This window comes from Enterococcus sp. AMC1157, assembly GCF_058216555.1.
The window spans coordinates 346,029-807,401 of record NZ_CM177099.1; the positions used below are offsets into that span (position 1 = coordinate 346,029).

The 461,373-nt window shown below is 34.8% G+C and carries 426 protein-coding genes, 11 pseudogenes, 3 riboswitches and 4 other annotated features (2 of these 444 running past the window's edge); of the genes and pseudogenes, 98 read left to right on the top strand and 339 right to left on the bottom strand.

Features of this window, described 5'->3' with window-relative positions:
• The 7 genes from carB to AC4BBX_RS01730 all read left to right on the top strand — a co-directional run.
• A protein-coding gene (gene carB, locus AC4BBX_RS01700) for a carbamoyl-phosphate synthase large subunit (protein ID WP_490454750.1) crosses the window boundary here: on the top strand, nucleotides 1-800 show its 3' portion. Its footprint begins 2,383 nt before the window's first position; the window shows 800 of its 3,183 coding nt (coding positions 2,384-3,183); its start codon lies beyond the left edge, outside the window; it ends in the stop codon at nucleotides 798-800.
• A gap of 16 nt (nucleotides 801-816) precedes the next feature.
• Nucleotides 817-1,596 carry a dihydroorotate dehydrogenase electron transfer subunit gene (locus AC4BBX_RS01705; RefSeq protein WP_490454751.1) on the top strand — a complete coding sequence of 260 codons (780 nt, stop codon included), beginning with the start codon at nucleotides 817-819 and terminating at the stop codon, nucleotides 1,594-1,596.
• Nucleotides 1,596-2,528 (top strand): dihydroorotate dehydrogenase, encoded by a 933-nt coding sequence (locus AC4BBX_RS01710; protein WP_490454752.1) that lies wholly within the window; start codon nucleotides 1,596-1,598, stop codon nucleotides 2,526-2,528. The genes AC4BBX_RS01705 and AC4BBX_RS01710 overlap by 1 nt, the downstream gene beginning before the upstream one ends.
• Nucleotides 2,525-3,241, top strand: a complete 717-nt coding sequence (pyrF, locus tag AC4BBX_RS01715) for an orotidine-5'-phosphate decarboxylase (RefSeq protein WP_490454753.1) — start codon at nucleotides 2,525-2,527, stop codon at nucleotides 3,239-3,241. Before AC4BBX_RS01710 ends, pyrF begins: the two co-directional genes overlap by 4 nt.
• Nucleotides 3,241-3,873 carry an orotate phosphoribosyltransferase gene (gene pyrE, locus AC4BBX_RS01720; protein ID WP_490454754.1) on the top strand — a complete coding sequence of 211 codons (633 nt, stop codon included), beginning with the start codon at nucleotides 3,241-3,243 and terminating at the stop codon, nucleotides 3,871-3,873. The genes pyrF and pyrE overlap by 1 nt, the downstream gene beginning before the upstream one ends.
• Nucleotides 3,874-4,245: 372 nt before the next feature.
• Nucleotides 4,246-4,830: a GGDEF domain-containing protein gene (locus AC4BBX_RS01725; protein ID WP_490454755.1), complete on the top strand. Its 585-nt coding sequence runs from the start codon at nucleotides 4,246-4,248 to the stop codon at nucleotides 4,828-4,830.
• Nucleotides 4,831-4,995: 165 nt separating this feature from the next.
• Nucleotides 4,996-5,676, top strand: coding sequence for a carbonic anhydrase family protein (locus tag AC4BBX_RS01730; protein WP_490455741.1), 681 nt, complete (start codon nucleotides 4,996-4,998; stop codon nucleotides 5,674-5,676).
• A 73-nt stretch (nucleotides 5,677-5,749) separates the two neighbouring features.
• Here the strand turns inward: AC4BBX_RS01730 and efbA are convergent, their stop codons facing one another.
• The gene (efbA, locus tag AC4BBX_RS01735; protein WP_490454756.1) at nucleotides 5,750-7,444 is read right to left on the bottom strand and encodes a fibronectin-binding protein EfbA; all 1,695 of its coding nucleotides are present in this window, start codon (nucleotides 7,442-7,444) and stop codon (nucleotides 5,750-5,752) included.
• A gap of 121 nt (nucleotides 7,445-7,565) precedes the next feature.
• On the opposite strand from efbA, the gene AC4BBX_RS01740 reads away from it, so the two are divergent.
• The 16 genes from AC4BBX_RS01740 to AC4BBX_RS01815 all read left to right on the top strand — a co-directional run bounded on the left by AC4BBX_RS01740 (nucleotide 7,566) and on the right by AC4BBX_RS01815 (nucleotide 22,767).
• A complete protein-coding gene (locus AC4BBX_RS01740) occupies nucleotides 7,566-8,204 on the top strand; it encodes a hypothetical protein (protein ID WP_490454757.1) in 639 nt (212 codons plus the stop codon).
• A gap of 352 nt (nucleotides 8,205-8,556) precedes the next feature.
• Nucleotides 8,557-9,576 carry a tryptophan ABC transporter substrate-binding protein gene (gene trpX, locus AC4BBX_RS01745; RefSeq protein ID WP_490454758.1) on the top strand — a complete coding sequence of 340 codons (1,020 nt, stop codon included), beginning with the start codon at nucleotides 8,557-8,559 and terminating at the stop codon, nucleotides 9,574-9,576.
• Entirely contained in the window at nucleotides 9,573-10,457 is an 885-nt protein-coding gene (locus tag AC4BBX_RS01750; RefSeq protein WP_490454759.1) for an ABC transporter permease, read from the top strand. The genes trpX and AC4BBX_RS01750 overlap by 4 nt, the downstream gene beginning before the upstream one ends.
• The gene (locus AC4BBX_RS01755) at nucleotides 10,454-11,221 is read left to right on the top strand and encodes an ABC transporter ATP-binding protein (protein ID WP_490455742.1); all 768 of its coding nucleotides are present in this window, start codon (nucleotides 10,454-10,456) and stop codon (nucleotides 11,219-11,221) included. Before AC4BBX_RS01750 ends, AC4BBX_RS01755 begins: the two co-directional genes overlap by 4 nt.
• Before the next feature lie 585 nt (nucleotides 11,222-11,806).
• Complete coding sequence (gene aroE / locus AC4BBX_RS01760) at nucleotides 11,807-12,673, top strand: shikimate dehydrogenase (RefSeq protein WP_490454760.1); 867 nt, start codon at nucleotides 11,807-11,809, stop codon at nucleotides 12,671-12,673.
• A 19-nt stretch (nucleotides 12,674-12,692) separates the two neighbouring features.
• Nucleotides 12,693-13,715, top strand: coding sequence for a 3-deoxy-7-phosphoheptulonate synthase (gene aroF, locus AC4BBX_RS01765; protein ID WP_490454761.1), 1,023 nt, complete (start codon nucleotides 12,693-12,695; stop codon nucleotides 13,713-13,715).
• Nucleotides 13,716-13,754: 39 nt separating this feature from the next.
• The gene (gene aroB, locus AC4BBX_RS01770; RefSeq protein ID WP_490454762.1) at nucleotides 13,755-14,813 is read left to right on the top strand and encodes a 3-dehydroquinate synthase; all 1,059 of its coding nucleotides are present in this window, start codon (nucleotides 13,755-13,757) and stop codon (nucleotides 14,811-14,813) included.
• An 11-nt stretch (nucleotides 14,814-14,824) separates the two neighbouring features.
• Entirely contained in the window at nucleotides 14,825-15,991 is a 1,167-nt protein-coding gene (aroC, locus tag AC4BBX_RS01775) for a chorismate synthase (protein WP_490454763.1), read from the top strand.
• A 22-nt stretch (nucleotides 15,992-16,013) separates the two neighbouring features.
• Nucleotides 16,014-17,111, top strand: a complete 1,098-nt coding sequence (locus AC4BBX_RS01780) for a prephenate dehydrogenase (RefSeq protein WP_490454764.1) — start codon at nucleotides 16,014-16,016, stop codon at nucleotides 17,109-17,111.
• Nucleotides 17,112-17,138: 27 nt separating this feature from the next.
• Nucleotides 17,139-18,422, top strand: a complete 1,284-nt coding sequence (aroA, locus tag AC4BBX_RS01785; protein WP_490454765.1) for a 3-phosphoshikimate 1-carboxyvinyltransferase — start codon at nucleotides 17,139-17,141, stop codon at nucleotides 18,420-18,422.
• A complete protein-coding gene (locus AC4BBX_RS01790) occupies nucleotides 18,423-18,929 on the top strand; it encodes a shikimate kinase (RefSeq protein WP_490454766.1) in 507 nt (168 codons plus the stop codon).
• Entirely contained in the window at nucleotides 18,930-19,763 is an 834-nt protein-coding gene (gene pheA / locus AC4BBX_RS01795) for a prephenate dehydratase (protein WP_490454767.1), read from the top strand.
• Between the two features lie 131 nt (nucleotides 19,764-19,894).
• The gene (locus AC4BBX_RS01800) at nucleotides 19,895-21,040 is read left to right on the top strand and encodes an LCP family protein (RefSeq protein WP_490454768.1); all 1,146 of its coding nucleotides are present in this window, start codon (nucleotides 19,895-19,897) and stop codon (nucleotides 21,038-21,040) included.
• Between the two features lie 80 nt (nucleotides 21,041-21,120).
• The gene (locus AC4BBX_RS01805) at nucleotides 21,121-21,969 is read left to right on the top strand and encodes a DegV family protein (protein ID WP_490454769.1); all 849 of its coding nucleotides are present in this window, start codon (nucleotides 21,121-21,123) and stop codon (nucleotides 21,967-21,969) included.
• Nucleotides 21,970-22,079: 110 nt separating this feature from the next.
• Nucleotides 22,080-22,466, top strand: a complete 387-nt coding sequence (locus tag AC4BBX_RS01810; protein ID WP_490454770.1) for an HIT family protein — start codon at nucleotides 22,080-22,082, stop codon at nucleotides 22,464-22,466.
• Between the two features lie 16 nt (nucleotides 22,467-22,482).
• On the top strand, nucleotides 22,483-22,767 hold the full coding sequence (locus AC4BBX_RS01815; protein WP_490454771.1) for a hypothetical protein: 285 nt from the start codon (nucleotides 22,483-22,485) through the stop codon (nucleotides 22,765-22,767).
• Between the two features lie 152 nt (nucleotides 22,768-22,919).
• Here AC4BBX_RS01815 and istB (AC4BBX_RS01820) read toward each other — a convergent pair whose 3' ends face one another.
• A complete protein-coding gene (gene istB / locus AC4BBX_RS01820) occupies nucleotides 22,920-23,675 on the bottom strand; it encodes an IS21-like element helper ATPase IstB (RefSeq protein WP_490454772.1) in 756 nt (251 codons plus the stop codon).
• On the bottom strand, nucleotides 23,665-25,221 hold the full coding sequence (gene istA, locus AC4BBX_RS01825) for an IS21 family transposase (protein WP_490454773.1): 1,557 nt from the start codon (nucleotides 25,219-25,221) through the stop codon (nucleotides 23,665-23,667). Before istA (AC4BBX_RS01825) ends, istB (AC4BBX_RS01820) begins: the two co-directional genes overlap by 11 nt.
• A gap of 82 nt (nucleotides 25,222-25,303) precedes the next feature.
• Between istA (AC4BBX_RS01825) and AC4BBX_RS01830 the strand changes: the two genes are divergently transcribed.
• The gene (locus AC4BBX_RS01830) at nucleotides 25,304-25,978 is read left to right on the top strand and encodes a glycosyltransferase family 8 protein (RefSeq protein ID WP_490454774.1); all 675 of its coding nucleotides are present in this window, start codon (nucleotides 25,304-25,306) and stop codon (nucleotides 25,976-25,978) included.
• 502 nt (nucleotides 25,979-26,480) lie between these two features.
• Here the strand turns inward: AC4BBX_RS01830 and AC4BBX_RS01835 are convergent.
• The 8 genes and pseudogenes from AC4BBX_RS01835 to AC4BBX_RS01870 form a co-directional block, all read right to left on the bottom strand.
• Nucleotides 26,481-27,161: a PhzF family phenazine biosynthesis protein gene (locus AC4BBX_RS01835; protein ID WP_490454775.1), complete on the bottom strand. Its 681-nt coding sequence runs from the start codon at nucleotides 27,159-27,161 to the stop codon at nucleotides 26,481-26,483.
• Nucleotides 27,162-27,333: 172 nt separating this feature from the next.
• Complete coding sequence (locus tag AC4BBX_RS01840) at nucleotides 27,334-27,465, bottom strand: hypothetical protein (RefSeq protein ID WP_490454776.1); 132 nt, start codon at nucleotides 27,463-27,465, stop codon at nucleotides 27,334-27,336.
• Nucleotides 27,466-27,647: 182 nt separating this feature from the next.
• Nucleotides 27,648-28,001 (bottom strand): type II toxin-antitoxin system PemK/MazF family toxin, encoded by a 354-nt coding sequence (locus AC4BBX_RS01845; protein ID WP_490454777.1) that lies wholly within the window; start codon nucleotides 27,999-28,001, stop codon nucleotides 27,648-27,650.
• Nucleotides 28,001-28,282 carry a type II toxin-antitoxin system RelB/DinJ family antitoxin gene (locus AC4BBX_RS01850; RefSeq protein WP_490454778.1) on the bottom strand — a complete coding sequence of 94 codons (282 nt, stop codon included), beginning with the start codon at nucleotides 28,280-28,282 and terminating at the stop codon, nucleotides 28,001-28,003. Before AC4BBX_RS01850 ends, AC4BBX_RS01845 begins: the two co-directional genes overlap by 1 nt.
• A 168-nt stretch (nucleotides 28,283-28,450) precedes the next feature.
• Entirely contained in the window at nucleotides 28,451-29,131 is a 681-nt protein-coding gene (locus AC4BBX_RS01855) for a type 1 glutamine amidotransferase (RefSeq protein ID WP_490454779.1), read from the bottom strand.
• Nucleotides 29,132-29,146: 15 nt separating this feature from the next.
• A complete protein-coding gene (locus AC4BBX_RS01860) occupies nucleotides 29,147-29,644 on the bottom strand; it encodes a GNAT family N-acetyltransferase (RefSeq protein ID WP_490454780.1) in 498 nt (165 codons plus the stop codon).
• Nucleotides 29,645-29,770: 126 nt separating this feature from the next.
• Nucleotides 29,771-30,347 (bottom strand): annotated as a pseudogene (locus AC4BBX_RS01865) (histidine phosphatase family protein).
• Nucleotides 30,344-30,757, bottom strand: a complete 414-nt coding sequence (locus AC4BBX_RS01870; RefSeq protein ID WP_490454781.1) for a MerR family transcriptional regulator — start codon at nucleotides 30,755-30,757, stop codon at nucleotides 30,344-30,346. Before AC4BBX_RS01870 ends, AC4BBX_RS01865 begins: the two are co-directional and overlap by 4 nt.
• Nucleotides 30,758-30,895: 138 nt before the next feature.
• On the opposite strand from AC4BBX_RS01870, the gene AC4BBX_RS01875 reads away from it, so the two are divergent.
• Entirely contained in the window at nucleotides 30,896-31,090 is a 195-nt protein-coding gene (locus tag AC4BBX_RS01875) for an aldo/keto reductase (RefSeq protein WP_490454782.1), read from the top strand.
• Nucleotides 31,084-31,860: an aldo/keto reductase gene (locus tag AC4BBX_RS01880; RefSeq protein ID WP_490454783.1), complete on the top strand. Its 777-nt coding sequence runs from the start codon at nucleotides 31,084-31,086 to the stop codon at nucleotides 31,858-31,860. The genes AC4BBX_RS01875 and AC4BBX_RS01880 overlap by 7 nt, the downstream gene beginning before the upstream one ends.
• Nucleotides 31,861-32,154: 294 nt before the next feature.
• Here AC4BBX_RS01880 and AC4BBX_RS01885 read toward each other — a convergent pair whose 3' ends face one another.
• The 3 genes from AC4BBX_RS01885 to nfsA are packed head-to-tail and all read right to left on the bottom strand — an operon-like array spanning nucleotide 32,155 to nucleotide 33,624.
• Complete coding sequence (locus AC4BBX_RS01885; protein WP_490454784.1) at nucleotides 32,155-32,676, bottom strand: histidine phosphatase family protein; 522 nt, start codon at nucleotides 32,674-32,676, stop codon at nucleotides 32,155-32,157.
• 11 nt (nucleotides 32,677-32,687) lie between these two features.
• On the bottom strand, nucleotides 32,688-32,879 hold the full coding sequence (locus tag AC4BBX_RS01890; protein ID WP_490454785.1) for a hypothetical protein: 192 nt from the start codon (nucleotides 32,877-32,879) through the stop codon (nucleotides 32,688-32,690).
• On the bottom strand, nucleotides 32,872-33,624 hold the full coding sequence (gene nfsA, locus AC4BBX_RS01895; protein WP_490454786.1) for an oxygen-insensitive NADPH nitroreductase: 753 nt from the start codon (nucleotides 33,622-33,624) through the stop codon (nucleotides 32,872-32,874). The genes AC4BBX_RS01890 and nfsA overlap by 8 nt, the downstream gene beginning before the upstream one ends.
• A 312-nt stretch (nucleotides 33,625-33,936) precedes the next feature.
• On the opposite strand from nfsA, the gene AC4BBX_RS01900 reads away from it, so the two are divergent.
• A complete protein-coding gene (locus tag AC4BBX_RS01900; RefSeq protein ID WP_490454787.1) occupies nucleotides 33,937-35,613 on the top strand; it encodes a Na/Pi cotransporter family protein in 1,677 nt (558 codons plus the stop codon).
• A 328-nt stretch (nucleotides 35,614-35,941) separates the two neighbouring features.
• Here AC4BBX_RS01900 and AC4BBX_RS01905 read toward each other — a convergent pair whose 3' ends face one another.
• The 27 genes from AC4BBX_RS01905 to rsgA form a co-directional block, all read right to left on the bottom strand.
• Nucleotides 35,942-36,211 carry a hypothetical protein gene (locus AC4BBX_RS01905; RefSeq protein ID WP_490454788.1) on the bottom strand — a complete coding sequence of 90 codons (270 nt, stop codon included), beginning with the start codon at nucleotides 36,209-36,211 and terminating at the stop codon, nucleotides 35,942-35,944.
• Nucleotides 36,212-36,552: 341 nt separating this feature from the next.
• A complete protein-coding gene (locus tag AC4BBX_RS01910) occupies nucleotides 36,553-36,801 on the bottom strand; it encodes a hypothetical protein (protein ID WP_490454789.1) in 249 nt (82 codons plus the stop codon).
• Nucleotides 36,802-37,200 carry an iron chaperone gene (locus tag AC4BBX_RS01915; protein ID WP_490454790.1) on the bottom strand — a complete coding sequence of 133 codons (399 nt, stop codon included), beginning with the start codon at nucleotides 37,198-37,200 and terminating at the stop codon, nucleotides 36,802-36,804. It lies immediately after the preceding gene.
• Between the two features lie 17 nt (nucleotides 37,201-37,217).
• A complete protein-coding gene (locus tag AC4BBX_RS01920) occupies nucleotides 37,218-38,093 on the bottom strand; it encodes a sce7725 family protein (protein ID WP_490454791.1) in 876 nt (291 codons plus the stop codon).
• Nucleotides 38,093-38,761 carry a hypothetical protein gene (locus AC4BBX_RS01925; protein ID WP_490454792.1) on the bottom strand — a complete coding sequence of 223 codons (669 nt, stop codon included), beginning with the start codon at nucleotides 38,759-38,761 and terminating at the stop codon, nucleotides 38,093-38,095. The genes AC4BBX_RS01920 and AC4BBX_RS01925 overlap by 1 nt, the downstream gene beginning before the upstream one ends.
• Before the next feature lie 70 nt (nucleotides 38,762-38,831).
• Nucleotides 38,832-40,289 carry a ribosomal protection-like ABC-F family protein gene (gene abc-f / locus AC4BBX_RS01930; RefSeq protein WP_490454793.1) on the bottom strand — a complete coding sequence of 486 codons (1,458 nt, stop codon included), beginning with the start codon at nucleotides 40,287-40,289 and terminating at the stop codon, nucleotides 38,832-38,834.
• A gap of 256 nt (nucleotides 40,290-40,545) precedes the next feature.
• Nucleotides 40,546-42,435 (bottom strand): endonuclease MutS2, encoded by a 1,890-nt coding sequence (locus AC4BBX_RS01935; protein WP_490454794.1) that lies wholly within the window; start codon nucleotides 42,433-42,435, stop codon nucleotides 40,546-40,548.
• Between the two features lie 715 nt (nucleotides 42,436-43,150).
• Nucleotides 43,151-43,384: a GNAT family N-acetyltransferase gene (locus AC4BBX_RS01940; RefSeq protein ID WP_490454795.1), complete on the bottom strand. Its 234-nt coding sequence runs from the start codon at nucleotides 43,382-43,384 to the stop codon at nucleotides 43,151-43,153.
• A 288-nt stretch (nucleotides 43,385-43,672) separates the two neighbouring features.
• A complete protein-coding gene (locus AC4BBX_RS01945; RefSeq protein ID WP_490454796.1) occupies nucleotides 43,673-44,305 on the bottom strand; it encodes a V-type ATP synthase subunit D in 633 nt (210 codons plus the stop codon).
• 6 nt (nucleotides 44,306-44,311) lie between these two features.
• Nucleotides 44,312-45,688 carry a V-type ATP synthase subunit B gene (locus tag AC4BBX_RS01950; RefSeq protein WP_490454797.1) on the bottom strand — a complete coding sequence of 459 codons (1,377 nt, stop codon included), beginning with the start codon at nucleotides 45,686-45,688 and terminating at the stop codon, nucleotides 44,312-44,314.
• 1 nt (nucleotide 45,689) lies between these two features.
• Complete coding sequence (locus tag AC4BBX_RS01955; RefSeq protein WP_490454798.1) at nucleotides 45,690-47,462, bottom strand: V-type ATP synthase subunit A; 1,773 nt, start codon at nucleotides 47,460-47,462, stop codon at nucleotides 45,690-45,692.
• A gap of 15 nt (nucleotides 47,463-47,477) precedes the next feature.
• On the bottom strand, nucleotides 47,478-47,789 hold the full coding sequence (locus AC4BBX_RS01960; RefSeq protein ID WP_490454799.1) for a V-type ATP synthase subunit F: 312 nt from the start codon (nucleotides 47,787-47,789) through the stop codon (nucleotides 47,478-47,480).
• Nucleotides 47,779-48,771, bottom strand: coding sequence for a V-type ATPase subunit (locus AC4BBX_RS01965; RefSeq protein WP_490454800.1), 993 nt, complete (start codon nucleotides 48,769-48,771; stop codon nucleotides 47,779-47,781). Before AC4BBX_RS01965 ends, AC4BBX_RS01960 begins: the two co-directional genes overlap by 11 nt.
• A gap of 36 nt (nucleotides 48,772-48,807) precedes the next feature.
• Nucleotides 48,808-49,410, bottom strand: a complete 603-nt coding sequence (locus tag AC4BBX_RS01970) for a V-type ATP synthase subunit E family protein (protein ID WP_490454801.1) — start codon at nucleotides 49,408-49,410, stop codon at nucleotides 48,808-48,810.
• 18 nt (nucleotides 49,411-49,428) lie between these two features.
• A complete protein-coding gene (locus tag AC4BBX_RS01975) occupies nucleotides 49,429-49,899 on the bottom strand; it encodes a V-type ATP synthase subunit K (protein ID WP_490454802.1) in 471 nt (156 codons plus the stop codon).
• Nucleotides 49,900-51,864: a V-type ATP synthase subunit I gene (locus AC4BBX_RS01980; protein WP_490454803.1), complete on the bottom strand. Its 1,965-nt coding sequence runs from the start codon at nucleotides 51,862-51,864 to the stop codon at nucleotides 49,900-49,902.
• Entirely contained in the window at nucleotides 51,854-52,174 is a 321-nt protein-coding gene (locus tag AC4BBX_RS01985; RefSeq protein ID WP_490454804.1) for a hypothetical protein, read from the bottom strand. The genes AC4BBX_RS01980 and AC4BBX_RS01985 overlap by 11 nt, the downstream gene beginning before the upstream one ends.
• 141 nt (nucleotides 52,175-52,315) lie before the next feature.
• Nucleotides 52,316-52,366: a sequence feature (sodium ion sensor (DUF1646 type); this cis-regulatory element may regulate processes involved in with the transportation of sodium ions), on the bottom strand.
• 149 nt (nucleotides 52,367-52,515) lie between these two features.
• Nucleotides 52,516-53,283 (bottom strand): YibE/F family protein, encoded by a 768-nt coding sequence (locus tag AC4BBX_RS01990; RefSeq protein WP_490454805.1) that lies wholly within the window; start codon nucleotides 53,281-53,283, stop codon nucleotides 52,516-52,518.
• Nucleotides 53,280-54,302, bottom strand: coding sequence for a YibE/F family protein (locus tag AC4BBX_RS01995; RefSeq protein WP_490454806.1), 1,023 nt, complete (start codon nucleotides 54,300-54,302; stop codon nucleotides 53,280-53,282). The genes AC4BBX_RS01990 and AC4BBX_RS01995 overlap by 4 nt, the downstream gene beginning before the upstream one ends.
• Nucleotides 54,303-54,461: 159 nt before the next feature.
• Nucleotides 54,462-55,994: an alkyl hydroperoxide reductase subunit F gene (gene ahpF, locus AC4BBX_RS02000; RefSeq protein WP_490454807.1), complete on the bottom strand. Its 1,533-nt coding sequence runs from the start codon at nucleotides 55,992-55,994 to the stop codon at nucleotides 54,462-54,464.
• Nucleotides 55,995-56,004: 10 nt separating this feature from the next.
• A complete protein-coding gene (gene ahpC / locus AC4BBX_RS02005) occupies nucleotides 56,005-56,565 on the bottom strand; it encodes an alkyl hydroperoxide reductase subunit C (protein ID WP_490454808.1) in 561 nt (186 codons plus the stop codon).
• 321 nt (nucleotides 56,566-56,886) lie between these two features.
• Nucleotides 56,887-57,861, bottom strand: a complete 975-nt coding sequence (locus AC4BBX_RS02010) for a permease prefix domain 1-containing protein (RefSeq protein WP_490454809.1) — start codon at nucleotides 57,859-57,861, stop codon at nucleotides 56,887-56,889.
• Entirely contained in the window at nucleotides 57,848-58,192 is a 345-nt protein-coding gene (locus tag AC4BBX_RS02015) for a PadR family transcriptional regulator (protein ID WP_490454810.1), read from the bottom strand. The genes AC4BBX_RS02010 and AC4BBX_RS02015 overlap by 14 nt, the downstream gene beginning before the upstream one ends.
• A 166-nt stretch (nucleotides 58,193-58,358) precedes the next feature.
• Nucleotides 58,359-58,559: a cold-shock protein gene (locus AC4BBX_RS02020; protein ID WP_490454811.1), complete on the bottom strand. Its 201-nt coding sequence runs from the start codon at nucleotides 58,557-58,559 to the stop codon at nucleotides 58,359-58,361.
• 172 nt (nucleotides 58,560-58,731) lie between these two features.
• Nucleotides 58,732-59,385, bottom strand: a complete 654-nt coding sequence (locus tag AC4BBX_RS02025) for a DNA alkylation repair protein (protein WP_490454812.1) — start codon at nucleotides 59,383-59,385, stop codon at nucleotides 58,732-58,734.
• A gap of 4 nt (nucleotides 59,386-59,389) precedes the next feature.
• The gene (locus AC4BBX_RS02030; protein WP_490454813.1) at nucleotides 59,390-60,223 is read right to left on the bottom strand and encodes a hypothetical protein; all 834 of its coding nucleotides are present in this window, start codon (nucleotides 60,221-60,223) and stop codon (nucleotides 59,390-59,392) included.
• 1 nt (nucleotide 60,224) lies between these two features.
• The gene (rsgA, locus tag AC4BBX_RS02035) at nucleotides 60,225-61,193 is read right to left on the bottom strand and encodes a ribosome small subunit-dependent GTPase A (protein ID WP_490454814.1); all 969 of its coding nucleotides are present in this window, start codon (nucleotides 61,191-61,193) and stop codon (nucleotides 60,225-60,227) included.
• Nucleotides 61,194-61,546: 353 nt separating this feature from the next.
• Here rsgA and AC4BBX_RS02040 point away from each other — a divergent pair, with 353 nt between their 5' ends.
• Nucleotides 61,547-62,035 carry an RNA polymerase sigma factor gene (locus AC4BBX_RS02040; protein ID WP_490454815.1) on the top strand — a complete coding sequence of 163 codons (489 nt, stop codon included), beginning with the start codon at nucleotides 61,547-61,549 and terminating at the stop codon, nucleotides 62,033-62,035.
• Complete coding sequence (locus tag AC4BBX_RS02045; protein ID WP_490454816.1) at nucleotides 62,019-63,212, top strand: anti sigma factor C-terminal domain-containing protein; 1,194 nt, start codon at nucleotides 62,019-62,021, stop codon at nucleotides 63,210-63,212. Before AC4BBX_RS02040 ends, AC4BBX_RS02045 begins: the two co-directional genes overlap by 17 nt.
• Before the next feature lie 35 nt (nucleotides 63,213-63,247).
• On the opposite strand, the gene AC4BBX_RS02050 is transcribed toward AC4BBX_RS02045, so the two are convergent.
• The 30 genes and pseudogenes from AC4BBX_RS02050 to AC4BBX_RS02195 form a co-directional block, all read right to left on the bottom strand.
• The gene (locus AC4BBX_RS02050; protein WP_490454817.1) at nucleotides 63,248-64,000 is read right to left on the bottom strand and encodes an iron ABC transporter ATP-binding protein; all 753 of its coding nucleotides are present in this window, start codon (nucleotides 63,998-64,000) and stop codon (nucleotides 63,248-63,250) included.
• Nucleotides 63,997-65,022, bottom strand: a complete 1,026-nt coding sequence (locus AC4BBX_RS02055) for an iron chelate uptake ABC transporter family permease subunit (protein WP_490454818.1) — start codon at nucleotides 65,020-65,022, stop codon at nucleotides 63,997-63,999. Before AC4BBX_RS02055 ends, AC4BBX_RS02050 begins: the two co-directional genes overlap by 4 nt.
• Nucleotides 65,022-66,035, bottom strand: coding sequence for an ABC transporter permease (locus AC4BBX_RS02060; protein ID WP_490454819.1), 1,014 nt, complete (start codon nucleotides 66,033-66,035; stop codon nucleotides 65,022-65,024). The genes AC4BBX_RS02055 and AC4BBX_RS02060 overlap by 1 nt, the downstream gene beginning before the upstream one ends.
• 48 nt (nucleotides 66,036-66,083) lie before the next feature.
• The gene (locus AC4BBX_RS02065) at nucleotides 66,084-67,109 is read right to left on the bottom strand and encodes a siderophore ABC transporter substrate-binding protein (protein ID WP_490454820.1); all 1,026 of its coding nucleotides are present in this window, start codon (nucleotides 67,107-67,109) and stop codon (nucleotides 66,084-66,086) included.
• A gap of 349 nt (nucleotides 67,110-67,458) precedes the next feature.
• Nucleotides 67,459-68,208: a class I SAM-dependent methyltransferase gene (locus AC4BBX_RS02070; RefSeq protein ID WP_490454821.1), complete on the bottom strand. Its 750-nt coding sequence runs from the start codon at nucleotides 68,206-68,208 to the stop codon at nucleotides 67,459-67,461.
• Nucleotides 68,209-68,212: 4 nt separating this feature from the next.
• A complete protein-coding gene (locus AC4BBX_RS02075; protein WP_490454822.1) occupies nucleotides 68,213-69,565 on the bottom strand; it encodes an FAD-dependent oxidoreductase in 1,353 nt (450 codons plus the stop codon).
• A gap of 5 nt (nucleotides 69,566-69,570) precedes the next feature.
• Nucleotides 69,571-70,986: an AcpB/EbpR/MafR family transcriptional regulator gene (locus tag AC4BBX_RS02080; RefSeq protein ID WP_490454823.1), complete on the bottom strand. Its 1,416-nt coding sequence runs from the start codon at nucleotides 70,984-70,986 to the stop codon at nucleotides 69,571-69,573.
• A 16-nt stretch (nucleotides 70,987-71,002) separates the two neighbouring features.
• Nucleotides 71,003-71,620 carry a thermonuclease family protein gene (locus tag AC4BBX_RS02085; RefSeq protein WP_490454824.1) on the bottom strand — a complete coding sequence of 206 codons (618 nt, stop codon included), beginning with the start codon at nucleotides 71,618-71,620 and terminating at the stop codon, nucleotides 71,003-71,005.
• Nucleotides 71,617-72,342 carry a methyltransferase domain-containing protein gene (locus AC4BBX_RS02090; protein ID WP_490454825.1) on the bottom strand — a complete coding sequence of 242 codons (726 nt, stop codon included), beginning with the start codon at nucleotides 72,340-72,342 and terminating at the stop codon, nucleotides 71,617-71,619. Before AC4BBX_RS02090 ends, AC4BBX_RS02085 begins: the two co-directional genes overlap by 4 nt.
• A 71-nt stretch (nucleotides 72,343-72,413) precedes the next feature.
• Nucleotides 72,414-73,316 (bottom strand): hypothetical protein, encoded by a 903-nt coding sequence (locus AC4BBX_RS02095; RefSeq protein ID WP_490454826.1) that lies wholly within the window; start codon nucleotides 73,314-73,316, stop codon nucleotides 72,414-72,416.
• Complete coding sequence (locus AC4BBX_RS02100; protein WP_490454827.1) at nucleotides 73,309-74,184, bottom strand: viral A-type inclusion protein; 876 nt, start codon at nucleotides 74,182-74,184, stop codon at nucleotides 73,309-73,311. The genes AC4BBX_RS02095 and AC4BBX_RS02100 overlap by 8 nt, the downstream gene beginning before the upstream one ends.
• A 175-nt stretch (nucleotides 74,185-74,359) precedes the next feature.
• Nucleotides 74,360-74,488, bottom strand: coding sequence for a hypothetical protein (locus AC4BBX_RS02105; RefSeq protein WP_490454828.1), 129 nt, complete (start codon nucleotides 74,486-74,488; stop codon nucleotides 74,360-74,362).
• 78 nt (nucleotides 74,489-74,566) lie between these two features.
• Nucleotides 74,567-74,863, bottom strand: a complete 297-nt coding sequence (locus tag AC4BBX_RS02110) for an SDR family NAD(P)-dependent oxidoreductase (protein ID WP_490455743.1) — start codon at nucleotides 74,861-74,863, stop codon at nucleotides 74,567-74,569.
• A gap of 108 nt (nucleotides 74,864-74,971) precedes the next feature.
• Nucleotides 74,972-75,667 (bottom strand): 5'-methylthioadenosine/adenosylhomocysteine nucleosidase, encoded by a 696-nt coding sequence (locus AC4BBX_RS02115; protein ID WP_490454829.1) that lies wholly within the window; start codon nucleotides 75,665-75,667, stop codon nucleotides 74,972-74,974.
• Between the two features lies 1 nt (nucleotide 75,668).
• Entirely contained in the window at nucleotides 75,669-76,526 is an 858-nt protein-coding gene (locus tag AC4BBX_RS02120) for a MetQ/NlpA family ABC transporter substrate-binding protein (protein WP_490454830.1), read from the bottom strand.
• A 19-nt stretch (nucleotides 76,527-76,545) separates the two neighbouring features.
• The gene (locus AC4BBX_RS02125; RefSeq protein WP_490454831.1) at nucleotides 76,546-77,319 is read right to left on the bottom strand and encodes an SDR family oxidoreductase; all 774 of its coding nucleotides are present in this window, start codon (nucleotides 77,317-77,319) and stop codon (nucleotides 76,546-76,548) included.
• Nucleotides 77,320-77,796 carry an S-ribosylhomocysteine lyase gene (locus AC4BBX_RS02130; protein ID WP_490454832.1) on the bottom strand — a complete coding sequence of 159 codons (477 nt, stop codon included), beginning with the start codon at nucleotides 77,794-77,796 and terminating at the stop codon, nucleotides 77,320-77,322.
• Between the two features lie 545 nt (nucleotides 77,797-78,341).
• A pseudogene (locus tag AC4BBX_RS02135) lies at nucleotides 78,342-79,555 on the bottom strand (NAD(P)/FAD-dependent oxidoreductase).
• Nucleotides 79,556-79,808: 253 nt separating this feature from the next.
• Nucleotides 79,809-80,936, bottom strand: a complete 1,128-nt coding sequence (locus AC4BBX_RS02140; RefSeq protein ID WP_490454833.1) for a M20/M25/M40 family metallo-hydrolase — start codon at nucleotides 80,934-80,936, stop codon at nucleotides 79,809-79,811.
• 48 nt (nucleotides 80,937-80,984) lie between these two features.
• Entirely contained in the window at nucleotides 80,985-81,815 is an 831-nt protein-coding gene (locus tag AC4BBX_RS02145) for an exodeoxyribonuclease III (protein ID WP_490454834.1), read from the bottom strand.
• Nucleotides 81,816-81,916: 101 nt separating this feature from the next.
• Nucleotides 81,917-82,435 carry a cyclase family protein gene (locus tag AC4BBX_RS02150; RefSeq protein WP_490454835.1) on the bottom strand — a complete coding sequence of 173 codons (519 nt, stop codon included), beginning with the start codon at nucleotides 82,433-82,435 and terminating at the stop codon, nucleotides 81,917-81,919.
• A 200-nt stretch (nucleotides 82,436-82,635) separates the two neighbouring features.
• Nucleotides 82,636-82,758, bottom strand: a complete 123-nt coding sequence (locus tag AC4BBX_RS02155) for a hypothetical protein (RefSeq protein WP_490454836.1) — start codon at nucleotides 82,756-82,758, stop codon at nucleotides 82,636-82,638.
• Nucleotides 82,759-82,912: 154 nt separating this feature from the next.
• The gene (locus AC4BBX_RS02160; RefSeq protein WP_490455744.1) at nucleotides 82,913-83,305 is read right to left on the bottom strand and encodes an alpha/beta hydrolase-fold protein; all 393 of its coding nucleotides are present in this window, start codon (nucleotides 83,303-83,305) and stop codon (nucleotides 82,913-82,915) included.
• Between the two features lie 184 nt (nucleotides 83,306-83,489).
• Nucleotides 83,490-83,723: a heavy-metal-associated domain-containing protein gene (locus tag AC4BBX_RS02165; RefSeq protein WP_490454837.1), complete on the bottom strand. Its 234-nt coding sequence runs from the start codon at nucleotides 83,721-83,723 to the stop codon at nucleotides 83,490-83,492.
• Nucleotides 83,724-83,785: 62 nt separating this feature from the next.
• Nucleotides 83,786-85,633: a heavy metal translocating P-type ATPase gene (locus AC4BBX_RS02170; RefSeq protein WP_490455745.1), complete on the bottom strand. Its 1,848-nt coding sequence runs from the start codon at nucleotides 85,631-85,633 to the stop codon at nucleotides 83,786-83,788.
• Between the two features lie 50 nt (nucleotides 85,634-85,683).
• Nucleotides 85,684-85,986, bottom strand: a complete 303-nt coding sequence (locus AC4BBX_RS02175) for an iron-sulfur cluster repair di-iron protein, ric (protein ID WP_490454838.1) — start codon at nucleotides 85,984-85,986, stop codon at nucleotides 85,684-85,686.
• Between the two features lie 186 nt (nucleotides 85,987-86,172).
• Nucleotides 86,173-86,922 carry a Crp/Fnr family transcriptional regulator gene (locus AC4BBX_RS02180; RefSeq protein ID WP_490454839.1) on the bottom strand — a complete coding sequence of 250 codons (750 nt, stop codon included), beginning with the start codon at nucleotides 86,920-86,922 and terminating at the stop codon, nucleotides 86,173-86,175.
• Between the two features lie 255 nt (nucleotides 86,923-87,177).
• Nucleotides 87,178-87,402 (bottom strand): helix-turn-helix domain-containing protein, encoded by a 225-nt coding sequence (locus AC4BBX_RS02185; protein WP_490454840.1) that lies wholly within the window; start codon nucleotides 87,400-87,402, stop codon nucleotides 87,178-87,180.
• A gap of 231 nt (nucleotides 87,403-87,633) precedes the next feature.
• Nucleotides 87,634-87,726: pseudogene (locus AC4BBX_RS02190) on the bottom strand (site-specific recombinase); the annotation flags it as partial.
• 36 nt (nucleotides 87,727-87,762) lie between these two features.
• Entirely contained in the window at nucleotides 87,763-87,939 is a 177-nt protein-coding gene (locus tag AC4BBX_RS02195) for a hypothetical protein (RefSeq protein WP_490454841.1), read from the bottom strand.
• Between the two features lie 252 nt (nucleotides 87,940-88,191).
• On the opposite strand from AC4BBX_RS02195, the pseudogene AC4BBX_RS02200 reads away from it, so the two are divergent.
• Nucleotides 88,192-88,584: pseudogene (locus tag AC4BBX_RS02200) on the top strand (ATP-binding protein); the annotation flags it as partial.
• 939 nt (nucleotides 88,585-89,523) lie between these two features.
• Here AC4BBX_RS02200 and AC4BBX_RS02205 read toward each other — a convergent pair.
• From AC4BBX_RS02205 to AC4BBX_RS02215, 3 genes are all read right to left on the bottom strand, one after another.
• On the bottom strand, nucleotides 89,524-90,000 hold the full coding sequence (locus tag AC4BBX_RS02205) for a pyridoxamine 5'-phosphate oxidase family protein (RefSeq protein ID WP_490454842.1): 477 nt from the start codon (nucleotides 89,998-90,000) through the stop codon (nucleotides 89,524-89,526).
• 25 nt (nucleotides 90,001-90,025) lie between these two features.
• Nucleotides 90,026-90,526: a GNAT family N-acetyltransferase gene (locus tag AC4BBX_RS02210; protein ID WP_490454843.1), complete on the bottom strand. Its 501-nt coding sequence runs from the start codon at nucleotides 90,524-90,526 to the stop codon at nucleotides 90,026-90,028.
• Nucleotides 90,527-90,631: 105 nt separating this feature from the next.
• Complete coding sequence (locus AC4BBX_RS02215; RefSeq protein ID WP_490454844.1) at nucleotides 90,632-91,051, bottom strand: hypothetical protein; 420 nt, start codon at nucleotides 91,049-91,051, stop codon at nucleotides 90,632-90,634.
• Between the two features lie 51 nt (nucleotides 91,052-91,102).
• Between AC4BBX_RS02215 and AC4BBX_RS02220 the strand changes: the two genes are divergently transcribed.
• Both AC4BBX_RS02220 and AC4BBX_RS02225 read left to right on the top strand, forming a co-directional pair.
• Entirely contained in the window at nucleotides 91,103-92,287 is a 1,185-nt protein-coding gene (locus AC4BBX_RS02220) for an IS110 family RNA-guided transposase (RefSeq protein ID WP_490454845.1), read from the top strand.
• A gap of 306 nt (nucleotides 92,288-92,593) precedes the next feature.
• Nucleotides 92,594-92,776, top strand: coding sequence for a hypothetical protein (locus AC4BBX_RS02225; RefSeq protein WP_490454846.1), 183 nt, complete (start codon nucleotides 92,594-92,596; stop codon nucleotides 92,774-92,776).
• Nucleotides 92,777-92,898: 122 nt separating this feature from the next.
• On the opposite strand, the gene AC4BBX_RS02230 is transcribed toward AC4BBX_RS02225, so the two are convergent.
• From AC4BBX_RS02230 to AC4BBX_RS02245, 4 genes are all read right to left on the bottom strand, one after another.
• A complete protein-coding gene (locus AC4BBX_RS02230; RefSeq protein ID WP_490454847.1) occupies nucleotides 92,899-93,921 on the bottom strand; it encodes a tyrosine-type recombinase/integrase in 1,023 nt (340 codons plus the stop codon).
• On the bottom strand, nucleotides 93,914-94,699 hold the full coding sequence (locus tag AC4BBX_RS02235) for a tyrosine-type recombinase/integrase (protein WP_490454848.1): 786 nt from the start codon (nucleotides 94,697-94,699) through the stop codon (nucleotides 93,914-93,916). Before AC4BBX_RS02235 ends, AC4BBX_RS02230 begins: the two co-directional genes overlap by 8 nt.
• Nucleotides 94,700-94,769: 70 nt before the next feature.
• A protein-coding gene (locus tag AC4BBX_RS02240; RefSeq protein ID WP_490454306.1) for an IS3 family transposase occupies nucleotides 94,770-95,932 on the bottom strand; the annotation gives its coding sequence in 2 pieces (ribosomal slippage) (nucleotides 94,770-95,656 and nucleotides 95,656-95,932; 1,164 coding nt in all).
• 327 nt (nucleotides 95,933-96,259) lie between these two features.
• Nucleotides 96,260-98,161, bottom strand: coding sequence for a tyrosine-type recombinase/integrase (locus AC4BBX_RS02245; protein WP_490454849.1), 1,902 nt, complete (start codon nucleotides 98,159-98,161; stop codon nucleotides 96,260-96,262).
• 169 nt (nucleotides 98,162-98,330) lie between these two features.
• On the opposite strand from AC4BBX_RS02245, the pseudogene tnpB reads away from it, so the two are divergent.
• Both tnpB and tnpC read left to right on the top strand, forming a co-directional pair.
• Nucleotides 98,331-98,630: pseudogene (gene tnpB, locus AC4BBX_RS02250) on the top strand (IS66 family insertion sequence element accessory protein TnpB); the annotation flags it as partial.
• A gap of 120 nt (nucleotides 98,631-98,750) precedes the next feature.
• Nucleotides 98,751-100,211: an IS66 family transposase gene (gene tnpC / locus AC4BBX_RS02255; RefSeq protein ID WP_490454850.1), complete on the top strand. Its 1,461-nt coding sequence runs from the start codon at nucleotides 98,751-98,753 to the stop codon at nucleotides 100,209-100,211.
• 367 nt (nucleotides 100,212-100,578) lie between these two features.
• Here tnpC and istB (AC4BBX_RS02260) read toward each other — a convergent pair whose 3' ends face one another.
• From istB (AC4BBX_RS02260) to nifJ, 9 genes are all read right to left on the bottom strand, one after another.
• A complete protein-coding gene (gene istB / locus AC4BBX_RS02260; protein WP_490454772.1) occupies nucleotides 100,579-101,334 on the bottom strand; it encodes an IS21-like element helper ATPase IstB in 756 nt (251 codons plus the stop codon).
• Nucleotides 101,324-102,748: an IS21 family transposase gene (gene istA, locus AC4BBX_RS02265; protein ID WP_490454851.1), complete on the bottom strand. Its 1,425-nt coding sequence runs from the start codon at nucleotides 102,746-102,748 to the stop codon at nucleotides 101,324-101,326. The genes istB (AC4BBX_RS02260) and istA (AC4BBX_RS02265) overlap by 11 nt, the downstream gene beginning before the upstream one ends.
• Before the next feature lie 465 nt (nucleotides 102,749-103,213).
• Nucleotides 103,214-104,386 carry a methionine adenosyltransferase gene (gene metK, locus AC4BBX_RS02270; protein WP_490454852.1) on the bottom strand — a complete coding sequence of 391 codons (1,173 nt, stop codon included), beginning with the start codon at nucleotides 104,384-104,386 and terminating at the stop codon, nucleotides 103,214-103,216.
• Between the two features lie 58 nt (nucleotides 104,387-104,444).
• Entirely contained in the window at nucleotides 104,445-105,029 is a 585-nt protein-coding gene (locus AC4BBX_RS02275) for an accessory gene regulator B family protein (protein ID WP_490454853.1), read from the bottom strand.
• Between the two features lie 3 nt (nucleotides 105,030-105,032).
• Nucleotides 105,033-105,170 (bottom strand): AgrD family cyclic lactone autoinducer peptide, encoded by a 138-nt coding sequence (locus AC4BBX_RS02280; RefSeq protein WP_490454854.1) that lies wholly within the window; start codon nucleotides 105,168-105,170, stop codon nucleotides 105,033-105,035.
• Nucleotides 105,163-106,452 (bottom strand): sensor histidine kinase, encoded by a 1,290-nt coding sequence (locus tag AC4BBX_RS02285; RefSeq protein ID WP_490454855.1) that lies wholly within the window; start codon nucleotides 106,450-106,452, stop codon nucleotides 105,163-105,165. Before AC4BBX_RS02285 ends, AC4BBX_RS02280 begins: the two co-directional genes overlap by 8 nt.
• Nucleotides 106,449-107,180, bottom strand: coding sequence for a LytR/AlgR family response regulator transcription factor (locus tag AC4BBX_RS02290; protein WP_490454856.1), 732 nt, complete (start codon nucleotides 107,178-107,180; stop codon nucleotides 106,449-106,451). Before AC4BBX_RS02290 ends, AC4BBX_RS02285 begins: the two co-directional genes overlap by 4 nt.
• Before the next feature lie 205 nt (nucleotides 107,181-107,385).
• A complete protein-coding gene (locus AC4BBX_RS02295) occupies nucleotides 107,386-107,823 on the bottom strand; it encodes a flavodoxin (RefSeq protein WP_490454857.1) in 438 nt (145 codons plus the stop codon).
• Between the two features lie 79 nt (nucleotides 107,824-107,902).
• A complete protein-coding gene (gene nifJ, locus AC4BBX_RS02300) occupies nucleotides 107,903-111,463 on the bottom strand; it encodes a pyruvate:ferredoxin (flavodoxin) oxidoreductase (RefSeq protein WP_490454858.1) in 3,561 nt (1,186 codons plus the stop codon).
• Nucleotides 111,464-111,886: 423 nt separating this feature from the next.
• Between nifJ and AC4BBX_RS02305 the strand changes: the two are divergent.
• Nucleotides 111,887-113,205: pseudogene (locus AC4BBX_RS02305) on the top strand (IS1380 family transposase).
• 301 nt (nucleotides 113,206-113,506) lie between these two features.
• Here the strand turns inward: AC4BBX_RS02305 and AC4BBX_RS02310 are convergent.
• The 3 genes from AC4BBX_RS02310 to AC4BBX_RS02320 all read right to left on the bottom strand — a co-directional run bounded on the left by AC4BBX_RS02310 (nucleotide 113,507) and on the right by AC4BBX_RS02320 (nucleotide 116,551).
• Nucleotides 113,507-114,778 carry a radical SAM protein gene (locus AC4BBX_RS02310; protein WP_490454859.1) on the bottom strand — a complete coding sequence of 424 codons (1,272 nt, stop codon included), beginning with the start codon at nucleotides 114,776-114,778 and terminating at the stop codon, nucleotides 113,507-113,509.
• Nucleotides 114,779-115,183: 405 nt separating this feature from the next.
• Entirely contained in the window at nucleotides 115,184-115,870 is a 687-nt protein-coding gene (locus AC4BBX_RS02315) for an ABC transporter permease subunit (protein ID WP_490454860.1), read from the bottom strand.
• On the bottom strand, nucleotides 115,871-116,551 hold the full coding sequence (locus AC4BBX_RS02320) for an ABC transporter ATP-binding protein (protein WP_490454861.1): 681 nt from the start codon (nucleotides 116,549-116,551) through the stop codon (nucleotides 115,871-115,873).
• 153 nt (nucleotides 116,552-116,704) lie between these two features.
• Here AC4BBX_RS02320 and AC4BBX_RS02325 point away from each other — a divergent pair, with 153 nt between their 5' ends.
• A complete protein-coding gene (locus AC4BBX_RS02325; RefSeq protein WP_490454862.1) occupies nucleotides 116,705-117,664 on the top strand; it encodes an IS30 family transposase in 960 nt (319 codons plus the stop codon).
• On the opposite strand, the gene AC4BBX_RS02330 is transcribed toward AC4BBX_RS02325, so the two are convergent.
• The 18 genes from AC4BBX_RS02330 to AC4BBX_RS02415 all read right to left on the bottom strand — a co-directional run bounded on the left by AC4BBX_RS02330 (nucleotide 117,601) and on the right by AC4BBX_RS02415 (nucleotide 141,907).
• Complete coding sequence (locus AC4BBX_RS02330; RefSeq protein WP_490454863.1) at nucleotides 117,601-118,875, bottom strand: metallopeptidase TldD-related protein; 1,275 nt, start codon at nucleotides 118,873-118,875, stop codon at nucleotides 117,601-117,603. The two genes, AC4BBX_RS02325 and AC4BBX_RS02330, sit on opposite strands and share 64 nt — an antisense overlap.
• Nucleotides 118,876-118,900: 25 nt before the next feature.
• A complete protein-coding gene (locus AC4BBX_RS02335; RefSeq protein WP_490454864.1) occupies nucleotides 118,901-120,088 on the bottom strand; it encodes a metallopeptidase TldD-related protein in 1,188 nt (395 codons plus the stop codon).
• 187 nt (nucleotides 120,089-120,275) lie between these two features.
• Nucleotides 120,276-121,436 (bottom strand): hypothetical protein, encoded by a 1,161-nt coding sequence (locus AC4BBX_RS02340; protein WP_490454865.1) that lies wholly within the window; start codon nucleotides 121,434-121,436, stop codon nucleotides 120,276-120,278.
• Entirely contained in the window at nucleotides 121,420-122,118 is a 699-nt protein-coding gene (locus AC4BBX_RS02345; RefSeq protein WP_490454866.1) for an ATP-binding cassette domain-containing protein, read from the bottom strand. The genes AC4BBX_RS02340 and AC4BBX_RS02345 overlap by 17 nt, the downstream gene beginning before the upstream one ends.
• A complete protein-coding gene (locus AC4BBX_RS02350) occupies nucleotides 122,105-122,935 on the bottom strand; it encodes a hypothetical protein (RefSeq protein ID WP_490454867.1) in 831 nt (276 codons plus the stop codon). The genes AC4BBX_RS02345 and AC4BBX_RS02350 overlap by 14 nt, the downstream gene beginning before the upstream one ends.
• 1 nt (nucleotide 122,936) lies before the next feature.
• Complete coding sequence (locus AC4BBX_RS02355) at nucleotides 122,937-124,124, bottom strand: metallopeptidase TldD-related protein (protein WP_490454868.1); 1,188 nt, start codon at nucleotides 124,122-124,124, stop codon at nucleotides 122,937-122,939.
• Complete coding sequence (locus AC4BBX_RS02360; RefSeq protein WP_490454869.1) at nucleotides 124,078-125,391, bottom strand: PqqD family peptide modification chaperone; 1,314 nt, start codon at nucleotides 125,389-125,391, stop codon at nucleotides 124,078-124,080. Before AC4BBX_RS02360 ends, AC4BBX_RS02355 begins: the two co-directional genes overlap by 47 nt.
• A 581-nt stretch (nucleotides 125,392-125,972) precedes the next feature.
• Nucleotides 125,973-127,135 (bottom strand): IS3 family transposase gene (locus tag AC4BBX_RS02365; RefSeq protein ID WP_490454870.1). Its coding sequence is split into 2 segments (ribosomal slippage): nucleotides 125,973-126,859 and nucleotides 126,859-127,135, totalling 1,164 coding nucleotides; the frame shifts between segments, so codons are not numbered across the junction.
• Between the two features lie 611 nt (nucleotides 127,136-127,746).
• On the bottom strand, nucleotides 127,747-128,592 hold the full coding sequence (locus AC4BBX_RS02370; protein ID WP_490454871.1) for an SDR family oxidoreductase: 846 nt from the start codon (nucleotides 128,590-128,592) through the stop codon (nucleotides 127,747-127,749).
• 67 nt (nucleotides 128,593-128,659) lie between these two features.
• The gene (locus AC4BBX_RS02375; protein ID WP_490454872.1) at nucleotides 128,660-129,097 is read right to left on the bottom strand and encodes a MarR family winged helix-turn-helix transcriptional regulator; all 438 of its coding nucleotides are present in this window, start codon (nucleotides 129,095-129,097) and stop codon (nucleotides 128,660-128,662) included.
• Between the two features lie 502 nt (nucleotides 129,098-129,599).
• Entirely contained in the window at nucleotides 129,600-130,967 is a 1,368-nt protein-coding gene (rlmD, locus tag AC4BBX_RS02380; RefSeq protein ID WP_490454873.1) for a 23S rRNA (uracil(1939)-C(5))-methyltransferase RlmD, read from the bottom strand.
• A gap of 101 nt (nucleotides 130,968-131,068) precedes the next feature.
• The gene (locus AC4BBX_RS02385; protein WP_490454874.1) at nucleotides 131,069-132,097 is read right to left on the bottom strand and encodes a diacylglycerol kinase; all 1,029 of its coding nucleotides are present in this window, start codon (nucleotides 132,095-132,097) and stop codon (nucleotides 131,069-131,071) included.
• Between the two features lie 10 nt (nucleotides 132,098-132,107).
• Nucleotides 132,108-133,538 (bottom strand): Asp-tRNA(Asn)/Glu-tRNA(Gln) amidotransferase subunit GatB, encoded by a 1,431-nt coding sequence (gatB, locus tag AC4BBX_RS02390; protein ID WP_490454875.1) that lies wholly within the window; start codon nucleotides 133,536-133,538, stop codon nucleotides 132,108-132,110.
• Complete coding sequence (gatA, locus tag AC4BBX_RS02395; RefSeq protein ID WP_490454876.1) at nucleotides 133,538-135,007, bottom strand: Asp-tRNA(Asn)/Glu-tRNA(Gln) amidotransferase subunit GatA; 1,470 nt, start codon at nucleotides 135,005-135,007, stop codon at nucleotides 133,538-133,540. Before gatA ends, gatB begins: the two co-directional genes overlap by 1 nt.
• Nucleotides 135,007-135,312: an Asp-tRNA(Asn)/Glu-tRNA(Gln) amidotransferase subunit GatC gene (gatC, locus tag AC4BBX_RS02400; protein ID WP_490454877.1), complete on the bottom strand. Its 306-nt coding sequence runs from the start codon at nucleotides 135,310-135,312 to the stop codon at nucleotides 135,007-135,009. Before gatC ends, gatA begins: the two co-directional genes overlap by 1 nt.
• 672 nt (nucleotides 135,313-135,984) lie before the next feature.
• Nucleotides 135,985-137,988: an NAD-dependent DNA ligase LigA gene (gene ligA, locus AC4BBX_RS02405; RefSeq protein ID WP_490454878.1), complete on the bottom strand. Its 2,004-nt coding sequence runs from the start codon at nucleotides 137,986-137,988 to the stop codon at nucleotides 135,985-135,987.
• A gap of 29 nt (nucleotides 137,989-138,017) precedes the next feature.
• Entirely contained in the window at nucleotides 138,018-140,261 is a 2,244-nt protein-coding gene (pcrA, locus tag AC4BBX_RS02410) for a DNA helicase PcrA (RefSeq protein ID WP_490454879.1), read from the bottom strand.
• Nucleotides 140,262-140,443: 182 nt separating this feature from the next.
• Entirely contained in the window at nucleotides 140,444-141,907 is a 1,464-nt protein-coding gene (locus AC4BBX_RS02415; RefSeq protein WP_490454880.1) for an alpha-amylase, read from the bottom strand.
• A 501-nt stretch (nucleotides 141,908-142,408) separates the two neighbouring features.
• Between AC4BBX_RS02415 and AC4BBX_RS02420 the strand changes: the two genes are divergently transcribed.
• From AC4BBX_RS02420 to AC4BBX_RS02430, 3 genes are read left to right on the top strand one after another with little or no spacing between them, the layout of a single operon-like run.
• Nucleotides 142,409-143,158, top strand: coding sequence for a DeoR/GlpR family DNA-binding transcription regulator (locus tag AC4BBX_RS02420; RefSeq protein WP_490454881.1), 750 nt, complete (start codon nucleotides 142,409-142,411; stop codon nucleotides 143,156-143,158).
• Nucleotides 143,159-143,160: 2 nt separating this feature from the next.
• Nucleotides 143,161-144,072, top strand: a complete 912-nt coding sequence (gene pfkB, locus AC4BBX_RS02425; RefSeq protein ID WP_490454882.1) for a 1-phosphofructokinase — start codon at nucleotides 143,161-143,163, stop codon at nucleotides 144,070-144,072.
• Between the two features lie 12 nt (nucleotides 144,073-144,084).
• Nucleotides 144,085-145,980: a PTS fructose transporter subunit IIABC gene (locus tag AC4BBX_RS02430; RefSeq protein WP_490454883.1), complete on the top strand. Its 1,896-nt coding sequence runs from the start codon at nucleotides 144,085-144,087 to the stop codon at nucleotides 145,978-145,980.
• Nucleotides 145,981-145,998: 18 nt separating this feature from the next.
• Here the strand turns inward: AC4BBX_RS02430 and AC4BBX_RS02435 are convergent, their stop codons facing one another.
• Nucleotides 145,999-147,318 (bottom strand): hypothetical protein, encoded by a 1,320-nt coding sequence (locus AC4BBX_RS02435; RefSeq protein ID WP_490454884.1) that lies wholly within the window; start codon nucleotides 147,316-147,318, stop codon nucleotides 145,999-146,001.
• A 147-nt stretch (nucleotides 147,319-147,465) separates the two neighbouring features.
• Here AC4BBX_RS02435 and AC4BBX_RS02440 point away from each other — a divergent pair, with 147 nt between their 5' ends.
• Nucleotides 147,466-147,630 carry an SPJ_0845 family protein gene (locus AC4BBX_RS02440; RefSeq protein ID WP_490454885.1) on the top strand — a complete coding sequence of 55 codons (165 nt, stop codon included), beginning with the start codon at nucleotides 147,466-147,468 and terminating at the stop codon, nucleotides 147,628-147,630.
• Nucleotides 147,608-148,051 (top strand): VOC family protein, encoded by a 444-nt coding sequence (locus AC4BBX_RS02445; RefSeq protein ID WP_490454886.1) that lies wholly within the window; start codon nucleotides 147,608-147,610, stop codon nucleotides 148,049-148,051. Before AC4BBX_RS02440 ends, AC4BBX_RS02445 begins: the two co-directional genes overlap by 23 nt.
• A 60-nt stretch (nucleotides 148,052-148,111) precedes the next feature.
• Here the strand turns inward: AC4BBX_RS02445 and yihA are convergent, their stop codons facing one another.
• Complete coding sequence (gene yihA / locus AC4BBX_RS02450) at nucleotides 148,112-148,696, bottom strand: ribosome biogenesis GTP-binding protein YihA/YsxC (protein ID WP_490454887.1); 585 nt, start codon at nucleotides 148,694-148,696, stop codon at nucleotides 148,112-148,114.
• 315 nt (nucleotides 148,697-149,011) lie between these two features.
• Here yihA and AC4BBX_RS02455 point away from each other — a divergent pair, with 315 nt between their 5' ends.
• Nucleotides 149,012-150,196: an IS110 family RNA-guided transposase gene (locus AC4BBX_RS02455; RefSeq protein WP_490453526.1), complete on the top strand. Its 1,185-nt coding sequence runs from the start codon at nucleotides 149,012-149,014 to the stop codon at nucleotides 150,194-150,196.
• A 202-nt stretch (nucleotides 150,197-150,398) separates the two neighbouring features.
• Here the strand turns inward: AC4BBX_RS02455 and clpX are convergent, their stop codons facing one another.
• A complete protein-coding gene (gene clpX, locus AC4BBX_RS02460; RefSeq protein WP_490454888.1) occupies nucleotides 150,399-151,640 on the bottom strand; it encodes an ATP-dependent Clp protease ATP-binding subunit ClpX in 1,242 nt (413 codons plus the stop codon).
• A gap of 205 nt (nucleotides 151,641-151,845) precedes the next feature.
• Entirely contained in the window at nucleotides 151,846-152,277 is a 432-nt protein-coding gene (locus AC4BBX_RS02465; protein ID WP_490454889.1) for a hypothetical protein, read from the bottom strand.
• Nucleotides 152,278-152,445: 168 nt separating this feature from the next.
• Between AC4BBX_RS02465 and AC4BBX_RS02470 the strand changes: the two genes are divergently transcribed.
• Entirely contained in the window at nucleotides 152,446-152,934 is a 489-nt protein-coding gene (locus AC4BBX_RS02470) for an NUDIX hydrolase (RefSeq protein ID WP_490454890.1), read from the top strand.
• Between the two features lie 38 nt (nucleotides 152,935-152,972).
• Here the strand turns inward: AC4BBX_RS02470 and AC4BBX_RS02475 are convergent, their stop codons facing one another.
• The 7 genes from AC4BBX_RS02475 to AC4BBX_RS02505 form a co-directional block, all read right to left on the bottom strand.
• Entirely contained in the window at nucleotides 152,973-153,383 is a 411-nt protein-coding gene (locus AC4BBX_RS02475) for a hypothetical protein (RefSeq protein WP_490454891.1), read from the bottom strand.
• Nucleotides 153,384-153,407: 24 nt separating this feature from the next.
• On the bottom strand, nucleotides 153,408-154,364 hold the full coding sequence (locus tag AC4BBX_RS02480) for a hypothetical protein (RefSeq protein WP_490454892.1): 957 nt from the start codon (nucleotides 154,362-154,364) through the stop codon (nucleotides 153,408-153,410).
• Nucleotides 154,365-154,611: 247 nt separating this feature from the next.
• Nucleotides 154,612-155,892 (bottom strand): trigger factor, encoded by a 1,281-nt coding sequence (tig, locus tag AC4BBX_RS02485; protein WP_490454893.1) that lies wholly within the window; start codon nucleotides 155,890-155,892, stop codon nucleotides 154,612-154,614.
• Nucleotides 155,893-156,017: 125 nt separating this feature from the next.
• Nucleotides 156,018-156,935, bottom strand: coding sequence for a hypothetical protein (locus tag AC4BBX_RS02490; protein WP_490454894.1), 918 nt, complete (start codon nucleotides 156,933-156,935; stop codon nucleotides 156,018-156,020).
• A gap of 13 nt (nucleotides 156,936-156,948) precedes the next feature.
• Nucleotides 156,949-157,575, bottom strand: coding sequence for an RDD family protein (locus tag AC4BBX_RS02495; RefSeq protein ID WP_490454895.1), 627 nt, complete (start codon nucleotides 157,573-157,575; stop codon nucleotides 156,949-156,951).
• A 2-nt stretch (nucleotides 157,576-157,577) separates the two neighbouring features.
• The gene (sppA, locus tag AC4BBX_RS02500; RefSeq protein ID WP_490454896.1) at nucleotides 157,578-158,603 is read right to left on the bottom strand and encodes a signal peptide peptidase SppA; all 1,026 of its coding nucleotides are present in this window, start codon (nucleotides 158,601-158,603) and stop codon (nucleotides 157,578-157,580) included.
• A gap of 38 nt (nucleotides 158,604-158,641) precedes the next feature.
• Complete coding sequence (locus AC4BBX_RS02505; protein WP_490454897.1) at nucleotides 158,642-158,929, bottom strand: hypothetical protein; 288 nt, start codon at nucleotides 158,927-158,929, stop codon at nucleotides 158,642-158,644.
• 399 nt (nucleotides 158,930-159,328) lie between these two features.
• Here AC4BBX_RS02505 and glmS point away from each other — a divergent pair, with 399 nt between their 5' ends.
• Complete coding sequence (glmS, locus tag AC4BBX_RS02510) at nucleotides 159,329-161,140, top strand: glutamine--fructose-6-phosphate transaminase (isomerizing) (RefSeq protein ID WP_490454898.1); 1,812 nt, start codon at nucleotides 159,329-159,331, stop codon at nucleotides 161,138-161,140.
• A 95-nt stretch (nucleotides 161,141-161,235) separates the two neighbouring features.
• Here glmS and AC4BBX_RS02515 read toward each other — a convergent pair whose 3' ends face one another.
• From AC4BBX_RS02515 to AC4BBX_RS02530, 4 genes are all read right to left on the bottom strand, one after another.
• On the bottom strand, nucleotides 161,236-161,736 hold the full coding sequence (locus AC4BBX_RS02515; protein WP_490454899.1) for a hypothetical protein: 501 nt from the start codon (nucleotides 161,734-161,736) through the stop codon (nucleotides 161,236-161,238).
• Nucleotides 161,737-161,772: 36 nt separating this feature from the next.
• Nucleotides 161,773-162,792, bottom strand: a complete 1,020-nt coding sequence (gene namA, locus AC4BBX_RS02520) for an NADPH dehydrogenase NamA (protein WP_490454900.1) — start codon at nucleotides 162,790-162,792, stop codon at nucleotides 161,773-161,775.
• 55 nt (nucleotides 162,793-162,847) lie between these two features.
• Complete coding sequence (locus AC4BBX_RS02525; protein ID WP_490454901.1) at nucleotides 162,848-163,441, bottom strand: DJ-1/PfpI family protein; 594 nt, start codon at nucleotides 163,439-163,441, stop codon at nucleotides 162,848-162,850.
• A 66-nt stretch (nucleotides 163,442-163,507) separates the two neighbouring features.
• A complete protein-coding gene (locus AC4BBX_RS02530; protein ID WP_490454902.1) occupies nucleotides 163,508-164,938 on the bottom strand; it encodes a glycoside hydrolase family 1 protein in 1,431 nt (476 codons plus the stop codon).
• A 306-nt stretch (nucleotides 164,939-165,244) separates the two neighbouring features.
• Between AC4BBX_RS02530 and AC4BBX_RS02535 the strand changes: the two genes are divergently transcribed.
• The 3 genes from AC4BBX_RS02535 (at nucleotide 165,245) to AC4BBX_RS02545 (ending at nucleotide 168,546) form a co-directional block, all read left to right on the top strand.
• Nucleotides 165,245-165,850 carry a tyrosine-protein phosphatase gene (locus AC4BBX_RS02535; protein ID WP_490455746.1) on the top strand — a complete coding sequence of 202 codons (606 nt, stop codon included), beginning with the start codon at nucleotides 165,245-165,247 and terminating at the stop codon, nucleotides 165,848-165,850.
• A 183-nt stretch (nucleotides 165,851-166,033) separates the two neighbouring features.
• Nucleotides 166,034-166,274 (top strand) — a binding site (T-box leader).
• A gap of 288 nt (nucleotides 166,275-166,562) precedes the next feature.
• A complete protein-coding gene (locus AC4BBX_RS02540) occupies nucleotides 166,563-167,378 on the top strand; it encodes a MetQ/NlpA family ABC transporter substrate-binding protein (RefSeq protein WP_490454903.1) in 816 nt (271 codons plus the stop codon).
• Nucleotides 167,379-167,400: 22 nt separating this feature from the next.
• On the top strand, nucleotides 167,401-168,546 hold the full coding sequence (locus AC4BBX_RS02545; protein ID WP_490454904.1) for an amidohydrolase: 1,146 nt from the start codon (nucleotides 167,401-167,403) through the stop codon (nucleotides 168,544-168,546).
• A 148-nt stretch (nucleotides 168,547-168,694) separates the two neighbouring features.
• On the opposite strand, the gene thrC is transcribed toward AC4BBX_RS02545, so the two are convergent.
• Nucleotides 168,695-170,173, bottom strand: a complete 1,479-nt coding sequence (gene thrC, locus AC4BBX_RS02550) for a threonine synthase (protein ID WP_490454905.1) — start codon at nucleotides 170,171-170,173, stop codon at nucleotides 168,695-168,697.
• A 307-nt stretch (nucleotides 170,174-170,480) separates the two neighbouring features.
• Here thrC and queG point away from each other — a divergent pair, with 307 nt between their 5' ends.
• Nucleotides 170,481-171,641 (top strand): tRNA epoxyqueuosine(34) reductase QueG, encoded by a 1,161-nt coding sequence (gene queG / locus AC4BBX_RS02555; RefSeq protein WP_490454906.1) that lies wholly within the window; start codon nucleotides 170,481-170,483, stop codon nucleotides 171,639-171,641.
• A gap of 4 nt (nucleotides 171,642-171,645) precedes the next feature.
• On the opposite strand, the gene AC4BBX_RS02560 is transcribed toward queG, so the two are convergent.
• Both AC4BBX_RS02560 and AC4BBX_RS02565 read right to left on the bottom strand, forming a co-directional pair.
• Entirely contained in the window at nucleotides 171,646-172,182 is a 537-nt protein-coding gene (locus AC4BBX_RS02560) for an ECF transporter S component (protein WP_490454907.1), read from the bottom strand.
• Nucleotides 172,183-172,269: 87 nt separating this feature from the next.
• Nucleotides 172,270-173,163 (bottom strand): SDR family oxidoreductase, encoded by an 894-nt coding sequence (locus tag AC4BBX_RS02565; protein WP_490454908.1) that lies wholly within the window; start codon nucleotides 173,161-173,163, stop codon nucleotides 172,270-172,272.
• 148 nt (nucleotides 173,164-173,311) lie between these two features.
• Here AC4BBX_RS02565 and AC4BBX_RS02570 point away from each other — a divergent pair, with 148 nt between their 5' ends.
• The gene (locus AC4BBX_RS02570; protein ID WP_490454909.1) at nucleotides 173,312-174,250 is read left to right on the top strand and encodes a magnesium transporter CorA family protein; all 939 of its coding nucleotides are present in this window, start codon (nucleotides 173,312-173,314) and stop codon (nucleotides 174,248-174,250) included.
• A gap of 81 nt (nucleotides 174,251-174,331) precedes the next feature.
• A complete protein-coding gene (locus tag AC4BBX_RS02575; protein WP_490454910.1) occupies nucleotides 174,332-174,568 on the top strand; it encodes a hypothetical protein in 237 nt (78 codons plus the stop codon).
• A 62-nt stretch (nucleotides 174,569-174,630) separates the two neighbouring features.
• Here the strand turns inward: AC4BBX_RS02575 and AC4BBX_RS02580 are convergent, their stop codons facing one another.
• Nucleotides 174,631-175,119 (bottom strand): nucleoside 2-deoxyribosyltransferase, encoded by a 489-nt coding sequence (locus AC4BBX_RS02580; protein ID WP_490454911.1) that lies wholly within the window; start codon nucleotides 175,117-175,119, stop codon nucleotides 174,631-174,633.
• 27 nt (nucleotides 175,120-175,146) lie between these two features.
• Nucleotides 175,147-176,361, bottom strand: a complete 1,215-nt coding sequence (locus AC4BBX_RS02585) for a GNAT family N-acetyltransferase (RefSeq protein ID WP_490454912.1) — start codon at nucleotides 176,359-176,361, stop codon at nucleotides 175,147-175,149.
• Between the two features lie 206 nt (nucleotides 176,362-176,567).
• On the opposite strand from AC4BBX_RS02585, the gene lepA reads away from it, so the two are divergent.
• From lepA to AC4BBX_RS02605, 4 genes are all read left to right on the top strand, one after another.
• Nucleotides 176,568-178,397, top strand: coding sequence for a translation elongation factor 4 (gene lepA / locus AC4BBX_RS02590; protein ID WP_490454913.1), 1,830 nt, complete (start codon nucleotides 176,568-176,570; stop codon nucleotides 178,395-178,397).
• A 192-nt stretch (nucleotides 178,398-178,589) separates the two neighbouring features.
• The gene (locus AC4BBX_RS02595; protein ID WP_490454914.1) at nucleotides 178,590-178,808 is read left to right on the top strand and encodes a hypothetical protein; all 219 of its coding nucleotides are present in this window, start codon (nucleotides 178,590-178,592) and stop codon (nucleotides 178,806-178,808) included.
• A gap of 84 nt (nucleotides 178,809-178,892) precedes the next feature.
• Nucleotides 178,893-179,207 carry a hypothetical protein gene (locus tag AC4BBX_RS02600; protein WP_490454915.1) on the top strand — a complete coding sequence of 105 codons (315 nt, stop codon included), beginning with the start codon at nucleotides 178,893-178,895 and terminating at the stop codon, nucleotides 179,205-179,207.
• Between the two features lie 239 nt (nucleotides 179,208-179,446).
• Entirely contained in the window at nucleotides 179,447-180,580 is a 1,134-nt protein-coding gene (locus AC4BBX_RS02605) for an AI-2E family transporter (RefSeq protein ID WP_490454916.1), read from the top strand.
• Nucleotides 180,581-180,683: 103 nt separating this feature from the next.
• Here AC4BBX_RS02605 and AC4BBX_RS02610 read toward each other — a convergent pair whose 3' ends face one another.
• Nucleotides 180,684-180,965: an amidohydrolase family protein gene (locus AC4BBX_RS02610; protein ID WP_490454917.1), complete on the bottom strand. Its 282-nt coding sequence runs from the start codon at nucleotides 180,963-180,965 to the stop codon at nucleotides 180,684-180,686.
• A 646-nt stretch (nucleotides 180,966-181,611) separates the two neighbouring features.
• Nucleotides 181,612-184,218 (bottom strand): ATP-dependent chaperone ClpB, encoded by a 2,607-nt coding sequence (gene clpB, locus AC4BBX_RS02615; protein ID WP_490454918.1) that lies wholly within the window; start codon nucleotides 184,216-184,218, stop codon nucleotides 181,612-181,614.
• 158 nt (nucleotides 184,219-184,376) lie between these two features.
• On the opposite strand from clpB, the gene AC4BBX_RS02620 reads away from it, so the two are divergent.
• The gene (locus tag AC4BBX_RS02620; RefSeq protein WP_490454919.1) at nucleotides 184,377-184,979 is read left to right on the top strand and encodes a LysE family translocator; all 603 of its coding nucleotides are present in this window, start codon (nucleotides 184,377-184,379) and stop codon (nucleotides 184,977-184,979) included.
• A gap of 13 nt (nucleotides 184,980-184,992) precedes the next feature.
• Here AC4BBX_RS02620 and AC4BBX_RS02625 read toward each other — a convergent pair whose 3' ends face one another.
• Complete coding sequence (locus AC4BBX_RS02625) at nucleotides 184,993-185,862, bottom strand: zf-HC2 domain-containing protein (RefSeq protein WP_490454920.1); 870 nt, start codon at nucleotides 185,860-185,862, stop codon at nucleotides 184,993-184,995.
• Complete coding sequence (locus tag AC4BBX_RS02630) at nucleotides 185,859-186,344, bottom strand: RNA polymerase sigma factor (protein WP_490454921.1); 486 nt, start codon at nucleotides 186,342-186,344, stop codon at nucleotides 185,859-185,861. Before AC4BBX_RS02630 ends, AC4BBX_RS02625 begins: the two co-directional genes overlap by 4 nt.
• A 230-nt stretch (nucleotides 186,345-186,574) precedes the next feature.
• Here AC4BBX_RS02630 and AC4BBX_RS02635 point away from each other — a divergent pair, with 230 nt between their 5' ends.
• Nucleotides 186,575-186,760, top strand: coding sequence for a hypothetical protein (locus AC4BBX_RS02635; RefSeq protein WP_490454922.1), 186 nt, complete (start codon nucleotides 186,575-186,577; stop codon nucleotides 186,758-186,760).
• A 100-nt stretch (nucleotides 186,761-186,860) separates the two neighbouring features.
• Here AC4BBX_RS02635 and AC4BBX_RS02640 read toward each other — a convergent pair whose 3' ends face one another.
• A complete protein-coding gene (locus AC4BBX_RS02640) occupies nucleotides 186,861-187,802 on the bottom strand; it encodes a hypothetical protein (RefSeq protein ID WP_490454923.1) in 942 nt (313 codons plus the stop codon).
• A gap of 183 nt (nucleotides 187,803-187,985) precedes the next feature.
• Between AC4BBX_RS02640 and AC4BBX_RS02645 the strand changes: the two genes are divergently transcribed.
• Nucleotides 187,986-188,519, top strand: coding sequence for a glutathione peroxidase (locus tag AC4BBX_RS02645; protein ID WP_490454924.1), 534 nt, complete (start codon nucleotides 187,986-187,988; stop codon nucleotides 188,517-188,519).
• A gap of 52 nt (nucleotides 188,520-188,571) precedes the next feature.
• On the opposite strand, the gene AC4BBX_RS02650 is transcribed toward AC4BBX_RS02645, so the two are convergent.
• The 4 genes from AC4BBX_RS02650 to AC4BBX_RS02665 all read right to left on the bottom strand — a co-directional run bounded on the left by AC4BBX_RS02650 (nucleotide 188,572) and on the right by AC4BBX_RS02665 (nucleotide 190,663).
• Entirely contained in the window at nucleotides 188,572-189,066 is a 495-nt protein-coding gene (locus AC4BBX_RS02650) for a GNAT family N-acetyltransferase (RefSeq protein WP_490454925.1), read from the bottom strand.
• Nucleotides 189,053-189,379: a MazG-like family protein gene (locus AC4BBX_RS02655; RefSeq protein WP_490454926.1), complete on the bottom strand. Its 327-nt coding sequence runs from the start codon at nucleotides 189,377-189,379 to the stop codon at nucleotides 189,053-189,055. The genes AC4BBX_RS02650 and AC4BBX_RS02655 overlap by 14 nt, the downstream gene beginning before the upstream one ends.
• A 16-nt stretch (nucleotides 189,380-189,395) precedes the next feature.
• A complete protein-coding gene (locus AC4BBX_RS02660; RefSeq protein WP_490454927.1) occupies nucleotides 189,396-189,884 on the bottom strand; it encodes a GNAT family N-acetyltransferase in 489 nt (162 codons plus the stop codon).
• An 83-nt stretch (nucleotides 189,885-189,967) separates the two neighbouring features.
• Nucleotides 189,968-190,663, bottom strand: coding sequence for a helix-turn-helix domain-containing protein (locus AC4BBX_RS02665; protein WP_490454928.1), 696 nt, complete (start codon nucleotides 190,661-190,663; stop codon nucleotides 189,968-189,970).
• Nucleotides 190,664-190,720: 57 nt separating this feature from the next.
• Between AC4BBX_RS02665 and AC4BBX_RS02670 the strand changes: the two genes are divergently transcribed.
• Complete coding sequence (locus AC4BBX_RS02670; protein WP_490454929.1) at nucleotides 190,721-191,005, top strand: LysR family transcriptional regulator substrate-binding protein; 285 nt, start codon at nucleotides 190,721-190,723, stop codon at nucleotides 191,003-191,005.
• 69 nt (nucleotides 191,006-191,074) lie between these two features.
• Here AC4BBX_RS02670 and AC4BBX_RS02675 read toward each other — a convergent pair whose 3' ends face one another.
• From AC4BBX_RS02675 to purC, 55 genes and pseudogenes are all read right to left on the bottom strand, one after another.
• Entirely contained in the window at nucleotides 191,075-191,599 is a 525-nt protein-coding gene (locus tag AC4BBX_RS02675; RefSeq protein WP_490454930.1) for an NUDIX hydrolase, read from the bottom strand.
• A gap of 12 nt (nucleotides 191,600-191,611) precedes the next feature.
• Nucleotides 191,612-192,418 (bottom strand): CPBP family intramembrane glutamic endopeptidase, encoded by an 807-nt coding sequence (locus AC4BBX_RS02680; RefSeq protein WP_490454931.1) that lies wholly within the window; start codon nucleotides 192,416-192,418, stop codon nucleotides 191,612-191,614.
• An 89-nt stretch (nucleotides 192,419-192,507) separates the two neighbouring features.
• On the bottom strand, nucleotides 192,508-193,548 hold the full coding sequence (locus AC4BBX_RS02685) for a lysylphosphatidylglycerol synthase transmembrane domain-containing protein (protein ID WP_490454932.1): 1,041 nt from the start codon (nucleotides 193,546-193,548) through the stop codon (nucleotides 192,508-192,510).
• Nucleotides 193,545-193,826, bottom strand: coding sequence for a DUF1294 domain-containing protein (locus AC4BBX_RS02690; protein ID WP_490454933.1), 282 nt, complete (start codon nucleotides 193,824-193,826; stop codon nucleotides 193,545-193,547). The genes AC4BBX_RS02685 and AC4BBX_RS02690 overlap by 4 nt, the downstream gene beginning before the upstream one ends.
• Before the next feature lie 31 nt (nucleotides 193,827-193,857).
• Entirely contained in the window at nucleotides 193,858-194,748 is an 891-nt protein-coding gene (locus AC4BBX_RS02695; protein ID WP_490454934.1) for a diacylglycerol/lipid kinase family protein, read from the bottom strand.
• A 57-nt stretch (nucleotides 194,749-194,805) separates the two neighbouring features.
• Nucleotides 194,806-196,035 (bottom strand): peptidase T, encoded by a 1,230-nt coding sequence (pepT, locus tag AC4BBX_RS02700; protein WP_490454935.1) that lies wholly within the window; start codon nucleotides 196,033-196,035, stop codon nucleotides 194,806-194,808.
• Nucleotides 196,036-196,073: 38 nt separating this feature from the next.
• A complete protein-coding gene (locus AC4BBX_RS02705) occupies nucleotides 196,074-197,195 on the bottom strand; it encodes a Nif3-like dinuclear metal center hexameric protein (RefSeq protein ID WP_490454936.1) in 1,122 nt (373 codons plus the stop codon).
• Nucleotides 197,192-197,890, bottom strand: coding sequence for a tRNA (adenine(22)-N(1))-methyltransferase (locus AC4BBX_RS02710; protein WP_490454937.1), 699 nt, complete (start codon nucleotides 197,888-197,890; stop codon nucleotides 197,192-197,194). Before AC4BBX_RS02710 ends, AC4BBX_RS02705 begins: the two co-directional genes overlap by 4 nt.
• A gap of 114 nt (nucleotides 197,891-198,004) precedes the next feature.
• Nucleotides 198,005-198,235, bottom strand: coding sequence for a hypothetical protein (locus AC4BBX_RS02715; protein WP_490454938.1), 231 nt, complete (start codon nucleotides 198,233-198,235; stop codon nucleotides 198,005-198,007).
• A 185-nt stretch (nucleotides 198,236-198,420) separates the two neighbouring features.
• On the bottom strand, nucleotides 198,421-199,347 hold the full coding sequence (dnaI, locus tag AC4BBX_RS02720; RefSeq protein WP_490454939.1) for a primosomal protein DnaI: 927 nt from the start codon (nucleotides 199,345-199,347) through the stop codon (nucleotides 198,421-198,423).
• The gene (locus AC4BBX_RS02725; protein WP_490454940.1) at nucleotides 199,347-200,729 is read right to left on the bottom strand and encodes a replication initiation and membrane attachment family protein; all 1,383 of its coding nucleotides are present in this window, start codon (nucleotides 200,727-200,729) and stop codon (nucleotides 199,347-199,349) included. The genes dnaI and AC4BBX_RS02725 overlap by 1 nt, the downstream gene beginning before the upstream one ends.
• 34 nt (nucleotides 200,730-200,763) lie before the next feature.
• Complete coding sequence (gene nrdR, locus AC4BBX_RS02730) at nucleotides 200,764-201,228, bottom strand: transcriptional regulator NrdR (RefSeq protein WP_490454941.1); 465 nt, start codon at nucleotides 201,226-201,228, stop codon at nucleotides 200,764-200,766.
• Between the two features lie 175 nt (nucleotides 201,229-201,403).
• Nucleotides 201,404-202,009, bottom strand: coding sequence for a dephospho-CoA kinase (gene coaE / locus AC4BBX_RS02735; protein ID WP_490454942.1), 606 nt, complete (start codon nucleotides 202,007-202,009; stop codon nucleotides 201,404-201,406).
• A gap of 3 nt (nucleotides 202,010-202,012) precedes the next feature.
• Nucleotides 202,013-202,852 (bottom strand): DNA-formamidopyrimidine glycosylase, encoded by an 840-nt coding sequence (gene mutM / locus AC4BBX_RS02740; RefSeq protein WP_490454943.1) that lies wholly within the window; start codon nucleotides 202,850-202,852, stop codon nucleotides 202,013-202,015.
• Between the two features lie 14 nt (nucleotides 202,853-202,866).
• Nucleotides 202,867-205,512 (bottom strand): DNA polymerase I, encoded by a 2,646-nt coding sequence (gene polA, locus AC4BBX_RS02745; RefSeq protein WP_490454944.1) that lies wholly within the window; start codon nucleotides 205,510-205,512, stop codon nucleotides 202,867-202,869.
• 633 nt (nucleotides 205,513-206,145) lie between these two features.
• Nucleotides 206,146-206,613, bottom strand: coding sequence for a MaoC family dehydratase (locus AC4BBX_RS02750; RefSeq protein ID WP_490455747.1), 468 nt, complete (start codon nucleotides 206,611-206,613; stop codon nucleotides 206,146-206,148).
• A 119-nt stretch (nucleotides 206,614-206,732) separates the two neighbouring features.
• A complete protein-coding gene (gene murC / locus AC4BBX_RS02755; RefSeq protein WP_490455748.1) occupies nucleotides 206,733-208,070 on the bottom strand; it encodes a UDP-N-acetylmuramate--L-alanine ligase in 1,338 nt (445 codons plus the stop codon).
• Between the two features lie 881 nt (nucleotides 208,071-208,951).
• Nucleotides 208,952-209,413 (bottom strand): SprT family protein, encoded by a 462-nt coding sequence (locus AC4BBX_RS02760; RefSeq protein WP_490454945.1) that lies wholly within the window; start codon nucleotides 209,411-209,413, stop codon nucleotides 208,952-208,954.
• Nucleotides 209,410-211,578 (bottom strand): Tex family protein, encoded by a 2,169-nt coding sequence (locus tag AC4BBX_RS02765; RefSeq protein ID WP_490454946.1) that lies wholly within the window; start codon nucleotides 211,576-211,578, stop codon nucleotides 209,410-209,412. The genes AC4BBX_RS02760 and AC4BBX_RS02765 overlap by 4 nt, the downstream gene beginning before the upstream one ends.
• Nucleotides 211,579-211,710: 132 nt before the next feature.
• Entirely contained in the window at nucleotides 211,711-212,445 is a 735-nt protein-coding gene (locus tag AC4BBX_RS02770; protein ID WP_490454947.1) for a metallophosphoesterase, read from the bottom strand.
• Nucleotides 212,446-212,570: 125 nt separating this feature from the next.
• Nucleotides 212,571-212,942, bottom strand: a complete 372-nt coding sequence (locus AC4BBX_RS02775) for a VOC family protein (protein WP_490454948.1) — start codon at nucleotides 212,940-212,942, stop codon at nucleotides 212,571-212,573.
• A gap of 4 nt (nucleotides 212,943-212,946) precedes the next feature.
• Nucleotides 212,947-213,333 carry a DUF1149 family protein gene (locus AC4BBX_RS02780; protein WP_490454949.1) on the bottom strand — a complete coding sequence of 129 codons (387 nt, stop codon included), beginning with the start codon at nucleotides 213,331-213,333 and terminating at the stop codon, nucleotides 212,947-212,949.
• Between the two features lie 732 nt (nucleotides 213,334-214,065).
• Nucleotides 214,066-215,106 (bottom strand): SepM family pheromone-processing serine protease, encoded by a 1,041-nt coding sequence (locus AC4BBX_RS02785; protein ID WP_490454950.1) that lies wholly within the window; start codon nucleotides 215,104-215,106, stop codon nucleotides 214,066-214,068.
• Nucleotides 215,099-215,587 carry a pantetheine-phosphate adenylyltransferase gene (gene coaD / locus AC4BBX_RS02790; protein WP_490454951.1) on the bottom strand — a complete coding sequence of 163 codons (489 nt, stop codon included), beginning with the start codon at nucleotides 215,585-215,587 and terminating at the stop codon, nucleotides 215,099-215,101. Before coaD ends, AC4BBX_RS02785 begins: the two co-directional genes overlap by 8 nt.
• 31 nt (nucleotides 215,588-215,618) lie before the next feature.
• On the bottom strand, nucleotides 215,619-216,179 hold the full coding sequence (gene rsmD / locus AC4BBX_RS02795; RefSeq protein WP_490454952.1) for a 16S rRNA (guanine(966)-N(2))-methyltransferase RsmD: 561 nt from the start codon (nucleotides 216,177-216,179) through the stop codon (nucleotides 215,619-215,621).
• Between the two features lie 76 nt (nucleotides 216,180-216,255).
• Entirely contained in the window at nucleotides 216,256-216,597 is a 342-nt protein-coding gene (locus tag AC4BBX_RS02800; RefSeq protein WP_490454953.1) for a YlbG family protein, read from the bottom strand.
• Nucleotides 216,587-217,012, bottom strand: a complete 426-nt coding sequence (locus tag AC4BBX_RS02805) for a YlbF/YmcA family competence regulator (RefSeq protein WP_490454954.1) — start codon at nucleotides 217,010-217,012, stop codon at nucleotides 216,587-216,589. The genes AC4BBX_RS02800 and AC4BBX_RS02805 overlap by 11 nt, the downstream gene beginning before the upstream one ends.
• Nucleotides 217,009-218,139, bottom strand: a complete 1,131-nt coding sequence (locus tag AC4BBX_RS02810) for a CAP-associated domain-containing protein (RefSeq protein ID WP_490454955.1) — start codon at nucleotides 218,137-218,139, stop codon at nucleotides 217,009-217,011. Before AC4BBX_RS02810 ends, AC4BBX_RS02805 begins: the two co-directional genes overlap by 4 nt.
• A 21-nt stretch (nucleotides 218,140-218,160) precedes the next feature.
• Nucleotides 218,161-221,589 (bottom strand): pyruvate carboxylase, encoded by a 3,429-nt coding sequence (locus AC4BBX_RS02815; protein ID WP_490454956.1) that lies wholly within the window; start codon nucleotides 221,587-221,589, stop codon nucleotides 218,161-218,163.
• 251 nt (nucleotides 221,590-221,840) lie between these two features.
• A complete protein-coding gene (locus AC4BBX_RS02820; protein ID WP_490454957.1) occupies nucleotides 221,841-222,998 on the bottom strand; it encodes an FtsW/RodA/SpoVE family cell cycle protein in 1,158 nt (385 codons plus the stop codon).
• A 3-nt stretch (nucleotides 222,999-223,001) separates the two neighbouring features.
• Complete coding sequence (locus tag AC4BBX_RS02825; RefSeq protein WP_490454958.1) at nucleotides 223,002-223,301, bottom strand: Fpa/YlaN family protein; 300 nt, start codon at nucleotides 223,299-223,301, stop codon at nucleotides 223,002-223,004.
• A gap of 326 nt (nucleotides 223,302-223,627) precedes the next feature.
• Entirely contained in the window at nucleotides 223,628-225,463 is a 1,836-nt protein-coding gene (gene typA, locus AC4BBX_RS02830) for a translational GTPase TypA (RefSeq protein WP_490454959.1), read from the bottom strand.
• A gap of 148 nt (nucleotides 225,464-225,611) precedes the next feature.
• Entirely contained in the window at nucleotides 225,612-226,388 is a 777-nt protein-coding gene (locus AC4BBX_RS02835; protein ID WP_490454960.1) for an inositol monophosphatase family protein, read from the bottom strand.
• Between the two features lie 3 nt (nucleotides 226,389-226,391).
• On the bottom strand, nucleotides 226,392-226,673 hold the full coding sequence (locus tag AC4BBX_RS02840; protein WP_490454961.1) for a UPF0223 family protein: 282 nt from the start codon (nucleotides 226,671-226,673) through the stop codon (nucleotides 226,392-226,394).
• A gap of 78 nt (nucleotides 226,674-226,751) precedes the next feature.
• Nucleotides 226,752-227,966 carry a tyrosine--tRNA ligase gene (gene tyrS / locus AC4BBX_RS02845; protein WP_490454962.1) on the bottom strand — a complete coding sequence of 405 codons (1,215 nt, stop codon included), beginning with the start codon at nucleotides 227,964-227,966 and terminating at the stop codon, nucleotides 226,752-226,754.
• 53 nt (nucleotides 227,967-228,019) lie between these two features.
• Nucleotides 228,020-228,255, bottom strand: a binding site (T-box leader).
• 46 nt (nucleotides 228,256-228,301) lie between these two features.
• Nucleotides 228,302-228,607: pseudogene (locus AC4BBX_RS02850) on the bottom strand (family 1 glycosylhydrolase); the annotation flags it as partial.
• A 16-nt stretch (nucleotides 228,608-228,623) separates the two neighbouring features.
• Entirely contained in the window at nucleotides 228,624-228,995 is a 372-nt protein-coding gene (locus tag AC4BBX_RS02855; protein WP_490454963.1) for a YxeA family protein, read from the bottom strand.
• A 125-nt stretch (nucleotides 228,996-229,120) separates the two neighbouring features.
• Nucleotides 229,121-229,714 carry a DUF5052 family protein gene (locus tag AC4BBX_RS02860; RefSeq protein WP_490454964.1) on the bottom strand — a complete coding sequence of 198 codons (594 nt, stop codon included), beginning with the start codon at nucleotides 229,712-229,714 and terminating at the stop codon, nucleotides 229,121-229,123.
• A 309-nt stretch (nucleotides 229,715-230,023) separates the two neighbouring features.
• Entirely contained in the window at nucleotides 230,024-231,430 is a 1,407-nt protein-coding gene (gene lpdA, locus AC4BBX_RS02865; RefSeq protein ID WP_490454965.1) for a dihydrolipoyl dehydrogenase, read from the bottom strand.
• Between the two features lie 7 nt (nucleotides 231,431-231,437).
• Complete coding sequence (locus AC4BBX_RS02870) at nucleotides 231,438-233,066, bottom strand: dihydrolipoyllysine-residue acetyltransferase (protein ID WP_490454966.1); 1,629 nt, start codon at nucleotides 233,064-233,066, stop codon at nucleotides 231,438-231,440.
• A gap of 25 nt (nucleotides 233,067-233,091) precedes the next feature.
• A complete protein-coding gene (locus AC4BBX_RS02875; RefSeq protein WP_490454967.1) occupies nucleotides 233,092-234,069 on the bottom strand; it encodes an alpha-ketoacid dehydrogenase subunit beta in 978 nt (325 codons plus the stop codon).
• Between the two features lie 2 nt (nucleotides 234,070-234,071).
• Nucleotides 234,072-235,178, bottom strand: coding sequence for a pyruvate dehydrogenase (acetyl-transferring) E1 component subunit alpha (gene pdhA / locus AC4BBX_RS02880; RefSeq protein WP_490454968.1), 1,107 nt, complete (start codon nucleotides 235,176-235,178; stop codon nucleotides 234,072-234,074).
• A gap of 438 nt (nucleotides 235,179-235,616) precedes the next feature.
• On the bottom strand, nucleotides 235,617-238,208 hold the full coding sequence (gene mgtA / locus AC4BBX_RS02885; RefSeq protein WP_490454969.1) for a magnesium-translocating P-type ATPase: 2,592 nt from the start codon (nucleotides 238,206-238,208) through the stop codon (nucleotides 235,617-235,619).
• Nucleotides 238,209-238,373: 165 nt separating this feature from the next.
• Nucleotides 238,374-238,547, bottom strand: a riboswitch (M-box (ykoK) riboswitch).
• 94 nt (nucleotides 238,548-238,641) lie between these two features.
• Nucleotides 238,642-239,748 (bottom strand): non-hydrolyzing UDP-N-acetylglucosamine 2-epimerase, encoded by a 1,107-nt coding sequence (wecB, locus tag AC4BBX_RS02890; protein WP_490454970.1) that lies wholly within the window; start codon nucleotides 239,746-239,748, stop codon nucleotides 238,642-238,644.
• A 273-nt stretch (nucleotides 239,749-240,021) separates the two neighbouring features.
• Nucleotides 240,022-240,999, bottom strand: a complete 978-nt coding sequence (gene guaC, locus AC4BBX_RS02895) for a GMP reductase (RefSeq protein WP_490455749.1) — start codon at nucleotides 240,997-240,999, stop codon at nucleotides 240,022-240,024.
• 187 nt (nucleotides 241,000-241,186) lie between these two features.
• On the bottom strand, nucleotides 241,187-242,101 hold the full coding sequence (locus AC4BBX_RS02900; protein WP_490454971.1) for an aldo/keto reductase: 915 nt from the start codon (nucleotides 242,099-242,101) through the stop codon (nucleotides 241,187-241,189).
• A gap of 113 nt (nucleotides 242,102-242,214) precedes the next feature.
• On the bottom strand, nucleotides 242,215-243,480 hold the full coding sequence (purD, locus tag AC4BBX_RS02905) for a phosphoribosylamine--glycine ligase (protein WP_490454972.1): 1,266 nt from the start codon (nucleotides 243,478-243,480) through the stop codon (nucleotides 242,215-242,217).
• 18 nt (nucleotides 243,481-243,498) lie between these two features.
• On the bottom strand, nucleotides 243,499-245,037 hold the full coding sequence (gene purH, locus AC4BBX_RS02910; RefSeq protein WP_490454973.1) for a bifunctional phosphoribosylaminoimidazolecarboxamide formyltransferase/IMP cyclohydrolase: 1,539 nt from the start codon (nucleotides 245,035-245,037) through the stop codon (nucleotides 243,499-243,501).
• 4 nt (nucleotides 245,038-245,041) lie between these two features.
• Nucleotides 245,042-245,623, bottom strand: a complete 582-nt coding sequence (gene purN, locus AC4BBX_RS02915) for a phosphoribosylglycinamide formyltransferase (RefSeq protein WP_490454974.1) — start codon at nucleotides 245,621-245,623, stop codon at nucleotides 245,042-245,044.
• Complete coding sequence (gene purM, locus AC4BBX_RS02920; protein ID WP_490454975.1) at nucleotides 245,620-246,663, bottom strand: phosphoribosylformylglycinamidine cyclo-ligase; 1,044 nt, start codon at nucleotides 246,661-246,663, stop codon at nucleotides 245,620-245,622. Before purM ends, purN begins: the two co-directional genes overlap by 4 nt.
• A gap of 18 nt (nucleotides 246,664-246,681) precedes the next feature.
• Complete coding sequence (gene purF / locus AC4BBX_RS02925; RefSeq protein ID WP_490454976.1) at nucleotides 246,682-248,112, bottom strand: amidophosphoribosyltransferase; 1,431 nt, start codon at nucleotides 248,110-248,112, stop codon at nucleotides 246,682-246,684.
• Nucleotides 248,097-250,316 (bottom strand): phosphoribosylformylglycinamidine synthase subunit PurL, encoded by a 2,220-nt coding sequence (purL, locus tag AC4BBX_RS02930; RefSeq protein ID WP_490454977.1) that lies wholly within the window; start codon nucleotides 250,314-250,316, stop codon nucleotides 248,097-248,099. Before purL ends, purF begins: the two co-directional genes overlap by 16 nt.
• The gene (purQ, locus tag AC4BBX_RS02935) at nucleotides 250,317-250,991 is read right to left on the bottom strand and encodes a phosphoribosylformylglycinamidine synthase subunit PurQ (protein ID WP_490454978.1); all 675 of its coding nucleotides are present in this window, start codon (nucleotides 250,989-250,991) and stop codon (nucleotides 250,317-250,319) included.
• Nucleotides 250,992-250,993: 2 nt separating this feature from the next.
• On the bottom strand, nucleotides 250,994-251,248 hold the full coding sequence (gene purS / locus AC4BBX_RS02940) for a phosphoribosylformylglycinamidine synthase subunit PurS (protein ID WP_490454979.1): 255 nt from the start codon (nucleotides 251,246-251,248) through the stop codon (nucleotides 250,994-250,996).
• 37 nt (nucleotides 251,249-251,285) lie between these two features.
• Nucleotides 251,286-252,014: a phosphoribosylaminoimidazolesuccinocarboxamide synthase gene (gene purC, locus AC4BBX_RS02945; protein ID WP_490454980.1), complete on the bottom strand. Its 729-nt coding sequence runs from the start codon at nucleotides 252,012-252,014 to the stop codon at nucleotides 251,286-251,288.
• A gap of 215 nt (nucleotides 252,015-252,229) precedes the next feature.
• Here purC and AC4BBX_RS02950 point away from each other — a divergent pair, with 215 nt between their 5' ends.
• Nucleotides 252,230-252,604 (top strand): hypothetical protein, encoded by a 375-nt coding sequence (locus AC4BBX_RS02950; protein WP_490454981.1) that lies wholly within the window; start codon nucleotides 252,230-252,232, stop codon nucleotides 252,602-252,604.
• 48 nt (nucleotides 252,605-252,652) lie between these two features.
• On the opposite strand, the gene purB is transcribed toward AC4BBX_RS02950, so the two are convergent.
• The 7 genes from purB to AC4BBX_RS02985 all read right to left on the bottom strand — a co-directional run bounded on the left by purB (nucleotide 252,653) and on the right by AC4BBX_RS02985 (nucleotide 258,628).
• Nucleotides 252,653-253,951, bottom strand: coding sequence for an adenylosuccinate lyase (gene purB, locus AC4BBX_RS02955; RefSeq protein WP_490454982.1), 1,299 nt, complete (start codon nucleotides 253,949-253,951; stop codon nucleotides 252,653-252,655).
• 61 nt (nucleotides 253,952-254,012) lie between these two features.
• Nucleotides 254,013-255,140, bottom strand: a complete 1,128-nt coding sequence (gene purK / locus AC4BBX_RS02960; RefSeq protein ID WP_490454983.1) for a 5-(carboxyamino)imidazole ribonucleotide synthase — start codon at nucleotides 255,138-255,140, stop codon at nucleotides 254,013-254,015.
• Nucleotides 255,124-255,612 carry a 5-(carboxyamino)imidazole ribonucleotide mutase gene (gene purE, locus AC4BBX_RS02965; RefSeq protein ID WP_490454984.1) on the bottom strand — a complete coding sequence of 163 codons (489 nt, stop codon included), beginning with the start codon at nucleotides 255,610-255,612 and terminating at the stop codon, nucleotides 255,124-255,126. The genes purK and purE overlap by 17 nt, the downstream gene beginning before the upstream one ends.
• Before the next feature lie 263 nt (nucleotides 255,613-255,875).
• Nucleotides 255,876-256,457 (bottom strand): xanthine phosphoribosyltransferase, encoded by a 582-nt coding sequence (locus AC4BBX_RS02970; protein WP_490454985.1) that lies wholly within the window; start codon nucleotides 256,455-256,457, stop codon nucleotides 255,876-255,878.
• Between the two features lie 69 nt (nucleotides 256,458-256,526).
• Nucleotides 256,527-256,622: riboswitch (purine riboswitch) on the bottom strand.
• 114 nt (nucleotides 256,623-256,736) lie between these two features.
• Nucleotides 256,737-257,429, bottom strand: coding sequence for a beta/alpha barrel domain-containing protein (locus AC4BBX_RS02975; RefSeq protein ID WP_490454986.1), 693 nt, complete (start codon nucleotides 257,427-257,429; stop codon nucleotides 256,737-256,739).
• Nucleotides 257,430-257,443: 14 nt separating this feature from the next.
• On the bottom strand, nucleotides 257,444-258,055 hold the full coding sequence (locus AC4BBX_RS02980) for a glycoside hydrolase family 73 protein (protein WP_490454987.1): 612 nt from the start codon (nucleotides 258,053-258,055) through the stop codon (nucleotides 257,444-257,446).
• Nucleotides 258,056-258,115: 60 nt separating this feature from the next.
• Nucleotides 258,116-258,628: a hypothetical protein gene (locus AC4BBX_RS02985; RefSeq protein ID WP_490454988.1), complete on the bottom strand. Its 513-nt coding sequence runs from the start codon at nucleotides 258,626-258,628 to the stop codon at nucleotides 258,116-258,118.
• A gap of 128 nt (nucleotides 258,629-258,756) precedes the next feature.
• Between AC4BBX_RS02985 and AC4BBX_RS02990 the strand changes: the two genes are divergently transcribed.
• Nucleotides 258,757-259,701: a Gfo/Idh/MocA family protein gene (locus AC4BBX_RS02990; RefSeq protein ID WP_490454989.1), complete on the top strand. Its 945-nt coding sequence runs from the start codon at nucleotides 258,757-258,759 to the stop codon at nucleotides 259,699-259,701.
• 132 nt (nucleotides 259,702-259,833) lie between these two features.
• Here AC4BBX_RS02990 and AC4BBX_RS02995 read toward each other — a convergent pair whose 3' ends face one another.
• A complete protein-coding gene (locus tag AC4BBX_RS02995; RefSeq protein ID WP_490454990.1) occupies nucleotides 259,834-260,793 on the bottom strand; it encodes an aromatic acid exporter family protein in 960 nt (319 codons plus the stop codon).
• A gap of 91 nt (nucleotides 260,794-260,884) precedes the next feature.
• Between AC4BBX_RS02995 and AC4BBX_RS03000 the strand changes: the two genes are divergently transcribed.
• Entirely contained in the window at nucleotides 260,885-261,526 is a 642-nt protein-coding gene (locus AC4BBX_RS03000) for an FUSC family protein (protein WP_490454991.1), read from the top strand.
• A gap of 108 nt (nucleotides 261,527-261,634) precedes the next feature.
• On the opposite strand, the gene AC4BBX_RS03005 is transcribed toward AC4BBX_RS03000, so the two are convergent.
• The 5 genes from AC4BBX_RS03005 to AC4BBX_RS03025 form a co-directional block, all read right to left on the bottom strand.
• Nucleotides 261,635-262,009, bottom strand: a complete 375-nt coding sequence (locus AC4BBX_RS03005) for a LapA family protein (protein WP_490454992.1) — start codon at nucleotides 262,007-262,009, stop codon at nucleotides 261,635-261,637.
• 30 nt (nucleotides 262,010-262,039) lie between these two features.
• Nucleotides 262,040-262,828 (bottom strand): SDR family NAD(P)-dependent oxidoreductase, encoded by a 789-nt coding sequence (locus tag AC4BBX_RS03010; protein ID WP_490454993.1) that lies wholly within the window; start codon nucleotides 262,826-262,828, stop codon nucleotides 262,040-262,042.
• Nucleotides 262,825-263,775: a ribonuclease Z gene (gene rnz / locus AC4BBX_RS03015; RefSeq protein ID WP_490454994.1), complete on the bottom strand. Its 951-nt coding sequence runs from the start codon at nucleotides 263,773-263,775 to the stop codon at nucleotides 262,825-262,827. Before rnz ends, AC4BBX_RS03010 begins: the two co-directional genes overlap by 4 nt.
• Nucleotides 263,776-264,297: 522 nt before the next feature.
• Nucleotides 264,298-265,611 (bottom strand): GTPase ObgE, encoded by a 1,314-nt coding sequence (gene obgE / locus AC4BBX_RS03020; protein WP_490454995.1) that lies wholly within the window; start codon nucleotides 265,609-265,611, stop codon nucleotides 264,298-264,300.
• Between the two features lie 574 nt (nucleotides 265,612-266,185).
• Nucleotides 266,186-267,277 carry a DUF871 domain-containing protein gene (locus tag AC4BBX_RS03025; protein ID WP_490454996.1) on the bottom strand — a complete coding sequence of 364 codons (1,092 nt, stop codon included), beginning with the start codon at nucleotides 267,275-267,277 and terminating at the stop codon, nucleotides 266,186-266,188.
• 180 nt (nucleotides 267,278-267,457) lie between these two features.
• Between AC4BBX_RS03025 and AC4BBX_RS03030 the strand changes: the two genes are divergently transcribed.
• The gene (locus AC4BBX_RS03030) at nucleotides 267,458-268,177 is read left to right on the top strand and encodes a peptidylprolyl isomerase (protein ID WP_490454997.1); all 720 of its coding nucleotides are present in this window, start codon (nucleotides 267,458-267,460) and stop codon (nucleotides 268,175-268,177) included.
• Between the two features lie 103 nt (nucleotides 268,178-268,280).
• On the opposite strand, the gene AC4BBX_RS03035 is transcribed toward AC4BBX_RS03030, so the two are convergent.
• Both AC4BBX_RS03035 and fabI read right to left on the bottom strand, forming a co-directional pair.
• Complete coding sequence (locus AC4BBX_RS03035; RefSeq protein ID WP_490454998.1) at nucleotides 268,281-269,195, bottom strand: mechanosensitive ion channel family protein; 915 nt, start codon at nucleotides 269,193-269,195, stop codon at nucleotides 268,281-268,283.
• 82 nt (nucleotides 269,196-269,277) lie between these two features.
• A complete protein-coding gene (fabI, locus tag AC4BBX_RS03040; protein WP_490454999.1) occupies nucleotides 269,278-270,033 on the bottom strand; it encodes an enoyl-ACP reductase FabI in 756 nt (251 codons plus the stop codon).
• A gap of 209 nt (nucleotides 270,034-270,242) precedes the next feature.
• Here fabI and fabZ (AC4BBX_RS03045) point away from each other — a divergent pair, with 209 nt between their 5' ends.
• Nucleotides 270,243-270,686: a 3-hydroxyacyl-ACP dehydratase FabZ gene (gene fabZ, locus AC4BBX_RS03045; RefSeq protein ID WP_490455000.1), complete on the top strand. Its 444-nt coding sequence runs from the start codon at nucleotides 270,243-270,245 to the stop codon at nucleotides 270,684-270,686.
• 524 nt (nucleotides 270,687-271,210) lie between these two features.
• On the opposite strand, the gene cbpB is transcribed toward fabZ (AC4BBX_RS03045), so the two are convergent.
• From cbpB to AC4BBX_RS03085, 8 genes are all read right to left on the bottom strand, one after another.
• Nucleotides 271,211-271,705 (bottom strand): cyclic-di-AMP-binding protein CbpB, encoded by a 495-nt coding sequence (gene cbpB / locus AC4BBX_RS03050; RefSeq protein WP_490455001.1) that lies wholly within the window; start codon nucleotides 271,703-271,705, stop codon nucleotides 271,211-271,213.
• Between the two features lie 97 nt (nucleotides 271,706-271,802).
• Nucleotides 271,803-272,315: a metallophosphoesterase gene (locus AC4BBX_RS03055; protein ID WP_490455002.1), complete on the bottom strand. Its 513-nt coding sequence runs from the start codon at nucleotides 272,313-272,315 to the stop codon at nucleotides 271,803-271,805.
• A 1-nt stretch (nucleotide 272,316) separates the two neighbouring features.
• A complete protein-coding gene (gene rph, locus AC4BBX_RS03060; RefSeq protein WP_490455003.1) occupies nucleotides 272,317-273,666 on the bottom strand; it encodes a ribonuclease PH in 1,350 nt (449 codons plus the stop codon).
• A 25-nt stretch (nucleotides 273,667-273,691) separates the two neighbouring features.
• Nucleotides 273,692-274,498, bottom strand: coding sequence for a glutamate racemase (gene racE / locus AC4BBX_RS03065; protein WP_490455004.1), 807 nt, complete (start codon nucleotides 274,496-274,498; stop codon nucleotides 273,692-273,694).
• A gap of 184 nt (nucleotides 274,499-274,682) precedes the next feature.
• Entirely contained in the window at nucleotides 274,683-275,339 is a 657-nt protein-coding gene (locus AC4BBX_RS03070; RefSeq protein WP_490455005.1) for an amino acid ABC transporter permease, read from the bottom strand.
• A gap of 13 nt (nucleotides 275,340-275,352) precedes the next feature.
• Nucleotides 275,353-276,000, bottom strand: coding sequence for an amino acid ABC transporter permease (locus AC4BBX_RS03075; protein WP_490455006.1), 648 nt, complete (start codon nucleotides 275,998-276,000; stop codon nucleotides 275,353-275,355).
• A 391-nt stretch (nucleotides 276,001-276,391) separates the two neighbouring features.
• Nucleotides 276,392-277,204, bottom strand: coding sequence for a transporter substrate-binding domain-containing protein (locus AC4BBX_RS03080; RefSeq protein WP_490455007.1), 813 nt, complete (start codon nucleotides 277,202-277,204; stop codon nucleotides 276,392-276,394).
• Nucleotides 277,205-277,215: 11 nt separating this feature from the next.
• Nucleotides 277,216-277,953, bottom strand: coding sequence for an amino acid ABC transporter ATP-binding protein (locus tag AC4BBX_RS03085; RefSeq protein WP_490455008.1), 738 nt, complete (start codon nucleotides 277,951-277,953; stop codon nucleotides 277,216-277,218).
• A gap of 356 nt (nucleotides 277,954-278,309) precedes the next feature.
• On the opposite strand from AC4BBX_RS03085, the gene trpS reads away from it, so the two are divergent.
• A complete protein-coding gene (trpS, locus tag AC4BBX_RS03090) occupies nucleotides 278,310-279,317 on the top strand; it encodes a tryptophan--tRNA ligase (protein WP_490455009.1) in 1,008 nt (335 codons plus the stop codon).
• 73 nt (nucleotides 279,318-279,390) lie between these two features.
• Here the strand turns inward: trpS and AC4BBX_RS03095 are convergent, their stop codons facing one another.
• The 7 genes from AC4BBX_RS03095 to lepB form a co-directional block, all read right to left on the bottom strand.
• Nucleotides 279,391-280,359 (bottom strand): NERD domain-containing protein, encoded by a 969-nt coding sequence (locus tag AC4BBX_RS03095; protein WP_490455010.1) that lies wholly within the window; start codon nucleotides 280,357-280,359, stop codon nucleotides 279,391-279,393.
• An 80-nt stretch (nucleotides 280,360-280,439) separates the two neighbouring features.
• Entirely contained in the window at nucleotides 280,440-282,860 is a 2,421-nt protein-coding gene (gene pheT / locus AC4BBX_RS03100; RefSeq protein ID WP_490455011.1) for a phenylalanine--tRNA ligase subunit beta, read from the bottom strand.
• A 5-nt stretch (nucleotides 282,861-282,865) separates the two neighbouring features.
• Complete coding sequence (gene pheS, locus AC4BBX_RS03105) at nucleotides 282,866-283,909, bottom strand: phenylalanine--tRNA ligase subunit alpha (protein WP_490455012.1); 1,044 nt, start codon at nucleotides 283,907-283,909, stop codon at nucleotides 282,866-282,868.
• Between the two features lie 59 nt (nucleotides 283,910-283,968).
• Nucleotides 283,969-284,197 (bottom strand) — a binding site (T-box leader).
• Between the two features lie 43 nt (nucleotides 284,198-284,240).
• Nucleotides 284,241-284,564, bottom strand: coding sequence for a winged helix-turn-helix transcriptional regulator (locus AC4BBX_RS03110; RefSeq protein WP_490455013.1), 324 nt, complete (start codon nucleotides 284,562-284,564; stop codon nucleotides 284,241-284,243).
• A gap of 53 nt (nucleotides 284,565-284,617) precedes the next feature.
• Nucleotides 284,618-288,286: a helicase-exonuclease AddAB subunit AddA gene (gene addA / locus AC4BBX_RS03115; RefSeq protein WP_490455014.1), complete on the bottom strand. Its 3,669-nt coding sequence runs from the start codon at nucleotides 288,284-288,286 to the stop codon at nucleotides 284,618-284,620.
• On the bottom strand, nucleotides 288,279-291,824 hold the full coding sequence (locus tag AC4BBX_RS03120) for a PD-(D/E)XK nuclease family protein (protein WP_490455015.1): 3,546 nt from the start codon (nucleotides 291,822-291,824) through the stop codon (nucleotides 288,279-288,281). Before AC4BBX_RS03120 ends, addA begins: the two co-directional genes overlap by 8 nt.
• Nucleotides 291,825-291,854: 30 nt before the next feature.
• Nucleotides 291,855-292,379, bottom strand: coding sequence for a signal peptidase I (gene lepB / locus AC4BBX_RS03125; RefSeq protein WP_490455016.1), 525 nt, complete (start codon nucleotides 292,377-292,379; stop codon nucleotides 291,855-291,857).
• Between the two features lie 187 nt (nucleotides 292,380-292,566).
• On the opposite strand from lepB, the gene AC4BBX_RS03130 reads away from it, so the two are divergent.
• The gene (locus tag AC4BBX_RS03130) at nucleotides 292,567-293,163 is read left to right on the top strand and encodes a nitroreductase family protein (RefSeq protein ID WP_490455017.1); all 597 of its coding nucleotides are present in this window, start codon (nucleotides 292,567-292,569) and stop codon (nucleotides 293,161-293,163) included.
• A gap of 441 nt (nucleotides 293,164-293,604) precedes the next feature.
• Here AC4BBX_RS03130 and AC4BBX_RS03135 read toward each other — a convergent pair whose 3' ends face one another.
• The 4 genes from AC4BBX_RS03135 to AC4BBX_RS03150 all read right to left on the bottom strand — a co-directional run bounded on the left by AC4BBX_RS03135 (nucleotide 293,605) and on the right by AC4BBX_RS03150 (nucleotide 296,539).
• Nucleotides 293,605-294,333: a phosphotransferase gene (locus tag AC4BBX_RS03135; protein WP_490455018.1), complete on the bottom strand. Its 729-nt coding sequence runs from the start codon at nucleotides 294,331-294,333 to the stop codon at nucleotides 293,605-293,607.
• Nucleotides 294,330-294,785: a GyrI-like domain-containing protein gene (locus AC4BBX_RS03140; protein WP_490455019.1), complete on the bottom strand. Its 456-nt coding sequence runs from the start codon at nucleotides 294,783-294,785 to the stop codon at nucleotides 294,330-294,332. The genes AC4BBX_RS03135 and AC4BBX_RS03140 overlap by 4 nt, the downstream gene beginning before the upstream one ends.
• A gap of 36 nt (nucleotides 294,786-294,821) precedes the next feature.
• A complete protein-coding gene (locus AC4BBX_RS03145; protein ID WP_490455020.1) occupies nucleotides 294,822-295,253 on the bottom strand; it encodes a helix-turn-helix domain-containing protein in 432 nt (143 codons plus the stop codon).
• Between the two features lie 776 nt (nucleotides 295,254-296,029).
• The gene (locus AC4BBX_RS03150; protein WP_490455021.1) at nucleotides 296,030-296,539 is read right to left on the bottom strand and encodes a hypothetical protein; all 510 of its coding nucleotides are present in this window, start codon (nucleotides 296,537-296,539) and stop codon (nucleotides 296,030-296,032) included.
• A gap of 136 nt (nucleotides 296,540-296,675) precedes the next feature.
• Between AC4BBX_RS03150 and AC4BBX_RS03155 the strand changes: the two genes are divergently transcribed.
• The 5 genes from AC4BBX_RS03155 (at nucleotide 296,676) to AC4BBX_RS03175 (ending at nucleotide 301,237) form a co-directional block, all read left to right on the top strand.
• Nucleotides 296,676-297,206: an HdeD family acid-resistance protein gene (locus AC4BBX_RS03155; protein WP_490455022.1), complete on the top strand. Its 531-nt coding sequence runs from the start codon at nucleotides 296,676-296,678 to the stop codon at nucleotides 297,204-297,206.
• Between the two features lie 190 nt (nucleotides 297,207-297,396).
• Entirely contained in the window at nucleotides 297,397-297,840 is a 444-nt protein-coding gene (locus AC4BBX_RS03160) for a hypothetical protein (RefSeq protein ID WP_490455023.1), read from the top strand.
• 369 nt (nucleotides 297,841-298,209) lie between these two features.
• Nucleotides 298,210-299,550 (top strand): electron transport complex subunit RsxC, encoded by a 1,341-nt coding sequence (gene rsxC, locus AC4BBX_RS03165; RefSeq protein WP_490455024.1) that lies wholly within the window; start codon nucleotides 298,210-298,212, stop codon nucleotides 299,548-299,550.
• The gene (locus tag AC4BBX_RS03170) at nucleotides 299,543-300,616 is read left to right on the top strand and encodes an RnfABCDGE type electron transport complex subunit D (RefSeq protein ID WP_490455025.1); all 1,074 of its coding nucleotides are present in this window, start codon (nucleotides 299,543-299,545) and stop codon (nucleotides 300,614-300,616) included. Before rsxC ends, AC4BBX_RS03170 begins: the two co-directional genes overlap by 8 nt.
• A gap of 51 nt (nucleotides 300,617-300,667) precedes the next feature.
• Entirely contained in the window at nucleotides 300,668-301,237 is a 570-nt protein-coding gene (locus AC4BBX_RS03175) for a hypothetical protein (RefSeq protein ID WP_490455026.1), read from the top strand.
• 145 nt (nucleotides 301,238-301,382) lie between these two features.
• On the opposite strand, the gene AC4BBX_RS03180 is transcribed toward AC4BBX_RS03175, so the two are convergent.
• The 8 genes from AC4BBX_RS03180 to cdaA all read right to left on the bottom strand — a co-directional run bounded on the left by AC4BBX_RS03180 (nucleotide 301,383) and on the right by cdaA (nucleotide 310,098).
• Nucleotides 301,383-302,012 (bottom strand): hypothetical protein, encoded by a 630-nt coding sequence (locus tag AC4BBX_RS03180; protein ID WP_490455027.1) that lies wholly within the window; start codon nucleotides 302,010-302,012, stop codon nucleotides 301,383-301,385.
• 126 nt (nucleotides 302,013-302,138) lie between these two features.
• Nucleotides 302,139-304,253, bottom strand: coding sequence for a DUF4129 domain-containing transglutaminase family protein (locus AC4BBX_RS03185; RefSeq protein WP_490455028.1), 2,115 nt, complete (start codon nucleotides 304,251-304,253; stop codon nucleotides 302,139-302,141).
• On the bottom strand, nucleotides 304,253-305,260 hold the full coding sequence (locus AC4BBX_RS03190) for a DUF58 domain-containing protein (RefSeq protein ID WP_490455029.1): 1,008 nt from the start codon (nucleotides 305,258-305,260) through the stop codon (nucleotides 304,253-304,255). Before AC4BBX_RS03190 ends, AC4BBX_RS03185 begins: the two co-directional genes overlap by 1 nt.
• A 5-nt stretch (nucleotides 305,261-305,265) precedes the next feature.
• Entirely contained in the window at nucleotides 305,266-306,189 is a 924-nt protein-coding gene (locus AC4BBX_RS03195) for an AAA family ATPase (RefSeq protein ID WP_490455030.1), read from the bottom strand.
• Nucleotides 306,190-306,214: 25 nt separating this feature from the next.
• The gene (locus tag AC4BBX_RS03200) at nucleotides 306,215-306,598 is read right to left on the bottom strand and encodes a VOC family protein (RefSeq protein WP_490455031.1); all 384 of its coding nucleotides are present in this window, start codon (nucleotides 306,596-306,598) and stop codon (nucleotides 306,215-306,217) included.
• A 131-nt stretch (nucleotides 306,599-306,729) separates the two neighbouring features.
• Entirely contained in the window at nucleotides 306,730-308,082 is a 1,353-nt protein-coding gene (gene glmM, locus AC4BBX_RS03205) for a phosphoglucosamine mutase (RefSeq protein WP_490455032.1), read from the bottom strand.
• 16 nt (nucleotides 308,083-308,098) lie between these two features.
• Nucleotides 308,099-309,208, bottom strand: coding sequence for a CdaR family protein (locus AC4BBX_RS03210; RefSeq protein WP_490455033.1), 1,110 nt, complete (start codon nucleotides 309,206-309,208; stop codon nucleotides 308,099-308,101).
• Complete coding sequence (gene cdaA, locus AC4BBX_RS03215; RefSeq protein WP_490455034.1) at nucleotides 309,208-310,098, bottom strand: diadenylate cyclase CdaA; 891 nt, start codon at nucleotides 310,096-310,098, stop codon at nucleotides 309,208-309,210. The genes AC4BBX_RS03210 and cdaA overlap by 1 nt, the downstream gene beginning before the upstream one ends.
• 401 nt (nucleotides 310,099-310,499) lie before the next feature.
• Between cdaA and AC4BBX_RS03220 the strand changes: the two genes are divergently transcribed.
• Nucleotides 310,500-311,012, top strand: a complete 513-nt coding sequence (locus tag AC4BBX_RS03220; protein WP_490455035.1) for a thioredoxin domain-containing protein — start codon at nucleotides 310,500-310,502, stop codon at nucleotides 311,010-311,012.
• A 120-nt stretch (nucleotides 311,013-311,132) separates the two neighbouring features.
• Here the strand turns inward: AC4BBX_RS03220 and whiA are convergent, their stop codons facing one another.
• The 5 genes from whiA to uvrB all read right to left on the bottom strand — a co-directional run bounded on the left by whiA (nucleotide 311,133) and on the right by uvrB (nucleotide 319,064).
• The gene (whiA, locus tag AC4BBX_RS03225) at nucleotides 311,133-312,086 is read right to left on the bottom strand and encodes a DNA-binding protein WhiA (protein ID WP_490455036.1); all 954 of its coding nucleotides are present in this window, start codon (nucleotides 312,084-312,086) and stop codon (nucleotides 311,133-311,135) included.
• 22 nt (nucleotides 312,087-312,108) lie between these two features.
• Nucleotides 312,109-313,110 (bottom strand): gluconeogenesis factor YvcK family protein, encoded by a 1,002-nt coding sequence (locus tag AC4BBX_RS03230; RefSeq protein ID WP_490455037.1) that lies wholly within the window; start codon nucleotides 313,108-313,110, stop codon nucleotides 312,109-312,111.
• A complete protein-coding gene (rapZ, locus tag AC4BBX_RS03235; protein WP_490455038.1) occupies nucleotides 313,107-313,991 on the bottom strand; it encodes an RNase adapter RapZ in 885 nt (294 codons plus the stop codon). Before rapZ ends, AC4BBX_RS03230 begins: the two co-directional genes overlap by 4 nt.
• A gap of 248 nt (nucleotides 313,992-314,239) precedes the next feature.
• Nucleotides 314,240-317,059: an excinuclease ABC subunit UvrA gene (gene uvrA / locus AC4BBX_RS03240; protein WP_490455039.1), complete on the bottom strand. Its 2,820-nt coding sequence runs from the start codon at nucleotides 317,057-317,059 to the stop codon at nucleotides 314,240-314,242.
• Between the two features lie 19 nt (nucleotides 317,060-317,078).
• Nucleotides 317,079-319,064 carry an excinuclease ABC subunit UvrB gene (uvrB, locus tag AC4BBX_RS03245; RefSeq protein ID WP_490455040.1) on the bottom strand — a complete coding sequence of 662 codons (1,986 nt, stop codon included), beginning with the start codon at nucleotides 319,062-319,064 and terminating at the stop codon, nucleotides 317,079-317,081.
• Nucleotides 319,065-319,323: 259 nt separating this feature from the next.
• On the opposite strand from uvrB, the gene AC4BBX_RS03250 reads away from it, so the two are divergent.
• Both AC4BBX_RS03250 and AC4BBX_RS03255 read left to right on the top strand, forming a co-directional pair.
• Nucleotides 319,324-321,474, top strand: coding sequence for an amino acid ABC transporter substrate-binding protein/permease (locus AC4BBX_RS03250; protein WP_490455041.1), 2,151 nt, complete (start codon nucleotides 319,324-319,326; stop codon nucleotides 321,472-321,474).
• A gap of 1 nt (nucleotide 321,475) precedes the next feature.
• Nucleotides 321,476-322,213, top strand: a complete 738-nt coding sequence (locus AC4BBX_RS03255) for an amino acid ABC transporter ATP-binding protein (protein ID WP_490455042.1) — start codon at nucleotides 321,476-321,478, stop codon at nucleotides 322,211-322,213.
• A gap of 77 nt (nucleotides 322,214-322,290) precedes the next feature.
• Here the strand turns inward: AC4BBX_RS03255 and AC4BBX_RS03260 are convergent, their stop codons facing one another.
• From AC4BBX_RS03260 to AC4BBX_RS03285, 6 genes are all read right to left on the bottom strand, one after another.
• Nucleotides 322,291-322,851 carry a hypothetical protein gene (locus AC4BBX_RS03260; RefSeq protein WP_490455043.1) on the bottom strand — a complete coding sequence of 187 codons (561 nt, stop codon included), beginning with the start codon at nucleotides 322,849-322,851 and terminating at the stop codon, nucleotides 322,291-322,293.
• Between the two features lie 225 nt (nucleotides 322,852-323,076).
• Nucleotides 323,077-324,243 (bottom strand): molecular chaperone DnaJ, encoded by a 1,167-nt coding sequence (gene dnaJ / locus AC4BBX_RS03265; RefSeq protein WP_490455044.1) that lies wholly within the window; start codon nucleotides 324,241-324,243, stop codon nucleotides 323,077-323,079.
• 179 nt (nucleotides 324,244-324,422) lie between these two features.
• Nucleotides 324,423-326,246, bottom strand: coding sequence for a molecular chaperone DnaK (gene dnaK / locus AC4BBX_RS03270; RefSeq protein ID WP_490455045.1), 1,824 nt, complete (start codon nucleotides 326,244-326,246; stop codon nucleotides 324,423-324,425).
• A gap of 55 nt (nucleotides 326,247-326,301) precedes the next feature.
• Entirely contained in the window at nucleotides 326,302-326,829 is a 528-nt protein-coding gene (gene grpE, locus AC4BBX_RS03275) for a nucleotide exchange factor GrpE (RefSeq protein WP_490455046.1), read from the bottom strand.
• 53 nt (nucleotides 326,830-326,882) lie between these two features.
• The gene (gene hrcA / locus AC4BBX_RS03280) at nucleotides 326,883-327,917 is read right to left on the bottom strand and encodes a heat-inducible transcriptional repressor HrcA (protein WP_490455047.1); all 1,035 of its coding nucleotides are present in this window, start codon (nucleotides 327,915-327,917) and stop codon (nucleotides 326,883-326,885) included.
• 154 nt (nucleotides 327,918-328,071) lie between these two features.
• Nucleotides 328,072-329,250: a cation:proton antiporter gene (locus tag AC4BBX_RS03285; protein ID WP_490455048.1), complete on the bottom strand. Its 1,179-nt coding sequence runs from the start codon at nucleotides 329,248-329,250 to the stop codon at nucleotides 328,072-328,074.
• Between the two features lie 97 nt (nucleotides 329,251-329,347).
• A riboswitch (Fluoride riboswitch) is annotated at nucleotides 329,348-329,410 on the bottom strand.
• A 250-nt stretch (nucleotides 329,411-329,660) separates the two neighbouring features.
• Between AC4BBX_RS03285 and hemW the strand changes: the two genes are divergently transcribed.
• The 3 genes from hemW to AC4BBX_RS03300 are packed head-to-tail and all read left to right on the top strand — an operon-like array spanning nucleotide 329,661 to nucleotide 332,774.
• Nucleotides 329,661-330,818: a radical SAM family heme chaperone HemW gene (gene hemW / locus AC4BBX_RS03290; protein WP_490455049.1), complete on the top strand. Its 1,158-nt coding sequence runs from the start codon at nucleotides 329,661-329,663 to the stop codon at nucleotides 330,816-330,818.
• Nucleotides 330,819-330,875: 57 nt separating this feature from the next.
• Nucleotides 330,876-331,652 (top strand): HAD family hydrolase, encoded by a 777-nt coding sequence (locus tag AC4BBX_RS03295; protein ID WP_490455050.1) that lies wholly within the window; start codon nucleotides 330,876-330,878, stop codon nucleotides 331,650-331,652.
• A 60-nt stretch (nucleotides 331,653-331,712) separates the two neighbouring features.
• A complete protein-coding gene (locus tag AC4BBX_RS03300) occupies nucleotides 331,713-332,774 on the top strand; it encodes a CAP domain-containing protein (RefSeq protein ID WP_490455051.1) in 1,062 nt (353 codons plus the stop codon).
• Between the two features lie 25 nt (nucleotides 332,775-332,799).
• Here the strand turns inward: AC4BBX_RS03300 and AC4BBX_RS03305 are convergent, their stop codons facing one another.
• The 4 genes and pseudogenes from AC4BBX_RS03305 to AC4BBX_RS03320 form a co-directional block, all read right to left on the bottom strand.
• Nucleotides 332,800-333,882: a GntR family transcriptional regulator gene (locus AC4BBX_RS03305; RefSeq protein WP_490455052.1), complete on the bottom strand. Its 1,083-nt coding sequence runs from the start codon at nucleotides 333,880-333,882 to the stop codon at nucleotides 332,800-332,802.
• A 488-nt stretch (nucleotides 333,883-334,370) separates the two neighbouring features.
• Nucleotides 334,371-335,639 (bottom strand): glycoside hydrolase family 27 protein, encoded by a 1,269-nt coding sequence (locus AC4BBX_RS03310; RefSeq protein ID WP_490455053.1) that lies wholly within the window; start codon nucleotides 335,637-335,639, stop codon nucleotides 334,371-334,373.
• A 16-nt stretch (nucleotides 335,640-335,655) separates the two neighbouring features.
• Nucleotides 335,656-336,600 (bottom strand): family 4 glycosyl hydrolase, encoded by a 945-nt coding sequence (locus AC4BBX_RS03315; protein WP_490455750.1) that lies wholly within the window; start codon nucleotides 336,598-336,600, stop codon nucleotides 335,656-335,658.
• Nucleotides 336,577-337,119 (bottom strand): annotated as a pseudogene (locus AC4BBX_RS03320) (family 4 glycosyl hydrolase); the annotation flags it as partial. The gene AC4BBX_RS03315 and the pseudogene AC4BBX_RS03320, both read right to left, overlap by 24 nt.
• A 125-nt stretch (nucleotides 337,120-337,244) precedes the next feature.
• Between AC4BBX_RS03320 and AC4BBX_RS03325 the strand changes: the two are divergent.
• Nucleotides 337,245-338,180, top strand: a complete 936-nt coding sequence (locus AC4BBX_RS03325; RefSeq protein WP_490455054.1) for a helix-turn-helix domain-containing protein — start codon at nucleotides 337,245-337,247, stop codon at nucleotides 338,178-338,180.
• A 29-nt stretch (nucleotides 338,181-338,209) separates the two neighbouring features.
• On the opposite strand, the gene AC4BBX_RS03330 is transcribed toward AC4BBX_RS03325, so the two are convergent.
• The 3 genes and pseudogenes from AC4BBX_RS03330 to AC4BBX_RS03340 all read right to left on the bottom strand — a co-directional run bounded on the left by AC4BBX_RS03330 (nucleotide 338,210) and on the right by AC4BBX_RS03340 (nucleotide 342,685).
• Entirely contained in the window at nucleotides 338,210-339,397 is a 1,188-nt protein-coding gene (locus AC4BBX_RS03330) for an arabinan endo-1,5-alpha-L-arabinosidase (RefSeq protein ID WP_490455055.1), read from the bottom strand.
• A gap of 46 nt (nucleotides 339,398-339,443) precedes the next feature.
• Nucleotides 339,444-340,432: pseudogene (locus tag AC4BBX_RS03335) on the bottom strand (aldo/keto reductase).
• A 252-nt stretch (nucleotides 340,433-340,684) separates the two neighbouring features.
• Nucleotides 340,685-342,685 (bottom strand): beta-galactosidase, encoded by a 2,001-nt coding sequence (locus AC4BBX_RS03340; RefSeq protein ID WP_490455751.1) that lies wholly within the window; start codon nucleotides 342,683-342,685, stop codon nucleotides 340,685-340,687.
• Between the two features lie 229 nt (nucleotides 342,686-342,914).
• On the opposite strand from AC4BBX_RS03340, the gene AC4BBX_RS03345 reads away from it, so the two are divergent.
• From AC4BBX_RS03345 to AC4BBX_RS03355, 3 genes and pseudogenes are all read left to right on the top strand, one after another.
• Nucleotides 342,915-343,742 (top strand): AraC family transcriptional regulator, encoded by an 828-nt coding sequence (locus AC4BBX_RS03345; protein ID WP_490455056.1) that lies wholly within the window; start codon nucleotides 342,915-342,917, stop codon nucleotides 343,740-343,742.
• 65 nt (nucleotides 343,743-343,807) lie between these two features.
• Nucleotides 343,808-344,767 (top strand): IS30 family transposase, encoded by a 960-nt coding sequence (locus tag AC4BBX_RS03350; RefSeq protein WP_490455057.1) that lies wholly within the window; start codon nucleotides 343,808-343,810, stop codon nucleotides 344,765-344,767.
• Between the two features lie 637 nt (nucleotides 344,768-345,404).
• Nucleotides 345,405-345,707: pseudogene (locus AC4BBX_RS03355) on the top strand (hypothetical protein); the annotation flags it as partial.
• Nucleotides 345,708-345,769: 62 nt separating this feature from the next.
• Here the strand turns inward: AC4BBX_RS03355 and AC4BBX_RS03360 are convergent.
• Complete coding sequence (locus tag AC4BBX_RS03360) at nucleotides 345,770-348,139, bottom strand: glycoside hydrolase family 127 protein (protein WP_490455058.1); 2,370 nt, start codon at nucleotides 348,137-348,139, stop codon at nucleotides 345,770-345,772.
• A 366-nt stretch (nucleotides 348,140-348,505) separates the two neighbouring features.
• Here AC4BBX_RS03360 and AC4BBX_RS03365 point away from each other — a divergent pair, with 366 nt between their 5' ends.
• Nucleotides 348,506-349,030, top strand: coding sequence for a hypothetical protein (locus AC4BBX_RS03365; RefSeq protein WP_490455059.1), 525 nt, complete (start codon nucleotides 348,506-348,508; stop codon nucleotides 349,028-349,030).
• Nucleotides 349,031-349,067: 37 nt separating this feature from the next.
• On the opposite strand, the gene AC4BBX_RS03370 is transcribed toward AC4BBX_RS03365, so the two are convergent.
• The 15 genes from AC4BBX_RS03370 to AC4BBX_RS03440 form a co-directional block, all read right to left on the bottom strand.
• Nucleotides 349,068-349,304 (bottom strand): DUF6171 family protein, encoded by a 237-nt coding sequence (locus AC4BBX_RS03370; protein ID WP_490455060.1) that lies wholly within the window; start codon nucleotides 349,302-349,304, stop codon nucleotides 349,068-349,070.
• Between the two features lies 1 nt (nucleotide 349,305).
• Entirely contained in the window at nucleotides 349,306-350,745 is a 1,440-nt protein-coding gene (locus AC4BBX_RS03375) for an alpha-N-arabinofuranosidase (RefSeq protein WP_490455061.1), read from the bottom strand.
• Between the two features lie 14 nt (nucleotides 350,746-350,759).
• The gene (arfA, locus tag AC4BBX_RS03380) at nucleotides 350,760-352,253 is read right to left on the bottom strand and encodes an arabinosylfuranosidase ArfA (protein ID WP_490455062.1); all 1,494 of its coding nucleotides are present in this window, start codon (nucleotides 352,251-352,253) and stop codon (nucleotides 350,760-350,762) included.
• Between the two features lie 291 nt (nucleotides 352,254-352,544).
• Nucleotides 352,545-355,001 carry a family 43 glycosylhydrolase gene (locus AC4BBX_RS03385; protein ID WP_490455063.1) on the bottom strand — a complete coding sequence of 819 codons (2,457 nt, stop codon included), beginning with the start codon at nucleotides 354,999-355,001 and terminating at the stop codon, nucleotides 352,545-352,547.
• 89 nt (nucleotides 355,002-355,090) lie between these two features.
• Nucleotides 355,091-356,542, bottom strand: a complete 1,452-nt coding sequence (locus tag AC4BBX_RS03390; protein WP_490455064.1) for an ABC transporter substrate-binding protein — start codon at nucleotides 356,540-356,542, stop codon at nucleotides 355,091-355,093.
• 110 nt (nucleotides 356,543-356,652) lie between these two features.
• Nucleotides 356,653-357,630: a carbohydrate ABC transporter permease gene (locus AC4BBX_RS03395; protein WP_490455065.1), complete on the bottom strand. Its 978-nt coding sequence runs from the start codon at nucleotides 357,628-357,630 to the stop codon at nucleotides 356,653-356,655.
• Nucleotides 357,620-358,588, bottom strand: a complete 969-nt coding sequence (locus tag AC4BBX_RS03400) for a carbohydrate ABC transporter permease (protein ID WP_490455066.1) — start codon at nucleotides 358,586-358,588, stop codon at nucleotides 357,620-357,622. Before AC4BBX_RS03400 ends, AC4BBX_RS03395 begins: the two co-directional genes overlap by 11 nt.
• The gene (locus AC4BBX_RS03405; protein ID WP_490455067.1) at nucleotides 358,585-360,960 is read right to left on the bottom strand and encodes a DUF5696 domain-containing protein; all 2,376 of its coding nucleotides are present in this window, start codon (nucleotides 360,958-360,960) and stop codon (nucleotides 358,585-358,587) included. Before AC4BBX_RS03405 ends, AC4BBX_RS03400 begins: the two co-directional genes overlap by 4 nt.
• Nucleotides 360,950-362,998 (bottom strand): 6-bladed beta-propeller, encoded by a 2,049-nt coding sequence (locus tag AC4BBX_RS03410; protein WP_490455068.1) that lies wholly within the window; start codon nucleotides 362,996-362,998, stop codon nucleotides 360,950-360,952. Before AC4BBX_RS03410 ends, AC4BBX_RS03405 begins: the two co-directional genes overlap by 11 nt.
• Nucleotides 362,999-363,010: 12 nt before the next feature.
• On the bottom strand, nucleotides 363,011-363,880 hold the full coding sequence (locus tag AC4BBX_RS03415) for a carbohydrate ABC transporter permease (protein ID WP_490455069.1): 870 nt from the start codon (nucleotides 363,878-363,880) through the stop codon (nucleotides 363,011-363,013).
• Nucleotides 363,881-363,895: 15 nt separating this feature from the next.
• A complete protein-coding gene (locus AC4BBX_RS03420) occupies nucleotides 363,896-364,774 on the bottom strand; it encodes a carbohydrate ABC transporter permease (RefSeq protein ID WP_490455070.1) in 879 nt (292 codons plus the stop codon).
• Between the two features lie 4 nt (nucleotides 364,775-364,778).
• The gene (locus AC4BBX_RS03425; RefSeq protein ID WP_490455071.1) at nucleotides 364,779-367,619 is read right to left on the bottom strand and encodes an extracellular solute-binding protein; all 2,841 of its coding nucleotides are present in this window, start codon (nucleotides 367,617-367,619) and stop codon (nucleotides 364,779-364,781) included.
• Nucleotides 367,620-367,680: 61 nt separating this feature from the next.
• The gene (locus tag AC4BBX_RS03430) at nucleotides 367,681-369,447 is read right to left on the bottom strand and encodes a glycoside hydrolase family 2 protein (protein WP_490455072.1); all 1,767 of its coding nucleotides are present in this window, start codon (nucleotides 369,445-369,447) and stop codon (nucleotides 367,681-367,683) included.
• Nucleotides 369,448-370,006: 559 nt separating this feature from the next.
• Nucleotides 370,007-370,972, bottom strand: coding sequence for a glycoside hydrolase family 43 protein (locus tag AC4BBX_RS03435; protein WP_490455073.1), 966 nt, complete (start codon nucleotides 370,970-370,972; stop codon nucleotides 370,007-370,009).
• A 2-nt stretch (nucleotides 370,973-370,974) separates the two neighbouring features.
• On the bottom strand, nucleotides 370,975-372,348 hold the full coding sequence (locus tag AC4BBX_RS03440) for a glycoside hydrolase family 43 protein (RefSeq protein WP_490455074.1): 1,374 nt from the start codon (nucleotides 372,346-372,348) through the stop codon (nucleotides 370,975-370,977).
• Nucleotides 372,349-372,795: 447 nt separating this feature from the next.
• Here AC4BBX_RS03440 and AC4BBX_RS03445 point away from each other — a divergent pair, with 447 nt between their 5' ends.
• The 4 genes from AC4BBX_RS03445 (at nucleotide 372,796) to AC4BBX_RS03460 (ending at nucleotide 376,870) form a co-directional block, all read left to right on the top strand.
• Nucleotides 372,796-373,689, top strand: coding sequence for an ArsR/SmtB family transcription factor (locus tag AC4BBX_RS03445; protein ID WP_490455075.1), 894 nt, complete (start codon nucleotides 372,796-372,798; stop codon nucleotides 373,687-373,689).
• A gap of 475 nt (nucleotides 373,690-374,164) precedes the next feature.
• On the top strand, nucleotides 374,165-374,350 hold the full coding sequence (locus AC4BBX_RS03450) for an ArsR/SmtB family transcription factor (protein WP_490455076.1): 186 nt from the start codon (nucleotides 374,165-374,167) through the stop codon (nucleotides 374,348-374,350).
• A gap of 39 nt (nucleotides 374,351-374,389) precedes the next feature.
• Nucleotides 374,390-374,935: a hypothetical protein gene (locus AC4BBX_RS03455; RefSeq protein WP_490455077.1), complete on the top strand. Its 546-nt coding sequence runs from the start codon at nucleotides 374,390-374,392 to the stop codon at nucleotides 374,933-374,935.
• 174 nt (nucleotides 374,936-375,109) lie between these two features.
• Nucleotides 375,110-376,870, top strand: a complete 1,761-nt coding sequence (locus AC4BBX_RS03460) for a family 43 glycosylhydrolase (RefSeq protein ID WP_490455078.1) — start codon at nucleotides 375,110-375,112, stop codon at nucleotides 376,868-376,870.
• Between the two features lie 169 nt (nucleotides 376,871-377,039).
• On the opposite strand, the gene AC4BBX_RS03465 is transcribed toward AC4BBX_RS03460, so the two are convergent.
• From AC4BBX_RS03465 to AC4BBX_RS03480, 4 genes are all read right to left on the bottom strand, one after another.
• Nucleotides 377,040-378,083 (bottom strand): aldose epimerase family protein, encoded by a 1,044-nt coding sequence (locus AC4BBX_RS03465; protein WP_490455079.1) that lies wholly within the window; start codon nucleotides 378,081-378,083, stop codon nucleotides 377,040-377,042.
• A 153-nt stretch (nucleotides 378,084-378,236) separates the two neighbouring features.
• On the bottom strand, nucleotides 378,237-379,661 hold the full coding sequence (gene araA / locus AC4BBX_RS03470) for an L-arabinose isomerase (protein ID WP_490455080.1): 1,425 nt from the start codon (nucleotides 379,659-379,661) through the stop codon (nucleotides 378,237-378,239).
• An 86-nt stretch (nucleotides 379,662-379,747) separates the two neighbouring features.
• Nucleotides 379,748-380,446: an L-ribulose-5-phosphate 4-epimerase gene (locus AC4BBX_RS03475; RefSeq protein ID WP_490455081.1), complete on the bottom strand. Its 699-nt coding sequence runs from the start codon at nucleotides 380,444-380,446 to the stop codon at nucleotides 379,748-379,750.
• 12 nt (nucleotides 380,447-380,458) lie between these two features.
• Nucleotides 380,459-382,060: a xylulokinase gene (locus AC4BBX_RS03480; protein ID WP_490455082.1), complete on the bottom strand. Its 1,602-nt coding sequence runs from the start codon at nucleotides 382,058-382,060 to the stop codon at nucleotides 380,459-380,461.
• 709 nt (nucleotides 382,061-382,769) lie between these two features.
• On the opposite strand from AC4BBX_RS03480, the gene AC4BBX_RS03485 reads away from it, so the two are divergent.
• The 3 genes and pseudogenes from AC4BBX_RS03485 to AC4BBX_RS03495 form a co-directional block, all read left to right on the top strand.
• Nucleotides 382,770-383,132 carry a hypothetical protein gene (locus AC4BBX_RS03485; protein ID WP_490455083.1) on the top strand — a complete coding sequence of 121 codons (363 nt, stop codon included), beginning with the start codon at nucleotides 382,770-382,772 and terminating at the stop codon, nucleotides 383,130-383,132.
• 181 nt (nucleotides 383,133-383,313) lie between these two features.
• Nucleotides 383,314-383,487, top strand: a complete 174-nt coding sequence (locus tag AC4BBX_RS03490; protein WP_490455752.1) for a transposase — start codon at nucleotides 383,314-383,316, stop codon at nucleotides 383,485-383,487.
• Nucleotides 383,459-383,626: pseudogene (locus tag AC4BBX_RS03495) on the top strand (transposase); the annotation flags it as partial. The gene AC4BBX_RS03490 and the pseudogene AC4BBX_RS03495, both read left to right, overlap by 29 nt.
• Nucleotides 383,627-383,789: 163 nt before the next feature.
• On the opposite strand, the gene ribF reads toward AC4BBX_RS03495, so the two are convergent.
• From ribF to AC4BBX_RS03550, 11 genes are all read right to left on the bottom strand, one after another.
• Nucleotides 383,790-384,731, bottom strand: a complete 942-nt coding sequence (gene ribF / locus AC4BBX_RS03500) for a riboflavin biosynthesis protein RibF (protein ID WP_490455084.1) — start codon at nucleotides 384,729-384,731, stop codon at nucleotides 383,790-383,792.
• A gap of 4 nt (nucleotides 384,732-384,735) precedes the next feature.
• Nucleotides 384,736-385,668, bottom strand: coding sequence for a tRNA pseudouridine(55) synthase TruB (gene truB / locus AC4BBX_RS03505; protein ID WP_490455085.1), 933 nt, complete (start codon nucleotides 385,666-385,668; stop codon nucleotides 384,736-384,738).
• A 121-nt stretch (nucleotides 385,669-385,789) separates the two neighbouring features.
• A complete protein-coding gene (rbfA, locus tag AC4BBX_RS03510; protein ID WP_490455086.1) occupies nucleotides 385,790-386,137 on the bottom strand; it encodes a 30S ribosome-binding factor RbfA in 348 nt (115 codons plus the stop codon).
• Nucleotides 386,138-386,155: 18 nt separating this feature from the next.
• The gene (gene infB / locus AC4BBX_RS03515) at nucleotides 386,156-388,741 is read right to left on the bottom strand and encodes a translation initiation factor IF-2 (protein WP_490455087.1); all 2,586 of its coding nucleotides are present in this window, start codon (nucleotides 388,739-388,741) and stop codon (nucleotides 386,156-386,158) included.
• Between the two features lie 12 nt (nucleotides 388,742-388,753).
• Entirely contained in the window at nucleotides 388,754-389,056 is a 303-nt protein-coding gene (locus AC4BBX_RS03520) for a YlxQ-related RNA-binding protein (RefSeq protein ID WP_490455088.1), read from the bottom strand.
• The gene (gene rnpM / locus AC4BBX_RS03525) at nucleotides 389,049-389,345 is read right to left on the bottom strand and encodes an RNase P modulator RnpM (RefSeq protein ID WP_490455089.1); all 297 of its coding nucleotides are present in this window, start codon (nucleotides 389,343-389,345) and stop codon (nucleotides 389,049-389,051) included. Before rnpM ends, AC4BBX_RS03520 begins: the two co-directional genes overlap by 8 nt.
• 17 nt (nucleotides 389,346-389,362) lie before the next feature.
• On the bottom strand, nucleotides 389,363-390,481 hold the full coding sequence (nusA, locus tag AC4BBX_RS03530; RefSeq protein WP_490455090.1) for a transcription termination factor NusA: 1,119 nt from the start codon (nucleotides 390,479-390,481) through the stop codon (nucleotides 389,363-389,365).
• 20 nt (nucleotides 390,482-390,501) lie between these two features.
• Entirely contained in the window at nucleotides 390,502-390,975 is a 474-nt protein-coding gene (gene rimP, locus AC4BBX_RS03535; RefSeq protein ID WP_490455091.1) for a ribosome maturation factor RimP, read from the bottom strand.
• 564 nt (nucleotides 390,976-391,539) lie between these two features.
• Nucleotides 391,540-391,869, bottom strand: a complete 330-nt coding sequence (locus AC4BBX_RS03540; RefSeq protein ID WP_490455092.1) for a DUF2752 domain-containing protein — start codon at nucleotides 391,867-391,869, stop codon at nucleotides 391,540-391,542.
• Nucleotides 391,869-392,321 (bottom strand): DUF4234 domain-containing protein, encoded by a 453-nt coding sequence (locus tag AC4BBX_RS03545; protein WP_490455093.1) that lies wholly within the window; start codon nucleotides 392,319-392,321, stop codon nucleotides 391,869-391,871. The genes AC4BBX_RS03540 and AC4BBX_RS03545 overlap by 1 nt, the downstream gene beginning before the upstream one ends.
• A 106-nt stretch (nucleotides 392,322-392,427) precedes the next feature.
• Nucleotides 392,428-393,456 carry a linear amide C-N hydrolase gene (locus AC4BBX_RS03550; RefSeq protein WP_490455094.1) on the bottom strand — a complete coding sequence of 343 codons (1,029 nt, stop codon included), beginning with the start codon at nucleotides 393,454-393,456 and terminating at the stop codon, nucleotides 392,428-392,430.
• Nucleotides 393,457-393,610: 154 nt separating this feature from the next.
• On the opposite strand from AC4BBX_RS03550, the gene AC4BBX_RS03555 reads away from it, so the two are divergent.
• A complete protein-coding gene (locus tag AC4BBX_RS03555) occupies nucleotides 393,611-394,165 on the top strand; it encodes a TetR/AcrR family transcriptional regulator (protein WP_490455095.1) in 555 nt (184 codons plus the stop codon).
• Nucleotides 394,166-394,321: 156 nt separating this feature from the next.
• Here AC4BBX_RS03555 and AC4BBX_RS03560 read toward each other — a convergent pair whose 3' ends face one another.
• The 11 genes from AC4BBX_RS03560 to AC4BBX_RS03610 all read right to left on the bottom strand — a co-directional run bounded on the left by AC4BBX_RS03560 (nucleotide 394,322) and on the right by AC4BBX_RS03610 (nucleotide 404,611).
• Complete coding sequence (locus AC4BBX_RS03560; protein ID WP_490455096.1) at nucleotides 394,322-394,744, bottom strand: hypothetical protein; 423 nt, start codon at nucleotides 394,742-394,744, stop codon at nucleotides 394,322-394,324.
• The gene (locus tag AC4BBX_RS03565; RefSeq protein WP_490455097.1) at nucleotides 394,745-394,942 is read right to left on the bottom strand and encodes a helix-turn-helix transcriptional regulator; all 198 of its coding nucleotides are present in this window, start codon (nucleotides 394,940-394,942) and stop codon (nucleotides 394,745-394,747) included. It lies immediately after the preceding gene.
• Nucleotides 394,943-395,079: 137 nt separating this feature from the next.
• Nucleotides 395,080-395,772 carry a TIGR00266 family protein gene (locus AC4BBX_RS03570; protein ID WP_490455098.1) on the bottom strand — a complete coding sequence of 231 codons (693 nt, stop codon included), beginning with the start codon at nucleotides 395,770-395,772 and terminating at the stop codon, nucleotides 395,080-395,082.
• Between the two features lie 195 nt (nucleotides 395,773-395,967).
• Nucleotides 395,968-397,902, bottom strand: coding sequence for a threonine--tRNA ligase (thrS, locus tag AC4BBX_RS03575; protein WP_490455099.1), 1,935 nt, complete (start codon nucleotides 397,900-397,902; stop codon nucleotides 395,968-395,970).
• Between the two features lie 367 nt (nucleotides 397,903-398,269).
• On the bottom strand, nucleotides 398,270-398,446 hold the full coding sequence (gene thmT, locus AC4BBX_RS03580; RefSeq protein ID WP_490455100.1) for a 2-hydroxymuconate tautomerase: 177 nt from the start codon (nucleotides 398,444-398,446) through the stop codon (nucleotides 398,270-398,272).
• A gap of 69 nt (nucleotides 398,447-398,515) precedes the next feature.
• Nucleotides 398,516-398,926, bottom strand: a complete 411-nt coding sequence (locus AC4BBX_RS03585) for a GNAT family N-acetyltransferase (protein ID WP_490455101.1) — start codon at nucleotides 398,924-398,926, stop codon at nucleotides 398,516-398,518.
• Nucleotides 398,923-399,303, bottom strand: coding sequence for a DUF488 domain-containing protein (locus AC4BBX_RS03590; protein ID WP_490455102.1), 381 nt, complete (start codon nucleotides 399,301-399,303; stop codon nucleotides 398,923-398,925). The genes AC4BBX_RS03585 and AC4BBX_RS03590 overlap by 4 nt, the downstream gene beginning before the upstream one ends.
• A gap of 187 nt (nucleotides 399,304-399,490) precedes the next feature.
• A complete protein-coding gene (locus AC4BBX_RS03595) occupies nucleotides 399,491-400,213 on the bottom strand; it encodes an aspartate/glutamate racemase family protein (protein WP_490455103.1) in 723 nt (240 codons plus the stop codon).
• A gap of 6 nt (nucleotides 400,214-400,219) precedes the next feature.
• Nucleotides 400,220-401,389 (bottom strand): carboxylate--amine ligase, encoded by a 1,170-nt coding sequence (locus AC4BBX_RS03600; RefSeq protein WP_490455753.1) that lies wholly within the window; start codon nucleotides 401,387-401,389, stop codon nucleotides 400,220-400,222.
• 148 nt (nucleotides 401,390-401,537) lie between these two features.
• Complete coding sequence (gene asnB, locus AC4BBX_RS03605) at nucleotides 401,538-403,400, bottom strand: asparagine synthase (glutamine-hydrolyzing) (RefSeq protein ID WP_490455104.1); 1,863 nt, start codon at nucleotides 403,398-403,400, stop codon at nucleotides 401,538-401,540.
• 365 nt (nucleotides 403,401-403,765) lie between these two features.
• A complete protein-coding gene (locus AC4BBX_RS03610; RefSeq protein ID WP_490455105.1) occupies nucleotides 403,766-404,611 on the bottom strand; it encodes an aminoglycoside 6-adenylyltransferase in 846 nt (281 codons plus the stop codon).
• A 667-nt stretch (nucleotides 404,612-405,278) separates the two neighbouring features.
• Between AC4BBX_RS03610 and helD the strand changes: the two genes are divergently transcribed.
• Complete coding sequence (gene helD, locus AC4BBX_RS03615; protein ID WP_490455106.1) at nucleotides 405,279-407,546, top strand: RNA polymerase recycling motor HelD; 2,268 nt, start codon at nucleotides 405,279-405,281, stop codon at nucleotides 407,544-407,546.
• A gap of 58 nt (nucleotides 407,547-407,604) precedes the next feature.
• Here helD and cls read toward each other — a convergent pair whose 3' ends face one another.
• The gene (gene cls, locus AC4BBX_RS03620) at nucleotides 407,605-409,143 is read right to left on the bottom strand and encodes a cardiolipin synthase (RefSeq protein WP_490455754.1); all 1,539 of its coding nucleotides are present in this window, start codon (nucleotides 409,141-409,143) and stop codon (nucleotides 407,605-407,607) included.
• A gap of 89 nt (nucleotides 409,144-409,232) precedes the next feature.
• Nucleotides 409,233-409,868: a hypothetical protein gene (locus AC4BBX_RS03625; RefSeq protein ID WP_490455107.1), complete on the bottom strand. Its 636-nt coding sequence runs from the start codon at nucleotides 409,866-409,868 to the stop codon at nucleotides 409,233-409,235.
• Between the two features lie 208 nt (nucleotides 409,869-410,076).
• Between AC4BBX_RS03625 and AC4BBX_RS03630 the strand changes: the two genes are divergently transcribed.
• Nucleotides 410,077-410,397, top strand: coding sequence for a hypothetical protein (locus tag AC4BBX_RS03630; protein WP_490455108.1), 321 nt, complete (start codon nucleotides 410,077-410,079; stop codon nucleotides 410,395-410,397).
• 69 nt (nucleotides 410,398-410,466) lie between these two features.
• Here AC4BBX_RS03630 and AC4BBX_RS03635 read toward each other — a convergent pair whose 3' ends face one another.
• The 13 genes from AC4BBX_RS03635 to AC4BBX_RS03695 all read right to left on the bottom strand — a co-directional run bounded on the left by AC4BBX_RS03635 (nucleotide 410,467) and on the right by AC4BBX_RS03695 (nucleotide 423,388).
• The gene (locus tag AC4BBX_RS03635; protein ID WP_490455109.1) at nucleotides 410,467-413,208 is read right to left on the bottom strand and encodes an HD domain-containing phosphohydrolase; all 2,742 of its coding nucleotides are present in this window, start codon (nucleotides 413,206-413,208) and stop codon (nucleotides 410,467-410,469) included.
• A gap of 255 nt (nucleotides 413,209-413,463) precedes the next feature.
• Complete coding sequence (locus AC4BBX_RS03640; RefSeq protein ID WP_490455110.1) at nucleotides 413,464-414,180, bottom strand: YebC/PmpR family DNA-binding transcriptional regulator; 717 nt, start codon at nucleotides 414,178-414,180, stop codon at nucleotides 413,464-413,466.
• Between the two features lie 97 nt (nucleotides 414,181-414,277).
• Nucleotides 414,278-415,444 carry a nucleotidyltransferase gene (locus tag AC4BBX_RS03645; protein WP_490455111.1) on the bottom strand — a complete coding sequence of 389 codons (1,167 nt, stop codon included), beginning with the start codon at nucleotides 415,442-415,444 and terminating at the stop codon, nucleotides 414,278-414,280.
• Between the two features lie 2 nt (nucleotides 415,445-415,446).
• On the bottom strand, nucleotides 415,447-416,502 hold the full coding sequence (locus AC4BBX_RS03650; protein ID WP_490455112.1) for a hypothetical protein: 1,056 nt from the start codon (nucleotides 416,500-416,502) through the stop codon (nucleotides 415,447-415,449).
• Nucleotides 416,499-416,840 carry an iron chaperone gene (locus AC4BBX_RS03655; RefSeq protein ID WP_490455113.1) on the bottom strand — a complete coding sequence of 114 codons (342 nt, stop codon included), beginning with the start codon at nucleotides 416,838-416,840 and terminating at the stop codon, nucleotides 416,499-416,501. The genes AC4BBX_RS03650 and AC4BBX_RS03655 overlap by 4 nt, the downstream gene beginning before the upstream one ends.
• A gap of 108 nt (nucleotides 416,841-416,948) precedes the next feature.
• A complete protein-coding gene (locus AC4BBX_RS03660) occupies nucleotides 416,949-417,677 on the bottom strand; it encodes a class I SAM-dependent DNA methyltransferase (protein ID WP_490455114.1) in 729 nt (242 codons plus the stop codon).
• A gap of 2 nt (nucleotides 417,678-417,679) precedes the next feature.
• Complete coding sequence (gene rsfS / locus AC4BBX_RS03665; RefSeq protein ID WP_490455755.1) at nucleotides 417,680-418,021, bottom strand: ribosome silencing factor; 342 nt, start codon at nucleotides 418,019-418,021, stop codon at nucleotides 417,680-417,682.
• A gap of 32 nt (nucleotides 418,022-418,053) precedes the next feature.
• On the bottom strand, nucleotides 418,054-418,641 hold the full coding sequence (gene yqeK, locus AC4BBX_RS03670) for a bis(5'-nucleosyl)-tetraphosphatase (symmetrical) YqeK (protein WP_490455115.1): 588 nt from the start codon (nucleotides 418,639-418,641) through the stop codon (nucleotides 418,054-418,056).
• Complete coding sequence (locus AC4BBX_RS03675; RefSeq protein ID WP_490455756.1) at nucleotides 418,631-419,239, bottom strand: nicotinate-nucleotide adenylyltransferase; 609 nt, start codon at nucleotides 419,237-419,239, stop codon at nucleotides 418,631-418,633. The genes yqeK and AC4BBX_RS03675 overlap by 11 nt, the downstream gene beginning before the upstream one ends.
• Nucleotides 419,240-419,307: 68 nt before the next feature.
• Nucleotides 419,308-419,619, bottom strand: coding sequence for a ribosome assembly RNA-binding protein YhbY (gene yhbY / locus AC4BBX_RS03680; protein WP_490455116.1), 312 nt, complete (start codon nucleotides 419,617-419,619; stop codon nucleotides 419,308-419,310).
• 27 nt (nucleotides 419,620-419,646) lie between these two features.
• The gene (gene yqeH / locus AC4BBX_RS03685; RefSeq protein ID WP_490455117.1) at nucleotides 419,647-420,753 is read right to left on the bottom strand and encodes a ribosome biogenesis GTPase YqeH; all 1,107 of its coding nucleotides are present in this window, start codon (nucleotides 420,751-420,753) and stop codon (nucleotides 419,647-419,649) included.
• Nucleotides 420,753-421,277, bottom strand: a complete 525-nt coding sequence (locus tag AC4BBX_RS03690) for a YqeG family HAD IIIA-type phosphatase (protein WP_490455118.1) — start codon at nucleotides 421,275-421,277, stop codon at nucleotides 420,753-420,755. The genes yqeH and AC4BBX_RS03690 overlap by 1 nt, the downstream gene beginning before the upstream one ends.
• Nucleotides 421,278-421,933: 656 nt before the next feature.
• Entirely contained in the window at nucleotides 421,934-423,388 is a 1,455-nt protein-coding gene (locus AC4BBX_RS03695) for an amidase (RefSeq protein WP_490455119.1), read from the bottom strand.
• Between the two features lie 226 nt (nucleotides 423,389-423,614).
• Here AC4BBX_RS03695 and AC4BBX_RS03700 point away from each other — a divergent pair, with 226 nt between their 5' ends.
• Together AC4BBX_RS03700 and argH are read left to right on the top strand one after the other, a co-directional pair.
• Complete coding sequence (locus tag AC4BBX_RS03700; RefSeq protein WP_490455120.1) at nucleotides 423,615-424,811, top strand: argininosuccinate synthase; 1,197 nt, start codon at nucleotides 423,615-423,617, stop codon at nucleotides 424,809-424,811.
• Nucleotides 424,812-424,824: 13 nt separating this feature from the next.
• Nucleotides 424,825-426,198 carry an argininosuccinate lyase gene (gene argH, locus AC4BBX_RS03705; RefSeq protein WP_490455121.1) on the top strand — a complete coding sequence of 458 codons (1,374 nt, stop codon included), beginning with the start codon at nucleotides 424,825-424,827 and terminating at the stop codon, nucleotides 426,196-426,198.
• A 560-nt stretch (nucleotides 426,199-426,758) separates the two neighbouring features.
• Here the strand turns inward: argH and AC4BBX_RS03710 are convergent.
• The 16 genes from AC4BBX_RS03710 to fabT all read right to left on the bottom strand — a co-directional run bounded on the left by AC4BBX_RS03710 (nucleotide 426,759) and on the right by fabT (nucleotide 439,294).
• Nucleotides 426,759-427,280, bottom strand: a complete 522-nt coding sequence (locus AC4BBX_RS03710) for an acyl-CoA thioesterase (protein ID WP_490455122.1) — start codon at nucleotides 427,278-427,280, stop codon at nucleotides 426,759-426,761.
• 133 nt (nucleotides 427,281-427,413) lie between these two features.
• Nucleotides 427,414-428,103: an amino acid ABC transporter permease gene (locus tag AC4BBX_RS03715; protein ID WP_490455123.1), complete on the bottom strand. Its 690-nt coding sequence runs from the start codon at nucleotides 428,101-428,103 to the stop codon at nucleotides 427,414-427,416.
• Nucleotides 428,104-428,117: 14 nt separating this feature from the next.
• Nucleotides 428,118-428,975, bottom strand: coding sequence for a transporter substrate-binding domain-containing protein (locus AC4BBX_RS03720; protein ID WP_490455124.1), 858 nt, complete (start codon nucleotides 428,973-428,975; stop codon nucleotides 428,118-428,120).
• Nucleotides 428,976-429,268: 293 nt separating this feature from the next.
• Nucleotides 429,269-429,907 carry a methyl-accepting chemotaxis protein gene (locus AC4BBX_RS03725; protein WP_490455125.1) on the bottom strand — a complete coding sequence of 213 codons (639 nt, stop codon included), beginning with the start codon at nucleotides 429,905-429,907 and terminating at the stop codon, nucleotides 429,269-429,271.
• Between the two features lie 24 nt (nucleotides 429,908-429,931).
• Nucleotides 429,932-430,216, bottom strand: coding sequence for a hypothetical protein (locus AC4BBX_RS03730; protein WP_490455126.1), 285 nt, complete (start codon nucleotides 430,214-430,216; stop codon nucleotides 429,932-429,934).
• 319 nt (nucleotides 430,217-430,535) lie between these two features.
• The gene (locus tag AC4BBX_RS03735) at nucleotides 430,536-431,321 is read right to left on the bottom strand and encodes an acetyl-CoA carboxylase carboxyl transferase subunit alpha (protein WP_490455127.1); all 786 of its coding nucleotides are present in this window, start codon (nucleotides 431,319-431,321) and stop codon (nucleotides 430,536-430,538) included.
• On the bottom strand, nucleotides 431,318-432,187 hold the full coding sequence (gene accD, locus AC4BBX_RS03740) for an acetyl-CoA carboxylase, carboxyltransferase subunit beta (RefSeq protein ID WP_490455128.1): 870 nt from the start codon (nucleotides 432,185-432,187) through the stop codon (nucleotides 431,318-431,320). Before accD ends, AC4BBX_RS03735 begins: the two co-directional genes overlap by 4 nt.
• Nucleotides 432,188-432,198: 11 nt before the next feature.
• On the bottom strand, nucleotides 432,199-433,563 hold the full coding sequence (locus tag AC4BBX_RS03745) for an acetyl-CoA carboxylase biotin carboxylase subunit (protein WP_490455129.1): 1,365 nt from the start codon (nucleotides 433,561-433,563) through the stop codon (nucleotides 432,199-432,201).
• A 7-nt stretch (nucleotides 433,564-433,570) separates the two neighbouring features.
• On the bottom strand, nucleotides 433,571-433,990 hold the full coding sequence (gene fabZ / locus AC4BBX_RS03750; RefSeq protein ID WP_490455757.1) for a 3-hydroxyacyl-ACP dehydratase FabZ: 420 nt from the start codon (nucleotides 433,988-433,990) through the stop codon (nucleotides 433,571-433,573).
• An 11-nt stretch (nucleotides 433,991-434,001) separates the two neighbouring features.
• Complete coding sequence (accB, locus tag AC4BBX_RS03755) at nucleotides 434,002-434,475, bottom strand: acetyl-CoA carboxylase biotin carboxyl carrier protein (protein WP_490455130.1); 474 nt, start codon at nucleotides 434,473-434,475, stop codon at nucleotides 434,002-434,004.
• A gap of 2 nt (nucleotides 434,476-434,477) precedes the next feature.
• Nucleotides 434,478-435,713, bottom strand: a complete 1,236-nt coding sequence (gene fabF, locus AC4BBX_RS03760; RefSeq protein WP_490455131.1) for a beta-ketoacyl-ACP synthase II — start codon at nucleotides 435,711-435,713, stop codon at nucleotides 434,478-434,480.
• Nucleotides 435,714-435,728: 15 nt separating this feature from the next.
• Nucleotides 435,729-436,466, bottom strand: a complete 738-nt coding sequence (gene fabG, locus AC4BBX_RS03765) for a 3-oxoacyl-[acyl-carrier-protein] reductase (RefSeq protein ID WP_490455132.1) — start codon at nucleotides 436,464-436,466, stop codon at nucleotides 435,729-435,731.
• A 51-nt stretch (nucleotides 436,467-436,517) separates the two neighbouring features.
• Nucleotides 436,518-437,444: an ACP S-malonyltransferase gene (gene fabD / locus AC4BBX_RS03770; protein WP_490455133.1), complete on the bottom strand. Its 927-nt coding sequence runs from the start codon at nucleotides 437,442-437,444 to the stop codon at nucleotides 436,518-436,520.
• 157 nt (nucleotides 437,445-437,601) lie between these two features.
• Nucleotides 437,602-437,826 carry an acyl carrier protein gene (locus tag AC4BBX_RS03775; protein WP_490455134.1) on the bottom strand — a complete coding sequence of 75 codons (225 nt, stop codon included), beginning with the start codon at nucleotides 437,824-437,826 and terminating at the stop codon, nucleotides 437,602-437,604.
• Between the two features lie 48 nt (nucleotides 437,827-437,874).
• Nucleotides 437,875-438,843: a beta-ketoacyl-ACP synthase III gene (locus AC4BBX_RS03780; RefSeq protein WP_490455135.1), complete on the bottom strand. Its 969-nt coding sequence runs from the start codon at nucleotides 438,841-438,843 to the stop codon at nucleotides 437,875-437,877.
• A 10-nt stretch (nucleotides 438,844-438,853) separates the two neighbouring features.
• Nucleotides 438,854-439,294 carry a fatty acid biosynthesis transcriptional regulator FabT gene (fabT, locus tag AC4BBX_RS03785; RefSeq protein ID WP_490455136.1) on the bottom strand — a complete coding sequence of 147 codons (441 nt, stop codon included), beginning with the start codon at nucleotides 439,292-439,294 and terminating at the stop codon, nucleotides 438,854-438,856.
• Between the two features lie 279 nt (nucleotides 439,295-439,573).
• Here fabT and AC4BBX_RS03790 point away from each other — a divergent pair, with 279 nt between their 5' ends.
• The gene (locus AC4BBX_RS03790; RefSeq protein WP_490455137.1) at nucleotides 439,574-440,482 is read left to right on the top strand and encodes a GIY-YIG nuclease family protein; all 909 of its coding nucleotides are present in this window, start codon (nucleotides 439,574-439,576) and stop codon (nucleotides 440,480-440,482) included.
• A gap of 33 nt (nucleotides 440,483-440,515) precedes the next feature.
• On the opposite strand, the gene AC4BBX_RS03795 is transcribed toward AC4BBX_RS03790, so the two are convergent.
• From AC4BBX_RS03795 to ykzS, 6 genes are all read right to left on the bottom strand, one after another.
• On the bottom strand, nucleotides 440,516-440,746 hold the full coding sequence (locus AC4BBX_RS03795) for a YkuJ family protein (protein ID WP_490455138.1): 231 nt from the start codon (nucleotides 440,744-440,746) through the stop codon (nucleotides 440,516-440,518).
• An 86-nt stretch (nucleotides 440,747-440,832) separates the two neighbouring features.
• Entirely contained in the window at nucleotides 440,833-441,711 is an 879-nt protein-coding gene (locus tag AC4BBX_RS03800) for an NAD(P)-dependent oxidoreductase (protein WP_490455139.1), read from the bottom strand.
• Nucleotides 441,712-441,855: 144 nt separating this feature from the next.
• Entirely contained in the window at nucleotides 441,856-443,064 is a 1,209-nt protein-coding gene (locus AC4BBX_RS03805; protein ID WP_490455140.1) for a glycosyltransferase family 4 protein, read from the bottom strand.
• Between the two features lie 396 nt (nucleotides 443,065-443,460).
• Nucleotides 443,461-445,188: a phosphoenolpyruvate--protein phosphotransferase gene (gene ptsP / locus AC4BBX_RS03810; protein WP_490455141.1), complete on the bottom strand. Its 1,728-nt coding sequence runs from the start codon at nucleotides 445,186-445,188 to the stop codon at nucleotides 443,461-443,463.
• The gene (locus AC4BBX_RS03815; protein ID WP_490455142.1) at nucleotides 445,188-445,454 is read right to left on the bottom strand and encodes a phosphocarrier protein HPr; all 267 of its coding nucleotides are present in this window, start codon (nucleotides 445,452-445,454) and stop codon (nucleotides 445,188-445,190) included. The genes ptsP and AC4BBX_RS03815 overlap by 1 nt, the downstream gene beginning before the upstream one ends.
• A 173-nt stretch (nucleotides 445,455-445,627) precedes the next feature.
• Entirely contained in the window at nucleotides 445,628-445,819 is a 192-nt protein-coding gene (ykzS, locus tag AC4BBX_RS03820; RefSeq protein WP_490455143.1) for a protein YkzS, read from the bottom strand.
• A gap of 237 nt (nucleotides 445,820-446,056) precedes the next feature.
• Between ykzS and AC4BBX_RS03825 the strand changes: the two genes are divergently transcribed.
• Nucleotides 446,057-448,282: an ATP-dependent Clp protease ATP-binding subunit gene (locus AC4BBX_RS03825; RefSeq protein ID WP_490455144.1), complete on the top strand. Its 2,226-nt coding sequence runs from the start codon at nucleotides 446,057-446,059 to the stop codon at nucleotides 448,280-448,282.
• A 127-nt stretch (nucleotides 448,283-448,409) separates the two neighbouring features.
• Complete coding sequence (locus AC4BBX_RS03830; protein WP_490455145.1) at nucleotides 448,410-448,715, top strand: DUF1827 family protein; 306 nt, start codon at nucleotides 448,410-448,412, stop codon at nucleotides 448,713-448,715.
• A 46-nt stretch (nucleotides 448,716-448,761) separates the two neighbouring features.
• Here the strand turns inward: AC4BBX_RS03830 and AC4BBX_RS03835 are convergent, their stop codons facing one another.
• The 3 genes from AC4BBX_RS03835 to AC4BBX_RS03845 form a co-directional block, all read right to left on the bottom strand.
• Nucleotides 448,762-449,358, bottom strand: coding sequence for a DUF3885 domain-containing protein (locus AC4BBX_RS03835; protein WP_490455146.1), 597 nt, complete (start codon nucleotides 449,356-449,358; stop codon nucleotides 448,762-448,764).
• A 71-nt stretch (nucleotides 449,359-449,429) separates the two neighbouring features.
• Nucleotides 449,430-451,010: a peptide chain release factor 3 gene (locus tag AC4BBX_RS03840; protein WP_490455147.1), complete on the bottom strand. Its 1,581-nt coding sequence runs from the start codon at nucleotides 451,008-451,010 to the stop codon at nucleotides 449,430-449,432.
• A gap of 245 nt (nucleotides 451,011-451,255) precedes the next feature.
• Entirely contained in the window at nucleotides 451,256-452,629 is a 1,374-nt protein-coding gene (locus tag AC4BBX_RS03845) for a hemolysin family protein (protein ID WP_490455148.1), read from the bottom strand.
• Between the two features lie 296 nt (nucleotides 452,630-452,925).
• Between AC4BBX_RS03845 and AC4BBX_RS03850 the strand changes: the two genes are divergently transcribed.
• The gene (locus AC4BBX_RS03850; protein WP_490455758.1) at nucleotides 452,926-453,342 is read left to right on the top strand and encodes a GNAT family N-acetyltransferase; all 417 of its coding nucleotides are present in this window, start codon (nucleotides 452,926-452,928) and stop codon (nucleotides 453,340-453,342) included.
• A 347-nt stretch (nucleotides 453,343-453,689) separates the two neighbouring features.
• Here AC4BBX_RS03850 and AC4BBX_RS03855 read toward each other — a convergent pair whose 3' ends face one another.
• The 4 genes from AC4BBX_RS03855 to recX form a co-directional block, all read right to left on the bottom strand.
• On the bottom strand, nucleotides 453,690-455,885 hold the full coding sequence (locus AC4BBX_RS03855; protein WP_490455149.1) for an ATP-dependent helicase: 2,196 nt from the start codon (nucleotides 455,883-455,885) through the stop codon (nucleotides 453,690-453,692).
• An 85-nt stretch (nucleotides 455,886-455,970) separates the two neighbouring features.
• Nucleotides 455,971-456,504 (bottom strand): nucleoside tri-diphosphate phosphatase, encoded by a 534-nt coding sequence (ntdP, locus tag AC4BBX_RS03860; RefSeq protein ID WP_207940133.1) that lies wholly within the window; start codon nucleotides 456,502-456,504, stop codon nucleotides 455,971-455,973.
• Between the two features lie 91 nt (nucleotides 456,505-456,595).
• Nucleotides 456,596-457,759 carry an A/G-specific adenine glycosylase gene (gene mutY, locus AC4BBX_RS03865; protein WP_490455150.1) on the bottom strand — a complete coding sequence of 388 codons (1,164 nt, stop codon included), beginning with the start codon at nucleotides 457,757-457,759 and terminating at the stop codon, nucleotides 456,596-456,598.
• Nucleotides 457,749-458,528, bottom strand: coding sequence for a recombination regulator RecX (gene recX / locus AC4BBX_RS03870; RefSeq protein ID WP_490455151.1), 780 nt, complete (start codon nucleotides 458,526-458,528; stop codon nucleotides 457,749-457,751). Before recX ends, mutY begins: the two co-directional genes overlap by 11 nt.
• Before the next feature lie 158 nt (nucleotides 458,529-458,686).
• On the opposite strand from recX, the gene rlmD (AC4BBX_RS03875) reads away from it, so the two are divergent.
• Nucleotides 458,687-460,060: a 23S rRNA (uracil(1939)-C(5))-methyltransferase RlmD gene (rlmD, locus tag AC4BBX_RS03875; RefSeq protein WP_490455152.1), complete on the top strand. Its 1,374-nt coding sequence runs from the start codon at nucleotides 458,687-458,689 to the stop codon at nucleotides 460,058-460,060.
• 525 nt (nucleotides 460,061-460,585) lie between these two features.
• On the opposite strand, the gene AC4BBX_RS03880 is transcribed toward rlmD (AC4BBX_RS03875), so the two are convergent.
• Nucleotides 460,586-461,373: the 3' portion of a PolC-type DNA polymerase III gene (locus AC4BBX_RS03880; RefSeq protein WP_490455153.1), read on the bottom strand. 3,547 nt of this gene lie beyond the right edge of the window; only the last 788 of its 4,335 coding nucleotides appear in the window; its start codon lies beyond the right edge, outside the window; the stop codon is at nucleotides 460,586-460,588.

Here is a 461,373-nt window from a genome sequence, read left to right on the forward strand (position 1 = left end):
AAATTATCGTAACTATTGAAGAGTATACGAAACGTCTGGCAATAGGTTTAAATTGTGTGGGAATGATGAATATTCAGTTTGTTATTCATGAAAACACTGTTTATGTCATTGAGGTAAATCCTCGGGCTAGTCGTACGGTACCATTTTTAAGTAAAGTGACAGGAATTCCAATGGCACAAGTTGCTACAAAAGCAATTTTAGGAGATAGTCTAAAAAGCTTGGATTATCAAGATGGTTTGTATCCGATTAGCAAAGAAGTGCATGTGAAAGCACCGGTCTTCTCATTTACTAAATTACTAAAAGTTGATACTTACTTAGGGCCTGAAATGAAATCAACAGGTGAAGTAATGGGATCAGATGTGAATTTAGAAAAGGCTCTTTATAAAGCTTTTGAAGCATCAGGTTTGCACATTCCTGAATTTGGTTCAGTTATCTTCACAGTTGCAGATGAAAATAAAGAGGAAGCCTTTGAATTAGCTAAACGTTTTTCTGATATCGGCTTTAGTTTGCTAGCAACAAATGGTACAGCAAGTTATTTCACAGAAAAAGGTTTAAATATCAAAGAAATTGCCAAACTTTCTGACAAAGAATGCGAGACGGTAGTTGATATTATTCGCTCTGGAAACACGCAAGCTGTAATTAATACGATGGATAAAAATCGCCAAAATGTATCAGAAGATGGTTTCACTATCAGACGTGAAGCTGTAGAACATGGAGTTCCCTTATTCACTTCTTTAGATACAGCAGATGCTATTTTAAAAGTAATGGAATCTCGTGCCTTTTCAACAAAAGCAATTTAAGAAAGGAATTGACAGCATGAAACAAGAGATGATGGTCATCACTTCTCAACGCTTATTAGCACCAAGTATTTATGAACTGACTCTTAAAGGTCATTTAGTGGAGCAGATGAAGATTCCGGGACAGTTTTTGCACATTCGTGTTCCTAGAAATGATTTGCTTTTAAGAAGACCTATCAGTATTAATGATATTGATTCTGAAGCAGGAACTTGTCGAATTATTTATCGAGTTGAAGGTGATGGCACTCGAGCATTTTCTGAAATGGAAGAAGGAGATTTGCTTGATGTGATGGGGCCGTTAGGAAATGGTTTTCAAATATCTACTATTCATGCTGGAGATACCGTCTATATCGTTGGTGGAGGCATTGGCATTCCTCCGCTATACGAGCTTTCAAAACAGCTTGTTGATTTAGGAGCAAAACCGGTTCATTTTTTAGGCTATGCTTCCAAAGATGTGTTGTATTACGAAGAAGAATTTAAGTCCTTGGGTGAAACGTTTATCTCAACAGATGATGGTTCTTATGGAACACATGGACACGTCGGCGTGATACTTAATCAAAAGATAGAACAACCAGATGCTGTTTTTGCTTGTGGAGCAACAGGGATGTTACGAGCAGTAGAGGCTAAGTATATAGATATCGTTGCCAACGTTCAACTTTCAATGGAACAACGAATGGCTTGTGGGATGGGAGCTTGTTATGCTTGTGTCTGCAAAGTCAAAGATGATCCAACAGGAACAAAAAGTCTCAAAGTTTGTGATGAGGGTCCGATTTTTCCAGCTGGAAAGGTGGTATTATAATGGTTAATCCTTTAGAGGTTCATTTGCCTGGATTAGACTTAAAAAATCCTATCATTCCAGCCAGTGGTTGTTTTGGTTTTGGTAAAGAGTATGATACTTACTATAATATTGACCAATTAGGGTCGGTTATGATTAAAGCGACAACCCCTGAACCACGTTTTGGTAATCCTACGCCAAGAATTGCTGAAACACCAAGTGGTATGTTAAATGCGATTGGCTTACAAAATCCCGGTTTAGAAGTTGTCGTAACAGAAATTTTGCCTGATTTAGCAAAAAAACACCCAGACTTACCGATTATTGCTAATGTCGCAGGTTCTACAGAACAAGATTACGTCGAAGTTTGTCGCGAAATCTCTAAAGCTCCTAATGTAAAAGCGATTGAATTAAATGTCTCTTGTCCTAATGTGAAACATGGAGGAATTACCTTTGGAACAGATCCAAAAGTAGCCAATCAATTAACAATTGCCGTAAAGAAAGTTTCTTCTGTACCTATCTATGTGAAATTATCTCCGAATGTAACCGACATAGTTCCGATAGCTCAAGCGATTGAAGCTGGAGGAGCAGATGGATTTACAATGATTAATACCCTTTTAGGAATGCGTATTGATTTGAAAACAAGGAAACCGATTATTGCGAATCAAACAGGTGGTTTATCTGGACCGGCAATCAAACCTGTAGCGATTCGTCTAATTAATCAAGTGGCAAATGTATCTCATTTACCCATCATTGGTATGGGAGGAATCATGACAGTGGATGATGTGATAGAAATGTTCTTAGCAGGTGCAAGTGCAGTGGGTGTTGGAACGGCAAATTTCACTGATCCATTTATATGTCCTAAATTAATTGATGCATTACCACCTCGTTTGGAGGAATTAGGAATTTCATCGCTAGAAACACTGATTAAAGAAGTAAGGGAAGGAAGAAATCAATGATAACACGACCGATAATTGCTTTGGATTTTCCATCTAAAGAGGAAATTGAATTATTTTTAGCGAAATTTCCAGAAGATGAAAAACTTTTTGTTAAAGTTGGCATGGAAATTTTTTATCAGGAAGGTCCTGAAATTGTTCGTTGGTTAAAAAGTCTAGGACATGATATTTTCTTAGATTTAAAGTTGCATGATATACCAAACACTGTCGAAAGAGCAATGACTGGTATAGCAAAATTAGGTGTAGCTATTACGAATGTTCATGCTGCTGGTGGAGTAGAAATGATGGCGGCAGCCAAAAGAGGGCTAACAGCAGGAACTAAAACAGGAGCAATCGTTCCTCAATTAATTGCTGTCACTCAACTGACTTCTACTTCAGAACAACAAATGCAAAAAGATCAGCAGATTTTAACTACATTAGAAGAAAGTGTTTTGAACTATGCTATGCGTAGTCAAGAAGCTGGATTAGATGGAGTTGTATGTTCAGCTTTAGAAGCAGCGAAGATTCATGAGGTGACTTCTGATAACTTTATGTGTCTGACGCCAGGTATTCGTCCGGAGGGTGCGGCTGTAGGAGATCAAAAACGCGTCGTAACTCCTGCATTAGCAAAAGAAATAGGTTCGAATGCAATTGTTGTGGGGCGCCCTGTGACACAAGCTGCAGATCCAGTATCAAGTTACCTAGAAATTAAAAAACAATGGAATGGGGAAAAGTAATGACTACTATTGAAACAAAGATTGCCCAAAATTTATTGGATATCGAAGCTGTATTTTTAAGTCCCAACGATCCTTTTACTTGGGCAAGTGGCATTAAAAGTCCAATTTATTGTGATAATCGTATGACAATGAGTTATCCTGAAGTACGTAAAGCAATTGCTAAAGGTTTGGCGGATAAAATCAAAGCAGACTATCCGGATGTTGAAGTGATTGCGGGAACTGCCACTGCAGGAATCCCACATGCTGCTTGGGTTGCTGAAATTCTTGACTTACCAATGGTTTATATCCGTAGTAAGGCCAAAGATCATGGTAAAGGAAATCAAATCGAAGGCCGCATTCAAGAAGGTCAAAAAATGGTCGTCATTGAAGATTTAATTTCTACTGGAGGTAGTGTTTTAGAGGCTTGTGAAGCTGCTAAACGTGAAGGAGCAGATGTTTTAGGCGTTTCAGCTATCTTCACTTATGAGTTGCCAAAAGGAGTAACCAACTTTGAAAATGCGGGCGTTTCTCTAACAACTTTGACAAATTACTCAACATTGTTAGAAGCTGCCTTAACCTCAAATTATATTGAAGAAGCTGATTTAGAATTATTGAAATCTTGGAAACAAGATCCAGAAAACTGGAATAAATAATCAAGTAGAGATCATTTCATTCAATGGACTGATCTTTTTACTTTTATACATAAGGCATTTAGAGAGCATAATATGATGATTTTTAAGAGACCTCTAATAATTAATTACAAAGAACAGTAAAAAAGGCTCACTGGAAGTTTCCTAATAACTTGTTACTATTCACAGTTATCTTTCTAATCTCTTCGCTACACTACACAACGAAGACTGCTGTTGTCGACCGTAGGACCAACTGGAGCCGGTCATCGATAGGCTTGAGGTGTTTTGTTCTAAAAGTTTAAAAAATTAAATAAATATTAAGGAGCCAAGCAAGTTACTATCACAGTAAATGGAGAAGAGCGTGTCTACGAAGTTGCTCTTCAGACCATAAAGCATGTGGTTATTCGCTCCAAATATGCGTTACTACATGATATCACTGAAAAAGAACGGTTGCTAAATGAGCTGCATAACAAGGCTAAATACGATTATTTAACTAACATTTTTAATCGTCAGACGTTTACTGAAGTAGGAAATCAATTAATCAATGATGCTCGTTTAGATACCATGCTGATTGGTGGAATTTTAGATATTGATAATTTTAAACTGATTAACGATCGTTTTGGACATCCTTGTGGTGACTATGTGTTGAAACGATTTGCTCAGGAAATTCGATCGCTTATGGTATATTATCCGAATAGTATTTTTTGTCGTTATGGCGGGGAAGAATTTGGTTTTCTTTTTCAAGAATTGAATGTGGAAGAAGTTGTGGAATTCTCAGAAGCTTTTCGTAAAAAAATAGCTGATTTACAAATCGAATGGAATGAAGAAACCATTAATTTGACGATTAGCATGGGGCTAAGTAACACTGCAAAAAGGGATACAACTAATTTGAATGAAATATTTCTTGAAGCAGATGTGGCATTGTACCAAGCAAAAAATGCAGGGAAAAATCAACTCGTATTGTATAAAAATGCACAATGAATTTTTGTAAAAAAAAGTGCAAAACAATGTTCATTTTGAATAAATTCTGATAGCATATTGAAAGAGCCTTGACGTAGACTTGTCAGGGCTGTTTATAACTGCAAAAATAGTATGTTGAGTTCGTACTATTTAGGGGAGGAAATTTTTTTGACGATAAAAAGAAATATGGATGTTGAATGGAGTTATTCAGGCTCTAATGGTCCAGAATATTGGCATACATTATGCGATTGGTATGCAGATGGAGCTAAATTTCCTTATCAATCACCCATTCATTTACTGCATAACCATACAAAAGAAATTGGAGACGAACGTTTAGATTTTCATTACAAAAAAGAACAATTTACTGAAAAGGAATTTAAGAATACCATTCATTTTGTTCCATATAACACAGAAAGTTACGTTGTTTTCAAAGGAATAAAGTACGTATTAACAGATATCCATTTTCATATGCCTAGTGAACATATCATTGATGATAATCAAACAGAATTAGAATTCCATTTAGTGCATACAAATAAAGATCAAGAAAACTTAGTAGTGGGAGTTCTATTTAACTTAACAGAAAAACTACATTGGATCTGTAATGCTCAAGATGATAGTATTTGGGATTTTGAAAGTCATAATCAATGGTTTAACCCTGAGATTTTTTTACCTGTACAAAAGAGTCATTTTCATTATGTAGGTTCACTAACGACTCCACCTACAATGGGACCAGTCAACTGGTTTGTTTTTGATGAGGTAGGAGAAATGAGTCGTTTATTCATCGAAGAATTTCGAGAAGAAGTATTAAAAAACAATAATCGTCCGATTCAAGATACAAAAGATCGAACTGTTTTTTATTGTGAATAGAAAATTATCAAATAAATCATAACAAAAATGCATGAAATCAATGTTTCTAAAACAGATTTCATGCATTTTTGTTTTAAACTTTTAGTTTTAATATATTCTTCTCTTCAGGAGTGACGAAATAAGTCGTTTGATTTTCATAAATAACATAACCAGGTTTAGCTCCATTAGGTTTTCGAATATGTCTTACTTGGACCAAATCAACCGGTACTTGGGCTGAATGACGGTATTTAGAAAAGTAGGCAGCTAATTCTGCTGCTTCTAAAATCGTTTCTTCTGTAGGTTGATCGCTACGAATAATTACATGGGAGCCAGGAATATCCTTGGCATGTAGCCAATAGTCAGATTTTCTCGCGGTCCGCATGGTCAACTGGTCATTTTGCAGATTGTTTTTACCCACGAAAATTTCGGTACCATCGCTAGCAATAAACTGTTCGGGCTGAGATTTTTTTGTTTGTTTTTTTCTTTGTTGTTGTCGATTTTTAATATAACCTTGTTCAATTAATTCTTCTCGGATAACGTGTAAATCCATTGGTCCAGCAAGCTCTAATTGATCAATCACAGACTGCAGGTAGTTTAATTCATCCGTTGTTTCTTGAATTTGTTTGTGAACGACTTTTACTGCATTACGAAGCTTTTGGTAACGTTGAAAATAGCGTTGAGCATTTTGATTCGGCGTTAATGCTGGATTTAAAGAAATCTCCAGAGGGCGATTTTCATCATAATAGTTTTCTAAAACAACTTTGTCTGCACCTCGAGGAACTTGTACCATATAAGTCGTTAAAAGTTCTCCTTTTTGGCGAAATTCTTCTGCATTTTCTGAATCAGTCAATGTTTGCTGTCTTTTTAAAAGTTTTGATTGATTTCGTTTAAATTCATTTTCGACTTTCTTTAATAGCTCGCTACCTTGTTGTTTTACACGATCACGCTCTGCTTTTTCATGATAAAAAGCATCTAGAAGCTGACTCAAATTATCAAAGAAAAATTTTTCTCCCTGTAAAGAAGAAAAAGGAAGGGGCGTAAAAAACTCTCTTTTTTCATTTCTTGTTAATGTTGGTTGGAGTTTTGTTGAAAGTTCTTCAAAAAATTCTCTCCAAACTTTTATTTTTTCATTTGAGCGTTGAGTTAATCGATAGGCTAATTCATCTGCCGTATCTCTGCCTAGTCCTTGAAATTGTGACTGCAGAGCTTTCCCTGAAAATTCATCTAAGTGAGAAAGTTTTTCAAAAACAGCTGTCTCTTGAGCAGTAAATGGATTTAGTGTATCTTGTTTCGGCGGAGTGATATAGTCAGCTCCTGGAAGCAAAGAACGATAGGTATTCTGTGAAGTACCAATATGTTTGATTGCATCCAAAATTTTCCCGGTCTCTTTATTTAATAAAAGGACTGTACTATGTCTGCCCATCAATTCAACAACTAGAACAACTTGTTGTAGATCTCCTAATTCATCCCTTTTTCTAAATGTGAAATGAATGACACGATCATTTTCGACTTGCTCAATTGTTTCTAAAATCGCACCATCTAGATACTTTCTTAACATCATTACAAAATTAGGGGGTGTTTCTGGGTTCAAGTAAGTCATCGAAGTTAATTGAACTCTGGAATAACTTGGATGAGCGGAAAGAAGTAATTTCTGATTTTTTCCATTGGCACGGATAATTAAGACAACTTCATTGTCGTAAGGCTGTTGAATTTTATTGATTCTTCCGTGTAAAAGCTCTTTAGATAATTCTTGAATCATTAAATGGGTAAACACACCATCAAAAGACATCGTTTATCCCTCGTTTCTTTTTTAGTCTGTTCTTATTATATCAAAGATAGTCAAAAAAATGCCAATCAATCATAAGTTTTCTTGACGACAACCGCTATTACTTGCTAGTATGTGGGTATAAATGAAAAGAGAATCTAAAAAAGTAGGTGTGTTCCCTTTGGAATTTTTAAAAACTATCAGACGTACGTTTCAAAATCTTTGGTATGATTTTGAGGACGTCATCTATGAGGATCAGAAAAAAACAATCATTTATTCCGTGGTAGGAGTCATTCTTGTTAGTTTGTTTACATTCTCAATGATTGCATTTAATCATCGAGTACGTAGAGAGCAACTCTCTTATCTAGTAACGGAAAGCATTCCAATTGAATCGATTGTACCACTAGATTACAATAAAGAAGATAAAATGATTAAAGAGACTCAAGCCATTTCAGTGATGTTTGTCAAGCCTGAGAGTAGTCAGTACAATCAAATCCTTCAATTATTGCAGGAAAGAGAAGAAGAATTAAATCGTACCTTTTACTACTATCCGATTGTCTATGGTACGGAAGCAATAGAGAAGAAGTATCAAATTAATTCGAATGAAGCAACCTTTGTTTTCTTTGAAGAAGGAGAAGAAAAGAATCGCTTTACTTTTGAGCATCAAGCAGCGGATTTAGTTATTCCTGAGCTAAATCGCTTGCCGATGTGGACGATTAATAATCAACGAGAAGATGTCACATCTAATTCCGATCAAGAAACAACAGAAACTACCTCGGAGTAATCAATTATCTGAAAATTCAATTTTAGACTTGACTACTCAAAGAGAGTGGGGTATTCTTATTTCAACTTTAATGAAGGAGGAGTAAATCATGAAACTATTTAACGCATACACATTTGTACTATTATGGCAAAATTGGCGTAGGTAGTTGTATTGATGGACTTCATTCCATAGATACAACTTTTTAGAGAACATTCTAAAGCTTGTATCTATGTCGGAAATATTTCGTATATACGACCGCATAGATTCTTTCATCTATGCGGTTTTTGTTTAGCAATTGCCGCAAGCAGTTGCTTTTTTGTTTGAATGATTTAGGGTGTTTGAGTATAAAAACTATAATAAAGGGGAAATCAACATGAAAAACAAAGGATTAATGGCAAGTCTAGCACTAATTATTATTGTACTAATTGGCGTTTTTGCTTATCAAGCAGGAAAATCAAGTGGTCAAGAGGCAACTCCAGTAGAAAACGGAGAAGTAAAAACAGTAGGGATTTTACAGTTTGTCAGTCATCCAGCTTTAGATGCGATTCGAGAAGGAATTGAAGATGCTTTAGCGGAGGCGGGATTTGTTGATGGAGAAAACTTAAAAATTGAGTTTCAAAATGGTCAAGCTGATCAGAGTAAACTAGCTACAATGAGTGAACAATTAATTGATAAACAATCCGATGTCTTGGTTGGGATTGCAACGCCAGCAGCCCAAGCTTTAGCAAATAAAACAACTGAAATTCCAATTGTTTTAGGCGCAGTTACTGATCCAGTTGGAGCAAACTTAGTGGCTGATACAGAAAATCCAGGTGGAAATATTACGGGAGTTTCTGATAAAGCACCAGCAGATGAACAAATTCGTCTAGGAAAAGAATTAGTTCCAGATGCTAAAGTTGTTGGGATGTTGTATTCATCCACTGAAGATAATTCAAAATACCAAGTGGCAGAGGCAACGAAAGCTGCAGAAGAACTTGGATTAGAAGTAAAAACTTATCCAATTCCTTCGACAAACGAAATTACTCAAACTGTTCAGGTAATGAGCGAGTTAGTCGATTTTATCTACATTCCGTTAGATAATACGATTGCCAATGCGATGCCAACGGTGGTTGGTGAAGCTAACAAATCCAAAACACCGATTATCACCTCTGTTGATACGATGGTTGAACAAGGTGGATTAGCAACAATTGGTATTGATCAGTATACTATTGGAAAAGAAACTGGGAAAATGGTTGTCGATATTTTAAATGGTTCGGATCCTGCAACCACACCAATTTATACTTTTGAAACAGGCGAAATTATTTTAAATGAAGAACAAGCAAACTTTTTAGGAATTGATATTCCACAAGAATTATACGAAACTGCAAAAATTGTTGGAGGAGATTCAGAATGATTATTTCATCTATCGGTCAAGGGTTTTTATGGGCGGTACTGGGCTTAGGTATTTTTATGACTTATCGTATACTGAATTTTCCTGATATGACAACAGAAGGAACTTTTCCATTAGGTGGAGCAGTCTGTGTCGCAGCTATCGTGAGAGGTTTTTCTCCTTTGACAGCTACTCTTTTAGGTGTACTTGCAGGGATGTGCGCTGGTTTAGTTACAGGACTGCTTTACACTAAAGGGAAAATACCAGTAATTTTATCAGGAATTTTGGTTATGTCAGCTTTAAATTCAGTGATGTTGTTTGTTATGCAAACACCAAATTTATCTTTACTAAATCAACGTCGAATTTTAGATATATTCACTAAAATGAATCTACCCAATTATTTTGACACGGTTCTTTTAGGGCTGATTGTTTTAATTCTATTAATTGGTTTATTGTTATTTTTCTTTAATACAGATTTTGGTCAAGCTTATATTGCTACGGGAGATAACGAACAAATGTCTCGAGCTATGGGGATTAAAACCGATCGAATGAAAATTATGGGACTAGTTTTATCAAATGGCGTTATCGCATTAGCAGGTGCTTTGATTTCTCAAAATGACGGCTATGCGGATGTAAGCAAAGGAACAGGAGTCATTGTTATTGGGTTAGCTTCGATTATTATTGGAGAGGTATTATTTGGAGAACTGACCTTTTTCGAACGTTTATTAGCGATTGTCGTTGGAAGTATTATCTATCAGTTATTAATTTTACTGATTATTCGTTTAGGATTTGATACAACTTATTTGAAGATTTTCTCAGCTATTGTCTTAACTATTTGCCTATTAATTCCTCAATTAAAACAAGCACTTAATTTAAAAACTGGTTTGGAAGAGGAGGAGGCATAATGATTATTTTAGAGATGAAAAAAGCGACAAAAATCATTAACAATGGTTCGTCAGAACAAAAAGTGTTGTTAAATAATGTCAATCTTTCTATCAATGAAGGGGATTTTATTACGGTTTTAGGTGGAAATGGAGCCGGTAAAAGCACCTTGTTTAATACAATTTCAGGGACCTTACCACTAACAAGTGGCAAAGTGTTTATTCATGATTTAGACGTTAGCCAACATACTGAAGAAAGAAGAGCCCAATTTATTTCCCGTGTTTTCCAAGATCCAAAAATGGGAACGGCTCCTCGAATGACCGTTGCGGAAAATTTATTATTAGCCAAAGGTCGTGGACAAAAAAGAGTTTTCCGCTTGCGTCAGTTGCAACAAAATCGGGAGTTTTTTTATCAATTATGTCAAGAAATCGGGAATGGACTAGAACAGCACTTAGATACTCCAGCTGGACACTTATCAGGTGGTCAGAGACAAGCATTAAGCTTATTAATGGCAACAATTCAAACACCAGAATTACTGTTATTGGACGAACATACCGCTGCTTTAGATCCTAAAACATCTAAACAATTGATGGAAATTACTGCCAATCGTGTAGCAGAAAAGCAACTGACTTGTTTAATGATTACTCATCGAATGGAAGATGCTTTAAATTTTGGTAATCGACTAATCGTTTTGAAAAAAGGCGAAATTGTCCAAGATTTATCGGCTGAAGAGAAAGAAAAGTTAACCATGCAAGATTTACTAGCTTTTTTTGAAGAAGTTATTTAAGCAGTACTTTTTTACTTATGAGTAATAAATACTAAGCTATTATGATGTACAATCAAATAAGACAAGACTAACTTTCAGCCTATCTTTTCATAAAATTCTACAATGATCGTGTGAGATTGCTCTTAAACACTTGGAGATCTCACACGACCAATGTACTTACCCAGTTTTTTTGCAAATTTCTAGTTCACTTTGATTATGAATAATCAGCACAAAATAACAGAAAATAAAGAAAATAAAGAAAATTTAATATTATTATTGACAACTTCTCATGAAAAACATATACTAAGTTCAATCTTACATCAGTTTGGAGCGATTTTTATGAAAATTACAACACGTAAACCACAACTGAATAATTACTACTTTAGCTATTTTAGATAGGTTTGTGTTCATGACAACCATGGATGCAAACACTCAGTTTGTATCTATGATGGCTAAGGGAATTTGTAACGATTTGAGAAGCCACATAGATCAATAATAATCTATGGTGGCGAATATATATTTTATACTTTTTTTGAGTATCAAGATGTTCACTGTAGATTTATTTATCAGTGGGCATTTTTTTTTATTAGACAAAGGAGGAAAATAGTGGAAAAAAATGAAATTAGTGGTTATACACGTTTGGTTGGTTTCTTCGCTAGTCCAGCTAAGCATAGCATTTCACCAAAAATGCATAATCTAGCTTTTAAAGAAACCAATATTGATGCAATTTACCTCGCTTTTGATGTCTCAAATGAAACATTAGCAGACAGTATCCAAACGATTCGTACCTTTGACATGTTAGGAGCGAATTTATCGATGCCAAACAAAATAGCGGCTATCCCTTACATGGATGAACTTTCTGGATCAGCAAAATTAATTGGAGCAATTAATACTATTGTGAATCAAGAAGGAAAATTAATTGGACACAACACCGATGGAATTGGATTTTGCGAAAGTCTTCGAGAAGCAAAGGTAAGTATTAAAGGAACAACCATGACATTGCTTGGAGCTGGGGGAGCGGCCATTGCAATGGTGACTCAAGCGGCTTTAGATGGGATGAAAGAAATTTATATTTTTAGTCGTAAAAGTCGAAATTATGACCAAATGGAAGAAAAAATAAAAAAAATTATGGAAGAAACTGATTGTTCCATTATCATAACTGAATGGAATGAAGAACAAAAACTAGCAGAAGCTTTAGCAAAATCAAACTTGCTAGTGAATGCAACAAGTGTAGGGATGAAAGAGAAGCAATCGCCGATTAAAAATTCTCAGTTATTGAGAGTAGATTTAACCATTTATGATGCCATTTATGACCCTAGAGAAACATTGCTATTAAAACAAGCCAAAGAAAAAGGCGCAAAAACCATTAATGGTTTAGGGATGCTTATTTATCAAGGAGCAGCTTCTTTTGAACTTTGGACAGGGACTAAAATGCCTATTGAAAAAATTAAACCAATCATAGAAAATAGTTAATAGAAAGTAGGAAATGACAATGATCGTAATTATGAAACCAAGTGCCACACAAGAACAAGTAGATGTAGTAATTAAGCGAATTAAAGATAGTGGGTTAGATGTACAAATCAACCAAGGAAGTGAACAAGTTGTTTTAGGTCTAATCGGAGATACACGTAACATACAAGATGTTGCTTTTCGTAGTTATGAAGGAGTAGACAAAACTGTTCGAATTAGTAACACTTACAAATTAACTTCAAGAGAATTCCATCCTCAAGACACTGTCGTAGATGTTGATGGCGTCAAAATTGGTGATGGTAGTTTTGTAACGATGGCTGGTCCATGTTCTATCGAAGGCCTAGATCAAATTCGTGAAACGGCGCGTATGGCTAAAGCAGGGGGAGCGAAAATTTTACGCGGAGGAGCTTACAAACCACGGACTTCTCCTTACGCTTTCCAAGGCTTAGAAGAAGAAGGCTTAAAATACATTCGTCAAGCAGCTGATGAATATGACTTAAAAGTGATCACTGAAGTTATGGATGAGGCACATATTGATGTAGTTGCAAAATATAGTGATATCATCCAAATTGGTGCAAGAAATATGCAGAACTTTAAATTACTAGCTGCTGTAGGACAAACCGGAAAACCAATCGGCTTAAAACGAGGAATTTCTGGAACAATCGATGAGTGGTTAAATGCAGCAGAATACATTGCCATTTCTGAAAAAAGCCCAGTAATTTTTATCGAACGTGGAATTCGTACGTACGAAACGGCAACAAGAAATACCTTTGATTTAAGTGCTGTACCGATTATTAAAAAATTAAGTCATTTCCCAATTATTGTGGATCCAAGTCACGGTACAGGAGTTTGGGATTTAGTTCCTCCAATGGCACGTGCTGGAGTAGCAGCTGGTGCAGATGGTATGATTGTTGAAATTCATCCAGATCCAGCTAAAGCTTGGTCAGATGGCCCACAATCACTAAATGAAAAGAACTACCTAAAAATGATGAATGAAGTAGAAGTCATTTTTGAGGCAATGAAATCTTTGCGTGACGTAAAATAAAGAATTCGATTTTCAAGAAAAGACAAGGATGTGTATGAAATGTTGACGGTAACCCTAACGAATCATCAATATGAGATAGAAATCCAACGCAACCTATTGAAAAAATGTGGCGAATGGGTTAGCAATATTTGGCAGCCACAACGTGTAGCGATTATTACTGATTCTAATGTTGCACCATTATACGGAGATTTAGTGGCTCAATCATTAACCGAACAAGACTTTCAAGTTAGTACGTTTATTGTTCCTGCGGGTGAAGGGAGTAAATCCTTAGAGCAATCCGCAAAACTATATGATTTATTAGCAGAGAACGGTTTTACCAGAAGTGATGGAATCATTGCATTAGGTGGGGGAGTGATTGGAGATTTAGCTGGTTTTGTCGCCTCTACTTACATGAGAGGCATTCATTTCTTACAAATTCCTACAACTTTACTAGCACAAGTCGATTCAAGTATTGGCGGGAAAACAGCTGTTAATACAAAAAATGCAAAAAATTTAGTGGGAACTTTTTCTCAGCCAGAAGGAGTTTTAATCGATCCAGAGGTGTTAAATACTCTGGATGATCGGCGCTTACGTGAAGGCATTGCTGAAATTATCAAATCCGCTGCAATTGCTGATGAGCATCTTTGGCAATTACTAGATTCATTAGAAGATGAATTTGAATTATTAACAAGAGCCGAAGAAGTTATCTTGCCCTCACTAGAAGTGAAAAGAAAAGTAGTAGAAGAAGATGAGTTTGACAATGGTAGTCGCTTAACTTTAAATTTTGGGCATACAATTGGTCATGGAATTGAAAATACAGCTGGATATGGTGTGGTGAGTCATGGTGAGGGCGTTGCAGTAGGAATGCTGATGATTAACCAACAGGCTGAAAATATAGGACAAACACCCAAAGGTACCACAAGTCAATTAAAAAAAATGATCGAGAAATTTCATTTACCAACCAAATTAGAGAATTTGGATTCAGAGTCGATTTATCAAGCCATTACTCATGATAAAAAAGCAAGAGGGTCACAATTGAATATTATTCTTTTGGAAAAAATCGGAAAAGCCAAAATTGTTTCTATTCCAATTGAATCTATCAAAGAATATATTAACTAGGAGGAAACAAGATGCGTTATTTTACAGCAGGAGAATCACATGGACCAGAATTAACTGCAATTATTGAAGGGTTGCCGGCAGGTATGCCTTTATCCGCAGAAGATATTAATCAAGAACTTATTCGTCGCCAAACCGGGTACGGTCGTGGTGGGAGAATGTTAATTGAAACAGATAGAGTGCGAATTACATCCGGTGTACGTCATGGCAAAACTTTAGGTTCACCTGTTACTCTAGTTGTGGAAAATAAAGACTGGAAAAACTGGACGAAAGTCATGAGTATTGAAGAAGTAGAGGAAAAGCAAAAACGTTTAAGACGAGTTGCTAGACCTCGACCAGGACATGCCGATTTAGTGGGTGGGATGAAATACCATCATGATGATTTACGCAACGTTTTAGAACGCTCATCTGCCAGAGAAACTACGATGCGTGTGGCGATTGGTGCAATTGCTAAGAAGATTTTATCTGAACTAAATATTGAAGTGGCTGGACACGTTACGATGTTAGGTGGCATTAAAGCAACCATTCCTGAAGGGATTACTGTTAGTGAAGTCAAAGAAATTTCGAATGCTTCAGATGTTCGGGTAGTTGATCCAAAAGTAGAAACTGAGATTCGTCAATTAATTGATCAAACAAAACGTAACGGTGATACAATTGGTGGTGTAGTTGAAGTACTAGTTGGTGGTGTTCCTGCGGGTTTAGGCAGTTACGTGCAATGGGATAAAAAGTTAGATGCTAAAATTGCTCAAGCCGTTGTCAGCATTAATGCTTTCAAAGGAGCCGAATTTGGGGTTGGTTTCGAAGCCGGCGTTTTACCAGGTTCTAAAGTGATGGATGAAATTTTATGGAATGAAGAAGAAGGTTACACTCGTCGTAGTAATAACTTAGGTGGCTTCGAAGGTGGAATGACCAATGGGGAACCAATTGTTGTTCGTGGTGTGATGAAACCTATCCCAACTCTATATAAACCTTTACAAAGTGTGGATATAGATACCAAAGAACCTTATAAAGCAAGTGTTGAACGTTCAGATAGTACGGCAGTTCCTGCGGCTAGTGTTGTAGCAGAAAGTGTTGTAGCTACAGTTGTTGCGAATGAAATTTTGGAAAAATTTTCAAGTGACTCTTTTGAGGAATTAGTTGATGCTGTTAACAATTACCGTGAGTACTTGAAGAATTATTAAAAGAATTTAGATGGAGGTTGGCATGAAAAAAAAGGTATTTATTGTTGGTTTAGGACTGATTGGAGCGTCCTTGGCTATAGCGATTAAAAATGAACATCTGGCTGTCCATCTAATCGGCTGGGATTCTTTTGAAAAAACTCGCGAAATTGCTTTAAATAAGCAGATTGTCGATGAAATTCCAGAATCGTTTGAATTAGGAGCCTTAGAAGCAGATATAATTTTATTAGCAGTTCCAATAAAAACTTCTTTGGATTATCTCAAGCAGTTGACAGAATTACCTTTAAAAAATGATGTTCTGGTAACCGATGTTGGGAGCACTAAGCAAGAAGTAATGAATCTAGGTGAAGTATTATCATTTGATTTTATTGGTGGACATCCAATGGCTGGTTCACATAAATCTGGTGTTACTGCAGCAAATGGTGATTTATTTGAAAATGCCTATTTCATTTTTACTTTACCAACAGAAGAAAAAACTGCCGACAGAGTTTCTGAATTACAAGAACTATTTAAGGGCACACGAGCGAAATATGTGATTTTATCTGCAGAAGAACACGATCAGATAACTGGTATGCTAAGTCATTTACCACATATTATTGCTTCCGGATTGGTCAATCAAGCGGATGTCTTTAATCAGAGCCACCCTAGAGCTAAACAACTGGCTGCTGGTGGCTTTCGAGACATTACACGAATTGCTTCTTCTGATCCACAAATGTGGACGGATATCCTTTTAAGCAATCGTCATTCGTTGATTGAATTGATTCAAGTTTGGCAAAATAAAATGTCTGAAGTGACTCAGTGGTTAGAAAATGAAGAAAAATCAGCAATATACAAATTCTTTGAAAACGCCAAAGATACCCGTGATAAATTACCGATTCATAGTAACGGAGCGATTCCAGCTTTCTACGATTTATTTGTCGATGTACCTGACCGACCAGGAGCAATTGCCGAAATCTTGGGATTGCTTGCAAAAGAAGGAATTTCGGTTATTAACGTCAAAATTTTGGAAACTAGAGAAGATATCATTGGAGTTTTACAAATCACCTTTAAATCTGAAAATGATTTACTTGTCGGAAAGGAACATATTGAAAATAAAACGGAGTATCTTTGTCGGTTGAAATAACAGTCAAAGGAAAATCAGGAGGTTTTTATGAAATTAGTACAAGCAGAAGCATTAAAAGGGTTCATTCGTGTACCTGCAGATAAATCTATCTCTCATCGTAGTATTATGTTTGGAGCTTTGGCTGAAGGACAAACGACAGTAAAAAACTTCTTAAGAGCAGAAGATTGTTTAAGCACTTTAAATGCTTTTAAAGCCTTGGGAGTTCCAATTGAAGATGATGGAAAAACCATTACTATTAAAGGAAGAGGCTTTAAAGGTTTGAAAGCAGTCGATTCACCTATTGATATCGGAAATTCAGGAACAACAATTCGTTTAATGATGGGGATTTTATCAGGAACTGATTTTGAAACAACTTTATTTGGTGATGATTCTCTAAGCAAACGACCGATGAATCGAGTGATGCTTCCTTTACGAGAAATGAACGCTCAAATGCATGGTAAAGATAATAGTGAGTTTCCTCCAATTACGATTCAAGGAACTACCAATTTAGTACCTATTGAGTATCAAATGCCTGTTGCTAGTGCACAAGTTAAATCAGCGATTATTTTTGCTGCGATGCAAGCGCAGGGAACTTCAACAATTATTGAAAAAGAAGTTTCTAGAAATCATACAGAAGAGATGATTCGGCAATTTGGTGGTGAAATCACTGTATCAGATAAAGAAATCAAGATTACTGGTCCGCAAAAATTAATTGGACAAGATGTAACGGTTCCTGGAGATATATCTTCTGCTGCCTTTTTCCTTGTTGCTGGAGCAATTACTCCAAATAGTGAACTCACTTTGACAAATGTTGGAATCAATCCGACAAGAACTGGAATTGTGGAAGTGTTGGAAGAGATGGGTGCGGATTTAGAAATTATCAATGAAGATACTCAGAATCAATCAGCAGACATGATTATTCGTACTTCTAAACTGAAGGCAACAGAAATTGGGGGCGATGTAATTCCTCGTTTAATCGACGAATTGCCAGTAATTGCGTTATTAGCGACTCAAGCAGAAGGACAAACAATTATTCGAGATGCAGAAGAATTAAAAGTCAAAGAAACAAATCGAATTGATGCAACTGCCGATCAATTAAGAAAAATGGGTGCAGATATTACAGCTACAGAAGATGGATTGATTATCAATGGACCAACACCTCTTCATGGCGCGACTGTTTCTAGTTTAGGTGATCATCGAATTGGGATGATGTTGCAAGTTGCGGCATTGATAAGTGAAGATGAAGTTGAACTAGAGCGTCCAGAAGCGGTCGCAATTTCTTATCCAGCATTTTTTGATGATGTCCAATCACTTGTTCAAGGAGGCAATTAAATGTCTGGAATTGTTCTAATTGGCTTTATGGGTGCTGGAAAAACGACTATTGGACAACTTCTAGCAAAAAAAACCAACAGAAATTTTTATGATATTGATCAATTGATTGTAGATAAAATTGGTATGAGTATTGATGAATATTTTGAAAAATTCGGTGTAGAGTCTTTTAGAAAACTCGAATCAGAAGTCCTTCAAGAGATTATTGCTGAAGAACATGTGATTTCTACTGGCGGAGGAATTGTTTTAAGTGAAGAAAATCGAAAGTCTTTAAAAAAACTTCCGCATGTCATCTATTTGAAAACAGAATTAACGGAATTGATTCATCGAATTCAATCCGATGATGAAAATATACGTCCCTTGGCTGAAGAAAAATCGAAAGATGAAATAGCTGAGATTTATCTACCAAGAGTCCCTCTTTATGAAGAAAGTGGAACAATCATTGTTGAAACAACTAATAAACTACCTGAAGAAATCTTAGAAGAAATTTTAAAACAAGTAGGTGAGTAAATGAAAATTGGTTATTTAGGACCTAAAAATTCTTTCACTTTCCAAGCAGCAAATGAAATTGGTGAAGAAGAAGAGTTGATGGCATATCCATCAATCCCGTTATGTATTCAAGCATTAGAACAAAAAGATATTTCATTTGCAGTTGTGCCAATCGAAAACTCTTTAGAAGGTTCGGTCCATGCTAGTGTCGATCGATTATTTCAACAAAAAGATATTTTTGTAGTAGGTGAAATTGTCTTGCCAATTCGGCAACAATTGTTAGGAATTCCCGGAAAAAAAATCCGAAAGATTCTTTCTCATCCTCAGGCGCTAGCGCAATCTCAAAAATTTTTGGAATCTACCTATCCGAATATACCTTTGGAAGCTGTTGCTTCAACAACTTTTGCTGCAGAATTTGTTCGGAATCATCCAGAGCAAGAATGTGCAGCTATTGCCTCTGAAAAAGCAGCCAGTCAATACAATTTGGATATTTTAGCAGCTGATATTCAAGACAATGCCTTTAATCAGACTCGCTTCTGGGTTTTAACGACTACGAAGCAAGAAATTAGTTTTCCGAGTTTAGGAAAACCAGCTAGGAATACATTATTTATCACCTTACCTGCCAATACACCTGGAGCTTTACATAAAGTTTTATCGTGTTTTGCTTGGCGAGGAATTGATTTAAGCAAAATTGAATCTAGACCTTTAAAAACGAATTTAGGAGAATATTTCTTTATCGTTGATTTGAATTTAGATGATAACCAACAATTAATATGTAATGCCATTGAAGAGGTTCGGTTATTAAATGGTGAAGTTCGCGAAATTGGTAGCTATCCTGTAAAAATTTTTCAATAAACTATGCTTTTGTGGTATAGTTTTTTTTATGGAAAAAATACTAGAAAAATCTTAAATTTTATCTTTTTGATTGATTTCTAAATCTAGTCATGTATTCTATAATGAGAAACAACTATGGAGGTACAATTGATATGAGTCGTATGGACCGATATAAAAAGGTGCACGAAGAATCAAAACAAGCAAGTAAACATCCAATTCGTACCCATAGAGAATTGGCTAGAGAAAAAAGAGAACAAGAAAACTCTGAAGAATTTTTAGCTGAATCCCTCTATGAGGATGATTATCTAAATGACGTTCATGAAATTCCTAAAACTAAAAAAATAAGAAAAGATAAGAAACAATCGAATCAATATTACGATAACTATGAAAGAAAACCAAAAAAACGTAAAAAGCATCGGATTTTTCGTTTTTTAATTAAGTTACTTCTATTAGTGTTGATTTATTCTGGAGGAGCTTTTTTTGCAGGCCAGTTTGTTGCGAACATGGACGACTCTTATAAAATGGAAGTTGAGACATTTAATGGGTTTTCTGGCTCTGAAGGGGCAAACAATATCTTATTGATCGGTAATGACAGTCGAGAAGGAGAAACCTCTCGAGCAGATACTATTATGGTATTACAATTAGATGGCCCAGCTAAAAAACCTAAATTAATTTCTTTCATGCGAGATACTTATGTGAATATCCCTGATATAGGAGAGGACAAATTAAATTCTGCCTACGCTTATGGAGGGGCAGAATTAGTCAGAAAAACTCTCTCTTTAAACTTTGGTATTGAAACAAAATATTATACAAGTGTAAACTTCCAAACTTTTGAAAAGGTCATTGATACACTTTTCCCAAGTGGGGTAGATATTGAAGCTGAAAAAGACATGAGTACTTATTTGGAAGTTCCGATCCAACAAGGTCAACAGAAAATGGATGGTTTAACGTTACTACAGTATGCTCGTTTTCGAATGGATGAAGAAGGAGATTTTGGTCGCGTTAGACGTCAGCAGCAAGTGATGAATGCGGTATTTAGTCAAATGAAAAACCCATTGTCTATTATTAAATTACCTTATGCAGCTGGAAAAGTGATGGGTTATGCTTCTACTGATTTACCGATCAGTTTTTTATTGAAAAACACCTTTTCAATTGCAAAAGGAGCAAGTGGTGTTGATCGCTTAAGCATACCTGTCGAAGGTTCGTGGTATTATGGAGAAACTTATCATGCTGGAAGTGTCTTAGTCATTGATTCTGAAATGAATCAATCAGCAATTCGAGAATTTTTACAAAAATAGCCATCCGGTCGTTTATAACCACCTGAATTTGTGCTATATTTATAATAATGTTTGAAATTTGTTTGAAACGAGGATAGAAAATGAAATTAGCAGTAGTTACAGATAGTACCGCTTTTTTGCCAGAACGAATTAGTAAGCATCCGGATTTGTCGGTCATTCCTATTCCTGTGATATTGGATGGACAGATTTATAATGAAGGAATTGATATTGAGGCAGACGAATATTACGACTTGCTAAAAAACAGCAAGGAGTTTCCTACAACTTCTCAACCAGCTTTGGGAGAAGCCTTGGAACTTTATCAGTCGTTAGCTTCTAAAGGATATGATACTATTATTAGTATTCATTTATCGGAAGGTATTTCTGGATTTGTTAGGAATCTGAATACTATCACAGATGCTGTAGAAGGGGTTAAGATTGTCCCTTATGATTCGAAAATAACAAGTATGCCTATGGGCCATATGGTTGAAACAGCCTTAGATTTAGCAGATAAAAATGTATCATTAGAAGAAATTATTACTCATTTAGATTTTATTAGAGAACATACTAATGCTTATATGATTGTGGATGACTTAAACAATTTGGTTAGAGGTGGGCGTTTAACCAATGGTGCAGCATTAGTTGCTGGAATGTTAAAAATTAAACCTGTTCTAACATTTGAAGAGGGAAAAATTGTTCTTTTTGAGCGAATTCGTTCAAGTAAGAAAGCTTTTAGTCGAGCAGAAGAAGTGTTAGGTCAACGCAAAACAGAATTTGACTGTCCAGTTAAAATGTATGTTATTCATGCGAATAATTTAGAAGTTGCATTAGAAGAGAAGCAGAAGTTAGAAGAACGACATCCTGGTGTTGAAGTAGAAATTGGTCATTTTGGTCCAGTTATTGGTACTCACTTAGGAGAAAAAGCAATTGGATTTGCTATATCAGCAGTGTAATAAAAAACTCGCGAAAATTATAATCGCGAGTTTTTTGATATAAGAGTTTTCAATAAATTTATTATGTAAACTAATGTTTTGTAAAACTAAATATAAAGGAGGAAGTAGTAATGGATTGTATTTTTTGTGATCAAATTAGTTCAAGAGAAATTTTAAAAAGGACAAGTAACTTTAAACTTGTCTATGATATCGATCCAATTCAAGAAGGACATCTGTTAATTATTTCAAAGGAACATTACATGAATATTTTAGAGATTCCTAATACAGTTTTACATGAACTTATTGAACTTCAAAAAGAAATTGTGTTTTTATTAGAAAGTAACTTTTCAGTTGAAGGTGTTACAATTATGCAAAATAACGGTAGAATCATGGATGAAGGTACACATTTCCATGTCCATGTAATTCCAAGATACTTAGAAGATTCCTTTTGGGACAATCAACAAGTTTTTAGACATAAATTAGATTTAAAAAAAGTGAAAAGACTTTTAGAAGGTTAGTATTGGAGTGATAAAGTTGAAAGAGAAAATTAATATTTTAGTAACCTTAGATGAAAATTATTTAGCACCCTTAGAAGTCATGTTGATCTCTTTACATGTCAATAATCCTGGAGTTTGTTTCGATATCTGGTTGTTACATGAAAGAATTTCTGATGAAAAAATTATCGAATTAGAAAACTTTATAGAATTTTTTGACTCAAAATTATTTGTACAAAAAGTAGATGGTAGCTTATTAAAAGACTCACCATCAATTCACAAATATCCAAAAGAAATGACTACTGCCGCCCATTTGTACCACTGATGCCAACTTTTTTACCACTGTTTGCCAAAGAATGTACCACCAATTGCCAGTTTAATGTACCACTAAAGGAATATCCCATAACCACTGTGATTTAAGTTGGTCATGGGATATATTTACATAATCCATAGGATTATATTTTTGAGAGTAATGTCCTAGAAGTTATTGGATAAACCCAATCGTTCACGCATAGATGTTTCACCATCGATAGTGATGGTGTATGAGTTATGGACGATTCGGTCAATAACTGCTTCGCCTGTTGGCCCACCTCCGAGTTTAGAATGCCATCCCGCAGTATTGAACTGGGTACAGAAGATCGTAGACGTCGTCTTTTCTCGTTTTTCTATGATTTCCATGGTCAAGTATAGTTCTTCTTCTGTTAGATCGTGAAGAAGCCACTCGTCAATAATGAGTAGTTCTTTCTTCGTATACTTACGCATTAATTTCTTATAGCTATCATCTGGTTGATTTTTTGCTATTTTAAATTCATCTAGAAGTTCAGGTAGGCGCACATACTGAACTTTATAGAATTGACGACATGCAGCTATACCAAAGGCACAGGCTAAGTAGGTTTTCCCGGCTCCAGTCGCTCCCATGAGAATGATATTATTCTTGTTTTCTAAATACAACCCAGAAGCTAAGCGTAAAATCTCATCTTTTGGTAGTCGTCGGTCTTCGAAGTATTCAATCTCCTCAATTGCTGCTGAAGGAACGTCAAATGCGGCTTGTCTTATTAAACGTTGGAGCTTATTGCTTTTGCGACGAGAATGTTCACTGTCAACTAATAACTTAAAGCGTTCTTCAAAGTCTAGGTCTCTATATTGCTTGGTTTGTGCTTGCTGCTTATAAGCGTCTGCCATGCCACTCATTTTCATTTCTATCAATTTAGTTATTGTGTCCTCATTCATCATTCAATCGTCCTCCATAGTAGTCAGCTCCACGGGTAAATCCATGATTCTGCGTTAATTTATCTACTGCTTTCTTCATTTGTTCTTCTTTTACCTGTTTATGATTATTCTTAAGCGCTGTTTTAATAAGAGAGACCGTCGGTCTTTCAGTGACGTCCAGTACCGTCTGACAGGCTTTTTCCAACTCATACTTTGTGTGTTTGCGTAACACATTCTTAAGAGTGAAAACAGACTGAACACCTTGCCGTTCAACGGCAGCGTTTTTTAGAATTAATTCGACGACTTGTAAGGTAGACCGTCCAATGTCTTTGCCCCATGCAATGGCATTTTGTGGGGTTTGATCCGTGTATAATTTATGGTCATCGGGCATATGATCTCGGTTAGTGGACTGACTGCCATATTTCCCATATAATCGTGAATGAGAAGCGATTCTCATATGATTGTAGAATACTTCAATAAGATGATCTGTCACTTTCACATCCACCTGTTGACTGATATATTCATAGGGAACAGAATAAAACTGACTTTTAACAGAGACATGATAGTCTGGTTGAACTTTGGCGGTTAACCATTCAGACATCTGATAAGGTGTTGGCGGGAGAGGAGAAAGGTACGCTTTCTCTTCTTCTAAAAATGCTGACCACCTAGAACCTTCACGTTTAGTAAAATCACGATGATTGAATTCCTCTAATTTCTCCTTGGCAACGTCATTCCATTCCTTTAGAGTGAAGCATTGAGTATGCCTCATGGCAGCGATAATCCAAGTCGAGATTGTGCGAACAGAGCCTTCTACTGACGCTTTATCCTTTGGATATTTTACTCGAGCGGGCATAACGACTGTGCTGTAATGATTCGCCATATCTTTGTACGTAGGGTTTAGTACTAACTGCTTTCGCGTATTTTCCTGAACACCTGTTTTTAAGTTGTCAGGGACTAGAACGTCACTCACACCCCCAAAATAGTCATAAGCATGTCTATGGGCAGTGATCCACGATGTTAAGTTCATTGATAAAAATCCTTCAACGTAGGACAACTGACTACTAGGAAGTGTCGCGACAAATACATATACTTTCACCTTCTCACCGGTATCTCGGTCAATTAAAGTACCGGTCGATCCAGCCCAGTCGACTTCCAGTATTTCTCCTGGCTTTCGTTTAATTCGCATAGTTGCCTTATGTTTTTCTGCATATCTTCTATAGTGACGAACAAAGCTACGATAGGCATAGGGAATAGTGTTTTCTGCTCGACATTGTGCTTCATATTCATGATGAAGCAGTGTTAAATTGACATTCTTCTTTGCCAACTCTTTGTGAATGTATTCAAAATCAATCGGTCTGTAACCTGAACCTTCCATTGTTTTTTCAGGATATAAAAGCTCTTCTAGCCATTTATCTGTCATCTCATCTGTTAATGGCAAAGCCACCTCCTTTTTTTCCGCAAGTCGAATGACTTCCGTTATTTTTTGTCTTGAATGCCCGGTGGCTGCACGAATACTTCTAAGCGAAAAGCCATCAGAGCTCATCTCCAATACTTTCCTATATTGGAACATAAAAAAAACCTCCATATAATCAATGTCATGCTTTAGGCTTAAATGCCGTAGGCATGCACATTAATTATACAGAAGTTACTAAATGGTAAACAGGTTGGCAGTAACTGGTACATTTTATGGCAAAGGGTGGTACAAAACTTGGCAACGCTGGTACATTCAACTGGCAGTAGTCAAAGAAATGTATTTTCGATTGATGTGTGGTCAATTATTACCGGATTCTGTGGAACGAGTTATTTATTTAGATCCAGACACGCTAATTATCAATCCAATCCAAGAACTTTGGAACTTGGATATAACTGATTATATGATGGCTGCAGCAACACATGCGGGTTTAACCAATATTTCCAACGTGGTGAATAACATTCGTCTAAATACAGATCATGTTTATTTTAATTCTGGTGTCATGTTGATTGATACTCATGCAGCAAGAGAAAATATTCATTTAACTGATATTTACGAAGTTGTTGAGAAGTACAAAGAACAGTTAATTTTACCCGATCAAGATGTATTAAATCATTTGTATGGTAATTATATCAAGGAAATACCTGAAGAAATTTGGAATTATGATACTAGGCAAATGCTGGTGTACTATACAAGGAGTAAAGGAATTTATGATACAAAATGGTTACTTGAAAATACAGCAATTTTACATTTTTGTGGTAAACCAAAACCTTGGAAACAGAAAAACCTGGATAAGTTAGCAACTTTATATATGCATTATCAGCAATTAACCAAACGAGTTAAAAATAATCTATAATATTTTACAAAAACGTTCAAGTTAGATATAAGCATGAATATATTTAACTTAAACGTTTTTCTATGGAGGGAGGTTAAAATCGTACAAAAAAGAAACTTATAGTACTAATATTTTTTGCATGTAACTTTGTATAATATATATTATGTAAACTAAAATTTATGAATTTAATTAGTTTGAAAAAATGCCTCTATCTCCTACTTTTTTGTACAGAATTGTACGTGTATTTATTATTAAAAGCTTTAAAACTAATATTCTACTTAACTTCAATAATTTCAATAGACTCTGCAGTAATACTTATCACCATTTTTGGAGCTAGGATAATTTCATGGTGTAAAAAATTATTACTAGTCAAGGTTATTTCGTTTTCTGCAATTGAACCATATTCATCGTCATTAATAATTTCTTTGGTACTTACGTATTGGTAATTAGTTGCATCGTAGTTAATTGAGATGCCTGTTACTTTTTTCCACTACACACTACAGAGACACCAGAGATATCCAACTTAAATATAAAGTTCAGCAATCGAAAATAAACTTGCGTATCCAGATAAGGTTGTACGTTCACCTTTATATTCATCATATAAAATTCCAGCACGTTTTGAAGCTTGATAAACAACTAATCCATTTTTGTTTAAACGCTTGGCCCAAAATGGAATAATATGACAATGACCACTGCCACACACTGGATCTTCAGGCAAGTTACATTTTGGTGCAAAGGTCCTAGATACACAATCTAATGTATCATCAGTACTTTCAGCAGTAATATGAAGCTGTAAACCATCTAATTGTTGAATCTTTTCTTGTTTGGGTATTACATTTTTAACAGCCTCTTCGGAATCTAGGATACATAGTAAATCTCGTTCTTTATATACCTCAACAGGTCGGCATCCGATTGCTGCCACTATTTCTTCTGTTACTTCAACTTTTTCTAATTTGAAAGAAGGAAAATTCATTTTGAAACGATTGTTTTCATTTTTTACTGTTAATCCACCTCTCAATGTTTGAAAAGTAATCATTTTAGCATTCTTTTCGTAATAGTTAGCAATAACAAATGCCATAGCCAACGTTGCATGACCACACAAATCAATTTCTCCGTCTAAAGTAAACCATCGTAAATGGTAGCCATTTTCTGTCTTCACGGCAAATGCTCTCTCTGATAGATTATTTTCCAGGATAATATTCATATTAAATCCTCATTTATTGCATTTATCGTTTCTTCGTTAGGAATTTTAACAAAAGGTAATTCTTTGTTTAAAATTATTTGTTGATAAAATAGTGTCATTGTAGTGGTTCCATCCAAACCCATTCAAAATTTTTAGGTAGTCTTAGTCTGATACTTTCTATAGTTATCTTGATTCACATGCTACCAGCGATTATTTTTAGTTCAGGCGCTAATCCGAATGAGTTTCCAACTGAGATGATACCCATTTTGCTAACTATCTTCCTATTATTTGTTGGTGGAATATTTTTACTTAAAAAATCAGCCATCAAAAATTGCTCCTACTATTTTGATATGTGCTAGTGCTACAGTGATTTGGCATCATTTGACCCAAAGTTTAGTTATCCTTTATGTCATTCTTAGTATTATTATATCTGTTTATTCGTTAATAGCAGTTGTTATTGACAGGTAAATGAAAATAGACCCCTGATGAAATTTCTTATCAGGGGTTTTAGTCTCTGCTAATTCGATTAAACGCACGAATAAACTTTCGCATTGCTTTGATATCAGAAAGCGATAACGAACCAATTTTATGAAGAGACATATTTTTCTTAGTCAGTTCTACTTTATTACCAATATCAATCCATGATGGTTTGGTTAAGCCAGCAGCTTTCCAATCAACAATTTGAAAATATTGCCGCTTTATTTTGGGAGACTTATTAGCGTATTTTGAAGTGATTGGAAAGACAATTAATTTTTCCTCAGTGTCTAAAATCACAGCAGTTGGACGAATTTTTTCACCATTACTTGTTGAAAAACCAATGTAAGTCACGACAATATCATCTGAAAAAAACTTCTCTACCATTAATAATCTCCATATTCATCGTCATACCATTTAGCAAAATCACTTTCATTTTCAAAAGTTTGTGTGATGCCTTGTTCGGATATTGTTTCACGGAGACCTTCTATTTCTTTTTGCTTTTCACTTAGCGAAAAATCAAAGGGAACTTTGTCTTGGGCATCAATTTGGATAAATAAAGCTTGAACTACTGTGCTGGTATTTAAGCCCATCATAGCAAGTTTACGTGAGACACGCTCTTTTAACTCTTTATCCATACTCACTTGCAATCTATCTTTCGTTGCCATCTTACTCTCCCCTTATAATCATATTTGATTATATTATACTCATTTTTACTCATTTTAACAATAAGAGTAGACTTTTTTGAGTAGATTTAAGTCTTATTTTAGTAAGATTTTAATTTATCACCATTGGACTCAATGAATACTCAAAAAAGAACGATAACCTTTAAATAGTCATCGCTCTTTTCGAGTAATATAATCTAACAAATGAAACATGATTTGTTTGTTTTCTTCAGGTACATCCATCGCTAATATTTCTTTTGGACTTTGTTTTAAAGCATTTCTTTCTTCAGCGTACTTTCCGTCATTAATGACAATCTCTCTAACATCATCTGCTTCTGGTTCGAAATGAAATTGCAAGCCAATAATCGTATCATCTAAAAGAAACCCTTGATTTTTAACCAAATCACTACTAAATAGTAACTCTGCTTGATCTGGAATCTCAAACATTTCTTCATGCCAATGCAAAGCAACTAACTTCTCAGGAACATCTTTAATTTTATTTGATTGTAGATAAACAGGAGCCCAACCAACTTCTTTATAAGGAGCTTTTGAAATTTGATATCCTAGTGCTTTGGCAATTTGTTGCCCACCAAAACAAGCGCCAAATATAGGTTTCTTTTTATCCATTAGTTGAAGGATTAATTGTTGTTCATCCTTAATCCAGTCGATTTCATCATTAGGGCTCATCGGTCCACCCAAAATGACTAACATATCCGTTTCTTCTTCAGTGGGAAGAATACCATTAAATTGATAAGGATGATACACGTAAAGTTGATGCCCATTTTCTTGTGTCCAAGCTTTAATAGCACCTGGACCTTCGTTGGGTGTATGTTGCAAAACATTCACTCTCATATAATATCTTCCTCCTTAAGAATATCTTTTACCTAAAATATCTAAGTCCCTTTTTATACCATCCATCTCAGCAACATCAGCTAAATGTCCCCATGTTTCATAGCCGAATTTTTTAAATAAAGCCAAACTTGAAGTATTATGGCCAAAAATAAACGCCAAAATAGTTTCTATCCCTAGTTGAGGAACTTGACTCTCTACAAAGGTCACCGCTTCAAATCCCAAGTGATTTCCTCTAAAGGTTTCATCAATATAAATGCTGACTTCAGCCGTTTTGTTATAAGCAATTCGACCATAAAAATCCGACAAACTAATCCAGCCGACAATGTGGTCATTTAGTTGTATTAACCATAACGGCCGACGATTTGCTGAATGAGCTTCAAACCAAGCCTTGCGATCTTCAACGGTGACTGGTTCTAAATCAGCTGTGGATTGACGTGTACGAATCGTTTGGTTATAAATACGGACAATTTCAGGTAAGTCTTGTTCAGTAGCTATTGTATAAGTTGGTTTCATAAGCGAACTCCTTATTTAAGTATTCAGAATTGTTTGAATTTTTAATACTGATTATATCATACTTATTCCCTAGGAAACGCTTATTTTAGTCTTTATTTTGTTAGGACTTTACTTCATTTATTTGCATTACATCATTGAACTAAAATCATGATTGATAATTTCGACTAGTTTAAATTGATTATTTTCAAATTCAAATTTCAAAATACAGCAATTCCCCAATGCTCCAACTTGGTCTAATTTGCTCGTATGAGACCAATAACGCATAAATTGGCGACAAGAAGCACCATGGGAAACCGAAAAATGGTCTTACTTTCTTCTATTGAGACAAAATCCATGATTGAATCAGCGACACGTTGCTGAAAATCTTTTTCCCCTTCCCCACCAAATGGAACGAAAAAATCACCATAAGGTAAAGTAGGATTTAAAAATTCAGGTTCGCCTTCAAAGCACCCAAAATTCCATTCTTTTAATCCTTTCAAGCATGTATATGCAAGGTCCGTTACTTGTTCCAAAGTATCGGAAGCTCTTTCTGAAGTGGAGCAAAAAGCACTTTCTATTTTGATTTGGTTTTCTTCAAAGTATTTTTTAGCAATTTGGCTTGCTTAATACCCAATTCTGTTAATGGTGCATCACACCATTCTTAGATTTTGTGTAACTGATTAAATAATTTTTGTCCGTGTCTTATTAGGTATACTGTTTTCATAGGTTAGTCTCCTTTTCATTCAATTGTTTTTTTTCATATTTCACAACTCGTTGCTCATAACCATCAATTTTACGGTCAAGTCTATCGAGTACTTGTTGCATACTTTCAATCCGACTAGCAAGTTCAGTTCTTTGTTCAAGTAAAAATTCTTTTCTGCTAGGAATAGTGCCAATTCCTTCTTGAAACAGAGTTACATATCTTGTTGAAGTTTCGATGGAGATACCTGCATCGCGCATTGATTTAATATAAAACACCCAGTTTTCATCGTATTCTGAGTAGATTCGATAACCACTATCATTTCGTGGTACTTTAGGTAATAAACCAATTCTTTCATAGTATCGGAGTGTGTCGATAGAAATGTCATATTTTTCAATTACTTCTTTCGTAGTTAATGCAATTTTTTTACTCATCACTCTTCCCTCCTATGTTGCTATAATTTAATTATAAACCCTAGAGTGGACTCCTAAGCAAGAAAAAAATTAAAAACTTGCATTGAAGTGAACTCCATAGTTTATGCTATACATAAATAAAAGAGATTGGAGAAAAAGATGAAGACAAGAATTTTAGGTCACACAAATATTGAAATATCTGCAATTGGTTTAGGTACCATGGGTATGGATCACGCTTATGGACCACAAAAAGATCGCAAAGAAATGCTTACTCTTTTACGAAAGGCTGTAGAATTGGGTTGTAATTTCTTTGATACGGCGGTTATTTATGGTGAGGAAAATGAAAATTGTTAGGTGAAGCGTTTGAACCTATTCGTGAACAAATCGTTTTAGCAACGAAATTTGGGATTGTTGGACAAGAAATCATCGATGGAAAACCACAAAATATTTTGAACAGTCAACCCGATTCAATTCGTGAACAATTAGCAGGCTCTTTAAAACGATTGCGTACAGATACCGTTGACTTATACTATCAACATCGTATTGATCCAAATGTTGAGCCAGAAACAGTAGCTACAACGATGAAAGAATTAATTAGCGAGGGAAAAATTAAAGCTTTGGGTTTGTCCAATGCTCCGATTGAATACATTCGTCGAGCCCATACGATTTGTCCGGTATCGGCAATTGAAAATCAGTATTCTATGGTATGGCGTGAACCAGAGAAAGAATTATTTGCTTTATGTGAAGAACTAGGAATGTCCTTTGTTGCCTACAGTCCTCTTGGGAATGGTTTTCTAACAGGAAAATATAGCAAAGAAACAAAATTTGCTGAAGGAGATTTTAGAAACTTTATGGGGCGTTTCAAACCAGAAGTATTAGGCCATAATCAAGTTTTATTAGATATCATTGCAGATGTAGCTAAACGTAAAGATGCCACATCTGCTCAGATTGTGTTTGCTTGGGAGCTGGCTCAAAAACCTTTTATTATTCCAATCCCTGGTACAACAAAATTGCATCGCTTAAAAGAAAATTTGGCTGGTGCAGCAATCGAACTTAGCAATGAAGAACTAAAAGAAATCAATAATGCTTTAGAGAAAATCGATATTGATGAAACTCATTTTTGAAATAGTTAGAAACTGTAAGACTTTTTAAATAATTTAGTAAGTATTAGATATTTACAAGAGAATATGAATATGAAATAGATAAATTAAAGCAGCAAATTAAATTTGCTGCTTTAATTTATACCTCTTCGAAATATACTTCTTCAATTCTCTATTATATTGAAATTATTTTTCTTTCGATAATTAAATAAAATTTTTTATTTCTTTGATAAATCATTTGCGGTTGTGTTTGTATTAAAACCAAAAGCAAAAGAACACTCAGATATAAAAAGACATTCTAGTTGATGAATGTCTTTTTTAATACTCTAATTCATAAATGCCACAATACGCTACCCTCTCTACGCCAGTAAACAATTTAATTACTTCAGCATGTGTAATGCAAACAATGCTATTATACTCCTGCTTATATTTATCAAATACTTGTTCAACCCGTCTCTTTACTTCCTCTTGTGTTTCGCATTCTAATTTTGAAAAATTGGTTTGATTTAAATAGTCTTGATACGCAGGTTCTACTTGATCGCCAGATTCTAATTTGGTTCCAGTTTTGTCTGGCAGCCATTCGTGTAATAGCAATTCTACATTAATGGTTAAAGGTTGTTTTCGTTCTTTTACGATTTCTAACGCTGTTTGCATGGTTCTGGTATATGGAGAGACGAGTAACAACTCCACCTCATCAAAAAGAGGTTGTTCTGCTAGTTTTTTTGCTTGATGTATCCCTTTTTCAGTAATCCTTGATAAATCTCTACCAAAACCTTTATAGTTTGCTTCCGTTACTTGCTGATAATCCGGTTCTGTATGACGAATCAAGTAAATTTTCATGTTATTCTTCTCTAAATAAGTTTGTATTCTTGTTCAACAAAAAATACGGGAACACCATGGATATCACACATAAAACTTTTGCTTGGTTCATAAAACATTTTTCCATCCCGTTCAATAAGGTAATTAAAAATCTCTTGTTCAAAAATATCTGTAAAATCTAACCCTGCTTTCAAATAATTTTCCACATTCGTAAATTCAATCATTGCGATTCTCCTTATTTTTAAACTCGAATCCTTGTTGCATTAAAAAATCTAGAACCTCTGGCCGATGAGTTATTTGAAAATGATCTTGAATTTTTTGAGTCCATGTTGCTTGCTGTTGATTACTAGTTCTATTGGAATAATAGTCATCCATAGTTACGTCATACGTTTTAATCGATCCCGTGTTCATTTGGTAAGTGTCTACTTTGACTATTTCATCTTGCGGTAGTCGTGGTTTCGCTTCATTTTTTTGCTTTGGGATACCAACTGATAAGCCAAATACAGGAAGCGTAAATTTAGGTAAATCCAGAATTTCAGCGACTTTAAATAAATTATTTCGAATGCCTCCGATATAACAAATACCTAAGTCTTGCGATTCTGCATACACAGACATATTTTGCGCTGCAATCGTAGTATCAATAACTGAAACCAATAATGCTTCAATCGATCCAAATGCTTCAACATTTTCATTTTTTGGCTTAGAAATTTGGAAATTACGATAAAGATCAGCAACAAAAACATAAAAAACACCGTTGTTTACTACATACTCTTCACAGTTAGCAATTTTTCCTAATTCTCTTCGTTTCTTGATATCTTGAATTTCAATAATCGAATATGCTTGGACAAAATTTGAGGATGAACCACTCTGAGCAGCTGCAACCAAGTGTTTTTTTACTTCTTTATCTAAAGGCTGATTTTCGAAAGAACGTACTGACGTGTGATTCAAAAATGTATCTAAAATTTCCATATACTTCTCCTCATTTCTTTGTAATTGATTTCAAAAGTTATCTATATTCTATCATGATAAATATCAAAGAAATACTAATAACAAGTAGTTTTTTACTTTAAAAAAATAATGCTGAGAATTTAATGAATCGATCGTTCCTTTTTTTGTAAAACATCTGACTTTTTGACAAATTAATTCTTTGAACGATACTCACTCAACTTTCTTTGATCTTAATTGGTGTTATCTAATCTTTGATAAAGAAAATAAGGGTACACAAGGAGAAATAATTCCGCTATAATAAGTTTCATACGTATGTATAGGGGGAAATGAATAATGTCAACTCAGTTATCTGATATCCATTTTAATGTGATTTTGGGTGGTTTTGGTTTATTTTTACTAGGCATTAAATTCTTAGGTGATGGACTGAAAGACGCTGCTGGAACAAAAGTGAGAGATTATATTGAAAAGTACACAGGAAGTCTAATGTCTTCGATTGTTGTGGGAACAGTGATTACCGCTTTGATGCAGTCAAGTACTGCCGCAACAGTTATTTCTATTAGTTTAGTTCGTGCGGGTCTAATGTCTCTTCGACAAGCTATTGGTATTTCTATTGGTGCGAATTTGGGGACTACTGTAACCGCTCTCATTATCGGATTAAATGTGGAAGAACTCGGTTTTTATTTTGTCTTTGCTGGTGCACTAATACTGCTTTTTGTCTCACGAAAATTTTATCAAAGTATTGGTACGATTATTTTTGGTTTTGGTATTACATTTGTTGGATTAAAAATAATGGGTGACCAACTCTCATTACTTCAACAATTACCACAATTTGAAAATTTTATTCGTGTGACTTCTGAAAACAATTGGTTAGCTTTATTAGCAGGAACCCTAGCTACTGCTGTGATTAATTCTTCTACTGCAGTCGTTGCGATTGTGCAACAGTTGTATGGAAATAGTGAAATGACGATGGCAGCTGCTTCTGCTTTTGTTTTTGGTTCAAATATTGGAACAACATTAACCGCCGTACTAGCCTCTTTTGGTGGATCGGTATCTACTCGTCGTGCGGGTTGGTTCCATGCTATTTATAATATTTTAGGTGCTTTAATTATGATGTTACTTATCGTTCCTTACTCTAGCTTTGTGGTATGGTTAAATGGTTTGCTTGGAGGTTCTCCGGCAATGGCGGTGGCATTAAACCATTTCTCTTTTAACCTAATTTCAACTATCGCGATTATTCCATTTGTTCCAATGTTTATTCGGTTGTTAGAATGGATAATTCCTGGTACAGACAAGATTAAAAGTAGAGAAAAAATTGCTCCATTGGACTATGACTTGATTAGTCGTTATCCTGAAGGTGCGATGCAATTGGCACAAAAAACAACTACTCAAATGGCCGATTTAACTTTAGAGGCATTGGAAACGACTCAGGATTATTTGAAGTCTAAAGATAATGAAGATTTTGATGTCATTAATCAAATTGAAGAAATGGTCGATGACTTAGATCATAATTTAACACGTTACCTACTTGAAATCGTCAAACATGGGGATGCCAATTTGATGGCGCAAGACTACACACGCAACTTAGAAATTGTAAAAAGTTTGGAACGCATCAGTGATTTAAGTGTTGATTTAGCTGATTTTTATCAACTAGTCTTTGAACATAAAGAAAAATTCTCTGAATATGCTATGACGGATTTAAATGAATTGTATCAAAATGTGATTGAAATTTTAAAAGAATCCTTCCGAATGTTAAACAATTACGATGCTTCTAATTATGAAGAACTCCGAGAAAATGAACTAGCTATTGCCGTAAAAGTAGAAGCTTATAGAGAAAAACACTTCAAACGTATGGCCGATGAAATTTGCGATACTCGTGTAGCAAGTAGTGTTTTTGTTGATGTGCTTGTTAAGTTAGAACGTATTGTGGATCATAGCATTCGTGTCGCTAAGAACGTGAATGCTTCAAGTAAAGAAGTTACTTTGAAAGCAGAATTGGGTTTAGCTGAATAAACAAAAAAATAATCCTTCCGTTAGAGAAAAACAAGAATTCAAACGAATTTTGTCCGTCTATCGATAGGATTGTTTTTATTTTTACAAATCTAAAATAGACTATTTAAGCACTATTTTTAAATTTATTTACTTGTTTTCCTAAAAATTACTGCCTGTAAATAAGGCAACTACAAGCATATAAGTAAGTGTTAAACCAGCTATTATAAAAAATACGATAAACAATCGTTTAGTAATTTTGGTAGCATAAGGATTATTCCATACTTTCATTCCTAACGTGACCAAAGAACTTAAAGCAAACAGTAAAATAATTAATCTGATAAAAAACATATTAGCTCTCCTTAAAAAGTGATAGTTTAGCCAAGGAATTTCTTAAACGAAAGGCATCCCAAGGCAGATGCTCGGCAATCGTTAAACCCACAATTTCCGCTTTTTTAGAAACCTCTAGCAATAAATTAGTTATCTCTTCCAATGTCATTTCTCCCACTGCAGCATCAAAACTTTTTAAATAAGGTTCTGCAGGATAAATAGAGCGAAAGTCTTCTGGCGACAACACATCTAAATCAAAATGAACTACTAAATAATCGTTTTTTTTGCTCATCAAACCAAGCATTTATTGTATCGAAGTTCTTTTTTAATTCTTTTGGTGTGGCAAATTGCAAATCAAGTTGATTAACTGCTTGATCTTTTGGACTTAAGTCTTTTTCAATTAATCCAGCTAAAAATACTTTTTCTTTAGCAAATGGATAGCGACTTTATCCGCTAATTGAGGGGCACCATAACCGATCAAGTTACCTAAAACCATTTCGTGGCTATTCACTGCACCTTCTAAAGTTGCTAAATCTGGATGGGCATCTAAACAAAGAATCCCAACATTTTGGTATTTGCCATTTAAAAAATCAAAAGGCGTTTAGGAAACAGCACAATCTCCTCCAAGTACAATTACTTTGTCAGGAGTTTCCTCTGAAAGAATCTTTTGGCAGAGGTTAGCTGTTTTAGAATGGTTGCTTCGGCTTTGATCCCCTTCTGAATACTTAATTTTTCTGTGATATTTTGATCCACAGGTACACGAATTTTTTTGATAGCGGGATTTTGTGGCACGATGAGACTAAGTAACTCGGCACCAAATAAATAATCGGGATTATCTCCCCCTTGCCCTTGAGGAAATAATAGTTGAATAGTATTGGACATTTACTCACTCCCATTCTTTTTGTTTGGTGACTTTCTCCAAAAACCGTCAAAGTCACTTTTGTCTTGAATGTTAAAATCAATTATCGCTTTTAGTAAGTCATAATCAGTTGTTTCCTTCCACTTAATTTGAAAGGTATTATCTGTGTGTTGATAACCTGCAGCGTCAATTTCTTCTTTAAATTTCTTCATGCCAGCCACTTCGGGAGAAACAGTAATATAATTCTTTGTTTTTTTAAAGCCAATAATGAATGTCCCATGATCGGTGAACATAGGTTGGCTCCAACCAAATTTAAGCTGTAATTTCGGATAGTTTTCATTCATCCACTCACCGATTTCTGCAAACTTTTTTCGATAAACTTCATTTTCAATGCTTGCTACATAATCAGAAAATGTTTCCATAAACTCCCTCCTTTTCTTTAATTATAACAGAAATGGTGGTCTAAATAACGACTCATTAATTCCATATGATGCATCACTGCTGCTTTTCTCATGACACCCATACCAGGAAACTTATCTTGAGCTTGGTTCTCTAAAAGAAGTTGGAGTCCTAGAGTTGGTTGTTCTCCGCATAATTTATCTATCCCGAATGAAGTGATTTTGTTCATCAAATCCATAAATTTTTGTTTTTGAGAAGGTAATTCTTCCTCTGAAAGAAAATGATGAATTCGAAGGTTCTCTCCCTCAAAATAAACTAAATGCAAACTTAAAATCGGACTTGGATAACTTTGATCGTAATAAATCCGACTATCAATCGAAAAATCACTAAAGCCAATAAAGCCTTTTTTATGAAAAGTTAGATGTGTATTTGAGAATAGTTCATCTTCTTTTTCTAAATAAAAACTTGTTCGAGGCAAACGAGTAAAGGGATCTTCGGATAAAATTAATTCTCCTTGAATTTTTTGAAGTAAGCGGAACTCCTCATGAACCAAAACTTTGCTAGTACTAACTTGCCAGTCACTCATCAGCACGGGGCTAGATTCAAAGACAACTAACAATTCAGGTACAAGGGCCATCGTCTCCAAAGATTGATCAATAATAGCAGCTTTTGGCATGTCTAATTCTTGTAGCTCAGTGTACCCCTCTTCTTTCAAAAAGTCTCCCGCTTGCGGGTTTTCAATAATAAAAATGAAGTGATTTTTAGTCTGAGTTAATGCAAGAAATTTTTTCAAAGTAGGAGAATTTTTGACAGGTTCAATGATTGGAATGATTTTTTTAGATAAGCGTTCCTCTTCTATTAATGTTTTTAAGGCAAGCAAATCAAATTGTTTCCCTCTAAAATAAGGATAATACATTACTTCTCCTCCAACAATTGTTGCTGTAAGTTAAAATAAGCCAAGCGAGTTGCTTCTAACTCTTCTTTTAAGGTCTCAATCGCTTGGTTTTGTGTATCTTCAATAAAACGATCGTAGTAGTTACTTCGACCATTGAATAAATCGTACTCTAGTTCGCGTTTTTTTAGTTCTTTATACAACTGTTCGATCCCGAAAACACGTAGACCACGAGCAGTTTTTTTGGCTTTTCCAACCTCTCTTGCTTGTGAAGCAATTAGACGATATAAAAGCTCGTGTTCATTGACTAATAATTCTTGTCTGTGGGGTTTTTTCACTACAGTAAAATAACCTGGTAAACCAAGCTCATCTGAAACATACGAATGATAAACTAAGACTCCAATATGGGAGGGAATCTCGCTTTCAACGCTTAGATATAATTTTTCTGGTAAGACAAAGTAATTATAATGACCGATAAAAGATAGTTTAGCAGTAGAACGAAAATCAGCTTTACTGACTTTTAACTCGTAACATCGCCACTCGAATTGTTGGTTCTGATCCAAACGGCAACTTAAAGTATCCACAATCCCTTGACTATCTGGCATGGTCACTTCTTCTACAACGATGTCTCCTTTTTCTCGGCAATAATAATAGAGAGTCTCTTCCATTTGAATAGTCAAACTTGTTTTCATAATTCTGCTCCTCCGAATCGTTTAACTCAAGAATAGAACATACATTCCCTTTTTGCAAGCAAGAATTTTATCAGACTAAAGAGAGTTTTCCATTTTCTAAGAGCCAAACTTCATCAGCAACTTTTTCAACAAAGGTTTGATCATGTGAAGTAAACAAGACTGTTCCTTGATAGGCTAATAAAAATTTTTCTAAAGCTTCAATAGTTGTTAAATCAATAAAATTGGTAGGTTCATCTAAGATCAACACGTTAGACGGTTTGGTAAATAGTCGAGCTATCGCAATTCGAGTTGCTTCTCCACCACTTAAAACATTTAATGGCTTCCTGATAGCTGATTGAGAGAATCCTAAGTTATTCAATAAGGCACGAACCGTTGCCTCCGACCAATCTGTTTCATCCATTAGTTCTGTTAATAGCGAATGGACGGCTGTAAATTGATAATCCATTTGACGATAGGTTTCGATTTTAGCTTTTGGTGAAAGAATTACTCCTTCAAATTGCTTCAAAATAGCGTTCAATAAGGTTGATTTCCCCGCACCATTTTCTCCAACTAGAGCGATTTTTTTGCCTAAAGTAATTTGTAAATTGATTTTATCTAAAATCATTCGTTGTTCATTGTTTACAGTTAAATTTTCAATTCTGATTGGATAAGGATTATGAATTTCTGCACTACTATGTTTAGGAAATTGAATAGAAATATCTTTCTCTACTATTTGTATATCTGCTAATTGTTCGAGTCGAGAACTCATAGCTTTGGCTTGTTTGTACAAATTCTTTTGCACAGTATCTTTTTGTTTGGATGAAGACAAACGGCTAGGGCGAACATTTTTTTGTTTATTTTTCTCTGAAACTTTGCCAGCTTTTTCTGCTTTTTGTCTTTTCTCTTCGATACCTTTCGTTAATCGAGTTACTTCTTTTTGATAATTTTGCACTTCTCGTTCTTGACTGACATGTTCAATCTTCTTTTGTTCAAGATAATCATTGTAATTTCCTTTATACTCCACAACTTTGCCATCTTTGACTTCCCAAATCTTTTCTGCTAAGGCATTTAAAAAAGTTCGGTCATGACTAACAAATAATAATGTTCCATAATAATATTGTAGTTCATCGATTAATTGTTGTTTTCCTTTTTGATCTAAATGTGTTGTGGGTTCATCTAAAAGCATCCCTGGTTGATAGACAGATAATAATTGAGTTAGACGATACTTAGTCGTTTCTCCTCCACTCAGTGTTTCAGCAGAATTATTGGGCACTTTAAAACGACTGAGTAACTCTCCATCTAGTTCACTAACCGTCTCCTCTACTCCAGAAATCTGATGATAGAGAGGAAAATTGCAAAAAGTATCAACGGTTCCTTTACTTGCTTGCAATTCTCCAGCTATCAAACGTAATAAAGTTGATTTACCGCTACCATTAGCACCAATAATCCCAATTTTTTCATTTTCGTACACACTTAATTCTGGTATTTTTAACACTTGTTCCTCAAAATTCATCTCAACATCTTTTATTTTTATTGTAATAGTTTCCATTTCGTTTCCTCTCCGTTGTAACGAAATGGATTTAGCGTACACAAAAAGGGATAGTCTTATACTATCCCTCCATTCATTTATCATTAATCAGGTATAAAAAAGTATACACTTCACCCATGAATTTCGTTACAAGACTTTTGAATTTGTATTAAATTAACGATTCAAAAGTAATAAACGCAATCTCATAGCTGCTGTCACCTTTCATCCCCCTTTTCCTTGGTTAATATCAAAATCTTACCATGTTTTAACTAATGCTTCAATGCTTTTGTCTTTCCTCAGCCAATTTTCGTAATTTTTTCTGAGCTTTTTTTGATCCTCGATCAATATCACGAATAAACTTTCTTTCATGATAGTCTGTAAATAACTGTTCAAAATCATAATCAGCAGGATAAAGTTTTGTAGCTGATATTTCTAGTGATAATCGTTTTAAGGGGACTTGTACCATTTCTTTTTCAACGAGCACCTCAGCATAAAAATCATCCTGATATTGATAAAAAATCCCATTAACTTTTTGTTCATTTAACCAAACGCGATCACCTTGTTGAAAATTCTTTTGAGGTGCTTGTTCTTGTTTGATAACAGCTTCTTTTTTACGAATAATTTTTTCAGTCACATATTTTTTATCTTTTAGATACTTCTTGGCTTGTTTTAAAATGTTTGCATCAATTTTCATCTTCTCGGCAATCCAAAAAGCATTACTTTCTCCTACTTGATTTAATAAAAGTTGATACTTAGGCGTAAGAGTTACTGAATCAAATGCCATAGCAGCAGTTTGGAAATCTTCATGGGCTAATGCAAAGTCCTTGATTTCTCCATAGTGAGTAGTGGCAATAATTGTTCCACCTTTTTGATACATGCTTTCCATTGCAGCAATTCCAAGGGCAGCTCCTTCATTGGGTTCTGTTCCACTACCGATTTCATCTAACAGAATTAAAGTTTTCGGTCCTGTTTCTCTTAAAATGTCACTAATATTTTTCATATGACCCGAAAAAGTACTTAGTGAATTTTCAATACTTTGTTGATCACCAATATCAATAAAAATCTTTTTAAAAACTGCGATGGAAGAATTTCCACCATGATTGACACACAAACCAAAACTAGTCATTAAGGAAATTAAAGCAATTGTTTTTAAGACAATTGTTTTTCCACCAGCATTAGGTCCAGTAATGATCAAACCATGACTATCTGTTCCCAATTGTAAGGTTAAAGGAACTGGATTATCTAAAAGTGGATGTCTAACTTGATCAAAAATAAGTTCACCTTGATTGTTTACTGCAATTTTCTTTCCACCAATACTTTGGCTGTATTTTGCTTTAGCGAAGATACTATCTAATTCGACGATAATTTCCATACAATAACCAATAGTGGTTTCTTCTTCAGCAATCATACCCGTTAAAGAAGCTAAGATTTGGTAAACAATCCCAATCTCTTCACTTTGCGCTAAAATTAATTGATCATTTAGTTTATGAATGCTATCCGGCTCAATGAAAACTGTTGTCCCACGATTGGAACGTTCAATGATTTCACCTTTAATTTTTGATTGGAAATTAGTTCTAATTGGTAGCGTGTAACGACCATCTTTTTTGACAATCATGCGGTCTTGCAGCCACCCACTGGAAGCAGCTTTTTTCAAATGTTTATTACAACTGGTTTCAATATCGACTTCAAGTTTAGCTATTTTTCCTCGAATTTTCTTTAATTCTCTTGAAGCATCAGCTTTTACTTGATTACCCGCAACGGCTTGTTGAATTTCATCGATAATTGCTTGAAAATCAGCTAAGTCCTTAGCATAGTTATATAAAGTAGGGGTTTGATATTGATTTTTTTCGAAAAATTTTGCAATTAAACGAAACGAACGTAGAAAGTCGCCATATTCAGTAAGTTCACTAGCTTCTAATACGCCACCTTTTGCAATTTTGTTAGTTAAATGTTTAATTTGAGAGAGTCCCATAAAAGGAACATGTTGTCCAGATGCCAAGATCAACATGCCTTCTTCTGTTTCAGTCAATCGTTTTTTTACGGTTGCTAAATCTGTTGCCGGTTGTTTTTTAGTTAGTAATTCCTTGGCGTAATCACTGATACAACGTTGGATAACTGTTTCTTTAATGTAATTAAATTCTGTTGCTTGAAGTAAATTTTTGTTCATGTATTTTTCCTTTCTTGCCGAAAGTTACTTGAAAAACGAATTCATGCTCGTTTTCAGTTATTTTTAAGGTTCAAAAAAAGGCTATAGGAGTCCTATAACCTTTCAACGAATTGATTTAACAGGTATCTATAGGCATAACAAATAAACCTAGCAAAATTTGGGCTTATTTGTATTCAATTGCTTAATTAGATACCTTCCACACTCACAAAACTACCTCTTTCTTGAAAACGAGATTTTTCTTCCTCTTGATTATATGATACTTTATGGGACAAAATCAAGAAAAAGCGAAAATCTTTAAATAAAATATACTACCAAACGTTACTATTCACTGCAAATTTGACGCTTCACTACGCGAGAGTCTTGCTTAGGTCAGCCCGAAACAGCTCCAAGCCAAATTAGAATTAGAGCTCAAGCTTCACACGCCCAGTAATCAATTGATTGGCAACTCGGCGTTGTTCGCATTGAATTCTTGACGTGGCGACAAGCAAGTCTCTCTGTGTTAAGCTGGAGACTGATTATCTTAGCTAATCTATTACTTTCTCAAAAAGTAAATTATCTATCCATTTGTTATCTTGTAAAAGATATTGATTGTACTTTCCAACAAATTGAAAGCCATTTTTTATTAGTACAACCTGAGATCCAATATTTGTTGATGCCGTTCCAGCCTAAATTCTGTGAAACTGATATCTTTGACTAGCCTGTTCTAAAATAAGTTTTACAGCGGAGGTAGGTATCCCTTACCCTGATGTCTTTCTCCTATCCTATATCCCAACTCAGCCTTATTCAACGGTTCTTGGACAATGTCCGTAAGATTCATTCTGCCCACGATAGTCCCGTCTTGGTCAATCACTGAGTACATATAGAGTAAGCCTTTATCTTGTTCAAAAACTAATTTCTTTACAATTTGTGAAAAAGAATCGTATCTATAGTATGTATCAGCTCTTCCCAATCCAATACTTTAAAAATATTCTCGGTTTTCTTTTTCAAACATAAACAACTCGTTTGTATCACTTAGAGTTAAAAGTTTTAATTGAATGAGTGCCATAGTTCCACTTCACTCTACACATATTCTTGTTTTTACCAAACATAAATAATGCGACTATAATTCAAATTCAAAGAAATCAATTCAAAAAAACAACAAATAAAAAATTTGAAAAAACTCTGAATAGTTTTTTCAAATTTTTATTATGTTCTTGCACTCTGAAGTTTATTTTAGACAGAAATACAAGATTTCATATTAATTTTTACGCATATTTTTTACTTTAATCATTCGGGTAACGCCAGCACGTTCATTTTCCTCTAGCTTCATGCGTATAAAATAGATGGTTTCCTCTAATTGAGGAATCGTCATATATTCTAAAGCATTCACTCGACGACGAGTTTTTTCAATTTCGTCTGCCATTAATTGACAGGTCTTTTCCACTTCTGTTAGTTCAAGCAATAAGGGCAGCACATCTGTAAAACCATCAATTGATTTATCTAAAGGTGCATTGGAGTTCAGAAATCCATACTCTAATGGAGTATTAAGATACTCTTCATCGTATTGAAAATTCATCACCGGTACTGGTACACTCATGATATTTTTGGTTGAGATATCCAAATTTACGTTTGTGGAAGGTAAAATGAACAGTTCTTCAATAAAATTTTCATTTAAGGTTGCATTAGCTAAACGAAAAGCTTTCATTGCTAATGTCATCTTTTCTTCCATTTCTTTGCGTAATTGGTTATTCTTTCGGATTAACAAGATAAATTGACGCATCAATTCATCCTGCTTATCTTTTAATAGTTTATGACCACGCTTTGCTGTTGCCAATTGTTTAGCTAAGCGAGTCATCTCCATTCGAGTAGATTGTACATCTAGTTTTGCCATAGTTATCTACTCCTTTTCTGGAAGAAATTGCTCAATCATCTCATCTTTGATTCGTTTTAATTCAGTTCTAGGAAGCATATCTAATAATTCCCAGCCTAAATCTAGTGTTTCTTCAATGGAACGATTAGTTGTGTACCCTTGACTTACATACTCTTCTTCAAAACGATCTGCAAATCGGGCATAAATTTTATCTACATCAGAAAGTGCTGCTTCACCTAAAACAACCGCTAATTCTTTTGCTTGTTTCCCTTGAGCATAGGCAGAAAACAATTGGTTCATTGTAGCTGCATGATCGTAACGTGTTTTCCCTTCACCTGTTCCTTTGTCTTTCAAACGAGATAAAGATGGCAATACATCAATCGGAGGTTCTACTCCGTTTTTATACAAGTCACGAGAAAGAATAATCTGTCCTTCCGTAATATAACCCGTCAAGTCAGGGATTGGATGGGTTTTATCTTCTTCAGGCATTGTCAAAATTGGAATTTGTGTTACCGAACCATTTGTACCTTTGATTCGACCAGCACGTTCATATAAAGTAGCCAAGTTTGTATATAAATAACCAGGATAACCTCGTCGTCCAGGAACTTCACGACGGGCTGCTGAAATTTCTCGTAAGGCTTCACAATAGTTCGTCATGTCCGTCATAATAACTAAAACATGCATCCCTTTTTCGTAAGCCAGATACTCGGCAGCAGTTAATGCCATTCGAGGTGTTGCAATACGTTCGATTGCTGGATCGTTAGCTAAATTCATAAAGATAACTGAACGGTCAATCGCACCCGTTTGACGGAAATCTTCCATAAAGTATTCAGCTTCTTCAAAAGTAATTCCGATACCTGCAAAAACAACAGCAAAATTATCATTTGAGTTTAACACAGTTGCTTGTCTAGCGATTTGCGCAGCCAACTCCTTATGTGGTAAACCTGATGCTGAAAATACCGGTAGTTTTTGTCCACGAACTAAAGTATTTAAATGGTCAATCGAAGAAATACCTGTTTGAATAAATTCATCCGGATAATCTCGAGATACTGGATTAATTACTTCCCCATTAATATCCATAGTTTTCTCAGGAAAGATTTCTGCTCCACCATCTTTAGGACGACCTAATCCATCAAATACCCGACCAATCATATCTTCTGAGACACCTAATTCTAAGGGATGACCAAGGAAACGAACGGAAGAATCACGCATGTTAATGCCTGCAGTACCTTCAAAAATTTGGACCAAGGCTTTGTCTTCTTGAATTTCCAAAACTTGTCCTTGTCTGGTTTCACCGTTTTGTAAGCGGACATCGATTAATTCTTCGTATTTAACTCCTTCGACATTATCAACTGCCATCAAAGGACCTACGATTTCACCAATTGTTTTGTACTCTTTAATCATGCTACATCCCTCCTTTTTGCAGAATGCTACGGATGGTATCTTTTATTTCTTGTTGCAATTGAATAATTGCATCAATATTTTCCTCTGAAACATACTTCATACGGGCAATTCGGTCTCTTAATTTAACCGTCCCCTTCATCAATTCGGTCAGATAAGCACCTAATTCTAGCCCTTGAAGACCTTCACGATAGAACGAAAGAATATTATTCATCATATGGTATTGTTTTTCACGAGAAGTAAAGGTATCTACATCATCAAAAGCATTTTGCTGTAGGTAATCTTCACGAATCTCTTTAGCAATTTCTAATGTAAATTGATCCTTTTCTGATAAGGAATCAATCCCTACCAAACGAACGATTTCATTTAATTCAGATTCTTTTTGTAAAATACGCATGCCTTCTCTTACTAAATTAGACCATTCTACTTGTAAGGCTTGATCTAAATAATTACCAACTTCACTAGAGTACAAGGAATAACTTTTCAACCAATCAATTGAAGGGAAATGACGTTGTTGAGCAAGAGTAGAATCCAATCCCCAAAATACTTTCACTACTCGCAAAGTGTTTTGAGTAACTGGTTCAGAAATATCTCCTCCAGAAGGCGATACTGCACTAATTGCGGTAATACTTCCTTCACGATTATCTGAACCCAGAACAGTTACACGACCAGCACGTTCATAATATTCAGCCAAGCGACTACCTAAATAAGCTGGATAGCCCTCATCACCCGGCATTTCTTCTAAACGCCCGGACATTTCACGTAAAGCTTCCGCCCAGCGTGAAGTAGAATCCGCCATAATAGCTACAGAATAACCCATATCTCTGAAATATTCAGCAATTGTAATTCCTGTATAAATAGATGCTTCCCGTGCAGCAACCGGCATATTAGAAGTATTTGCAATTAATATAGTTCTTTCCATTAATGATTCACCCGTTAGTGGGTCAATTAATTCAGGGAATTCATTCATTACGTCAGTCATTTCATTTCCACGTTCGCCACAACCCACATAAACAACTAAATCAACATCTGCCCACTTAGCAATTTGGTGTTGAACAACTGTTTTACCAGCGCCAAACGGTCCAGGTACAGCAGCAGCTCCACCCTTTGTTACTGGGAAGAAAGTATCGATAACTCGTTGACCAGTAATCATCGGAATATCTGGATTATGTTTCTCTTTGACCGGACGTAAACGACGAACTGGCCACTTTTGTAACATAGTTAGTTCAGTCTCTGAGTTGTCTGATTCAAGAACACAGACAACTTCATCAATGTTAAACTCACCAGTATGAATTTCTTTTACTTGTCCACTAACACCAAATGGAACCATAATTTTATGACTAATAATTTTTGTTTCTTGAACAGTACCAACAACATCTCCAGCAACTACTTGATCACCAACAGAGATACTTGGTTGGAAGGTCCATTTTTTCTGATGATCCAACGCATCAATCTTAACTCCTCTAGTCAAAAAATTACTTTGAGTTTGATTCGCAAAAACATCAAGAGGTCTTTGTATTCCATCAAACATTTGAGAGACAATTCCTGGTGCCAATTCAACAGATAAAGCTTCTCCTGTTGAATGTACAGGTTCGCCTGGTCCAATCCCAGATGTTTCTTCATATACTTGAATGGAGGCAACATCTCCTCGCATTTCAATGATTTCTCCGATAACACCAATGTCTCCTACGTAACAAATATCTTGAATACTTGCATGAGCCATATTTTTAGCCATAACTAGTGGCCCTGAAACTTTTATAATTTTGCCAACTTCCACAATGTTAGCTCCTTCCTAGAGAATATTCTGTCCAACGGCTTTTTCCATATTTTTTTGAATGGCTTTAAGACCAACTTCTTTCGAACCATCATGAGTAGGAATCAATACAATAGCTGGGGTTAAGCAATCATCAAATTTTTCAATTTTATTAGCAATTTTTTGTGCACAGTCTTCTGTGATATAGATTACGCCATATTCATCATCGATCATTTCATCAAAAGCTGTATGAATTGCATCCAAATCAATCCCGTAACGAACAGTGAATCCGAACAGTTTAAATGGTAAGACAGACTCTTTGTCACCAATTACGCCAATCTTATAACTCATAAACGTCTCGCATCCTCTCTCTAATTTGTTCATTTGTAAAACCACTTCGTTTACCTACAATAATTAAACGAAGGTTGGTAATTTCGATATCTTTTGCATTCATGAAACTGAGTAAAGGTAACGGTCCAAAAGCAGTTGTTTGAGCTTTTTCGTATAAGGACTGAATAAAATTATCCTTTAACAAGTCTAATTTTAGAAAATCAATTTCATCTGCAGTAAAAGCAGATGATAATAAGTCACTATATTCTGTTGAAGCAATGAATGCAGTAAATTCATGAAGTGGGCGATTTGCATACTCTAAAAAAGATTCTCTAGAGATTGATCCAGAGCTAGAGAGTACTGCCGACATAAATCCATAACTTCTTTGCTGTAATATACAGCGAGCTGCAGTTACAATATTGGTTAGATTAATGAAGTGAATGATAATCTCGAAAATCTCAGGATCACCAAGTTCTTCAACTAGCCGACGTTGTTCTTTTAAGAATCGGCGATCATAAATTACATCAATTGCTTGTAGAATGTTTGATTCTTTAAAATATTCTTCTACGTCATGGATGCTTTTTAAGACTTTTTCAGGTAATTTGGACGATGATCCAGTTTGAATTGCACGTTTCATTTCTTCCATTGAAAAGAAACCATCCGGTAGAAATAAATAATCATAATTTTCTTGAATTCGTTCTGCCTTTGTTAAGACTTTTAAATTATGAAAAGTATAGCGCATGGTATATAACCAAACAATTTCTGAGTTTGGTGTAAGTTCAATCATATCCTGATAGGTAGACAATAATTCTTCATTTAAAATTTTTTCAAATTCAAATTCAAATTGAGGAGTCAAATGTTTTCCATATACTGTAGGACGTAAAATATCTGCAATTCGCTGAAAAGAATCTGCATCTATTAACTGACGGAAAGTCTCTGGTGAGAGTAACTCATTTTCTTTTATTCGAATAATGGGATTGACTGTATGATATAAATCTTTCACTTTATCCCTCCTCGTTCATACTTAGTTTGAATGATATTAATCGGAAGCTTCTTCCTCCAAAAAAAGTTCATTCATAATTTCGCTACCTTGCTTCTTCTTTAATTCTAAAAGTAATTCTCGATAGAAAAAGTTATAACGTAATCCTTTGTTTTCGACTAAAAAGCCATATTCTTTCTCTGGACTCATCTCACCCAAAGTGAACTGACTGTTTAATTTTTGATTTAAGTCTTTTAACCATTCATCAGTTAAGCTATCTGGTTCCATCAAACCACCTAGAACAATTGTGCCTGTTGTTAGTTTTGCACTTTCAAGTGAGTGGAAGATAAAACTTTGAACTTCTGTAAGAGTCCATTTTGCCATTTCTTGATAAGCTTCTTCAAAAATACGTTCTAAATAAGACTGTTTTTGTTTTAAAGTTGCTTGTCTTGCTTTGATAACTAATCGATTCATTTCTTGCTGAAAATCACGATTTAATTGTTTATTCTGACGTTCAAGAAGCTGTTGGTGTTCCTCTTCTTTCGCTCTTTTACTTACCAAAAAATGCGTGTCAATTTCTTCAGTTCGGATTTTCTTCAACAAATCTCGTTCTTCTTGTGCTTGCTTATTAATCTCTAGGATGATGTTTTCAATTGCATCCATTGAAACGCCTCCCGTTCTTTAAATGCTTCCTAATAGTAAGAATGAAATAACAAAACCTAAGATAGCATACATTTCCACCATAACTGCATACATAACACCGTAGAAGAAATGCTCAGGCTTTTTAGCTAAAATTTGGATACCAGCTGCTGCAACTTTACCTTGAGGAATCGCTGAAGTCAGACCTGTGAAAGCAATCGGTAATGAAGCTCCTAGGTAAGAAAGACCTGTAACAATCGACATATCTGTAGATAAATTTGTAAAAATCATCGCTGCAATTGCAAAACCGTATAATCCTTGTGTTGCAGGTAATAATTGTAGAATTAATGATTGTCCAAATTTTTCTGGTTGGCTAGTCATTAGGGCAGCAGAAGCTTCCCCAGTTTTACCTACACCAATTGCTGAACCAATCCCTGGGAAAATTGTCGCAAATCCCATCGCTAAAATTGCAAAAATCATACCTGAGTTATTTTCAATTAAAAAGTTAATCATTTATTTTTCCTCCATATTCTTTTGAACATTTAAATATTTTTCATTTGGTTTAAAGGGTTTAAAAGGACGTCCCCCACCTTCATAGAATTTTCCGAAAAATTCTACATACTGCAAACGTGCAGCATGGACATAAGCACCTAAAAGTGATAGGAAGATATTCAACCCGTGTAAGATTACAATTAATACGATTCCTAAAGTGAAGCGTGCAACAGGCGGCATGGTTCCAACCAACATATTAAAAGCCATTGCAATACTACCACCAGATATTCCTAAAGCCATCAGACGACTATAACTAACGAAATCACCAATATAGCCTGTAATACCGTATAGTGCATAAACACCACTGAAGAATCCCCCAATTTTCGATTTAGATAAAATAACTGGGACTAAAACAATCAAAATTGCGCTGATTATAGCAATCACTATTCCGGTATTTTTTAATGGAACAGAGTCAAACATCATGGTACCCGCTACAGCAATAAAAATCCCACTTAGTAAGCCTTGCCAAGCGAATCCATCACCGATAGAGGCTAAATACTCACGCTTTTTAATTCTTTCTTTACCAGCTAAAAATAATCCCGTAAATATTTGAATACCTCCAAAAATAAGTGAGATCATGAAAATTGTCATAAAATCATCAGTCGGTGAAAGCAATTGGAATGGCAAGGTTGCTCCAAATCCACTTCCATAAATAATTCCCCAAAAAATGACTGACAATGATAGAATCTGGAACAGTTGAATGAATTTTTTCGTTCCTCTTGGCAGAGCCATCAACTTCACAGCAAGTGTTGTGGCGATTAGCATCAGTGCGCCATACCCTAAATCGGCGACCATCATGCCAAAAAAGACAAAGTAAAAAGGCGCCATCCAAGGTGTGGGATCAATTTCATCGTACTTAGGCATAGAATACATACCAGTCAAACTTTCAAAAGGTTGAATAAATTTCTTGTTTCTTAGTTTAGTAGGAACTTGATTCGTTCTAATTTGTGTTTTACTTGGAGCTTCAACAGAAAAATATAGTTCATCTTTAGTAAATATTTTTAATAATCCTTGTTGAATAGCTGCTAATTCATCGTTTGCGACCCAACCTCTAATGATTACCAAATAATCGGAAGTTGGAAGAGTTTCTTTAATATCTTCTCGGCTAAGTTTAGTTAGTAAAATTTCTTCATTTAACTGTAGAAAAGAAACTTGCTTCTTATAGTATCCAATTTCGATTGTATCAATTTTTTGACTTTCAATAATTTTTTTCAATTCTTGTTTGGCTTTTCGCAACATCTCTTTAGGAGAGTCTTCATAAGGATTTTCTTCAAACTCTACTCCTAAACGTGCTAATTCATTTAGAATATCGGACTGTTGTTTCAAATAGATTCCACTAAAGGCCACATCAGTTTTAGTCGCTTCATGGACTTCAAAATGAATGTTATTTTGAACCAAAAATGTTCGAATATCTTCCCAATTACTTTCTGCAATATTTGCCATGAAGTAATCAACATACTCTAGTGTTTCTTTGGGATTAAAATCAATCGTTTGCCATTTTGTTCCCCAAGACTCTACCTCATTCCAGTATTCTCTTGCTTTTTGATTTTCTTCCCAACTATCTTGAAGTTGGTTGATTTTTTCAAGCATTTCACGTAAGGCCGATTCATTAAATTCTTCTTCTAATGCCAGAATGTCCATTTCATGGCGTTTTAAAGTCTCAACACGTGTTTTTGAAGATCCGTAATTGCGGATAAATAAAATTGCTTCACGTATTTGAGTCAAAAGATAAGAATACGAAGAGTGGTTGGTTGCATCGAATTCTTCCATTTCTGGGAAATAAACATCCAACCATTCCTGATTGGCCTCATTATTTAAAATATCTTCAACTTCGATATTTTGCATTCCTTGAAGCAAAGTTAAAACAGTGTCTTGATGTTTTTTTTCAGCAAGAATCGACATTTTACTTAATTGACTAACTGCCATTGGCTTGCTTCACCCCTTCGATAATCTCATTCAGAACAATGGTACGATTTTTTTCGTAAGTTCTTTGATAAGTCTGATTTTCTATAGCTGCTGCTTCAGCTAAATCAGTTGTTTTTTTACTTAATAGCTGATTGTGTTCAGCTTGAAGCGTATCTAAAGCTTTTTTTCGTTCTTGCTTTTGCTGTTTTTGAATTGTTTCTAGTTCTAAATCTTTTTCTTCGTCATACGTTGTTAATTCATTAAGTAAAGCCTGTTTTTTTTCATTATTTTCTTGTTCTGTCTGACGCACACGCTCTAAAGCTTCTTTCAATATTTTCACCCCTTGCAATAATGTAATAATTTGTCACATTCCACTAGTTTAATTCTTTGGTGAGTGGAACTGACCGACTTTTACAAAAAAAGACCTACTTCGAAAAGTAGGCCAGGAAAGTTGGCAACTACCCAAAGAATATTCTTCTCACCCCTTGAAGAACCTGATCCTTGAAGCAAAAATTGCTCAACCATTGTTTAATATTTATCTGAATTTAGTTTTATTATAGCAAAACTTTCAAGAAAAATCCAATGTTAATTACAGAAAACAAATCAAGAAACTTCGGTGAAAAATATTCTATTTGCATTACTCCTTCTCTAATCGGCTGTTTTTAACCTTGTTTAAAGAAAACTTTTCTTAGATTTTAATAAATAAAAACAAGTTATCAAACTAGTAAAAGGCAAAATAAAAGCCACACCAATCCCAGACAATAAAATAATGACTAGTTCTGCTACGAACGCTTTAGAATTAACAATCATACTCCAAGAAATTGCTAAATCTTGATACCAAAAAATAAGTGTCAAACTTCCACTAATAAATGCAAAGAGTAAAGTATTAATGGTCGAATTTAAGATATTTTTCACCACAGTCATACTTGATTCAAACAGTTGACTAAAAGTTAATAGCTTCTTTTTGCGAGCGTAAATTTCCGTCGTCGCACTGGCAATCGACATACTGCCATCCACTAATGCTCCTGAAACACCAATAAATAAAACAGAAACACTTAACTCTGAAAAATGGATGGGTAAATTCAAATCCATTACAGAAAGTTCTTCAAGTTCATGGGAAGAGAAACCATAAAGTGCTATCTCTTGTATCAGTGGGATGAAAAAAACACCTAAAATAAACAAAAAAAGCAACATGCTATAAAAAGCTAATTTTGTTTTTAAGTTCCAGCCATTCACATAAGCCAATGTTACTAAACTATTCGCTAAGATATACAATAATGTCATTAAATAAACAGAAAACCCGAGATTCAAAAGATAAATTAACAGTAAAAACAACACAAAATTAATAAATAGTCCACTCAGTACATAGAAGGAATTTTTTCCGATAATCAAAATCATCGTTAAAATAAAAATCAGTAAAAGTATTGAGAGCACATTCATTGTTTTCTCCTCCTCAAATAAAAGAAGCCTAATGATACGGGAACCGAAAACAAAATACCAAATCCTCCACAGAGAATCCGTACCAATTCTAAAGATAATAACATATTGGCTGAGTGAAAAAACGACCAACCATTAAATAAATAAAGCAAAAACAACGGAATACTGCTACTAAGATAAGAACAGACCAAGACATTAATCATTGTGCCACTAATATCTTCTCCTACCCTTCTTCCCGATTCCAATAGTTGATTGAGTGTGATTTGTTTATTTTGTAACTCAATTTCTTCTAAAGTAGAAATAACTGTCACAACGGTATCTAACGTTGCTCCAATTGCTCCAATCAATAAACTGGATAAGAAAATAGAACGATAGGGTCGAGTTAATATCCCCATATCTTCAAAACGTAAACCACGATCATTTCCAATCAACATCACTATAAAACAAATAAAATACGCAAGAAGAATCGTAACAATTGTTGCTAAAAATTTTTGAAGACTGTTTTTTTGAATACCATCAATTAAAAATAGAGTAATACCAGTTGCGAAGATCATATAGATCATCGTGATTGGCACTAACTGAAATTGTGGGTTTTGACGATAGATCCATACCATGCCGTATAATCCTATACTATTGAGAATTACACTGATAAAAGTTGTAAAACCAATTTTTCCACCAATCAACAGTAAAGAAGACAAAAGCAACGCAAGTAAGAAAACAACAAAACCATCTCTTTTTTTCTCAACCACCTGACCATTAGCAATAAACACTTGATTTCCCTTTTTAAACCGTGGTTGTACGGCTTCATTGTTTTGGAAATCCACATTTAAAGCGATTTTTTGCCCTTTCTCTTCACCATTTAGATAGGTCCCATTAAGAATTTGTTGGTTTTCTTGAAACTCTATGGTATCAACTTTGACAAGAGTTTCATTGTATAAGCTGCCACTAAAATTTTGAATGAGGATACCTACAAAAGCAGAAAGTAAAATTGCGAGGATTCCCCAAAAAATTCTTTTTTTCATAGACACTCCTTGTTCTTTTTCTGTCCAGTATAACACAAAAAATAAAGCAACTTTTGCAAGTCGATTATGATTAACTAAAGGTTTGGTTATGTCTGTTTGATTCCATCTCTTGATAAGAAAAAAGGAACTACAACTATTGAGTTGTAATTCCTTTATTAATTATTGACGAATCAAGTGATCGAATGCGCCTAAAGCAGCTGTTGCTCCAGCACCCATTGAGATAATGATTTGTTTGTAAGCACTGTCTGTACAGTCACCTGCAGCAAACACGCCTTCTAAACTAGTCATTCCGTGATTATCAATGATAATTTCACCACGTTCATTTAATGCCACGTCTGAATCACGCAACCAAGCAGTATTTGGTACTAAACCGATTTGTACGAAAACACCTTCTAAAGCAATATGATGCTCTTCATTTGTTTCACGATCAGTATAAGAAATACCATTAACTTGATCAGTACCAGTGATTTCTTTTGTTGCTACATTTTTAAGAACTGTCACGTTTGGTAATGATGCCACACGGTCTTGTAGTACTTGGTCGGCTTTTAATTCTGGTAAGAACTCAAGAACATAAACATGTTTTGCTAAACCAGCTAAATCAATCGCTGCTTCAATACCAGAGTTACCGCCACCAATAACTGCTACATCTTTACCTGTAAACAATGGACCATCACAGTGAGGACAATTAGTTACGCCTTTTGTACGGAATTCTTCTTCACCCGGTACGTTAACGTTTCTCCAAGCAGCACCTACTGAAAGAATAGCGGATTTTGTTTTAAGAACTGCACCATTTTCAAGTTCTACTTCGATCAAATCATTTTTACGAATTGATTTTGCACGTTGGTTTTTCATAATATCGACTTCATATTGATTCACATGTTCTTCTACTTGAGCCATCAAACGAGGACCTTCTGTATAAGTTGTACCAATCATATTTTCGATACCTACAGTATCCATTACTTGTCCACCGTAAGTTTCAACAACCATACCAGTGTTGATTCCTTTACGTGCTGCATAAATTGCCGCACTGTTACCAGCAGGACCACCACCGACAACCAATACATCAAAAACATCTTTATCAGCGAATTCATCTGCACTTGTTGGACCAGCAGCTAATTCTACTAATTGTTCAATTGTCATACGACCACTAGCAAATTCTTCTTCTCCTAAAAGCACAGTTGGAACGGCCATAATTTTCTTGGTTTCAACTTCTTCTTGGAACATACCACCTTCAACCATTGTGTGAGAGATATTTGAATTTAATACAGACATAATATTTAATGCTTGAACTACATCAGGGCAGTTATGACACGTTAAACTTACATATGTTTCGAAATGTAGTGGTTTATCAATCGCTTTAATTCGTTTTGCTACTGCTTCGTCTACTTTTGGTGCGCGACCAGCTACTTGTAACAAAGCTAAAATAAATGATGTGAATTCATGTCCTAAAGGTAGACCAGCAAACTCTACACGTGGTTCTTGACCAGGTTGAGCTAAAGCAAAGGCAGGTGTACGTGAAAGACTTGTTTCATTAATTGATAATTTTGCAGACATTTCAGTGATTTCTTCTAAAAACTCACGAATCTTCGTTGAATTATCATCAGAACCTAAACTAGCATGAAAAACGATGTCAGACTCTAGTAATTCAAGGTATTGAGCCAATTGGCCTTTGATTTCATTATCTAATGCCATGATAGCCTCCTTAAATTTTACCTACTAAGTCTAAGCTAGGTTTTAATGTTTCTGCTCCTTCTTTCCATTTAGCAGGACATACTTCACCTGGATGTGTGCGTACATATTGAGCTGCACGGATTTTATCTACCAAAGTACTAGCGTCACGGCCAATACCGTCAGCGTTAATTTCTACTGTTTGAACAATACCATCAGGATCAATGATGAAAGTTCCGCGTTGTGCTAAACCTTCAGCATCTAGAACTTCAAAACCTTCAGAGATAACATGAGATGGATCGCCAATCATGATATATTCGATTTTACCAATTGCATCTGAATGATCATGCCAAGCTTTATGAGTGAAGTGAGTATCTGTAGAAACAGAATAAACTTCAACACCTAAACCTTGTAATGTTGCATATTGTTCTTGTAAATCTTCTAGCTCTGTTGGACAAACAAAAGTGAAATCTGCTGGATAGAAGCAGACAATGCTCCATTTTCCTTTAAAATCTTCTGATGAAACCTCGATAAATTCACCTTTGTGATAAGCATTTGCTTTAAATTCAACAATTTCTTTTCCGATTAATGACATATTACGTCCTCCAATTAGAATAATTATTTGAGAATAATCTCTATCAATAACTATATAGAAAGTCAGAAACAAGGTCAATGGTTTTGCCTAAATTAATAAAATAAATTTCGTTTGTGAAATAAAATACTGATATATATGATTTTTTTGTTGATATATCAATGATTTGTTTAATAAACAAAAGTAAAGTTGTGAGAGGGATTTCAATTGTTATAAATTGAATTTTATCCCATTGATACTAACTTCATTCTCAATTACTTCCTTCGATTCTCAATTGAATGTATATAAAATAAAAAGTTGTGGTTGATTGACCACAACTTTTTACTATTTTTTTTGTTTGAGCATTTCAATAAGTAGTGTATAAATAGATCCGGCTACAACAAAAATTATCCAACTAAAGTGCCACGAATGAGTAATATTAGACCAAAGAAGATAGATAACCACTACCGCTGGCCAGTAAACATTCCTCAATAAAATAATAAATGGAGCAACCTGTCCGTATTCAGAGCGAGTAGCTCGTGGACCAGGATTGTCAGAGTCTGAAACAAAATACTGCCCAGCGGCAAATTTTAAAAAGCCGTTACGAATGATACTTGAATAGACAATCAAGAATGCACCTACACCTGCAGTTCCGAAAAAGACACTTACGCCAAATAAATCAGCATTAAAATATGTGGCAAAGAAAATTAATAAAGGAATAGCTAATACAGCCAAACCAATTCCACTAATTAATCCAACACGAAAACTCTTTTCATAATTTAAAGCTTGTTCTTTCGCTTCTTCAGTCACTTCAGTGCTAAGAGGTCGATCTTCTAATAATTTTTTGGCAGCAACGTATTTCATAGAACCTGAGATAATAAATCCGGTACCAGATGCAGCAATTACAAAAAAGAAAAAGATAGCCAATGGAAAAAATGGACCTCCATACACCCCATTATCTGCAAACATAATAGCAGCAAATGCTAAACTAATCAGAAAAATTCCTAAAGAAAGTTCAAAAGCAAATCTTCTTGTTGTTCCCCAAAAATCAAAAGCCTCTTCTAAATCAATTCCATCATAATCCTCCTCTTCATATTGAGGTTTCTCTGCCTCAACTTCCAATTCAGCTAGAATTTCATCAATTGAACCGAATTCGCTGATTACGGCACCAATTGCTTCATGTTCACTTTTTCCTTCTGCAATTAATTCATGATAATGGTCTTCCATAATTGCTAGTAAGTCTTCTTTGGCTTTGCTAGTTTCTGGTGTAATTGGCACGGTTAAAAATAAACTGTCCAAATAATCTTTAATGGTTTTCATTTTTAGTTCCCCCTTTTAAAAATTCATCTACTACAAACTTAGTCTGTTCCCACTCTTTCTTTTTCATTTCAAGAAATTCTCTTCCTTTTACGGTAATACGATAATAGGTTCTTTTTTTACCATGAGTAAGTTCTCCTGGATAAGCTTCTATCAATTCTTGTTTCCCTAATCGAGTAAAGGCTGAGTATAAGGTTGTTTCTTTGATAACATATAGCTCGTCTGTTTTTAATCGAATCTGTTTAGAAATTTCGTAACCGTAAGAATCTCGCTCTTTTAAAATGGATAAAATGATTACATCATTATATCCGCGAATACCATCACTTGTAATCATTAGCTCCCTCCTAAAATTACTCCATCTGTCGTAATAATTATAGGTCAATTACTACGACAGGTAAAGTAAAAATTAAAAAGAAAAAAAAATACATCTTAAGTCGTAGATGAAAAATATAAAAAAAGCAACCATCCAAATTGGATAGTTGCTTAGAGTTTACTAGTTATTAACCTTTAACGATGTTAGTCGCTTGTAAACCACGTTGGCCTTCTTCGATATCAAAAGTCACTGCTTGACCTTCTTCTAATGTTTTGAAACCATCAGTTTGGATAGCTGAAAAGTGTGCAAACACATCAGTTCCATCTTCTGCTGTGATAAAGCCAAATCCTTTATCAGCGTTAAACCATTTTACTGTACCGTTATTCATAACGTACCTCCAAATTACACATTCAATGTGTTTATTTGTAATAAAAAGTGAAGTGTAAAAAGAAGTGCGTATCAATTTCTTTAAAGATAAACATATTTTAATCACATATCAAAAAGTATTACTTTACTAAGGTAACACTTATACAAACTAAATGCAACTATAAACTCTATATTTATAGATATTTACTTGCTTCTCGAATACTTAAGGCCGAAAGTCCGGCTTTATTCTCTTCAATAAATATTCTCACCCATTCAGGATTCGTTTTGGAAAAATCCCTTAAGCTCCAACCAATTGCTTTATTAATAAAAAACTCTTTTTGATTTAAATTATTTTGTAAAATTCGTTCTAATAAATCAATATCCGTCGTTTCTTTACGTAACAATTGGTGATCAATCGCAATTCTTCTTAACCAAAAATCTTCATCTACACTCCAAGATACGAGAATTTCTTTCACTTCAGGAAAATTAAAGGCGATTTCTCCCATTAGCTTATCTATTCCATCAATAGTATCCCACCAAGGTTTTGTCTGAGCTAATTTTTTTAACTTATTGATATCGTTAGGAGTCAACTGTTTACGCAAAGTAGCTAAATAATCAATCGCTACATATTGAAATTCTCGATAGGGATTGTCCCAACAAGACTGAATAAAATCCCAATCGATTTCGTTAGCCGATGTCAAACTTTTTAAAAATGCTTTGGTTAGAACTCTTCGTTTAGGTGTTGGAATACCTAAAAACTCAAACTGATTGCGCATATAATGACCCATTTTTTTGGCTTTTAAAGAATCTGATGCGAACAAAAATCGTTGATATAGTTTTTCAAACATCTCTCTACTCTCCAATATCAGACTTTAATGTTTCGTAAACAAATGTAGGTTCAAAAGGTAAGCTATGGTAAAAAGATATTGCACATGAATCGGTTGTATCAAATTCGCCAGTCAATCGTTCAAAACGTTGTGGGAGAACTGAACATATTTTTGAAAACAAATCCATTAAATAATTTTCTTCCCCCCACATCCATGCTAAAGATAAGGTACTGGCATCTTCTTCAAAGGCAAAACAATAACTAACAATTTCATCATTTTTAAGACTTAAAATAGGTAAATCATCGATTGCAAAATCTTGAATAAGCATTTTCCAGTCATCAAATACATTTTTACCAACAGGATTTATTTGATGGGATTTTTCATAATAGTCAAAACTATTTTTAGCAAGTTTATTTAGTAGTTGACTATCATTTTTTACTTCATTAAAAGTTTTATAGTCAACTTTTAATGAGCTAGGTTCTAGATGAATATCTTCCAAGCGTAATTCTGGTTCGACTGTTTGTCGGACACACTGAAAGCCTTGTGATAGTAACCATTGATTGAAATTATGATGAGGGCTATACTCTCTAGTTATTAAGCAGGAAAAATTTTGATCAACAGCTACTTGCTTGATATCATTCAGAGCCTCCATATAAATTTGATGATTTGACATTTTTGGTAAAAAGTAGCTAGCAAAATTTAAACTGTAAGGATGCCAATCATTTACCCAGTAGACAGTAACACCAACCAATTCTTCTTTTTCTCGATGTTTTAAGATAAATGTCGAGTCTTTAAAAATGCGTCTTTTTAGCTCTGAATTTGTAGGTAGATAGGCTAATAATTTTTCTAATTCGTTCATTTTATCTCCTCTTTCTTTTATTGCCAATTCGTTCTTTTTGTTGGACTCTTCTTTCTTGATAGGCAATTTCACGTTGGATTTTTAAATAATTATGATAGCGTTCTTTAGAAAGTTTTCCTGTTTCTAGTGCTTCTTGAACAGCGCATCCAATTTCTGGGCCATGGGAACAATCTCTGAAACGACACTCTTTTGCTAATTCAGCAATTTCTTTAAAGACGGTGTCTAATTCATCGGTTTCCTGGAAGACTTGAAACTCTCTCATGCCTGGAGTATCAATTACATAACCACCAGAAGGCAAAGCAATCAATTCACGATGGGTTGTCGTGTGTCTACCTTTACTATCATCTTCTCGTATATCAGAGACATCCAAGTGCTTCTTTCCTAAAAGGCGATTAATTAAAGTTGATTTCCCTACACCTGAAGAACCCACAAAAGCACCCGTCTCCCCTTTCATCAATTTCTGAAAAATCTTGTTTAAACCCTCATCTTCTCCAAATCCAATCACAATAATCTCAGTCGTCAGTTCGTACAAGGGCACTAAAAACAAATCAGGATTCTCGCATTGATCAGACTTTGTTAAGACAACTACAGGAACTACGCCACTTTCCTCAGCAGCAACAAAATATCGCTCTATCCTTCTTAGGTTAAAATCATGGTTCATGCTACTAACAATAAATAGCCAATCAATATTAGTAGCGATGATTTGTTCATCCGAGCGGTTTCCGGCAATTTTTCTCGAAAATTTAGCTGTTCGTTCTTCAATTTTATGGATAATGCCATGCTGAGTATCACTTCTTTGAAACCAAACCCAATCTCCAACGGCGGGTAGATCGCCAGTCTCTTGATTTTCATAACGAAAGTTTCCGCTAAGCTCCGCAATGATTTCCTCTTGTTCCACTAGTAGTCGGTAATACTTGCCATAGGCTACAATGACCCGACCTTTTTCATTTGTTATCTCGTGTGTATTCATTTATTTTCCTCCAAAATGTTTGTTAAATACAAAAAAACTATCTGACCCGCTATTCACAGACCAGATAGTTTCATAATTTACCCAAGCATTTTAAAGAAAACAACTTTAATAAGTGTCTAAAAGTGAGTATGAGAAACGGCTGTTGAATAACTTCGGTTGGTTATTTAATTTCATCATAGGACTCACCTTCTCTCTCTTTTTTTTAGAGCATAACATAGTTTATCAGGAACAACAAGATACTTTACAAATGTATCTATGAAAAAAGCAATAAAGAAATCAATGATATAATTAATTTAATTTTATTGTGACATATATCAACTTGCATCGTTTATTAAGTGAAAGGAGGAGAAAATGTGAAGGATGAATTAGACGAACTTTATCGGCTCTATGCCAAAGAACTCTATTTCTACGCTTTTTCTTTAACTAAAAACAAAAGCGATGCAGAAAGTTTGGTTAGTGATGCTTTTTTCCAGTTAGCATTGCAAGACCCACTACCCTCTCAAATTAAATATTGGCTTTTTCGAGTCATTAAAAATCGGTTTATTGACCAAACTCGTTTTTGCAAGCGTTGGTTTTGGCAACCGATTGAAAAAACTAAAACTAAAGATATTGAAACTCCAGAATCAATTTACTTAAAAAATGAGAAATATCAGTTTTTATACCTAGCAATTGAACAATTAGATTTTCCATATAAAGAAGTTATTCTCTTCTTTTACTTTTTAAATTGGTCAACTAAGGAAATTGCTGATTGCTTACAATTTACTACAGGACAAGTCCGAACGATGTTATACCGCGGGAGAAAACAATTAAAGGAGGTTATTCCCCATGACAGAATCATTTAAAAAACTATTAGAAAAATATCAAGCAGGATTAACGACTGACGAAGAAAACAAGCAAGTAGAAGAAAAATTAGCAGAATTTTCACTACTGCAAGACATGTATTTTGAAAAAGAAGATGTAAGGGATTTTCCTACCGATGAAATAGATTCAAAAAAATTAAAGAAAAACTACAACCGCAAATTTTTCAATTTGGGATTAAAAGTTTTTCTGAGTATTTTATTGGTGGTAGGATTAGGTTTTTTCATTGGTCGCCCTATTTTGGAGAAGTTTTATTATGATCCGACAATTACATCGGAAGAGAGTGTTTTATCAGAACATCAAATTATGCGTGATATTCAAGTGCAATTAACAAATCCAATTCGCTCAATTGCAAGTACATCCATTGAAAAGGTAGGCTTTGCCTCTTATCAAGTCAAGAATAGATTCGGGTTGACCTTCTCAAAACGTGATTCTTGGAAGGATCCAGAACTTGAAACCTATCAATTTAAACGAGGGCATGTAATTGCTTATGAAAATGACCACTACTATAGTATAATTCCTGCGCTACGTTATATGGAACATGAAGATTTGGATACTCAAAGAATGCAAGAACGCTCCGAAATAGCAATGAAAGAAAAAGTATTGACTGCTGCAAAAGAGATGCCACAACAAAGCACTAATCTCTTCTCCGTTGCTTCTTTTAAAAAAAGTATGACGATGGAAGAAATTAACCAGCTATTTGATTCGATTGAAGATCAGCAAATTCAAAAAAAATATTTTGCCGTAGAAGTTGATCAACCAATTGCTGAAAATAGCCGAATGCCACAATTTGGTTTTTATTCATTATTTAATAGTTCTATGGGAATAGAAAATCGAGACTACAATATGGAACTTAACGAAACATATCCTGAACTATTTCCTAGCGCTTTCCTTTATACTCGTGGTGAAGTTGATTACGAACAACATTTCCAATCAATGTTGCAATATAGTATTGACCACTTTGAAGATCAAGTGGAACATCAGCCATCACGATACGGAAAAAGTATTTTTGAAGAGGCAAAAAATTATGTAGAAAACAATGGATTGAAAATTCATGCGGTGTATTTTATCTCTACACCAAAAGACTTAATCGAACTTACTGAAAAACCAGAAGTTTATAACATGGAAATCTTAGACATGGAACTATATGTTTCACGATAAAAAAACTCGGTGAGTATTCTCACCGAGTCTTTTTATCAATAGATAGCAATTGGTCCATAAGGGCCTTTGATAACTTCAATATTTGTATTAAATATTGAAGTTAATAATTCGGAATCCATCACTTCTTCGACTGTTCCAAAGGCTTGAATGTTCCCATCCTTCATCGCACAAATCCGATCAGAATATTTCGCAGCAAAATTGATATCATGCATGACCATTAAAATAGTTCGGCCAAATTCATCGGCAGCTTTTCTTAAATGTTTCATCATTTGAACGGAACGAGCCACATCCAAATTATTTAGCGGTTCATCTAATAAGACGTATTCGGTTTCTTGACATAAAACCATAGCTACATAAGCCATTTGCCGTTGACCACCTGATAATTCATCCAGATAGCGATTTTCTAAATTAGTCAGACCTAAAAAATCAATGTATTTTGAAATGATTTCTTCGTCTTGTTTATTCAGTCTGCCCTTGCTGTAAGGAAAACGTCCAAAACCAACGAGCTGTCTAACAGTCAGACGAGTCACAAAATGATTTTCTTGTCTTAAAATCGTCAATACCTTTGCTAGATCCTTAGAGTTTGATTTTGAAACATCCATATTTGCTACTTCAATTTGTCCCTGATCCATGTTCAACAAGCGACCAATCATTAGCAGTGTGGTAGACTTCCCTGCTCCATTTGGTCCGATTAAAGAAGTGACTCCAGCATTAGGAATATCAATATTTAAAGGTCCAACATTGACATCTTCTGTATATGATTTTTTTACATTACTAATTTTTATCATAAAATCCTCTTCCTTAATATCACTGTTAGAAAAATTAAACCACCAAACAACTCAATAATCACTGATACGACACCTTGTGCGTTGAAGACATGATACATAAAGAAATAGGCACTGGTCATGATTATGAATCCAATAGCCAAAGCCATCGGAAATACATAACGATGGTCGTAAGTAGGTGCTGCTTGATACGCTAAAGTGGCTACTAAAAAGCCAAAAAATGTCATTGGTCCTACTAAAGCTGTAGAAATTGACATTAAAATAGAAACTAAAATTAATACATAAATCATATTCCTTCGATAATTCAATCCAAATGTCATCGCAACGTCTTTCCCTAAAGAAAGAACATTTAGCTTCTTAGCTGAAAAAATTAATAATAAAGCGATAATGATCACTAATGGAATCACGATTGGAAAATAGTCTGCATCGGCATTGTTCACGGAACCAAATAATCGAGCTTGTAGAACGTCAAATTCTGAAGGACTTAACATCCTCCTCATAAAACTAGATAAGGAACCTAAGCCAGTTCCAATTACAATTCCAATCAATAGCATAAATTGAATACTGGAATATTTTCCAGATAGTAACCAGCCGTACAATAATAAGCTTAATAAGACCATCGCAATCACTTGAATAAAAAAAGCAGCTGTTCCTTTAAAACTAATTAACGTATTAACCCCAAAGAAATAAATCATACTTGTTTGAATGGTTGAATAGAGTGATTCAAATCCTAAAATTGAAGGCGTAATAATGCGATTATTTGTAATTGATTGGAAAGCAATCGTACTCAAACTTTGGCAAATTGCAGCAATAATCATCGCAATAATCGCTATTAATCGTCTTCTGACAACAGGTAAAAAAGATGGAGAATCCACAGGTATCGGGTTATTGTAGACCAGTAATCCATAGGTAGATAGCGCTCCTAATACAAATAAAAAAATTAATAATGTCCAGTAACGTCGGGCTTCTTTAGGTGATCGAAAGGGTTTTGAAAGTCTAGTTGAGTGTTTATCTTTTTTAATCATCACAGTCTCCTCGATTTCCGTTGGCTCAATAAGATGATAATAAACACCAAAGCTCCTACTGTACCTAGTATTAGAGAAACTGGCACTTCAAAAGGCATGATTAATGTTCGAGAAAGGATATCGCAAGCCATAACCACTCCCATACCCACTAGACAAATCCATGGCAAGTTACTTCTTAAATCATCTCCCCTAAAAATTGAAACAATATTGGGAACAATTAATCCTAAGAACGGTAAGTTACCGATGACTGCCGCAACAATTCCAACTGCCAGTGAAATCAACAAAGTTCCGATTAAAACAATCAGATTATAGTTTTCTCCTAGATTAGTGACAAAGTCCTCCCCTAACCCAGCTAAAGTTAAACGATCTGCGTATAAAAAAATCAGTACAGTAATACCTATAATTAACCATAAATACTCGTAACGTCCAATTTGAACAGGCGCAAATGATCCCACATACCAATTCTGAATATTTTGAGTCATTTGGAATAATAACCCTATAAAAGTAGACACAGATGAGATTACGGCACGAAGCATCATACCAATAATTGGAACGATTAAAGATGAACGGAGCTCAACTCTTCTCAAAAACAAGAAGAAAATCATGGTTCCCACAAAAGAAAAGACAATCGCACCAGTCATTCTTAACACTAAACTAGGTGAAGGAAACAACAAATAAACCGTAAGTAAACCCAAACCAGACCATTCAATGGTACCGGTAGTTGTGGGTTCTACAAAACGATTTTGCGTAATCAATTGCATGACCAATCCAGCCATTGACATTGCTGCTCCAGTTAACATCAAAGCTGCCGTTCTTGGCACACGAGTGATAAAGAACATATTGATGCCATTTTCTTGTCCTTTTAAGTCATACACCCCTGTAAAAAGCGAAGTAACAGCTAAGGCTATTACAATGATTAGAGCAATGACAAAAGCTCTTGTACATATTTTTTTTCTTGTATAAAGCTGGGGTTGAGAAGTACTCTCAACCCTTGTTTGCTTGTATTTTGACAATGGTTTTAACCCCTAGTTCAATTGAATTTATTTAAAACAGTTAGTAGCTTATTCTGTAAAAGCTGTAGCAATAATATCAAACAATTCAATAAAAGTTTCGATTGATTCATTTGTATAAGTATCTGCTGGAGCATAGACTACTTGATTAGAAGTAATTGCTGTTGTCTCTTGTAATGCTGGTGATCCTTCAATTACATCTTTCGCAGGAACAGATTCATCCCCACTACCAATTGCAGCATCTCTATCTAAAACCATAATCCAATCAGGATTACTTTGAGCAATTGCTTCAACTGAAATTTCGTCTCCTTCATGGTCAGAAGATGTTTTCTCTACTTCTAAAGCAGGTGTCCAATCAAGAACTTCATATAATGGACCCCAAACACGTCCATAGTGTGGTGCTGCAAAGCCAATATTCCCAGCTGAGACATTGACACTCATTACAGTATCAGTTCCATTATAAGCTGCTTTAGCATCAGCTACTTTTTGATCTAATTCAGCAGTTAAAGCTTCTGCTTCGGCATTTTTATCGAAAATTTTACCTAAACTAATTGTAGAATTTTTTAAGCCATTAATCAAGTTTTCGCCAGGAGTTGCTGCTTCTTCAGAAACATCAAAGTTCAAGTCAATCACTACTGCATTTGGTACAAGTGCTTTGATTTCTTCATAGTAATCACCAAAACGTTGTCCGACGATAACCACTTCTGGATCAGCTGCAGCTAAAAGTTCTAAATTAGGCTCACGATGATTTCCAATATCTTGAACAGCATCATCATTGACATAATCTGAATCTGCAGGCATTACTCCTTTAGGAACAGCGGCTAATTCAATACCCCAATCTTCTAATGTTTCAAAAGTTCGACTATCTAAAGCAACTACATTTTTAGGATTCACAGGTACATTAATTGTGCCATTAGCATCCGTAATTGCAACTGTTTCAGTAGAAGCACCGTCTGAAGTCTGTTCTGTTTGTTGTGTTTTCCCAGTTGATTCCTGACTAGCAATATCATTTGAACAAGCTGCTAAAGTTAAAAGAGTCATAAGACTAAATAATTTAATAAAAAGATTTTTCTTCATAATTTATACATCCTTTCCATAATAAAAACACCTTGAAAGATGAAGTTTTATAACGAAAATGTAAAATTTTACTTATGCCTATTTTACTTTTGTGAGAATAATCAATCGAAGTGAAAACAAGAGTTGTTTTTGCGCGCTACTAAGATTTTCAACTAAACTCTGTAAAATATATGATAAAGTAAAAATAATTTCCTTTTCTTCTAAATACTTCACTACACAATCCATGTAGTTGAGAACGATTCTCATTCTCGTATATTAGTTTATTAGAAAATAAAGAAAATTACAATCTTTTTTTAACAAAAAATGAAAAGAATTGCTGAAATCAGCATTTCTTTTCACTCATTTATGTTCATTTTATTGTATAAGTCGCCCAGAAACTCGGGATGTTCATCTCATGTAGAAAACCACTTCCGTTCGTATCTTCGTATAAATCAACTAATTGAAAGCCTGCTTGCAGTTGTCCCCTAATTTGTTCTTCTAAGGTATGAGAAAATTGGACACCTGATTCTGAAATATCTTGATTAAGAAGTAAAGACGGATTTTTAATCGGATTGTAAGGAAGAGCTTGGACAATTTTTTGTTGAGTCTCATCTACAACATAATTAAACCCATTATCCAATCCTGATAACAAACGTCCATTTTTCTTTAAGACACGATAACATTCTTGCCAGATTGGTTGAACTTCCTCCACGTAACAATTAGAAACTGGATGAATAATTAAGTCAAAGCTTTCATCATCAAAAGGAAGCTTTTTCGTCATATCACCTTTAATGATTTCAATCTGATACCCTTCCCTTTCAGCTACCATTTTTTCTTGTTCTAATTGTTTGCTTGAGTAATCAAGTACAGTGCAATTAGCCCCTAAGGCACAAAGAATTGGCATCTGTTGTCCACCACCAGCAGCCAGTCCCAAAACTTTCAATTCTTTTAAATTTTCGGGATACCAGTGAGACGGAATCGGTTTTGTCGGAGTTAGAACTAGTTGAAAGTCCCCTTGTTTAGCTTGAATGTATTCTTTCTGAGAAATCGGTTGACCCCATTGCCAGCCCGCGGCTACCCAGCCGTCAACTACTTCTGAATTTATTTTAGTGTAATCCATCTTTTCACTCCTCTTGTAAAATGACAGCTTCCATAGCAAGATCATTTAAAAAATGTAAAGGCATTGACAATTTTGGATTAAAATAAAAATCCATTGTTACTAGCTGATGTAATGTTGTTTCTGTAGTAATCAAAACTGAAAGGGTATTAATAATTTCCAATGCTCTCTCGTTATTAGTCATCAATTGAGCGCCCATCAGTTGCTTAGTTTCTTTATCAAATACCAATTTTAATAACAAATCAAACTGCTCTTTATTAAACATTGCTTGTTGTTGATAACGTTTAGTGACCGAAGCGACTTCAAAGCCATAATAAGGAGCCTCTTCTTCATTAATTCCACAACTAGCCAAATAGCTATCAAATAACTCACTAACAATTGTACGTTGGACTTTGGGGAAAGGAATTTTTTCCCTTCGTAAAATATTTGATGCAGCAATCATCCCCGTACGATAAGCGTTGGTTACTAAGGGGATGTAGATAGATTCTTCTGCATGATTAAAATGAACAGAAGTTAAATCACCCACTGCATAAATGAATGGATTGGAAGTTTCTAAAAATTCATCTGTTTTAACTGTACCATCCATATTAATTTCTAATAAATCTGCAACAAGCTTGACATTTGGACGAGGATTAATGGCATAAACTGCTTCATCAACAGTTAAAGAATGTCCATTCGTTAATAAAAGGGCTTTTTTGCCATTTTCTGCTAAATTTAATTCCCTTACATTACTATTTAAAATTAAATGCACGTTATTTGGTAATTTTTTTACCAATTCCGAAGATATTTCTTCATCAAAATAACGAAATAAAACATTACTCATTCGATCAATTAGATAAACTTCTTTGTCTAATTGACTAAGAGTTTCTGCTAATTCAAAACCAATTAAACCCGCACCAATAATTGCGACCTTCTTGGCATTTGTCAATGTAGTTAAGGCATTTTTTGACTGAGAAAAAGTTTTAAAATTAACAACTGAATCTTTTTCATTCATTTCAACTTCAGATAAATATTGACTAGAACCCATTGCCAGTATTAGATAATCGTAATAAATAAAATCTTGTGGTTGCTCTTCATTAGAAGTAACAAATTCAATATTTTTTTTCTTTTCATCAATATGGATGACTTCGCTATTCATTAAAACATTGATTTGTTCTGAAACTAACTCACTAGGAGTAACCGAACGAGCATCTTCCAGACTGTCAATTACGCCCTCTAAGTAGAGATTTAAACTACTGCCGATATATCCTAGACTCATTGATTTCTCAATAATAATTACCTCAGTAGCTGGATTAATTCTTTTAAGGTGTCTCGAAGCAGCAATCCCTGCGTGAGATCCACCAATAATTACAACTCTCAAATAAGTCACCCTTTCTCTAGAAGTTCTTGAATGGTTCTTTTTAATCGATTGATTTCAAAAGTCGATCGTGTACCATTGTATAGAAATAATTCTTGATAGTTAAATTTCTGAAGATCTGCAAACTCATTAGTAATTAATAAGTCATAAACTCTCTCTTTGGCCTTTTTAACTACAATATGAGATAAGCCAATCAAATGACTTTGAATAAAATAAAAATTTTCTTCAGATTCTAAAGAGTCTTCAAATGCGATTCCTATAATTAATTCTTTTTGTTGACGTCTTTTAAAAATCTCAAACATAAATCCATATGCCTGATCCAACATTTGCCACTGAGAATGCGTAATCTCTTTTGATAACTCTTTTTCTACTACACTCATACATTGTGACATTTTATCTGCATCAAGATCAGAAAGAAACGGTCCTTTTATTTCATTAATCGTAATCCAACCTTGATAAAAGACTATCTTAATATGTAGCGGCAACAAGAATGTATCAAACTCATTTCCCTCTGCTTTTTGATCGGTAATTAGCTGATGAATTTTTTGATTGATTGCTAAAAAGTTTGTTACAAAATGACTATTCCTATTTTTTTTTAAGTCTAGTAGACCTTCAGACATGAAAAATAGATAAAGAAAAATAGCTTCTTCTTCGGACCATTGAATGGCAAAACGACTTAAATATCTAGCTAAAATGTTTTTTAGAATTTGATATAAGTCATCTTGCTCAATTAAATTTAACATGTCTGGATTACAAATAGAGGATTCTCTAGCTTGATAGTCCAAACGACTTTGCATAATCCCAAACCATAAAGCTAATTGCCAATATTTTTTATTGGAAAATTGCTGATCAAATTGTTTCTCAATGACCAAAATCAAATTTCTAAAAGTTGGGTTTTTGAACGTGAGTTTCATTTTTTCTAGTGGTAGACTGTGTTCGAAAAAATGATAGAAAAAAATGCGAATCTGCATTTCTGGACCCACTAATTGTTTATTTTTAAATTGAATATTGTACTCTGATAATAAGTGATTAATGGTTTTTAATCGGCGAAAAATAGAAGCTTCACTCATTTGAAGTTCGATGGTCATTTTAGTAATAGATACTTTTTTATGCTTAAAAATAAAATATAAAATTTGATAATCTTGCGCTTGAACCAAATAGGAATAAATAAACTCTTTTATGCGAAAAGTATTTGAAAGTTTCAAAGTCAAAGAATCATTAGCCGTCTTTACCAAAGAAGAGTTCTGGTCAAAATTGTTTAATTCAAATGATAAAGAACGAATTTCTTTTTGAAGTGTTGGCAAAGAAACTTTTGTCCGTTTTTCTAATATTTTCATAGAAACGGCTTGTTCACTTTCAATTATGGTTTGAAAAATAGCTAATTGAACCTGCTGATGCTTATCCATTAATTCTGTCAACTTCATTTTCACACCCCCAATTCTACTCTATTTCATTAAAACGAAAATACCCATTATTCATTTCTGTCACATAACCAGCTTGACTCCAAACACCTAAGTTTTGATCCTGAGCGATTTTTTGTGCTGCTAAAAAATCTTCAACAAAAGAATTACCACCTGTATTTACATAACGAACAACACCTAAACCTTTTTCAAGTAATTGTTCTTGTAAAGAATTCTCACCTACATATACATAAGCAAGAAAGCGACCATAGTTATCGATAGGTTCCCCTTCATCAAAAACTAAATAGACGTCATTATTTACTAGTTGTTCTTTAGTGAACTCACTGGCTTCTTTTCCATAAGGTTGAACCGACAGCCCTTGTTTGACACTTTCGGGTGTATCAACCATTAACAAGCGTAATCGATATTCTTGATCACCTTTATAAAAAGCAAATGTATCTCCGTCTACACTTCGAATATGTGAAACATGAATTCTTTCAAATCTTGGCAAATCATCAAGATCCACTTCATCTATACCTAGCGTACTTTCACTGCTAATAATAGCTGAATCATTATTTGGCATAGTTTCTATAAATTGCCAAATCCCGATAGTTAACACAAATAGTACACTTAAAAAACTCGTTACTTTTTTCTTCATTTTTCCTCGTTTCTTTCTTTAGGGATTAGTAATAATTCAAAGGTTATTTTCATCTGATTTATTTTTTCATTATAACTTCCAAAAGTGTTATTTAACATATCATTAAGCTTTTCCTCAGAATAATCATCACTGAAGTAATCTTTAAAAAAACTCCGAGAGACACTTTCTTCTTTTTTATAACTAAATAAGATACTTTCATATGGGGTTTCTAACCAAGATTTGTACATATCCATTAGATGATCTTTTTCCGTTTTTTCAAAAGGAGAAAAGACATCATCTTGCTCTTCAATCATCCTTAATATACAAAAATAATTAGCCGCCCTATCTAAAAGTTTATTAAACGTTTTTTTGTCAGTCAAACTTGGATTCATCGCTGTAAACACTATATCATAGGATTGTGGCAGGGTTTGAAGAATAAAGTCTTCTTGGCTAAGTGTCAACGTATCAAAATTTTTAAAAAGATTTGTTGCTTTTGCTAAGCGAATCATTTCTTTTGAAAAATCGACTAATACATAATCTTGTACGAAATGAATAATAGCAGATACATATCTTCCATGCCCACCAGCTATATCTACAAAAGTATTTGTTGGGAGAATTTGTCTTTCTACCATGAATTGAGCGACATCCTCTGCAATAGTTATTTGAGACTCTGATTGAATTTCTGCATATTCTTCAGCAAATTCATCCCAAAATTGAATGGTTTCTTGTAAATCATCCGTCACTTTTGTCACTCCTAAAAAAATTGTGACAAGCATTCCTTAATCCTTAGTGGAAGTTTGTCACAATTTTATACTTATTTTCGAACGATTAATGGAACTAAGAATGGATAATGGGTAAAAAAGTCTAAGATAGATCGACGACGATTATTCGAATCAATAAACAAATGAGTAATTCCATTTTCAGAACGAATAAATACATTCTGTTCCTGATTTAGTCGCACTTGATAACGATCTTCATGAGTCTCAAAATCAAAATCCTCTGATTCCATCGTAGTGACAAAAATATTGTCCAATACATTCGTTTCTAAAGGCAATTCACTGGTTAAATCCACTGACAAAGCATGACTATTGTCTAACAGACTAGGTGCTACCTCAAAACCTAATTCTTTAAAACCTGCTAACAATTGATTCAAATCAATATTAATCATACTCAATTGTGTTCTTGAGAATACTTTTTCCATATGCCATAAGTGGATTAATTCTAATACCTCTTTTTCATCCACCTCTACTGTCATGTTTTCTGGTTTCACTAGGATTAAAGGCATAAACTCTGTTTGGAAACGACTATCTACAACATCCATTTTGAAACTTAGTTGTAGATTTTTGTCTTCATCTAACCGATAGGTAATTAAAAAATGACGACTTTCCCAAGTATTATAAGAATCGGCCTGTTTTAAGCCAACTGCTTTTAATGGATGTAATAGTTCATAAGAAAAATATTCCAACAAGTTCGTTTTGGCAATCGTAGAAATCGGGACATTCGGTAAAATTAGTTTTCGGTATTGATCTAATAATACATAAAAGTCCGCTTCTATTAAAGATTTTCTCAAACGCAAGTCTGCTAATTCTTCCTCAACTGAAGCAATCCATTGTACGATTTCTTCATGATCTTGATTTTTCATATCATAATAAAAATCTTTTTCTGTTTGAAGAATTTCCTTTTCTCCTGCGGTCACGACATTCTTTTCTTCACTCATCTGAATGGCCTCCTTCAACTGGAGATAAATAGTCATCTAAAAATGCTTGAATTTGTGTTCCCATTTCCTCGATAGTCCCAAAATATTTAGTAATTAAACGATATTCCTTTGTCACAATCGCTCTTTTTAAGCGTGTTTCTTGATAATTTTGCATTAGTTGCTCTTTTTGGCGATTTGTTTGTCCACGATTTTCGATGTAAGGTAACCATTTCGCTTTTTCTTGTTCAATTTCTTTTGCTTTTTTATCGAAATCTTCTATTTCTTCCTCGATTTTCCCTCGATTGAAAAAACTTTTATTATTATGAATAGCTGCTTTACGATTTTCAATGGCTTTCAGTTGTTGATTCAATTTAGAAACTTCTGTTTCAGCAACGATAACGTTTGCTTCCAAACTGTCAATTTCTTTTTCAATGGATGCTAGTAAATCTCTATTTTCTGGTTTATATCGTTGCCATTCCTCATCAATTTTAGGTAAAACAAAGATTTCAGGAATACTTGCATCAAAGCCAATTGTTGGACGTTCTCGATAATAACTACTAATTGTATAGTAGTGCATTGTTGGGGATACACGCTCAACATGTCTCATAAAAGGAAAGCGTTCAACAAAGCTGTCATGCAATTTTTTTGCTAATAACCCATCTATTTCATGATTTTGATTAGATGTTTCCTTTAGTTCTTTATGCAATCTCCCTTTGTAAATACGATAAATTTCAGGAATATTTTCTGAATCAATCGCCTCTTCAAAAGCCTGTAAATCTTTAAGCATTGTGCTGATATTCCTTGAAGCTACTTCTTTTACCTCTTCAAAGTTAGTGCTTAAATTTGAAGTTGCTTCTGGCTTGTTTTCAAAATACTCTTCTTCTGACATAACACGGCCTCCTCCATCTTTACTCCCTATTAGTTTATCATTTTTAGACATAAAAAGGGTAAGTAAAACTCTAAAAACAAATAAACTCTCCTATGATTTTTAGTATTTTTTTAAGTTTTCCAAAGAAAAAGACAAACACTTATGATACCGTGTTTGTCTTTAGTCATTCAATTGCTTATTTATTGTAGATTTTAGGTCCTTTACGCATATTTCTAAGGTCGTTTTTTGGAGTATCCACTTGCGCAGACTTTCCGCCACCTTGTTTCTTTTTAATTAGTTCTAACATTTTTTCTTTTGAATTCACTTTCAACACCGCCTCCGCCCAATGATTATACTATAAGAGCTATCTATGAGCAAATCTCAGTAATTATAATAAGAATTTCTACCAACTAATTTCTCTACCGTTTGTAAAAAATTTTCCATTCGGACCATTTTCATCAATCAACGCCAACCAGATAATTCTTTTAGCAGCTTCATGAGGGGTTATCGAAGCTGATTCACCTCCCATATCCGTACTTACCCAACCACGACAGGCAGCTTTGATTTTGATATTACCTTCTAATTCACCAGAAATGAGTTGAGTTAAACCATTTAAAGCAAACTTGGATAAACGATAGGCACTGCTTGAAGTACTTTTCATCACGTTTAATTGCCCAATCGTGGAAGAAACTTCAATAATTCAGCCATAATTATTTTTTTTATAGTATAGTCTTTACGTTTTTTCGTAACAATAAAAAAGTCCGTGACAGAAGTTTTGTTTAACCTCTGTCAGAGACTTATTTATAAATTATTCAGCAGCATTCTGCCAAGTGTGAATTAATGACTTTACTGCCTTAAAAGCATTGTTAGAAGCCAAATCAATTGTCTCATCAAAGGTTTCTGGTGCTGATACACCAACATGATCCGAAATACCACGAATATTAATGATTGGGATATCGTAAAAGTTAGCAACTTGTGCAATAGAGCAACTTTCCATGTCAGAAGCAACAATACTAGGTAAGGCTAAACGAATGGCATTGATTGAATCTGTATCACTCATGAAGGAATCGGCAGTGGCGATTGTTCCAGAATGAAAATTAATTCCAGCATTAGTTAAGATTTCAGATACCTCTTTTATTAGTGACGTTGCTACAGGGTAGTCTTTAGGCATTTGCGGAACTTGTCCAAAACTATAATCAAAGCCTGTCGCATCAACATCGCTGTAAATAAAACGGTCAGTAAAAACGACGTCCCCCAAATCAAAATCTGAACGAAATGAGCCAATTGATCCCGTATTTATAATTACATCCGGAGCGACTTTTTCACATAACCACGCCGCAGTAGCTGCAGCATTGGTTTTACCAATTCCTGATTCAATGATATAAAGATTTTCATGAACTTTTTCGATAACTGTCTTTCCTTTTCCCCAGAAAATCTCAGTTGAAAAATATTCTCTAAAAGGTGCTAATTCTTCTTTCATCGCGGCAATAATTGCGATTTTCAAACTACTCCCCCCAAACTTCTGTGATTGGTACTGTGACCTCTACTTTGGTACCATCAAATTTCTCTTCAATATATTTCTGGACCTCTTCATCATGATAAAGTTCTCCCAACTTAATAAACGCTTCCTCATCTTTACGATCCTCTCTAACAGCTAAAACATTAACTGTTGCACGTAAAGCTGTATCAGCTTCTTCATGGAAAAGTGAATCTTGTAAAACATTTAAGCCACCTTCTAAGGCAACCGTATTACTAATCAATACTACATCTACATCAGGCAGTATTCTTGGCCCGGTTAAATCATCAATTAAAGTAAATTGTAAATTTTTAGGATTATCAGTGACGTCTCCTGATGTACCAACTCCGTCATCAAAATCATCTTTTAGAGTAATTAATCCTGCTGTTTCTAACAATCTTAAACCTCTTGTAGTATTTGATGGATTATCCGCTAAAGCAACGGTCGCCCCTTCTGGAATTTCTTCAAGAGTTTCATATTTGTCAGAGTAGATTCCCATAGGTTCAACATAGGTCGCCGCTATGGGCGCTAATTTCTCTGGGCTTTCTGAATTAAAACTCTCTAAATAGCCAATGGACTGAAAAGCATTGGCATCCACGTCACCATCAACAGTTGCTTGGTTCGTAATCGGTCCACCAGTAATTTCTCTAACTTCGATAGTGAGCCCTGCGTTTTTTGCTGCATCCGATTGTGCGATAAATTCCCAAATTTCTGCGTCTGAACCTGTCGATCCTACAATTAATTGAGTGTCTTCTTTATTTGCAGACACCTCATTACCTTGACTATTTCCACAAGCACTTAAAATAACTAAACTTGATAAAACCAATAAACCGATTAATTTTTTCATCTATTCAACACTCCTTTTTTTAATGCATCGTCATTCCACCAGTCACATTAATGGCTTGACCTGTCATATACGATGCTAATGGACTAGCTAAAAACAAAATAACATTCGCTACATCTTGAGGGGCTCCTGTTCTCCCGAGAGGTACTTGACTTTGATCTTCTGCTAACACTTCTTCAGCAGTCATTCCTCTTAATAGTCCTCCTTCAATACGTTCACGATGCTTCATTGGTGTTTCGATGATACCTGGACACACTGCATTAACGAGAATTTCTTTTGAAGCTACCTCGATAGCTAATGTTTTGGTTAACCCTAAAACAGCATGTTTAGAAGCTACATAGGCTGACATACCGCGATAGCCATTTTTTCCCGCTTGAGAAGCAAGTAAAATAATTCTGCCTTTTTTATTGTGGGCAATCATTAATTGAGTAATATATTTACAGCTTAAGTACACGCCTTTGGTATTAACTTGATAAACTTTATCAAAATCGGTTGTTTGGCTCTCAATTAGAAAATCCATTGTTGAAATTCCAGCAACTGCTACAAAAACATCAGGAATAAGTTGCTGTTGTTCTAATTCCTGTACTAAATATACTAACTGTTCTTCTTCAGATACATCTACTTTGACACGATACAAATCTTCAGTAACTTTAGTCAATTGTTCGTTTTCATAGCCAATATCTGCTGCAATGACAGTTGCTCCTTCATTCAAAAATGTATTAACTGTTGTTTCACCAATTCCTTGTTTTGACCCAATAATTAAAATAATCTGTTTTTTTAATGTTGGAAAATGCACTCAGTTTACCACATTTCTTACGAAAGCATCATCACTAATCCCTTGTTCGAGCACTAATTTCGCGTATTCTTTTGCTCCGTATAAAGAGTGATCTCGATAATTTCCACATTCTTTTTCCGACACTCCCTGTATATCATCAAATGTTGTTTCATTGACAATAATTTCTAAAACTTCTGTTAATGCTTTAGCTACCTCAGACGGACTAGGTTGATTCCAAGTGATTAAATGAAAACCTGTACGACAGCCAAAAGGAGAAATATCGATGATACCATCGATTCTATCTCGCAATAAATCCGCTAATAAATGTTCTAGTGTGTGGATTGCCCCAGTAGGCATCTCTTTTTCGTTCGGTTGTAAAAATCTCAAATCATAGTTTGCAATTAAATCTCCTTTAATTCCTTTTTCTTGTGCGATTAAACGGACATAGGGTGCTTTTACCTTTGTATGATCCAATGTAAAACTTTCTACTTCTGCCATGTTTATGTTCCTCCTCTAAATCATTTGCTTTTTTAGATAAAAAAAATCCTCAGAAGAATAGTATCTTCCAAGGATGTTTGCAACATGTTACCACCTATTTTTATGTTGATTTCACAATCAACACCTCATCAAGTACAAATTTATACTTGTGCCTGAATAACGAAGGCAACCGTTTTTAGCTCATCTTTTAGACTCACCAAAACCACTCAAAAAGCCATCTTCATTTCTCTTCTTTAAACGTCTTTTTTCAGCTGCCAAGACTCTCTGTTTGTTTAAGATAAAGAAACTACTCTCTTAATCAACGTGTTTAAAATTTTATCTAGATTTTGTTGAATCATAGCAAAATAAAGAATCACGGTCAATCATGCTTCTAACTATCTTTGAGAAACTCACTCAGTGATAGATAAAAACTATCTGATTATAAGTCGTAAAATTAATGATTTTAAGATAATTTTCAGAATTTCTCGATTTATATATAAAAATCAAATCACTAATTTTTAAAAATTATTTTTTATTTTACTATTAATGAAACTATCTAAAAGTGATTATTCTTCGCTTTCTTCAATAAGTCCAACAAGACTTTCTTTATCTGAAGGTGAATCAGCTAAAACTGCACGGATGTCATCTAAGTCAACTTCGACATTCCAAGTTAGAACACCAACCACTTTATCTTCTTCTAAATAAAAAACAATTTTTCCATTTTTACGCTCATCAAAAATAGTTTCTAATTCAGGATCTAACTTGCCGATAGCTTTCCAAGCAATTGAAAAAACATTAGAGTAGAAATAAGGTGTATGTGAATAGGCTTCTTTTCCACCAGCCATATTTTTACCTACTAATTCACCTGATATTCTTGCGTGATCGACATGCTCAATTCGTTGTCTTCCAACAATTTTATCTGGATATGAAGCCATATCACCCGACGACCATATAGAATTATCGCTTGTTTGTAACTGTTCATTGACTTCAACACCTTGATTTTCATCGTCAATTGTCAAACCAGCTTCTTCCGCTAGAGAGATTCTTGGTTCAATCCCCAAACCAATGACTAAGGTGTCGCCGGTTAATTCAGTGCCATCATCTAAAGTGACTAACAATTGATCCTCAGATTTTTTATAGGATTTTGCCCGTGTGACATTTAACATTTTGACACCAGCATCTTTAAAGGTAGTTTCGTATTCCTTAGCTATACTTTCAGGGAATTGTTTTTCTCCCAAAATATCATCTGGATAAACAAAAGTATCTTTTGTCTCATTTTTAATCAGTGCGGCAGCTACTTCACTACCAATATAGCCTCCACCAACAACGATTACATGTTTATCTTTCCCACTAAATTGACGTAATTTCGATAATCCGACCAGTCTCTAAAAACAATAACATGAGACGCCTCTTCATCCTCATCAATTGTTTTAGGTTCTCCACCTGTTGCCAGTAACAATTGTTGGTAACTAACGATTGATTTATCCTCTAATTCGATAGTTTTGTCTTTTGGTGTAACTTTGGTTACTTCTGTAGCCAACTTAAAGCTGACATTTGGATAACTTTCTGCACCAATTTTGATTTCTTCTTCAGTAAATTCATCATCGATCCATAATTTTTTAGTTAAAGCAGGACGTTCATAAGGCACATCTGTTTCTTTCGATACAATTAAAATTGATCCATCTTTGTCTTTTTCTCGTATTCCTTTAACGGCATAACCAGAGACCATACCTCCACCGACCAACACATATTTGTACGCAGTTTCTTTTTGATTGCTCATTTGATTTCCTCCAATTTTATCATATTTACAGAAAAAAATTCTGCTTCTAATTAAAGGATTGCAAACTATTTTTGAATAAACAAAGATTTCCTATGTCTTAATTTAGTTCGTTTTGGGCATACATAGAATTTTTCTACAAATAAAAAATATCCGAATGGAATAAAATTACTAATTTTTAAGTAAGTTCATACAAAAAATTACTTATGATTAGAGTTTCCATTTGGATATTTTATTATCATAATTTATATACGCTTTATTCCGTAACCAACCATAAAACTTGTTGTGTATTTGCTAGAAATTCATCAATTACTAAACGCTCTTGCAATTCATGACCATTTTCTCCACCGGCAGCTAAGACAATTGCATCAATTCCATTAAATGTTAGGCCACTGACATCAGTCCCACCACGCATGACTAAACCTTTGTATTCAAGATCATGACGTTCACACATTCCTTTGAATTTCTTGATGACCGTATTGTCGTCATCATGATGATAAGCATAAAGGCTTTGACTTACGTCATATTCTAGTGTTGCATCAAATTTAGCCACGGCATTTTTCAGTTCTTCAACCACGTGTTCAACTTGTTTTTTACCACTTTCAACATCTAAACTACGTACTTCCAAAGCAAAAGTCGTCACTTCAGGAACCACATTCGTTGGATAATCACAAATCACTTTCCCGATATTCGTAGTTGTATTTTCATCGACTTTTAAAAGTTTCATGTTTGAGATTGCTTCTGATATGACTTGAATAGAAGAAATACCCTTATCTGGTGAAACTCCCGCATGAGCTGCTTTACCAATAATTTTTCCTGAAATATCATAGTAATCCGGACCACCAATAATAGCCGTACCTGGTCCACCACCGCCATCTAAAACAAAGGCAATTTTTCCAGCAAGTAATTCAGTATCTACTGCAAATGCCCCTAAAATTCCAACTTCTTCACAAATAGTAAATAAAAGTTCTAACGGTGGATGTGCTAATTCATTCTCACGAAGTACAGCTTCCACTTCAATTATTTGGGCGATTCCTGCTTTGTCATCGGCACCAAGAATAGTCGTTCCATCAGAAACAACATATTTACCATCTTCTGAGATTGATGGTTTTACACCATTACCAGGTTCTACTGTATCCATATGTGCTTCTAAAATTAACGTTTCGTTATTTGCTAAGTCACCTTTTCCAGGAACTCTGACAATTACGTTACCGGCATTTGATTTTGGTACTTTTTCATTGGAATGTTTATCTTCTACAACTTCATAACCTAAGTCGCTAAAATAATTAATTAAATAATCTGCAACGCCACGTTCATTGTAACTAACACTATCTATTTGAACCAATTCCATAAACTTATTAATTGCACGTTCTTTATTAATCATATAATCACTCCTGAGATTTTTTTATTAACCAACAATTTTTAAAATAAATTAACCTAAATTAATATCAAGTAAGATTGGAGTATGGTCTTGTCTTACACCAGAATCAACCATTTCTGAAGTAGTGACTTTGTCTGCACCACGATTACTTACCAACCAATAATCAATTCTCCAACCAGAATTATTGACTTTACTTGTTTTCACTCGTTGATTCCACCAGCTGTATTCTCCTTCCACATCTCCATGAAGATGACGGAAAGTATCTGTAAATCCTTGTGCTAAAAGACTGGTAAAACCTGCACGTTCTTCATCGGTAAAACCTGCCGATAAATGATTTCTACTGGGGTGAGCCAAATCAATTTCTTTATGAGCGACATTAAAATCACCTGTAGCCAAAACAATTTTTTCTGAATCTAAAGAAGCTAAATATTCAGCATATTTTTGATCCCAAATTTGACGGTCACTTAGACGAACCAAATTGTTTCCTGAATTAGGTGTATAAACTTGAGTAACATAAAATTCATCAAACTCAAGCGTAATCATACGACCTTCTGCATCCATTGTACTTGGTGCGCCAATCTCAGGGAAAGTCACATTCGGTGTTAAGTAATTTTTGTATAAAAACATAGTTCCAGCATAACTTTTTCTAGCTGGTTCCTTTGAGCTGTTCCAAGCAACTTCATACTCAGGAAATTTTTCTTTTAAAATTTCTAAATGTTTTTTTGTTGGACCTGTTGCAGATAATTTTGTTTCCTGAATGGCAATCACTGCTGGATCAAGTTCAATAATTGTATCCATCACTCCTCGTGATAATACCGCTCTTGCAGAATCACTTGTTAGTGCGGCATTTAATGAATCGATATTCCATGAAATAAGTTTCACTGTCATTCTCCTTGCTGTATAAGTATTCATTTCTTATTAAATACAATACGTTAATAATCGGTTTTCTACAAGTTTTCTCTATTGAAATATTCTAATAATTATCATTCAAGAATCGCAACAGCCCGAACTGGCGATCCATCTCCTGATTGTATCTTTAGCGGGAATCCGTAAAACATAAAATTCTCGGACTTGGGTAATAACCCCAAATTAACCAGACCTGTATAAGTCACAATTTTATTACCCAATAATGCTCGCTCAAGTTCTTCTGTAAGGTTTCCACCAACAAATTTAGGATTTGCAACTAAAAATTTGTTCAAATAGGTTAAATCAACTTCTTCAATAAAAAATAGTCCTGTTTCTTGTGGCCATTGCTGTTGTAAATTTACTATTTGAGCTTGACCAAAAAAATTATCTAGAGAGAGATCATCCAAATTTTCAGCACCATCATGCATATGAGAAAAAGCATCCACATGAGTGCCTGTATGTGAACCCATACTTAAATGTCTTAATTCCCAAGAGTCTTTTTCATAGGTGTGAATCACATCTATTTTTACTTCCGGATCATTTGGATAAACCTTCATTCCAGTGTGTAAAGGCATGGATAAGTCAATGATTTTCATGGTAACCTCCTATTTTTATGTGTCATCTTTATAGCATTTAAATAAACTAAATAGCGTTCAAATTATCAAACTCAAAGTGGTCTTTATCCGTTAATTCATGACCTAAATGAAATAGCATTTCTTCAGTAATGTTTTCTATTTTATTTTTCAAAATCAAATTCTCCTAGTTATTTACTAATTGATAAACGATAGTCACTAGTTTATAGATTCAAATATTCTCTAGCAGTCTCTAAGTCAACGAGTTCACTTTCTTCTGCTTGTTTTAACTGTTCCAGAATCTCTAAACCAGTCTTTAATTTTTCTTGCTCTTCCGTATCACTCACTATATATACCTACTTTCATTTTTAGAGTTTAATCTCTTTTGAATATCATACTATAATTTGTAAATAGTTTGCGTAAAAATCAAAAAAGAAATAACCGACTCTTTGAGATGAGACGGTTATTTAATGCAAACATAATTGAAAAAAAGGAACGTTTCTATTTCCAAAGTGTATCTAAATACAACTTATTTTGCTGTTTCCAACACGCTTCATTATGTTTTCCATTTTTCTGGATATGAATATAACTTTTCCCATCTCGATTGATTAACTGATCGTTAAAGTAGTCCAATTGTTGTAAGGGAATATTGTGATCTTTAATCTCACGTTCTCCAAAGCTAAAAAAGACATTCGTATCATTGTCAATTTGAGCATTATCCCATTCTACTTGTAGCTGATTCATACAAAAGACAAAGGACGGTGATAAGCAAGCTGCTTTAAAGAAATATTGATTAAATGCCATCACTCCATAGAATGACATTAACCCACCCATCGAACTACCACCAATTCCAGTCGCCTCTCTCCAAGGATAAGTCGCATATTTTGAGTCAATCGTTGGTTTTAATCATGAACCAGCCATTCCATTAACTCTTTGCCATAACCTTCGACATTCCCAAAGTAACTTGAGTTGAAATTATAAGGAGAATATTCAGATAAACGTTCATTACCATATCAACAAAATTATAAAGATGACCATTCAACGACTTCTACTATACAGACTTAACTGATTCACCACTTTAAATTTTTTTTACTTGGGATTTTAGTACTTCATATCCTAATTTATCAATAGCATTTTCAATATCCTCTATAGTTACTTTTTCATCGTCAAATTCTACTCTTACCTTGCTTGAATTAAATAGTACCTTTAAACTCTCTTTATTTACCCCTTCCAAGGATTTCACACCGTTTTCTATTTTTTGCATACAAGACGGACAAGTTAATGTTTCTAATTGAATCGTTGCTTTTTGCATATTTCATTTCTCCTTTGATATATTTATCTATTTTAAATTGTTTTAGATTAAGAATTTTATTTTCATAATTTATAGCGAAGTAGTCTCATAGCATTTAGAATGACTACTAATATACTCGCTTCATGTACTAACATACCGATTGACATGTTCATCCACTCACTAAAGAATACGCTGGCAAGCAGGACTAGTACAACTCCTACTGCAATAATTATATTTTGAAGCATGTTATTAGCTGTTGCTTTTGTTAAACCTAGTGCATGTGGCAAGCGGCTGAAATCCGAGTTCATTAAGACAACATCTGAAGTTTCAATGGCTACATCTGTTCCACTTCCCATAGCAATTCCTATTTGTGCTAGAGCTAGTGAAGGACTATCATTTACGCCGTCCCCGACAAATGCAACAATTTGACCTTTTTCTTGCCGTGTTTTAATATATGCTGATTTATCTTCCGGCAACATATGCCCGTGGGCCTCTGTAAGTCCTAGTTCATGTGCCACTAAATCAACTGTTCCTTGGTTATCACCTGAAAGAACAACTAGATTATTAACACCAAGTTTTTTTAGCTTTTGAAGATCTTCTTTTACACCTGAACGGATTTGGTCACGAATACCCATCAATGCTTTTAATTCACCATCAACGGATGTTAAAACAAGTGAATTTCCATTCTTCTCAAATCTAGTAATATCTCCACGAGCTTTTTCACTTAAAGTAACATTTTCTTGCTCCATCAAGGCTACATTCCCGACGGCAACTCTATGACCTTCTATATGAGCTACAATTCCTCCGCCTTTTACAACCTCCGTTTTTTCAACTGTATATGCTTTTATATCTCCAATATATTCCACAACTGCTTTTGCTAATGGATGATCGGATTCCTTTTCAACACTTGACAGATAAGCTAACACTTCCTCTACATTATCTGCATAAATTTCTTTATCAGCTACTTTAGGATTTCCTATTGTTAATGTTCCAGTTTTGTCAAATACCATGGTATCTAGTCTGCTAAAGTCACTAATTACCTCGCTACCTTTTAGAAGAACACCATGACGTGCTCCATTACCAATACCTGCAACATTTGAAACGGGGACACCGATTACCAATGCTCCTGGGCATCCTAAAACTAATATCGTAATTGCCAATTGAATATCCCTTGAAACGAGCCATACAATAAAAGAGAGAACTAAAACAGCCGGTGTATAATATTTAGAGAATCTATCAATAAAGCGTTCTGCCTCTGATTTTGAATCCTGTGCTTCTTCCACTAACTCAATAATTTTACCAAAAGTAGTGTCTTCACCTACACGGTCAGCAGTGATTTGCAGTGTTCCATTTTCTAAAATTGTTCCCGCATATACTCCTGAATCTTTCTTTTTGCTTACTGAAACGGCCTCACCTGTAATACTTGCTTCATTAATGTGCCCTTCTCCTGTTAAAACTGTCCCGTCAACAGGAATTTTTGCACCCGTTTTAACAAGTAAAATATCACCTACATCAACCTCTTCTATTGCGACTTCTTCAAATTCACCATTTTTCAGTTGCTTTAGAGCAACATCTGGCGCCATTTCAGTTAATTCTTTTATTGCAGAACGTGTTTTATTAAGTGTCCTTTGTTCTAAATAAGCTCCAAACAGAAATAAGAACGTAACAATTGCCGATTCCTCAAAGTTTTTAATTATAAAAGCTCCGATAACTGCAATAGTAACTAAAACATCGATACTGACAACTTTGACCTTCAATGCTTGATACGCTTGGATAGCAATCGGTATAACGCCTAAAACGGAGGCAATGATTAGTGACCATATAGCTATAGGTTCGTTTTGAAATCCTAATTTACTAACATATGCAATGATTATTAAAATTGCACTTACTATTGTAATATGATTCTTTTTTCCTAAAATGAATTTTTGCATATTCATGCTCCTTCCTCTTATAATTTTTAGTAATCTAGTATTGATTTATTTTATGATTCATAGGCTCTATCTAATTCTGCCAACATGTTATAGACTGCTTCATAGCTTTCACAAACATCACCTGGAACTGTATAATTATCTGTAATTTCACGCAACTTTACAAATTCATCTACTAAGTCAGGTTTTTCCGCTCCTGCATCTTTTACTTTTTTTACAAGCCTATCAAATACTTTACGCACTTGGTAAAATTCCGGATGATTACCGCCATGAACTCGTGCTACAACTGGTACATATTGTGCCAATAGTTTTAAATGAGTTTCCTTTTCTTGATTAAAACTTACTTGTTTTGACATGTTTTTTCCTTCTTTCATTTATCTTTGACTTGATTACATCATACAAGCGATTAAAAGAAATTAAATTGATCTAAATCAAGTTTATGTATTTTTGCGTAAATATTTGCGTTTTTTGCCTAAAAATATAAAACAGTTGAAGTTTTGAAGTGACTCCAACTGTTTTATATTTCATTTTATGACTATCATTTATACTAACAACAAACCATCTAAATCCAAAATCTCAATCTCTCTACTTGCTTTTTGTTTTATATAACCTTCATTCTCAAAATCAGCCAACTTTCTACTTACCGTTTCAGGTGTAGTTCCTAAGTAAGAAGCTAAATCCTTTCTATTCATTGGCAATTCAATTTCCATTGAACCCTCATCATCATCCATACATTCTGCAAGAAACAGCGCTAATCTAGCATCCACCTTTTCTGTAGTGAATCTGGTTGTTTGTTTTTCTGATGTTTCCAATCGGTTAGAAAATTCTGATAAGAACTTCAAAGATATCGTAGGGTACTTTAATAAAAATTCTTGTAAATCATTTTTACTAATCATACACACATCGGTATTGCTCATTGCTTCTGCATACGCTTCATGGATTGATTCACGAAACAAAGCTAGTTCTCCAGTAAAATCTCCAGGATTTAAAATTCTCAATAATTGTTCTTTTCCAGACTCAGATAAACGGTAGATTCTAATTTTACCCTTACTTACAACATATAAGGCATTGGATGTATCTCCCTCCCGATAAACCACTTCACCCTTTTTATATGAAATTGACTTCATCACTTTCATAATTTCATCCATCTGCTCTTCTTCTAAATGATTAAAGATTGGAACGACACTGATACATGAAGCTTGTGAATCTGATTTATCTCTGTGATGATGAGTGTGAGAGGAAGTATTACACCCATTTTTTCTTATATCTTGTTTGGAATCCTTTTTCGACATTTATATACTCCTTTCATAACTTCTTGTGGACTTGTTTATCTTTTCAAAATATTCATGAATCCAGTAAATGCAAAATAGATTAATTCGGAATTATAATTGGGTTATTGCCATAGCCTAGACTTTCCATTGAAATTTTGAGATGACCTATTTCTTGCCTAATCCCTCGTATTGCGGTCATTATTTCTTCTTTTGTTTTTCTTTGAGATACTCTTCATAGTACCCTTCCGAACCAAACATAGTAGTAGGCTGCCTTCTTTACTCATTTCCTGTCTTTATTTGATTGCCATTGAGTAAAGTAAAAGTCTGCTCAAACTTGACACCAAGCACATCCGCGGTCGCTTTCAATTCATCCAAGGACACCGTTTCACGTTTTAATTTCTTACTAAAATTCTGCGGAGTCTGTCCAATACGTCTGGCAAGCTCTGAAATACTTATATTCATTTGTTCACATAGTTCTTTAATCATTTCTGCCGTAGTCATACAGCACCTCCAGTTTACGCTAAGAATATTATAAACCATTTGGTTGATAAGCACAATAGTTATTAAAACATTATTATATTTGAACAAACACAAGTAAAGGGGCTGGGAAATATGTCCAAAAAAGATAAATAACCGCATGAATCAGCTATATAAATGCTGATATAATACGGTTACCAATTTATGATTATAACTATATTTAGTTTTTCCCCAACCTCCTATCTCGTTCTGTTTTCATATTTCCATTTCAATACCGGATTTAAAGGATATAACGAAATGGTCTTCATAGACTGTGACATTTTGGATTAACTTCCTAACTAGCTTCCTAGTATAGTTCGAAAAAAAAAAAAAGAAAGCTGAAGATTAGCCTTCAGTTTTTTCTTTGTATAATTTCAGAACTTCTTCTAGGAAATCTTTATAATTCTCAATTGGTACATTACTTAGTCTACTACCACCGTGTCTTTCTATCAGTTCTTTGACTTCAATGACATATCCCATTTGGCTTAATTTAGACAAATAAGAATAGGCATATCCCACCACTTCAAACGGTCCTTTGCCATCTACATATATGACATGTAAATGGCGGTAGTAAAATGTAGGAAAAAGGCGATTAAGAATTGTCGGTTTTCCTACATTTTTATTTTATACTTTTCTTATCATGATTAAGGAGGTTCGCATGGTAAGAAAAGACATTTACGAAGGAGTTCATCTATTGTATTTTGCAAGAGAGTCGTACATAGAATTGCAAAAGAAAAATACACAACATTGCACCCTGAAATCGTTCTTCTTAGATTACAAACAGCTTATGAGAATGGCACTATCGAGCGTGTGATGAAGCGATATGGGAACTATGAGCTTCTTATTATTGATGAAATTGGTTATTTACCTATCCAAAGGCAAGAAGCCGATCTGTTATTTCAGTTGATTAATTTACGTTATGAACGTCATTCAACCATTTTCACTACCAACTCTAATCTTTCGGGTTGGAGTGAAATCTTTAGAAATCCTACGGCAACCGCAGCAATCTTAGATCGTTTAGTTCATCATTCTCAAATTTTTAAAATTACAGGAAAATCATATCGCTTGAGAGATTATCAGGGAAAACCAGCAAAAGTTAGAGGTCAAAACCGCCTTTTTCCTACAATTTCTAACCGCCTTAAACCTACAAAATTAACCCGCCCTTGACATGACATGCTCATTTACAATTTTTTCTTTGATTTCTATTACTCTAGCCATCATCCATACCTCCATTTCTTGGTATGTACATATAGCCATACTAATCACTATATATCAAATAATTGACTACTCAATATCCAAAAATAAGCATGGTAAATTCGTAGTCTATTTTTCATTTTAACCTGCCATCTTTTCTGTAGCGACAACCCCAAAAACACAATCTTGTAGTGACACCCTACCCCAAAAATAATCTTGTAGTGTCAACCCTACCAATTTCAAGTGAGTTGATATGTTTCCGAAAAGAAAAAATCGAGATTTCAGACCGATATGACTACCAATCTAAAAATCTTGATTATCCTCAAAACCTTATCTATCAAGCTTTTTGTAGTTTATCCTTACTTTTTACGTGACAGCAGTGCTACTGTCTCAACATGTTTTGATATGAGGGGATAGCTGTCAAAATATAGAAACCTGAATAATTTTAACAGAAATTCATTTTGTGGAAACATATCCAAGATAGACTTCCGTTGGTGGAAACAAATCAATAATTCAAGAAATTATAGGTTATAATTTCTTGAATTATTTTCTAAACACCTTTGAAAATCCATTCCTTAAGCATTTATAATTCATTATTTTTTCAAGTTCGATAAAAAAATTTAATCCTACTGTAATTAGAGTTGCTTTATCATAAAAGCAAAGAATGAAGTGAGGTAGTGTGGCACAATGAAACATCTTTTTTAAATCTTAACCTATCGATATACGTAATCCTGCACTGAAAATCAAAAAAACGTCTCAAATATTGAACAAAATACTGTTATTAAAATTATACTTTAAAATAATATCTACTTATTTGAGGCATTATATATTGATGAATGTATGCAATCAATGTGATGCCTATCAAACACATATTGTTTTGCTGACAACTATTCTTGCCCTTTATAATAGTATTTATTTTTTATGTGCTTTTTTGTACTTACATGTTCTAAATTTCCCACCAATCCAGAATGTTGCTTCAAGTGTTGTAAATTTCAATAGTCTGAATTTTGTGTCTGCAATCCCTTTACTAAAAAATTGCCTATCAGATTCATTCCACATTTTTTCTAGCAGTGCTCTATCCTCCACAAAATCAATTTCACCAATCAAAGTTACACTATCACCATCTCTAAAATAACAGACCGAAGCCTTAGGGTTACTTTCAAAATGCGTTGCTTTCCCATTCAAATGCGAGCGCTTTGAAGTAACAAAATAAATCTCACGAAAACCATTATCACCTGCTTTAGACAGACAACAGGTGCGAGGATATCCCTTTTCATTAATTGATGACAGTGTCATAACATGTGTTTCTTTCAACAATAAATTCGCATTTTTCTCGATTTCTGCTATTCTTTCTTTTTGAATGTCTGATGCCTTCTTTTCTTGTGACATAAAATCTCCTTTATATAGTTATCAGTTATTTTATTGTTTGCAGGCTTTCTTCAGTAGTTTTATTATTAATTTCCCACTGTTCTCGAATCATAAAATCATCTGCTTTCCATTGCATCACAAGTTCGATATGATTGGCGGCGTTGTCCACCTCCTCCAAGATAGGAGTCAATCCTTCTCGCTCATAGAAGTTCACTGCACCTTTGTTTTCTTTGTATACCCTTAGAGTAAATTCCTGACGAATACCTTTTATATACTCTAGTAATTGCTTTCCAATTCCGTTAGAACGAACATCCTTATCCACAAAAATACCTGCAAGGTAATTGTCTTGCATCCCAACAAAGCCAACAATCTTACTTTCTTGTTCATACACATAAATCTCAGCATGCAAAAGTTGTTTTTTAACGTCTGGTGCATTAGAGGTCCAATATTCTCGCTTTATAAAACTGTGTGCATCAATATTGCTATCAAGCCATATTTTCATGACCTGGTTAATATCTTCCATTTGAAGATTTCTTATCATATCCATTTCCTACTCCTAATTTCGTATTATTCGCTACCATTTATTTCATTTTATCTACTACTTATAAAGAATCTGCACCCATATATATAACTTTCACGTCCAGAAAATGATTCAGGTAATAGGTAGTTCAATCCTCATACATCGAAAAGATTTATTTCTGATTTCATAAAATTCTATCTTAATTGGAATTAAGTAATTTTTTATGGAACTATTATAGTATTCATTAAACTTGAACTCCCTTTGCATCAAATCAGAATAAACGTCGTAAGCATCTTCAAAATCCGTTATAACAAGATAATTACTCTGTGGAATTAACTCATTGCCATTATCATTGAAAACACCTATAAAATAGTTAAATCCATCGATTCTGTGATGTGATGAAATTCCAACAAAAATTTCACCTTCCGATAGGGATTCAATATATTCATTCATTATTTTAGTAACCGCTCCATTCATTGCATGTTCAAAAGTGAACTCAGTCCAAAATCCGGTTAATCTACGATCGCTAATTAATAGTGTCTCTTGTTTCATCTTATTCAGTTGAGTGGCCATCAATCCAAATTTTGTAAAGAAGGTGTGCTTATGTTTTATCTAGGTATTGATATTGGCAAACGAACACACGTCGCTTCCGTCATGAACGACGAAGGAAAAATTCTACTTAAAGGTTTTTCTTTTGCGAATTCTTTGGACGGCGCTCACGCTCTTTTAGAACGCCTGACTTCTTTCTCTGATTCCACAGAGGACTTCCTTGTTGGTATGGAAGCTACCGGTCACTATTGGTTGGCGCTCTTCTCATTTCTTGATGAACAACAGTTTCTTGTCCACCTTATTAACCCCATTCAAATAGATGGTTGGAGGAAAGGGACCGAAATTCGTAAACGAAAAAACGATAGTATTGATTCGGTATTAATTGCCGACTTCATTCGTTATGGCTCCTTCAACGAAACTGCTTTAGCGGATGAAACCATGTTTTCTTTACGCCAATTGACCCGTTATCGTTCGTATTTGGTTGGCACAGTGGGCGACTTTAAACGAAAAATCATTGCCATCTTAGACCAAGTTTTTCCTGAATACGAAAAGGTGTTTTCAAAAGTTGGCATTTTTGGCAAAGCCTCAAAAGCCGTCCTATCTGAGTTTTCGTCTCCGGATGAATTCAATCAAGTTTCTGCCGAAACATTAGCTGAAACGCTCCGTGTAGCGAGTCGAAGTCGTGTTGGACAAAGCAAGGCAGAGGCACTGAAAACAGCCGCCGCTCATTCTTTTGGTGTTCGTTTTGCTCAAGATGCCTTTGTTTTTCAATTACGTTCTATGATTGATCAACTCAGCTTTTTAGAAGAACAAATTAAACGAACAGAAGAAGAAATTGCACAATTAATGGCTTCTCTTCATTCGGTCATAGAAACCGTTCCTGGTATTGGAGCTGTCCTTGGTGCGACGATTTTAGGTGAAATTGGCGATATTCAGAAATTTTCTACGCCTAAAAAACTAGTAGCTTACGCAGGAATCGATGCGTCTGTCTCAAAATCTGGTGAATATGAAGCCACTCACAACGTGATGAGTAAACGTGGCTCTCCCTACTTAAGAAAAGCACTGTTTCAAGCGGCACTCATTGCGTCCAGATGTGATCCAGTTTTCAAAGCCTTTTATGATAAGAAACGAGCAGAAGGGAAACACCATCTTACAGCGATTGGCGCTGTTTCAAGAAAGCTATGCTCTATTATTCATGCGATTCTAACAAAAAATGAACCGTACGAAATTCGTCAGTAGTGAAAAAAATAATCTTTTCTGAGGTTTATTTGTCATGCACTGATTCGTTATTTTTCATTCAGAAAGTTTTGTTTGTTTTCACTTGACTTTATATAGTTAGTCTTTCTTCTTCAATAATTAGACGCATTTGCTCATAAAGAAATTGCTTTTCATCAAACATTCATCTATTTTCCGCCCTTCATTTTAATAACAATTTCGAAGGGAGTTTTCTGTTCAAAAGTAAGCGCCGCATACCAGAGTACCTAAAAACAACGACCATCTTCGATTATACTTTGAGTACAAAGAAAAATTGGAGGTGGTTTCTTTATGAAGGAAAATCGAGAAGTGGTTCAAATCGCTTTAGAAAAACAAACGTCCAACAAACGAACGACACCTGCAAAAGTTGCGGTGAGAATTAAGACTGACTCAGAAGATATTTTTGTGTACAATGGTGCGAGTCAATACCTTGTACAAACTGTCTTGAAAGAATTGATGCCTCATGTTTCTTGATTACAAACAAGTTAACCATCTATTCATCGTTTGTGGATTATCCTCACAATATTTTTATCCTCATCTTTCTGTTAGATGCCGTTATTCCAGGCTTCAATTTCAAAAAGATGTGGATAATACTTTTATCTCAATCCACAGAGCTTTGCCATTTCTTCTTCGTCATCAGACCATAACTGAGTTTCATCAGTTAACAAATTTCCAGATTCCATTGCATTACGCAGCATTTTTATTGAAGGAACTGCATAAATGCGAGTTGTTTCTGTAGAAGAGTGTCCAAGTATCCTCGAGATAAGTTCTAGTTCAATCCCATCCTGATACAAATTTGTTGCACGAGTTCGGCGGACCATGTGTGGGTAGCAATGAGTTGGAAGATTTGGATGAGTAGGTCTTATCTGAGCTGCATATTTTTTTATTATACGTTCCACATTTCCGACTGACATTCGGTTTCTTCGGCCATTAATGACAGTGTATATTAAGGGGGAATTAGCAACTAACTCTGGATGATAAATTTTCAGATAGTTTCTTATGTGGCTTACCGTTGTATCTGAAATGGCAACAATTCTTTCCTTATTGCCTTTCCCATATATTCTAAGATATGGTATTTCAGCATCCAGTCTTACTGCACCAAGATCAAGCGATAATAATTCGGAAACTCGAATGGCAGAATCATAAAGTAAAATAAGAATCATCTGATCTCTCTGACCAATTTTTGTATTTGGTGGAGCAGAAAGTAATGCTTTAAGATCCTCCTCTTGGATTACTTCTCTTGTCAATTTCGCTACTTTAAGAAAAGGAACCTGTGAAGCAATTAATGCCACTGATTGTAACGAAATATCTACATCTGCAGCATACCATAGGTATGCCCTAATTGCCGCCAACCTGTTATTACAGGTCGTGTTGGCATTCCCACTTTTATGCAAAAACTCTAAATAGGACAATAAAAAATCATGTGTACAGTCACCAAATTCAAAAGAACGTATTGACAGATGCATAATATCAGTTACATATCGTCTAAAAACTGTTAGTGCATCTCGATAAGTCTCAACTGTGTTCCTACTTTTTAAAGCTTGATTGGGTAAATAATGTTCAAGAAATTCGAAAGTTTTTGAAAAAAATAGTTTTTTCAGAGCTTTTTCTTTATTCATAATCATTAACCTCCGGAATCACAAGTCTTCCAATTTTATCTTTATTTCTGAGTATACGGAAAGCTTCGGCAACCTGATGATAATAATAAAAGGTTCCCGATGGACTTTGATGTCCTAAATACTTACTAAGGAAAGGGAGCATCTCCTTTAATGAAACCTCTTCTTCCATCCAAAGATTCATTCTTTTTACTACAAAAGTATGTCTGAGACAATGAGGTGTCGGATTTTTATCACAACATTCGGCATAAGATGTTAAATTCCAGAAGTCTCGAAATTTTTTATCAATCGTAACATTACTTAGACACTTATCTATTTCTCGTGCAGGGAAAACCCATTCTGATAGGCAATTAAATTCAGCAAGTAGAATTTTTGCGTATGTTTGTAAAAGGATTGTCAGATCTTTAGCTAAATATATACGACGATCTTTAGGCCCTTTGGACTGTAAGATACGAATCGTTCCTTCTTCAAGATCTACATCTTCCCATTTTAGTTTTCTAGCTTCTGAAATGCGAAGACCACAACAATAAATAAGTCGAAACATTACTTTATATTCGATAGCTAATCTATTAAAAGCTAACATATTTTTTTTGGGAACGTATCCGTCAACTTCCTCGAAGAATGCCTGTATTTCCTTATCAGATAAGATGTGTACCACCTTTTTTTCTACCTTATAAAACTTAGAAGGGACATAGGCTTCTATTCCCATCGAAATTAAGAATAGTGAAATGGCAACACTTATTTTGACAAATTTTATAAGGTGTATATAGAATTCTTGCACTTTGTTCCGTTTGCCCTTGACAACGAGCCTCCATGGTCATGAATTTCAACGGCAGAAGCTCAATTGGGAATTACGCTGCCTCGCTTTCGCTATCATGACCATGCTCATTGTCAAGGGTTTGCTGCGCCAATCTCTGATAACGGATATGAATGGGTGTCTCGTAGCCAAGTGTACCGTGCAAACGAAGATGATTCCACCAATGTACGTAATCAAATAATTCTAGTTCTAATTCTTTCAAAGTCTCAAATTTTTTTGAATAAACAAATTCGATTTTGACGGATTTATACGTAGATTCTGCTACGGCATTATCATAAGGACAGCCTTTTTTACTAAGTGAACGTGTGATACCAAATGCTTGTAAAATCATTTCAATTGTTTGATTATCAAATTCTTTCCCACGATCCGTATGAAAAAGTTCTACTTCTGTTAATGGATAAGATATACGGCTGAAAGCTTTTTTTACTAGAGCCGCAGATTTATGCTCGCCACAAGAATAACCAATGATTTCACGATTGAACAAGTCTAATATCAAACAAATATAGTGCCATTTCTTTCCAACTCGTACATAGGTTAAATCCGTTACGATTGCTTCTAATGGATTTTTATGTGAAAACTCACGATTCAATAGATTTTTAACTGGCGCTTCATTACAAGAAGTCCCATGATGCTTATAGTAGGCCATCGTATAAGTAGACTTCAACCCACGATTCTTCATGATTCTGCCGATTTTACGCCGACTAACACGAATCCCTTGATTTTCTAGGCTCTTTTTTATTTTACGCGTACCATAGACTTTGCGGTTTTGATAAAAGGTTTCGGTTACCGCCTCTTCAATTTCAGCTTCACTTTGTTTTTTCTTTGGTTGATAGTAATATGTTTGGCGAGAAATCCCTAGACATTGACACATCGCTGATATAGAGTATTTGTGCTTGTTGGCATCAATTACTTGTCGTTTCGTCCGAATATCAGCGCCGCTTGCTTTAAAATATCATTCTCCATTTCTAACTGTTGATTTCTTTTTCGTAAAGCAGCTAATTCTTTTTGTTCAGGGGTTAGGTTGTCTTTTTCTTTGAATGATCCTGTTGTATTGGCTTGTTTGACCCATTTATCAAAAGCTGAGGGGGTTAATTCATATTCCCGAACGATTTCTGCTCGCGGTTTCCCAGCATTGTACAAGTCTACCATTTGTTGTTTAAATTCTTTTGAATAGGTTCTTCTTTGACGTTTTGACATAATTTTTCCTCCAGGTGTTTTCTCTTATTGTACACACCTTATTTTTTCTGTCTAGTCCAGTGTAACCTATCCATAGTGCAAACTGACGTATTACTGATATTCTAGATGAACAAGTAGCAAGAGATTCACAATCGCGTAAAGTTCCCCATTTTTTAACTATTTCTCTAGTTAAACACAGATTTGTAATTGCTTCCCTTATGCAAAAAGCGTCGAAGTGTTTCAATTTCCATTCTTCTGTTTCATATAGATAACCCGCAGCTCGTTTTTCCTGTATAAATATTTTAATGTAGGGTGCAAAACAACTTTGAAATTGATAGCTAGTGATTTTCATTTTAGTGCTCCCTTCATAATGATTCCAGCAGAGTCAAGAGAGAGTCCGCATTTTTTACTTCGATCATCATCTAAAAGAAGATACTTCATAACACTTGTAGGATCACGATGACCTAAGGCATCCATGACATCATCAACTCCCGCATGATTTTGTAAGAGTTTTGTGGCGAAAGTTCTACGTGTTACATGAAAACCACCACCTTTTACTTCTTTTCGTTCCGGTAGAATACGGTAAAGGGCATTTATACATACTTTACTTGTAAGTTTTCCAAATGGAGCCTTTGACTTGATGAATATATAATCAATATTATTTGTTGGTCTACCTGATATTAGGTATGAATATATCGCATTTCCTACTTCAACAGGCATTGGAAGGGTAAGTTGTGTTTTTGTTTTCTGCATAATTATTGAAATCTGACGATGTTTCCAATTGATGTCTTGAAATTTGAGCTCTAGAATATCAGAGGCTCTTAATCCTGTCTTAAGTCCAAGTAAAACTATTGCAATATCACGAAGCTCTATAGCTCCATTGTGTTCCATACGAAATATTTCAATCCTTCGTATTTGTTCATCAGACAAAACATCAACAATCTTTTCCTGCGGAAAAGTACTAGTCATCAAACAATCAGCTAGGTTACGATTTGTATAACCTTTTTCAAAAAGAAAACTCAAGAACGCTCGCACACAGACAAAACAGCTAGCTCGTCCTTTAATAGTAGTGTGTTCATCTTTAATCGAGAACTCCTTTATGATAGCCGGAGACAGTCGATTAAAGTTATCGTAGTCATGATCAACCAAAAATCTACAGAAACGTGTACAAGCATAACGGTAACTTTGTATTGTTCCGATTTCTCGAAATTCATGTTTTTTTCGATCAAGAAGCCCTGAGATACTTTCTTTACACCATTCTGGTAACTTATCAAAACATGTCTCCTCAGTTTTGTACTTACTATTCGGATGTATATCACCTGAAAGTGTGTAGTCTTCATAAAAATTCAAGATTCGTCTCCAATGAAGCCATGAACTTCCTAATTTTTTTCTAATTTCAAAAAACCATACCCACATGATATCTGAGTGGAATCCAAATGAATGTATATCAAGGAATAAATAAAGCGCTGTCAAAACGTGTTTGGCAAGTGCTAAAGTTGACCCCACATATCCATAACCTTTTAAAAGATCAATAAAGCATGGAATTGACTCATATAATTCATCTGAAGAGATAGTTGAGTTTATTAATTTTTTCAGTTTGACTTGATTCTCATCTGAAAAATCGGTGATTGACCCGATATGAGGATATATTTGCATATTGAAAACAAGATTATATTTCTGGGGACAAAATCCCTTGTCATGATAGAATTTAAGCATTCGTGCAACATTATTCAATGTCATAGATTTTACATCATCAGAATAGAATATTTTTGTTTCTATCATTTTTATAACCGCATCATAGGTAATGTCAGGGATGTCATGAATTCCTAAATTATAAAAAAAAAGCAAGGCTTCAGAACAAAGAATACGAGTTATTTCTAGTGTTCGAGTAGTACAGTGACGTCTACAATAATCAAGATAGATATCCAGAGTATTCTTCCAAAGTACTGGTAACTTATCATAATTTGATTGATTAAGATAAAAACTACTGTCAGAAATGGTTCCTGTTATTTCCATTTCCTCCAATTGATAAACATATCGAAGCCATACAAAACATCTTTGCCAAGGTAAACTATTTTTGATATCGGAAAACCAACTTTCGCGAACAGCATCTGAATAAACTTCATTCCTCTGACTCATAAAAGCTCCCAGAGAATCATAACAATCTTTATGCGATTTTTGACTACTGTGACACATTTTCTTTTTTTTGAGAAAATCCATTACCCTGTCTACCGTTTCATTGTAATTCATGAGATCACTCCTTTAAATTTTATTGTGATTTCATTATTACATAGATATTTTTATTCTGATCTTTTTACCAAAAATGTTAGAAAAATAAATACTTTCTATAAAAGATGAGGATAAAAATATTGTGAGGATAATCCACATTATCCTAATATTCGGATAATGTGGAAAGACAGACTTACGTAAAGGAATTGATGGACTTGCGTCCATTGTTCAACACGAATATCAATTAGATGTGTATGACAATGCCCTCTTTCTTTTTTGTGGTGGCCGACAAGATCGTTTCAAAATGTTGTATTACGACAAAGATGGTTTTCTTCTTTTATACAAACGATTAGATCAAGGAAAATTACAATGGCCAAGAACAAAAAAAGAAGTTCGCTGTCTCACTCACCAACAAATCCGTTGGTTGTTAGAGGGATTGAGTATTGATCAGCCACAAGCGATTCGTGCAGGAAAACAAGGTGTTTTCTAGTTGAAAGAAAGAAGATGGAAAGTGCAAGAAACGTTGATTTCATGCGATTTACATCTTCTTTTTTTATCTATTTATGGTATAATAATAACATCAAAAACAAATGTAAAGTGGTGTGTATCGTTGTCAAATCAATCAAATGGAACTGATAAAAATAACGAAACAACCACACAATTAGTCGCGATGCTTCAAGAACAAATGAGTATCAATCAAGCACAAATTTTAGCCAATCAAAAGCAACTTCAAGTAAACGAAGCGCTCACACAAGAAGTGAAATTACTTCGAGAACAAATTGCTTATTTAACCAATAAACTGTATGGAAAATCCAAAGAATCGTTGCCGGAATCATTATCTGGGCAATTAAGTTTGAATTTATTTGGTGAGTCTGTAGTTCCACCTGCCATTCAAGAAGAGGAAATTTCTGTTCAACCACATAAACGGAAAAAAGGAACAAAGGCAAAAAAGTTGAATGACTTCCCAACAAGAGAAGTCCATTGCGAACTAACTGAAGAAGAACGACACTGTCAACAGTGCGGAACAACCATGAGCGACATGGGTATAAAAAAAGCCCGCGAAGAAATTGCTTTTCATCAAGCCCGCATTGAGACGCTACAATATGTGCAACATAGTTATTGTTGTAAAGCATGTGAGCGTGTCGGAGACACTTCCTTAAAAAAAGCACCTGTTCCTAAACCGCTTCTTTCCAATAGTCTAGCCTCTCCGAGTCTTGTCGCAGAAACCATGTTTTTGAAATTTATCCAAAAAGTGCCGGCTTATCGTCAAGAAAAGTATTGGCAACAATTACGTCTAGATATTTCTCGAGACAATATCACTAACTGGCATATACGCGTAGGACAAGATTTTCTTTCGATACTAGTGGAACGTTTGCATCAAGAACTGGTGAAGCGAACCATTGCTTATGCCGATGAAACGACCTACCGAGTGCTAGAAAGTCAAAAACAGAACAATTATTACTGGGTATTCAGTACTTCTAAACAAGAGGAAGATCCAATCGTTCTGTATCATCATAGTGAATCACGAGGAAATGATGTTCCAAAAAAATTTTTGAAGAACTTTCAGGGGTATCTCCACTGTGATGGCTATTCTGTTTACGATGGTTTAGCAAACTTCCTCCCTGTTCGCAGCTTGGCGCATGTCCGTAGGAAATTCCACGAAGCATTACCAAAAGAACTTGGAGAAACCATCCATCCAGCTGCCTATGTTTTAGATGCATTTAAAGAATGCTTTAAAAAAGAGAAAGCTTGGAAAGATCTTTTACCAGCGGAGCGATTGGAAAAACGCCAGAAAGAATTACGGCCGTTACTCGATCAACTCTATTCTTATGTGGAGACAATTCCTGCCGTTCCTAAATCAAAGTTGGAAAAAGCAATTGAATACATGTGCAAACATCGAGAATCGGTGGAACACGTCTTTGAGGATGGGCGCTTAGAATTAACGAACAACCAAAGTGAACGTTTCGTCAAAGAACTGGTTATCGGTCGAAAAAATTACCTCTTTTCGTCGAGTTTAGCGGGTGCTCAAACTTCAGGTTATATTCTAAGTGTGATGAAAACAGCTGAATGAAATAAGTTAAATCCAACCCGATACCTTCAATACTTATTTGAAGAATTGCCCAATCTACCGGTGTTAACAGCAGATCACTTAGACGACTATCTCCCTTGGTCGAAAACGGTCCAAGAAAAATGTAAATAATAAAAAAGACGACTTCGCCTGATTGTATAATAACAATCGGGCTAAAAGTCGTCTAGGTGACTACTGCCGCCCATTTGTACCACTGATGCCAACTTTTTTACCACTGTTTGCCAAAGAATGTACCACCAATTGCCAGTTTAATGTACCACTAAAGGAATATCCCATAACCACTGTGATTTAAGTTGGTCATGGGATATATTTACATAATCCATAGGATTATATTTTTGAGAGTAATGTCCTAGAAGTTATTGGATAAACCCAATCGTTCACGCATAGATGTTTCACCATCGATAGTGATGGTGTATGAGTTATGGACGATTCGGTCAATAACTGCTTCGCCTGTTGGCCCACCTCCGAGTTTAGAATGCCATCCCGCAGTATTGAACTGGGTACAGAAGATCGTAGACGTCGTCTTTTCTCGTTTTTCTATGATTTCCATGGTCAAGTATAGTTCTTCTTCTGTTAGATCGTGAAGAAGCCACTCGTCAATAATGAGTAGTTCTTTCTTCGTATACTTACGCATTAATTTCTTATAGCTATCATCTGGTTGATTTTTTGCTATTTTAAATTCATCTAGAAGTTCAGGTAGGCGCACATACTGAACTTTATAGAATTGACGACATGCAGCTATACCAAAGGCACAGGCTAAGTAGGTTTTCCCGGCTCCAGTCGCTCCCATGAGAATGATATTATTCTTGTTTTCTAAATACAACCCAGAAGCTAAGCGTAAAATCTCATCTTTTGGTAGTCGTCGGTCTTCGAAGTATTCAATCTCCTCAATTGCTGCTGAAGGAACGTCAAATGCGGCTTGTCTTATTAAACGTTGGAGCTTATTGCTTTTGCGACGAGAATGTTCACTGTCAACTAATAACTTAAAGCGTTCTTCAAAGTCTAGGTCTCTATATTGCTTGGTTTGTGCTTGCTGCTTATAAGCGTCTGCCATGCCACTCATTTTCATTTCTATCAATTTAGTTATTGTGTCCTCATTCATCATTCAATCGTCCTCCATAGTAGTCAGCTCCACGGGTAAATCCATGATTCTGCGTTAATTTATCTACTGCTTTCTTCATTTGTTCTTCTTTTACCTGTTTATGATTATTCTTAAGCGCTGTTTTAATAAGAGAGACCGTCGGTCTTTCAGTGACGTCCAGTACCGTCTGACAGGCTTTTTCCAACTCATACTTTGTGTGTTTGCGTAACACATTCTTAAGAGTGAAAACAGACTGAACACCTTGCCGTTCAACGGCAGCGTTTTTTAGAATTAATTCGACGACTTGTAAGGTAGACCGTCCAATGTCTTTGCCCCATGCAATGGCATTTTGTGGGGTTTGATCCGTGTATAATTTATGGTCATCGGGCATATGATCTCGGTTAGTGGACTGACTGCCATATTTCCCATATAATCGTGAATGAGAAGCGATTCTCATATGATTGTAGAATACTTCAATAAGATGATCTGTCACTTTCACATCCACCTGTTGACTGATATATTCATAGGGAACAGAATAAAACTGACTTTTAACAGAGACATGATAGTCTGGTTGAACTTTGGCGGTTAACCATTCAGACATCTGATAAGGTGTTGGCGGGAGAGGAGAAAGGTACGCTTTCTCTTCTTCTAAAAATGCTGACCACCTAGAACCTTCACGTTTAGTAAAATCACGATGATTGAATTCCTCTAATTTCTCCTTGGCAACGTCATTCCATTCCTTTAGAGTGAAGCATTGAGTATGCCTCATGGCAGCGATAATCCAAGTCGAGATTGTGCGAACAGAGCCTTCTACTGACGCTTTATCCTTTGGATATTTTACTCGAGCGGGCATAACGACTGTGCTGTAATGATTCGCCATATCTTTGTACGTAGGGTTTAGTACTAACTGCTTTCGCGTATTTTCCTGAACACCTGTTTTTAAGTTGTCAGGGACTAGAACGTCACTCACACCCCCAAAATAGTCATAAGCATGTCTATGGGCAGTGATCCACGATGTTAAGTTCATTGATAAAAATCCTTCAACGTAGGACAACTGACTACTAGGAAGTGTCGCGACAAATACATATACTTTCACCTTCTCACCGGTATCTCGGTCAATTAAAGTACCGGTCGATCCAGCCCAGTCGACTTCCAGTATTTCTCCTGGCTTTCGTTTAATTCGCATAGTTGCCTTATGTTTTTCTGCATATCTTCTATAGTGACGAACAAAGCTACGATAGGCATAGGGAATAGTGTTTTCTGCTCGACATTGTGCTTCATATTCATGATGAAGCAGTGTTAAATTGACATTCTTCTTTGCCAACTCTTTGTGAATGTATTCAAAATCAATCGGTCTGTAACCTGAACCTTCCATTGTTTTTTCAGGATATAAAAGCTCTTCTAGCCATTTATCTGTCATCTCATCTGTTAATGGCAAAGCCACCTCCTTTTTTTCCGCAAGTCGAATGACTTCCGTTATTTTTTATCTTGAATGCCCGGTGGCTGCACGAATACTTCTAAGCGAAAAGCCATCAGAGCTCATCTCCAATACTTTCCTATATTGGAACATAAAAAAAACCTCCATATAATCAATGTCATGCTTTAGGCTTAAATGCCGTAGGCATGCACATTAATTATACAGAAGTTACTAAATGGTAAACAGGTTGGCAGTAACTGGTACATTTTATGGCAAAGGGTGGTACAAAACTTGGCAACGCTGGTACATTCAACTGGCAGTAGTCATCTAGGTACTCCGCTATTCGGCGCTTACGTTCAAAATCATAAAAAACCTCTTCTCATTTATAACTAATTTAAGCTAATATTATCCTGAATTTTAATAAAAAAAGACAAGCAGCTGCAAAAAGCAGTTTACTTGTCTGATAATACAATTTATGTTATTTCACTAACGAAAATAAGAACGTAATAAGTCAACTTTATCAAGCTTTTCCCATGGAAACTGAGTATCACTCCTACCAAAATGTCCATAACTCGCAGTTTTTTTGTAAATAGGTCTCCGCAAATCCAACATTTTAATAATTCCTGAAGGTGTTAATTCAAAAATTTGACGAATAATTTGAATTAATTTACTCTCTGAAATGGTAGAAGTTCCAAATGTATTCAAACTTATTGATATAGGCTCTGACATTCCAATAGCATATGATAATTGAATTTCTAGCTTTTCTGCGATACCAGCTGCAACTATATTCTTTGCAACGTATCTTGCTGCATAGCTGGCTGATCGATCTACTTTAGAAGGATCTTTACCAGAAAATGCGCCGCCTCCATGTCGGGCATAACCACCATATGTATCTACGATAATTTTTCTTCCAGTTAATCCTGCATCGGCTTGTGGTCCTCCAATAACAAATTTGCCTGTAGGATTAATAAAATATTTTGTTTTTTCGTCTAATAAATTAGCGGGGAGTACTGGTTTTATGACTAAATTAATAATATCTCTTTTCAATAAATCATGAGTAACTTCAATACCATGTTGTGTACTAATGACAACTGTATCAATTCTTTTAGCCCTGCCATTACTACCATATTCAACAGTTACTTGGCTCTTTCCATCTGGCCCTAAATAGTCTAGTTCATTTGATTTTCTTACTTCCGATAGTCGTAAAGATAACTGATGACTCAATGCAATAGGTAAAGGCATGTATTCTTGTGTTTCATTTGTGGCAAAACCAAATACTAGCCCTTGGTCTCCTGCGCCCAATTCATTCTCTTCTTCATTTGTGCGACTTATCTTTCCTACTCCTTGAGCAATATCTGGAGATTGTTCATCAAGAGCGACCAAAACAGAAACAGTATCGGCAGTAAATCCATATTTCATCTTGCAGTAGCCCACGTCACGGATAGTTTGTCGGACAACTTTTTGTATATCTACATAAGCATTGGTTGTAATTTCACCAAAGACAAGAACAAGTCCAGTTGTTACTGCTACTTCGCAAGCTACTCTTGCTAAAGTGTCTTGTTCTAGAATGGCATCTAAAATAGAATCGCTGATTTGATCTGCTAACTTATCTGGATGGCCTTCTGTTACAGATTCTGATGTAAATAAATAGCTATTCACTCAATTCACTTTCTTTCTTAAACGATTAAAATGTCCTCTTTGTTGTAGTGCGTTCTTCTTATAAGAAAAACGCACTTTCTCTGTTTCTAAAAAATATTCCTAATAGCATGGAAAATAAGTTTATACAAAAACTTAAAGTAATTAATGTAACGAGTTCTTTTTGATTCAATAAAACCATCATAAAGAAAAGAAGTAGTTGAACGAATAAAACTTTTTGCAATCTATTTTGAAATATCTTTTTTTCAATACTGTCTAAAGGTTTATTTTTATTATCAACAGGACCAATTAAATTAATCAATAGACAAGATATTAAAGATAGACAGGTACTGACAACTAAATTAAAAGGATCAAGTTTATTCATTAATACTACCAGTTGAACAATAGCTACTGAGCATATTAAGCAAAAACTATCTTTTTTTAGATGTATACCTCCTGCATAACTTCTCAATGGGAGCAGTAATAAGATAGTAACTAAAACTTCTTTTAAAGAGTGATTCATTACACCTAATAAAATAGTAAATACTATACACACAAGATATTTAAAAAAGAGATTGAATCCAAATAGGTAGATACTTTTTTCCGTTTCATCAATGATTTTTTCTTGAATCAAATAATTCGTAATGCTACTTACTACTTGTTTCATTACTTAAAATCGTCTCAATTTTTTTACTTCATTCGGTAATTTTTCTTGGCCAACAAGAAAGATGCAAGAAAAATTTACAGCTGATGAAGCAGCAATCAATCCTAAAACTTTAACAACATTCAACAAACTTTTTTTATTCATTTTCATTTTCTCCTTTATAATCCCATAATATTATTTGTACACAGTACTTATCCTCTTCGAGAATTTGTCTGTAAATACCACTATTTTTCTCAACACTTTGTTTAATATTTTTAATTCCGATTCCTTCTTTTACGTTAGCTAAATTGAAATTTTTCTGGACAGAGTTTTTGATGTCAATAAATAAACTTTCATCATAATATTTTAACTTTAAAATGATTTGTGGAAACTTTTCTTTGCCAAGTAACATACAAGCATGAATTGCATTGTCAAGTAAATTACCAATGATAGCTATAAGTATTTCGTTATCTATAACTAAATATTCAGGTACTAAACATTCTATATGAGTAGAAATTCCTTGAGACTTTGCATAACCAATTTTATGCAAAAGAAAATAATTTAATTCTTTGTTAGGAGTGTAACTTTCCAGCATTTTTCTTTCTACTATAGAAACTTCTTCTTGAAGAGTTGCAATGAAATCTAATACTTTAGAGTATTCTTTCTCTTCAATATAACTAGAGAGTACTAAAACACTATTTTTTAAGTCATGTCGCATTGATTGAAGCTGATTTTGAGATACGATAGCATTATTTAATTGTTCCTTTTGTTTTTCTAGATTTTGTTGTATTTTTTGGTACTCTAATTCTTTTTCTTTTTCCATTGTCATCTTGTTGTATAAAACGAACATGGAAAAATTTAAAAATAAAATTTGGAAAATAAATATCATAGAAAAAATGAGCGAACTATTTTGATAATCAATAACGTAGGTAAACAGCATATAACAAATCAGTAAAAAAAAGGACAAAAACGGAGCAAGAATGATGATACTTTTAGATAATTGGATTTTTTGAAAAATTTGTCTTTTAAAAAATATATTTATCGTCAAAACAAGAGCTAGTTTTATTAGTAAAGTGAAAAAAGTACCATATTCTAGAAATAGTTTATCTGAGATATTTAATACAGAGATGAAAATAAAAGCAAAGATACTTTCGCTTAAGAGAGCAATTAGAGCATACATTCCTATAGAAGAAATACGATAAACGAAATTCATATGAAAGTTGTAACTAATAAGTAATAAAAAAAGAACATATGAACTTAGATTTAATAATACAGTGGACAAATCTGAAAAGTTAAATAGATAAGTTAAATAGATTCCAAGATTAGGAAAGATAATGCCTAAATATGGTAAATACTTCTTTTCTTTTTCTTCGGCCATCATTGAAAAAAAAGTGGTTATTATCCAGACATCTAGAATTGAGGTAATAAGCAGTATAAAAATGGTCATACGCCTAATTTCCCTCCCATAAAGTGCACAATTTCTTCTCGAACTTGCGTTCTGAATTTTCTGCTAATTTGAAGAGTAACAGTCTCATTTTTATCCTTATGTGAGATAGATAAAATAGCTTTGTCACTTGAAATTCGTTTCAAATAATTCAAGTTAATGATAAACGAAGTATGAATTTGAATAAAATTTTTATTCAATTTTTCTAATAATTTATTTGTCGACATGATAAACCTATCAGTATTTTCTTTTGTTCGAATCATGACATATCGGCCTTGTTTTTCGAAATAAATAATATTTTTTAAAGAAACAATAATTTGACTATTTCTTTTGACATAGCAGAATTTATCAATTCTGTTCACAATAAAATTAAGAATTCGATCCATTACTTGATATAGACCCTCACGATTTATTGGTTTTAACAAGTAATCAAAGGTATTGACTTGAAAGACTTCTTTCATATAGTTCACATGAGAAGTAATAAAAATAATGTAAGAATCGAAGTCTCTTTTTCTAATTTCATGAGCAACTTCTAAACCATCGTTTTCGGGCATTTCAACATCTAATAAATAGATATCGTATTTTGTTGTTTTAACCGCTTCAATTAATTTATTACTTTTGTTAAAACAATCACATTCGAAACTACAATTTGGATAGTCTCTCAAGTAGTTTTCAAGTGTGCTAGTCACCATAGGTATATCATCGCAGATGGCAATTTTCAATTTCTCCATAGAATCTCCTACTTTCACAATTAGAATATTTTTATAAAGAAATCATTGCTAATACATTCTTAGTATAGTATAAGTTGACTCAGTAGGTTTCATTATGTAACGTTTTACCAACTAACTGTCATAATCAACAATATTTATTCTTTATAATACTATTTTATCATGTGGAGAGTTAATAATACATATGTGGAAGAAGTACATGTATTATTTAAGTAATTAATTGATTGACAAATTGTTTTAAAGCTTCTTCATCCTCTTCTTCCATATCTAAATCTATTTTGACACTTTCAGCAACTTTTGTTGCTCCAGATTGTTCGAATACTTTTTCAAAATCATCAATGGATTGACAGTAAAACTCTTCATAAAGAGTGTCTCCTGAACCACATACACCAAAAATTTTTCCAGTAAGATCTAATTCTGGTATTGATTCATAAACAGGAATGATTTCTTCTGGTAGCTCACCTTCGCCATAAGTATATGTTCCAACTATACAAATGTCTGCATGAATAAATTCAATACCTTCATAATCTTCACAATCAACTAGAGTCACGACCACTTCTCGCTCTTCTAGCAAGTCAGTGACATACTCTACAATTTCTTCTGTATTTCCTGTTAGACTTGCATAGACAATAGTTGCCTGTAGCATATTAGTTTTCTCTCCTTATTTAATTAATGTTATAAAATCAACAACCAAGACAGTTTTTATACTCTCTTGATTGTCAGATTCATTTTTTTTTAGTAAGCTTTTCTCGTAAATTTTCTTCGATACCAGCTAGATTAGCATAAGTAAAGAATCGCTTCTGCGCATCAGTGATAGTTTTTTGGAAAAGCAGATTCGCTTTTTTTTCATCTACTTTAAGAAGTGCCAAGAACCGATCTTGTTTTTTCATAAAGTGAATCATACGATGAAAATCTGGTTTTTTATAATCTAGAATCATTGGTAATTTCTCTTGGTTCATTAACGTTGGATTATAACGGTACAGTGACCAATACCCTGTTTCAACAGCTTCTTTTGCTGAATTTAAAGAATGAGACATTCCCCCGTGAATTCCTTGTATGATACAAGGTGTATACGCAATAATAAGGGAAGGCCCTTTAAATTTTTCCGCTTCCTCAAAAGCTTTTAATGTTTGCATCATATTAGCACCAGCTGAAATCTGAGCAACATAAACATCGCCATAACTCATTGCCATCAAGCCTAGGTCCTTTTTTCCAATTGATTTCCCACTAGAAGAAAATTTGGCTATTGCAGCAGTTGGGGTTGCTTTTGATGTTTGCCCACCTGTATTCGCGTAAACTTCATTATCCATTACCAGTATGTTTACATCTTCTCCACTAGCAATCACATGATCGATTCCCCCATATCCGATATCATATGCCCAACCATCCCCGCCAATAATCCAATGACTTGGTTTAACAAATAAATCTTTTTTGTTTAATAATACTTCGATATAAGGGTTGTTGTTCTTTTCCAACTCAAGTATTTTGCTTAATTTGTATGCCCGTTGTTGTGTGCCTTCACTCTCAGCCATTTGTGTAATCCAATCTTCTATGACGATTCTTGAAGATTCTGCAATTGAATTTTTTGTAATAAGTTCATTAAGCTCATCAGCTAAATCGTTTCTCCTTTTTTTCATAGCTAAGTGCATCCCATAGCCGAATTCCGCATTATCTTCGAATAATGAATTGGACCAAGCAGGACCAGTACCATCCGAATTGGTGGTATAAGGACTTATGGGCGATGCTGCTCCCCAAATAGAAGAGCATCCTGTCGCATTCGCAATCATCATCCGACTACCAAATAATTGAGTCAGTAATTTTACGTAAGGCGTTTCTCCACAGCCAGCACATGCGCCAGAGAATTCTAGTAATGGCTTTTTAAACTGTGTACTTTTTATACTTGTTCGCTTGGAACTAATTTCTTTTTCTTTAAGTGTCATAGAAAAAGCCCAATTCATTGCTTCTTCCTTCATTTCCTCATAAGGTTTCATTACTAAAGCTTTTTTCCTAGCAGGACAAGCCTCTACACATAAACCGCACCCTGTACAATCTTCTACTGACACTTGAATTCGATAATTTAGACCGTCTTCGCCTTTCATTTTGCGCATAATGAATCCTTCCGGTGCTCCATCAGCTTCTTCATCATCAGCAAGAAATGGACGAATGGCTGCATGTGGGCAGACAAAGGCGCATTCATTACACATCGTGCAATGTTCAGCTATCCATTCTGGTACTTCTAATCCTATGCCTCTTTTTTCATACGCTGCTGTACCTAGAGGAATGTTTCCTTCTGTCATATTGTTCTCTATTAAATCTTTTACAGTTAACGAATCTCCTTGTTGTTTCGCTACTGGTTGTGCAATTTTATAAATAAATTTAGGTAAATGTTTATCTTCTACGTTCTGCTCTTCTTTTTGTTCTTTTTCTGTCCAATAGTTAGAAAGAGTAATTTTATTAACATTAGCGATTGTTTGATCCACAGTGGCTATATTTCTTTCAAGAATTTCCTGGGTGGATTTTTGATAATTCATCTCAATCGATTGTTTTATATAGTTGCTCGCCTTTTCAAAGGGTATAATTTTTGACAAATAAAAAAAGGCTGTTTGCATGATAATATTAATCTTATTCCCAAGTCCTAATCGATTGGCTAATCCTGTCGCATCAATGGTGTAAAATTCTGCTTCTTTTTGAATAAGCTCTGTTTTTAGTTTCTGAGGTAACTTTCTTTGTAACTCTTCGGTACTCCATCTTGTATTTAAAAGAAAAATTCCTTTTGGGTTTAACTCTTTTAATAACTCGTATTTATTTACATAAGCTGTCGTATTGCATGAAATGAAATCTGCATGTTCAATTAAGTAGCTTGATCGTATAGGCTCATCGCCAAACCTTAGATGACTTGTCGTTAGCCCACCAGATTTTTTTGAGTCATAAACAAAATAGCCTTGTACATACTTGTCTGTATGATTTCCAATAATTTTAACCGTAGACTTACTCGCACTCACTGTACCATCTGATCCAAATCCCCAAAATTTTGCTTGATAGGTATTGGTAGGCGTAAGATCAACTACTTCCTCAGCAGGGAGTGAAAGATAAGTCACATCATCGGTAATACCTATGGTAAAGCTATCTTTTAACTGTTCTTTGGGCAAGCGCAATTGGTTGTACACTGCTACTATTTGACTCGGAGTAACATTTTTTGATCCCAAGCCATATCGACCACCAATAATAACAGGTCTTTGTTCACTATCATAAAAGGTACTTTTAATATCCAACAATAAAGATTCTCCACCCGATCCAGGTTCTTTGCTTCGATCCAAGACAGCAATTTTCTTTATAGTTTTTGGTAATACTTCTTTTATTTTTTGTATTGGAAACGGACGATAGAGATGAATATTCAAGTGTCCGACTTTTCTACCTGAGTGATTTAGCTCTTCGACTACTTGTTGAATAGTGTTTGAAACAGAACCCATAGAAATAATAATTTCTTCTGCATCATTTGCTCCATAATAATCCACAAGATTATATTGTGTTCCGCGAATGGAATTAATTTGTTGCATATAGTATTCGACAATCTCAGGAATTTCCATATATTTTTTATTAATCGTCTCTCTTTGTTGGAAATGAATATCTGGATTTTGATTGGTTCCACTAACTGTTGGATGACTAGGATTCATGCTTTTTTTTCGGAACTGCTCCAATTCGTGTTCAGGCAAAAGAGCAGTTAATGATTCATAAGAAATCGGCTCAATTTTTTGTAATTCGTGACTTGTCCGAAAACCATCAAAGAAATTTAATACAGGCATACTTAGTTTAATTGCTACTAAGTGTGCCACTGCTGAGAGATCCATAACTTCTTGCACACTACTCTCAGCCAAAAGAATAAAACCCGTTTGTCTGACAGCCATAATATCACTATGATCTCCAAAAATACTGAGGGCATTAGTGGTTAGTGCTCGACTAGATACATGAAACACAGCTGGCAAAAATTCTCCTGCTAATTTGTACATTACAGGAATCATAAGCAATAATCCCTGTGATGCAGTATAAGTCGTTGCTAAAGCACCTGTTTTTAGTGCACCATGCAGAGTACCTGCTGCTCCAGCTTCTGATTGCATTTCAGTCACCTGAACAATATTGCCAAAAATATTTTTTCTACCTTCTGTAGACCATTTATCAATTAGTTCTGCCATTGTAGAACTCGGAGTTATAGGATAAATTGATGCTATTTCAGTAAAGGCATAAGAAATATATGCAGCAGCTTCATTGCCATCTATTATTTTTTTCAAGAAAATCTCACCCTCCAATATTTTTATTACTTTATCATTCCATTAATTATATATTTTTTAGTTTATTACATCTTCATATGTAATAAAAAACCATTTTCATGTAAAGAATTGCATTCTGATATATAGTTAAAGGCTTAGAAAAATAAAAATATCCCTAAAATCAATGACGATTTTGAGGATATTCTTACTTTAGAGAGAAAAAAACATAATGAACCTCTGTCACGCTCCTTCTTAGTTACATAAGAAAAAATTAATAATAGAATTAAATCCTGAATAATTCATACTTTCCTTATAATTGTTTAGAAACTGCCTAACGGCAGGAAAAATTAACTTTTCGATTCTCACCCGTTAAGTGATGAAAAAAGAACCCCATTCTGTTATGGTAAAGGTGACTAAACCAACCATAGGAAAGGAGTTCTTCTCATGACTAGCTTACACAAAAATCAAATTAAATTCAATTCAAACATCACTATTTCACATACAGGTGGTCGGCTATCAAGTGATTCGGGGTTAGTCCTGGTTAAAGAATTGATGCATACCTTCGGCTTTTCACATTTAGCTAAACAATGGCTCCATATCACAGATCATCGGGCTTATTTTACCCATGATAACTTAGCGATATTGGAACAGCTTATTATGCAATTAATTGCTGGTTACTCGGCAGACTCATCAGCTAATCTATTAAGACAGGATCCAGTCTTTCAAGCTGTACTCGGTAAAAAGCAATTAGCCTCACAATCGTCAATCTCACGCTTTCTGGATCGTTTCACCGTGGAGAACAGGATCAACTCCAAGCATTAAATCAGTCGCTGATTGATAAAGCGCGTTTGATTCGCAATGACACCGAGTTAATCATTGATGTCGATTCCACACATTCAGATACCTTTGGACGCCAAGAACAAACAGATTATAATGCCCATTATCAAACCTACGGCTATCACCCATTAGTTGCCTTTGATGGACTGACCGGAGATTTCTTAAAAGCTGAACTACGTTCAGGCAATCAGTACACATCTAAAGGGGTAAAAGCCTTTATCGACCCGCTGTTACACCACTACAAAAGCACGTTACCTCATACCGAGATATTGGTTCGGGGTGACAGCGGCTTAGCCACACCAGAGATGTATGAGTCTTGTGAAGCAACTGAAAGCCAGTACGTTATCCGATTAAAGAGCAATCGGAGGTTAAGTCAATTAGCTGAACACTCTGTTCTTTACGGGGACAATCTAGAATGGGAAGAGCGAGAAGTGCAGTATTTTTCACTCCCATACCAAGCGCAATCCTGGTCGAAACCCCGTCGTGTCTGTATACGTTCCGTCCGTGAAGGAGGAGAATTGCTTTTTCATCATTCGTTTATTGTGACTAATCTATCCGACAATGTCTCGCCTGAAGTCATATTTTCTCTTTACGGCAAGCGTGGAACAATGGAAAATTTCATCAAAGAAGCGAAAGGTGGCTTTTACTTCGATAAAACAGATAGCCCGCGTTTCTTAGAAAATCATGTCAGAATGATGATCAGTGTCCTTGCATACAACCTCGTCAATTTTTTAAAGACCATTGCATTTGAGAAATTGAACCAAGGGATGACGATTCATTCCATTCGACTGACATTGCTTAAAGTTGCCGGTAAACTGGTTGAAACAGGCAGACAAGTCTATCTCAAACTGTCGAGTTATCATGTGTATCAAACTGAATTCTATGAAGTTTTCGAGCTCCTAAGGCGATCCAGAAAATGGATTTAAACTAATTATCGAGTAAATTTTTACCCAATTCTGTTTCAAGGGAGCAGTCTGCCCTTAAATAGGTAAAAGTTTTTTAAAAAGCTTTATCCAAGAGTATACAGTCTGAAAACAGATTATTTTTAGAGAAAATACCTGACCTTATTTCAAAATAGGTTATTCGTTCGATAAAATAGATTAAATATTGAGCTATGAATTATTCAGGTTAAATGGAAAATTCATATAATTTTTTCTCTTTTTTAGACTATAAGTAATAGTTTACTGGTTGATAAAGTACTCCTAAAATTTTATTTATAGTTTTGCGTTAGAGTTTTGTTAATGACAAGTCTTCAATAGTTTCTTTTTCCATGGAGTACCAAAAACATGATTGTACATTCTCTTTCTCAATCATTGCTTGTGCTGGGCATTGACTACAAATCTCTAATAAACTACAAGTGCCGCATGTTTTTTTATTAGGAACTGCCATCTTGTAAAATTTCATAGTTTTAGTTTTAATGAAATCAATTAAAGAACCTTTACCATAATTATATATTGGTAAATCAAAAATCGGACAAGGATATATAATTAAGCTAGGAGAAATTCGAATTAATTGATACCCAGCTCCACAACGTTTTTTTCCATTAGGCAATTCACTAAATTCTTCTTCTTCAACTATTTGAAAATTATCAGTACCTAATAAGTCATTGAATTCTTGAGTCCATCTAGCAATTTCTGGCGGTTTTGTCAGTTCAAGTTCATTTGTATTTGAGCGTCCCGTATTCATTACAATTCCTAAGCGATGTCTGTTTACATCTAATGACTTTAAAATTTTAGATAATTCATAAATTTCGTCTTTATTTTGATCAATTATAGAAGTACCAACATCTACAGGCAATTTATTTTCGACTAATTTCTTTATAAATTTCATGGCTTTAGAATAGCTATCTCTTTTTTGTCTAATTAGGTTATGTGTTTGTTCTAAACCATCAATACTGACTTGTATTGTAGCTATAGAATTTCTATATTTCTTTAACTTAAAGAATATACTATTTTTTAAAATGTAACCGCTAGTAACTATAGAAATCATTATTTCTTTTTTTGCAAATATCTCAATTATATCTTCAATGTTTGGATGAATAAATGGTTCTCCTCCTGTTAATTGAATATACATTATACCTAATTTTTTCATCTCATTTGCTATTCGCTCAACATCATCAAGTGCAATAAAATTATAATACTCCATACTAGCTTCTCGATAGCAATGCTTGCATAAAAGTGGACATTTATAAGTCAGTTCTAAAGAGATTACAGATGGAACCCAGTATGAGTAATCACCATATACAGTGATAGTTTTCGGATTTATTCGATCACTCATTGTAATAGTTTTTATTCCTAATGAGTAATCAAGGAATTCATTTACTAATATACTTACTGTAGAATAATTATCTGAGTATTTTTTTGCTAGGATATTTATAATATCATCAACTGTATTTTGTCCATTACATTGTTCTAGTATTGATGCAGCAGTATGATTTATGGTAGTAACTAATCTTTTATTCTGTATTGTTACAACTAACCCAGCATTTTCAGGATTCAATATTATTTCTCTAGGCTGGTTAAGAATTGGATACACTTTTTACTCACCCCTTAAAAAAGAAAGATGGACTAGTCCATCTTTCAATTTATACTTATGCTTACTTTAAATAGCAAACATAGTTGCGCCACAAGTAGGTAACAATGGAACCCATGCACCAAAGTTAATGTGTGCCAAACAAGTTGCTACCTGTTGTTCACCATATTTTGGTTTTTCCATGATAAGCCCTCCTTTCTTTAAAAAACAAGAATAGTTATTGATAAATATTTGATTTTATTTTTAATAATTTCAATCAAGAAACCTTCTCGGTACATCTAGGCTAAATAACCAAGTTGTAAGTTTTATTATCAAATAACTTCTCGCTTTTTTATTTTTTTATAATAAAAGCCAAAGACTTTTATAAACTATTTAAATTTTTATATATAAGAATGATTTTTTTAATATACTCTCGCATATAAATGTTGCAAAAATAGCTACAATTATTAAGCCAATGATAGTGATAAGAAAAGAAATAATATTATTCAAAGCTGAGATTTGGAACGTTATCAATAATAATAAAACTCCAGTAGCAAAAGCTCCACCAACAGCTCCAATGTCACTTGCTTTATCATCATTTATAATAATAGATAATAAAAGACAAACGGCACACATAATATAATTAATCACTAACATGAGAATAATTATATTAAATGAAATTGAAAAATTCATATTAATCTGCATAACACTAATCATTATTATAGTCATAATGCTTTGAAATATTTGAGCAGCTGTACCAATCAACAATATAGGAAGAATTTTTCCAATAATTATTTCTATTCGAGAAACATCTGATGTTAGTAATACTTCTAAAGTTTTTTGATTTTTTTCTCTTGTAATAGAATCCTTTAATAAAATTAAACTGAAGAGTCCTCCAAAAGATTGAGTGAGCAAAATATTGAATTCAGGTGACAAAACTCCTGTTGTTCCCTGATTAATTACTACAAAATATATTGTGACCAAAGGAAACAACATAACAATAAGTAATTTTAGAATACTACGTTTAATTTCCAAAAGTTCTTTCCAGCTAACTATTAGTATTTTGTTAAAAAAATCCATTTAAATTTCCTCCTCTTCTAAAATTTTAAAGTATAAATCTTTCAAAGAGTTATCTGTAACAGGACCTCTAAAAGCAATTTTTCCTTGATGAAGGATACAAACATGTGTACATATATCCTGAATAGAAGTTAAATCATGAGAATTTATAAGCACTATTTTATTTTTGAATTTTAGATTAGATATAATTTTTAATATAACTTGCAGACTTACAGGATCTAAACCATTGGTAGGTTCATCTAATAGAATTGTTTGTGGATCACCCATTAAAGAGCATCCTAGAGCAATTCTTTTTCGCATACCCGAAGATAAATAGGCTACCTTTTCATTTTTTTTCTCCAATAAACCTACATTGTTTAACATCTCTTCACAATTTTGCTTAGCTTTCTTTTTTGATAAATTAATATGACCTATTTGATCTCGGAATATTAGATTTTCATTTGCAGTTAATTTTTCATATAATCCATTGGTTTCAGGTAGATAGCCGAAAAATGTATTATCTCTTATTATTTTTCCAGAATTTGTTTCTAATAAATTTAGTATTAATCTAAACAAGGTAGTTTTTCCTGCGCCATTATGTCCAAGAATTCCCCAAATTTCTCCTTCTGAGAACGTTAATGAAATATCATGTAACACTAAATTTGGTTGTTTATAACTAAAGCTCACATTTTTTAGTTCGATCATAAATTATTCTCCTTTATAAAAATTCAATGATTATTTCGGGTGTTAACATATTTTTGTATCGTCGATTGTAAAATTAAGCTAGACAACTAAAAAGATCATTTGTGCTACACTCAAAATAGTTCCGACCAAAGAATTATTAAGGAGTGAGTACAAATGACCTACACCCATCTTACAACAGACGAACTGGTAATCATAGAGTCTTATTTCAAAAATAATCAATCCGTTGCCAAAACTGCGCAATGCTTAGGACGTGCGCGACAAACGATTCATAACGTGTATCAATTTTTGAAAACTGGTGCTACGATACTGAACTACTATAAACAATACAAAGAAAACAAAAAACGCTGCGGTAGACGCTCGATTGCTTTACCAGAGGAACAAAAAGAATATGTTCAAAAGAGGGTTGTTCAAGGGTGGACACCGGATGTGATTGTCGGCCGCTCGGAAATGAAACTTGATTGTTCAGTCCGTACACTGTATCGAATGTTTCAAACTGGCGCATTTAATGTGCGTGATTTGCCTATGAAAGGCAAACGAAAACCAAATGGACACCAAGAAAAACGTGGGAAACAAGCTTTTCGGCGCAGTATACATGAGCGCATCAAGGAGCATCCAGAATTTGAAAACGAGTTTGGCCATCTTGAAGGAGACACTATTGTCGGTCGAAAACACAAAAGTGCTGTTATTACATTGGTGGAACGTTTGTCAAAAGTGATTATTACATTGAAGCCAGCCGGTAGACAGGCAATGGACATTGAAAATCGAATTAATCATTGGTTTCAAACGGTTCCTAAACATCTGTTTAAATCAATTACGTTTGACTGTGGGAAAGAATTTTCAAATTGGAAAGCTATGGGAAATCAAAATGATATTGATATTTATTTTGCGGATCCAGGCACCCCGTCACAACGCGCTCTAAATGAACATTCAAATGGATTATTACGTCGTGATGGATTAGTTAAAGCCATGGACTTCAATGAAGTATCAGAATCATTTATTCAAGCTGTTGCTTCCAAACGAAATCACATCCCAAGAAAATCTCTAAAGTATCAAACACCGATGGAAATATTTTTGAGAAATATAAAACCAGATGATTTGTCTAACTTAATTTGACAAATGAAATATCTAAAAGAATCAGTTATGCAGATAATTTTTTCAAATAATTTTGAAAAATTTGTGTGAATTGGGATGATATAATATGTATCTGTAATATTATCATAAGTTAAGGTCTGTCCAGATATATAGCCATTTTCTGGATTAATATTTGTTCCATAGAGAAATTCAATGATTTTTTGACTATAGTTTTCATTATTATTCTTTTTTGTATCAGTTATAATTACTTCTAAATTTGAAACATCTATTTTATAAATCATTGGGTCTTCTATATCTGATAGAAAATAAGTATTTCCTGAGTAGTTTTTACTTGTGCTATCTAAATCATTTAGAGTATTACAAATGATTCCATTTTTTATTAGAGCTTGTTCTTGGTTAGAAATACCTTCAGCATCAAAAAGTATTGAAGAATAATTTTCTAACGTTTTTCTTTCAAATAATGAGAAATTTTCATTAAATATGCACTCTTTGTTATAATACATATTATTGAAATAAGTACTAGAGCCAATTTTTTCTATATTTAAAAAAGGTAATATCATTGTATATAATTGATATATTACTTTGGATGACAATTTAATTGTATCTTTAAAATGATAAAATTCAGTCGCTTGTGAATATTGATTAATCTTATTTTGGATTTGATTGGTGTAATATTGCGAAATATTATCTACAAAGTTTAAATTAATGTTATCAAAGAATAAATCAAAAATTTTATTGTTAGTTGGAAGAATGGCAACACCTTTTAAGTAATTATATTGATTTGAAAAGCTTTTTTTATTTAAATTAGAATCTTGAAAGTAATAATATTCTTTCTTGGTTATATACTCTAAATTCTCTAGTATAATTTTATTTTCATGTAAACTATCCAATAGACTTAAAAAATTCTCTTCAAAATCAATTGTTGAGTCAGTTGAATGAGTACTGATTTCATTAAAATCCTTTTTTTGCCATAACTTTGTAGAAGGAACACACACACTTTTCTCTTCAAATAATTTACAAATCAATTCAATAGACATATCATTATCGTAAGTAAAAAATAATTTCCTTATCGTTTTATTTTTTATAGTAGTAATAAATAAATGCTCAAGCTCAAACGTATTTTTTTCCATTAAATGGTTCATAGTTTTTATCGCAACTTTGTGATGAACAACATAAGAATATGAATTAAAATTATCTGCTATTTTTTCTACTATTTTTGATATATTCGTCATAAGATACCTCTTCATTAAAATTCTTTTATAGTTGTTGCAATGACTGACTATTTAGAGATATAGTAGGAGAGCCAACCAAAACATCAATAAATTGGCCTTTCTTACCGCAATGAGCATGAGCAGATTCAATATCATTTCCGATACACTCTATTTGTTTCAAACTTTCAGAAACTTTCCCATACATCATAAGAGAAGGAAGTTGGTACTTAGCTGTTCCTTTTTTAAAGAAAATACCAGAAACAATTAATTGAAAATCCCCAGATAAAGGGTTCACACCTCCACCTAGTATTGAATCAATTACAATAGATTCCTTGTATTGAGATACAATTTCGATAAAACTTTGCTTTGAACCTGATGCAATTTTTGTTCCTCTCATGCGAGGCAAAGCCTTGAATCTATAATTTTGTTTTCTTAGACAACTAGAAAATTGTTTTTTTTCCAAATTATTGTTACCAAGCATTCCTACAATCTTGCCATTGTTCATTAATTCAATTTTTTTTAAAACATTTCCTACATCATCAATTTTATTTAATCCAAATAGCTTTTTATTTTCATAAGGATCATCATAAACAGAGAGAGTTTTAGGACCAATCATGGCACCTAAAGAATATTCATTTGAATCGCCTAATAATTTATTTCTTAAATCAAGATTGTCAAATTCTAATAAGTGACCTAAAACTTCATGTATAAAATATCCACCCAGCATAGGTCGAAAAACCACGGGTATATTATTTTTAGAAATAGTTGTTTTTTTTAGATTTATTTTAAACTTTCTGAACTCAATTAAGTTATTTAATATACATTCAATTTTTCGATTATCTATAATATCAAGTGGATAGTCACGATAAAAAGATCCTTCATGATCTAACAAAATAATTCGAATATAGCTGGTTTCTCTAAAATCAGTTTTTACTTTATTACTATTGTTTTCGATGGTAACATATTCAATTTTTGAATAAATAAAAAATTGAATATTATAATTGTAACTTGATAGTAGTTGTGTTAAATAGTTTTTTATAAAAATTTTATAAGTATTTTTATTTGAAAACTTGTCTACTGCGATTAAACTTTCTAAATTGGTTTTATCGAACGTTGTAGAAATTTCCCCTTTATTTTCAGAAAAAATAGCTTGTCCTCCGTCAATATTGTAGTAAAATCGACTTCTATTACTACTTAAATATAAATAGTTTTCAATAAAAAGCTGTTTAAACAATACAATTTCCTCAATTCTGTTTAATAATATTTATTTTAAGCTAAACTAATAATAATTAATAATGTTTCCATTTTTATCATATCAGAAACTTTTTAATATTGTGTAAAATGTAACAAAAGACTGTACCGATGTAACATTCTACGAATATTCATATGGCACAAGTACTCGTGGGAAAATTTTATGGAGCTTATAAATTAAAACCAATGATAAGAATTAAAAAAACTTGTAATAGACCAATGATTGTACGTAAATATTTGTTTACAAAAGTATAGTAAGAAATATTTAGAAATACTAATATTGGTATAATGAATAAGTAAACAAGGTTGTAATTTCCTAGTAATAAATATGAGGGTACGACATAAAGAAAATAAAGAACCGATTGAGCTGAAAATTTCCGTTTGAAATTATATTTAAATTTGCCTAAATTGAATGGTAATAAGTTTTGTCTGGAAAATTCTGCATTATTTAATTTGGATACTAGAAAAAGTCCACATAAGAAAGGTAAAACTATAATGAAATTTTTAATTGAAAATTCTATTAAATTTGGAACTATGATAAGTAAAAAATTCAGTAATATTAATCTAAGAAAAATTTTCTTATAATAAAAAATTTTTCTTAGTTCCAACAAAGTATAAAACAAAAAATTATTGTTGTAATAACTTAGTAATAGATTAGCTTTTAGACCTTTGGAGATATTATTATCAATTTTATCTTGTGCTTGCATCAGCGTCTCTGTATTTTTATTTTCAATGGCATCTCTTATTTGGTATGTGCTATCTGATAAAACAAAAATATTGACCAAGTAAATATCACTTCTGAGATACATTATTATTGTTAGTATTATGAATGAAATTATCAAAGCTATGCTAGAGAAATAATATCCAAAAACTATTAAAAACGCGGTAAAATAAGAAAGGGATTCTCTTTTCTTTGTTTGACTCTTAAAAAAGTCTACAAAATTAACAAATATATTGGCTAATAAAATATAAATTATAGAAGTATTAAAGCCATAATTTATAAAAAAAATAAAAAGTATTAATGAAAGTAGACAGTTTTTAATAGCTATAATTAATTTTAATTCATTTAAACTAAAAAATTTCAGTCTAATCAATTCAGGATAAAAATTTGTATAAAATAATGGTTGAATAATTTTAGCAACTACATAAATAAAAAAAATTACTGGGAAAAATTTTAAAATATATACTTTTTGCTCTAAAATAAAACCTATTAATAATGGTATATTAATTAAGCTAGCTAATAATCCATAAAAGAAAAATATTTTATTAATATTCTGAATTTTTCTTTTTAAAATTAGCAAGATGTAGGAATATTTATTTGCTGTTATCATTTTTTAACATCCTCTTCAATGTTTCTAAATTTGTTTCTTCTTTAGTGATTTGATAGATACTAGTATCATTAAGTAATAAAATATTATGAGAAATATTCTTTAGAGATTCTAAATCATGGCTAGATACAATAATTATTTTCTGAATATCTATCATATCGGTTAATGCTGATTGAAGGCTTTCAACTTGAAATGGATCCAAAGTTATAAATGGTTCATCCATCAATATCAGAGAAGCTTCCTGCAATAGTCCAATAATTAAACTTACCTTTTGTTTGGTACCTCTTGATAAAGAAGAACCAAACGAATCCCTGTACTCATTTAATTTAAATAAATTAATAAGCTTGTCAATTTTATTTATGGCCTCATCCTTTTCATATTTGTTAATTTTACAAATAAGAAGAAAATGCTCCATAACTGTTAAATCATTCAGCAATATAGGCGAATCACTAACAAAACTTATTCTTTTATCAAAAAAATTTGACTTTAAATTTTTTTCCCCATTGAAATAGATTTCACCTTCCTTAAGTGGCAATATTCCTGAGAGAATTTTCATAAATGTTGTTTTACCAACGCCATTTTCACCAATCAATCCGTATATTTTCCCTGTCTCTAAATTTTGATTTATATTGTTAAGTACTTTTTTTGAACCATATGAAAATGACAAATTATTAATTGTTAACACTATTTTCTCCTTTCAGACTATTTAAATTCAATAGTAAACCTGTAGTATCTATACCTTCATTATAGTCTAAGCTACTAAGAAATTTTTCAAGATCAACTGAAAATCGTAGAGTTGAGTAGTTACTTTGATTTCTTATTATTAAAGAAAAAAATATTTTTCTTGTCTCAAAATTTAGAAGGGTTGAATAATTAAGGATTTCATCTATATAAGCTATCATCACACTTTTCTTTAAAGTTTGTGTAGGTTTTTGAATAACAAAACCTTTATAATTTTGATACATTTGGTTGTTAGATAAGTATATTTCTTCAGTTAAAATATCAACATTTTCTGATAGCTTATTTTTGATAATGTTACTTGGTGTAAATTCCAAATATTGATGAATAATATTAAATATGACATCTAAATTTTTTTTATTAAATACTAAATATTCTAGTTCAAAAATAGATATCTTTTTTTTGAAATTAATAATTCGATTATCTTTTTTATATAAAAACTTCTCAAGCTTTTTTAATATAGATTCGTCAATTTTTTTAGTAGTTTCTGAAAATATAACTGAATTCATATTTATATTTTTTGAAACACATACAAGCATTAATACATATAAATTATCATGTTCATTAATTGTTGTTTTAGATAAGTTTATTTCTGAATTTGGAATATCGATATTCTCAAGCTTGATTTTATTTTCAAGTAAATAAGTTATGACTTTGTCTAAATTTTTTTTGAGATCTTTTTTATAATCTACAGAAACATTATCAAAAAAATAGATTCTTTTATCCTCTTCTAAACAAATGGGAGAAATTACAGAACAATTCATGCTAGTCAGTCCTTTCATTTTTTGTATAGTTTGCCGTTCTAATTAATATTTCAGGAGAAATCATATCAACTTTTACTAAACCATTAGTCTTACTACATAAATTTGATACTTTTTTTGAATTAGATAAAGGTATCAATTCTAAAAACAGAAAATCTCTAATATTAAAATTCAATACAAAGGGTTTTACATAAGTTCCACTATTCTTTAAAAAGGCTTGAGTGACTTCTACAGAAAATTCACCAGAATAAATATCTACTTCCCCTAAATATGTATCTTCAATATATAAAGGGTTTCTAAGTTCGACAATATCATTTGTATTACTACTATTAACTTTTAATGAAATCATTCTTGGCAGGAGACCATTAGAATTATCCTCGAAAAATGTATTGCCAGTATTGGGAATTCTATACATTTTTTTTGTAGTATTATTTCCTAATAAATTAGTAATTTGGCCACAATCTATCAATTTTATATTTTTTTTTATTTTAAAAAAAGAATCATCAAGTGTTCTATTAGTATAATTTTCAATAACATCTAATTTTTTACCAAAGTTTATGTTTAATAGTCTGAGTGGGGATTTAATGAAATGGTCGGCTTCTAGGAAATGTCCTATACATTCATGAATAAAAAAAGCCGCTGCTTTAGGAGATAGGACGATATCTTCATAATCAATGTTTTCTAGTAAATCATCTTGTTCTTTATTTCGTATCATAAAATGAATTTTATTAAGTAATATGTTAGTTATTTCCTTCAATGAAAAATCATTTATAATTAAATTGTCAGCTTCTGAATTAGAGAAGTTATCAATAGTGATTTTATAAGACAAAATATAGTAACTATCTACATCTTTTTCTTTAGAAGCTGTAAAAATTTTATAGATACTTTTTTTATTTAGTTCATAGTCAATTTTTACATTAAACTTTATAGTTAAGTTATCAAATTCTTTTTGTAATAAAGAAACATTTGTATTGAATTCATCTAATTTCTTTAGTTTAGAATATTCTATCCCCAGACAATCCAAAGCTGCTTTGAATTCCTTATTAGAAATATTCTTTTGAATGTATTCATTATCATATATATTTGTTTTTTTATAGAAATTTTGCTTACTAATTTTATTGTTTAAAGAATTATATTTTTCATATTCAACCTGCAATAATATATCTTGAAGCTTCTTTTCTAATTTCGTCATATCTAGCACACTCCTCTTTATTTTTATTATATGCAGATGCAATACAGTTTCCACAACTTGCTAATAAAGGACATTCTTGACATACTTCTTTTATTGGGGATTTTAAGTTTAAAATATCCTCTAAATTTTCTATAGAAAGAATTTTGCTTAAGGATTGTTCCCGAATATCGCCAAGTACTAGTTCAGGAAGAGCGGGACAAGGAGTAATCTGGCCAGTAGAAGTTACGTGAATGTTTTGATAACCAGCACCACACTTGTTAGCATACTGTATTTCATTTAGTAACTTATCAACTTGTTCCTCACAAATATCTAAACCCACAAAGAATGTATTCGTAGTATACATTCTATCAAATTTGTTCACTGTAGAAATAAAATTATTATAGTGGTTTACCGGAATATTATTTTCTTTGGCTCTACCTTCATTAGAAGTTATACCTATACTTATTTGGGAGCAACCTAGATTTTTTACTAGACAAATAACATCTTCGAGGTCATGAAAGTTATAATCATTTATTGTAAATGCAACAGAAACACTTTTTCCATCTTGAATCATTTTGGTAATATTAGATACTGTTTGCTGGAAAGATCCCTTTCGTCCTCTAATCATATCGTGAGTCTTTTCTAGTCCATCAATACTTACTTGAATACCGATTTGATCGTATTTTTTTAATAAGTTAGCATATTTTTTAGGATAATAGATTCCATTAGTCGCAAAAATTGACATTGTTGACTTTTCTCCTAGTAACTCTATTAATTTATCTATCCCCGGTTTTAAAAATGGCTCTCCTCCTGTAACAAAAAAACTTTGAACTCCAATGTCAATCAATTCTTCAGCTAAAAGTATAAATTTATTTATATTGACTTCATTAGGTTTAGCTTTAAACGAATCATTAAAGCAATGTATACACCTTAGCTGACAAGCATTTGTTAATTCAAAAGATACCCCTACTGGAGAAATCAACTTTGAATGTCCATAAATATTTTTGTTTAAAGAATTACTATCTCCATTTTCAATAATCCCTTTGTTAATATATTCTTCTATAAAATCATGTATCGATTGTATAATTTCAAAATCAGTTAAATTATATTTATTTCTCAGCTGTTGTATAATAGCTTCCCTACTAATGCCGTTCAAACATAATTTCAATATTTCTAAACCAGATTCATTTATCTCGTGTCGTGCAAATTGGTTCTTTTTTTTATCTGCCTTTATTATCGTAGCACCTTCATATGTTTGAATGATACGTACTTTCTCATTTATTTGCATTATTATCTCTCCTCGTAAAAAAATAAATAAATAATAAATGTAAAAAAAGAAGTCTTGATTTATAAAAACAGAAATAATACTGATTTATAAATTAAGACTCCCCATTCTACATGCAATAACCACCAATACAATTTTTAAAGTGCCAAGAAATATCCCACATAACAGACTGTCAATACACGTGATTTAAATGGTGTAACTAAACATGCTCCAATTTTGGAGTTTTTTGATTCAGGCTTTTTGAAATCCATCACTATTCTCCTTTCTATTTTTGTTGAATTTAAAATATCATACTTTTAATTTTCATTGTGTATAATGTAACAAAAGGATAGTTAGATGTAACAATTAACGGATATAATTTTAGTTTATTGTAAATAACTAAAAAATTTATGTATTGTACCTTGCTAATATTTTAGTAATAGAAATATTAAATTCTTTACAATATCTTTCTTTACCATGAAATGGCAACACTTATTTTGACAAATTTTATAAGGTGTATATAGAATTCTTGCACTTTGTTTCGATTGCCCTTGACAACGAGCCTCCATGGTCATGAATTTCAACGGCAGAAGCTCAATTGGGAATTACGCTGCCTCGCTTTCGCTATCATGACCATGCTCATTGTCAAGGGTTTGCTGCGCCAATCTCTGATAACGGATATGAATGGGTGTCTCGTAGCCAAGTGTACCGTGCAAACGAAGATGATTCCACCAATGTAAGTAATCAAATAATTCTAGTTCTAATTCTTTCAAAGTCTCAAATTTTTTTGAATAAACAAATTCGATTTTGACGGATTTATACGTAGATTCTGCTACGGCATTATCATAAGGACAGCCTTTTTTACTAAGTGAACGTGTGATACCAAATGCTTGTAAAATCATTTCAATTGTTTGATTATCAAATTCTTTCCCACGATCCGTATGAAAAAGTTCTACTTCTGTTAATGGATAAGATATACGGCTGAAAGCTTTTTTTACTAGAGCCGCAGATTTATGCTCGCCACAAGAATAACCAATGATTTCACGATTGAACAAGTCTAATATCAAACAAATATAGTGCCATTTCTTTCCAACTCGTACATAGGTTAAATCCGTTACGATTGCTTCTAATGGATTTTTATGTGAAAACTCACGATTCAATAGATTTTTAACTGGCGCTTCATTACAAGAAGTCCCATGATGCTTATAGTAGGCCATCGTATAAGTAGACTTCAACCCACGATTCTTCATGATTCTGCCGATTTTACGCCGACTAACACGAATCCCTTGATTTTCTAGGCTCTTTTTTATTTTACGCGTACCATAGACTTTGCGGTTTTGATAAAAGGTTTCGGTTATCGCCTCTTCAATTTCAGCTTCACTTTGTTTTTTCTTTGGTTGATAGTAATATGTTTGGCGAGAAATCCCTAGACATTGACACATCGCTGATATAGAGTATTTGTGCTTGTTGGCATCAATTACTTGTCGTTTCGTCCGAATATCAGCGCCGCTTGCTTTAAAATATCATTCTCCATTTCTAACTGTTGATTTCTTTTTCGTAAAGCAGCTAATTCTTTTTGTTCAGGGGTTAGGTTGTCTTTTTCTTTGAATGATCCTGTTGTATTGGCTTGTTTGACCCATTTATCAAAAGCTGAGGGGGTTAATTCATATTCCCGAACGATTTCTGCTCGCGGTTTCCCAGCATTGTACAAGTCTACCATTTGTTGTTTAAATTCTTTTGAATAGGTTCTTCTTTGACGTTTTGACATAATTTTCCTCCAGGTGTTCTCTCTTATTGTAAACACCTTATTTTTTCTGTCTAGTCTAGTGTAACCTATCCACACATAATAAAAAACCGTGATTATCCTCCTGGCATAAAACCAGATTTCAAATCACGGAAAGTCCCTATTTACTTTTGTTTCTACACTCTTACTTCTCAACCCTTGATAGCGATACTACTGTCTCAACATGGCTTTAGAGGACAGAATGAATGTCTTTCGAACAGTAGGTTGTCGGAAACATATCCACTGTGTTTTTGGCACTATCGGTAGACGGAAACATATCAACTGGATTCTAATTATTCCATTAAATTTTTCACATAACAAAACGGGACTACACTAATTTCACGGATAGTATGTGGCATTCTTTTGTTTCCTAATTACACTAGGTTATGGAAGATTGTTATTCAAATAAAGTAAAGATTTATTTAAAGTTTATTTCTTCAAAAACATTATAAAATACTCACTCCTTAGATATACTTCGAACAAAAGATCCCCTTTCCAGCCTATTTTCCATTTTACAAAAGGTATTACCAAGAGCAATTCCATTAAGTAGGGCTGCTTATTGATAAAACCTTATTAAAAATTAATACTATGAAAAATTACAGCACTTTAATTACTTCATCAAATGACGTAGGTTTACGGCCTAATGCTTTTTCTAAATCGGAACTTTCAACATCTAAAGCACCTTCACGAATATCACGTTGAACGATAGTGAAGAATCCGGCAACTTCAGCAGGTAGACCTACTTGTGTTAGTTGTTCAGTAAATTGTTCATCTGTTGATGCAATTGCTTCTACTTCCTTGCCTATTGCTGCGCTTACTATTTCGGCAAGTTCTTTATATGTGATTGGTTTGCCACCTAATTCATAAATTTCTTGTTTTGGTGCTAATCCTACTAAAATTCGCACTGCAGCTTCTGCATAATCATCTTTAATTGCCCATCCAGTTTTCCCTTCTTGGGCAGAATATATCATTGACCCACTATTTTTTGCCGCTTGAATCACGAATGCTTCATTTTCTAAGTACCAGTTGTTACGTGCAAACGTATAATCTATGCCTGCATCTTTAATTAAATTTTCTGTTAATTTGTGATCTGGAGCTACTACTGCTGTTGATTCTTGAGCGTTCGGTGCACTTGTGTAAACCACAAATTTTACCCCAGCTTCTTTTAATGCTTCAATAACATTTGCTTGTTGTTCACTGCGTGTAGAGAGGTCACCTGAAGAAATGAATAATACACGATCAATATCTGTAAATGCTTTTACTAAGTCCTCTTTATTTAAAAAATCTGCCACACGTACATCAATTCCTGCATCAACTAAGTGTTGAGCTTTCTCGATTGAACGTACAGTTACCGCAATCTCTTCAATAGCTACCAATTTTTTTAAGTGTTCTACTGCTTTTCCTGCTAAATCACCTGTTGCACTAGTTACTAAATATTTCATTATTTCATTCCTTCTTTCATTTGTATATGCAATTGATAGAGCAAAAAAAGAATTATAGCGGTTAAAACTACAGATTCTCTTTTTTTAGTATTTCGCTTGCTTCATATAAATCTTTTGCAAGTTGTAAACTCTTTTCTTCCCCTAATATAGATGAATATAAATAGTATAACTCTTTAAATTGATCATCCATTTGTTGCATTAACTCTTCGCCATATTTTGTAAGATAAATATGTGTTTCTTTCCACTCCGTTTGGCGAATAACAATATCCTTTTTTACAAGCTTATCAATAAAGCGAGTGCTTGTAGAAGGCGCAATCCCTAATTTATTGCATAATTCTTTTTGAGTTGTTCCAGGGTATTCATTCACCAAAATAAGTAAGTATAAATAAGATGGTGCGATTTCTTTATCTTTAAATACATGTTCAGCGAGTTTTTCCATTCGTCTTGCAAAAAGATTAGATGTATGAAACAAGCAAGATGAAAGTATTGAACTATCAAGTTCCATTATTTTGCCACTCCTCATTTGCATACGCAAATTATCTTATACTTTTTTTATTATGTCAATAGTTTATAACCTCATTTAAAATTCTCTACTTTACTTTTTGGTTTGGTCCATCATTCCTACGGTTTTCGTTTTCTTCATGGGGCAGCATCAGTTTTTTTAAAGTTTACAATGTTAAGAGTATCGTCCAGTTATAGTTTCCCCATTTGTGGTAGGAACAGTACATTCAGAACCCTTTTCCCCCAAACGGCTGATGCATCTCCAAACAATAGATTTGGAACTATAGTTATTCCAATGTATCCGTCAGTAAATATCTCCGAATTACATCTATCCTATCTCCACAAACCCACAATTTTATCTAATCTATCTCCTCAACTACAACTAGTGTTTTACCCTAAAAATAAGCCCCCGATATGTTCCCACAGACACATATCGAGGGCTTAGGAGAGTGAATAGCTATTCTTCCATTTTATAAAACTCAGTATTTTAAAGGCGTTTCCAGACTTTACTTTCTCGTTATCAAGGCAACCGCCTCGCAGTGTGCAGTCTGCGGAAATAAATCGACAGGTTGGATTGTATCTGTTGTATAACCTAACTCTGCAAAGTGGATCAAATCTCTTGCCATTGTTGCTGGATTACATGAAATGTAGACAATTTTTTCAGGATTCATTTCGCATGCAGCATCGATAAATGATTGTTCCAGACCTTTACGTGGTGGATCAACAAAAATAACATTTGGTGCAATCTCTTCTCTTGCCCATTGCGTCATAATTTTTTCTGCTTTACCGACTAAATAAGTAGCATTTTCAATATCATTTAATTTCGCATTTTCTCTGGCATCATCGACTGCCTCTTTGATAGTTTCCATACCATATACATGATCTACTTTATCAGCAACAGATAAACCGATTGTACCGATTCCAGCATAAGCATCGATTACCACATCAGTTGCTTTCAAATCAGCTAATTCAAAGGCTGTTTGATATAAAACTTCTGCTTGTTGGGTATTTACTTGATAGAATGATTTAGATGAAATTCGGTATGTTTTTCCTAATAACTGATCTTCAATACTGTCTTTTCCAAATAATACTTTTTCAGCTGAACCTAAAATGACATTGGTTTTCTCTTCGTTGACATTTTGTACAACAGAAACCACTTCTGGTAATTCTTCATGAATAATATTTGCAATTTCGACACCTTTAAAGAATTTTGGTTTACGAGTAACTAACACAACCATCATTTCATGAGAATAATGCCCACGTCTAATAATGATGTGACGCAAGAATCCTTCGTTGGCTTCTTCATTGTAGGCTTTAATGTTAAAACGTTCTAAAATATTGCGAATAGTTAGGATTGCTTGGTCGATAACTGGATCTTGAATATAAAAGTCTTCAATAGCAACTAATTGGTGGCTGTTTTTACGATAAAATCCAGTGGTTAATTTCCCTTCAATTTTACGAATAGGAATTTGCGCCTTGTTACGATAGCCAAAAGGTTGTTCCATCCCTAATGTTGGTAGTACATTAATTTCTGGCATTTTAGCAACTCTAGTTAAAACATTTTCCACTTGTTTTTGTTTGAACGCTAATTGTTTTTCGTAACTTAAATGACTTAAAGGAGCGATTCCTGTACGTAATAAGTTTTCATTTTCAACAGTTTGACGATCTGGACTCTCTTTGATAAATTTCATAACTTTACCAAAACCGAATTTATTTCCTACTTTTAACACTTTTAGTTCCACGACTTCATCTGTTAAAGCATTTTCGACAAAAAGTGGGTAACCATCTACTTTAGCGATTCCCATTCCTTCATGCGATAGATCGATAATTGTTGCTTCTAATACTTGATTTTTTTCTACTGGGTATTGTTTCATTTTATTTTCCTCATTTCAATTTAAGCTTTTCTACACTTACTGTTAAAAAAACTAGAACATTCTCAAAACGTTCTAGTTTCAAAATGGTATTCATTCCTTTTTTATTCACCAATTGTTCCGTCTCCATCAATGTCTTCATCCTGAAGTTTTTCTACTTCACGAATAAATTCTTCACTGACTTTGTTTAAGCGATCTAAATCACCCATTACTGCATTGTTAGGAATTTTATCTAAATTGGCCAAAAATTCAATATGTTGATGCAGATTTTCAAAACGCATTGGTGCATCTCCACCGTATTCACCGTCGAGATTAATCATTAATGGTTGACTATTATTTTCCGTCCACACATTCAGATGTGATGTTTTAGTATAAATCAAACGATCATCATGAATATGCTTTCCTTTATTAAGCATCAATGCTACTAAATGAGCAATTTCCAAAATATTCGCTGTTTTTACAATAATTAATGAAAATTTGCCATCATCTAATTTGGCATCCGGAGCAATCTGTTCAAATCCACCCACTGAATTGGTTAGACCTAAAAAGAACATGGAAGCATTACCATGGTATTCACCTTCATCAAATTCAAAGTGCATATCAATAGGTTTAATTCGAGGTAATAGCTCAGCCCCTTTAGCTAAGTAAGCTAAATAACCAAAAACACTTTTTAATTCTGATGGAACCTCGTAAGTTAATTCTGTCAGGTGACCTCCAGCAGCAATATTGATAAAGTAGTTCTCAGAGGCTTTACCAATGTCCATTCTTACTGTCTGATTCTTTAAAATAACTTCAGCTGCAGCCTTAATGTTTCCTCTAGGGATTTTTAAGGCTCTAGCATAATCGTTTGTGGTACCTCCAGGAATAATCGCCATCATTGGACGCTTTTCAAGAGGTGCGATACCATTTACTACTTCGTTAATGGTACCGTCTCCTCCTGCAGCGACAATCAAATCAAAACCGGATTCCCCTACACGTCGAGCTTCCTCTCTGGCAGAAAAAGGTGTTGGTGTAGTTGCAAAAGCACTCGCTTCATATCCTGCTGTTTCTAAAATATCCAAAATGTCCGCTAAATTACTTTTTAAGGCTTCTTTTCCAGATGTAGGGTTGTAAATAACCCGAGCTTTTTTCATGAAATCCCTCTTATCGTTTGCTTAATTCTTCTTGTAGAAGTTTATTCACAACTCCAGGATTTGCTTTTCCACGAGTTGTTTTCATAATTTGACCAACTAAGAACCCAACCGCACGATCTTTTCCATTTTTAAAATCTTCAACAGATTTTTCATTGTTATCCAACACTTCATTGATAATCGGTAATAATTGAGCAGGATCAGATAATTGCACTAAACCTTGCTCCTCTACTACTTTTTTCGCTTCTCCACCATTTGTGATCAATTCACGAAAGACTTTTTTGGCAATTTTAGAACTAATTGTTCCATCTTCTACCAAAGTAATCATTCCTGCTAAATTGCTAGGTGTTAATTTTGTTTCAGCTAGTTCTAATTTTTCACTATTTAGGTAAGCTGAAACTTCCCCCATTAACCAGTTGGATGCTTGTTTCGCATCTGCCCCTTCAGCGATCGTTTCTTCAAAGAAATCAGACATTTCTTTAGTTAATGTTAATACCATCGCATCATACTCTGGTAAACCTAATTCATTGATATAACGTGCACGACGAGATTGTGGCATTTCAGGTAAACTTGCACTCACTTTCTCAATCCAAGCATCATCAATTTCAAATCGAGGAACATCAGGTTCTGGGAAATAACGGTAATCCGAAGAACCTTCCTTCACACGCATCAAAGTTGTTTTATTCGTTGTTTCATCAAAACGACGTGTTTCTTGTTGGATTTCTCCACCAGAAAGCAAAACTTTCGCTTGTCGCTTTTCTTCAAAAGCTAGACCTTTTTTTACAAAGTTCATTGAGTTTAAGTTTTTCAATTCTGTTTTTGTTCCAAATTCTTCTTGTCCATAAGGTCTTAAAGAGATATTGGCATCACAACGCATTGAACCTTCTTCCATTTTTACATCAGAAACATCTGTAAATTGGATAATAGAACGTAATGTTTCTAAATAAGCATAAGCTTCTTCAGGAGAACGCATATCTGCTTCAGAAACAATTTCAATTAAAGGAGTGCCTTGACGGTTTAAATCAACATGAGAATAACCCCCGATTCCATGCATGTTTTTACCGGCATCTTCTTCTAAATGAACACGCTCAATACGGATTTTTTTCTTTTTACCTTCAACTTCAATTTCAATCCATCCATCATGTCCAATTGGTTGATCAAATTGAGAAATTTGATATGCTTTTGGATTATCTGGGTAGAAATAATTTTTACGGTCAAAGTGAGTATCTTTAGAAATTTCACAGTTTAGAGCTAAAGCAGCCTTCATACCAAATTCCATCGCTGTTTTATTCATTACAGGTAAAACTCCAGGATAGCCCCAGTCAACAATATTGGTGTTGCTATTTGGCTCAGCTCCAAAATGAGCAGGTGCTGGAGAAAAGATTTTTGAATTAGTTTTTAATTCTACGTGGACTTCAAGCCCAATGACTGTTTCGAAGTTCATTAGCTATTTCCTCCTAAAATCACTGGTTTTTTTGTATGAAAGTCAGTTGCTTGTTCAAAAGCATAGGCTGCTTTATACATCGTATTTTCATCAAAATGTTTTCCAATTAATTGTAAACCAATTGGTAATCCTTCAGAAAATCCTGCAGGTAGAGACATTCCTGGTAACCCTGCTAAGTTTACTGGAATGGTTAAAATATCACTCATATACATTTTAATCGGATCATTAATATTTTCACCAATTCCGTAAGCAACGTTTGGTGATGATGGACCCATGATTAAATCATAATCCGCAAAGACATTGTCGAAGTCTTGTTTAATCAAGGTACGAACTTGTCCAGCTTTTTTAAAGTAGGCATCATAATAACCCGCACTTAATGAGAAGGTTCCTAACATGATACGGCGTTTTACTTCTGTACCGAAACCTTCACTACGAGAATTTACATAAACATCATCTAGATTATTCACGTTTTCTGAACGGTAACCATAACGAATACCATCAAAACGTTGTAAGTTTGAACTAGCTTCAGATGAGGCGATGATATAATAAACAGCTACTCCATATTTAGAATGTGGTAAGCTGACTTCTTCGACCGTTGCTCCTAAAGAACGGAAAGTATCTGCTGCTTTAAGTATCGCTTCTTTAACACCAGCATCAACGCCTTCACCCAAGTATTCTTTTGGTAAAGCGATTTTCATGCCTTTAATATCTCCTGTTAAACCAGCTGTAAAATCTGGAACAGCTAAATTGGCAGAAGTACCATCTTTTGGATCATAACCACTGATTGCATTTAATGCCAAGGCATTATCTTTTACACTACGAGTCAATGGACCGATTTGATCCAATGAAGAAGCAAAAGCAATTAAACCAAAACGAGAAACTCGTCCATAAGTTGGTTTCATACCGACAATTCCATTAAAAGCAGCCGGCTGTCTGATTGAACCACCAGTGTCACTTCCTAAAGACACAGCGACTTGACCTGCAGCAACTGCAGCTGCGGAACCACCTGAAGAACCACCAGGAACTTTTGTTTGATCCCAAGCATTTTTAGTCTTTTTAAAGTAAGAAGTTTCTGAACTTCCTCCCATCGCAAATTCGTCCATGTTTAATTTACCAACTGGAATTAATCCTGCTTGATAAACTTTTTCCATAACAGTTGCGTCATAAATTGGATCAAAATTATACAAAATTTTTGATGCCGCAGTTGTTAACACATCACGAGTCACAATATTGTCTTTGATCCCAATTGGAATACCAGCTAAGATATTTTCAGAAGAAATACCTTTTTCATCAATATCTTTTGCCATTTCTAAAGCTTTTTCATCATTAATTGTAATGAAAGAGTCTACTTGTGGTTCAGTTTCTTCAATTCGAGACAACGTCGCTTCTGTTAATTCAGTTGCTGTGATTTCTTTGGATGCTAATAATGTGTGTAGCTCTTCTAGGCTTTTATCATATAATTTTGTCATTATGCACTGGCCTCCCCGTTATCAATAATCGCAGGGACTTTAATAAATCCATCTTCAGATTCTGGAACGTTACGCAATAATTCTTCACGATTCCAACCTTCAACCGCTACATCTTCTCTTAATACATTGATTGTATTGACGACATTTGAAGTAAATGGTACCCCTTCTGTATCAACTTCTTCTAATGTTTCGACCATATCAATAATCTTTCCTAATTGCACGGTGAAATCTTGCAATTCATCTTCAGAGAAAGATAATTTTGCTAATTTGGCAACATGTTTCACTTGTTCTTCACTAATCGCCATAATGTCCTCCTTTTAAAATCAATGCTTTTAGGCATTTGTTTTCACTGTATTGTATCATTTAATTGAAAATCAGTGAATAAATATCATAAATGTTTTCGATAAAACCTTGATATTTATCCATCACTATAAAAACTTCCAGCTCATCCGTCCAAAAACGTCCACATCACTGGAGACCGCTTTGAGCCTCTAGTGAGTCTCAAAGCTTTCGGCGTTCAAACGGATTGTAAGGAGTAGGCTACTCCCAACAATCCGATAATTCATCCTCATCTTATGCCTATGATGTGGACGTTTTCTCCCAGATGATCTTCCAGTTTTAAGATAATACTCTGCTTAGATAACACAAAAAAGATATTTATTAAAGAAAGAACTCTCCTAAGAAACCGAAATAACAAACGAAGAAAGAGCACTTGTCGTGTTTTAAAGAGCTGAATGAATTACTCTGAATTAGTGCGCTAGCACTTAGTCAGAGTTTGAACATCAGCAGCCGAAGAGACTCCTAAGAGGCTCGCGGCGTTCTTATACAATAAGTGAACTTTCGAAGATTTGTTGTGTAGGTTTCATTTCTCTAATCTTACCTTAAAAAAAGCTGATTTTCTGTCATCTATCATAGAGTTATTGTTACTTTTTTGTCAATGTTTGGGAAAGAAAAGTTTAGAAAATAAAGTATTTGTACTAATTATGTTCAATTGCTTCAATCATTTGTGCTTCATCCCAAATAGTTATTTCTAAACTTTGGGCTTTTGTCAGCTTACTTCCTGCATCTTCTCCGGCAACGACGATATCAGTTTTCTTTGATACACTACCAGTTACTTTACCACCTAAAGCTTCGATTCTCTCTTTGGCTTCTTGTCGATTGTATTTGGTTAATTTTCCAGTCAAAACAATTGTTTTATCTTTAAAAGGAGATTCGACAGCGGCTAACTGACTAGTCGTGATTCCTAAATAATTGAAATTCACACCTGCAGACTCTAATTCATCTAACAACTCATGAACTTCTTGATTTTCAAAATAGGTCACTACACTGCTTGCAATGGTGCCTCCCATCGTATGCAAGGACAAGATTTCTTCTTCGGATGCCTGACTTAATCCGCGAACATTTTCGAAATGTTCCATTAAAATTTTGGCAGCTTTTGAACCAACATGACGAATTCCCAAACCAAACACTAAACGTTCGGCAGAATTTTCTTTGCTGGCTTCAATAGCTGATAAAATATTATTGGCTGATTTTTCTTTGATTTTGTCTAAAGTAAGTAACTCTTCTTCTTTCAAGAAATATAAATCAGCTACGTCTTTCACCAAACCTTTATCGTACATCTGTTCCAAAACTCTAGGTCCTAATCCATCAATGTTCATGGCGTTTCTTGAAACAAAATGACTTAACCCTTCTTTCATTTGAGCTGGACATTTAGGATTGATACAACGCAAAGCAACTTCTTCATCTAGATGAACTAACTCACTAGCACAAATTGGACAATGAGTAGGAATATCATAGGGCTGACTATCTTCTGCTCTTTGTTCCAAAAGCACTTGAGCAACTTCTGGGATAATATCTCCTGCTTTATAAATAATGACTGTATCATTTAGGCGAATATCTTTCATTTTAATGAAGTCACTATTATGCAGGCTTGCTCGACTAACAGTTGTTCCAGCAACTCTAACAGGTTGCATAACAGCAGTTGGTGTGACAACTCCGGTACGACCAATCGTCCATTCAATATCTTCAATCGTCGTTTGAGCTTCCTCTGGTGGAAATTTGTAAGCAGCAGCCCACCGTGGTGCTTTGACTGTAAAACCTAATTCTTCTTGTAAATGAAAATCGTTGACCTTAATTACCACACCATCTATTTCATAAGGTAGGTCCATTCGTTTTTCATGAACTTCTTCTATATAGTTCCAAACCTCTTCAACTGTCTCACACAAACGCCCTTCTGGATTGATTCTAAATCCTAATTGGTCTAATTCGTTTAGCATATCGAATTGTGTTTCTGCCTCTAAAGGAGTAACATCTGCCACTGCATAGAGAAAGGTACTTAGATTACGTTTGGCAACCAATTTTGTATCTAGTTGGCGTAAACTTCCAGCCGCTGCATTACGAGGATTGGCAAAAACTTCTAAACCAGCTTCTTCTCTTTCTTGATTTAAACGGACAAAAGAAGCTTTTGGCATATAACATTCACCGCGAACTTCAATTGAAAGTGGACTTTTCAAATTCATTGGAATGGATTTGACTGTTTTCAGATTTTCTGTAATATTTTCTCCAACGCTACCGTCTCCACGAGTGGCTCCTCGAACAAATTTTCCTTCTTCGTAACGCAAAGAAATGGATAAACCATCAATTTTTAATTCAACTGTATAAGCAACGGGATGACCAACAGCCTTTTGGACTCGTTGATCAAAAGCAAAAATTTCTTCTTGGTTAAAAACATCATTCAAACTGTATAAAGGAATATTATGAATGGCTTTTTCAAAACCTTCTAAAATAATTCCACCTACTCTTTGGGTGGGTGAAAATTCAGAGACTAACTCTGGATTGGCTGTTTCTAGATCGACCAATTCACGATATAAACGGTCGTAGACATGATCTTCCACAGTTGGCTGATCTTTAACATAATATTCATATGCGTATTGATTTAATTCGGTGACCAACTCTTCTATTCTCTTAGCTGCTTCGGTCATTTTTATCACTTCTCCTAAAAACAAATACTTTAATTTATTTTTTCAATCGGTGCAAAGGCCGCCAATAAACGTTTTACTCCTTGTTGAGTAAAAGCTACGTCTAATTCAACATCTTTTGCCGAACCACTTACTCGGACCACCATTCCAGTCCCCCATTTTTTATGGCTAACTTTGTCGCCAGCTTTCCAATCACTAGCTTCCCCACCAGTTTCAACTTTACTTGATACAGCTTTTTGAGCTGGTTGTTGATAACTTGGTTTAAAGGCAGTCGGATTAAAGGTGCCTCGACTTGGGTTTTGAGTAGCAATTGTTGGTCTAGAACTAGTTGTTTCTAATAAATCTTCCTCGATTTCTTCCATGAATCGTGAAGGACGATTATAGTTAGTACGACCATAAAGTGTCCGGGAAAAAGCATTAGTCAAATATAATTTTTCCTCCGCACGAGTAATTCCAACATAAGCCAAGCGGCGTTCTTCTTCTAATTCACTTTCTTCCATCAAAGCTCTTGATAAAGGGAAAACATTTTCTTCCATACCAATTAAAAAGACAACTGGAAATTCCAATCCCTTTGCAGCATGTAAGGTCATCAAGGTCACTTGTGTGGTTTCTTCTTCATAATTATCAATGTCAGATAGTAAGGCTAAATCATTTAGAAATAGGGTTAATTTATCTTCAGCGTCGGTATCTTCTTCTTGGCTTTCAAAACGTTTGTCAAATTCTTGAGTAACTGTCAAGAATTCTTCTAAGTTTTCAAGGCGAGCCTGTGACTCAATGGTATTTTGTAGGCGTAAATCAGCTTGATAACCACTTTTATCTAAAACTTCTTTGGTTAAATCTGTTACAGATAAAAAAGGAATCATTTGGTGGAAATCATTCATCATTTGACCAAAGTTTCCTAGCTCTTTGCCTGCTTTTCCAGAGATATTGGTTAACTCCACATTATGAGCAGCTTCTAGTAACGGCCAACCATGTAACGTAGCAAATTGACGTAGTTTCTCAACAGAACTTGCCCCAATTCCTCGTTTTGGTACATTAATAATTCGTTCTAAACTAATGGAATCGTCTAAATTAGCAATCGCACTTAAGTAAGCTAAAATATCTTTGATTTCTTTACGGTCATAGAACTTATGACCTCCTACCATTGTATAGGGAACATTGGCTTTTACTAAAGTATCCTCCACCGCACGAGATTGCGCATTGGTACGATATAATACAGCAAAATCACCGTATTTTTTCTTTTCATCGGAGATTAAACGTTGAATTTCTCTAACAATAAATTGTGCTTCATCTCTTTCAGACTCCCCACGATAATAAGTAATTAACTGACCATCTTGATTTTCTGTCCACAGTTTTTTCTTTCGACGATTATGGTTATTTTGAATAACTTGATTGGCAGCATTCAAAATGGTTTGTGTCGAACGATAGTTTTGTTCTAATAAAATCACTTCTGCATCGGGATAATCTTTCTCAAAATCCAAAATATTTTGCATATCGGCACCACGCCAACCATAGATACTTTGATCCGCATCCCCCACGACACACAAATTTCTAAAGCGTTCGGCCAAAAGATTGACTAACGTATACTGTGCATGGTTGGTATCTTGATATTCATCCACATGAATGTATTGAAATTTTCTTTGATAGTAGGCTAAGATGTCTTCATTTTCATTAAATAAACGAATGGTATTCATGATTAAATCATCGAAATCCATACATTGATTTTGACGCAATTCTTTTTGGTAATTTTCGTAACAACGACCCACAATTTGCTGGAAAAAATCTCCTTGTAAACTTTGATAGTCTTCAGGAGTCAATAAACCATTTTTAGCATTAGAGATAGCCGCTAAAATAGAACGAGGATCATATTTCTTAGGATCAATATTTTGTTCCTTTAAAATTCGTTTCATCAGTGATTGTTGTTCAGAAGAATCAATAATAGTAAAACTACGAGAATAGCCGATACAATCGACATCTCTTCTTAAGATTCGCACACACATCGAGTGAAAAGTCGAAACCCAGACATCTTCTCCGACAGGTCCTAATAAACTTTTGACACGTTCTTTCATTTCTTTAGCTGCTTTGTTAGTGAAAGTAATCGCCAAGATATTCCAAGGATTAACTTCTTTTTCTTCAATTAAATAAGCAATTCGATGTGTTAAGACACGAGTTTTCCCACTTCCCGCTCCTGCCATTAATAATAATGGTCCTTGTGTACACACCACTGCTTCTTTTTGTTTGGGATTCATTCCATTTAGTAACTTATTGGATGACATTCGACAAACATCCTTTCTTTCTCAATCCTCTTAATTATAGCATTTTCCTATCTTTCAGAAAACCGAACACAATCATTTACATGAAATTTTTATAAAAGTGTTTGTCTAGGCTAATTAAAATCAACTACCTAAATTTAAACAGTAAAAAAACTGACTATCGTGCATGATAGTCAGTTTGAACATTATTTCCATTGCTTGACAACTTCTTCTTGAACATAGATAGAGACTTGTCCATCATTAACTGGGAAAATACCTTGCCCTTTTTTGTCTAGTACAACTTTTGCGTCATTATTTCCTAAGATATCAACAAATGTTTTTCCGCGATGAATGGCACTTACGGTCATAGCTTTTTCACCACCGTTTTTATTAGTCATAACTACAGCAATTCCTGAAGTGGGTTCTTCGAAGTCTCCAGTTAAAACCCAACCAATACAATCCGGATCATCAAAATAATCAATTTGATTGCCAAAAGCCATTTGAGCTCTTAGATATAGCAAAGCATGAAGATTTTCACCAATCGCTGCAATATCCTGTGATGGAATTCCATATAAATCTCCCCAGAAGACACAAGGGACTCCTTGTTTTCTAAGCAAAGTCAGCGCATAAGCATGGACTTTGAACCAACCATCAACCCAAGATTCTAAACTTTGTCCTTTTTGCGTATCATGATTGTCAACAAATGTAACAGCATAATCCTGTCTAGTTTCAATTAAAGTACCACCGAAGATGCCTTGCATATCAAACTCACCATTGGAATTGGCTGCTTCAAAGAATCTGAAATGTAACGGTACATCAAATAAATAAATTAAGTTACCTGACGAATCAAGATAATTCTTTAATTTACCTAAGTCATTTGACCAGTACTCGCCAACAACAAAAATCCCTTTACCTTTTTCTTCTCTTCTATTGATTAACCAATCGACATAATAATCAAATTGAATATGTTTCACTGCATCCAAACGGTAACCATCTACATTGGTTAACTCTTGATGCCATTTTCCCCATTGATCCAATTGTTCTATGGTTTCAGGATTTTCCATGTCTAAATCACAACCCATCAGATAGTCAAAATTACCATCTTCTGGATCAACATCTGAATCCCAGCCCTTATTTGCAAAGTTATAGATGGCATGGTCTTTTGAGCGGGTATCAAAATCAACACCGGAAAAATTCTCCCAAGTCCAGACATAATCATTATATTTTCCATCTCTCCCAGGAAAAGTAAATTTAGTCCAGGCTTCGATCTCTTCTTCCTCGCTGACTGCTTCTGTTCGATCGTCCCAACTATATTTAACTGCTGGAACAACTTCCGTTTCATCTGCACCCATTAAATGGTTAAAAACAATATCTGCATACACTTCTAGATTATTCTCTTGTAAAGCCTTGATTGCTTCTAAATAATCATCTTTTGTTCCATATTTTGTCGCAACAGTTCCTTTTTGATCAAATTCTCCTAAATCATAATGATCATACACGCCGTATCCAACATCATCAGCTCCTGCCGAACCTTTATATGCTGGCGGTAGCCAAACAGCAGATAATCCTAAATCATGTAATTCTTTTGCTTTTTCAGCTAATAACTTCCAATGCTGACCATCAGCAGGTAAATCCCATTCAAATCCCTGTAAAATAGTTCTATGTTTCATTGAAAATCCACCTCTATCTTTTTGAATTTTATTCGTGTATTTATTAACCAGTACCCGTCTATTGTAGCCCCATTTTTCTAAGCTTGCAATTTTTATGATATCAATAAAAACTTCCATTTTTTTGAGTTTGTGGTTTTTTACACCTATAAAAGATTATAGATTAATCAAAAGTAACCTTTTTTCTTTGTTTTATAAGTTTCAAATTTCAGCTTTACTTTAACTAGATATAGTACTACCTTTTTAATCCATTCGCTACACTGCACAACGAAGTCTGCTTTTATCGACCGTGGGATCAACTGAATCCTGTATCTCCAGTCTGTCAAACTTCAAGAATACAGGCTTAGAGCCATTCCAGGCTGACCTAAGCAATCCTCTCTCGTAGTGAAGCGTCATGTTTGCTGTGAATAGTAATATAGGGATTTTCTTTTGTAGAATTTGACCGATTTTGATTGATTTTGAAAAAACACCATGTTAAAATACTTTTTGAAGAGGTGATTGGAAATGCTTACAGAAGAGAGATATCAACATATTCTTAATCGAGTGGAAGAAAATGACATTGTTACAATAAATGAACTTCTTGTTCCATTAAAAGCATCAGAATCAACTATTCGAAGAGATTTACAAAGTCTTGAGTCGAAAGGTTTGTTGACTCGTATTCACGGTGGCGCAAAAAAAAGACAAGCACTTAATTTTGAAGCCACTATGGATGAGAAGCAACAAAAGTTTCAAAAAGAAAAAATTGCGATTGCTAAAAAAGCTGCCGATCAAATTAAACATTCTGATGTCATTTATCTTGATGCAGGTACTACAACTATTGAAATAATTCCATTTATTCCAATTCATTCATCAATTAAAGTAGTCACTAATTCTGTTAAACATGCAGCCCTTTTAATTGATCGTGGTATTGATACAATTATTTTGGGTGGTTTTATCAAACTTGCTACAAATGCCGTTTTAGGAAATTTTTCCTTACAACAGTTGCAACAATATCGCTTTGACAAAGCTTTTGTAGGAATGAACGGTGCTCACCTTGAAGCTGGCTTTACGACTCCAGATCCAGAAGAAGCTGCTGCTAAGAAACTTGCTATGTCTCAAAGCCAAACTGCCTTTGTTTTGTTGGACTCATCAAAAGTTCAGCAAACAACTTTTACACAAGTCGCACCACTCGATGCAGCGACAATTATTACTAACCAACTACCTAAAGAGTTAGCTAAAAAAATTCGACTGCATACTACTATTTTGGAGGTGTAAGTATGATTTACACAATGACTTTAAATCCTTCTATTGACTACATTGTTCATGTGAATGATTTAAAAATGGGCGATGTAAATCGCATGTCACAAGATTTTAAGTTACCCGGCGGAAAAGGAATTAACGTTTCTCGTATTTTACAACGTATTGACTCTACTTCTACTGCACTTGGTTTTTTAGGTGGCTTTACTGGAGAATTCATTGAAAAATGGATGAAAGAAGAAGGTATTGATTGCCGCTTTACTCCTGTTAAAGATGATACTCGAATCAATGTGAAATTAAAATCTGTGGAAGAAACTGAAATAAACGGACAAGGTCCTACTCTTTCAGAAGAAGAAGTTCAGGGATTAAAAGACTCCTTGGCAAATCTTTCCAAAGGTGACATCGTTGTGCTTTCCGGAAGTACACCAGGAGGTCTACGAAAAGGTTTCTACCAAGAGTTAATTCAATTAATTGAAGCACAAGGCGCCGAATTTGTTATTGATACAACAGGTGATGATTTAATGCAGGCTTTAAGCCATCATCCACTGTTAGTAAAACCAAATAATCATGAATTGGCTGAACTGTATCACACAACTTTCCATTCTTTAGAAGACATTATTACTCATGGCCAAAAACTTTTGGCTGAAGGTGCAAAAAATGTCTTAATTTCCATGGCTGGGGATGGTGCTTTATTGATTACAGAAGCTGCAATTTATCAATCCAATGTTCTAAAACGTGAGTTGAAAAACTCTGTTGGTGCTGGAGATTCAATGATTGCTGGTTTTATTGGACAATATGCAAAATCTCAAGATTCAGTAGAAGCATTCAAATGGGGCGTTGCTTGTGGAAGTGCCACTGCTTTTTCTGATGACTTAGCTGAAGCAGATTTTATCAAAGAACTACTACCCGAAGTAGAAATTACTAAATTATAGGAGGATTTACGAATGAAAATCAATGATTTATTGATTAAAGATGCAATGATTATGGATTTAAAAGCAACTACGAAAGCAGCTGCTATCGATGAAATGGTACAAAAAATGTTCGAAGCTGGACGTATTTCAGACATCGAAACTTACAAAGCAGGAATTTTAGCCCGTGAAGCACAAACTTCAACTGGTTTGGGTGATGGAATTGCCATGCCTCATGCTAAAAATGCAGCGGTTAAAGAAGCGACTGTTTTATTTGCAAAAAGCGAAGCTGGTGTAGATTATGAAGCATTAGATGGTCAACCTACTTTCTTATTCTTTATGATCGCTGCTCCAGAAGGTGCAAATGATACTCATTTACAAGCATTAGCTGCCCTATCTCGCCAATTAATTGACCCAGACTTTGTAGCTAAATTAAAAACTGCAAATACACCAGAACAAGTGCAAGCAATTTTTGCTGCAGCTGAAGAAGAAACAGCTACTGAGGAAGAAACAGTTGTCACACCGTCAGCGGATCGTCCATTTATCGTAGCTGTAACTGCTTGTCCTACAGGAATTGCCCATACTTATATGGCCGAAGATTCTCTAAAGAAAAAAGCTAAAGAATTAGGCGTTGATATTAAAGTTGAAACAAATGGTTCAGAAGGCGTTAAGAATCGTTTGACTGCCGATGATATTTCTAAAGCAGTAGGAGTTATTGTTGCTGCTGATAAAAAAGTTGAAATGAATCGTTTTGACGGCAAACCATTAGTTAACCGTCCAGTTGGTGATGGTATTCGTAAAACGGAAGAACTAATCAACCTTGCTTTAAGTGGAAGTGCACCAGTTTTCCATGGCGATGGTAGTTCTTCGGAAGAAGCAACTACTTCTGGTTCTGTTGGTCAAGAAATTTACAAAAACTTGATGAATGGCGTTTCACATATGTTACCATTTGTTATTGCAGGTGGAATTTTAATCGCTATTTCATTCATGGTTGACCAATTCATTGGTGTTCCAACAGAGTCTTTAGGAGATTTAGGTGGCTACAATACTGCTGCTGCTTGGTTTAATGAAATTGGTGGAGCTGCATTTGGCTTCATGTTACCTGTCTTAGCTGGTTTTATTGCTATGAGTATTGGTGATCGTCCTGGTTTAGTTGCTGGTTTTGCAGCTGGTGCATTAGCTAATGCTGGTGGTTCTGGTTTCTTAGGAGCTTTATTAGGTGGTTTCATTGCTGGTTACGTGATTGTTTTCTTACGTAAAATTCTTAAAGGTTTGCCAAAATCTTTAGATGGAATTAAAACCATTCTATTTTACCCATTCTTTGGTTTGTTAATCACTGGTTCAATTATGTTATTAATCAATGGCCCAATGTCAGCAATTAATAATGGTTTAAATAACTTCTTACAAGGATTAGATGGAACAAATGCTGCCTTGTTAGGCGCTTTACTTGCTGGAATGATGGCTACTGACTTAGGTGGTCCAATTAACAAAGCTGCTTATGTATTTGGTACTGGTACTATTGCTGCAACTGTCGCTGAAGGCGGAAGTGTTGTAATGGCTGCTGTAATGGCCGGTGGTATGGTTCCTCCATTAGCAATCTTTGTAGCTACTCGCCTATTTAAAAACAAATTTACAAAACAAGAAAATGAAGCTGGTCTAACAAACATCGTTATGGGGTTATCATTTGTAACTGAAGGTGCTATTCCTTTTGCAGCTGCTGATCCATTACGTGCAATTCCTAGTTTCGTGGTAGGTTCTGCTGTTGCTGGTGGTTTAGTTGGTTCATTCGGTATCCGTTTAATGGCTCCACACGGTGGTATCTTCGTAGTTCCACTACTTTCCCAACCAATTCTTTATTTAGTATTCGTAGCTGTTGGTGCTGCACTCTCAGGAATTATGTTAGGTGCTTTAAGAAAACCTATTGAAAAATAATTAGTAAAAACGAGAAGGTCAAACCTTCTCGTTTTTTTGTGTATTTATTAATTGTAATGGTAAAAATTCAACTCTCAAACGTTGTTCACCTTTGACTAAGCGTAGTTCTTTTTTTCTTTTTACGTTTGTGTTTTCAGTGATATAAAAATCGTTTAAGCGTTGTTTTAACTGCTGGAATGGTATTTTAGATAAATATTTTTCTGGTAATAAGAAAGTTAGCACCGGTTGATAGGCACTATATTGCTTCTCTTGTATCTTAACCTCCATGTATTGACGAATATAATACTCGTAAGCCGCAAGTCCATCGTCTACCGTTTGTTCTAATAATAAGGGAATTGTATTTTTTAGTTGTCGTTGTCGATTATCAATGTCAGGAAAAAAAGCTTGTGCATTTAATGTCCCTTTCACACGATGAACTTCTTCTTTTTTCGTTTCTAAATCATATGTTCTGGTAACAAAATGAGTTGCTTGGATCTTTGGAACTGGTTGAAAATAGTCGTTTTGATATTGGATAATTTGGTAATTTTTGGGAGAAAGTTGAAACTCTACATAGGAATCTCGTAGCAGTCCAATGCCATTTAAGCGGGTCAATTGATCAAATCCCAACTGATCTCTAAATTTGCGCTGAAATTGAAGATTCTGAGGATGATCCCACGCAAATGGGTCTGAATAGAGTTCAACCATCAGTGTATTAGGATGAATTTCTTGAACTTGGTCAATTTGTTGTACTTCCTTAATTAAATTCAAAGGAAGAATTCCACTGTATTCTTCACCAAAATACATTCGCCAACAAGAAGTAAAACAGAAACCCGTATGAAAAAGATCATATCCAGAAAAATAATGGCCATCTACAATAATTTCTCCTGCTTCTGTTTTTTTCTTGGGGTGTTCGTTGGTCTCTTTTACTGTTTCAACCAATTCTCGGTGGTCTACTTTTTCAATATTATGATATAAGAATTCATCATAAGAACGTACGTAAGCGAATCTAGCTATTTTCATGCGTATACTTAAATAGTCTAAAATCAATTCTTTATGATGAATAAATTGTTCTTTCGACAAATAGACTCTCTCAATAATCATCTGATGAAACTTTTGGACAACTACCTCACTCCAACCATCATGAATTCGTAGGCTGAAATCAGCTTTTGAAGGGATATTTTGAATACAATCTGTCAAGTTATCTATCGTAAAAACATCTTGTGCTGCATTCGTTTCTATATATTGAGGATCAAACACTAAACGACCTAATATAAAGCTATCTTGCAGAAAATCATGAATATTCGAAATTTTATTTGCTACAGTTTGAATATAGATATACATTTTTTCCGTTTTTTGCATTTGATCACCCCTCTTCATCTTTATTGTAACACATTCACAATAGCTGATTCTCTATAAGAACTCTCCTCAATCATTAGAATTTAAATTTTTTTCACGTGATTATTTTTTTTATTCATGCTACACTCTTCTGTAAATGGAGGTGTTAAAATGAGCTTAAAATTCGAAAGAGATGATTCTTTAGACAAAAAACTTGAAGAATTTGCCATTTTACCAGAACTAGAAAAGAAAAAAGAACAACCTGATATTGAACGCTTCTTAAATCCTAAAAAGAAGAAAAAGGATGGCACTAATGAAAAATCAACTGACCTTTAATTTAGTCGTTCCCAATGCTATAAAAGCTTGTCAATTTTATCAAAAAGTTTTTGATGGTGTTCCTGGAGAAATTTACGAATTTCCAGAAAAACAAGGATTAAATGAAGCAAATATTATTGTAGGCGGAGTCCGCTTAAGGCTAATGGACGAAAATGTTACCTTTGATTGCTACTCTCCCAAAAAAGATCAAATTGGTTCTATCTGGTTGCAAATTGTTGTTGAAGATGTTGAACATACTTTGAATCTGTGTAAAGAATTTGGAGCAACTATTACCCAAGAAATAAACGAATTTATGGGCACAAAACATGCTGAAATCCAAGATCCCTTTGGCTATACTTGGACCATCAATCAAGTCATTAAAGAAGTATCTTTTGAAGAGAGATACCAGTTTTATCACGAATTCCATGAGAATTTGAACTAAAAAAATCCGAACAACATAAAATACTCCCAATATAGGAGTAATCTATGTTATTCGGATTTTTTATTTAATTGCTTCTTCAATTGCTTCCCAAGCTTCTTCTTTTCCCATTTTGGTTACTGAAGAAAAAAGAATAAATTGATCATCTGGATCAAACTCTAAAGCTTTTTTGATGACACTTTCATGTTTGTTCCATTTTCCCCGAGGGATTTTATCTGCCTTTGTTGCCACGACAATAACTGGCAAATCATAGTATTTTAAAAATTGGTACATTTGAATATCTTCTTGAGTTGGTGGATGACGCAGATCAACTAAAGAGACCACGGCTCTTAATTGTTCTCTTTGAGTCAAATAAGTTTCAATCATCTTTCCCCATTTCGCACGTTCTGTTTTGGATACTTTTGCATAACCATAACCAGGTACATCAACAAAATGAAGCGCATCTTCAATAAGATAGAAATTTAAAGTTTGAGTTTTTCCCGGTTTTGAAGACGTTCGAGCTAAATTCTTTCGATTAATCAAGGTATTAATAAAAGAAGATTTCCCTACGTTTGAACGACCAGCTAAAGCAATTTCAGGCAACTGGGTCTCTGGATACTGCGCAGGAGCAACAGCACTAATGATAATTTCCGCTGAATGAACTTTCATATTTTTCTTCCTTGTATATTATATTTAAGGCTTTAATCTTCCGATTTTTAGAGGAGAACCTTAGGAACCTTTTGTTATTTTTTATTTGGTATTTACTCAATTATTTGAGAAAATATACTTAATGGATTGAGAGGTAGATTGTTTCTTCCTTGAGTTTTCAAACTCGTAATCGAAAGACTAATCCCTCTCTCTGTTAAGCTGTTTACGAATGAGTTAGATGTTGAAGGCAAATGCCTTACTCCGTATCTAGAACAAGGTAGTGACGCTTTTCAGTTGAGTGGCAATCAATCCAAATTTTGTAAAGAAGGTGTGCTTATGTTTTATCTAGGTATTGATATTGGCAAACGAACACACGTCGCTTCCGTCATGAATGACGATGGAAAAGTCCTACTTAAAGGTTTTTCTTTTGCGAATTCTTTGGACGGTACTCACGCTCTTTTAGAACGACTTACTTCTTTCTCTGATTCCACAGAGGACTTTCTTGTTGGTATGGAAGCCACCGGTCACTATTGGTTAGCCCTTTTCTCATTTCTTGATGAACAACAGTTTCTTGTTCACGTCATCAATCCCATTCAAACAGATGGCTGGAGAAAAGGAACTGAAATTCGTAAACGAAAAAATGATAGTATCGACTCAGTATTAATTGCTGACTTAATTCGCTACGGTTCATTCAACGAAACAGCTTTAGCGGACGAAACCATGTTCTCCTTACGTCAATTGACTCGTTATCGTTCATATCTTGTTGGCACAGCTGGCGACTTTAAACGAAAAGTCATTGCCATACTAGACCAAATCTTTCCTGAGTACGAAAAGGTGTTTTCAAAAGTTGGCATTTTTGGCAAGGCCTCCAAAGCCGTCCTATCTGAGTTTTCGTCTCCTGATGAATTCAATCAAGTTTCTGCCGAAACATTAGCTGAAACACTCCGTGTAGCGAGTCGAAGTCGTGTTGGACAAAGCAAGGCAGAGGCACTGAAAACAGCCGCCGCTCATTCTTTTGGTGTTCGTTTTGCTCAAGATGCCTTTGTTTTTCAATTACGTTCTATGATTGATCAACTCAGCTTTTTAGAAGAACAAATTAAACGAACAGAAGAAGAAATTGCACAATTAATGGCTTCTCTTCATTCGGTCATAGAAACCGTTCCTGGTATTGGAGCTGTCCTTGGTGCGACGATTTTAGGTGAAATTGGCGATATTCAGAAATTTTCTACGCCTAAAAAACTAGTAGCTTACGCAGGAATCGATGCGTCTGTCTCAAAATCTGGTGAATATGAAGCCACTCACAACGTGATGAGTAAACGTGGCTCTCCCTACTTAAGAAAAGCACTGTTTCAAGCGGCACTCATTGCGTCCAGATGTGATCCAGTTTTCAAAGCCTTTTATGATAAGAAACGAGCAGAAGGAAAACACCATCTTACAGCGATTGGCGCTGTTTCAAGAAAGCTATGCTATATTATTCATGCCATTCTAACAAAGAATGAACCATATGAAATTCGTCAGTAGTGAAAAAATAATCTTTCTGAGGTTTATTTGTGATGCACTTATTCGTTATTTTTCAATCAGAAGATTTTATTTATTTTCACTTGACTTTATATAGTTAGTCTTTCTTAAAAAACAGGAAGACTGTGACAAAGTTTTATCAAGAATAACTTTGCGAATACACGCTCATCATTGCTAGCAAAACTCATGTCACAGTCTCTACTACCTACCCTGCTTTTTTCTCTTTGTGATAAGTAACTTCTGGTTCAGCTAAATCTTTTGCCGCATCTTCAGTAATTGTTACTTTTTCAATACTTTCTTGAGATGGAATCTCAAACATGACATCCATCATAATATCTTCAATAATTGAACGTAAGCCACGAGCACCAGTATTTCTTTCAATTGCTTTATTAGCAATAGCTTTTAATGCTCCTTCTTCAAATTCCAGTTCTGTATCATCTAAAGATAATAGTTTTTTATACTGCTTGACTAAAGCATTCTTTGGCTCTGTTAAGATATGAACCAAATCATCTTCTGTCAACTTATCTAAAGCTGCCATTACTGGTAAGCGTCCGATAAATTCAGGAATCAAACCGAATTTCAACAGATCTTCAGGAATGATATATTTCATGACACTCTCATCATCTGAAATTTTTTGGTTGTTTGAACCAAATCCAATTGTTTTTTCTCCTAAACGATTTTTAACAATTGTTTCAATTCCATCAAATGCGCCACCAACAATGAATAAAACATTGGTTGTATCAATTTGAATCATTTCTTGATGAGGATGTTTTCTGCCACCTTGAGGAGGAACACTAGCTGTTGTTCCTTCTAAAATTTTAAGTAGCGCTTGTTGCACGCCTTCACCAGAAACATCACGAGTAATTGATACATTTTCGCTTTTACGAGCAATTTTATCAATTTCATCAATATAAATGATGCCCTTTTCAGCACGTTCTACATTGTAATCTGCAGCTTGTAAAAGTTTCAATAGAATGTTCTCTACATCCTCTCCTACATATCCAGCTTCAGTTAAACTAGTAGCATCTGCAATGGCAAACGGCACATTTAAACTTTTAGCCAATGTTTGTGCTAGGAAAGTTTTCCCTGAACCCGTTGGACCAATTAAACAAATATTACTTTTTTGTAACTCAACATCATCTTCAGATACTTCAACATTTACACGTTTATAGTGATTGTAAACAGCGACTGCTAACGCACGTTTTGCACGATCTTGTCCAATCACATATTGATTTAAAACATCTAAAATCTCTTGTGGTTTTGGTACTTCCATAAATTCACGAATTGCTTCTTCATAGAACTCTTCGTCAATGATTTCTTTACATAACTCGATGCATTCATCACAAATGTAGACACCAGGACCAGCAACGATTTTTTTTACTTCATCTTGTGCTTTTCCACAAAAAGAACAACGTACTGGATCATTTCCGTTTGTATTGTCGTACATGGTGTTCACCCCTTGTTTTTCTTCTGACTAAAAAAATCTTATTTTTAAGCCTTTTATTATTCTAGCATAGTTCATTAGAAAGAAAAAGCCTAAAAGCCTTGCAAATTAAGCTTTTTTAAAGAAAACCTTTCATTAATTAAATACGATAAAATTCCATAAAATTTTTATTTTTACTACATAAAATTATAAAATTCGTGTATTATTTTCAAACTACTCGGTCGCTATATTTGACTTGTTTCTCCATTTGACTTTGACACTTCAGGATGATTGCATAAACACCTGGTGTCAGAAGTAATAACGACATAGAGATAATCATTTCCACTGGAACTAATTTCAATAGTTCAGTCAAAAAGCTTAAAGACAAAACAAAAGTTAAAATAGAAATTAGGATTGCCAGATTGGATAGTACTTTAACAGCTGTTATTAACCCAGTTACTTCAGTTAGTTTCTTTGTCTTAATATACAAGGAAACAAAGATTAAATACGCAGGAATTGCAAAGGCACGTATCGATGACCATTCGAAAGCAGCTAGGTACATTTCAAAAATAATCGATATCACCGTGAGTCCTACTAAAATCAGACCTAAAATAAACAATTGGTTTCCATATTTTTGAATAGCTTCTTTTCTCTCTTCCATAGTTTTCCTCCCTTGTTATTTTAAAAATAATTAAAGTCCTTTACCTTACCTTCTGTTAGCTATTTTAGTAAGGAAGATAGGACTGGCGTATACCGTTTCTTTAATGATAACATAGATAGTGATTCGAAAAAAAGAATAGCTCATCAAATTCAGATAGGAGGCATTATATTGAATCAATATCATATTGCTTTTGGCGTTTACGGTATCTTTATTCAGAAGGAATCATTGCTGGTGATTCGAAAAAATGGCGGGCCTTATATCCATCGCTTTGATTTACCCGGTGGCAGCTTAGAAGATGGCGAATCTCTAACGAATGCCTTAATGAGAGAAGTGACGGAAGAAACAGGATTACAAGTTCAAACCTTTAATCAATTAGGAACAATCAATTTTTTATATCCATGGTCTTATGAAGAAACTAGTATGAATAACCATATTTGTGTTTTTTATCAAATATCAGCTTGGTCAGGAAACATTTTAAAAGAAACAGATAATTTTGATGGTCAAGATTCTTTAGGTGCTTTATGGGTACCCTTTGAGGAAATAAATCTATCTAATTCTTCTCTGTTAGTTTTAAAAGCAAAAGAATTTTATCAAAAAAAGAAATTCATTGTCGCTGATCAATATTTATCAGACTGGAAAATAAAAGATAACAACTAGTGTATTTCCTCCTATCACTAGTTGTTATCGTCTATTTTTTATGGTTTTAAAGTAATTTGATAGCCATCTTTAGTATGGTTCACACACCAATTTGGAGACAAAATCCCTTCAATCTTTTGCAGGGTTTCTTCATTTATTTCTAGATTTTTTAAACCATTCTCTAAAGCAACAAATTGATTTTCTTCAATCGAAAATTTCATTGACAAAAGAGAATAAAGACCTCTAAGAGTTAAAAACTTTACACGATATCCTTCTTCCAAAATCTTTCTAAATACCTCTGGATCTTTTTCGTATAAAACGAATAGCAATTGATAATCAAAATTACTGCTAATACGATTTAAAGACTCTTCTTCTTTATTTTTCGCTTTTTCAAAAATTTCTGCATCAGATAATCCATTAGTTCTTAAAGTCTCAATAATATACATTTCCATTTGAGATATAGCGGTCATTTCAACACCCCTCTTCATTCATTATTAGTTAGTAATCCAAACTTCATTCACACCATTATTTAGCCCAATCCCATCCGTTAAAACTAACCTAGAGGAATAAGATAGATATCCATATAATTCTTGTAGGGAATTATCTTCCCAAATAATCGTAATTCGAACATCACCATTAATTTGTTTTGTTTCTGGTTGACTCGTAGGACTAGTAGCTGTTGTATCATAGCTAAGTTGAGTCGTTGCCACTTTAGTGATTTCTGCGGTTCCTTCTTGTGTGCCACCTGAATCAGTCATTGTAACCGTTCCGTCTGCAGCTATGGATAAGTTCATGGCAGCCTGACTTGATGTGTAATACATTACATAATTAGTTGCCCATTTTGCTAAATCGCCAGCAAAAATCAACGGTTTTTCTTCGCTGCTATCTTCTGTTTCTTCCGTTTCTTCCAAACGAGCAATTCCAGCACGATTTTGTTCGTTCAATTCTGCAACTACTGCTTTTAAATGAGCAAATTCTTCTTTTTCTAAAACGCTTATTGGAATTTCAGCTAATTTTAATTCAGACTCTTTAAACTCTTCGTCAATCGTTAAACGTTTAGCCTCACTAACGATGGCATCATATTTGTCAAGCTCTGAATTGTCTTGCTCAACAGTTTCCGTTGAAATTGTTGTAGATTCTTCTGGAGTAGAGCTTTCAGAAAGAGCTGTCTCTTTTTCCGAACCACTAAAAAACAAGGAATAAGTAAAGAAGCTTAACGAAAGAATAACTGCAACCATCGTCAACAATACTCCTAACCAGACAAAATTACTTCGCTTATGTTTCTTAGAGTTTTGAACTTGTCTAGAAGAGTTATTCTCAGTGGGATTTTCTATCTCTTCATGATTTTCATCTATTGCTTCTGCTTGATACGCACCTAACTCTTCTCCACAATTCTGACAAAACAGAAAATGATTTTCATTTTGAGTTTGGCACTTTGGACAAATTTTCATACTTGATATCACCTCTTCATTTGTATTTAAGTTTAGCATATTTGTTCTTTTTAAACATCTATATATTGAGCTAATTGAAGTTTTTACTTATCTATAAAATTAACAATAAGATGAATTGCTGTTTTAAGCAGCAGCTTTTACTTTTACAATTTTAGCATATCTGGGATAATTTAGAGATGTTTTAGCTAAAATGAAGGCAACAAAAAACGACCTGAAAAAATCAAGTCGTCAAAGATTTATCAATGAATTAAGCTTCAACAGCTGTTGAAGTGATTACATCCACTGCTTTTTTCATTTTAATATCATGTTTTAACATATCTTCAGTCAATACGCGACGTACTTGAGCTTCAGGCATGTTATAAGATTCAGCTAAGTCTTTGATTTCTTTCTCAACTTCTTCTTCACTTACTTCCAATCCTTCAGCAGCAACAATCGCTTCGATAACTAAGTTTGTTTTCACGCGAGTATCTGCTTCGCCTTCAAATTGTTTGTGTAAATCAGCTTCAGTTGTACCAGTTAATTGGTAGTACATTTCTGGGTTGATTCCTTGACGTTGCATGTTGTTTAAAAATTCATCCATTGCGCGGTGAACTTCATCGTGAACCATCACGTGTGGTAATTCAACAACTTCTGCATTTTCAACTGCTTGACGAATAGCAGATTCTTCAACTGCTTCTTGAGCAGCTTTCTCTTTTGATTCAGTCAATTCAGCACGATATTTTTCTTTTAATTCTGCTAAAGTTTCAACGCTATCGTCAACATCTTTTGCGAATTCATCATCAAGTTCTGGTAATTCTTTACCTTTCACTTCATGAACAGTCACTTTGAAGACTGCTTCTTTACCAGCTAAATCCTCCGCTTGGTAATCTTCTGGGAAAGTTACCGTTACGTCTAGTTTATCGCCAGCTTTTTTACCAATTAATTGTTCTTCAAATCCAGGAATAAATGAACCTGAACCTAATTCAAGTGAATGGTTTTCACCTTTTCCACCTTCAAAAGCTTCATCGCCTAAAAATCCTTCAAAGTCGATAACTACTGTGTCGCCTTCAACAGCTTCATCTTCTTTAAGAACTAGTTCAGCTTGTTGTTCTTGCTCACGAGTTAAACGTGCTTCTACGTCTTCATCGCTTACTTCACGATCTTGTTTTTCAACAGTTAAGTTTTTGTATTCGCCTAATTTTACTTCAGGTTTAACAGTAACTTCTGCTTTAACTACCCAATCTTCACCTTTATTCATGCTTTCCACATCAATTTTAGGTTGAGCTACTGGATCGATTCCAGCTTCTTCTACAGCTGCTTCATAAGCTGCTGGTAATACTGCGTTTAAAGCATCTTCATATAATGCTTCTTCACCGTACATACGATTAAATACCGTACGAGATACTTTTCCTTTACGGAATCCAGGTACGTTTAAGTTTCCTTTCACACGGTTAAAGGCTGTAGTTAAACCTTTTTGAATCTCTTCTTGTGCAATTGAAAATGTCAATACACCATCATTGGTGCCTGTTTTTTCCCATTTTGCAGTCATGTATTTCCCTCCGAATTAACAAATAAATTTACATATGAAATAGTTTCATGCATACCTTTAAATAGTACACTAAGGCTTGAAAAATGTAAACATTTTGAATAAAAACTTCATCGATTTCTCAATATTTATAATAAAGTCTGATAAATTTCTCGAATTGCTTGCTTCTTTTCCTGTATTGAATCATAAAATATTAACTCTTCTAAGGCTTCTTCGTCGCCAAACATTCCTTGATATTCTAGGAAATAACTGTTGACCCATTGTTTCATTTCTTCTACTTTAGGTAGAAATGGATACATCAAAGCAAAATGTGCACTAAATTCTGCCAAAACCATCTCACTAATTTGTATTTCTGTACTTAAATAGTCTTCAATATAAGTTAAACCTTTTTTGTAAGCAATGGAGTCCTCTAATAAAGGAAGTACTGACAGGTCAATTCTGTTATTACCTATTAATAATTCTCGATTCTCCCCTATTTGTACAAGCTCCTCAACTAATTTAGGTTGGAGAAATGGATTGGTCCCTTGTTCAAAATAATTCTGACATATCTCATAGAAGGTATCTTTGGTTAAGTTTTTTATCCAATTTTGCCAGTCTTTTGAAAGAACAGGTCTTTGTTTTTTATCCCAATCCAATAATTTGGATAATTTACTCTTTCTTTCATTGCTATTAAATAATTCTTGAACTTGTTCAAGCTGTTTCGTTTCCATCAATAGTTGCGAATTATCAAATAAAGTATGATTCAACCAACGATGGGCTAAGAGAAATTGACTATCCAACAGTAATAAATGAATATATTCTGAAAAAGCTTCTTCCTCATTCAAAAATGAATCAATATGATTTTCAACGATCTCTAACGCTTGTTGTAACTCGCCCAAAGATTGCAATACACTAACATATTTTTTTATATACAGAAATTTGTCTTCTAATTGGCAAAGCTGTGATAAGTACTCTTTTGCAGCTAGCAAATCATTTTCTTCGATATTCTTTTGTACAAGAGTCCATAAACGATCTGGTTCATCTGGAAATGAGATAATTTCTGCCATTTGCTTCTCCTTCTTAAACCTGAGCTTGCTTATTAAAAGCTTTAATCATATTAATCGTTACCACTGAAGTTTCAGAAAAATAATCTGCCACATGTTGTTTTTTATTGTTAAAAGCTGCGGTTAAGTAGCCAAACATAAACAGTGGGTGAAATTGCAAAATAAATCTACCTGCAGCTTCTCTCACTAAAATGGTTTCCCAACTCAACTCTTCTTCTGTCAAAGAAATAACTCGGATACCAAAAATCATTTTTCCAACAGTTTGCCCATGATTCATTTTTGTCATTAAAACAAAATACCCTAAATAAACAGCTAGACTAAGTAATCCATATACACTAAAAACGCCACCTCTTGATGACAATGGGAATAGTTTGAGAAATAGTTCCACGCTAATTGAACTAATAGCGTGAATGCATAATAGATCAATTAAAAACGCCCACAAACGAATCCAAAATCCAGTATAAAAGTAGTCTGGAAAATCATAAATGTCCTTAGATGAATTTTTCTTATCTTCAAATCGTTGCCATTTATTTTGTTTTTCTACTACTTCTTCTTCCGAATATTCTTTTTTATACGAACTCATTAAATCTTGTAAAAAATCTTCTGATAAAGGTTGTTCCTGATTTTCTCTTTTGTCAGTCATTCTTACTCACCTCCATAATAATAAAGGGGTTTTGGCGCATTGGGTGTTCCAATACTTTCTAACAGTGTCATCATACGATTGGTTGTATTCACTTGTGGTAAGCCTTGTAGCTCAGCCAACTTTAAGCCAAACCAAGTATTTGCAAAACCAGTCGAAGAAACAGTATAACCAATTACTTGTGATTGGTTTAAGGAATAATCTTCCATTAAAGCTAGCAAAGCGTCTTCAGGATAACCTAAAGCATCTATCAAACCATTTTCTAAAGCTTGGACTCCATCATAAATGCGACCATCTGCAATTTGACGGACTTGTTCTTCAGGAATCTGACGTCCTTCTGAGACAATATTGACAAAACGTCCGTAAGAACTGTCCACAAAACCTTGTAAGACTTCTGAATCGGCTTCAGTAACTGGACGACTGCCTGAGCCCATATCTTTAAGGGCACCACTCTTATAAGTTGAATCTTCAATCCCAAGCTTTTCAAACAAACCAGAGTAGTTAATGCCTGACATGATTACTCCTATCGATCCTGTTACCGTTTCTTCAGTAGCAAAAATTTTATCGGCTGATGCTGAGATATAATAGCCACCACTTGCAGCCATATTGGTCATTGCGACATAAATTGGAATATTTAGTTCTTGTACTTTTCTAATTTCTTTTGCGATTTCTGCACTTTCGTAAACTCCACCACCTGGAGAATTGACCTCCAATAATACCGCAGAAATACTTGAATCATATTGAATTTGTTTTAGTTGTTCTAAAAAAAACGGGTGGTTGTAAACTTCACCAGAAAATAAACCACCACCTGAATTCATGATTGCTCCATCTACATAAATATGAGCAATTCGATTCTCGCTATCTCCCTCTAATTCAACATATTCTTCTAATTGATTAGTACCATATAATAAAGCATTAATACCATCTATTCCGCTGGTTTCATTTGAATTCGGTGTTAGTAAACTAACCACACCTGAAAAAACAAATAAGCCAATTGCTACACAGACAGCAACCCATCTTCTTTTATTCATTCACTTCTCCTCCTGCTTTCAGTTTCTTTTAGATTAAATTAGTAGAGGTTTTCAATTACAATTACTTTCTCTACTGACCCCTCGGCATTCATTTTTTCGGCTTTATCTACTAAAGCGTAGCCTCCAAAAAATTCTTTGGTTAATTCATCTTGTACTTTAAACGCTTGAGCCTCTTTTAACTGAATAGCCCCCGGAAGAATTTCTTGTAAACTATCCCATCCGGTATCTAACAAGATTTTTGTATCTTCTGAAACATGTTGATTTTCTAATTGTTGAACGATTGCTTTTAATTCTTTAAAATTCATCACATTAACAAAACCTGACATTCTAATCCCTTCTTTCTGTTCACATATATTGTATCTAAACTCACAAAATTTTGATAGAGAAAACTTATCAAACCAATAATTTCTTTAGTAAACGCTCAATCTAAAACTAGACCAATTAATATTTTTTTATTTTTTTGTTGACTTATAACCTTGTTGTGTATATCATTACAGATGTATTTCTTATAAATCAAACTCAAGGAGGTCAGGTATACCAATACGGATAGCGCCAGATCTATTTAGACAATAGATGACGAGGAAAGAGTTTATCGAAGTTTTCGGCGGATGACTCTAGGGTCTGCACTCTACAGATAAGTACAAAAACATAGCTGTAAAGCTTTTTACAAAAATCTTATCATGCAGTAAGAAATACATAATGCCAGATGAAAGTAGGAAAACATTATGTGTGGAATTGTAGGAATCGTAGGAAAAGAAAATGCTGAAAAAATTATTATCAGTGGATTGGAACGTTTAGAATATCGTGGATATGATTCTGCTGGGCTATTCGTTTCCGATAAACAAACCAATCATTTAATCAAAGCACAAGGAAGAATTAAAAATTTAGAAGAAAAAATGACTGAGGATATCAGTGGTACCATTGGTATTGGACATACTCGTTGGGCAACTCATGGGAAACCTTCTGAAAATAATGCCCATCCTCATTCTTCTCAAAATGGACGTTTAGTTATGGTTCATAATGGAGTAATTGAGAATTTTGAAGAGATTCGTCAAAACTACGTTGCAAGCAATGTATTTTATGGTGAAACAGATACAGAAATTGCGGTTCATTTAATTGCCTCTTTAATGGAAAATGAAAATCTTTCTACAAAAGAAGCCTTTAAAAAAGCTCTGTCTATTATACAAGGATCTTACGCTTTTGCCCTTATTGACAAAGAAGATCCTGAAACAATCTATGTTGCAAAAAACAAAAGCCCTTTGTTAATTGGAATTGGAGAAGGCTTTAATGTTATTTGTAGTGATGCTCTAGCAATGTTAGACCAAACCAATCATTTTGTTGAAATCGTTGACGGAGAAATGGTAACTGTCACTGCGGAAACCATTCAAATTGAAGACGAAAAAGGAAATTTGGTTTATCGTGAATCTTACGAAGCTCAACTAGATTTAACAGATATTGAAAAAGGAACATATCCTTATTATATGTTAAAAGAAATCGATGAACAGCCTGCTGCTATTCGTCGCCTAATTCAAAAATACACAGATATTCAAGGAAATGTTGTTTTAGATGATGCCTTAGTTGCGGAAGTTTCAAATAGCGACCGCATCTACATTGTTGCTTGTGGTACAAGTTATAATGCCGGATTAGCAGCTAAACAATTAATCGAAAAATTAACTCAAATTCCAGTTGAAGTTCATTTATCTAGTGAATTTGGTTATAACGTACCATTGTTGTCACAAAAACCATTCTTTATCTATTTGACTCAAAGTGGAGAAACAGCGGATAGTCGCCAAGTATTGGTTCAAACAAATCGTTTAGGTCACTCTTCATTGACGATTACCAATGTTCCTGGGTCCACTCTTTCAAGAGAAGCAAAATATACTTTGTTATTACATGCTGGACCAGAAATTGCTGTTGCCTCAACTAAAGCTTACACAGCACAAATTGCTTTAATGGCTGTTTTAGCAAAAGGAATCGGTACTGCAAAAAATATTCAAACATCTTTAGACTTTGATGTCTTCCATGAGTTATCACTAGCTGCTTCAGGGATGGAAACAATTATCAGTGAAAAAGCAGTCATTTCTCAATTAACCGAAGACTATCTAACTGGTACTAGAAATGCTTTTTATATTGGTCGTGGCAATGACTATTATGTTTCAAGTGAAGCTGCCTTGAAGTTAAAAGAAATTTCTTATATCCAAGCAGAAGGTTTCGCTGCTGGAGAATTAAAACACGGAACCATCGCTTTGATTGAAGAAGGAACACCCGTTTTGGGAATCATCACAGATGAGATAACAGGATCCCACACGAGAGGTAATTTAAAAGAAGTAGAAAGTCGTGGAGCAAAAACTTTAGTCATTGTTAGTGAAGATTTAGCTCGACCTAACGATCAATTGATCTTACCAAAAGTTCATCCATTACTTACTTCTCTTGTTTCCGTTGTTCCAACACAATTAATTGCATACTTTGCAACCTTACAACGTGGATATGATGTCGATAAGCCAAGAAACTTAGCAAAATCAGTAACCGTAGAATAATTAAAAAAACACGAGAATTAAAGGCTTTATTAAAAAGCTTTCGGTTCTCGTGTTTTATGATTTTAAGTTGTCAAATTGAGATACGACGGTTATCTTCAAGATTTCTCAAAAATAAATCGTTCATTCACTCCGAAATGATGTTCATAGTCACAAATATATCCTCGAAGCCAAAATTTTCCATCTATTTTTCTTAGATAAAATCCTTTAGGAAAGTAAACATCTTCATCTAAAATCTTAGACACCACGGTGACTGCTCCATCAGGTGTCCGATGATTTTTATCCTGTCCTTGACTATCCTTGTCATCAAATGAGGATACTCGAAGAAAAGGTGCAGTATCTGCAGAGCAAGGTTTCAAACCAATTGCTTTGGCTTGATCAATGATTTCTAACAAACCAGCAGTTCCATCTGTCAACCCTAATTCAATTAAAGTGAGTTCAACTAGCTGCACTTTCTTTTTTTCTTTCGTCACTTTAAATAGCTTACTTTGAAGAAATTTTTCTCCATAAGAATTAATCAAAATATTTTTTTGCTTTAGAGTATTAAGTAATTCCTTTTTAGTTAAACCTCCAACCGTTAAATCAATGATTTTCACCATGCACTCCCCTTTACAGCTTTCAAGACTTACTAATTTTTAAAATAGCCAACCTCTTTGATACTGAACCGGAGCTTCGATTTCAGTTCGAAGCTCTTTGGCTGCTTCGTAAACCCAATAAGGATTTCTCAGCAGCTCTCTTCCTAGAAAAATTAAATCTGCTCGGTTGTTTTTCAAGATTTCTTCTGCTTGATTCCCATTTAAAATCAAACCTACTGCTCCTGTCGCAATATTTACTTCTTGTTTGATTTTATCCGCAAAAGGTACTTGATACCCTGGAAAGACATCAATCGAAGCTGGTACTACTGCTCCTGAACTGACATCGATCAAATCAACTTCTTGTTCTTTCATCCACTCTACCATTGGAAAATAATCTTCAACTGTCATGCCTTTTTCTGTATAGTCTGAAGCTGAAATTCGAACAAATAAAGCTTTATCCCAGACACTACGAACAGCTGTAAGCACTTCTTTTAATAAACGATAACGATTTTCTGTACTTCCACCATAGGCATCTTCTCGATGGTTCGTCAATGGTGAAAGGAATTGATTAATTAAATAGCCATGAGCAGCATGAATTTCAATCATATCAAAATTAGCTTTTTCAGCACGAATAGCTGCTTCTTTAAAAGCTTCAATCACATTTTTAATTTCATCAATCGTTAGTTCTGTCGGTACTTTTGATGAGTTGTCAAAAGCAATTGCTGATGGCGCATAAATTTCATCAGGGACAACAGCTTTTCGTCCAGCATGGGCTAATTGAATACCTGCGACACTGCCTTCGCCTTTAATAGCTTCTACAACTTGAGCTAATCCTGAAATTTGATCATCCGTCCAAATCCCTAAATCATTAACACTAATTCGACCTTCAGGCTTAACTGCAGTTGCTTCAAGGATAATCAATCCTACTTGACCAACTGCACGAGTGTGGTAATGGGTTTGGTGCCAAGCAGTCACTTTTCCATCATTTTTAGCAGTATACATACACATCGGTGACATAACTAGCCGATTTTTCAATTGCATATTACGAATTGTTATTGGTTCAAATAATTTTTTAGTCAAATTCTCTGATCCCTCCTATAATAAAATCATAGCATAATTGCTAGTCTTTGTTCTGTCATATGTTTAGAGATATGTCATATTCCATTCTTTTGGCTGTTGCCAAAGCAGTTTCTACTCCATAGAGTTTTGCTACAAGGTAAAAGGACATATCAATTCCTGCCGAAATCCCACCTGAAGTAATAACTTTCCCATCTTCGACGTATTTTGTTTCTTTTTGTACGTCTACTTCAGGGAAATTCGCTAATTTTTCAAGATCCATCCAATGTGTCGTGGCTTTTTTCCCCTTTAAAAAACCCGCTTGAGCTAACAATAACGCTCCCGTACACACTGATGCCAAAATCTCGACTTGTTGAGCCTCCTCAGTAATCCAAGAGAGTAGAGATTCGTTATAAATTTCGATCTCTTCAGCCCCGTAGCCTCCTGGAACAAGTAAAATATCTAACTGGGGGCAATTTGAAAAATTGTAATCTGGTAAGACCTTCAAACCATTTCTCGCTCTAATCATTTGGCCATTTTCTGTAATAGTATGCACTTGAAACAAAGCTTCTTGATTAAAATCTCTTGCTAAAGAAAAAACTTCAAAAGGTCTTGCAAAATCTAAAACTTCCACTTCGTTAAATAATAAAATACCGACTTGTCGTTTCTCCATATGTTCCTCTTTCCTTAGTTTAAAAAAATTATCTATCCGATAAACTGATAGATAATTTTTTGTGTCTTATGCTTTTTCTTTTTCAGTTAAGCTTTCACCATTGGTAGCAATTACTTCTTTGTACCAATCAAAGCTTTTCTTTTTATAACGATCTAAAGTTCCTGAACCATCGTCGTTACGGTCAACATAGATAAAACCATAACGTTTAGACATTTGAGCAGTCGACGCACTGACTAAGTCAATACAGCCCCAAGAAGTGTAACCCATCACTTCCACGCCATCTTCAATGGCTTTACCGACATACACTAAATGATCGTTCATATAATCAATGCGATAATCATCATTGACTGTTTTTTCACCGTCTTCCCCTTCAACTAAGACATCTTTTGCACCTAATCCATTTTCTACAATAAACAATGGAATTTGATAACGGTCATAAAACTCATTTAAGACAACATATAAACCTTTTGGATCAATTTGCCAGCCCCATTCAGAAGCTTCTAAATGCGGATTAGGGAAACCACCTAAAATGTTTCCGCGTCCTCGTTCATATTTTTCTGGAGTTGCTGTAGCAGTCGTACTCATATAGTAACTAAATGAAATGAAATCCACTGTATAGTTGGCTAGTAATTCTTCGTCCCCTTCAGCAAAATTGATTTCAATATCGTTGTCAGCAAAATATTTTTTTATATATTTTGGATATTTTCCACGAACATGAATATCAGAAAACAGATAGTTTTGGCGCTCTGCTTCTAATTTCGCCACAACATCATCTGGATTAGGCGTCATCGGATAAGTTGGCATTGCTAAAACCATACAACCAACTTGGAATTCTGGATTTATTTCACGAGCAATTTTTGTTGCTAGTGAACTAGCGACTAGCTCATGATGAATTGCTTGATATAAATCTTTTTTAGAAAGTTCTTCTGGAGGTGTTGAAATTCCCCCACTCATAAATGGCGCATGTAATACTGAATTAATTTCATTAAAAGTCAGCCAGTATTTTACTTTATCCTTATAACGGTTAAAAATTGTACGCACATAATTTTCATAGAAATCAATTAATTTACGATTTGCCCAACCATCGTATTCACGAGAAAGATGTAGTGGTGTTTCATAGTGGGAAATAGTTACTAATGGCTCGATTCCATATTTTAAGCACTCATCAAAGACGTTATCGTAAAAAGCTAAACCTGCTTCATTCGGCTCACTTTCATCTCCTTTTGGAAAAATACGTGTCCAAGCAATTGAAGTTCGATAAACTTTAAAGCCCATTTCGGCAAATAATTTAATATCTTCTTTGTAGCGATTATAAAAATCTATTCCTACTAATTTTAAGTTATCTTCAGTAGGTTCATCTGTAATTGGACCGAAGCCACCTTTTGGTGTAACATCTTGTACGGATAAGCCCTTACCATCTTGATCAAAAGCTCCCTCATATTGGTTAGCAGCTGTCGATCCACCCCATAGGAAGTTTTCTGGAAATTTTTGTACCATGCTATCCACTCCTTAGTTCTAATTATAATGATGCTTTCCTCTCCTCTCTATAATAACTTTTTTTAATCAAATCCTCAAAGACATTTTTCACTATTCTCTAATCTATGATAAACTAATCTAAGATTAAACATTATAGAAATTGAGAGATACGAATGGAAACTATTACGAATTTTAGAGATTTACGTGATTTATCAACAATTCATGGTCAAAAAATCAAACCAAAAAAATCCTTCGCTCAGGCGAACACACACACATTTCATTGGAAGATCAACACGTACTTATTGACAAGTTCCAATTAGAAAAATTATTGATTTACGTTCCAACGATGAAGTCAGCAAACGACCTGATAAAGTAGTTGGCCAAACAGAGTATCTCCATATTGACATTTTCGAAGATATTAATGATGAGGGTGCCGGTTTAGAAGATTTTATAACTATTGGATCAGCAAAACGCTCAAAAGAATATATGAATGATATTTATCGAACAATGACCATCAATCCATCTGCACAAAAAGGTTTTTCAAAGTTCCTTGAAGCAGCAGCTTCCACTGAACAAAATAATAGCTTTTTATTTCATTGCTTTGCTGGAAAAGACCGTACTGGTATTTCATACGCTTTGTTATTAGAAATTTTGGAAATACCTAAAGAGACAATCTATCAAGATTATTTGCTAACCAATAAACTTAGAGTACAAGAAAACCAAGAAATTATTCAGTCTGATAAAGAAAATGGTGCTGCTGGCGGCATGTTAGAAGCTTTGCAAATTGCTTTGACTGTGGATAGCGAATTTTTAGATACCTTCTATCAAACCGTCGATGCAGAATTTGGCGGAATCAACAACTATTTGAAGAATAATTTAAATGTTTCTGATTCTATGAAAAAAGAATTAAGACAGTTAATTATCACTGATTAAAAGATTATATGTGAAACTAATTACTAGTTCATTAATCCAATATAAAACTCTAGACCGTCTTATTTTGACGGTCTTTTTTTAATGATAAGCTTTTTCTATCATCCGTAAAAAAACAGTTACTTGTTTCTTCCTTTGATTGACACTAATTTTTCCCTTTGCTATGATTCACTCAAATAAAATAAACGACATGCAATGAGAAAGAAAGTAACTTCTGAATTAATCTAACAGAGACTCTCACCCTAGCTGAAAAGAGAGGTTTAATAAGAAGAGAAAATGGCTTTTGAGTGGTTACAGTGAGTCACAATGATAAGCTGTAGACGGCTGCCCCCGTTATCAGGTACAAGTAAATTTACTTGATGAGTGGTTAGTTGTGAAATGAACCTAAATAAAGGTGGTACCGTGTATAAGTTTATACATCCTTAGATGACAAAAGTCATTTAGGGATTTTTTTATTATAAGGATGCCAGTTCCGCTTACTAGGAGCTCCAAGCTAGCGGAATGGTATGCGTGGAGAAAATAAGTTTTAAATTTTTGCTTTTGAAAAATTTAATTTCTATAAAGCGAAGTAGCTTAATACATTATTAGAAACTAGGATGCCAGTTCCACTTATTAGGAACTTCAGGCTAGTGGAATGGTATACGGCGTTTCAATCGAACCAAAATTTTGTTTTTTAAAATTTTAATACATTATTAGAAGCTAGGAGGAATAAACAATGAAAAAATATCAATTAGTTACAGGAATATTAGGGTTATTCGTTTTATCAGCATGTGGAAACACTTCTGAATCAGTAAATCAAGAAATTCGTTTAGGTACATCCCCTGGTCCATACAGCGAATTATTTTTAGATGGAATCAAACCAATTTTAGAATCCCAAGGTTACACAATTACGGAAGTCACTTTTGATGCTTTATTACAAGCCGATGTGGCTTTAAATGACGGCGATATTGACTTAAATGTTGATCAACATACTGCTTATTTAGAAAATTTCAATGAAAATTCAGATGCTCATTTAGTCGGAATCACGCCAATCCCCACCGTTCCAGCCGGAATTTTTGGCGGTCGTAAAACTGATATAGCTGAGATTGCTGAAGGTGATACTGTCGCTATCCCAATTGATCCATCCAACACTGCAAGAGCATTACTGCTTTTAGAAAAAGCTGGCTGGATTAAACTAGATGAAAATGTTGAACCAATTGTGGCTACTTCAAGTAATATTGTCGAGAATCCTTTGAATCTTAGTATTGAAGAACTTGATTCTGCACAAATCCCTCGTAGTTTACAAGATATTGACTTTGGTGTCATTCCCGGAAGCATTGTCTATAGTGCAGAGATACCCGCTGAAGATAGCTTATTAAGCGAAGATATTTTAAAACAATATGAATTAGTAGCAACAGTAGACGAAAAAAATGAAAAGACAGACTGGGCTAAAGCTGTTGTAGCAGCCTACGAATCAGAAGAATTTGCAACATTCTTAGCCGGTGAAAACAAAAATGATTACTGGTTTATTCCAGCAGAGCTACAAAAATAATTTCCTACCATGAGGTGTGTTTATGTATACGGAACAAGAATTTTTTCAAGAATTGGCAAAGATTAGACAATTCTTACATCAACATCCTGAACTATCAGAATATGAACATCAAACAACTGCTTTTATTCGGCAGTATCTAAGTGAGCATGGGATAACTATTCTTGAAAATAATTTAGAAACAGGATTAATTGCCGAAATTGGTGAGCAAGAAGGAAAAATTATTGGTTTGCGAGCGGATATTGATGCTTTACCTATTCAAGAAGTGACAGACCTTCCTTTTTCTTCTGTCAACGATGGAGTCATGCACGCTTGTGGACATGATTTTCATACTGCTTCTCTTTTAGGAGCTGCCGTCTTGCTGAAAAAACAAGAAAAAAATCTCCCTGGAAAAGTTCGTCTGGTTTTCCAACCAGCGGAAGAAATTTTTCAAGGAGCAAAAAAAGTAATCGAAGCCGTTGATTTTAGCAAATGGGATGCTCTAGTAGGTTTTCATAATGCGCCTAATCTGCCTCTAGGAACGATTGGCTTTCGTCAATCAAAACAAATGGCAAGTGTCGATCGATTCCAAGTAAAAATCCAAGGTGTGGGAAGTCATGCTGCTCATCCTGACCAAGGGAATGATCCTATCGTGACTGGCTCACAAATTATTAGTAATTTGCAAGCAATTATTCCTCGGCATATAGCTGCTAGTGAACAGGCGGTATTATCAATAACCCATGTCGAAGCGGGGAATACTTGGAATGTTTTACCAGATTGCTATCTTTTCGAAGGAACGATTCGTACTTTTGATGATGCTATTCGGAAAAAAATTATTCAACAATTTAAGAAAACTATTTATAATTTGACAGATATTTATCAGCAAACAGCTGAAATTGAATGGATTACAGGTCCTGGACCTGTAAATAATGATCCAGAATTGTTTACTTCTTTATCACATGCTTTTGATGAGATTGCCGAAGACTTGATTCAATTACCTAGTAATTTAGGTGGCGAGGATTTTGCTTTTTACCAAGAAAAAGTGCCTAGCTTTTTTGCCTCTATCGGTACAGGTACAGGTATTCCTTTGCACCACCCTGCTTTTCTGATTGATGATGACGCCTTAGTCTATAGTGTCAATTATTACCTAAAAGCTGTTGAAACTTTATTGACTGTCCCTACTTCCCCATAAAATAGACTTTGTTATAAGTAAAAATACAAAATATCCGAACAAATAGAATGAAATTCTCCATTCGAAGCAAAATTGCGACGAGAATCAATCTTCTATTGTTCGGATATTTTAGTGTTAAATGCTTTATGCAAAGTCTATTTTATTCTGGTTAAATATCTAGAATTTCTTCTACACAGTCTTTCATTTTATCAGCTGCAATTACTCTATCATGTCGAATCGGTGCTTCATCTAATTCGGTAACTGCTTTAGGAATGGCTATTTTAGATAATTCATTTAATTCTTTAACTAATTCAAAATCATCTTTAGTGGTTTTAGTATCTGTTAATGCTTCTACTACGACTTGTGGGAATTTATAAGGACTCGCTGTTGACACTACCAAAGCAGGTGTTTCAGCAGTTTGATGCTGGAACAAAACGCTCGCTGCTACTGCAGTATGAGGATCCATAACGTAGTTTGATTCTTTAAATACTTTGGCAATTGCCGCTTTTGTCTCTTCTTCTGTTGCATAATCTCCAATAAATCCAACTAGCTTGCCTTTCATTTCTTCAGTAATCTCATATTTTCCTTCAGAAGTTAACTCTTCCATCAAGGCTTTGGTTTGTGCCACATCGTCTCCGGTTAGATGGAAAATTAAACGTTCCAAATTGCTTGAAATCAAAATATCCATTGAAGGTGAAGAAGTAACAAAAAATGGACGATTGCGGTCATATACACCCGTGCTAAAGAAATCTGTTAACACTTTATTAGGATTAGAAGCACAAATCAATTGATTAAATGGCACTCCTAATTGTTTTGCATAATAACCAGCTAAAATATTCCCAAAGTTTCCTGTAGGAACTGAAACATCAATTTTTTCACCATTTTTGATTTCCCCTGCTTTAACTAATTGAGCATAAGCATAAACATAATAAACAACTTGAGGAATTAAACGTCCAATATTAATAGAGTTAGCTGAAGAAAATTGTTTGTCCTTCTCTGCTAGCTTTTGTTTTAATTCTTGGTCATTAAATAAGGCTTTGACTGTTGATTGAGCATCATCAAAGTTCCCATCAATCGCTACAACATAAGTATTGTCACCTTTTTGAGTCACCATTTGTTTTTCTTGAATTTTACTTACACCATCTTTAGGATAAAAAACGATGATTTTTGTGCCAGGAACATCTGCAAAACCAGCCATCGCAGCTTTCCCAGTATCCCCTGATGTAGCAGTTAAGATAACAATTTCTGAATCAACTCCATTTTTCTTAGCAGCAGTCGTCATTAAATAAGGTAAAATAGAAAGTGCCATATCTTTAAAAGCAATTGTAGAACCGTGGAACAATTCTAAATAGTAGGCATCCCCTTTTTTGACAACAGGTGCAATTTTCTCATCATCAAATTTTTGATTATACGCTGATTCAATACAGTAACGTAATTCTTCCTCAGTAAAATCTGGGTAAAAAGCACCCATAATAATTAGAGCAATTTCTTGATAACTCTGATTTGCTAATTCTTCAAAATTTAATGTTAAATTGGGTAGTTCTGTTGGAACATATAAGCCTCCATCATTTGCTAATCCTTGTAAAATGGCTTTTGAGGCTGATACGATATTTTCAGAATCTCTAGTGCTTTTATATAATAAAGACATATAGTACTCTCCTTCTATGGATATATTTTCATTAGTTTATCATTTTTCGAGAAAATAAACTACCTAGATTTGCTTGTTTTTAGAAAATTTTGTCAATTATAGTTCAAAAAAGAAATTCTAAAAAAATATTTTATCTAAAACTTTAAGTAGTCGTTTAACAGCTAATATTATTATTTTCTTTGAAATAATTTGTTTCACCCTAGATATAAATTAGCAGCAGTTTCTTTAACTTCAGGGATTAAAATATGATATAGTGATAACAGAAAATACTGTAGGTTATCGAACTATATGTATAGGAGTGTTCATTTTGCAAACATTAAAAGAAAAAATTATTGCTGAAAGTAAAAATTTAGGGATTGATAAAATAGGCTTTACAACGGCTGAACCTTTCGAACATTTAAAAGACTCTTTAATTGAACAAAGGGAAGCTGGACACACTTCTGGTTTTGAACATCAAAATATTGATGAACGAATTTATCTTGAAAAAACTTTTGAAGACCCTCAAAGTGTTATCGCGATTGCCCTTGCCTATCCTACTAAAATTCATGAAGAAGTTCCCCGAGATGAGAAACGTGGGCAATTTGCTCGAGCCTCTTGGGGAACTGATTATCATCATATTTTGCAAGATCGATTAAATCGTTTAATCGACTTTATCCGTATGGAAGCGAGTAATGAGCAAGAAATGGCTGACTGGCGGTTTGCCCCGCAAGTAGATACTGGTGAATTAGTGGACGTTGCGGTTGCCCAAAGAGCAGGTTTAGGATTTATTGGGAAAAATGGCTTATTAATTACTGAAGAGTATGGTTCCTTTGTTTATTTGGGAGAAATTATTACAAACATCCAATTCGAACCCGATGAAGCTGTTCCAAATGGTTGTGGGGACTGTACGCGTTGTATTACTGGTTGTCCAACAGGTGCTTTATTGGGAGATGGTCGGATGAATGCCAAAAAATGTCTCTCCTATCAGACACAAACCAAAGGCATGATGCCAAAAGAATACCGCAAAAAAATCCGAAATATCATTTACGGTTGCGATATTTGCCAATTAGTTTGTCCTTATAATAAAGGAAAAGACTTCCACTTCCATCCAGAAATGGAACCTAAAGCAGATGAAGTTTTCCCTAAACTTACGCCAATGTTGTCTGTTTCCAATAAAGAATTTAAACGTCAATTTGGGCATCTAGCTGGATCTTGGCGCGGAAAAAAACCTTTACAGAGAAATGCAATTATTGCTTTAACAAATTTAGGTGGGCGTGAATCTTTACCTCAAATTGAAAAATGTTTAGACGATCAACGACCAGTTATTCGTGGAACCGCTGTTTGGTCACTTGGGCAATTAACGAGAAGAAACCCCGATCAATACCTAGAGAAATTTAAAGAGATGCTCATTACTGAAACGGATGAAGAGGTTCTCCTTGAACTTCGAGAAACCATCGATATATTAAATGAAGCAAAACAGAAGGCCTGAAAACTCAGACCTTCTGTTTATTTATTTTATGAAACATTTCTTTAAATATCGGTGCTAATATCAAATAAAAACCACCATTTCCGATTGCATGTAAAAAATCAAAATAGAGTCCAGCTCCATAATATGCCCAAAAATTCGGCATTCCATAAAGTTTTACATCGATACTAGCCATCATAAAACCATATAAAAAACCGGCAATGACACTATATATCACTTGTAATATGAACGTTTTTCTAAAACATTCAAAACTACATAGCAACCCCATGATTAAAACTACCAGCGAAAAAGCAAGGATTTGTGAGACCGTCCAAATTCCCATTCCCATATAAAGATTAGTAATAATCAGAGACAGGACATTTACGAGCAACCCCCGACTAATCCCAAGCTGATAAGTAATAATCAAGAAAATAGCTGTCATAGGTTGGACGTTTGGAATAAACTGGAACAAGGTACGTCCAACAACACAAGCTGCAATCGTTAAAGCTAAATAAGCTATTTCATAAGTGGTAATTTTTTTTACATGAAAGAAATTTTTATTCATTAGAAGCGTCCTTTTCAAATTTCTTTCAATATAGCAGATTTTTTTCTAAATGAAAAGCATACTAAAAAATAACTTCTTGACTTAGAATTAAAGATTAATAGCTTCTCCACCAGTCACACCATAAATTTGTGCAGTGACATAACTAGCCTCATTAGAAGCTAAAAATACATATACTGGCGCCAATTCAACTGGTTGTCCAGCGCGTTCTAGTAATGTTTCTTGTCCAAATTCTGGTAAGTTTTCTGGAATCTGTCCTCCATCTAATTGCAGAGGTGTCCAGATTGGTCCTGGAGCTACACCATTCACACGAATTCCTTTTTCAGCAAATTGTTTTGCCAGATTCACTGTAAAATTACTGATTGCTGCATTTGTTGCAGCATAATCTAATAAGTGATCACTCGGATTTGTTGCTTGAACAGATGTTGTTGTTAAAATTGCGCCTCCAGCCGGTAGATACGGTTCAGCTTCTTTGACTAAAGCAAACATTGAAATAATATTAACCATAAACGTATCTTTTACTTGTTCAATCGGTAATTCTCCAATTGATGGATGAGCAATTTGTTGGGCTGCATTTAACACTAAAGTATCAATCCCACCAAAAGCATCTAGCGTTTTTTGTACCATTTCTTTAGAAACATCATCATTTCTTAAATCATAAGGCAACAGCAGGGCTTTTCCACCAGCTTCTTTGATATATTCTGCTACTTCTTCTGCATCCTTCTCTTCTCCAGGGAAAAATTGCAAAGCAACATCGGCACCTTCTCTAGCATAAGCTATAGCTACAGCGCGTCCTATTCCAGAATCTCCTCCTGTGATTAACACACGACGATTTTTTAACTTGTTGCTTCCAACATAGCTCTCTTCACCGCAGTCAGGTTTTGGTGTCATTTCTTCTTGTAAAGCAGGGGTGTTCTGATCTTGTTTGTCAAATTTACCAGTGTGATACAACTTTCTAGGGTCTTTCAATTCAGGTTTTTGCATACAATGTTACACTCCTTTCTTTCTATACTATTAATTGTAGTATAAAAATGAATATTTTAAAACTAATTTGATATTTGAAGGGATATCTTCCATAATTTTTTAAACTATATGATATGCTACAGTAAAGAGCAAATTAGGAGGTAAAACAATGTTAGACTATTTTCAGATAGACGTTGAACAAGGTTTACAAAAGGCTTCCGAATCAAAATACAACTGGATCATTATTGATCATGCCTCTCGAGAAGAACTATCAAAAATGACAAAAAAATACCACTTACCAGAAGATGTATTTGTTACTTCTGAAAGTGCTGGAGAAGTTTCAAGGATTGAATATCTAAAAGATACTAAATTAGAAAATCCTATTTCTCTGGTTTTATTTGATATAACCAACAAAGATGGAACTGTTGAAGAACGGATCTCTCCTTTGTCAATCATTCTTTCTGAAGAAATTTTTATTCTTTATGTTGGCAAAAATCAGTCAATTGTTGAAAAAATTATGGATACAGAGTTAAACTACTATTCATTTGAACAAATTATTATGAATATGTTACTAACAATTTATCGCCATTTTATTGCGGAATTACATGATATAAAAAAAGAAATTGATACTTTAGACAATTCAGCAAGAAAAAATACAGATAGTGAAGAGCTGTTTCGTTTAGCTGATGTTGATAGAGAAGTCATCTTTATTAATCATACGATTACCGATCAAAACCAAACACTGGATACACTCTGGGAAGATGAAGAGTTTTTAAAAAAAGTGAATCATTCCGGATTAATTTTTGATGTCAAACTACACCAGAAGCAAGCATTGAAGTTAATTACAGTCTACCACGCATTGATTGATACTTTAGGTAGTTTATTTGCAAGTATGATTGACAATAATCTCAATCATTTGATGAAATTTTTAGAATCCGCAGCCTTAGTATTGACTATTCCGACAGTCATTGCAGGAATTTGGGGAATGAATACTGGCGGTCTTCCTTGGGAAAAATCAACTTCTGGATTTATCATAGTTATGGTTCTCTTAGTCATTTTGACTATTTTTACATGGAGTTATTTAAAAAAGAAAAAATATTTTAATTAGAAACCAATCTTAGTAACCCCTTTCATTTGTTATTTTTAAAAATTTTTGCTACCATTAAATTATAAAGAAAAGGAGGAATACATGATGACGATTTCTGATGATAAGCTAAAAAAATTGGCAAAAGAACGTAAAGAAAGTAATCCCTTTGGTAAAATCGACGATATGGAAAAAGAATTTAATCTTGATGAATCTCCTAATCAAGTAGTTGAAGATACCAATGATAAAGCCGTCATTGAAAATGATCCTTTATTAGGTGAAGATGCCGAAGTACGCCAAGCTTTCTTAGAACAACAAAGATTTGATCAACAACCTAGATAAAAAATCGTTTAATTATAAAGAGGAACTGACTTTCCGTCAGTTCCTCTTTATTTAAGTGACAATCACAATTCCTCTTCAAATAGGTATTGGCCAATATTTTCAAACAACTCTTCTTCTTCAGAAAAAATAGCACCATTTAACTTAATTAATCCCACCGTGTACAAATTTAAATAATGAAATTGATTTTCTCCTATCTCTTGCAAAGCTCGAATTTTTTTAGTATTTGTTGCTCCTTGTTGTCGAGTATCCGTGTATAAGCCTAATACTGGAATATTTTTAGCATACGCCACACCAATCTCTGAAGCTACCCCAGCATCAATACTCACTCCATCTAACAAAGCAATCATTAGTTGACTCTCTAAGACCTTCTCCGTATCTGCTAACGCAATCATTTGGCTATCAGCATAAGCTGTTTTATCGTTAATCGCTTCATTTTCCTGAGGTAAATAAATAGCTACTTCTGGATAACGTTCTCGAATTTGATTGACTAAATAAGCATTATAAATTAAATCACTCTTAGCAAACATTGGTGCTGCAAAATAAATGTTCATTTTTTGAACCTCCAAATAAATAGTTTTTTAAAAGTCATCACTAAAGTAAGCAGCCATATCAGGAATGATACGCTCTAAGATACGTAATGTCTCTTCATCTGTTTTCATTCGCTCAATTCGTGCTAGATAAGCCGCGCGACGATAATTCATCAATAGACAAGTTAATGTTTGAATATCTAAATAGACTGGATTACCTACAGCTTCTCTGGTTATCTCCAATTGATCATCTATCCAATTTAAACCAAAAATTCCTGTATTCCATTCAGCTATCGGGTCTTCTACTACAAAATGAAAAGCTTGATGGAAAGGTTTAAACGGAAAGTCTTTTAAAAATTTTTCTATATCCACAATTCGAGCCATAAAATATGGTTCAATCGTCTCTTTAATTTGGCTATCTTCCAATAAAAAAGCTAAGGATTCATTCTTATAAATATTTCCTTGTATCCAATACACCATAGAAAAATGTGCAGAAATAAAATTCCACAAGCCATTTCTTGCTTCTTGATTCAAGTAAAACATTTCTTTAATATGGAATACTTCTTCGGCTATCCAATAAAAAAGAACTCCTTTAGCTTCCCCATTTTGATCATAATAGATAGCGGCTGTTCGTTCCTCCTCATTTTCGTAACGCCAATATTCTTCCCAATTAAACTGTGAACGTTGCAAAGCACCATGGTTTTCTTTAGCAAATTGATTGTAGACTTTATAAACATCCTCATCATCTACATCTCGCCTCTCTACCATACCAGCTACCTCAACATTTTTTGGTAATTGGGTATCTCTAATTTTAAAGGTTAATTTATCCGACATGATTTCCCAACCTTTTCGACGATAATACGGAATACTATACGGATATAAGTAAGAAATCCATTGATGATTGTCTCGCATATTTTGTAAGGCTACGCGAATCAATTGACTCATCAAACCATGACCTGCATATTCAGGATATGTTCCAACACCTGTCACTCCACCCATTTTATATAAAGCTCCATGAATATTCACTTCACAAGGATAAATGGCAATTTGAGAGATTAACTGATCTTTATTAAACCAACCAAAGACTTTTGCAAGCTCTAAAATTGGTTTTTTCGATTTAATCATCTCTCGTTTATTTTCAAAACCACTTTCTTCAATATCTGATTCGGTCACTTGAAAAACGTAACTGAGTAGTTCATTAAATTGATTGACATCCTCCTCTTCAACCGATCGAATTACTAAATTTTGATGGAAAGTCTTTTCCATTATTTGACCTCATTCCTGTTTTTTTCTCGAATGTTATGCATTATTTCATATTTCACAACAAGTAAGAGTGATCTTCTACTCTCATTTTCTCTAGTATAGCAAAAACAAAATGATTTTGTTGATTTTAGGTGTGACAAAACTCTTTAATTCTATTGATTTCGTTGGTATAATATAAAAGTTGATTAAAAGAAATGAGGAATATATCCATGCACAATTTAGAAGAGATGAAAAAGCGTCAGGAAAAGATTCGTAACTTTTCCATTATCGCACATATTGACCACGGAAAGTCGACATTGGCTGACCGAATTTTAGAACAAACAAATACGGTAACTTCTCGTGAGATGCAAGCTCAATTACTAGATTCCATGGATCTTGAAAGAGAACGTGGTATCACTATCAAGTTAAACGCTGTTGAATTAAACTACAAGGCAAAAGATGGCGAAACTTATATTTTCCACTTGATTGACACTCCTGGACATGTCGATTTCACTTATGAAGTTTCTCGAAGCTTAGCTGCTTGTGAGGGCGCTGTTTTAGTAGTCGATGCAGCACAAGGGATTGAAGCTCAAACCTTAGCAAACGTTTATCTTGCGTTAGACAATGACTTAGAAATCATTCCAGTCATCAATAAAATTGACTTACCTGCTGCTGATCCAGAACGTGTCCGTACAGAAATTGAAGATGTCATTGGAATTGACGCTAGTGAAGCTGTTTTAGCCAGTGCAAAAGCTGGAATCGGAATTGAAGATATTCTAGAACAAGTCGTTGAATTGGTTCCTGAACCTCAAGGCAATTTAGATGCCCCTTTAAAAGCCTTGATTTTTGACTCAGTTTACGATGCTTACCGTGGGGTTGTTTTAAATATTCGTGTGATGGACGGTGTTGTACGGCCTGGCGATAAAATCAAATTAATGAGCAATGGGAAAACCTTTGATGTAACGGAAGTCGGTGTGTTCTCTCCAAAAGCTATTCAACGTGATTATTTAATGGTTGGTGATGTTGGTTACGTTACCGCTGCAATCAAAACTGTTCAAGATACACGAGTTGGTGATACTATCACTCTAGCTAATAATCCAGCTGAAGAAGCCTTAGAAGGTTATCGCCAAATGAATCCGATGGTTTATTGTGGTCTTTATCCAATCGACACTTCTCGTTACAATGATTTGCGAGAAGCACTAGAAAAATTACAATTGAACGATGCTGCCTTACAATTTGAGCCAGAAACTTCTCAAGCTTTAGGATTTGGTTTCCGTTGTGGATTTTTAGGACTCCTACACATGGATGTTATTCAAGAACGTTTAGAGCGTGAATTTAATTTAGAATTAATCACCACTGCCCCATCCGTAATTTATCATGTAAATAAAACTGATGGTTCATTAGTGGTTGTAGATAATCCAGCTGAATTTCCTGATCCAGTAACGATTACCAATGTAGAAGAACCATATGTAAAAGCACAAATTATGGTGCCTAACGAGTATGTTGGAGCAGTAATGGAATTAGCACAGCGTAAACGTGGTGACTTTGTTACGATGGATTATTTGGATGAGTTTCGCGTAAATGTCGTTTACGAAATTCCACTATCAGAAATTGTCTTTGATTTCTTTGATAAGTTAAAATCCAGTACCAAAGGTTATGCCTCTCTTGACTATGAGATGGCTGGCTACCGTACAAGCAATTTAGTGAAAATGGATATTCTGTTAAACGGTGAAAAAGTCGACGCGCTAAGTTTTATCGTCCATCGCTCCTTCTCTTTCGAACGTGGAAAGGCCATCGTCGAACGTCTGAAAAAATTAATCCCTCGTCAACAATTTGAAGTACCTGTCCAAGCAGCGATTGGTCAAAAAATTGTAGCTCGTTCAGATATTAAAGCTTTACGTAAAAACGTCTTAGCTAAATGTTACGGTGGAGATGTTTCTCGTAAACGTAAGTTGTTAGAGAAACAAAAAGAAGGTAAAAAACGTATGAAACAAATCGGTTCAGTTGAAGTTCCTCAAGACGCCTTCATGGCCGTTTTGAAAATGGACGACGATGCATAGTTGATATACCTAGAGGTCTAGCTAAATTGCTAGATCTTTTTTCTTTATCTTCCCCCAGTTTTCCCCCATTGAATCACTTTTCAGCGTACACTACATTCCCTATTTTAGATATTTAATTTTTTGTTCGCTTTACAAATCAAACGTATGTTCGTATTATAGATATATAGAAAAAAATAATATGGAGTGATTATTATGGAAAAATTGAATTCTTTTTTAGAAAATCTAGTCAGTGAGGAAACTTTTTGTTCTATCCAGAAAATGGATGTTTCTGATCAACAAGTAATGGAACTCTTTGGTTTAGCTACTCTTGCAGTTTTTCATCCTGATAGAGTTCAACTTGAACAAAAAATAAATACACAATTAGATGGCACCCAAGAAATGTGTTACATCATTCGAACCTCTCTGCAATGATAAATTTACAAGCTTATTATCTATAGGAAGAAGTGAGGATCGTATGAGTACGCTACGTCCCTATCAAGACCGAAAAAAATTAAAATGGCTAGGTTTTTATTTATCCGAACATACTGCACAACTATCTTCAAAAAAAGAAGAAATTTCATCATCCCTAAAGAACAACTCTCGGAAGAAGAAATTCAATCTATTTCGAATGAAGCAATTGTTAAAAATAATCAGCTAGGAATCCAACTGAATCAGAAAATCGATGACCGATATTTACCAGATATGATTGGTCATATAAAAGGACATAAAGCAAATGGTATCTATTTAGAAAATGAATTTATTTTCTTAGAAGACATCCGACATGTTGAAGTTATTTCCATTTTTAAACGGTCTGATTTAGACTCAAAATAAAAAACTAGACCGTTCTTTTGTTAAAATATGCTATTTATTTACAAATATAGAAGCTCTGTTGAAAGGTTCGTGACTGTTTTACCTCCCACTAAAGCACTCGGAATTTTGTTCTAGAAATTTTGTTAAAAAAGTAATAGTTTACACTCCGTAAGTTATGTAAACTTAAAATAATTGTTTCTATTTCCCTCATTATCGGATATGATTAATTAGTAACAAAATTTTTTATTGAGGTGTAGTAGTTGAAAAATATCAAAGTTGATTGGCCTTATTGGTTAACTCGTTTTATTTTTGTAATATCCATTATTTTGAGTTACAAGCTTATTTCCAATTACGAAGTCATTATTAATAGTTTCCGTAGTTTTTTAGGTGTACTCTCTCCTTTTATCCTTGGGTTTATTATTGCCTACCTTATGAACGGTGCACAAAAAAAGATAGAAGAACTTATTCAAAAATACACGCCACCCTTCTTTCGAAAAAGAAGTCGAGGATTTAGTGTATTAATTCTTTATCTGTTGGTAATTTACTTGGTTTTTCTTGCGTTAAACTATGTGGTTCCATTAATTATTGCCAATATCATTGATTTAATTTCAATGTTACCTACATTTTATAATTATTTACTGGACATTGTTGAAAATCTTGAACAAAGTGGTGTGATTGAGTTTCTTCGTATTGAAGAATTTTTAACCAACTTTACTGCTGATTACTCTCCAGACAGGGTTTTGACACAGTGGACCCAAGCACTAAGTTCAATTGGAGCAGTGACTATAAGTCTTTCTTCTTTTGTTGTTAACATCTTTTTATCTTTAATCATTTCCATCTACACACTATTGTTTAAAGATTCTATTTTAGAATTTGTAGCGAAGTCATTCAAACAAATCTTCTCAGAGCATTTGTTTGAAAACTCTCGTCGGTGGATTTCTACTACTAATACAATTTTTTATAAATTCATCAGTTCTCAATTTATTGATGCTTGTATTGTAGGTGTTGCCGCGACGATTATCTTAACCTTAATGAATGTACGTTTTTCTGTTACTTTGGGAATTTTATTAGGTATTTGTAATATGATTCCTTATTTTGGATCCATTTTTGCTTCTGTCGTAACTGCCATTATTAGTTTCTTTACTGGCGGTTTAAGTCACGCGGTTACTGTATTGGTTGCCTTAATTATCCTCCAACAAATTGATGGGAATATTATTGGTCCAAGAATTATGAGTGGCGCTCTAAATCTAAATCCAATTATCATTATTATATCTATTTCAGTTGGCGGAGCTTACTTCGGAATTATAGGAATGTTTTTAGCTGTTCCTATTGCCGCTATTCTAAAAATAATTGTTACGAATTGGTTAGACAGTCCTACCAAACTTCCTAAATAAAAGTTGGCTTGTTAAACAAGGCAATTAACAAAAAATAACTTAACGAGATAGAAATTTTTACTATCTCATTAAGTTATTTTTATTTGTCTCAAAAATCAATTTTTTAAATGTCATTTTTTCGTCGGTTTGCTTCTTCAATAAAGATGTCCATATGACCAAATAGTTCTTCTCTTAATTGCTTTGGATTTTGTTTTGTTAACTGTTTATTTTCAACTAAATGACAACCGTTTACCCAAACATCTGTAACATTATTAGCAGTAGATGAATACACCAAAGCTGAATATGGATCAAAAATTGGAAACATATTGACAGATTGTGTCTCTACTAAAGTTAGGTCTGCTTTTTTGCCAACTTCAATCGATCCTACTAGTTGATTTAAGTTCAATACTTCCGCACCACCATGGGTAGCCAAATGTATTTAAATTTTCTACAACATAAAATTTAAGTTTGATTGAAATTGCGGATACCATTCTACTAGTTTGGAGTTCCTAGTGCTACTTCGATTTAGAGTATTCAAATTTTTAAAAATCAAAAATTTGAGTCCTATTCTCTCCACGCATACCATCTCACTAGTTTAAAGTTCCTAGTAAATGAGACTGGGAAAGTATGAGTAGAACCTAATTTCTTTTAATATATTTAAATTTACAGTCATAAATATTTAAATTTTCTAAAAATTGAAATTTTAGTTCATTGAACTAGAATGATTATACGAGACATATTCTTAGCTTTCAATAAAAAGGATTGAATGGACAGAAAAAAGCTTGTTAAAGTTCATGTTTTACTAAATTTATTTTTTTAAATCAAATATATTGATCCCTTTTTAACTAACTCTCAACAACTAGTTAGCTCCATTTATAGTCTTAAATCGACACAGTGATGTGAGATTTTATATTTGTTTTTTCCTTATATTTATTCCTATGCTTCATTTCTAGAAATAAAAAAAGCCTATGACAGTTATCTGCCATAGACTTTTTTGAAGTAACGCTTTTTTTAACACTTAAATTTCCTTAGTGAAATTATCTACTATCGTCTTATTCATCTTCAATCGGTTCATTTTGAAAAACTAACTGATTATCCAATAAACTAATCATTACTTTTGTTTTTGGCATCACTCTGCCAGAAACAATTTCTTTTGCTAAAGGTGTTTCTACTTCTCTAGTGATAAATCGACGTAAAGGTCTCGCACCATACGCGGGTTCATAAGAATTTTCAGCAATCCAAGCTTTTGCTTCCTCATCAATCGATAAGTAAATTTCTTGACCGACTAAACGGGTAGACAATTGAACAATAATCTTGTCTACAATTCCTTTAACATCTTCCAAGCTTAAAGGCGTAAATAGAATGGTATCATCAATTCTATTTAAAAATTCTGGTTTAAAATGTCCTCGTAAAATACTTAATACTTGTTCTTCGGTAGCTTCAGGAATTTGTCCATCTGCTGTTACACCATCCAATAACACTTGAGAACCAATATTACTCGTCATAATCAGTACTGTATTTTTAAAATCCACTACTCGTCCTTTGGAATCTGTCAATCGACCATCGTCTAAAACTTGTAAAAGGATGTTAAATACATCTGCATGAGCTTTTTCAATTTCATCTAGCAAGATGATTGTATACGGATTACGACGAACAGCTTCTGTTAATTGTCCCCCTTCTTCATAACCTACATAACCTGGGGGAGCTCCGACTAGACGAGACACTGAATGTTTCTCCATGTATTCACTCATATCAATTCGCACCATATGATCTTCTGAATCAAATAGATTTTCAGCCAATGCTTTGGCTAGTTCTGTTTTACCGACACCTGTAGGCCCTAAGAATAAGAAAGAACCTAGTGGGCGATTTGGATCTTGTAAGCCAGCTCTTGAACGAATCACTGCATCACTGACTGCATTCACCGCTTCCTCTTGACCGATAACTCTTTGATGAAGTGTTTCATTAAGTTTCATCAATTTTTCTCGTTCACCCTCAACTAGTTTGGTCACAGGAATTCCAGTTAAGCGGCCGACAACCGTGGCAATTTCATTTTCAGTTACCGATTCTTGAACCATGCGTAACTGTTCTCCGGTATTTTTGCTTTCTAAAGTTTGTAATTCTTTTTCTAGTTGTGGAATTGTTCCATGACGAAGTACGGCAGCTCGTTCTAAATCATAATTATTTTCGGCATCCTCTAATTCATGTTTTGCCCGATCAATCTCGGCACGTTTGTTAGACACTTCATTGACTTCTTCTTTTTCTGTTTCCCATTGCATTTTCATCGCATTGGTTTCTTCTCGCAACTCAGCTAGTTCTTCTTGTAAAGAGGTCAAACGTTTTTTAGAAGCATCATCGGTTTCTTTTTTCAACGCAGCTTCTTCAATTTCTAACTGCATCAAACGACGAGTCACTTGATCTAATTCAGTTGGCATCGAATTCATTTCCACACGAATCGTTGCACAAGCTTCATCGACTAAATCAATCGCTTTATCCGGTAAAAAACGATCCGTAATGTAACGATCGGAAAGTGTCGCAGCTGCGACTAAGGCATTGTCATGAATATTCACGCTATGATGAATTTCAAAACGTTCTTTTAGACCACGTAAGATGGAGATCGTGTCTTCTACATTAGGTTCTTTAACTAAAACCTTTTGGAAGCGACGTTCTAAAGCTTTATCTTTTTCCATATATTGACGATATTCATCTAACGTCGTTGCTCCAATGGTATGCAACTCTCCACGAGCCAACATTGGTTTCAACAAGTTACCGGCATCCATACTACCTTCTGTTTTACCAGTACCTACAATATTATGAATTTCATCAATAAACAAAATAATTCGCCCATCAGATTTTTTGACTTCTTGTAAAACAGCTTTTAGACGTTCTTCAAATTCTCCTCTAAATTTTGCTCCTGCAATCAACGCACCCATATCTAAAGAAAAGATTGTTTTGTCTTTTAGATTTTCTGGCACATCTTTACGCACAATTCGTTGAGCTAGTCCTTCAACGATAGCAGTTTTACCAACACCCGGTTCACCAATTAATACGGGATTATTTTTAGTTTTACGAGATAAGATACGAATGACGTCTCGAATTTCTTCGTCACGTCCAATAATTGGATCCATATCACCATTTTTTACTTGTTGAACTAAATCAACTCCATATTTTTCTAATGCTTCGTATTGTTCTTCTTGGTTTTGTGAGGTCACACGTTCTCCCCCTCTCATATCTTCAATGTTTTGTTTTAGTTCCTTTTTAGTGATTCCTTGATTTGTTAAGTATTTTGTTAAACGATAATTTTTTAATTCCATTAAAGCTAACAAAACAATTTCCGTAGATAAAAATTCATCTTGAAATTGTTCACGAATTTTATCAGCTTCTGATAATAATCTAAATAAATTTTGGCTCATTGTTTGACCATATTGGACATTCCCACCCTCAATAGCTGGGTATTCATCCAAAGCCCGATCAACTTCTAATTCAAATGCTTCTACATTCAATCCTGCATCTGTATAAAAATTTCTTGCAAAATGATTTGGTTGTAAAAAGATTTTCCATAAATGAGCAATATCAATTTCTTGATGATGACGTGTCACGGCCACTTGTTGTGCTTCCGCAATTGCGCTTTGCAAAGTGGTTGTCATTTTTTCAATATTCATATTAATTCCTCCCATGGATTGATTAAGGATTTATTCCTTACAAACATAATTATACTCGATTGGTCAATATTGGTCAAAGAATAACTGCTGAAAATCAAACAAATTTTTATTGTAAAATAAATCAATCTTCTATACAATTTTAAAAAAGGAGGCATATTATGGTTAATTTTTCTCAATTCTTACTTTTAGTTTTTTTATTAGTTTTAGTTACTGGACCAGATTATGTAATTATCACTAAGAATGCAGTGACTGCTGGAAAATCTGCAGGCATCAAAACAATCCTAGGAACAAGTACAGCCTTATTGCTTCATACAAGTTTCGCTGTATTTGGCTTATCCGCGTTAATTATCAAATCTGCTTTTTTATACACGGGATTAAAATATCTTGGTGCTTTATATCTAATTTATTTAGGAATAAAATCGTTGTTCTCAAAAGTAGAACAAAAAACCTCAGTAGAAACAACTCAAAAAAATGTTTTTGTACAAGGTTTAATGACCAATGTTTTAAACCCTAAAGTTGCCGTATTTTTTCTGACATTTTTGCCTCAATTTGTTCAACATAATAATCAAAGCTGGTTGCCATTTGCTTTTCTAGGTTTGACTTATGTAGCCGTCACTTTTATGACCTATTCTGTCTATGTCATTTTCTTGACTAAATTGAAAAAATACTTGGAAAAAAGTACCGTTCAACAAGCTATTAATAAGATATCGGGACTTATTTTGGTTATTTTTGGCGTTCGTTTATTCATTGAAAAAACTTAAAAAATCACTCTTCCTATTTACTGGAAGAGTGATTTTTTTTATATGAAAGAAATAACAATAATCCAAATATTGGAAAACTAGTTAAGACAATCATTGATAAATCTCTAAAGGCACTGAAGGTTGACATATCCCAACCTTTGATTAATAAATGACTAAGAAAATAACTCACTGAAATCAACAGCAGATATTTTAAATAGTTGTTTTTTGTTAGCAAGAACAATATACATGAAATCAAGGATACTATGACAGAAATCCAGAAATAATAAGCTAAGAACAATCTTGGAAGAGTAAAACTGCCTCCACTTTTATTTTGATTCTCACCATAAATTAATCTATTTTCTCCAGAATCTCCTTGAATATAATATATTTGTGGGATATTTTCTCCACTTGTAGTAATCGCCACATTTTTCACTTTGTCTGTTGGAAATAGTTCATTCCAAGTTGTTTGCCAAGCCATTATTGTATAAACTTCTCCTGAATCCTCGTTAGATAATCGTTTGGTCACTTCATATCCTGCAATGGATTGATTAAATTCTACTAAGACACCATCTCTGTCATGAATAGTTACTAAATCTGTCTCATAAGGTAAATAGTTAGGTGTTGTTAAAAATGCAACCAGTCCCAGAGAAAAAATTAAAGAAATCAGCGAAAAAAGAACCGCTATCTGAGTATATCTTTTAGTCAATTGATTTTGAATTTTTCTTAAAGGTGTTATCGAGTTTTCTATAGGAACATTCATCTCAGTCGATATATCTTGAAACTCCATTTGACATTCCGGACATTTTTTTAGATGCTCTTCAATCAATTGTTTAGAATCTTGACTCAACATATCCTCTTTATACAAAGGCAATAAATCTCTTATCACATCACAAGTTACTTTCATTCTTTCCACTCCATTTCCTCTTTAATCTTTTTCCTAGCACGATAAAAGGTCACACACGCCCAATTAGCAGATTTACCGAATAAAGTACCAATGGCTTTAAAATCTAATTCCGCAAACATCCTTAAGCAAAAGACTTCCTGATAAGGTTCAGAAAGATGATAAATTTTTTGGTAGATTTCAGTTATTTTTTCGTCTAAAAGAATGTGTTTTTCGATATTGATGCCACTTGCTTTTTCAGGAATTTCATCAATATCTACCATTACTCGTTTTTTTCGAAAATAAGAAAAATAGGTATTTTTAGCAATTTGAAACAGCCACGTCCTAATCTCACTTTGACCATTAAATGAATCTAATGATTTCATCACCTTAAAAAAAGTTTCCGAAGTCAAGTCCTCAGCAAGATGTTTATCATGAGACAAGTGATACAAAAAATAATAAACTTCTTTAAAATAACGTTGATAAATTTCTTCTAATTCAGGCACTCTATCCCTCACCTCCTATTCATTAGACACTTTTTATTCAAAAATCTTACAAGATGGAATAATATTTTTTATTCTTAAACAATTATTTAGAAATTGAGTCTTTAGTATGAAGTTATTTTGGCAAGTCTAGCTTATGATCAACAATAACAATTTTTTTCTATTAAAGGAGTAGATCTATTATGTAAAATCAAGGATATTTTGTTTGGAAAAAAGAACATCAAAATTATCTAATGACTGATTTGAATTTTCAAGTCTTAAATCCAAATACTCCATTAAAAGTTTCAACTATTGCTAAGGAACAACCCTCAATGATTCTTCAAGCAATTTGGTGTCAAAAAACTGGTTTTATTAATCGCAATATCGGACAATCCGAATCCATGGACCAACAAATTGCCGAAGAAATTGATGTTTGGTAAAAAAAAAGGGAAGAGTGTAATATCAATGAAGCGACCCCAAAAAGTTAGACAAAAAATCTAACTTTCGGGGGTCACTTGAAAAAGAAGGACACTTTTATTCTTAGTTCATTTTATAACTCTCCGCTTGTGTCTTACGATCACGGAGAAAAGTTATTACAGTTGGAATGGCGCCCACTGCAGTAAAGAGATAGACTAAGCCTAAATCCATATAAAATTGATTGCTCTCAATAAATCCTTCTTCTAAGAAAAATGTGAAATAACGGAAAGTTTCAAAATAGCCAATATCTCCCCAATAATTAGCTAAACTAATTGACCAGTCTAAACGAACACCTACATAAACCATTACAACCATAATCATACAGCTAATAATCATTCCTAAATTACTGACTTTTTTTCCAAGCATTTCATAACCTTTTAATGTCGCAATGGATAAAATCAGACCAGAAATAGCTGCAACGTAACCTAGTTGTCCGATAAGAATAATTGCTAGTACCCCCACTATAGATCCGAGAATCGCACCAACGATGCCAGCTGGTAGATTTTCTTTTTTCTGAACTTCACCCTGTTGATGAGTAAACATTGCGTCTGAGTATGCTTTAAAGCACTCGTCACAGCAAATAACTGGAATTCCTCCTACATTGTACGTGCCAATATTCTCTTCCGTTCCACAATCCTGACAACAGTTTGTAAAGCGATAATCTTCTAAAAATTGTGTAACTAAATCCAATACCTCTTCCAATTTTTCAATACTCTTATTGGCAGTCATTCCTGTTTTTACATTGTAAAAAACTTGGTAGCCTTGAATATTACAATTTGTAATTGCTTTCGATTCTTTCACCACTTGTTTCAATAATTCTGCTTCAGGATGTTGCCCATTTTGTTTCAATGAGAACTTCAATGTAAATACTAAGCTATCATTCACTGAGTTTAAACAAAACTGATAACCTCTCAGAGTACCAAAGATTGTACCCGTTGACTGATCCAAGGACAGTCGCAAACCATCCGCAATTTTATTTAATGTTTTTAAATGATTTTTATTCATTTTTTATCCCCCGCTCACTTTTTCAATCAACAGATATGCTGATATCAAAATAGTAATTGAGTAGCGTTTTTCTGTCAAATAAAGTGAGTAGTTTTAATTATAAAGCGTATGGTTCGCTTAACTTCACTTCTTAAAGTATCATTTAATTAATTAAGAAAAATTCTATTGTTTAGGAGGAGCAAAATGCCATCAATCTACGATTATTCAATCAAAAAACAAAATGGTACGAATCAACAACTGTCTGACTTTAAGGGTAAAGTGTTATTAATTGTAAATACTGCAACCAAATGTGGTTTTACTCAACAATATGAAGGATTAGAAGATTTATATGAGCAATTTTCTGCAGATGGTTTTGAAATTTTAGACTTTCCTTGTAATCAATTTAAGGAGCAAGCCCCTGGTTCAGACCAAGAAATTAATGAATTCTGTCAATTGAATTACGGAACTTCTTTTTCTAGATTTGCTAAAATTGACGTCAATGGTCCCAATGCTAGTTCTTTATACCAGTGGTTAAGAAAAGAAAAACCACAAGATGAAGGAAAAAATGCCCAAGATTTTGCGAGTAAAATTCGAAGCCCGTCAGAAAATACAGAAGACAATGCCATTCTTTGGAACTTTACTAAATTTTTGGTGGATGCCGAGGGTAATGTACTTCACCGTTATTCGCCAACTGTTACTCCTGATGAAATTAAAACAGATATTTTAGAACTTATTTAATCAAAAATACCCTCTTACGAAAAAAAATGAGTTAGCGCAAGAGGGGACTTTTTTAATTGAAAGAGATTTTTAATAAGATTTCTTTGATTATTTTTCCACTAATTTCAATTTCTTTTTCTTCCACAAATTGTACGCCGAATTTCCGATAAAATTCAAGTGTTGGATTATCAGATATGACCTCGATGAATACTTCCGAGTGTGTATTACGAAGATGGTTAATTCCTTCAAAAAATAATTCCTTACCAAGTTTTAGTCCTTGGTACTCTTGAAGCAAGTAAATAGAAGCCAAATATGCACTATTAGGAGCAGGATACTCTCTGAATTCCGTAGATGAGAAACCAACAATTTTTCCTTCTACTTCTGCCACAAATACTTTTGCGGATTCGTGAGTTAGGTAATATTTCCACATTTTTTCCCGATTTTCAACACTCAATTCATCTAGATATTGTTGATCGATAATTCCTTGATACGTTTCTTGCCAGCTTTTCACATGAACCTTTGCAATAGCTAAACACTCTGAAAAGACGGCTTCTCTAATCTTTTTCATTCTTTTCCCTCACTTCATCAATACGTTTGGCATAACCATTCTCAGTGCTTTGATATTTTCGCTCCTGATTAATTTTGATTTTTTCTTGAATTTCTTCACCTAAGTCGATATGTAATATTTCGGCAAGCCCTAACAAATATATCGCCACATCGGCAAGTTCTTCTCCGATATTCTCATTCTTTTTATAAGCATCAAAAGCTTCCGCGATTTCTCCATATAATAATAAAAATTCTTTTTCTATATTTGTTGTATTAAATCCATGACTTTGTTTATTTTGAAAAATTTCTTCTTGCCATTGTTTTAAGTGTGTCATACTTTATCCCTTTTTTTTAAAACTCTTTTACCAAATTAAACCAGATTTCATTGGCGTGTTGTGATGTTGAAATTCCTTCATTTTGGTAGCCGTTTTGTTCATAAAATGGTATTAGGTCTTCTAAACAAGTCAGGGTGATTCCTTGGCGATGATTTTTTTGAGAAAGTTTCTCTAATTGTTTAAGCAATTGGCTTGCAAGTCCTTGATTACGATAGTCTGAAGCCACAACTAAGCTTAAAATTGATTGATACCCTCCAGATTTTGGATTTGGAACGGTTTCTTCAAATAATTCATCATACAAATACCTTTCTGAAATAACGGGTCCTACAACATAACCCAGAATTTTTTCTTTTGATTCTACAAGAATAAAACTATCAGCTATTTTTTGAATTCTCTCTGTCATTGCTTCTCTAGTCGCGGCTTCATCTATCGAAAAGCCCTGATTCTCAATAGCCATAATTTGATCTAAGTCATTTAGGTTTGGTGAGCGAAACATCCTCTTCATTTAACTACCTCCTTTGATTCTTTGATTTTATCATACTACAAAAAATACCAATCAAGAAAGTTTTTCTCAATTGGTAGCTTTAGTTATTTTGTTGGCTGAAACTTTTGAAGTATATTTGTTAAATCATCGGAAGCTAAAAAAGGAATAAAATCAGGAATGTCTTCTAAGTTTAATGACTTACAATCAATTAGAATATCTAACATTTGTTTAATTTTCACTGAAGTAAGAAAAGGACTTAATGCTAAAATATCTGTCGTAGCGATAGATGATCGATTCAAAATACCGGGTTTAAACAATGCATCTATTTCTTCTCTTTTCAAAAATGGAGCAAGAGCAATCCAATCTTGAATAGTTAACCTCTCTGAAATTGCTTCAAGCTTCTCAACAATAAGACTCGTATCAACAAATGGAGCTAATTTAACTAAGGCGTTGGCAGAGAATACAAACTGTTCGACAATTTTTGTTAGTTTTTTAGGTTTTACGAGAGCTGCTGCATCAATAATAAATGCCTCATCCAGTACTTCCGTGCCCGTTTCTTGAATCATTCGGACATTTTCAGCTGTATAACTACTGTTCAATAACTCGTCTAAAGAGATCTTCAAAATATGTGATAAATCACATAACTTTTCAATATCTGGCATCGACTGTCCTCTTTCCCAATTACTGACAGCTTGATAACTCACATTTAACAGATCGGCTAACTCCACCTGTGTCAGATTATTGACTTTTCTTGAATCCGAAATTTTTTTACTAATATGTTCCTGATTAAAAGTAACCATAAAACTCCCTCCTTTTATAGTTTAACTTTGACAAAAAAATTCTTTGCTTTTGGTGAAATGACTAAACAATTCTGTTATGAGGCAGGTTTTAGTCCAGATATCGCTTTTGAACTTGAAAGCTTTGATTTTATCATCAAATTAGTCAATGTAGAATTTGGTGTAACCCTTGTATCTCATTCATGGCAATTAATCAATAATCTTCAATTACCTCCGCTTATAACGATCGATTCACCAAAATGTCAACGAACGATTTGGCTGTCTTGGGTCAAAAAAAGATATCAAACTAAAACTACTTTAGCATTTAAAGAATTTGTTCAAAACTATTTTCTTAATGAATATTAAAAACAGTGACCTGAATAAAGTCTGTTTCAGTAGATAGACTTTATTCAGGTCACTGTTTTGACAAGTAATTTAAGAAAGAAATAATTCCGATTCTCCAAAAATTTCTAATAAGGCTTCATGCATAATCACTCGGTCTCTCTGCATTAAAAATTGTTGTTGTTCTGTCTGAGAAACTTGTTCCATTAGTAATTGCATTCCCGAAAAAAATGGATACCATTTGATACTTAATCCGTCCACCTTTTCATGAAAGTCCAATAACTGCTTCTCTTTCTCTTTTCTAACTTCTGCTAAAAATATATAATTAATCTGTTTGTATTTTTGTTTATGCCGTAATTCAACAACCGTTTTTAACTGACTAATGATATCACAAGCATAACCTGTTTCTTCTTTGACTTCTCTTAAAAAAGCTTCTGCTGGGCTTTCATCGATATCCATCTCACCACCAGGTAACGAAAAGAGCTGATATCTTTTAAAATTTTCAATCAAAATCTCCTTTGATTGATTAAGAACAATCCCTCTGACTTTAAATCTTACTTCATCAAAGTTAACTTCTGTTTCTACTTGAAATTTATCACTAATTATAATCTGATTCATTTAATCCCTCGCTTAAAATTTGATAATTCCCATCAGCATTAAAATAGGAAAGATAATCGTTGGCAATGTAGAAATGAGATTTACAAGAAAGTGTGCTACTACCACCGGAAATAGTCTCTTTTGGAAATGAACAATTATACCCGAACCAATTCCCCATGAAGTAAAGGCAAAAAAGTAAATAATTGCCCCATAAAAACTGCTTGCAAAGAAAATATGCTGTAAACCAAAGACAACGGATGATAAAACAATCGTCAGTGAAATCGAAAGCTTTTTCGATAAACGTGTCTGCACATATCCGCGAAAAATCAGTTCCTCTGTAGGTGCATTAATCGGTGCAAATGTTATGACAGTTATCACTCCCAAAATCAGCAGGATAATTGGTTTCAGAACAATTTCATTTTCTGGATTGTAAAAGATTGTTTCAAAAGCTTGGAACATTTGATTTCCAAACAAAAACCATGCACTGAGCATAATCGTAGCAATAAATGGTATAAATAATACAAATTGCCAACCAATTCCTCGCAAAAGTTCCATAAACAATTTATTTTTTCGAGGTTTTAAAATGTCCGTCAATGATTCACCTTCTGATTTCAACATTCTTTTAACAACGGTTAGACAAATCAGATTGACAGGAAATAAGCTGATAGTCGCATAGAGCATTCCTGGTGGAAATTTAACTGTGTCATTAACCAGTAGTTTTAAGAACAACCACGTAATGATTGAAAAAATAAAGATTAAAGCAATTCTTAACGCTAAAAGGAATAGTGCTCTGTTAACTAGCTGTTTGTCCGAGTGTTCAGTTCTATTCGGATTTTTCATAAAAATCCTTCTCTCTTTTTTAAAGTAAATTATGACACAAATAGTATATTCCAAAATATTTTCATTCCATCAAAAAAATCAGTAATTTCTTACTGGCTCAATTCTTTCTCTGTTTTTAATTCTTCTAACTCATTAGAAATAACTCGTTTTCTTTCGATCATAAATTGAACAAATCCAAGGATAAATGGTAATAGATAGGATGCAAACCGATACAACAATAATGATGATACGGCATCTACAGTTCCTACAACTGGAGTGAAAAGGTACAAATAAACAAATTCAAAAGCCCCTATTCCTGCCGGTGAAGGAATCACACCTGATAATACCAAAGTAAAACTAACTAAAGAAAAAATCAATAAGAAATCAATCTCATTTTGACCATCCATCAAACAAATAAAAGGAATAATATACCACAATGCAAGTTTAATCATACTAAGTAAATAAACTCTTATAAGCGCTGTTCGATCTTGCAAGACGGTTGACACTGTTTCTCTTAATGAATAGATTTGTAAATTAACTCTATCAATTACCTCACGAAATTTAGCTTTTTTAAAAAGTCGATTGCAGATAATGATAAAAATAACTTGTAGATTGGTACTAAGTGATATGACTAAAAAGAACAGGATAATAGCTAGGGTCATCAGCATCCCTAGTAGAATAAATGGAATACTATTTGGTGCATGGGTGTAAATTAAAGAAAATTGTAAAATAAAAGCAATAATTCCGTAGGTCAATATAGCCGCTTTATGCATAATCATATGCAGTGAAGTCACACCCATTCCCTGTGAAACTTTCAGATCTTTTCGATTGTAAAAATTAACTTCTGAAACTAAGGTTCCTGCTCCAAAAGTGATGACACGGTAAAAAGCAACATACCAAGTAGTCAATACCCCATCAAAAATGCGAAACTTTCTAGAAAAACTGCTCACAATTTCCTTAATTGACCAACCGTCAAAAAATAAGTTTGCCAATCCCAAAAGGATAATGGCCAGCAAAATCAATGGATTGGTTGTAGTCAATTCTTGAAGAATTTCTGCTAAAGAATTTTGAACTAAGTATATTATAATCGCAAAAGCGGCTAATAAAATAACAATATTTATAATAAATTTTGTTCTTTTCTGTGTATTCATATATAACTCCTGACTAAAGCTAATAAACCAATACTAAAAAGAATACCCATCAAAAAACAAACTAAAAACTTTTTCTTACGTGTTTTATGATGAAATACTTGTCTAGCAATTAAGCCACCTAAACCACCTCCAACAATTCCCATAAATAGTAAATTCGCTTCTGGAATACGGCTTCTTTTTTTTATCGCTTGTCTCTTATCATAGCCCATTAAAGCAAACACATAAATATTAATCACAAGTACATAAATTAATGCTGCATGGCCGACTGCTTCTGACATGTTTTTCCTCCAATCCTTTAAACTAATACAATTACGGAATAATCATCTGAATACGTTGTTGAATCACTTCTAGTTTAACTGGTAAATCATCTGTTGGATCTCCGTCCGTTCTAGTTGCAATCTTTTTCTCTATTGTTAAAGACTTAATTAGTGCTTTTTTTGCAGAAAAATGAACGACATTATGCACCTTAACATAATCTTGTCTCGAAAGTCGAGGAATATTTCGAATAAATTTCCAACGACGTAATTTAGGAATAATCGTGAAGTGCATTAAACCATCATCCACTGCGGCTAATGGATCAAAGTTTGTAAATCCACCCACAGAGTTTGTCATATTAATAGTAAGCAAATGCATTTCTCCTTCCCAATTTTCTGTATCCGTTTGTACAGAAACTGGATAGGTTCTTTGCTTAAATAGCAATCGGAAAAAACGCCGCATAAACGCAAATGGTCCAAACTTTTGTTTCTCTTCCTGTGTGACTTTTGATGCAGTATCCGCTAAAATTCCTACTGTCATTGTTGAAATCATTACCTCATCATTTAATGTGGCGAAGTCAATCTGACGGGTATTTTCAGTAAAAATAGTGGCTGAGGCTTGTTCTTGATTTAAAGGAATTTCCAAGACTCTGGCTAGATTGTTCACTGTACCTCCAGGAATTAGTCCTACTTTCAGATGAGGGAGTTGCTCTTTAAACATTCGAATTACATGATGAACCGTTCCATCACCACCAATAATCACCAACGTATCAATTTTTGCAGCTTCTGCTTTTTCACGAATATTATCTTCATTTACATCCGCATTGGTTACTTGTAAGACAATTTTTTCTACGCCTTTTTCAATTGCTAATCGTTGGAATCTCTCTGCAATTTCCCTACCTTCGTTTTTTCCTGAAGTGTCATTATAAATTACCATGATTCTCATCGTAATCACCCCTAAAAAAAGATAGTAAAGTTCCATTAGACTTTACTATCTTTTAGACTATTTTGCAACTAACTCAGCGATTTTAACAATGACTGCTGTTGCTTTTTCCATAGATTGAACAGACACATACTCAAAGCGTCCATGCATGTTTTCACCACCGGCAAAAATGTTCGGAGTCGGAATGCCCATAAAGGAAATTTTTGATCCATCAGTTCCTCCACGAACAGGTTCAATCATCGGTTCAATGCCAACTTCTTTCATTGCCTCAGCAGCAACATCAATAATGCTCATATCTTTTTCAATGATTTCTTTCATATTGTAGTATTGATCATACATATGAATCGCTACACGTTCTTGGTCAAAAGCTTGATTCATTTTATCTTGGACTTCCGTAATCAACGCTTTACGACTTTCAAATTTTTCACGATCATGGTCACGAATGATGTACACCAATTTTGCTTCTTCTGTCGTTCCATTCAAGGCCATTAAGTGGAAGAAGCCTTCATAACCATCTGTTTTTTCAGGAACTTCATCAGCAGGTAATTGATTATGAAAATCAATCGCTAGTTGTAAGGCATTAATCATCGTATTTTTAGCCGTTCCTGGATGAACGTTTTTTCCGTAAATCGTAATCTCTGCTTGAGCAGCGTTAAAGGTTTCGTAAGTTAATTCACCCATTGGACCTCCATCCATAGTATAAGCAAATTGCACATCAAAGTCTGCTACGTCAAACTTATCTGCACCTACGCCAATTTCTTCATCAGGACCGAAAGCAACTTTCACTTCACCATGTTTAATTTCAGGGTTAGCCAGTAAAATTTCCATCGCTGTCATAATTTCAGCAATCCCTGACTTGTCATCCGCACCTAATAAAGTGGAACCATCAGTTGTTACTAAAGTTTCATTTGTATAATTTTTTAAGTTAGGAAAATCATTGACTGTTAATACATATTTTCCTGCTTTGTCCAAAGGAATATCCGATTCACCATCGTAATTTTCGACAATTTGAGGATTAACATTCACAGCATTAAAATCAGCAGTGTCCATATGAGCAATAAAGCCAATCGCTGGAACTTCTTTGTCTGTATTCGCTGGTAAAGTTCCAATAACAAAACCATTTTCTTCGTTATAATGAACATTTGATAGACCTAGCTCTTCTAATTCAGCTTTTAAAGTTTGGGCAAAATCAACTTGCGTTTGTGTAGACGGTGTTGTTTTGCTTTCTGGATTTGAACGTGTTTCTGTTTTAACATAGCGTAAAAAACGAGGCAATAAATTTTCGTACATATTTTTCTCTCCTTAGTAATTTTCATTTAGACAAGAACTCATCTAAATTGAAAAGGGTTGGTATTTGTTTCTGATGGAATAATATCGATATCCCAGTCGGCTTCTTTTTTCCATTCATTCATTTTTTCAACAAATTTGGGAATACAGACTACTTCAATGTTATGCCCCGGATCAATAACTGTCAATCCATTGGTTTGCATATCATGAGCTGTATGATAGTATACATCTCCTGTAATATAGACATCCGCCTCTGCTTTTAAAGCCTCGGGATAGAAATCCCCACCAGATCCTCCACAAATGGCCACAGTTTGAACCATTTCTTTTGAATGAGTGGCTTCAATTAATCGTAGGCCATCAATTTGAAAGGTATCCTTCACTTTTTGAGTAAATGCTTCAATGGTAACCGGTACAGATAATTTTCCTACACGACCGATTCCGTAGGTTTTCGGAGGATTGTCTAATTTGATCAGATCAAAAGCAGGTTCTTCATATGGATGAACTTGATACATCGCTGATAGCAACTGATTTTCAAGTGTTTCTGGATAAATGACTTCAATTCTTTCTTCCAAAACCTCTTCTGCTTTGCCGACTGCACCAATCGTTGGATTTGCTTTCTCAGTCGGCGTAAAACGACCAGTCCCTTTCATCGAATAACTTGTATGATGATAATTCCCTTGATTTCCTCCACCTGTATCACCTAAACTCTGACGCATCTTATCAGCATCGAATTCTGGTACATAAGTGACTAGCTTTTTAAAGCCAATCTCATGGGTCAGTTTTAAATAACCTGTAACTTCTACTTCCAACATTTCACAAAACCAATCATTTAAGCCATCTTCAATAATATCCATATTGGTATGCGCTGCATAAACAGAAATATTATTTCGTAATAAGTCAATGTACATTTTTGTCTGCAAATCATCTTCTGTTAATCGACTGATGGGACGAAAAATTGGTGGATGTTTGGCAATAAGTAAATCAACTTTTTTATCAATCGCTTCTTGAACAACTTCTGGACGAACGTCTAACGTCATCATCACACGCTGAATTTCTCGATCAAGGGTTCCAATGTGTAAGCCACATGGATCTCCTTCTTCTGCCAGCCACAAAGGACAATATTCTTCAAAGCGACGAATAAATTCTTTTCCTGAAATACTCATCCTAACATCTCCTCAATCCACGCAACTTGTGTTTTCATTTCTTGAATTTTTTCTTTTGGTTTTTCTTCGGCTTTCTCCAATTCTTGTAAAACACGTAGGCGGGCTTTTAATTCTCGTTGCCATTTTTTTCGAAAAATTTCATCAGGATTTTTCATTAAGATCGGACCAAAAAACAATTCTTGTTCACTATACGTTTTTCCATAATTTTTTTCAGCTACGATAATTTCGTAAATTTTATTGTTTTCTTCTAAAATTTCTTCTTGAATCATTTGATAATCATTTTCAACTAGCCACTCTCGCAAAGTTTTTTCACCAATATTTGGTTGTAAAATTAATCTCTCATCCCCATTAATTCGATTATTTGATACACCTTTTTCTAAAATCGAACGGATAAGTGTTCCACCCATTCCGGCAATCGTAATAGCATTAATTTCGTCGTCAAGTTGAACTGCATCTAATCCATCTGCTAAACGTACATCAATTCGATCAGACAACGAACTTTTACGTACTTGTTTCTTGGCAGATTGATAAGGCCCTTCAACGACTTCTCCGGCAATTGCATAAGAAATTTTATCTTGAAGCATCAACGCCACTGGTAAATACGCATGATCTGAGCCAATATCAGCTAATCGGGCATTTTTTGGCACATGAGCTCCCACTCTAGCTAATCGTTTAGACAAATCTTGTTCATTCATTGTTAACCCTCGTTCCTACTCTTTGTTTAAAGTATAAATTTTAGTTTAAATTTCCGTAATATCACACGAAAAATTCTCTTAGCATGATTTGGTCATGGGTAAGAGAATTTTAATCTATTGAACCAATTCGACAGACTTAATAGAATTTCCAGCTAGTTGAGGTGGAATAGACATCGTCATCACAGGTATTCCCGTAAGTACAACTTCCACTTCTTTGCCATTTTTCCAATCATTTAAGTCAATATGTTCAGTGTCAATAGTCATACCAACACCCATATCTTGAAAGTTATTAACAATTCCTTCTGGATCTTCAATCGCCTTAATTTCTTCCAGAAAAATAAGCATGTCCTTTTCATTTGTTTCTGGATCAAACTGTAATGTTCCTCTAAAAACTGTCTGACTTTCACTTTCTAAATCTGTCGTCTCACTTATGTTCTCACTGGATTGGGAACCATTAGTATTTGGTGCAGCACAAGAAGTTAATAAGAAACAGCAATTGTTAATATTAGATATTTTTCATAGGATTCTCCTTATGAATTACGTCTATTTTTTCCAGTCATTTGAACTTCTTTGGTCAAGTAACGGATTCTTTCCATAATTCGTTTAGCTTTTAGAGGTTCCTCTTCACCTCTTTGAGTAATGGACAAGTGTTCTTCCAGCTCCAACATCGTAAAGTTAGAAGTAAAGAATGTGGGAAGTTGTTCTTGCATACGATATTGTAAAATGACACCAAATACTTCATCACGAATCCAACTACTCATTGAATCTGCACCAATATCATCCAACATTAGTACAGGGGCTTTTTTTATTACTTCAATTTTTTCATTGACCTGATTTTTACCGATTGCTTGTTTCATGTCTACAGCAAAAGTAGGGAAATGTAATAGCGTCGTCGAATGTCCAGCTTCTGCCAAATAACGAGCAATTGCTCCTAATAGATAGGTCTTACCAATTCCAAAACTCCCCACTAAGTACAAGCCTTTATGGAATTGTTTTGGATTGTCCAAATATTCTTCAAGAAAGTCCATTGCCGCTACTAAGGCTTCCCCTCTACCTGGTGTTTGATCATAGGTGGCGATTCTAGCATCCTGAATATCTTTAGGCATATTCAAAGCTTGAATTCTGCCACGAATTTCTTCCTGCTGTCTTCTTACAAGTAACTCTTCTGTCGGCACATAGGTCACATCCACTGAATGATAGTTTAATATCAATTGTGGTTCATACCCTGGAGCAATCATTGATGGATCGTTTATTTCGAATTTTCGTTTTTCTTGAACATATTCATACATCTTTGCATAACTTCTTTCGATGTCTTGTTGCGTCAATTGATCTTTATGCTCATCCAAAAAGTTCTTTACTTCGGAATTTTCCATTACCTCGGTAATCATCTCTTCAAATCTTGCACGATAATTTTTGCGGTTTAATAATTGGTTTAAATCTTTGCCAATCTCTTTCACTAGCTATCACCTTCTTTACGTTGTAAAAATTTTTGTAGTCTTTGATTAATTTCAGCTTGTTTCTCTACATCCTCGATTTCTTCCATTGGGTTTTCTACCCAATCAGGAAGTTTTTCTTTCCTAACTGGTTTCCGATAATTCCCTTGATTATTCGTTCGTTGAGGTTTTGTTTGACGAGTTTTAGCTTCTTTCACTAACTGACGAACATGCTGAATAGCAGCCTCTGGACTTTGAATGCCTAATTCAGACCAATCCGTCGCAATTTTATTAACAAAATTAGACTGCAAGGAACTATTTTTTTGAACCACAAGAACATAATGCATTAACACATTGATGACACTATTTGGTAAAGGACTTTTTTCAACTAAAGATCTCAATAGCCATTGTTCAGAGTCAGTAACAAAGCTGTGCTTTTCTTGCTTGATAGCTTGTAAGAAGTCCGTTGGTGCAGTCGTTTCACTCATATCAATCAATTCAATATCTGCTTCTGTGAATCCTGTTTGACGAAGGGTATTAAAGCGTCTTATTTTAGCATCACCAGACAAAGTGATAGCTTCTTTTTTCACTGATGTTCCTTGGCGTCTCTGAATGAGACTAGCCAACTGGCGTTGATCCACCATCCCATCATTTAGTGAAACAACTTCTGCCATTAAATTCACTAAAGTTAGTTCATCAAATCCATATAAATTAGCATATAAGGTTAACTGTCTTTTGAATTCAAAGGTAAAGTTTTCGGCAATAATATATTTTTTATGAGCAATATCTAATAAGAATTTCCAATCCAATTTATCGTCTAAAGTAATAGAAGGCTGCGATTGTTGCTGATAACTTTGAGAGATTCCCTCGAGTTTCTCTTGTTTTTTAAGAAACGCCTCTTGATCCAATCCTCCATAAATATCACTGAAAGTTGCTGTGATTTCTTGATACTCTGATACATCTATTTTTTTAGGTTTAAAACGCTCCACTAATTGGTTAAATTTACGTTCTCCTACTTGATTCCAGAGCAAATAACTGTACATCTCATCTTTGATAAAGGCTTGTGGATGTAGTGGTTCTTCTAGCTGATATAAAAACATCCGATCAAACTCTGGATCTTCTTTCATAAAAACAGATAATAAACCAACAGCTTCTAATTTTTTTCGAGCTTCCAGAAAATCAGGCAAACCAACATTCAGTGCATTTAAAATATCAATGTGCACAAATTCGTTTTCCTGTCGATCTCCTTGATCTCCTAACAAGGTATAATAAAGGGCCAACGCATTTTGTCCAATGATTGGTTGATACAAGTAAAGTAACCCATCATTTCCCTCTTCGGTTATAGGAAGACATTTAAATACTTGATAAATATGATTTGGTTTAACTTCTTCCCATGCTGACTTCACGATAGCCCTCCTTCTTTTTAATTTACATGATATCTTAATTTGTTTTCGCTTTATCAACGATGTCTTGTAATTCTTTCAAGAATACTGACATGTCTTTAAATTGACGATAGACACTCGCAAATCGAATATAGGCAATTTCATCTAAATTGACTAATTCTTCCATCACATATTCACCTATTGCCGTGGAAGAAACTTCATTTTCACCTAATTCACGAATCTTTGCTTCTACATGATCCACTATTTGCTCCATCTGTTCCATTGCTACTGGACGTTTCTCTGCGGAACGAATCAAGCCACGTAATACTTTTTCACGATTAAATTCTTCTCTCGCACCATTTTTCTTAATTATTAACAGAGGTGTTTCTTCTAGTCTTTCAAAAGTTGTGAATCGGAATCCACAATTTTCGCACTCTCTTCTGCGTCGAATCGCGCGACCATCATCCGCTTGTCGACTATCAATAACACGAGAATTATTATGATGACATTTTGGGCAATGCATAATTCCACCTCATTTATCTTGATTTATTTTGAATTTTTTAGTTTAAAATTAAATTTACCTTCTTATATTATAACACGTTTCTCTTATTTTCTAACAGTCAGACAGAAAAAAACTCTAGAAATTCCTAGAGTTTTTTTAGAATGATTCATTTAATTTTCTGCAAAATTTTATACGATTAGACTTCGGTAATCAGATTTTGTTCCTGTAACCATTTATTTACTTGTTGCTTCGTTTCTTCTAAGGTTCCTTGATTATCGAAAACAATATCGGCTTGCTCTTTTTTTAACTCAATTGACACTTGGCTTGCAATTCGTTGCTTAGCTTCTTCTTCTGTCAATAGATTTCTGGCCATCAATCGTTCTAATTGTATATCTTCTGATGTATAGACAACTGCAACTTGATCCATCACATGACAATAATTTGCTTCAAATAATAAAGGGATATCTGCAATGACTAAAGATGATTGTTGTTGTTTTGCAGCTATTTTTTTTGTTATCTCAGCCCTTAGAATTGGATCTAGAAGTCGATCTAATTGTCGTCTTTCTTTGGGATTGGCAAAAATCAGTTGCCCTAATTTTTTACGATCCAAGCTACCATCCCCTGAAAGAATTTCTTGACCAAAATGAGCGATAATCGCCAATAAACCTGGTTGTCCAGTTTCAACCACTTGGCGAGCTACCTGATCAGCATCCACAATGGGGAAACCATATTCACGAAAAAAGTTAACCACCGTACTCTTTCCAGTTGCGATACCGCCAGTAAGACCTAACACCATTCCCATTACTTACTCTTCCTTTCGAATTTGGCAATTCGGACAAAAATGCGTTCCACGTTGGGCGACTTTGGTTTTAACAATTGCTCTGCCACAATGTTCACATGGCAGCCCTGTTTGTCCATAAGCATGTAAAGAAATTTGAAATTTCCCAGCTTCTCCTAAAGCATTGGCATAAGAGCGAATTGTTGTTCCACCAGCAGCTACAGCTCTTGCCAAAACTTCGATGATTGCATGGTATAAGTTTTCGGTTTCAGCTTCATCTAGAAGTTTTGCTGAAGTCTCTGGATGAATTTTTGCTTGCCACAACGCTTCATCCACATAAATATTACCTAATCCAGTCACAATTTTTTGATCAAGTAATAGTGGTTTTATCGATTTATTCGATTTAGATAATTGTTGTCTGAAGGGTTCTAACTTAAAAACATCTGGTGTTGGTTCAGGACCTAGTTGTTGAATTCCTTTATAGATATTTGCCTGATTTTTACCCACTAAGTCAATACGACCAAATTTTCGCACATCGTTATAGTGTAAGGTGGAGCCGTCAGAAAAATGAAAAACCACATGAGTATGCTTCCCAATTATCTCTTTTGTTTCCTTAGGGAAAAACTCATATTTCCCCTCCATTCGCAAATGAGAGATCATATCATAATCAGACCATTTAAAAATCAAAAATTTCCCTCGGCGATGTACGTCTTCTAATTGTTGATTAACCAGAGCGTGTCTGAATTCATCCACACTAGGAGCTTCAATAATTCTATTCCAAAAAACATCTATTGAAGAAACCTTTTTTCCTTTTATTAATTGTAAAAGACCTTTTCTTACAGTTTCAACTTCTGGTAATTCTGGCAAAAAGTTTCACCTCTCTATTTTGCTTCATACCATGTCTTGCCCCAGCTACTGTCGGTAACCAGTGGTACACTTAATGACACGGCAGATTCCATGACTTCCTTCACTAGTCTATCAAGTGTCTCTAACTCACTTTCAGGCACTTCAAAAACTAATTCATCATGTACTTGCAATAACATGGTTGCTTCTAATTTTTCTTCTTCCAAACGTCTATTTAATTCAATCATCGCAATTTTTAGAATATCCGCAGCACTTCCTTGAATTGGAGAGTTAATCGCTGTTCTCTCAGCAAAAGAACGAATATTGAAATTACGAGAATTAATATCCGGCAAATAACGACGACGATGATATAGAGTTTCAACATACCCTTTGTCTTTTGCCTCACGCACAACGCTCTCCATATATTCTTTTACGCCAGGATAACGAGCAAAATACGTATCAATGTACTGCTGTGCTTCTTTTCTAGTAATCCCTAAATTTTGAGATAAACCATAGTCAGAAATTCCATAGACAATCCCAAAGTTAACAGCCTTCGCTTGGCGGCGCATGTTTGGAGTGACATCTTCTGCCTTGTCAATGCCAAATACCCTCATTGCTGTACTAGAATGGATATCTTGCCCTTCTACAAAGGCAGCTTTTAAATGTTCATCATCTGAGATATGTGCTAATACACGAAGCTCAATTTGTGAATAGTCAGAAGAGTAAATGACCCAATTTTCTTTACGCGGAACAAAGGCTTCACGAATTTTACGTCCTTCTTCTAAACGAATCGGGATGTTTTGCAAGTTAGGATCAACTGAACTTAGACGTCCCGTTTGTGTTAGTGTTTGAACGTAACGGGTATGAATTTTCCCATCGGCTTGAATCATTTTTAAAAGACCCTCAACATAGGTAGATTGAATTTTTGAAATCTGACGATACGTTAAAATATCTTCTACCACAGGGGCTTGTTCTTTTAATTGCTCTAAAACATCCACAGCAGTTGAATAGCCTGTTTTTGTCTTTTTAATGACAGGAAGACCCATCTTTTCAAATAAAATAACACCTAATTGTTTTGGAGAATTTAAATTGAATTTTTCACCAGCTTGCTCATAAATTTTTTCTTCAATTTCTTGCAACCTTAGTCCAAATTCGCCTTTCATTTGATTTAAGCGTTGTGCATCCACGCGAATTCCAGTGATTTCCATTTTAGCTAAAATACTAGATAGAGGAAATTCCATTTCATTAAACAAGGTAGTTTGATCTTTTTCAGCCAATTCTGTTTCCAATTTTTCTGATAAAAATTCAATTGCTTTGACTTTACGAGCAAGATGAGCAAAAAAGACTTCTTCATCTTCTGGTAAACCTTTTTTAGCGCCTCTACCATAAATCGTGTCATCTGATTGGATATCCGTATAACCATAATGTTCTGCAATATTTGCAATATCATTGCTATTGTCATTGGTGTCTAGTAAATAAGCAGCTAATAAAACGTCATAAGTGATTCCTTTTGGTTGACCAATGTATCGACTCATCGCTACTTGCGTTCGTTTACTATCAAATACTTTTTTATGCATGCTTTCATCAAAAAGCCATGATTGAAAAGTTGGATTTTCGAAAATCCCTTCATTGTTGCTAACATAGATTTTTTTGTTCGTTCCCCAAGCAACTCCCACAATATCTTCAATGTGGTAATTATCGCCTAACATTTCAATATAAAAAGAAGTATCTGTTTCAAACATTTCTGAGTTAATATCTTCAACTACTTCGAATAAAATGTCTTCCATTTCTTCTTGAGTATCCACTACATTTAATTTTTCAAGAAAAGTTTTAAAGTTCATTTCTTTATAAAAAGGAACCAGTTTATCTAAATCTTTTCCATCATATTTTAATTCATCAATTCCAATAGTCACTGGTGAATCTACATTTATTGTAGCTAGCTTTTTAGAAAGAAAAGCTTGTTCCCGATCATTAATTAGATTTTCTTTCATTTTGCTTTTCTTTAATGTATCAATGTTTTCATAAATTCCTTCAACAGTCCCAAACTCTTTTAATAACTTAATCGCTGTCTTTTCCCCGACTTTAGTTACTCCGGGAATATTATCAGAAGCATCTCCTGCAAGTCCCTTCATGTCGATAATTTGAATCGGAGATAAGCCATCATATTTTCCAGCAATATGAGCAGGGGTATATGATTCAATTTCACTCACACCTTTGACTGTAATATCTACTGTCACATCTTCGGTTGCTAGTTGAGTTAAATCTCGATCTCCTGTTAGGATAACCACATCAAATTGTTCTTTATCTACTTGATTAGCTAAAGTGCCGATAATATCATCAGCCTCGTAATTCTCCAATTCATAGTGTTTTACTCCTAAACCAGTAATTAATTCTCTAATATAGGGCATTTGTTCTTTGAATTCGCTAGGTGTTTTTGCACGCCCACCTTTGTATTCATCATACCATTCGTTACGAAAAGTTGTTTTTCCAGCATCAAATGCTACTAATACATGGGTAGGTTTTTCTTTATCCATAACATTTTCAAACATATTATTAAATGCATAAATTGCATTCGTATGTAAGCCACTGTTATTTTTAAATCTCTCCAAAGAGTTATGCAGTGCAAAAAAAGCACGAAAGGCGACACTATTTCCATCAATTAAAAGTAATTTATTTTTTTTCATATTTTAAGCTCCTCGCTTCAAGCATTCTTCTTTATTTTAACAAAGAAATCACTCCAATGCGATTATTTAAGAAAAAAACTCCTTGTTACTATCTTCAATCAAGCAAAAACATAAAAAACTTCCAGTTCATCTGTCCGTAAAAGCGACTCATTACCAGAGACCGCTCTAAGCCTCCTTCTAAGGAGTCTCAAAGCTTTCGGCGTTCAAACACATTGTAGGAAGTAGAAAATCACTTCTTCCAACAATGTATAATTCATCCTCATCTTTAGCTGGTGATGAGTCCTTTTCCTACCAGCTAAACTTCCAGTTTTTGAAATTCATCTTACTTGAAAATTACCAGAGAAAGACTAGATAGAAACCGGAAGAATAAATGAAGTAATTTCCTTGTCGTGTGTCAAAGAGCTGAATTAATTACGTTGACTTAATGCAATTAGGATTTAGTCAACGTTTCAAAGAGACTCTGTCAAGAAGCTCGTGACAATTTCACACAATAAGTATAATTACGGAGTTTTATTCTGGAAGTTTCATATACTATTAGACTTAGTTGTAAATTGTCGAATACAAAATAAGGATGTATGACTTAGAAAGTCGCATATCCTCATAATTGAATTAGTTTGTTAAACAAAATATTTATTAATCTTTCACTTCTTCGCTAAGATTCGTACTTACAGGAGGTTGAACCATGACAACGGCATCTAATACGCGTTTTTCATCCTCATTTATCGCTTCGACAGAAACGGTAATTACATCTTTTCTTTTATCGACTTTAATTACTTCAAAGTCAAAAGTTAATGTTTCATAATGGTATACAGGTTCAATAAAGTTCACAGAAAAATTCACTACATGTGAACCTGGACCAGGTAAATGCTTCGAAATAGAACTGGTTACAATTCCCATCAACATAATAGATGGAACAATTGGTTTTTCATAACTTGTTTTTTGGGCATAATCATGTTGAATGTATAACGGATTCGCATCATTGGTCAATCCAAGATACAATAACAACTGATTATCTTCAATCGATTCTGTGACCGATAACGATTCACCCTCTTCAATTTCATCTATCGTTTTTCCTAATTTTCTCGGTTTACCTATCAAAATAGCAGTCCTCCAAGTATTCTATTTTCTTATATTTTATCAAAAGCTAAAAAAAGTGCAAGTACAGTCATTTACACCCAATGAAAATAGCCCAATTCAATCAAGAACGGGGCATATACTCATTATAAAACGTTTCTTGTTGTGTTACTCAATAGCGTTTCATAAGCATGTTCAAACTTTTGAACATCTCCTGCTCCCATAAAAATCATCACTGCATTTTCATGATCTAATAATGGTGAGACATTTTCTTCTTTAATCACTTGGCCACCTTTTTGAATTTTGGCACCTAAGTCTTCAATTTTTACATCGCCTTGTGTTTCACGGGCTGAACCAAAAATATTACATAAATATACTTTGTCAGATAAATCTAATGCTTCCGCAAATTCATCCATCAAAGCAATTGTTCTTGTAAATGTATGTGGTTGGAAAACCGCAATAATTTCTTTTTCAGGATATTTTTGTCTCGCGCCATCGATGGTTGCTTTAATTTCTGCTGGATGATGGGCATAATCATCTACAATTGTCATATCTGCAACAATTTTTTCGCTAAATCGACGTTTCACCCCACCAAAAGTAGCCATTTCTTCTGCTACTTTATTCATGTCAAAACCTTCTAAATGAGCAGTAGCGATTACTCCCAGTGCGTTATTAATATTGTGTTGACCAAAAGCAGGTAAAACAAAGTGACCAATCATTTCATTATGGAAATAGACGTCAAAGGCTGAACCTTCTGTTGTACGTACAACATTACGTGCTTGAATGTCATCATCTTCATTTATACCGTAATAATAGATAGGAACATCCGCTTCTAATTTTCTAAGAAATTCATCATCACCATAGGCTAAAATTCCTTTTTTCACTTGATGAGCCAATGTTTGGAAAGCTGAAAAAACATCTTCAATACTCTTAAAGTAATCAGGATGGTCAAAATCAATATTTGTCATAATAGCATAGTCTGGTGAGTAGGCTAAGAAATGTCTACGATACTCACACGCTTCAAAAGCAAATAAATCTGCGTCAGGTTCACCGTGACCCGTTCCATCTCCTATCAAATAACTAGTAGGTCGAATGCCTGTTAAAACATGAGCTAACAATCCAGTGGTACTTGTTTTACCGTGAGAGCCTGTTACAGCAATACTAGTGAATTGTTGAATAAAGTCACTGATAAAATCATGATAACGTACAACTTCTAAACCTAGTTCTCTTGCGCGTACCAATTCTTCATGTGCGTCAGTAAAGGCATTACCAGCAATAACTGTTAAACCTTCATGGATGTTTTCTTCGTCAAAAGGATACAAAGGAATATCCGCTTTTTCTAAATCACGTTGAGTAAAGAAATATTCTTCTACATCAGAGCCTTGAACAGTCAATCCTTTTTCATGTAAAACTAAAGCTAATGAGCTCATTCCAGAGCCTTTGATTCCTACAAAATGATAAGTTTTGTCGTTTAAATTTGTCATATAAATGATCCTCTCTAAAGCTAAATTGGATAATGCAAGTTGAATAATCGTGGTTTCTTTTATCATCATGCAAAAAGCATGTTTACTCCCACTCTATAAAAATTCTATATGGAACTGGCTTACATTATCTTACAAAATAAAAAAAATAGCAACGAGTTTTATCCTCATTGCACTAAGATTTAATCTTTTCTCATTATTTGAGTTTTTAGTGATTTCTATTCTTGATGTCTACAAAATATAAAGCCCTATTCTCAAAGAATAGAAGTAACTAATTAGAAAAAACAATATAATATCATGTAGAAATTTTGCTAGTTTTAAACTAATTAATCCATGAATTAATATTTACAACCAAGGCTAAACGAATATTGAAACTTCCAGAACAAAGCTCCGAAAGTTCCATTGGTCATGCGAGACCGCCACGAGCCTCTCGTAGAGTCTCTTTGGCTGCTGACGTTCAAACGCTGACTAAGTGCTAATCGCACTAAGTCAGTGTAATTCATTCAGCTCTTTAGAACATGAACAATGACTTTCTACGTTTTGTTCTTCCAGTTTTAATACATAACTTACTAATACATATTCGATTAGAAAAAATGTCAAAACTGGAAAACTATCTGGGAGAAAAGACAGACATCGTGAACTAAAAGATGAGGATGAATTACGCCGTGTTGAAAGTAGCAAATTGCTACTTTCAACACGGCGTTTGAGCACCGAAAGGTCTGAGAGCAGAGGCTCAGAACGGTCTCTCACAATGTCTGTTCTTTACGGACAGATAGATTGGAAGTTTTTATTTTCTAGTTTGGCTAAAAATAGTAATAGATTCAAACTTTATTTATTGAAGAAACTTTTATTCTTGGAAATCCGTTACAATCACTGATAAGTAGCTACTTCCCTACTGTATGCACTTGTGCTTTCAGCCATTTTAATTTTCCATGACAATGACCACATACATATTTTGAGGTATTGATTTTTCTGCGTCTTTGCAATAACTTACCGCATTGTTGGCATTGATAGGTGTTCACTGTAATCTTTCTCTGGACAGACGGAGCAAAACGACTACCGCCCGTTTTTGCTAATAATTCTTTAAACTCCCAATCTTTATGCTGATAACCTTTGCCCTCCAGATGAAGATGGTAGTGGCATAGTTCATGTTTAATTATTCCAATAAAAATTTCTTGTCCATGAGCAAGCATTTTGTGATTAAAATCCAAATGATGATCCTTTAAATGATACCGTCCACCGGTTGTTTTCAAGCGTGAATTAAAAATAGCTTGATGCCTAAAAGGTTTCCCAAATGTTACCAGGGAAACCTCTTCCACCAATTTTTGTAATTCTTCTTGGGTCATTTAGATCCACCTGGGTCAAGCATAGTCAAGCTAATTCGTCCTTTATGAACATCCACTTGATCAATCCAAACTGTTACAACATCTCCGACAGATACAACATCTTTTGGATGCTTAACAAATGTTTTACTCAACTTAGAAATGTGAACCAATCCATCTTGTTTGACTCCAATATCCACAAAGGCACCAAAGTCAATCACATTTCGAACCGTTCCTTTTAATTCCATTCCTGGAAGTAAATCTTCCATTGATAAAACATCTTTCCTTAATAAAGGCGCCGGCATTTCATCACGCATATCACGCCCTGGTTGAACCAAAGCTTTAATAATATCAATTACGGTTTCTTTACCTAACTCTAAATGCTTAGCTAAATCAGAGACATTTAATTGATTTAATGCTTCTTTTGCCTCTTCTTCCCCTAGCTCTTTCAGTGGAATATTTGCAATTGCTAAAATCTCTTTAGCTCCCGCATAACTTTCAGGATGAATTCCTGTATTATCTAAAATATTTTTTCCGTTGGGAATTCTTAAGAAGCCAATTGCTTGTTCATAAGCTTTAGGTCCTAAACGAGGAACCTTCTTCAATTGATTTCGTTGGAGAAAGGCGCCGTTTTCTTCTCGATAGTTCACAATATTTTGAGCGGTTGTTTTGTTTAAACCTGAAACATGTTGAAGCAATTGCGGACTAGCGGTATTTACATCTACTCCTACTTGGTTTACCACAGTTTCAACAACAAAATCTAGCTGTTCACTCAAACGTTTTTGTGAGACATCATGCTGATATTGTCCAACACCGACTGCTTTAGGTTCAATTTTCACCAATTCCGCTAATGGATCTTGTAAGCGACGAGCAATGCTAATTGCGCTCCGTTCTTCAACGGGTAAATTAGGAAACTCTGTACGAGCTGTCTCACTAGCAGAATAGACTGACGCACCCGCTTCATTAACAATCACATAAAAAACTTCTCGATTCACTGACTTTAATTGTTCAGCTACGAACTGTTCTGATTCACGACTTGCCGTTCCATTTCCAATTGCTACCATATCTACTTGATATTTCTCAATCAATTGTCTAAAGGCTGGTCCTGCTGCTTGTCTTTTACCAGCGTTAGCGGGTTTATGAGGATAGATGACTTCAATTGCTAGTAATTTTCCGGTTTCATCGACAATTGCTAATTTACAACCTGTACGATAAGCTGGATCAAAACCTAGAACAACCTTTCCTTTTAATGGTGGTTGTAATAATAGATTTCGTAAGTTTTCACCGAAAATTTCAATCGCTTGTTCATCTGCTTTTTCTGTCAATTCATTGCGAATTTCACGCTCTATTGCCGGTCCAATGAATCGTTTGTAAGCATCTTGGTAGGCTTCGATAATAAAAGGTGTTACTGTAGACTGAGTATCTTTAACAATTTGACGTTGTAAATACTCAAAGATTTTTTGTTCATCGGAAATTAAAGAAACTTTTAAAATATCTTCTTTTTCACCCCGATTAGTGGCTAAAATGCGATGCGATACTATTTTATTAATTGACTCAGTAAAATCGTAGTACATTTCATACACAGATTTTTCATCCTTATCCGCATTTTTAATGTTACTTTGATAACTTCCTTTATTAAAAATGTAGCTGCGAATCCAAGTTCTAAACTTAGCAGAGTCACCAAATTGTTCTGCTAAAATCTCATGCACACCTTGTAACGCTGCTTCTGCGGTTTCAACGGTCTCATTTTGGTATTTTTTAGCTTCTTGATAAACATCGGTACTTGGAAAAGTTAATAACCAATCTGCAAAAGGTTGCAGGCCGTTTTCTTTTGCAATCGTCGCCTTGGTTCGTCTTTTTTGTTTATATGGACGATATAAATCTTCTACTTGTTGCATCTTAGTCGCTTTTAAAATATCTGCTTCTAATTCAGGGGTTAGCTTTTCCTGTTCGTCAATTAAACGAACAACTTCTGCTTTTCTTTTTTCTAAATTTTCTAAATAAGTATAGCGCTCTTCAATCTCTCGGATTTGAACTTCATCTAAATTCCCTGTCATCTCTTTTCGATAACGAGCAATAAAAGGAACAGTATTTCCTTCACTTAAAAGTTCTAACACTTTTTGAATTTGATTGCCTCGATATTGATTTAATTCTAATTGAAGCAGGTCAAAAATTTTATTATTTTCCATAAAAGCAAGTTCCTTTCCTGATAATATCTTTCTTATTCTAACATAAAAAAGATTCTTTGACTGAAAGAGTAACATACAAAAATCTCTAGCACCTACTATTTTTGCAGAAGCCAGAGATTCATGTATTTATTTCTAAAAGTCTGGTTTCCAAGCCCCGGCTAAATTTTGATATTCAATATCTTGAACAATACCATGTTTGTCAAAAATAACTCCGTGAACAGAACCACCAAAAACAGCCCCTCCATCAATGCCGATTTTATTATCTGAAAGCCATAAATCTGTTGTTTGCATATCTCCGTGGAGCATTGGAGTTATTGTATGACCAAAGACAATTGTTTTTCCAGTCTTATTTTTTCCTTGATGGAAACTATCTCTAATCCAAATAAAATCTCGGTCGTCTGTATCGTGCCAATCTTTTTTTGTTAAATCAACCCCTGCGTGAACAAAAATATATTTTTCCCATTCATAATATAAAGGTCTGGCAATTAAAAATTCAATTAACTCAGAATATCTAGAACGAATCATCATAGAAATTTCGGTCGGTGAATATTCATCCAAAGCAGCTGGATGTAACAAACTTTCGATAGTTTCTTTTCCTCCGTTTCGCACGTAACCTGTTATCCAATCTTCCGGAGCCATTAAAAACTGCAAAAAATATTCCTCATGATTTCCACGTAAATAGATTGCTCCAAATTGCTCGACTAAATTTTTCCCAAGCAAAAAACAATCTTTAGAATATTTCCCTCGATCATTTAAGTCGCCAATTAAAACGAGCTGATGCTGATGCGGATCAAAATGCTCCAACAATTTTTTAAACAAATCCAACTTTCCATGAATGTCACTAATTACATAAACATATGGTTTCATCGAATTCCCCCTTTTATTCTATCTCTCTATCATAACAAAAATTTTTATTTCTTGTACCCACGAAATAAAAAAAAGCTTCAGCAAAGTTTTTTAACTAAACTGAAGCTTCCATTATTTTATGTTTTTTAATTTCCAGAGACAGCATAGTAGTTTCCATCTGGATCAGCAAAATTAAAGACCATTTGCTCTTCCATTTGAATTAACTCTCCTGCTTCCACATTTAAACTTAGAATTTTTTTGTACAAATCGACAATTTGATTCGATTGGAACATGATAGAAGCAGCATTAGTAGCGACTTCTGGTGAATGTTTTTCAATAAATTTACGGTCATACAAAACAAAATGAGTTTGAGCTTTCTCACTTGGTGCAATCTCAACTACTAAGGTCCCATCTAATTCTTGACGATCAATTACGACAAATTCTAGTGATTGCCAAAAATCCACAGATTTCTGAACATCATCTACATAAATCATTACTTGTAATTCATTCGTAAACATTTGTCTATTCCTCAACTTGCTTATTAAAGTTTAGTTTAATTCCTGGTTTGTCTGTAACAATTTCTGTTACTTCATAGGTTAAACGTTGTAACATATCAAATAATGGTTCCACTAATTCATCAGACTCTTGTTTGTCCATATCATCTGGACCATTGATTTGACGATTCACAATATGATTCACTTGACCAATTGTTCCACTGATAATAAACTCAGGAAAAACGACTTCAAATTGCAAACGAGCTCCTAAGATACAGTTTTCTTTTGGATAATTTTCATCCGGTGCTTTTAATGGCGCGAAGCCGACATTTAATTTTGTTTCAGCTTCTTGTCCAGGTGCACGCATATCAAAATGATAGGCTTCTACGATAGGTTGTTGTCTTTTAATTTCCAAGTTCTTCACTCTCCTTGAAAAAAGTATATCATAAAAAGAAGCACGAACCTATCCGTTTTTTACACAATTCTCAATCAATAACCAATGAATCATTCATCTGTTTTTACTATTTACAGATGAACATGAATTTCAAAAACTTCCAGTCCATTTGTACCAAAAAGTTACCCATTGCCAGAGACCGCTCTGAACCTTCTTATAGATGTTTCAAAGCTTTCGGCGTTCAAACAAAGTGTAAGTAAGTAGTAAAGCACTACTTCCAACATTGTGTAATTCGTCCTCATCTTCAACTGGCGATGAGTACTTTCCCTCCTAATTGGACTTCCAATTTTTGAAACTCATTCTCCAATAAAGAGTACTAAAGAAAAAAACAAGAAACTGTAAGAATAAACGAAGAAAACACCCTTGTTGTGTGTTAAAGAGCTGATTGAATTATTCTGCCTTTGTGTTGTAATACTTAGTCAGAATTTAAACGTCAGCAGCCAAAGAGACTTTGTTAAGAGGCTCGTGGTGGTCTCACACAACAAGGCTATTTTCAAAGTTTTGTTCTGAAAGTTTCTATTCACTGTTAATTTTGAACTTTAAGTGAAATACAAATATACAAAAGAATGCTCTTACCAGATGTGTATGCTGAAATAGGATTATCTCAAAAAGAAGAGTGGTTAAAGAAGTAAATTAACTGAATAAATAAAAAAAGTTAAACCACGTTTTTTTAAAACGAGTTTAACTTTTTTATTACGTATTTTTGAGATAGTCTAAGGCATCTTGGAATGTTTTTACTGGAACGATAACCATATCAGAATCAATCTTTTCCATAGCTTCCAAAGCTTCTTCATAATTGGTTTTATAATTAGGATAGTTACTTTTTTCTTCTTCGCTCAATTCATCATTCGGTGCAAAAAAGACTTCTACGCCTTGTTGACTAGCACTGGCAATTTTTTTGTCAATGCCACCAATTCGACCAATTTCACCTGATGAGTTAATTGTACCTGTGCCTGCAATATTTTTCCCTTTTCGTAAATTATCGCCAGTTAATTGTTCGTAGATTTCTAAAGTAAACATCAAACCAGCGGAAGGACCACCAATGTTTTCTACATGAAATTCAATCGTATCTTCAGATTCAATTTCCGTATGGTCTGTTAAGGTAATGCCGATACCCGCTTTTTGATTACTTGGTAATTCAATCAATTTCGCCTTAACTTCCTGTTCCTCGTTATCTCGCACAAAAGTAACTGCAACTTCATCACCAATTGTTTTTCCCTGAACATAAGACATGAATTCTTCATTGTTTTCAAAACTGTGTCCATCTACTTTTGTCACCGTATCTCCCACTGAAATTTGTCCAAAAAAATTAGATTCGGGTAACACGTCCATTACGTAAACGCCTTTATATTCAAAAGTATATGGTCGATTGGCATATTTTAAAGCTTGTTCAATGGCATTATTTTGAGAGGAGTCCATATAAAATCGTTGCATTTGACTGTATTCCTCGTCGGTGGTTCCGCCAAATAACTCATCTTCAGAAATAATATCTTGAAACGAATTAAATTTAGCTCCTATAGCTGTTACAACGGAGGCCTGACGAATGCCTACAGAAGTGAGGGAAAAAGACCCTGGATTCTCATCAGTTTGCCCGTTGACTGTAATCAATTCTTTTAAATCAATGGTAGATCCTGGTTGTTCAATATAATAAGGAATGGGTAAAACGATACTCGCTACCATTAAAGAAACAAAGATAAATACTAGAAAAAACTTTATGGAAGACTTCCTATTCATTTTCATCACGCTTTCTTATGGCTTCATAAACATTTGTTGGTAGATATTTTTTAACATCTCCTCCAAATAAAAGCACTTCTTTAATCAAACTTGAACTAATATGGCTATATTCTGATTTCGAACTTAGTAGAACCGTCTCTATATCCGGTGCCAAATGTCGATTCATTTCCATAATCTCTCGCTCATATTCATAATCTTTAATATTGCGTACGCCTCTTAAAAGAAACTTAGCACCCAATCTTTCGGCTACTTTGACCGTTAGCTCCGTTTCCTGAGAAATGACTTTAACGTTCGGTAGATGTGCTAACGCATCTTCCACTAATTGTACTTTTTCTTCCGTTGAAAAATAAGATTTTTTTGAAGTATTTATAAAAATACCGACAAAAACTTCATCAAAGAGAGCTGCCCCTCTTTCAATTGTATCTAAATGTCCCATCGTTAAAGGGTCAAAACTTCCTGGAAATAAGGCAATTCTACTCATCGTTAATCCTCCTCATCTAGATTAAAATTATTTACTCTTTCTCTTCATTCTGATAGAGAGTAACTGCAGTTGAACCATATGTTTGATAGCGGAACTGAATAAGACTGCCCACTGATTCAGGTAATAAAACATCCTTATCTGTTTCACAAACAACTAAGGCATCTTCTTTTAATAATCCTAATTCTAGCATTTTTTCCATTTGCTTCACAATTTGTTGTTTTGCATACGGTGGGTCCAAAAGAATCAAATCGAATACTTTTTGATCCTCTGCCAATTTTTGAATGGCTTGATTGGCATCCATCTTTAAAGTCAGAAATTTTTCCGGCTCTTTCGTCACTTGAATATTTTCTTGAATGACTTTAATTGCTGGATAACTACGATCTACACAGATTGCTTTGTCCATCCCTCTTGAAACAGCTTCGATGGCTAATCCACCACTACCAGAGAAAAGATCCAAAACTTTTCCTCCATCAAAATAAGGTCCAATCATATTGAATATAGATTCTTTTACTTTATCTGTTGTCGGTCGAGTATTGGCACCCTCTAAACTTTTTAGTCGTCTACCTCGATATTCTCCTGATACAACGCGCATCTTGACTTCTCTCCTTTTTCAATATTTCAAGAAAAAAAGGTTGGTCTCCTAGAGAACTCCAACCTTTTTTCATCATCTATACATTTTCAGCTAAACGTATGGTTGTATTTAGCTCTTCAAACTCATCGTCATCAGCTACTTGAAACGCTGCTTTTGTTCCAATTTTTTCAGCGAAGTTCATTTCAATATCTGGACGATGAGAAATATCTACTTGACGAACAAAATGCAGACGATTTATTTTCTCAACGCTTTCCTCTACTTTTTCTTCGTTCACATATAGCAATACATATTTCATACGGCGTGAAACGTAGTGGATAAATCCAAAACGTCGTAAATTTTTCAATTGGCGTAGGCTATAAACCCAGACAATAATTCCTCGACGTTTTTGAATCTCTAATTCTTCTGAATTATCCGACATGACATTTCCCTCCACAACTTGATTTCGTTTCAAAGAACGGATTTCCTGTATCGACTTTAATCTCATCTGAGATACAATGGGCAATTTTAATACCCATTTCGTCCAATATCCCCTGTAATTCCGTTTCGGAAAAACGAAACTCTGAGACAAGGGGATGCACATCTAATACTCGTTTAGCCTTTCTTAGTGCTCGCTGTTTTTCTCGATAGTCCGGTGCATATTTCCCATATTCAGCAATTCTTTCAAAAGAGGCTTTTTTATCTAAGAAATCTTTACGTACTTCTTGAACAGCAGGATTTTCATAGAGTGATTTTTTGTTCATCAAATAATTTTGATAAGTTTCACTGGAAAGTAAGCGCGTCAAAACATTTTGCATCTGGTCTTCGATTTCAAAAAATTGATCATTATAAATCAAGGTTCGTCACTATCCTCTGTTTGATTTTCTAACTTCTCTAATAAGACTACCATATTCTCTTTTGAAAAGGCAACACCTAATGACTCTACTTCTTGATGCATAAAACGAGTATGTAGATAAGGTGTACTATACCAAGTGAGTATGGTAAATGTTGGATCATAAATAGGCAATTCTAAATAGGCAAGCTCAGCAGAAGTTTGCAACTCATCTAATAGAATTTCTAATTCTACAGAACTTGCTGAAAAAGTTTCAATTAGTTCTCCTCGCTGAATTCTCTGCAATTTTTGAGCTCTTTCAGTCGTTAACAAATTTTCAGCTTCCATAAAGAAGCGACCAAGAAGTTGCTCTGAATTGATTTGAGTCGTTATATCTAATGTAAATTCAGATAATTCATCTCTTTCTCGTAAATATTGAAACATATGCTTACTTAAATTTTGCTTGTTTTGGTTGATAACTTCCCAATCAGCAGTTTCTTCTATAGTGAATTTAGGAATTACCCCTTCTGTTATCTGATAAGGTGCAAGTTTTAATAACATTTCCTTACTCAAATACATCACATTAGAAAGTGTACTTTCATTTTTCTTTTGACTAAAAAAGAGAATTGCAAAACTACCATTGTCAAAGGCAATTAATGGTCGATAGTTCATATCTTCTTCCATTAATTCAAATCCGACCGAGCGCCCTTCATAATGAATATTAAAATTTGGATAAACCATTGTCAGTTTTGTCAAATCATTCATCGTCATTCCTTGAAAAAAAGGTGCTAATCTTTCATCTTGGTTTCCAAGAAATTTGATACTTGTTATCACTTTATTTTCAGTCGTTAGTTCTAAGTGCATTTCATGATCTAGCTCATAATGATGAAATTCAAAAGAAAATCCAGAAGAAAAACTCTCTTCTGGATTTCCATAGCTCTCATTAAAATCTGAGATGTTTTGGCCAATCCACTCAGCAAATCCTTCAGTAGCAATTGGTTCATAATTCCATGAAGTAGGTGGTGGATTTCTTCTGATTTCAGTCGTACTTCCTTGATCAACTGAATTCTGAGGAAACCAAACAGGATGCCCGTAGAGTAGAATCAGAAATCCTATAAAAATCACACTAAACAAGATTCCTCGATGTTTCATCGTCTTTCAGCCTTTCATTTATTACTTTTTCTTCACTTCAATTAATAAATCACCTGATGAAATAGCTTCACCTTCTGCTACGTGTAAAGCTTCAACTACTCCGTCAAAACGAGCTTCAACCGAAGTTTCCATTTTCATTGCCTCGGTAACCATCAACGTTTCACCGCGTTTTACACTATCGCCTTTATTCACTAAGACTTTTAAGACCGAACCAGACATGGTTGCACCAATTTGTTCTTTATTAGTTGGTTCAGCTTTTTGTTTAGTCGCCACTGTTGTTTTAATAGAAGTATCTTTTACAGAGATTTCTCGACGTTGACCATTCAAATTAAAGAATAACGTACGGTTTCCTTCTAAATCAGGTTTACCAATATCATCTAACCGAATAATCAAGACTTTTCCTTTTTCGATTTCAACATTAATTTGTTCACCGGTACGCATACCATTAAAGAATGTTGGCGTATCTAGAACTTTGATATCTGCATATTGTTCGTAAGTTTTTCTATAAGTTAAGAAAATTTCTGGATACATCAGATAACTTAACACTTCATCTTGTTTTGGTTCATAACCAATCAATTCTGCTAATTCAGCTTTAACTTTTGAAAAATCGACTGGTTTAGCTAAAGAGCCAGGACGATCAGTATACGCTGGACGATCTTTAATAATAATTTTTTGCAATTTCTCAGGGAAACCACCCACTGGCTGTCCTAATTCACCTTGGAAGAAAGTGATCACTGACTCAGGGAAACTAACAGAATCCCCTTTTTCATAGATATCTTCTTCGGTCAAATCATTTTGAACCATAAATAATGCCATGTCACCGACTACTTTAGAAGATGGGGTTACTTTAACGATATCCCCAAACATCATATTAACCGTACGATACATCCGTTTGATTTCTTCCCAACGGTCACCTAAACCAACTGCTTTGGCTTGTTGTTGAAGATTTGAATATTGTCCCCCTGGCATTTCATGCATGTAAACTTCAGTTTGTGGAACATTTAAGCCATTTTCAAATGGCTTATAGTACATGCGAACATCTTCCCAGTATTGGTTTAACTGTTGAACATTTTCAATATTAATATCTGGTACACGATTACCATTTACCAATGCATAATACAAACTACTCATACTTGGTTGACTTGTACTGCTACTCATCGCGCTCATTGTCACATCCACGATATCTACGCCAGCAGTAACAGCAGCAGAGTAAGTAATGATTCCATTTCCGCTCGTATCATGTGTGTGTAAATGAATTGGAATATCTACCGTATTTTTTAACTCACTAATCAAACGATAAGAAGCTTGAGGCATTAATAAACCAGCCATATCTTTAATTGCAATAATATGAGCGCCTTGAGCTTCTAGCTCTTTTGCCATATCTTTGTAATACTGCATGTTATATTTCGCTCTTGAAGCATCATGAATATCACCAGTATAACAAATAGCTGCTTCTACAATCTTACCTGCATCACGCACCGCTTGAATACTTTTTTCCATTTGTGGAATCCAATTTAAACTATCAAAAATACGGAATACATCTACCCCTTGTTGGGCAGCTTCGTTAATAAATTCAACCAATACGTTGTCTGGATAATTGGAATAACCTACCGCATTAGAACCGCGGAATAGCATTTGTAATAAAGTATTCGGCATTTCTTTACGTATTTTTCTTAATCTTTCCCATGGATCTTCCGTTAAGAAACGATAGGCCACATCAAAGGTCGCACCGCCCCACATTTCGCTTGAAAACAATTGAGGAACAGCTGCTTCTGTCAGTCCTGCAATTTTTGTTAAATCATGTGTACGAACACGGGTTGCTAATAAACTTTGGTGAGCATCTCGGAATGTTGTATCTGTCAAAAGAACATTCTTTTGTCCTTTAATCCATTCAATTACGCCCTCTGCCCCTTTATCATCTAACACATTTTTAGCACTTACAAAGTGATCCAATGTTTCCAAACGTTTAGGCATTCTTGGTTCTGCAAAATATTTTTTCTTTTCTTTTTCAATCCCAGGAAATCCATTGACAGTGATTTCACCAATATATTTCATAGTTTTATTTCCACGGTCTCTAATTTTTGGAAATTCAAATAATGCTGGAGTTGTATCGATAAAAGTTGTTTTAGCATCACCTGAACGAAACTCTGGATTTTGGATAACATTGCGCATGAATAGAATATTCGTTTCTACTCCACGAATACGGAACTCTTTTAACGCTCTTTCCATTTTGTCGATAGCTGTTTTAAAAGTTGAAGCGTGACTACATACTTTAACTAATAAAGAGTCAAAGTGAGGCGTTACTTCATAACCAGCATAAGCATTTCCGACATCTAAACGCACACCAAAACCACCTGGTGAACGATACGTATCAATTTTTCCAGTATCAGGCATAAACCCATTTAAAGGATCTTCTGTTGTAATACGACATTGAATAGCCGCACCTTCAAATGTAATTTTGTCTTGTGTTGGAATACCAATTTCTTGATGTAAATTTTTTCCTTGAGCAATTAAAATTTGAGTTGTTACAATATCAACATCAGTAATCAATTCAGTAATTGTATGCTCTACTTGGACACGAGGATTCACTTCAATAAAGTAAAAATTATCTCCCTCTACTAAAAATTCAACTGTTCCAGCATTAACATAATTCACATGTTTCATTAGTTGAACGGCTGCATTACAAATTGCTTCTCGTTGCTCATCATCCATAGAAACACAAGGTGCTACTTCAACAACTTTTTGATGACGTCTTTGGACAGAACAATCACGTTCAAATAAATGCACAACATTTCCGTGAGTATCACCCAAAATTTGTACTTCAATATGTTTAGGATTACCAATATATTTTTCTACATATACTTCATCGCTACCAAATGCGGCTTTAGCTTCACTTTTCGCTCGTTCATAACCATCGCGAGCTTCTTTTTCATCATGGGCTACACGCATCCCACGACCACCACCACCAAGGGCAGCTTTAATCATCACAGGATAACCATGCTCATCAGCAAATGCTAAAATACCATCGATAGAATCAACAGGACCATCTGATCCAGGAATAGATTGAATACCAGCATCAATCGCTGCTTCTTTTGCCTTAATTTTGTCTCCAAAAATATCAAGATGATGGGTTGATGGGCCAATGAAAATAATTCCCTCTTCTTTACATCGTTTAGCGAATCCTAGATTTTCTGAAAGAAATCCATAACCAGGATGAATCGCTTCAGCTCCAGATTCTTTAGCAATTCGAATAATATCTTCTATATCTAAATAAGCATCAATTGGGCGTTTACCTGCTCCAACTAAATAGGCTTCATCAGCTTTGAATCGATGCACAGAATACTCATCTTCCGCTGCATAAATAGCCACCGTTTTAATTTTTAATTCCACACATGCTCTAAATACTCGAATAGCGATTTCTCCACGATTCGCAACAAGAATTTTTTTCATCTAACCACTCCTTATTTCTACTAAAGTAATAAAATTTTAGAAAACAAAATTTTAATTCTATTGAAATGCCGTATACAATCTCACTAGCTTAGAGTTTCTGGTGCTAGTTCGTTTTAGTAGATTTAAATTTCTGAAAAGCAAAATTTAAATCCGATTCTCTCTTCGCATACCAACTCACTAACTTAGAGGTCCTAGTAAGTGAGACTGGCATCCTTAATTTTATTGAAGTACCGTGTAATTTCATAAGAAAATTAGCTTAATTGGTATGCCCTTTTCTTTTCATCTGCACTAATATTTAGCACAAAACCAATACTAATTGAAAACATCAGCAAACTGGAACCACCCTGGCTGATAAATGGAAAGGTTATTCCCGTCAATGGAATCACTCCTGTAATTCCACCTAAATTAATAAATACCGAAATTAAAAATAAAGAACCAATTCCGATACACATCATTGAATTAAATGGATCCGAAGAGCGAATTCCAATTAATAAAATCCTGGCAATCATATAAAATAGCAAACCTAATATCAATATCGCTACAATTAGACCTAACTCTTCTATAACAATCGCAAAAGCAAAGTCGGTTTCTGCAAATTTAAGAAATCCTTTTTTCTGGATGCTATTTCCTAATCCGCGACCGAAAAACCCACCATTGAACATTGCATAATATCCTTGTACAAGTTGATGCCCCGCTCCGTATTCATCCAAAAACGGATTTCTAAACATGGCAAAACGAGACACCACATGGGATGGTAGGAATAATTTACCAACAGAATTAACTAAAGGAATGGTTACAACACTGGCAACTAACGCTGTTACCCCTGCAACCAAGGTTAGCAAGTAATTTACACCACTCGCCATCAAAACAACCATCACTAACAATACAATGATTGCTGCATTCCCATAATCCGGATAACTGACTACAATTGCCACCTCTACAGCTAGAACAACTAACAATCCTCGGACACTCGTCCAAAAATTTTCTTGAATTAAGCTCTGTCTATTCGCTAAAGTGGCTGATAAAAACCAAATTGTTACTATTTTAAAAAACTCAACTGGCTGTATCGTCCCAATACTAGGAATTTCAATCCAACCGTAGGCATCGTTGACTTTAGGAAAGGCAAAAACTGAGAGTAACATAAAAAAGATTACAACCATCGCAAACTGGGTAAGTTTTTTACTTCTCAATAAATCAGTTTTCATCTTATAAATAATAGTCATGACAATTACACTTAAAATCCAAAAGAGCAATTGCTTAATAGCTTGATTGGCAAAATTTAATCCAGCTGATAGCATGACATACGATGTGGTGCTATATACCATCATTAAACCCACAACACTCAAAATTAGAAAAGGAATCAAAATTCCAAAGTCTAACAACTGTCGTTTTTTTACTTTATTAGGCAAGATCTAAACCTCCTTGCCAATTTCATTAGCTTTCGTTTCCTCATAAACCTCATTATAGAGTTGATTTAAATCTCTTTCTAAATCACTTAGTAGTTGTTGGCCTACCTCGTTGGGAACAATTCCTAAACGAATCGCAAATGCCACTTGGCGAGATAATCCATACATTTGAGTATCTACAACTTCCTCAAACGCCTTACATTGAGAAATACATAAACTGTTTTTCTGATTTCTAATTAGCATTCGAATGCGATCGGCTTCTTCAACCAGCATCTCTGTCGCTAATTTTGGAGTAATGGATTTCATTCTGCTCCCTCCTATTCTTTCGTTTCATTATTATAGCATAAATTAATGAACAAATGCTTCTTACAATTAATGAAGTTTGAATAAAAATTTACATCTTTCGTGAAACACAAGCGATTTATGAAACATATGAACAATTGTTTAATTCTCTATTTTTTCAAGAAAGTTTATTTTATCAAGCTTTCTTCTTATACTTTTTAAAGTTTCCCACAGATTTTAAAAAATAAATTTTTTTTCTTGACAAATAGTATTATGGACGTTGATAGACTTATACAATTTTTATTCAAAAATAAGATAGATCTCGAGAGATCTATCTTACCTACTATTTCTTATTCAGCTTTTTTTCTTTTTTTAGCTGATTTTTCACGTTCGTTTTTATTTAAAATTTGTTTACGTAAACGAATGCTTTCCGGCGTTACTTCACAATATTCATCGTCATTCAAGAATTCTAGAGATTCTTCTAATGAAAGAATACGTGGTTTTTTGATAACTGAAGTTTGGTCTTTCGTAGCTGAACGAACGTTAGTCATTTGTTTTGCTTTAGTAATATTAACAGTTAAGTCATTATCACGAGCATTTTCACCAATAATCATACCTTCATAAACTTCAGTAGTTGGTTCTACAAAGACTGTTCCACGTTCTTCAATACTCATGATTGAGTAAGTTGTCGCTTTACCAGTATCAATAGAAACTAAAGCTCCATGATGACGTCCACCAATTTGGGCTGGAATCATAGGTAGGTATTGATCGAATGTATGGTTCATAATTCCATATCCACGAGTCATTGATAAGAATTCGTTAGTATAACCGATTAATCCACGAGCTGGCGCTAAGAAAATAATTCTTACTTGTCCATTTCCTGTATTAATCATGTCTTGCATTTCAGCTTTACGAATTCCTAATGATTCGATAACAGAACCCATATATTCTTCAGGTGTATCGATTTGAACACGCTCGAAAGGCTCACATTTTACACCATCAATTTCACGTTCAATTACTTCTGGACGTGACACTTGTAATTCATAGCCTTCACGACGCATATTTTCGATTAAGATTGACAAATGCAATTCTCCACGACCTGAAACTGTCCACGAATCCGGACCAATTGGTTCAACTCTTAATGATACGTCAGTTTGTAATTCCTCCATCAATCGTTCTTCGATTTTACGTGCAGTCACAAATTTACCTTCACGACCAGCAAAAGGAGAGTTATTCACTAAAAATGTCATTTGCAAGGTTGGTTCGTCAATATGCAAGATTGGCAAAGCATCTTGATGATCAGCTGGAGTTACAGTTTCACCAACAAAGATATCTTCCATTCCTGATACGGCAATTAAATCACCCGCAATAGCTTCTTGAATTTCTACTTTTTGTAAACCAAAGAATCCATACAATTTTGTTACGCGGAATTGTTTGACTGTTCCGTCTAATTTCATTAACGCAACACTGTCTCCAACTTTGATTTTACCACGGAATACACGACCAATTCCGATACGACCAACATAGTCGTTATAATCTAAAAGTGATACTTGGAATTGTAATGGTTCGTCACTATTATCGATTGGTGCTGGAATATGTTCAATAATAGTATCAAATACTGGTCCCATTGTGTGTTCTTGTTCAGCTGGATCATTAGACAAGCTTGAAGTTCCATTTAATGCTGAAGCATAAATAACTGGGAAATCTAATTGATCATCATCTGCGCCTAATTCGATAAACAATTCTAATACTTCATCTACTACATGTTCAGGACGAGCAGAAGGTTTATCAATTTTATTAATAACTACGATTGGTGTAACATGTTGTTCTAAAGCTTTTTTCAATACAAAACGAGTTTGTGGCATTGTTCCTTCATATGAATCGACAACTAAAACTACACCGTCAACCATTTTCATGATACGTTCCACTTCTCCACCGAAATCCGCGTGTCCAGGGGTATCCATGATGTTGATACGAGTTCCTTGATAATCTACTGCTGTATTTTTAGCTAAGATTGTAATTCCACGTTCTTTTTCAATTGCATTTGAGTCCATTGCACGTTCTTGTAATTGGGTACGAGCATCTAATGTATCTGATTGTTTTAGTAGTTCATCTACTAATGTTGTTTTACCATGGTCAACGTGGGCAATAATAGCTACGTTGCGAATATCATCTCTATGTTTCAATTTAATTGCTCCTTTTAATTTGGCTTTACACTTGACGAGTAATTATAACAAATAATCTTTCTGAAAACTAGTGAAAAGTTTTCAATTGTGAATGTTTTTAATAAAAAACCTACAAAATGTGCTTCACAGCACTTTTGTAGGTCATAAATTATATATTTGATTGATTAGCTAGCTCTGTTAATTCTTCAAAAGCACTTGGTGTAGCAGCAATAAAATATTCTCTTCCATAAATTTTCAGAGGGTCACCATGGATATTACCCATCTTCATGCCTAAAGCTTCAATGAGTACACCACCTGGTGCATAATCCCATGGGGCCAAATTGGAAACATAACCAACTCTTCTGCCTAGGGCCATTCCAATCAATTCGATACCTGCGCAACCAGACATTCGAACACCCATTGAACGTTCACCCATTATTTGTGCATTCGCCACATTGTGTAAGTACATAGCAGAATTCATCCCTAATAAACCTTCATTTAATGAAATATCTTTAGGAGGGTTAACTGCTTGGTCATTTAAGAAAACACCAACTTCTTTGCCACCCCATAAAAAATCATTTTTGATCACATCATAAACAAAACCTAAAACACCTTTGCCATCTTGATAGACAGCCAACATAATACAAAAATTTTCGTGTTCTAAGACAAAGTTCATTGTTCCATCGATAGGATCAATAATGAACACTCGACCGCTTAAATCTGATACTTGATCCTTGCCGTTTTCTTCCCCTAAAATTTTCGCCTCTGGATCAAAAGCTAAGATTTTTTTACTTAAATATTCTTGGGTTTGTTTATCCAAGTTTGTTACCAAATCTTTTCGACTAGTCTTTGTGTCTACTTTTAAATCATCTTCATCTAGGGCTGCTTTAATTATTTCTCCCGCATCTGTCATCCAAGTTTTAATTTTATTAATGATTACTTCCATAGTTTATCTTTGCTCCTTCATGCGCAATTTTCCAGTGGATGTTTCTTTGGCTTTTTGTAAAGCTCGGTACAATGAGTAGCCGGATAATTCTTCAAATTCTCTTCCCAATTTGCGTTCTTCTCCAATACTACGAACCACTGTTTTAAACTCTTGATGAGCTTTCATAAATACATCAATAGAAACTCCTTTTTCATAAGTCTGTTCTAAGACGTCCCACATTCGCATGACAATGACCATTTCGTTTGTATTCCAGTCTAAATTCAATGGGTACTGATATTCTTTCATCTTGTCCTTAACTCCTTATATATTCACTCTAAAAATAGTGTATCATAAGTTTGTAAAGAAACGAAATAACTAAAATAGTTAATCTTCGACTAAAAACCTCACATATTTCCTTTTACCAATTTGCAAAATGTCATTATTTTTTATTACTTTTTCTAAAAAATCTATTGGCATCATTTTCATTTGATTTAGTTTTATTCCGTCTTGATTGAGAATCCTTTTAAACTCACTTTTACTTTTAATTATTTTTCCCGCTATCAATTTATTTAATGCTTCCTCCCAAATCATTCCATTAGCTATAATTAGCACAGGGATTTCTGTTGGTAATTTTCCTTTTTGAAATACTTGTTGAAATTCCAGTTTAGCCAAATCTGTTTGTTCTCTCCCATGGTATAAACTTGTTATTTCTTCAGCTAACTCTAATTTTATATCTCTAGGATTTTCACCCGCATCCAATCTATGTTGAAGCAAAGTAATTTCCTTAGGTGTTACATCTGTTGTCAATTCAAAGTATTTAATAATAAGTGAATCCGGAATTTCCATAACTTTTTTAAACATAATCATTGCCGATTCAGCTACTCCAATATAATTTCCTAAGCTTTTACTCATTTTTTCTACTCCATCCAAACCTTCTAGTAACGGCATAAATAAAGCCACTTGCTTTTCTTTTTTCCAATATTTTTGTAGATGTCTTCCCATCAAAATATTAAATGTTTGATCGGTTCCACCAATTTCAACATCTGCTTCAATTGCTAGAGAATCGTATCCTTGCATTAAGGGATAGAAAAATTCATGTATACCAATCGGCGTATGATTTAAGTAACGTTTCTTAAAATCTTCTCTTTCCAACATTCTCGCCACTGAAATAGTACTAGCTAATTCAAGTGCAGCTTGAAAATCTAACTGATTAAGCCATTCACTATTAAAACGAATAGCGGTCTTTTTGGGATCTAAAATTTTAACTATTTGTGACACATAGGTTCTAGCGTTTTCTTTAACTAAGTCTTCAGAAAGTTGAATTCTGCCTTTTGATTTTCCTGATGGATCGCCAATTCTACCGGTAAAATCACCAATAATAATGACTGCATGATGTCCTAAATCTTGCATTTGTTTGATTTTTCGTAATACAACGGCATGTCCTAAATGGATATCAGGTGCTGTCGGATCTAAACCCAATTTAATCGTCAACGGTTTATTTAACTCCATTGATTTTTTTAATTTTTCCCGTAATTCTTCTTTGGCAACAATTTCAGCAACTCCTTTTAAAATAATTTCCACTTGCTCCTCTACATTCATCAAAATTCCTCCTTTTTAAGTATAAAAAAAACGTCCTCTAGCAAAATAATTTGCTAAAGGACGTTGAATAAACGTGTTACCACCTTTGTTTGAGAAATAGTCACCTATTTCTCCTTTGCAAGTACAATCATACTTGTGCGAGATAACGTTCGCAAGTCCGATTCGGTCTACTAATTAATTCAACCAACAGCTCCAAGATGTATTCCTAATAATTCCCTTTGCGCCTCTCATCTACCGGCAACTTTCTGTCAAGTTCCTTAGAAGTACTCCTTCTTGTCAACACTCTTTATATGAAATTGTATTTATTCTAGTGATTTTCTCTTCGTTTGTCAACCTTAATCAAACAAAGCAGCTCCATATGTCTCAATTACTTTTTGATACCAATGGAAAGAATCTTTTTTCAATCGATTATAAGTCCCATTACCTTCATCGTCTACATCAACATAAATAAACCCATATCTTTTAGACATCTGAGACGTTCCTGCACTCACAAAATCAATTGGTCCCCAACTGGTATAACCAAGCAATTCAACACCTTCGTCAATAGCAGCCTTCATTTCTTTAAAATGTTCAGTAAAATAATCAATTCTATATTGATCATGAATTTTTCCATCTATTACTTGATCAATAGCGCCCATCCCAATCAATTGAATATTACTAATCTATTTCAGCTAAGGCTTTGGCTGGCACGTCTTCTTTTGAGACTTCCTCATAGGTTTCGACATGTGCTCCTTTATTCGTCAATCTTAAGTAACGGTCAACTTTTAATTCCGATAATCCATTAAAAGCAATTTTTCTTGTTTCACCATTTACATCCGCTGCAATTTGTATATAAGTTGCTGTTCCATATCCTTTGACTTCATCAGGTTCCTTTGTTTTCACATAGACATGACCTTTTTTAACTTGAGGGTTTAATTGATCAAGAATTGCTGCAAATTCATTGGTTGAATTTTTCGTCACAACAGTTGATGCAAAAATTCCTCCCCCAAAAATAAGTCCTAATACAACTAAATTTCTGATTAATTTCATTTTAATTCCTCCTACTTACTTGATATATTTATCTTAAAGGAAGAAGTGACGATTTCATTCGGTCCTTAGTCTGAAAAAAAACTTACTCTTTTGTCACTAAAAAAGATGTTAAAAGTTATTTTGGATTATTCTAAAAGAGCCAAATCATACATCGTATAATCACAACGGTAAATAAATAGATATGATCCATCAATTAAAATACCTGTACTTTTTGGAACATCAGTTTTATATAAAGAAACATTATTTCCAGCATAGGTTGCTAACGGAGTGCCATCCTGACTACGAATTAAAATAACTTTCTTTTTACCAGAAAAAGAGTTACGGTAATCATTGACTAGAGAATTAATCACAGGTATTCCTCGATTCAAGTTTTCAATATCAACATTTTCTTTATATTCTTCAAACACGTTCTCTAATTCAGTCTCTGCAATAATCATTGATGATCCTACATGATGCATTTCATTGCTCCCAATCGTGATTTGAATGACAGAGGAATCTTGACTTTCTGCATCTGTATCGAAAGTTGTATCTCTTTCAATCAATATTGATTTCCCCACGACCTGATCAATTAGCTGACTTTGATCATCGTAGGTTTGAATAACCATTTCAAGACCTTTAAAATTCTCCTCAAAATCTTTAAACCACATTCGGATATCTTGACAGCCCGCTAAAAACAACATGGATAATCCCATCATCAAAATAACAATTTTTTTCTTCATTTTTACTACCTCACTTCATAAAATTTGTATTGTAATAAATTAAATATAACAAATCTTTTAATTATGACAATCCGTCGTAGGAATGAAGTTTTTTTTTAAAGAAAAACTGATATATTCCCAAGTATTCTGTCTGCAAAGTACAGATATTATCAGTGACTGATGAGCTTTATAAGCTTCGACTTGGATGTTTCAACTTTTATTTAGCTATGACGATAAACCACAAGTTTTCATTTTTCATGAACAAATGAAAAGAGATATTTCAAAAAAAAGAGTTATCGCCAAAGCGACAACTCTTTTTCACTATTCTAATTAAGCGTGGATTGGTAATCCTAATGCTAATTCAGAAGCATCCATCACGATTTCACCTAAAGATGGGTGAGGATGGATAGTCAATGCGATATCTTCTGCATTCATACCTGATTCGATAGCTAATGCTAATTCAGAAACCATGTCTGAAGCGCCGATACCAGCAATTTGAGCCCCAATAATTACGTGACCATCAATAGTTGCCACCAGACGGATAAATCCTTCTGTTTTACCTAAAGATAAAGCACGTCCATTACCAGCAAATGGGAATTTGAAAGCTTTCGCTTCAACTCCAGCTTCTTTTGCTTCAGCAATTGTCATACCTACTGATGCTAATTCAGGATCAGTAAAGGCTACTGCTGGCATTGCTTTGTAGTCAACTGCTACTTTTTTACCAGAAATTGCTTCTGCAGCAATTTTAGCTTCGTAGCTTGCTTTATGAGCTAAAGCAGCACCAGGTACGATATCACCGATTGCATAAATGTTAGAAACATTTGTGCGACCTTGTGCATCAACGTTGATCAATCCGCGTTCACCGATTTCTACACCAGCTTGTTCTAAGCCCATGTCATCAGTATTTGGACGACGACCAACAGTTACCATTACGTAATCAGCAGTTACTTCCGCTTCTTTACCATCAACAGCATACTTAACAGTTACGCTATCACCATTATCAACAGCTTCTTTAGCCATTGCACTAGTAATAACTGTCATGCCTTTTTTCTTGAAGTCCGCTTCAACAACTTTTACCATATCTTTTTCGTAAGTAGGTAAAATTTGAGGTGAACCTTCAAGAATAGTTACTTCTGCTCCCAAGTTAGCATAAGCGCCACCTAGTTCTGCACCGATAACTCCGCCACCGATGATTACTAATTTTTTAGGAACTTCTTTTAATGCTAAACCACCAGTTGAATCAATCACACGACCTTTAAATTTAAAACCTGGAATTTCGATTGGACGAGAACCAGTTGCTACGATAGCATTTTTAAATTCGTAAGTTTGTGCTGAATCCGGATGGATAACTCGTAAAGTATGATCATCTACAAAGAAAGCTTCTCCTTCAATGATTTCAACTTTATTTTTTTTCAAAAGCATTGCAATACCAGAAGTTAATTGATTAACAACTGTATTGTCTTTCCACTCTTGAGTTTTAGCAAAGTCTAGGACAACTTTCTCAGCAGACACACCAAACATTTCAGAATGTTGCGCTTCTTGATAATGATGACCTGCAGCAATTAAAGCTTTTGAAGGGATACAACCAACGTTTAAACAAACGCCGCCGACTTTATCTCTTTCAATAATTGCTACTTTTTGACCTAATTGAGCAGCTCGGATGGCAGCTACATAGCCGCCAGGTCCTGAACCGATTACTACTGTGTCTAATTCTAAGGCAAAATCTCCAACTACCATTTGTTTATCATCCTTCCATTAATAGTAACTCTGGATCTGCTAACAAACGTTTGATATTATTCATAGCTTGTTGAGCAGTTGCGCCATCAACAATACGGTGGTCAAAGCTTAATGATAATTTCATCATGCGACCAACGACGATTTCGCCTTCTGCATTGACAACTGGTTGTTGAGCAATCGTACCTACACCTAAAATAGCAACTTCAGGGTAGTTGATTACTGGTGTGAACCAAGCTCCACCAACAGAACCAATGTTACTGATTGTAACTGTTCCGTTACGCATATCTTCAGCAGCTAATTTACCTTCATGAGCTAAAGCAGCTTTACCGTTGATTTCATCAGCAATTGCGAATAAACCTTTACGATCTGCGTCTTTTACGTTTGGTACGTATAGACCGTTCGCAGTATCTGTTGCAATACCGATATTGTAATAGTTTTTGTAAACTACTTCTTGAGAAGCATCATCAATAGATGCGTTCAATACTGGATATTTCTTCATAGTTGCAGTTAAAGCTTTAACAACATATGGCAAGAAAGTTAATTTAGTATTTTGAGCAGCAGCAACGTCTTTGAATTTCTTACGTTGATCCCATAATTTAGAAACTTCTACATCATCATGTAAAGTTACGTGAGGTGCAGTGTGTTTGCTGTTAACCATTGCTTTAGAAATTGCTTTACGCATTGGTGTAAGTTTTTCACGAGTTTCCAATTCACCCAAGTTAGATTGATATGGTTGAGCTGGAGCTGCTTTTTCTTCTTTAGCTGCTGGTTTAGCTTCTGTTGCTGGAGCTGCTTCTGTTGTTTCAGTAGCCGCTGGAGCTTGAGAATCGCCAGAGATAAAGCTTTGAATGTCTTCTTTAGTTACACGTCCACCTTTTCCAGAAGGAGTAACTAAAGTAATTTCCACATCATTTTCACGAGCAAATTGACGTACAGATGGCATTGCCAATACGTTTTTGCTTGGTTTTCCAGTTGGAGCAGATGCTTCCGCTGGTGCAGATGCAGCTGCTGGAGCATCTGCTGCTGCAGTTGATGCTGGTGCGCCGCTTGCAGGAGCTGAATTATGTCCTGGAGCATCAATTTCAACTAACACATCACCTACATTAGCTACTACGCCTTCTTCTACAAGAATGTTTTTAACTGTTCCTGTAACTGGTGATGGGATTTCTTCTACTGATTTATCATTTTGTACTTCTAACAAAGTATCATCTTCGTTAATTGTATCGCCTGGTTTTACAAACCATTTAACGATTTCGCCTTCTGCAATTCCTTCACCAATATCTGGTAACTTGAATTGGAATACGCCTTCGCCACCTTCAGTAGGTACAGCTGCTGGAGCTGCTGGCGTTTGTTGTTCAGCTGGAGCTGCTGATTCTGCAGGAGCATCATCTTCATGCCCTGGAGCATCGATTTCAACTAACACATCACCTACGTTAGCTACTACGCCTTCTTCTACAAGAATGTTTTTAACTGTTCCTGTAACTGGTGATGGGATTTCTTCTACTGATTTATCATTTTGTACTTCTAACAAAGTATCATCTTCGTTAATTGTATCGCCTGGTTTTACAAACCATTTAACGATTTCACCTTCTGCAATTCCTTCACCGATATCCGGTAATTTAAATTGAAATGCCATTTTGATATCTTCCTCTCTTATGATCTTAGAAGTTTGCGATTTCTCTTACTTTTGCTTCAATATCTGCTGCGTTTGGCAACCAAGCGTTTTCTGCTTGACCAAATGGGAATACAGTATCTGGAGCAGATACACGTCCGATTGGTGCTTCTAGAGAAAGGATTGCGCGTTCAGAAATTTCAGATACTACTTGAGCAGCAACACCTGCTTGTTTTTGTGCTTCTTGAACTACTACTACACGACCTGTTTTTTCAACAGATGCGATAATTGTTGCAATATCAAGAGGAGCAACTGTACGCAAGTCGATAATCTCAACACTGATATCTTCTTTTGCCAAGACATCTGCAGCTTTGATTGCTTCACGAACCATTGCACCATAAGTGATGATAGAAACGTCTGTACCTTCACGAGTTACAGCAGCTTTATCCAATGGAACTGTATAAGATTCTTCTGGCACTTCTTCACGGAATGAACGGTAAAGTTTCATGTGCTCTAAATAAACAACTGGATCGTTGCTTCTGATTGCAGAAATTAATAATCCTTTTGCATCATATGGGTTTGAAGGAATTACTACGCGAATACCAGGAGATTGAGCAATCAATCCTTCCAAGTTATCTGAGTGCAATTCTGGAGTATGAACCCCACCACCAAATGGTGAACGGATTGTGATTGGTAAGTTTCTAGTACCACCCATACGGTAACGAGTACGAGCCATTTGTGCTACAACTTCATCCATCGCTTCAAATACGAAACCGAAGAATTGTAGTTCTGGAACTGGACGGTAACCTTCCAATGCCAAACCAAATGCTAAACCAGCAATGCCTGATTCTGCTAGAGGTGTATCAAATACACGATCTTCGCCAAATTTTTCTTGTAAGCCTTCAGTCGCACGGAATACCCCACCGTTTTTACCGACGTCTTCACCAAACATCACTACGTTTTCATCGCTGGCTAACTCACAAGCTAGGGCATCAGTGATTGCTTGAATCATTGTTTTTTGTGCCATGATTATTTCGACTCCTTCGCTTCGTAAATTTCAATTTGTTCTTTAATGCTTTGTGGTTGATCTTCAAACATGTTTTTCAAGAAATCAGAAACTTTTTGTTTTGGCGCTTTATCAGCTTCAGCAATTGCTTCTTTGATTTCTTCTTTTGCTGCTTCAATTACTTCTTCTTCTTTCGCTTCAGTCCATAAGCCTTTAGCTTCTAAATATTTACGGAAACGAACCAATGGATCTTTTGCTACCCATTCATCGTCCATTTCTTTAGAACGGTAACGAGTTGGATCATCACCAGATAAAGTATGTGGACCATAACGATAAGTTAATGCTTCGATTAATACAGGGCCGTTTCCAGCAACTGACCAATCACGAGCCATTTTTGAAATAGTGTACATTGCCAATGGATCCATACCATCAACTTGAATACCTGGAATACCTGCAGCTACAGCTTTTTGAGCCAAAGTTGTTGCAGCTGATTGTTTATCACGAGGTGTTGAAATCGCAAAACCGTTATTTTGGATAAAGAATACAGCATTTGCTTTATAAGCACCTACAAAGTTAATACCTTCATAGAAGTCACCTTGTGAAGAACCACCATCACCAGTATAAGTGAATGCTACATTTTTCTTACCGCGCATTTTAAGTCCTAAAGCTACCCCAGCAGCTTGAACATATTGTGCTCCGATAATGATTTGTGGTGGTAAAGCTTTCAAGTCTTCTGAATAGTTGTTACCTCCAACGTGTCCACGAGACCATAAGAATGCTTGAGTTAAAGGTAAACCATGTTGAATTAATTGTGGTACATCACGGTAACCTGGTAATAATACATCTTCTTTTTCAAAAGCAAAATGACTTGCTAACTGACTTGCTTCTTGTCCAGCCGTTGGCGCGAAGAATCCTAAGCGACCTTGGCGGTTCAAAGCAGTTGAACGTTGATCTAGTACACGAGACCAAACCATGCGAGACATTAGTTCAACTAATTCCTCATCACTTAAATCAGGTACTAAAGCTTCGTTTACAATGTTTCCATCTTGGTCTAATGCCTGATAAGTTGGAAATTGAGCATCGACATTTTCTAGCAGTGCTTGAAAGTCAATTGTTTTTTTCTTTGCCATCTTGTCACACTTTCCTCTCTTTGTTTAGCTTCATACTAAATTATGATTGATTGTAACAGCCATTTGTTTCTGTATCACTGTCAGAATCATTTACACTAATAAATTATCATTTTTACAAGAGAAAAACAAGTATAAAGTTTTTATTTATCCTTAATTTTTCTATCACAATCCTTAATATAATCACTTTTTTTCGTGAATAAAATCACATTCAGTTCAAACCATATTTATTCGATAAACCGTTTTCTTTATATTTCTCCCTAAATTAGTACAGGTTAATGGTATTTAAGTAACAGTTTGTTCTTTTCCAATCAAAATCCTTTATGTGAAAACAATTTCTATGTACTTCTTTCCAATTAGTAAATTTAGAGTAATTATTACAGTTTCAACAAAAAAAGAAACAGAAAAACCGTATTATACCACAGTTTTTCTGCTTTTGTTCTAAACCCATTCGTTTGTGATATGAATATACAAACGTTTTGCGATTTCTACACTAATCAAATAAATAAAGGTAATTCCAATGAACCAGATCCAGTAGTTTGTTGGAAGTGAGACAAAATCAAACCATTCTCTTACTGGCGATAATACAATTCCAACTCCTATTACTATAGCTAACAAGCTAGATAATAGGACAGGTATTGATGCAGTACTTTTGATAAAAGGTGTCTTTCTAGTTCGAACAATATGAACCACTAAGGTTTGAGTTACCAACCCAATCATAAACCAACCTGTTTGGAGTAGTGCTTGATTTTCAATTGTGTTTGCTCCAAAGACATACCACATCATTAGAAAAGTCAAAATATCAAATATACTACTTACTGGTCCAATAGATAAGGTGAATTTTAATAAGCCGCGAACTTGCCATTTAACAGGGCTAACAATTTCTTCTTGATCTACATTGTCCCAAGGAATTGTTAACTGAGCCATATCATAAATCAAATTTTGTACAAGTAATTGAATGGACAGCATTGGAAGAAATGGTAAAAATGCACTAGCAACTAAAATCGAAAATACATTCCCAAAGTTTGAGCTAATCGTAATCTTGATGTATTTCATCATATTACTAAATACTTTTCTTCCTTCTACAACACCTTTATCTAAAACATTCAAGCTTTTTTCTAATAAGATAATCGAGCTAGCATCTTTGGTAATATCCGCAGCTGTATCTACAGAAATTCCTACATCTGCAGTTCGTAAGGCAGGAGCATCATTTATTCCATCTCCCATAAAGCCAACCGTATGTCCTTTTTGTTGTAAAGCTTCTATTATACGTGATTTTTGCATTGGATTTAATTTAGCATAAAGATTGGTTGTTTCTGCTGTTTTGGCTAACTCTTGTTCAGTCATTCCGTCAATATCAACACCTAATAAGAAATTATCAACTTCTATGCCTACATCTTTACAAACTTTGGCAGCAACTACTTCATTGTCACCAGTCAACACTTTTACATTTACGCCATGCTCATGCAAAGATTGAATTGCAGTTGCTGCTGATTCTTTTGCAGGATCTAAGAAGCCCATAAAACCAATAATTGTCATATCTTTTTCATCATCGGTTGAATAAACAGCATCACGATGGGCATCTATTTTTGTTGCGACAGTCAATACACGCATTCCTTGTTCATTTAAAACACGATTAATTTTCCGCATTTGTTCCATCAATTCAGTTGTAAGAGGTTGAACTTCACCATCGATTTCAACATGTGAACAAACCTTTTCCATTTCTTCAACGGCACCTTTTGTAATCATAATTTGATGACTGTCCGCTTCAACGACCACAGTCAAACGACGACGGGAAAAATCAAATGGGATTTCATCCACCTTTTTAATCTCATTAAATGGTAGTTCTCGTTTATTTTCCTGGTAAAAATTGATAACAGCAATATCCATCAAATTTTTCCAACCTGTTTGATAGGAAGAATTAATAAAGGCCATATCCAAAACTTTTTGATTGCTTTCTCCCAAAGGATTTAAATGTTGCACCAAAACTACCCGATCCTCTGTTATCGTTCCAGTTTTATCCGTACAAAGAACATCCATACTTCCTAAATTTTGAATCGCTGGTAATTCTTTAACAATGACTTTTTCTTTAGAAAGTGACATAGCTCCTTTTGCTAGATTACTCGTCACAATCATTGGTAACATTTCTGGTGTTAGTCCAACAGCTACAGCGATTGCAAAGAAAAATGCTGAACTCCAATCCCCTTTGGTCAATCCGTTAATTAAAAAGACAATTGGAAATAAAATTAATACCATTCGTAACAATAATTTACTGATTTGCGTTAATCCTGTATCAAAGGCTGTTTTACCTCTTTGCTTCGTTGCATTTTTAGCGATATCTCCAAAGAATGTTTGTTGACCTGTTTTTAAAATAATGGCTTTTCCTTGCCCGCTCAAGACGTCCGTTCCCATAAAAATTAAATTACTCATATCTATTGTTGAGATACTGTCATGGTCATGGCTTTCTACGTTTACTATTTTCTCAACTGGCATGGATTCGCCGGTTAAAGAAGATTGATTAACAAATAAATCATTGGTCCACACTAATACGGCATCCGCTGGAATCATGTCTCCAGTAGCAAGTGTCACAATATCTCCTGGAACCACTTCATCCATTGGGATTTCCTTTGTTTCTCCATTACGTGTCACTGCACAGGTATTTTCAATCAATTCTTTTAAAGCTAGACTCGCTTTTTGTGAACGAAATTCTTGTATAAATGAAATCGTTGCACTAGCTAAAATCATGACACCCATCACAATACCCGCTTCATTATCTCTAGTTGCAAAAGAAACAACCATTAACAAAGCTAATACTAGAACAAAAGGATCCATCAACGCATGAACAAAGATCATCCAAGCAGGCGTTGGTTTTTCTGCGTCCACTTTATTCAAGCCAAACTCTTCTAAACGTTCTTTCGCATCTTCATTTGAGAGACCATTTAATGAAGTTCTTAACTCCATATATAATTCTCTCTCTGACAATAAACCTAATTTTTTTAATTCTTCTTGTTTTGCTACTGTTTTTTTCATCATATAACTTACCTCCTAGTTTTTTTGTCTAGGAGTTCTTTTTTTCTCCTAGACGGTTATTGTTTATCTGATAATAGGGACTGGGATGATCCATAAACTAACCTTCCTTTCTGTCTAGTGAGAAATAAAAAATGCCCATACTCAACAATGAGCATGGGCATACTAAGGCTTCATAGTCATCGTTGAGCTTTAGCACTATAGGGCGTAGACAAGTAAATACTTGTCAGCTGCGTTATGAATAACCTTAAACGATCATTCCTGTTATACCAAACTAAGGGTCTCTCGATCCTTTCGCGGCAGCAGCCTGTGTCCATATAGGAGCCTCACCTAACAATTATTTGTTATTTGATTTTTAAGAGAATCTAATTCGCTCTCTTAATCACTTATAATCATAAAGTTTTAAAAATGAATTGTCAACCAATTAGCTAACTGATTGTTATTTATTAGAAAAGTACTCTACCATTGCGTCCAAAATATATTCACTCGCATGACCATCACCGTAAGGGTTTTTAGCTTGTGCCATTGCATGATAAGCTGTCTCGTCAAGTAATAACTTCTTGGTTTCTTGATAAACAACTTCTTCTTCTGTCCCAATCAATTTTAATGTTCCTGCAGTCACACCTTCTGGACGTTCAGTTGTATCTCGTAAAACTAATACAGGTACTCCCAAGGATGGCGCTTCCTCTTGAACACCTCCTGAGTCACTTAAAATCAGATAGCTTCTAGCGATAAAATTATGAAAATCAACAACATCCAAAGGTTCAATTAATTGCACATTTGCTAGATCACCTAATAATCCTTGCGCTAGCTCACGTACCTTAGGATTTTTATGCATAGGAAAAACCATTTGAACTTCGGGAAATTCCTTAGCAATTTTTTGTAAAGCAGTAAAGACTTGAATCATCGGTTCTCCCAAATTTTCACGTCGATGCATGGTCACAACAATTTGTTTTTTTCCTGTAGAAACTAAATTATTATTGCTGTAATCGTCTTTCACTGTATAGGACATCGCATCAATAGCCGTATTTCCAGTAACATAAATTTGCTCAATTGGACGATTCTCTTTTAACAAATTATTTTTACTTTCTTCGGTTGGTGCAAAATACAAGTCTGTTAACACATCCGTCATTTGGCGATTGGCTTCTTCTGGAAAAGGTGAATATTTGTTCCAAGTCCGTAACCCAGCCTCTACGTGACCGATTTTTATTTGTTGATAAAATGCGGCTGTTGCAGCAGCAAAAGTTGTTGTTGTGTCACCGTGAACTAAAACAATATCTGGTTTTTCCGCTATTAATATCGGCTGCATTTCTTGTAAAACCTTAGTGGTAATATCCGTTAAGGTTTGACCGCTTGACATAATATTTAAATCATAATCTGCCTGAATATCAAAAATAGTCATTACTTGATCCAACATTTCTCGGTGTTGGGCAGTTACTACTACTTTTGAATCAAATCGAGCATCCTTTTCCAATGCTTTAACTAAAGGAGCCATTTTTATCGCTTCTGGTCTCGTTCCAAATACCGAAAATACTTTAATTGTCATAAATTTCCCTCTTCTCAACCCTACTCTTTATGATTCATTCATTATCTAATTAAATCATCTTGTATCTATTGTATCAAACCATCACTAGCTCGACTATATCATCTTCATCACTTTTGAAATGATTTAAAAACTTCAGAAAAAACCGATCTATAAAGAGCTTATCACGCAGCATAACGAATCTTAGTCATAAATTCACCTAAATTCTGTACGTTGTTCTCTTTATAAATCGGATATTCTTATTTATTGGTTATTAAAGTAAGTATCTGTAATATCTTAAATTGTATCTCCATTAAAAATAGAGTTTTTAACAATCACGTAATCTACTTTACGGATAGCTTCTAAATCTTTACCACCGGCATAAGAAATAGATGATTGTAAATCTTGCTGCATTTCATTTAAAGTGTCTTTTAATGAACCTTTGTGAGTAACCCAAATTTTCTTACCCTCTACGTTTTTCTTTTCACCTTTTTGAAATTCTGAAGCTGAACCGAAGTATTCTTTATAGAACACGCCATCTTCAACCTTAGTTTCACCTGGAGACTCCTCGTGACCAGCAAACAATGAACCAATCATGACCATCGTTGCACCAAAACGAACTGATTTTGCAATATCACCATGTGTACGGATTCCACCATCCGCAATAATTGGTTTTCTTGCTGCTTTGGCACACCATCTAAGAGCAGCTAGTTGCCAGCCCCCAGTACCAAAACCTGTCTTAATTTTGGTAATACATACTTTACCTGGTCCAATGCCGACTTTCGTTGCATCTGCTCCAGCGTTTTCCAATTCACGAACAGCTTCTGGAGTTCCCACATTTCCGGCAATCACAAAAGTTTCTGGTAAATATTTTTTGATATGTTGAATCATATTAATAACTGAATTCGAATGTCCATGAGCAATATCAATGGTAATATAATCAGGTACTACGTTTTGTACTGCTAGTTCTTCTACAAATGGATATTCATGATCTTTTACCCCAACACTAATAGAAGAAATTAAATCTCTTTCTTTCATTCTTTTGATAAAAGGAATTCTTGCGTCTTCGTCAAAGCGATGCATAATATAGAAATAACCATTCTCTGCTAAAAATTCAGCAATTTTTTCGTCAATGATTGTTTGCATATTTGCTGGTACTACAGGCATTTTAAAGCTATGTTTCCCTAAAGTAACTGTTGTATCGCATTCAGAACGACTATCCACAATACATTTATTAGGAACTAGTTGAATATCTTCGTAATCAAAAACCGTCATATCAAACATGATAAAACTCCCTCTCGAACTTCTTTTTTATTGGTACATCAAATTATTTTATGCGTGTTTTATTTTTAACGCCCTAAATAATTTAGCTGAATATTTAATAAAAAGCAACCATAATCTATCATTTTATATAAAGAAAGAAGTGAATGTTCGGTTTTAACGAACATTCACTTCTCAAATTTTAAGGTAAAATATTTCCTGCCGCCATATAAATTCGGTACCATTCTTTACGAGAAAGTTGAACTTCTGAAGCTTTCACGATTTCTTCAATTCGTTGAAGATTCATTGTTCCAGCAATTACTTGCATGTTCGCTGGATGACGTAAAATCCAAGTTGAAGCAATACCAGTTGGTGTTGTCCCATGCGTTTCAGCAATTTCAGATAGCACTTGATTTAATTCTGGGAATTTTTCGTGACCAATAAAGACCCCTTCAAAGAAACCATATTGGTAAGGTGACCAAGCTTGAATGGTCATATCATTAATGCGAGAATACTCTAAAATTTCTCCATCATGATCAAAAGAACCTGCGTCCGTCATATTTACATGAATCCCTTGGTCAACCATTCCAGTATGCATAATACCAAATTGTAATTGGTTCGCTACCAGCGGTTGTTCAACGTATTTTTTCAACAGTTCAATCTGTCCAGGTTTTTGATTACTTACTCCAAAATGTTTAACTTTCCCTTGTTTTTCAAGTTGTGAGAAAGCTTCTGCTACTTCTTCTGGTTCAACTAAAGTATCTGGACGATGCAATAATAACGCATCTAAATAATCTGTATTTAGTCTTTTTAAAATTCCATCAACAGATGTTAAGATGTGTTCCTTTGAAAAATCAAACATCTCTCCTGGTACAATACCGCATTTGGATTGAATAAATAAATCCTCACGCTTAATTTCCGTTTTAGCTAAAGCATCTGCAAAAATTGTTTCGCATGCTCCTCGACCATAAATATCTGCGTGATCAAAAAAAGTAATGCCGTTATCGACCGCAGTTTCAATTACTTTGACTGGATCTTCTGCATTATTGATTCTCATACAACCTAAAATTACGCTTGGGACTTCAATTCCTGTCGTACCAAATTGAACGTTTTTCATGTTTAGATTCCTCCCTTTCGACTTCTTCCATTTTAACACAACTTACTGAAAACGCTACAGACAGAATAAAATAAAGGTACGACCTGTTAATGACACGTCGTACCTTTATTTTATTATAATTCTAAGCTATTTAGTGCTTTATAACCAATATCATTTCGATAAAATAGTTTTGACAATTCCACGGAATCTAGAAAACGATAAACATTTTCTTTTGCTTCCAATAAATCACTTCCCTGCCCTTGAACAAGAAAGACTCTTCCTCCGTTACTAAGCAAATTCTTGGAATCTTCTGAAACTCCGGCATAAAAAATTTGGACCTGTTTATCAGAAAGCTCTGGAATAGCAACATTTTTTACATAGTCTTTTGGATAACCTTCTGCCGCTACTACCACACCTAGAGTTGAAAGATCATTCCATAGCAATTCCGGGTCTTTGTGGGCTAATAAATTCGTGATGGCTTTGGCTAAACTACTTTCCAATCGAGGCAAGACCACTTGAGTTTCTGGATCGCCAAAGCGGGCGTTAAATTCAATCACTTTTGGACCTGTTTCAGTTGCAATCAAACCTGCATATAAAACACCTGTAAAAGGTAACCCTCTTTTTACCATTCCTTTGGCAGCTGGTATCAATACCTCTTGAAAAGCCTGTTCAATCATTCCTTCAGAAATTTGAGGCACAGGAGAATAGGCACCCATACCACCAGTATTTGGTCCTTGATCACCATCAAAAGCTCGTTTATGATCTTGCGAGATCACCATCGGATAAACTTGTTCACCGTCAACGAAAGCTAAAAATGAGAACTCTTCTCCCGCTAAAAATTCCTCAATAACCACTTTTGAACCACTCGAACCAAACTTATTACCTTCTAACATATCTTCTAATGCTTCAAAAGCTGTTTCAATTGTTTCGGCAACGACTACACCCTTACCAGCAGCTAAACCATCCGCTTTAATTACAATGGGTACTCCTTTTTCAAGGACATACTCTTTTGCCATCTGTAGTTCATCAAAACTTTTAAAATCCGCTGTTGGAATTTGATTATCAATCATCAAAATTTTTGCAAATTCTTTCGAACCTTCAATCATTGCTGCTTGGCGAGATGGGCCAAATATTTTTAAGCCCTCTTTTTTGAAGTCATCGACAATCCCATTGATTAGCGGAACTTCCGGCCCTACAAATGTCCAATCAACTTGTTGTTCTTTGACAAAAGCAATTAATTGCTGATGATTATCTTCTTCAATATCGATCACTTGAATCCCATCTCGTTTCATTCCAGGATTTCCTTTTGCACAAAAAACAGTTGAGACGTTAGTGTCTTCTAGAAGCTTTTTACAAATGGCGTGCTCTCTTCCACCACTGCCAATCACTAATAATTTCATTTATTCGCTCCTTATGAATTAATGTCTAAAATGACGTACATTTGTGAAGAGCATCGTTACGCCGTATTCATCTGCCATATCAATTGATTCTTGATCTTTGATACTTCCTCCAGGTTGAATAATTGCTTTAATGCCATTTTTAGCAGCATACTCTACACTGTCACTCATTGGGAAAAAGGCATCACTAGCTAAAACTGCACCTTGTAATTTACCACTATCCTTTGCTTGTTCAATGGCAATTTTTACTGAACCTACTCGATTCATCTGACCAGCACCAATCCCAACCGTTTGATTTTGATTTGCCAGTAAAATAGCATTGGATTTAACGTGTTTAACTGCTTTCCATGCAAAATCTAACATTTTCAATTCTTCAGAGCTTGGTTGTCGTTTCGTTACTACTTGCCAATCAGTCGGATTTTCAGTCACAGTATCTTGAGTTTGAACTAATAAACCACCTAGAACTGACACAACTTCTGAATCTTGATTTTCGGTTGTTGAAAAATCTAATGTTAACAAACGAACATTTTTCTTCTTTGTTAAGAGTGATAGAGCTTCTTCTGAGAAAGCAGGGGCAATGATAATTTCTAAGAACAATTGATGCATTTTTTCTGCTGTTGCTAAATCAACTTCACGATTTAAAACGACAACTCCACCAAAAATAGAAACTGGATCAGCTTCGTAAGCAGCTACATAGGCATCAAAAATTGTTTCACCCATCCCAATTCCACAAGGATTCATGTGTTTTAAAGCGACAACGGTGGGTTCTGTATATTCTCTAGCGATTCTAATCGCCGCATCCGCATCACGAATATTATTATAGGATAATTCTTTGCCATGAAGCTGTTTAGCAGAGGCAATTGAATAAGACTTTGGCAAACTATCACTATAGAAAGCCGCTGATTGATGACTATTTTCCCCATATCTTAAAGTCTGTTTTAATTCATAACTTAAAGTTAACTTTTCAGGAATCTCTTCAGTCAATTCCGTTAAATAGGTAGCAATTAAAGCATCGTAACTAGCAGTATGACGAAAGACTTTTGCAGCTAATTTTTTACGAGTTGTTAACGTAGTTTCACCATTAGTTGATAGTTCATCTAACACTGGTTGATAGTCAATTGGATCAACAACTACTGTAACAGAAGCGAAGTTTTTAGCAGCCGAACGTAACATACTAGGCCCACCGATATCAATATTTTCAATTGCTTCTTCTTCAGAAATATTTTCTTTTTGAATCGTTTCTTTAAACGGATACAAGTTAACAACTACAAAATCAATCGGATGAATCTCATGCTGTGTCATCGCATCCATATGAGAAGTCAAATCACGACGGCCCAAAAGACCTCCATGAATCTTAGGATGTAGTGTTTTAACACGACCATCCATCATTTCAGGAAATCCTGTCACTTCTTCAATCGCAAGAGTTGGAATCCCAGCATTTTCTAAGGCTTTTTTCGTACCGCCAGTTGAAATAATTTCAATTCCATTGGCTACTAAATTTTTAGCAAAATCTTCAATTCCTGTTTTATCCGATACACTGATTAAGGCTCTTTTTGTCATTTCTCTACTCCTCATTAGTTAATAGTTTTTTTACAATATCTCCAATAACTTTAGGATACACTACATGCTCTAATTGGTGAATTTTTTCTTCCCATTCTTCTACTGTTTTTGAAGAAGAAACGTCTACAGTTGCTTGCATAATAATTGGTCCAGTATCCACTCCTTCATCAATGTAATGAATCGTAATACCAGTCACTTTCACTCCATAATCGTAAGCCTCCTGAATTCCATGTAAGCCTGGAAAGCTCGGCAATAATGAGGGATGAATATTGATCATTCGTTTCGGGAAAGCTTTTAGTAATGTTGGACCAATAATTCTCATATAGCCCGCTAAAATAATTAAGTCAATTTGATGTTCTAAAAACAAGTCTTTTAAAGCTCTCTCATAGTCGGCTTTTGAAAGAAAATCCTTTGGTGAAAATTGAACACTAGGAACATTTAATTTTTGACTTCGCTCTAAAACATAGGCTTTTTTTTGATCGCAGAATAACAAAGCTATATCACCTTGTATCCCTCCTTGATTAGCTGCTTGAACAATCGCCTCAAAATTACTTCCATTTCCAGATGCCATCACTGCAATTCTCATGATTTTTCCTCTTTAATATGGATAGGTTGATCAACACGATTTGTCACATGGCCAATCAGATAACTTTCCTCATTTTTAGTAGCTAAAATTTCTTGTACTTCTTCTAGATTCTCTGGAGATACTGCTAAAACCATCCCGATTCCCATATTAAAAATTTCAAACATTTCTTCAGAAGGAATTTCTCCATAGGTTTCGAGTGTTGAAAAAACCGGTAGAACTGGCCAGGTTCCTTGATTAATTTCTACCGCCAAATCATCAGATAACATTCTAGGAATATTTTCTACAAAGCCACCTCCGGTAATATGTGCAATGCCATTAACTAGCTCTTTTTTTATCAAAGGTAATAAAGCAGAAACATAGATTTTAGTAGGTATTAATAACTCTTCTTTTAGAGAACGTGTTAGTCCTTGAGGTTGATCGGACAAATCAAATGAATGTTTGTCAAAAAAGATTTTTCGAACCAAGGAATAGCCATTTGAGTGAATGCCTGAAGAAGGAAGTCCAATCAAAAGATCAGCTTCTTTTATTTTGTCTCCAGTAATTAATTGTTTTTTTTCAGCTATCCCTACAGCAAAACCAGCTAAATCATAGTCATTTTCTCCATACATTCCGGGCATCTCAGCTGTTTCACCACCAATTAAAGCAGCGCCTGCTTGTAAGCAACCCTCTGCAACGCCGGCAACTACGTTTTCCAATCGTTCTGGGATATTTTTACCTGTGGCAATATAATCTAAGAAATATAAAGGCTCCGCTCCTTGAGCGACAATGTCATTGACACACATTGCTACACAATCAATACCAATCGTTTCATGGCTATCTGCTTGAATAGCAACAAGTAATTTTGTCCCGACTCCATCAGTTCCAGAGACCAAAACAGGTTCTTTCACATCAAGCACGCTTAAATCAAAACAACCGCCAAAGCCACCTAAAGCACTCATTACTCCCAGCCGTTCTGTTTTTTCGACATGTTTTTTAATACGTTCGACTACTTCATAACCTGCTTCAACGTCAACTCCGGCTTTTGCATATGCGTTTCCCACTTTAATCTCTCCCTTTTTTTAATCAATTTCAACTAATGAAGCCTGATATTCTTGCTCATAATCATATAAAGGCGTCGGATAATCTCCGTTAAAATACGCCATACACAAACCATTATAGGGTGCATCAAAATTCAAACCAATCGCATCAATCAAACCTTGTTCACTTAGAAAAGCCAAAGAATCAGCTTCAATCGCTTCTCTGATTTCTTCTACTGTATAATTTGCAGCAATTAATTCCTTACGTGTTTGAATATCGATTCCATAAAAACATGGATATTTTAATGGTGGCGAGGAAATGCGGACATGTACTTCTTTGGCTCCTGCTTCTTTTAACAAACGCACAATTCTTCGACTAGTTGTTCCACGCACAATTGAATCATCCACTAAAATCACACGTTTTCCAGCCACAACCCCTCTAACTGCTGATAATTTCATACGAACTCCTTGTTCCCGTAATTCTTGTGTGGGCTGAATAAAGGTTCGTGCAACATATTGATTTTTTACCAATCCCAATTCATAAGGACTACCTGAATATTCCGCATAACCACTGGCTGCTGAAAGTGAAGAGTTAGGAACGCCGATGACCATATCCGCTTCAACCGGTGCCTCTTCTGCAAGAATTCTGCCCATTTCTTTACGTGCTGTATGAACATTGACACCCGCAATATTCGAATCAGGACGTGCAAAGTAGATATATTCCATGGCGCAAATCGCATATTGAGTATCTTTTGTAAAAGAATCAATTGTGATTCCATTATCGTCAATTCGTACAATCTCACCAGGTTGCACATCTCTAATAAATTCAGCACCACTAACTTCTAAAGCACAAGTTTCTGAAGCAATCACATAGGCACCATTTTTCATGCGACCAATTGAAAGAGGACGGAAGCCATTCGGATCAAGAGCAGCTACAATTTCATTTTCATTAATTAGTAGATACGCAAAGCCACCTTTTACCTGATTTAATGCTTCTTTTAACGCTTCAATAAACGTTTCTTTACTACTTTTTCGAATCAAATGCATCAAAATCTCAGTGTCTGAATTTGAATGAAAAATTGCGCCATTTTTCTCTAAATCTCTTCTTAAAGACTTGGCATTTGTTAAATTCCCATTGTGGGCCAAAGCAATTTGACTATCATAAAATTTGAATAAGAAAGGTTGAATATTATCGACACTACCATTTCCGGCTGTTGCATAACGAACATGCCCAATAGCAGCATTTCCTTGAAGTCTATTTAATTTATTTTCGTCAGAAAAAACTTCCGCTAATAAACCTAAGTTTCGATGGCCGAAAAGCTTGCCATTGTTGTTAGAAACAATTCCGGCACCTTCTTGACCTCGATGCTGTAAGCTGTGTAGACCAAAATACGTCACTCGTGCAGCTTCAGGGTGTCCCCAGACACCAAAAACACCACATTCCTCATTTAAACTTTTTACTTCATAAGACATGGAATAGCATCCTCCCAAAGCTGCTTAGCTTTTGATGTTCCAACATTTATTTCACCGTCTTGGGCTTGGATATGAATTTGATTATCCGAAGTCACTTTTCCAAGAAGTGTTGCTTTTGCTCCTGCCAAGGTTTCAAATTCTTTTTGTTGTTCTGGAGAAATACTAAGAACAAATCTTGATTGTGTTTCCGAGAAAAGAGCTTCTTTCGATACATCAACTTGAACATCTAAACCTAAATTGTTTTTAAACGCGCTCTCAGTTAAAGCTACGGCTAAACCACCTTCCGCACAATCATGAGCACTTGCAACTAAACCGGCACGAATGGCTTGTAAAACTAATTCTTGATTAGCTTTTTCAACAGTCAAATCAAAATTCAACAACTGACCTTCAATTTTTCCTGTTTGTAATTTTTGGATTTCACTTCCACTAAAATCATCTGCTGTTGAGCCGACCACGTAAATAAGATCTTGAGCTTTTTTAAAATCTTGTGTCGTAATATGATTCAGTTGATCGATTAAACCAACCATCCCAATAACAGGCGTTGGATAAATGGCTTTATTGTTGGTCTCATTGTATAAAGAAACATTTCCAGAAATAACTGGTGTGTCTAATACACGACAAGCTTCAGCAATGCCATCCGCAGAAGTCCATAATTCCCAGAAAACTTCTGGTTTATCTGGAGAACCGTAATTTAAACAATCGGTAATTGCTAAAGGTTTCCCTCCACTGGCAACAATATTTCTAGCAGCTTCAGCTACAGCAATTTGTCCACCAATTTCCGGGTTCAAGTAAAGATAACGACTATTACAGTCAGTCGTCATCGCAAGTGCTTTATTGGTTCCACGAACTCTTAAGACTGCCGCATCACTTCCTGGAGGAACGACCGTATTGGTTCGAACTTGAGAATCATAGGTTTCATAAATAGATTTTTTTGAAGCAATCGTTGGTTGTTGTAATAACTCTAACAAAGTATCTGTAGGATTTGAAATTTCAGGGACAAAATTCGGCATTTGAGCAAACTCTTTCATCCGAGCAGGTTCTTGATACTCTTTGTAATAAGTAGGTGCCTCTTCTGCCAAAGCATCGACTGGCAAATTGGCAACTTCTTCTCCTTCATGATACAAACGATATAAACCGTCTGCCGTTACTTCACCGATTGAAACCGCATCTAACTCATATTTTTCAAATAATTGGATTACCTGTTCTTCAAAGCCTTGTTTAACACAAATTAACATTCGTTCTTGAGACTCAGAAAGCATCATTTCATAAGGAGTCATTCCTGTTTCTCGTTGAGGAACATTGTCCAAATATAGTTTCAAACCAGAACCTGCTTTCGAAGCCATTTCGGCACTAGAAGAAACCAAACCAGCAGCTCCCATATCTTGAATCCCAACTAAGATATCTTTGTGCTCAAGAATTAACTCTAAACAAGCTTCTAGTAACAATTTTTCCATAAAAGGGTCTCCAACTTGCACAGCAGAACGTTGCTGCTCTTCGCCTTCGACAAATTCCTCTGAAGCAAATGTCGCTCCATGAATCCCATCACGACCTGTTTTTGCTCCAACGTACATAATGCTATTGCCAATCCCCTTGGCTTGACCTTTTTGGATGTCCTCATGGTTAATTAGCCCAACACACATCGCGTTGACTAAAGGGTTCCCTTCATAACAAGGATCAAATTGAACTTCTCCTCCAACAGTTGGAATCCCAATACAATTTCCATAACCACTGATACCTGCAACAACCTCTTCCAACAAATATTTGGTTCGCTGGTTGTCTAATTCCCCAAACCTCAATGAATCTAAAATCGCAATTGGGCGGGCACCCATACTGAAAATATCACGAATAATTCCACCGACACCTGTGGCAGCTCCTTCATAAGGTTCAACTGCAGAAGGATGATTATGGCTTTCTGCTTTAAATACAACAGCTTGACCATCACCAATATCAACAATCCCAGCACCTTCTCCAGGTCCTTGCAACACTTGTGGTCCTTCTGTTGGGAATTTTCGTAAAACAGGTTTCGAATTTTTATAAGAACAATGCTCACTCCACATAACTGAAAAAAGCCCTGTTTCTGTGTAATTGGGTAAGCGACCTAAAATATCTTCTGAAATCATTCGATATTCTTCGTCAGTTAATCCCCATTCTGCGTAAATTCGTTGCTCTTTGATTTCTTGTGGATTTGGTTCTACTCTTATCATTTAAACAGACACCTTCCCAAAATTTTTTAAAATAGAGGCAAAAAATTTTTTCCCATCTTCTGAACCTAACAAAGATTCCATCGCACGTTCAGGGTGAGGCATCATACCAAAAACATTTCCCGCCTCATTACAAATACCAGCAATATTTGCGACACTTCCATTAATCGATTCTTTATACTTAAAAATAATTTGTTGATTTTCTTCTAATTTTTTTAATGTTTCCTCGTCACAATAATAGTTTCCTTCACCATGAGCTACTGGAATCTGAATGATTTCATCTTGTTCATATTCAGAAGTAAATTTGGTTTGATTGTTGACAACTTTTAGAGAGGTCATTTTACAAATAAAATGAAGAGAATCATTTCTACGTAGAGCACCTGGCAATAGTCCTACCTCTGTTAAAATTTGAAAACCATTGCATGTACCAAATACAGGTTTCCCTTCTTCGGCAAAACGAATCACTTCTTTCATAATATTAGAAAAACGAGCAATCGCACCACAACGTAAATAATCTCCATATGAAAAACCACCCGGTAATAACACTCCGTCAAAACCTTCTAAAGAATCGGCATCATGACGAACATACTCTGCTTCCGCTCCCATAATATCTTTGATTGCCCATAGCATATCCATATCGCAGTTGGAACCTGGAAAAACGATAACAGCAAATTTCATGCTTATACTTCCTCCATTGCTAAAACTTCAAAACGATAGGTTTCCATATTGACATTCGCTAACAATTTATCACAAACTTCTTCGATTAGTTCATTAACCTCTCGTTCAGAAGGATTTACTTTTATTTCAAAATATTTACCAATACGAATTTCTTCAATTTCATCAAAACCTAGACGATGAACTGCACCTTTCACTGCTTCTCCTTGAGGATCTAATACTGATTCTTTATAAGTTACATAGACTTTTACCAAATACATTTTGAAATTCCTCCTATACCAAATCGGTACTTAATTTTTATAATCCCTTGTTAACAACTGTTTTTTCTAATCGTTCCAACACTTCTCGATAAATCGGGATAATATCTCCCAAATCTCTTCGATAGACATCTTTATCCAAATGTTCATTCGTCTTTTCGTCCCACAAGCGGCAAGTATCTGGTGAAATTTCATCCGCAAGCAACAGCTCACCATTAGATAGTTTGCCTACTTCAATTTTAAAATCAACTAATTTAATACCAATTTCTGTAAATAATTCACTCAAAGCCTGATTTACCTTTAAAGCTAAATCTTTCAACTCTTGAATCTCAGTTTCTGTTGCGATTGCTAAATATTTAATGTGCTCTTCATTAATAAATGGATCATCTAATGAGTCGTCTTTGTAATAAAATTCAATGATAGGGAATGGTAGTTCTAGCCCTTCCTCCAAACCTAGACGTTTACAAAAGCTTCCTGCTGTAATATTTCTAACGACAATTTCTAGAGGGAAAATTTCTACTTTTTTAATTAATTGTTCGGTTTTTGAAACTTTTCCCACAAAATGATTAGGAATTCCTTTTTCCTTCATTTTTTCAAAAATTAAGGAAGTAATTTGATTATTCATTTGACCCTTCCCTTTAATATAGTCTTTCTTCAGGCCATTTAAAGCTGTGGCTTGATCAATGTATTCTGCTAGAAACAATGTATTATCGTCGGTCTCATAAATATTCTTCGCTTTTCCTTCATAGATTAACTTTTGCTTTTCCATGATCCACCTCTTTTAGGTTTATTATAAGACAATTCTACCTCTCTAAAAACATTTACGTCAAATGAAACTTTACATTTTATCATTAGAATATATTAATCGTTCGTATTTAAACAATATACTTTCTCTACTTTTCACTTGTGAAGCGTTTACATCACTTCTCAGTAATGTTATTATATTGACAGGTTCTGACACTTGAAAAAAGGAGGAGAAAATGTATGGTAGATTCTTGTGACGAAGTTAGGCAATTTATCTCTTATCTAACACCTGAAGACAAAAAGGAACTGTTAGATACACTAGCAGATGTTTTGCCCCAATTTAATCAATTCCCTACCAAACCAATTAATCAGACGAAAAATTTTTCTTTTTTTAAAAATTACATTACTTGTAACCAAATCATTCAGTTAAAGAATCACCGCAACGATGAAATTATTCTTCGGCAAGTTCAAGAGAGTAACTTGTTCCAAAAATATTCCTACGTTGAAGTTTTTTACAATTTCGAAGAGATTTCTTTAAGTTTTGTTCAACAAATTTACCGAGAAATTCAAAAACAACTAAAAAATGAACAGAAATCTGTATATACAATCAATTAAAAACAGACGATACATTGAGCATTTGCTCTCCGTACCGTCTGTTTCTTTTTATTCTGATAAACCTACACGTTCAAAAATGACATCCACATTTTGTAAATGATGATGGTAATCAAAAGCGTCGTCTAAGTCTGTTGTTGTTAGAATATTCATAATTTCTGAATCCGCTTCTAACAATGGTCTGAATAAAGTTTGATTATCCCACGCTTCTGCTGTTTTTGGTTGAATTAAGTCATAGGCTTTTTCTCTAGTCAATCCACGGTCAATTAATTTTAACATCACACGTTGGCTGTAAATCAAACCAAATGTTGCATCCATATTGCGTTTCATATTTTCTGGGAAAACCGTTAGATTTTTAACAATATTACCAAAACGATTTAACATATAATTTAACAAAATAGTTGTATCTGGAATAATAATTCGCTCAGCAGAAGAATGAGAAATATCTCGTTCATGCCACAAGGAAACATTTTCGTAAGCTGTGATCATATGTCCACGAACGACACGAGCCAAACCAGACATATTTTCTGAACCAATTGGATTACGTTTATGAGGCATTGCAGATGATCCTTTTTGCCCCTTTGCAAAAAATTCTTCTACTTCTCTTGTTTCAGATTTTTGTAAACCACGAATTTCTGTTGCAAATTTTTCAATACTTGTCGCAACTAAAGACATCGCTGCTAAATATTCTGCATGTAAATCTCTTGGTAATACTTGAGTAGAAATGTCTTGAGGACGAATTCCTAATTTGTCACAGACATATTCTTCAACAAAAGGCGAGATATTCGCAAAAGTCCCCACTGCTCCACTGATTTTACCAGCTTCTACTCCTTTTGCTGCATGTTCAAAACGCTCAACGTTACGTTTCATTTCTGAATACCATAATGCCAACTTCAAACCAAAAGTAGTTGGTTCTGCGTGGACTCCATGAGTTCTCCCCATCATTACCGTATATTTATGTTCTTTCGCTTTTTCACCAATGATGTCTGTCAAATGTTGTAAATCTTCTCTTAAGATATCATTTGCTTGCTTCATCAAATAACCATAGGCAGTATCAACGACATCTGTTGAAGTCAAACCATAGTGAACCCATTTACTTTCTTCTCCTAAAGATTCTGAAACTGCTCGAGTAAAAGCAACTACATCATGTCTAGTTTCTTCTTCGATTTCTAAAATTCTTTGAATATCAAAAGAAGCATTTTCACGAATTTTTTGGACATCTTCTTTTGGAATCTCTCCTAATTCTGACCAAGCTTCATCCGCCAATATTTCCACTTCTAGCCAAGCTTGATAACGATTTTCATCCGTCCAAATTTTTTTCATCTCAGGTCGAGTATAACGTTCTAACATTTGCTTTTCCCTCACTCTAATAAAATAATTAATTTATACAATTGCTTGAAATACAATTGATTTAATCCCAAATTTTTGTTGCTTTAATTTCCTCTAAAGTATCTTGAAGATTCTCAGTTGCTATAGTGATATGCCCCATTTTACGGCCTTTTACGGCATCGGCTTTCCCATAAAAATGAAATTGCCACTCAGGTTTTTCTGAAATCAAGGCATAACTTTTATCTAAATGTTCTCCTAAAATATTGACCATCACTGCTTCTGTTAGTAAACGAATATTTCCTAAAGGCCAACCAACAATTCCTCTGATATGAGCATCAAATTGACTAGTGTCACAAGCTTCAATTGAGTAATGACCAGAATTATGCGGTCTTGGCGCCAATTCATTGACATAAATACTGCCAGCTTCAGTTAAGAACAATTCAATAGCAAGAACTCCGTGTAAGTGAACGGCTTCTGCAATTACTTGTGCGATTCTCTCAATCTCCTGAATCACGTAATCTGGGACATCGGCTGGAGCAATCGTTTGATGTAGAATATTATTTCGGTGAATATTTTCCACTACTGGAAATGTTGTAAATTCAGAGCCATTCCCTGCAACAACAATCGATAATTCTTTATCAAAAGGAATCCATGATTCTAATTCACAAGTTCCATCTCTTAACAAGTTCATCGATGGCGCTAAATCTTTTGTGCCGTGTAAAACATATTGTCCTTTCCCATCATAACCACCACGAGTTCGTTTCAATACACAAGGATAACCAATACTATCGATTGCTTCTTGGATATCGGTCGGGCTAATAATCGTTGAGTAAGGAGCGATGACAATATTATTTGCTTCTAAAAAAGATTTTTCCAATAGTCTATCTTGCGTAATTGCAAGCAAATCTGTTCCCTGTGGTACGGAACAAATACTTGAAATGGCATTTAATGCTTCCACATTAACATTTTCAAATTCATAAGTAATCACGTCACTGCGTTTTGCCATCTCTTCAAGAGCTAAAATATCATCATAGTCAGCTACAATATGCCAATCAGCAAGTTGCGCTGTCGGGCAATTTTCACTAGGATCTAACACACCAACTCTAAAGCCCATTTTTTTTGCACTCATTGTCAGCATACGGCCTAATTGTCCGCCGCCTACAATTCCTATTGTTGCACCCGGCATCAAAGGTTTAACCAAGTTGATCACTACTTTCCATCACTGATTTTTCAATACTTTTTCTTCGATCAGCAAGTTTCTCTGCTACTTTTAAATCATACATGGAAAGCATCTGTGCCGCAAGTAATCCAGCGTTAATTGCGCCAGATTTTCCAATCGCAGTTGTAGCGACTGGAACCCCTGCAGGCATTTGTACAATCGATAATAAGGAGTCTAAGCCATTCAATGTTCGTGATTGAACAGGAACGCCAATTACTGGCAAGGTTGTTTTGGCTGCAATCATTCCAGGAAGATGTGCCGCTCCTCCTGCTCCTGCGATAATCACTTTGATGCCTCTTTCTCTAGCTTTCTCGGCAAATGAAAACATATAGTCAGGTGTTCGATGAGCAGAAACCACTTTCTTTTCATATGGAATTACAAGTTCATCTAAGATGTCACAAGCACCTTTCATTGTTTCCCAATCTGAAGTACTTCCCATTACAATTGCTACTTCTACATTCATATTCAGCCAAGCTCCTTTATTTTTTGTCAGATTCATTCTATCAAGCTTAAAATTTAAAGTCAAAGTATAATCGAATATTTATAAACAAAATCTATTTATTGTTCGTAAATCCATCGGGTGAAATTTGTAAAGAAAATTTCACAAATAATTTTGATCAGTTAACTTGGGTCATCGGTCACAAAAAAAAAGATAGAAAACTTATCAAAATAAGCTTCTATCTTTTAATACAGGATTAGTATTCAATTTTCAGTATATTCGCAAATTTAAGCGTCCGCTTCAGCAAAACTGACTTCGCCGTTCTGTAAAGAGGCAATTCTAGCCAATGAAACTACACGAATTCCTAAATCTTCTAATACTTGTCGGCCATCTTGGAAAGATTTTTCAATCACAATTCCTACGCCACTAACATTTGCTCCTGCTTGACGACATAACTCAATTAAACCTTTAGCAGCTTGTCCATTTGCCAAAAAGTCGTCAATAATTAAAACATTGTCCTCTTGATTCAAAAATTTACGAGAAATTGAGATGGTGCTTGTTACTTGTTTCGTAAAAGAGTAAACAGAACTTGTTAGAAGTTCTTCGTCCATCGTTAAACTTTTAGCTTTTCGAGCAAAAATCATTGGTACTCCTAATGTTTTTGCAGCAAAAAGTGCTGGTGCAATGCCTGAAGCTTCAATAGTCACAACTTTTGTGATTCCAGCATCTTCAAATACTTTTGCAAGTGTTTGTCCAATTGCTTCCATCAGCTCAGGGTCTACTTGATGAGTCACAAAACTATCGACCTTAAGTACTCCTTCTCCTAAGACATTTCCACTACTTTTAATACGATTCACTAATGCTTCCATTTAATTAAGTTCACTTCCCTTTCAAAAATAAAAAGCACCTTTTTGGCAAAAAGCAAAAGGTGCACAAAAAAAAAACACTTTTTTACCTATAGTCCGATATTCCGGTATCGGGTAGAGACTGTCGACCGATTACGACGATATATAAGTAATCACTAATTATGAAAAACACACCAATAATTATGCCCATAAATTCAATAAAATACAAGTATTTGAATGAAGTATTTTTTATTTTCTTTAAACAGTTTCAAAAAGTATTTCATAGCTTAAGCATTTATTTAATTAATTTTGTTCCTCAAATTCAGTTCGTTCAATTTCTCGATAATGGTTCATTTTTTTGCTAAATAATTCTCCATTTGAAGGAGGAGTATAAGTAATTGCATTTGCACCAGCTTTAATCGTTTCTAGAATACTTTCATCCGTTGGTCCACCTGTTGCAATAATTGGCAGTTCAGGATACAATTCACGAAAATGTCGAACAATTTCAGCCGTCTTTTTCCCAGCGCTGATGTTAATAATTTTAATTCCTGCCGCTAGTTTTTCATCAATTTGTGTATATCTACTGGTAACTGTGCTTACTACAGGAATATCTACCACTTGGCAAACTTCTTCCACTGTTTCTACAGGCGTGGGTCCATTTAAAACGACTCCAATCGATCCTTGAGCTTCAGCAAACATACTCATATAAGCAGCTCTAATCCCTTGAGTTAATCCTCCGCCAACACCAGAAAATACCGGAATATCCGCTGCTTCAATAATACTTTTTGTAATCGCAGGGTGGGGAGTGAATGGATATACAGCAATTACTGCATTAGCATTTGTATTACGGATAATAGCAATATCCGTTGTAAAGATAATAGATTTGATTTTTTTCCCAAAAATAATAATTCCACTGGCTTCGTCAATTACTTCTGGTACTCTAACGATATCTTTTCTTAATTCGGTCGTAATATTAGGAACAAACTTTTTCTCCATCTATACTTCCCTCTCTAGTCGTATTCATATAGTTGATTGACTTCAATCACATTTTTAACCTTATCGGCATATCCTGGATCAGTGGCGTAACCAGCTTCTTGAAGTGCTTCGGCTGCCTCCACATAATTTTGAGCAGCTAAAACTCCTGCATACTTTTCCGGACTCCAATCCACACCATTAACAAATAACATGGTATGAGAAAACATTGAATCTTCCCATGAATCGTAGACTCTAAAATCACCTTTGATTGTTATCCATTGCTCATTCACAAATTCTTGCGTATCCATATTTACTTTAGGCTGATTCCCAAAGGCCTTTATCCCAAATAAATTATTATAGGTACTAGAAAGTTCACTTTTGCCCCAATTAGATTCTAAAATTGCTTGACCAATAATGATACTAGGCAACACGCCATATCCTTCTTGTAATTCTTTCGCTTTTGGAAGTAATCTTTGAACAAACTCATCGTGAGTCATCTCTGAATTTTCTTCAATCGCCATTTCACCGATTACACTTGGTGTTGGATCACTTAAACTCCTCAGTGAGTATATGAAACCAATCCCAATCATAAAAAAACCAATAATAATTGCTGGTAATTTTAATGTACTTTTTTTCTTTCGTCTCATTGTTCCCCTACTTTTCTGTTATTATAACTATAGAAACATATAACTTATTTATCAAACGCATCAATTATTATAAGTTTCTTCAAGATTTTCATTTACCCAATTTAATAAAGCTACGGGCTCATTTTCTACTTGCTGCTGAATATAGGCTGGTAATTTGAAATTGATAATATCATCAAATCCCCAATCATCATACTGAATCATTACCCGTAAATTTAAATATCGATTGTCTTTATTTTCCTCTTTCAGTTGATTCATCTCAACCGTCGCAAGACCGATATTTAACCATTTTTGAGCAATTTCAATTTTCATTTTACGATATTCACTAACTGCAACTAACCTTTTTTCAGGATAAATAATTGTTTGTCGTAAAATCTTTTGTAGCAACATCCATTCGTAGTCGCTAAAAAGATTTTTTATTTTTTGATTTTCTTCTGGTGTCAGTGAAGCAGTTCCTTGTTTCCATCCTTGCCATTTCTGTTGTGAAATACCCAAGAATTTTTCATAAAAAACCTCTTCATTTCCATGTTGTTCACGAACAACATTTAAAATCAACTCAATATATACATCATGCATAAGAAATCCCTCCGTTTACATTTTACCTCAAAACAATAGATAAAAGAAATTTTTTGGTAGTCACTTTTAGTAAAATTAAATTCTTTTCTGTTATACTAAATTTATTAAGATTAAAGGAGCGAATTTATATGAAACATTATCGTTGGGGTATCATTGGCTTAGGAGATATTGCTCACCAATTTGCCCAGACTTTTAAAAGTAACGACAGTGAAATTTATGGTGTTGCAGCACGAAACTTTACAAAAGTTCAAGCATTTGCTGAGGAGTTTAATATTCCTAAAGCTTACCAAACTGTAGAGAGTCTTTTAAAAGATTCTGAAATTGACTTAATTTATATTGCAGTTCCTAACAATGTCCATCACGAATACATTATGGAAGCTTTACATGCAGGGAAACATGTCCTTTGTGAGAAAGCAATTACAATGAATAGCCAAGAATTAGACGAAGAAGTAGCTTTAGCTAAAGAAAAAAATCTGATTCTGCAAGAAGCTATGACTATTTTTAATATGCCTCTATTTCATGAATTGAAAACAATTGGCACAAGCGGAAAACTAGGAAAACTAAAAATGATTCAAGCGCCTTTTGGAAGTTACAAAGAACCTGATCCAACCAATCGTTTCTTTAATCCTGATCTTGCTGGTGGCGCATTATTAGATATTGGAACCTATGCAGTTTCATTTGCTCGTTATTTTTTAACTGAAAATCCAAAAGTTCTTTTTAGCGATGTTTTGCCATTTGAAACAGGGGTCGATGAACAATCAATCACAGTTCTTCGTAATGCTAAAAATGAAATGGCATCAGTTGTTCTTTCTTTTCAAGCAAAAATGCCTAAACAAGGGGTTATTGCTTATGAAAAAGGCTATATTGTAGTAAATGACTATCCTCGTGCAGATCAAGCAGAAATCGTTTATAACGACGGAACAAAAGAAGTAGTTGAAGCAGGACAAAGCCAAGAAGCATTAAATTATGAAATTCAAAACTTCATTAATACTGTGAATGGTGAAAAGAACGAAACTTTACCTTTAACACAAGATGTTATCCGTATTCTTGATGATATGAAAAGTTTTTGGTAATCCTTTATAAAAAATAGACGGTGACACAAGTAATTTAACAGTAAAATATCCGAATAATAAAAATTGTTCGGATATTTTTGTCTTGCTTTTACGTACGTCACAGCCCATTTTTGAGGAGTAACTTAAAATTTTTTATTCATTAAATGTTACATCGTTGGCAAATTCAGCTTTGATTTCAATAAAACTTTTAAAAGACTGAAGAAACTGAAACAGTCTGGCTCGATTTTCGAATTCTTCTCGATCTTGCGGCAATTGTTTGCTACGATAAACTTCATAAACACTATCAATTCGTTTCATTATCTCTCTTCCATCATTTGCTTCATGAAAAGTTTCAGCAGTAAAACATAGTAACAGTCGCAAATCTTCTACTAGTATTTCATCCACTTGAATTCCTTCTAATAAATTTACCATATCACTTAGTATACGAACTTGTGCTCTTCGCATTGAAAAGTATTCTTCGTAGTATACATCTTCTTCAGACCATTGATTTTCTTGATACATTTGTGCTCTTTTTTGACCTTCACGAATAAAAATCGATAGTTCTTCACACCTAATAATCAATTGATTATCAGGGGCAACATTCAACTTTTTCGAAAGTTCAAATAAAATATCTCTAAATGAGGTTTCTATTCTCTGTTGTTCTAACTTAATTTTCTTTTCAGTATTAGGCATATACAAATTAAAAAGCAAGGCGAAACTAGCCCCAATACACATCAATAAAAACTCATTTTTTAATAAGAAAATAGAGTAAGATTGTTCCATCATGTAATGAGTAACCAACACAGAGTTCACGACGATTCCATCAGTTAATTGAAATTTCACAGAAACGGGAATAAACAATAGTAAATATACACCGAAAGCAATCGCATTATATCCAATTAAATTAAAACAGATAAACGAAATTATTGTAGCAATTGCTAAAGATGCAAAACGACCAATTGCTGTATAAAGAGAAGCTTTTTTTGTATTTCCAACACTTAAAATTGCAATAATTCCTGCGGCAGGTGCATATAATAAATCTAATCCATAAGCAACAAGCATTGATAAAACAGCAGCAATCGCCGTCTTAAGGGTTCGTAAACCAATTTTCATCTAATTCCTCCATTCTGTTCAGAATAACTATGCTTCTAACTAGAAATTCCCTACCAAATTAGGTATCATTAAATAAAAAAGGAGGGAAACTATGCACGTAGGTCCTTTTAGGTTTGGTATGCGCACCTTTAAGTCCGCTCTATCTGTTTTAATTTGTATTTTGCTTTTCCATTTCTTAGATCGAGGTCAACCTTTAATTGCGTCTTTATCTGCAGTGTTTTCTCTGCGTCAAGATTTAAGCACAACTCTTGATTTTGGTAAATCAAGAATCTTAGGGAACATTCTTGGTGGTGGTGCAGCAATTCTTTATTTACTGCTTCAAAATCAATTTGCTACCAACAATTTTTGGATTGAATTAATTGCACTTCCTACACTTGTTGCAGTAGTTATTACTTTTTCTGACGGGATTGATAACAATGCTGGAATTATTTCAGCCATTGCTACATTGCTTTTGATTACCTTAAGTATTCCACCGGGCGAATCAGTAGGTTTTGCCTTCGATCGTATTTTAGATACATTTATAGGTACTTTGGTAGCTATTGGTCTTAACTTTGTTATTCGTCCACCAAAAATGGAAGCAGCAAAAGAAATTGTTACAGATTTAGCTCTATTAAAGGAACAAGAGATTCAACTCGAAAAAGAATTAAAAAATGTGCAAGAACAAATTAAGGAACAAGCTGTAATAACAACTAAATTCGAGGAAAATTCTTCCGAAAAGGAAAATGAAACATAATTAATTAGTAAACAAACGATCCGAGCCAAAGATAGATAAGCACAATCAATTTATTCTCCTAAGAAATAATTGACAGCTTCTCTCCTTTGATTCGGATATTTTATTCCCCTATTTTTGAATTTCTTCTGATTCTGCTGAAGGGTACACTGTTTGTCTAGCTTCTAACTCAGCAACTCTATTATTATACTCACGATCTAATTCAGCTTTTTTGTCGGTAACTTTTCGATCCATTTGCGTAGTTAGTTCTTCTACCTTATTATTCAAACGTTTAATATCTCTTTTTTGATGCCACATTGTTCCTGTCGCAACTAAGGAAACAATCACTGCACCAATGAATGAAGATCCTATGATGACAACAATTAAAGGTGCTCTAAAAGTGGTAAAACCCAAATTTACGGGTACATTCATATTATTCATTACTGCAAAGAAAACAATCATCAATGTTAAAACGAGTCCTAAAATAATTCGCCATTGGTTTTTCATAATTTTCCTCCTCTATTACTAGTCGTTTGACTATTTCTTATTAAACAAACCGCCTGCTAAAAAGTCCCCAATATGTGGGAATAATTGATAAAATCTTGAAGCAATTTCCATCACTACTGGTCGATTAATTTCTCTCTTAGGAGAATTCATTTGTTTAACAATCTCTTTTGCTAGTACTCGTGGATCAATAATAAACGTGCCAACATTTTTTAAGTAATCACCGGATGGATCTGCTTTGTCAAAAAATTCAGTTTTGATTGGCCCTGGATTTACCGTTGTTACATGGATATTAAAAGGTCTTAACTCCAAACGTAAGGCATTAGAAAAGCCTAAAACAGCAAATTTAGTTGCTGAATAAACGGTTGATTTAGGAGTAGCCATTTTTCCTGCCATTGAAGAGATATTGATGATATGTCCTGATTGCTTTTCTAACATAGAGATTGCTAGTTTTTGGGACAGAAGCATCATTCCAAGTACATTAACTTCAAACATATTACGTGCCATTTCCATATCAAAGCTTGTAAAGTTTTCAAAATGACCAAATCCTGCATTATTCACTAAAATATCTACAGAATCTACTTCATTTTTCACTTTCTCCATCAAGCTTTCAATGCTATTCGGATTAGCAATATCCAATTGAAAAGCAAAGGCTTCTTTACCACTTAATTCCATACAACGTTCTTTGACTTGTCCAATCAAGTTGATTCTTCTTGCACAAACGATGACAATTGCGCCTTGTTTGGCTGCTTCATAACAGATTTGCTCCCCTAATCCAGTCGATCCTCCTGTAACTAAAACAACTTTATCTTCTAATTTCATTTTGACTCCTCCTGCTCTCTAAATGGGATAGGTAAAGTGTAAAAATCTTTGGCCACAAAAACTTGAGGAAATATTTCAGCTGCTTCATCTCTCAAAATCAAGACATCTTTGGCTAAATATCTCGCGCTAATATGTGTTAGTAATAATTGTTTCACATCTGCTCTTTTTGCCACCAATGCTGCTTGTTCTGTAGTTGAATGGAAATGTTTCCGTGCCATTTTTTCTTCATCTTTTTTATAAGTACTCTCATGAATCAAAACATCTGCTCCCATAGCTAATTCAACCGCTTGGTCACAGTAACGAGTATCACCCAAAATGGTAACAATTCTTCCTTTTTTTGGTTGTCCAACAAAATCAACACCATTAATCCTTTGACCATCTTCTAAAACAACCGTTTCTCCACGTTTTAACCTGCCATAAATCGGACCTGATGGCACACCTAGTTTAACTAACTCGTCAACCAAGAGCTCTCCTTGATAATCGGCTTCAACAATGCGATAACCATAACTTTCGATTCCATGATCCAGTTTTTTACAAGAAACTTCAAATTGTTTATCTTTAAAAACTACACCCTCTTCAATTTCAATATATTTTACAGGGTAATTTAAACGTGTTTTTGAAATTCTTAATGTAGTTGTTACAAATTCCTCCACACCTACAGGACCATAAATTTCTAGAGGACCAGGTGGTTGCTCTCCACCTTGAAAACAACGACTACTCACTAACCCTGGTAGTCCAAAAATATGATCTCCATGCAAATGTGTAATAAAAATTTTTTCAATCTTTCGGGGACGAATTGTTGTATTTAAAATCTGCATTTGGGTGCCTTCGCCACAATCAAACAACCAAACCGCATTTCTTTCTTCTAACAATTTTAATGCAACACTCGAAACATTGCGATGTTTTGCCGGAACTCCCGAACCCGTTCCTAAAAATTCTAATTCCATAATCGACCTATCTTTCTTTGTTAAATTTTAGTCTTTATGAGAGGTCTACCATTTTTTTAATACCCTCTACTTTATTTTGCAATTTCTTGTACTTCATCGTCAAACATGACTGCTTTTTCAACTAAAGTTTATGAACTGCACGGATGTTCTACCAATTGAGAAACGCTCGGCATTTTTTTCTAATCTCTTTTAATTGTAAAGAATACCTAACATTTTGAAATTCATTATTCCAGTACAAGACTGTCAAATTTTTTATTCATACCTCTTCTATCTTTTTCATTAATTGTATCAATAATCCAAACATTTGGAAATGAATTACCTTTAGTATTTTGTAAATAAGTTTAATTTTTTCTTAGTGGATACATCGACAAAATAAACAAGTGATTTTTCATTACTTACGCTGAGAAATGAAAAAGGAGCGAAATTTTATGATACTGTCTTTTTATAAAATTATATTTTTTAACATCAAAAAATCAGTAGTAGATATTCGCTAAGAAATAATCTACTACTGATTGTTCATGGTTATTCTACAAATTCAAATTCAAATTCGCCAATCCGAACTATGTCGCCATCTTTGGCACCTCTAGCACGCAAAGCTTCATCGACACCCATTCCACGTAGTTGACGAGCAAAACGCATAACTGTCTCATCATGATCAAAGTTTGTCATCTTGAATAGTTTTTCAAGTTTTTCACCAGTAAGAATCCAAGAAGCATCATCCTCACGATCAATTTGGAAGGCTGGTTCGTCTGAAACAAAACCATATTGAACAACATCTTCTTCAATTTCTTCATCGTAAAGTAAGAATTCTGAAGTCACTTCTAATAAATCAGCAGTCGCACTCAATAAAGGCTCTAAACCTTGACGAGTTACACCAGAAATACCAAAAACAGGGATCGGTTCAGCAAACTCATCTTTTTGTTCTTTAGCTAATTGCTCTTTGAACACTTTTAAGTTTTCTTCTGCATCTGGCATATCCATTTTATTCGCAACGATAATTTGTGGACGTTCTAATAAACGTAAATTATGAGAAGCTAGTTCATTGTTAATAGCCACATAATCCTCATAAGGATCTCGCCCTTCCATTCCACTCATATCAATCACATGCAAAATAACACGTGTGCGTTCAATATGACGTAAAAATTGTGTTCCTAATCCAACTCCTTGAGAGGCTCCTTCAATTAATCCTGGTAAATCTGCTACAACAAAACTACGGTCGTCTTTTGTACTTACCATTCCTAAATTTGGCACCAAAGTAGTAAAGTGATACGCACCAATTTTCGGTCTTGCCGAAGAAATAACTGAAAGCAAGGTTGATTTCCCTACAGATGGAAAACCTACTAAACCAACATCAGCTAAAACTTTTAATTCAAGTTCTACTTTACGTTCTTGTCCGGGTTCACCATTCTCAGCCATTTCAGGGGCTGGATTTCTAGGAGAAGCAAAACGAATATTTCCTCGTCCACCTCGACCGCCTTGTGCAATAACTAAAGACTGACCGTGTTCAAGTAAATCACCTAACAACGCTCCTGTTTCTGCATCTCGTACTGTCGTCCCCTCAGGAACCTTAACAAATAAATCTTCCGAACCTCTTCCGTGCATTCCTTTACTCATCCCATTTTCACCGGGTTGTGCCTTAAAGTGACGGTTAAAACGGAAATCCATTAAAGTTCGTAAACCTTCATCTACAACTAAAACAACATTTCCCCCACGACCACCATCGCCACCAGCTGGTCCGCCATCTGGGACATATTTCTCTCTTCTAAAAGCAACCATTCCGTCTCCGCCTTTACCAGCTTTCACGTCAATCGTTACTTGATCTAAAAACATGGACATTCTAATCTTGTCCTCCATTCTATTTACTAAACCTGTGTATCTAAGCCTTTATTATTGTACCTAGCAAATAGGCATTTGTCTATCTTTTCGCAAATATTCTCTAGAATTTACAGGGAATCTTTTAAGAAACTCTTCATCTATCGAAATTCCTCCTTTTACACGTCACGAGGTTTTCTAGACATGATGCTTCTACTTTTATTTTTTGTGTATAAACTTAGAACCCTATAAAGAAGATTTTACGAAGTAGCTTCTTCCCCACTATTGTAACGATAGTTTGCATAAATGAAAAGTATAGAGAACTTAGACCTTATTCATATGAAAAAAGAGTTATTACTCATTACTCAGTAACACTTGAAACTTCCAGAACAAAGCTCCAAAAACTCATGGGTCGTGTGAGACCGTCAAGAGTTTCTTGCAAAGAGGCTCAGACCAGTCCCTCACAATGTTCTGCTCTTTGCGAACGGATGGATTGGAAGTTTAGCATAGCTGTTGTTTGGTTCTGGAAGTTTCAAGTTTTTGGACTGTGAATAACAAAAAAGAAGTCATGAACTGAATCATGACTTCTTCTGAATTTTTATTTTGCTTCAATTAATTTAAAGTTTGACCAAGGGCGAATGAATTCTAACAAGAATAATTCACCATCTGAGATTCTGCCAACAACGTTCACACGACCATCATTTTTCATCTCTTTTAAAGCAATTTGAGTTTCACCTTTGTATTGACCATAACCAACATTATCAATCAAGACATCCCCTCGGACAATATCACGAGTCGTATGGGCTGGAAATTCTTTGTCTTTATAGTATACGCGAGTCATTGTTGAACGTAGAATGTACTCCGAACGGTCACCACGATAGCTATGGAGATTATCAAATAAACAAACTCGTTCATTTTCAGTAATTTCAGCTCCAGTTACAACTTTTAATGTTGGATATGGAGAATAAAAGGCTTCTGACATAGCTTTTAATTCTGGTTCAGATGCGTAGGCATTTCCAACCAAAATATCATCAATTAGTCCAGTCAGCATCAAATGCTTTACTTGTGTCGCAATATCTAAGTCACGATGGATTTCCAATGAACACAAACCATCTTGAGTTGGCCAAGGACCAAATGTTGCCTCATGTGAATTGACAAAAGCCATTGTATTTAAGTTATATTTACGGAATTTTTCTGAACAAAAAACAAAATGATCATAACCTAATCCAGAGAAACGATGAGGATAAAAATTATGTGAGCCTAATAGGTTATCCGTATTTGGTGAGTAGGACATAATATTATCAACATAACTTGTACCAGTACTCATATTAATTTCAATTTTGATATTGTAAGGATTACGAGTCATACGCGCTTCTTCTGCACCAGTAAAACCAATATCTAAACGCACACCGTAAGCACCCATTTCATCGAAAAATGATAAATCATCGTAGGAAATTTCTAATTGTTCAAACAATGATGGGTTGATATCCACCATCACTTCCATTCCCAAACTATTGGCATAATCCACTACTTGTTTAAATTCTGCCAATACTTTTTCCTTGTCATCGGTAATTTGTAGTAAGCTCGTAAAAACACGTTTAAATCCATATTTATGTGCTAGATCCAAATATGCCTTATCTTTCTCAAAAGTCGAACGTTCTGGATAAATCGAAATACCTAATTTTCCCATTGTAAAAAATCCTCCTAAAAATTAAACCCTATTTTGTATCCATTTTCATTATAATTGATCTAGACCAAAATTACAATGATATTCAATGTTTAGTTTTGTCTATTTATCTTATTATTCAGCTAGGAAATTAAGTCGATTTTTGATATGATAAACAAGATATTACCAGAAAGGATCTTTCATATGAAAAATAAAAAAATAGCAGCACTTTTCACGACTTTTGCAAGTTTAAGCTTATTAGCAGCTTGTTCAAATCAAACAACAAACTCCTCTAATTCAGTTAGTTCTACTGAACAATCTACATCCACATCCTCGGTAAACTTAGAAGATTTAGAATTACCTCAATTAGATAACGAGGTTAATGAAAACGAATCAGTAGTCGAAATTGTTACAACTGAGGGAACCATCACAGTTAAATTATTCCCTGAATTAGCACCAAAAGCAGTAGAAAATTTTGTGACTCATGCTAAAGATGGTTATTATGATGGCACCGTTTTTCATCGTGTCATTAAAGATTTTATGATTCAAGGAGGCGATCCTGAAGGTACGGGTCGTGGCGGTGAAAGTATCTGGGATAGCCCATTTGAAGATGAATTCTCCAATCAGCTTTACAATATACGAGGCGCTCTTTCTATGGCTAACTCTGGACCAGATTCAAATGGCAGTCAATTTTTCATTGTTCAAAACTCAGATGATCTTTCTGATGGTTTAGCCAAACAATTTACACCGGAAAGAATCATTGAAGCTTATAAAAATGGAGGCGCCAAACATTTGGATGGCGTTCACACAGTCTTTGGGCAAGTTATTGAAGGTATGGACGTTGTTGATAAAATTGCCGCAATGGGCAACTCCGAAGAACCTGTGAGTATTGAGACGATAAACGTTTTACAAGAAGCAAAATAAAAAATATCCGACCGAAAGATTGTTTACACCAGTTGAAATGCCGGTGTTATCTCTATCGGTCGGATACTTTACTTTAAAATCATATCTTTTAATTAATGTTAATCTATGCTGGTAAAATTGGACTATTAGGAATCGTATAACCCGCTTCACTCAAATTGGCAATGGATAAACTTAATAACTCTTCTTGAATTTTCCATTGTTGACCATTAGCTACATACATCGTAGTCCGAATCGCATAATTACTATTTCCCAAATCTACAATTCCAAAAATAACTGGTGGTGTTTGGATGAATTCTGAATATTTCTCCACAATCATTTGATTAGCTTGTTGAATTGGTATTCGAATACCTTCAATTCCTTCCGAAGGTTCAATGCGAACATCCACCAAAACTCGCATGTCAGAACGAGAAGTATTACTAATGGTTGTGATATTCCGATTAGGGATAAACTGAACCGTACCATCTGTCGATTTTAATTGCAAGGTTCTTATTCCTACAGAAGTTACTGATCCCTCAATCCCTAAATTGACTAATTTAATATAATCCCCTACGTTAATTTGCTGTTCAGTGATAATAAAGAAACCAGTAATCAAATCATTCATAAAACCTTGTGCACCTAAACCAATGGCTAACCCGGCAATTCCTGCACCTGCCAATAATGAACCAACAGGAATTCCAATTGTTGACAAAAGAGCATACACAAAGAAAAATCCTAAGGTATATTGAACAATATTACTAACCAATGTTTCAAGAGTTGTCAATCGAACCAAATTCATCGATTTTTTCCGATAAGATTTAAACCCTCTTCCAACTAAGTACTTAGCAATTCGATACAATAATCCAAACAAAAGAATGATAAAGATAAGAGAAATTGATTTTTGAATAATTAAACCAATAATAGCATCCCAATCTAGACTACTCCACCAACGTTGAAAAGCATTTAGTTGCTCTGCTGCTGGTTCAATAATGATACTCGTATCTGATGAATCAACTGTGCCTGCCACTCCAAAAAAGTACATAAAATAATCCCTCCTACATATATACCATTGTAGCAAGGGATTAAAAAAAAGAAAATAAATTGTATTCCTTATAAACGAAAAATTAAGATAAATGAACACCTTTGTCGACGAAAATCGTTTCGCCAATAATTCCAGCAGATAGTGGACTAATTAAAAATGCCACTGCATTTCCCACTTCTTCAATTGTCACTCCGATATGATCAGGAGTACGGTCTTCAGATAATTGAATTAATTTCTGATGATCTTTCACACCTGTTACAGCTAATGTTTTGATAGCTCCTGCTGAAACAGCATTCACACGAATTTTTTGTGGAGACAATTCAGCTGCTAAATAACGAACAGCAGACTCAAGAGCTGCTTTAGCAATTCCCATCATGTTGTAGTTAGGAACCGCACGATCTGCACCTAAATAAGTTAACGTAACAATTCCACTGTTATCAGCTAAAATTGGTTTTGCATATTTTGTTACAGCAATTAGCGAATAGCTACTGATATCTTGTGCTAAAGCATAACCTGCACGAGAAATTTCAGTAACGCCACCTTGCAAATCTTCTTTGTTTGCATAAGCTACTGCGTGGACCACGCCATGAATCTCGCCAGCATACTCTTTAATTTCTTCAAAAGCTTTTTCGATGCTTGCATCAGTCGCTACATCTAGTTCAACTAAAAATTCGCCTCCCTCTAGTAATTTCTCTAAAGGCTTTCTCATACGTTCGTTTTGATAAGTATAGATAACTTCTGCACCTTGATCACGCAATGCTTTTGCACAACCCCAAGCAATACTACGTTTATTCGCTACGCCCATTACGACAATTTTTTTTCCAGTTAAGAAACCCATAATTCCACTCCTTAAATATAATAGATGAATAAGTTCATTCGATTTTGATTCATGATATACTACCATGATTATCTATTATTAGACAAAATTGTTTGATTGTCAAACTAAATTTACTTAATTAATTCTTAAGTTGCTAAAATAATGAAAATATGATACTTTGATAATCAAAGTAATATAAATTTTTTTTAAAATGAAATGAGGAACGAAAAATGAAAAAATTATTGACTGAAACTGAAGTAATGGACTTAATTCCCAATCGCTTTCCAATCATTTATATAGACTATGTGGATTCGATTGATCCTGGAAAGAAAATTATTGCCACTAAAAATGTAACCATTAACGAAGACTTTTTCCAAGGACATTTCCCTGGTGAGCCTGTGATGCCGGGTGCGTTGATTTTAGAGACTCTTGCACAAGCTGGTTCAATTTTAATCTTAAAGTCAGAAGAATTTTTAGGACGCACTGCCTATATTGGTGGAATCAATAAAGCAAAGTTTCGTCAAAAAGTTGTTCCTGGGGATACTATCAAACTTTCTTTTGAAATTACTAGAGTAAAAGGCTCTGTAGGTACAGCTGATGCTGTCGCAACTGTTGAAGGAAAAAAAGTTGCTGAGTGTGAGTTTACCTTTATCGTTGGCGAACAAAAACAATAAAAAATAAGGTGTGCCATAAGCTCAACAAACTTATGACACACCTTTTGTTCCTATTCACATCTAAAATTAAACAATTAAAAACTTCCAGAATAAAAGCTCCAAAAGTACACTTGTCGTGTGAGACCGCCAAGAGTCTTTTTCCAGAGTCTCTTCGGCTGCTGATGTAACGCGCTGACTAAGTACTAATCGCACACTAAATCAGTGTAATTAATTCAGCTCCTTAGAACATAACCAACGCCAATGCCGTTCTCCACTTTGTACTTCCAGTTTCGATGGATATTTTATCAATATTAGTAAAACTGGAAAGCCATTTGGGAGAAAAGACAGACATCGTGAACTAAAGATGAGGATGAATTATGCAGTGTGGAAAGTAGTGAATTGCTACTTTCTTACACTGCGTTTGAACGCCGAAAGGTTTGAGACTCATAAGAGGCTCAGACCGGTCTCTCACAATGTCTGTTCTTTGCGGACAAATGGCTTGGAAGTTTTTTTTGTTCTTGGCTGTAAATAAGAACACTGTTTTATCAACTAATTAGTCGTTCTTTGACATTACTTGACTTTAGTGTTACATCATATCTTTTCTCTAGTTCATGAACTAGATGATTCACTGATTTTAAAATTTCTTTTCTTGTAACGATTCCTTGGAAAACATTTTCTTCATCTACCAAAGGAAGAAACGAACCTTGAACGAGTAATCGAAGAATATCTTCTAATTCATCATTTTCTTTAATTGTTTCTACATTTACTTCCATTACATCTGCTACAGTCAATCCGTCCAATAAGTTCGTATCAAAGCCAGTTAAGCCCATCATTTTATCAACGATATTTGCTAAACTAATCAATCCAATTAAACGATCTTCCGAATCTAAGACGGGTATTTTAGCATAACCAACTTTTGAAAGAACTAATAAAGCATGTTCTAACGGGTGACTATAAAGTACAGTTGCAACATTCTCAGCCGGTACTAGGAAATTTTCTTGATTTTCCATAAGTAAGGCTTCTACATTTTTGCCGATCAAATCTAACCCTCCATTCCAACATATCACTGTTTTATATTTTACCCTAAAATAAGAAAAGAAAGCAGTAAAAATGCTTTCTTTAAAAATTTATAACATCTTATTTTTTAAAGATAAAAAATAAATCAGGAATTGGTTGAAAAGCACGATTATAATACTGTACACTGTATTCTTCCTCAGTACTTTCAATGATTGCATAACTTTTTTCTTGAATTGGACCTCGTGGTTGAGAAATACTTCCAGGGTTTAAAAATAAACGTGAACCTACTTTTTCACAACCTATTTGATGGGTATGACCAAATAAAACAATTGATGCATCTGCTGCTTGAGCTTCAATCCCTAATTGAGTAATGCCAAAACGAACATCTGATAAATGTCCATGAGTCATATAAATTCGATCCATCCCCGTGTCTACCACTTGATTTTTTTTATAATGAGAATCATAGTCACAATTTCCAGTTACAACAAAAGCTTGATTCCAAAGTTCGTCTTCGAATGCTAACTCTGAGTCTCCACAATGGAAAATATAGTCAACTTTTCCTTGATAATTTGCAAATAAATCAACCAAAATATTTCGATCGCCATGATTGTCACTAACCACTAAATATTTCAAATTAGACGCTCCCTTCTAACCATTCCTGCCAGTTCAGCTTCAATTTTTCAATTGCTTGTCCACGATGGCTTGCCTTGTTTTTTTCAGTACTTGATAATTCAGCTGCAGTTTTATCTGTTCCATCAACGATAAATAATGGATCATAACCGAAGCCATTTTCTCCTCTTGGAATACGACCAATTCTTCCTGGCCATTCCGCTTCTACAACTAAACTTTCTTTTTTAGGTGCCGCAAAAACTAGTGTACAGTGAAATTGTGCGGTACGTTCTTCATCTTTTATATCGGTTAATTCATAAAGTAATTTAGCATTATTTGCTGCATCACTTTTTCGTTCTCCTGCAAAGCGAGCAGAATAAATTCCCGGCATACCACCTAAAGCATCAACTTTCAAACCAGAATCATCTGCCAAAACAGGACATTGTAAAATGTTGGCGATAGTTTCTGCTTTTAAGCGAGCATTCTCTTCAAAGGTATTTCCAGTTTCTGCTACATCAGGAAGCTCAGGAAAATCTTTTAAGGTCTTTATTTCATAACCAGCTTCGCCAAAAATAGCGGCAAATTCTTTGGCTTTTCCTTCATTACCTGTCGCAATCATGATTGTCTTTTCTGATAATTCAGGTCTTTGATCGCTATTGCCATATAGTGCTTCTTTTTGTTTAGTAATCAATTCTTCAATCGCAACTTTCCCATAAACAAGCATCTCATTTAACTGTTCACCATCAAAAGTTGCTTCTTCACCAGTTCCCTGAATCTCAACAAAACGTCCTGATTCAGTCATCACTAAATTCATATCCACTTGAGCTTGAAAGTCCTCTTGATAATCTAAGTCTGCAACGCAAGTATCGTCAGGTAGTATCCCTACACTAATTGCCGCCAAATGTTCTTTGATAGGATCTTCAACTAAGGCACTCGTTTGTAATAATTTATCAATCGCTAGTCTTAGTGCGACAAACGCCCCTGTAATACTTGCTGTACGTGTTCCTCCGTCTGCTTGAATCACATCACAGTCTACAACAATACTTCTCTCTCCTAGCTTTTCTAAGTCTACAACAGCTCTTAATGAACGACCTATTAAGCGTTGAATTTCCATCGTACGTCCACTAATTTTACCCTTCGCACTTTCGCGACGATTTCTAGTATTAGTTGCTCGAGGTAACATACTGTATTCCGCAGTTACCCAACCGCTACCTGAATTTCTTAAAAAAGGCGGTACAGATTCTTCAATAGTAGCCGAACAAATTACTTGGGTATCGCCAAAAGAAATCACTACCGATCCTTCTGGGTGTTTAAAAACATTCGTTTGAATCGTTATTGAGCGTAAATCTTGAATTCCTCTTCCATCATGTCGCATGAATGACACTCCTTCTACTTTTAACTTATCTTAAATCAATTTGTTGAGAATCAATCTTACTAAATTGCAACCATTCTTTGGCTATTCCATCAAACATCACGGTTGATCCTGTAGTATAAAATAAATGCTCTCTATTTTTTGGTCTCTTTGTATTGGCTATTCCAAAATAGTCTAGCAACATACTCACTTCTCCAATTGTTTCAGCACCGGAATCAATTAATTTTACTTGTTTCCCCATAACATTCTGAATAATCGATTTTAATAAAGGATAATGAGTACAGCCTAAAATAAGAGTATCTAATTTTTTGTGTTTTAAAGGAATTAATGTTTCTGCCACAATTTTCTTGGCAACTGAAGACTGAAACTGATTGCTTTCAACAATCGGCACAAATTTAGGGCAAGCCAAGCTTGTCACAGTAGCTTCTGGAACTTTCGTTTTAATCGCTTGTTCATAGGAACCACTTTTGACTGTCCCTTTCGTTCCAATTATCCCTATCTGATGATTTTTGGTTGCTTTAACTGCTGCTCTGGTACCCGGTAAAATAACACCTACAACAGGAATTTCTAAAGCCGTTTTAATCTCATCTAAAGCGACGGCTGTTGCTGTATTACAAGCAATGACCAACATTTTAATATTTTTCTTTAACAAAAACTGGGTCATTTGCCAAGTATATTCAATGACTTGTTCTGCTGGACGAGGGCCGTACGGACAACGAGCAGTATCTCCTAAATAAATAATATGTTCATTAGGCAACTGTTTCATCGCTTCTTTTACCACTGTCAGCCCACCGACACCAGAATCAATAAAACCAATTGGTTGGGTATTTGTCATTTCATTCCATCCTTTATTTTACTTTGCTCTGCCCCTTATTTTCTACTTTTTTGCTTATTATTTCAAGCCTTGTCTTTTAGAATTAGGAAATTCTTCTCATTTGAATAAAAAGAACTCCCCTTGATTTGTCTTGCAACAAGCTAAATTTAGCTCATCGAAAGATCGTTCAAGAGAAGTCCACCTATTAATATTTATATCTTTTCGTTTCCAAATAATTAGAAAGTAAAGACAAAATGTAACAAATAGCAAAATAACTAACCGTCATTGCTACGAACATCGGAATGACATAATTGGTATTTTGACCATAAATAATTCTGGAATGATGAGTTAACTCAGGTAAAGAAATAATTACTGCTAAAGAAGTATCTTTTACCAAAGAAATTAACTGACTAACAATCGCTGGAATCATTGAGCGAAAAGCTTGAGGAATCACAATTCTTATCATTGTTTCCGTATAACTTAAGCCTGTAGACAAGCCCGCTTCCATTTGTCCTTTAGGAACGGCATTCAAACCGGCTCGGAAAATTTCGGATAACATCGCTGATTCAAAAATTGTTAAAGCAACAACTGCCGACCAAAAAATGTTAAAGCGAATCCCAATTTGGGGTAAAGCAAAATACGTGAAGAAAATAATTAATAGTAGTGGTAAATTACGAATAATATCGACAATTAAACCTAATATTTTTGAAAGAAACGGAATACTAGCAAATCGAAGAGTTCCCACTAAGCCACCAATTAAAAAACTAAAGACGATAGATAGTACAGAAACCGCAACGGTTACTTGCAATCCATCTAATAAAAATCGTAAATTTACGAATGAAAATGCGCCAATAAAGTCCATTGTTGTCTCCTTTCTATCCTCTGATTGCCCAGCGTTTTTCTAAGTGGGACATTAAGTAGGATAACGGCAATGTCAAAATTAAATAAAAAATTCCAACAATAATGTAAGTATCAAATGTAATAAAAGTTGCATTAGCGACTAAATCGCCTTGATACATTAGATCTAATCCAGCAACCATGGCTAAAATAGATGAGTTTTTGATCAAGTTAATAAATTGCCCGCCAAGTGGAGGAATCACAATTTTAAACGCTTGTGGTAAAACGATAAAACGCATGGTTTCTCCATAAGAAAATCCTGACGATAAACCTGCCTCCATTTGCCCTTTAGGAACTGTTTGAATACCCGAGCGAACTGTTTCAGCGATAAACGCCGATGTGTAGATAGTTAATCCAATTGTACCTGCTTGAAAGCCATCAAAAGGCAATCCATATAGAGGTAAGACAACGTAGAAAAACATCACAATAATTAATAACGGAATATTTCTAAAAAATTCAACATAAGCTTTCGCTAAATTTTTAATAAGTTTATTTTCAGATAGCTGTAAAATCGCCATTAAGGTTCCGATAATTAAACTAAAAATCAATGCTATTACACTTGAAAAAATCGTGTATTTAAATCCTTCAAAAAATAAATCCGCATTGTCTAGAAATAACTGAAACATCTTATCTCCTCCTTATTTCTATTAATGTATTTAAATTTCTGAAAAGCGAAATTTAAGTCTGATTGAAATGCCGTATACCATTCCACTAATCTTATTCTTAGTTAAGTGGAACTGGCATCCTTATTTCTATTAATGTATTAAGCTATTTCGTTTTAGTGTATTTAAATTTCTAAAAAAACGAAATTTAAGTTTTATTTTCTCTTCGCATACCATCTCACTAGCCTGTAGTTCCTAGTAAGTGAGACTGGCAAATTTAAGTCTGATTGAAATGCCGTATACCATTCCACTAATCTTATTCTTAGTTAAGTGGAACTGGCATCCTTATTTCTATTAATGTATTAAGCTATTTCGTATCAATATGCAAATAATCGGTAAAATCATAAATGAAAGTTTATTGTACTTTCCCACTTTCATCATCTGGGAACCATTTTGCATAAATTTCATCATAGGTTCCATCATCATGCATTTCTCTTAGCGCTGCATTAACTGCATCTAAAAAGTTTTCTTGCCCCTTATTAATAGCAATTCCATAAGGCTCTTCAGTAAAGGTCTCTCCAACTAAATGATAGTTAGGATTTTCGCTAGCCATCCCTAAAAGAATCGCATTATCAGTTGTCATTGCATCTCCTTGACCTGCTTGAAGAGCTGTAAAAGCTTCGGCATAGTTTTCTAATTCAAGAATCTGTGCATCTGGTGACGCTTCACGGATATTCACTGCCGAAGTAGAACCTTTAACTGCTAGCACCGTTGTATTTCCATCTAAATCTTCTAAACCAGTAATCGGACTATCCGTTTTTACTAACAGAGATTGCCCTGCATCAAAATAGACGTCGGAAAAATCAACTTGTTTTTTTCGTTCTTCTGAAATGGTCATTGTTGCGATAATGGCATCAATGTTTCCATTTTTCAAAAGAGGAATTCTCGTTTTAGATGTTACTTCAACAAAAGTTGCGTTCCCATCTCTACCTAGAATTTTTTCAGTGATTGCTTTAGCCATGTCAATGTCAAATCCCTTTACTTCTCTAGAGGGAATATCCATTAGCCCAAACAAACGGGTATCATTTTTTACACCCCAAACAATTTCATTTGAATTTTGACTAGTCTCCAAAATATCTAAGTCTGCTACACTTTGACTTTTACAAGCTGATAAAACCAAAGTGAATAATAATAGAACAAGATAGGAAAAAAATGTTTTTTTACGCATCGCTTTTCCTCCTAATGATTAATTACTTTACTTATAAATTGCTGTGCACGTTCTTCTTTCGGATTTTCAAAGAATTCTTTCACATTGCGACTGTCTTCTAAAACTTGTCCATCTGCCATAAAAATTACTCGGTCGGCTACTTCCCGAGCAAATCCCATTTCATGAGTAACAACAATCATTGACATTCCTTCTTGAGCAATTTTTTTCATTACATCTAAAACATCCCCAATCATCTCTGGGTCAAGGGCTGATGTTGGTTCATCAAAAAGTAACATATCTGGTCGCATAGCTAGACCACGTGCAATTGCCACACGTTGTTGTTGTCCACCAGATAACATCGATGGATAAGAATCTTTTTTGTCTAACATCCCCACTCTATCTAATATCTGCTCTGCTCTTTTGTTTGCTTCTGTATCACTTTCTTTTAACACTTTAGTAGGTGCCAGTGTGATATTTTCAAGAACTGTCTTATTCGGATACAAATTAAAATGCTGAAAGACCATTCCTATATTTTTACGAATCTCAGTTAACTTAGTTCCTTTGCTGCGAATATCTTTCCCATTTACAAGTAGCTGACCAGAACTAATTTTTTCTAAACCATTAATTGTTCTTAACATCGTACTTTTTCCAGAGCCTGATGGACCAATAACAACTACCACTTCGCCCTTCTCGAACTCTAAATTAATGTTTTTCAATGCATGAAATTTTCCATAGTATTTTTCAACATTTTTAAATTCAATCATTGACATTTTTTCACGCTCCTTTTCAATTATGAGACATTTTTAATAATAGCCTAATGAACATTATAAACTTGAAAATAAAAATTTGTAAAGTTTTTTACGAAAAAGTACCTTTTTCACAATATTGATGACATTCTGATGTCACATGTTTCCCTTTGTCATGTATAGAAAAAATAAATGGTGATAAATGAGAACTCTACTTAAATTATCTAGTTTTCAAAATCTTGAATCTATATTTTTTGTACCGAGTTATAGATAAGTACTTCTTCTACAATTTTTTATTGAAAAAAAAGAGAAAAGATTGTTTATTTCACTTAAAAAAGGTAAGATTGGCTATAGACTATAAAAAAGAAAAGGTGAAGAACTTGAATACTATTCTTACTGGAGACCGTCCTACTGGAAAACTACATTTAGGACATTATGTTGGTTCATTAAAAAAACGACTAGAGATGCAAGACGATCCAGACAGTACATTATATGTAATGATTGCGGACGTACAAGCATTAACTGATAATGCAAAAAATCCAGAGAAAGTTGCTGCAAATATTCTTGAAGTAGCATTAGACTATCTTGCAGTTGGCTTGGATCCATCAAAAACAAACTTCTTTATTCAATCACAAATTCCACAAATTGCTGAATTAACTATGTTTTATATGAATTTAGTTAGTGTAGCTCGTGTAAGAAGAAATCCCACAGTAAAAGCAGAAATTGAACAAAAGAGTTTTGGTGAAGGCGTTCCAACGGGCTTCTTTGTCTACCCTATTTCGCAAGCTGCCGATATTACTGCTTTTAAAGCAAACCTCGTTCCAGTTGGTGATGACCAAAAACCAATGCTAGAACAAGCTCAAGAAATCGTTCATAGTTTTAACTCCACTTATGATAATGTTCTAGTCAATCCTAAAGGAGTATTCCCTCCTAAAGGAATGGGTCGTTTACCGGGAACCGACGGAAACGGAAAAATGAGTAAATCTTTAGGTAATGGCATTTACTTAGCCGATCCTGCTGATGTCGTGCAAAAGAAAGTCATGAGTATGTACACTGATCCAAATCATATCCATGTACAAGATCCAGGACAAGTCGAAGGAAATATGGTTTTCACCTACCTTGACGTGTTTGGAACAGATAAAGAATACATCCAAGAATTGAAAGACCATTATCGTCGTGGTGGTTTAGGGGATGTGAAAATCAAGCGTTACTTAATCGAAGTTTTAGAAGCTGAATTGGGACCTATTCGTACACGTCGCGAAGAGTACGCTAAAGATCCAGCAGCTATCATGGAAATGTTACGCAAAGGCAGTGAAAAAGCTGAAAAAGTCGCTGCTCAAACCCTAACTGAGGTTAAATCTGCTATGGGAATTAATTATTTTGGATAACTAAAAATATTCAAATCTACGAAAAATAATAGAAAAAGAACTAAAAGTGATTTTTCACTAATAGTTCTTTTTTTTACTTAGTTTTCCCATGCAAGATACGAATAATATCAGCACCATACTTAGCTACTCGTTTATCACTAAATCCTTGAACATTCATTAATTCATCAATCGATTTAGGCATTTTTAGAAGCAAATCATCCATGTCTTTATTACTAAAAACATAAAAAGCTCGGATATTTTCTTCTTTTGATTTTTCTAGTCTGTATGTTGTTAATAACTTTTTCAAATTTTCTTTATCAATTTTTGGCTCAACTATTTTAAAATGTTCGTATTTCTTATCATACATTTTATCATTCTCTTGATGTATTGCTAAATAAGATTCTGCCCATTCCTTTAAATCTTTATCATTAAAAATTGAATTTTTGGATACTGCGTCTACATTTTTTATATGTTGAATTAGTTGATCTACTTGAACAACCACAGATTTCACTTCATCTGTTGCCTCTTTATCTTTAATAATCATTGAAGGATTAGTCATAACAACCACTGATTGATATCTTTCTTCAGCTAATATTTTTCTCAAAAATTTAAGTATAAAATATTCATCTTCTTTTTTTCTTACTTTTTTGAGTACTTCTATGTGACGATTATTTTGAGTAATCGGCGAATAAATTTTACCATATTTATTAGGATAAGGAATAAAATCTCCTCGATTGTTTATCACAATTGTCCCGTATAAATTTTTAGATTCTATAACAAAACAATTTTTTCTGGTAAAAACTAAAAAATCAATCTGTGTCGAAGAATCTCCATGCTCTATGTAAAAATCATGTATGACATACATCGGTAAATGGCTATTTCTTAATTCAAAAGCTATATTTTTTTCGCCTTTAATTCCATTTTTAATATTTTTTATATCATTAGCGACTTGCTTCTGCCCAGTTTCTGTCAAATTACGAGATAGTGATTCTAGGAAAGCAATTCGTCTATCTTGCTCATAATTTTCTTTCAGAAAAATAGGTGTTGAAAGTTTATTAAACATTTTCTCACTCCTTTTATTAAGGGTATCATACTTAATAAAAAAAGAACATCCCATTTTCATGAGATGTTCTTCTTAAAAACCTATCTAATCACAGCTCCAACTGTTTCAGTCAATGCCTTTGTCACTTTATCCATTGCTCGATTGATTTCTTCATCTGTCAATGTTGCTTCTGGATTTGAGAAGGTCAAGCTATAAGCCAATGACTTATGCCCTTCTTCAATGTTTTTCCCTTGATAGACATCAAAAATTTCAACCTTAGTCAATAATTTACCTGCTGCATTAGTAATTGTTTGAACAATTTCTTGATTCGAAATTTCTTCCTTCACAAGAAAAGCAATATCTCGAGAAACTGATGGAAATTTGGAAACTTGTGCATAGACAAGTTTCCCCGCATCTGAAGCTAATAAAGCTTCTAGATTTAATTCTGCTACATAAGTTTCTGGAATATCATAAGCTTTAGCAACTGATGGATGTACTTGACCGACAAAACCAATTTTTTCTTCACCCAAATAAATAGTTGCCGTACGACCAGGATGCATGTCTTTCATTTCATTGGTCTTTTCAAAAGTTACTGCATCTTGCAAGGACAAGGTAGCAACTAAGTTATCAACCACACCTTTTGCATGATAAAAATCGACTTTTTCAGCCTTCCCTTGCCAATCTTTGTTTGTCCATTCTCCTGACAAAGCAAAAGCAATGTGGTTTTCCTCCGTTGGTAAGGATGTTTTAGGATCTTGATTTTGATAAAACACTCGGCCAACTTCATATAAGGCTAACTGAGTATTTTTACGAGCCACGTTATAAGCTACAGCATCCAATAATCCACTAATTAAATTCAAACGTAATACTGCACGATCTTCTGTCATTGGCCAGTCTAAACGAGTTGGTTGGCTGTCTTTCATCATAAATGATGTTGATTTTACTTCGGTAGTTAAGGCATAGCTAATCGCTTCGCTCAAACCATTTCCTTCTAACAGACTACGAACTTTACGAGTTAAACGTTGTTCACGAGTTAACGCACCAGCAACTGTTTCTCCGCTTGGTAAAGTTGATGGTAAATTATTGTAGCCATAAATACGAGCAACTTCTTCAATAATATCGGCTTCAATTGAAATATCCCAACGTCTTGGCGGTACAGTAACCACATAATGAGTATCCTTTTCACTATAATCAAAACCTAATGCTTCAAAAATGCCATTGACCTCTTCAGTCGTCAACTGTGTACCTAGGTAGTCATTAATTCGTTCTAAACTAATTTCAACGTCTACTGATTTCGCTTCAACTTCAGAACCTTTGACCGCTCCTTGTAAAACTTCTCCTCCTGCAAGTTCAGCAATCATCGCTGCCGCTACATCACAAGCTTCGCTAATAGTCGCTTTATTAATCCCTTTTTCGAAACGTGAAGAAGATTCACTACGTAAGTTGAATTGTTTTGAAGTTTTACGAATTGATAAAGCATCAAACAAGGCTGCTTCTAAAGCAACAGTTGTCGTTGTTTCAATGATTTCAGAATCTAATCCACCCATCACACCAGCTAAGGCAACTGGTTCTTGCCCATTTGTGATTACAATATTTTCTGGAGAAAGTACTCGAGTTACTCCATCTAAAGTAATCAATTCTTCTTTTTCTGTTCCACGACGAACAACAATTTCTTGACTTCCTAATTTATCGTAATCAAAAGCGTGTAAGGGTTGTCCAAATAATAACAAGATATAATTTGTTACATCAACCACATTATTAATCGGGCGAATACCAGCATTCATCAAAATATTTTGTAACCATTGTGGACTTGGAGCAATGGTTACATTTTCAATCACACGAATTTGATAAGATGGTGTATCTGTCTCATCTTCCACCGTAACTGAGATTTTTTCAGCTGCAGAGCGACTCACTTCTGTTAAGACTTCATCTTTGAAAGTTGGTACTTGATTATAAATAGCACCGACTTCGTAAGCAACTCCTCGCATACTTAAAGCATCTGCTCTATTTGGTGTAATTGATAATTCAATGATCGAATCATCCATGTCTAAATATGAGAATACAGGGTCACCTGGGACAGCGTCCGCTGGTAAATATTGAATTCCTTCCGCATACTCTTTAGGAATAACACTATCTGAATAGCCAATTTCTTCTAATGAACAAATCATACCGTTCGATACTTGGCCACGCATTTTGCCTTTTTTAATTTTTACATTGCCAGCAATTCTTGAATTTGGTAAAGCAACAATTACTTTGATCCCAGCTTTAACATTTGGTGCACCACAAACGATTTGTGATAGCTCTTCTTCTCCGATATTCACTTGGCAGATATGCAAGTGATCTGAATCAGGGTGATCGATACATTCTACGACTTCCCCAACAACAATTTTTTTCAAGCCTTCAGCTGGAACTTCTACTGCTTCTACTTCAATTCCTGTTACTGACATTTTATCTGCCAATTCTTGTGGTGACACCTTTGATAAATCAAGATAGTCATTTAACCATTTATATGAAACTAACATTTATTTTATTCCCCCTTGAACTGATGAATGAATCGCGTATCGTTTTGATAGAAATTACGGATGTCATTGACGCCATATCGTAACATCGCAATTCGGTCTGGTCCTAATCCAAATGCAAAACCAGAGTATTTTTCTGAATCAATGCCAGACATTTCTAGAACGCTTGGATGAACCATTCCGGCACCTAAAATTTCAATCCAACCGGTATGTTTACATACATTACAACCATCTCCACCACACTTGAAACAACTTACGTCTACTTCAACAGAAGGTTCTGTAAATGGGAAATAACTTGGACGTAAACGAATTTTACGATCAGCACCAAACATTTTTTGCATTAAGGCTTCCAATGTTCCTTTTAAATCCCCCATTGTGATATGTTCATCCACAACCAAACCTTCAATTTGATAGAATTGGTGACTGTGAGTCGTGTCATCTGTGTCGCGACGGAATACTTTCCCTGGAGAAATCATGCGTAATGGACCTTGAGAAAAGTCATGTTTTTCCATTGTACGTGCTTGGACTGGTGAAGTATGGGTACGAATCAAAATTTCATCAGAAATATAGAAGGTATCTTGCATATCACGAGCTGGGTGATCTTTAGGCAAATTCATGCGTTCAAAATTATAATGATCCTGTTCCACTTCAAAACCTTCAATGACTTGATAACCCATACCGACAAAGATATCTTCAATTTCTTCCATGATTTGTGTTAAAACATGACGAGTTCCTTGAAGCATTTGTTTTCCTGGTAGAGTGACATCAATACTTTCTTCTTCCAAAGCTTTATTCATTGCTGCTTCTTCTAAAGCGACTTTTTTCTCTTCAATTTTTTGTGTTAGTTCATCGCGAATTTCATTGGCAAAGCTCCCAATTTTTGGTCTTTCTTCAGCAGAAAGATCTTTCATTCCTCTTAAAACCTCTGTAATTGGTCCTTTTTTACCAAGTGTTTCCACTCGAATTTGATTCAAGACTGTTAAGTCTTCAGCCACAGTAATTTTTTCAATTGTTGCTGTTTTTAATGCTTCCAGTTTTTCCTGTAAAGACATTTATTTTGCCTCCTATATATTTTTATTTAGGCTATAAAAAAACGAGACACCGCTCCCTGTAAAGGAACGATGTCTCGTGTTACCATCCTATTTCGTGACAAATGATCACGCACTTAATTGATTAACGATAGTGATTACCGAGAATTTTATACAAAGTAACGTAGTACTTCAAAAATTCCAAGCTCCAGAAGTGAATTTCATTTTTCGAACCAGTCATTGCTTTCAGTCTACGGCAAATCTCCCTGTTACTGTTTCAACCAAATTACTTGTTTCTATCAACGCTTTTTACTTATCCAATTGATTGTTAGTTTACTAGAAATAAAACAAGAAATCAACAACATTCTTCTTCGGTTACCCAATCATGACTCCAATTTTTGACAGATTCTAAAGCTTCATTTAAAGCAATTCCCTTTTCTGTCAACTGGTACAAATTGTCAGCTTTCATCACAATACCTTCTCGCTCTAATTCTTTTAATCGCTCCGTTAACACACGATCACTTAGCATTGGGATTTTTTTAGCTAAATCGACAAATCGTTGTTCACCTTCTTGAAGCAACACATCAATGATTAGACCATTCCACTTTTTTCCTAAAATTGAAAAAGCTTTTTCAAATTTTGGACAAAGGGTATAACTTGATTTTTGCATTTCGATCATTGGCACTCACCTCTTCACAAAGTATTATACCACAAAACTTAAAAATTCTAGGTTTAGCGAACTTCATCTTTTAAAGAAAGAAGTTTTTGTGCATTTAACAAGACTAAATACGTCTCACTGACTGGTTTTCCTAGTCCTTCCTGTAATGCTTCTTTATACAAGCGTAATTGTCCTTTGTATTGATTAACTAGCTTTTGCTCCCCTTGCTCGCCATGAACTCCATCTGTTTTGAAATCATAGAGAATAATATGATCCTCCAATTCAATATAACCATCAATAATTCCGTGGACTAGCAATTCAGCATCCGCTTCATCAAAATCTAAGAAAATCTTGCGAGCATCTTTTAACATAGAAAACGGTTGTTCGCGATGAACTTTTTCTGCTTGGCTTAAAATTTGTTGCCCTAATGCTGTTTGATAAAACCAAACAATCGAGTCTAAATTTATTATCTCGGCTAATTTTTCATCAATCACTTGTTGACTCACCAATTCTGTCAACCGAGCAGTCACACTTTCCAAAGTTGGTGTAACATCTAGTGGTAGTAGCTGTAATAAGGTATGGGTGGCACTTCCGATAGCAGTCGCATCTAATTGCTCTTTTTGTAAGAATTTTGGTTTAGCCAATTCATCAGAAACATATCGAAACATTTGCTGGCGGTTTTGTTCCAAGGTACTTTCCCATGATAATTTGACAATCTCTTGTTCATCTGGGTCATTGTACAAACGTTTCATCTCAGAGACAGATTGATAACTAGTGGTCATGGTTGATTTTTTTAGTGGATAAACAAACTCAAGACGTTCCTTAAAGTCATTTGTCTCTTCAAATGCTACATTTACGGTTTCTGTTTTTTGCGTTTTTGGTAGTGCTTGGATTTCTTCAAAAATCTGCTGCTGATTCCACCAATGAATCGTAAACTGGGCTTCATGAAAAATTGGATGATTCGTTTCAACTTCGTCATAGACAGCCTTCATATCTGGATGGCGAACTAATGTCATTCCTACCCAATCTAATAAGTTACCTCTACCGGTTAATCGTAAGGAGGCATCCAAAACTGTTTCCTCTTGGCTTAAGGCTATTTTCCATTTATTGAAAGCTTCTTCTTTATCTTTGTATGAACCTACTAAAAACAGTTTTTGTTCCGCTCGAGTAAAAGCAACATACAGCTTTCTCATTTCTTCTGACAAAGCTTTTTGAATACGCACACGTTTAATGGCTTGATAAGGCAAAGTATCAAAACGCACCCGTTCTGGATCGACATATTGAACACCCGCACCTAAGCCCTCTTCAAAAATATATCGACTACGAAAATCTTGATAATTAAATTGTTTAGTAGTGTCTAATAAAAAGACTACTGGAAATTCTAAACCTTTACTGGCATGCACAGTCATTAAACGTACCGCATCCTCTGCTGAAACAGCTAATGGTTCTGCTAAGTCTTTATCTTTTTCCTGCATTTTTTCGATAAAACGAATAAATTGATACAGCCCTCTAAAGCTAGTGTTTTCATAACTTTCTGCTCGATTTGCTAAAGCAATTAAATTGGCATAACGTTGACGCCCGGAAGGTAAACCTACAACATAATCTAAATAAGCCGTTGTTTCATAAATTGACCAAATCAATTCCGTTAAGGAACGTCTACGTGCCATCTCTCGCCAATAATTTAGATTTTCGATAAAGGCAGCCAAACGAAGAGCTAAATCATCGTCTTCAGCTAGATACAGCAGAACTGCTTCATAATAATCACCATTTTTTTTCATTAAACGAATAGCCGCTAATTCCTCTTCGTTCAATCCAACAATTGGAGAACGTAAAACCGATGCCAATGGAATATCTTGGTAAGGATTGTCAATAATTTGTAGCAATGAAACCATCGTTTGGATTTCTGTTGCTTGAAAATAATTTTGCGCATCATTGACTTCTAAAGGGATAGAAAATTGCTTAAAGATATCCATTATCACTAAATTATTTTTACGAGTAGGAGTCAGTAACACAATATCTTTATACGTAATTGGACGATTGCTTTTACTTTTTTTATCATAAATTTCAAACTTATTTTCAATTAGTTCTTTGATTTTTAAGGCAACAACGTGTAGCTCTCCCTCAGTCTTATCATCTACAATTTCAGCATCGTCTTCCAGTCCTTTTTCAAACAATAAAAGCTCTGTATGAAACTGGTCACTTTCTGGAAAATGAGGAAATCCCGGAATCAAAGCTGCTGCCTCGTCATAAGGAATTTGCCCAACTTCTTCATCCATTAATTGTTGAAAAACTAAGTTAGTGAATTGCAGCACTTCCCAACGAGAACGGAAATTTTCTGCAAGAACGATTCTTCTGCCACCTGTTTCTTTTTCAAATGCCAAGTATTTATCAATAAATAACGTTGGATCTGCGAGACGAAAGGCATAAATCGACTGCTTGACATCTCCCACCATAAACATGTTCCCATGTGTATCATCAGGCTCTCTCACCCAGTAAAGAATCGCTTCTTGCAATCGGTTGACGTCTTGGTATTCATCCACTAAGACTTCTTCAAATTTATTACGATAGTAACTTGCTGCTTCACTTCCCTTGCCTGTGCCTTGCAAAATTTGCAAAGTAAAATGTTCCAAATCATTAAAATCTAAAACACCTTTATCCAACTTTCTTTTTTGAAAATTTTTCATAAACAGCGAAGTAACTCTTGCCATTTCTTCAACAATAGGTTTTGCATGATCCATTAACTTCAGCATTTCCTCTGGGGACTGCGGAAAAAATTCTTTTACTTGATCGACTAAAGCAATGGCTGCTTCGCGATGAGGCTTAATATTGGCAGAAAGTTCTTTTTGTTCCTCTTTTCTAAAACCGGGATAACGTCCAAAATTTAAGCCTTCTATTTGAGCAAATGCTTGATCCAATTGATCCTCTTTGAAAAAATTCTGTAATCGTTGAACTTGTTCTAAATTATCTGTTAATAGTTGTTGCGCTTTTTCAACCACTGGATCTTGAGCGTTATCAACTCCTATTTCTAGTTCTTTCACAGCTCGTTCTAAAGAATGTAAAATATAAGGCTTTAATTGCTCAGTATACAGAGAATTACTTGCTAAGCCTTCGTCTGTGTCATAATTGTCTGCCAGATGAGCTAACCATTTCACAGGATTAGGATTTGCTCTAGCAAAAGTGTAAAGAGACATCACTAAATCTGTCAAACCCTCATCTGATCGATCATTGGAGAAGTTTTCGGTTAATTGATAGAAAAGCTCTTCTTGGTTCTCGTAACAACTATCTCTTAATTCACTCCATACTTCTTCTTTTAACAATAAATTTTCGGTTTCGTCAGTCAACATACGAAACACTGGATCTAAATCAATTAAGAAGTAAAAACGACGAATCACAGTTAAACAAAAAGCATGTAAAGTAGAGATATTTGCCATTGGTAACAAGGTTAACTGCTTGGTAAAATGATTTCTCCGCTCTTGATCACTTTCCTGATTAATCGCTTCTTGTAAAGCAACTTGAATACGCTCCTTCATTTCTCTAGCAGCAGCTTCTGTAAAGGTCACAATTAATAATTGATCCACATTACTACCATTTTTTAGTTTTTCGATAACTCTTCGGACTAAGACTGTCGTTTTTCCTGATCCTGCCGAAGCAGAAACCAATAAGTTATCACCTTTATCAAATACAGCTTGCCACTGTTTGTCTGTAAAATTTTCATTTTCAGGTTTTAAAGGGATCTTATTCATGTTCTTCCTCCCTCATTCGTTCAATAATCGTTTCTTTTGATAGATTTTCTATTCGATGATAATCATTTTCTTTCAGCATGACATCAAAATTACACACGCTACGGAAAGGACAAAATTGACAAGCTCTTTTCTTATCTTTCATTTTGTAGGACGGATTTAACTCAATTTCTCCCGACAAAATTTTATTGCCACCTTCCATCATTTTTTGACGGTTATGTTTACGTAGTAGCTGAATTTCATCTTCCGAATAAAATTTCCCACGACTTTGACTTATTTTTTGAAGTTGCTCATTTTTATCCTTACGAATTGGAAAAAGAATCGACGCTTTACTACGTTCTAAGGTATCATCATAAACTGGGAAAATTTCTGAATCATCTACAAAGAGACCATCATACTTGTATTTCTTTAATCGTTCATTTTCATTGTTTTTTTGACCATCTAAAACAGGATTATGAACATGGAAATAATAAGCTCCCGCAATTTTCGCATCTGGACGACCAATTAACTCGACCGCATCATTTAGAGCCACGTCTAAGTAAGTAATCAGTTGCATTGCTAAACCATAATAAGCTTCGGTCAAATCAAATTCTCGATTGCTTGATTTATAATCAATGACTGATAACCAAGGTTGTCCATCAACTAAGGCCATATCCACACGGTCAATTTTTCCTCGTAAATGAATTTTGCCACCAGATTCTAAAGGTAAGTCTAATCCTGAAATTCCTAAGCTTCCAGCAATTTGTCCAAAAAGTACTTCCGTTTGAACGGGCGTTAACTTGGTTTTTTCTCCTTGCTTCTTCAGTGCCCAAGTCACTCGTTGGATGGTTTTACTTAATTGGTAGCGAATAAAATTCATGCGAGCGGAACGATTCAATAGGTCATAACGAATATCTCCAAAAATTTCCTGTAGCACTTGTTCCACAAATGTTAATCGTTGCTTTTCGGTTAAATCAGCTAAAGATAGCTTCTGCTGAATAAGTAAACTTAAGAATTGATCCAACGCATCATGGAAAAACTCGCCAGTAACAGCAGGATTTAAGCCATAAACATCTCGTTCTTGCAATCGCAAGCCATAACTTGCAAAATATTTGTACTCACATTGATAAAATGTTTCCATTCTAGAAATAGAACTATGAATGTCGGAACCATATAAAGCGATTGCTGTTTCTTTCGGTAAAGAAACAGGTTCGTTCTTATGATGTTGACTAGCCAATACTTGTTCAGCTAAAGAAGCAAACTTAGAATTTTTCAGCTGCTTCTCGAGTTGTTTCCAACTAGCCGATAACTGAATATTTTCCTCTTGTGCTTGTCTATTGAGATTATTAATTTGCCGGATTAAGCTTCGGTAAGTTCCCACATACAAATCCGGTGCACTAGTAATTGCCAATGCTTGGCGGTTTTGTACAGTGACATCTGTCCACTCAACAAGACGTTGCAAATAAGATGAAATTTTAATATTTTGTTGGGTATCGTAATTTGCAGCATAGCTTAAAAATAACTTTTCTTTCGCAGACAATAAAACATTGTAAGCAACAAAAGGTTCATTTCTAACTGTTTGCCCTACTCGATCATGCAAAAATTGATTCTCTTCTAATAACTGATTCAACTGTTCGCGTTCTTCTGTTGAGAGTATACTTTTATTTTCGACTTTTCTTGGAAAAGCTGTTTCATTTAAACCAATTGCAAAGGTGACTTTGGCTTGTAACGGTCGTGCTAAATCTAGAGGATTGATTTTCACTTGATCAATCGCTGTTGGGATTTTCCCAAAAGTAACATTTTCTAATCCACTTGATAAAATTTCCTCGAATAAATTGTAATCGAAAGGATCTTCGCCATATATTTCAACATATTCATCTAGTAAATCCATCAACGCTGACCATGTTTGTTCGTGATTTCTAGCTTCTTCAAGATTTCCTCTTTCTACTTCTTGGTTTCTCCAATGAATCAGTTGCTTCTCAATGCCGATTGATATCAAAAGTTCATAAAAAAGAGTGACTGCTTCCTGAGTTGTTTTTACCTCTTTGACTGCCTTAAAAAAGCTAACGATGTCTCTTCTAAAAGCTCGACGTACTTGATTGGTTTGTTCTTTAGTCGTAAGTGTATCTTCTAACTGCTCTTCCTCAAAATTATATTCAATTAACTGCCAGTCTTTTTCTTTGGTCCAATCACTTCCTTGAAAATCATGCGACAAAGCTTTATTTTCTGTAATATCTACAGCATGACGAAATTCATCTCTACTTACTAGCCAATCTTGATTGTCAAATTCAGTGGGGATATACAATTCCGTTCTTAAAAAACGAAACACATCAGATAAGCGGTAGTAATACTTATCTAAAGCAAATAAAGCATGGATAAATTCGACCAGTGGATGCTGCTCCATCTTCCGATTTTCATCTAAATAAAAAGGAATTTCCAATTCATCAAAAACAATCGGAATCAGTGAATAATAAATTTCAGGATTCAGTGTAAGCAACTGAATGTCACGGTAACGAATGGGTTGATTAGTTTTTGCCGTTTCCATCACTAAACGCCGAATTTCTACCCCGATTTGACGTAGTTCCTCTTCTGGTGTTTCTACTTTCCAAATCTCTAAGAAATCAGCCAATTTTTCTGAAGGAAGATATTTGCCAACTTGAGTTTCACGCCAACATCTTTCCAATTCAAGATAGGGATTGGAAAGATTCAAACGCTCTGTCTTTTTATCAAATAAAACAGGAATTTGACGACTGCCTGCAAAATTTTTCAACTGGTAATAGGTTTCTTTAGAATCATAAAATAAATCTAGGTTGTCTACCTGTCGAATATCATCTATATATAAGTCCACACCCAAATGACTTTTTTCCATTAAAACTTGTAACAATGTCTGTTCTTGCGCTGAAAAACTAGAAAAACCCGTGACGATAAATAAATAATTCTCTAATTTTACATTTTCATTTTGAACAGTTGGATCAATTTTACTTAAATAATCTGTCAAAGTTGGGATTGGTTGTTCAATTTGTAAATTTCTTGAAATCAATTCATTCTCATAAGCAGTAAAAATCAACTGGATTTCTTTCATTTTCAGTTGAAAATCCTGTTCTTTATGTTCTTCTGAATCAATAAATGCTAATTGGGATAAATGAACGTTTCCCGTTTGAAACTCACGATACAGCTCTATTAACTCAGCGATAAAGCCCGCTTTGGAGACCTCTCCACGAAATATTACTAAGTCATCAGCAATCATTTCTAACACTTTTCGCATAATCAAAGCCGATCCCACTTCAGAAATGACCTTGCCACCATAATCGCCTGTTCGCTGTAAAAAATACCAGGCTAAGCGGTTAAAACTGTAAATCTGACTACGAATTGATGTAAAGTTTGCTTGTTGCTGACCTTTTTTTAACTCTAATAATATTTCTTGTTCTCGTTCAAATTTATTGTAGTTCGGTACCAAAAAAAATACTTCTCTTTCTGGTTGCTCTAACCACTTACTAGCAAGTGAAAGAACCGCTGCTTGATGATCCCCACTCCCTGTTCCAGTAATAAATTGTAAACTCAAGAAAATCCCCCCTAAATGAATAACTCAAAATTAATTTTTGATGGACTGCAATTTTGAAAAGGGCCAATAAACAAACCGAACCTTTCCTTCTAACGTTTCTTTCGCAATCGGACCCAAAGATCGACTGTCTCTTGAAATACGTCGATTATCCCCCATGACAAAGAAATGTCCTTCTGGTACTTTGTCGATTATGAAATCCTCAGTGAAAAAACGATCATCTGCTAGTTCTTCTTTAAAGTTATCTAGATACGGTTCTAACACTTTTTCCCCGTTGATATAAAGTTGATCCATACGAAATTCAATATGGTCTCCTGGTAAACCAATAATTCTTTTAACATATTTATTTCCTGACTCGTCAGGTGCAGGAAAAGTAACAATATCAAAGCGTTCTAACTGACTATTTTTTAGAATGACTCCACGCTCATTATGTATCAGCGTTGGTGCCATTGAATCTCCTTGAATTAAAACGGATTGAGCATAAAATACATGCACACAACCCAAGATTAAGAGACATACAATATATGCCACTATTTTTTTTGAAATAAATCTTTTCATACCTGATTTCCTTCCTTTTTCCTAGTGTACCATTTAGAACAGAAAGAATAAATCTTCGAATGAAACACTTTAATAAAACCTATACTTTTCAACTAACTTAAAATCTATGAGCAATTTACTTCCACTGACTTTTAGTAAGTGATATACTTCTTTTTGTAATCAAATAATCAAAAGGTGGTAAATTTTTATGTCAAACTTTTTACAAGCAATTCAAAATCGTCGTTCCGTTTATGGATTAGGACGCAATGTTTCATTAACTGAAACAGAAATAGAAGATTTAATTAAAACAACTGTAAAAGCTAGTCCAAGTGCATTCAATGCACAATCAACAAGAGCAGTTATTCTTTTTGGAGATGCTCATGAAAAATTATGGGACTTAACCGAATCTGCGTTAAAACCATTAACTCCTCCTGAGGCGTTCGAAGGAACTAAAGAAAAACTAGCTGGCTTTAGAGCTGCTTATGGAACTGTACTTTTCCTATACAATGAAGATACAGTCAAAAACTTACAAGAGCAGTTTTCATTATATGCAGACAATTTCCCAATTTGGGCAGAACAATCTAATGGGATTGCTACTGCAAATACTTGGACAGCCTTAAGCGAAGCTGGATTAGGTGCAAACTTGCAACATTATAATCCAGTCATTGATGAATTAGTAGCAAAAGAATGGTCTCTTCCAGCTAATTGGAAACTACGTGCACAATTAGTATTTGGTTCAAAAGAAGCTGACGTAGCAGAAAAGACATACTTACCTGACGAAGAACGTTTTAAAACATTTAAATAAAGCTACGAACAAATAAGACTCGAAATGACGAATAATCGTTCATAGCGAGTCTTTTTTAATAGATATAAGACAAATGAAGCAAAGTTTGTTACTCAGTACATCCAAATTTCAATCAAATCTACTCCAAACAAAATTACGTGGCTTTTTTATCAATGAACTTGATCAATTAAATTTATCTTTTCTTTCTTACAAGATAATATGTTCTGAGTACTATGTTAATATTGTTTTTGTATATACGTTGAAGACATTTACCAATCCAAAGATCCAAAAATTATCAGAAAAAAATTTATTTCAAATAGTTGAATCAGGCAATGGAAACATCTTACTATAAAATTGGGCATACTTTGTAAATAAAATTCAAAACTGTATAAATAATTTGCAGATAATTAACTGGATTTCTGAGATATCATATAACTCTTTATACTTTATGAATCTATTCAATCAGCCATTTGCATTTATCAAATCAAACAATTGTGGCGAAAAATCTTCAGTATCTGCTTCTGATAATCTCAAAATAGCTAATAAAGGAATTGCTTGTTTGGCTTCTTCTAAACAAAAATTTCCTTGCTTAACGATCATATTTAAATATTTATTTGCCAACCTTGGCGTGTATTGTTTTAAAATGATGTAAGTTCGAGCAATATCCAAAACAGGATTTCCTAATTTAGCATTTACCCAGTCAATAAGGTAATAATCTGAATAGCTATACATAATATTTAAGAAATGCAGATCAAAATGACAAAGTGCTGTTTTGATTTCAATTTTTTTTAATAAATCCAACGCTTTTTCTTTCAATTGTGATTCAATTCTTGCTTTTTGTAACTGTTTTTCAAAAATCTCATGTGCTTGTTCAAGGTTAAGTTCTTTATATTGATAAACAGAAAGTTGTAGCGCAACAAGATCTTCTACGGCAAATTTGTACTTCTCCTTTCTCATTCTTTCTGCTAAGGTACATCCTTCAAGAAACTCCATTTTAAGTTCTCTACGTTCTTTGTCAAATATTGCCTTTGGTAGCAATAGGTTCGTTTTCTCTTGGACCTCTTGTTGAACAGTCGCTTCCCATTCAATCCATTGCGTAGGGTAATCCGTAGGGTATGTTTTATATACATATCCTTCTTCTAAATAGAGTTTGGCTGTCTTGCCTTCTCCTACTTGTTGTCTATTCTTCATTGTATTCCTCCAAAAGTTTTTTTCAATTTTTGACAGGGAAAATAAAAATCAACTACTAATTCTTTTTGGTTCTCCTCCAAATTGCTGAAATAGGAATTGCTGTAGTATTCCAACCAAAAGAAGGGCTGATACCTTAGACGATAGCCGTTTTTTTGTGCTATTTCATAAGTCAGTGCATAGGCTCCGTCGATGATGTCCTCTATCGATTTAGCAACAATTTTTGCGTGAGCCATTTGAGTACTTTGTAATTTTCTGACTTCCAAGCCTTCGCAATTGCTTGGTTCTTCTTTAAAAAGCCTACCAATCATATAATCTTTACCTAAATCATCTGAATGCTCAAACTCACTCATGTAACCCACTGCAATGTACGTATCTTCGTAATGCTGACAAAGTTCATGCTCTAATTGGTACAATTTATCTGCTATTTTTTCTTTTCTATAAATTGTCCACAATTCGCTACCAATAACTCCATACTTCTTGCTAGAAATTCATACTAAATAATGTTCTGCAATATCTAAATACTCAACAAACTGCAGTGAAGCTTTTCTCTTTTTAGTTTCATCATTCGAAGAAAAAGCGTCAAATTTAAAAGTTTCAAACTTATCAACAGTAATAGCTGACGGTGAAACAGTAAATTGTTCTTTAAAAGCTCTTGAAAAAGAAGATGTATCTTCATATCCAGTCTGCAAAGCAGCGGTTGTCACGCTCCATTCTTTAGAAAGAAGATTTGCTCCGGCCACTGTCAATTTTCTTTTTCTAATATATGCAGTGATGGAAATTCCATATAAATAATTAAAAAAACGTTGATATAGTCCCAAAGGAATACCTGTAAAATAACAAATTTCTGCCTGCCCTTCTGTCCACATATTTATTTCAATCTGTTCAAAAATTGTTGAATCTTCTCTAGTAAAACTATCCATTTATTCCCCCTCCTTTTTCTGCTATTTTACTTATTATTTCCAATCATTGCTTGTTATTTTCTGGACACAATTTGCTAAATTATTAACTCCTAAAAAAGTTCTTTTTATTCCTATCCTTTTTATTGTAACGCTCTCTGTATAATAGCTATCATTCTTTGACTAAATTAAATTGTATAGTGCTTTTTCCAATATTCAACATATTTAAAATAACTAAACTTTATTTTTGTGAAAAATTAGTACGATAATTTCAAAATCTGCATATTTTGATTATAACGACTACTGTTAGAAAAAAGTTTTAATAACAAAAACTTTTTTAATTTCCACATACTTAAGTTATCTATCATAATGAGTTTAGAAACAACTATTTTGTTTTTATTTTCACATGAAAGTTTACATTTAAAAAATTCAAAAGTCATCTAAAGTCGAGATAAATAAAATTAGTATAGATAGTAAATCAACACTTACTTGGACAATATAGAAAATTATCCTATTCGGAGGGTCTCCCAAAAACTTAATTAAATTATACATTGCACTAAAAAAATAAAATAAATCTGAGCTAATCTTTCAATTAATTAACATATTTTATTTTTAACGGATTAAAATATTTGAAATAAAAGTAATTTCTTAAATTCATTAAGAAGCATTATATTTTAGAATTGAAGGTTAAAAAATATTATAAATAGAAAACTAGAAGACTCATAAAAATCTATTTTTGTGAGTCTTCTAGTTTCTAATTTAAATTGAAATGATTTAAGTTTTTCTGTTAGATATTTTTCTCACAGCTTTTTTGATTTATCTTCTAAAACAATGACATCCACCGGAGTTCCTTGTTTAAGTTTTTCAGAGAAGAAAAGAACTAACTCTTCAACAGATGCACTAAAGGTAAAATTAGGTCCTCTAAATAAGCCTGCCAATACATTATTTTGAAAATAATTCATTTTTACTATTTTTTTATTTCGGTCTTCAAAAAGAATTATTCGACTGATTTCTTCAAACTTTAATCCTTTATTGTCTAAAGAATGTAACACGAAACGATCTTCAGCAATTCCTCGACTGTTAATCAAATAACTGAGAACCAACAACATTCCACAAGCGCCCTGAATTTGTAATCCAATATCTCGTGACGGAAAATACAAGCCTCCAATAAAGAGAGCCGCAAAAATAGGTCCCACAACCGATAATAGTGAACGTCTTCTGGCCACGAAAACGAGTTCTCTTCTTAGCAGGAGTAAATAAGAATAAAGAATAATTGTAAATACTATATATAAAATACTAACTGGATTCATTTTTTCCTCCTATTCTGATACTTAGTTTAACAGAAATCAAAACTAGTACCAACTAAATTTTTCTTTTTGTTAGCAAAAAAATTTCTATTTTTAACAGAATTAGTTACAATAAAGATATATAGAAAGTGGTGAAATTATGAGTAAACTAATTCAACAATTTGAACGTTATGCATTACTTCGAGTATTTTTATATGGCATAACAGGTATTTTAGCAATTTTATATCCTCAACAAGTCACACAAGGTATTATTTATGCCGTAGCAGGATATGTTGCTTTCTTAGGAATAATTAACTTATTCCATGCGTATCAAGAGAAAAAACAAACTGGCTTTACTGGTTTTGAACTAATCATCGGTGTTTTACTGCTGATTGCAGCCATTTCAATTTTAGCTTTAGCCAAACCTATTTTTACAATTATAACTATCTTCCTAGGACTTCTAATTGTTTTAAATGGAGTAACAAGAATAATTCAAGCTTTCAATCTAAGAAGTTTAAACCAACGTTACCTTCCTTGGGTCATTTATGGTGGCTTGCTTGTGATTGGTGGACTGGTTATTATGTTCAATGCAGTCGCAAGTATTATGACTTTATTTGGTAGCATTTTATTATTTATGGCTGCCTCTGAGCTTATCGGTTACATTCAAATTCGTAAAAATCTAAGTAAATAAACACTAACTATTCATACTAATCTATCTAATTTGGACTATTGCAAACAGATGTCTTGGAAGTTTGATTTTCTTATCTAACTGAAAAGACTTACGATTCTTTTCTAGCTTTTTTCATTTCAACAAAACTTTCTAGAAGTTTTGTTAAAAATATTGTATATTTAAATTAGTAAAAAAATGCAGGAGGTTACTGATGAAAAAAATTCAAATAGACCAAACACATCCTAATGATGTTCCTGTGATTTTTTTATACGATGATCATGGACAAATCACTGGAAAAATTTCAATTAATGAATATAAAAAGCAAAAAGAAGCCGTGACACTTCTCGAAGAATTAGAAATCAAACTTTATAGAGAAGCCTTAAACTACTATAGTAATAACGAATTGGATAAAGCTGAGGATGTCTTGAATTACTTAATTTTGCGAACCAACTATACTCATTACGAGTATGTGGAACGTTTAGCAAATATCTATCGTAAACAACAAAGACCTTCGAAAGAAAAAAGTCTACTTCTGGATACTATGAAAAATATGGGAACAACTGATTTTTCAGAAAGTATTCTACAATTAATCAACAAACGTATAGCTAAATTAGAAAAATTGTGTACACCAACTAATCGTCCATTGTTTAACTGATTTTTTTGTTTTTAATTTTAAACATTTTTTTTGAGCTAAAGTATTTATTTGAAAATCATTCATTTTCGATAAATACTTTAGCTTTTTTTAGATTTACAATGAGTACTTTTTTATTATTTGGCTATTTAGTTTTGGTACGGGTAGATTATTCTAAAGATTAACGGCTTTTTAAACGACTTAATTTAATCTATTGTAACAATGAATTTCTGAAAAAATGAGCTGAATTTTTTAGTTTTTCTTCTTTGACTGTAAATAGAAAAACATTTTCTGACTTTTTTTAAAAAAACCTCGTAAATTATTTATATTTGCAAGCGGTTTATGTTAAACTTTATATAACATCAAATATGTCAAAAATTTCGGAGGGAGACGATGGAAAATAAATTATCAGGGGGAATCACACTTAGTGCCCCATTAAAAGCATTAAAGGATAAACTGACTCTGACACAACAAGAGGTGCCCTATTTCGAACCAAATATGGTGTTTATTCCTTTATCTCAACACATTGGAGCTCCTGCTGAAGCAACAGTAGAAGCTGGCGATTATGTCACCCAAGGTCAAGTAATCGGTGAAGCCGATGCCTTTGTTACCGCAAAAATCCATGCAAGTGTCTCTGGTACAGTATTAGATATTACTGATTGGCCAGATCAAAACAACAATACCACTCAAGCAATCATTATTGAAAATGACTTCAAATACACCAATGATTTTTTAACTTCACCTGCCGATTGGCAATCAATGAACAATCAAGAAATAAAAGAAAAAATCCAATATGCAGGAATTGCAGGTAAAGGAGGAGCTACTTTTCCAACCCATGTCAAATTTGCAGTGGACGATTCCAAAAAAATTCATACTCTAATTTTGAACGGTTCTGAATGCGAACCATTTCTACACAGTGACGAACGTTTAATGGAACTTCAAGCCGATAAAATTATCGATGGAGCAAGAATCGGTAGAAAACTTCTTGCCGATCCGGAAATTATTATTGCTATTGAAGATGATAAACCTCAAGCTATTTCAATTATGGAAAAAACAGCAGCCCCCTATCCCTATGTTAAAGTCGAAGTTATTCCGACTGTCTATCCAGCAGGCGGAGAAAAACAACTGATTGAAGTTTTATCTGGACGTGAAGTCCCTGTAGGAAAATTAACAGCTGACATCGGTATCGTCTTAATGAATGTTGCTACCAGCTTTGCCTTATATGAAGCAGTAGCTCTAGACAAACCTTTAATTGAAAGATACACAACGGTTACTGGTGATGTTGCCAATCCTCAAGTGGTGAAAAGTCCGATTGGAACTCTTGCAGGAGAACTGATTGATTTTTCAGGAGGTTTCCAAGGAGCACCGAGTAAAGTCATTTTAGGTGGTCCAATGATGGGTAGAACGATCAATACATTACGTGTACCAACAACTAAAGGTGGTAATGGTGTTCTAGTTTTCAATCAAGAAAATGATTGGTTGTTCACTGAAAATCCTTGTATTCGTTGTAACAAATGCGTAGAGGCTTGTCCAATGCGCTTAATGCCTATGAGCATTGATCAATATTTCCGTTCAGGAGACTATGATAAGTGTGAAGAATTATTAGCCGAGGCTTGTATTAATTGTGGTGCCTGCACTTTTGTTTGTCCTGCTAGACGTAATTTAGCTTCTACTATTAGCGATGCTAAAAATAAAGTCATGGCTATTAAAAGGGAGGCTATGCAAAATGCGTGATTACTATCAAGATTCCAAATCGGAAAAGCTTTTTCAAGAATCAAGTAAATTCCCTAAAACCCAACCCAATCCTCATGTTCGTGATGAAAATGAGAATCAAAAAATCATGTTTCTGGTTTTTCTTGCTCTAGTACCCGCACTGCTTTTTTCTGGCTATTTATTCGGTTTTACTGTTTATCGAAACTATCTTACAGCAAGTGCAACTGCAGTTCTTTTAGAATTTGTTTGGTTTAAATTTATTGGTCGTGACTACCAATTTGATTTTAGTGCAGTCGTTACAGCTGTTTTATTGGCGATGAATTTACCTCCTTCAGCCCCATGGTACTTTCCTATTGTCGGGACTAGCTTTGCGATTATTGTTGTAAAAGAATTTTTTGGAGGATTGGGATACAATTTTTTAAATCCTGCTTTAGGTGGACGTGCATTGTTAGTTGGACTCTTTTACAACCAAATGTTTCTTATTAGTTGGCCAGATCCACCTTTCAACAAAATCCCACCTGAAATTGTATCCGCGGCTACAGCAACCGATACTGTCTCAGGTGCTACACCTTTAGCTGTAATGAGAGCTGGTGAAGTATTAACAGTTAGCGAATTAGGGGATGCTTTCTTCGGTTTTGTAGGTGGACGTGCTGGTGAAACAAGTGCCTTCCTATTATTACTTGGTGGATTATTCTTAATTTATAAAAAAATTATTTCGCCAAGAATTCCATTTATAATTTTAGGTACAATTGGGCTATTTGCTTTCATTCTTGGTCCAAATGGATTATTTACTGGTTCTTGGCAAAATGTGATTGGACATATCATCAGTGGTGGAGCGATGTTGGGTGCTTTCTTTATGGCAACTGATTATGCCTCTACTCCTTCTACGAAAGCTGGTGAAAATCTTTTTGCACTAGGAGTTGGTTTGCTCGTTGCTCTCTTCCGTTTCTTTGGTTTAACAAATGAAGGAATTAGTTATGCGATTTTGATTATGAATTGCTTTACTCCAATGATTGATCGTCTATTAAGATTACGTGTTCTGGGAGAAGGAAAACCAACTCCTTTTAATCTTAAAATTAATTCTTAAATTTACTTCCAGTCTAAACAAAATTATCAAATGAAATGAGGAGGTTCTACGATGATTATTGCAAATCGATTAGTCTTTTTTGTAGCAATACTACTACTTTATTATACTTGTGAAAAGTACCCTTCTACGATTCAGAAAAAAGGACCATTAGTTATAAAACGTGTTGCCTATAGTGGTTTTTTAATTAGTTTAAGCTATGTAATCGGAGGGGTAATATTTGAATTCCTAATTGAAAATGGCTTTACGTATGGAAATGAAGTTGTAACCACTCCAGTAACAGCTGCTATTACAAGTGTGATTATTCTTTTTATCAGTTTTTTTGCACCAAAAAATAAAGTATTTTTAACCACTGAAATAAAAAAAACAATGATGGTGGTCTTGTTACTACTCTCATTGTCAACCTTTACTCTTATCGAGCCTGAATACTTGATTAAAGAAGTACTGATTTATGGTGGTATGTATTTTCTTTTCGCAATTGCCTTTACAGGTGTCAAAGATCGTGTCAGTATTGCTCCAATTCCAAATTTCTTAAAAGGCTATCCAGTTGATTTATTAACACTGTTTCTATTTTTACTGAGCTTCTCATTCTTGAATGGTGTCTTTTTCGATCAATTATTTTAAGCAATTTTTAAAAACCCACCAGCTTGAACAACAATCTTAGTGTTGTTCAAGCTGGTGGGTTTTGTATTAATTAAGTTCTATATTCGTTCATTCTATTTCTAAAAGTTCTAATAGTTACGGATTAATTTCTTCACTCATCTAAATATCAGAAAAAACGACTCAGAACAGGTAAGCCTAATTTCTCTAACAAAGAAGTTCTTGTAGAAGAAGGAATTTCTTCATAAACGCTCACTGGTTGTTCTACATAAGATTGACTATTCACTAAATAATCATCTACTCGTCCCTCATAAACTAATTGAGGATTTAAGGCATCAATTAAATCACCCGGAGTAATTAAATAGCTGGGCTTATCGAAAAGTGCTAAACCACTCTCCTCTAATACATGCGCTAGAAACTGCGAACAAAAGTAGGCATTTTCTCGTTCCCAACGTTGATGTAAAGCAACGCCAATAACGCCAATTAAGTTATATTTATAGCGATTTTTGTCCAAATCAAAAGCCAATACATTTTGTTTTAATAGTTCGTATTGCTCCTCAGTCACTTCAATTTGAAAAACTTGACATTTTGCGCGCAAGAAAAAGTTATGATACAAATTTTCATGGACAAAGCCCCCATCAAATGGATTACTGACATTTTTTCGTCCAAAGCTATAGACTGCCTTTAGTTGTGAGTCTAATGCAATAGATGAATGATTGTATTTTTTTCTTGTGAATAATTTGATACATCTAGTAAAAACAGTACCAGTATCAGTTAATAATATATATATTTTTTTCATTTTATTTCTCCTATACCCCATAAATCCCTAACTAGTTAAGTTATTATAACACAGAATAAATAGAGATAGTCATTTTTCTTATGGGTCTAGAGACTGATTTTATTCAAAAAAGTAGTTTCAGTTTTATTATTTTTTACTAATTGGATAAAGTTTTTGAAAAACAGCGTGCATGATTTTCAGTTCTTCTTTGGACATTGGCATGCCTTTATTATATAGATAGTTTTCATAAATACTTGTTAGTTTAACAAAATCTCCTTCAAAAATCGAAGTTTCCTTCTCAACTTTACGAGCGTATTCCGCGAGTGTTTGATGTTCTGGTCTTGGCAGTATTTTTCTCGTTTTTCTTAATATTAGTGGATAGATTAATTTCAAGGGATTCTTCACTGAAATGATTAATAAACTGAACCAAGCATTAGAAAAATATAAAAATATAATTATCAGAATTAGTATTCCTACCAAAATCATTGTTACAGAAATTGTTGAGTTAGTTTGTTCCTCTCTGTTCGTGTTTTCTTCAATCGTTTCTGAACTTGATTCTTCTGTCATATTTGTACTAGTCGTTGTTTGGATTACTTCGTCCTCACTACTCTCTTCAGTTGTCGATTCTTCTTGTTCCGTAGATTCTGTCGTTTCATCCCGCCCTGAAAAAGTAGGTGTAGGTTCAAAAGGCAACCAACCAAAACCTTCAAAGTAAACTTCTGGCCAAGAATGAGCATCTGAATTCCTTATAGCATAGATTTGTTGATCTCCTTCTTCTCCAATAATCTCTCCTGAAGCAAATCCCTTCGCCCACCTAGCTGGAATACCTAATGTTCTTAATAAAACAACCATCGCACTGGAAAAGTTATCACAATAACCTACTTGCGTCTCAAAAAGAAAATGATCCACATAATCTTCTCCTGATGGCGTTACACTAGCATCAATTTTTGAATAACGAAAGTTGCCAGAATTTTTAAGATAATTTTCAACAGCTAACACTTTACCGATCAATGAGTCTTCTTCATCGGTTAATTCTCTAGCTAAATCCCATACTCGACTAGGAAGCGTAGAAACAAAATTCGAATATTCACCAGGCAAATTATTATTTACTTCTACTGATGCTAAATCTTCGTATGAATAATCTGGCTCACTCACTGTTAATTGTAAATTTTGTCTTTCTTCTTCTCTAAAAAAGTTAATCCGACTAATTTCAGGATAAATTCCGAATTCAGCATTTCCCGTTACATTAACAATTTGTTCGATTCCATATGGCAGTGGTAAATAATTACCACTTTGCTGAAAGGCTATATCAATTATTTCAGTTTCTTTGTATGGACCTTGATAGTCATTATTAGACCAGTTTAAAACTGCTGTGTTTTGAGAATCCATATCCGTTGATCGAAGATTTCCATCGCTTGTCCAACCTGTTCCAATATAATTAAATTTGGTCTCAACCAACCAATATCGAGGATTTCTCTGTCGTGCTTCAAAAACGATTTGATGATCATCCGCTAAAGGTCCACCTAAGAATACATCATTCTCACTAAAACCACTTTTCTTTATGTCTCCTCCGCTGTTTCCTTCGAGCAACTGATAGAATCCTTGATTGTTTAAATGATTTCTCAAGTCTGAAGTCACATTGAGCAGAGGATCCTGAATAGCTTTATTTGGTAAATATAAACTAACGATCGCTAAAAGAAATATACTAAAAATCCCTATTATTAATGCCGGATATTTTCGATTGTCGACAAGCATTTTGAACAATAAACCACTACTGCAAATATAAATAATTTTCCAGCTTAAATCTTCTCCATTAAATGAAGCTACTAAGATAAAATAGACAATAATGATACAGCTACTGAAAAGAATATGTTCAAATTCTATCTGCAATTGAGCTAAAATAATCATCAAAATTACAATGAGAACCATTGCTAATTCAGTAGGAATATACCCTAAGTTACCAGTCACAAAATTAGTTAATTGATTTCCTACCAAACCAATCAGAGTCTGAAGCCATTGCATTGAAAATGGAGTTTCTAATGGAATATAACTATATAAAATCCCGACTGTAACCAACAAATAAAAAGGAAGTTGCAGCCATTTCCAAGGTATCAATAATCCAATAAGAACAATTCCTACTACACTGTATCCTACCAATGAAGTAATTGGAATCTCATAAACCGATAAATATTCATAAAAAAATAAAAATAAACTTAATCCGGTTATCAAAGCCAAAGGAAGTTTTCGTTTTAAACGTGTCATTAAACCCTCCCCTCACTTTCTAACTGAAGTAAATCCTGATAAGCGACAATTTCAATCGCCTGTTTCTGTGGTAAATCTTGTAATTGTTGAGTCAACTCTTCTGTAAGTAACGGCGTAAAAAGAAGTATTTTATGATTACTAAAAACAGGAATTTTTTGAGCAGACTTTAATGGTTCAATGCGAGCAATTCTTTTGTTCAACTCCAAATCACTGGTCTTTTCTCCTAAAAGAACGACTTGATTTTCACTTAATTCTAACTGTTCCTGTAAATTAAAGAAAAAAGCTAAGGTTTCTTCAAAATAACGGTCCTGTTGACCATAAAAGACAAAAACCCAATCGACTTCTTGGTGATAATGATATTCTTTCAAAATAATTTCTTGTTGACGACTGGATAATTTCCAATCAATTTTTTTTATATCGTCTCCTAATTCATAAGAACGGTAATTTTTGATTGAGAAATCATTGTCTCCAAAAGATGTTCGTTGAATTTTTCTTTGAAAGTGTGCTAACATCCTTAATTCGTGCCGCTTAGGCAACACGGATAAATTAGTTGTTGCTTCAATTTTTTTCTTTTTTGTAAAAATACCAAAAATATCATTAGCAAATACTGTCAAATTGATCGACGAATAATAACCTCTTTGTTCAGGCATCCATTCTGCTGTAGCCAATTTTTTTTGTCCATAATAAAAGTAAAAGGTATCATTTATCCTCGGGGTGTTTTCTTTAAAATCAAGTTCTAAAAAAAGCATTGGAAAATGAGTTTTCTTGCTTACTTCTAAAGGTATCTTTAATATATCATTTACTTCAGTTTCAATAGAATCTTGTTGCGTCACTTGGAGCATTGTTAAGGGGCTAATCAAACTTAATATTACTAGTATTAAGAGAGTACTAGCAAACATCCATAGACTCCATCCTGTCGAATTGTTGAAAATAAACGTATATAAGCTGATTAGTAAATACAAGAATCCATAACTGAGGACAGACAAAATTATTCTTATTTTTTTCAAGCAACTCACCTCCTGATTGGTACAGGAACTTTGTCAATAATCTCTTTCATAACTCTAGAAACATCTTGATGTCGACTTTTCAATTGCATTCGATGACCAAAAACTACGGGTAAAAGTTTTTGTAAGTCTTCGGGTGTCACATATTGTCTACCTTCTGTTAAAGCATATGCTTTTGCTCCTTTGATAAACATAACACCCCCACGAGGACTTACTCCTAAAGCCACTTCTGGATGATTACGAGAGGCTTCAACTAATTGAAGTGCATATTTTCCAACCGATTCATGAACAAATACTTCATTCACTAACAATTTTAATTGGTCTACTTCAGTTTCATTAAGAACTTGATTCACTTCAATCTGATTACGATCTGCACCTAACATAACTGCTAACTCATCTTGGAAAGCGGGATAACCAATTTTTAAACGGAATAAAAAGCGATCCAATTGCGCTTCTGGTAATGGATAGGTACCTTCATATTCAACAGGATTTTGTGTAGCTAATACAAAAAAATGCGGTGAAAGCTGGTAAGTTTGATTATCAATTGTCACTCTTCCCTCAGACATCGCTTCTAATAAAGCCGATTGTGTCCGTGGTGTCGTACGATTAATTTCATCCGCCAATAACACAGTCGTAAATATGGGTCCTTTTCTAAACTCAAATTGATTATTTTGAGAGTTAAAAATAGATACACCTAAAATGTCACTCGGTAACAAATCAGGAGTAAATTGAATACGTGAAAAGCTGCCTTGAATTGTTTTCGCTAGTGTTTTAATCATTAATGTCTTCCCGACTCCAGGAACATCTTCAAAAAGAACATGTCCTCCAGCTAAAAGAGCAGTTACTGTCATCTTGACAACCTCTCTTTTCCCTAAAATGACTTTCTCAACCTCATCAATTAATATTGAAATTTTCGATAATAACGGCTCCATTTTATTCCTCCTTCACAATAATTTATTAGTCTACTAAGACAATTTCGATTTTTATCCGATTAGGATCTTCTAGGTACAAAGCATAATGCTTTTCACCACCTGCATAAGGATAGGCATCATCGTAGAGAACTTGATTTTTTTCTTGGTAATATTCACGTAACTGATCGAGTGTATTTCGTTGAGTGATGTTAAAAGCTAAATGATTTAAGCCAACCCGTGTTCGTTTAAATGGAACATCATTGTACTTAGCTACTACTTGAACAAATACCAAATAAAAGTTGTCTTTTTTATAACTAATACCCTCCGGCCAGTTTTGAAATTCTTCGAAACCTAAGTTTTCAACTAAAAGATGTTTATAAAATAACTTGCTTTGTTCTAAATCAGAAACATAAATTTCAATGTGATGCATAAGACACCTCTTTATTAATAATATAAAATAACTATAATCGCTATTTTTATGTAGTTTCAAACGTTTGCAGTTCGAATTAACAGTATTCTGAGTAATAAAAAAAGAGAAGCTTGACTTCTCTTTTTTTATTTTTATAGACCGATTTCTTCACGAACAATGTCCGCAATTTTATCTACATAATAATTAACTTTTTCATCAGTAGGTGCTTCAGCCATCACACGCAACAATGGTTCTGTCCCTGACGGGCGTACGAGAATACGTCCTTCACCATTCATTTCTGCTTCAGCTTCTTCAATTACTTTTTTAATAGCAGGAACTTCCATCGCCCCATTTTTGTTAGAAACACGAATATTGACTAATTTTTGAGGGTAGATAGTCACTTCATCTGCTAATTCAGATAATTTTTTGCCAGTTTGTTTCATGATACTCAATAATTGAATACCAGATAACATGCCGTCTCCTGTTGTATTAAAATCCAAGAAGATCATATGACCAGACTGTTCGCCACCAAAATTATAATCATTTTTACGCATTTCTTCCACTACATAACGATCACCCACTTGAGTAATCACATCTTTTAAACCTACTGATTCCACAGCCTTATGGAATCCTAAATTACTCATTACCGTTGTAACGATAGTGTCTTGTTTTAAACGTTTGTTCTCAGACAAATGTTTCGCACAGATGTACATGATTTTATCTCCATCAACAATTTCACCACGTTCGTCAACAGCTATAATTCGGTCACCATCTCCGTCAAATGCTAAACCTGCATCCGCATTTTTTTCGACAACAAGTTCTGCTAATTTTTCTGGATGAGTAGATCCTACGCCATCATTAATATTTAAACCATTCGGAGAAGTCCCCATAGTATAAAAATCTGTTTCCAAGTCTGCAAATAAACGATTCACTGATGAGGCAGTCGCTCCATTAGCAGCATCAATACACACGCTTAAACCTGAAAGGTCTCCTGTGATTGTTTGTTGCAAGAACTCTGAATATTTCAATAAACCTTCTGGAAATTCTTCCACAGTTCCTAAGCCTTCAGCCGATGGTCTAGGTAAAATATCTTCCGCCGCATCTAATAAAGTCTCAATCTCTGCTTCTTGCTCATCTACAAGTTTAAATCCATCGTTACCGAAAAATTTAATCCCATTATCCTCAGCTGGATTATGTGAAGCAGAAATCATCACACCTGCGCTTGCTTTTTGAATACGTGTTAGATAAGCAACTCCTGGTGTAGATATAACACCTAATTGGAACACTTCTATTCCAACTGAAAGTAATCCAGCAATTAGAGCATTTTCTAATAATTGACCTGAAATACGAGTATCTCTTCCAACTAAAACTCGAGGTCTTCTTTCTCCAGATTCATGCTGGCTTAATACATAACCTCCACAGCGTCCTAACTTGAAAGCTAACTCGGGTGTCAACTCTTTATTTGCTTCTCCTCTGACACCATCAGTTCCAAAATATTTTCCCATTATTAACGTTCCTCTCTTATTCTGTTTCATTTTCTACTGATTCTTGTGTTTCTTCTTCCTGAATTTCTTGAATATCTACAGTCTCTTCAGATTCAGAAGACGGTGAAACCTCTTCTTCTACTGATGATGAAGGAGTAACGGTTGTAGATTCAGGTTCACTTTCAGAAGAAGGAACCGGTATGAATACAGGATTCACTTCAATAGTAACCTCATTTGGTTCAACCGATACGCCATCAGGCGCAGGAATTTGAACTGTACTAACTGTACGTTCAGTGATATTGGTGATGTCCATTGGAACACCGATACTATGAATATCATCTAACAGACTAAGTCCACCAGTTACCTTAACTTGAGTCTGACTCATGATATATTCAAAATGGGATATCCCATCTGAAACAACTCCAAATTGATTGGCATAAAGACTCACTGTTTTTTCTGGTGCTGACACTGTTAAATGAACTGTTACTGTTTCAGGATCAATGATTGCTCCTAATGTTTCACCATCTGAAGTAACTGCATAAACCGGAACTTCGATATCTTGATTACCACTAACTCCAGATAATGTGCTTAAATCTGCATATACTCCTGCAATGTCCTGAATTGTTTGATCTCCAGTAGTAATTGTTACTTCTTGAGGTTCAGCGACTATTGTATCCAATTCGTACCCATCTTGCAAATACTGTTCTGAGAAACTAAATTGCACAGGATAACTTTGTGATACTTTTTTCTCAATTGTAACAGTAAAAATTTCGGAATCAATTGTAGCCCGAACACTATTACTTATATTCTCTATAACTAAGGGAACATCGTGTGTTCCTTCTGTTAGATTTGTCAAGTCAGCTACTACTCGAAAGCTTCTTGTCTCTTCATTTTTTTCAGCATTTAATTGGATTCGATTCACACTAGTCAAGTCTACTCTGACTGTTGGTTCATAACCTTGAATAAAATATTGATCTGAGTCGTAACGAATAGTCACCGGGACTTCTTCTAAAACTTCTTCAAAAGAAGAGGTGGAAGTCAATGTATTTTGAAAACTTGCACTATTTGAGTTAAAGAATAAAACTAAGCTAAAAAGTAATGCGAGAAGTGCATACATAATGTTACTTCTTGTTTCTTTTTTAAACATTATTTGCCTCCTCTATTCAATTTATTCATCTCATCTAGAATGCTACGGAAAAAATTTTTCTTTTCTTTCAGTTTTTCTGTTGGAACCAGTGCCTCTCTCAGCATTGTCATGTAATCTTCCTGTGACAAATCCACATGTAATTGATTATTAAGGGTTAGACTAACATCTCCAGTCTCTTCTGAAACGATAATAGTAACCGCATCACTTACTTCAGAAATTCCAACGGCTGCCCGATGACGAGTCCCGAACTCTTTAGGAATTAATAAGCTATCTGATAATGGCAAATATGCACAAGATACAGCAATTTTTCTATTTTGAACAATGACTGCCCCATCGTGTAAAGGAGTGTTGGGAATAAAAATATTAATTAATAATTCTCCCGTAATATCCGCATCTAATGGGATGCCTGTTTCGATATATTCTTCTAATTGAGTGTTTCTTTCAATCGTAATTAAGGCACCAATTTTTCTTTTTGACATATATTGAATGGCCTTATCAAAAGATTTCAACATATTCTCGTCTCGAGTGTTTTCATTTTTTGACGGACTAAAGAAAGTCGTTCGACCAAGATGCTCTAAACCTCTTCTAATTTCTGGTTGAAAAATAACAATGGCAGCAATCACCCCATAGGTAATGACTTGATCCATCAACCAAGAAAGAGTATGTAGACCAATCAATTCAGCCAAGAAACGTATTGCAATAAAAATTGCTACTCCTTTAAAAAGCTGAATAGCCCGAGTTCCTCTAACAAGTTGTATTAATTTATAAACAATATACCAAACAACAATAACGTCTAAAACATTAATTAAAAATGGCATAGAAAAAACATCTATTGAAAGTGGTTGACGCCAAAAATCTAAATTAAATAATTCCATTATATTAAATCTCATGTTAACAGCCTTCCTTTTCTTTAAGACTCTATTACAGTATAGCATAGCTTGATTCTGATAGTGAGTAAAAAACAGTTCTCCTTGAAATTTTACAAGAAAATTCTAAAAGTCGATTCATACATATAGTATAACTTTTATTTTTCTTATTTCGATATTAAAAAGTCGATTCTTGAAAATTTTTACGAAAGTTTTGTAGCGGATAAAAAATGGTTTCTAACTCTGCACTTGAATACCTAAAGTTTTGAGAATTTCAAAAGAAACTCTCTAAATTTTTATGTAACGAGCATCTTTTCTAAACAGTCAGGTCTTATTTTTATTTTTCATCTTGAGATAAATGCTTGGAATAAAACAAAATTTTCGTTAAAATAAAGGTAACTAAAAACTTTTAGGAGGAACTATGTATGGATATTTCTGTTATCAAAGCCTCAGAAACAAGTGAAAAATTGGGAATTAAGTTTGGAAACAATTCGGACAAAGTGCTATTAGAATTTTTAAATCTACGCTGTCCTTATTGTAAACAGTGGTTTGAGACCTATCACGACTTACTAAACGAAGCAGTTGCTACGGAAAAAATTCAACGTGTCATTAAACTCGTTGATCGACCAAAAGAGTCCTTACAAAGGGGCAATGTTATGCATCGATATGTTACAACAGGTGATGGTAAACAGGCATTAACTGATATTAGTAGAATCTTTCAAACCCAAGATCAATGGGCACATCTCTCACTAGAAGAAGTAGCGGAATTTGCACAGAATAAACTCGGTTTAAAACAGCACAATCATCTAGATTATGCAGAACAAATTGTTGCTGAAACAGAAAGAGCAAATATCAAATTTGTTCCTACAATCATTATTGATGAACACATCTTTGATGAAAGCATTGATGAAGAAACTCTTAAAAATTACCTAAATTAACTATTAAGTTATATAGTGTTATACGCTAAACAAAAAATATATTCGAATGATAAGTGAAGTCGTATCCAGAAACTAATTGATTTTCTGGGCACTCTTGTATCATTCGAATATTTTATTATTTTAAATTTGGTTAGATCTTTTTAATTCACCTTCACGTAGATGATCAGCAAATTCATTGATTTTTCGAATTCGATGATTGATTCCTGATTTAGATATCACTCCTGATGGAATCATCTCTCCCAATTCTTTCAAACTAACTTCTGGATGTTCCAAACGTAATTCAGCAATTTCTTGAAGTTTTTCTGGCAAAGCTTCTAAGCCTACACGGTCTTCAATGTATTCGATATTCTCAATCTGTTTAGAAGCTGCATCAATAGTTTTATTCATATTCGCAGTTTCACAATTGACCAATCGATTAACAGAGTTCCGCATATCTCGAACAATCCGAACATCTTCAAAACGAAGCATGGAGTTTGTTGCACCAATTAAAGTTAAAAAATCAGCAATATGTTCGGCTCCTTTTAAATAAGAAATATAGCCATTACGACGACTCAATGTTCGAGCATTTAAGCCATAAAAGTTTAATATATCGCAAATATCTTGATTATGCTCTTCATAAATTGAATATATTTCTAAATGGTAACGACTAGTTTCAGGATTATTAATCGAACCCGAAGCCATAAATGCTCCTCTTAAATAAGAACGCATTTTTTGAGCATTGCCCATAATTTCAGTTGATACATGACTGTGGAACATCAAACCATCCATAATTCCTAAATCATCCAAAACTTTTTGCGTTTCTTGTTTTAAACGAACAATATACACATTATTTTTTTTCAATTTCATTTTACGACGTACTAACAATTCACTACGTACATCATAATGATCCTTGAGTAGAGAATAAATTCGACGAGCAATGGCTGCATTCTCCGTCTGCACATTCAAAATCATTTGATGGTTCGATAAACTAATCGAACCATTCATGCGAATTAAAGCTGCCAATTCTGCTTTAGCATGTTCACGATGAACCTCTAAACCCGTCAATTCTTTTTTCACTTCCGCTGCAAAAGACATTTTTTTCCCCCTCTCTTATTTTTTAAATTTTCGCACCATAGACGATTCGAATTAATTCTTCGACAACTTTTTCACCATCATGAAAAACACCATTGTCTTTTAATTCTAAAAAGTCTGCTGATACTACTCGGCAGCCTTCTTCTCTTAATCCCGCGAAGTCATATTGCACTTGCACTAAATATTCATCATAGGTTTCAACATCCATATAACCTTCAGGTACTTTTTCAGTATTGACCAAAACCGTATCAATAAATTTTTGGTGTAAATGTTTATGCAAGACACGCACATGATCGGCATCGGAAAAGTGTTCTGTCTCACCTTTTTGAGTCATAATATTGCAGATATAAACCGTTTCAGCTTTTGTTTGGAGCAATGCCTGACCTATTTCAGGAATCATTAAATTAGGTAAAATGCTAGTAAATAAACTACCCGGTCCCAAAACAATCATATCCGCTTCCAAAATAGAAGAAACCACTTTTTTAGCTGCTTGGGCTTCTTTACCATCCCTATGATTTCTAACATAAACATGGTCAATTGTTTTTCGATCTAATGCAATTTTAGATTCTCCGACAGCAGTGGTTCCGTCTTTAAAGACCGCATGTAAAACTAAAGGCTCGTCTGAGGATGGATAGACTTTTCCATCTACATGCATCATTTTGGATAGTAATTGAATGGCTTCATAGGTACTTCCTCGCATTTCAGATATTCCAGCAATGATTAAGTTTCCTAGAGCATGATTGGCTAAAAATTTATCTTCTTTTTTGAAACGATATTGAAAGATATCAGAGTATGTTTTGGGCATATCCGATAAAGAAACTAGGACATTTCTCAAATCTCCAGGTGGTGTCATAGTAGAGACAGATTCTCGCAACTCCCCACTACTTCCCCCATCGTCAGCCACTGTTACTATAGCGGTAATCTCGACTCCTTGGTTTCTTAAACTTCTTAAGATAACTGGTAAGCCAGTTCCACCGCCTAGAACAACAACTTTTGGCTTTCTAATACGATACGTCTTTAGAGTCATGAGCGATTCACCGTTTCTTTTCGTTTATCTTTATCTCGATGAGTAATATTTACCTTGTACTCTTTAGATAATGCTTTCCCTACACGCTCTGTTAGAGCAACCGATCGATGTTGTCCACCTGTACAACCAATTGCAATAGTTAAACTGCTTTTACCTTCTTTTACATATCCAGGCATAATCGTTTCCAGTAAACTAATAAATTGTTGATAGAATTGCTCTGTTTCAGGAAAAGACATGACATATTCTCTAACTGATTCATCTTGACCTGTTAAGGGACGTAATTCTGGAATGTAATGGGGGTTTGGCAAAAAGCGAACATCCATTGCAATATCTGCATCAATGGGTAATCCGTATTTAAAACCAAAAGAAACCATTTCGATTCTGAATCCACGATCTTGAGAATGACGAAATTCTTGATTGATTTTTTCTCTTAATTGTCTTGGGGTTAAATTTGTCGTATCAATCACAATCGAAGCTCGCGTTTTTAAATCCTCCAGAATTGCTCTTTCTTTACGAATTCCCTCCGTAACCAGACCATCCATAGCTAACGGATGCGTTCTTCTAGTTTCCTTATATCTTGAGACCAATTCTGTATCTGAGGCATCTAAAAACAGTATTCTAGTATCAATAAACGACGTATTCTCAATCTCAGCTAACATACTTTGAATTTCCTCAAAAAATGAGCGTGATCGCAAGTCAACGACTAAAGCAATTTTGGATACTTTTCCTGATTCCTTAATTAATTCCCAAAATTTAGGGACTAGAGTTGGTGGCATATTATCAATACAAAAATAACCCATATCTTCAAAACTTTGAATAGCTACCGTTTTTCCTGCGCCACTCATTCCTGTAATTACAACTAAATCTAAACTTTCAACCATTTTATTCGCTCCTTTCTTTCCATCTAAATTATTATATCACTCCGGGCGTATCATTGCGAACATTTTCTCATTAAAAATAAAAAAGAAAAAAGCAGCGGTAGTCAAACTACCAACTGCTTTTTTCCCTTTGAACGGATAGAACTTATAGGTGAAATTACCCTGAGGTTTTTTCTACCTAATAATAATTTTAGCGAAATAAAAATCAAGTGACAAGTCATTTGTTAGAATTTTGCAATAATTTAACGATTTTATTTTAAAACCTTTTTCAAGTAACGACCTGTATAACTTTCTGCTACTGTGGCAATTTTTTCTGGTGTACCAATCGCTAAAATAGTACCGCCTCCATCGCCACCTTCTGGACCTAAATCAATCACATGATCTGTTGACTTAATAACATCTAAATTATGTTCGATTACTAACACTGTATTTCCATCATCAACTAGTCGTTCTAAAACTTTTAATAAGCGGGCAATATCATCAGAGTGCAATCCTGTCGTTGGCTCATCCAAAATATAAAAACTCTTACCATTAGAACGTTTGTGAAGCTCACTTGCTAATTTCATTCGTTGTGCTTCTCCACCAGACAAGGTTGTGGCTGGTTGTCCTAAAGTAACATAGCCAAGTCCAACATCAACAATCGTTTGTAGTTTCCGATTAATCTTAGGAATATGTTTAAAGAATTCCACTGCATCTTCAACTGTCAGATTTAGGATTTCTGAAATATTTTTCCCTTTATAATTCACTTCCAACGTCTCAGAATTATATCGTTTTCCATGACAAACTTCACATGGAACATAAACATCTGGTAAGAAATGCATTTCAATTTTAATAATTCCATCACCTTTACAAGCTTCACAGCGACCACCTTTAACATTAAAACTAAACCGACCCTTTTTATAACCACGAATTTTAGCTTCATTTGTTTGAGCAAATAAATCACGAATATCATCAAAAACGCTTGTATAGGTTGCCGGATTACTTCTTGGAGTACGACCAATTGGACTTTGATCAATATCGATTATTTTTTCAATATTTTCATAACCGGTAATTTGCTTGAACTTACCAGGTTTATTTGAATTTCGATTAATTTTTTGTGCTAAAGCTTTTTTTAATATTTCATTAACCAGTGTTGATTTTCCTGATCCAGAAACTCCAGTTACAGCCACAAATTGTCCTAATGGAAAATTCACTGAAACATTTTTCAAATTGTTTTCTGATGCTCCTACAATACGGATTGCTTGACCGTTTCCTTTACGTCGTTCTTTCGGTACAGGAATCATTCGTTTACCTGATAGGTATTGTCCCGTTAATGAATCTTTGTTTTTTGCTACTTCATCAGGAGTACCCGCAGCAACAATTTCTCCACCTGCTTGACCAGCACCTGGACCAACATCAATTAAGTAATCTGCCGCTCTCATTGTGTCTTCATCATGTTCTACAACAATTAGTGTATTTCCTAAGTCCCGCATTTTTCTCAATGAATCCAATAATCGGTCATTATCCCTTTGATGCAAACCAATAGATGGTTCATCTAATATATAAAGAACTCCTGATAAATTCGAACCAATTTGAGTTGCCAAGCGAATCCTTTGGGCTTCACCACCAGATAAAGTACCTGCTGAACGACTCAAAGTCAGATAATCAAGCCCGACATTTTGAAGAAAACTTAATCGATCGTCCACCTCTTTAACAACAGGACGAGCAATCATTGCTTCTTGTTCGGACAACTCTAAACCTTCAATAAAAGGTATTGCCTTATTAATCGCTAATTCACTGATTTCACCAATATGTTTCCCATTTACTTTGACGGAACGAGCTTGCTCATTTAAACGATAACCTTTACAAGATTTACAGGTTAATTCAGTCATATATAAACGCATTTGGTCTCGAGTGAAATCACTATTCGTTTCATGATAACGGCGTTTGATATTCGTCATAACTCCTTCGAAAGGCACCTCTACATCACGAACTCCACCAAAATCATTTTCATAATGAAAATGGAACAACTCTCCATTCGAACCATTTAAAACGATTTCTTGATGTTCCTCAGGCAAATCTTCAAAAGGCGTGTCCATATCAATACCAAATTCAGAACAAGCTTGCTCGAGCATTTGAGGATAGTATTGAGAACTGATTGGATTCCAAGGAATGAGTGCCCCTTCACGAAGCGTTTTGCTTGAGTCTGGAACAACTAAGTCAATATCTACTTCCAATTTCATACCTAAACCATCACATTCAGAACAAGCACCAAATGGCGCATTGAATGAAAATAGCCTTGGTTCTAATTCCCCTACGGTAAAGCCGCAATAAGGACAAGAATAATGTTCACTGAATAAAAGTTCTTCTTGACCAATTACATCGACAATTGCGTATCCCTCAGCCATTCTCAATGCTGCTTCAAAAGAGTCAAACAATCGAGAACGAACGCCTTCTTTGACAACAATCCTGTCAATTACAATCGCAATATCATGCTTTTTATTTTTTTCTAATTCAGGTGCTTCTGAGATATCATAGGTTTCCCCATCTACTCTTACTCGGACGTAGCCTTCTCTTTGAATCATTTCAAATACACGCTTGTGCTGACCCTTTTTCTGTGAAACAACTGGAGCCAAAATTTGAATTCGACTTCTATCTGGTAATTCCAAGACTTGATCGACCATTTGCTCCACAGATTGACTAGTGATTTCAATATGATCATTGGGACAAATTGGATGTCCAATTCTCGCATAAAGTAATCGTAGATAATCGTTAATTTCAGTAACTGTTCCTACTGTTGACCGCGGATTTTTACTAGTTGTCTTTTGATCGATAGAAATAGCTGGACTTAGCCCATCAATACTATCCACATCTGGCTTATCCATTTGTCCTAAAAACTGTCTCGCATATGCAGATAAACTTTCCACATAGCGTCTTTGTCCTTCTGCATACAAAGTATCGAATGCTAAAGAACTTTTACCTGATCCCGATAAACCAGTAACTACTACTAACTGATCTCGAGGGATGGTAACATCAATATTTTTTAAATTATGTGCACGAGCACCGTGGATCACAATTTTATCGTTTACCATGGTTCTCCTCCTATTCTAGTTAAGCTTTTAATTCTAATATAGTATCTCGCAAAGTCGCTGCTTTTTCAAAATCTAACGCTTTAGCAGCCTCTCTCATTTCTTGTTCTAACTTAATTAAAAGAAGTTCTTTTTCTTCTTTTGATAAATCTTCATAAGAATCTACTTTATAATCTCCGACCTCTTCAGCTACTTTAGAAATTGAGATCAAGTCGCGAATTTCTTTGATAATTGTTTTTGGTACAATACCGTGTTTTTGATTGTATTCTTCTTGAATGCTTCGACGACGAGAGGTTTCATCAATTGCTTTTTGCATAGAGTCAGTCATCTTATCTGCATACATGATAACTTTCCCTTCAGAATTACGAGCCGCTCGTCCAATTGTTTGGACTAAGGATCGTTCACTTCGCAAGAAACCTTCTTTGTCAGCATCCAAAATGGCTACCAATGAAACTTCTGGAACATCCAAACCTTCTCTAAGTAAATTAATCCCAACAAGGACATCAAATTCTCCTAAACGTAAGTCACGAATAATTTCTGTTCTCTCTAAAGTTTTGATATCACTGTGAAGATACTTCACCTTAATACCAAGTTCCTTAAAGTAATCTGTTAAATCTTCAGACATTTTTTTAGTCAGCGTTGTAACAAAAACTCGTTCATTTTTGTCTACTCGTTCATTGATTTCTCCTACCAAATCATCAATTTGTCCCATAATTGGACGAACTTCAATTAACGGATCCAATAAACCAGTCGGTCGAATAATTTGTTGTACAACAATATCTGTTTGTTCATATTCATAAGGTCCTGGTGTTGCGGAAACATAAATAATTTGATTTACATGTTTTTCGAACTCTTCTAATCGTAATGGACGATTATCTAAAGCTGAGGGTAGGCGAAAACCATAGTCCACTAACATTTGTTTTCTCGCACGGTCTCCATTATACATTCCTCTGACTTGAGGCATCGTTACATGGGATTCATCGATAACAATTAAGTAATCTTCTGGGAAAAAATCAAGTAAAGTATAAGGTGGTTCCCCTTCTTTACGTCCATCCATATGTCGTGAATAATTTTCAATTCCTGAAGTGTAGCCCATCTCTCTAAGCATTTCGATATCGTAATTTGTTCTCTGTTCTAAACGCTGAGCTTCTAATAACTGGTTATTTGTTCTCAGTACTGATAAGCGCATATCTAATTCTTCTTGGATAGAATTGATCGCATGTTCTAAATGATCCCCATCTGTCATAAAGTGAGTGGCTGGAAAAATCGAAACATATTCTGTGTCCATCAAAATTTCTCCAGTTAATGCATCAACTTCTCGAATACGCTCGATTTCATCTCCAAAAAACTCAATACGAAGGGCACGCTCATCTCTGGATGCTGGGAAAATCTCTACAACATCTCCTCTTACTCGGAAACGCCCCCGCTGAAAATCAATATCGTTTCGCTCAAATTGAATATCAATTAAACGACGTAATAACTCATCACGACTAATTTCCATCTCTGGTCGCAAAGAAACCATACTTTTTTGATACTCCATGGGTGAACCCAAACCAAAGATACAAGAAACAGAAGCCACAACAATCACATCGTTACGTTCAAGTAATGCACTGGTCGCTGAATGTCGCAATTTATCAATCTCATCATTGATACTTGAATCTTTTTCTATATAGGTATCACTAGATGGAACATAAGCTTCAGGTTGATAATAATCGTAATAACTAACAAAATATTCAACTGAATTATTAGGAAAGAATTCTTTAAACTCTCCATATAATTGTCCCGCCAATGTCTTGTTATGGGCAATAATTAAAGTCGCTTTATTTGTATTTTGGATGACATTAGAAATCGTATAGGTTTTCCCGGTTCCTGTTGCTCCTAAAAGAATTTGCGCTTTTTTGTTTTCTAACACACCTTCAGTCAGTTCTTGAATGGCTGCTGGTTGATCTCCAGCAGGTTGATACTTTGAAACTAATTCAAACTGATGAGAAGTATCACGTTCAATCATCGAATAGTCCCCTCTTTCTTTGTTTCAAATTTAAACTTTATTTATTCTGCTTATTTATTTTAACACACCGAACATACTTTCGCTATTTATTCTATCTGGACGCAAAAAATCTTTCTAAAAAGGCGAACATTGTCACATTTTGTAACATAGACTGTTTCAATATTATAGTTTATTCAGTAAATTTCAACCAAATCCTTGCTTATACCTGAAACTTTGATATATAATTTTGTAATGTCTGAGACTTAGGAGGAATTATTACATGAAAAGAAAAAAAGCGTTCATTTCATTTTTTTCATTATTGATGGCTTTGTTTTTCTTTACAGGAAAAACAGTAGCTGCAGAAGAGACAACTTATCGAATTGGGACAGATACAACCTTCGCCCCATTTGAGTTTCTAAATGAAAACAATGAATATGTGGGAATCGATATCGACTTGTTACATGCGATTGCCGATGACCAGGGATTTGCTGTTGATTTGCGTCCTCTTGGTTTTGATTCATCAATTCAAGGTGTACAATCAAATCAATTAGATGGTATGATTGCGGGAATGAGTATTACGGAAGAAAGAAAACTTAGCTTTGATTTCTCCGAACCTTATTTCGATAGCGGAATCCAAATGGCCGTAAGAGCTTCTGATGAGGAAATTCAATCCTTAGAAGACTTAGCTGGAAAAACTGTTGGTGCGAAAGTCGGAACGGAAAGTGCTACTTTCTTAGAAGCAAATAAAAAGGAATATGATTATAGTATTAAGAATTATGATGATGCTACTGGTTTATATGGTTCTATTAAAAATGGAACATTAGATGCTATTTTTGATGATTATCCCGTTCTTGGTTACGCAATTAATCAAGGTGAAGAATTAAAACTTGTAGGTGAACCTCAAGCAGGAAACTCTTATGGATTTGCTGTTAAAAAAGGTGAAAACCAAGAACTACTTGAAATGTTTAATGTTGGTTTACAAAAATTAAAAGATTCTGGTGAATACGAAGAAATCGTTGCTCGTTATATTACCTCAGGAGCTGACGAGTCTGAAGCCGGAGAAATGAAAAAAGTCGAGCCAGTCAAAGATTTATATATCATTGCTAGTGATTCTGCTTTTGCTCCTTTCGAATTTCAAAATGAAGACAACGTTTATGTCGGTATTGATGTTGATTTAATGATGCGTGCAGCTGAAATGCAAGGCTTCAATGTCCGTTTAAATCATATTGGTTTCTCTGGAGCTGTTCAAGCAGTTGAAGGCAATCAAGCAGATGGTATGATTGCTGGAATGACTATTACAGACCAACGAAAAGAAACCTTTGACTTCTCAACACCTTACTTTGAAAGTGGGATTCAACTTGCGGTTAAAGCAGGTAACACTGAGATTACTTCATATGAAGATTTAGAAAACAAAGCGGTTGGTGCTAAAGTTGGAACAGAAAGTGCTGACTTTTTAGAACAACACAAAGAAGAATATGGTCTAAATATTAAATATTATGATGCTGCTGATCAACTTTATGATGCTGTACGTGTTGGTGCGGTAGATGCAATTATGGATGACTATCCTGTACTTGGATATGCAATTCTTCAAGGACAAGAATTAGAAACACCAATCGAACGTGAAACTGGTGGATTATATGGATTTGCCGTTAAAAAAGGACAAAATCCTGAGTTAATTGAAATGTTTAATGAAGCTTTAGCTGAAATGAAACGTACCGGAGAATATGATGAAATTTTAGATACCTATATTCAAGATGGTAAAACTGAGAGTCGAGTTGACGAATCAACTCTATCTGGTTTAATTAGCAATAACTACAAAATCTTGCTAACTGGTTTAGGCAAAACTATTGTATTGGCTTTAGTATCCTTTGCTCTTGCGCTAATTGTTGGGGTTATTTTCGGACTGTTTAGTGTAGCTCCTATCAAAGGCCTACGAGTTTTCGCTTCCCTATATGTAGATATTATTCGAGGAATTCCAATGATGGTACTTGCCTTCTTTATCTTCTTCGGACTATCTGATGCAATCGGAATAACCATTCCCGATTTCGCTGCAGGGGTGATTACTTTAACTCTAAACGCAAGTGCTTATATTGCTGAAATTGTTCGTGGAGGGATTAATGCCGTTCCACCTGGCCAAATGGAAGCTGCTCGAAGTCTTGGTTTAACCTATAATCGTACAATGCAAAAAATTGTTTTACCTCAAGCGATTAAAATTATGATCCCATCTTTCGTTAACCAGTTTGTTATCTCACTGAAAGATACAACAATTATTTCTGTTATCGGTGTTGTTGAATTACTACAAACAGGTAAAATCATTGTTGCAAGAACGATGCAATCAACTTATGTTTACTTAATTATCGCGATTATGTATTTAATCGTAATTACAGCTTTAACAAAACTTGCTAAAGTACTAGAAAAGAAGGTGAAATAGAATGAAAGAAAAAATTCTAGTAGAAAATCTAGTAAAGAAATTTGGAGACAATACTGTTTTAAACAATATTAACACTTCAATTCATGAAGGTGATGTTGTCTGTATCATTGGTCCTTCTGGATCAGGAAAATCTACGTTTCTTCGATGCTTAAATCTTTTAGAGGAAGCAACTAGTGGTGATATTATTGTTGATGGTGCTCATTTGATGGATAAAAATACCAACATTAACCAAATTCGTCAACATATTGGTATGGTATTCCAACATTTTAACTTGTTCCCTCACCTATCTGTTTTAGAAAATATCACTTTAGCACCGATGGATCTAAAAGGAGCGACTAAACAAGAGGCGGAAGCACAAGCTATTAAATTACTTGATACAGTTGGTCTAGCTGATAAAAAAGATAGTTACCCAAGAAGCTTATCAGGTGGTCAAAAACAGCGTGTAGCAATTGCTAGAGCATTAGCAATGAATCCTGATATTATGTTGTTTGACGAACCTACATCAGCCCTTGACCCTGAAATGGTTGGGGATGTATTGAACGTTATGAAAAAATTAGCTAAACAAGGGATGACAATGGTCATCGTAACCCACGAAATGGGCTTCGCAAAAGAAGTAGCTAATCGTGTAATGTTCATCGATGGTGGAAACTTTCTTGAAGATGGTACACCAGATCAAATCTTTAGCAATCCTCAAAATGAAAGAACCAAAGATTTCTTAGATAAAGTATTGAATATTTAATAAAAATGGAACCTTAACTCGAGTGAGAAAATCACTTTTGTTAAGGTTCCTTTGCTTTTTTAGTTTAACGAATCAGATTAATCAAGATAAACATATTCTAGTTCAGCTTCTGGATCAATTGCTCCAATAATATTATTATAAAAATTTTCAGCAGATTCTCTTAAAATATCTGTATAATCATCAATATACTGTTGTTGCGCTTCTAAACCTAAAATTTGATTAATCATTTCAGTTTGGTCAATATCCGGAGTAAACATACTAAACATGTCATTATCTTCTACTGCTACTTCAAAAGTTGGTGTGCTAAAGCCAATAAAAATAAATGGAGGAATTTCAATTGTATACTTCTTTTCATCGATTTGTTCAATTGTTGTATTCTTCCCATCAATCCCTAATTTTGTGGTAAACTCCCCCTTAATATAAGTTACTTTTTGTGTTCCCAAAATATTTTTGTTAAAAAACATAGCTGTATTTTTTTGATCATATATATCAGCTATCCCAAAACTTAATAAAGCAATTTCCTTTTCTTGTTTTAACGATTTAACAACTTGTGTACTATTTGTTTCTTTGCTCGAAGAAAAAACAGGTGGAATAATATTTAATTTAGTCCTAACTCCCCATAAAAAAACAATTCCCAATACCATAACTGCTAATAAGGGGTATCCTTTTAAACGGAATTTGAATTTTCTTCTTACTTTTTTATCTCTTATTTCTTCTCTTCCATTTGCCGTAATACGGTTTTCTCCTCAAAATTTTGTATTCTATGTAATTGAGTTAATCATACACTCCCTTATAGTTTTAGACAACTGATTTTTAACAAAAAAACAGAAATCCCACAAAAGCAGAATTTCTGTTATACGTATCTATTTCTTTTTGCCACCAAAAGCATCTTTCATTTTATCGAAAAAACCTTCTGGCTGTTGTTCAGTAGTGTGTTGTCCACTAACTTTCGCAAATTGACGCAAGGCATCTTTTTGTTCATCGCTTAAGTTTCTTGGCGTGATAATCTTCACTGTTACCTGTTGATCACCATTACCAGTTCCACGTAGACGAGGTGCACCTTTTCCGCGAAGACGGAATTTCGTACCTGTTTGTGTCCCTGCTGGCACTTTAAGTTTGACATCGCCATGAACAGTTGGAACATTAATTTCGTCCCCTAAAGCTGCTTGAACGAAATTCAATGGTAATTCGTAGTAAATTTCAGACCCATCTCGGTCAAAGATATCACTTTCTTCAACATAAAAGACAACATACAAATCGCCATAAGGGCCGCCGTTTTTACCAGCTTCACCTTGGCCAGCTAAACGCATTTGTTGTCCATTTTCAACACCTGCTGGTACGTTTACTTTTACGCTATGTGTCTTCTTCTCGTGACCAGTGCCATGACAAGTTTCACATACATCTTTAATTTCTTTCCCTGTTCCGCGACAAACATCACAAGTTTGGCGACTCATTACACGGCCTAATGGTGTTTGACGTTCAACATTAACGCTTCCTGAACCATGACATTTATGACAAGTTTCTGGTTGTGTTCCAGCTTTTGCCCCATTCCCGCCACAAGTATGACACGTTTCATCGCGTTTGTAGGAAACATTTTTCTCAACACCAAAAATGGCTTCATCAAATTTTAAATTGATTGAGTACTGTAAATCTTCCCCTTGACGTGGCGCATTCGGATTAACCGTGCGTCCTCCACCTCCACCAAAGAACGACTCAAAAATATCTTCAAAACCACTAAAACCACCAGCACCAGAAAATCCACCATTAAAGCCACCGAAACCTCCACCGGCTCCTCCATAGTTCGGATCTGTTCCAGCATGACCGTATTGATCATAAGCTGCTCGTTTTTGTGGATCACTTAAAATCTCATAAGCTTCAGAAACTTCTTTAAACTTATTTTCTGCATCCGCTTCTTTGTTAATGTCTGGATGGTATTTTTTGGAAAGCTTTCGATACGCTTTTTTGATTTCATCCTCCGAAGCCCCTTTTTGTAACCCTAAGACTTCGTAATAATCACGTTTTGTTGCCATTGGCTTCCCTCCATATTTCTTACTTTAACAGTCTTTCGTATTTTATCATAAAAACGAAAGAAGAAACATTATTTTAAAAAAAATATTTCATCGAATAACCATCTAAATTTATCGATGTTTATCATTAAACAGTAGAAAAAGCCAAAGTGCAAGACTTTGGCTTTTTCACAAACAACGAATTAGTCGTTATCCACTTCTTCAAAATCTGCATCAACCACATCATCTGCTCCACCCTGAGCAGCATTTGGATCTTGTTCTGCTTGTTGTTGAGCGGCTTGTTCATACAATTTAACTGTTAGATTTTGTACGATTTCATTTAAAGCATCACGTTTAGTTTTCATTTCTTCGATGTTATTTGCTTCAACTGCTGCTTTTAATTCATCGCGAGCATCTTCAGCTTTTTTCACTTCATCTGCGTCAACTTTGCCTTCTAATTCTTTCAATGTTTTATCAACACTGAATAATAGAGCATCTACATCGTTACGCAAATCAACTTCTTCTTTACGAGCTTTATCTGCTTCCGCATTTGCTTCGGCATCTTTGACCATACGTTCGATTTCATCATCAGATAAACCTGAAGAAGATTTAATAGTGATTGTTTGTTCTTTTTGAGTACCCAGATCTTTTGCAGAAACATTAACGATACCGTTCTTATCGATATCAAATGTTACTTCAATTTGAGGGATACCACGAGGTGCAGCAGGAATATCTGTTAATTGGAATCTTCCTAATGTTTTGTTATCTGCAGCCATTGGGCGTTCACCTTGTAATACATGAATATCTACGGCTGGTTGATTATCCGCTGCTGTAGAAAATACTTGAGATTTGCTTGTTGGGATTGTTGTATTACGGTCAATTAATTTAGTAAATACGCCACCCATAGTTTCAATACCTAATGAAAGTGGTGTTACGTCTAGTAAAACAACGTCTTTTACATCACCAGTAATAACTCCACCTTGAATTGCAGCACCCATTGCTACTACTTCATCAGGGTTTACAGATTTGTTTGGTTCTTTGCCTGTTTCTTTACGTACTGCATCTACAACTGCAGGAATACGTGTAGAACCACCAACTAGGATAACTTCGTCGATTTCTGATTGAGAAACACCCGCATCTTTTAATGCTTGACGCAATGGTACTTTTGTACGCTCTACTAAATCTGATGTTAATTCATCAAATTTCGCACGAGATAATGTCATTTCTAAATGCAATGGTCCAGCTTCTCCAGCAGTGATAAATGGTAAGCTAATTTGTGTACTAGTTACACCAGATAAATCTTTTTTCGCTTTTTCAGCAGCGTCTTTTAGACGTTGTACCGCCATTTTATCTTTGCTTAAATCAATTCCATTTTCTTTTTTGAATTCAGCAACCATATGATCGATGATTTTGTTATCAAAGTCATCCCCACCTAAATTATTGTCACCAGCTGTTGATAATACATCAAATACGCCATCACCTAATTCAAGGATAGATACGTCAAATGTACCACCACCAAGGTCAAATACTAAAACTTTTTCGTCTTTATCTGTTTTATCTAAACCATATGCTAATGCTGCTGCAGTTGGTTCATTAACGATACGTTCAACTTCTAAACCAGCAATTTTACCTGCATCTTTAGTTGCTTGACGTTGAGAATCATTAAAGTAAGCTGGTACAGTAATAACCGCTTTTTCTACTGATTCACCTAAATAATCTTCAGCAAATCCTTTAATGTATTGTAAAATCATCGCTGAAATTTCTTGAGGAGTATAAGATTTACCTTCTACTTCTACTTTATAACCAGCTTCACCAATGTGACGTTTAATAGATGAAATAGTATTTGGGTTAGTTACCGCTTGACGTTTAGCAACTTCACCAACTTGGATTTCACCATTTTTGAAAGAAACGACAGATGGTGTTGTACGATTTCCTTCTGGATTTGTAATAATTTTTGCTTCGCCGCCTTCTAATACAGAAACAGCTGAATTTGTTGTACCTAAGTCAATACCAATAATTTTGCTCATGTTAAAGCACTCCTTTATCTTTATGTTTTATCTTTTTTCAATGAAATAACTTATTCTATTGTGCAACAATAACCATACTAGGTCTTAGTACACGATCTTGTAGTTGATAGCCTTTTTGTAAGACTTCAACAATAGTGTCTGATGGATGCTCTTCTGAAGCTGGCATCGTTTGAACTGCTTGATGTAAATTAGGATCAAAGTATTCTCCCATTGCTGGAATTTCTTCAATTCCTTCTTCTTTCAAGCTGTGGCGTAGGCTATCTAAAACCATTTCCACCCCTTTTTTCAAATTCATACTTTGCTCATCCGTCACTTCTGATTGCAACGCACGTTCTAGGTTATCAATCGCTGGTAGCAATTTTTTACCTAAATCTTGTGAGCGGTATTTTTGTAGCATTTCCCGTTCGTTACGGTTGCGGTTTGTAATATTAGCAATCTCCGCACGAGCTCTCAAAAACTTATCTTCCATTTCATTTAATTGAGCTTTTAATTCCTCAACCTCAGAAACAGCTGATGTTTCTTCTACAGTCGTTTCTTCCGTAAGTTCTTCAACTTCTTCAGAAACTTTTTCTTTTTCTGACAACGGACTAACTTCCTTTCTATAATAAAATCTATCTATTCAATTAACTACTAACTCTACGAATCTAATGATCGATAATAGTCAGCTAGTGTTAAAGCTAATTCTTGTCGGAACACATCAATCAAACCAAACATTTTTGAATATGGCATACTAGTCGGACCTAGTAAAGCAATAACGCCATCACCATGCCCTTCAATATCATAACTGGCTTGAATTATGCTCATGTTATTAAGTCTTTCGTCCCCAAGCTCTGAGCCTATTCTAATTTTGATGGCCCCATCTCGTGGTGCTAATAATTGATTCAAGTTCTCACTGTTTTTCATAAAAGAATACATTGACTTGAACCGTTCTACGTCCTGATTTTGTTCAAAATCTAGCAGATTCATACGACCACCTACAAAAACTTTGTCTTCAAAGATATGATTTAACATACCATCAAATAAATCCAGCACTCCATCAGTTGTTTGGAAATACTTATGAAGAATCATAGGAATTTCTGTTCGTAAACGATGGTAAACCGTTAGTAATGGTTGTCCAATCAATTTTTCATTGATAATTCGAACCATTTTTTCCAAATCTTCACTACTTAGATATTTTGGAATCGTAAAAATTTGGTTTTCGACATTCCCTTTATCTGTGACAATAATTGCTATCACTTGTCGATTATTCAAAGGAACAATTCTAAAACCAGTTAATTTTCTTTCTTTCACATCCGGTCCCAAAGAAATGGCAGTATAGCTTGTCAATGTTGATAAAATATTTGCTGATTGTTGAATAATCTCATTGATTTCGTGAAACTCCATATTAAAGGAGTGTCGAATCAAGTGAATCTCTTCTCGATTAATTTGAGAAGGCGTCAACAGATGATCCACATAATAACGGTAACCAGTAATTGATGGTACTCGACCGGAAGATGAATGAGTTTTCGCAAGAAATCCATACTCTTCAAGAGTTTTCATTTCATTGCGAATTGTTGCAGAACTTGCTTCAATCCCATCCTCCATTAATTTTTTCGAGCCAACTGGCTGACCTAAATTTGTGTAATTTTGGATGATTAGACGTAAGATATTTTCTTGTCTTTCTGTTAACAAATTTATCACCTCTTAGAATTAGCACTCTTTACACCTAAGTGCTAATACGATTATAAATATACCACATCTAGCAGAGATGTCAAGAGGAAACACTCAAAAATTAGCACTCCTTAGATAAGAGTGCTAATCGAATTATTATATGATTCCTTCCGAGTTATTCTTCTTTGCTAAGTAAATATTTATAACTTAAATCCATACCAAAAGCACCAAACGGAGCAGTAATAAGGATTGCTAGAACTGAAACAGTTAAAATTAACTCCCCAGAAGTTAGACCTAACGCTAATGGGATAGAACCGATTGCCGCCTGCACAGTGGCTTTTGGTGAATAAGCAATTAAACAAAATAATTGTTCTTTAGCACTTAATTGCGTTCCCATAAGACTAACATACACGCCTAACATTCGTATAATTAATGCGAGTAACACGACGAGAATTGGGAGCCAACCTTCGGAAAAAGTAAAAGAAACATTAACAGAAGCTCCTACCAATGTGAATAAAAACATTTCCCCAGGAATCCATAATTTATTATATATTTTTGCAATGTTATTTGATTCCAAGGGTAGTTGTCTGAATAAAATAATTGCCATCGCCATAACTGCAAGTATTCCTGAAAAAGGTAAATTGATAAAAATAGCTTCAATACTTACCAATCCCAAAGAAATACTTAACATAATCAGCACTTGTATTATAGGGATGAGATTACTTCTTTTAAATACCGTTGCCAGTACATAACCACTTAACACTCCAACGACAATTCCACTCACGATAGAGACAGGAATATCTAGCAACGACAAAACATGAAATTGTCCACTTTGAAGCAGAGCTAAAAAAGAGTAAAATAAAACTAATCCATAAATATCATCTACTGAAGATCCAGCTAATAACAATTGAGGAATTCTTTTTTGTGTCCCATATTTTTCTTGAATTAGCGTGATCATTCTAGGAACGACTACCGCCGGGGATACTGCCCCTAATATTGCTCCCAACAAAGCTGCTTCCAGTATTGAAATTCCCAAAAAAATGGGTGCAAAGATCATTGTTCCAATAATTTCAAATGTAGCAGGTAAAAAACTTAACAACACTGCCGGTCTGCCTACTTTTTTTAAATCTTTGAGATTTAACGATAATCCCGCTCGCGTCAAAATAATAATTAAAATAATTTGTCTAATATCTGCTGAAATAGCTAAAATAGTCGAATCTAAAAGATTAAATCCTGATGGTCCCAAAATAATTCCTAAAATAATAAAACCAACTAAACTGGGAATTTTACTTTTTTTACATATTTGATCTATCACAACTCCTAAAAATAGAATCAATCCAATACTAACTAACATTTTTATCCACCTATCATTTTTAGAATTTTGAACACAAAAAAGCCTACTACACACAAAAATCCATTTAGCGTACGAAAGTACACCAAATAAACTCTTGTATATAGTAGGCGTCATCAGCCATTTCTGGCGGTTATAGGGGAACACCATCCCTATCCCATTAATCATACCATTTTTAGAATTTCTGAACAACTGGAATTTTTCTCAACTACTATAAAATATTAATCCTCTTTACTATCCAAATGAACGACCTCCTACTAATCCTACAGAAGAAAATAAAGCCTATAAAGACGGCGTACTTCTTTCACCTCAACTTTACTTTTTTGAATTTGGAACTATTAAAAATAAATAGTAACAATATGATTTATTTATTTGAATACTTTGTGTTACACTGTGTGTCGGAGGTTACACAGATGACTGAAAATAAAAGAAAAACATCCGCATATATCCACATTCCTTTTTGTGAACATATCTGTTATTATTGCGATTTTAACAAGGTATTTCTAGAAGGACAACCTGTTGATGAATACATTCAGCTACTATTAAAAGAGATTGAATTGACTACTCAACAACACCCTGTAGATATTGCTGAAACAATTTACATTGGTGGGGGTACACCCACTTCCTTATCAGCAAACCAACTAGATACCCTGTTAGCGGGTATTCACCGTTTAATGCCAACAAATACAACGAAAGAGTTCACTGTTGAAGCCAATCCTGGAGATTTAACAGAAGACAAATTACAAGTGATGAAAAATCACGGAATTAATCGTCTTTCGATGGGCGTACAGACCTTTAATAATCGCCTATTAAAAAAAATCGGTCGTAAACATACTGCTGAAGATGTTTACGAGACCGTTCGCTTATTAGAAAAAAATCAATTTGATAATGTGAGTATTGATTTAATTTATGCCTTGCCCGGACAAACATTGGAAGATTTCCGTGATACACTACATCGAGCAATCGATTTAGGTCTCCCTCACTATTCCATGTATTCTCTTATTTTAGAAAATAAAACCATGTTTATGAATTGGGTTCGTCAAGGTCGTTTAGAACTTCCTTCCCAAGAAGTGGAAACCAGAATGTTCGAAGAAGCCATTGAAGCCATGGCAAAAGCTGGGCATCAACAATATGAGATTAGTAACTTTGCAACACCTGGTAAAGAATCTCAACATAATTTAGTTTATTGGAATAATGAAAATTATTATGGTTTTGGCGCAGGCGCTAGCGGTTATTTAGGAAATACTCGTTACAAAAATTTTGGACCAATCCAACATTATCTACGCCCTCTTCGAGAAAATCATTTACCAACTGCAGAAACAGAAGAACTATCTCTGAAAAATCAAATGGAAGAAGAAATGTTTTTAGGTTTAAGAAAACTGAAAGGTATCTCTCAAAAAAAATTCTCAGAAAAATTTAATATTGATTTTATGGAGATATATGGTCCTTTTCTCCCAGAACTCATTCAAAACAAATGGTTAATAGTGGATAATGATTGTGTTCGTCTTACTCAAAAAGGATTATTTGTTGGAAACGAGGTTTTTGAAAAATTTTTACTGCCAAAAAACTAGGCTTAACTCTTTAATCTTGCTATACTAGACAAAATCAATCCAATAAGGAGTCACTTTATGATTACAACTATTTTTTTCGATTTAGATGATACACTTTTATGGGATAAACAAAGTATTAAAGTAGCCTTTGTAGAAACTTGTAAATTAGTAAAAAATTTAGACACAGAGCAACTGGAAATGGCCGTTCGTCAAGAAGCCACCAAACTCTACCAAAGTTATCCAACCTATCCTTTCACTCAAATGATAGGAATCAATCCCTTCGAGGGCCTTTGGGGTACTTTTAACGATAGTGGGAAAATATTTCAGGAGATGTACCAATTAATGCCTGATTACCAAAAAATGGCTTGGAGTAACGGTTTAAAAGCTTGTGGAATTGACAATCCAGCCTTAGGAGAAACGTTAGCAGAAAAATTTGTCCTAAATCGTCAAAAATATCCATTTGTCTATGAAGAAACTTTCCAAGTTCTAGACAAATTGAAAGGAAATTATCAGCTGCTTTTATTGACAAATGGCTCTCCTTCTTTACAACAACTAAAATTAACGATTACCCCTGAAATCAAAACCTATTTCGATCATATTGTGATTTCCGGAGATGTAGGTTATGGAAAACCTGATCCTAAAATTTTTGAATTTGCTCTAAATAAAGCTAATGTTTTACCTGAGGAAGTTATCATGGTTGGTGATAATTTAATGACTGATATATTAGGTGCGAATCACTCTGAAATTAAAAATATTTGGATTAATCATCACGGAATTATTCCGGAAAAAGTCTTACCTACCTATGAAGTTTCTTCATTAAAGGAAATTCTACCTATAGTAGATGCTCATAAATAATACTCAATTTATGAATTGCTTTGCCTTGCTTATGCCTACCTAAATTTAGTTAAGGAGAGGATGCGTATCAAAAATCTCAGAAAATGGCTTCTTCGAATAATAGTAATTGGCTCTTTAATTTATACTTATCCCATTTGGAAAGAACCCTTGCTAGCAACGTTCTCTTTTACACAACATTATTTTTCTGAATTAACAAACTCTTCCGAATCAGAAACAAGCTATTCGAAAGAAACTGTATCTGAATCTGAAACTAGGGTACCTCCTAGCAAGTCACAAACCTTTTCAATTGCTAACATTGGAATTGGTGATAATCGAGTAACAGTTGAAGAGCTAAATGGTACCGAAAAAGCTAGCTACCAAAATGAATATGGTACTTTTTGGTCTACTTACCATCAGAATTATCAAGATTTTTTTATGGTTGCCTATGATCAGAACCAAACAGTACAGGCACTCTATACAAATCAAGCATTACTGTCCTCAACCACTGAGATTTCATTTGAAACAACCAAAGGAAACATCCGTTCTATCTTAGGCGAACCGGAAACAGCAATTCGCAAAGGTTTTGTTAATTACTTACTTGACAGTAAAGGGGAATATGATGTCTTCCATCTCGACAATTACTACATTACTTTTTTCTATGATTTACACGAAAACGAAAAAATTACTGCAGTTCAACTAATTAATGATGCACTTGAGCTGAGTAAAGATTATTTATATGTAACTTCATCCGAACACTTAGCAGATGATTTTGCAAGAACTCTTTTTGATTTGACAAATGCTAGTCGTGCGAAGAGAAACCTTTCTATTTTGGAATGGTCCGATACAGCAAGTCTTACAGCTCTAGCGCATAGTCAAGATATGGCAACAAATGATTTTTTTGACCATACCAACCTTGATGGACAATCGCCCTTTGACCGCATGGTAGCCGATGGAATTTTTTACCAACTTGCCGGAGAAAATTTAGCTTACGGCCAAACAAGTAGCATTTTTGCCCATCAAGGTTTATTAAATTCCGAAGGGCATCGAAAAAATATCTTGTATCCTGACTTTTCCAATCTAGGAGTTGGTGTCAGTTTTAACAGTGAAGAGCATCCTTATTTTACAGAACTATTTTATCAATGAAAAAGCGACCAAGTTCTGGTCGCTTTTAACTTATTATTTTCCTTACCGAATTTCCTGCAACAATACTTGGCGTGTATAGAATTTCGGCTGGCTCTTTTCTTTTTTCAATAGCCTGAATAATCCAATCAGCTGCTGCTATGCCCATCTCTTCTTTTGGGTGTTCTAAAGTACTCAATACCGTTTGCCCAACTGTCTTTAAAACTGAATTATCGTTTCCTACAATGGATAAATTTTCTGGAATTTCGATACCATGCAGGCTCAGTTCATTACATAATTCATGCGCCACTTGATCATTGTAGCAAATAATTCCTGTTTTTTTCGGATTTTTCTGAATATACTTTTCTAATTTTTGGAGAACTTCCTCTTTCGTCTCAGTCGTATAAGAAAAAATATCTTCATTTGAAAAGTTGATTTTATATTTTTCACACGCTTGAATAAAACCTTTCAAGCGATATTTCCCCTGCAAATCATCTAGTTTCGTAAGTAATAAAAGTTCTTTGTGCCCATTGTTTATCAGTAGTTCTGTCGCTAGAAATCCTCCTTTGACGTCATCCACACAAATGACTGGAGCATTTAGTTCCTCATACTTAGCATTGATCATCACTAATGGGATCTCTTTTTCTTTTAATTGAGCATAAAAAGATAAATTCGGATTATATTGATTACTCTTCGTTGGCTCAATAATTAATCCTTTTACATTTTGACGGAGCATTTTTTCCAAACAATTTTTTTCTTGCGCATAATCATTATTGGTACTAGCTAATAATAATGAATAACCTTTCTCGCTTAATGTTTTCTCAATTCCTCTAATAATTGAAGGAAAAATATAGTCAGACAAATACGTCGTAATGACACCAATCGTTTTATTCTCTATTTGCTTAACATCATTTTGTTGAAATTTATCATCTACATACGTACCCGAACCCTTCTCTTTTCTCAGATACCCCTCATTTACTAATACTGAAATTGCTTGACGAATGGTGTGTCTACTTACTTCATATTCCTTTTGCAATTGCAGTTCAGAAGGAATTGCTTGATTTATCTTGTATGTTTTTAAAAGAATATTATTTCTTATTTCATTTGCAATAAGTTGATATTTTGAAACCATACATCTCGAACCTCTCTTCTAAAATCTGTACGAACAAGTTTATTGATTTTATTTTATCATAATTCGATAGAAAAGAACTTATTTAAAAATAAAATCTAAAAAATAGTTCGTCTAATTTGTTACCATTCGTGGGTATCTTTTTAAGCTATTTGCTACACAACACAACGAAGTCTGCTTTTGTCGACCGAGGAGTCAACTAGAGTCTGTAGTCTGCAACAACGCTTCAACCTGTAATTATTTCAAGAGTTACATTACAATCGTTCACATCGGCTCCTTTTCACGATGATAGTGCAGTTTTTATTGTTTCAGTTACCCTAGATGAGAGGCAAGTTATCAAATAGATCTAAGTCATTGATCGGCAAACCATTTTGTTCTTCATTTTAGCCTAACGATTCATCTGAACCATTAAAACTTTTATTACACTGAATAGATTCAGTCAAATAAAAAGAGAAAAAGCCTCTTACATGCTTTTTCTCTTTTTAACTAAATTAATAAGCTACCAATAGAACTCCATGAGAATTAACCGTTTGTTGACTTAATTGAATGTCTTCTTTTTTCCATAGGTCTCGAACCATCTTTGAATCTATGAACGCTAACCATTTGTCTATTGGTAACTCTAGTGTTTTATCACTTACATTAAAGAAAGCTACATAATTTTTTTCTGCGCTTGATGCCTGCCAAACAACCCATTCTTCATCTCTCGAATACTGACGACGTTGTTTAAGCGAATGATACATCTCTAGTACTTCTGAATTTGTAAATAAACTCAAGGTGAAATCATCAATATCTGGTAGCGTCCCTCCATACATCAACGGTGATTGGAAAATAGTCCATAATGACATTAGCAAATATTGTTCATCCTTGGTAAATCTTGTCCAATTATCTCCCCCACCGCCATCATGAGCTCTTACACCAATATGTCCTAAAGGCAACATATCGCAATCCGGCCAATTTCCTGGACGAACAAATGGCGCCCATTTCTCACAACGATCAAACATATTGTATAAGGCATCCCAATGATCCCAGAAATCATCTGTTAAACGCCACATATTAGCATTTTCCTGTAAGAACGAACCATCGTCCAATTGTGCCGGTCCTGGTGATAAGGAAAGTACGATTGGGCGACCAGTTTTATCAATGGCTTTACGAATCGCCGCAATTTCTTTACGATGCGCACCACCATAGAGAACTGTGTTAGCAATATCATCAACTTTAATAAAGTCAACACCCCAATCCGCATACATTGCAATTATAGAATCATAATAAAGCTGTCCTTCTGGTATATCCATATTTACCCCGTACATATCTGAGTTCCAAGGACAAATATTATTCAATGCGATATCACGTGCGCGTTTATCTGTTCCTAAAAGTGCTTTATTTTGATGAACAGCTTGACGTGGAATTCCGCGCATAATATGAATCCCAAACTTCAATCCCAAACTATGAATATATTCTCCTAATTCTTTAAATCCTTGACCATTTGCACTGCTAGGGAAACGATTTTCAGCAGGTATTAGACGAGAATATTCATCCATACATAAAGGATAAAAAGCATTATACCAAGTGGAGCTAGCTTCTGGTTCCGACCACTGAATATCAACTACAATATATTCCCATCCGTATTTTAGCAAATGCTCTGCCATAAAATCCGCATGTGAACGCACTTCATCTTCTCGTACAGATGCTCCATAACAATCCCAACTATTCCATCCCATTGGTGGTGTTTGGGCAAATTCTAAATGCTTTGGTGTTTTCATTTTTTAAAACCTCTTCCTAAACTGTAATTTTTCGACTTTCACGATTTGCTTGAACTTCTGCAGGGGTCAATTCACGAATTCTGACTGCCCCATGATAATCTTTGTTTGCCGGAATCTGTTTTTGATTGATTAAGCTATTTTGTGCTTTTTTGATTGTTTCTTTGTATTGTGGCAACCATTTTTCTTGAGCAACTAACATCTCATCAATCATTTGCCAAACTTCTGCTGGATTACAAACCGCTCCTGTCAATGGATCCAATAAAGCAGCTTGATTTAATAATTGCTCATCACCATGGACTGCTGCTTCCATCGCTAATTTTTGAACCCAAATGGATTGAGAGCATACCGCTGCGGCACCTAAAGGTAATTCGCCAACACGAGGTATTTGTATTCCATTACGATCAACATAACACGGAACCTCTACTACACTCTGCGGGTAATTGGAAATTGTGGAAGCATTCATCACATTCATATGTCCACGATATATTCTACCTGTCTCCAAGGCCTCAATAATATATGAACAATGCTCCAAACTTCTTTCTGTGCCATCAAAAATTTTTGCTGGTTCTTTTATGATATTAGGATATTCTGTATCAAACCAATTCCGTTCTTCACGAGTAACTCTTAAATATCTCCCTGTTTCACCAATAATCCAACTACCGGTATCAATCCAATGTTCAATTTCTTCGGGTCGTTTTCGATACCACACAACGTACTCTGATAAATGACCGTTCGTTTCCGTGGAATAATAATCAAATCGCTTCAACATATCAATCCGAACTTTTTCTTCCTGACTAAACCGTTCATGCGCTTCAAAGCCAGGTAAGATTTTTTCTAGTAATTCTTTTCCTTGGTGTTTCACTGAAATATACCAAGTTTGGTGATTGATACCCGCACAGATAATATCAAGCTCTTCCCTAGGGATTCCTAATACCTCTGCAATTTGAAATTCTCCGTGAATTTCACCATGGCAAAGTCCAACCGTTTTCACTTTACCATATTTATTACAAGAACAAGTGGCGATTGCCATCGGGTTAGAATAATTCAACAGCAAGGCATCTTTTTCAGCTACTTCGCGAATGTCTCGACAAAATTCCAATGATTCCGCCACAACGCGTTGACCATACATAATCCCTCCTGTACACAGAGTGTCCCCAACACACTGATCCACTCCATACGCTAAAGGAATTTCAATATCGATTTCAAAAGCTTCCAGTCCGCCAATTCGCACAAGATTGATAATTTAGCGTGCGTCTTTAAATGCTTCCCGACGATTGGTAATGGCATAAATCGTTTTATTTACTCCGTTTTTTTCTAAATCTCTCTAACAAAGTGCCCTGGTTTTTTCTAAATTATCAGGATTGATATCGGTAAAAGCAACCTCAAACTCTCTCAATTCAGGAACTGACATTAAATCGGTAAATAAAGAACGAGCAAAGACTAAACTTCCTGCACCGATAATCGCGATTTTTTTACTCATCGAAATTCTCCTTTCACTTGTTTATTTTTATTCTAAATTTAATTTCATTTTAAAAGGGAAAGATTTGGAAAAAAATAGGTAATTAATGTAAGATATTGTCGTATAATAGAAAGAGAAATGAAGGGATGTTCGATTGTAAAATGAGTCTGTTTAATCAAAATTTAGCTTCTGCCTCGATTACGGCTTTCTATCACTTAAATCTCACACATTTTGAGATGAACATGCACAGTCACCTATCCTGTGAAATTATGTATGTAAAAAAAGGCGACTGTACCATTGAAACATCAACTGAACGGTACACGCTCCACGACGGCGAATTTATCTTTTTAGATTCCTATGCTCCCCACTGTCTATCTGTCCAATCAAAATCAAGTTGTACGTTACTTAATCTTGAGTTTAAGATAGACCAGAACGGAACGATTCCATTAAATGAGTTACGGTCGCATAGCCGAATTTTAAAACAAACCAAAAATTTACCAAATAATTATCTCGTAGCCTATGATAATCGGAATCTAAACCAACCCTTGGAAAGCTTAATTCAGCTGTTGACTAGCTCTCCCATTCAAAATCATTCATCAGAAAATGGTTATTTAATCAAACTTTTATTCCAACAATGTTTATTAGAACTATCCTATTTTTTTGATTCTTCAAAACTAAATGTAACAAGCCCTTACCTTATCAAAGCAATCAATTATATTCACGCACACTTACAAGAGGATTTAAGGGTACCTGATATAGCAAATTATGTGGGTATTAACAAATCTTATCTCCATCTATTGTTTTCTCAGCACTTAAATGGTTCGATTTCTAATTATATCAACCACAAACGCTTAGAACAGGCTCGCTTTTTACTTGCCAATAGTGAACTTTCTATTACGGATATTGCCTTTGATGTTGGTTTTAATAGTCGGCAACATTTTAGCAATACCTTTTCTCGCTATTTTAATCAAAGTCCACAAGCTTATCGTACAAAAAACAAATCCAAAGATCTTGTAAAAGATACAAAAGGACAATTCCGAAAAGATTCGACCCAGTGGGAAATGATAAAAATGAAAGATTAGATACCAAAAAAGCTTAGGGGACACTCCCTCTAAGCTTCCATTCTTTTCCCGATAATTGGATTCCCATCAACGTCTCTTCCTGTCAATAACCAACAATCGGCTTTTGACTGATAAACAACGAATTGATCCATATTGGAAATCACACGGTTATTCTTAAGTAACGTTCCATCTCCTCGAAAAATTGCTTCCTCTGAATTTACCATCTCAGAATTTTCATCAAAAGTAACAACTTGCCAAGTCCCACTTACTTGTTCGGTATCATTCAGAATCGTTATTTTCCCATCATATTCTGCAGGACTGATTGCTGGCCAACCATCTTTTAACCAAAAAAGCGGTCGAACTTGGAGAAAGAACTCGCCACTAAATGTCTTTCTACGTGCATGATGAACAACATAACTTTGTCCATCACTATCAGTAAATATGGAATTATGTCCCGGAGCATAGAGCGGTGCCTCTTCTTTGAATTGATAGCTTCCTAAAAGTTTCGTTCCAATCTTTTTAGGGTTCCCAGTCAAATCGGTTAATTCATTCCCTTGCATATCCAAGTACGGGCCATCAATTTCTTTTGCACGACCTACTCGAATATTATAAGAATCATTCAAGGAATCAAAAGAAATGAACATGTAGAAATAGTCTGTCTCTTTATTATAGGTAATAAATGGACCTTCGATTGCGCCTTCCACACATTGTGGTCTTATGGCAATACACTTTCCAAAGCCATTTTCTAAAGCTTTGCCTGTTTCTGGATCTAATCGTAGAATATGAATCCCGCCAAAGAAAGAACCATAGACCATCCATGGATTTCCTTCTCTGTCGTAGCAAACATTCGCATCTATTGCATTATGTTTGGCTAGCTCAGGACTTGTCTTGACTACCTCTCCTTGATCGGTCCACGGCCCTAAAATATCTTTTGCAGTAGCTAAACCAATCATTGAAGTCGTACTTCCAAAAGTAGAAGCTGAATAATACATGCGAAATTCGTCATCAACTTTAATAATTTCTGGCGCCCATAATCCAACAGCGCGAGTCCATTTCTTAGCGGGTTCAGGTACCCCGTCTAATGCAGCCTTTTCAAAGCGCCAATCAACTAAGTTTTCTGAAGATCGTATTGGTACACCCGCTGTTTTTGGCTGCATTGTATCAGTCGACATCAAATAGTACTTGTCCTCTACTTTTATAATGGTTGGATCATGTACCCCATCTTTAAAATTTTTCATCGTTTCTCCTTTACTTACGTTATTTTACGTCCATCTTTCGATTGTATTAAGCACGCAAAATCTGCTCAATATTTACTAATTCTTCTGGACTAAATATTAGATTATCAAGTGATTTCACGTTTGCTTTTAATTGACTCAATTTTGATGCACCCACTAAAACACTGGCGATGGTCCCTTCTCGAAGCAACCATGCTAGAGCCATCTCTGCTAAGGTTTGATTTCGTATACTTGCCAATTGATTTAATTCTCTCACTTTTCCTAAGGTTGGCTCCACATTCTCTTCAGTCAAGAATGGACTATCCGATCGACTAGCTCGAGAATCTTTAGGAATACCATCTAAATAACGATCAGTTAATAAACCCTGAGCTAGCGGGCTAAAGACAATTGCACCAAGCCCTTCTTCCTTCAAAGTACTAGTCAATCCTTCTTCAATTTTTCGATCAAACATATTATATCTTGGTTGATGAATAATAAATGGCGTCCCTAATTCTTTAAAAATACTCGCAATCACTTTCGTTTGTTCAGGTGAATAATTTGAAACACCAATATATAACGCCTTCCCTTGATTGACTAACAAATTTAAGGCATGCGCTGTTTCTTCAAGCAGAGTATCAAGGTCTGGTCGATGATGGTAAAAAATATCAACGTAGTCTAACTCTAATTGTCGTAAGCTTTGGTCACAACTTGCAATGATATTCTTCATTGAACCCCATTCCCCATATGGAGCTGAACACATGTAGTAGCCGGCTTTGGTCGAAATAATCATTTCATCTCGATACTGACTTAAATGATTCTTTACTATCCGACCAAAATTTCTTCTGCAGACCCTGCAGGTGGCCCATAATTATTCGCCAAATCAAAATGAGTAATACCCATATCAAAGTCACCAAAAATTGTTTCCTTTTGATTTTCTAATGGATCTACTCCACCAAAATTATGCCATAAACCTAAAGAAATCGCAGGAAGTTTTAAACCTGAACGACCTACTCGATTATAGACCATAGAATCATATCGATTCTCATTTGCTTGATACATGACGTATCACTCCTCGTAAAATATATTTTAGTTGTCGATTCTCCATCGCCAAAAAAACTTTTTGATACCTTACCAATTTCTCATAAAATGCCAGTATATTCAAAAAAAGGTTTTCTAAGAAGTACTTCTCTTTAGATTGTCTCCATTTCAGGACAATACTAGTTGAGTTATAGACAATCAATCAAAGAATAAAAAAACCAAGAATTCAACTACCATGCAAGGATTGTAGTTAAATCCTTTGGTTCTAATTTATTATTTAACGGTCTCTTTGACTAAGAATACAGTATACGGTTCTAGTACGGTACCGGCACTCAAAGCTTCCTCCTTCAGAATATTTGTTTCTCCTACAAATTTTTCCGGTAACGCTTGATTCTCTTGTGTGAAGTTCATAATAAAGTAAAAACCTGTTGAGCCTTTTTTACGATAAGTTACTTCCAATTCGGTTGCTTCCTCGATTATTGTAGGAATTGCAGCCTTCTCACAAACTTGATCCAATACTTTCGCTAATGATTCAGGATCCAATTGTGCTCCTACATAATACGCTTCTCCTTCACCGAACGCATTAACCGTTGCAAATGGAGCATTTTGATAGAAATTATTAGTATATTCTCCCAAACTTTCAGCTGTTTCTAAATGGATAATATCACTCAATAGAGAAGTTTCCCCAGCAGTACCATCTTTAAATCTAATCGTATTCGTTTGTTCTGGAGCTAAAGCATCAATTTCTTCCACCCAAATACCTGTTAATTTTCTCAAAAGTCCAGGATAACCACCTAAAGTAACATTATCAGATTGATCAACAATTCCACTCATAAATGTTGTTACAAAACTTCCCCCATTTTGTACAAAAGCTTCCAAACGTTCCGCCATGTCTTCTTTAATCATGTAAAGAACAGGAGCTACCACAACTTGATACTTAGAGAAATCCCCATCAAATGGAATCATATCAACGGAAATATTTCTTTCGTAAAAATAACGATAGAACTGATGAATCTGATCGACATACTTCAAATCTTGGCTTGGGCCACTTGTGTATTCTAACGCCCAATAGTTATCCCAATCATAGACGATCGCTACTTTTGAAATATTTTCTGCGTCAATTACAGAATCTTCCAAAGCCGCTAGTTCATGGCCTAATTCAGAAATTTCTCGAATAACACGAGTATTTTCTGTGCCAACGTGTTCGATGACTGCTCCATGGAATTTCTCACAAGCACCTACAGATCGACGAAGTTGGAAAAATTGAATCGTATCAGCACCATGAGCGATTGTTTGGTAACTTTGCGCACGCATTTGTCCTGGCTTCTTCAATGAATTATATGGTTGCCAGTTTTGTTGACTAGGTGTTTGTTCCATTAACATGAACGTTTGATTTTTCAAACCACGCATTAAATCATGTGTCATTGCCACATAGCTCCACGAGGTATTGTAAGAAGGATAACTATCCCAAGAAACAATATCCATTTCTTTCGCCCATTTAAAGTAGTCTAAGCCTTTATAGGTACCCATCAAGTTTGTAGTGATTGGCGTCTCTGTATCATGGTTTCGAATAATATCTCGTTCCATTTTAAAATTATCTAACATACTATCCGAAGTAAAACGACGGTAGTCAATCGACAAGCCCGCAAAGGCTGTTGCATCATAGTTCATCGCATCACCTAAAACATTAGGTACCACAATTTCATCCCATTCATAAACGGTATGTCCCCAAAATTCTAGATTCCACGCTTTATTCAATGCTTCAATAGTTTGGTACTTATTTTGCAACCAGACACGGAAAGCTTTTTCACAGTTTTCACAATAGCACTCTCCGCCATATTCATTGTTAATATGCCAAAATGTCAAATTAGGGTTATTTCCATAACGTGTCACTAATTTTTCAACCAGACTTGAGGCAAATTTTTGATAAACTAAGCTATTTGGGCAGGCATTATGACGTTGACCAAAACGATGACGGCGACCTTCAAAATCTACTCGCCCAACTTCAGGATATTTTTTAAACATCCAAGCAGGTAGAGCGGCTGTTGAAGTAGCTAGGACAATATCATAATTTTCTTCCATCAGCATTTCAACAATTTCATCTAATTCATCAAAATAGTAAACCTCTTCACTCGGTTGAATTTTAGCCCAAGAAAACACATTAATCGTTGCAGAATTAATTGCAACATTTCTAAAAATTCGCATATCGTCTTTCCAAATTTCTTTTTCCCACTGATTAGGATTATAATCCCCACCATAAAGCATACGTTTCATTTTCTTCAACTCTCAATCACTCCTTTATATAGATTAAATCATTTAGTTATAATTATTGATGAACTATTCATTTGGTTTCTATAGCAAACCAGCGAACAATACCCATTTAATTGTAACCGCTGTCTTACAAAAAGTGTATAATATGTTAAACTAAAAAATATAAGATTTAGAAACAACATGAGTACACTAAATTATTGTATTGATATTTCAAATGAAAGAGGAGTTCAACATGGCTATCTATTTTAACTTAACCAATCAACAGTTACCGATTAACATTGAAACAATTGGCAATCATTGGACTCAAGTTAGTTTACAACGACTTCAGGGTTATCCACTCTATCATTGGTTGCAGACGGAAAAAGGATCGGGAGAAATTTGGATTGAAAATACAAAAATAACTTTGGCAGAAGGTGAAGGAATTTTATTCGCACCATTTGTAACACATGCCTATTATCCTTTGTCTGAACACTGGCAAACAAATTTTGTAACCTTTGATGGAAACCTAAAAAATAGTTTTAATGAAATTTTATCAACCCAAGCTTATATCTTGTCTAAAGATACTTTAGATTTTTCATTCTCTGAAAATATTAAAAAAATGATACAACTCCTTGAGGATGATAGCGAACAATTAACTTTATCGATTTTGTGTTACCAGTTTCTTCTTCAACTAGGTCAATCCCAAGACCCAATTCAAAATCACCCGCTGTTTCAAAAATATGTTGTCCCTAGTATTAAAGAAATTCAAAAAAATTATGGAGAAAATCTAACTGTAGAATATCTTGCAAACACAATGTATATCAGCCCCCAATATTTTAGTCGCTTGTTTAAAAAATTTATGGGGCAAAGTCCTTATCAATATTTGTTAGATTTCCGCATTCGACAAGCAAAAGAGCTACTTATTAATGATCCTGATCTTCCGGTACATCTTGTAGCTTCTAAAGTTGGTTTTGATTCGACTAGTCAATTCATTGAAGTTTTTAAAAAACGAACCAATTACACACCTAAAAAATTTCGAGTTTTATATTACGCCGATTGTAAAATTAAGCGAGACAAATAAAAATATCATTTATGTTACACTCAAATTGTAATTCCGTCGAAAGAATACAGGGAGAGTGAACATAAATGACCTATACCCATCTTACACCAAATGAACTCGTAATTATAGAGGCATATTTTCATCAAGAAACACCCGTTGCTTTCGTTGCCAAGAAACTTAAGCGTGGTAGACAGGCCATTTACAATGTTTATCATTTTCTTAAACAAGGAAAAACAGCTCTCGAATACCTCGAACAGTATAAGAAAAATAAAAAACGTTGTGGAAGAAAGCCGATTGAAATTCCCAAAGCAGAAAAAGAATACATCGAAGACAAGACAACTCAAGGCTGGACCCCGGATGTGATTGTTGGACGAGGTGCGTTTTCAATTTCATGTTCTGTCCGTACCTTATATCGTTGTTTTAAAAATGGTGAGTTTGATCAAAGTAAGTTACCCATGCAAGGGAAACGAAAACCAAACGGTCATCAAGAACGTCGTGGAAAACAAGCATTCAAACGAAATATCGCTGAGCGAGAAACGGATTATGCTTCTTTTGAAACAGAGTTCGGGCATCTAGAAGGCGACACGATTGTCGGTTTCAATCATAAAAGTGCCGTCATCACCCTCGTTGAACGCCTTTCAAAAGTCATTATTGCTTTGAAACCTGAAGGTCGTAAAGCAATCGATATTGAAAAAGCAACGAATACTTGGTTTCAATCGGTTCCTAAAAATCTCTTTAAATCGATTACTTTCGATTGTGGTAAAGAGTTCTCAAATTGGAAAAATATCAGTAATACGAATGATATAGCTATTTATTTCGCAGACCCAGGAACACCATCACAACGAGGTTTAAACGAACACTCAAATGGTCTCCTTCGAAAAGATGGCCTACCGAAAGAAATGGATTTCAATCAAGTCAATCAGGATTTCATCTCCTCTGTGGTTTCAAAAAGAAATCATATACCCAGAAAATCACTGAAATACCAGACACCATTGGAAGTCTTTTTGAGTTATGTAAATGAAGAGCAGTTGTCTCGCTTAATTTGACAAATAAATTTAATAAAAAAGCTTGTGCCGCCGCTATTACTGCGAATTCACAAGCTTTTCTCTTTCAACATATTTAATTAAACAAATCTTTATCCAAGTTGGTACGTAAATCATCATGCTAAGTTTCTAACTCTTCTGCATAGTTTTTCGATTCATTGCTTGATGTTCGGTCATTCAAAAAACAACCTTGAACTTCTCGCAGTTCACGACCAATCATCCGGTCCATGTAGTACCTCCTTCGCAAATAGTTAGCAACCTAACTATTTTATGATTTTCTCCTACTTCTTTCAAGAAAAATTATTTCGTTGAATCATTTTTTATTCGACTACACCAAATACCGTGAGAACTATATACCCACCACATTCAAATCTGCGAAAATTATAAGAAAAGATATTTTCCCACAATTAATTATCTATTAACTGTGGGAATTTACACTCGTACAAAACTAGCTTTGTTTATTCATACTTCTTGAACCTTTACGATTACTTTAACTATTCTTTCTACCAAGGTCATGCTTTATAAGAACTTTTCCTTCAGCTTTTAGAAAAATGCCAATATCAGTTCAGATCAACACAACGTAACATTCTGAATCTGACTGATTCCAGTACGTTCTCAATCAAATAGTTTTCAGAGCATTATTCTTTCTGACGGGCAAAAGATGGACAATCATCAATTCACTTCAAAAATGACACAGAAATTAAAATGAGAACAACGTAAATTGGCAAGACGTACAATTAGTAGCTAAAATGAACGGCATCCTCACTTTGAAGCGAACAGCTATCAAAACAAAAATAACATGACTCCATGAAAAAGTAATGAATCAGCGCAACGATTGCTCAAACAAGTTAAGTATAGAGAGGATCAAAAGTCACGGTGTTATCTGTTTAGAAGCCTTAGACACAAAGGGATGTTGCACAATCATGAATTGGCTAATAGTATGCTAACGCACCTAAAAGGACTTACCTGATTGGTAAGCCCCCTCTTAGTTAAGATTTTTAACTGTTATATTTTCGAAAAACGTATGCCGAACACTCGAGGTGAAGCACCATTATTGCCAGCAAATTTAATTGAAATACTATCATTTTTAACCATGCTGCTATCCAAAATTATCTGATGTTTAACAAATTTAAATTCAGATGATTCTTCTACTTTTAACTTGTATGTTTCATCTTCAATCGTTACATTCAATTCTTTTGATTGATCGTCTGTATGGAATTGCAATTCTAAACAAATATTTTCAGTAATTGGTGTAAAGTTAAATTCATAAGCAAACCAGCCATTTGCTTCTGCTCTACGGTAGCGTTTGCCAAAGAAATCACCAATTGTTGAATATTCATAGCGTAATTTTTTTGCATACTCACTATTATTTTCATCAAAATTGTGCAAATCTTGATAAATCAACTCACGTTTTCTAATTAACTCTTTTTTGCCTTCGATAACTTTTCGGTCTTCTTCTGAATCTTTTTCCATTAACTTAAAGTAAATACCATATCTTTCTTCGTGCATTTCATAATAAGGTGAGAAAATGATTTCTTCTTCAATCCCTGTCAATTGGAACGCCACTAATTTTTCAGGTAAATCAATTTCTTTCATAAACTGTAGAAAATTCTCTCGCCAATTAGGTTCGGTAAAGGTTAACGTATCCGGCAGTAAATGATTCTTCGTCCCTACTCGTACTAGAATACCGTTAGGATTGTCTTCCTCAACTCCTTCTTTCCCCAGTCCACCGGCTAAGACATATGGCCCATAAACAAACGCTACATAATTAGTGTTATCCGGAGTGGAAACCAATCGAGGCGTTGCTTGAAACTCAATTTCGATTACATCGCCAACACCAATCATTCGATTTATATGAACAAATCCTCCATCTTCAACAATCAAAATTGCTGCTCCGTTTATTTTGATTGTTGTGTGAGTAGACCAGCTTGGAATTCGGAGAGCTAATTGAATTGAATCTGTCGAAATTCCTGTGCGTAATTCATGTAGAGTCAACTTAGTCTGAAATCTCTTACGATCAGTTTCTTGTTTTAAAACGATATTTGATTCAGCAAGTTTTAATTCATTTGAAAAATAGCTATTTACATATATCGTTTCATTTTCTTCCAAATAAAACGTATCCGCTAGTTTAGCAAAACTTTCCACTCCAGTACCTGTACAACACCAAAATTCATCATAAGGGCGATTATAAACTTTATTATAACCAGCCCCCATCGGTTGAAAATACATCATCATCCCAGTTGTTGGATTTTGAGAAGCTAAAATAGCATTGATATAGGTTTGTTCATAATAATCAAGATATTTCTTTTCTTGAGTTAGGAAGTACAAATTTCTCGTTAATTTTAACATATTATGAGTATTGCAAGTTTCACAAGTGCAATCCCCGTTACGCATTTCCGCATCGAAATAAAGCGCGTGAGGTTCATGAAAATGTTCACTTTGACTATTTCCACCCGTACAATAAGTATGGGCATTCACGTTGATATCCCAGAAGTTTTTAGCTGCTGTGAAATAAGTTTCTAACGAATCACGCTCCTCGTCTGAGAGTAGCTCTAGATGGTTGCTTAGTACGCTATATCTTTTTAAGGCACCAATAAATTTTGGAATCATCGTATTTGCATGTTTTCCAGAGAGAACATCTTGCTTATCTGCCAGTTTGGCAAATAGTTCATCTTCATCAAAATAAGTCGCCGCCAAACGGTGTTCTTTCTTTTGAGTCAGGGCAAAAAGATTATACAAGGCATCGTTCATGCCGCCATATTCAATTTGAAGCATTTGATTTTTATCAGCCAATTTCAACATTCGATAAAATACGTAGTCTCCAAAGTTAGAAGCAATTAATAATGCTTGTCGGCTAAGTTCTGCATCTACTTCTTTAAACGAGACATGAAGGTCAATTAAACCTGCCAAAATTTTATGCAAATTATACCAAGGGACTAACACATTTTCTTTGTCTTCTGGCACTATTTCTTTACCTTCTACTTCATCAAGGGCTGATTCTCTAAAGGCAGAAAGATAACCCGCACTTTTAGGATGTAATTTTCCATAGTTCTTCTGTGCTTTAGCTAAACCTTCAACCGCTTCTCGAACAGAGAGTAATAATTGCTCTTTTTTTACGATATCTGTTTCAGCTTGATAAGCTAAAGCTGTAGCTGAAAGAAAGTGACCAAAAAAATGTCCACGGAAGTTGATGGCATTACTGCGTTCCCATCCATCATATCCTGATTCTGTGATAGGTTCTAAACCCGCAACTTTATATATTTCGAATAAAAAGCGTTTCGCGTCTAAACTTAATAAATAGTCGACTAAATTGTCTTGTGCTCGTTTGACATATGGATCTGTTATTTTTATATATTGTGTTGCAATAGCTTTCATTATCAAATCTCCTTCTGATAGTTTATGACTAAATTGTATTTTTTTGGTACTTCTTAATAGTTAAAAGATAGAAAATGGCCAATTTTTACAACTTTATCCCTTTTTCATTGTATAAAAGTTCTTTCATTTCTGGTTAGAGTAGACCAAAAAAAGCGGACAAAAACTAGATTTTTATTTTTTTTCGAACTAATTCAACCATAATAATTAATGACCCTGACTTTGTTATGAAAAAATATTAATTAATCAAATAGAGTTTACGAGTTTCAAAAATCCAAATATCCATTAATTTTTCCAAAGAAAACTTACTTTCAGGCTTTTTTTTGGTAAGATGATAGAATACATTGATTTCAAGGAGCGAAAATATAAATGAAACATAGCCCGATTATTCAGGCTAACCTCGACAAACAGAAATCCAAAAAAGATAAACTCGCTTATTTACTTTATGCTTATAAAGAATGGGTGATTGGGATTAGCATTAGCCTTATTCTCATCGTTACTTTCGCAGTTTCTATGTTGACAAACAAAAGAGCCGACTTGACCGTTCGTGTGATTAGCGATTACATGGTTGCTCCTGAAACCATTCAAGAACTTTCAAACGAAATCCAAGAAAACTTAGCTGAAGAAATTGTCATTGATATTCAAAATTATTTAATTGGCAATATGGACCAACAACAAGTTCTGTATGCTCAAATCGCTGCTAAAGAAATTGATTTATTTATTATCCCAACATCTGCAAGTCAAGATGTCCTTGCTCTATATGATGAGATGACGGATGAACAAAATATTTTCGAGTTTTCTGAACCTCAACAAGAATTCTCCGTTGCTAAAGTTGCGTATGCACCACATACAGACCTTATTAATGATATAAAGAAAGCACTCTCTGCAAATTAGAGAGTGCTTTTTTGATATCTCAAATCACAGGAATATTTCACCATCGACCATCCGGACAAGATTTGTGTTGTAAATTAGCTCTAAACTTGTAAAAGCAGCCACATTTTGTACAAGTATGGTTCGAGCGGAAAGGACAATCCTCACACTGTTTTAGGCGAGTAGACAATAGATCGCTCGCAACTAAATCGATTTCCAATTCTAGCTGATCTTGAATCAGTTGCTCCACATCAAAGGAAGCAGCATCTTCCTTAATCTCGCATCCTACACAAACCATCTTATAATTCTACAACAATTGTTGTCACTGACATTGGAGGAACAGTCACTTTTACGCCATCCGCAACTTGATAAGCTTCAAATGCTTTTAGCGTTACTGCTTCTTCTTGGTCAAAATCATTATGACTATCCATCTTCTCTCCATAGATATATTTCGCATCAACTACTTTAGGCTCACCGTCAAATACAAAGTCAATACTGTCTGCATCTGTCAACGAGTAGTTACAAATTGAAATTGTCACTTTGTTGTCTTTCTTAGAAACTGTATATGAAGTTGTTTCTTTGCTTTCTCCATAAGTGTCAATTCGTTCTGCTTCATGGTGATTTTTGTAAAGTTCGAAGACATAATAACTTGGTGTTTTCACCATTTTTTCGCCTTCAGTAAAAATCATCGCTTGCAATACGTTGACTGTTTGCGCAATATTTGCCATATGCACACGATCTGCATGTTTATGGAAAATGTTTAATGTTAAAGCAGCTACCATCGCATCACGAATGGTATTTTGTTGGTATAAGAAACCAGGATTTGTTCCAGGTTCAACACTTAACCAAGAACCCCATTCATCAACAATTAAACCTACGCGTTTTTCAGGGTCATATTTATCCATGATTGTACTATGTTTAGTAATTAACTCATCCATTTTGTTCGCACTATCAATCAAACTCCACCAGTGGTTTTCTTCGAAGTTCAATGCTGGACCTTTATCTTCCCATGCACCAGTCAACGCATAGTGGTGCAAGCTAATGCCGTCCATCCATGGAGTAGCTATTTTCATTACTTGTTCCATCCAATTATAATCATCAATATTTGGTCCACAAGCAATTTTATAAATTTTTTCATTGCCATATTGTCTCACGTAAGTTTGATAACGACGATATAAGTCAGCGTAGTATTCAGGGCGCATATTTCCACCGCAACCCCAAGACTCATTTCCTACACCAAAGAATTCTACTTTCCAAGGCTCTTCTCGACCATTTTCTCTACGTAAAGTAGACATTGGTGATTCGCCACCCATTGTCATATATTCAACCCACTCTTGCATTTCTTGAACAGTTCCACTACCAACGTTTCCGTTAACATAAGCTTCACAGCCTAATTGTTCTACTAATTCAAAAAATTCATGGGTACCAAAGTGGTTATTTTCAGTTACACCACCCCAGTGAGTATTTACGATTTTTTTACGATTTTCTTTAGGACCAATTCCATCTTTCCAATGGTATTCATCAGCGAAACATCCGCCTGGCCAACGCAATACAGGGATGTTGATATTTTTCAAAGCTTCTACTACATCAGTACGCATTCCGTTATTATTTGGAATAGTAGATTCATCTCCAACATAAAGACCTTCGTAAATACAACGGCCTAAGTGCTCAGCGAAATGTCCGTAAATATGTTTGCTAATAGTTGGACCACATTTTTGATTTAATACTTTGATAGTCATATTATCTACTCCTTTTATAATGCAAAGCGAATGACGTTCCATGATAATGGTGCCAATTCAGCTACTGCTTGTCCTTCCGTTAATTCAATTGCTTCAGAAGTTGAAGGTTTGATTGCTCCAGATGTTTCAGTATTAACTGCTTTAATGTCATGTCCAGACATTTGAGAGAATTCTTTGATTCCTTTTACATCAAAGCCATCCAATTGAATATCAAAATTCATTGTTTCTTCACTGCGGTTAACGGCAAAAACAACCACTTCATTTAGCTCTTCATTATGAACAGCAATACTTTCCAAATAAGGAACCGCATCGAAGTCATCTGTTTTATAAGTATCGCTTTCGATTAATTGTCGAATGACTTGTCCACGACCATAGTTTGAAACTTGTGCGAATGGATAGAAGGTTGTTTGTCGCCATGCACCACCATCAGGATTTGTCATGATTGGGGCAATAACGTTTACTAATTGTGCCAAACAACCGATTTTCACTCGATCCGCATGTTTTAGCAAGGTAATTAATAAACAACCTAACAGTAAAGTATCCTCGAAATTGTAGATATCTTCCAATAATGGTGGAGCTACTTGCCAAGGTTTGATTTGCTTGTCTTGTTCATTAGAATGATACCAAATATTCCACTCATCAAAAGAAAGATTAATTGTTTTTTTACTGTGTTTTTTTGCTTTAATAGCATCACAAATGGCGATTACTCCACTAATAAAATCATCCATATCTAATGAACGAGCAAGGTAATGAGGCAAGTCATTTTTATGGTTACCATAATATTGGTGTAAAGATAAATAATCAACATATTCGTAGGCATGATCTAAAACAGTAAGTTCCCATTCACCAAACGTAGGCATATGGCTAGCTGAACTTCCACATAAAACCAACTCAATAGAATCATCGACTAATTTCATTGCTTTAGCTGTTTCTTCAGCTAAACGTCCATATTCATCAGCTGTTTTATGACCAATTTGCCATGGTCCGTCCATTTCATTGCCTAAACACCAAGTTTTAATTCCAAATGGTTTTTCTCTACCATTTTTCTTACGAAGGTCACTCCAATAAGTGCCTCCTTCAAAGTTACAATATTCCACAATGTTACGGGCTGCATCAATCCCACGAGTTCCCAAATTCACTGCCATGTTGATTTCAGAACCTGCTTCTTCAGCCCATTCAGCAAATTCGTGCATACCAACTTCATTAGTTTCAAGTGTACGCCAAGCTAAATCTAAACGTTTTGGTCTTTCTTCAATTGGACCCACACCGTCTTCCCAGTTATACCCTGATAAAAAATTTCCTCCCGGGTAACGAACGATTGGTACATTTAATTCTTTAACTAACTCCATTACATCTTTACGAAAACCTTTTTCATTTGCAGATGGATGACCAGGTTGATAAATCCCTTCATACACAGCTCTACCCATATGTTCAACAAATGAACCATACAAACGTGGATCAATTTCTGCATACTTATTAATTTTATTGACTGTTAATTTAGCTTTCACTTAAGCCCCTCCTAATTTCCATAATATTTATCTAAATATTATCAAAATAAGCAAACGTTGTCAACAATATAAACGTTAATCATTTCGTTATTTTATGTTCTTCTAGCACGTTTTCAACAAGTTTATTAACCTATATATTAACAATAAGCAACTTATCCATCATTCAAACAAGTTGCTCTTCTATAAATCCCGTAAATAACAGCTTGTAAAGGGGGTGGACATTGACAGTTCAGAATCTATCATTCAAGGTTAATCTCATCAAGAGAATTTCACAACAAAACCGTTAATTTATTATTGGTTAGATGGTACAATTTTAAACTCACTGAAGAGCGCCTGATTATTTTGTGTAGCCAAACCTGGTCTACCATGAGAAAAAGGCCGATTTGCCCCATCATCATATTCGATAATTGGTGTTTCCATGTTATTTAAATAAACAGAAATTACCGAACCTACCGCTTCAACTTTCATACGATAAGCTTTTTCTATTTCAATGGGGATCGAAACATGTTGCAAATCCTCGTATCCATAATTTTGTTTTCGTAAAGTGACACCTTCTTTAGTAAGAAACGCATAGTAGCCCTGAATAAAGTTCTCATTGTTTTGATTTAGCTCTCTCCCATCAGCAGGGTTTACTGAGCGAATAATCAATCCAGCTTGACCTTCTTTTTCAGTCAATTCAACATTCACTTCCACTGAATAGTCTGTCCACCCTTTTTCACCAACTGTTACTTTTGAGTAATTCGAATCAGACGCTGAAAATTTTCGATTCTCGATGCGCCAACGTGTCTCAAACATGGACCATTCAAGTACCATTGATCCTTCAAAATTATCTGCTAAAGAAGTTAATTCATCCGCTTGGAAGAATGTCATTTCATCGAAACTTGCTTCACCACTCAAAAGTCTCACACTAACTTCGTGTTTCCCTTCCGTCAGAGTAAAACTATTAGATGTAGTTGTTGTCCAGTCACCAGATTTGGCAATTTCGATTGGTTCGTCTAACTCATGATCGTCCATTAGCAATTGGATATTTGCCAAGTCGGTTTCAGCTTTCATACGGAAATTCACATGGTACTCACCTGCTTCAGCCACGTTTATGCGGTAACTTAATTCATCTCCCTGAGATAAATCAACATAGAAACGCCCATCATCCTTTTGAATGATTTCAATCGGTTCATCCGCTCGATAAACTATTGACTGACCACTTGCTTCTTGAGATTGATAATGTACTGCTTGAATCGTTCCGGGAACTGGTTTATAGGCATCAAAAACGCCGCTCCCATCTACTAAATTACTAAAGGCAGTATATCCAAATGCAGCTTGTGCATTTTTAGTAAAGTAACCAATTTTCCCACTTGCTAGTGAGACTTCACTTATTTGCTTCAACATATTATCTATATAGAAGCGGTAACCATCAATCGCTTTTTCTACTCTAATTTGATGTAGATAGCTTGCATCAAAGTCTTTTGATAATTTTGTGACTTCCCATTCGCCGTCTTCGTCATTGATGGTAAAGCGCGTTTGGAAAGTGTTATTCGCTGTATCAATTGCAACAACACCATAATTCTCCTCATCTTGATAGGAGAAGACTGCTCCAACAAGCGATTCTCCATTATTGGGAGATGTCATTTTGAAATGATACTCTGCAGTATAAAAATCTTCAGTTAATTCTTCTGAAAGAATCATTTGAGGTTTCTTACTATTATTGGTCGTTTGCACAAGGTAGTTCTCTTCAACTTTCCACTTTCCATCAATGACATTCCATTTGGAATTTAAACTATCCTGTTTAAACCAGTCTTCAAAAGCTGGTCGAATTGGTCCTGACTGCTCTGTTGAAGTAGGTCCTAGAACAAGTAATTCTTCACCATTCCAAGCCATTCGATCGATATTCATATGACGCAAAGGGCCAATAATTCCAGGGCCTTCTAGATTATGATAGACAATATAATCCGTATCTAAGTCTGGACCACGAACGATACTGTTATGCCCTAAGCCAACCGTTGGACCTTCACTATCGAGAATAATTGGATTTTGAGTTGCTGGAACATAATTTTTTATCGGATCATCACTTACCGCATAATCTATCCGATAGGCATCATTAAATACATGATTTCCAGTATAAGTCATGTAATACTTGCCGTGTCGTTTAAAGATTGTTGATCCTTCTGTCCAACCATCCATATAAGCATTAGTCACTGTGCTTGGACCCATGACTGTCGGTATCATCATCTTAGAAACTTCGATCCCATTAACTCCTGCATGAGAAAAATACATGGTTCCATCATCATCGACGAAAACACTGCCATCAATTGATTTAGCCATATTTCCTGTGACTACCTCAAACGTACCTGTTGGACTATCACTTTGTAAGACGTAATGTCCATTCCCAGCCGGAGAGGTGTACATATAGAATTTTCCATCTAAATAAAACACTTCCGGAGCATAGGCCGCTTTGGTAGTTGATTCATCGGCAACAATCCCTTCATAATCCCATTCAACTAGATTGATTGAAGACCAAACTTTGATACCAGTATCAGAGTCTCTTGTACTCGTATATAGATAATAAATTCCATTAAATTTCATGATAAAGGGATCTCCTAAACCATAGCGGACCCACTCATCTTCTAAGCTCATTGGATTCTTATATTCAGGTGTACTCATTGATGTCTCTTGAACCTCCCCTACTTCTTCTTTACAACCAACTAACATTGCTGTTAGTAGGACTAAACTACATTTTAAGAATAAGCGCATGATGTATGCCTCCATTCTATTTCACACTAAAATCAAAAGAAAGAAGGTTTTTTCGACCTTCTTTCTTGAAAATTATTCTTAGTAACTAATTAGAAAATCTCAGCTAATGCATCTTGATGGTATTGATTTAGTTTTTCAGTCAATTCACCAGCGATATCATGAGCATTAACTTCACCATTGATAACCGCTTCGCTAACTACACCATATTCTCCACCATTTTGTACTTCATCCAAGTATGTTTGGAATCCTGGTAAAGTAGCTCCACCTAAAGCAACTGGTTCTCTCATGTACTCTAGATAGTTTTTGTAGTAGTCGTTATCAGGTAAGTTAGCTGCAACAGCATCCCAACTTTCTTGATCATTTGTCAAAGGCAATGTATCAGGATAAGCGAAGATCTTGTCGCCATTTTCATTTACTAAAGTAGTGTAACCTTCCATACGTGCAGTAAATCCTTCATTACCCCAACCCATAAATTTCAACAATTCATAAGCTTCACGTGGGTGTTCTGTTGCTGAAGAGATACTACCAAAGTCCATAAATGCTGGTTTACGGTTTGTTGAAGCATTGTCTCCTTGAGGTACTGGATAAGGTACCCAGCTAATCCCTTTATCTACAAATTCATCTGTAGCAAATAGGTTTTTAGTCCACCAAGCATCTAATTGCATTGCAATTTTACCAGTGTTTGCTGCCCATAATAGACGGTCACCAAATGCTGCTTCTGCTTCATCTGTATCAAAGAATGGTGCGTGTACACCAGTACGTACAAATTCAGCTTGTTGCTCTATAGCATCAGCCCATTCAGATGTCATATCAAATGACTCGCCATCCCATCCGAATTCACCAATTGCATCTTGTTGTACAATTGGAGCCATTGTTTCGATTAAAGTAAAGTCGTTGTATCCGTAAATCCCTTGCTCAGGAACAGTCATTTTCTTCATCAAATCGATCATTTCGCTGTATTTCCAATCAGCACTTGGCATTTCAACGTTCAAACTGTCAAACAAGTTTTCATCTAAGAAAACAGTATATGGGTAGTAGTTTGAAGCAGCTGCCATTTTTCTTTCGCCATCAAAGTATCCAGTATCTTGCATTGTGTCTAAAACATTTGCAGTTTCTGGATCTGCTTCCCAGTATTCAGTCATATCGCCTAACCAACCATTTACGATTGGTACATCAACATTACCTAAATACCAATATGCATCTGGTAGATTACCAGCATTTGCTAAGTTTGTTAAACCATCATTCCAAGTATCTTGTTCTAATTCAACAATGTTAACTGTGATATTTGGATATTTTTCCATAAATTTATCAACCATGAAGCGTTGTAAATCCAGATTCATCCATGCTGCAAATGATAACGTAATGTCTTCATCTGTCATTTCTGGCATTTCAGCAACTTCAGATGTATCATCTGATCCGCCACCACCAGTAGCACCACTTGTGTCAGTATCATCGTTACTGCCATTACCGCCGCAACCAGCCATAAACAATGCTCCCAAAGCAAGTGTACAACCTAATGTTAGCCAAGATTTCTTTTTCATAACTATTCCTCCTGAAATATAATGTACTACTGTGTTCCTAACTTTTGTGAAACTTGAAGTATCTCCCTGTCTCAAGTTTCCTCCTTTCTTCCTTATTTGTTTGATTAGCATTATTCCCCGGTAATACCTGAGCGATCCACACTTTCTACAAAATAATTTTGTAAGAAGAAATATGTGATCAATAATGGGATTAAGGTAATCATTGTTCCCGCCATTGTGATACCTTCATTCAGTTTACCTGAACCGGCTTCATTAACAGGATAAATAGCTTCATAACTACTTTGGAACTGTTGGAGCGAAGTTAACATCGTGGTCCAATTGCGTCCACCCGAACCATTCCCTAGATATAAGTTTACTAGATACGTTTCGTTCCAGTACCAAACAAAAGAAAATAAGAAGACGATGATAATCGCTGGGATAGCCATAGGAATCCCGATTCGATAGAAGTTGGTCCATTCACTCGCACCATCAACTTCAGCAGCTTCATACAAGGAAGTTGGCGTTTGTTTGAAGAATTGATAATAGATCAATACAAAGACCGTACTTTTAATTCCTTGACCTAACAAAGCTGGGATTGTAAAGGCATTTAAAGAGCCTAACAAACCTAAATCGTTGTATAACACATAAGTTGGCATCATCAAGACTTGTGGCGGAATGATAAAACTAAAGATCATCAACGCCATCAAGGTCTTTTTAAATGGAAAATCATAACGGGCAAAACCATAGCCAACCAGGCCGGTACTAATTACTTGAAGTAATGTTGGTACCAAGGAAACGATAATACTCCCAAATAGAGAGTTTTTAATATTCATTACCGTAAAGGCTTTTCTATAGTTGTCTGTATAAAAGCTTGTAGGCAACCATTGAATCGAAGTATCTAACAAATCACTAAGCGATTTAAAACTGGTTGAAAGCATGTAAATCAAAGGGTAGATATAAATGAAACCAATTGTAATTAGCAATAGATAGACAACGATTTGAATTAAAAATCCTTGTTTATCATTCGTTCCCAATAGTTTCTTTTTGAATTTCAGCCATTGATTTTTCCGAGAAATTTTTTTGTCTTCTACTACTTGACTAGACTCCATCTTCAACCCCCCTTTTTCGTTTTAAATATAATTTTTTTGTTTTGTTTTTCTTCTTTTGGGCTTTCTTTTTCTTAAACTTTTTACCTTTTTTATCTGTGTTTGCTGAACCACCAAGTAATGCACCAACTAAACCTAAGATGACTACGACAACGATTGAGTACATCCACGCCATCGCTGAGGCAAATCCATACCCTCGTGTTGCGGAGAACATGTTACTATAGATTAAGTTGATAATGCTATTTTGTCCGCTATTCGCTAATGTTACTAAGGTATAAATTGAATTCAATAGAATCATCGGTTTCAAAATCGGTAAGGTGATTTTCCAGAAACACTCCCAGGCAGACCCACCATCAATTTTAGCTGCTTCATACAAGCTTTTATCAACTTTTTGTAATCCAGCAACAAAGATTAAAATTTGAACACCAGAATACCAAAGGACAATAATAATTTGTTCGAACAGAGAAGATACCGGTGTAACTAACCAGGTTGGTAAAAATGTATTTAACAGATTACTAATGGTACTTTGATCAATCATCGGAATACTTGTTGCCCCTTGATTAATCAACTGATCCATAATTGGGCCGCTGGCAATAACTACAGGTAAGAAGAAGATTGTTCGAAACATCCCTTTTAATTTAATTCTACCATTTAAAAGTAAGGCAATAATCAGCGAGAACACGACAATTACTGGCAAACGTAAGGCAGTACTAACAGCAAAATTGATTAATTCTTGGACAAAGAACATGTCTTTCAACCATACATTTTGATAATTTGCAAAACCGACAAAGTTGAATACTCGACCTGTTGGACGCATCCGAATTACATTTAAACTAAAGTAAAACGATTGAACTAATGGCCACAGAACAAACGTTATAAAGCCGATTAGCCAAGGTAAAATGAACAATAATCCGAATTTCGCTTTGCGCCTTTGTAAACTCGTTCTTTTTTTACGTTTCATTGTGTCACCACCTTATATGAATAGCCTGCTAGTTGTTGTCCCTCAATAACTTGGGTGTGATCACTGTAGTTTAACAATAATTGTTTACCATTTTCATAAGTAACAATTACTTGATCACCATTAATCACATGATCTGCAATCAATGTATCACCAATTTCTTGATTAACCACTTCTAACTCTTGGTAAATCTCATTAATCTCTTCTTCATAGTTTTCAAATTTTGAACTATACACAGAAGATGAATTCGTATTATTTAATTCAGTAGGATTCTCCGCTGTAATAAAGTAACTTGGATTGATTCCTTGTTCAATTAATTTCAGCTTAAATTCTTGTTTGTTAGCCACAAAGTTACTATATGGTGCATAACGAGAAACAATTCCTTTTAATGCAATTGCAAAAAATGGTACTTCTTGGTCTTCAAAAACATAATTTGACGAATAAACTGGGATATCAATTAGTCGATCCGCATATTTCCAGAAAGGTTGAATTGGATTTTGTAACATTACTTCAGTCGCTGCACTCGCTTCTTCAATAATGTTTGTATAAGATTCCAAGGTACTCTTTCTACCATACTCAGTAGATTTAACAGAATAAGCAAATAAGTGATCGGTAATTCCGTCAATCGCTAATCCATGATAATTACTGATTTTTTGACTTGCAAGACGCTTGCTAAATAATTCTTCAGACTGTGTTGGTCGCAAGAAATTGAATGTACTAAAGCGCTGTCCATGAACATCTTCTGTAATTAATCGTTTGTTCAATTTATTCGCTAAGTTGAACCACATACTTCCTTGTGTTTCAGGATTGAAACGAAGCGGGTCATCGTATAAATAAATTGGTACGCTGTCTTGGTAGGTTTCTAGTAATTGATTCAAGCCAGAATTCCCACCTAATTCTGATTCAGCAGAATAACTACTTTGAGCATAACCACCGTAAATACCTTTATCTTGCCAACCTTTTAAGACAACATTCAGATCGGTTACCCCAGAGTCTTGTAATTGGCTAATAATCTCACCAACTTCATCAAAACTTGTCATTGCAACCACTGCATCACTAAACAATCCGTCTTTAACATCTGCATTTAAAAAGTCAATGCCCATTTTTAATTGATTAGCTTCTTCTGACACGTTAACCAACTCATTGGATAAGAGATATTCTCGATAACTTTTAGCAAGTCCAACGTAACTAGCATCTTCACCTGATACAAAATTGTATTGAACTTTTGCATCAAAGGAGTTGCGATTACGTTGGCGGACAACCATTGTTCCAGAAGTTTTACTTGTTGATTGATTGAAAAATTGACGATAGGTGAATTTACTTGTGATCCAGTTATACGGTAAAATTGCACCATTTGGATAAGCTTCAATTGTCGCATTATAATCGCCGCCTTCGACAATTCCAATAAAACCAAGTTGCTTATCTGTGTGTACCATTCCAAAAATCGGAGCTGTCACCTTGTTTGGCTCACCTGTTGTTACTTGACCATTTTTTAATGAAAGTTTGTACGCTTCATCGATACCATAGTTGGTTCCGTAAATTGTTTCAGCGTATGGTTGTGAATACTGTCCATAATGATCTTTTAATGAAATTAATGAACCTGAACCATCTGGGATTAACAGATAACCTGCTTCTTCATCCACTTTAGAATAACCTAGGAACGGATACAGATACATATTCCCAATTTTGAAACGATCAACATCTTCTTTAATGGTTTCTTCAGGAACTAAGACTTGTAAACCTTCGTCATTTAATTCGACTTGAACTTCAAAAGAGAAGCCTAACTCTTCAAAGCTTACTTCTGCATTGAAACCTGAATCCGTATAGTTAATTTGTTTCTTCAAATCTTCGCTATACATGTCTGCTTGACTATAGACAATGTTGGTACCCACTAAATATTCAATCACGACTGCTGAAGTTACAAAATTACTCCATTTTTGATTACTTTTAGCTGGTTTTTCAACCGTTGAGTACATAACAGCACCCGTTTGTTTTTCGCGAACGATAATTGATAAATTATCCTCTTTTAAATACAATTCATAGTTTGCATTTTCAGTAATTTTATTATGACCTTCAATTGTCTCAGGGTTTCCTTCAACAAAAGTTGCACGATTTTCTGTGGTAATTTCTTCATCTGACACAAAGTCTTCTACTGGTTCCTCAACAATTTCTTCCTCTTCTTCAGCCGTTTCGTCTGTTGCCTCTTCGTCTTCAATCACAACTTCATTAGGATTAGGTGCCGGTGTTGTAATTTGTTGCGTCGGCTTGCTACTACCTGTTGAAGTAGCGAAGAATAGATAAATAATCAATCCCACTACAAATATCACAAATGAGAGTAACCTAAAGTTCTTTTTGATAAATGATTTATAGTCCAAGTCGATGCACCACCTCTCCATATAAAGATGCAATAAATGAAAATAGTTGTTGGAATAATGAATATAGAATAAACATTGACAGTGCAGCAATAAATAATGTGAAAGCACCTAAGAAAATTACTCTAACTGTTTGTTTAAATGTATATTCGTTTAATTCCTTAATTGTGATAAAGACAATTGTAATAATCCAAACATAGGTAATGATATTCGCAAATTGTAAAATAAACGATTCATTTAAAGTTAATCCATTACTTACTAGAATAGCAAATGGCTTGATAAAAATATATGGGCTTAAGCTATACACGCACCCGTGTACCAATTGGCGGAACGTTGATGAACCATCCGAAATCGTACAAACCAAATAAGTAGCTATTACAATCGTAAAGAATCCTAGTAAAGCAAAGCCAATATCTTGTCCTAGTGTGTACACACCATCTCTGGTGTAACGGAAAATAAATCCAGTAAAGTACTTATCACATACGTAGACTACAAGTGCCATAATTCCTATTAGTATTACGGATAAATTACTTGTTTTTTTCTCTTTTCTAATACCATATGCTCCGTCAATTGGATGCATCCAATAATAACCAAGAAAACCAATTTCTTTGACTAGTTTGATTGATTTGAACTTCGCTACTCCCTTAGAAAGTTGTTTTCCGAAAGAAGTTTTTGGTAAGAAATATTTCAATAGTTGGAAAATGATTCCAATTGCTAAGATAATTCCCATAACAGGGATAATATTTTGTCGGATCCAAACATTACGAACTTCCCAGAAAGCGTCAGAATAACCTGATCTGCTTTTCGCTCTACGAAAGGCTTGCATCGCTTGCGGGTAATCCTCTTCTTTATAATAAGCTTCCCCAACTCCCAAGTTAGCAAAATCAAATTGAGAATTCATATTTAATACTTCTGTCCATGGTTCTTTACTTTCTACATAGCGACCATTTTGGTATAAGTCTAATGCTCGGTGTAGAGTTTGTGTAAATTCAGTTGGTGTAAAGGCTTGAACTTCGCTTTTCTTCTCATCAAGAGTATAAACAACTCCTTCTGAATCAACTAGTACAGCTACCCCTTTTCCGATTAAACCACGACGTTGTTTTCCATCATCGCCACCTGCGAACATAAACAAAAGTTCACCTTCACTAGTATATTCGTAGACAAAACCATCTTCTCCGACAACAAATACGTTATCTAATTGTCCAACCGAGATGCCACTTGGGAAGTAGACATAGTTCGGTTGAAGTAAGTTGGTTCCACCCATGTTTAGTTTTTTCACAACATTTCTTGAATTCTCATTCGGAGTAACAGTATAGATAAGCCCACGTTCATCAATCGTTACGTTTGACGCACTATCAGGTGTTGTACTTAACATCCGATCTAACTGCTCATCAGAGAAAATTAATTTACGAAAACTCGTTAACAAACTTTGAGAAGTTTCGTTAGGTGCAAAGTAACCTAAAAACTCGCCTTCAACATCTTTGTTTAACATAATCAATCCGTTATTATTTCCTCGTGATAATGCATAGACGTTGCCTCGTGAATCCACTGTTAATTTAGTCGGAGCAAACGGTGCTCTTTCACCAAAAGAAATTGCTGTTGGTTTTTCAAATGTATGAAGCAACTCACCTTCAGCATCTAATAAGAAAATTTTATTCGCAGAATCATCAGCTACATAAATTTGTCCCTCTTCGTCTACGAACAAACCACTTGGATGAGAAAATTCCTCATGTTGAATTGACCGAATCACGTCACCTGATTTGGTAATCACTAAGATTCGATTGTTACCTGTATCAGCAATATAAATATCTTCATTTGGTCCAAACTTCATATCCAACGGTCTGCTCAAAGTTTCTTCATCAAAAACGGAAAGTGTCTTAAAAGCCGAATAAGCATCCTGAGTTTGAACCATATCCCCATAGCCATTTTCAGTAAAAGTTTTATACACTTCTTCTGCTTGCACATTTTGAGGTATAAAGAAGAGAGCCTGGAATAAACTGAAAGCAACTATAAAAATCGTGATTATACTTTTTCGTTTCACAGTGTCTCCCCCCTATTTTAGTCCTGAATGTGACATAGTATTCATTACATTACTTTGTAAAATAATAAATAGAATTAAGTTTGGTAAAAACATAATTAATGACGCTGCGGCTGCAATCCCTTGTCCTACCACATTATTTGTTTGTGATGCAAAGGTATTTAGATAAAACGCCAACGTTCTTAAAGAGTCACTCGTCATATATAGTTGTGATGTTTCGATATTATTCCATACTCCTTGGAAAACCAATAATGCAGCTGTCGCAATCGCTGGTTTTGTTAAAGGAAGGATAATTTTTCTAAAAATTGTAAAATGATCTGCTCCATCGACAATCGCCGCTTCAATCAATGAATTTGGAATTTGATCAATAAACTGCTTAATTAAAAACAAGCCAACTGGCATCGCTACTAAAGGTAAAATATGCCCCCAATAATTATCTTCCATTCCAGCGAAGGTAATAACTAAATAGCGAGGAATCATTACAGCAGTAGGCACAAACATTAGCGCCAAGTTATTGATTTCCATTCCAAGTGACTTAAATTTAAAGCTTAATTTTGACAGTGCATATGCTGCTAACGCAGAGATAAGTACTGACACAAATACTACAATCAGTGTAACAACCACTGAGTTAAAAATATAACGACTCAATGGAATATTGGATAATTCTGTGGCTTTAAATAAGTTATTAAAGTTTTCAAAGCTCGGTTGTTGTACGAAGAACCGTGGTGGAAACGCAAACAATTCCTGCATTGGTTTAAATGCATGGTTAAAAATAAAGATAATTGGTAACAACATAAAAGCTACAAAAGGAGCTAAAATGATGTAAAATTTAATTTGACCTTTTTCAAAGCCTTTAGGATTTATCCCACTTCTTCTTACAGACATCTAGAAAACTCCTTTCTAAGCAAATAATTTTTTAGCAAAATATGAGAATACGTAGATCATTAGCAATAATACGACTGAAACAGCAGCTGCATAACCCATCTCATATCTAATAAAGCCGTAATCGTCAATGTGGTTAACAATTAATTGACCAGAATAAGAACCTGTAACCGGATTTGCTCCAGTTAATTGTGTTCCAATTAAACCATTGGAGAATGCTCCAACAATCGCCATAACTGCACCAAATAACATTTGAGGTTTCATTGAAGGTATAGTGATGTAAATCAATTCTTGAAAACGATTGGACACGCCGTCAAGTGCAGCGGCTTCGTAAATTTCTTCGTCACCGTTTAACACACCCGCCATCATCGCTAAGAACCCTACCCCCATACTTCCCCATAATCCAATCAGGATCATAATAGGTAAAATAAATTTGGAATCTGTCGTCCAAATAATTGGATTATTAATAATTCCAAGTCGCATCAAGATACTATTGATATACCCGGAAGAGTTACCACTAAACAAAATTCTCCAAACTACGGTCATTGCAACCCCTGAAGTCATCGAAGGAGAATAGAAAATCAAAGCCAAAATTGTTCGAGGAACTTTTGGTAGTTGAGCTAATACCCAGGCAAGGAGGAAACCTAAAATATATCCCCCTGGCCCAACAATCACCGCGAAGATAATTGTATTTGGTAAAACATACTGCATAAATATTTCATCTTGTGTGAGTAAGTTAATATAATTCAAGAAACCGACAAAACTTGGTGCTTGAATAGTATTAAAGTTAGTAAATGACAGCCCAATCGCAATTGATACCGGAACAATAATGAAAGTTAAGAAGACAAATGCGTAAGGGAGTAGGAACAAATATGGAGTCTTTTTAGAGTTTTTCATTTTATTACTTTCCCTCGCTTTCTTCTGGCATTGGATATGGCGTCACTCGTTCACCATCTAAATAGAAGCCAAATTCTTCTAATTTTCTCATTGTTTCACGATTGATACGTTTAGCAGATAAGTCGATTGATTTTCTTAATGTTCTACCATCGACAACTACTGAATTGTACACATTACTTACTTCACGTTCCACCATATATCCACCTAGGACACGAGGAACTTCTTCAATCCATTCAGATTGAGCTAAAATAACATTCTTATCAACTGATGGCCAAGGTAATTCTTGGAAAGCAGTTAAATTTGCAGTATTCCACATGTATTCACTACCGAATGCCATTTGTAAGTTAGTTCCAAATTCTTGTTGGATGGAATCCGATAACCACCATTGCATAAATTCCCATGATTCATCTTTTGCTTCAGAGCTTTCAAACATAACCACGCTCTCAGCACCACCTGAAGACCATCTTTGAACGACTCCTTGACTATCTTCGTAACCAGGCATCAAAGCAAGGTCCCAAACATTCGCAATTTCAGGTGCGGCATTTAGAAGTAAGTTATAGTTACCATAATCTGCAATTCCAATTGGGATTGATCCATCACGGAATTGTTGGTAGAAACTTGGTACGTCTTTTGGCATATTATAAATAGTAAATAAATCGGTTAATTCACGCATACCATCGATTGTCACATCTGAGTTCAAACCTGTTTTAGTGATATCATCGGTAAAGAATGAGCCGCCATTTTGGTAAACCACTGGCATTGTCCATGGGAAGATTTTAAATGATGTCCCCAAAGTTGCTGATGGATAAAAAGCACTCATCCCACGTTGATTTAAAGCTGGTAGCATCTCAATCAAGTCTTGCATTGTATCTGGAACTTCCAAGCCTAATGATTGTAAAATATCGCTACGATAAAATAGCACATAAAAATTCATTGTCTCAGGAACTGCGTAAACTTGTGAACCAATCATTGCCGGTTTTAATAAATTGCTAGGATAATGACTCATCAACTCCTCAAAACCATCAAACTGAGATAAATCAACTAGCGCATCACGAATCGCCATATCAAATGGCATTGCATAGTTAATTCCTAGGGCAACATCAGGAGCAGTTCCTGATGCATTAGCCAAAATCAATTTGTTTGCATCTGGCATCAAGGATAGGTCTACTTTAATTCCAGTTTTCGCTGTGAATTCTTGGTCGACCATTTGTTGCATCAATTCAACATATTGACGTGGACGGTTGACCCATACTTGTAGGTTTTCTGAATCAGTATTAACTGTATAATCTTGTTGACCGAAAGAATTTATAAAGCGTTTTACAGAGTTCCCAATTTTGTTGAAGAATCCTACTTTTTGAACTTCTGATTCACTTGATTGGTGGAAAATCAATTGATCAATTGAAAGTCCGTGATTGTTTGCTTCTTGGAGCAAGCCAGCTAATGTCGCTGCAATAGAACCCGCATCTTTTGATAATTCGTTCATACGGTTTGCTAATCTACGAGGTTCTTTCACTAGTGATTCTAATTGACTTTTAGCTAACATTAATTGTGAAAATGTACCTGGCGTTTTCTTATCATTCGCAATTTCTTGAACTGCTAACTCAAATTCTGCTAATTCTTCAATCCAAGCTTTTAATTGATCGTTCGTTCCTGGAAGATATGTTTCTAAATTAATATCACGATTTCTATCTGTATTGCTTCCTAGTAAGTTATCCACTTGCAATGAAAGAGCTTGCATTTCTTTAATCATTGAAGCTACGCGATCAAGAATTTCACCTGTGGGGCTTGCCGTAATCTCCAAACTTAGTTCATGTTTTCCTGCTTCTAAATAGATTGGTAAAGCATCCCCAGTTGTTTGGTTTTCAATTGTATACGCTTTAAATGAGTTTCCATAAGGAATTGGTTGAGCAAGTAAACTTTCAGAAGGTATTTTTCCATCAATTGCAATGTTAACGAATACCGGGAAGTTTATTTTTGCATCTTGGCGATAATTCATCGTAAAGTAATAATAGCCACTTGTTGGAACTTCAACATCATAATAAATTTTATCGCCCGCACTTGAGAAAGATAATCCGTCCAAAAAATTCAACACTCTATTAGTTGAATTGTACGGTGTTAAATTATCATCAAATGCTGCTGTTGGATGGATAGATGAACTATTTTGTTTATCTACACCTTCCGCTTCGATTAAGATTCTTTCATTTCCAACAACTTCATCTGTTGGGTCAGCTTCTAATTGGAATAAATCAATTTCTGATTTCCCTTGTAAAACCAACTTATGAATCGTTAAATCACCCTCGACACTAGTAAATGTCAGTGTATTTTCTCCAGATTTCAATAAAATAGCTAAAGGTTCTTCGACATTCAAACTTGAATCACGAACAACAATAGATTGTCTTTCGTTCATCGCTGTTGCTTTTGGTGATATTTCGTTTCCATATCGATCAATTTCAATTTCTTTTCCTAATTGCCAGCTATCTTTAAATTGAAGATTCGCTAACTCTTGATAAGGAACTTCGTGATTGACGCTCATTGAAATTTGAGTTGGTAGTACACTACTAGATTTCAATGTGTAATCAACAGTTAAGTAATACAAGCCTGTTTCAGGCGCATTGATTGTTAATTCACTACTCTGTTGATTCACGATTTCAAGGTCTTGACTTAGAACCTCTGCATTCCCTTCAAAATATTTAACATTCTCATTTTCTTCTAAAAATGAATAATAATTATCATCATTTTGCACTTCATTTTCAACTGCTGAAATGTCGCTTGGTGAATATGAGACTGAGACTAGCATACCCAAAGCCATAAACTTCAGAAAATTTTTCCATTGATTTTGTACCACCGCTCAAGCGCCTCCCTTTCATTCAGAACTATTTTATAAAAGCCAACTTACAGATTAAAAACTAGAATAATCTTCGTTGATTGATTTCACGAATTGTCTCCTTATCAACTTTGAATTCTCTACTTGGATCAAGTAATCCATTAACTTCTTGCTCTACATCCGTTAATTGAGTGTAACAAAAACCAGTAATGTAAGGCGCTTTTTGAATGGCCTCATGGATTGTCTCAAAGCGTTTTAGGAACTGATCTTCATCCTCAACCATACGACCATAACCCCATTGCTCTTTATTCGATGTTGAAAAAGCAATGCCGCCAAATTCAGATATCAATATCGGTTGATTCCGATATTCATAACCATCTGCCATGATGTAGTGGTCACGGTTGAATAGTTGTTTTTCTGTTACTAGTCGGTCTTTCACTTGGTAACGTTCGGCTAAGATATGACCAAGCTCTTCGTAATCATGCAAAGTAATGATATCCGAAATAGTATGTTCCCAACCATCATTCGTAATGACCGGTCGCATCTCATCGATTGATTTAGTCAAATAATAGATACTTTCAGTAAAGCGTTGTTGTTTTTTATTGTGTTGCACATCGCTAATTCCCCATGATTCATTAAATGGAACCCAGGTAATAATCGATGGGTGATTATAATATTGAGAAACAATTTCTTGCCATTCATCCGTGAAGTTTTTAACTGCAATATCGTTAAAAACAAAAGTGCTTGGCATTTCCGACCAAACCAACATTCCTTTTTTATCACATAGGTATAAGAATCGTTCGTCTTCAATTTTTTGATGTTTCCGTAGACCATTGTAACCAAGTTCTTTCACTCGATCGATATCTAACTCCATCGCTGCAACAGAAGGTGGTGTAATACCAGATTCTGCCCAATACCCTTGATCTAAAATCAAGCGTTGGTATAACAGGCGATTGTTTAATAATATTTGTCCGTTTTCGATCGCAATTTTTCTCATTCCAAAATAACTAATCGTTTCATCTAGTAGTTTTCCATCTAAATCGAATAGTTTAAATTTTACATCGTATAAGTTTGGATGATTTGGGTGCCATTCTCGTGTACCCCAACTTGAATCGTCTTGAACTCTTGTATCCAATTCGATTGGTGTCATTTGATGGAAGAAACTACCTTTATAGTGGTTAATCATTTGTCCGTCGATTGATAATTCGATTTCTAAGATACCTTCTTTTATTTTAGATGAGAAAATTGGTTCGAAAATTGCTTTATGTCGATCTGTATCAGGTGTAATTTTAACGTCTTTTAATGAAAATTCTGATTTATAGTATTGAAGCCAAACTGACTTCCAGATTCCTGTTGTTTGCACATACCAGCAACCAAAGTTATCTTTTTTCCATCGTTGCTTCCCTCGTGGTTGTTCACAATCCATGGAATCAGTCACTCGAAGGACTAGTTGATTATTCCCAAGTTTTAAATTCGAAAGTTTCAGTTCAAATCTTGAATAACCACCTTTGTGGGAGCCAATCAACTCATCATTTAACCAGACTTGACAGTCGTAATCTACACCTTCAAAAATAACTGAAGCCGGTGCTTGTTTTTCAACGGTAAATTCCTTTTGATACCATACAACCGGGTGATGTTTTTCATCTTCAATCCCGCTTAATTTCGTTTCATAGGTAAATGGCACTCGTATAATTTGATGTTGAGGTAGACCTTTATACCAACCTTCACTAATCCCCTGATCTTGATCATCAAAATAAAACTGCCAATCACCATCTAGTGATAACCAATTGTCTCTGATAAATTGCGGTCTTGGGTGGACTCTTCTAGTTTTATCTAAGTTTGTTGACATGTTTATACCTCCATCGCTTTAACTAACGAGTTAAAGCGTTTGTTTTTTAGGATTCACTTTTCAGTTAAAGATAAACTATTTGTTGATTCGAAAATCACGAAATTCAACTTCAAATATCTTCTATATCCTAATTTATCACCCGTTGAAAGGGCTGTCAATTTCAAATGAAATTCTGATATTAAAAACAACTTTATAGTTAATAATTCACAATTTTTATTTATTCATTTGAAATTATCTTTAACTCATTGGTTAACCCTATCATTCTATGAGATTAATTTTACTTGGTGAGTTGCGTTAGTCACCTAGAACATCCCTTACTAAATCAGTAATAAAATATACATCACCATTTGAGTAAATAATACACCGAAAATAAAACGCTGTCAACAACATTTAAGTTAACTAACTATTGAACAATATCGATATAACAACGTTTTTGTTAATCAAAAACCGTTTTTTCCTTTCATATCCCTGAAATATATAAATATTCTTATTAATAATATTAGTGGTTCAATTTTTAATTAAACGATTGGCGCTTAATCAAGCGCCAATCGCTATTTATTTACCCTTCTACCGCTTGCCCTGGTTCACCAAAATTTGGAAAACCATCTGCGGTCCAGCTAAAAATCTGAGCATTCGCATGACGATTTGGATTATCTAACGGATCACCTTCTTTATTCTTTTCTGGACGAGCATGGAAGATTAACACATCTTCTGTGTCCTCTTCATTTCTGGTAAATGAATTATGACCTGGACCATACAAACTATTCTCCTCAGAAGAAACAAACACCGGTTTCTCACTCTTACTCCAAGAAAAACCATCTAATAAATCTGCATCTTCATCTGCCCACAACAAGCCCATTGCATAGTTCTCATCGGTCGCACTACCTGAGTAACTGATAAACACTTTACCATTTCTAACGATCGCAGCTGGTCCTTCATTCACTTTAAAGCCAATTTTTTCCCAGTCGTATTCTGGAATAGTTAAAATTGTTTGTTTCCCTTTTAATGTCCAAGGATTTTCCATTAGTGAGATATATAAGTTTGAATTTCCTGGGATTCTAGGATCTTGTTGCGCCCAAATGTAGTACAATTCACCTTTGTGTTGTAAAATTGTTGCATCCAAACTAAAGCTGTCGAATTGAGTAACCACTTGACCTTTTTCAACCCAATCAGTATTCATTGGATTTTCATTGCTATTTTCGATGACAAACATACGATGATGATTTTTGGCGTTACGTTCACCAACATCGTTACTTGCTGCAAAATAGATATACCATTTCCCGTTTATAAAGTGAACCTCGGGCGCCCAAATCAGACAGCTCATCAAACCTTCCGTTGGTGCTTGCCATACACTGACAATATCTCCTTCTTCTAAGCCATTTAATTCCTTTGCTCGTCGTAATTCAATTGATTGGTAACCTGGAACAGAACCTGTAAAATAGTAGTATCCATCTGTATGACGGTATACCCATGGATCGGCACGCTCCAAGACAATCGGATTGTTATAAACAGTTTGTTTTTTCATTTTCATTTCTCCTCGTTTTCTTCATTTGCTTTATTTTCAACTAAAAATAATGGGATACCTTCGTCCGATACACCCGTGAATGACATGACACCTGTTTGCTGGCGATCATCCCACATGTAAATAAATTTCCCTCGATAGGTAACATCCCCAATAGTTACAACAGAATCAGTGGTTAGATTTTCGGCAACCGCCCATTCGCCACTTACTTCTCCTTCAATTTTTCCTTTTTTGGTTAAATGAACTGGTTCTGGCTCAGTTAATTCTGCACTAATTTCTTTACTTGTTTGAATCATTGAATACTCTCCGAAAATCTGACCGACCGTGTAAACATCGAGCTCTTCACCTGCGTAGCTTAATGCACTTTGGACAGGCCAACCATCCTCGGTGAAGTACAGTTGACTCACTTTCACCTGATGTCTTTCACCCCAGTTAGGGAAACGGGTATGGAAAATATTAAAATACTGATCGGTCTCTGAATCATGATATACCGAATTATGCCCCGCCGACACATAACCTGCGTGTGTTAATCCATCATTTGGTTCAAAGTAGAAATTCCCCAACAATTTGTTACCATAAGGTTGAATCGCTACATCATCGAAGAATGTGTTCGCTTTACCTTTTGCCTCAATCATCTCTTGACCTAACATATCTTCATAAGGACCATTTGGCGTTTTCGATCGAGCGACGCGCATATTATACCCACCCGATGCGTCTAATCCACCAAAAGTGACAAATAGATAATAATATTCCGTATCCGGATTGTAGATGATATATGGCGCTTCAATTCGACTATGGTTCCCCCCTAATAATTTAGTCCCATAAGTCGTACGGTCTTTTGGCAATCCAGTTGTATCATCCATTTCAAGAATAAAAATTCCACCAGAATAGGAACCATAAACCATCCATAATTGATCGTCATTATCATAAAAAACATGAGGATCTATAGCATTTGGATGTCTCGTTGCATCATATGTTTTTCCGAATTGAGGAGAAGTTCCTGAATATAAGAAACTTTCAACCTTTTTATATGGACCTTCAACATTATCGGCTACAGCAACACCTAATACGGAAAGTGGGGAATCACCACGGCAAAGGCAATAGTACATGTAATAACGACCATCTTTTAGTTGTTGTATGTCTCCTGCCCAGAAAGTATCCGTTTGAGCATATTCAAACTCTTCTTTAAATTCCTCATAAACATCTTCAAAAAGTGTATTAAATCGAACACTATCAGAAACTTGCTCCCATTGCATCAAGTCATCTGTCTTCGCTGCAGCTAAATGGGAACCAATTACATAAAAAGTATCGTCCGCTTTCGTAATCGATGGATCATGAACAGATACAGCAGAAAAAGTAGGTTGTTCAATCATTGGCATCGCCTCCTTTTCCTCCGTTGCGCACGCCGTCAAAAACAAGGAGCATAGACAGACTGTCGGGAAAATTTTTTTCAATAAAATCAGAAACACTTCCTTTCATCCTATTTAAATTTTTCGCTTTTGTTTTAACCCTCGTATGAATATTATCCTAAACAGAAAGCGTTGTCAACAATATATTAATTAACTCTTTTCGTAAAATTAATATACAATAAATATTTTTATTAATATGTTGATAGAATTAAAATAAATATAGCCACTACATAATAAATGTGTTAAACTTTTTATAAATGATTATACGAAGAGGTGTTTGCATGCAGTTACACATCAATGACGAATCGTTACCTGCGTATGAAGCATTGGCAAGTTCAGTGAGAATTAAGATTATATAGCCACTACATAATAAATGTGTTAAACTTTTTATAAATGATTATACGAAGAGGTGTTTGCATGCAGTTACAAATCAACGACGAATCGTTACCTGCGTATGAAGCATTGGCAAGTTCAGTGAGAATTAAGATTATTCAGTTACTTTCTAAGAATAAAATGAACATCAAAGAAATTGCTACTGCATTAGGTCTTAGTAGCGCTATTACGACCATGCATGTTTCAAAACTAGAAAAGGCAAATATTATTAAAACCGAAAAAGTCGGCCAGCAAAAAATTTCAAGTCTTCGAGTAGACAAAATTGAAATTAATTTCCCTGAAAAAATATTTAATGCCTTCGATACAAAAGAAAGTTCTATTCCTGTCGGTCACTACACAAATTTCTCGGTCGCCCCTACTTGCGGATTAGCTACAGCCAATAATTTTATCGGATTAGTCGATGAACCTAAATACTTCATGGACGCAGAACGTATGGATGCTCAATTGCTTTGGTTCACAAAAGGATTTCTCGAATATCAAACACCCAATCTTTTGAACGAAAATGAATCACTCGAAATGATGGAAATTTCGATGGAAATTTCTTCTGAATTTCCGTTTGCGAACAATAACTGGTTATCTGATATTACTTTCTCAATCAATGATAAAGAAGTTGGAACTTGGACCAGCCCTGGGGACTTCGCTGATATCCGTGGGAAATTCACACCTGCTTGGTATCCAGACAATCAAAATCAATACGGTTTATTAAAAACAATCCGTATCATGCATCATGGCACTTACATGGATGGTGAACCATTATCAGACGTAACCATTGATGATTTAAAGGACCTTGAAAATGATTTATGGAAACTTAAAATCCAAGTCAAAGAAGATGCTGAACATATAGGTGGTTGCACTTTATTTGGAAAAAATTTTGGAAATTATGCTCAAGATATTAAGGTCAAACTTTTTTATAGCTAAAAGAAAGCTGGTCAATCAGAATCGATTGACCGGCTTTTTTGATTCTAAACTACACTAATCACATGGAATTGATCATTAATTTCTCTAATCTTACTTAAATTACATTTTGGTTCACGGTTATATGTCAACAAACCATTAATTTCTTGTTCAACATCAACTGTGAATAAAAATATCCACATAAACCTTTTGATGCAGAAACATCAAAGTCGATTCCATCTTTCATTCAACTAAATCAGCGAAAATACAGTCCTATCCAGATTAATTTACCAATAAGTTAACAAAAAAAGCAAAAGACGAGTTAACTATTAAACGGATTATCCTATTTAATTCTTACATGAAGAAGTCGCCTTATTTAGGAAACATTGTCAATACGATTAAAACAACAAATACAAAAAAACTTTACAGTTAATTTACCTTTACTGTATAATAGACCACAAATTTATTTTTAACTAAAAAGTTAAAGGAGTATTGATCCATGGAACTCGATTTATCCAATAGATCTCTTTTAATCTTTCAAGCACTTTCAAGTGAAACAAGATTAAAAATTATTTATTTTCTTAGCAATCAGAAAAAAAGCATTAGTGAAATTGCTGACTATTTACAAATTAGTAAAGCCATAACAACTCGGCATGTACAACAAATGGAAAATGCTGGTCTCTAAGCTTCTGAGCGAGGTGTTGGCAAAAACCGCAACAAAAAAATGGTGTTTTTAATAATTGATGATATCCATATTTTGTTTCCAAAGAAAATTTATCCCGAATTCAAGCTCCATTCTACTGATTTAAAGATTGGGCACTTTACTGACTTTTCAGTCCGTCCAACTTGCGGCCTTGCGACAGAAAAAAATATCGTAGGTAAATCTGATGATCCGAAATACTTCTTAGACTCAGAGCGCGTGGATGCTGCTTTACTTTGGTTTAGCGAAGGTTTTGTAGAATACAAAATCCCTAATTTAATTCAAGAAGATCAAAGTGCAGAACTTTTAGAAATCAGTTTTGAAATCGCTTCAGAATTTCCATTATCAAATAACGTGTGGCCGAGTGATATCTCGATCTATGTTAATGATATTAATGTTGCAACTTATACAGTCCCTGGAAATTTTTCAGACACTAGAGGGATTTATACACCAGATTGGTGGAATGATCGTTTTAGTCAGTATGGTTTACTAAAACATTTGCGCATCAACAAATTAGATACTGGGATCGATGGAGAGACTTATTCAGACGTGACCATTGATGACCTTTAATTGCACGAATCGCCTTTTATCAAATTGAAATTAGAAGTGGCTGCTAACGCAAATAACAAAGGTGGTCTAACCCTTTTTGGTAAAGGTTTCGGCAATCATAATCAAAACATTTCGATTAACACGTATTATTTAGACAGGTAATTATCTTTAGAAATCGAAAAGGAGTCATACAAAATGTCAATTTATTATCAAACAATCTTCAATCAAGTAGATGATTGGACATTTACTGATCCAGCTGAGCAAAACTATACGTTGAAGAACAAACAAGTAGTTTTTTCAAATAATAAGACCCATCAAGCCATTCTTTCAAACAGTCACTTTACTGATTTTAGCTTTTCTGTCGAGGTCCAAGTTCTCACTCCTTCAACCAATCAGACTTCCGCTTTGGGTGAGGCAGGGATGTTACTTAGAGTTCAAGAGAATGCAGATTTTGCTAGATATTATTTCGGTTTAGATATCGCGCAGCAACAAGTCATCTTTGGAAAATTTGAGAAACAGCAATCAGATTGGCATCAACTTGCTAATCGTAAAATGGCATTGGCTTATGAAAAAAGCTATCTTTTAACTGTTAATGTTTCAGGTGACCATATCCAATGCTTTGTCAACAAACATGCAGATAGCTTCCCTGTCGTCGATGTGCTGGATTCGCAATTTAAAGCAGGCACGATTGGTCTAGTTAGCCATTCGACAGAAACAGCTTTTAGTAGACTTTTTGTCCAAGCGTTTGAAACTGACCCAATCATTGGAGACACCTATCTAAACCCAATCATACCAGGAGTTGCCGATCCTGATGTTTTACTTCACAATGGAACTTATTATTTGTACCCTACCACAACAGATCGAAATGTCGGTGGAATCAAAGTTTATACTTCCACAGATCTAACAAATTGGACTAACCAAGGAATGGCAATGAAAGCTGGCGAAGATAATTGGGGGACGGAAGGTTTCTGGGCTCCTGATATTATTGAACGAGACGGGAAATTCTATATGTATTATACGGCAAACGAGCACATTTGTATGGCTGTCAGCGAATCTCCATTAGGCCCATTTATTCAAGAAGAATTTGGCCCGCTTCATGAAGATATTCAAGAAATTGACGCGCACGTCTTTAAAGATGATGATGGACAATATTACTTTTACTTCGTTCGTTTTACTGCCGGGAATGTAATCTGGGGCGCAAAATTAAATGATGATATGCGTTCAATCGATCAAAACACTTTAACAGAGTTACTCGTTCCTTCGCAAGAGTGGGAAAAAGATATTGCTCCGGTAAACGAAGGCCCTTATATGTTGAAAAAAGACGGTATTTATTACCTAACCTATTCTGGCGCCCATTTTGTTAGCCCGATGTACGGCGTTGGTTATGCGACAAGTACTCATCCATTGGGTCCTTATACAAAATATAAACAAAATCCTATCATGCAATCAAACGATATTGTACATGGTGCAGGACATCATGGCATTACTTTTTCACCAGACGGAACAGAAATTTTCATAGCCTATCATGTCCATTATGACTTAGAAAATGCCAATCCAAGAAAATTTGCAATCGACCGTGTTCGCTTTTCGACCGATGAATCTGGCAAAACCTTTTTAGAAGTTCATGGTCCAACCGTTACTAACCAAACAATCCCTTCAGGAGCAGTCAATGCCAATAATTTGATAGATATTTCTCCAATTGAAGAAATACTACTAGTAGCAAAGGATAGCACTATTGATACTATGTGTCTTCCAGCAACTGTAAAGATTCGAACATCTCAAACAAGTTTTATTGAGTCTATCGAAGCAAAAATCAATTGGAATGTCGAGGAGTTTGATCCTAACATTGCTACACAAACGATTAGCGGGGAAGTTGTTTTACCTGATGACATCAGCAATTTAGGCAATCAATCGTTGGAAGTTACAATAAACCTACAAACTGAGACATCAGTATAAAAATCATCACTTTTATGTACGTGTACGATTTAAAGTTTTTTTAAAGCGTTAAAATCATCACTTTTTGAAAACTTACTTTATCTTAAAACCACCCAAAAAGCCCGATGAATAAATCATCTGACTTTCTGGGTGGTTATTCATTTTCAAAAGATTTTTTAAAGTCTTTTAACTATGCGATAGTTTCAAAAGTATACGTTGTCCAAGTTTCAAACGTTTTATTTTTTTCTAACAACGGAGTGACAAAATTCGCTTCATTGATGGCATTTGGGAAGTATTGGGTTTCCAAACACATTCCTCCACGGTATTTATAAACTGAACTTTCTTTCCCTTGTGATTCAACAATAAAGTTTCCAGTATAAAGTTGAACACCCGGTAAATCTGTTGCTGTCTTCATGACAATTCCACTTCGATCACCTGTCAAAGTTGCGAATACCTCTGACTTTGTATCTAAAATAAAATTGTGGTCATAGCCTTTAGCGAAAACCAACTGCTCATAGTCTTCCTCGATATCTTGTCCAATTGTTTTACCAGTTGTAAAATCCATTGGCGTATCTTGCACAGGAAGGATTTCACCAGTTGGAATCGATTGACTATCGGTCATTGGTGTAAATTGACTGGCATCCATTTGTAAATGATGTGCTAAAATAGTACCACTTTGATGACCATTCAAGTTAAAGTAACTATGGTTCGTTGGATTAAATACAGTATCTTCACAAGAAGTTCCCACATACTTAATTAAAATTCCCTCTTCATTTAATTGATAAGTTACTTCCAATCTTAAGTCACCCGGATAACCTTGATCACCATCAGGACTATTCAAACCAAAGGTAATGCTATTTTGAGCTTCATCAATTGCTTTGACTTCCCAGACTCTTAATTGATAACCTTCTTTTCCACTATGAAGATTATTCATCCCATCGTTTTGAGCCAATTGATATTCTTTACCATTTAATTCAAAGCTTGCTTGGTAAATTCGATTGGCATTACGCCCAATTGTAGCTCCTAAATAAAGGTCATCATTTGCTTCATACTCTTCTAGGGTATCAAAGCCTAAGACAACATCTTGCAATTGTCCATCTTTATCCGCCACCCAAAGATTTCTTAAGGTTGCCCCAATATTACTGACAGTCATTTTCATTCCTTGTTTATTTTCGAAAGTGTATAAAAATACTTCTTCTCCTGTTTTTGCTACACCGAACTTTTCTTGTTTCATCTAGCAAATTCCTCTCTAATTCTTATTTTTGTTAGCGATACCACTGATATCTTTTAAAGTCAAAGCAACGAAGGAATCTAAAAACAGCAAGCTATTTTTAGATTCCTCCAAACAATCCTTATCGAAATAAAACGACCCAGAATTTTTATACGCTTATTTAATCAAAACTGTTTCTAAGCCAACTAATTTTGCCCAAGTTTCAATTTGATCAGATGTTAAGTTCAATGAAAGTACAGTATGGTGTCCGCCACCTGTTTCAATCCAAGATTTCACCCCTTTATGGAAATCCGGTTTTGGTGTCCACATTACACGAGCAACTGGTAAATTCGGCGCTTCTTCAGTAGGTTCAAATGCATCTACATCGTTAATTAATAGTTTGTAGTGTGTACCGAAGTCTGCCATAGAAACAACCACACCTGCACCAGCTTTACCATCAAAGACCAGACGAGCTGGATCTTCACGATCACCAATTGATAATGGTGAAACTAGAACTTTTGGTTTATTTGCAGCTAATGAAGGGTCTACTTCTAACATGTGTGATTGTAGAATTGCTTCTTTTCCAGCTGCTAATTCATACGTGTAATCTTCCATGAAGCCAGTATTTTGATTGTGTGACATAATTTTCATCAAGCGATCAATTGCTGCAGTTTTCCAGTCACCCTCACCAGCAAATCCATATCCTTGTGCCATTAAACGTTGAACAGCAAGTCCAGGTAATTGTTTCATACCGTAAAGATCTTCAAAGTTAGACGTGAACGCTGTATAGTTTCCAGCTTCTAAGAAACGGCGAATTCCGATTTCTTGACGCGCTTGAACTTTAACATGGTCTTCCCAAGTTGCTTGATCATAATCACCATAATCAAAATCATATAATTCTTTGTATTCAACAAACAATGCATCTACTTCTTCTTCTGTAACTGCATCTACGTATTGAACTAAATCACCAATACCAAAATAGTCAACTGTCCAACCAAATTGGATTTGTGCTTCAACTTTATCCCCTTCAGTAACACCAACATTACGCATGTTGTCACCAAAACGAGCAACTTTAATATTAAAACTTTCGTTATAACCAACAGCTACATCCATCCATTGACCAATTTGAGTTTGAACTGATTCATTTTCCCAATAGCCAACAACCACTTTATTTTGTTTTTTCAAACGAGCATTGATAAATCCATATTCACGGTCACCATGAGCTGCTTGGTTTAGATTCATGAAATCCATGTCAATTGTTGACCAAGGAATACTTTCGTTAAATTGTGTTGCTAAATGTAACAATGGTTTTTGTAATAATTTAGTTCCACGAATCCACATTTTTGCTGGCGAGAATGTATGCATCCAAGTAATTACACCTGCTACCTCATCGCGGTAGTTAATTTCTTTCATCACTTTTGTAATTGCATCTGCAGAAACAGCTAATTCTTGTAATACTACTGGATAAGGTAATTTTCCACTGTTATTCAAACCGTCCGCAATTGTTTGGGCGTTTTTCTTAACTTCTAATAAAGCTTCCTCTCCATATAAATGTTGTGAACCTACTACTAGCCAAAATTCTTTTTGTCCAATTTCTAACATGTCTATTCGCTCCTTAATTCTTTAATTATTTTTTATTTTTTTAATCTGATATAGATAAAACTTTACCGTTTTAATGTGTCACGCAATTATTTTTTTTGACCGTAATAAGCATCTTTCCCATGCTTACGTAGATAATGCTTGTCTAGTACTCTTTGCGGCAATTCTTCGGCAAAATGATTTAATTCACGGGCAAATAAATTCATTTTAGCAACCTCATCTAAGACAACAGCATTCACAACGGCTGCATCCGCATCTTTGCCCCATGTAAATGGTCCATGTCCGTGTAACAATACCGCAGGAACTTCCATCGGATTAATCCCACGTTCTTTGAAAGTTTCAACAATCAAATGACCTGTTTGTTCTTCATAACCTGCATCAATTTCTTCTTGAGTTAAGAATCTAGCACAAGGTACTGAACCATAAAAAGTATCCGCATGAGTCGTTCCCATTGCAGGCACATCTAAACCTGCTTGTGCCCAAATGGTTGCCCAAGTAGAATGCGTATGAACGACACCACCGATTTCAGGAAATTTTTTGTACAATACCGCATGAGTCGGTGTATCAGATGAAGGATTCAATTCTCCTTCTACGACATTTCCATCAAAGTCACAAACGACCATGTCACTAGCTGTCATTGATTCGTAGTCAACACCACTTGGTTTGATAACAAATAATTCTTTTTCTCTATCTACAGCTGAAACATTTCCCCAAGTAAATTTAATTAATCCATGTTTGGGTAAGTCTAAATTCGCTTGAAAAACCTCTTCTTTTAATTTTTCTAACAAAGCCTTTTCCTCCTACTTTAAATAATCAATTGCAGCTTGTTCAATTGGCAAACCATCTTCATAACGACGAATGAAACTTTCATACCCTTTTAAGTTTTCTTCAGTTGGATGAACGACAACACCTTGGCTATCACCAAAAACTTTATTTCTTAGGTAATCTTCTAATGAACTTTGTTTCGCTTCTTGTAAATATGCCGCTAGAATAGCAATTCCCCAAGCTCCACCTTCACCAGCAGTTTCCATTACAGTTACTGATGTTTCCATCGCAGCTGCTAAAATCCCTTGAGCAACTTTTGGTGTTTTAAAAATTCCACCATGACCAACTAATTGATCCACTTGGATACCTTCTTCTTTAAGAATTTCCATCCCGATTCGCATCGCACCAAACGCACTTGCAATGTGTGTACGCATAAAGTTTGCTAAATTAAAATTACTTTCAGGTGTACGGGCAAAAAGTGGTCTACCCTCACTCATACGAGTAATATTTTCACCAGAATAATAGCCATAAGCTAGTAATCCTCCACAGTCAGCGTCCCCTTCTAATGCTTTATTAAATAATGTTTCATATAGTTTGTCGGTACTGATTTCAACACCTAATGTATCCACAAATTCTCTAAACAATTTCATCCAACCATTAATTTCGGATGAACAGTTATTTGTGTGGACCATCGCGACTAAATCACCAACTGGTGTAGTTACCAAATCGATTTCTCGGTGTACTTTGTCCATTTCCTTTTCCAAGACGATCATGGCAAACGCAGAAGTCCCCGCCGAAACATTACCAGTACGTTTAGTAATACTATTTGTCGCAACCATCCCAGTCCCAGCATCTCCCTCTGGAGGACAAAGCGGAATTCCTGCTTGTAATGTTCCTGTTGGGTCTAATAATTTAGCACCAGCTTCTGTAAGTGAACCAGCTTCTTCACCAGCAACAAGGGCTTTTGGTAAAATTGCTGTTAAATCAATTGATAAGCCAGCATCTGATACTAAAGCTTGGAAAGTATCCAGTTTTGCTTGGTCATAATCTTTCGTTGTTGGATTAATCGGGAACATTCCAGATGCATCACCGACACCTAATACTTTTTGACCCGTTAATTGCCAGTGAACATAGCCAGCTAATGTAGTGAAAAAACCTACATCAGAAACATGTTCTTCTTTATTTAAAATTGCTTGATATAAATGCGCGATACTCCAACGTTGCGGAATATTATATTGAAAAGCTTCCGTTAATTTTTCTTCTGCTTCTTCAGTAATTGCATTACGCCAAGTTCTAAAAGGAACCAACAATTCATTTTTTTTATCAAATGCTAAATAACCATGCATCATTGCACTGAATCCGATAGATCCAATCGTAGTTAACTGTTCTCCGAATTTTTCTTTAACTTCAACTGCCATTTGACGGTAGCTTTCCTGTAATCCAGCCCAAACATTCTCCAATGAGTAGGTCCAAATGCCATCAACTAGTTGATTTTCCCATTCGAAACTGCCTGAAGCGATTGTTTCCAAACTAGAATCGACTAATACAGCTTTAATTCTGGTTGACCCTAGTTCAATCCCCAGTGCTGTTTTTCCATCTCTTATTTCTACCTGCTGTTTAACGATAAGTTGATCCATTCTTTCTCACGAACCTTTCTTATTGAATTCCCTTACATTTTAAAATATATGTACGTACATGTCAATGGAAAACGACAAAGATGTTCGGATACATTGATATTTTATTCTCGAGTTTTTTTAATAAATCGCTTCTCTACACAACAAAGTCTGCTATTGTCGACCGTGGGACCTACTGGAACCTTTAGTCTCCAGTCTACCAAGCTTCAAACTGTAACTAAGCGCTAAGTTACAGTAATTCACATTTGCTCCTTGACACGGTGACGTCGCAGCCATCGTTGTTTCGTTTCGCCAGCGTAATCCCCAAAAATAAAAATATCACTACTCGGCAAATAAGTTAAAAAGAAAAAATTGCTGTCTTTTTATGAATTTGCCTGTTCTGTATGAACGTGTTTCGTTTCACCCATGCGCAACGAAGAGAGCGGCTGCGTTGTCGCCGAGTAATGAATTCAATGTGAAAGCCAAATTGATTTGTTATTTGATGTGTGAAGCTTCAAAGCTGGAGACTATAGGCTCGAGGCGGTTCATATCCGACCTAAGCAAGACGCTTTCGAAATGAAGCGAAGTATATTGGTTCTATAATATTTAGTGTTGATGGAAAACTTTCTGGTTTTCTCTCAACACTTTTTTACTAGTCAAAAAAATAGAAAAGAGATATCCAACTTGATAAAATGTTAATCACCACAAAAAACATTCAAGAAAGGATATCTCCATGGATAATCATACTAGAAAATTGACTGGCTTAACAGATAAACATATTATTTTTGAAGAAAATTGGTTGGAGGAACAAACAATCGACGGACAAAGAACTTTTATCGTTCACGGAAAATTGACCTATATACCCACGTTCTGTCGGAAATGTGGCTGTAAAAACGAAGGACAAATCGTTAAAAATGGCACCCATCTCACTCGTTCACAACTCGTCCCTTTTCGTGGTAGAAAAACGATCCTACACTTGAAACGTTCTCGTTTTATGTGCAGAGAGTGCGGATCGACCTTCAATGCACAAACACCGTTGATTAAAGAAAAGCATCATCTGTCGAGAATTGATGTACAAGATTGCCAGAGAACTTAAAAAGAACCGTAGCCGGAAAGAAATCGCCGAAGACAACTTTGTCTCTGATGTGACAGCGATGCGGGTCCTGCGTTCGTTTGCCAATGAATTCAAGCCCAATTACAAGTACCTTCCTAGTGTTTTATGTATTGATGAATTTCGTTCATTGAATGCGTCCGATTCACCCATGAGTTTTATTTTTATGAACGGACATACGAATAAAATCATCGAAATTCTTGAAAGTCGCCGATTGGCTTTTTTAAAGACGTATTTTATGCGTTATTCACGTAAAGTTCGATTAAACATTCGCTATCTAGTCATGGACATGAATGCGCCTTATACCCAACAACGGCGCTGTGGAAGGAACAAACAATAAAATCAAGGTCATCAAACGTGTCGCCTATGGGTATCGCAATTTTCAAAACTTTCGAGCAAGAATCTATTTTATACAAGGATTGATTTTTAAAGAGTTTACTACAGAGACAAAAAATCAGATGGCTTTGACAGCCGCCTGATTTGATCTACTATTTTTTTATTTGGATTCATCAACACTATTTGACGAAGAGCCAGTATATTTTGGAAATAGATCGCATAGCACATAAAAACAGTATGTTAATTTGGAAAGAAATTTAAAAGAAGTCAACTCATCACTTAATATGATAAGTCAACTTCTTTCATTTAGTTCATATCAAAATACACTTTCGTATCTAATTCATCTTGTTTCAATTGCTCAATTAAGCCATTCACACTGGTAAAAGCAACTTGATCGCGTAAGAAGTGATGCCAACGAACGCTAACTTGTTCTCCGTAAATATCTTGACTAAAATTCAAGATATAAATTTCAATAGTTAATCTACGGCCTTTTTCAAAGGTATCATTTCGGCCAATCGAGCCCATTGCTGGATACCATTTACCGCCTACGAAGATTTCAGTAACATAGACACCTTCACGAGGCAGTCTGGTCGTACTTTTCGTTTTAATATTGGCTGTTGGAAACCCTAATGTTCTGCCACGAGCATCGCCATGAACGACTGTTCCATCGATTTCATACGTGTAACCTAATAATTGATTCACGTTTTCCATTTGTCCGCTATCTAAGTTTTCTCGGATGCGGGTTGAACTAATCTTCAGCCCCTCCAAGGTTTCTTTCTCCACGGTGACAATTTCAAAACGATCTTGTGCATACAATGGCAACTGTTCCATATTGGCAATATTTTTCGGTCCGTAAGTATAATCAAAACCTGCAACTACGTATGCTGCATGCAAATCAACCATATATTGATCCACAAATTCTTGTGGTTTTAAACTCGCAAAAGAAGAGGTAAATTCAATGACATACAGATAGTCAACTGCTTCTTTTTCCATTAGACGTTTTTTCTGATCTAAACTAGTCAGGTATTTCATCTGCTCAGGTTTCATTTTTTGAAAAACGATTGAAGGATGCTGGTTAAACGTCATAAGGGCTAATTTTAATCCTTTTTCTTTGGCAATTTTATAGCCAGTTTGAATGACTGTTTGGTGTCCTTGGTGAACACCATCAAAAAAACCTAAAACCAAAACAACATCTTCATTTGGTATCATCTCTTTTGTATAAGGATGATGAATTTCAATGACTTTCATACTTCTATTCTGCTCCTAACTCTGTCTGTAATACTTTTAAAGGTTTCACGATTCCTATTTGTTTATCGTGCGGTTGATAGATACTCACCACTTTATTTTGATAAAAAACTGCAAATGGTTCACTTGGTCTACTTTTTAATTTAAATTCCTCAAAAGGCAATCGCATCCCATTTTTTACTTTTAACCAAAGTTCCTCAGAAATATCGACTCTTAGAAAATCTTTGATACCAAACTCAATCGGTAAAAGGATTTCATCTAATCTTTCTTCCTCCATCGCTTTCGCTACTTCGCTCAAAGTGACAGCTTGCTCTTGAAAAAAACCACCACTTGCTGTACGTGTTAAATCGGACATATGTGCCGGTACACCTAAAAGTCTACCTGTATCCACTGATAACGTTCGGACATATGTGCCCTTTCCACATACCACACGAAATCGCCAACTTTGCACTCCTTCTTCTTGATTCCAAACAGGTTCTGTCAGACGTACAAATGATTCAATTTGAGCTTTGCGTTTTGGGCGTTCAACTGTTTCACCATTTCGCGCATATTCGTAAAGGCGTTTGCCATTTACTTTTACTGCCGAATACATCGGAGGTATTTGAATGATTTCACCGGTCAATTTTTCCATGGCTTGATCAATTTGTTCTGTCGAAAAAGGTTCAGTTATCGCTTGTCTTTCCACGATTTCACCCGATACATCCTCAGTCGTTGTCGAGAAACCTAACGTGATTTCTCCCTCATAAATTTTTCCTGCATCCGTCAAAAATTCAATTACTTTGGTCCCTTTTCCAATGCAAATTGGCAATACACCATCTACATCTGGATCCAAGGTTCCTCCATGACCAACTTTTTTCGTATGTAAAATTTTTCTTAATTTAAATACGCAATCGTGACTCGTCATGCCACGTTCTTTCCATAATGGTAAGATACCATCCATTTGGACACCTCAATTCATCTTTTATCGATTAATATATCGACAAATTTTTCCTCAATTATTATAACATAATGATACCTAAAGAAATAGGAATGAGATTGATTCATCCCATTCCTATCAATAATTACTCTTTATTCAAATTACGAATCATCTCATCAATTTTATTTCCATATTGAACAGATTGATCTAATTCAAATGTTAATTCTGGTGTTTTATAAAGAGTTAATTCATGACCTAATTCACGACGAACTAAACCAGTCGCTTTTTCCAATCCAATTTGAGCTTTTTCTTTTTCAGAAGCTAAGTCTGATAAAATGCTGTAATAGATGGTTGCTTGCTGCAAATCTCCTGTGACGTGAACATCAGTGATAGTCACATCTTGAACACGAGGATCACGAACTTTTTTTCTCAAGATTTGATTAACTTCTTTTAAAATCTCTTGAGCTACTCTACGATCACGATAATTGGCCATTAGTGGACCTCCTTGTGATTATTTTACTTTTATTTCTTCCATTACGAAACCTTCAATGACATCATCTACTTTAACATCATTAAATTTGTCAATCATCGCTCCACATTCGAAGCCTAGTTTTACTTCTTTAGCATCGTCTTTGAAGCGTTTCAAGCTAGCTAGTTCCCCTTCATAAATAACAATGTTGTCACGGATAACACGTACACCACTATCACGACGAATGAAACCATCAGTTACATAACAACCAGCAATTGTTCCAACTTTAGAAACTTTATACGTTTCACGAACGACCATTTGACCTGTAATTTTTTCTTCAAATTCAGGATCAAGTAATCCTTTCATCGCTGTTTCAATCTCTTCAATTGCTTTGTAAATAATACGGTGTAGACGAATATCTACTTTTTCAGAATCTGCTTGTTGTTTCGCTTGAGGTGTCGGACGAACGTTAAAGCCAATGATAATCGCATTACTTGCTGCTGCTAAGGTAACATCACTTTCATTTACCGCACCAACTGCTGAATGAACAATATTTACACGTACTCCCTCAACATCAATTTTTTGTAGAGAAGCAGCTAAGGCTTCAGCCGAACCTTGTACGTCAGCTTTGATAATAACGTTAACTTCTTTTAATTCGCCTTCTTTTAGACTTTCAAATAGATTGTCTAAAGTCACACGAGAGTTTGAAGAGCGTTGTTCGATCATTGCACGTTTTGCACGTTCTTCACCCGCAGCACGAGCTGTTTTTTCATCTTCAAAGACAACAAAACGATCACCTGCTTGAGGAACATCATTTAACCCAGTAATTTCAACTGGTGTAGCTGGTCCTGCTGTTTTATCACGACGACCTAAGTCATTGGTCATTACACGAACACGTCCGTAAGTATTCCCTACAACAATTGGATCACCAACATGCATCGTCCCTTGTTGTACTAATAACGTAGCAACTGGCCCTTTTCCTTTATCTAAGCGTGCTTCAATAACTGTTCCGATTGAGTTTTGAGTCGGATCAGCTTTTAAATCTTCTACTTCAGCAACTAATAGAATCATTTCTAATAGTTCTTCGATATTTTGACCAAATTTGGCTGAGATTTCAACAAAAATTGTATCTCCACCCCATGATTCAGGAATCAATTCATGTTCACTTAATTCTTGCATTACGTGTTGAGGATTTGCTCCCGGTTTATCAATTTTATTCACAGCTACAATAATTGGCACTTTAGCCGCTTTCGCATGGTTAATTGCTTCGATTGTCTGAGGCATCACACCATCATCAGCTGCTACTACTAAAATCGTAATATCTGTAATACTTGCACCACGGGCACGCATACTTGTAAAGGCAGCATGTCCAGGAGTATCCAAGAATGTAATTGGTTTACCATCAATATCAATTTGATATGCACCAATATGTTGAGTAATCCCGCCAGCTTCACCACTTGTTACACGAGAATTACGCAATGTATCTAGTAAAGTTGTCTTACCATGGTCAACGTGACCCATAATTGTTACAACCGGTGGACGAGAAACTAGATTTTCTTCTTTTAACTCTTCTGGTTCAAAGAATTTATCAATATCTGCGATATCCACTTGTACTTTTTCTTGAGCTTCAATTCCGTAATCAGTTGCTAATAATTCAATCGTATCTTTATCCAATGGTTGGTTTTGATTAACAATTACACCCATCATAAAGAGTTTTTTAATGATTTCAGCTGGCTCACGATAGATTTTTTTAGAAATATCAGCTACGTTCATCCCATCCGTATATTCAAGAATTTCAGGTAATTCACGGAATTTACGTGCTGGTACAGCCGGTTTATTAGATTGTGGTTGTTGTCTACCTTTTTTACCACGTTTGTTGAATTTATTACGGTTTTGATTTCCACCAAAATTGTTGTTGCGATTTTGATAGTTATTGCGACCACGATTTTGGTTATTTTGAGTTTGACCACCTTGATTTTGTCCTGAACGATTTTGATTATTTTGTACTTGACCACCTTGATTTGAGCGGTTTTGATTTACGTTCGTATTTTGGTTCGAACGTTGTTGGTTCGTATTTGTATTTTGAGCTGAACTATTTTGATTTGTATTCGCGTTTTGAGGACGATTTTGATTTTGTTGTCCCGCTCCTCTTGGTTGACGATTTTCTTGATTATTTGATCGTTGTTGTGGACGGTTTTGGTTTTGTTGTTGACCTACTGGACGATTCTGATTTTGCTGTTGACCAGTTGGACGATTTTGTCCTTGTCCTTGACGGTTTTGATTTTGTTGTCCACGTTGTTCTTGATTCCCACGACGATTATCTTGATTATTTGGATGATTTCCTTTTTGATTTCCACTTTGGTTTTGACGGTTTTGGAAGTTAGGATTATTTCGTTGCGTTTGGAATTTCTTTTCATTTGTCTTTTGGTTTACTGGTTTTTGGGATGCTGGTTTGTTTGATTGCGGTGCACCTCCGCCTAGTTCTTGACGTAGTTTTTTCTCCTCACCATCTGAGATTGCTCCCATGTGATTTTTTACATCATAGCCTAGTGACTGTGCTTTCTCGACAATCTCTTTACTTGATTTATTAATTTCTTTTGCAAGTTCGTATACTCTTTTTTTCCCCATGCAATCACCTTCCTAACCTAATATTAATTCCTCAATTCTTTTAGCGAATCCACTATCTAAAACGCCAACTACCATTCGTGATTTCCCAATGGCTTGACTTAATTCATCTGAATGGAATACATCTAAACAAGGAACTTGATAAAAAGAACTTTTGTCTTTTAATTTTTTCTGTGTGTTTTTACCGGCATCATGAGCAATTAAAACAAGTTTTGCTTTTTGCATTTTAACTTCTTTTACAGTCATTTCTTCTCCGGTAACCAGTTTACCAGCACGCATTGCTAGTCCTAACATATTTAATGCTTTCTGTCTATTCATTGTCAAATAACTCTCGACGGGCTTTTTGATGTGTTACATAATCTAATAATTCTTGGTAAAATTCATCTGTCAACTTCGCTTCCAATACACGGTCTAAAATGCGTTTATCCCATGCTAATTGAGCTTCTTCAGGTTCCATTGCAATATATGCTCCGCGGCCAGGCTTTTTGCCTGTAGGATCAATTGAAACTTCCCCTTCTTTAGATCGAGCGATTCTTAAAAGATTCTTTTTAGGAATCATTTCACCAGAAACGACTGATTTTCGTAAAGGAATTTTTCTTTGTTTCATCAGAATCCCTCCAGTTATTAATCTTCCACAGATTCTGTCTCTTCATCTAAGAAGATTTCATCTGTTTCAGCTTCTTCATTGTCTAATTGCGCATAAAAGTCTTCCATGTCAGACTCAGATTTAATATCAATCTTGAAACCAGTTAACTTAGCAGCTAAGCGCGCATTTTGTCCTCTTTTACCAATTGCTAAAGATAATTGATAGTCAGGTACGACTACCGTACAAGCTTTTGGATTTTCAAGATCAAAAATAACATCACTTACTTCAGCAGGATTTAAAGAATTTGCAATAAAGACAGCTGGGTCTTCATTCCATTCAACGATATCCATATTTTCACCTTTTAATTCATTAACTAAGGCTTGAACACGTTGACCTTTTGGACCTACACAAGTCCCTACTGGATCAATATTTGCATCATGAGAACGAACAGCAATCTTCGAACGATCACCTGCTTCACGAGCAATACTTACGATTTCTACAATTCCATCATACACTTCTGGTACTTCTTGTTCAAATAAACGACGTAGTAAATCTGGATGACTACGACTAACAAAAACTTGTGGTCCTTTTGAAGTGTTTTCTACACGAGAAACATAAACTTTGATTCGATCATGCGGTTGATAAAATTCGTTTATCATTTGATCTTGCTTAGATAAGACTGCTTCAATTTTGCCTAAGTTTACGTAGATATAACGATTGTCTTGTCTTTCAACAATTCCTTGCATAATATCTTTTTCATAGGCACTAAATTCGTTATAGATGATACTACGCTCAGCTTCACGAACTCGTTGTAAAATAACTTGTTTTGCTGTTTGTGCAGCAATTCGCCCAAAATCTTTTGGTGTTACTTCAAAACGAATAGTGTCCCCAATTTCATAAGCTGGATTAATAGTCATCGCTTCTTTCAATGAAACCTCTAGCTGAGAATCCATGACTTCTTCGGAAACTTCTTTCACTGCATAAACATGAATGTTGCCTTTCTTTTGATCAAATTCAACTTCCACGTTTTGTGATTGTCCGTAATGACGTTTATAAGCAGAAATTAACGCTGCTTCTAACGCTTCGATAACGATTTCTTTAGAAACTCCTTTTTCAGCTTCTAAAGCATCTAATGCGTTTAACATTTCTTTACTCATTGTCTTCGATTCCTCCGTATTTAAAATTGAATAGCTAGACGAGCTTTTGCGATATTTTTACGTTCAACGGCAATTTCTTTTTCTCTTGTCTTAATCTTGATTTTTAAAACAAGCTCTTCTCCATTAAGAGACTGTAAAATACCTTCGTAAATTTTTTCTCCGTCTAATGGTTGATATAAAGAAACATGAATATATTCTCCGATTGCTTTTTCAAAATCCGTTTCTTTTTTTAGAGGACGTTCGGCCCCTGGAGAAGAAACTTCCAAAAAGTATGCTTGAGGAATCGGATCAGGATCAATCGTATCTAGTTTTTCGCTTAAGTGTTCACTAACAAACGCACATTCTTCGATATCAATTCCACCATCTTTGTCAATAAAAAGTCGAAGAAACCAGTTCTTGCCTTCCTTGACAAATTCCACTTCAACTAATTCAAAATTTTGCTCCTCCAAAATTGGAGTTACTAAGTCTGTTACGGTTTCCACAACAGTACTCAAATTTTATCGCCTCCTTCATGTCTACTAGAAAAGTGCTTTTCATTCCATTAAAAAGAGTGAGGGAATTTCTGCCCTCACTCACCTCTAGTATCATTACATTTATTAATATAACACATTTTTCATGCTGTTTCAAGTTACTCGCGTTTTCATCCCACCATTTCATAATTAAGCAGACATCTTTACAGTTCATTTTAAATAGATATTGAAACTTCCAGAATAAAACTACGCAAACGTCCTTGTTGTGTGAGAACGCCACGAGCCTCTCTCAGAGTCTCTTAGGCTGCTGACGTTCAAACTCTGACTAAGTGCTAATCGCACTTAGTCAGAGTAATTCATTCAGCTCTTTAACACACTACAAGGATGTTTTCTTCGTTTACTCTTCCAGTTTCTGAATCATGAGTAAAAAATAGAAGTTCCATTAAAAAATGGTCTCATCACTAGCATTGGAAGTAGTGCTTTTCTACTTCCTACGAGGTGCTTGAACGCCAAAAGCTCTGAGACTCCTAAGAAGGAAGCTCAGAGCGGTCTCTGATAGTGGATATATTTTTCGGACAGTTTTTTTACTCAATTAAAAACTGTTGAAATTAAACGTGGTAGCCAGCCAGAACTTTCGAAGTCCAAGGGTGCTTGATTAGGAAAATAAAGCCACATTCGATAAGCATAAACGGTCATGACGACTCCAAATAAGTTTCCCCAAAAATAATTGGAGTGATAAATTTTACTAATTATTTTTTGTTTACGAAATATGACGATTCCAAAAACAATGGGGACAAGCCAAAATAATGGATGATAATAAAAAGCCTCGTGGAAATTTCCTGAAAAGAAATGTGTGAACGCTCTAGTCATTCCACATCCCGGACAAGGAATTCCCGTGATTAATTTAAAAATACACATTAGTAATCAGTCCATTCATCATCTTCATCACTCATATGTGATTCAGTTTGATAAACAACTTCTTTCGGCTCCTCTTCAACATACATCGCTCTTTCCCACAATAGATTTAAATCAGACTGTAGAATCGCTACATTTATGATTCCTAAGCCAAAAATGGCTAATAAAATGAATAATAGTTTATTATCGGTAATTGCTGAATAGCCTGTATCAGCTTGGGCTTGCATTAGTTGCTCATTCATACGGTACCACCAATAAATTTGATACAAGCCCCCCGTTATAATAGTCAGTACCACCGCTAAACCTGGACTAACACGATAGTCATCAGTGTACTCATTTAATTCTCTCGTTGTTTGGTATAACCATACAAAAAAATAAATGCCACAAGTTATAAATGGCAAAACCAATACCATAAAAATTGATTTACGTTGGCCAATAAAACGTTGATTTCTCATCTTCCACTCTCCTCATTTATACCCAAAACTTTTAAACTCTTTCCAAAAGTATTTTTTATAAGTATACAACGAAATGAGTCAGATGATAAGAAAATAGACAGAAAATTTATTCTTTAGAAAAACGATGTACATTTCCATAATTCATATCATTAACGATTTCTACTGAAAAATCACTTAGATTATAAACAACGGACCACTCCGTTTGCCATTCACCATTCCATTCAATTTTAACTGCTTCCAAAAGATTCATTGCTTGGTTTGAATCAAGCGTGTGCTTGTTATCAGTTAATGTTTCTTTTAAAGTTGCATAACGATCATGACCGATACCTACTTCAAAGTCTTTTCCTGGAGATAATTGAAAATTGGTTGCCATGTTGGTTTCTACAATATTCATTTTTTGTTCTGCCCAATCGACGACTACCGCTTCTCCCGATGCATCAGCGATTAATAAATGATACGGCATCCCTGCAGAAGAGTGCATATCATAAGCTTCTAACAAAGCCACAGCTTCTTGAGTAGTTGCAGCTTTGTCTAGTAACATTCTTACAGCAACCGTCGTGATAATATTTGTTTTCCCAGTACCTTGTTCAGTTGGTTCAGTTTGTAATTCTAAAACCGACACACTCAAGCCTTTTTCATTCACACCATCCACACTGCCATAAGGTGCAGCTAAAATCGAAAGTTTGCCAATCAGTGTTTCTGGCATCGTGTCCGTTTCTTCTGAAACACCTAAATGCGCTAAATTAGTCATTGAATAAGATTTGTAGTCACCTTTAGGTTCTGTATAAACTAAAATTGCTCTAGCTTTCGCATAATCAAAATTTCTGCCTACTAATTGTTGACCATCAGGTATCGTCACTGCAAAAGCGCTACAACCAAATAGATGTTCATTGGTTTCAATTGGATATCCAAAAAAAATCTTCTTAGAAACAATGTCTTCCAATTCCTTAACATTGCTGACACCCTGTTCTAATACTTCATCCAATTTGTAATCAAAATGATAATCAACACTGTATAAATCTCCTTCAACCTGCTTAATGGAAGAGATCGTTTTTAATCGAGAAAACAATACTCCTACAATAATAAATACAATTCCAGAAATTCCCCACAAAGTTCTTTTTAACCATTTGTTCATTTAGCTAATTCCTCCGTTTTCTTTGATATATTTATTGTAATATCTCCTAGTCATCAGATACAATGTTCAATAAATAGATAAAGCTTCGGATAACCGACATATAGTCTGGTTATTGTCGGAATAGAACTAATTTTTTCTAAAGAAAGGAAAAAAGATGACTAATACAAATGATCGTCGCGTAAAAAAGACAAAAAAGCTCTTACAAGAAACGCTGGCTACACTGCTTATTGAAAAAAATGTCCATAATATTACGATTAAAGAACTGACTACCAAAGCAGATGTTCATCGTTCTACTTTTTATGCCCACTACGAAGATATCTACGATTTGTATAATGAAATAGAAAATAATGTGATTTCAGATTTGAGTTGGTTAATTGAAACAAATTTTTCTCTTGATTTAAATGTCTACTATCAAATTCTTTTTGACTATGTTTATCAAAATAAAAAGTTTTGCAAAATGCTTTTTAGTAACCATGTTAATCCAAGTTTTTCTGATCGACTATTAGCACTTTTTAAAGATGCTTGTTTAAAAAGCTGGCAAACACTCTTAAATAAAGAAGCTGCATCTGAGGATCTAGACTATCTTTTACACTATCACCTTCAAGGGTGTTTTTCTGTGATTCGTAAATGGGCAGATACTGATTTTTCCTATTCAAAAGAAAAAATCACTCGTATCATTTCTAAGATTGATAAGGCAATCGCTGAATAACTAGTTAAAGAAATCGAGTAAAAATACAAAAAACAATAAAATGACTTTATAAAATATTGGACGTATGAATCAAAAATGATTCATACGTCCAATTAACGTTGTATTTATCAAAACCATTGAATTGTTTGTGAGCAATGATTAAGTACTTGTTTGTTGCTATTTATTACAATTAATAAAACTTCTAACTCCACTGGTTATGCCAAATGACAAATAAGTTGTCATAATTAGCACGCTAGATAAATTATCCGTCCACTTTCCATCGACATAGATATGATAATTTTCAAGTCTAATCAGATTGCTAGCTTCCATTACTCCCAAAATAATAAACACCAAACTACTTAGTGCCATAGTACCTACCGAACGATCATAAGCATCGGTGAGGATAAAATAGTTAATGACTATCATAATTGGAATAACTAGAATGATCGAAAACACTACACTCATTGATTCAAAATAACGCATCAATTCACTATCTTGAGCAATAGAAAAGAAAAAAATTAAAGCTGTCATTACAAAAAATCCAATTCGGTAACCTTTCAAACGTGCATAAAGTTGTCGTTCATCAAATTTTAATTCCATCTATACATCCTCCCAAAATAATTCATCCAAGGTTTTTCCCAGAGCTCTACAAATATTCAAGCATAATTTAATCGTAGGATTATACTTCCCTTTTTCGATTGCACCAATTGTCTGACGGGTGACCCCAATTAACTGGGCTAAATCGGCTTGGGTTAGACCTTTTTCAATTCTAGCTGCTTTTAACTTTAAATTTTTCATGGAATCACCTCTCATTACTATGGTAAATTAAATATTCCTTTATGTCAAGTATATTTAACATTAAGCAATATTTAACTGTCTTTTTATAAAAAAAGAACCTTCAACAAATTTGAAAGTTCTTTATAAAACCTTATTAGCTATCCTTTGGGAATGTATGTTTTTACTGATTCTGCTAAATTTCGTACATTTCTAGTCTGAACATAAATTGTACCTGAACCATTAAACTCATTGACAATTCCTTCGCCAGAAGTAAAGCCAAACATACCTGAGGCAATTCGAATTTGATAATCTAAATCTGAAGTCCAAGCTAAAACATGCTCATTATCAACAGTTATTGGTTTCCCTGGTTCAACAGTCAATTCAACGATGTCTCCAAAACTTGAAATGAGTAAATCACCACTTCCAGAAGTTTCCATGACAAAAAGTCCACCTGTTCCAGCAAACAAAGCTTTTCCAATGTCTTGTCGAACCATTCGGTAATTGACGGTAGCATCTGATGCAAGATAGGCTCCGGTATTTAGACGGTAATGTTCAAATCCAATATCTAACTTTTGAATTTTACCAATATTACTTGGTGCCACTGCCAATTCAGCATCATTACTTAAAGCAATAGCATCAGTAATAAACATCGATTCACCAGAAGTGATTGACCGGCCAATCGCTGATACTAAGCCACCTAAGCCAGCTCGATTGTTGCTATTCATTCTACCTTTAATTTCAATATTCCGATGATATGCCATTGAACCTCGCTCAATATTAACTACTTCACCTTGTTTCATATTAATTACTGCCATTGGATAAGCAGTTCCACCTGTCAATTCAACTTCCATTTCAATCCCTCCTAATGTTTAATTCCAGCTTTATTATAACTTGTTTTTAATAAAGCGAATAAAAAAAGAACTACAATATAAGTTTTAAAAAACACATCCGAATGATAGAAAATGATTATGAATATCATTTTATTCCAAATTAAATTCTATCTTGTTCGGATATATTTTTTAATTATATCATAGTTCTTTTAGTGATTATCGGCTATAGTTTTTAACATCCAAGACGATTGCTTCAACGAAATCATTTAGTCCTTGAACATTTGTTTCTTTGCTACCATAACGACGAATATTTACTGTTTCGTCAGTCATTTCTTGGTCACCTACAACGATTTGATAAGGAATTTTTTGTGTTTGAGAGGCACGAATTTTATAACCCATTTTTTCGTTACGATCGTCTACTTCAACACGAATACCTTTCGTTTGTAACAACTCTTTTACTTGATACGCATAATCGCTGTGCGCCTCAACTGAAACAGGAATGATTGTTGCTTGAATTGGTGCTAACCAAGTCGGGAAAGCTCCCTTATACATTTCTGTTAAATGAGCAACAAACCGTTCCATTGTTGAAACGATCCCGCGGTGAATAACCACTGGACGATGGTTATTTTCACCATCTTCTCCTACATAAGTTAAGTCAAAACGTTCAGGTAACAAGAAGTCCAATTGAATCGTAGACAAAGTTTCTTCCATTCCTAAAGCAGTTTTTACTTGAACATCCAATTTAGGTCCGTAGAAAGCTGCTTCACCTTCTGCTTCAAAGTACTCTAACTCCAACTCATCCATCGCTTCTTTTAACACTGTTTGAGCGTGGTTCCACATATTATCATCATCAAAATATTTTTCGGTATTTTTTGGATCACGATAACTCAAACGGAAGCGATAATCTGTTAAATTAAAGTCTGCATAAACAGAAGTCATTAAGTCCAAAGTACGTTTAAATTCATCTTTGATTTGATCTGGACGAACAAAAGTATGTCCATCATTTAAGGTCATTTCACGCACACGTTGTAAACCAGATAATGCACCTGATTTTTCATAGCGATGCATCATTCCTAGTTCGGCAATACGGATAGGCAATTCACGGTAAGAATGGATGTCATTTTTATATACCATCATATGATGTGGACAGTTCATCGGACGCAAAACAAGTAATTCGCCATCTCCCATATCCATTGGTGGGAACATGTCTTCATGATAATGGTCCCAGTGACCTGAACGTTTGTAGAATTCTACATTTGCCATTACTGGTGTGTAAACGTGTTGGTAACCTAAGCTAATTTCTTTATCAGTAATATAACGTTCAATGGTACGACGTATAGTAGCACCTTTTGGCAACCAGAATGGTAATCCAGAACCAACTTCAGGAGAAAGCATAAATAATTCTAATTCTTTTCCTAATTTACGATGGTCACGTTCTTTAGCTTCTTCACGCATACGGATGAATTCTTTTAACGCTTTTTTATCAAAAAAGGCTGTACCATAAACACGTTGCATCATATGATTGTCAGAGTTCCCTCTCCAATAAGCTCCTGCCACGGATAATAGTTGGAAAATTTGAATACGACCAGTCGATGGTACGTGAGGGCCACGACATAAGTCAACAAAGTCTCCTTGTTCATACGCAGTAATCACTTCATCTTCTGGTAATTCATTGATTAACTCTTCTTTATATGGATCTCCCGCAAATAAATCTAGGGCTTCTTCTTTTGTTAATACACGGCGAGTGATAGGGTTGTTCTCTTTGACGATTTTCATCATTTCCGCTTCAATGGCTGGTAAATCTTCCGCAGTTACCGCATGTTCCCCATTATCTGTATCGTAGTAAAAACCAGTTTCGATTGCTGGTCCAACACCAAAATGGATACTTGGATACAAGCGACGCATCGCATTTGCCATTAAATGAGCTGTCGAGTGACGTAATAAAGCTAAAGCATCCCCATGATCTGGAGTAACGATTTCAATTGAACCATCTTCGGTAATTTCACGATCTAAATCAATCAATTCTCCATTTAATTTACCCGCTAAGGCTTTTTTTGCTAAACTTTTAGAAATGCTTTCAGCAATTTCTTTGGTTGTAATTCCAGATTCAAATTCTTTGACTGCACCATCTGGAAAAGTTATTTTTACCATGTTGTTTCCTCCTATGATTTAAAATTACTGTTTTTTAATTTTGTTGAGAGAAAGTACTATTCATTTGTCATTACTTCTAAAAATAATGACAAAAAAAGCCCTAGTATCATATAACGATACTAGGACGAATAATCGTGGTTCCACCTAATTTTAAGCATAAGTATGCTCCTCAAGCGCGATAACGGGGCGACCGCTTTTGTTTCAACAAAAGTTTCGAAAGTGGTCATTCCTTGGTTTTCTTCTGGAAAAGTCTCAGCCTAGCTTTTCCTCTCTTATCGAAGACTCTCAAGTGCAGTTGTCTTTCTCATCAATCAAATATGAATTCATTTAAACACTTCTTACAGAAAATTGCAAGTAAGAAATCATTTTATTTCCATTCACCATTATTTCCATAAGTTCCTTTTTTCATTTCGTTAATAATTACGTGGATATTTTCCTTTGGCGCTCCACTTGTTTTGTGAACCGCATCCGTAACTTCTTTCATCATTGCTTCTAACTGTTCTGGCTTTCTACCTTCTAATAACTCAATATGGACAAATGGCATCTTTTTTCCTTCTTTCTTTCATTTTATTAACAACAGTATACCTTGAGAAATACAAAAAAAGTAGCCCTCTTAGTAATCATATTTAAAAAATGCCACTGCACTTCCTTTATCTGCAGAAATAAAGCCACATTTTTCATAAAAATGTCTGACATTGGGTGCCTCATCAGTCATCAAGACTTTTTGTCGAACCTCTGGATATACGGCTAATAATCGATCAACCAATTCCTTACCAATTCCTTGATTTTGATACTCTGGCAAGAGCAACAAATCCTGTACATATAAAATCGTTTCACCATCACCAATACCTCGAATTAATCCGATTAGTGTTTGCTCATGCCAAGCAGTAATTACTTTTAAAGACTGCTCAATCGCTCGTTGTAGTTTTTCTGGATCTTTGGTATATGTCGTCCAGCCGACACTTTCATACAAAGCAAGCAACAAGTGCTTCTTAATTGTTTGTACTTCTTGATAATTGATCATTCATTTACTCCTTCTGACAATTTTTCTAAAAGATATTCTTGTAACACAACGGCATGATTATGATCTTCATCTTTAGCACCATAAAGTAAAGTGACATTGTCTTGCTCCAACCATTTGTAGATTTGCTCTAGAAAATTAGGAAACTGTTCATTTTGCTGTAGCTCTTTGCCGTAAGCCTTACAAAACCATTGAAATTTTTCTGGTTGATGATTAAATTTTTTTCTGATTTCCGCACTAGGAGCAATCTCTTTCGCCCAATTAATTATTTCTATCTTTTCTTTAGAAACTCCTCTTGGCCAAAGACGATCCACTAAAATCCGCTTGCCATCTGTTAGAGCCACTTTTTCGTAGGCTCTTTTTATCTTTATTTCAGTCACCTAATCATCTCCTTAAACATATCATGCATCACCTTGAATGGTCCCCATCCTAAAAATAATCCTACTAAAAGAAAAATAAAAATCAGGATATATATAGTTTATAACAGAAGCTATTTTTAATCCAAAAAGCATATCACCAAACCAAAAAAATCCAAATTATCTATAAAAGATAGTTTGGATTTTTTACTTATTTTTTTCGATTTGCCAAAGCTAATCGAATGGTTTCATTAACTAGCTCTGATTGGGCATCAATGACTGGATATTGACTGTGGTGTGTCTCCTCTTGGATAAGCGACAATTCTGTACATCCTAATAAAATCACATCACAATTAAATTCATTCAACATTTCTTTGAGAATTTCATCAAATAATGCTTCGTTTAGAAAGTTATTTTCTTTAATATCACGATAAATCAGTGTCATTACTTTTTCTTGTAATAATTCATCGGGTTCAACCACTTCAATATTTTCGTAACGATTTAATTCATTTCGATAAATTTTTGATTGAATAGTTCCAGTTGTTGCCAAAACACCTACTCGAATAGCTTGATTCAACTCCGCATAATTTTTTTGAACGGCAGTTACTGCTAATCTGGGCATATGAAGAATTGGAATCTCGGTTGTTTGACTTAATTCATCATAAAAATGATGGGCAGTATTACAAGTTAAGACAAAAAAGTCCGGTTTTAATGCTGAGTATTGAACCAAATCTTCTTGTAGGACTTCCAACGGACTTTCATCAGACTGGCCTAGAATGAATTTTGTTCGGTCAGGTACCGTCGCATGATTTACAAGTAAATAATTTAGATAATCTTGATCTCTTTGGATAGGTGTTCGTTTATTCAATACGTGAACAAAACTTTCTGTTGCTAATGTTCCCATACCACCCAAGACTGTAAAAAAGTTTTTCATAAGCATCTATTTCTTTCTAAAATGTTCTCGATAACGAGCGATGTATTGATAGAAAATATGATTTACCAATAAGTAACGTTTAACATTCATATCTTTATCATAAAAAATAGTCGAGCCATATTGTTTGTTTTTCAAATACGACATGGCTGACTCTTTATCAGAACCATCTACAATATATTTTTTTAAAATTCTTTTTGGCACACCAATCCACAGCTTGTTGCTTTTCCCATATTCTGTATTGGTGAATGGAACTCCTAATACGTAGTCCTCCACTAAATATTTGGCTAAATTATAGCCGCCCAAAGTAACGTAAAAGCTACTTCTTCCTTGTCTTAGATTAATTTCAAATAGTTTGTATTCGCCATCTCGTTCATCATATTTCATATCAAAATTAGCAAAACCAACATAATTAATTTTCTCTAGAAAATCTTTAATTTTTTGATAAATTACCTCATTGTAATCTGGCATAATTGCTACATAATTCCCTACTGCTTCAGGGGTTGGATCTTCTAACAATGGATGCCCTAAACACATCATACGCACCTGATGATTTTGATCAACATAGGCATTTAAGACCCGCATTCTAGAATCGTCACCAGGAATGAAATTTTGACAGATCATCTCTGATTGATAACCTTGTGCATAAATTTTGCTTAGAATATTTTGGACTTCTTCAAAATTAGAAAGCATGTACGCTTTTTTTCGACCAGCAAATTGAATATCCAAATACTCCACACTATTCGCTGGTTTTAAGGCAACCGGATAATCAAAAGGAATCTCTACATTTCCTGCTTCAAAATCTTCTTTTGTAACAATTAATGTTTCGGGATAAGGTAATCCATAGTTCTCGCAAGTTTCATAAAATGTTACCTTGTTAGAAAGTAACTCTTGGATATTTTCACTTACCGTAGGACAAATAAATGTTTCCGAAAGTTCTTCTTTAAAATGCGTGACCAATTCTGTGTAAACATCTCCACAAGGAACTAGCAAAAGCTTTCTAGAATCGTCTTGATATTTTTTCATCAATAGTCGCATCGCCTGAATAAATCCCTCGGGTTCATCAAAATTTGGATGAGGTGTGACATTGACAATCTTACTATATTTGGTTGGTGAAAGAAGTGCAGCACTATGCGCTTCTGAAACAATTCCATATTCTTCATGGAATGATCGAGCCATACCATAAACATTGATATCACTCCCCAATAAAATGGGTTGAAATTGTTCGTTGATATTTTCCTTCACTGTGAAACCTCCAACTCTACTTAACTGTTCTTTGTAAAAAGCCAGTCTTATTGTATCATAACTTACTAATAGTTAAAGTATCTTAACTATGCTCGTTAATAAAATAAATTTGATACCAAACTAGGAAAGAATAGATTGTCCATATTTTACGACGTTCATCAATTTCTCTAGCATAATTTTTGTCTAACAATTCTAAAACTTTTTCTTGATCAAAAAACTCAGACACAAAATTAGACTCAAAGACTTGGCGAACTTGTTTATAAAATTTTTCTTCATGCAACCAATCTTTAATGGGCACAGGGAAACCTAATTTTTCTCTATCTGCCCATTCATCAGGTAAATGACGATTGGCAGCTTTACGGAAAGCATATTTTGTATTTTCTGCATTCATCAAATATTTTACAGGTATTCTTTCTGCTAACTCCATCATTCGAATGTCTAAAAGAGGTGTCCGTGCTTCCAATGAATGGGCCATTGTCATTTTATCCGCCTTCAATAAGATATCTTTTGGCATCCATTGATGAATATCTAGATATTGCATTTTTTTCACTTCTGGTAAATCAGCAACTTTTTGATATTGCTTCGTTGCAATTTCTCCCACTGTCTCACTTTTACGAAATCTTGGCTGTAAATATTGATCCGCCTCATTTTCTTCAAATACAAAAGCTTGACCAATAAAGAAATCTTCCGCTGGTGCTAACGATTTATACAGGTGTAGACTACCTTTAAAGTTTGGCATTTTTTTAATTGTTCGAGCTAAACGATAACGTGATTTTTTCGGTAATTTTTTTAACTTTTCTGCAAAAACACGAATCGTTTTAGATTTCGTTGCAAAACCATAATCGGTATATCCCGCAAATAATTCATCTGCTCCCTCTCCTGAAAGAACAACTGTTACTTGCTCACGAGCTAACTTAGCTAAAAAATATAGTGGTACACAAGAAGGATTAGAAGAAGGCTCATCTAAATGATATTGAATATTCGGAAAAGCTTCAAAAGCTTCTTCACTTTCAACAACTTTCGAGAAGTTTCTTAAACCTAGTTTGTTCGTTAATTTCTTCGCTTCATGGGATTCATTATAAGACTTGTCACCAAAACCAATTGAAAACGTATAGTTTGGTTTGCTAACTGACGTAACAAAACTTGAATCTACTCCACTAGATAAAAACGTTCCTAATTTTACATCACTAATCGAATGGGCAGCAACTGATTCTTGGACTGCCTCATCAATCAAATTAATTGCTTCTTCCAAGCTCATATCTTCTTCAGAAAATTCAGCATCCCAATATTGAGTAAGCTCTAATTCACCATTTCTAAGATAATAGTAATGCCCTTCTGGAATACGATAAACATTTTTAAAGAAAGTTTCCTCAATCGCTGAATATTGAAAAGTCATGTAGGGTTTCAAAGCGCGAGGATTCATTTCTTTCACAAAATCGGGATGATCCAAGAAGCTTTTGATTTCAGAACCAAACATAAATGTTCCGTTTTGATTATAATAATAATATGGTTTAATACCGAAATGATCTCGAGCGCCAAAAAGTTCCTGCTTTTCAATATCCCAAATGGCAAATGAAAACATCCCACGAAGCTTTTTCACGATACCTGCTCCGTACTCTTCATATCCATGAATAATGACTTCCGTATCTGCTTTGGTTGAAAAAATATGACCTTTAGCTTCTAATTCGCTACGTAATTCTTGAAAGTTATAGATTTCTCCATTAAAAATAATTGCTTTTGTTCTATCTTCATTAAAAATCGGTTGATCGCCACTTTTTAAGTCAATGATACTTAATCGGCGAAAACCCAATGCTACTTTATCATCAATATATTCCCCTGAACTGTCTGGTCCACGGTGAATAATCCGATCCATCATTTTATTTATTTGTTTCTTTTTTGTCTCTAATGAATAATTATTCGTCACAAATCCAACGATTCCACACATAAGCAAATCCACCTATCCTTTTACTTCTTATGATTAAGAGAGTTCTAATCACAGTCTAACCTACTATAAAATATAATGTTCATATAGTCTAGGAATATACTAAAACATTGTATTTTTTTAATTTTTATCCTGACTATTCACATTCAAAGATGAAAATAACAGACTTCTAATACCTCTGTCTAGAAAATTCATTACAATAATTCCTTTACTAATTCTGTAGATTTCAAGTTTTTCTACGTTCAGTTTACAACTGCAAGTAGAAAATCACGCCTTCAATACTGCTTAATCTATTATCTACAATCCATTCAGATGAAAATTCTTTTTAAACTTAACCTTTTATACCATAAATACTGAAAATTTATAACTTAATTATAGTTAGTTTTTTGACTTTCGGCATATGCCATTACTTTTTCAGCCATTTTTTGGTCATAAGAAAAGCCGGTTTGCTTGGCAAAAGTTTGAGCTTCTTGATGAAATAGTTCCATAGTATCCATTAAGGATTTCCATACAGTTTCAATTGAGGTAAAACAAAGCAATTGATGAAATTCAAGAGCTTTATCAGAAAGATAGTTAAACAGGTATTTATAATTTTTCCCCATTTCCTGTTCTCCTTGTTGTGCTACCACTTGCCAACTATATAACCGAAGTAATTCTTTTTGGCAAATTTGATACAAATGATCCACTGCATATGTTATTTCTCTACGGCAAAGTCCTTTTACAACATAAGTTGATACCCACCAGAATTCAGTACAACAATCATTAAAAGTTTCTTGCGAAGCCTTTTGCGTGAGATAAGCTTGATTGGAAAGAGCTTGTACTTCATGTAAAAGGCCATTTGGATCATCTAAAACTTGAATCATTGGTTCATTGGCTATCCATTCTTCTAGACCAGTTTGAGGACATAAGGTTAAATCAATTCTATTTCCATCTTCAAACAACATCAAAAAAGTAAAACATTCTCCCAAACTTGGTGGGAATAAAGTCATTTCTTCGGGTGTTTGCGTGATTAATATCTCTCCAAAATCAGTCAACCATTCTCGATTTTTCAATAGTTTTTCTTTATTTTCAACAACATAGACAATATCGTAGTCTTGGAAATCATCCTTTGGAGCCCGAGAATTCACTCGGGAACCGCTCATAGCAATAGCTTTTACTCCAATTTTTTTCGCTACTTGAAAAATCAGCCTTATCATCTCTGCTTCATTTCTCATTTAAACCTTCTCCCTCTTCACCATACTATCCTCGAATTTTGACATGCAACTTCTCAAATATATTTACTTGTAAATGACTTTTTAAAGATACTATTTATAGATATGACAAACTTCCAAACCATCTGTACGCAAAGAACAGACATTGTAAGAGACCGGTCTGAGCCTCTTATGAGTCTCAAACCTTTCGGCGTTCAAACACAGTGTAAGAAAGTAGTAATCCACTACTTTCAACACTGCATAATTCATCCTCATCTTTAGCTCACGACGTCTGTTTTTGCTCCCAGAGGACTTTCCAGTTTTGACAGATTTTCCTAGCTAATATACTGACAAGTCATGTACTAAAACTGGAAAGACAAAACGTAGAAAGTCATTGGTCGTGTTCTAAAGAGCTGAATGAATTACATTGACTTAGTGCGATTAGCACTTAGTCAGTGTTTGAATGTTAGCAGCCTAAGAGACTCTGTAAAGAGGCTCGTGGCGGTCTCACACGACCCATGAGCTTTTGGAGTTTTATTTTGGAAAGTTCAAAGTTTAATTAAGACTTGTCTGTAATATATCAAAGGTAATCTTTTATCAATTAATATTACCATAGTTTATTCTTTTTAATCCCACTTCTTCCTTTTATGTGCTATACTTTTAAGGCTATATTTTTAAGGAGGTTGCTTAAATGAAAGAACGTTTATTAGAACAGCAACATGTAGAAGAAACCATTCAAATCATCGAAAATGAACACACATTAATTGAGAAACAAAAAAATAATTTACAAGATACCCTACAAACTCAATTAAAAGAAATCTCAGAAAAACGAATAAATACAGGATCTGAAGAAGCTTTTTATGAATCTGTATTAGAATATCAACAGCACGAACAAGAGTTACTTTTGCGCTATCAAACAGCTGAATCTCAGGAAAAACGATTAAAAACATTAGAAACTATGTCTGGAAATCCTTATTTTGCTCGGATTGATTTTACAGAAGGAAACGAGCCTAGAGAAACTTTGTACCTAGGAATCGCTTCTTTAAGAGATAACAAAGAAAATACTCTAGTCATTGACTGGCGAGCTCCAATTGCCAATTTGTATTATGAAGGAGAATTAGGAACTACTTTTTATGAAACTGAATCAGATCGTTTTGAAGTTGAATTGTTATTAAAACGTCAATTCAAAATTCAAGACGGACAATTACAATCAATGGTTGATACATCTGAGATTATCAATGATGATTTTCTATTGGAAATTTTAGACGAAGCCTCTTCTTCTCAAATGAAAAATATTGTGTCTACGATTCAAAAGGCCCAAAATCAAATTATTCGAGATACGACAAGTAAAGTTATGCTAATTGAAGGAATTGCTGGTAGTGGAAAAACATCGGCTCTCCTACAACGAATTGCTTTCTTATTGTATCGAAATCGCAAATGGTTAGAGGATGAACAAGTTCTACTATTTTCTCCTAATCACCTTTTTTCTGACTATATCGCAATGGTTCTTCCTTCTCTGGGTGAAAGTGAAGTTCCTACCCGTACATTCCGTTCTTTCTTACAAAGATTAATACCGAATTACACAATCGTGAAAGAAGAACAGCAAGAAACTAATTTTTTAACTGGGCATGACAATCAAGCAGAAAAATTAAAAAATGGACTAAGTTTAGTGGAAAGAATTCCTGGATATATCAAAGGAATTACTGCATTAGGCCCGCTCTTTAGAGAATTAAAAATTCAAGGCGAAACATATATCTCAAAGGATCAATTAAGAAAGTGGTATCTAGAAACCAATGATCAACTTCCTCTTTATCAAAGAACCCAATTATTGCAAACACGAATTTTGAAAAAAGTTGGTGGACTTGAAAAAGATGAAGCGAAAAAGAAATGGGTCAAAGAAGCAGCAAGAGAACTAGTACAAGAAGCTTTTGATAACGACCCTCATCTAGAATACTCAGAAGAAAAAGAACGTCAACTATATAATAAAGCACGCCGACAAATTGCCCGTAAAAAATTTAGAGGCCTGACTCGAGGAATTAAACGATTCCACTTTATTCATTTTCCTAAGCAATATCTACACTTTCTAAATCAAACTCCAAGTAAGATTTTAGAGAGTGCTGGATTGACCCCCGAAGATTGGCATCAAGCAAGTCAGGAAACTCGTCAACGTTTTGTTCATAAAGAATTAACTCAAGAAGATGCGCTATTGTATGCTTTATTATTACGAGGACTATATCCAATGCCTGTTGAACAAAAGGCACGCTTTATCTTTGTTGATGAAATGCAAGACTTTCCACCCGCACAAGTTGCCTTACTAAGAGAATTGTATCCAAAAGCTGGGCTAACTTTATGTGGAGACTTAAATCAAAAAGTATTTGGCAACGAAACAATTGTTCATTCTTTAGATCAGTTGTTCCCAGAAACTTCTGTTGCTCGTTATCAGTTAACAACTAGTTACCGTTCAACAGAAGAAATCACGCAATTTGCCAATCAATTCTTATCTCAAGAAGATCAAGTCCAAACAACAGCCCGAAAAGGAGATCTCCCTCAAATAGTCAATGCTTCCACAACTACGGAAAGTTTGAACTGGCTAACTGAGGCTCTATCTGACACTGAAAAAAATCGACGTTGGCGTTCGGCAATCATCTGTAAAACAACCGAAGAGTGTGAAGCTCTATATGACTCTCTTTCTTTCGATTTAAAAGAAAAAGTCCAATTATTAATTTCAGAAGAAGACTTTATGAAACGCTCTATCATGATTATTCCAGCCTTTTTAGCAAAAGGGTTAGAATTCGATCGGGTTTTTGCCTGGAATATTGGTCAAAACTTTTATTCAGAACAGGATAAACTTGTTTTGTATACAATTGTTACTAGAGCCATGCATGAACTGTTTGTGGTATCGACTGGAGAAAACAGTCCGTTACTTGAATTAGCAGATAAAACAACTTACAAAAATTAAAAAAACAACCGACGGATAGAAAAACATTCCTTTCTATCTGTCGGTTATTTTAATTGGATTACATTAATGGAGCAAAAACTTTTAACAACCAACCAGCTAATTTCATCAGAAATTTTTCATTTCTGACCATTTCTAAAGTAACTAATTGTGATTGAGCTAATGTCTCTTGGAAATCTTCTGCTATATCATTTAACACAGGTGCTTTTTCTATATATACGCCACATTCAAAATGATGATAAAAACTCCGATAATCTAAATTGACAGTACCTACAGTTCCTTTCACACCATCACTTAAGAAAACTTTTGCATGTATAAATCCCGGAGTAAATTCATAGATGTGAACACCTGATTGAATCAGAGATTTATAATGATTTTTAGCCAAAGCAAAAGCATACTTTTTATCAGGAATATGGGGCATAATAATTTTTACATCTACGCCTCTACGGGCAGCCAATCGTAAAGCAGAATCCATTTCATCATCCAAAATTAAGTAAGGCGTCATGATGTAAACATAATCAGTTGCTTTGTTTAAAATATCAATATAAATGAATTCACCTACTCGATCAGCATCAAGTGGGTCATCCCCATAAGGAATTACAAATCCTTCTGTTTCATTTTTTTCTTGTGGAAGATTTAACCAATTCGAAAATTCAACAACCCCATCATCCATCGCCCACATTTGTAAAAACATTAAAGTAAAGCTATCTACTGCTTGATCTTTAATTTTAATTGCCGTATCTTTCCAATAACCAAAACGTTCGATCTCATTAATATATTCATCTGCTAGATTTACACCACCAGTATAAGCAACTCTCCCATCAATCACACAGATTTTTCGGTGATCTCGAAAATTATAAATAGTCGAAACAAATGGATGAATCGGTGCAAAAATTTTACATTTAATACCTAGTTTTTCTAATTTTTTAGGATACATATGTGATAAGTTAGAAAATTCGTTAAAACCATCATATAAAAAGCGAATCTCCACTCCTGCAGCTGCCTTATCTATTAGAATATCAAGGATTGTTCCCCACATGATACCTTCAGCTACAATAAAATACTCCATAAAAATGAAGGTTTCTGCTTGACGTAACTCGTGAATTAGGTCTGCAAATTTATCTTCTCCAGTAGGAAAATAGCGCATATCAATATTGTCATAAACAGGATAACAACCCGTATCTCCTATGTATTTAGCCATTCCTTGTAAATCTTTTTCATCTTTCATTTTTAATTCAACAGAAGGATCTGTCTTAATTAAATGATTACTTTCAGCTTGGAGTCGAATTAAGCGTCTTTTTTCCCATCGATGTCCCAAGTCCAATTTAAGATAAAAATAAAGAAAAATTCCAATGATTGGTAGAACAGTGAATATTACCATCCATGTAAGTTTTACACTGCTATCTGTGCCACTATTTAATAAATAAATGTAGCCAAACAAAGTGACAAGTACAGCTCCCCCATAATATACATGGACATAATTAGTTGAAACATAATTAAAAATACTAAATAACAACAGAATTTGTAATAATAGAAAAACTAAAATAATTCCTAAACGACTAAATACCAACTGCAACGCATTTTTTTTACTCTTTTTCAATAAATAAATCGGTTCTTTTGTTTCCATTCGACACCCCCTTTCATTATCATACGCAAACAATAAAAAAAGACAAGTTTCGAACTTGTCTTTTAAACAAATAGTGTCGTTTCAGGATATTTTAATTGGATGATTTTTAATATTAGTTGTAATTCAGATAAATTATTTCGATTATTGACATCAAAAATTCTACTGTGACGGCCAATTTGAGGATTACTAACTAATTTATGTTCTCGATTCCAATAGATAAATTCATCTAGTGTTTTGAATTGGCTAATCGGAAAGCCACCTCCATCTAAAATTTCTGACAATCGAAAAGCAACAAAGGCACTATCTACAATTTGTAGTTCATTTTTTTGTCTTGGACGATAATTAATAATTGCTTTTTTTGGTTGGTATTTAATCAACCAATCTAATAGATAAAAAAATCCCGCCATACGATTTTTTTCTAAAAATAAATTTGAAGACTCTGGAGATGCACGAAAAACAAGCGGAATTAAGTAAAATTTTTTATAGATTAATAATGGTGCCCGAGCAATTGAGCAATTAATGTAGCGATTTAAATAGCTTGCCCCTTGATAGTCTCCTAAGCGATAACCTTGAACGCCAAATGATTGATATTGTTCACAAAGCTGTGAACAATCGGAAATAGCAACTGCAACTTCTGTCCGTTTTTCATAGCCACTTAAAATTCGATCAAAGGGTTGCAAAACAATTTGTTCTTCCATTGTTTCCTCCCCCTGTTATTTCACTATCATATCTACATAATGATAACATATTTTAATTAAAAATATCTCAAAAAAATGTTCAAAAAAAACTATAGTATACAACTTTTAAATAACAATTACAACGTACTTACAAAAAAAATAAAAAATGCTAAAACTTCTTTATAACCAACCGATAGTAATCTTAAATTAGATAAGGGAGTGACTTGTATTGAAAATTCCACCAATTAGTCCTACATCGTTTGTCTCTCAGCCACCTGTTTCAAAACCTATCGAGGTTCCATCAAAAGAAGAAAATCAGCTAAAAAAAACAGAATCAGTCAAGCAACCTACCGTCAAAAAAATACCAGATCTTTCTGATGAAAGTCGTCGTTGGGCAGAAAAAATTAGGCTACATCATCCTGAAAAATATGCAGAATGGGTTGCACGCAATAGGGAAAAAAGTGAATCAGGTTATCCGGACGTTTCGATGCTGCCTCATGGTTTTTCCTTAAAAGATTTTTATGCAGCTCAAAATATTTCAGAAGAATAGTTTAGTTATTAAAACTAAATAAAACCGTATCCTAGAGTGTTTGTAGTGACTAACTAGGATACGGCTTTTTTAGTTTTCTTTTAAAATTTCTAAAAAAACTTCTACTATTTGTGGATCGAACTGTGTTCCGGCATTCTTTATGATTTCAGTTATTGCTTCTTCTACACTCATTGCTTTATGATACACACGATTATTGGTCATTGCATCAAAAGCATCCACGACAGAAATAATTCGACAAGCCAAAGGAATGTCTTCTCCAACAAGCCCTCTTGGATAGCCTTTACCATCCCAACGCTCATGGTGAGACAAAATCAAATTAGAGATACTTGCCAATTCAGTCGACTCTTGAGCGATACGATAACCAATTTCTGGGTGTCGTCTCATTTCTTCCCACTCTGCTGGAGTCAAAGGTCCCGGTTTTTTAAGAATACTCGGTGGAATAGCAACTTTTCCAATATCATGGAGTAAAGCTAGTAACGATAGTTCATCTAGATCTTTTGTTGTTAAATTCATCTTCTGACCGATTGCAACACAATAGGCTTCCAGTCGCTTACAATGTTCTTCTGTTTCGGTACTTTTTTCATAAAGCATAGCTAACAAAGTATTAATGATAGAATTTCTAAAGCTTTTTCCTTGTAGTAATTTTTGTTGATACATATGTTTTTCTGCTTGTTGCAAAGCTTCTGAAATTGTAACAACCTCTCCATCAGCATAGGCGCAACCTAAAGAAAGACTTAAAGGAAGATTACTTTCATCAGTAATTAAATCAATTGTTTTTATTTTTTTTATAAGAGATTCCGCCTCTGCTAAGGATTTTTCAGGCATCAAAATAATAAATTCATCGCCTCCCCAGCGAGCAATAATATCTTCTTCACTAGAACATTCTCGAAAAATATTTGCAACTTTTACTAAAAGCTTGTCTCCAAGATCATGTCCAAAAATATCATTAGTAATTTTTAAGCCATTGACATCTGTCATTATTACAGAACAAGCTTGACGAATGTTAGATACTTTGGTCAATTGTTCCTCCAAATATCGACGATTATAAAGACCCGTCAAGGTATCATGATAACTCAAATATTTAATTCGGCGCTGATTTTCTTTTTCTTCGCTAATATCACGGAAAATCATAACTACACCATGTTTTTCGCCATTTTCAGCAGTAATCGGGGCAAAAGTATTAGCTACAGAAATATTTTTGCCGTTGGGCTGAATAAGTTCAATATTCGCTAATTCCAAGACTTCGTCACTTTCGATAACTTTACAAACTGGATTTTTAAGTAATTTATGATTTTGATCGTCACTAAACTGAAAGACTGTTTGAAACTTTTTGCCTACAACTTCATCAATTTTCCAACCGCTTAAGTTAGCTGCTACAATATTTAGACCAGTAATAATTTCTTGGCTATCTGTTGTAACAACTCCTTCTCCAATTGATTGTAAAGTTGTTTTAAACAACTCTTTTTCTTTGTACATCTCATTACGGTATTTTTCTCTATCTGTTGAATCAAATAGAACTGCATATATATGAGCATCCTCTACATCATCAACTAATGAAAAATAAATGTCTAATAATTTGATTTCACCATTTGCAAGTTGATGGGGTGCCGCTAAAAATTTGATTTTTTCTGAAGCTAATTTATTAAATTGTTCCTCTAGAATTTGAGGAGCTAAACGATTAAATTTGTAGATGGATTCACCAATAATTTCCGTCCTATCTAAATCAAAAAATTGAGCAGTTGCTTCATTCACTTCTAAAATTTTTTTCGTTTGATAATCAATAATCATTGAAAGTACACTATGCTGTTCAAAAATGGCTTGTAGTCGGGAATTTAGTCGCTGGTTTCTTCCTTGTTCTTCATCTAATTTTTTATGATTAAACAATAGCAATAGAAAAAATCCTCCTGAAATAGTCAAGGTAATTAATATTGCAGATAAGCTAATTCGGACAATTTCTTCAAAAATACCTGCTGAACGAAACAACACATCTGGACCTCTTACAAAAGAAACTAATTGCCAACCACTGATATTAATTGGCACTGACGTAACAAAATACGGTTCTTTGTGTCGAATAAAAGTCCTACTCTCCACTACCTCTTCTGCTTCAATCATTTGCCGAATATTAGAAATATCTTCTTCTAATAATCCTAAATCCTGTAAACTGTCAAAAAAGTTTCCTCCTTGACCAGAACCAAATGTATTAAATAGTACTTCCCCATCAGAAGAGATTAACGTACTTTGAACATCTTTATAAGTCACTGTTTTATACTGATTAGAAACCATATTGCCGATATTTACTTGTGCATAAAAAATGCCTGGATCATCTGCTAGCCGAGGCATCATGACAGCAATCAAATAATCGCCACTGGCTTCGTCAAAAAAAACATCGCTGACAATGGTTTCTCCATCCAAAAGAGCTGGAATTTGATTTAATGTATTCGTTAATTCTCCATAACCACTAGTCTCAAGTTCTGTCATTGTTTGAAAATTTACGATAATAGCAGGGTTAATCAAATTTCTTTGTTGTAAAAAAGCAACTGGATCTTGTAGACCGCTTTTTTCAATGGTCATCTTAACAATTTCAAGTGCTTTTGTTGCACGTTTCACTGTCTGTTGAATAACTTGAGCTTTTTGCTCCGTATGTGTATTTAAGGTTTCTGTAATAATACTTTCATACTCAATATCTAGTCTTTTTTTCTCATTACTAAATAACAAAAAAATTGCTAAAATAAAAACTGCAATACTAAGAAATACTCCCCATACCAGTCGTCTTTTCATAATTGGTACATCTTTTTGTTGAAACTTGTCCATAAAAAACTCCCTATTTTTAAATCTTAACGAAAACTGACCACATAATGTTCAAAAAATTCTATATTGTTCACTATCTTCCAACTGCATTATACAGTAGAAGTCTGGTAAAACATATAGAAACTTTCTTAAGATTAAAATCAATTTTTGAAAGCAAATAATGTTAGTTTAATTCGGAATCAAATCACACACTTTCCACACAAAAAAGACTAGAAAGTTTATAAAATAAACTTTCTAGCCTTTCGGAAAAGATGACTATTAATCTAATTCTACATTATGAAAAACTTTTTGAACGTCTTCTAAATCATCCAAGACATCAATTAGCTTTTCAAATTTCACTAAGTCATCATCCGTTAATGTCACATCATTTTGAGGAATCATTTCCATTTCAGCTACACTAAAATCTTCAATTCCTTTTTCTTTTAACGCTTCTTGAATTGCATGGAAATCTTCTGGTTCACCATAAACCATAATTTGTCCATCTTCTTCTTCCACATCACGCACATCAATTTCTTTATCCATTAAGAATTCTAAAATTTCATCCGCATCTTCTCCGGCAAAACCAAATAAAGCAGTGTTATCAAACATGTAAGATACTGCGCCAGACACTCCCATGTTTCCACCATTCTTACCAAAAGCAGCTCGAACATCGGCAGCTGTACGATTGACGTTATTTGTTAAAGTATCCACGATAATCATTGAACCATTTGGTCCAAATCCTTCATAACGTAATTCAGCAAATTGTTCGTCTCCTGAACCTTTTGCTTTTTCAATGGCGCGATCGATGATATGTTTTGGTACGTTATACGTTTTCGCACGATCAATAACAAATTTTAATTTTTGGTTTGAGTGTGGGTCAGGATCACCTGATTTCGCTGCTGCATAAATCTCAATCCCAAATTTAGCGTAAACTTTACTATTGTTTGCATCTTTCGCAGTCTTCTTAGCTACGATATTTGCCCATTTACGACCCATAATCTCACTTCTCTTTCTATTATTTATTTTCATTCTTTAAGATGAAAATTATCCTCTACTATTATACTTTGCCAAAGTCATTCTGTGAAGTATTTTCTTATAGACTTTTCTTTTGGATAGGATAACGACCAAAATTTTGCTCTAAAATTTTACTCGTTGCTAATTGATAAACTTGATCCGCTTTAACAGCTAAAGTATACTTCTCTTCTTCTGGCTTGCCAATTTTTGAAAGAATTGGCAAAGAAAAATTCTTCTTGTTCTCTTTTAAATAAGCTTGACCTTTTTTTGTGAAACCTAAGATATGCAAATAATCATTTTCCCAAGCTTCTTTCATGTCTGTGTGTTTAATATTTAGCAGGACATAAGTCAGCAACCGTTGAATCCTCGTTTTGGTATAACGTTTTGTTTTAACTAATTCTACAAATTCTTCAAAATGATTGGCTTGAGAAATAAATTGTTTCAAACGATATTCTAAGCCTTCCGTCATCTGATAAATTCCTTGTAATTCTAAAAGACTGCTAGAAAGAATGCGATATTTTAATAACGACCAAAAATTCTCCCAGGATATTTGATAGTTATTTAAGTCTGCTTCCGTTTGTTTAGGAACCACTTGAGAAATATTTTGATCATTTAACACCGCTTGGCGAATAGCGGTCGCACTAGCAATAGCATTCGTTATTTCTTTCGAATGATAACCGGCACCTATACGTTTTAATGGAATATTTTTCATTGGTTCTGAAAAACGAGCATTTTCTTGAGCATAACTAAGACCCAAAATATGATTGGGTTCTTCTCCTGTAAGTTGCAACTGAGGATAAATTTTTCGATAAACTTCCGTCATTTTTTGAGCATAAGTCATATTAGGATTTTCAATTTCATTGAAAGTTTGATTAATTAGGGTTTGATTATAATTAACGAATTCTCCAAATGCCTGATAATCAAATTCAGCTGCGGCATCTGTTCCAAAACAGTAGCTATCACATTTCAATGCTTGTAATAAAGAAATACCTCCACGTGCAAAATAATCTGCCGATTGCAAAGACCAATGAATTGGCAATTCAACTACTAAATCGACTCCATTTTCAAGTGCTTCTTTTGACCGTAACCATTTATCAATAATGGCTGGTTCACCTCTTTGCAAAAAATTACCACTCATCACAGCAACCACAACATCTGCTTGCGATAATTCTCTCGCCATTTTCGCATGATACTTATGTCCATTATGAAAAGGATTATATTCCACAATTATTCCACAAGCCCTCAATTTTATTCACCTTCTTTAAAGTAATTAATCAACTCATCAAATAACTCTAATTCGCTCAATGCGTCTCCTCTATTGGGTGACTGATCAACTTTTGATTTGGCTTCTTTTAAAATCGCCTGTGCACCATAGTTATTTTTCATCACGCCAAACATATAGGCTGCACGAATACGATCATTTCCTAAAAGCGGCATTTTTAAATTCTGCTGCAGTTGTTTGTCTGACCAAATTTCTTTTACTCGTAAATCAGAAGGATCTGTTAATGAAAGACAAAACAGTAGTTCTTTTTTTAGCTCAATTTGATAAGGTAAAACAAGTTCGTCTTTTCTTACCCATAATTCTTCGATTCCTTTTTGATACCCTTCCCAATCATGTCGAAATAATTTTCGGCTTAAAATTAAAAATTCTTGCCAATCATTAAAATAAGTTCGTTGAGGAATTTGAGGAACTAATTCAAAATATTCTTCCGGCAATTCTGTGATAGTTGTTCCTTGGGTAGTTAAATAATTAATTTGTAGTTGCAAATACAAAAGATATTTTTGTTCTTTACTGCTGTTTGCTAGACGATAGGTCGTACCGTCATTAAAACTCATTGGAATCAAATTACTAATACCGATAAATAGACCTGTGACTGCAAAAATCCAAGCATAGACCGAATCGAATCCGGCGATGAATAAAGGAATAAGAGCGACCACAATATTCGCAATACCACCACCTAATATAGATAATTTGAAATAAAATTCTCCTTTAGGTGGAACCATTAAACATTGCCCCAAAGTTCCAGGAACTTCCATTCGACGAAACTTAATGGTCTCTCCATCTTTGATTAACATCCAAGAAAACAAACGAATACTGCCAAATTTGTATCCTGTTAATAAACCAAAAACTAAGTGACCTAATTCATGAATGGCGACATGTAAGACAATAAAAACAAAAAAACTGATAATTGCTAAAATAAAAGCAAGTCCGCTCCAACTTTCCGGAATCAAATCAAAGAATGCGAGTAAAAAACCAATTAAACCACCGATCAAATAAGGCAAACTCTTTAGAATTTTTTTCATTCAGAAAGCTCCTTTTTCCTATAACGAACCATCTCACGAATTAGTGTTTCATTTAATGGCTGATTGTAAGGAAATTTAACAGCGCCTTTTGAGTATTGGATTTCCAATTCATCCAAGCGCTCTTTAAAAGCACTAACAACAGAAGGCGTTGGATAAAAACCCAAATGCTTTTTGTTATCTGAAAAGTAAATAGCATTTTTCTTCCAATAAAAAGCCGGCATACCATAAGAAAACTTTTCATTTGCTTCAGGAAATTCTTCTTTAATGATTTGATACACTTTCCATAAGTATTCTTGGTGAGTAGCAGGTGTATTTTGAATATATTCTTCAAACATCATCGTTTCTCCTTTCCAAAAAAGGAGCCCTGACATTTTTGTCCTAGCTCCTTACAGTAAATCAAGTTTTATAAGCAAATCTGATGAGTGACCATGAATCAAATTTATTTTCTATTTATGACAAACAAAAAACCAACGACGACTTTTTTCATTCGGTTCACTATCAATAAAATCCGCATAAGTTTCTACATTTGAAAAACCCGCATTTTCTAAAAGCAATAAATAAACTTCTAAAGGATACGTACGTTCTCTATGCAATTCATCTTCACGAACAAAGCTACCTTCTTCATTTTCAACAAAAAAAGTTAAAAAATGTTCAATACTATGAAGCTCTTTTCCTTCATAACTATCCCATAAAAAGGCAAATTCTTCTGTTTGATAGTGATAACTATAAGAAGGGAAAACTTCATCAATTTGATAAGTAGAATGGACATCAAAAATAAAAATGCCATCATCTTCTAAAATTTGATACACGCCATCAAATACCTGTTGCACATCCATTTCATTTTCCATATAACAAATAGAATCTGAAAAACACGTCACAGCTTGATAGGTTTCAATATCAGATAGATCCAACATATCCCCTTCGACAAATTGAACAGTTGCTTCAGCTTCTTCTGCTCTTCCACTGGCAATCATTAGCATTTCTTCAGATAAATCTAAAGCAGTCACATCAAAACCATCTTTGGCAAATTCAACGGCTAATGCTCCTGTACCACAAGCTAATTCCAAAATTTGTTTGCGCTCGCCTAGATGTCGCAAAGAAAAGTCCAGCCATCTTTGATAAAGACTGATATCCATTACTTCATCGTAAACAAAGGCAAATGTTTCATATGCCATAATTACTCAACAACCCATTCATGAATATCAACAAGTGGAGCATCCGACCAAAGTTTTTCTAGATTGTAGAATGAACGTTCAGAATTGTTAAATACGTGGACAATGACATCCCCAAGGTCGATTAGAACCCATTTACCGCCGTCTTTTCCTTCTACACGTTTAATTTCAACTTGTGCCTTTTGTTCTTGTTCAACGATATCCTCAACAATCGCATTAATTTGACGATCACTATTACCTGAACAAATCACAAAGTAATCCGCCAATAATGAAATTTCTTGCACATCAAGTGCCATAATATCTTCTGCATGTTTTGAATCTGCTGCACGAACAGCGATTTCTAAAATTTGTTTGCTATCTATGATAGTTCCCTCCTTGGTTACTTTTTTGCAACCCATTTATTATATGTTTCTAAAGTTTTTGGATAAATTGGTAGTTCTTTCTCAATAAGATGAGCTAAGGTATGTTTGGTTTCAAAAGCGACCGCTTCCTGTAAATTTTTTGAAGCAAGTTCACGAGCCTTTTCTACACCGGGAAAATTACGACCTTCCTCGATATAGTCAGCAACGTAAATCACTTGGTCCAATAAAGTCATCTCAGCAGCGCCTGTCGTATGGAGACGAATCGCTTGTAAAATCCCTTCATCCGTAATACCTAATTCTTTTTTGACGAAGTTCGCACCAACTAATCCATGCCAAATTTGATTGCCCCAGTTTAATAAATCTAAGTCAAAATTTTCTTGGCGAATACACTCTTGAAATTCTTCGGAAGAACGTTCCTTTGCATAATCATGAGTCAAAGCCGCAATGCTAGCTTCTTCTTCTGAAACGCCATATTTTTTTGCTAAAAAAACAGCTGCTTTTTCCACACCCAAAACATGACGGAATCTTTTTTCACTCATTTGATTTTTTACACAAGAAATTAATTCATCACGGGTCATTCCAATATAGTTGTTGCTATATTTCATCTAGATACAGTCCTTTCTCTTGAATATAGTTTACCACATTCTCAGGTAGTAAGTAATTCACTGAACAACCTTGAGCTATTTTTTTTCGAATAGCCGTGGAACTTATATCCATTAACGGAACATCAATCCAAATAATCGGATAATCTGTTTCTGTAGGATAATTAGGACGACGTACTCCGACAAATTGAATCATCTGCATCAATTCATCAATTTTAAACCATTTTGGTAAGTACTCTACCATATCTCCACCGATAATAAAAAAGTAATCAGTATCTGGATTTTTTTCTTTTAAAATTTTAATTGTATCGTAGGTATAACTTTTCCCTGCGCGCTCTAATTCGATGGTTTCAACACCTAATAGAGAATTGTCTTCGATAGCTAATTCTAACATCTTTAATCGATGTTTTGCTTCAATAGTCTTTTTTTCGTCCACGTGAGGCGGCTGATTAGACGGCATCATTAAGACTTGATCCAATCCTAAAGTATTCCCTACTTGATCAGCTGTAATCAGATGGGCAAGATGCACTGGATTAAACGTGCCTCCTAATAGTCCTATCTGCTTTCTTGACGAAGTAACTATTGGTTCCACTTCAGTAATTGTTTGAACCTTACAATAAGTTTCACCTAGCAACTCAAAGACCTCCTTATACTTCTATCTAACTTATTTTATAGTGATTTAACTTGTGATGAAATTTTTTGATATTTTTCTTTTGAAGACGTTTTGAATACCACTAACACACGTCCGATAATTTGTACAACATCACAATTTAAGTGTTTTTCTAGTTCTGCTGCCACATCTTCTGCAATCTCATCTGTATTTTGTAACAATGATACTTTGATTAGCTCACGCTTTTCTAAAGCTTCGCCAATTTGTTGAATCATTGCATCGTTCATACCACCTTTACCAACTTGAAAAATTGGTTGTAAATGGTGTGCTTCGCTTCGTAAAAAGCGTTTTTGTTTTCCTCGTAATTCCATTTTATCTACCTCTACTTTTAATCATTTTTAAATTAAGGCTTTCCGTCTCAATACATCTACGCCTTTTGGTGCCCACCCTGCAACAACGCAAGGTTTTGTAACAGTAATCCATCCCAATCCTGCAAAAACAATATCTGTTTTTTCTTTGACCGAAAATTCAAATCTCACTAATTCAGGAAATTCCTCTTTCTCATCTGCTCGTGGTGGTTGCAACAAACCACCCACATGCTTCTCATAAAAGGCATCAGCTTTTTCCAACTTTGTTCGATGAATTTCCACATCATTAGAAACATAAGCGATAAAAGAACTGCGATCTCCTTGAATAAAATCAAAGCGCGCCAAACCACCTAAAAACAAAGTTTGTTCTGGATTTAATTGATAAGATTTCGGCTTAATTTCTTTATGAGGTGCAATAATTTTCAGATCTTTTTTACCTAAATAATGCGCCATTTGATGTCGGTGAATGATGCCTGGTGTGTCAATTAAAAAATGTCCGTCATCTAGTGGGATTTCAATCTTATCCAAAGTCGTTCCAGGGAAACGAGAGGTTGTGATTAACTCTTGTACACCTGCTGTTTGACGAATAATTTGATTGATTAACGTCGATTTTCCTACGTTCGTTACACCAACAACGTACACATCTCTATCTTCACGATATTGCTCAATCGCATCCAAAAGATTGGAAAGCTCATGAGATTTTTTTGCACTCGTTAGAAGAACATCGACTGGACGCAAACCAGCTTCGTGAGCACGTTCTTTCATCCATTGAGTTAATTTTGATTTTTTTAAAGATTTAGGTAAAATATCAACTTTATTTCCCACCAATAAAACAGGGTTATCACCCACAAAACGGTGTAAGCCAGGAATCAGTGAACCATTAAAATCAAAAATATCCACGACATTCACGATTAACGCGTCTTTTTGACCCAATTCATTTAATAATCTCAAAAAATCGTCGTCAGTCAAAGAAACATCTTGAATTTCATTGTAGTGACGTAATCTAAAACAACGCTGACAATAAACTTCACCTGTCTCTAGTCCTTTTTCAAGGGCAGCAGTTGGTGTATAACCAATCGCTTCTTTCTCTTCTGTTTGAATGTTAACTCCACATCCAATACACTGAATTGTTGTCATTAAATTTCACCTTGCCATTTCATTTCAGGATTTTTCTTCAATAAATATTTCATAATTCGACGTTCCATAAAACGATTAAATTGTGTTTTCCAACTGTCTGTTTCAATAACTGGTCGTACCAAAATGCTACGAACACCTGCTCGATTAGCTGCTCGAATATCTGTCATAATTTGATCACCAATCATTACTACTTGATTTTTATCCACATTTAAGTTTTTACATGCTCTGTTAATTCCACGAGACAACGGTTTTAAGGCTCTGGCAACAAATTCTAAGCCGAATGGTTCCACCGCTCTAGTCACCCGTTCGTCATTATTGTTAGACACGACAACAACAGGTATTTCAGCTATTCTCATCGCTTCTAACCATTCACGTAGTTCTTCTGTTCCATCAGGATTATTCCAAGCAATTAATGTATTATCTAAGTCAGTTAATACTGCTTTAATTCCATGTTTCTTCAATTGTTCGGGAGTGACATTATAAATCGCATCTACCATCCAAGTGGGTTTATAATTTGAAAACATACTTTCTCCTCTTAGTCAAAAAATGAAGGAGTACGACTCTGTACTCCTCAACCGTTGATTATACAATAAAAAACCTTCAATTAAAAGTTTTCTACCTATTTTCCTGATAAAAATTAAATGATTGGTTACTATTTATAGCTTATAGCAAAAATCCATCAAAACTTCCAATCCATCTGTCCGCAAAGAACAGACATTGTGAGAGACCGGTCCGAGCCTCTCAAGAGTCTCAGACCTTTCGGCGTTCAAATACAGTGTAAGAAAGTAGCAACTCACTACTTTCAACACTGCATAATTCATCCTCATCTTTAGCTCACGATGTCTGTCTTTTCTACCAGATGACTTTCCAATTTTGATATATTTTTCTAATTTTATATCGAGTAATCATTCACTGAAACTGGAAGAATAAAACGGAGAAAATCATTGGTCGTGTCTTACAGAGCTGAATGAATTACACTGACTTAGTGCAATTAGCACTTAGTCAGTGTTTGAACGTCAGCAGCCAAAGAGACTCTGTAAGAGGCTCGTGGCGGTCTCACACGACCAATGAGCTTTCGGAGTTTTATTCTGGAAGTTTTAATGAACAGCTACTTTACTATTTTTTTAGAACATAGCTATTCTCAAAAATTAATCATTAATCGTAAATTTAATCTATTAGATTAGTCTGTAAATGAGGATGGTAAGTGAAACTTTTGCTTGCTTTCAAATTCCATACCGATTTGCAATAACTGATCTTCTCGTCCTTTTGCGGCCATAAATTGAATGCCTAGCGGAAGATTTTCTTTTGTCAGATGTGTAGGCAAACTTATTGCAGGTTGTCCTGTTAAATTGGCTAATTGTGTATACGGAGATAAAGTTAGGCTTTTCTCAAACATTTCGTAAACAGTTTCGGCTGCTTCCTCTACGGATAGCTCTTCTATATGATGAAGTTTTAAACGAATTTCGTCACTTTGTAAATCTGTTTCAATTTTCGGTGCGGAATATGCTGTTGCCGGTGACAAAAACAAATCATAGTCTTGAAAAAGTGTCTCCATTTGATAAGCTGCTTGATCCCATGATTGCAAAGATTGAACATAATTGGCTGCGGAGAGTTTCTTTCCATACTGGTAAATCCCCCAGGTCATTAATTCCATGTCTTCTTTAGAGACCTCTCGTTTTAAAGCTGATGAGATAGCAGCAAACATCGCCGCCGTCTCAGCTCCATTCATTTGATAGTAATTACGAATAAGATTTGCTCCATCTACTGGATAAGTAATCTCCACCACTTCATGGCCTTCTTGAATCAGAAAATCAATAGCATTTTTAACTGCTTCGATAGCTTCTTCTGATACAGGGCTTGCTACTGGCGAGACTGTAGAATAGGCAATTTTCATTTTTTTATTTGAAGGACGATTATGTTGCCATTCTATTGCAGGTGCTTGATAAGGTGCTGCTGTTTCCGTTCCTCGCATTCCGTAAAATAAAGCATTTGTATCTCGCATAGAAACGGTTAGAGCAAAGGAAATTGAAGCTCCTTGCCAACCTCTCCAACCAGATGGACCTACTGGCATAGTACCTCTGGTTGGTTTTAAACCAATCAGCCCATTAAATGAAGCAGGAATTCGAATCGAACCACCCCCATCACTTGCTGCCGCAATTGGGAACATTCCTGAGGCAACCGCTGCAGCAGCTCCTCCACTTGATCCACCTGCTGAATGAGCCAAATTCCATGGATTTCTTGTATGTCCATATATCTCAGCATCGGTCACATTTTTAAAGCCAAATTCTGGGGCAGCGGTCTGACCCACCGGAACCAATCCATTATTTTCAAGTTGTGAAACAAAGTGACTGGTAGTATTTGCTCGTTGTCCTTCAAATAAGCGACTTCCTGAGGTAGCTAACCAACCTTTTTTTGACTGCCCCAACATCTTTAACGGAATGGGCAAACCACCAAAAATTGTCTGATCTAAATTTGCTTCTTGATATTGCTTTAAGGCAGCCTCTTTTTCAAATGTCACTAAGGCAGCTAAAGAATCATTTGTAGAATTTATCTTTTTTTCCAACAAATCTAAATATTCACTATAATGAATTTCTTTATTCTTGAATTTTTCTGCCCAATAAAGTCCATCTTTCATCTTTGTTTCTCCTCCTACTATTTACTCACTATCTAATGTTAACCTTCCTCTTCTTTTTACCATAAAAAAGGAATTCTCTCCATAATTAATCTCGAGAAAAAACAAAAAATGAATATTTATCTTTTATTTTTAAATAAAAATGAATATTTATACTTTTTTGATTGAAAGTGAATTAGTTTTTTGATAAGATGAATCCATCAAAAATAAAAGGATGGTTTGTATAATTATGAAAGAAAAAGTTATTTTAGCATACTCAGGAGGTTTAGATACCTCTGTTTCAGTTAAATGGTTAGTTGACGAAGGTTATGATGTGATTGCTTGTTGTTTAGATGTGGGTGAAGGTCGTGATACTGAATCCATTAGACAAAAAGCTTTGCAAGTAGGTGCTAGTGAATCCTATGCTATCGATGCTAGAGAAGAATTTGCACAAGATTTTGCTTTAATTGCCCTGCAAGGAAATACCTTTTATGAAAATTCATATCCATTAGTCTCTGCACTATCTCGACCACTAATTTCAAAAAAATTGGTTGAATTGGCTCATGAAACCAATGCAACTACCATTGCTCACGGTTGTACTGGTAAAGGAAACGATCAAGTACGTTTTGAAGTAGCGATTGCCGCTTTAGATCCAAACTTAAAAGTGATTGCTCCTGTTCGAGAATGGAAATGGTCACGAGAAGAAGAAATTGCTTATGCTGCTGAAAAAGGTGTGCCAATCCCTGCTGATTTAGATAATCCTTATTCGATCGATCAAAACCTTTGGGGAAGAGCTTGCGAATGTGGTATTTTGGAAGATCCTTGGGCTGCTCCACCAAAAGGAGCCTATGACATTACTAAAGAACTGGAAGATACTCCAGATCAAGCGGACATCGTTCAGATTACCTTTGATAAAGGTGTACCTGTTGCCTTAGATGGAAAGGAAATGAATCTTTCAACTTTAATTGCAGAATTAAATGTACTCGCTGGAAATCATGGAATTGGTCGGATTGATCATATTGAAAACCGTTTAGTTGGAATTAAATCTAGAGAAGTTTACGAGTGTCCAGGAGCAATGACTTTAATGACGGCCCATAAAGAGTTAGAAGACCTTGTTTTTGTTCGTGAGCTTGCACATTTTAAACCAATTATCGAGCAACAATTAGCGCAAGTAATTTATAATGGTTTGTGGTTTAATCCTTTAACCGATGCCTTAATTGCCTTTCTAAAAAGTACTCAAGTATACGTAAATGGCGTAGTTCGTGTGAAACTGTTCAAAGGAAATATTATCGTTGAGGGACGTAAATCAGAGAACAGTCTTTACGATGAAAACTTAGCGACCTACACCTCTGCTGATACCTTTGACCAAGATGCAGCGGTTGGCTTCATCAAACTTTGGGGTCTACCAACAAAAGTACATGCAGAAATTCAAGCAAAATTAAAATAATGGAGGAACGAAAATGAAGAAACTTTGGGGTGGGCGTTTTGATGGAAAAAACGAAGACTGGATCGATGCATTCGGTGCCTCTATCTCTTTCGATCAAGCCTTAGCCAAACAAGATATCATTGGTAGTTTAGCCCATGTTAAAATGCTGATGCACACGGGAATTATCTCAGAAGAAGACGGTCAAAAAATTAGTGATGGCTTACAAGTTGTTCAAGAAAAATTAGCAAACAATCAATTAGAATTTACGATTCAAAATGAAGACATTCATTTAAATATTGAATCTTATTTACACGAAGAAATTGGTCCAGTTGCGGGTAAATTGCATACTGCACGTTCACGAAATGATCAAGTAGCAACGGATATGCATCTATATCTAAAAGAAAAAATTCAAGATATTTTGCCATTAATCAATGAGCTACGTGAAGTACTCGTGCATAAAGCAGAAGAAAATATCGAAACAATTATGCCAGGATACACTCATTTACAACACGCACAACCTATTTCTTTTGGTCATCATTTGATGGCATACTATCAAATGTTTACGAGAGATTACCAACGTCTCAGTGAAAATCTGCAACGAGTGGATTATTCTCCTTTAGGTGCTGCAGCTTTGGCTGGAACAACCTTTCCAATTGATCGTGATTTTGTAGCAAAAGAATTAGATTTTCAAGGAATTTATCAAAATAGTTTAGATGCTGTAAGTGACCGTGATTTTATTATAGAGTTTCTAAGTAATTCCTCTATTTTAATGATGCATCTTTCTCGTTTCTGTGAAGAAATCATCTTATGGTGTAGTCACGAATTTCAATTTGTACAGCTTTCTGATACATTCTCAACGGGAAGTTCAATCATGCCACAGAAAAAAAATCCAGATATGGCAGAACTTATTCGTGGAAAAACCGGTCGCGTCTATGGAAATCTGTTCGGCTTATTAACTGTAATGAAGGGTTTACCTCTAGCTTATAATAAAGATTTTCAAGAGGATAAAGAAGGTATGTTTGATACTGTTGAGACAGTTGGTACAAGCCTAAAAATCATGTCCGGTATGATTGAAACCATGACTGTAAACCATTCTCGTATGTTAGAAATCACTGAAAAAGACTTTTCTAATGCAACAGAGCTGGCTGATTATCTAGCTACCAAAGGAATTCCCTTTAGAGAGGCTCATGAAATCGTTGGAAAACTAGTCTTAGAAGGTATTCAAAAAGGAACATTTTTACAAGATATCTCTTTAGCAGACTATCAAAAGATTGTTCCTGCTATTGAGGAAGATATCTATGAAAAATTACAATCTAAAACAGCAGTAGCAACTCGTAACTCTGCTGGTGGAACCGGCTTTGATCAAGTTAGACAACAAATTGAACAAGCTAAAAAACAACTAAATTAAAAAAAAGCCGCCACAAGTATTTAGCTCAAAATACTTGTGGCGTGTTTCTTTTTAGTTACTATTAAAACTAGGCAAAAATTGAAACTTCCAGAACTAAACTCCGAGAATTCATTGGTCGTGTGAGACCGCCACGAGCCTCTTACAGAGTCTCTTTGGCTGCTGACGTTCAAACACTGACTAAGTGCTAATTGCACTAAGTCAGTGTAATTCATTCAGCTCTGTAAGACACGACCAATGATTTTCTCCGTTTGGTTCTTCCAGTTTTAGTCAATAGTCTATCGATAGATTCGATTAGAAAAAATGTCCAGACTGGAAATTCATCTGGTAGAAAAGACAGACATCGTGAGCTAAAGATGAGGATGAATTATGCTGTGTTGAAAGTAGCAGTTTGCTAATTTCTTACACAGCGTTTGAATGCCGAAAGGTTTGAGACTCTTGCAAAGAGGCTCAGACCGGTCTCTCACAATGTCTGTTCTTTACGGACAGATGAATTGGAAGTGATATATTTTCTCATTTGATTTTCTCTATAAATAGAAAAAATTTTATAAGTTGAGATGGAATTACCATGGTAGCTCTACAGATAAGTTTGCAGAGAACTCTTTATATGCTGCTCGTTCTGCTAAACGACTACTACGGCGTTCTTCGTATCCTTGACAAACCATCTTCTCTTCATCTGTGACAGGAACTACTTGAGGAACCGTAAATTCAGTTTCTTCGTTCATATGGGAAGGAACTGCCACAAAGGTTGTAAAACAAGTCGCAGCTAAATAACGTTCCCCTGTTGATAGATTTTCTCCAATGACCTTAACAAAAACCTCCATCGAACGATTATGAGCACCAGAAACATAGGATTCTACGCATACAGAATCATTACTATGCAATGGTTTCACAAAATTTAATTGATCCAAGGAAGCTGTCACTGCCCCACGACGACAATGCCTAGAAACTGAGATTGAAGCTGCATCGTCAATAAGGGTCATTAATTTTCCACCAAATAAAAAGCCAAATGGATTCAAATCAAATGGAAAAATTCGATGAGTTTGTATAACTTTTGAAACACTACAATTTTTTACTTCTTCCAAATTTTATTCCTCGATTCTGTTTAATTTTCTCCACTCTATCATACAACAAAAAAACCTCTGAGAGAATATCTTCCATCAAAGTATAATCAATACTCTAATCGGAAGTCATATTCTCTCATGAGGTTTTATATAATCATCGGCGATAACCTTTTCCTAATTTTTTCTCCCAAATTTTCAAAATTTGGGAAGTAGAAAACGTTAGAATAAAATAAATCACTGCCGCCACGTATAAAGGTTTTAGTGGAATAAAAGCTGACGTTTGAACAATTTGTGCACTGTTCATCAGCTCATAAATTCCAATTGAAGAAAGTAATGAAGAGTCTTTAATCAATACAATAAACTCATTTCCTAATGGCGGTAAAATATTTCTCAAAGCTTGAGGTAAAATAATATAACGCATTGTTTGTGTTTTTCCTAAGCCTAAAGCTCCGGCAGCTTCAAATTGACCGATATCCACTGCATTAATTCCTCCACGGACAATTTCTGCCACATAAGCTCCCGAGTTTAATGATAAGGCAATAATCCCAGGGAATAATCGACCTAAATCAATATCTAAAACACCAATCGGTACAACTGGTAAACTGATGAAGTTATGCAACAAGCCCATACTAATAATAATTTGTAACAACATTGGCGTTCCTCTAAAAATCTCAATATAAATATTGGCAAACCATCTAAGTGGAGAGAAGGAAGAAAGTTTGAATAAAGCAAAAGCAATTCCTAAAATACTCCCAAAAATAATGGTAATCAAAGAGATTAACAAGGTAACCATAGTTCCTGAAATAAAGTAATTATAATAAACTGATAGGAAGGAATAATCCATTAACTTCCACTCCTTTAATTAGACGCATTTTCGTTTGCTAAGTCTGTATTTGTTTGGACAAATTCTTCAATTTTTCCACTATCAATCAATTTTTGTAATGAGTTGTTAAGTGCTTCTTGTAATTCAGTACTTCCTTTAGGGACAGCAATTGAATAAGCTTCATCTTCAGAAGTCACTAGCTCAACTGCAGCAATAGTGATATCATCATTTTGAGCCACATAAGACTCAGCTACAGCACTTTCTAAAACAAGTGCATCAATCGATCCTTGTTTTAGTTCAATTACAAGATTAGGAACTTTTGCAATAGACACAATTTGAGAATCTGGCAATTGCTCTTCTACTACCATTTCTTGAATCGAACCTTTTTGAGCACCAACCTTTTTATCTTCTAAATCTGCAGTTGTTTGATAGCTGTCAAGATTGTCTTTATGCACAAGAACAAATTGTTCAGGCAAGAAGTAATTAATTGTAAAATCAAAAGATTGTTTCCGTTCTTCTGTAGCCGAAATACCAGAAACGGCAATATCGACTTGACCTTGATCTAACGCTGCCAAAACAGCCGTAAATTCCATATCTGTAAATTCAACTTTTTCAATACCCAAATCTTCAGCAATTGCATGAACCATATCAATGTCAGCTCCAACAATTGTATCACGCCCATCGACCATCGCATGAAACTCAAATGGTGCAAAGTCAGCAGATGTTCCCACTGTTAGAACACCTTTCTCTAAGATTTCTTCTAATTGATTACTAGGCGCTTCCACAGCTCCCTCTGAAGAGTTTGTACTAGATGAGGCTGTTCCTCCATTTCCACAAGCTCCTAAAGCAAGTACTCCAGCAAAAAGTCCAATCAAACCAATAATTTTTTTCATATTCTATACCCCTTTTAATATTTATACATTTTTAGTTACCTTTATGAATTATATATGCATAATATCATACTGTAATAAAAAAATAAACAAAAATTATTCATAATATTGAATTTATATAAGTAAAAATAGCTATTTATTGAATTAAAAAAGAAATTTTTGTATAAACAACTTCCTTTATAACAACTATTTACTTACTTTAATCCATTTATTGGCTAATAAGAGCAATACATTTATATGCAGTATTTGTACACAAAATCAATGTTGCAATTTAATTTTTAAATAGTTCGCATTTTTTATAAGTCAAATTGTTTAATATTCTGTGTTAAACGTTCACCAATCTCCATTAATGTTTTTGCTACTGCTACAAATTCATTCATAATTACTGTCTGCTGTTCACTGGCTTCAGTAAGTTGATTATTGCTAAGAGCTACTTGTTGAGATAAATCTTCAACTGTATCTATCTCAATAACTAATTTTTCCATTTTATCTTTACTTACAAGTGTTTCATTTGTTAATAACACTGTTTGATCTGTAGTTTTAGAGGCATTTACTGACAATTTTTGGAACGAGGTATATGTTTGATTGATAAAAGTCAGCCCTTGATTAACAGCTACTTGACTTTGTTCAGCTTTAAGAACGGATGCTTCTGACTCTTTTTGTATCTCAGAAATTAGACTAGCTACTTCATGAGTAGCAACTTTGGTTTCTTCTACTAATTTTCGAATTTCATCCGAAACAACAAGAAATCCTGCTCCATGATCACCTGCTCTTGCAACTTCAATTGCTGCATTTAGAGCTAATAAATTAGTCTGATTAGATATACTACTAATCAACATAATAATCTGATCAATTTCTTTGGCTTTTGCATTTAGCTGATGTGTAATTTGCGTAGAATCAAACGTTGTCGTCTCGATTAATTTTACTTGATCCAAAGTTTTTTGAACGATAATCTGTCCCTATTTAGAAAGATCATCCGAATATCCAGAAGACTTGACTACTTGTTCAATAATTCCACTCATGACTTGAATGCTCTCAGACATTCGTTTTAAATCAGCACTAGCAATGTCGGTTTCATAGACTTGTTGCTCAATATGTTCTGCAACTTTTTCAATAGAGTCCATGACAGTCATCGCATTCTCTTGAACATTTTCAGCACCAGTATGCACTTCATGAGCATTCTCACTTATTTCAGTTGAAGTCAATTGTAAATCTTGAACTAAATTTCTTAGACTTAAAACCATGGTATTAAATCGAGTAGAAAGTCTACCTAATAACTAGAATAATAATTGACCGATGCTAATAAAAGAGTACTGCTAAAAACGATGTTTGTAGCCACAAGTGTGATTTTCTTCGAGATACTTTGCTCCATATATTCTCCTGTCTTAGATCATGATAGTAATTACACAATACTCACACTTAATCGGCTCTTACCAGAAGAAGTTAAAGTAGTCTCAGACCATTATTTTCCTTTTATCAAGCTTTTTTACTACCTTTTCCCTTCTAATAGAAAAAGCATTAAGTTCATGTACATTATCATACATAAACCCAATGCTTTTTTAATCAATATTTTCTAAATCGTTGATAGCGACCTTCTAATAAATCTGGTAGCTCTTTTTCAGATAACTCTTTCAATTTACGAATCAAATCACTTTTAAAACGTTTGATAACAGCTTCTTCTGTTAACTTTCCTCCTCTAAAAGTTTCAGGAATAACACGTTCAATAATTCCTAATTCCTTTAACTCTTGAGCGGTAATTTTCATTAGTTCAGCGGCCTCTTTCGCCCGACTACCATCTTTCCAAAGAATCGAAGCAAACCCTTCTGGCGATAAGACGGCATAGATGGAGTGTTCCAACATCCATACTTCATCCCCTAGTGCTAAAGCTAAGGCTCCACCACTACCACCTTCACCAATAATAATTGCAATAATAGGTACTTTTAAATCAGACATTTCTAAAAGATTACGAGCAATAGCTTCTCCTTCACCTCGTTCTTCCGCACCAATACCACAGAAAGCTCCTGCAGTATTAATCAAAGTAATCACAGGACGATTGAATTTTTCAGCTTGTTTCATCAAACGCAAAGCTTTTCGATAACCCTCTGGATGAGGAGAACCAAAATTTCTTTTCAAGTTTTCAGGTAAGTTGCGACCTTTTTGAATTCCAATAACAGTTACTGGCTTTTTATCCAATAAAGCAACTCCACCTACAACTGCTTCATCATCAGCAAACAAACGGTCTCCGTGAAATTCTTGGTAGTCATCAAAGAGGCGTTCAAAAAAGTCTAAAGCTGTTAATCGCTCTTTTGCTCGAGCTAATTGAACAATTTCGTGTGCTGTTCGACTCATGATTCACGCCATCCTTTCATTGTATGCATTTTTACGAGTTGATAAATTCTTTCTCGTAATTCCATTCTAGGAACAATCTGATCAACAAAACCATGTTCCAATAAAAATTCTGCTTTTTGGAAATCCTCAGGTAATTCTTGTTTGATTGTTTGTTCAATCACTCGTCTACCTGCAAAACCAATAACAGCTTGTGGTTCCGCTAGGATGATATCTCCCTCCATAGCGAAACTCGCAGTCACTCCACCAGTTGTTGGGTCAGTCAAAATAGTTAAATAAAACAGTCCTTGATTGCTGTGACGTTTAACTGCAGCCGAAATCTTTGCCATCTGCATTAATGAAAAGATTCCTTCTTGCATTCTTGCACCACCTGAGGCTGTAAACATAACGACAGGTAGACCAGCTTTAGTGGCTGTCTCGAATAAGCGAGTAATTTTCTCGCCAACAACAGTCCCCATGCTTCCCATGATAAAATGTGAATCCATGATGCCGATTGCCACTTTTTGTCCTTTAATGGTTGCTTTTCCAGTTAAAACAGCTTCATGTAAATGTGTTTTGTCACGCATTTTTTGAATTTTATCTTGATAGTCTGGAAAGTTTAACGGATCTTTTGTTTCAATATCCGTATCCCATTCTTCAAAACTTTTTTCATCAATTGTTAATGCAACACGTTCCCAAGCAGTGATTCTAAAATTGTAACCACAATTAGGGCAGACTTTTTCTGCCCCAATTTCTTTTGTATAAAGAGTATGTTTACAACTTGGACATTTTGCCCACATATTATCTGGAACAGAAGGCTCATTTGTTGGCGCAGTATCACGATTTGGATTAATACGAATATAATCCTTTTTCTTTTTAAATAATGCCATCGTTTCCCCTCCTAAGCTTCAGGTGTCCAGTTTGGTAAAAATTCCTCTTGTAAAAATGCAGTGCTATAATCTCCTGCAATCACTTTTTCATGGCTAATTAAATCTAATTGAAATTCTGCATTAGTCATTACACCATCAGTGACTAGCTCATTCAATGCTCGTTGCATTTTCATTAATGCATCAAAACGGTTATCTCCATGAACGATGACTTTAGCAATCATTGAATCATAGTAAGGAGGAATCGTATAGCCTGAATACATTGCACTGTCTACACGTAATCCCATACCGCCACTTGGCAATAATAAATTATGGATAGTACCTGGTGAAGGCGCAAAATTAAAGGCTGGATTTTCAGCATTAATTCGACATTCAATCGCGTGACCACTTAAAACAATGTCTTCTTGACGAATATCTAGTTTTTCACCACTGGCAATTTCCAATTGTTTTTTAACTAAGTCAATTCCTGTAACCATTTCAGTAATTGGATGCTCTACTTGGATACGAGTATTCATCTCCATAAAGTAGAAATTTCCATTTTCGTTCATCAAAAATTCGATCGTACCGGCATTTTCATAATTCACAGCTTGAGCTGCGCGAACAGCCGCCATCCCAATTTCTTGACGTTTTTCCTCAGAGATAATGACTGAAGGTGATTCTTCTAATACTTTTTGATTATTTCTTTGCAATGAGCAATCTCTTTCACCTAAATGAATGACATTACCAAATTGATCACCTAAAATTTGCACTTCAATATGACGTGCTGGGTAAACAATTTTTTCGATATACATATCATCGTTACCAAAAGCGGCCTTGGCTTCTTGTTGGGCAGAAGAAAAATGTTGTGGTAGCTCTTCTTTAGAAAGAACTTTACGAATCCCTTTTCCTCCCCCACCAGCAGCGGCTTTTAACATGACCGGATAACCAATCTCTTCAGCAATAACTAAAGCTTCTTCCACATCCGCAACAGCACCCTCGCTACCTGGAATGACTGGAACATTCGCTTCTATCATTAATTTTCTTGCATTGATTTTATTTCCCATATCATCAATCGTTTGACTTTTTGGTCCGATAAATACAATATTGCATTCTTCACACATTGAAGCAAAACGACTATTTTCCGATAGAAAACCAAAGCCCGGATGAATCGCTTCGGCTTTAGTCACGATTGCTGCACTTAAAATTTGTTGTACATTCAGATATGAATCTGTTGCTTTAGCAGGTCCGATACAAATTGCCTCGTCTGCTAATTCAGTGTGTAATGCATCTTTATCAGCTTCAGAATAAACTGCTACTGTCCGGACACCTAATTCACGACAAGCGCGAATAATTCTCACCGCAATTTCTCCACGGTTTGCAATTAATATCTTTGAAAACATACGTCACCTATCCAATCATGAAGGTTAATTCAGCTTCAGCAACTTTCTTGCCATCCACTTTTGCAATACCTTTGCCAATTCCTGCATTGGCTTTTACTTTAATAATTTCAACTTCTAACATAAGTGTATCACCTGGCGTTACTTTTTTACGGAATTTTGCTTTATCAATTCCACCAAAGTAAGCTGTTTTGCCTCGAAATTGCTCTAAAGACAACAACGCCACTGCTCCAGCTTGTGCCATCGCTTCCACAATTAATACACCAGGCATTACTGGTTCATGTGGGAAATGTCCTTGGAAAAAGGGTTCATTAATTGTTACATTTTTTTTAGCAATAACACGTTCGCCATCCACCAATTCCTCTACACGATCAATTAATAACATTGGATAACGGTGAGGAATAATTTCTTTAATTTCTTGAATATTCATTACAGTCATAATTAGCCTTCTTTCACACGGAATAATGGTTGATTAAATTCAACGACTTGTTCATTCTCAACTAAAACTTCTATAATTTCACCAGAAATATCACTAGTGATTTCATTCATCACTTTCATCGCTTCAACAATGCAGACAACATCGCCCTTAGCAACATGATCGCCTACTTGTTTAAAGTTTGCTTTATCTGGAGATGGTTTTAAGTAAGCCACTCCTACTAAAGGTGAAACAATTTCTGTTCCCTCTAAAATCACAGGTGATGAAGATGTTTCAATAGTTACTGCTGCCGGTGCTGCTGTAACAGCTGGTTGTTGAATTGGAGCTGAAACCACTGGTTGTTCAACCGATGTCTGTTGATTACGAGATACCGTATTTTTATTTAAATAAAGTTCAAATGTGCCGTCTTTTAAATTAAATTCTGTCAATGTGGATTGATCAAATTGAGATAGTAAATCCTTTACCTCTGCTAGTTCCATCCTTATGCCTCCCAACGTTTCATCAAGATTACTGCGTTATGTCCACCAAAACCTAAAGAATTACTCATTGCATAAGTTAATTCAGCTGGTTTGCTTTCATTCAATACAACATTTAAATCAATTTCTGGATCTTTTTCAGTTACATTAATATTTGGTGGAATAAATTGGTGTTGCAATGCTAACAATGTCGCAACGGCTTCCACGCCACCAGCGGCTCCTAGTAAGTGACCAGTCATTGACTTCGTACTACTTACATACGTATCTTGATAGCTATCTCCTAGACCATAATGAATCGCAGTTGCTTCAGCTACATCATTTGCTGGAGTACTTGTTCCGTGAGCATTAATATAACCCACTTCATTAGCTTGAATATTCGCTTCGTTCATTGCAAGCTTCATCGCTTTACCTGCTCCAGAACCATCAGGATTTGGGGCAGTCATATGGTAAGCATCACAATTAGCACCATATCCAACAACTTCTCCTAAAATATTCGCACCACGAGCTAAAGCATGATCCAATGACTCAAGTAATAATACGCCTGCACCTTCACCCATAACAAAACCACTACGATTTTTATCAAATGGTGTTGATGCTTTATTTGCATCTGATTCAGTTGTTAAAGCTGTCAATGAAGCAAAACCAGCAATTCCGATTTCACAAATTGTCGCTTCAGAACCACCTGCCAACATCACATCAGCATAACCATGTTTGATGTTACGGAAAGCTTCTCCTACAGAATGCGTACCTGAAGCACACGCTGTAACTGTTGTGGTACAAATCCCTCTAGCACCTACACGCAAAGCAATGTTTCCTGCAACCATATTTACGATTGACATTGGAACAAACATTGGTGAAACGCGTTTTGCTCCTTTAGCATTCATACGAGTCACTTGATCTTGAATTGTTGGCAAACCACCGATTCCTGAACCAACCATTACACCAAAGCGATCCGCATCAATAGCATCCTTATCTAAGTTTGCCATTTCAAGCGCGTCCAAAGCAGCATGGATTCCATAAATTGAGAATAAATCCATTCGTTTGGTGTCTTTTTTGACAAAATATTTTTCTAGTGGAAAATCTTTAACCTCACCGGCAACAGAAATACCTGTTGCTTCTGCATCAAATTTTGTAATTGGACCAATCCCGTTGGTTCCTTCTTTTAAACTTGTTAAGAATGATTCTGGATCATTTCCAATTGGGGAAACAACACCATAACCCGTAACTACTACTCGATTCATATTTTTTCTCCTCTCTTAACCGTGCATGACCAAACCACCGTCAACATTTAATACTTGACCTGTGATGTATGGACTTTTTGCTAAGAAAATAGCCGCTTTTGCGACATCTTCAACATTCCCAAAACGTTGTAAAGGAATATTTTGTGTCATTTGTTCTTTTACTTTATCTGACAAAACATCTGTCATGTCAGTTTGGATAAAGCCTGGAGCAATGGCGTTACAAGTAATTCCTCGTGGAGCTACTTCTCTAGCAACTGATTTAGTAAAACCAACAACACCCGCTTTACTAGCAGCATAGTTTGCTTGTCCCGCATTACCCATTAAGCCTGAAACACTTGAAAGATTGATGATAACTCCCTCACGCAGTTTCAACATTTTCTTTAAAACTTGTTGAGTCATATTAAATGTTCCAGTTAAATTAATTTTTAATACTTGCTCGAAATCTTCTTCCGTCATACGAAGCAATAACTTATCATTGGTAATACCAGCATTATTAATCAAAATATTAATTGGACCTAATTGATCCTCAGTTGTTTTAATCATCTCGCCAGCATTCTTAAAATCAGAGATATCTCCTGATACACCAATACATTTTACGCCGAATGCTTTAATAGAAGAAATCAGTTCTTCAGAAATTTCTCTACGTCCATTTAAGACAATGTTTGCCCCTTCTTTAGCAAAGGCTTTAGCAATTTCCAAACCAATACCACGGGTACTTCCTGTAATAAAAATCGTTTTATCTTTAAGTTCCATTTATTCCTCCTGATTAGCTATTCAGCCAACTTTTCCTTTTTTTGTTAGTTATCATTCAGCCAAAAACGCTTCTGTTTCTTCCAATGTCTCGCAATTTCCAACTCTAGAAATAGCCAAAGATTTATCAATTTTTTTGATGAATCCTGAAAGAACTTTCCCGGGACCAACTTCAACCACTCGTTCAATCCCTAATTCTTTTAAGGTTGCTACACTTTCATAAAAACGAACAGGAGACATCACTTGTTTTTCTAAAAGTTCTTTTACATCTTCCTGTTCCATAACCTTAGCTGTAGTGTTACTAATAACTGGCACAGACATTTTATTTATTTCAACTGACTCTAATTCCTCTTTCAGTTGTTCGGCTGCAGGTTTTAATAATGCTGTATGGAAAGGACCGCTTACGTTTAATGGAATCACCCGTTTTACGCCAGCTTCCTTTAACAAATCTATCGCATAATCAACAGCAGCTACTTCTCCACCAATCACAATTTGTTTTGGTGTGTTGTAATTTGCTGGTGAAACAATGCCTTTCTCACTAGCTTGCTCACAAGCAGCTTCAATAGTTTCAATTGGAGCATTCATAACTGCCACCATTTTACCTGTGCCTTGTGGAGCTACATTAGCCATAAATGCACCTCTTTTGGCAACTAAAGCTACTGCTGTTTTAAAATCAAGGGCACCACTAGCAACTAGTGCTGAATACTCCCCTAAACTCAAACCAGCTACTGCGTCAGGTTTAAACCCTTTATCTACTAGTAAACGCCAGAAAGCTACACTAACAGTTAAAATCGCTGGTTGTGTATAGACTGTTTGATTCAATTCTTCATTCTCAACAAAGCATAACTCTGCCATATCATATCCTAGAACCTCACTCGCTTCATCAAACGTTTGTTTAACAATCGGTTCTTGTTGATATAAGTCTTGTCCCATGCCAACATATTGTGCCCCTTGGCCACTAAATAAAAAAGCTGTTTTCATTATTTTGTCCCTCATCTTCGTTCGTAATCGTAACCGCATTTTGATGGTCTATAAATAATACTTTGATTATCAAAATATATTTAGCGACTCATCCAAGAACAAAAGCTGTCTTTATTATAAAAGGCTAGGCTTTTGGCCCAGCCTTCTGAAATTCAAATTAAGCTTGTTGATCTTCTACGTATTTAACTAAATCAGCAACAGTTTTAATACCGTCTTCTACTTCGATTTTTACATCGAATTCGTCTTCGATTTCATTGATGATTTGGAATAAGTCTAAGCTATCTGCTTCCAAGTCTTCTTGAATATTAGTTGTTAATTGAATTTCTTCTGTTTCTTTCCCTAATTCTTCTGCTACGATTTCTTGAATTTTTTCGAATACCATGTGTATATTCCTCCAATATTAATTTTCTTAATTTATATAACTACAGATTTATAAGGTGATTAACATAGTTCCCCACGCTAATCCGCCACCAAAACCTGAAAGTACCACTTTTTGATTACTACCTAGCTCTAATGTACCTGCTGCAACTGATTCATCTAATAAAATAGGAATTGTTGCTCCAGAAGTATTACCATACTTATCCATATTTTGTAAAAATTTTTCTCTTGGCACTTTTACTTTACGAGCAATTTTATCCAAAATACGTGAATTCGCTTGATGAAGTAAGAAATAATCAATTGATTCTCGATCTTCGTCAATCAGTTGGTCAATTGATTTTGCCACATCTCTAGTTGCAAAATCAAAAATATCTCTTCCAGCCATTGTTAGACAAGAAGTTTGTTGAGTTTCGCTTCCACCGTATGGATTTTGATTGTGCTTATATCCAGAGGTTAGAGACATTCCTCTTGACCCATCAGCCTTAAGGCTTTCTTTTAAGATATGTTGTTGACTATCTTCTTCTAACAAAATACCGCCAGCACCATCACCAAAAAGAACCGCAGTCGTCCGATCTTCCCAATTTAACACTTTAGAAAGAACTTCTCCACCAATTACCAATCCTTTTTTTGAACCTGTACGAATCATTTTTTCAGCCATTGATAAGGCATAAACGAATCCTGCACAAGCCGCACTCAAATCAAAAGCAAAAGCGTTTCTAGCGCCAATTGCTCCTTGCACGATACAAGCGACAGAAGGTGAATTATAATCCGGAGACATCGTTGCCACTAAGATAAAATCTAATTCCTCAGCTTTAATGTCGCCTTGTTCCAACAGTTTTTCTGCTACTTTAATACATAAATCAGAAGTATTTTCTTCCGTTGCAATATGTCTCGTTTTGATTCCTGTCCGCGAATAAATCCATTCATCGCTAGTATCCATAATCTCAGCTAACTGATCATTGGTTACTACTTTTTCAGGAACATAACTCGCAGTTGCAGTAATCTTTCCGAATTTTATCATACCTACACGCTCACTTATATTCTTGTAAAAACTGATGAAGATTATCTAATGCTTTTAATAAAGCTGTTTGTTGATCATCTTCCATGTCCGTCAAAATTTCTCTAATCATTTGTGAATGAAAATGTTGATGGACGCGATACAGTAATTTTCCTTTTTTTGTCAAACCCAATTTGACTACTCGTCGATCGTCTTCACTACGAATTCGTTCAACATAGCCTTTTTTAACTAATCGATTGATAGCAATAGTCAAAGTTCCAACTGTAATTGAAAGTTCCTTAGCTACTTCAGAAGTTGTCTTTTTCTTATACATACCAATCGCTTCGATTGTGTGCATCTCAGTAATCGATAGATCGTTAAATTGTGATTTTTTTAATTCTGATTCTTCGATAACTAAAATGTCATTAAAGACATCTACTAATAAGCTATTGATTCTTTCAAATTCAGGTTTCATTATTTCACCATCCGAATAGTTTGATTATCAAATCATTTGACAATCAAACTATAATTTAAATTTCTGAAAAATGCAAGCCTATTTTCTGATTTTTTTCAGTTTATTCATGATAATCAATCAGAATTCGTTGATTTCATCCACTTTATATATAGTTTGACTTTCAAACTATTTTAACATACTTCTTAAAAAAAAGAACAATTTTTAACACTTTTTCTTGTAAGAAAACTTTTTTTCTGCTATCTTCAAGACAAATTCAAGGGAAAAAGGAGGTAAATTGCGTTGAATCAACAAAATAAAAAGTTCAAAGAAAAGCTTAAGAATTTGCCAAAAACACCTGGAATTTATTTAATGAAAGATTCTCATCAAGATGTGCTCTATGTTGGAAAAGCCAAAAATTTGAAACAACGAGTTTCTTCTTACTTCCAAAATAACTCTCAGCATTCTAACAAAGTTCGTCGAATGGTGTTCAATTTAGCTGATTTTGAAATTATTGAAGTTGATACAGAGCTTGATGCCCTTTTATTAGAATGTGAGTTAATTCAGCACCATCATCCCTTGTATAATCGTCATATGAATCAGTTTGCACAATATTGTTATATTAGCATTGACGAACAAGGCATTACATCAAGCACACTAGATGGTGAACTTGGCCCTTATCGTGCTTATCGAAAAATACCTGAGATTATTCGTCATCTAAGTGAGCTCTACCAACTTTCAACAATCAATCACATTACAAAATTATCCTTAGAAAAACAACTTCCGGAGATGAAACATTACCCACTACCTGAAAAAAAACAAGAGATTCGTGGTTTTTTTGAAGGTCGTGATGATAGCTACCATTATTGGATGAACCAACGAATAGCTTATTGTATTGAAGAAAGATATTTCGAACACGCCCAAAAATTATCAGAAGAATTACAATTTTTAACTACTTTTTATAATCAAATTCGCGAATTGCATCATTTTGTTAATCAAAAAGAAAATCAAATTATTCTGCCTATTTCAGCATCTGAAAAAAAAGTTTATCAGCTTGCTTATGGTAAGGTTGTTTATTCTAAAATAATTCCGTACACAGAAACATTTCAACCTATTTCACTGACTCCTAACCAAACTGCTTTAAGCAAGTCAGAGATAGACCCCACACTTATTTTGCTTTATTATATAAAAAAGATGTCTGAAAAAGGATAGCATAACGCTCTGTCCTTTTCAGACATCTTTTTATTATTGAATTAAATCGTAAATTTCCATTGCAACAATATCAATATTATCGAATTGATAAGGCTGATTAGATTCAGCTTCCGTTAATTCAAAGGTTTCTGTCGAGTTGTCATAAGTGACTGTACATTTTTCAACGCCTTCTTTTTCAAAACGTCGTACTTGTACCTCGCTGTCTTGCGCTTCAATCATAGCCTCAAGACGTCTAATGATAGCGACTAATTGTGAACTTTTCATTCATAGTGCCTCCCTTTTTTCATTTCTGTTACATTGTATCAAATGACTGGTTATCATGCATTGTTTTTGCGAAATTTTTTTAAATTTTAAGATTTTTTACCATCTTGCCACCAAAGTTTAATCAAGGCTTGCGTTCCATCATTTCCGTAACCGTTATCTTCTAATTTTTGATAAAGATTTTTTGCTAATTCTGTGCTAGGCAAGTCGATATTCATTTTTTCAGCTTCATCTAGAGCAATCTTCAAGTCTTTAACAAAATGTTTAACAAAAAATCCTGGTGTATAATTTTCTGCTAGAATTCTTGGGCTATAATTACTCATTGACCAGTTTGCCGCACTACCTCCACCTAAGGTAACTAAAACTTTCTCTAAATCTAAGTCTGCCTTATTTGCGTAAACCAACATTTCTGTCATTCCAGTCATTGTTCCAGCAATCATAATTTGATTGGCCATTTTTGTATGTTGACCTTTGCCGGCTGTCCCTTGCAAATTGATTGTTTTACCGAATTGATTAAAGACCGGCAGAACCTTTTCAAACACATCTTCTTGACCACCTACCATAATGGTTAAAGTACCATTTTTAGCTCCTAAGTCACCGCCTGAAACTGGTGCATCTAAACTTTCAGCTTGTCGCTCTTTAGCTGTTAGAAAAATCTTTTCGGCTAATGAAGGTGTGCTAGTTGTCAAATCAACTAAAATTTTATTTTTTACGTCGGCTGCAAAAATCCCAGTATCTTCTTGATAATAAGTTTCTTCAACATCTTGAGGATAACCAACCATTGTAAAAATGATCTCGCTCATTTCAGTGACTTTCTTAGGAGAATTTTGCCAAATTGCTCCAGCTTTTACCAAATCATTTGTTTTACTTTTTGTTCTATTAAAAACAATTAGTTGATGTCCCGCATTCATTAAATGAATTACTACTGCATGCCCCATGACACCTGTACCTATAAAACCAATGTTCATTTATCTTCCTCCTATTATTAAAGGCCTATGATTCTTTCGATTTTCATAAATCGGCTTACTTTTTTATAGTCAAAAAAAGTTCACACCTTTAGTATACGTCAAAAGTGTGAACTTTTATATTATTTTAGGCTTAATTCAAAAGAATTAAAACGGTGTTTTAAACTTATCTAGCATATCTTTGGTTGCATTTGTTTCACGATTCAAATGGTATTCTCGGAGAATATCCTCATAAAACTGTTGCATCGTCTCACCAAAATAAGTTGCTGAAATTTTATACATTTTTTGTTCCAGTACTTCTTGATCTAATTGAATTCCCGATTCTACATATTTAATTAAGGCACCGGCAAAATCTTCATCATTTTTGAATGTCACGCCTAATGAAGGGTGGCTGAGTAGATTATTTAAATAATCATTTCCCTCAACTACCATTTGTGTACCTGATGCCATTGCTTCAGTATAGGTTAACCCCTGTGTTTCCGAAGTGGAAGCACTGACAAAATAATCTGCAGCCTGATAATATACAGCGACTTCATCGTTAGAGACTTCTCCGACAAAGGTCACATGTCCATCAACTGAAAGTTCTGAAACTAGCTCTTCTAATTCTTCACGATAGGGTCCTTTTCCTACGATGACAAGCTGAGTTTGAGGCAATATCTTAATAACATTAGGTAAACCTTTTATGATAGCTTGAATATTTTTTTCATAAGACAATCGACTTAATGACAGGATAAGTAATTGGTCTTCCTTAATGCCTAAAGAATCTCTCAATTTTTGTTTCATCTCGTTTGTAATATCAGGACGCTTAAATTTTTCTACCTCAATACCGGTTGGAATAATTCTCATTGGAACTTTTACACCATAGCTTTTTAACTTTTCAATCACTCGTTCACTTGGACAAACAACTCCAGAAGAATGATTAGCAAAAAAGCGAGAAAAGTATTTAACGTGTGCAGGTTTAACCACTTTCCCTTTAGCAATATAATGTAAATAATCTTCATACATTGTGTGATAGGTATGAATAACAGGTATTTGCATTTTTTTCCCGACTAATTTCCCTAACATCCCTGCACCAAATTCTGTATGAGTATGAATTAAATCTAATTCTAACTCCTTGGCTATCAGATACGCATACCACATACCTCTAACAACTACTCGACGATCTTTAAATGAAATAAATGGAACACTTGGCATACGAATAATACCATTTTCAAAATCAGGAGCATTAGGATCGGTTGTCGTAAATATATAAACCTCATGTCCTTTTTTCTCTAATTCTTCTTTTAAAGTTCGGATAGATGTAGCCACACCACTTACTTGAGGAAAGTAAGTATCTGTAAAGAAACCAACTTTCACGCCTGTTCCCTCCAAATCAAAATTGTTTTACTTTAACATACATTCAAACATGGATACAAGTCGTTCAAATCTTTCCTCGATAATTGAAAACATTCACCCATGATATGTCAAATATTAGGTTTAGTATAGCACAGCTAGCTAGTACATGGCTCCACCTATAGACCTACATTTTTACGTTTTCTTTTCCATCTCAAAAAAAGACTGTTATATCAAGGTTTTAGAAAATGATATTACAAAATTGTTCGTTCTTTATTAGTGAATATCTATCAAAAAATAAATTTATACCTTATTTCAACTAATGTTCAGTAAGTAATTTTATAAAAATTGGATGAGCGTATCTCTAGTGCTACAATAAAAAAGAGGTGCTTCATATAGAAGCACCTCTTTATTTAAAAATTAGCCAACGTATTCTTCAACCAATTCAACAACTTCTTCCATCGTATCACATTCAGTTAGTGCACGATTTGCAAGTTCTTCCATTTTAGTTGAGTCTAAACGTTTCATTAAGCTACGAGTTTTTAGAACAGATGTAGCACTCATTGAGAACTCATCTAAACCGATACCCACTAGCAATGGAACAGCCATTTGATCGCCAGCCATTTCTCCACACATACCAGCCCATTTACCTTCAGCGTGAGCTGCATCAACAACGTTTTTAATTAAACGTAAAATTGATGGGTTATATGGTTGGTATAAGTAAGAAACTTGTTCATTCATACGGTCTGCAGCCATTGTGTATTGGATTAAGTCGTTTGTTCCAATACTGAAGAAATCTACTTCCTTAGCAAAACGGTCAGCCAATACAGCTGCTGCAGGGATTTCAATCATGATACCCACTTGAATATCATCAGCAACCGCTACACCTTCATCTACTAATTTTTGACGTTCTTCATCGTATAATTTTTTCGCAGCACGGAATTCTTTTAATGTTGCCACCATTGGGAACATGATGCGTAATTGTCCATGAACAGAAGAGCGTAATAATGCACGTAATTGCGTACGGAACATATCGTCTCCTAATTCAGATAAACTAATACGTAAAGCACGGTAACCCAAGAATGGATTCATTTCATGTGGCAATTTCAAGTAAGGTAATTCTTTATCCCCACCGATATCCATTGTACGAACAACAACAGGCTTTCCATCCATGCCTTCCAATACAGCTTTATAAGCTTCGTATTGATCTTCTTCAGATGGGAAATCCGGTGCATCCATATAAAGGAATTCTGTACGATAAAGACCAATTGCTTCTGCACCATTGTTATGCACACCAGTTAAATCCTTTGGTGTACCAATGTTTGCAGCCAACTCAAAATGTTTGCCATCCGCAGTCACAGTTTGAGCATTTTTTAGTTTTTCCCATTCTGCCTTTTGAGCAGCAAATGCTTCACCAGCTTTAACAAATTCTGCAGCCTGGTCTTCAGTAGGGTTAACGATAACATCCCCCTCAATACCATTTACTGCTAGAATGTCACCAGCTTTAACTTTTTCTGTAATATCTTTAGTACCTACGATTGCGGGAATCTCTAATGAGCGAGCCATAATCGCAGAGTGAGAAGTGCGTCCGCCAATATTAGTTACGAATGCTTTAACGAAATTACGGTCTAATTGCGCTGTATCACTCGGTGTTAAGTCATGTGCTATCACAACAACTTCTTCATTAATCATAGACGGATTTGGCAATGTTACTTGAAGTAAGTGAGCTAAAATACGTTTTGCAACGTCACGGATATCCGCAGCGCGTTCTTGCATATACGCATTATCTTCCATTCCTTCAAACATGCTAATATACATGTCAGTAACTTCTTTCAAACCTGATTCAGCATTTACTTTGTTATCTGAAATATTTTGCTTAATTTGACCAATCATTTCTGGATCACTAAGAACCATTAAATGCGCGTCAAATACTTGCGCTTCCGCTTCTCCCAAGGCTTGTGCAGCCTTGTCACGGATTTGTTTTAAATCTTCAGTTGACTTAGCCAATGCTTCGTCTAGACGAGCTTCTTCAGCTGAGATGTCTTCGACTGTTACCTTTTTAAAAGTCAAGTCAGGTTGGACTAATAGGTATGCCTTCGCAACGGCTACTCCATCGCTTGCCGCAATTCCTTTTAGCATTTCAACCATTATTCAGACAACCCTTCCTTTTTCATTGTTTCTACGATAGCTGCGATAGCATCTGCTTCGTCAGCACCTTCAGCAGAAATTGTAACGTCAGAACCTTGACCTACACCTAAAGACATAACTCCCATAATAGATTTAAGGTTTACTGATTTACCTTTGTACTCTAAATTAATATCAGAGTTAAATTTGCTCGCTGTTTGTACCAATAATGTAGCTGGACGTGCATGAATTCCTGTCTCAGCAACTACGTGAAAATCTTTCTTTTCCATATTATCAATCTCCTTCTTATGAAAGCTATTTTTTGTGAGGGCTTTCTTTTGCATATTCCCATAAAGAACAGACAAAATTAACTACCCTTTCAATTGTTAAGATTACCATTTTTTTACTACTTAGACAACCGTTTTCCATAATAATTCGCACAATTCCTCGGAAATTGCGTATTTTATGCATTTTCTTCCAAATAACGATAAATGATTTTTCCTTTTAAACCCGCTTCACCAACAAATTTCGTTCGATCTTCATGTGTTTTCCAAACTTCTCGAAAAGTCATAAAATCGGCTTGATCAACAATCAACTCATTGACTTCCCCTGATTTAAGCTGTTCCAATAAACTTTCATAGGGATTCTCAACCATACGATCCATCCTCCTTCTTTAAATTTTCATGTTATTACTATTTTCATTAGAAATAAAACTTCACCAAAAAATTATAGTCGATTTCATAAAAACTTCAAGTTTTATTCTTAGCAATTATAAACTTAATTACTTGCATCATAAGAAAATAATTGTATAATATAACTAAAGGTCAAACATGGTCAGTGAATACTTTCCTATTCTTTGACTTTTTAAAATCAATCGAAAGGTCGTGAGACAATGCTTTGTCAAAATTGTGGAAAAAATGAAGCAGGTATTCATTTGTATGCAAACGTTGGTGGTCAACGAAGACAAATCGACTATTGTCAAAGTTGCTATCAAAAAATAAAAGGACAACAAAACAGCCCGATGAATTCACAACAAGATCCTTTTGGTTTTGGTAGTCTAGATGACTTCTTCAGACAGATGTCTCAACAAATGCAACAAGAAAATACTCCATATAATCAAACACCTCCTACTCAAACTGGAAGTGGTCAAAATAATTTTAATGGTGGACAACAACCACCTAAACAAAATGTGCCTGGTTTATTGGGTGAATATGGTGTAAATATTACACAACAAGCTCGTGCAGGAGAAATTGATCCAGTTGTTGGACGTGATGCTGAAATTAAACGAGTCATTGAAATACTGAACCGTAGAACAAAAAATAATCCTGTATTAATCGGTGAGCCCGGTGTAGGTAAAACAGCCGTCGTTGAAGGATTAGCACAAAAAATTGTTGACGGAGATGTCCCTCAAAAATTGTTGGAGAAAGAGGTTGTACGCTTAGACGTTGCTTCCTTAGTCCAAGGCACGGGAATTCGTGGTCAATTTGAGGAGCGTATGCAAAAATTAATCGCTGAAATTAAAGAAGCTGAAAATATCATCCTCTTCATTGATGAAGTACACGAAATCGTTGGCGCTGGTGGTACTGGTGAAGGAAATCTTGATGCTGGGAACATCTTAAAACCAGCTCTTGCCAGAGGTGAGCTACAAATGGTTGGTGCAACTACTTTAAATGAGTATCGAGTAATTGAAAAAGATGCTGCTTTAGAACGTAGAATGCAACCTGTTAGAGTAGATGAACCAACTGTCGAAGAAACCATTTCAATCTTAAAGGGACTACAATCTCGTTACGAAGATTATCATCATGTAAAATATACTGATGCAGCTATTCAAGCAGCGGCAACTTTATCCAATCGATATGTACAAGAGCGTTTTTTGCCGGATAAAGCCATTGATTTATTGGATGAAGCTGGCTCTAAAGAAAACTTGACTATTCAATTTATCGATCCAAAAGTAATTGATAAAAAACTTGCAGATGCAGAAGAACAAAAACGCTTAGCCTCTCAAGAAGAAGATTTCGAAAAAGCAGCTTATTATCGTGATCAAATCAACAAACTTCAAAAAATGAAAGAACAACAAGTGACCGATGAAGAAACTCCTGTCATTACCGAAAAGACGATGGAGCAAATTGTAGCAGAACGCACAGGTATTCCTGTTGGTGAACTAAAAGAAAAAGAACAAACTCAATTGAAAAATTTAGCAGTTGATTTACAATCTCATGTAATTGGCCAAGATGAAGCCATCGATAAAGTTGCTAAAGCGATTCGTCGAAACCGTGTTGGTTTGGGCAAAAAGAATCGTCCAATTGGTTCCTTCTTATTCGTTGGTCCTACAGGTGTAGGTAAAACTGAATTGGCTAAACAATTAGCTTTCGAAATGTTTGGTTCTGAAGATGCGATGATCCGTTTTGACATGTCTGAATACATGGAAAAACACAGTATCTCTAAACTGATTGGTTCACCTCCTGGATATGTAGGTTATGAAGAAGCTGGACAATTAACGGAAAAAGTTCGGAGAAATCCATATAGCTTAATCTTGTTGGATGAAGTCGAAAAAGCCCATCCCGATGTCTTACACATGTTCCTACAAATCTTGGAAGACGGCCGTTTAACCGATGCTCAAGGTCGCACAGTCAGCTTTAAAGATACGTTAATTATTATGACCAGTAATGCTGGTAGTGGTAAAGTTGAAGCCAATGTTGGTTTTGGTGCTTCCAGAGATGGCATCACTCGTTCCGTATTAAATCAACTAAATAATTACTTCACACCAGAATTCTTGAACCGCTTTGACGGGATTATTGAATTCAAAGCATTGAGTAAAGAAAATCTATTAACGATTGTTTCTCTTATGTTAGATGAAGTAAATGAAATGTTGGCAAGTCAAAAAATTCATATCCAAGTTTCTGACTCTGTCAAAGAAAAATTAGTAGACTTAGGTTACGATCCAACTATGGGAGCACGTCCTCTTCGTCGAACAATTCAAGAACAAATTGAAGATGGGATTGCTGAATACTATTTAGACCATCCTGAAAATACTCAATTAATTGCAGAACTAGATGATGAAAATCAGATTTCTATCTCTGCTGAGTCGGTCGTTACCGAAGAAGTCAAGAATGACTAAACAATTTTAGACAAAAATGGAGAAATGTACTATTTCTCCATTTTTTATATAAAATTAAGGTGTATCTCTTTTCATTTCATCAAAAAGTTTTATAATTAGTTAATAGAAAGAATCAGGGGTGAGGGAAATGAAGTTAATTAATGTAACAAATAGCCATTCTCGACTAGTTTTGCAACAACTTGAAAATACTGATGCAGAAATGGTCAAAGTATATACTGCTGGAGATACGACCGTTATCTACACAGTTGCTCCACTTCATAATGAAATCTTATTGGTCAACAATAAAAGAACGATTCAACCTCAAGAAATTGAAATGATTAGACAACACTTTCTAGATCGAATTCCCGCAGATTCTTACAACATAGCTTCAGTTTCAACTTTAACTGATAGTAACTTTGTAGAAATCTCTATTCCTAAAGTGTTACAACATTAAATCTCTTAAAAAAATAGTTAGAACAAAAAAGCAGAAGTTTTTTGTTCTAACTATTTTTTTGTTCCTCAAAATTTTTTAATGAACGTCTATTTTTAAAATAAATTTCACATCCGCGATCATCATACACATGAAAAATGACACCTGTTTTTACATTCAACAAATAGATATCTGGATAGAATGAACCTGATGTAGAAAATCTAGGTCTTCTATCGGGAAAATCTTCATTGATTAGAGATTGAATTAAAAAATATTGTTTAACATTTTTCCATTCTGTCTGCAACACTAGCTGATCAACCCATAGTTTATCTTCTGACAAATAAAATCGACTTCCATCAATCAGCGAACTATTAGAAAATCGTTTGATAATTTTATGTAACACTAAATCTTTGTTATGTTTTCGTTGATTCATGTATTTGTTCACAACAATTAATACTTCTGACCGCTTTTCAAAGAACTCACTCAATAAATCATTGATTTGATGATATGCCATTGTAAATCTTTTTTCATTATAATTCTCACTATCTGGTAGAAATTGATATTCTCCTTTGGCTAAATCAACATGAATTTTATATTTTGCTTTCGACCAAAAATGAAAATCTAAAGTTGCATTCTGATAATATTCTTTCATAAAAGCCTTAAACATTCGTTTACCTCTTTTCAAATATAAAAGACTGGATAATCCACGTAAAATCAGATTATCCAGTATAGCTTAAATTACATCAAGCTCATTAATTTAACATTTGGGTATTTATCTTGGAACCAACGCTCAGCGAATTGATTTTCGAACAAGAACAATGGTTGGTCGAAACGATCTTTTGCTAGGATGTTTCGGCTTGAACTCATTTTTTCATCTAAGTCTTCTGGATCAATCCAACGAGCGATTTTATTGCCCATAGGTGTCATGATTACTTCCGAATTGTATTCATTTAACATACGATGTTGGAACACTTCAAACTGAAGTTGACCAACAGCTCCGATAATATAATCATCGGTTAAATAAGTTTTATACAATTGGATAGCACCTTCTTGAACTAGCTGGTACATTCCTTTATGGAAAGACTTTTGTTTCATCACGTTTTTAGCAGTTACCTTCATAAAAATTTCCGGTGTAAATGACGGAAGTTCTTCATAAGCAACTTTTAATTTACCTTCATATAATGTATCACCAATTTGGTAATTTCCTGTATCATAAACACCAATGATGTCACCTGCGACCGCTTCTTGAACATTCTCACGAGAATCAGCCATAAATTGAGTCACATTACTTAGTTTTAATTTTTTACCTGTTCTTTGTAAATACACATCCATACCACGTTCAAAAGTTCCTGAACAAATTCGAACGAAAGCAATTCGGTCACGATGGGCTGGATTCATGTTAGCTTGAATTTTAAAGACAAATCCTGAAAACTCTTCTTCGTAAGGACTAATCATTTGATCCTCGATTGTCTTATGCCCATAAGGTGCTGGCGCAAACTGTAAAAATGTTTCTAAGAAAGTTTGTACCCCAAAGTTTGTTAAGGCTGAACCAAAGAATACAGGCGTTTGATCACCGCGAGCAATTTTCTCAGTATCAAAATCATCTCCGGCTTCTTTCAATAACTCTACTTCTTCTAAAACTTGGGTATAAATACTTTTTTCTGTCAAAGGATGAGTAGATGGAATTTCGCCATTTTCATCTAATGAAATTAAACGTTTTCCATCGTAATTATCTGGACGGTACAGTTCCACACGATTGTTAAAAATATCGTACAAACCTTCCATTCCTTTACCCATACCAATTGGCCAATTCATTGGATAAGATTCGATATCCAATAGCTCTTCCAGCTCTTCTAATAGATCTAAAGGTTCCCGACCATCTCGGTCTAGTTTATTAATAAAGGTAAAAATTGGAATCCCTCTACGCTTAACTACTTGGAAAAGTTTTTTGGTTTGTGCTTCAATCCCTTTGGCACTGTCGATAACCATAACCGCACTATCCACGGCCATCAGAGTTCGATAAGTATCTTCAGAGAAATCCTCATGCCCTGGTGTATCTAAAATATTGACACGTTTGTCATTATAGTCAAATTGCATCACGGAACTTGTTACCGAAATTCCCCGTTGTTTTTCAATTTCCATCCAGTCAGATTTTGCAAAATTCCCACTTTTCTTTCCTTTAACAGTACCTGCTTGGCGAATGGCTCCACCAAAAAGTAACAACTGTTCGGTAATGGTTGTTTTCCCAGCATCCGGATGGGAAATGATAGCGAAAGTCCGACGACTATCCACTTGTTGTTTTAAATTTGGATTATTCATTTAATTTGCTGTTGTTTAAAACAACAGCTACTCCCCTCTATTTTATCTATTCATTTTAGCGACTTATATTCTACATTTAAAATAGCTCCTAATTCAATAATTAAGCACCATGATTTGGTGATTTTTATTCACTTGATTTCTGCCTTAAAAAATCTTAGCTGATTATTTTCACTAACCTTTTCAGTATAACATGAAATTTCTCAATAAAAAAGAGTCTATGAACATCGTCACAGACTCTTTTCCTCTTATCTTCTTGGTTCGTCTTCCTCAAAATCTTTACGGAAAAAACGTCTTTCTTCATCTGGTTCGACATGAATTTCCTCTTCATGAAAGAATACTCTTAATTTCAAAACACGTGATCCTTCCATCTCCTCAGAGACGAGTGTAATATTGTCAACATTAAAAGACAGTGTCTCGTCCTGATCAGGAATTGTTCCTAAAGCTGTAATAAAGTAACCCGCCATAGTGTCTACATCAGACATGTGTAAGTTTGTTTCAAAAAGTTCATTAAAGTCATCAATCAACATACGACCTTGGATCACATATTCTTGGTCTGTTATTTTTTCATATAATGCTTCAATTTCATCAGATTCATCGTCAATCTCTCCTACAATCTCCTCTAATAAATCTTCAAGGGTAACCAAACCAACTACGCCACCATATTCGTCTAATAAAATAGCCATTTGATTTTGCGTTTTCTTTAGCTCATATAGTAAATCGTCAATAAAGACAGTCTCTGGAACAAACAACGGTTCTTGTAATAAAGCTTGTAAATCTAAATTTTCAAAGCCATGTTTATAGGCACTTTTTAGTAAGGTTTTAGTATGCAAGACACCTATCACTTTATCTCGATCTTCGTTATATACAGGGATACGAGAATAGTTTTCAGCGAGGATTTTCCCCATATTTTCAGATACTTCGTCATGAATATCAATCATAAATGCGTCAGTTCTAGGAACCATTACTTCTCTAGCAACTTTCGTATCTAATGAAAAAATCCCTTGCAACATTTCAAGTTCATCATCTTCTAAGACACCCTCATTTTCCATCATGTATCGTAATTCATCACGAGTCATTCTAGAATCTTCGTCATCAAATGTCATTGGTGTAATTCTTGATAAAAGATTAGTTGATGCTGATAACAACCACACAAATGGTCGAGCTATTTTACCAATAATCTGTATAGCACCTGACGTAAATTGAGCGACTTCTTCAGGTTTTCCTAATGCCACACGTTTCGGGTACAATTCACCAAAAACGATGGAAATGTAGGTTAAAATCATTAAAGCAATTGCGCTTGCTAAGCTTCTTGCTGCTGCTCCACCACCAAAAAGTGGAACTAAGTATCCAGCTAGTGTATCAGCTAATGATGCCCCTGATAAAATCGTTACCAATGTAATTCCGACTTGAATAGTCGATAAAAAAATGGTTGGTTCTTCTAAGATTTTTAATAATTTTTGAGACTTGACGTCTCCCTCATCTGCTTTCTGTTCCACACGATTTCGATTAATGGAAACGACAGACATTTCTGCTGCTGCTAAAAAAGCATTAATTAATGTCAATAAGACTAACAGCAAAATTTGCGCTAAAAGCGACTGACTCTCGGGGTCAGCATTCATAGTTGCATTCTCTCCTTATTTTTTAACAATTTTTATTGAAAAAAAAGCGTGGCATTCGCCACGATAAAATCGTATCACAAAGGGGTTTTCTTTGCAATAAAAAATGCTCAACTTTTCATTTGCCCAAAATGGCTTGTACTATCTACAATCAAGACTAACAAAACGTGAAAACTTCTATAACAACTTTCCAATTGAGTGTTCCCATTTTAGCAATATTTTCTATTCATTCCTTTTAAAAATTAAGTTATAATTAATTCGAGGTGATGATTGTGTTTGTTGCACATACAAAAGATACGATGAGTGATTTATATTTGGATGCATTAAAGATTCGAAATCAAGTTTTTGTCAAAGAACAAGGAGTTCCTCTAGATAGGGAAATTGATAATTATGAAGCTTACACGATTCATTTTGTTCTTTATCAAGATACCGAAACGCCAATGGCAACGCTTCGTCTGTTACCTTTAGAAGATGGAAAAATCAAAGTTCAACGGATGGCAGTATTAAAAGAATTCCGCAAAAAAGGATTAGGTAAAGTAATCATGGAAGCTGCTGAAACTTTTGCAAATGAACATGATTATCAGCAATTGGCTTTAGGTGCTCAACTAACCGCTCGAGATTTCTATCAGCGTTTAGGTTATCAAGCTGAAGGCGATATTTTTTTAGATGCTGGTATTGAACATGTCACAATGACAAAAACGCTTCAAAATAATTAAACATACGAAAACCCGCAAGCATTCAACATGTTTGCGGGTTATTTTTCACCTAAACAAGGATTTAACTGTTATTTACGCATAACTGCGAGATATTGGATCACGCTTCCTTTCTCCGACTTACTCGGCGAGTGGGAATTCGAATCCAATGATCTGGTGGTTTCTTAACGATACCAATACTTCTAAAAATCTTAGTAATCTTTCTTTTGCATAAGTTACTTCGGTGTACGTTTTCCATAACTTCACATCCTTTGAATTAACTAAGAACTATTCGCGTTTTCTGAAAAGAAGATGATATTCTTTTCACTACTACTATACAATGAATGGATGTGAAAATTCAATTAATTCGTTTAATTTTCTTTCTCCAAAACCCTTTTAACAATCGCTAAGGGGTTATCTTTACTTTCGAATTTAACTAGTACATTTTCAAGGTTCACTTTTAAAACTTCTCCTAAACCAAAAATTTTATGCTTGACCGTGTCTCCTACTTCAAAATCAGTTGATTGATTACCAGATTCATCGGTGAATGGACGGTAGCGACCATAGCTATTTAGAAGTTCCTCACTCAACTCTACCAGATATTCAATTCCTACTCGTTCCGCATCAAAAATAAAGCGTGATGGATAACGGTCTGCTCCATCATGGGTCAATCCTTCTGCATCTGTTAAAATCAAATGTTTTTCCGCTCTCGTATAAGCAACATAGGCTAAGCGACGTTCCTCTTCCATTTCATTTTTGGAACGAATTTTACTACTCGGAAAAATCCCTTCACTTAAGCCACATACATAAACAACCGGAAACTCCAAACCTTTAGAGGTATGAACAGTCATCATATTTACTTTATCCACATGATCGTCTACATCTTGGCTAGTTAATAGCGTAATGTTTTGAAGATATTCGTTAACACTTACTGGTTCCCCTTCAAAACTTTGTTCATAATCCATTAAAGACTGCTTAAATTCAGCCAAATTTTCTAAGCGTTTTTCTTCGCCTTCCGTTCTTAATACATCTTCATAAGCTGTCTTTTCTAAAATAAACATCATTAAATCTGAAATAGGATGTGTCTCAGAAAGAATCTCATCTTGTTGTTGATTAAAAGTTTCCACAAATTCTGCAAATTCTTGTTTTTTCTTGTAAGTAAAGTTTTTATCTTCACTCTTTACCAAGTCCATAAAAGCTTCAAGAAAAGTTGTTTTTTGTTTTTCGGCATAATTACTAACAATTTTTAAAGCTTTAGGACCCATTTGTCTACGAGGATAATTAATCACACGAGAAAATGAAAGATCATCACCATCAATCAATAATCGCATATAAGCAAGAATGTCTTTAATTTCTTTTCTCTGATAGAAACCAATGCCAGAATAAACACGATAAGGAATATTTTCCCGCAAAAGGCTCTCTTCAATGGCTCGACTCACATGATGGGCACGATATAAAATCGCCATCTCATTGAATTTTAGACCTTGTTGATGCATATTTTGAATATTATCAACAATAAAGTTGGCTTCTTCACGGGTACTTTTAGCATGAAAATAAATCACTTTTCCTTGTTCGGATTTATTAGGCAGTAAGTCCTTTTCAATCCGTAATTGATTCTTTTGGATTAAACGATTGGATACATCTAAAATATTCGCACCTGAACGATAATTTTTATTTAACAAGATGGTTTGGGCTGGATGGAAGGTTTTAGCAAAATCTAAAATGTATTCCACACGTGATCCTCTAAAAGAATAAATGGTTTGATCACTATCACCCACAATAAATAAATTATGATACTTCCCTTGAAGAATCGTAATTAAAGCCACTTCATCATCAGAAACATCTTGATATTCATCTACCATCATATATTTCAATTTGTCTTGCCATTTTTCACGAGCAATTTCTGACATTCGTAAAATGGTTAGGCTTAAAAATGAAAGATCTGAAAAATCGGCGGCAAAGGATTTTCGTTTTTCATACACATATTTCAATAGAATATAGTGAATGATTTTACGTTTGTTATATCCCTGATTCATTAAATCATCTTTCACCAATCGAATTTCTTCAGCAATTTCTTCCAGTGTTCGAATTAACACTGGCCCATAAATACCAACATCATGCTCATTCTTTAAGCGTTTGACTTGGATATCCCGATCCAAAACAAATTGTTGCACAAATTCTTCTTTGGTATCTTGTAAAACAGTGGCCATTAAAGCCGCTTTATCATCTTCATCTATAATTTGATAGTTGGATGGATATCCAATTACTCGACCGTCTTCACGAATAATGCGAGCAGCCAAGGCTCCAAACGTCATGATTAAAGCACCCGATGCCAATTCTCCTAAATAATTTTTAATCCGATTTTGCATTTCTTTGGCTGCTTTATTAGTAAAGGTCACACACAAAATATTATCCGGTGCAATTCCGATGGCTTCAATTAGATAAGCTAAACGACTGGTCAACGTTTTCGTTTTGCCACTTCCCGCTCCAGCAATTACTTGGACATAACCTTCAGTTGCTTCCACCGCCATTAACTGCTCTGTATTTAAATCTTTTAAATAGTCCATTTCATCATCCCTTGTAATTTTAAATAGCTTAAATAGACAAAAAGAACTAAAAATCTTAGTTATCAAGATTTCTAGCCCTCTTTTTTCATTTCTGCGACAATTGCTTGTAGCGGTTATACCATATATCGACATAACCCTCGGAGAATGGTCCTTTTCCATTATTAATCCAATCAACTAAAATTTTGACATTTTCTTTTAGAATGAAATCAATGTCTTGGGGATAGTGCATGATTTTGCTGTGCAACTCATACTCATCCACGTCCAACAAGCGTTTCTCCCCATCAGGAAAAACTTTGATATCTAAGTCATAATCAATATATTTTAGTGCTTCTTCATCCAATAAGTAGGGTGAAGCTAGATTACAATAATAGGAAACCCCCTTTTCTCGAATCATTGCTATTACATTAAACCAGTATTTTTTGTGAAAATACACAATAGCTGGTTCTCGGGTTACCCAACGTCTTCCATCGGATTCAGTGACCAAAGTATGGTCATTTACGCCGATCATGGAATGCTCGCTGGTTTTCAATACCATAGTATCGCGCCACGTACGATGCAAATTGCCGTCGTGTTTGTAGCTTTGAATGCTGACAAACTCGCCCTCTTTTGGAACTCGCATAGCAACCCTTCCCTCAGCGAATCATTCGCATTTGTTTGGGTGTTCATTACACCGACATCGTAAACATTATAGCAATAAAACAAGTCCTTGACTAGAAATGTTTATCAACTTTCTGATATTTGTTAAATTGGGCTACTAATTTTTGTTGTGGCTTCGGAAAAACAATTGAAGTAAAATTTTCTTCCATCGCCCACTGACTTCGTTCTAGTTGAAAAGATTTGCCTGCTCGACCGTAAAAAAGCAACACATGCCATCGCAAATGACTAAAGACATGAGTAATTTCTTCAAAGTGTCGTTTCTGCCAAATCACCGGTAATTCTTCAAATATTTGTGGCGTTAAGTCTTCCGCCACTAGTTCTAATTCTAGCTGATTGCTCTCTTCTTTTTTCCAGCTTTGATAAAGTTCTACGTACTCTTCTTTGCTAACTTCTTGTAGAGGAAAATGCCACATATTTGCCAATAAACCTGTTTCTGGACGTTGAATCAACAAAAATTCCTCTTGATTATTTTCAATAGCTCCGGCCACATAATAAACATCTTTGGGTTTGATTTTTTTAGTTTTGATTGGAAAATCAGTTTGACGATTATCTTTATACGCCAGACAGAATTTTTGAATAGGACACTCTCCACAGTTAGGAGATGTGGGTGTACATATACTTGAGCCTAAATCCATAAAGGCTTGATTCATCTCACCTGGTTGTTCGTGAGAAAGAATTTGTCTGGTTGCAGCATCAAAAGTTTTACGACTACTGGCTTTAGCAATATCATCTTCAATTTCAAACAAGCGACTAACAACTCGCATAATATTGCCATCAATTGCCGGTTCAGGTAAACCAAAAGAAATACTACTTATCGCTCCCGTTGTATAAGGACCAATCCCCTTTAATGTATTAATTTCCTCTGGAGTACTAGGAAAATTCCCATCAAACTCTTCCATAATTTGTTTGGCAGCAACTTTTAAGTTTCTTGCCCGAGAATAGTAACCTAATCCCTCCCAAACTTTTAAAAGTTTTTGTTCATCTGCTTCTGCCAAATCCTTGATGGTTGGAAAAGTTTCCATAAAACGATAATAATAACCAATAACAGTATCTACTCTTGTTTGTTGCAACATAATTTCGGAAATCCAAATATTATAAGGATTCGTATTTGCTCGCCAAGGGAGATTCCGTTTTTCCTGATGATACCAATTTAAAAATATTTCTTGAAATTCATCTATTTCGGTTTGTGACCATTTATGCCAATTTTCAGTTTTCATCTACTACTTCCTCGTCAATAAATCGTTGAATTAAATCTAATTCAAAACCTTTTTGATACAATTTTTGTTTTATTTTATATTTATCTGATGCAAATTTTCTTAAAAGCATATTTCCAGCTTTCTGCAAGGCTTCCCATTCGGCATCTTCGTCTATTTCATCAGGTATCTCACTCATAACAGATGAAATAATATCACCAGAAAAGCCCTTTTGCATCAGCTTCATGCGTAATTTTTGTAAAGTTTCTTTGTGACTTTTTCCGTGAATCGTCTTTAAACTCTTTGTTGCAGTTTTATAGGCGATATTAAATTGATCTTCCTCAGTATACAAATATAAAACTTCTTCAATTATATCTGCTTTAAGTCCTTTTTTAAAAAGCTGTTGCTTCAAAGCTGTCGGCCCTTTATCGCTTAATCTTAATTGAGTACGAATATAACTTTTTCCATAGTTTAGATCATCTACTAATTGAAGTTCTTTTAAGCGAATAATTATTTTATGAATATCTTGGTTAGTAATTTCACGGTCTTTTAAATAAGTTCTGACTTCTTGTTCTGTTCGTAATTGATAACTAATATAATTCATTGATAGTTGGAGCCCAACATCATATCCGGCACTTTTTTTTAATTCTTGGAAGGTTTCTTCATCAATCTCACTATCTTTTAAAAGACGAAAACGAACCAATAAATCTTCAGACACACGAATTTTTTGTTTATTGTCAAAATAAATTTGATAAAAATCACCTTTGTCTTTAAGTACTTTTGTTACCTTCATCTTTAGCTCGCTCCTTTTACTAATAAATTGAGATTTTATTTTAATTAATCACTATCGTTTACGAACATACATTCTATTGTAACATATTCTATCTTCAAAAGGGTTGAACTATGTTAAAATATATAAGATTAAATCTATGAAAATGATTAGGAGTTATTATGGCAATTCAATTAACCAATGGACAACAATTACAACTAAAAATTAAACGACTAGGAATTAATGGCGAAGGAATCGGCTACTACAAACGTCTGATAGTTTTTGTTCCCAGAGCGTTACCTGGAGAAGAAGTTCAGGTAAAAGTCACTAAAGCAACACCAACCTTTGCAGAGGCTGCTTTAACAAAAATCTTGAAAACTAGCAAAGATCGCATACAACCACCTTGTAAATTTTATGATCGCTGTGGTGGTTGTCAACTACAACATCTAGCTTACAAAAAACAACTAGATTTCAAAAAAGATTTACTGGCTCAAGCACTCGCTAAATTTAAACCAAAAAACTATCAAAACTATGAGCTTCGTGACACTCTAGGAATGGACAATCCTTGGTATTATCGTAATAAAGCTCAATTTCAGATTCGATACAATGAGCAACAAAAAAGAGCTGAAGCTGGTTTGTATGAACCAAACTCCCATCGTTTAGTGGCGATTGATGATTGTTTGGTTCAAGAAGAAACGACCCAAAAAGTAATTAATACCGTCATGCAGTTAGTCAACAAGTATCAACTTCCAATTTATGATGAACGTAAAAATTCAGGTATTTTAAGAACTTTGATGGTTCGAATTGGAATTGAAACTGGAGAAGTACAGTTAGTTTTTATTACTAATTCTCCAAAATTACCACAAAAAAATGCCTTGATTCGTGAAATTAACCAACGCTTACCACAAGTAGTGTCGATTATGCAAAACGTTCAAAGTAAAAAAACTTCTTTAATTATGGGAGATGATACCATTCATCTATGGGGTAAAGAAGCGATTGAAGAGCATTTGAATGGTTTAATTTTTGATCTATCAGCTCGAGCATTTTTCCAATTAAATCCCAAACAGACAAGTGTTTTATACAAAGAAGCAATTAAAGCACTAGACATCACCAAAAATGAAACAGTAGTAGATGCCTACTGCGGAGTAGGAACAATTGGGTTAAGTGTTGCTGATCAAGCCAAAGAAGTTCGTGGGATGGATATTATTCCTCAAGCGATTGATGATGCCAAACGCAATGCTGATCGTATGGGATATGCCAATACCCACTACGAAACGGGAACTGCCGAAGAATTACTTCCTCAATGGTTAAATCAAGGATTTAAACCAGACAGTATTGTTGTTGATCCGCCACGAACAGGTCTCGATGATAAACTACTTGAAGCTTTATTAAAACATACGCCAAAAAAACTCGTTTATGTTTCATGTAATGTATCAACTTTAGCAAAAGATTTAAAAAGACTTTCTAAAGTCTTTAAAGTAGACTATTTACAATCCGTAGATATGTTTCCACAAACCGCCCGTTGCGAAGTTGTTGCAAAACTGACACGCATTTAATTTATAGATAAAAGTTGATGATTATAGTCAAACAAAAAAATGAAGGAGACTGCTCTGAGCCTCTAGGAAGTCTCAAAGCTTTCGGCCATTCAAATGCAGGGTAGGAAGTAGAAAACTGCTTATTCCTACTCTGCATAATTCATTCTCATCTTTAGCCTGCGATGAAGCTTTTCTTCCTAGTCAGACTTCCAGTTTTTGACGTGGATTGCTTTTATGCTAATTAAATGATAAATACATTAGTTAAAAATAACACTTACTGTTAGAAACTGGAAGAACAAAACGGAGAAAGTTAGTGGTCGTGTTCTAAAGAGCTGAATGAGTTACTCTGACTTAGTGCGATTAGCACTTAGTCAGAGTTTGAACGTCAGCAGCCGAGGAGACTCTGAAAAGAGGCTCTTGGCGCTCTTGCACGACCAATGAGTTTTCGGAGTTTTGTTCTGGAAGTTTTAATCGCCAGTTATTTTGACTATATAGCAATAAAAAAACCGCAAGAAAACTTTAAATAGCTTTCTTGCGGTTTTTGTTTTAAAACATATCAAACAAGGAAAGTTGATTTTCATCAGGTAAATCCTTCAAAACTCCATTGTCTGTCATGTATTCAATTAACGTTTTAGATACTTTTCCTCGGTTCGCTAAATCCTCTTTCGAAAGAAACGGACCGTCCTTACGAGCTTCCACAATCTGTTTAGCAACGTTTAGACCTAAACTTGGAACTGCTCTAAATGGTGCAATTAATTTATTCCCTTCAATCACAAAATTTTCTGCATCTGATTTATATAAATCAATCATTCCAAATTCAAAGCCTCTTTCTAACATTTCATTACATAACTCTAAAACAGTTAATAAGTTCTTTTCTTTGGTTGATGCATCCATGCCTTTGTCATTGATTTCTTTCATACGATCTTTTACTGCTTCTTTCCCTCTCGCCATTGCAACTAAATCAAAATCATCGGCACGAACAGAAAAATACGCACAATAATAAAGAATCGGGAAGTAAACTTTGAAATAAGCAACCCGTAAAGCCATCAATACATAAGCTGCTGCATGGGCTTTCGGGAACATATATTTAATTTTTAAGCAGGAATCAATATACCATTCTGGTACATTTTGTTTACGCATTTCTTCTTGCCAATCATCTGGAATACCTTTCCCTTTACGTACACTCTCCATAATCTTAAAGGCTAAACCATCGTCCAAGCCAGCATGCATCAAATAAACCATGATATCATCCCGACAACCAATTACATTGGCCAAATCTGCGGTACCTTTACTGATTAACTCTTCTGCATTTCCTAACCAAACATCTGTCCCAT

Excerpts from the sequence above, each read along its gene's own strand:
- AC4BBX_RS03720 (WP_490455124.1), bottom strand. The coding sequence starts at position 428,975 with ATGAAAAAAATTATTGGTTTGATTGGACTTTTTGCTGGAGTACTTGCT.
- AC4BBX_RS03795 (WP_490455138.1), bottom strand. The coding sequence starts at position 440,746 with ATGAAAAGTTCACAATTAGTCGCTATCATTAGACGTCTTGAGGCTATG.
- AC4BBX_RS03295 (WP_490455050.1), top strand. The coding sequence starts at position 330,876 with ATGATTACAACTATTTTTTTCGATTTAGATGATACACTTTTATGGGAT.
- AC4BBX_RS01740 (WP_490454757.1), top strand. The coding sequence starts at position 7,566 with ATGAAAAGAGAATCTAAAAAAGTAGGTGTGTTCCCTTTGGAATTTTTA.
- AC4BBX_RS02095 (WP_490454826.1), bottom strand. The coding sequence starts at position 73,316 with ATGAGTGAAGAAAAGAATGTCGTGACCGCAGGAGAAAAGGAAATTCTT.
- AC4BBX_RS03155 (WP_490455022.1), top strand. The coding sequence starts at position 296,676 with ATGAGTAAACTAATTCAACAATTTGAACGTTATGCATTACTTCGAGTA.
- AC4BBX_RS01935 (WP_490454794.1), bottom strand. The coding sequence starts at position 42,435 with ATGAACAAAAATTTACTTCAAGCAACAGAATTTAATTACATTAAAGAA.
- AC4BBX_RS03030 (WP_490454997.1), top strand. The coding sequence starts at position 267,458 with ATGAAAAATAAAAAAATAGCAGCACTTTTCACGACTTTTGCAAGTTTA.
- AC4BBX_RS03130 (WP_490455017.1), top strand. The coding sequence starts at position 292,567 with ATGTCAAACTTTTTACAAGCAATTCAAAATCGTCGTTCCGTTTATGGA.
- AC4BBX_RS03745 (WP_490455129.1), bottom strand. The coding sequence starts at position 433,563 with ATGTTTTCAAAGATATTAATTGCAAACCGTGGAGAAATTGCGGTGAGA.
- AC4BBX_RS01790 (WP_490454766.1), top strand. The coding sequence starts at position 18,423 with ATGTCTGGAATTGTTCTAATTGGCTTTATGGGTGCTGGAAAAACGACT.
- AC4BBX_RS03700 (WP_490455120.1), top strand. The coding sequence starts at position 423,615 with ATGAAAGAAAAAGTTATTTTAGCATACTCAGGAGGTTTAGATACCTCT.
- AC4BBX_RS02595 (WP_490454914.1), top strand. The coding sequence starts at position 178,590 with ATGGAAAAATTGAATTCTTTTTTAGAAAATCTAGTCAGTGAGGAAACT.
- yqeH (WP_490455117.1), bottom strand. The coding sequence starts at position 420,753 with ATGACAACAATTCAGTGTATTGGATGTGGAGTTAACATTCAAACAGAA.
- purD (WP_490454972.1), bottom strand. The coding sequence starts at position 243,480 with ATGAAATTATTAGTGATTGGCAGTGGTGGAAGAGAGCACGCCATTTGT.
- AC4BBX_RS03185 (WP_490455028.1), bottom strand. The coding sequence starts at position 304,253 with ATGACACGTTTAAAACGAAAACTTCCTTTGGCTTTGATAACCGGATTA.
- AC4BBX_RS01950 (WP_490454797.1), bottom strand. The coding sequence starts at position 45,688 with ATGATTAAAGAGTACAAAACAATTGGTGAAATCGTAGGTCCTTTGATG.
- AC4BBX_RS01975 (WP_490454802.1), bottom strand. The coding sequence starts at position 49,899 with ATGATTAACTTTTTAATTGAAAATAACTCAGGTATGATTTTTGCAATT.
- AC4BBX_RS03715 (WP_490455123.1), bottom strand. The coding sequence starts at position 428,103 with ATGGATTATTCCTTCCTATCAGTTTATTATAATTACTTTATTTCAGGA.
- uvrA (WP_490455039.1), bottom strand. The coding sequence starts at position 317,059 with ATGGTAAACGATAAAATTGTGATCCACGGTGCTCGTGCACATAATTTA.
- thmT (WP_490455100.1), bottom strand. The coding sequence starts at position 398,446 with ATGCCATTTGTCCATATTGAGTTATTAGAAGGTAGAAAGCCAGAACAG.
- AC4BBX_RS01805 (WP_490454769.1), top strand. The coding sequence starts at position 21,121 with ATGAAATTAGCAGTAGTTACAGATAGTACCGCTTTTTTGCCAGAACGA.
- wecB (WP_490454970.1), bottom strand. The coding sequence starts at position 239,748 with ATGACAATTAAAGTATTTTCGGTATTTGGAACGAGACCAGAAGCGATA.
- AC4BBX_RS03285 (WP_490455048.1), bottom strand. The coding sequence starts at position 329,250 with ATGTTAGTTAGTATTGGATTGATTCTATTTTTAGGAGTTGTGATAGAT.
- AC4BBX_RS03545 (WP_490455093.1), bottom strand. The coding sequence starts at position 392,321 with ATGAGAAATCAACGTTTTATTGGCCAACGTAAATCAATTTTTATGGTA.
- AC4BBX_RS02585 (WP_490454912.1), bottom strand. The coding sequence starts at position 176,361 with ATGGAAAAGACTTTCCATCAAAATTTAGTAATTCGATCGGTTGAAGAG.
- AC4BBX_RS02085 (WP_490454824.1), bottom strand. The coding sequence starts at position 71,620 with ATGAAGAAAAAAGTAACGAGTTTTTTAAGTGTACTATTTGTGTTAACT.
- AC4BBX_RS01890 (WP_490454785.1), bottom strand. The coding sequence starts at position 32,879 with ATGATTGAATTTACGAATGTGGAAAATTATTTGAAAGCAGGGTTAGAT.
- rlmD (WP_490455152.1), top strand. The coding sequence starts at position 458,687 with ATGGCAATTCAATTAACCAATGGACAACAATTACAACTAAAAATTAAA.
- AC4BBX_RS02600 (WP_490454915.1), top strand. The coding sequence starts at position 178,893 with ATGGCTAGGTTTTTATTTATCCGAACATACTGCACAACTATCTTCAAA.
- pyrE (WP_490454754.1), top strand. The coding sequence starts at position 3,241 with ATGACTACTATTGAAACAAAGATTGCCCAAAATTTATTGGATATCGAA.
- AC4BBX_RS03095 (WP_490455010.1), bottom strand. The coding sequence starts at position 280,359 with ATGTTTAATAAACTTTCAACACCTATTTTTCTGAAAGAAAATTATGAG.
- AC4BBX_RS02180 (WP_490454839.1), bottom strand. The coding sequence starts at position 86,922 with ATGTCGAAAAAGGATTCCAAACAAGATATAAGAAAAAATGGGTGTAAT.
- gatA (WP_490454876.1), bottom strand. The coding sequence starts at position 135,007 with ATGACAAAATTATATGATAAAAGCCTAGAAGAGCTACACACATTATTA.
- AC4BBX_RS01875 (WP_490454782.1), top strand. The coding sequence starts at position 30,896 with ATGAAGACAAGAATTTTAGGTCACACAAATATTGAAATATCTGCAATT.
- AC4BBX_RS02570 (WP_490454909.1), top strand. The coding sequence starts at position 173,312 with ATGTTAGACTATTTTCAGATAGACGTTGAACAAGGTTTACAAAAGGCT.
- purH (WP_490454973.1), bottom strand. The coding sequence starts at position 245,037 with ATGACAAAAAGAGCCTTAATCAGTGTATCGGATAAAACAGGAATTGAA.
- AC4BBX_RS02785 (WP_490454950.1), bottom strand. The coding sequence starts at position 215,106 with ATGAATAGGAAGTCTTCCATAAAGTTTTTTCTAGTATTTATCTTTGTT.
- AC4BBX_RS01800 (WP_490454768.1), top strand. The coding sequence starts at position 19,895 with ATGAGTCGTATGGACCGATATAAAAAGGTGCACGAAGAATCAAAACAA.
- AC4BBX_RS03855 (WP_490455149.1), bottom strand. The coding sequence starts at position 455,885 with ATGGACTATTTAAAAGATTTAAATACAGAGCAGTTAATGGCGGTGGAA.
- AC4BBX_RS02975 (WP_490454986.1), bottom strand. The coding sequence starts at position 257,429 with ATGGAGAAAAAGTTTGTTCCTAATATTACGACCGAATTAAGAAAAGAT.
- uvrB (WP_490455040.1), bottom strand. The coding sequence starts at position 319,064 with ATGATTGAACGTGATACTTCTCATCAGTTTGAATTAGTTTCAAAGTAT.
- pheA (WP_490454767.1), top strand. The coding sequence starts at position 18,930 with ATGAAAATTGGTTATTTAGGACCTAAAAATTCTTTCACTTTCCAAGCA.
- AC4BBX_RS03075 (WP_490455006.1), bottom strand. The coding sequence starts at position 276,000 with ATGTTTCAGTTATTTCTAGACAATGCGGATTTATTTTTTGAAGGATTT.
- abc-f (WP_490454793.1), bottom strand. The coding sequence starts at position 40,289 with ATGGAAACTATTACAATAAAAATAAAAGATGTTGAGATGAATTTTGAG.
- rsxC (WP_490455024.1), top strand. The coding sequence starts at position 298,210 with ATGGAAAATAAATTATCAGGGGGAATCACACTTAGTGCCCCATTAAAA.
- AC4BBX_RS03145 (WP_490455020.1), bottom strand. The coding sequence starts at position 295,253 with ATGGATAGTTTTACTAGAGAAGATTCAACAATTTTTGAACAGATTGAA.
- AC4BBX_RS03555 (WP_490455095.1), top strand. The coding sequence starts at position 393,611 with ATGACTAATACAAATGATCGTCGCGTAAAAAAGACAAAAAAGCTCTTA.
- AC4BBX_RS01710 (WP_490454752.1), top strand. The coding sequence starts at position 1,596 with ATGGTTAATCCTTTAGAGGTTCATTTGCCTGGATTAGACTTAAAAAAT.
- glmS (WP_490454898.1), top strand. The coding sequence starts at position 159,329 with ATGTGTGGAATTGTAGGAATCGTAGGAAAAGAAAATGCTGAAAAAATT.
- nusA (WP_490455090.1), bottom strand. The coding sequence starts at position 390,481 with ATGAGTAAAGAAATGTTAAACGCATTAGATGCTTTAGAAGCTGAAAAA.
- AC4BBX_RS02950 (WP_490454981.1), top strand. The coding sequence starts at position 252,230 with ATGGTAGATTCTTGTGACGAAGTTAGGCAATTTATCTCTTATCTAACA.
- AC4BBX_RS02020 (WP_490454811.1), bottom strand. The coding sequence starts at position 58,559 with ATGAATAACGGTACAGTAAAATGGTTTAACGCTGATAAAGGATTTGGC.
- purE (WP_490454984.1), bottom strand. The coding sequence starts at position 255,612 with ATGAATGTAGAAGTAGCAATTGTAATGGGAAGTACTTCAGATTGGGAA.
- thrC (WP_490454905.1), bottom strand. The coding sequence starts at position 170,173 with ATGTCTTTATTATATAAAAGCACTAGAGATTCTGAAAATATCGTATCA.
- guaC (WP_490455749.1), bottom strand. The coding sequence starts at position 240,999 with ATGACGGTTTTTGATTACGAAGATATTCAACTAGTTCCTAATAAATGT.
- AC4BBX_RS03160 (WP_490455023.1), top strand. The coding sequence starts at position 297,397 with ATGAAAAAAATTCAAATAGACCAAACACATCCTAATGATGTTCCTGTG.
- AC4BBX_RS03365 (WP_490455059.1), top strand. The coding sequence starts at position 348,506 with ATGAAACATAGCCCGATTATTCAGGCTAACCTCGACAAACAGAAATCC.
- AC4BBX_RS01980 (WP_490454803.1), bottom strand. The coding sequence starts at position 51,864 with ATGGCAGTTAGTCAATTAAGTAAAATGTCGATTCTTGCTGAAAAAAAA.
- accB (WP_490455130.1), bottom strand. The coding sequence starts at position 434,475 with ATGGAACTAGCAGAGGTAAAGGATTTACTATCTCAATTTGATCAATCC.
- AC4BBX_RS02825 (WP_490454958.1), bottom strand. The coding sequence starts at position 223,301 with ATGAAATCCATTACTCCAAAATTAGCGACAGAGATGCTGGTTGAAGAA.
- clpX (WP_490454888.1), bottom strand. The coding sequence starts at position 151,640 with ATGTACGACAATACAAACGGAAATGATCCAGTACGTTGTTCTTTTTGT.
- mutY (WP_490455150.1), bottom strand. The coding sequence starts at position 457,759 with ATGAAAACTGAAAATTGGCATAAATGGTCACAAACCGAAATAGATGAA.
- AC4BBX_RS02715 (WP_490454938.1), bottom strand. The coding sequence starts at position 198,235 with ATGCTTATTTTTCTGGAAGAAATTAAGGCGATTGAAGATCCAGAAGGA.
- AC4BBX_RS03325 (WP_490455054.1), top strand. The coding sequence starts at position 337,245 with ATGTTCGATTGTAAAATGAGTCTGTTTAATCAAAATTTAGCTTCTGCC.
- rbfA (WP_490455086.1), bottom strand. The coding sequence starts at position 386,137 with ATGGCCAATTATCGTGATCGTAGAGTAGCTCAAGAGATTTTAAAAGAA.
- mgtA (WP_490454969.1), bottom strand. The coding sequence starts at position 238,208 with ATGATGAAAAAAACAGTAGCAAAACAAGAAGAATTAAAAAAATTAGGT.
- lepA (WP_490454913.1), top strand. The coding sequence starts at position 176,568 with ATGCACAATTTAGAAGAGATGAAAAAGCGTCAGGAAAAGATTCGTAAC.
- AC4BBX_RS03550 (WP_490455094.1), bottom strand. The coding sequence starts at position 393,456 with ATGAACAAATGGTTAAAAAGAACTTTGTGGGGAATTTCTGGAATTGTA.
- AC4BBX_RS03485 (WP_490455083.1), top strand. The coding sequence starts at position 382,770 with ATGGATAATCATACTAGAAAATTGACTGGCTTAACAGATAAACATATT.
- hemW (WP_490455049.1), top strand. The coding sequence starts at position 329,661 with ATGACTGAAAATAAAAGAAAAACATCCGCATATATCCACATTCCTTTT.
- AC4BBX_RS02855 (WP_490454963.1), bottom strand. The coding sequence starts at position 228,995 with ATGAAATTAATCAGAAATTTAGTTGTATTAGGACTTATTTTTGGGGGA.
- AC4BBX_RS03340 (WP_490455751.1), bottom strand. The coding sequence starts at position 342,685 with ATGAAACGTATGCTTTATGGTGGGGATTATAATCCTAATCAGTGGGAA.
- nfsA (WP_490454786.1), bottom strand. The coding sequence starts at position 33,624 with ATGGAAATTTTAGATACATTTTTGAATCACACGTCAGTACGTTCTTTC.
- AC4BBX_RS03450 (WP_490455076.1), top strand. The coding sequence starts at position 374,165 with ATGGAACTCGATTTATCCAATAGATCTCTTTTAATCTTTCAAGCACTT.
- AC4BBX_RS01915 (WP_490454790.1), bottom strand. The coding sequence starts at position 37,200 with ATGGAAACATTTTCTGATTATGTAGCAAGCATTGAAAATGAAGTTTAT.
- AC4BBX_RS03840 (WP_490455147.1), bottom strand. The coding sequence starts at position 451,010 with ATGAATAATCCAAATTTAAAACAACAAGTGGATAGTCGTCGGACTTTC.
- purN (WP_490454974.1), bottom strand. The coding sequence starts at position 245,623 with ATGAGAATTGCAGTGATGGCATCTGGAAATGGAAGTAATTTTGAGGCG.
- AC4BBX_RS03170 (WP_490455025.1), top strand. The coding sequence starts at position 299,543 with ATGCGTGATTACTATCAAGATTCCAAATCGGAAAAGCTTTTTCAAGAA.
- AC4BBX_RS01945 (WP_490454796.1), bottom strand. The coding sequence starts at position 44,305 with ATGGCAAAACTAGATGTACAATCTACTCGAATGGAGATGACTCGCTTA.
- ntdP (WP_207940133.1), bottom strand. The coding sequence starts at position 456,504 with ATGCGAGTTCCAAAAGAGGGCGAGTTTGTCAGCATTCAAAGCTACAAA.
- dnaK (WP_490455045.1), bottom strand. The coding sequence starts at position 326,246 with ATGAGCAAAATTATTGGTATTGACTTAGGTACAACAAATTCAGCTGTT.
- AC4BBX_RS03560 (WP_490455096.1), bottom strand. The coding sequence starts at position 394,744 with ATGGAATTAAAATTTGATGAACGACAACTTTATGCACGTTTGAAAGGT.
- AC4BBX_RS02330 (WP_490454863.1), bottom strand. The coding sequence starts at position 118,875 with ATGACGAATATATCAAAAATAGTAGAAAAAATAGCAGATAATTTTAAT.
- AC4BBX_RS03825 (WP_490455144.1), top strand. The coding sequence starts at position 446,057 with ATGCTTTGTCAAAATTGTGGAAAAAATGAAGCAGGTATTCATTTGTAT.
- AC4BBX_RS02440 (WP_490454885.1), top strand. The coding sequence starts at position 147,466 with ATGAGCTTAAAATTCGAAAGAGATGATTCTTTAGACAAAAAACTTGAA.
- AC4BBX_RS03570 (WP_490455098.1), bottom strand. The coding sequence starts at position 395,772 with ATGGAAGTTGAATTGACAGGTGGAACTGCTTATCCAATGGCAGTAATT.
- AC4BBX_RS02045 (WP_490454816.1), top strand. The coding sequence starts at position 62,019 with ATGACAGAATCATTTAAAAAACTATTAGAAAAATATCAAGCAGGATTA.
- fabZ (WP_490455757.1), bottom strand. The coding sequence starts at position 433,990 with ATGAATATTCAAGAAATTAAAGAAATTATTCCTCACCGTTATCCAATG.
- AC4BBX_RS02245 (WP_490454849.1), bottom strand. The coding sequence starts at position 98,161 with ATGAATTACAATGAAACGGTAGACAGGGTAATGGATTTTCTCAAAAAA.
- AC4BBX_RS02140 (WP_490454833.1), bottom strand. The coding sequence starts at position 80,936 with ATGATTAATAAAGAACGTGCAATTAATAAGTTTATGGAATTGGTTCAA.
- obgE (WP_490454995.1), bottom strand. The coding sequence starts at position 265,611 with ATGTCCATGTTTTTAGATCAAGTAACGATTGACGTGAAAGCTGGTAAA.
- AC4BBX_RS03655 (WP_490455113.1), bottom strand. The coding sequence starts at position 416,840 with ATGATGTTTGAAGAATATATTCAAAATACACCTGCTACTCACCAAGAA.
- AC4BBX_RS02680 (WP_490454931.1), bottom strand. The coding sequence starts at position 192,418 with ATGAAAAATCCGAATAGAACTGAACACTCGGACAAACAGCTAGTTAAC.
- helD (WP_490455106.1), top strand. The coding sequence starts at position 405,279 with ATGAAAGAACGTTTATTAGAACAGCAACATGTAGAAGAAACCATTCAA.
- AC4BBX_RS03350 (WP_490455057.1), top strand. The coding sequence starts at position 343,808 with ATGACCTATACCCATCTTACACCAAATGAACTCGTAATTATAGAGGCA.
- dnaJ (WP_490455044.1), bottom strand. The coding sequence starts at position 324,243 with ATGGCAACAAAACGTGATTATTACGAAGTCTTAGGGTTACAAAAAGGG.
- AC4BBX_RS02375 (WP_490454872.1), bottom strand. The coding sequence starts at position 129,097 with ATGGAACTTGATAGTTCAATACTTTCATCTTGCTTGTTTCATACATCT.
- AC4BBX_RS03230 (WP_490455037.1), bottom strand. The coding sequence starts at position 313,110 with ATGACTCTAAAGACGTATCGTATTAGAAAGCCAAAAGTTGTTGTTCTA.
- AC4BBX_RS03480 (WP_490455082.1), bottom strand. The coding sequence starts at position 382,060 with ATGGATCAACTTATCGTTAAACAGCAGGTAGAAATAAGAGATGGAAAA.
- fabZ (WP_490455000.1), top strand. The coding sequence starts at position 270,243 with ATGAAAAAATTATTGACTGAAACTGAAGTAATGGACTTAATTCCCAAT.
- cdaA (WP_490455034.1), bottom strand. The coding sequence starts at position 310,098 with ATGAGATTTAATATAATGGAATTATTTAATTTAGATTTTTGGCGTCAA.
- efbA (WP_490454756.1), bottom strand. The coding sequence starts at position 7,444 with ATGTCTTTTGATGGTGTGTTTACCCATTTAATGATTCAAGAATTATCT.
- AC4BBX_RS02565 (WP_490454908.1), bottom strand. The coding sequence starts at position 173,163 with ATGCAAAAACCTGAATTGAAAGACCCTAGAAAGTTGTATCACACTGGT.
- AC4BBX_RS03695 (WP_490455119.1), bottom strand. The coding sequence starts at position 423,388 with ATGAAAGATGGACTTTATTGGGCAGAAAAATTCAAGAATAAAGAAATT.
- AC4BBX_RS02215 (WP_490454844.1), bottom strand. The coding sequence starts at position 91,051 with ATGAAACAAGAGACACTATTAATTAGCGATCGTAGATTAACCGGATTT.
- AC4BBX_RS01970 (WP_490454801.1), bottom strand. The coding sequence starts at position 49,410 with ATGGATGCAATTGAAAACATCATCCTAGAGATTAATAAGCAAGCACAA.
- accD (WP_490455128.1), bottom strand. The coding sequence starts at position 432,187 with ATGGCATTATTTAAAAAGAAAAAGGATTATATTCGTATTAATCCAAAT.
- AC4BBX_RS02130 (WP_490454832.1), bottom strand. The coding sequence starts at position 77,796 with ATGGCAGAAGTAGAAAGTTTTACATTGGATCATACAAAGGTAAAAGCA.
- pdhA (WP_490454968.1), bottom strand. The coding sequence starts at position 235,178 with ATGGCAAAGAAAAAAACAATTGACTTTCAAGCACTGCTAGAAAATGTC.
- AC4BBX_RS03830 (WP_490455145.1), top strand. The coding sequence starts at position 448,410 with ATGAAGTTAATTAATGTAACAAATAGCCATTCTCGACTAGTTTTGCAA.
- istB (WP_490454772.1), bottom strand. The coding sequence starts at position 101,334 with ATGATGAATGAGGACACAATAACTAAATTGATAGAAATGAAAATGAGT.
- yqeK (WP_490455115.1), bottom strand. The coding sequence starts at position 418,641 with ATGAAATATAGCAACAACTATATTGGAATGACCCGTGATGAATTAATT.
- ribF (WP_490455084.1), bottom strand. The coding sequence starts at position 384,731 with ATGAAAGTCATTGAAATTCATCATCCTTATACAAAAGAGATGATACCA.
- AC4BBX_RS01855 (WP_490454779.1), bottom strand. The coding sequence starts at position 29,131 with ATGAGAGTGAATGTTTTGCAACATACACCCAACGAAGGTCCAGGTGCT.
- addA (WP_490455014.1), bottom strand. The coding sequence starts at position 288,286 with ATGAATAAGATCCCTTTAAAACCTGAAAATGAAAATTTTACAGACAAA.
- polA (WP_490454944.1), bottom strand. The coding sequence starts at position 205,512 with ATGAAAAAAAATAAATTACTTTTAATTGATGGAAATAGTGTCGCCTTT.
- AC4BBX_RS02445 (WP_490454886.1), top strand. The coding sequence starts at position 147,608 with ATGAAAAATCAACTGACCTTTAATTTAGTCGTTCCCAATGCTATAAAA.
- AC4BBX_RS03370 (WP_490455060.1), bottom strand. The coding sequence starts at position 349,304 with ATGGTTTGTGTAGGATGCGAGATTAAGGAAGATGCTGCTTCCTTTGAT.
- AC4BBX_RS03025 (WP_490454996.1), bottom strand. The coding sequence starts at position 267,277 with ATGGGAAAATTAGGTATTTCGATTTATCCAGAACGTTCGACTTTTGAG.
- aroC (WP_490454763.1), top strand. The coding sequence starts at position 14,825 with ATGCGTTATTTTACAGCAGGAGAATCACATGGACCAGAATTAACTGCA.
- AC4BBX_RS01840 (WP_490454776.1), bottom strand. The coding sequence starts at position 27,465 with ATGGCTGATTTTTTAAGTAAAAATATTCCACCAACAAATAATAGGAAG.
- AC4BBX_RS01990 (WP_490454805.1), bottom strand. The coding sequence starts at position 53,283 with ATGAATGTGCTCTCAATACTTTTACTGATTTTTATTTTAACGATGATT.
- AC4BBX_RS02540 (WP_490454903.1), top strand. The coding sequence starts at position 166,563 with ATGAAAAAATATCAATTAGTTACAGGAATATTAGGGTTATTCGTTTTA.
- AC4BBX_RS02050 (WP_490454817.1), bottom strand. The coding sequence starts at position 64,000 with ATGATAAAAATTAGTAATGTAAAAAAATCATATACAGAAGATGTCAAT.
- AC4BBX_RS02275 (WP_490454853.1), bottom strand. The coding sequence starts at position 105,029 with ATGAAACAAGTAGTAAGTAGCATTACGAATTATTTGATTCAAGAAAAA.
- gatC (WP_490454877.1), bottom strand. The coding sequence starts at position 135,312 with ATGGCGATTAGTGAAGAACAAGTGAAACATGTTGCCAAATTAGCAAAA.
- AC4BBX_RS02030 (WP_490454813.1), bottom strand. The coding sequence starts at position 60,223 with ATGAACGAATTAGAAAAATTATTAGCCTATCTACCTACAAATTCAGAG.
- AC4BBX_RS02640 (WP_490454923.1), bottom strand. The coding sequence starts at position 187,802 with ATGAATAAAAATCATTTAAAAACATTAAATAAAATTGCGGATGGTTTG.
- AC4BBX_RS03835 (WP_490455146.1), bottom strand. The coding sequence starts at position 449,358 with ATGTTTAAGGCTTTTATGAAAGAATATTATCAGAATGCAACTTTAGAT.
- AC4BBX_RS02465 (WP_490454889.1), bottom strand. The coding sequence starts at position 152,277 with ATGGAAGAGAGAAAAGAAGCTATTCAAAAATATGGAAACCAATTGTTT.
- AC4BBX_RS01750 (WP_490454759.1), top strand. The coding sequence starts at position 9,573 with ATGATTATTTCATCTATCGGTCAAGGGTTTTTATGGGCGGTACTGGGC.
- coaD (WP_490454951.1), bottom strand. The coding sequence starts at position 215,587 with ATGAGTAGAATTGCCTTATTTCCAGGAAGTTTTGACCCTTTAACGATG.
- AC4BBX_RS01730 (WP_490455741.1), top strand. The coding sequence starts at position 4,996 with ATGGATGTTGAATGGAGTTATTCAGGCTCTAATGGTCCAGAATATTGG.
- AC4BBX_RS03250 (WP_490455041.1), top strand. The coding sequence starts at position 319,324 with ATGAAAAGAAAAAAAGCGTTCATTTCATTTTTTTCATTATTGATGGCT.
- AC4BBX_RS02495 (WP_490454895.1), bottom strand. The coding sequence starts at position 157,575 with ATGACTGACAAAAGAGAAAATCAGGAACAACCTTTATCAGAAGATTTT.
- AC4BBX_RS02220 (WP_490454845.1), top strand. The coding sequence starts at position 91,103 with ATGTTTTATCTAGGTATTGATATTGGCAAACGAACACACGTCGCTTCC.
- AC4BBX_RS02455 (WP_490453526.1), top strand. The coding sequence starts at position 149,012 with ATGTTTTATCTAGGTATTGATATTGGCAAACGAACACACGTCGCTTCC.
- AC4BBX_RS02810 (WP_490454955.1), bottom strand. The coding sequence starts at position 218,139 with ATGAAACATCGAGGAATCTTGTTTAGTGTGATTTTTATAGGATTTCTG.
- AC4BBX_RS03415 (WP_490455069.1), bottom strand. The coding sequence starts at position 363,880 with ATGTCTGTAAGAAGAAGTGGGATAAATCCTAAAGGCTTTGAAAAAGGT.
- AC4BBX_RS02175 (WP_490454838.1), bottom strand. The coding sequence starts at position 85,986 with ATGTCAAAACAAGTAAGTTTTAATCAAGAAAAGGAAACTCATTTAAAA.
- AC4BBX_RS01835 (WP_490454775.1), bottom strand. The coding sequence starts at position 27,161 with ATGAATATTATCCTGGAAAATAATCTATCAGAGAGAGCATTTGCCGTG.
- AC4BBX_RS03440 (WP_490455074.1), bottom strand. The coding sequence starts at position 372,348 with ATGCCAATGATTGAACAACCTACTTTTTCTGCTGTATCTGTTCATGAT.
- ligA (WP_490454878.1), bottom strand. The coding sequence starts at position 137,988 with ATGACCGAAGCAGCTAAGAGAATAGAAGAGTTGGTCACCGAATTAAAT.
- AC4BBX_RS01850 (WP_490454778.1), bottom strand. The coding sequence starts at position 28,282 with ATGGCAACGAAAGATAGATTGCAAGTGAGTATGGATAAAGAGTTAAAA.
- AC4BBX_RS02765 (WP_490454946.1), bottom strand. The coding sequence starts at position 211,578 with ATGGAAAATAATAAAATTTTTGACCTGCTTCAATTAGAATTAAATCAA.
- AC4BBX_RS02695 (WP_490454934.1), bottom strand. The coding sequence starts at position 194,748 with ATGAGAATCATGGTAATTTATAATGACACTTCAGGAAAAAACGAAGGT.
- AC4BBX_RS03000 (WP_490454991.1), top strand. The coding sequence starts at position 260,885 with ATGCACGTAGGTCCTTTTAGGTTTGGTATGCGCACCTTTAAGTCCGCT.
- rapZ (WP_490455038.1), bottom strand. The coding sequence starts at position 313,991 with ATGGTTGAAAGTTTAGATTTAGTTGTAATTACAGGAATGAGTGGCGCA.
- AC4BBX_RS02385 (WP_490454874.1), bottom strand. The coding sequence starts at position 132,097 with ATGAAAAAAGCTCGGGTTATTTACAACCCTACATCTGGAAAAGAAGCC.
- AC4BBX_RS03690 (WP_490455118.1), bottom strand. The coding sequence starts at position 421,277 with ATGTTTTCAAATTATAAACCCACTTGGATGGTAGATGCGATTTATAAT.
- AC4BBX_RS03035 (WP_490454998.1), bottom strand. The coding sequence starts at position 269,195 with ATGTACTTTTTTGGAGTGGCAGGCACAGTTGATTCATCAGATACGAGT.
- AC4BBX_RS02325 (WP_490454862.1), top strand. The coding sequence starts at position 116,705 with ATGACCTACACCCATCTTACAACAGACGAACTGGTAATCATAGAGTCT.
- murC (WP_490455748.1), bottom strand. The coding sequence starts at position 208,070 with ATGACAAATTTAAACGACAAAACTTATCATTTTGTAGGAATCAAAGGC.
- AC4BBX_RS02010 (WP_490454809.1), bottom strand. The coding sequence starts at position 57,861 with ATGAAAACCATTAAAGATTATTTGGACAGTTTATTTTTAACCGTGCCA.
- AC4BBX_RS03625 (WP_490455107.1), bottom strand. The coding sequence starts at position 409,868 with ATGGAAGAACAAATTGTTTTGCAACCCTTTGATCGAATTTTAAGTGGC.
- AC4BBX_RS03610 (WP_490455105.1), bottom strand. The coding sequence starts at position 404,611 with ATGAGAAATGAAGCAGAGATGATAAGGCTGATTTTTCAAGTAGCGAAA.
- truB (WP_490455085.1), bottom strand. The coding sequence starts at position 385,668 with ATGGATGGTATCTTACCATTATGGAAAGAACGTGGCATGACGAGTCAC.
- clpB (WP_490454918.1), bottom strand. The coding sequence starts at position 184,218 with ATGAATATTGAAAAAATGACAACCACTTTGCAAAGCGCAATTGCGGAA.
- AC4BBX_RS02705 (WP_490454936.1), bottom strand. The coding sequence starts at position 197,195 with ATGAGTATTTCAGGAAAAGAATTTATTCGTCGCTTTGAAGAATATTGT.
- AC4BBX_RS03445 (WP_490455075.1), top strand. The coding sequence starts at position 372,796 with ATGCAGTTACAAATCAACGACGAATCGTTACCTGCGTATGAAGCATTG.
- AC4BBX_RS01925 (WP_490454792.1), bottom strand. The coding sequence starts at position 38,761 with ATGAAAACAAGTTTGACTATTCAAATGGAAGAGACTCTCTATTATTAT.
- AC4BBX_RS02070 (WP_490454821.1), bottom strand. The coding sequence starts at position 68,208 with ATGGATTACACTAAAATAAATTCAGAAGTAGTTGACGGCTGGGTAGCC.
- pyrF (WP_490454753.1), top strand. The coding sequence starts at position 2,525 with ATGATAACACGACCGATAATTGCTTTGGATTTTCCATCTAAAGAGGAA.
- AC4BBX_RS02690 (WP_490454933.1), bottom strand. The coding sequence starts at position 193,826 with ATGTCAGAAGCAGTCGGCCATGCAGCATTAATTTATGTACTTGTGATT.
- AC4BBX_RS02320 (WP_490454861.1), bottom strand. The coding sequence starts at position 116,551 with ATGATCGAACTAAAAAATGTGAGCTTTAGTTATAAACAACCAAATTTA.
- AC4BBX_RS02355 (WP_490454868.1), bottom strand. The coding sequence starts at position 124,124 with ATGACGAAATTAGAAAAGAAGCTTCAAGATATATTATTGCAGGTTGAA.
- yhbY (WP_490455116.1), bottom strand. The coding sequence starts at position 419,619 with ATGGAATTACGAGGAAAACAAAAACGCTTTTTACGAAGCGAAGCACAC.
- AC4BBX_RS02360 (WP_490454869.1), bottom strand. The coding sequence starts at position 125,391 with ATGCAAATAAATGAGAAAGTACGTATCATTCAAACATATGAAGGTGCT.
- gatB (WP_490454875.1), bottom strand. The coding sequence starts at position 133,538 with ATGAACTTCGAAACAGTCATTGGGCTTGAAGTCCACGTAGAATTAAAA.
- AC4BBX_RS03305 (WP_490455052.1), bottom strand. The coding sequence starts at position 333,882 with ATGGTTTCAAAATATCAACTTATTGCAAATGAAATAAGAAATAATATT.
- AC4BBX_RS03070 (WP_490455005.1), bottom strand. The coding sequence starts at position 275,339 with ATGGACTTTATTGGCGCATTTTCATTCGTAAATTTACGATTTTTATTA.
- aroB (WP_490454762.1), top strand. The coding sequence starts at position 13,755 with ATGTTGACGGTAACCCTAACGAATCATCAATATGAGATAGAAATCCAA.
- AC4BBX_RS02710 (WP_490454937.1), bottom strand. The coding sequence starts at position 197,890 with ATGAATGAACAAGATTTGTCTAAACGATTAGCTAGAGTGGGAGCTCAT.
- AC4BBX_RS03465 (WP_490455079.1), bottom strand. The coding sequence starts at position 378,083 with ATGAAACAAGAAAAGTTCGGTGTAGCAAAAACAGGAGAAGAAGTATTT.
- istA (WP_490454773.1), bottom strand. The coding sequence starts at position 25,221 with ATGTTCCAATATAGGAAAGTATTGGAGATGAGCTCTGATGGCTTTTCG.
- AC4BBX_RS01705 (WP_490454751.1), top strand. The coding sequence starts at position 817 with ATGAAACAAGAGATGATGGTCATCACTTCTCAACGCTTATTAGCACCA.
- AC4BBX_RS02995 (WP_490454990.1), bottom strand. The coding sequence starts at position 260,793 with ATGAAAATTGGTTTACGAACCCTTAAGACGGCGATTGCTGCTGTTTTA.
- AC4BBX_RS02875 (WP_490454967.1), bottom strand. The coding sequence starts at position 234,069 with ATGGCACAAAAAACAATGATTCAAGCAATCACTGATGCCCTAGCTTGT.
- AC4BBX_RS03195 (WP_490455030.1), bottom strand. The coding sequence starts at position 306,189 with ATGGAGCCGTTATTATCGAAAATTTCAATATTAATTGATGAGGTTGAG.
- AC4BBX_RS01995 (WP_490454806.1), bottom strand. The coding sequence starts at position 54,302 with ATGAAAAAAAGAATTTTTTGGGGAATCCTCGCAATTTTACTTTCTGCT.
- AC4BBX_RS02475 (WP_490454891.1), bottom strand. The coding sequence starts at position 153,383 with ATGACCGCTATATCTCAAATGGAAATGTATATTATTGAGACTTTAAGA.
- AC4BBX_RS02315 (WP_490454860.1), bottom strand. The coding sequence starts at position 115,870 with ATGGATTTTTTTAACAAAATACTAATAGTTAGCTGGAAAGAACTTTTG.
- trpX (WP_490454758.1), top strand. The coding sequence starts at position 8,557 with ATGAAAAACAAAGGATTAATGGCAAGTCTAGCACTAATTATTATTGTA.
- AC4BBX_RS01780 (WP_490454764.1), top strand. The coding sequence starts at position 16,014 with ATGAAAAAAAAGGTATTTATTGTTGGTTTAGGACTGATTGGAGCGTCC.
- purF (WP_490454976.1), bottom strand. The coding sequence starts at position 248,112 with ATGTCTTATGAAGTAAAAAGTTTAAATGAGGAATGTGGTGTTTTTGGT.
- AC4BBX_RS03300 (WP_490455051.1), top strand. The coding sequence starts at position 331,713 with ATGCGTATCAAAAATCTCAGAAAATGGCTTCTTCGAATAATAGTAATT.
- AC4BBX_RS02080 (WP_490454823.1), bottom strand. The coding sequence starts at position 70,986 with ATGAAGTTGACAGAATTAATGGATAAGCATCAGCAGGTTCAATTAGCT.
- rsmD (WP_490454952.1), bottom strand. The coding sequence starts at position 216,179 with ATGCGCGTTGTATCAGGAGAATATCGAGGTAGACGACTAAAAAGTTTA.
- AC4BBX_RS01845 (WP_490454777.1), bottom strand. The coding sequence starts at position 28,001 with ATGGTAGAGAAGTTTTTTTCAGATGATATTGTCGTGACTTACATTGGT.
- AC4BBX_RS02480 (WP_490454892.1), bottom strand. The coding sequence starts at position 154,364 with ATGAAAATTTGTCCAAAGTGCCAAACTCAAAATGAAAATCATTTTCTG.
- AC4BBX_RS01810 (WP_490454770.1), top strand. The coding sequence starts at position 22,080 with ATGGATTGTATTTTTTGTGATCAAATTAGTTCAAGAGAAATTTTAAAA.
- AC4BBX_RS02650 (WP_490454925.1), bottom strand. The coding sequence starts at position 189,066 with ATGAAAAAGATTAGAGAAGCCGTCTTTTCAGAGTGTTTAGCTATTGCA.
- purL (WP_490454977.1), bottom strand. The coding sequence starts at position 250,316 with ATGATAAGAGTAGAACCAAATCCACAAGAAATCAAAGAGCAACGAATT.
- coaE (WP_490454942.1), bottom strand. The coding sequence starts at position 202,009 with ATGGGAATGGTGTTAGGTCTTACTGGCGGTATCGCAACTGGAAAGAGT.
- fabI (WP_490454999.1), bottom strand. The coding sequence starts at position 270,033 with ATGGGTTTCTTAACTGGAAAAAAAATTGTCGTAATGGGCGTAGCGAAT.
- AC4BBX_RS02285 (WP_490454855.1), bottom strand. The coding sequence starts at position 106,452 with ATGACCATTTTTATACTGCTTATTACCTCAATTCTAGATGTCTGGATA.
- AC4BBX_RS03660 (WP_490455114.1), bottom strand. The coding sequence starts at position 417,677 with ATGGCATATGAAACATTTGCCTTTGTTTACGATGAAGTAATGGATATC.
- AC4BBX_RS02990 (WP_490454989.1), top strand. The coding sequence starts at position 258,757 with ATGAAACATTATCGTTGGGGTATCATTGGCTTAGGAGATATTGCTCAC.
- AC4BBX_RS02760 (WP_490454945.1), bottom strand. The coding sequence starts at position 209,413 with ATGACCCAAGAAGAATTACAAAAATTGGTGGAAGAGGTTTCCCTGGTA.
- AC4BBX_RS02415 (WP_490454880.1), bottom strand. The coding sequence starts at position 141,907 with ATGAAACATAGAACTATTTTACAGGGATTTGAATGGGATTTACCTGCT.
- AC4BBX_RS02280 (WP_490454854.1), bottom strand. The coding sequence starts at position 105,170 with ATGAATAAAAAAAGTTTGTTGAATGTTGTTAAAGTTTTAGGATTGATT.
- AC4BBX_RS03595 (WP_490455103.1), bottom strand. The coding sequence starts at position 400,213 with ATGAAAAACTTTTTTACAGTCTTGGGTGGTATGGGAACATTAGCAACA.
- fabD (WP_490455133.1), bottom strand. The coding sequence starts at position 437,444 with ATGAAAACAGCTTTTTTATTTAGTGGCCAAGGGGCACAATATGTTGGC.
- AC4BBX_RS02635 (WP_490454922.1), top strand. The coding sequence starts at position 186,575 with ATGACTGATTTGAATTTTCAAGTCTTAAATCCAAATACTCCATTAAAA.
- ahpC (WP_490454808.1), bottom strand. The coding sequence starts at position 56,565 with ATGTCATTAATCGGAAAAGAAATTGTTGAATTTAAAGCAAATGCTTAT.
- AC4BBX_RS02660 (WP_490454927.1), bottom strand. The coding sequence starts at position 189,884 with ATGAAGAGGATGTTTCGCTCACCAAACCTAAATGACTTAGATCAAATT.
- AC4BBX_RS03460 (WP_490455078.1), top strand. The coding sequence starts at position 375,110 with ATGTCAATTTATTATCAAACAATCTTCAATCAAGTAGATGATTGGACA.
- AC4BBX_RS02340 (WP_490454865.1), bottom strand. The coding sequence starts at position 121,436 with ATGATAACAGCAAATAAATATTCCTACATCTTGCTAATTTTAAAAAGA.
- AC4BBX_RS02100 (WP_490454827.1), bottom strand. The coding sequence starts at position 74,184 with ATGTCAGAAGAAGAGTATTTTGAAAACAAGCCAGAAGCAACTTCAAAT.
- AC4BBX_RS03650 (WP_490455112.1), bottom strand. The coding sequence starts at position 416,502 with ATGAAAAAAATTCTAAAGAGTTTGCCTTATTTGATCGGTGGTTTAATT.
- AC4BBX_RS02870 (WP_490454966.1), bottom strand. The coding sequence starts at position 233,066 with ATGGCATTTCAATTTAAATTACCGGATATCGGTGAAGGAATTGCAGAA.
- AC4BBX_RS02775 (WP_490454948.1), bottom strand. The coding sequence starts at position 212,942 with ATGTTTACGAATGAATTACAAGTAATGATTTATGTAGATGATGTTCAG.
- AC4BBX_RS02525 (WP_490454901.1), bottom strand. The coding sequence starts at position 163,441 with ATGGAGAAACGACAAGTCGGTATTTTATTATTTAACGAAGTGGAAGTT.
- AC4BBX_RS02530 (WP_490454902.1), bottom strand. The coding sequence starts at position 164,938 with ATGGTACAAAAATTTCCAGAAAACTTCCTATGGGGTGGATCGACAGCT.
- AC4BBX_RS01960 (WP_490454799.1), bottom strand. The coding sequence starts at position 47,789 with ATGAGTTATAAGATTGGCGTAATTGGTGACAAAGAGTCTGTCTTACCA.
- AC4BBX_RS02205 (WP_490454842.1), bottom strand. The coding sequence starts at position 90,000 with ATGTCACAAGAAAAGAAGGCATCAGACATTCAAAAAGAAAGAATAGCA.
- thrS (WP_490455099.1), bottom strand. The coding sequence starts at position 397,902 with ATGGTAAAAATAACTTTTCCAGATGGTGCAGTCAAAGAATTTGAATCT.
- pfkB (WP_490454882.1), top strand. The coding sequence starts at position 143,161 with ATGATTTACACAATGACTTTAAATCCTTCTATTGACTACATTGTTCAT.
- tig (WP_490454893.1), bottom strand. The coding sequence starts at position 155,892 with ATGACTGCAAAATGGGAAAAAACAGGCACCAATGATGGTGTATTGACA.
- araA (WP_490455080.1), bottom strand. The coding sequence starts at position 379,661 with ATGTTAGAAATTGGACAAAAAGAATTTTGGCTAGTAGTAGGTTCACAA.
- recX (WP_490455151.1), bottom strand. The coding sequence starts at position 458,528 with ATGAAGGTAACAAAAGTACTTAAAGACAAAGGTGATTTTTATCAAATT.
- rnz (WP_490454994.1), bottom strand. The coding sequence starts at position 263,775 with ATGGAATTAGAATTTTTAGGAACGGGTTCGGGAGTTCCGGCAAAACAT.
- AC4BBX_RS01905 (WP_490454788.1), bottom strand. The coding sequence starts at position 36,211 with ATGAGCAAAAAAAACGATTATTTAGTAGTTCATTTTGATTTAGATGTG.
- AC4BBX_RS03330 (WP_490455055.1), bottom strand. The coding sequence starts at position 339,397 with ATGAAAAATTTTAAAGATGGGGTACATGATCCAACCATTATAAAAGTA.
- aroA (WP_490454765.1), top strand. The coding sequence starts at position 17,139 with ATGAAATTAGTACAAGCAGAAGCATTAAAAGGGTTCATTCGTGTACCT.
- AC4BBX_RS02840 (WP_490454961.1), bottom strand. The coding sequence starts at position 226,673 with ATGAAAGAATATCAGTACCCATTGAATTTAGACTGGAATACAAACGAA.
- AC4BBX_RS02505 (WP_490454897.1), bottom strand. The coding sequence starts at position 158,929 with ATGTCAGGTTTTGTTAATGTGATGAATTTTAAAGAATTAAAAGCAATC.
- AC4BBX_RS02815 (WP_490454956.1), bottom strand. The coding sequence starts at position 221,589 with ATGAAAAAAATTCTTGTTGCGAATCGTGGAGAAATCGCTATTCGAGTA.
- AC4BBX_RS03455 (WP_490455077.1), top strand. The coding sequence starts at position 374,390 with ATGGTGTTTTTAATAATTGATGATATCCATATTTTGTTTCCAAAGAAA.
- AC4BBX_RS03400 (WP_490455066.1), bottom strand. The coding sequence starts at position 358,588 with ATGAAACGTAAAAAAAGAACGAGTTTACAAAGGCGCAAAGCGAAATTC.
- AC4BBX_RS03135 (WP_490455018.1), bottom strand. The coding sequence starts at position 294,333 with ATGAAGAATAGACAACAAGTAGGAGAAGGCAAGACAGCCAAACTCTAT.
- racE (WP_490455004.1), bottom strand. The coding sequence starts at position 274,498 with ATGACAAATACCCAACCAATTGGTTTTATTGATTCTGGTGTCGGTGGG.
- rlmD (WP_490454873.1), bottom strand. The coding sequence starts at position 130,967 with ATGAAACAATACCCAGTAGAAAAAAATCAAGTATTAGAAGCAACAATT.
- AC4BBX_RS02970 (WP_490454985.1), bottom strand. The coding sequence starts at position 256,457 with ATGGAAGCATTAGTGAATCGTATTAAAAGTAGTGGAAATGTCTTAGGA.
- purC (WP_490454980.1), bottom strand. The coding sequence starts at position 252,014 with ATGGAAAAGCAAAAGTTAATCTATGAAGGAAAAGCGAAGAATATTTAT.
- AC4BBX_RS03395 (WP_490455065.1), bottom strand. The coding sequence starts at position 357,630 with ATGGAGTCTAGTCAAGTAGTAGAAGACAAAAAAATTTCTCGGAAAAAT.
- pheT (WP_490455011.1), bottom strand. The coding sequence starts at position 282,860 with ATGTTAGTTTCATATAAATGGTTAAATGACTATCTTGATTTATCAAAG.
- AC4BBX_RS03775 (WP_490455134.1), bottom strand. The coding sequence starts at position 437,826 with ATGGTATTCGAAAAAATTCAAGAAATCGTAGCAGAAGAATTAGGGAAA.
- fabT (WP_490455136.1), bottom strand. The coding sequence starts at position 439,294 with ATGAAACCTGAATTTGAAAGAATCAATAGCTTATTAGTAGATGTCTTT.
- ptsP (WP_490455141.1), bottom strand. The coding sequence starts at position 445,188 with ATGGTTGAAATGCTAAAAGGAATTGCGGCAAGCGATGGAGTAGCCGTT.
- AC4BBX_RS02545 (WP_490454904.1), top strand. The coding sequence starts at position 167,401 with ATGTATACGGAACAAGAATTTTTTCAAGAATTGGCAAAGATTAGACAA.
- AC4BBX_RS03845 (WP_490455148.1), bottom strand. The coding sequence starts at position 452,629 with ATGAATGCTGACCCCGAGAGTCAGTCGCTTTTAGCGCAAATTTTGCTG.
- AC4BBX_RS02665 (WP_490454928.1), bottom strand. The coding sequence starts at position 190,663 with ATGGTTACTTTTAATCAGGAACATATTAGTAAAAAAATTTCGGATTCA.
- AC4BBX_RS02800 (WP_490454953.1), bottom strand. The coding sequence starts at position 216,597 with ATGTCGGATAATTCAGAAGAATTAGAGATTCAAAAACGTCGAGGAATT.
- AC4BBX_RS02580 (WP_490454911.1), bottom strand. The coding sequence starts at position 175,119 with ATGAACATTTATTTTGCAGCACCAATGTTTGCTAAGAGTGATTTAATT.
- AC4BBX_RS02185 (WP_490454840.1), bottom strand. The coding sequence starts at position 87,402 with ATGACTACGGCAGAAATGATTAAAGAACTATGTGAACAAATGAATATA.
- AC4BBX_RS01860 (WP_490454780.1), bottom strand. The coding sequence starts at position 29,644 with ATGAAACCAACTTATACAATAGCTACTGAACAAGACTTACCTGAAATT.
- AC4BBX_RS02575 (WP_490454910.1), top strand. The coding sequence starts at position 174,332 with ATGATGACGATTTCTGATGATAAGCTAAAAAAATTGGCAAAAGAACGT.
- AC4BBX_RS02230 (WP_490454847.1), bottom strand. The coding sequence starts at position 93,921 with ATGAATAAAGAAAAAGCTCTGAAAAAACTATTTTTTTCAAAAACTTTC.
- AC4BBX_RS02985 (WP_490454988.1), bottom strand. The coding sequence starts at position 258,628 with ATGCATGATGTATATATTGAGTTGATTTTAAATGTTGTTCGTGAACAA.
- sppA (WP_490454896.1), bottom strand. The coding sequence starts at position 158,603 with ATGAATAAAAGAAGATGGGTTGCTGTCTGTGTAGCAATTGGCTTATTT.
- AC4BBX_RS03435 (WP_490455073.1), bottom strand. The coding sequence starts at position 370,972 with ATGAAAAAACAAACTGTTTATAACAATCCGATTGTCTTGGAGCGTGCC.
- fabG (WP_490455132.1), bottom strand. The coding sequence starts at position 436,466 with ATGGAACTTAAAGATAAAACGATTTTTATTACAGGAAGTACCCGTGGT.
- AC4BBX_RS03730 (WP_490455126.1), bottom strand. The coding sequence starts at position 430,216 with ATGGTTTTAAGTCTAAGAAATTTAGTTCAAGATTTACAATTGACTTCA.
- AC4BBX_RS03085 (WP_490455008.1), bottom strand. The coding sequence starts at position 277,953 with ATGTCAATGATTGAATTTAAAAATGTTGAAAAATACTATGGAAAATTT.
- AC4BBX_RS02015 (WP_490454810.1), bottom strand. The coding sequence starts at position 58,192 with ATGATTACAAGTGATGGTATTCGCGGATATAATGATGTAATCATTTTA.
- AC4BBX_RS02560 (WP_490454907.1), bottom strand. The coding sequence starts at position 172,182 with ATGAATAAAAATTTCTTTCATGTAAAAAAAATTACCACTTATGAAATA.
- AC4BBX_RS03520 (WP_490455088.1), bottom strand. The coding sequence starts at position 389,056 with ATGAATAGACAGAAAGCATTAAATATGTTAGGACTAGCAATGCGTGCT.
- AC4BBX_RS03255 (WP_490455042.1), top strand. The coding sequence starts at position 321,476 with ATGAAAGAAAAAATTCTAGTAGAAAATCTAGTAAAGAAATTTGGAGAC.
- AC4BBX_RS02900 (WP_490454971.1), bottom strand. The coding sequence starts at position 242,101 with ATGAAAAACGTTCAATTTGGTACGACAGGAATTGAAGTCCCAAGCGTA.
- AC4BBX_RS01910 (WP_490454789.1), bottom strand. The coding sequence starts at position 36,801 with ATGTCCAATACTATTCAACTATTATTTCCTCAAGGGCAAGGGGGAGAT.
- AC4BBX_RS02295 (WP_490454857.1), bottom strand. The coding sequence starts at position 107,823 with ATGCTACAGGCAACTATTGTCTATGCAAGTCTAACAGGAAATACAGAA.
- lepB (WP_490455016.1), bottom strand. The coding sequence starts at position 292,379 with ATGAAAAGATTTATTTCAAAAAAAATAGTGGCATATATTGTATGTCTC.
- AC4BBX_RS02675 (WP_490454930.1), bottom strand. The coding sequence starts at position 191,599 with ATGAATCAGATTATAATTAGTGATAAATTTCAAGTAGAAACAGAAGTT.
- AC4BBX_RS01830 (WP_490454774.1), top strand. The coding sequence starts at position 25,304 with ATGGTAAACAGGTTGGCAGTAACTGGTACATTTTATGGCAAAGGGTGG.
- rsgA (WP_490454814.1), bottom strand. The coding sequence starts at position 61,193 with ATGAATACACACGAGATAACAAATGAAAAAGGTCGGGTCATTGTAGCC.
- AC4BBX_RS03600 (WP_490455753.1), bottom strand. The coding sequence starts at position 401,389 with ATGGCTCGATCATTCCATGAAGAATATGGAATTGTTTCAGAAGCGCAT.
- AC4BBX_RS03390 (WP_490455064.1), bottom strand. The coding sequence starts at position 356,542 with ATGAAAAAGAAATCTTGGCTAACATTAGGTTGTACACTTGCTTTGGGA.
- aroF (WP_490454761.1), top strand. The coding sequence starts at position 12,693 with ATGATCGTAATTATGAAACCAAGTGCCACACAAGAACAAGTAGATGTA.
- AC4BBX_RS03210 (WP_490455033.1), bottom strand. The coding sequence starts at position 309,208 with ATGTTTAAAAAAGAAACAAGAAGTAACATTATGTATGCACTTCTCGCA.
- AC4BBX_RS03635 (WP_490455109.1), bottom strand. The coding sequence starts at position 413,208 with ATGGACAAGTTTCAACAAAAAGATGTACCAATTATGAAAAGACGACTG.
- infB (WP_490455087.1), bottom strand. The coding sequence starts at position 388,741 with ATGGGGAAAAAAAGAGTATACGAACTTGCAAAAGAAATTAATAAATCA.
- AC4BBX_RS03800 (WP_490455139.1), bottom strand. The coding sequence starts at position 441,711 with ATGAACATTGGTTTTATAGGTACAGGTGTCATGGGGCATGCAGTAGTA.
- AC4BBX_RS02120 (WP_490454830.1), bottom strand. The coding sequence starts at position 76,526 with ATGAAAAAATTAATCGGTTTATTGGTTTTATCAAGTTTAGTTATTTTA.
- AC4BBX_RS02835 (WP_490454960.1), bottom strand. The coding sequence starts at position 226,388 with ATGGAAGTAATCATTAATAAAATTAAAACTTGGATGACAGATGCGGGA.
- AC4BBX_RS03420 (WP_490455070.1), bottom strand. The coding sequence starts at position 364,774 with ATGAAAAACTCTAAAAAGACTCCATATTTGTTCCTACTCCCTTACGCA.
- rph (WP_490455003.1), bottom strand. The coding sequence starts at position 273,666 with ATGCGACATGATGGAAGAGGAATTCAAGATTTACGCTCAATAACGATT.
- AC4BBX_RS02435 (WP_490454884.1), bottom strand. The coding sequence starts at position 147,318 with ATGCAAAAAACGGAAAAAATGTATATCTATATTCAAACTGTAGCAAAT.
- AC4BBX_RS01900 (WP_490454787.1), top strand. The coding sequence starts at position 33,937 with ATGTCAACTCAGTTATCTGATATCCATTTTAATGTGATTTTGGGTGGT.
- AC4BBX_RS03345 (WP_490455056.1), top strand. The coding sequence starts at position 342,915 with ATGGCTATCTATTTTAACTTAACCAATCAACAGTTACCGATTAACATT.
- AC4BBX_RS02225 (WP_490454846.1), top strand. The coding sequence starts at position 92,594 with ATGAAGGAAAATCGAGAAGTGGTTCAAATCGCTTTAGAAAAACAAACG.
- AC4BBX_RS02655 (WP_490454926.1), bottom strand. The coding sequence starts at position 189,379 with ATGACACACTTAAAACAATGGCAAGAAGAAATTTTTCAAAATAAACAA.
- AC4BBX_RS03005 (WP_490454992.1), bottom strand. The coding sequence starts at position 262,009 with ATGAAAAACCAATGGCGAATTATTTTAGGACTCGTTTTAACATTGATG.
- AC4BBX_RS03360 (WP_490455058.1), bottom strand. The coding sequence starts at position 348,139 with ATGAAAGCTATTGCAACACAATATATAAAAATAACAGATCCATATGTC.
- purS (WP_490454979.1), bottom strand. The coding sequence starts at position 251,248 with ATGTATTTGGTAAAAGTCTATGTAACTTATAAAGAATCAGTATTAGAT.
- AC4BBX_RS03850 (WP_490455758.1), top strand. The coding sequence starts at position 452,926 with ATGAGTGATTTATATTTGGATGCATTAAAGATTCGAAATCAAGTTTTT.
- AC4BBX_RS02860 (WP_490454964.1), bottom strand. The coding sequence starts at position 229,714 with ATGAAGAAAAAAATTGTTATTTTGATGATGGGATTATCCATGTTGTTT.
- AC4BBX_RS02420 (WP_490454881.1), top strand. The coding sequence starts at position 142,409 with ATGCTTACAGAAGAGAGATATCAACATATTCTTAATCGAGTGGAAGAA.
- AC4BBX_RS03780 (WP_490455135.1), bottom strand. The coding sequence starts at position 438,843 with ATGATAAAATTCGGAAAGATTACTGCAACTGCGAGTTATGTTCCTGAA.
- AC4BBX_RS03310 (WP_490455053.1), bottom strand. The coding sequence starts at position 335,639 with ATGAAAACACCAAAGCATTTAGAATTTGCCCAAACACCACCAATGGGA.
- AC4BBX_RS03540 (WP_490455092.1), bottom strand. The coding sequence starts at position 391,869 with ATGTGTATTTTTAAATTAATCACGGGAATTCCTTGTCCGGGATGTGGA.
- AC4BBX_RS03585 (WP_490455101.1), bottom strand. The coding sequence starts at position 398,926 with ATGATCAATTATCAAGAAGTACAAACAATTAAGAAGCACTTGTTGCTT.
- glmM (WP_490455032.1), bottom strand. The coding sequence starts at position 308,082 with ATGGGAAAATATTTTGGAACTGATGGTGTCAGAGGAGAAGCAAATAAA.
- AC4BBX_RS03200 (WP_490455031.1), bottom strand. The coding sequence starts at position 306,598 with ATGCATCACATTGAAATTTATGTTTCTGATTTAGAACAAAGCAAGTTA.
- AC4BBX_RS02980 (WP_490454987.1), bottom strand. The coding sequence starts at position 258,055 with ATGAGACGAAAGAAAAAAAGTACATTAAAATTACCAGCAATTATTATT.
- AC4BBX_RS02430 (WP_490454883.1), top strand. The coding sequence starts at position 144,085 with ATGAAAATCAATGATTTATTGATTAAAGATGCAATGATTATGGATTTA.
- AC4BBX_RS02065 (WP_490454820.1), bottom strand. The coding sequence starts at position 67,109 with ATGAAGAAAAATCTTTTTATTAAATTATTTAGTCTTATGACTCTTTTA.
- AC4BBX_RS03640 (WP_490455110.1), bottom strand. The coding sequence starts at position 414,180 with ATGGGTCGTAAATGGGCAAATATCGTAGCTAAGAAGACTGCGAAAGAT.
- AC4BBX_RS03430 (WP_490455072.1), bottom strand. The coding sequence starts at position 369,447 with ATGTCAACAAACTTAGATAAAACTAGAAGAGTCCACCCAAGACCGCAA.
- AC4BBX_RS03150 (WP_490455021.1), bottom strand. The coding sequence starts at position 296,539 with ATGAATCCAGTTAGTATTTTATATATAGTATTTACAATTATTCTTTAT.
- asnB (WP_490455104.1), bottom strand. The coding sequence starts at position 403,400 with ATGTGTGGAATCGTTGGATTTGTGACGAATAATTATTCATTAGAGACA.
- AC4BBX_RS01885 (WP_490454784.1), bottom strand. The coding sequence starts at position 32,676 with ATGAAAATTTACTTGATTCGTCATACAGAACCGGATTATCAGCAAGTA.
- AC4BBX_RS02170 (WP_490455745.1), bottom strand. The coding sequence starts at position 85,633 with ATGCAAAAATTCATTTTAGGAAAAAAGAATCATATTACAATAGTAAGT.
- AC4BBX_RS02055 (WP_490454818.1), bottom strand. The coding sequence starts at position 65,022 with ATGATTAAAAAAGATAAACACTCAACTAGACTTTCAAAACCCTTTCGA.
- AC4BBX_RS02165 (WP_490454837.1), bottom strand. The coding sequence starts at position 83,723 with ATGCAAAAAGCAACGATTCAATTAGAAACATTAACTTGTCCGTCTTGT.
- AC4BBX_RS02025 (WP_490454812.1), bottom strand. The coding sequence starts at position 59,385 with ATGTTTGAAAAACTATATCAACGATTTTTGTTCGCATCAGATTCTTTA.
- AC4BBX_RS03735 (WP_490455127.1), bottom strand. The coding sequence starts at position 431,321 with ATGAGTCGAACAGCACACGAAATTGTTCAATTAGCTCGAGCAAAAGAG.
- AC4BBX_RS02670 (WP_490454929.1), top strand. The coding sequence starts at position 190,721 with ATGACTAAACAATTCTGTTATGAGGCAGGTTTTAGTCCAGATATCGCT.
- AC4BBX_RS02210 (WP_490454843.1), bottom strand. The coding sequence starts at position 90,526 with ATGGATATGATAAGAAATCTTCAAATGGAAGATATTAACCAGGTCATG.
- purB (WP_490454982.1), bottom strand. The coding sequence starts at position 253,951 with ATGTTAGAACGTTATACTCGACCTGAGATGAAAAAAATTTGGACGGAT.
- AC4BBX_RS03175 (WP_490455026.1), top strand. The coding sequence starts at position 300,668 with ATGATTATTGCAAATCGATTAGTCTTTTTTGTAGCAATACTACTACTT.
- AC4BBX_RS03375 (WP_490455061.1), bottom strand. The coding sequence starts at position 350,745 with ATGACTATCAAAGTATTAAATCAAAAATGTGGTCCAACTATTAGCAAA.
- AC4BBX_RS02490 (WP_490454894.1), bottom strand. The coding sequence starts at position 156,935 with ATGGCAGAAATTATCTCATTTCCAGATGAACCAGATCGTTTATGGACT.
- pepT (WP_490454935.1), bottom strand. The coding sequence starts at position 196,035 with ATGTACGAAAATTTATTGCCTCGTTTTTTACGCTATGTTAAAACAGAA.
- pheS (WP_490455012.1), bottom strand. The coding sequence starts at position 283,909 with ATGTCTTTACAGGAAAAACTGGAAGCATTAAAAACAGCAACAATTGAA.
- AC4BBX_RS03490 (WP_490455752.1), top strand. The coding sequence starts at position 383,314 with ATGAACGGACATACGAATAAAATCATCGAAATTCTTGAAAGTCGCCGA.
- AC4BBX_RS02620 (WP_490454919.1), top strand. The coding sequence starts at position 184,377 with ATGGTTAATTTTTCTCAATTCTTACTTTTAGTTTTTTTATTAGTTTTA.
- AC4BBX_RS03220 (WP_490455035.1), top strand. The coding sequence starts at position 310,500 with ATGGATATTTCTGTTATCAAAGCCTCAGAAACAAGTGAAAAATTGGGA.
- AC4BBX_RS02685 (WP_490454932.1), bottom strand. The coding sequence starts at position 193,548 with ATGAATACACAGAAAAGAACAAAATTTATTATAAATATTGTTATTTTA.
- yihA (WP_490454887.1), bottom strand. The coding sequence starts at position 148,696 with ATGAAAGTTCATTCAGCGGAAATTATCATTAGTGCTGTTGCTCCTGCG.
- AC4BBX_RS03385 (WP_490455063.1), bottom strand. The coding sequence starts at position 355,001 with ATGCGCTTATTCTTAAAATGTAGTTTAGTCCTACTAACAGCAATGTTA.
- AC4BBX_RS03080 (WP_490455007.1), bottom strand. The coding sequence starts at position 277,204 with ATGCGTAAAAAAACATTTTTTTCCTATCTTGTTCTATTATTATTCACT.
- whiA (WP_490455036.1), bottom strand. The coding sequence starts at position 312,086 with ATGTCTTTTGCAGCGGAAGTGAAAAAAGAATTGACGGGTTTAGAGGTT.
- AC4BBX_RS02515 (WP_490454899.1), bottom strand. The coding sequence starts at position 161,736 with ATGGTGAAAATCATTGATTTAACGGTTGGAGGTTTAACTAAAAAGGAA.
- AC4BBX_RS03010 (WP_490454993.1), bottom strand. The coding sequence starts at position 262,828 with ATGAAATTAGAAGATAAAGTTGTTTTAGTTACAGGAGGATCGACTGGA.
- argH (WP_490455121.1), top strand. The coding sequence starts at position 424,825 with ATGAAGAAACTTTGGGGTGGGCGTTTTGATGGAAAAAACGAAGACTGG.
- AC4BBX_RS01870 (WP_490454781.1), bottom strand. The coding sequence starts at position 30,757 with ATGAGTAAAAAAATTGCATTAACTACGAAAGAAGTAATTGAAAAATAT.
- AC4BBX_RS02290 (WP_490454856.1), bottom strand. The coding sequence starts at position 107,180 with ATGGAGAAATTGAAAATTGCCATCTGCGATGATATACCTATGGTGACT.
- pcrA (WP_490454879.1), bottom strand. The coding sequence starts at position 140,261 with ATGTCATCCAATAAGTTACTAAATGGAATGAATCCCAAACAAAAAGAA.
- AC4BBX_RS03180 (WP_490455027.1), bottom strand. The coding sequence starts at position 302,012 with ATGAAAAAAATATATATATTATTAACTGATACTGGTACTGTTTTTACT.
- ahpF (WP_490454807.1), bottom strand. The coding sequence starts at position 55,994 with ATGGCATTAGATAATGAAATCAAAGGCCAATTGGCTCAATACCTTGAA.
- AC4BBX_RS03110 (WP_490455013.1), bottom strand. The coding sequence starts at position 284,564 with ATGATCGAAATGCAAAAATCAAGTTATACCCTTTGTCCAAAATTTGAA.
- rnpM (WP_490455089.1), bottom strand. The coding sequence starts at position 389,345 with ATGAAACAAAGAAAAATTCCTTTACGAAAATCAGTCGTTTCTGGTGAA.
- nrdR (WP_490454941.1), bottom strand. The coding sequence starts at position 201,228 with ATGCATTGCCCAAAATGTCATCATAATAATTCTCGTGTTATTGATAGT.
- AC4BBX_RS02770 (WP_490454947.1), bottom strand. The coding sequence starts at position 212,445 with ATGAAACCATATGTTTATGTAATTAGTGACATTCATGGAAAGTTGGAT.
- AC4BBX_RS02370 (WP_490454871.1), bottom strand. The coding sequence starts at position 128,592 with ATGAAATATTTAGTAACTAGTGCAACAGGTGATTTAGCAGGAAAAGCA.
- ykzS (WP_490455143.1), bottom strand. The coding sequence starts at position 445,819 with ATGGTTGAGAATCCCTATGAAAGTTTATTGGAACAGCTTAAATCAGGG.
- istB (WP_490454772.1), bottom strand. The coding sequence starts at position 23,675 with ATGATGAATGAGGACACAATAACTAAATTGATAGAAATGAAAATGAGT.
- AC4BBX_RS02350 (WP_490454867.1), bottom strand. The coding sequence starts at position 122,935 with ATGAATTGTTCTGTAATTTCTCCCATTTGTTTAGAAGAGGATAAAAGA.
- purQ (WP_490454978.1), bottom strand. The coding sequence starts at position 250,991 with ATGAAATTTGCTGTTATCGTTTTTCCAGGTTCCAACTGCGATATGGAT.
- tyrS (WP_490454962.1), bottom strand. The coding sequence starts at position 227,966 with ATGAATGTAGAGGAGCAAGTGGAAATTATTTTAAAAGGAGTTGCTGAA.
- AC4BBX_RS02645 (WP_490454924.1), top strand. The coding sequence starts at position 187,986 with ATGCCATCAATCTACGATTATTCAATCAAAAAACAAAATGGTACGAAT.
- AC4BBX_RS02150 (WP_490454835.1), bottom strand. The coding sequence starts at position 82,435 with ATGAAAATCATTGACTTATCCATGCCTTTACACACTGGAATGAAGGTT.
- fabF (WP_490455131.1), bottom strand. The coding sequence starts at position 435,713 with ATGAATCGAGTAGTAGTTACGGGTTATGGTGTTGTTTCCCCAATTGGA.
- AC4BBX_RS02625 (WP_490454920.1), bottom strand. The coding sequence starts at position 185,862 with ATGAAAGTAACTTGTGATGTGATAAGAGATTTATTGCCTTTGTATAAA.
- AC4BBX_RS03565 (WP_490455097.1), bottom strand. The coding sequence starts at position 394,942 with ATGAAAAATTTAAAGTTAAAAGCAGCTAGAATTGAAAAAGGTCTAACC.
- AC4BBX_RS03815 (WP_490455142.1), bottom strand. The coding sequence starts at position 445,454 with ATGGAAAAGAAAGATTTTCACGTAGTTGCTGAGACAGGAATTCATGCA.
- AC4BBX_RS01920 (WP_490454791.1), bottom strand. The coding sequence starts at position 38,093 with ATGTATTATCCTTATTTTAGAGGGAAACAATTTGATTTGCTTGCCTTA.
- lpdA (WP_490454965.1), bottom strand. The coding sequence starts at position 231,430 with ATGGTAGTTGGAGATTTTGCCTTAGAATTAGACACAGTAGTAATCGGT.